The sequence below is a fragment of the Enterobacter sp. BNK-8 genome, assembly GCF_048685095.1.
Lineage (GTDB): Bacteria > Pseudomonadota > Gammaproteobacteria > Enterobacterales > Enterobacteriaceae > Enterobacter > Enterobacter quasiroggenkampii.
Map to the genome: position 1 here is coordinate 112,987 of NZ_JBLQTN010000001.1, position 461,373 is coordinate 574,359.

The 461,373-nt window shown below is 55.7% G+C and carries 416 protein-coding genes, 9 tRNA genes, 3 rRNA genes, 6 pseudogenes, 1 riboswitch and 1 other annotated feature (2 of these 436 cut by a window edge); of the genes and pseudogenes, 234 read left to right on the forward strand and 200 right to left on the reverse strand.

Annotated elements, in window-relative coordinates:
- Window positions 1-298: the beginning of a class 1 fructose-bisphosphatase gene (gene fbp / locus ACMGGU_RS00565; protein ID WP_008501416.1), read on the reverse strand. It extends 701 nt beyond the left edge of the window; 298 of the gene's 999 nt are visible here — the first part of the coding sequence; the start codon lies at window positions 296-298; its stop codon lies beyond the left edge, outside the window.
- Between the two features lie 197 nt (window positions 299-495).
- On the opposite strand from fbp, the gene mpl reads away from it, so the two are divergent.
- Window positions 496-1,875, forward strand: coding sequence for a UDP-N-acetylmuramate:L-alanyl-gamma-D-glutamyl-meso-diaminopimelate ligase (gene mpl, locus ACMGGU_RS00570; protein ID WP_420300160.1), 1,380 nt, complete (start codon window positions 496-498; stop codon window positions 1,873-1,875).
- A 76-nt stretch (window positions 1,876-1,951) separates the two neighbouring features.
- On the opposite strand, the gene yjgA is transcribed toward mpl, so the two are convergent.
- Window positions 1,952-2,503 carry a ribosome biogenesis factor YjgA gene (yjgA, locus tag ACMGGU_RS00575; protein WP_008501414.1) on the reverse strand — a complete coding sequence of 184 codons (552 nt, stop codon included), beginning with the start codon at window positions 2,501-2,503 and terminating at the stop codon, window positions 1,952-1,954.
- 95 nt (window positions 2,504-2,598) lie between these two features.
- On the opposite strand from yjgA, the gene pmbA reads away from it, so the two are divergent.
- Window positions 2,599-3,951, forward strand: a complete 1,353-nt coding sequence (pmbA, locus tag ACMGGU_RS00580) for a metalloprotease PmbA (protein WP_395299753.1) — start codon at window positions 2,599-2,601, stop codon at window positions 3,949-3,951.
- Between the two features lie 38 nt (window positions 3,952-3,989).
- The gene (gene cybC, locus ACMGGU_RS00585) at window positions 3,990-4,376 is read left to right on the forward strand and encodes a cytochrome b562 (RefSeq protein WP_008501412.1); all 387 of its coding nucleotides are present in this window, start codon (window positions 3,990-3,992) and stop codon (window positions 4,374-4,376) included.
- Between the two features lie 69 nt (window positions 4,377-4,445).
- Here cybC and ACMGGU_RS00590 read toward each other — a convergent pair whose 3' ends face one another.
- Window positions 4,446-4,601 (reverse strand): Hok/Gef family protein, encoded by a 156-nt coding sequence (locus ACMGGU_RS00590; protein WP_072061332.1) that lies wholly within the window; start codon window positions 4,599-4,601, stop codon window positions 4,446-4,448.
- A 417-nt stretch (window positions 4,602-5,018) separates the two neighbouring features.
- Between ACMGGU_RS00590 and ACMGGU_RS00595 the strand changes: the two genes are divergently transcribed.
- Genes ACMGGU_RS00595 through ACMGGU_RS00640 form a run of 10 tightly spaced genes read left to right on the forward strand, consistent with a single transcriptional unit; the run spans window position 5,019 to window position 13,593 of the window.
- Window positions 5,019-5,357, forward strand: coding sequence for a glycine dehydrogenase (locus ACMGGU_RS00595; RefSeq protein WP_086374949.1), 339 nt, complete (start codon window positions 5,019-5,021; stop codon window positions 5,355-5,357).
- Window positions 5,358-5,367: 10 nt separating this feature from the next.
- The gene (locus ACMGGU_RS00600; protein WP_023293430.1) at window positions 5,368-5,730 is read left to right on the forward strand and encodes an SFCGS family glycine-rich protein; all 363 of its coding nucleotides are present in this window, start codon (window positions 5,368-5,370) and stop codon (window positions 5,728-5,730) included.
- A gap of 2 nt (window positions 5,731-5,732) precedes the next feature.
- Window positions 5,733-6,032 carry a DUF4312 family protein gene (locus ACMGGU_RS00605; protein WP_006810338.1) on the forward strand — a complete coding sequence of 100 codons (300 nt, stop codon included), beginning with the start codon at window positions 5,733-5,735 and terminating at the stop codon, window positions 6,030-6,032.
- 22 nt (window positions 6,033-6,054) lie between these two features.
- A complete protein-coding gene (locus ACMGGU_RS00610) occupies window positions 6,055-6,831 on the forward strand; it encodes a DUF4311 domain-containing protein (protein ID WP_008501408.1) in 777 nt (258 codons plus the stop codon).
- Between the two features lie 13 nt (window positions 6,832-6,844).
- The gene (locus ACMGGU_RS00615; RefSeq protein ID WP_003856081.1) at window positions 6,845-7,486 is read left to right on the forward strand and encodes a DUF4310 family protein; all 642 of its coding nucleotides are present in this window, start codon (window positions 6,845-6,847) and stop codon (window positions 7,484-7,486) included.
- Between the two features lie 42 nt (window positions 7,487-7,528).
- The gene (locus ACMGGU_RS00620; protein WP_223539926.1) at window positions 7,529-8,662 is read left to right on the forward strand and encodes an amidohydrolase/deacetylase family metallohydrolase; all 1,134 of its coding nucleotides are present in this window, start codon (window positions 7,529-7,531) and stop codon (window positions 8,660-8,662) included.
- On the forward strand, window positions 8,646-9,764 hold the full coding sequence (locus ACMGGU_RS00625) for a DgaE family pyridoxal phosphate-dependent ammonia lyase (protein ID WP_048225365.1): 1,119 nt from the start codon (window positions 8,646-8,648) through the stop codon (window positions 9,762-9,764). The genes ACMGGU_RS00620 and ACMGGU_RS00625 overlap by 17 nt, the downstream gene beginning before the upstream one ends.
- A complete protein-coding gene (gene dagF, locus ACMGGU_RS00630; protein ID WP_129346008.1) occupies window positions 9,761-10,501 on the forward strand; it encodes a 2-dehydro-3-deoxy-phosphogluconate aldolase in 741 nt (246 codons plus the stop codon). The genes ACMGGU_RS00625 and dagF overlap by 4 nt, the downstream gene beginning before the upstream one ends.
- 25 nt (window positions 10,502-10,526) lie before the next feature.
- Complete coding sequence (locus ACMGGU_RS00635; RefSeq protein WP_277718318.1) at window positions 10,527-11,663, forward strand: lactonase family protein; 1,137 nt, start codon at window positions 10,527-10,529, stop codon at window positions 11,661-11,663.
- A gap of 19 nt (window positions 11,664-11,682) precedes the next feature.
- Window positions 11,683-13,593, forward strand: coding sequence for a BglG family transcription antiterminator (locus ACMGGU_RS00640; protein WP_090393030.1), 1,911 nt, complete (start codon window positions 11,683-11,685; stop codon window positions 13,591-13,593).
- 32 nt (window positions 13,594-13,625) lie between these two features.
- Here ACMGGU_RS00640 and nrdG read toward each other — a convergent pair whose 3' ends face one another.
- The 5 genes from nrdG to treR form a co-directional block, all read right to left on the reverse strand.
- Complete coding sequence (gene nrdG, locus ACMGGU_RS00645; RefSeq protein WP_395299754.1) at window positions 13,626-14,090, reverse strand: anaerobic ribonucleoside-triphosphate reductase-activating protein; 465 nt, start codon at window positions 14,088-14,090, stop codon at window positions 13,626-13,628.
- Between the two features lie 105 nt (window positions 14,091-14,195).
- Window positions 14,196-16,334 carry an anaerobic ribonucleoside-triphosphate reductase gene (nrdD, locus tag ACMGGU_RS00650; RefSeq protein ID WP_063622677.1) on the reverse strand — a complete coding sequence of 713 codons (2,139 nt, stop codon included), beginning with the start codon at window positions 16,332-16,334 and terminating at the stop codon, window positions 14,196-14,198.
- Window positions 16,335-16,708: 374 nt separating this feature from the next.
- A complete protein-coding gene (gene treC, locus ACMGGU_RS00655) occupies window positions 16,709-18,352 on the reverse strand; it encodes an alpha,alpha-phosphotrehalase (protein ID WP_126534182.1) in 1,644 nt (547 codons plus the stop codon).
- A gap of 52 nt (window positions 18,353-18,404) precedes the next feature.
- Window positions 18,405-19,823: a PTS trehalose transporter subunit IIBC gene (gene treB / locus ACMGGU_RS00660; RefSeq protein WP_023310193.1), complete on the reverse strand. Its 1,419-nt coding sequence runs from the start codon at window positions 19,821-19,823 to the stop codon at window positions 18,405-18,407.
- Window positions 19,824-19,951: 128 nt separating this feature from the next.
- Window positions 19,952-20,899 (reverse strand): trehalose operon repressor TreR, encoded by a 948-nt coding sequence (gene treR, locus ACMGGU_RS00665; RefSeq protein ID WP_032651468.1) that lies wholly within the window; start codon window positions 20,897-20,899, stop codon window positions 19,952-19,954.
- 391 nt (window positions 20,900-21,290) lie between these two features.
- Here treR and mgtA point away from each other — a divergent pair, with 391 nt between their 5' ends.
- Both mgtA and ACMGGU_RS00675 read left to right on the forward strand, forming a co-directional pair.
- Window positions 21,291-23,999, forward strand: coding sequence for a magnesium-translocating P-type ATPase (mgtA, locus tag ACMGGU_RS00670; RefSeq protein WP_395299755.1), 2,709 nt, complete (start codon window positions 21,291-21,293; stop codon window positions 23,997-23,999).
- A gap of 199 nt (window positions 24,000-24,198) precedes the next feature.
- A complete protein-coding gene (locus tag ACMGGU_RS00675) occupies window positions 24,199-26,583 on the forward strand; it encodes a beta-N-acetylhexosaminidase (protein WP_395299756.1) in 2,385 nt (794 codons plus the stop codon).
- Between the two features lie 51 nt (window positions 26,584-26,634).
- Here the strand turns inward: ACMGGU_RS00675 and ridA are convergent, their stop codons facing one another.
- The 4 genes from ridA to ACMGGU_RS00695 all read right to left on the reverse strand — a co-directional run bounded on the left by ridA (window position 26,635) and on the right by ACMGGU_RS00695 (window position 28,640).
- A complete protein-coding gene (ridA, locus tag ACMGGU_RS00680; RefSeq protein WP_008501391.1) occupies window positions 26,635-27,021 on the reverse strand; it encodes a 2-iminobutanoate/2-iminopropanoate deaminase in 387 nt (128 codons plus the stop codon).
- A gap of 73 nt (window positions 27,022-27,094) precedes the next feature.
- Window positions 27,095-27,556: an aspartate carbamoyltransferase regulatory subunit gene (gene pyrI, locus ACMGGU_RS00685; protein ID WP_045908062.1), complete on the reverse strand. Its 462-nt coding sequence runs from the start codon at window positions 27,554-27,556 to the stop codon at window positions 27,095-27,097.
- A gap of 12 nt (window positions 27,557-27,568) precedes the next feature.
- Window positions 27,569-28,501 carry an aspartate carbamoyltransferase gene (gene pyrB, locus ACMGGU_RS00690; protein WP_420300161.1) on the reverse strand — a complete coding sequence of 311 codons (933 nt, stop codon included), beginning with the start codon at window positions 28,499-28,501 and terminating at the stop codon, window positions 27,569-27,571.
- A 34-nt stretch (window positions 28,502-28,535) separates the two neighbouring features.
- Window positions 28,536-28,640, reverse strand: a complete 105-nt coding sequence (locus ACMGGU_RS00695; RefSeq protein ID WP_022646880.1) for a pyrBI operon leader peptide — start codon at window positions 28,638-28,640, stop codon at window positions 28,536-28,538.
- Between ACMGGU_RS00695 and ACMGGU_RS00700 the strand changes: the two are divergent.
- Window positions 28,620-28,737 (forward strand): annotated as a pseudogene (locus tag ACMGGU_RS00700) (hypothetical protein). The gene ACMGGU_RS00695 and the pseudogene ACMGGU_RS00700 sit on opposite strands and share 21 nt — an antisense overlap.
- Window positions 28,738-28,740: 3 nt before the next feature.
- Here the strand turns inward: ACMGGU_RS00700 and ACMGGU_RS00705 are convergent.
- From ACMGGU_RS00705 to arcA (ACMGGU_RS00725), 5 genes are all read right to left on the reverse strand, one after another.
- Entirely contained in the window at window positions 28,741-29,220 is a 480-nt protein-coding gene (locus tag ACMGGU_RS00705; protein WP_039024059.1) for an arginine repressor, read from the reverse strand.
- Between the two features lie 80 nt (window positions 29,221-29,300).
- Window positions 29,301-30,704: a YfcC family protein gene (locus ACMGGU_RS00710; RefSeq protein ID WP_045908063.1), complete on the reverse strand. Its 1,404-nt coding sequence runs from the start codon at window positions 30,702-30,704 to the stop codon at window positions 29,301-29,303.
- A 46-nt stretch (window positions 30,705-30,750) separates the two neighbouring features.
- Window positions 30,751-31,755 carry an ornithine carbamoyltransferase gene (argF, locus tag ACMGGU_RS00715; RefSeq protein ID WP_008501386.1) on the reverse strand — a complete coding sequence of 335 codons (1,005 nt, stop codon included), beginning with the start codon at window positions 31,753-31,755 and terminating at the stop codon, window positions 30,751-30,753.
- 26 nt (window positions 31,756-31,781) lie between these two features.
- The gene (arcC, locus tag ACMGGU_RS00720) at window positions 31,782-32,693 is read right to left on the reverse strand and encodes a carbamate kinase (RefSeq protein ID WP_063616378.1); all 912 of its coding nucleotides are present in this window, start codon (window positions 32,691-32,693) and stop codon (window positions 31,782-31,784) included.
- Window positions 32,694-32,703: 10 nt separating this feature from the next.
- The gene (gene arcA / locus ACMGGU_RS00725) at window positions 32,704-33,924 is read right to left on the reverse strand and encodes an arginine deiminase (protein ID WP_008501384.1); all 1,221 of its coding nucleotides are present in this window, start codon (window positions 33,922-33,924) and stop codon (window positions 32,704-32,706) included.
- 675 nt (window positions 33,925-34,599) lie between these two features.
- Between arcA (ACMGGU_RS00725) and ACMGGU_RS00730 the strand changes: the two genes are divergently transcribed.
- The 5 genes from ACMGGU_RS00730 (at window position 34,600) to ACMGGU_RS00750 (ending at window position 41,419) form a co-directional block, all read left to right on the forward strand.
- Window positions 34,600-35,052 (forward strand): YhcH/YjgK/YiaL family protein, encoded by a 453-nt coding sequence (locus ACMGGU_RS00730; RefSeq protein ID WP_048027963.1) that lies wholly within the window; start codon window positions 34,600-34,602, stop codon window positions 35,050-35,052.
- Window positions 35,053-35,297: 245 nt separating this feature from the next.
- The gene (gene yagE / locus ACMGGU_RS00735) at window positions 35,298-36,206 is read left to right on the forward strand and encodes a 2-keto-3-deoxygluconate aldolase (RefSeq protein WP_048027964.1); all 909 of its coding nucleotides are present in this window, start codon (window positions 35,298-35,300) and stop codon (window positions 36,204-36,206) included.
- 14 nt (window positions 36,207-36,220) lie between these two features.
- Window positions 36,221-38,188, forward strand: a complete 1,968-nt coding sequence (yagF, locus tag ACMGGU_RS00740; protein ID WP_420300162.1) for a xylonate dehydratase YagF — start codon at window positions 36,221-36,223, stop codon at window positions 38,186-38,188.
- A 226-nt stretch (window positions 38,189-38,414) separates the two neighbouring features.
- Entirely contained in the window at window positions 38,415-39,797 is a 1,383-nt protein-coding gene (locus ACMGGU_RS00745) for an MFS transporter (RefSeq protein ID WP_023293405.1), read from the forward strand.
- A gap of 11 nt (window positions 39,798-39,808) precedes the next feature.
- Window positions 39,809-41,419: a glycoside hydrolase family 43 protein gene (locus ACMGGU_RS00750; protein ID WP_420300163.1), complete on the forward strand. Its 1,611-nt coding sequence runs from the start codon at window positions 39,809-39,811 to the stop codon at window positions 41,417-41,419.
- Between the two features lie 4 nt (window positions 41,420-41,423).
- Here the strand turns inward: ACMGGU_RS00750 and xynR are convergent, their stop codons facing one another.
- The 4 genes from xynR to argL form a co-directional block, all read right to left on the reverse strand.
- Entirely contained in the window at window positions 41,424-42,182 is a 759-nt protein-coding gene (xynR, locus tag ACMGGU_RS00755) for a DNA-binding transcriptional repressor XynR (RefSeq protein ID WP_395299760.1), read from the reverse strand.
- A 232-nt stretch (window positions 42,183-42,414) separates the two neighbouring features.
- Window positions 42,415-42,867, reverse strand: a complete 453-nt coding sequence (locus tag ACMGGU_RS00760) for a DUF3828 domain-containing protein (protein ID WP_023315303.1) — start codon at window positions 42,865-42,867, stop codon at window positions 42,415-42,417.
- Between the two features lie 457 nt (window positions 42,868-43,324).
- A complete protein-coding gene (argF, locus tag ACMGGU_RS00765; RefSeq protein WP_010427327.1) occupies window positions 43,325-44,329 on the reverse strand; it encodes an ornithine carbamoyltransferase in 1,005 nt (334 codons plus the stop codon).
- Window positions 44,299-44,394 (reverse strand): putative translational regulatory protein ArgL, encoded by a 96-nt coding sequence (gene argL, locus ACMGGU_RS00770; RefSeq protein WP_213014347.1) that lies wholly within the window; start codon window positions 44,392-44,394, stop codon window positions 44,299-44,301. Before argL ends, argF (ACMGGU_RS00765) begins: the two co-directional genes overlap by 31 nt.
- Before the next feature lie 99 nt (window positions 44,395-44,493).
- On the opposite strand from argL, the gene rraB reads away from it, so the two are divergent.
- From rraB to ACMGGU_RS00790, 4 genes are all read left to right on the forward strand, one after another.
- A complete protein-coding gene (gene rraB, locus ACMGGU_RS00775) occupies window positions 44,494-44,919 on the forward strand; it encodes a ribonuclease E inhibitor RraB (protein ID WP_023324077.1) in 426 nt (141 codons plus the stop codon).
- Window positions 44,920-44,965: 46 nt separating this feature from the next.
- Window positions 44,966-45,724 (forward strand): tRNA isopentenyl-2-thiomethyl-A-37 hydroxylase MiaE, encoded by a 759-nt coding sequence (miaE, locus tag ACMGGU_RS00780; RefSeq protein ID WP_420300164.1) that lies wholly within the window; start codon window positions 44,966-44,968, stop codon window positions 45,722-45,724.
- 30 nt (window positions 45,725-45,754) lie between these two features.
- Window positions 45,755-46,477: a topoisomerase II gene (locus ACMGGU_RS00785; protein ID WP_420300165.1), complete on the forward strand. Its 723-nt coding sequence runs from the start codon at window positions 45,755-45,757 to the stop codon at window positions 46,475-46,477.
- Between the two features lie 106 nt (window positions 46,478-46,583).
- Window positions 46,584-46,668: transfer RNA gene (locus ACMGGU_RS00790), tRNA-Leu, on the forward strand.
- Between the two features lie 53 nt (window positions 46,669-46,721).
- Here ACMGGU_RS00790 and ACMGGU_RS00795 read toward each other — a convergent pair.
- Window positions 46,722-48,026, reverse strand: a complete 1,305-nt coding sequence (locus tag ACMGGU_RS00795; RefSeq protein ID WP_420300166.1) for an LlaJI family restriction endonuclease — start codon at window positions 48,024-48,026, stop codon at window positions 46,722-46,724.
- Between the two features lie 3 nt (window positions 48,027-48,029).
- The gene (locus tag ACMGGU_RS00800; protein ID WP_420300167.1) at window positions 48,030-49,424 is read right to left on the reverse strand and encodes an McrB family protein; all 1,395 of its coding nucleotides are present in this window, start codon (window positions 49,422-49,424) and stop codon (window positions 48,030-48,032) included.
- Window positions 49,425-49,681: 257 nt separating this feature from the next.
- On the opposite strand from ACMGGU_RS00800, the gene ACMGGU_RS00805 reads away from it, so the two are divergent.
- Window positions 49,682-50,827 (forward strand): DNA cytosine methyltransferase, encoded by a 1,146-nt coding sequence (locus ACMGGU_RS00805; RefSeq protein ID WP_333781897.1) that lies wholly within the window; start codon window positions 49,682-49,684, stop codon window positions 50,825-50,827.
- A gap of 37 nt (window positions 50,828-50,864) precedes the next feature.
- On the opposite strand, the gene ACMGGU_RS00810 is transcribed toward ACMGGU_RS00805, so the two are convergent.
- The gene (locus ACMGGU_RS00810; protein ID WP_420300168.1) at window positions 50,865-51,743 is read right to left on the reverse strand and encodes an HNH endonuclease; all 879 of its coding nucleotides are present in this window, start codon (window positions 51,741-51,743) and stop codon (window positions 50,865-50,867) included.
- Window positions 51,744-51,812: 69 nt separating this feature from the next.
- Window positions 51,813-52,682 (reverse strand): phosphorothioated DNA-binding restriction endonuclease, encoded by an 870-nt coding sequence (locus ACMGGU_RS00815; RefSeq protein WP_420300169.1) that lies wholly within the window; start codon window positions 52,680-52,682, stop codon window positions 51,813-51,815.
- A 301-nt stretch (window positions 52,683-52,983) separates the two neighbouring features.
- On the opposite strand from ACMGGU_RS00815, the gene ACMGGU_RS00820 reads away from it, so the two are divergent.
- A complete protein-coding gene (locus tag ACMGGU_RS00820) occupies window positions 52,984-53,457 on the forward strand; it encodes a SymE family type I addiction module toxin (RefSeq protein WP_420300956.1) in 474 nt (157 codons plus the stop codon).
- 74 nt (window positions 53,458-53,531) lie between these two features.
- On the opposite strand, the gene ACMGGU_RS00825 is transcribed toward ACMGGU_RS00820, so the two are convergent.
- The 5 genes from ACMGGU_RS00825 to trpS form a co-directional block, all read right to left on the reverse strand.
- A complete protein-coding gene (locus ACMGGU_RS00825) occupies window positions 53,532-53,822 on the reverse strand; it encodes a hypothetical protein (RefSeq protein WP_420300170.1) in 291 nt (96 codons plus the stop codon).
- Window positions 53,823-54,018: 196 nt separating this feature from the next.
- Window positions 54,019-54,498, reverse strand: coding sequence for an Hcp family type VI secretion system effector (locus ACMGGU_RS00830; protein WP_267215301.1), 480 nt, complete (start codon window positions 54,496-54,498; stop codon window positions 54,019-54,021).
- Between the two features lie 2 nt (window positions 54,499-54,500).
- Entirely contained in the window at window positions 54,501-54,848 is a 348-nt protein-coding gene (locus ACMGGU_RS00835) for a hypothetical protein (RefSeq protein WP_420300171.1), read from the reverse strand.
- Window positions 54,841-55,524, reverse strand: a complete 684-nt coding sequence (locus ACMGGU_RS00840) for a hypothetical protein (protein ID WP_420300172.1) — start codon at window positions 55,522-55,524, stop codon at window positions 54,841-54,843. The genes ACMGGU_RS00835 and ACMGGU_RS00840 overlap by 8 nt, the downstream gene beginning before the upstream one ends.
- Before the next feature lie 172 nt (window positions 55,525-55,696).
- On the reverse strand, window positions 55,697-56,701 hold the full coding sequence (gene trpS, locus ACMGGU_RS00845; RefSeq protein ID WP_420300173.1) for a tryptophan--tRNA ligase: 1,005 nt from the start codon (window positions 56,699-56,701) through the stop codon (window positions 55,697-55,699).
- 199 nt (window positions 56,702-56,900) lie between these two features.
- Here trpS and fosA point away from each other — a divergent pair, with 199 nt between their 5' ends.
- Window positions 56,901-57,326: a FosA/FosA2 family fosfomycin resistance glutathione transferase gene (gene fosA, locus ACMGGU_RS00850; RefSeq protein WP_047173263.1), complete on the forward strand. Its 426-nt coding sequence runs from the start codon at window positions 56,901-56,903 to the stop codon at window positions 57,324-57,326.
- Here the strand turns inward: fosA and ACMGGU_RS00855 are convergent.
- Window positions 57,312-58,319, reverse strand: coding sequence for a LacI family DNA-binding transcriptional regulator (locus ACMGGU_RS00855; protein ID WP_420300174.1), 1,008 nt, complete (start codon window positions 58,317-58,319; stop codon window positions 57,312-57,314). The two genes, fosA and ACMGGU_RS00855, sit on opposite strands and share 15 nt — an antisense overlap.
- Window positions 58,320-58,504: 185 nt before the next feature.
- Here ACMGGU_RS00855 and ACMGGU_RS00860 point away from each other — a divergent pair, with 185 nt between their 5' ends.
- Both ACMGGU_RS00860 and ACMGGU_RS00865 read left to right on the forward strand, forming a co-directional pair.
- Window positions 58,505-59,593 (forward strand): cellulase family glycosylhydrolase, encoded by a 1,089-nt coding sequence (locus ACMGGU_RS00860; protein ID WP_420300175.1) that lies wholly within the window; start codon window positions 58,505-58,507, stop codon window positions 59,591-59,593.
- Window positions 59,594-59,643: 50 nt separating this feature from the next.
- The gene (locus ACMGGU_RS00865) at window positions 59,644-61,038 is read left to right on the forward strand and encodes an MFS transporter (RefSeq protein WP_063944590.1); all 1,395 of its coding nucleotides are present in this window, start codon (window positions 59,644-59,646) and stop codon (window positions 61,036-61,038) included.
- Window positions 61,039-61,079: 41 nt separating this feature from the next.
- Here ACMGGU_RS00865 and ACMGGU_RS00870 read toward each other — a convergent pair whose 3' ends face one another.
- From ACMGGU_RS00870 to ACMGGU_RS00885, 4 genes are read right to left on the reverse strand one after another with little or no spacing between them, the layout of a single operon-like run.
- Complete coding sequence (locus ACMGGU_RS00870) at window positions 61,080-61,901, reverse strand: alpha/beta fold hydrolase (protein WP_039265314.1); 822 nt, start codon at window positions 61,899-61,901, stop codon at window positions 61,080-61,082.
- A gap of 30 nt (window positions 61,902-61,931) precedes the next feature.
- Window positions 61,932-63,551 carry an MFS transporter gene (locus ACMGGU_RS00875; RefSeq protein ID WP_420300176.1) on the reverse strand — a complete coding sequence of 540 codons (1,620 nt, stop codon included), beginning with the start codon at window positions 63,549-63,551 and terminating at the stop codon, window positions 61,932-61,934.
- Window positions 63,548-63,955 (reverse strand): DoxX family protein, encoded by a 408-nt coding sequence (locus ACMGGU_RS00880; RefSeq protein ID WP_032649971.1) that lies wholly within the window; start codon window positions 63,953-63,955, stop codon window positions 63,548-63,550. Before ACMGGU_RS00880 ends, ACMGGU_RS00875 begins: the two co-directional genes overlap by 4 nt.
- The gene (locus tag ACMGGU_RS00885) at window positions 63,955-65,826 is read right to left on the reverse strand and encodes an amidohydrolase (RefSeq protein ID WP_248222557.1); all 1,872 of its coding nucleotides are present in this window, start codon (window positions 65,824-65,826) and stop codon (window positions 63,955-63,957) included. The genes ACMGGU_RS00880 and ACMGGU_RS00885 overlap by 1 nt, the downstream gene beginning before the upstream one ends.
- Before the next feature lie 218 nt (window positions 65,827-66,044).
- Here ACMGGU_RS00885 and ACMGGU_RS00890 point away from each other — a divergent pair, with 218 nt between their 5' ends.
- From ACMGGU_RS00890 to ACMGGU_RS00910, 5 genes are all read left to right on the forward strand, one after another.
- The gene (locus tag ACMGGU_RS00890) at window positions 66,045-66,731 is read left to right on the forward strand and encodes a hydrolase (protein ID WP_008501349.1); all 687 of its coding nucleotides are present in this window, start codon (window positions 66,045-66,047) and stop codon (window positions 66,729-66,731) included.
- A 61-nt stretch (window positions 66,732-66,792) separates the two neighbouring features.
- Window positions 66,793-67,014, forward strand: coding sequence for a DUF1427 family protein (locus ACMGGU_RS00895; RefSeq protein ID WP_420300177.1), 222 nt, complete (start codon window positions 66,793-66,795; stop codon window positions 67,012-67,014).
- The gene (locus ACMGGU_RS00900; RefSeq protein ID WP_024909507.1) at window positions 67,011-67,274 is read left to right on the forward strand and encodes a XapX domain-containing protein; all 264 of its coding nucleotides are present in this window, start codon (window positions 67,011-67,013) and stop codon (window positions 67,272-67,274) included. Before ACMGGU_RS00895 ends, ACMGGU_RS00900 begins: the two co-directional genes overlap by 4 nt.
- 20 nt (window positions 67,275-67,294) lie before the next feature.
- Window positions 67,295-67,675, forward strand: coding sequence for a response regulator transcription factor (locus ACMGGU_RS00905; RefSeq protein WP_008501346.1), 381 nt, complete (start codon window positions 67,295-67,297; stop codon window positions 67,673-67,675).
- 9 nt (window positions 67,676-67,684) lie between these two features.
- On the forward strand, window positions 67,685-73,267 hold the full coding sequence (locus ACMGGU_RS00910; RefSeq protein WP_420300178.1) for a trifunctional serine/threonine-protein kinase/ATP-binding protein/sensor histidine kinase: 5,583 nt from the start codon (window positions 67,685-67,687) through the stop codon (window positions 73,265-73,267).
- Between the two features lie 3 nt (window positions 73,268-73,270).
- Here the strand turns inward: ACMGGU_RS00910 and ACMGGU_RS00915 are convergent, their stop codons facing one another.
- Window positions 73,271-73,888: a response regulator transcription factor gene (locus tag ACMGGU_RS00915; RefSeq protein ID WP_048028672.1), complete on the reverse strand. Its 618-nt coding sequence runs from the start codon at window positions 73,886-73,888 to the stop codon at window positions 73,271-73,273.
- Between the two features lie 180 nt (window positions 73,889-74,068).
- A complete protein-coding gene (locus tag ACMGGU_RS00920; RefSeq protein ID WP_045908085.1) occupies window positions 74,069-74,455 on the reverse strand; it encodes a VOC family protein in 387 nt (128 codons plus the stop codon).
- Window positions 74,456-74,543: 88 nt separating this feature from the next.
- On the opposite strand from ACMGGU_RS00920, the gene ACMGGU_RS00925 reads away from it, so the two are divergent.
- Entirely contained in the window at window positions 74,544-75,146 is a 603-nt protein-coding gene (locus ACMGGU_RS00925) for an ATP-dependent Clp protease proteolytic subunit (RefSeq protein WP_024909504.1), read from the forward strand.
- A 135-nt stretch (window positions 75,147-75,281) separates the two neighbouring features.
- On the forward strand, window positions 75,282-76,403 hold the full coding sequence (locus ACMGGU_RS00930; protein ID WP_262805703.1) for a cupin domain-containing protein: 1,122 nt from the start codon (window positions 75,282-75,284) through the stop codon (window positions 76,401-76,403).
- Window positions 76,404-76,494: 91 nt separating this feature from the next.
- Here ACMGGU_RS00930 and ACMGGU_RS00935 read toward each other — a convergent pair whose 3' ends face one another.
- Entirely contained in the window at window positions 76,495-77,910 is a 1,416-nt protein-coding gene (locus ACMGGU_RS00935) for a PLP-dependent aminotransferase family protein (RefSeq protein WP_111967172.1), read from the reverse strand.
- Between the two features lie 176 nt (window positions 77,911-78,086).
- On the opposite strand from ACMGGU_RS00935, the gene ACMGGU_RS00940 reads away from it, so the two are divergent.
- Window positions 78,087-78,248, forward strand: a complete 162-nt coding sequence (locus tag ACMGGU_RS00940) for a DUF1127 domain-containing protein (protein ID WP_420300179.1) — start codon at window positions 78,087-78,089, stop codon at window positions 78,246-78,248.
- Between the two features lie 86 nt (window positions 78,249-78,334).
- Here ACMGGU_RS00940 and ACMGGU_RS00945 read toward each other — a convergent pair whose 3' ends face one another.
- Window positions 78,335-79,723: a PLP-dependent aminotransferase family protein gene (locus ACMGGU_RS00945; protein WP_420300180.1), complete on the reverse strand. Its 1,389-nt coding sequence runs from the start codon at window positions 79,721-79,723 to the stop codon at window positions 78,335-78,337.
- A 101-nt stretch (window positions 79,724-79,824) separates the two neighbouring features.
- On the opposite strand from ACMGGU_RS00945, the gene ACMGGU_RS00950 reads away from it, so the two are divergent.
- Entirely contained in the window at window positions 79,825-80,304 is a 480-nt protein-coding gene (locus tag ACMGGU_RS00950; protein WP_014882392.1) for a carboxymuconolactone decarboxylase family protein, read from the forward strand.
- Here the strand turns inward: ACMGGU_RS00950 and ACMGGU_RS00955 are convergent.
- Window positions 80,291-81,193 (reverse strand): LysR family transcriptional regulator, encoded by a 903-nt coding sequence (locus ACMGGU_RS00955; RefSeq protein WP_353143596.1) that lies wholly within the window; start codon window positions 81,191-81,193, stop codon window positions 80,291-80,293. The genes ACMGGU_RS00950 and ACMGGU_RS00955 overlap by 14 nt on opposite strands.
- A gap of 100 nt (window positions 81,194-81,293) precedes the next feature.
- On the opposite strand from ACMGGU_RS00955, the gene ACMGGU_RS00960 reads away from it, so the two are divergent.
- From ACMGGU_RS00960 to ACMGGU_RS00990, 7 genes are all read left to right on the forward strand, one after another.
- Window positions 81,294-82,709, forward strand: coding sequence for an aldehyde dehydrogenase family protein (locus tag ACMGGU_RS00960; RefSeq protein ID WP_420300181.1), 1,416 nt, complete (start codon window positions 81,294-81,296; stop codon window positions 82,707-82,709).
- A gap of 109 nt (window positions 82,710-82,818) precedes the next feature.
- Window positions 82,819-83,142, forward strand: coding sequence for an antibiotic biosynthesis monooxygenase family protein (locus tag ACMGGU_RS00965; RefSeq protein ID WP_048028659.1), 324 nt, complete (start codon window positions 82,819-82,821; stop codon window positions 83,140-83,142).
- Complete coding sequence (locus tag ACMGGU_RS00970; protein ID WP_024908314.1) at window positions 83,135-83,512, forward strand: amino acid-binding protein; 378 nt, start codon at window positions 83,135-83,137, stop codon at window positions 83,510-83,512. Before ACMGGU_RS00965 ends, ACMGGU_RS00970 begins: the two co-directional genes overlap by 8 nt.
- Window positions 83,505-84,200, forward strand: a complete 696-nt coding sequence (locus ACMGGU_RS00975) for an ArsR/SmtB family transcription factor (protein ID WP_126534236.1) — start codon at window positions 83,505-83,507, stop codon at window positions 84,198-84,200. The genes ACMGGU_RS00970 and ACMGGU_RS00975 overlap by 8 nt, the downstream gene beginning before the upstream one ends.
- Before the next feature lie 146 nt (window positions 84,201-84,346).
- Window positions 84,347-84,817: a MarR family winged helix-turn-helix transcriptional regulator gene (locus ACMGGU_RS00980; protein ID WP_024908312.1), complete on the forward strand. Its 471-nt coding sequence runs from the start codon at window positions 84,347-84,349 to the stop codon at window positions 84,815-84,817.
- Window positions 84,814-85,881 (forward strand): HlyD family secretion protein, encoded by a 1,068-nt coding sequence (locus tag ACMGGU_RS00985; protein ID WP_126534237.1) that lies wholly within the window; start codon window positions 84,814-84,816, stop codon window positions 85,879-85,881. Before ACMGGU_RS00980 ends, ACMGGU_RS00985 begins: the two co-directional genes overlap by 4 nt.
- Complete coding sequence (locus ACMGGU_RS00990) at window positions 85,871-86,947, forward strand: DUF2955 domain-containing protein (protein ID WP_262751309.1); 1,077 nt, start codon at window positions 85,871-85,873, stop codon at window positions 86,945-86,947. Before ACMGGU_RS00985 ends, ACMGGU_RS00990 begins: the two co-directional genes overlap by 11 nt.
- On the opposite strand, the gene ACMGGU_RS00995 is transcribed toward ACMGGU_RS00990, so the two are convergent.
- Window positions 86,944-88,215, reverse strand: a complete 1,272-nt coding sequence (locus ACMGGU_RS00995) for a DUF445 domain-containing protein (protein ID WP_063622629.1) — start codon at window positions 88,213-88,215, stop codon at window positions 86,944-86,946. The genes ACMGGU_RS00990 and ACMGGU_RS00995 overlap by 4 nt on opposite strands.
- 242 nt (window positions 88,216-88,457) lie before the next feature.
- Between ACMGGU_RS00995 and ACMGGU_RS01000 the strand changes: the two genes are divergently transcribed.
- The 3 genes from ACMGGU_RS01000 to ACMGGU_RS01010 are packed head-to-tail and all read left to right on the forward strand — an operon-like array spanning window position 88,458 to window position 89,824.
- Window positions 88,458-88,820, forward strand: a complete 363-nt coding sequence (locus tag ACMGGU_RS01000; RefSeq protein WP_420300182.1) for a tlde1 domain-containing protein — start codon at window positions 88,458-88,460, stop codon at window positions 88,818-88,820.
- A complete protein-coding gene (locus ACMGGU_RS01005) occupies window positions 88,820-89,332 on the forward strand; it encodes a hypothetical protein (protein ID WP_420300183.1) in 513 nt (170 codons plus the stop codon). The genes ACMGGU_RS01000 and ACMGGU_RS01005 overlap by 1 nt, the downstream gene beginning before the upstream one ends.
- Entirely contained in the window at window positions 89,333-89,824 is a 492-nt protein-coding gene (locus ACMGGU_RS01010) for an Hcp family type VI secretion system effector (protein ID WP_420300184.1), read from the forward strand.
- Between the two features lie 21 nt (window positions 89,825-89,845).
- On the opposite strand, the gene ACMGGU_RS01015 is transcribed toward ACMGGU_RS01010, so the two are convergent.
- Both ACMGGU_RS01015 and ACMGGU_RS01020 read right to left on the reverse strand, forming a co-directional pair.
- Window positions 89,846-90,472 (reverse strand): LysE family translocator, encoded by a 627-nt coding sequence (locus tag ACMGGU_RS01015; RefSeq protein WP_420300185.1) that lies wholly within the window; start codon window positions 90,470-90,472, stop codon window positions 89,846-89,848.
- Between the two features lie 47 nt (window positions 90,473-90,519).
- Window positions 90,520-91,263, reverse strand: a complete 744-nt coding sequence (locus tag ACMGGU_RS01020) for an AraC family transcriptional regulator (protein ID WP_420300186.1) — start codon at window positions 91,261-91,263, stop codon at window positions 90,520-90,522.
- Between the two features lie 151 nt (window positions 91,264-91,414).
- On the opposite strand from ACMGGU_RS01020, the gene ACMGGU_RS01025 reads away from it, so the two are divergent.
- On the forward strand, window positions 91,415-92,785 hold the full coding sequence (locus ACMGGU_RS01025) for an NAD-dependent succinate-semialdehyde dehydrogenase (protein ID WP_420300187.1): 1,371 nt from the start codon (window positions 91,415-91,417) through the stop codon (window positions 92,783-92,785).
- A 44-nt stretch (window positions 92,786-92,829) separates the two neighbouring features.
- Here the strand turns inward: ACMGGU_RS01025 and ACMGGU_RS01030 are convergent, their stop codons facing one another.
- Together ACMGGU_RS01030 and ACMGGU_RS01035 are read right to left on the reverse strand one after the other, a co-directional pair.
- On the reverse strand, window positions 92,830-93,150 hold the full coding sequence (locus ACMGGU_RS01030) for a hypothetical protein (RefSeq protein WP_008501314.1): 321 nt from the start codon (window positions 93,148-93,150) through the stop codon (window positions 92,830-92,832).
- Window positions 93,150-93,695, reverse strand: a complete 546-nt coding sequence (locus ACMGGU_RS01035) for a YfaZ family outer membrane protein (protein ID WP_047746519.1) — start codon at window positions 93,693-93,695, stop codon at window positions 93,150-93,152. Before ACMGGU_RS01035 ends, ACMGGU_RS01030 begins: the two co-directional genes overlap by 1 nt.
- Window positions 93,696-94,106: 411 nt before the next feature.
- Here ACMGGU_RS01035 and ACMGGU_RS01040 point away from each other — a divergent pair, with 411 nt between their 5' ends.
- Window positions 94,107-95,465, forward strand: a complete 1,359-nt coding sequence (locus ACMGGU_RS01040; protein WP_126534241.1) for an esterase-like activity of phytase family protein — start codon at window positions 94,107-94,109, stop codon at window positions 95,463-95,465.
- Window positions 95,466-95,533: 68 nt separating this feature from the next.
- Here ACMGGU_RS01040 and yjiA read toward each other — a convergent pair whose 3' ends face one another.
- The 14 genes from yjiA to hpaG all read right to left on the reverse strand — a co-directional run bounded on the left by yjiA (window position 95,534) and on the right by hpaG (window position 110,461).
- The gene (gene yjiA, locus ACMGGU_RS01045; protein ID WP_063622614.1) at window positions 95,534-96,487 is read right to left on the reverse strand and encodes a GTPase; all 954 of its coding nucleotides are present in this window, start codon (window positions 96,485-96,487) and stop codon (window positions 95,534-95,536) included.
- 10 nt (window positions 96,488-96,497) lie between these two features.
- Window positions 96,498-96,701, reverse strand: coding sequence for a YbdD/YjiX family protein (locus ACMGGU_RS01050; RefSeq protein WP_003856610.1), 204 nt, complete (start codon window positions 96,699-96,701; stop codon window positions 96,498-96,500).
- A 96-nt stretch (window positions 96,702-96,797) separates the two neighbouring features.
- Window positions 96,798-98,951: a carbon starvation CstA family protein gene (locus ACMGGU_RS01055; protein WP_420300188.1), complete on the reverse strand. Its 2,154-nt coding sequence runs from the start codon at window positions 98,949-98,951 to the stop codon at window positions 96,798-96,800.
- Window positions 98,952-99,142: 191 nt separating this feature from the next.
- Window positions 99,143-100,060 (reverse strand): helix-turn-helix transcriptional regulator, encoded by a 918-nt coding sequence (locus ACMGGU_RS01060; protein WP_420300189.1) that lies wholly within the window; start codon window positions 100,058-100,060, stop codon window positions 99,143-99,145.
- Window positions 100,061-100,238: 178 nt separating this feature from the next.
- On the reverse strand, window positions 100,239-100,748 hold the full coding sequence (locus tag ACMGGU_RS01065; RefSeq protein WP_045907710.1) for a 4-hydroxyphenylacetate 3-monooxygenase reductase subunit: 510 nt from the start codon (window positions 100,746-100,748) through the stop codon (window positions 100,239-100,241).
- Window positions 100,749-100,765: 17 nt separating this feature from the next.
- The gene (hpaB, locus tag ACMGGU_RS01070) at window positions 100,766-102,328 is read right to left on the reverse strand and encodes a 4-hydroxyphenylacetate 3-monooxygenase, oxygenase component (RefSeq protein ID WP_008501307.1); all 1,563 of its coding nucleotides are present in this window, start codon (window positions 102,326-102,328) and stop codon (window positions 100,766-100,768) included.
- Window positions 102,329-102,523: 195 nt separating this feature from the next.
- Window positions 102,524-103,414 carry a 4-hydroxyphenylacetate catabolism regulatory protein HpaA gene (hpaA, locus tag ACMGGU_RS01075; protein WP_044597194.1) on the reverse strand — a complete coding sequence of 297 codons (891 nt, stop codon included), beginning with the start codon at window positions 103,412-103,414 and terminating at the stop codon, window positions 102,524-102,526.
- A complete protein-coding gene (hpaX, locus tag ACMGGU_RS01080) occupies window positions 103,386-104,738 on the reverse strand; it encodes a 4-hydroxyphenylacetate permease (RefSeq protein WP_420300190.1) in 1,353 nt (450 codons plus the stop codon). The genes hpaA and hpaX overlap by 29 nt, the downstream gene beginning before the upstream one ends.
- A gap of 21 nt (window positions 104,739-104,759) precedes the next feature.
- On the reverse strand, window positions 104,760-105,557 hold the full coding sequence (gene hpaI, locus ACMGGU_RS01085; RefSeq protein WP_045907712.1) for a 4-hydroxy-2-oxoheptanedioate aldolase: 798 nt from the start codon (window positions 105,555-105,557) through the stop codon (window positions 104,760-104,762).
- Window positions 105,558-105,566: 9 nt separating this feature from the next.
- On the reverse strand, window positions 105,567-106,370 hold the full coding sequence (hpaH, locus tag ACMGGU_RS01090) for a 2-oxo-hept-4-ene-1,7-dioate hydratase (protein WP_024908290.1): 804 nt from the start codon (window positions 106,368-106,370) through the stop codon (window positions 105,567-105,569).
- Window positions 106,371-106,476: 106 nt separating this feature from the next.
- Window positions 106,477-106,857, reverse strand: a complete 381-nt coding sequence (locus ACMGGU_RS01095; protein ID WP_252077604.1) for a 5-carboxymethyl-2-hydroxymuconate Delta-isomerase — start codon at window positions 106,855-106,857, stop codon at window positions 106,477-106,479.
- A 9-nt stretch (window positions 106,858-106,866) separates the two neighbouring features.
- Window positions 106,867-107,718, reverse strand: a complete 852-nt coding sequence (hpaD, locus tag ACMGGU_RS01100; RefSeq protein ID WP_014830538.1) for a 3,4-dihydroxyphenylacetate 2,3-dioxygenase — start codon at window positions 107,716-107,718, stop codon at window positions 106,867-106,869.
- Window positions 107,719-107,720: 2 nt separating this feature from the next.
- Window positions 107,721-109,187 carry a 5-carboxymethyl-2-hydroxymuconate semialdehyde dehydrogenase gene (gene hpaE, locus ACMGGU_RS01105; protein ID WP_048225537.1) on the reverse strand — a complete coding sequence of 489 codons (1,467 nt, stop codon included), beginning with the start codon at window positions 109,185-109,187 and terminating at the stop codon, window positions 107,721-107,723.
- Window positions 109,184-110,461 (reverse strand): 4-hydroxyphenylacetate degradation bifunctional isomerase/decarboxylase, encoded by a 1,278-nt coding sequence (gene hpaG / locus ACMGGU_RS01110; protein ID WP_420300191.1) that lies wholly within the window; start codon window positions 110,459-110,461, stop codon window positions 109,184-109,186. The genes hpaE and hpaG overlap by 4 nt, the downstream gene beginning before the upstream one ends.
- A gap of 270 nt (window positions 110,462-110,731) precedes the next feature.
- Between hpaG and hpaR the strand changes: the two genes are divergently transcribed.
- A complete protein-coding gene (gene hpaR / locus ACMGGU_RS01115; RefSeq protein ID WP_045907716.1) occupies window positions 110,732-111,172 on the forward strand; it encodes a homoprotocatechuate degradation operon regulator HpaR in 441 nt (146 codons plus the stop codon).
- Between the two features lie 83 nt (window positions 111,173-111,255).
- Window positions 111,256-112,920 (forward strand): methyl-accepting chemotaxis protein, encoded by a 1,665-nt coding sequence (gene tsr / locus ACMGGU_RS01120; RefSeq protein WP_069720120.1) that lies wholly within the window; start codon window positions 111,256-111,258, stop codon window positions 112,918-112,920.
- 228 nt (window positions 112,921-113,148) lie between these two features.
- Here tsr and ACMGGU_RS01125 read toward each other — a convergent pair whose 3' ends face one another.
- From ACMGGU_RS01125 to ACMGGU_RS01200, 16 genes are all read right to left on the reverse strand, one after another.
- Window positions 113,149-113,655: a GNAT family N-acetyltransferase gene (locus ACMGGU_RS01125; protein WP_395299778.1), complete on the reverse strand. Its 507-nt coding sequence runs from the start codon at window positions 113,653-113,655 to the stop codon at window positions 113,149-113,151.
- A gap of 29 nt (window positions 113,656-113,684) precedes the next feature.
- Window positions 113,685-114,158 carry a hypothetical protein gene (locus ACMGGU_RS01130; RefSeq protein ID WP_048028616.1) on the reverse strand — a complete coding sequence of 158 codons (474 nt, stop codon included), beginning with the start codon at window positions 114,156-114,158 and terminating at the stop codon, window positions 113,685-113,687.
- A gap of 1 nt (window position 114,159) precedes the next feature.
- On the reverse strand, window positions 114,160-114,900 hold the full coding sequence (locus tag ACMGGU_RS01135) for a winged helix-turn-helix domain-containing protein (protein WP_420300192.1): 741 nt from the start codon (window positions 114,898-114,900) through the stop codon (window positions 114,160-114,162).
- 126 nt (window positions 114,901-115,026) lie between these two features.
- Window positions 115,027-115,983: a spore coat U domain-containing protein gene (locus tag ACMGGU_RS01140; RefSeq protein ID WP_063620686.1), complete on the reverse strand. Its 957-nt coding sequence runs from the start codon at window positions 115,981-115,983 to the stop codon at window positions 115,027-115,029.
- Entirely contained in the window at window positions 115,974-118,958 is a 2,985-nt protein-coding gene (locus ACMGGU_RS01145) for a fimbria/pilus outer membrane usher protein (RefSeq protein WP_420300193.1), read from the reverse strand. Before ACMGGU_RS01145 ends, ACMGGU_RS01140 begins: the two co-directional genes overlap by 10 nt.
- Before the next feature lie 2 nt (window positions 118,959-118,960).
- Complete coding sequence (locus ACMGGU_RS01150; RefSeq protein ID WP_063620692.1) at window positions 118,961-119,455, reverse strand: spore coat U domain-containing protein; 495 nt, start codon at window positions 119,453-119,455, stop codon at window positions 118,961-118,963.
- 178 nt (window positions 119,456-119,633) lie between these two features.
- Complete coding sequence (locus tag ACMGGU_RS01155) at window positions 119,634-120,272, reverse strand: EAL domain-containing protein (RefSeq protein ID WP_111967194.1); 639 nt, start codon at window positions 120,270-120,272, stop codon at window positions 119,634-119,636.
- Window positions 120,273-120,452: 180 nt separating this feature from the next.
- Complete coding sequence (gene opgB, locus ACMGGU_RS01160) at window positions 120,453-122,744, reverse strand: phosphatidylglycerol--membrane-oligosaccharide glycerophosphotransferase (RefSeq protein ID WP_045907851.1); 2,292 nt, start codon at window positions 122,742-122,744, stop codon at window positions 120,453-120,455.
- A gap of 270 nt (window positions 122,745-123,014) precedes the next feature.
- Window positions 123,015-123,497, reverse strand: a complete 483-nt coding sequence (locus ACMGGU_RS01165; RefSeq protein ID WP_024908282.1) for a DUF2501 domain-containing protein — start codon at window positions 123,495-123,497, stop codon at window positions 123,015-123,017.
- A gap of 82 nt (window positions 123,498-123,579) precedes the next feature.
- Complete coding sequence (gene dnaC, locus ACMGGU_RS01170; protein WP_008502094.1) at window positions 123,580-124,317, reverse strand: DNA replication protein DnaC; 738 nt, start codon at window positions 124,315-124,317, stop codon at window positions 123,580-123,582.
- Entirely contained in the window at window positions 124,314-124,859 is a 546-nt protein-coding gene (gene dnaT / locus ACMGGU_RS01175) for a primosomal protein DnaT (RefSeq protein ID WP_252033060.1), read from the reverse strand. Before dnaT ends, dnaC begins: the two co-directional genes overlap by 4 nt.
- A gap of 148 nt (window positions 124,860-125,007) precedes the next feature.
- Entirely contained in the window at window positions 125,008-125,436 is a 429-nt protein-coding gene (locus ACMGGU_RS01180; RefSeq protein WP_008502092.1) for an organic hydroperoxide resistance protein, read from the reverse strand.
- Window positions 125,437-125,520: 84 nt separating this feature from the next.
- Entirely contained in the window at window positions 125,521-125,973 is a 453-nt protein-coding gene (locus ACMGGU_RS01185; protein ID WP_023293337.1) for a MarR family winged helix-turn-helix transcriptional regulator, read from the reverse strand.
- A gap of 41 nt (window positions 125,974-126,014) precedes the next feature.
- A complete protein-coding gene (locus ACMGGU_RS01190) occupies window positions 126,015-126,656 on the reverse strand; it encodes a TetR family transcriptional regulator (protein ID WP_008502090.1) in 642 nt (213 codons plus the stop codon).
- A 67-nt stretch (window positions 126,657-126,723) separates the two neighbouring features.
- Complete coding sequence (locus ACMGGU_RS01195; protein WP_045907727.1) at window positions 126,724-127,197, reverse strand: threonine/serine exporter; 474 nt, start codon at window positions 127,195-127,197, stop codon at window positions 126,724-126,726.
- A complete protein-coding gene (locus ACMGGU_RS01200; protein WP_048028601.1) occupies window positions 127,188-127,964 on the reverse strand; it encodes a threonine/serine ThrE exporter family protein in 777 nt (258 codons plus the stop codon). Before ACMGGU_RS01200 ends, ACMGGU_RS01195 begins: the two co-directional genes overlap by 10 nt.
- Window positions 127,965-128,372: 408 nt before the next feature.
- Between ACMGGU_RS01200 and ACMGGU_RS01205 the strand changes: the two genes are divergently transcribed.
- The gene (locus tag ACMGGU_RS01205; protein ID WP_045907729.1) at window positions 128,373-129,110 is read left to right on the forward strand and encodes a helix-turn-helix transcriptional regulator; all 738 of its coding nucleotides are present in this window, start codon (window positions 128,373-128,375) and stop codon (window positions 129,108-129,110) included.
- Window positions 129,107-129,742 carry a DNA-binding transcriptional activator BglJ gene (bglJ, locus tag ACMGGU_RS01210; RefSeq protein WP_063620702.1) on the forward strand — a complete coding sequence of 212 codons (636 nt, stop codon included), beginning with the start codon at window positions 129,107-129,109 and terminating at the stop codon, window positions 129,740-129,742. Before ACMGGU_RS01205 ends, bglJ begins: the two co-directional genes overlap by 4 nt.
- 37 nt (window positions 129,743-129,779) lie before the next feature.
- Here bglJ and ACMGGU_RS01215 read toward each other — a convergent pair whose 3' ends face one another.
- Window positions 129,780-130,238 carry a YbaK/EbsC family protein gene (locus ACMGGU_RS01215; RefSeq protein WP_008502085.1) on the reverse strand — a complete coding sequence of 153 codons (459 nt, stop codon included), beginning with the start codon at window positions 130,236-130,238 and terminating at the stop codon, window positions 129,780-129,782.
- 328 nt (window positions 130,239-130,566) lie between these two features.
- Here ACMGGU_RS01215 and ACMGGU_RS01220 point away from each other — a divergent pair, with 328 nt between their 5' ends.
- Window positions 130,567-131,913: a PTS sugar transporter subunit IIC gene (locus tag ACMGGU_RS01220; RefSeq protein WP_045907731.1), complete on the forward strand. Its 1,347-nt coding sequence runs from the start codon at window positions 130,567-130,569 to the stop codon at window positions 131,911-131,913.
- Between the two features lie 83 nt (window positions 131,914-131,996).
- On the opposite strand, the gene fhuF is transcribed toward ACMGGU_RS01220, so the two are convergent.
- Both fhuF and ACMGGU_RS01230 read right to left on the reverse strand, forming a co-directional pair.
- Window positions 131,997-132,785 carry a siderophore-iron reductase FhuF gene (gene fhuF, locus ACMGGU_RS01225; protein ID WP_420300194.1) on the reverse strand — a complete coding sequence of 263 codons (789 nt, stop codon included), beginning with the start codon at window positions 132,783-132,785 and terminating at the stop codon, window positions 131,997-131,999.
- Window positions 132,786-132,880: 95 nt separating this feature from the next.
- Window positions 132,881-133,945 (reverse strand): GGDEF domain-containing protein, encoded by a 1,065-nt coding sequence (locus ACMGGU_RS01230; RefSeq protein ID WP_325842017.1) that lies wholly within the window; start codon window positions 133,943-133,945, stop codon window positions 132,881-132,883.
- Window positions 133,946-134,160: 215 nt separating this feature from the next.
- On the opposite strand from ACMGGU_RS01230, the gene ACMGGU_RS01235 reads away from it, so the two are divergent.
- On the forward strand, window positions 134,161-134,430 hold the full coding sequence (locus ACMGGU_RS01235; protein WP_048028591.1) for a DUF1435 domain-containing protein: 270 nt from the start codon (window positions 134,161-134,163) through the stop codon (window positions 134,428-134,430).
- Window positions 134,431-134,468: 38 nt separating this feature from the next.
- Here the strand turns inward: ACMGGU_RS01235 and ACMGGU_RS01240 are convergent.
- From ACMGGU_RS01240 to rsmC, 4 genes are all read right to left on the reverse strand, one after another.
- Window positions 134,469-134,553 (reverse strand) — tRNA-Leu (locus tag ACMGGU_RS01240).
- Between the two features lie 42 nt (window positions 134,554-134,595).
- Window positions 134,596-134,681: transfer RNA gene (locus ACMGGU_RS01245), tRNA-Leu, on the reverse strand.
- Window positions 134,682-134,709: 28 nt separating this feature from the next.
- A tRNA-Leu gene (locus ACMGGU_RS01250) sits at window positions 134,710-134,795 on the reverse strand.
- Window positions 134,796-134,967: 172 nt separating this feature from the next.
- Window positions 134,968-135,996 (reverse strand): 16S rRNA (guanine(1207)-N(2))-methyltransferase RsmC, encoded by a 1,029-nt coding sequence (gene rsmC, locus ACMGGU_RS01255; RefSeq protein WP_039265277.1) that lies wholly within the window; start codon window positions 135,994-135,996, stop codon window positions 134,968-134,970.
- Between the two features lie 102 nt (window positions 135,997-136,098).
- Between rsmC and ACMGGU_RS01260 the strand changes: the two genes are divergently transcribed.
- From ACMGGU_RS01260 to ACMGGU_RS01295, 8 genes are all read left to right on the forward strand, one after another.
- The gene (locus tag ACMGGU_RS01260; RefSeq protein WP_045907736.1) at window positions 136,099-136,512 is read left to right on the forward strand and encodes a DNA polymerase III subunit psi; all 414 of its coding nucleotides are present in this window, start codon (window positions 136,099-136,101) and stop codon (window positions 136,510-136,512) included.
- Complete coding sequence (gene rimI / locus ACMGGU_RS01265; protein ID WP_008502078.1) at window positions 136,481-136,924, forward strand: ribosomal protein S18-alanine N-acetyltransferase; 444 nt, start codon at window positions 136,481-136,483, stop codon at window positions 136,922-136,924. The genes ACMGGU_RS01260 and rimI overlap by 32 nt, the downstream gene beginning before the upstream one ends.
- A gap of 20 nt (window positions 136,925-136,944) precedes the next feature.
- Complete coding sequence (yjjG, locus tag ACMGGU_RS01270; protein WP_045907737.1) at window positions 136,945-137,622, forward strand: pyrimidine 5'-nucleotidase; 678 nt, start codon at window positions 136,945-136,947, stop codon at window positions 137,620-137,622.
- A 91-nt stretch (window positions 137,623-137,713) separates the two neighbouring features.
- On the forward strand, window positions 137,714-139,303 hold the full coding sequence (gene prfC, locus ACMGGU_RS01275; protein WP_063434345.1) for a peptide chain release factor 3: 1,590 nt from the start codon (window positions 137,714-137,716) through the stop codon (window positions 139,301-139,303).
- 299 nt (window positions 139,304-139,602) lie between these two features.
- Complete coding sequence (osmY, locus tag ACMGGU_RS01280; protein WP_008502075.1) at window positions 139,603-140,220, forward strand: molecular chaperone OsmY; 618 nt, start codon at window positions 139,603-139,605, stop codon at window positions 140,218-140,220.
- 127 nt (window positions 140,221-140,347) lie between these two features.
- The gene (locus tag ACMGGU_RS01285; RefSeq protein ID WP_003856556.1) at window positions 140,348-140,509 is read left to right on the forward strand and encodes a DUF1328 domain-containing protein; all 162 of its coding nucleotides are present in this window, start codon (window positions 140,348-140,350) and stop codon (window positions 140,507-140,509) included.
- A gap of 120 nt (window positions 140,510-140,629) precedes the next feature.
- The gene (locus tag ACMGGU_RS01290; protein ID WP_008502074.1) at window positions 140,630-141,682 is read left to right on the forward strand and encodes a patatin-like phospholipase family protein; all 1,053 of its coding nucleotides are present in this window, start codon (window positions 140,630-140,632) and stop codon (window positions 141,680-141,682) included.
- Complete coding sequence (locus ACMGGU_RS01295) at window positions 141,679-142,461, forward strand: TatD family hydrolase (protein WP_420300195.1); 783 nt, start codon at window positions 141,679-141,681, stop codon at window positions 142,459-142,461. The genes ACMGGU_RS01290 and ACMGGU_RS01295 overlap by 4 nt, the downstream gene beginning before the upstream one ends.
- Here ACMGGU_RS01295 and ACMGGU_RS01300 read toward each other — a convergent pair.
- Both ACMGGU_RS01300 and ACMGGU_RS01305 read right to left on the reverse strand, forming a co-directional pair.
- The gene (locus ACMGGU_RS01300; RefSeq protein WP_420300196.1) at window positions 142,456-143,316 is read right to left on the reverse strand and encodes a YjjW family glycine radical enzyme activase; all 861 of its coding nucleotides are present in this window, start codon (window positions 143,314-143,316) and stop codon (window positions 142,456-142,458) included. The genes ACMGGU_RS01295 and ACMGGU_RS01300 overlap by 6 nt on opposite strands.
- On the reverse strand, window positions 143,291-144,838 hold the full coding sequence (locus tag ACMGGU_RS01305; RefSeq protein WP_420300197.1) for a YjjI family glycine radical enzyme: 1,548 nt from the start codon (window positions 144,836-144,838) through the stop codon (window positions 143,291-143,293). Before ACMGGU_RS01305 ends, ACMGGU_RS01300 begins: the two co-directional genes overlap by 26 nt.
- 262 nt (window positions 144,839-145,100) lie before the next feature.
- Here ACMGGU_RS01305 and deoC point away from each other — a divergent pair, with 262 nt between their 5' ends.
- The 4 genes from deoC (at window position 145,101) to deoD (ending at window position 149,407) form a co-directional block, all read left to right on the forward strand.
- Window positions 145,101-145,880 carry a deoxyribose-phosphate aldolase gene (deoC, locus tag ACMGGU_RS01310; protein WP_003856543.1) on the forward strand — a complete coding sequence of 260 codons (780 nt, stop codon included), beginning with the start codon at window positions 145,101-145,103 and terminating at the stop codon, window positions 145,878-145,880.
- A 101-nt stretch (window positions 145,881-145,981) separates the two neighbouring features.
- Window positions 145,982-147,304, forward strand: coding sequence for a thymidine phosphorylase (deoA, locus tag ACMGGU_RS01315; RefSeq protein ID WP_262808540.1), 1,323 nt, complete (start codon window positions 145,982-145,984; stop codon window positions 147,302-147,304).
- Between the two features lie 53 nt (window positions 147,305-147,357).
- Window positions 147,358-148,581 carry a phosphopentomutase gene (gene deoB, locus ACMGGU_RS01320; RefSeq protein ID WP_014882457.1) on the forward strand — a complete coding sequence of 408 codons (1,224 nt, stop codon included), beginning with the start codon at window positions 147,358-147,360 and terminating at the stop codon, window positions 148,579-148,581.
- A gap of 103 nt (window positions 148,582-148,684) precedes the next feature.
- Complete coding sequence (gene deoD / locus ACMGGU_RS01325; RefSeq protein ID WP_045907741.1) at window positions 148,685-149,407, forward strand: purine-nucleoside phosphorylase; 723 nt, start codon at window positions 148,685-148,687, stop codon at window positions 149,405-149,407.
- Window positions 149,408-149,450: 43 nt separating this feature from the next.
- On the opposite strand, the gene ACMGGU_RS01330 is transcribed toward deoD, so the two are convergent.
- From ACMGGU_RS01330 to ACMGGU_RS01365, 8 genes are all read right to left on the reverse strand, one after another.
- Window positions 149,451-150,155, reverse strand: a complete 705-nt coding sequence (locus ACMGGU_RS01330; RefSeq protein WP_045907742.1) for a DUF1120 domain-containing protein — start codon at window positions 150,153-150,155, stop codon at window positions 149,451-149,453.
- 117 nt (window positions 150,156-150,272) lie between these two features.
- The gene (locus ACMGGU_RS01335) at window positions 150,273-150,836 is read right to left on the reverse strand and encodes a hypothetical protein (protein WP_420300198.1); all 564 of its coding nucleotides are present in this window, start codon (window positions 150,834-150,836) and stop codon (window positions 150,273-150,275) included.
- Window positions 150,827-153,151 (reverse strand): fimbrial biogenesis usher protein, encoded by a 2,325-nt coding sequence (locus tag ACMGGU_RS01340; protein WP_420300199.1) that lies wholly within the window; start codon window positions 153,149-153,151, stop codon window positions 150,827-150,829. The genes ACMGGU_RS01335 and ACMGGU_RS01340 overlap by 10 nt, the downstream gene beginning before the upstream one ends.
- A 105-nt stretch (window positions 153,152-153,256) precedes the next feature.
- Window positions 153,257-153,946, reverse strand: coding sequence for a fimbria/pilus chaperone family protein (locus ACMGGU_RS01345; RefSeq protein ID WP_048028575.1), 690 nt, complete (start codon window positions 153,944-153,946; stop codon window positions 153,257-153,259).
- An 82-nt stretch (window positions 153,947-154,028) separates the two neighbouring features.
- Window positions 154,029-154,745, reverse strand: coding sequence for a DUF1120 domain-containing protein (locus ACMGGU_RS01350; RefSeq protein WP_045907745.1), 717 nt, complete (start codon window positions 154,743-154,745; stop codon window positions 154,029-154,031).
- Window positions 154,746-154,990: 245 nt separating this feature from the next.
- Window positions 154,991-155,701, reverse strand: a complete 711-nt coding sequence (locus ACMGGU_RS01355; RefSeq protein WP_045907746.1) for a DUF1120 domain-containing protein — start codon at window positions 155,699-155,701, stop codon at window positions 154,991-154,993.
- A gap of 235 nt (window positions 155,702-155,936) precedes the next feature.
- Window positions 155,937-156,953 (reverse strand): lipoate--protein ligase LplA, encoded by a 1,017-nt coding sequence (lplA, locus tag ACMGGU_RS01360; RefSeq protein ID WP_420300200.1) that lies wholly within the window; start codon window positions 156,951-156,953, stop codon window positions 155,937-155,939.
- A 39-nt stretch (window positions 156,954-156,992) separates the two neighbouring features.
- Window positions 156,993-157,637: a YtjB family periplasmic protein gene (locus tag ACMGGU_RS01365; protein WP_420300201.1), complete on the reverse strand. Its 645-nt coding sequence runs from the start codon at window positions 157,635-157,637 to the stop codon at window positions 156,993-156,995.
- 117 nt (window positions 157,638-157,754) lie between these two features.
- Between ACMGGU_RS01365 and serB the strand changes: the two genes are divergently transcribed.
- From serB to nadR, 3 genes are all read left to right on the forward strand, one after another.
- Window positions 157,755-158,723: a phosphoserine phosphatase gene (gene serB / locus ACMGGU_RS01370; RefSeq protein WP_008502066.1), complete on the forward strand. Its 969-nt coding sequence runs from the start codon at window positions 157,755-157,757 to the stop codon at window positions 158,721-158,723.
- Between the two features lie 74 nt (window positions 158,724-158,797).
- Complete coding sequence (radA, locus tag ACMGGU_RS01375; RefSeq protein WP_023293325.1) at window positions 158,798-160,183, forward strand: DNA repair protein RadA; 1,386 nt, start codon at window positions 158,798-158,800, stop codon at window positions 160,181-160,183.
- A 35-nt stretch (window positions 160,184-160,218) separates the two neighbouring features.
- Entirely contained in the window at window positions 160,219-161,451 is a 1,233-nt protein-coding gene (nadR, locus tag ACMGGU_RS01380) for a multifunctional transcriptional regulator/nicotinamide-nucleotide adenylyltransferase/ribosylnicotinamide kinase NadR (RefSeq protein ID WP_032643997.1), read from the forward strand.
- Window positions 161,452-161,516: 65 nt separating this feature from the next.
- Here the strand turns inward: nadR and ACMGGU_RS01385 are convergent, their stop codons facing one another.
- Complete coding sequence (locus ACMGGU_RS01385) at window positions 161,517-162,518, reverse strand: zinc-binding alcohol dehydrogenase family protein (RefSeq protein WP_395299785.1); 1,002 nt, start codon at window positions 162,516-162,518, stop codon at window positions 161,517-161,519.
- A 108-nt stretch (window positions 162,519-162,626) separates the two neighbouring features.
- Here ACMGGU_RS01385 and ACMGGU_RS01390 point away from each other — a divergent pair, with 108 nt between their 5' ends.
- Window positions 162,627-163,526 carry a LysR family transcriptional regulator gene (locus ACMGGU_RS01390; RefSeq protein ID WP_248222492.1) on the forward strand — a complete coding sequence of 300 codons (900 nt, stop codon included), beginning with the start codon at window positions 162,627-162,629 and terminating at the stop codon, window positions 163,524-163,526.
- A gap of 128 nt (window positions 163,527-163,654) precedes the next feature.
- Here the strand turns inward: ACMGGU_RS01390 and ettA are convergent, their stop codons facing one another.
- A complete protein-coding gene (ettA, locus tag ACMGGU_RS01395) occupies window positions 163,655-165,322 on the reverse strand; it encodes an energy-dependent translational throttle protein EttA (RefSeq protein ID WP_003856515.1) in 1,668 nt (555 codons plus the stop codon).
- A gap of 227 nt (window positions 165,323-165,549) precedes the next feature.
- Here ettA and sltY point away from each other — a divergent pair, with 227 nt between their 5' ends.
- Window positions 165,550-167,487, forward strand: coding sequence for a murein transglycosylase (sltY, locus tag ACMGGU_RS01400; RefSeq protein ID WP_048028566.1), 1,938 nt, complete (start codon window positions 165,550-165,552; stop codon window positions 167,485-167,487).
- Between the two features lie 55 nt (window positions 167,488-167,542).
- Window positions 167,543-167,869 (forward strand): trp operon repressor, encoded by a 327-nt coding sequence (gene trpR / locus ACMGGU_RS01405; RefSeq protein ID WP_021240574.1) that lies wholly within the window; start codon window positions 167,543-167,545, stop codon window positions 167,867-167,869.
- Here trpR and yjjX read toward each other — a convergent pair.
- Window positions 167,866-168,381, reverse strand: a complete 516-nt coding sequence (yjjX, locus tag ACMGGU_RS01410) for an inosine/xanthosine triphosphatase (protein ID WP_008502058.1) — start codon at window positions 168,379-168,381, stop codon at window positions 167,866-167,868. The genes trpR and yjjX overlap by 4 nt on opposite strands.
- Before the next feature lie 50 nt (window positions 168,382-168,431).
- Between yjjX and gpmB the strand changes: the two genes are divergently transcribed.
- Window positions 168,432-169,079, forward strand: coding sequence for a 2,3-diphosphoglycerate-dependent phosphoglycerate mutase GpmB (gpmB, locus tag ACMGGU_RS01415; protein WP_008502057.1), 648 nt, complete (start codon window positions 168,432-168,434; stop codon window positions 169,077-169,079).
- Here the strand turns inward: gpmB and robA are convergent.
- The gene (robA, locus tag ACMGGU_RS01420) at window positions 169,076-169,945 is read right to left on the reverse strand and encodes an MDR efflux pump AcrAB transcriptional activator RobA (protein WP_045907752.1); all 870 of its coding nucleotides are present in this window, start codon (window positions 169,943-169,945) and stop codon (window positions 169,076-169,078) included. The two genes, gpmB and robA, sit on opposite strands and share 4 nt — an antisense overlap.
- Window positions 169,946-170,156: 211 nt before the next feature.
- Between robA and creA the strand changes: the two genes are divergently transcribed.
- The 4 genes from creA to creD are packed head-to-tail and all read left to right on the forward strand — an operon-like array spanning window position 170,157 to window position 174,164.
- Window positions 170,157-170,627 (forward strand): protein CreA, encoded by a 471-nt coding sequence (creA, locus tag ACMGGU_RS01425; protein WP_048225583.1) that lies wholly within the window; start codon window positions 170,157-170,159, stop codon window positions 170,625-170,627.
- A gap of 14 nt (window positions 170,628-170,641) precedes the next feature.
- Entirely contained in the window at window positions 170,642-171,331 is a 690-nt protein-coding gene (creB, locus tag ACMGGU_RS01430; RefSeq protein WP_196365481.1) for a two-component system response regulator CreB, read from the forward strand.
- Complete coding sequence (gene creC / locus ACMGGU_RS01435; RefSeq protein WP_048225587.1) at window positions 171,331-172,755, forward strand: two-component system sensor histidine kinase CreC; 1,425 nt, start codon at window positions 171,331-171,333, stop codon at window positions 172,753-172,755. Before creB ends, creC begins: the two co-directional genes overlap by 1 nt.
- A 56-nt stretch (window positions 172,756-172,811) precedes the next feature.
- Entirely contained in the window at window positions 172,812-174,164 is a 1,353-nt protein-coding gene (gene creD / locus ACMGGU_RS01440) for a cell envelope integrity protein CreD (RefSeq protein ID WP_395299787.1), read from the forward strand.
- A gap of 46 nt (window positions 174,165-174,210) precedes the next feature.
- Here the strand turns inward: creD and arcA (ACMGGU_RS01445) are convergent, their stop codons facing one another.
- Complete coding sequence (gene arcA / locus ACMGGU_RS01445; protein WP_003856501.1) at window positions 174,211-174,927, reverse strand: two-component system response regulator ArcA; 717 nt, start codon at window positions 174,925-174,927, stop codon at window positions 174,211-174,213.
- A gap of 95 nt (window positions 174,928-175,022) precedes the next feature.
- Here arcA (ACMGGU_RS01445) and yjjY point away from each other — a divergent pair, with 95 nt between their 5' ends.
- The 7 genes from yjjY (at window position 175,023) to ACMGGU_RS01480 (ending at window position 181,907) form a co-directional block, all read left to right on the forward strand.
- Complete coding sequence (gene yjjY, locus ACMGGU_RS01450) at window positions 175,023-175,163, forward strand: protein YjjY (RefSeq protein WP_085928893.1); 141 nt, start codon at window positions 175,023-175,025, stop codon at window positions 175,161-175,163.
- 399 nt (window positions 175,164-175,562) lie between these two features.
- A complete protein-coding gene (locus tag ACMGGU_RS01455) occupies window positions 175,563-176,249 on the forward strand; it encodes a tRNA/rRNA methyltransferase (RefSeq protein ID WP_045907754.1) in 687 nt (228 codons plus the stop codon).
- 211 nt (window positions 176,250-176,460) lie between these two features.
- Entirely contained in the window at window positions 176,461-176,529 is a 69-nt protein-coding gene (gene thrL / locus ACMGGU_RS01460) for a thr operon leader peptide (RefSeq protein WP_015572623.1), read from the forward strand.
- Window positions 176,468-176,585 (forward strand) — a sequence feature (Thr leader region). Its footprint overlaps the gene before it by 62 nt.
- A gap of 24 nt (window positions 176,586-176,609) precedes the next feature.
- Entirely contained in the window at window positions 176,610-179,072 is a 2,463-nt protein-coding gene (gene thrA, locus ACMGGU_RS01465) for a bifunctional aspartate kinase/homoserine dehydrogenase I (protein WP_111967206.1), read from the forward strand.
- A gap of 1 nt (window position 179,073) precedes the next feature.
- Window positions 179,074-180,003, forward strand: a complete 930-nt coding sequence (thrB, locus tag ACMGGU_RS01470; RefSeq protein ID WP_048225593.1) for a homoserine kinase — start codon at window positions 179,074-179,076, stop codon at window positions 180,001-180,003.
- Window positions 180,004-180,006: 3 nt separating this feature from the next.
- Window positions 180,007-181,293 carry a threonine synthase gene (gene thrC, locus ACMGGU_RS01475; RefSeq protein WP_023326668.1) on the forward strand — a complete coding sequence of 429 codons (1,287 nt, stop codon included), beginning with the start codon at window positions 180,007-180,009 and terminating at the stop codon, window positions 181,291-181,293.
- Between the two features lie 311 nt (window positions 181,294-181,604).
- Entirely contained in the window at window positions 181,605-181,907 is a 303-nt protein-coding gene (locus tag ACMGGU_RS01480) for a DUF2502 domain-containing protein (protein WP_045907758.1), read from the forward strand.
- A gap of 32 nt (window positions 181,908-181,939) precedes the next feature.
- Here ACMGGU_RS01480 and yaaA read toward each other — a convergent pair whose 3' ends face one another.
- Both yaaA and ACMGGU_RS01490 read right to left on the reverse strand, forming a co-directional pair.
- On the reverse strand, window positions 181,940-182,713 hold the full coding sequence (yaaA, locus tag ACMGGU_RS01485) for a peroxide stress protein YaaA (RefSeq protein WP_048225595.1): 774 nt from the start codon (window positions 182,711-182,713) through the stop codon (window positions 181,940-181,942).
- A gap of 66 nt (window positions 182,714-182,779) precedes the next feature.
- Window positions 182,780-184,210, reverse strand: a complete 1,431-nt coding sequence (locus ACMGGU_RS01490; protein WP_045907759.1) for an alanine/glycine:cation symporter family protein — start codon at window positions 184,208-184,210, stop codon at window positions 182,780-182,782.
- A gap of 262 nt (window positions 184,211-184,472) precedes the next feature.
- Between ACMGGU_RS01490 and tal the strand changes: the two genes are divergently transcribed.
- The 3 genes from tal (at window position 184,473) to ACMGGU_RS01505 (ending at window position 187,569) form a co-directional block, all read left to right on the forward strand.
- The gene (gene tal, locus ACMGGU_RS01495; protein WP_024907418.1) at window positions 184,473-185,426 is read left to right on the forward strand and encodes a transaldolase; all 954 of its coding nucleotides are present in this window, start codon (window positions 184,473-184,475) and stop codon (window positions 185,424-185,426) included.
- A gap of 110 nt (window positions 185,427-185,536) precedes the next feature.
- Window positions 185,537-186,124, forward strand: a complete 588-nt coding sequence (gene mog, locus ACMGGU_RS01500) for a molybdopterin adenylyltransferase (protein ID WP_008502044.1) — start codon at window positions 185,537-185,539, stop codon at window positions 186,122-186,124.
- A 122-nt stretch (window positions 186,125-186,246) separates the two neighbouring features.
- Window positions 186,247-187,569, forward strand: coding sequence for an MFS transporter (locus tag ACMGGU_RS01505; RefSeq protein WP_262796761.1), 1,323 nt, complete (start codon window positions 186,247-186,249; stop codon window positions 187,567-187,569).
- Here the strand turns inward: ACMGGU_RS01505 and satP are convergent.
- A complete protein-coding gene (gene satP, locus ACMGGU_RS01510) occupies window positions 187,546-188,112 on the reverse strand; it encodes an acetate uptake transporter (protein ID WP_032649862.1) in 567 nt (188 codons plus the stop codon). The two genes, ACMGGU_RS01505 and satP, sit on opposite strands and share 24 nt — an antisense overlap.
- Before the next feature lie 296 nt (window positions 188,113-188,408).
- Between satP and dnaK the strand changes: the two genes are divergently transcribed.
- From dnaK to nhaR, 4 genes are all read left to right on the forward strand, one after another.
- Entirely contained in the window at window positions 188,409-190,322 is a 1,914-nt protein-coding gene (dnaK, locus tag ACMGGU_RS01515) for a molecular chaperone DnaK (protein WP_045907761.1), read from the forward strand.
- A gap of 87 nt (window positions 190,323-190,409) precedes the next feature.
- Window positions 190,410-191,555, forward strand: a complete 1,146-nt coding sequence (gene dnaJ / locus ACMGGU_RS01520; protein WP_008502040.1) for a molecular chaperone DnaJ — start codon at window positions 190,410-190,412, stop codon at window positions 191,553-191,555.
- Between the two features lie 172 nt (window positions 191,556-191,727).
- Complete coding sequence (gene nhaA / locus ACMGGU_RS01525; RefSeq protein WP_395299788.1) at window positions 191,728-192,903, forward strand: Na+/H+ antiporter NhaA; 1,176 nt, start codon at window positions 191,728-191,730, stop codon at window positions 192,901-192,903.
- A 58-nt stretch (window positions 192,904-192,961) separates the two neighbouring features.
- Complete coding sequence (gene nhaR / locus ACMGGU_RS01530) at window positions 192,962-193,861, forward strand: transcriptional activator NhaR (protein WP_032660752.1); 900 nt, start codon at window positions 192,962-192,964, stop codon at window positions 193,859-193,861.
- A 59-nt stretch (window positions 193,862-193,920) separates the two neighbouring features.
- Here nhaR and rpsT read toward each other — a convergent pair whose 3' ends face one another.
- Window positions 193,921-194,184: a 30S ribosomal protein S20 gene (gene rpsT / locus ACMGGU_RS01535; protein ID WP_003856458.1), complete on the reverse strand. Its 264-nt coding sequence runs from the start codon at window positions 194,182-194,184 to the stop codon at window positions 193,921-193,923.
- Window positions 194,185-194,299: 115 nt separating this feature from the next.
- Between rpsT and ACMGGU_RS01540 the strand changes: the two are divergent.
- The 10 genes and pseudogenes from ACMGGU_RS01540 to ACMGGU_RS01585 form a co-directional block, all read left to right on the forward strand.
- A pseudogene (locus tag ACMGGU_RS01540) lies at window positions 194,300-194,506 on the forward strand (DUF2575 domain-containing protein); the annotation flags it as partial.
- A gap of 7 nt (window positions 194,507-194,513) precedes the next feature.
- The gene (gene ribF / locus ACMGGU_RS01545; RefSeq protein ID WP_045907763.1) at window positions 194,514-195,440 is read left to right on the forward strand and encodes a bifunctional riboflavin kinase/FAD synthetase; all 927 of its coding nucleotides are present in this window, start codon (window positions 194,514-194,516) and stop codon (window positions 195,438-195,440) included.
- A 45-nt stretch (window positions 195,441-195,485) separates the two neighbouring features.
- On the forward strand, window positions 195,486-198,302 hold the full coding sequence (ileS, locus tag ACMGGU_RS01550; protein ID WP_045907764.1) for an isoleucine--tRNA ligase: 2,817 nt from the start codon (window positions 195,486-195,488) through the stop codon (window positions 198,300-198,302).
- Window positions 198,302-198,802, forward strand: a complete 501-nt coding sequence (lspA, locus tag ACMGGU_RS01555; protein ID WP_008502034.1) for a signal peptidase II — start codon at window positions 198,302-198,304, stop codon at window positions 198,800-198,802. The genes ileS and lspA overlap by 1 nt, the downstream gene beginning before the upstream one ends.
- A 117-nt stretch (window positions 198,803-198,919) precedes the next feature.
- Entirely contained in the window at window positions 198,920-199,369 is a 450-nt protein-coding gene (gene fkpB, locus ACMGGU_RS01560; RefSeq protein WP_003856450.1) for an FKBP-type peptidyl-prolyl cis-trans isomerase, read from the forward strand.
- Window position 199,370: 1 nt separating this feature from the next.
- On the forward strand, window positions 199,371-200,321 hold the full coding sequence (gene ispH / locus ACMGGU_RS01565) for a 4-hydroxy-3-methylbut-2-enyl diphosphate reductase (RefSeq protein ID WP_045415580.1): 951 nt from the start codon (window positions 199,371-199,373) through the stop codon (window positions 200,319-200,321).
- A 205-nt stretch (window positions 200,322-200,526) separates the two neighbouring features.
- The gene (dapB, locus tag ACMGGU_RS01570; RefSeq protein WP_262765804.1) at window positions 200,527-201,348 is read left to right on the forward strand and encodes a 4-hydroxy-tetrahydrodipicolinate reductase; all 822 of its coding nucleotides are present in this window, start codon (window positions 200,527-200,529) and stop codon (window positions 201,346-201,348) included.
- Between the two features lie 454 nt (window positions 201,349-201,802).
- The gene (gene carA, locus ACMGGU_RS01575; RefSeq protein ID WP_010427050.1) at window positions 201,803-202,951 is read left to right on the forward strand and encodes a glutamine-hydrolyzing carbamoyl-phosphate synthase small subunit; all 1,149 of its coding nucleotides are present in this window, start codon (window positions 201,803-201,805) and stop codon (window positions 202,949-202,951) included.
- An 18-nt stretch (window positions 202,952-202,969) separates the two neighbouring features.
- Window positions 202,970-206,194 carry a carbamoyl-phosphate synthase large subunit gene (carB, locus tag ACMGGU_RS01580; protein ID WP_047072642.1) on the forward strand — a complete coding sequence of 1,075 codons (3,225 nt, stop codon included), beginning with the start codon at window positions 202,970-202,972 and terminating at the stop codon, window positions 206,192-206,194.
- Window positions 206,195-206,375: 181 nt separating this feature from the next.
- Entirely contained in the window at window positions 206,376-206,609 is a 234-nt protein-coding gene (locus tag ACMGGU_RS01585) for a YgdI/YgdR family lipoprotein (RefSeq protein ID WP_045907769.1), read from the forward strand.
- Window positions 206,610-206,656: 47 nt separating this feature from the next.
- On the opposite strand, the pseudogene ACMGGU_RS01590 reads toward ACMGGU_RS01585, so the two are convergent.
- Window positions 206,657-209,543, reverse strand: a pseudogene (locus tag ACMGGU_RS01590) (autotransporter outer membrane beta-barrel domain-containing protein).
- A 365-nt stretch (window positions 209,544-209,908) separates the two neighbouring features.
- On the opposite strand from ACMGGU_RS01590, the gene kefF reads away from it, so the two are divergent.
- The 3 genes from kefF to folA all read left to right on the forward strand — a co-directional run bounded on the left by kefF (window position 209,909) and on the right by folA (window position 212,891).
- Window positions 209,909-210,439, forward strand: coding sequence for a glutathione-regulated potassium-efflux system oxidoreductase KefF (gene kefF / locus ACMGGU_RS01595; protein ID WP_045907770.1), 531 nt, complete (start codon window positions 209,909-209,911; stop codon window positions 210,437-210,439).
- On the forward strand, window positions 210,432-212,297 hold the full coding sequence (gene kefC / locus ACMGGU_RS01600) for a glutathione-regulated potassium-efflux system protein KefC (protein ID WP_420300202.1): 1,866 nt from the start codon (window positions 210,432-210,434) through the stop codon (window positions 212,295-212,297). The genes kefF and kefC overlap by 8 nt, the downstream gene beginning before the upstream one ends.
- 114 nt (window positions 212,298-212,411) lie before the next feature.
- The gene (folA, locus tag ACMGGU_RS01605) at window positions 212,412-212,891 is read left to right on the forward strand and encodes a type 3 dihydrofolate reductase (RefSeq protein ID WP_008502023.1); all 480 of its coding nucleotides are present in this window, start codon (window positions 212,412-212,414) and stop codon (window positions 212,889-212,891) included.
- A gap of 36 nt (window positions 212,892-212,927) precedes the next feature.
- On the opposite strand, the gene apaH is transcribed toward folA, so the two are convergent.
- The 6 genes from apaH to lptD are packed head-to-tail and all read right to left on the reverse strand — an operon-like array spanning window position 212,928 to window position 219,681.
- Window positions 212,928-213,776, reverse strand: coding sequence for a bis(5'-nucleosyl)-tetraphosphatase (symmetrical) ApaH (gene apaH / locus ACMGGU_RS01610; protein ID WP_045907773.1), 849 nt, complete (start codon window positions 213,774-213,776; stop codon window positions 212,928-212,930).
- Window positions 213,777-213,780: 4 nt separating this feature from the next.
- On the reverse strand, window positions 213,781-214,158 hold the full coding sequence (gene apaG / locus ACMGGU_RS01615) for a Co2+/Mg2+ efflux protein ApaG (RefSeq protein ID WP_032644031.1): 378 nt from the start codon (window positions 214,156-214,158) through the stop codon (window positions 213,781-213,783).
- A 3-nt stretch (window positions 214,159-214,161) separates the two neighbouring features.
- On the reverse strand, window positions 214,162-214,983 hold the full coding sequence (gene rsmA / locus ACMGGU_RS01620; protein ID WP_008502020.1) for a 16S rRNA (adenine(1518)-N(6)/adenine(1519)-N(6))-dimethyltransferase RsmA: 822 nt from the start codon (window positions 214,981-214,983) through the stop codon (window positions 214,162-214,164).
- The gene (pdxA, locus tag ACMGGU_RS01625; RefSeq protein ID WP_045907774.1) at window positions 214,980-215,966 is read right to left on the reverse strand and encodes a 4-hydroxythreonine-4-phosphate dehydrogenase PdxA; all 987 of its coding nucleotides are present in this window, start codon (window positions 215,964-215,966) and stop codon (window positions 214,980-214,982) included. The genes rsmA and pdxA overlap by 4 nt, the downstream gene beginning before the upstream one ends.
- A complete protein-coding gene (surA, locus tag ACMGGU_RS01630) occupies window positions 215,966-217,252 on the reverse strand; it encodes a peptidylprolyl isomerase SurA (RefSeq protein ID WP_063620746.1) in 1,287 nt (428 codons plus the stop codon). The genes pdxA and surA overlap by 1 nt, the downstream gene beginning before the upstream one ends.
- 53 nt (window positions 217,253-217,305) lie before the next feature.
- Window positions 217,306-219,681 (reverse strand): LPS assembly protein LptD, encoded by a 2,376-nt coding sequence (lptD, locus tag ACMGGU_RS01635; RefSeq protein WP_069720147.1) that lies wholly within the window; start codon window positions 219,679-219,681, stop codon window positions 217,306-217,308.
- A 239-nt stretch (window positions 219,682-219,920) separates the two neighbouring features.
- Between lptD and djlA the strand changes: the two genes are divergently transcribed.
- Window positions 219,921-220,736 carry a co-chaperone DjlA gene (gene djlA, locus ACMGGU_RS01640; RefSeq protein WP_008502016.1) on the forward strand — a complete coding sequence of 272 codons (816 nt, stop codon included), beginning with the start codon at window positions 219,921-219,923 and terminating at the stop codon, window positions 220,734-220,736.
- A 60-nt stretch (window positions 220,737-220,796) separates the two neighbouring features.
- Here the strand turns inward: djlA and ACMGGU_RS01645 are convergent, their stop codons facing one another.
- From ACMGGU_RS01645 to araB, 7 genes are all read right to left on the reverse strand, one after another.
- A complete protein-coding gene (locus tag ACMGGU_RS01645) occupies window positions 220,797-224,081 on the reverse strand; it encodes an autotransporter outer membrane beta-barrel domain-containing protein (RefSeq protein WP_417929828.1) in 3,285 nt (1,094 codons plus the stop codon).
- A gap of 312 nt (window positions 224,082-224,393) precedes the next feature.
- Window positions 224,394-225,053: a bifunctional tRNA pseudouridine(32) synthase/23S rRNA pseudouridine(746) synthase RluA gene (gene rluA / locus ACMGGU_RS01650; RefSeq protein WP_023345423.1), complete on the reverse strand. Its 660-nt coding sequence runs from the start codon at window positions 225,051-225,053 to the stop codon at window positions 224,394-224,396.
- Between the two features lie 12 nt (window positions 225,054-225,065).
- On the reverse strand, window positions 225,066-227,972 hold the full coding sequence (gene rapA, locus ACMGGU_RS01655) for an RNA polymerase-associated protein RapA (protein ID WP_420300203.1): 2,907 nt from the start codon (window positions 227,970-227,972) through the stop codon (window positions 225,066-225,068).
- 128 nt (window positions 227,973-228,100) lie between these two features.
- Entirely contained in the window at window positions 228,101-230,458 is a 2,358-nt protein-coding gene (polB, locus tag ACMGGU_RS01660; RefSeq protein WP_420300204.1) for a DNA polymerase II, read from the reverse strand.
- A gap of 155 nt (window positions 230,459-230,613) precedes the next feature.
- Window positions 230,614-231,309: an L-ribulose-5-phosphate 4-epimerase gene (gene araD / locus ACMGGU_RS01665; RefSeq protein WP_248222937.1), complete on the reverse strand. Its 696-nt coding sequence runs from the start codon at window positions 231,307-231,309 to the stop codon at window positions 230,614-230,616.
- A gap of 89 nt (window positions 231,310-231,398) precedes the next feature.
- Window positions 231,399-232,901, reverse strand: coding sequence for an L-arabinose isomerase (gene araA / locus ACMGGU_RS01670; protein WP_196347010.1), 1,503 nt, complete (start codon window positions 232,899-232,901; stop codon window positions 231,399-231,401).
- Between the two features lie 10 nt (window positions 232,902-232,911).
- Window positions 232,912-234,621, reverse strand: coding sequence for a ribulokinase (araB, locus tag ACMGGU_RS01675; RefSeq protein WP_395299793.1), 1,710 nt, complete (start codon window positions 234,619-234,621; stop codon window positions 232,912-232,914).
- A 337-nt stretch (window positions 234,622-234,958) separates the two neighbouring features.
- Between araB and araC the strand changes: the two genes are divergently transcribed.
- Together araC and ACMGGU_RS01685 are read left to right on the forward strand one after the other, a co-directional pair.
- A complete protein-coding gene (gene araC, locus ACMGGU_RS01680; RefSeq protein ID WP_023293301.1) occupies window positions 234,959-235,804 on the forward strand; it encodes an arabinose operon transcriptional regulator AraC in 846 nt (281 codons plus the stop codon).
- Between the two features lie 128 nt (window positions 235,805-235,932).
- Complete coding sequence (locus ACMGGU_RS01685; RefSeq protein ID WP_045907783.1) at window positions 235,933-236,700, forward strand: DedA family protein; 768 nt, start codon at window positions 235,933-235,935, stop codon at window positions 236,698-236,700.
- A 28-nt stretch (window positions 236,701-236,728) separates the two neighbouring features.
- Here the strand turns inward: ACMGGU_RS01685 and thiQ are convergent, their stop codons facing one another.
- From thiQ to sgrR, 4 genes are all read right to left on the reverse strand, one after another.
- On the reverse strand, window positions 236,729-237,427 hold the full coding sequence (thiQ, locus tag ACMGGU_RS01690; protein WP_395299794.1) for a thiamine ABC transporter ATP-binding protein ThiQ: 699 nt from the start codon (window positions 237,425-237,427) through the stop codon (window positions 236,729-236,731).
- A complete protein-coding gene (gene thiP / locus ACMGGU_RS01695; protein WP_395299795.1) occupies window positions 237,411-239,021 on the reverse strand; it encodes a thiamine/thiamine pyrophosphate ABC transporter permease ThiP in 1,611 nt (536 codons plus the stop codon). The genes thiQ and thiP overlap by 17 nt, the downstream gene beginning before the upstream one ends.
- The gene (gene thiB / locus ACMGGU_RS01700; protein ID WP_395299796.1) at window positions 238,997-239,980 is read right to left on the reverse strand and encodes a thiamine ABC transporter substrate binding subunit; all 984 of its coding nucleotides are present in this window, start codon (window positions 239,978-239,980) and stop codon (window positions 238,997-238,999) included. The genes thiP and thiB overlap by 25 nt, the downstream gene beginning before the upstream one ends.
- 31 nt (window positions 239,981-240,011) lie before the next feature.
- A riboswitch (TPP riboswitch) is annotated at window positions 240,012-240,112 on the reverse strand.
- Between the two features lie 36 nt (window positions 240,113-240,148).
- Entirely contained in the window at window positions 240,149-241,804 is a 1,656-nt protein-coding gene (gene sgrR, locus ACMGGU_RS01705; RefSeq protein ID WP_048225627.1) for an HTH-type transcriptional regulator SgrR, read from the reverse strand.
- Window positions 241,805-241,892: 88 nt separating this feature from the next.
- On the opposite strand from sgrR, the gene sgrT reads away from it, so the two are divergent.
- The 3 genes from sgrT to ACMGGU_RS01720 all read left to right on the forward strand — a co-directional run bounded on the left by sgrT (window position 241,893) and on the right by ACMGGU_RS01720 (window position 243,713).
- Window positions 241,893-242,045, forward strand: a complete 153-nt coding sequence (gene sgrT, locus ACMGGU_RS01710) for a glucose uptake inhibitor SgrT (RefSeq protein ID WP_045907787.1) — start codon at window positions 241,893-241,895, stop codon at window positions 242,043-242,045.
- Between the two features lie 120 nt (window positions 242,046-242,165).
- The gene (locus ACMGGU_RS01715; protein WP_395299797.1) at window positions 242,166-243,344 is read left to right on the forward strand and encodes a sugar efflux transporter; all 1,179 of its coding nucleotides are present in this window, start codon (window positions 242,166-242,168) and stop codon (window positions 243,342-243,344) included.
- Between the two features lie 216 nt (window positions 243,345-243,560).
- Window positions 243,561-243,713 (forward strand): Hok/Gef family protein, encoded by a 153-nt coding sequence (locus ACMGGU_RS01720; protein WP_045907789.1) that lies wholly within the window; start codon window positions 243,561-243,563, stop codon window positions 243,711-243,713.
- Between the two features lie 91 nt (window positions 243,714-243,804).
- Here ACMGGU_RS01720 and leuD read toward each other — a convergent pair whose 3' ends face one another.
- The 5 genes from leuD to leuL all read right to left on the reverse strand — a co-directional run bounded on the left by leuD (window position 243,805) and on the right by leuL (window position 248,664).
- Window positions 243,805-244,410: a 3-isopropylmalate dehydratase small subunit gene (gene leuD, locus ACMGGU_RS01725; RefSeq protein ID WP_023616037.1), complete on the reverse strand. Its 606-nt coding sequence runs from the start codon at window positions 244,408-244,410 to the stop codon at window positions 243,805-243,807.
- Between the two features lie 10 nt (window positions 244,411-244,420).
- Entirely contained in the window at window positions 244,421-245,821 is a 1,401-nt protein-coding gene (gene leuC, locus ACMGGU_RS01730; protein WP_008501999.1) for a 3-isopropylmalate dehydratase large subunit, read from the reverse strand.
- Window positions 245,822-245,823: 2 nt separating this feature from the next.
- A complete protein-coding gene (gene leuB, locus ACMGGU_RS01735; RefSeq protein WP_023310385.1) occupies window positions 245,824-246,915 on the reverse strand; it encodes a 3-isopropylmalate dehydrogenase in 1,092 nt (363 codons plus the stop codon).
- Window positions 246,915-248,486 (reverse strand): 2-isopropylmalate synthase, encoded by a 1,572-nt coding sequence (gene leuA / locus ACMGGU_RS01740; protein ID WP_008501997.1) that lies wholly within the window; start codon window positions 248,484-248,486, stop codon window positions 246,915-246,917. Before leuA ends, leuB begins: the two co-directional genes overlap by 1 nt.
- Window positions 248,487-248,577: 91 nt before the next feature.
- A complete protein-coding gene (gene leuL, locus ACMGGU_RS01745; protein WP_071530973.1) occupies window positions 248,578-248,664 on the reverse strand; it encodes a leu operon leader peptide in 87 nt (28 codons plus the stop codon).
- A gap of 587 nt (window positions 248,665-249,251) precedes the next feature.
- Here leuL and leuO point away from each other — a divergent pair.
- From leuO to mutT, 23 genes are all read left to right on the forward strand, one after another.
- On the forward strand, window positions 249,252-250,214 hold the full coding sequence (gene leuO, locus ACMGGU_RS01750) for a transcriptional regulator LeuO (protein WP_420300205.1): 963 nt from the start codon (window positions 249,252-249,254) through the stop codon (window positions 250,212-250,214).
- Between the two features lie 380 nt (window positions 250,215-250,594).
- Window positions 250,595-252,319: an acetolactate synthase 3 large subunit gene (gene ilvI / locus ACMGGU_RS01755; RefSeq protein ID WP_045907791.1), complete on the forward strand. Its 1,725-nt coding sequence runs from the start codon at window positions 250,595-250,597 to the stop codon at window positions 252,317-252,319.
- A 1-nt stretch (window position 252,320) separates the two neighbouring features.
- On the forward strand, window positions 252,321-252,812 hold the full coding sequence (gene ilvN / locus ACMGGU_RS01760) for an acetolactate synthase small subunit (protein ID WP_045907792.1): 492 nt from the start codon (window positions 252,321-252,323) through the stop codon (window positions 252,810-252,812).
- Between the two features lie 179 nt (window positions 252,813-252,991).
- On the forward strand, window positions 252,992-253,999 hold the full coding sequence (cra, locus tag ACMGGU_RS01765) for a catabolite repressor/activator (protein WP_008501993.1): 1,008 nt from the start codon (window positions 252,992-252,994) through the stop codon (window positions 253,997-253,999).
- A gap of 600 nt (window positions 254,000-254,599) precedes the next feature.
- The gene (gene mraZ / locus ACMGGU_RS01770) at window positions 254,600-255,058 is read left to right on the forward strand and encodes a division/cell wall cluster transcriptional repressor MraZ (protein WP_021240528.1); all 459 of its coding nucleotides are present in this window, start codon (window positions 254,600-254,602) and stop codon (window positions 255,056-255,058) included.
- A gap of 2 nt (window positions 255,059-255,060) precedes the next feature.
- Complete coding sequence (gene rsmH / locus ACMGGU_RS01775) at window positions 255,061-256,002, forward strand: 16S rRNA (cytosine(1402)-N(4))-methyltransferase RsmH (RefSeq protein ID WP_021240527.1); 942 nt, start codon at window positions 255,061-255,063, stop codon at window positions 256,000-256,002.
- The gene (ftsL, locus tag ACMGGU_RS01780) at window positions 255,999-256,364 is read left to right on the forward strand and encodes a cell division protein FtsL (RefSeq protein WP_008501989.1); all 366 of its coding nucleotides are present in this window, start codon (window positions 255,999-256,001) and stop codon (window positions 256,362-256,364) included. Before rsmH ends, ftsL begins: the two co-directional genes overlap by 4 nt.
- Window positions 256,365-256,379: 15 nt before the next feature.
- A complete protein-coding gene (locus tag ACMGGU_RS01785) occupies window positions 256,380-258,146 on the forward strand; it encodes a peptidoglycan glycosyltransferase FtsI (RefSeq protein ID WP_045907793.1) in 1,767 nt (588 codons plus the stop codon).
- Window positions 258,133-259,620 carry a UDP-N-acetylmuramoyl-L-alanyl-D-glutamate--2,6-diaminopimelate ligase gene (gene murE / locus ACMGGU_RS01790; RefSeq protein WP_420300206.1) on the forward strand — a complete coding sequence of 496 codons (1,488 nt, stop codon included), beginning with the start codon at window positions 258,133-258,135 and terminating at the stop codon, window positions 259,618-259,620. Before ACMGGU_RS01785 ends, murE begins: the two co-directional genes overlap by 14 nt.
- The gene (gene murF, locus ACMGGU_RS01795) at window positions 259,617-260,975 is read left to right on the forward strand and encodes a UDP-N-acetylmuramoyl-tripeptide--D-alanyl-D-alanine ligase (RefSeq protein WP_420300207.1); all 1,359 of its coding nucleotides are present in this window, start codon (window positions 259,617-259,619) and stop codon (window positions 260,973-260,975) included. The genes murE and murF overlap by 4 nt, the downstream gene beginning before the upstream one ends.
- On the forward strand, window positions 260,969-262,051 hold the full coding sequence (mraY, locus tag ACMGGU_RS01800; protein ID WP_008501985.1) for a phospho-N-acetylmuramoyl-pentapeptide-transferase: 1,083 nt from the start codon (window positions 260,969-260,971) through the stop codon (window positions 262,049-262,051). The genes murF and mraY overlap by 7 nt, the downstream gene beginning before the upstream one ends.
- A 2-nt stretch (window positions 262,052-262,053) precedes the next feature.
- Window positions 262,054-263,370, forward strand: a complete 1,317-nt coding sequence (murD, locus tag ACMGGU_RS01805) for a UDP-N-acetylmuramoyl-L-alanine--D-glutamate ligase (RefSeq protein WP_395299798.1) — start codon at window positions 262,054-262,056, stop codon at window positions 263,368-263,370.
- On the forward strand, window positions 263,370-264,614 hold the full coding sequence (gene ftsW / locus ACMGGU_RS01810; protein ID WP_420300208.1) for a cell division protein FtsW: 1,245 nt from the start codon (window positions 263,370-263,372) through the stop codon (window positions 264,612-264,614). Before murD ends, ftsW begins: the two co-directional genes overlap by 1 nt.
- A complete protein-coding gene (gene murG / locus ACMGGU_RS01815; RefSeq protein WP_196365495.1) occupies window positions 264,611-265,675 on the forward strand; it encodes an undecaprenyldiphospho-muramoylpentapeptide beta-N-acetylglucosaminyltransferase in 1,065 nt (354 codons plus the stop codon). The genes ftsW and murG overlap by 4 nt, the downstream gene beginning before the upstream one ends.
- Before the next feature lie 56 nt (window positions 265,676-265,731).
- Window positions 265,732-267,207: a UDP-N-acetylmuramate--L-alanine ligase gene (gene murC / locus ACMGGU_RS01820; RefSeq protein ID WP_023293287.1), complete on the forward strand. Its 1,476-nt coding sequence runs from the start codon at window positions 265,732-265,734 to the stop codon at window positions 267,205-267,207.
- Window positions 267,200-268,120: a D-alanine--D-alanine ligase gene (locus tag ACMGGU_RS01825; protein WP_420300209.1), complete on the forward strand. Its 921-nt coding sequence runs from the start codon at window positions 267,200-267,202 to the stop codon at window positions 268,118-268,120. Before murC ends, ACMGGU_RS01825 begins: the two co-directional genes overlap by 8 nt.
- A 1-nt stretch (window position 268,121) precedes the next feature.
- Window positions 268,122-268,964: a cell division protein FtsQ gene (gene ftsQ, locus ACMGGU_RS01830; RefSeq protein ID WP_023293285.1), complete on the forward strand. Its 843-nt coding sequence runs from the start codon at window positions 268,122-268,124 to the stop codon at window positions 268,962-268,964.
- The gene (gene ftsA, locus ACMGGU_RS01835) at window positions 268,961-270,217 is read left to right on the forward strand and encodes a cell division protein FtsA (RefSeq protein ID WP_006173845.1); all 1,257 of its coding nucleotides are present in this window, start codon (window positions 268,961-268,963) and stop codon (window positions 270,215-270,217) included. The genes ftsQ and ftsA overlap by 4 nt, the downstream gene beginning before the upstream one ends.
- A gap of 63 nt (window positions 270,218-270,280) precedes the next feature.
- Window positions 270,281-271,432 carry a cell division protein FtsZ gene (gene ftsZ / locus ACMGGU_RS01840; protein ID WP_008501978.1) on the forward strand — a complete coding sequence of 384 codons (1,152 nt, stop codon included), beginning with the start codon at window positions 270,281-270,283 and terminating at the stop codon, window positions 271,430-271,432.
- A 101-nt stretch (window positions 271,433-271,533) separates the two neighbouring features.
- A complete protein-coding gene (gene lpxC, locus ACMGGU_RS01845) occupies window positions 271,534-272,451 on the forward strand; it encodes a UDP-3-O-acyl-N-acetylglucosamine deacetylase (RefSeq protein WP_010426966.1) in 918 nt (305 codons plus the stop codon).
- 279 nt (window positions 272,452-272,730) lie between these two features.
- Window positions 272,731-273,234 (forward strand): secA translation cis-regulator SecM, encoded by a 504-nt coding sequence (secM, locus tag ACMGGU_RS01850; protein WP_167213990.1) that lies wholly within the window; start codon window positions 272,731-272,733, stop codon window positions 273,232-273,234.
- 58 nt (window positions 273,235-273,292) lie between these two features.
- Window positions 273,293-275,998: a preprotein translocase subunit SecA gene (gene secA / locus ACMGGU_RS01855; RefSeq protein ID WP_021240521.1), complete on the forward strand. Its 2,706-nt coding sequence runs from the start codon at window positions 273,293-273,295 to the stop codon at window positions 275,996-275,998.
- A 57-nt stretch (window positions 275,999-276,055) separates the two neighbouring features.
- Window positions 276,056-276,457, forward strand: coding sequence for an 8-oxo-dGTP diphosphatase MutT (gene mutT / locus ACMGGU_RS01860; protein ID WP_045907799.1), 402 nt, complete (start codon window positions 276,056-276,058; stop codon window positions 276,455-276,457).
- Between the two features lie 25 nt (window positions 276,458-276,482).
- On the opposite strand, the gene yacG is transcribed toward mutT, so the two are convergent.
- The 3 genes from yacG to coaE are packed head-to-tail and all read right to left on the reverse strand — an operon-like array spanning window position 276,483 to window position 278,050.
- Window positions 276,483-276,677 carry a DNA gyrase inhibitor YacG gene (gene yacG, locus ACMGGU_RS01865; protein WP_063620788.1) on the reverse strand — a complete coding sequence of 65 codons (195 nt, stop codon included), beginning with the start codon at window positions 276,675-276,677 and terminating at the stop codon, window positions 276,483-276,485.
- 9 nt (window positions 276,678-276,686) lie between these two features.
- The gene (zapD, locus tag ACMGGU_RS01870) at window positions 276,687-277,430 is read right to left on the reverse strand and encodes a cell division protein ZapD (RefSeq protein WP_008501972.1); all 744 of its coding nucleotides are present in this window, start codon (window positions 277,428-277,430) and stop codon (window positions 276,687-276,689) included.
- On the reverse strand, window positions 277,430-278,050 hold the full coding sequence (coaE, locus tag ACMGGU_RS01875; protein WP_252073772.1) for a dephospho-CoA kinase: 621 nt from the start codon (window positions 278,048-278,050) through the stop codon (window positions 277,430-277,432). The genes zapD and coaE overlap by 1 nt, the downstream gene beginning before the upstream one ends.
- Window positions 278,051-278,278: 228 nt before the next feature.
- On the opposite strand from coaE, the gene ACMGGU_RS01880 reads away from it, so the two are divergent.
- Window positions 278,279-279,322, forward strand: a complete 1,044-nt coding sequence (locus ACMGGU_RS01880) for a GMP reductase (RefSeq protein ID WP_023293282.1) — start codon at window positions 278,279-278,281, stop codon at window positions 279,320-279,322.
- A 41-nt stretch (window positions 279,323-279,363) separates the two neighbouring features.
- On the opposite strand, the gene hofC is transcribed toward ACMGGU_RS01880, so the two are convergent.
- From hofC to nadC, 4 genes are all read right to left on the reverse strand, one after another.
- Window positions 279,364-280,548, reverse strand: coding sequence for a protein transport protein HofC (hofC, locus tag ACMGGU_RS01885; RefSeq protein ID WP_420300210.1), 1,185 nt, complete (start codon window positions 280,546-280,548; stop codon window positions 279,364-279,366).
- A complete protein-coding gene (gspE, locus tag ACMGGU_RS01890) occupies window positions 280,538-281,920 on the reverse strand; it encodes a type II secretion system protein GspE (RefSeq protein WP_343666621.1) in 1,383 nt (460 codons plus the stop codon). Before gspE ends, hofC begins: the two co-directional genes overlap by 11 nt.
- A gap of 10 nt (window positions 281,921-281,930) precedes the next feature.
- The gene (gene ppdD, locus ACMGGU_RS01895; protein WP_048028494.1) at window positions 281,931-282,368 is read right to left on the reverse strand and encodes a prepilin peptidase-dependent pilin; all 438 of its coding nucleotides are present in this window, start codon (window positions 282,366-282,368) and stop codon (window positions 281,931-281,933) included.
- Window positions 282,369-282,544: 176 nt separating this feature from the next.
- Window positions 282,545-283,438, reverse strand: a complete 894-nt coding sequence (gene nadC / locus ACMGGU_RS01900) for a carboxylating nicotinate-nucleotide diphosphorylase (RefSeq protein WP_021240514.1) — start codon at window positions 283,436-283,438, stop codon at window positions 282,545-282,547.
- Between the two features lie 87 nt (window positions 283,439-283,525).
- On the opposite strand from nadC, the gene ampD reads away from it, so the two are divergent.
- Complete coding sequence (gene ampD / locus ACMGGU_RS01905) at window positions 283,526-284,077, forward strand: 1,6-anhydro-N-acetylmuramyl-L-alanine amidase AmpD (protein ID WP_008501965.1); 552 nt, start codon at window positions 283,526-283,528, stop codon at window positions 284,075-284,077.
- A gap of 9 nt (window positions 284,078-284,086) precedes the next feature.
- Window positions 284,087-284,941 (forward strand): beta-lactamase regulator AmpE, encoded by an 855-nt coding sequence (ampE, locus tag ACMGGU_RS01910; protein ID WP_063620800.1) that lies wholly within the window; start codon window positions 284,087-284,089, stop codon window positions 284,939-284,941.
- A gap of 18 nt (window positions 284,942-284,959) precedes the next feature.
- On the opposite strand, the gene ACMGGU_RS01915 is transcribed toward ampE, so the two are convergent.
- From ACMGGU_RS01915 to ACMGGU_RS01930, 4 genes are all read right to left on the reverse strand, one after another.
- A complete protein-coding gene (locus ACMGGU_RS01915) occupies window positions 284,960-285,910 on the reverse strand; it encodes a family 43 glycosylhydrolase (protein WP_395299804.1) in 951 nt (316 codons plus the stop codon).
- Between the two features lie 10 nt (window positions 285,911-285,920).
- Complete coding sequence (locus ACMGGU_RS01920; protein WP_262796741.1) at window positions 285,921-287,318, reverse strand: glycoside-pentoside-hexuronide (GPH):cation symporter; 1,398 nt, start codon at window positions 287,316-287,318, stop codon at window positions 285,921-285,923.
- A 164-nt stretch (window positions 287,319-287,482) separates the two neighbouring features.
- The gene (aroP, locus tag ACMGGU_RS01925; RefSeq protein WP_024907477.1) at window positions 287,483-288,853 is read right to left on the reverse strand and encodes an aromatic amino acid transporter AroP; all 1,371 of its coding nucleotides are present in this window, start codon (window positions 288,851-288,853) and stop codon (window positions 287,483-287,485) included.
- Window positions 288,854-288,899: 46 nt separating this feature from the next.
- Complete coding sequence (locus ACMGGU_RS01930) at window positions 288,900-289,127, reverse strand: hypothetical protein (protein ID WP_080474218.1); 228 nt, start codon at window positions 289,125-289,127, stop codon at window positions 288,900-288,902.
- Window positions 289,128-289,390: 263 nt separating this feature from the next.
- Here ACMGGU_RS01930 and pdhR point away from each other — a divergent pair, with 263 nt between their 5' ends.
- The 5 genes from pdhR (at window position 289,391) to traT (ending at window position 297,224) form a co-directional block, all read left to right on the forward strand.
- Window positions 289,391-290,155 (forward strand): pyruvate dehydrogenase complex transcriptional repressor PdhR, encoded by a 765-nt coding sequence (pdhR, locus tag ACMGGU_RS01935; protein ID WP_008501960.1) that lies wholly within the window; start codon window positions 289,391-289,393, stop codon window positions 290,153-290,155.
- Between the two features lie 123 nt (window positions 290,156-290,278).
- The gene (aceE, locus tag ACMGGU_RS01940) at window positions 290,279-292,942 is read left to right on the forward strand and encodes a pyruvate dehydrogenase (acetyl-transferring), homodimeric type (protein WP_028015529.1); all 2,664 of its coding nucleotides are present in this window, start codon (window positions 290,279-290,281) and stop codon (window positions 292,940-292,942) included.
- A gap of 14 nt (window positions 292,943-292,956) precedes the next feature.
- A complete protein-coding gene (gene aceF, locus ACMGGU_RS01945; protein WP_023326706.1) occupies window positions 292,957-294,852 on the forward strand; it encodes a pyruvate dehydrogenase complex dihydrolipoyllysine-residue acetyltransferase in 1,896 nt (631 codons plus the stop codon).
- 175 nt (window positions 294,853-295,027) lie between these two features.
- Window positions 295,028-296,452, forward strand: a complete 1,425-nt coding sequence (lpdA, locus tag ACMGGU_RS01950; protein WP_003856313.1) for a dihydrolipoyl dehydrogenase — start codon at window positions 295,028-295,030, stop codon at window positions 296,450-296,452.
- Window positions 296,453-296,693: 241 nt separating this feature from the next.
- The gene (traT, locus tag ACMGGU_RS01955; protein ID WP_262796740.1) at window positions 296,694-297,224 is read left to right on the forward strand and encodes a complement resistance protein TraT; all 531 of its coding nucleotides are present in this window, start codon (window positions 296,694-296,696) and stop codon (window positions 297,222-297,224) included.
- Between the two features lie 54 nt (window positions 297,225-297,278).
- On the opposite strand, the gene ACMGGU_RS01960 is transcribed toward traT, so the two are convergent.
- Together ACMGGU_RS01960 and ACMGGU_RS01965 are read right to left on the reverse strand one after the other, a co-directional pair.
- Window positions 297,279-298,070, reverse strand: coding sequence for a DUF2950 domain-containing protein (locus ACMGGU_RS01960; RefSeq protein WP_262796739.1), 792 nt, complete (start codon window positions 298,068-298,070; stop codon window positions 297,279-297,281).
- A 10-nt stretch (window positions 298,071-298,080) separates the two neighbouring features.
- Entirely contained in the window at window positions 298,081-299,649 is a 1,569-nt protein-coding gene (locus ACMGGU_RS01965) for a DUF3300 domain-containing protein (protein ID WP_248222884.1), read from the reverse strand.
- Between the two features lie 399 nt (window positions 299,650-300,048).
- On the opposite strand from ACMGGU_RS01965, the gene acnB reads away from it, so the two are divergent.
- Complete coding sequence (acnB, locus tag ACMGGU_RS01970) at window positions 300,049-302,646, forward strand: bifunctional aconitate hydratase 2/2-methylisocitrate dehydratase (RefSeq protein WP_032645211.1); 2,598 nt, start codon at window positions 300,049-300,051, stop codon at window positions 302,644-302,646.
- Window positions 302,647-302,836: 190 nt separating this feature from the next.
- Window positions 302,837-303,199 carry a protein YacL gene (gene yacL / locus ACMGGU_RS01975; RefSeq protein WP_045907811.1) on the forward strand — a complete coding sequence of 121 codons (363 nt, stop codon included), beginning with the start codon at window positions 302,837-302,839 and terminating at the stop codon, window positions 303,197-303,199.
- Window positions 303,200-303,230: 31 nt separating this feature from the next.
- Here yacL and speD read toward each other — a convergent pair whose 3' ends face one another.
- The 3 genes from speD to ACMGGU_RS01990 all read right to left on the reverse strand — a co-directional run bounded on the left by speD (window position 303,231) and on the right by ACMGGU_RS01990 (window position 305,358).
- Entirely contained in the window at window positions 303,231-304,025 is a 795-nt protein-coding gene (gene speD / locus ACMGGU_RS01980) for an adenosylmethionine decarboxylase (protein ID WP_008501953.1), read from the reverse strand.
- Complete coding sequence (gene speE, locus ACMGGU_RS01985) at window positions 304,026-304,895, reverse strand: polyamine aminopropyltransferase (RefSeq protein WP_023310424.1); 870 nt, start codon at window positions 304,893-304,895, stop codon at window positions 304,026-304,028.
- A gap of 115 nt (window positions 304,896-305,010) precedes the next feature.
- Window positions 305,011-305,358: a YacC family pilotin-like protein gene (locus tag ACMGGU_RS01990; RefSeq protein ID WP_045327862.1), complete on the reverse strand. Its 348-nt coding sequence runs from the start codon at window positions 305,356-305,358 to the stop codon at window positions 305,011-305,013.
- Window positions 305,359-305,503: 145 nt separating this feature from the next.
- On the opposite strand from ACMGGU_RS01990, the gene cueO reads away from it, so the two are divergent.
- A complete protein-coding gene (gene cueO, locus ACMGGU_RS01995; RefSeq protein WP_420300211.1) occupies window positions 305,504-307,072 on the forward strand; it encodes a multicopper oxidase CueO in 1,569 nt (522 codons plus the stop codon).
- An 85-nt stretch (window positions 307,073-307,157) separates the two neighbouring features.
- Here cueO and ACMGGU_RS02000 read toward each other — a convergent pair whose 3' ends face one another.
- A complete protein-coding gene (locus ACMGGU_RS02000; protein WP_048225662.1) occupies window positions 307,158-309,548 on the reverse strand; it encodes a glucose/quinate/shikimate family membrane-bound PQQ-dependent dehydrogenase in 2,391 nt (796 codons plus the stop codon).
- Between the two features lie 208 nt (window positions 309,549-309,756).
- On the opposite strand from ACMGGU_RS02000, the gene hpt reads away from it, so the two are divergent.
- Complete coding sequence (gene hpt, locus ACMGGU_RS02005) at window positions 309,757-310,293, forward strand: hypoxanthine phosphoribosyltransferase (protein ID WP_008501948.1); 537 nt, start codon at window positions 309,757-309,759, stop codon at window positions 310,291-310,293.
- Window positions 310,294-310,380: 87 nt separating this feature from the next.
- Here the strand turns inward: hpt and can are convergent, their stop codons facing one another.
- Complete coding sequence (gene can / locus ACMGGU_RS02010) at window positions 310,381-311,043, reverse strand: carbonate dehydratase (protein WP_008501947.1); 663 nt, start codon at window positions 311,041-311,043, stop codon at window positions 310,381-310,383.
- A gap of 107 nt (window positions 311,044-311,150) precedes the next feature.
- Here can and ACMGGU_RS02015 point away from each other — a divergent pair, with 107 nt between their 5' ends.
- The 4 genes from ACMGGU_RS02015 to ACMGGU_RS02030 all read left to right on the forward strand — a co-directional run bounded on the left by ACMGGU_RS02015 (window position 311,151) and on the right by ACMGGU_RS02030 (window position 314,701).
- Complete coding sequence (locus tag ACMGGU_RS02015) at window positions 311,151-312,077, forward strand: ABC transporter ATP-binding protein (protein WP_262796737.1); 927 nt, start codon at window positions 311,151-311,153, stop codon at window positions 312,075-312,077.
- Complete coding sequence (locus ACMGGU_RS02020; protein ID WP_032675960.1) at window positions 312,074-312,844, forward strand: ABC transporter permease; 771 nt, start codon at window positions 312,074-312,076, stop codon at window positions 312,842-312,844. Before ACMGGU_RS02015 ends, ACMGGU_RS02020 begins: the two co-directional genes overlap by 4 nt.
- A 104-nt stretch (window positions 312,845-312,948) precedes the next feature.
- Window positions 312,949-313,389 carry a PTS sugar transporter subunit IIA gene (locus ACMGGU_RS02025; protein ID WP_045907814.1) on the forward strand — a complete coding sequence of 147 codons (441 nt, stop codon included), beginning with the start codon at window positions 312,949-312,951 and terminating at the stop codon, window positions 313,387-313,389.
- A gap of 64 nt (window positions 313,390-313,453) precedes the next feature.
- A complete protein-coding gene (locus ACMGGU_RS02030) occupies window positions 313,454-314,701 on the forward strand; it encodes a polysaccharide deacetylase family protein (protein WP_048225666.1) in 1,248 nt (415 codons plus the stop codon).
- A 3-nt stretch (window positions 314,702-314,704) separates the two neighbouring features.
- On the opposite strand, the gene panD is transcribed toward ACMGGU_RS02030, so the two are convergent.
- From panD to thpR, 9 genes are all read right to left on the reverse strand, one after another.
- Window positions 314,705-315,085, reverse strand: coding sequence for an aspartate 1-decarboxylase (gene panD, locus ACMGGU_RS02035; RefSeq protein WP_006810068.1), 381 nt, complete (start codon window positions 315,083-315,085; stop codon window positions 314,705-314,707).
- A 34-nt stretch (window positions 315,086-315,119) separates the two neighbouring features.
- The gene (panC, locus tag ACMGGU_RS02040) at window positions 315,120-315,971 is read right to left on the reverse strand and encodes a pantoate--beta-alanine ligase (protein ID WP_008501942.1); all 852 of its coding nucleotides are present in this window, start codon (window positions 315,969-315,971) and stop codon (window positions 315,120-315,122) included.
- Window positions 315,972-315,982: 11 nt separating this feature from the next.
- Window positions 315,983-316,774, reverse strand: coding sequence for a 3-methyl-2-oxobutanoate hydroxymethyltransferase (gene panB, locus ACMGGU_RS02045; RefSeq protein ID WP_008501941.1), 792 nt, complete (start codon window positions 316,772-316,774; stop codon window positions 315,983-315,985).
- 123 nt (window positions 316,775-316,897) lie between these two features.
- Window positions 316,898-317,377 carry a 2-amino-4-hydroxy-6-hydroxymethyldihydropteridine diphosphokinase gene (folK, locus tag ACMGGU_RS02050; RefSeq protein ID WP_111967237.1) on the reverse strand — a complete coding sequence of 160 codons (480 nt, stop codon included), beginning with the start codon at window positions 317,375-317,377 and terminating at the stop codon, window positions 316,898-316,900.
- Entirely contained in the window at window positions 317,374-318,771 is a 1,398-nt protein-coding gene (pcnB, locus tag ACMGGU_RS02055) for a polynucleotide adenylyltransferase PcnB (RefSeq protein ID WP_080347332.1), read from the reverse strand. Before pcnB ends, folK begins: the two co-directional genes overlap by 4 nt.
- Before the next feature lie 42 nt (window positions 318,772-318,813).
- Window positions 318,814-319,704, reverse strand: a complete 891-nt coding sequence (gene gluQRS, locus ACMGGU_RS02060) for a tRNA glutamyl-Q(34) synthetase GluQRS (RefSeq protein WP_262778503.1) — start codon at window positions 319,702-319,704, stop codon at window positions 318,814-318,816.
- 59 nt (window positions 319,705-319,763) lie between these two features.
- On the reverse strand, window positions 319,764-320,219 hold the full coding sequence (gene dksA, locus ACMGGU_RS02065) for an RNA polymerase-binding protein DksA (protein ID WP_001155232.1): 456 nt from the start codon (window positions 320,217-320,219) through the stop codon (window positions 319,764-319,766).
- Window positions 320,220-320,395: 176 nt separating this feature from the next.
- Entirely contained in the window at window positions 320,396-321,100 is a 705-nt protein-coding gene (gene sfsA / locus ACMGGU_RS02070) for a DNA/RNA nuclease SfsA (protein WP_039265695.1), read from the reverse strand.
- Window positions 321,090-321,644, reverse strand: coding sequence for an RNA 2',3'-cyclic phosphodiesterase (gene thpR / locus ACMGGU_RS02075; RefSeq protein ID WP_262796736.1), 555 nt, complete (start codon window positions 321,642-321,644; stop codon window positions 321,090-321,092). The genes sfsA and thpR overlap by 11 nt, the downstream gene beginning before the upstream one ends.
- Before the next feature lie 73 nt (window positions 321,645-321,717).
- Between thpR and hrpB the strand changes: the two genes are divergently transcribed.
- The 6 genes from hrpB to fhuB all read left to right on the forward strand — a co-directional run bounded on the left by hrpB (window position 321,718) and on the right by fhuB (window position 332,977).
- Entirely contained in the window at window positions 321,718-324,147 is a 2,430-nt protein-coding gene (gene hrpB / locus ACMGGU_RS02080) for an ATP-dependent helicase HrpB (protein ID WP_420300212.1), read from the forward strand.
- Between the two features lie 142 nt (window positions 324,148-324,289).
- On the forward strand, window positions 324,290-326,815 hold the full coding sequence (gene mrcB / locus ACMGGU_RS02085; protein WP_045907821.1) for a bifunctional glycosyl transferase/transpeptidase: 2,526 nt from the start codon (window positions 324,290-324,292) through the stop codon (window positions 326,813-326,815).
- Between the two features lie 234 nt (window positions 326,816-327,049).
- The gene (fhuA, locus tag ACMGGU_RS02090; RefSeq protein ID WP_063620823.1) at window positions 327,050-329,260 is read left to right on the forward strand and encodes a ferrichrome porin FhuA; all 2,211 of its coding nucleotides are present in this window, start codon (window positions 327,050-327,052) and stop codon (window positions 329,258-329,260) included.
- 50 nt (window positions 329,261-329,310) lie between these two features.
- Entirely contained in the window at window positions 329,311-330,108 is a 798-nt protein-coding gene (gene fhuC / locus ACMGGU_RS02095; RefSeq protein WP_048028464.1) for a Fe3+-hydroxamate ABC transporter ATP-binding protein FhuC, read from the forward strand.
- Window positions 330,108-330,998 carry a Fe(3+)-hydroxamate ABC transporter substrate-binding protein FhuD gene (fhuD, locus tag ACMGGU_RS02100; RefSeq protein ID WP_196346998.1) on the forward strand — a complete coding sequence of 297 codons (891 nt, stop codon included), beginning with the start codon at window positions 330,108-330,110 and terminating at the stop codon, window positions 330,996-330,998. The genes fhuC and fhuD overlap by 1 nt, the downstream gene beginning before the upstream one ends.
- Window positions 330,995-332,977 carry a Fe(3+)-hydroxamate ABC transporter permease FhuB gene (gene fhuB, locus ACMGGU_RS02105; protein ID WP_420300213.1) on the forward strand — a complete coding sequence of 661 codons (1,983 nt, stop codon included), beginning with the start codon at window positions 330,995-330,997 and terminating at the stop codon, window positions 332,975-332,977. The genes fhuD and fhuB overlap by 4 nt, the downstream gene beginning before the upstream one ends.
- A 93-nt stretch (window positions 332,978-333,070) precedes the next feature.
- On the opposite strand, the gene hemL is transcribed toward fhuB, so the two are convergent.
- Entirely contained in the window at window positions 333,071-334,351 is a 1,281-nt protein-coding gene (gene hemL, locus ACMGGU_RS02110; RefSeq protein ID WP_048225686.1) for a glutamate-1-semialdehyde 2,1-aminomutase, read from the reverse strand.
- A 177-nt stretch (window positions 334,352-334,528) separates the two neighbouring features.
- Between hemL and clcA the strand changes: the two genes are divergently transcribed.
- The gene (clcA, locus tag ACMGGU_RS02115) at window positions 334,529-335,929 is read left to right on the forward strand and encodes a H(+)/Cl(-) exchange transporter ClcA (RefSeq protein WP_420300214.1); all 1,401 of its coding nucleotides are present in this window, start codon (window positions 334,529-334,531) and stop codon (window positions 335,927-335,929) included.
- An 85-nt stretch (window positions 335,930-336,014) separates the two neighbouring features.
- Window positions 336,015-336,359 (forward strand): iron-sulfur cluster insertion protein ErpA, encoded by a 345-nt coding sequence (gene erpA / locus ACMGGU_RS02120; protein ID WP_013095643.1) that lies wholly within the window; start codon window positions 336,015-336,017, stop codon window positions 336,357-336,359.
- Window positions 336,360-336,417: 58 nt separating this feature from the next.
- Here erpA and ACMGGU_RS02125 read toward each other — a convergent pair whose 3' ends face one another.
- Genes ACMGGU_RS02125 through mtnN form a run of 3 tightly spaced genes read right to left on the reverse strand, consistent with a single transcriptional unit; the run spans window position 336,418 to window position 338,560 of the window.
- On the reverse strand, window positions 336,418-337,041 hold the full coding sequence (locus ACMGGU_RS02125) for a TRIC cation channel family protein (protein WP_045907828.1): 624 nt from the start codon (window positions 337,039-337,041) through the stop codon (window positions 336,418-336,420).
- A 27-nt stretch (window positions 337,042-337,068) separates the two neighbouring features.
- A complete protein-coding gene (gene btuF, locus ACMGGU_RS02130) occupies window positions 337,069-337,869 on the reverse strand; it encodes a vitamin B12 ABC transporter substrate-binding protein BtuF (protein ID WP_111967245.1) in 801 nt (266 codons plus the stop codon).
- A complete protein-coding gene (mtnN, locus tag ACMGGU_RS02135; RefSeq protein ID WP_262796730.1) occupies window positions 337,862-338,560 on the reverse strand; it encodes a 5'-methylthioadenosine/S-adenosylhomocysteine nucleosidase in 699 nt (232 codons plus the stop codon). Before mtnN ends, btuF begins: the two co-directional genes overlap by 8 nt.
- An 82-nt stretch (window positions 338,561-338,642) precedes the next feature.
- Between mtnN and dgt the strand changes: the two genes are divergently transcribed.
- From dgt to cdaR, 3 genes are all read left to right on the forward strand, one after another.
- Window positions 338,643-340,157 carry a dGTPase gene (dgt, locus tag ACMGGU_RS02140; RefSeq protein ID WP_063620833.1) on the forward strand — a complete coding sequence of 505 codons (1,515 nt, stop codon included), beginning with the start codon at window positions 338,643-338,645 and terminating at the stop codon, window positions 340,155-340,157.
- Window positions 340,158-340,288: 131 nt separating this feature from the next.
- Window positions 340,289-341,725 carry a serine endoprotease DegP gene (gene degP / locus ACMGGU_RS02145; RefSeq protein WP_025756813.1) on the forward strand — a complete coding sequence of 479 codons (1,437 nt, stop codon included), beginning with the start codon at window positions 340,289-340,291 and terminating at the stop codon, window positions 341,723-341,725.
- 146 nt (window positions 341,726-341,871) lie between these two features.
- Window positions 341,872-343,029 carry a DNA-binding transcriptional regulator CdaR gene (gene cdaR, locus ACMGGU_RS02150; RefSeq protein ID WP_008501917.1) on the forward strand — a complete coding sequence of 386 codons (1,158 nt, stop codon included), beginning with the start codon at window positions 341,872-341,874 and terminating at the stop codon, window positions 343,027-343,029.
- Window positions 343,030-343,118: 89 nt separating this feature from the next.
- On the opposite strand, the gene ACMGGU_RS02155 is transcribed toward cdaR, so the two are convergent.
- The 4 genes from ACMGGU_RS02155 to map form a co-directional block, all read right to left on the reverse strand.
- Entirely contained in the window at window positions 343,119-343,508 is a 390-nt protein-coding gene (locus tag ACMGGU_RS02155) for a DUF3461 family protein (RefSeq protein WP_008501916.1), read from the reverse strand.
- A gap of 111 nt (window positions 343,509-343,619) precedes the next feature.
- Entirely contained in the window at window positions 343,620-344,444 is an 825-nt protein-coding gene (dapD, locus tag ACMGGU_RS02160) for a 2,3,4,5-tetrahydropyridine-2,6-dicarboxylate N-succinyltransferase (protein WP_008501915.1), read from the reverse strand.
- A 32-nt stretch (window positions 344,445-344,476) separates the two neighbouring features.
- Window positions 344,477-347,152: a bifunctional uridylyltransferase/uridylyl-removing protein GlnD gene (glnD, locus tag ACMGGU_RS02165; protein ID WP_053077067.1), complete on the reverse strand. Its 2,676-nt coding sequence runs from the start codon at window positions 347,150-347,152 to the stop codon at window positions 344,477-344,479.
- Window positions 347,153-347,215: 63 nt separating this feature from the next.
- A complete protein-coding gene (gene map / locus ACMGGU_RS02170; RefSeq protein ID WP_045415354.1) occupies window positions 347,216-348,010 on the reverse strand; it encodes a type I methionyl aminopeptidase in 795 nt (264 codons plus the stop codon).
- A 321-nt stretch (window positions 348,011-348,331) separates the two neighbouring features.
- On the opposite strand from map, the gene rpsB reads away from it, so the two are divergent.
- From rpsB to tilS, 20 genes are all read left to right on the forward strand, one after another.
- Window positions 348,332-349,057 carry a 30S ribosomal protein S2 gene (rpsB, locus tag ACMGGU_RS02175; RefSeq protein WP_013095653.1) on the forward strand — a complete coding sequence of 242 codons (726 nt, stop codon included), beginning with the start codon at window positions 348,332-348,334 and terminating at the stop codon, window positions 349,055-349,057.
- 117 nt (window positions 349,058-349,174) lie between these two features.
- Window positions 349,175-350,026, forward strand: a complete 852-nt coding sequence (tsf, locus tag ACMGGU_RS02180; protein ID WP_014830708.1) for a translation elongation factor Ts — start codon at window positions 349,175-349,177, stop codon at window positions 350,024-350,026.
- Window positions 350,027-350,176: 150 nt separating this feature from the next.
- Complete coding sequence (gene pyrH / locus ACMGGU_RS02185) at window positions 350,177-350,902, forward strand: UMP kinase (RefSeq protein ID WP_008501910.1); 726 nt, start codon at window positions 350,177-350,179, stop codon at window positions 350,900-350,902.
- 167 nt (window positions 350,903-351,069) lie between these two features.
- Entirely contained in the window at window positions 351,070-351,627 is a 558-nt protein-coding gene (gene frr, locus ACMGGU_RS02190; protein ID WP_008501909.1) for a ribosome recycling factor, read from the forward strand.
- Window positions 351,628-351,720: 93 nt separating this feature from the next.
- On the forward strand, window positions 351,721-352,920 hold the full coding sequence (gene ispC / locus ACMGGU_RS02195) for a 1-deoxy-D-xylulose-5-phosphate reductoisomerase (RefSeq protein WP_048225697.1): 1,200 nt from the start codon (window positions 351,721-351,723) through the stop codon (window positions 352,918-352,920).
- Between the two features lie 186 nt (window positions 352,921-353,106).
- Window positions 353,107-353,865 carry a (2E,6E)-farnesyl-diphosphate-specific ditrans,polycis-undecaprenyl-diphosphate synthase gene (ispU, locus tag ACMGGU_RS02200; protein WP_047651476.1) on the forward strand — a complete coding sequence of 253 codons (759 nt, stop codon included), beginning with the start codon at window positions 353,107-353,109 and terminating at the stop codon, window positions 353,863-353,865.
- A gap of 12 nt (window positions 353,866-353,877) precedes the next feature.
- Window positions 353,878-354,735 (forward strand): phosphatidate cytidylyltransferase, encoded by an 858-nt coding sequence (gene cdsA, locus ACMGGU_RS02205; RefSeq protein ID WP_045907836.1) that lies wholly within the window; start codon window positions 353,878-353,880, stop codon window positions 354,733-354,735.
- 11 nt (window positions 354,736-354,746) lie between these two features.
- Entirely contained in the window at window positions 354,747-356,099 is a 1,353-nt protein-coding gene (rseP, locus tag ACMGGU_RS02210; RefSeq protein ID WP_024907524.1) for a sigma E protease regulator RseP, read from the forward strand.
- A 31-nt stretch (window positions 356,100-356,130) separates the two neighbouring features.
- Window positions 356,131-358,563 (forward strand): outer membrane protein assembly factor BamA, encoded by a 2,433-nt coding sequence (gene bamA, locus ACMGGU_RS02215; RefSeq protein WP_048028440.1) that lies wholly within the window; start codon window positions 356,131-356,133, stop codon window positions 358,561-358,563.
- 122 nt (window positions 358,564-358,685) lie between these two features.
- Window positions 358,686-359,180 carry a molecular chaperone Skp gene (gene skp / locus ACMGGU_RS02220; protein WP_045907838.1) on the forward strand — a complete coding sequence of 165 codons (495 nt, stop codon included), beginning with the start codon at window positions 358,686-358,688 and terminating at the stop codon, window positions 359,178-359,180.
- A gap of 3 nt (window positions 359,181-359,183) precedes the next feature.
- Window positions 359,184-360,209 carry a UDP-3-O-(3-hydroxymyristoyl)glucosamine N-acyltransferase gene (gene lpxD, locus ACMGGU_RS02225; RefSeq protein WP_023345460.1) on the forward strand — a complete coding sequence of 342 codons (1,026 nt, stop codon included), beginning with the start codon at window positions 359,184-359,186 and terminating at the stop codon, window positions 360,207-360,209.
- A 102-nt stretch (window positions 360,210-360,311) separates the two neighbouring features.
- The gene (gene fabZ, locus ACMGGU_RS02230; RefSeq protein WP_010426706.1) at window positions 360,312-360,767 is read left to right on the forward strand and encodes a 3-hydroxyacyl-ACP dehydratase FabZ; all 456 of its coding nucleotides are present in this window, start codon (window positions 360,312-360,314) and stop codon (window positions 360,765-360,767) included.
- A 3-nt stretch (window positions 360,768-360,770) separates the two neighbouring features.
- Window positions 360,771-361,559: an acyl-ACP--UDP-N-acetylglucosamine O-acyltransferase gene (gene lpxA, locus ACMGGU_RS02235; RefSeq protein ID WP_045907839.1), complete on the forward strand. Its 789-nt coding sequence runs from the start codon at window positions 360,771-360,773 to the stop codon at window positions 361,557-361,559.
- Window positions 361,559-362,707: a lipid-A-disaccharide synthase gene (gene lpxB, locus ACMGGU_RS02240; protein WP_069720180.1), complete on the forward strand. Its 1,149-nt coding sequence runs from the start codon at window positions 361,559-361,561 to the stop codon at window positions 362,705-362,707. Before lpxA ends, lpxB begins: the two co-directional genes overlap by 1 nt.
- The gene (gene rnhB / locus ACMGGU_RS02245; RefSeq protein WP_045907841.1) at window positions 362,704-363,300 is read left to right on the forward strand and encodes a ribonuclease HII; all 597 of its coding nucleotides are present in this window, start codon (window positions 362,704-362,706) and stop codon (window positions 363,298-363,300) included. Before lpxB ends, rnhB begins: the two co-directional genes overlap by 4 nt.
- A 38-nt stretch (window positions 363,301-363,338) precedes the next feature.
- A complete protein-coding gene (gene dnaE, locus ACMGGU_RS02250; RefSeq protein ID WP_045355195.1) occupies window positions 363,339-366,821 on the forward strand; it encodes a DNA polymerase III subunit alpha in 3,483 nt (1,160 codons plus the stop codon).
- Between the two features lie 12 nt (window positions 366,822-366,833).
- Window positions 366,834-367,793: an acetyl-CoA carboxylase carboxyl transferase subunit alpha gene (accA, locus tag ACMGGU_RS02255; protein WP_008501895.1), complete on the forward strand. Its 960-nt coding sequence runs from the start codon at window positions 366,834-366,836 to the stop codon at window positions 367,791-367,793.
- 100 nt (window positions 367,794-367,893) lie between these two features.
- Window positions 367,894-370,026, forward strand: coding sequence for a lysine decarboxylase LdcC (locus ACMGGU_RS02260; protein ID WP_420300215.1), 2,133 nt, complete (start codon window positions 367,894-367,896; stop codon window positions 370,024-370,026).
- Window positions 370,027-370,091: 65 nt separating this feature from the next.
- Window positions 370,092-370,481, forward strand: a complete 390-nt coding sequence (locus ACMGGU_RS02265; protein WP_023293230.1) for a VOC family protein — start codon at window positions 370,092-370,094, stop codon at window positions 370,479-370,481.
- A 58-nt stretch (window positions 370,482-370,539) separates the two neighbouring features.
- Window positions 370,540-371,829, forward strand: a complete 1,290-nt coding sequence (gene tilS / locus ACMGGU_RS02270; protein ID WP_417929795.1) for a tRNA lysidine(34) synthetase TilS — start codon at window positions 370,540-370,542, stop codon at window positions 371,827-371,829.
- Between the two features lie 28 nt (window positions 371,830-371,857).
- Here tilS and rof read toward each other — a convergent pair whose 3' ends face one another.
- Both rof and ACMGGU_RS02280 read right to left on the reverse strand, forming a co-directional pair.
- Window positions 371,858-372,118 (reverse strand): Rho-binding antiterminator, encoded by a 261-nt coding sequence (gene rof, locus ACMGGU_RS02275; RefSeq protein ID WP_024907532.1) that lies wholly within the window; start codon window positions 372,116-372,118, stop codon window positions 371,858-371,860.
- Window positions 372,105-372,305, reverse strand: coding sequence for a YaeP family protein (locus ACMGGU_RS02280; protein ID WP_111967251.1), 201 nt, complete (start codon window positions 372,303-372,305; stop codon window positions 372,105-372,107). The genes rof and ACMGGU_RS02280 overlap by 14 nt, the downstream gene beginning before the upstream one ends.
- 196 nt (window positions 372,306-372,501) lie before the next feature.
- On the opposite strand from ACMGGU_RS02280, the gene ACMGGU_RS02285 reads away from it, so the two are divergent.
- From ACMGGU_RS02285 to nlpE, 3 genes are read left to right on the forward strand one after another with little or no spacing between them, the layout of a single operon-like run.
- The gene (locus ACMGGU_RS02285) at window positions 372,502-373,047 is read left to right on the forward strand and encodes a YaeQ family protein (RefSeq protein ID WP_021240481.1); all 546 of its coding nucleotides are present in this window, start codon (window positions 372,502-372,504) and stop codon (window positions 373,045-373,047) included.
- On the forward strand, window positions 373,044-373,466 hold the full coding sequence (arfB, locus tag ACMGGU_RS02290) for an alternative ribosome rescue aminoacyl-tRNA hydrolase ArfB (RefSeq protein ID WP_028018285.1): 423 nt from the start codon (window positions 373,044-373,046) through the stop codon (window positions 373,464-373,466). The genes ACMGGU_RS02285 and arfB overlap by 4 nt, the downstream gene beginning before the upstream one ends.
- Before the next feature lie 34 nt (window positions 373,467-373,500).
- Window positions 373,501-374,199: an envelope stress response activation lipoprotein NlpE gene (gene nlpE, locus ACMGGU_RS02295; protein WP_048028427.1), complete on the forward strand. Its 699-nt coding sequence runs from the start codon at window positions 373,501-373,503 to the stop codon at window positions 374,197-374,199.
- A 47-nt stretch (window positions 374,200-374,246) separates the two neighbouring features.
- Here the strand turns inward: nlpE and proS are convergent, their stop codons facing one another.
- The 6 genes from proS to metN form a co-directional block, all read right to left on the reverse strand.
- The gene (gene proS, locus ACMGGU_RS02300) at window positions 374,247-375,965 is read right to left on the reverse strand and encodes a proline--tRNA ligase (RefSeq protein ID WP_048028425.1); all 1,719 of its coding nucleotides are present in this window, start codon (window positions 375,963-375,965) and stop codon (window positions 374,247-374,249) included.
- Between the two features lie 112 nt (window positions 375,966-376,077).
- On the reverse strand, window positions 376,078-376,785 hold the full coding sequence (tsaA, locus tag ACMGGU_RS02305) for a tRNA (N6-threonylcarbamoyladenosine(37)-N6)-methyltransferase TrmO (RefSeq protein ID WP_045907846.1): 708 nt from the start codon (window positions 376,783-376,785) through the stop codon (window positions 376,078-376,080).
- Window positions 376,782-377,186: an Rcs stress response system protein RcsF gene (rcsF, locus tag ACMGGU_RS02310; RefSeq protein ID WP_008501883.1), complete on the reverse strand. Its 405-nt coding sequence runs from the start codon at window positions 377,184-377,186 to the stop codon at window positions 376,782-376,784. Before rcsF ends, tsaA begins: the two co-directional genes overlap by 4 nt.
- Before the next feature lie 106 nt (window positions 377,187-377,292).
- Window positions 377,293-378,108 (reverse strand): methionine ABC transporter substrate-binding lipoprotein MetQ, encoded by an 816-nt coding sequence (metQ, locus tag ACMGGU_RS02315; protein ID WP_014168729.1) that lies wholly within the window; start codon window positions 378,106-378,108, stop codon window positions 377,293-377,295.
- Between the two features lie 40 nt (window positions 378,109-378,148).
- Window positions 378,149-378,802, reverse strand: a complete 654-nt coding sequence (locus ACMGGU_RS02320) for a methionine ABC transporter permease MetI (RefSeq protein WP_003856130.1) — start codon at window positions 378,800-378,802, stop codon at window positions 378,149-378,151.
- A complete protein-coding gene (gene metN / locus ACMGGU_RS02325) occupies window positions 378,795-379,826 on the reverse strand; it encodes a methionine ABC transporter ATP-binding protein MetN (protein WP_023310475.1) in 1,032 nt (343 codons plus the stop codon). Before metN ends, ACMGGU_RS02320 begins: the two co-directional genes overlap by 8 nt.
- 188 nt (window positions 379,827-380,014) lie before the next feature.
- Between metN and gmhB the strand changes: the two genes are divergently transcribed.
- From gmhB to dkgB, 8 genes are all read left to right on the forward strand, one after another.
- Window positions 380,015-380,581 (forward strand): D-glycero-beta-D-manno-heptose 1,7-bisphosphate 7-phosphatase, encoded by a 567-nt coding sequence (gene gmhB, locus ACMGGU_RS02330; protein ID WP_045907848.1) that lies wholly within the window; start codon window positions 380,015-380,017, stop codon window positions 380,579-380,581.
- A 368-nt stretch (window positions 380,582-380,949) separates the two neighbouring features.
- Window positions 380,950-382,489, forward strand: a 16S ribosomal RNA gene (locus ACMGGU_RS02335).
- A gap of 70 nt (window positions 382,490-382,559) precedes the next feature.
- Window positions 382,560-382,636, forward strand: a tRNA-Ile gene (locus tag ACMGGU_RS02340).
- Window positions 382,637-382,679: 43 nt separating this feature from the next.
- Window positions 382,680-382,755: transfer RNA gene (locus ACMGGU_RS02345), tRNA-Ala, on the forward strand.
- A gap of 171 nt (window positions 382,756-382,926) precedes the next feature.
- Window positions 382,927-385,831: ribosomal RNA gene (locus ACMGGU_RS02350) — 23S ribosomal RNA — on the forward strand.
- 70 nt (window positions 385,832-385,901) lie between these two features.
- Window positions 385,902-386,017: ribosomal RNA gene (gene rrf / locus ACMGGU_RS02355) — 5S ribosomal RNA — on the forward strand.
- Together the 16S, 23S and 5S rRNA genes with 3 tRNA genes alongside form the textbook arrangement of a ribosomal RNA operon.
- Before the next feature lie 56 nt (window positions 386,018-386,073).
- Window positions 386,074-386,150 (forward strand) — tRNA-Asp (locus ACMGGU_RS02360).
- Between the two features lie 160 nt (window positions 386,151-386,310).
- Complete coding sequence (gene dkgB / locus ACMGGU_RS02365; protein ID WP_420300216.1) at window positions 386,311-387,114, forward strand: 2,5-didehydrogluconate reductase DkgB; 804 nt, start codon at window positions 386,311-386,313, stop codon at window positions 387,112-387,114.
- A 29-nt stretch (window positions 387,115-387,143) separates the two neighbouring features.
- Here the strand turns inward: dkgB and yafC are convergent, their stop codons facing one another.
- Window positions 387,144-388,049, reverse strand: a complete 906-nt coding sequence (gene yafC, locus ACMGGU_RS02370; protein WP_045909864.1) for a DNA-binding transcriptional regulator YafC — start codon at window positions 388,047-388,049, stop codon at window positions 387,144-387,146.
- 104 nt (window positions 388,050-388,153) lie between these two features.
- On the opposite strand from yafC, the gene ACMGGU_RS02375 reads away from it, so the two are divergent.
- The 3 genes from ACMGGU_RS02375 to ACMGGU_RS02385 all read left to right on the forward strand — a co-directional run bounded on the left by ACMGGU_RS02375 (window position 388,154) and on the right by ACMGGU_RS02385 (window position 391,116).
- Window positions 388,154-389,329, forward strand: a complete 1,176-nt coding sequence (locus ACMGGU_RS02375; protein WP_420300217.1) for an MFS transporter — start codon at window positions 388,154-388,156, stop codon at window positions 389,327-389,329.
- 136 nt (window positions 389,330-389,465) lie between these two features.
- Complete coding sequence (locus tag ACMGGU_RS02380) at window positions 389,466-390,266, forward strand: endonuclease/exonuclease/phosphatase family protein (protein WP_025912579.1); 801 nt, start codon at window positions 389,466-389,468, stop codon at window positions 390,264-390,266.
- Window positions 390,267-390,342: 76 nt separating this feature from the next.
- Window positions 390,343-391,116: a class I SAM-dependent methyltransferase gene (locus ACMGGU_RS02385; RefSeq protein WP_111967258.1), complete on the forward strand. Its 774-nt coding sequence runs from the start codon at window positions 390,343-390,345 to the stop codon at window positions 391,114-391,116.
- A 52-nt stretch (window positions 391,117-391,168) separates the two neighbouring features.
- Here the strand turns inward: ACMGGU_RS02385 and mltD are convergent, their stop codons facing one another.
- Complete coding sequence (gene mltD / locus ACMGGU_RS02390; RefSeq protein WP_045909861.1) at window positions 391,169-392,533, reverse strand: murein transglycosylase D; 1,365 nt, start codon at window positions 392,531-392,533, stop codon at window positions 391,169-391,171.
- Window positions 392,534-392,601: 68 nt separating this feature from the next.
- Complete coding sequence (gloB, locus tag ACMGGU_RS02395) at window positions 392,602-393,360, reverse strand: hydroxyacylglutathione hydrolase (protein ID WP_420300218.1); 759 nt, start codon at window positions 393,358-393,360, stop codon at window positions 392,602-392,604.
- A gap of 32 nt (window positions 393,361-393,392) precedes the next feature.
- Here gloB and ACMGGU_RS02400 point away from each other — a divergent pair, with 32 nt between their 5' ends.
- A complete protein-coding gene (locus ACMGGU_RS02400; protein ID WP_045909859.1) occupies window positions 393,393-394,109 on the forward strand; it encodes a class I SAM-dependent methyltransferase in 717 nt (238 codons plus the stop codon).
- On the opposite strand, the gene rnhA is transcribed toward ACMGGU_RS02400, so the two are convergent.
- A complete protein-coding gene (gene rnhA, locus ACMGGU_RS02405) occupies window positions 394,110-394,577 on the reverse strand; it encodes a ribonuclease HI (RefSeq protein WP_008500276.1) in 468 nt (155 codons plus the stop codon).
- Between the two features lie 64 nt (window positions 394,578-394,641).
- Between rnhA and dnaQ the strand changes: the two genes are divergently transcribed.
- The 9 genes from dnaQ to ACMGGU_RS02450 all read left to right on the forward strand — a co-directional run bounded on the left by dnaQ (window position 394,642) and on the right by ACMGGU_RS02450 (window position 403,736).
- The gene (gene dnaQ / locus ACMGGU_RS02410; RefSeq protein ID WP_048029949.1) at window positions 394,642-395,373 is read left to right on the forward strand and encodes a DNA polymerase III subunit epsilon; all 732 of its coding nucleotides are present in this window, start codon (window positions 394,642-394,644) and stop codon (window positions 395,371-395,373) included.
- Window positions 395,374-395,505: 132 nt separating this feature from the next.
- A tRNA-Asp gene (locus tag ACMGGU_RS02415) sits at window positions 395,506-395,582 on the forward strand.
- A gap of 379 nt (window positions 395,583-395,961) precedes the next feature.
- Complete coding sequence (locus tag ACMGGU_RS02420; RefSeq protein WP_045909857.1) at window positions 395,962-396,681, forward strand: FadR/GntR family transcriptional regulator; 720 nt, start codon at window positions 395,962-395,964, stop codon at window positions 396,679-396,681.
- The gene (locus tag ACMGGU_RS02425; protein WP_420300219.1) at window positions 396,678-397,691 is read left to right on the forward strand and encodes an ABC transporter ATP-binding protein; all 1,014 of its coding nucleotides are present in this window, start codon (window positions 396,678-396,680) and stop codon (window positions 397,689-397,691) included. Before ACMGGU_RS02420 ends, ACMGGU_RS02425 begins: the two co-directional genes overlap by 4 nt.
- The gene (locus tag ACMGGU_RS02430; RefSeq protein ID WP_420300220.1) at window positions 397,688-398,770 is read left to right on the forward strand and encodes an ABC transporter ATP-binding protein; all 1,083 of its coding nucleotides are present in this window, start codon (window positions 397,688-397,690) and stop codon (window positions 398,768-398,770) included. Before ACMGGU_RS02425 ends, ACMGGU_RS02430 begins: the two co-directional genes overlap by 4 nt.
- A 2-nt stretch (window positions 398,771-398,772) precedes the next feature.
- Complete coding sequence (locus tag ACMGGU_RS02435) at window positions 398,773-400,287, forward strand: ABC transporter substrate-binding protein (protein WP_262781153.1); 1,515 nt, start codon at window positions 398,773-398,775, stop codon at window positions 400,285-400,287.
- An 18-nt stretch (window positions 400,288-400,305) separates the two neighbouring features.
- A complete protein-coding gene (locus ACMGGU_RS02440) occupies window positions 400,306-401,247 on the forward strand; it encodes an ABC transporter permease (protein WP_008500268.1) in 942 nt (313 codons plus the stop codon).
- A 2-nt stretch (window positions 401,248-401,249) separates the two neighbouring features.
- Entirely contained in the window at window positions 401,250-402,125 is an 876-nt protein-coding gene (locus ACMGGU_RS02445) for an ABC transporter permease (RefSeq protein ID WP_420300221.1), read from the forward strand.
- A gap of 9 nt (window positions 402,126-402,134) precedes the next feature.
- Window positions 402,135-403,736, forward strand: a complete 1,602-nt coding sequence (locus ACMGGU_RS02450; RefSeq protein ID WP_063620866.1) for a gamma-glutamyltransferase family protein — start codon at window positions 402,135-402,137, stop codon at window positions 403,734-403,736.
- 56 nt (window positions 403,737-403,792) lie between these two features.
- On the opposite strand, the gene ACMGGU_RS02455 is transcribed toward ACMGGU_RS02450, so the two are convergent.
- Both ACMGGU_RS02455 and fadE read right to left on the reverse strand, forming a co-directional pair.
- Window positions 403,793-404,563 carry an amidohydrolase gene (locus ACMGGU_RS02455; RefSeq protein WP_045909852.1) on the reverse strand — a complete coding sequence of 257 codons (771 nt, stop codon included), beginning with the start codon at window positions 404,561-404,563 and terminating at the stop codon, window positions 403,793-403,795.
- A 108-nt stretch (window positions 404,564-404,671) separates the two neighbouring features.
- Entirely contained in the window at window positions 404,672-407,116 is a 2,445-nt protein-coding gene (gene fadE, locus ACMGGU_RS02460; protein ID WP_045909851.1) for an acyl-CoA dehydrogenase FadE, read from the reverse strand.
- Window positions 407,117-407,355: 239 nt separating this feature from the next.
- Between fadE and lpcA the strand changes: the two genes are divergently transcribed.
- Complete coding sequence (gene lpcA, locus ACMGGU_RS02465; protein WP_021242877.1) at window positions 407,356-407,934, forward strand: D-sedoheptulose 7-phosphate isomerase; 579 nt, start codon at window positions 407,356-407,358, stop codon at window positions 407,932-407,934.
- Window positions 407,935-407,991: 57 nt separating this feature from the next.
- Window positions 407,992-408,759 carry a class II glutamine amidotransferase gene (locus tag ACMGGU_RS02470; protein WP_008500262.1) on the forward strand — a complete coding sequence of 256 codons (768 nt, stop codon included), beginning with the start codon at window positions 407,992-407,994 and terminating at the stop codon, window positions 408,757-408,759.
- Here ACMGGU_RS02470 and dpaA read toward each other — a convergent pair.
- The gene (gene dpaA, locus ACMGGU_RS02475; protein ID WP_045909850.1) at window positions 408,730-409,470 is read right to left on the reverse strand and encodes a peptidoglycan meso-diaminopimelic acid protein amidase; all 741 of its coding nucleotides are present in this window, start codon (window positions 409,468-409,470) and stop codon (window positions 408,730-408,732) included. The two genes, ACMGGU_RS02470 and dpaA, sit on opposite strands and share 30 nt — an antisense overlap.
- A gap of 298 nt (window positions 409,471-409,768) precedes the next feature.
- On the opposite strand from dpaA, the gene ACMGGU_RS02480 reads away from it, so the two are divergent.
- The 8 genes from ACMGGU_RS02480 to dinB all read left to right on the forward strand — a co-directional run bounded on the left by ACMGGU_RS02480 (window position 409,769) and on the right by dinB (window position 416,976).
- On the forward strand, window positions 409,769-411,112 hold the full coding sequence (locus ACMGGU_RS02480; protein ID WP_252077510.1) for a Na(+)-translocating NADH-quinone reductase subunit A: 1,344 nt from the start codon (window positions 409,769-409,771) through the stop codon (window positions 411,110-411,112).
- Window positions 411,113-411,115: 3 nt separating this feature from the next.
- A complete protein-coding gene (locus ACMGGU_RS02485) occupies window positions 411,116-412,351 on the forward strand; it encodes an NADH:ubiquinone reductase (Na(+)-transporting) subunit B (protein WP_167214380.1) in 1,236 nt (411 codons plus the stop codon).
- Window positions 412,344-413,138, forward strand: a complete 795-nt coding sequence (locus ACMGGU_RS02490; protein ID WP_045909847.1) for a Na(+)-translocating NADH-quinone reductase subunit C — start codon at window positions 412,344-412,346, stop codon at window positions 413,136-413,138. Before ACMGGU_RS02485 ends, ACMGGU_RS02490 begins: the two co-directional genes overlap by 8 nt.
- Window positions 413,131-413,769: an NADH:ubiquinone reductase (Na(+)-transporting) subunit D gene (locus ACMGGU_RS02495; RefSeq protein WP_024909466.1), complete on the forward strand. Its 639-nt coding sequence runs from the start codon at window positions 413,131-413,133 to the stop codon at window positions 413,767-413,769. The genes ACMGGU_RS02490 and ACMGGU_RS02495 overlap by 8 nt, the downstream gene beginning before the upstream one ends.
- A 6-nt stretch (window positions 413,770-413,775) precedes the next feature.
- Window positions 413,776-414,372 (forward strand): NADH:ubiquinone reductase (Na(+)-transporting) subunit E, encoded by a 597-nt coding sequence (gene nqrE / locus ACMGGU_RS02500; protein ID WP_023334613.1) that lies wholly within the window; start codon window positions 413,776-413,778, stop codon window positions 414,370-414,372.
- 10 nt (window positions 414,373-414,382) lie between these two features.
- Window positions 414,383-415,606, forward strand: coding sequence for an NADH:ubiquinone reductase (Na(+)-transporting) subunit F (gene nqrF / locus ACMGGU_RS02505; protein ID WP_032646969.1), 1,224 nt, complete (start codon window positions 414,383-414,385; stop codon window positions 415,604-415,606).
- A complete protein-coding gene (gene nqrM, locus ACMGGU_RS02510) occupies window positions 415,606-415,809 on the forward strand; it encodes a (Na+)-NQR maturation NqrM (RefSeq protein WP_023615899.1) in 204 nt (67 codons plus the stop codon). The genes nqrF and nqrM overlap by 1 nt, the downstream gene beginning before the upstream one ends.
- Before the next feature lie 108 nt (window positions 415,810-415,917).
- Window positions 415,918-416,976, forward strand: a complete 1,059-nt coding sequence (gene dinB / locus ACMGGU_RS02515; protein ID WP_048029970.1) for a DNA polymerase IV — start codon at window positions 415,918-415,920, stop codon at window positions 416,974-416,976.
- A 76-nt stretch (window positions 416,977-417,052) separates the two neighbouring features.
- On the opposite strand, the gene pepD is transcribed toward dinB, so the two are convergent.
- Window positions 417,053-418,510 carry a cytosol nonspecific dipeptidase gene (gene pepD, locus ACMGGU_RS02520; protein WP_262781163.1) on the reverse strand — a complete coding sequence of 486 codons (1,458 nt, stop codon included), beginning with the start codon at window positions 418,508-418,510 and terminating at the stop codon, window positions 417,053-417,055.
- A gap of 260 nt (window positions 418,511-418,770) precedes the next feature.
- On the opposite strand from pepD, the gene gpt reads away from it, so the two are divergent.
- The 3 genes and pseudogenes from gpt to crl all read left to right on the forward strand — a co-directional run bounded on the left by gpt (window position 418,771) and on the right by crl (window position 421,036).
- Window positions 418,771-419,229 carry a xanthine phosphoribosyltransferase gene (gene gpt / locus ACMGGU_RS02525; protein ID WP_003863205.1) on the forward strand — a complete coding sequence of 153 codons (459 nt, stop codon included), beginning with the start codon at window positions 418,771-418,773 and terminating at the stop codon, window positions 419,227-419,229.
- Between the two features lie 104 nt (window positions 419,230-419,333).
- Window positions 419,334-420,577, forward strand: a pseudogene (gene frsA / locus ACMGGU_RS02530) (esterase FrsA).
- Window positions 420,578-420,634: 57 nt separating this feature from the next.
- Window positions 420,635-421,036 carry a sigma factor-binding protein Crl gene (crl, locus tag ACMGGU_RS02535; protein ID WP_008500249.1) on the forward strand — a complete coding sequence of 134 codons (402 nt, stop codon included), beginning with the start codon at window positions 420,635-420,637 and terminating at the stop codon, window positions 421,034-421,036.
- Window positions 421,037-421,196: 160 nt separating this feature from the next.
- Here the strand turns inward: crl and phoE are convergent, their stop codons facing one another.
- The gene (phoE, locus tag ACMGGU_RS02540) at window positions 421,197-422,249 is read right to left on the reverse strand and encodes a phosphoporin PhoE (RefSeq protein WP_045909841.1); all 1,053 of its coding nucleotides are present in this window, start codon (window positions 422,247-422,249) and stop codon (window positions 421,197-421,199) included.
- A 304-nt stretch (window positions 422,250-422,553) separates the two neighbouring features.
- On the opposite strand from phoE, the gene proB reads away from it, so the two are divergent.
- From proB to ACMGGU_RS02555, 3 genes are all read left to right on the forward strand, one after another.
- A complete protein-coding gene (gene proB / locus ACMGGU_RS02545) occupies window positions 422,554-423,657 on the forward strand; it encodes a glutamate 5-kinase (RefSeq protein ID WP_021242883.1) in 1,104 nt (367 codons plus the stop codon).
- Window positions 423,658-423,668: 11 nt separating this feature from the next.
- On the forward strand, window positions 423,669-424,922 hold the full coding sequence (gene proA / locus ACMGGU_RS02550; protein ID WP_420300222.1) for a glutamate-5-semialdehyde dehydrogenase: 1,254 nt from the start codon (window positions 423,669-423,671) through the stop codon (window positions 424,920-424,922).
- 111 nt (window positions 424,923-425,033) lie between these two features.
- Window positions 425,034-425,109, forward strand: a tRNA-Thr gene (locus ACMGGU_RS02555).
- Between the two features lie 433 nt (window positions 425,110-425,542).
- Here the strand turns inward: ACMGGU_RS02555 and ACMGGU_RS02560 are convergent.
- The 12 genes from ACMGGU_RS02560 to ACMGGU_RS02615 all read right to left on the reverse strand — a co-directional run bounded on the left by ACMGGU_RS02560 (window position 425,543) and on the right by ACMGGU_RS02615 (window position 437,780).
- Window positions 425,543-426,169: a histidine phosphatase family protein gene (locus ACMGGU_RS02560; RefSeq protein WP_063439704.1), complete on the reverse strand. Its 627-nt coding sequence runs from the start codon at window positions 426,167-426,169 to the stop codon at window positions 425,543-425,545.
- Between the two features lie 6 nt (window positions 426,170-426,175).
- Complete coding sequence (locus tag ACMGGU_RS02565; RefSeq protein WP_262796836.1) at window positions 426,176-427,525, reverse strand: iron-containing redox enzyme family protein; 1,350 nt, start codon at window positions 427,523-427,525, stop codon at window positions 426,176-426,178.
- A gap of 186 nt (window positions 427,526-427,711) precedes the next feature.
- Window positions 427,712-428,827, reverse strand: coding sequence for a nucleotidyltransferase family protein (locus ACMGGU_RS02570; RefSeq protein ID WP_196364967.1), 1,116 nt, complete (start codon window positions 428,825-428,827; stop codon window positions 427,712-427,714).
- The gene (locus ACMGGU_RS02575) at window positions 428,817-429,998 is read right to left on the reverse strand and encodes an MFS transporter (protein ID WP_196364966.1); all 1,182 of its coding nucleotides are present in this window, start codon (window positions 429,996-429,998) and stop codon (window positions 428,817-428,819) included. Before ACMGGU_RS02575 ends, ACMGGU_RS02570 begins: the two co-directional genes overlap by 11 nt.
- Window positions 429,995-431,053: a M14 family metallopeptidase gene (locus ACMGGU_RS02580; protein ID WP_196352006.1), complete on the reverse strand. Its 1,059-nt coding sequence runs from the start codon at window positions 431,051-431,053 to the stop codon at window positions 429,995-429,997. The genes ACMGGU_RS02575 and ACMGGU_RS02580 overlap by 4 nt, the downstream gene beginning before the upstream one ends.
- A 14-nt stretch (window positions 431,054-431,067) precedes the next feature.
- Entirely contained in the window at window positions 431,068-431,778 is a 711-nt protein-coding gene (locus tag ACMGGU_RS02585; protein WP_196352007.1) for an iron-containing redox enzyme family protein, read from the reverse strand.
- Window positions 431,771-432,823: a hypothetical protein gene (locus ACMGGU_RS02590; RefSeq protein ID WP_262796838.1), complete on the reverse strand. Its 1,053-nt coding sequence runs from the start codon at window positions 432,821-432,823 to the stop codon at window positions 431,771-431,773. Before ACMGGU_RS02590 ends, ACMGGU_RS02585 begins: the two co-directional genes overlap by 8 nt.
- A 12-nt stretch (window positions 432,824-432,835) precedes the next feature.
- Window positions 432,836-433,987 carry a pyridoxal phosphate-dependent aminotransferase gene (locus ACMGGU_RS02595; protein WP_420300223.1) on the reverse strand — a complete coding sequence of 384 codons (1,152 nt, stop codon included), beginning with the start codon at window positions 433,985-433,987 and terminating at the stop codon, window positions 432,836-432,838.
- Window positions 433,984-434,955: an NAD(P)-dependent oxidoreductase gene (locus ACMGGU_RS02600; RefSeq protein ID WP_162791099.1), complete on the reverse strand. Its 972-nt coding sequence runs from the start codon at window positions 434,953-434,955 to the stop codon at window positions 433,984-433,986. Before ACMGGU_RS02600 ends, ACMGGU_RS02595 begins: the two co-directional genes overlap by 4 nt.
- A 17-nt stretch (window positions 434,956-434,972) precedes the next feature.
- A complete protein-coding gene (locus ACMGGU_RS02605; protein ID WP_029739717.1) occupies window positions 434,973-435,749 on the reverse strand; it encodes a hypothetical protein in 777 nt (258 codons plus the stop codon).
- Window positions 435,750-435,762: 13 nt separating this feature from the next.
- Complete coding sequence (locus ACMGGU_RS02610; protein ID WP_196760027.1) at window positions 435,763-436,701, reverse strand: U32 family peptidase; 939 nt, start codon at window positions 436,699-436,701, stop codon at window positions 435,763-435,765.
- 23 nt (window positions 436,702-436,724) lie between these two features.
- Window positions 436,725-437,780, reverse strand: a complete 1,056-nt coding sequence (locus ACMGGU_RS02615; RefSeq protein ID WP_395299828.1) for a phosphotransferase family protein — start codon at window positions 437,778-437,780, stop codon at window positions 436,725-436,727.
- A 397-nt stretch (window positions 437,781-438,177) separates the two neighbouring features.
- Here ACMGGU_RS02615 and ACMGGU_RS02620 point away from each other — a divergent pair, with 397 nt between their 5' ends.
- Complete coding sequence (locus ACMGGU_RS02620; protein WP_196352010.1) at window positions 438,178-439,458, forward strand: hypothetical protein; 1,281 nt, start codon at window positions 438,178-438,180, stop codon at window positions 439,456-439,458.
- A gap of 164 nt (window positions 439,459-439,622) precedes the next feature.
- Here the strand turns inward: ACMGGU_RS02620 and ACMGGU_RS02625 are convergent, their stop codons facing one another.
- A complete protein-coding gene (locus ACMGGU_RS02625; protein ID WP_395299829.1) occupies window positions 439,623-439,994 on the reverse strand; it encodes a zincin-like metallopeptidase domain-containing protein in 372 nt (123 codons plus the stop codon).
- 146 nt (window positions 439,995-440,140) lie between these two features.
- Here ACMGGU_RS02625 and ACMGGU_RS02630 point away from each other — a divergent pair.
- From ACMGGU_RS02630 to ACMGGU_RS02645, 4 genes and pseudogenes are all read left to right on the forward strand, one after another.
- Window positions 440,141-440,257: pseudogene (locus ACMGGU_RS02630) on the forward strand (toxin); the annotation flags it as partial.
- Between the two features lie 510 nt (window positions 440,258-440,767).
- Window positions 440,768-441,832 carry a hypothetical protein gene (locus tag ACMGGU_RS02635; RefSeq protein WP_395299830.1) on the forward strand — a complete coding sequence of 355 codons (1,065 nt, stop codon included), beginning with the start codon at window positions 440,768-440,770 and terminating at the stop codon, window positions 441,830-441,832.
- Window positions 441,829-442,128, forward strand: coding sequence for a DUF6966 domain-containing protein (locus ACMGGU_RS02640; protein WP_025912594.1), 300 nt, complete (start codon window positions 441,829-441,831; stop codon window positions 442,126-442,128). Before ACMGGU_RS02635 ends, ACMGGU_RS02640 begins: the two co-directional genes overlap by 4 nt.
- A gap of 99 nt (window positions 442,129-442,227) precedes the next feature.
- Window positions 442,228-442,386, forward strand: a pseudogene (locus tag ACMGGU_RS02645) (hypothetical protein); the annotation flags it as partial.
- Between the two features lie 70 nt (window positions 442,387-442,456).
- Here the strand turns inward: ACMGGU_RS02645 and catA are convergent.
- The 9 genes from catA to ACMGGU_RS02690 form a co-directional block, all read right to left on the reverse strand.
- Window positions 442,457-443,134, reverse strand: a complete 678-nt coding sequence (gene catA / locus ACMGGU_RS02650) for a type A chloramphenicol O-acetyltransferase (protein ID WP_069720205.1) — start codon at window positions 443,132-443,134, stop codon at window positions 442,457-442,459.
- A 63-nt stretch (window positions 443,135-443,197) separates the two neighbouring features.
- Window positions 443,198-445,129, reverse strand: a complete 1,932-nt coding sequence (locus ACMGGU_RS02655) for a putative bifunctional diguanylate cyclase/phosphodiesterase (protein ID WP_069720206.1) — start codon at window positions 445,127-445,129, stop codon at window positions 443,198-443,200.
- Between the two features lie 17 nt (window positions 445,130-445,146).
- Window positions 445,147-445,641 carry a molybdopterin-dependent oxidoreductase gene (locus ACMGGU_RS02660; protein ID WP_196345836.1) on the reverse strand — a complete coding sequence of 165 codons (495 nt, stop codon included), beginning with the start codon at window positions 445,639-445,641 and terminating at the stop codon, window positions 445,147-445,149.
- Between the two features lie 399 nt (window positions 445,642-446,040).
- Entirely contained in the window at window positions 446,041-446,628 is a 588-nt protein-coding gene (locus ACMGGU_RS02665) for a cytochrome b (protein ID WP_325841784.1), read from the reverse strand.
- The gene (locus tag ACMGGU_RS02670) at window positions 446,625-447,698 is read right to left on the reverse strand and encodes a catalase family peroxidase (RefSeq protein ID WP_325819334.1); all 1,074 of its coding nucleotides are present in this window, start codon (window positions 447,696-447,698) and stop codon (window positions 446,625-446,627) included. Before ACMGGU_RS02670 ends, ACMGGU_RS02665 begins: the two co-directional genes overlap by 4 nt.
- 162 nt (window positions 447,699-447,860) lie before the next feature.
- On the reverse strand, window positions 447,861-448,472 hold the full coding sequence (locus tag ACMGGU_RS02675) for a flavin reductase family protein (protein WP_420300224.1): 612 nt from the start codon (window positions 448,470-448,472) through the stop codon (window positions 447,861-447,863).
- A 402-nt stretch (window positions 448,473-448,874) separates the two neighbouring features.
- Window positions 448,875-450,419 (reverse strand): DHA2 family efflux MFS transporter permease subunit, encoded by a 1,545-nt coding sequence (locus tag ACMGGU_RS02680; RefSeq protein ID WP_055321833.1) that lies wholly within the window; start codon window positions 450,417-450,419, stop codon window positions 448,875-448,877.
- A 13-nt stretch (window positions 450,420-450,432) separates the two neighbouring features.
- Window positions 450,433-451,575: an HlyD family efflux transporter periplasmic adaptor subunit gene (locus ACMGGU_RS02685; RefSeq protein WP_021241698.1), complete on the reverse strand. Its 1,143-nt coding sequence runs from the start codon at window positions 451,573-451,575 to the stop codon at window positions 450,433-450,435.
- Window positions 451,576-451,624: 49 nt separating this feature from the next.
- Window positions 451,625-453,112: an efflux transporter outer membrane subunit gene (locus ACMGGU_RS02690; protein ID WP_420300225.1), complete on the reverse strand. Its 1,488-nt coding sequence runs from the start codon at window positions 453,110-453,112 to the stop codon at window positions 451,625-451,627.
- Window positions 453,113-453,301: 189 nt separating this feature from the next.
- On the opposite strand from ACMGGU_RS02690, the gene ACMGGU_RS02695 reads away from it, so the two are divergent.
- Both ACMGGU_RS02695 and ACMGGU_RS02700 read left to right on the forward strand, forming a co-directional pair.
- Complete coding sequence (locus tag ACMGGU_RS02695) at window positions 453,302-453,946, forward strand: TetR/AcrR family transcriptional regulator (protein ID WP_039023708.1); 645 nt, start codon at window positions 453,302-453,304, stop codon at window positions 453,944-453,946.
- Between the two features lie 124 nt (window positions 453,947-454,070).
- Window positions 454,071-454,475 (forward strand): helix-turn-helix domain-containing protein, encoded by a 405-nt coding sequence (locus tag ACMGGU_RS02700; RefSeq protein ID WP_023326759.1) that lies wholly within the window; start codon window positions 454,071-454,073, stop codon window positions 454,473-454,475.
- 12 nt (window positions 454,476-454,487) lie between these two features.
- On the opposite strand, the gene ACMGGU_RS02705 is transcribed toward ACMGGU_RS02700, so the two are convergent.
- Both ACMGGU_RS02705 and ACMGGU_RS02710 read right to left on the reverse strand, forming a co-directional pair.
- Window positions 454,488-456,272, reverse strand: a complete 1,785-nt coding sequence (locus ACMGGU_RS02705) for a diguanylate cyclase (protein WP_045909823.1) — start codon at window positions 456,270-456,272, stop codon at window positions 454,488-454,490.
- A gap of 119 nt (window positions 456,273-456,391) precedes the next feature.
- Window positions 456,392-457,501 carry an AI-2E family transporter gene (locus ACMGGU_RS02710; RefSeq protein ID WP_048030055.1) on the reverse strand — a complete coding sequence of 370 codons (1,110 nt, stop codon included), beginning with the start codon at window positions 457,499-457,501 and terminating at the stop codon, window positions 456,392-456,394.
- Between the two features lie 363 nt (window positions 457,502-457,864).
- On the opposite strand from ACMGGU_RS02710, the gene mmuP reads away from it, so the two are divergent.
- From mmuP to tauB, 4 genes are all read left to right on the forward strand, one after another.
- Window positions 457,865-459,265, forward strand: coding sequence for an S-methylmethionine permease (gene mmuP / locus ACMGGU_RS02715; protein ID WP_008503244.1), 1,401 nt, complete (start codon window positions 457,865-457,867; stop codon window positions 459,263-459,265).
- Window positions 459,252-460,184 (forward strand): homocysteine S-methyltransferase, encoded by a 933-nt coding sequence (mmuM, locus tag ACMGGU_RS02720; RefSeq protein WP_420300226.1) that lies wholly within the window; start codon window positions 459,252-459,254, stop codon window positions 460,182-460,184. The genes mmuP and mmuM overlap by 14 nt, the downstream gene beginning before the upstream one ends.
- 206 nt (window positions 460,185-460,390) lie before the next feature.
- On the forward strand, window positions 460,391-461,353 hold the full coding sequence (gene tauA / locus ACMGGU_RS02725; RefSeq protein WP_001018397.1) for a taurine ABC transporter substrate-binding protein: 963 nt from the start codon (window positions 460,391-460,393) through the stop codon (window positions 461,351-461,353).
- A gap of 10 nt (window positions 461,354-461,363) precedes the next feature.
- On the forward strand, window positions 461,364-461,373 hold the 5' portion of the coding sequence (tauB, locus tag ACMGGU_RS02730) for a taurine ABC transporter ATP-binding subunit (RefSeq protein WP_069720213.1). The gene runs 758 nt beyond the window's last position; only the first 10 of its 768 coding nucleotides appear in the window; its start codon is at window positions 461,364-461,366; the stop codon falls past the right edge of the window.

A 461,373-nucleotide genomic window follows, 5' to 3' on the forward strand; every position in this document is an offset into this window, starting at 1 on the left:
ACCCTTCGAAAACAACAATTTCATCTTCTTCTTCGGAGGCGATACCCGCAACGATGTCGCGCGCGCGCAGTGCAGCTTTCAGTTTTTCATTTGCGAACAGATCGAGTTTCTGTTGAACCTCGCCCTGAACGTTCTCGGCACCGCTGGCACCCAGGATATCGACCAGACCGGCCTTGTTGATATCACGGTGGATGATCTTAGCGCCCAGCTTTATTGCCGACAGCAAAGCAGTGAGTTCACCGGTAGCATGAGAGAACTCGTGCTGCTTTTCGACAATAAATTCACCTAACGTTTTCATAACACTTTCCCTGCATCTTTGTGAGTAGAGCGATTGTATGTTCACTAAAACGACTAAAGCCCAACAATCTTAACAAATATTCAAATAGTAGCGCAGAGGTGAATCGCGCCAGCAGGATACGGATTTTCCTGAAATGCGTTTCACACCCGCTGACATGTGAGTAAAATGTGCGCCACATTGAAGAAGGATAGTGACGTATGCGCATTCATATATTGGGGATTTGTGGCACTTTCATGGGCGGACTGGCAATGCTGGCGCGCTCGCTGGGCCATGAGGTGACAGGTTCGGACGCCAATGTGTATCCGCCAATGAGCACACTTCTGGAGAAACAGGGCATCGCTTTAATTCAGGGCTACGATGCCAGCCAGCTGGATCCTGAGCCGGATCTGGTGATCATTGGCAACGCCATGACCCGCGGTAACCCGTGCGTTGAGGCGGTACTGGAACGCAATATCCCGTTCATGTCCGGTCCGCAGTGGCTGCATGACTTCGTCCTGCGTGACCGCTGGGTAGTTGCCGTTGCCGGTACCCACGGCAAAACGACTACCGCGGGCATGGCGACCTGGATTCTCGAAGCCTGCGGCTATAAGCCGGGCTTCGTCATCGGCGGCGTACCGGGCAACTTTGACGTTTCTGCTCGCCTGGGGGACAGCCCGTTCTTTGTGATCGAAGCCGACGAGTATGACTGCGCGTTCTTCGACAAGCGCTCTAAGTTCGTGCATTACTGCCCGCGCACGCTGATCCTCAATAACCTTGAGTTTGACCACGCGGATATTTTTGACGACCTGAAGGCCATTCAGAAACAGTTCCACCACCTGGTGCGCATTGTTCCAGGCCAGGGCCGCATCATCCTGCCTGAAAACGACATTAACCTGAAGCAGACCCTGGCAATGGGCTGCTGGAGCGAGCAGGAGCTGGTGGGCGAGCAGGGCCACTGGCAGGCGAAGAAACTCAATGCCGATGCCTCCGAGTGGGAAGTGCTGCTCGACGGTGAAAAGGTGGGTGAGGTGAAGTGGGGCCTGGTGGGCGAACACAATATGCACAACGGCCTGATGGCGATTGCCGCAGCGCGTCACGTGGGCGTTCAGCCTGCGGATGCGGCGAATGCGCTGGGCTCGTTTATCAATGCCCGCCGCCGTCTGGAACTGCGCGGTGAAGCCCACGGCGTCACCGTGTATGACGATTTCGCGCACCACCCAACGGCCATTCTGGCCACGCTTGCCGCCCTGCGTGGCAAAGTTGGCGGTACCGCGCGCATTCTGGCGGTGCTGGAACCACGCTCGAACACCATGAAGATGGGCATCTGCATAGACGATCTCGCGCCGTCGTTAGGACGTGCCGATGAAGTCTTCCTGCTTCAGCCGCAGCATATTCCGTGGCAGGTCGCGGAAGTGGCCGATGCCTGCATTCAGCCGGCACACTGGAGTGCAGATGTGGATGCGCTCGCGGATATGGTGGTGAAAGCCGCTCAGCTTGGCGACCATATTCTGGTGATGAGCAACGGCGGTTTTGGTGGGATCCATCAGAAGCTGCTGGACGGGCTGGCGAAGAAAGCGGAAGCGGCCGCCGACGCGTAAAAAAAGCCCGGTGGCGCTCACGCTTACCGGGCCTACGTTCTTTTCCGCCTCGCCCCTCCGGGGTGAGGGGAACGGATTACTCTTCGTTCTCAGACAGCTCGCGCAGATACTGGAAAATCAGGCGCGCAGACTTCGGCGGCTTATTCCCTTCTTTCTCTTTCTTCGCGTTGCGGATCAAGGAACGCAGCTGCTGGCGGTCGGCATCCGGCCACAGGTTCAGCACTTCCGGTACGGCGTCATCACCCTGTTCAATCAGACGATCGCGGATCTGCTCCAGCTTGTGGAACAGCGCAACCTGCTGGTTGTGGCGGTTTTTCAGCTTGTCCAGCGCCTGGCGGATCGGATCAACATCGCGCTGACGCAGCATTTTCCCGATAAGCTGAAGCTGGCGACGACGGCCTTCTTTTTTGATTTTCTGTGCCAGTTCAATGGCATCGCGCAGATCCTGGTCGAGCGGGATCTTATCAAGCGCGTTTTTACCCAGTTCTACCATTTCCGCGCCAAGCTGTTTTAACTCTTCGGCGTCACGTTTAATTTCACTTTTACTGACCCAGATGATCTCATCATCTTCGTCTTCGATGTCATCACCGGGAACGTCGTCGAGCCAGTCTTCGGGCTGCTTAGTCATGTCAGGCTCCTTAAAAAAAGAGGCTAATGTTACCAGTTAAGACGCGCACTGAAAAACGGTTCTCTGTTAGACTTCAGTTAACTCTCTCTTACAGTATGGCATTTGCGATGAAAGTAACCTCACAAGTTGAAGCGCAGCGTAAGATTCTGGAAGAAGCCGTCTCCACCGCGCTGATGCTTGCTTCAGAAAAATCAGATGGCGCCGAAGTGGCGGTCAGCAAAACCACCGGCATTAGCGTGAGCACCCGCTATGGCGAAGTGGAGAATGTCGAATTCAACAGCGACGGCGCGCTGGGTATCACGGTATACCACCAGAATCGCAAAGGCAGTGCGTCATCCACCGATCTCAGTCCGGATGCCATCGCCCGTACGGTGCAGGCCGCGCTGGATATCGCCCGTTACACCTCGCCGGATCCTTACGCCGGCGTGGCCGATAAAGACCTGCTGGCGTTTGACGCGCCGGATCTCGATCTTTTCCACCCGGCGGAAGTGACCCCGGACGAAGCCATTGAACTGGCCGCGCGCGCCGAGCAGGCTTCCCTGCAGGCCGACAAGCGCATCACCAATACCGAAGGCGGCAGCTTCAATAGCCATTACGGCATCAAAGTCTTTGGCAACAGCCACGGCATGCTGCAGGGCTACTGCTCTACCCGCCACTCGCTCTCCAGCTGCGTCATCGCCGAAGAGAACGGTGACATGGAGCGCGACTACGCCTACACCATTGGCCGCGCGCTGGGGGATTTGCAGTCTCCGGAGTGGGTAGGCAAAGCGTGTGCCGAACGCACGCTGTCTCGCCTGTCGCCGCGTAAACTCTCCACCATGAAAGCGCCGGTGATTTTTGCCAATGAAGTGGCGACCGGTCTGTTTGGCCATCTGGTGGGCGCGATTGCGGGCGGCTCCGTTTACCGTAAATCAACCTTCCTGCTCGACTCGCTGGGCAAGCAGATCCTGCCGGAATGGCTGACCATCGAAGAACATCCGCACCTGCTGAAAGGGCTGGCCTCCACGCCGTTCGACAGCGAAGGCGTGCGCACCGAGCGTCGTGACATTGTCAAAGACGGCGTGCTGACCCAGTGGCTGCTGACCAACTACTCTGCGCGCAAGCTGGGGCTGAAAAGCACCGGGCACGCGGGCGGTATTCACAACTGGCGCATTGCCGGGCAGGGCCTCAACTTTGAGCAGATGCTGAAGGAGATGGGCACCGGTCTGGTGGTGACCGAGCTGATGGGGCAGGGCGTCAGCGGCATCACCGGAGACTACTCTCGCGGTGCGGCGGGCTTCTGGGTGGAAAACGGTGAAATCCAGTATCCAGTGAGCGAAATTACCATCGCTGGCAATCTGAAGGATATGTGGCGCAATATCGTTACGGTCGGTAACGATATTGAAACACGCAGCAATATACAGTGTGGTTCTGTATTACTTCCGGAAATGAAAATCGCCGGACAATAAAGATAGCGTTTTGTTAATAATAAAAAAGGAAGTGAGCAATGCGTAAACATCTGTTAGCGATCGTCGCAGCTTCAACGCTGGTTCTTGGCTCTTCTGCGTTTGCTGCCGATCTTGAAGACGACATGGGCATCCTCGGTCAAAACCTGAAGGTGGTCCAGAAAACCGACAATGCGGCGGAAATGAAAGACGCGCTGACCAAAATGCGTGAAGCGGCGCTGGACGCCCAAAAAGCGACGCCGCCAAAGCTGGAAAGCAAAGCGGCAGACAGTGCAGAGATGAAAGACTACCGCCACGGCTTTGACGTGCTGGTCGGCCAGATCGACGGCGCGCTGAAGCTCGCTAACGAAGGCAAAGTGAAAGAGGCCCAGGCGGCGGCCGAGCAGTTTGTGACCACGCGCAATACGTACCACAAAAAGTATCGTTAATTGGGTGCCTGAGCTGTACGTCCTTCCCCGTATGCGGAGGCGCATGACGCGCCTCCGCATCCTTGCTCCCTACTGGCCGGAGCGACAATCCATCCGCGCTGTCACTTCAAGCGAGCCGTTTCGAAAACGGATTTCGCACAGTGTTTTCCTCGTCACCAGCGTTAAGATGATTATTGTCAAAGCAATAATCATCAAAACCCCGATACTTGGGTTTCTGCGTTTCATGGATGCCTCCTTGCTTTAAAGCGGGCGAGGTAGCGAACTCCACGGTCGTGACGTGTCGTTTCGAGCCCCCGCCCTGATTTTCTATCAGGCGGGGCTTTCCACTTTCCGTCCCATGCCTGAGACGGTCAGTCTCAAGCACCCGCCGCCACTCTACCCAATCCCCATAAGAAAACCTTATCCACGTCACATTTCTACGAGCCTGCTCGGAATCTTTTCCACTCTGCTTACCCGTTCGTTCCCGCGTAATAGCGTGATATTCATCACGCGAATACATTGATTTATCCAGATTCGGCGCATTTATGTGGCACAGATCACTGCTGCGGCTCGCCTTTCCACTTCGAAGTGGAAAACAACTCGCTACAAACCCGTCCCTCCCACCGTTAGTTTTAATCCAGAGCCATTAACGGGGTAAGACCAGTGATTAACGGAGCGGTAATGAACGACGTTGGGGAACAGGCGGTGCAAACAGATCAACTCGCAAACACCATGCTGCAGCAGGTCTATGCCCTGCTGGCCCGGAACAACATCATCCCCAATGCAGTACAGGAGCAGATGCTCACCTCCCACGTGCGCGCCATGGCGCACCGGTCCGTGACCGGCGAGCCGCTACCGGAGGTTGAAGCAGAGCTGTTTGACGAAATTTCACCGGATTCAATGCGGCTTGCCCGTGAAGTGGTCGCGCAGTTTGGCAACCTTCCTGATGAAGAAGCCTGGCTGCTCTCCGTTCACTTTGAAGTCGCAAAAGACAACCTTTAAGGAGCAACACATGGAACAGATTACAGTCGTGATTGGCGATCGCCTGGGTAAAGGTCAGAAAGTGGCTGCCGGTGTGGAAAAAGCAGGTGGACGCGCGGTTGTCGTACCGGGCATGGCGGCAGACATGAAGCTGGGCGACGTAATGAAAGCGGAAAACGCCACCTTCGGCATCTCCTTCTGCGGCAGCGGCGGCGCGGGTGCCATCACCGCCCAGACCAAGTATGGCTACAAAGCCAAATACGGCATGCGTTCCGTGGAAGAGGGCGTGACTGCCATCAACGAAGGCTGCAACGTGCTGGGCTTTGGCTTTATGGATAAAGAAGAGCTTGGCGAGCGTCTGGTACAGGCGTGGCAGAAGAAATACGGCGCATAAGCATGAAAGAACAGTTCACAACCACGGTGAGAGTGAAGGGGAAGGGCGACGCCAAAGCGCGCGCCTTTGCCGACGCGCTCAACCACGTTCAGGCCGCGGTGATGAAAGCCTCACCGCATATCTTACTGCGTATTGAGCCACAGGATGTGCAGGTCGTTCAGGCGCAAGAAGCGGTGCGTAAAGAAGCGTTTCTGTTCTTCTTTCTGCGCCGGGAAAGACGCACCTACAGCGTGGAGCTGGATGTGACCGTCAACGTGACAGCCATCAATCTCGACCAGGTGGATTTCGTCACGCAACGCTGATTATTCATAAAAGGGCAGACTGATGTTCTTAATTATATTAATAAAATCGCTCATCATTGGCGGCCTGGTTGGCGTCGGTGTGGGCGCCGGGGCTGCACGCATGTTTCATGCGCCTACCACTCAGGGTATGGGCGCGTTTCGTACGTTGGGGGAACTGAACTCCTGTGAAGGGGATCCGGCGTCCCACTTCTCCTTTGGGTTAGGTTTCTTCTTTAACGCCTGGGCCTCTTCCGTGGCCGCAGGGGCTTTCACACAGGACGTTGACCACCGCATCATCCCGAACTGGGGTGCGGCTGCACTGATGATCAAAAACCGTAACGTCGGCGAAACGCTGCACGATCCCCGCAAAATGGCGATTGCCTGCGGCGTGATCGGCATGATCGTCGTGACCTTCCTTAACCTGACCGCCTCCTCCGTTCCCGCAGCGCTTCAGGTCACCGCCGTGAAGGTGCTGGTGCCGGCGGCAAACCTGCTGGTGAACACCGTGATGCCGGTGATCTTCTGGCTGGCAGCCATCGATGCGGGTAAAAAATCGGGCTTCTGGGCCACCATCTTCGGCGGCGCGGCGCAGTTGATTATGGGCAACGCCGTACCGGGCCTGGTGCTGGGGATCCTGATCGGGAAAGGCGTGGAAGAGAGCGGCTGGAACCACGTCACCAAAGTGATGATGGCGGCTATCGTGCTGCTCTTCGTGCTGAGCGGCTTCTTCCGCGGCTTCGACATGAAGATGATCGAATCCTTCCATCTGACCGTGCCGAACTGGCTCGACATGATCCACAACTCGCTCAGCGGTAAATAACAGGAGCCTCTAAATGGAACAGAATAAAGGTTTTTGGTATGCCGACTGGTCGTTCCCGATCTTCGTTGGCCTGCTCTCCTCCGGCGTGTTTGCCGGGACGCACATGTACTACCTCTACGGCATCGGCGCGTTTAACGAAGTGGCCTTCGTGGCGATGCTGAAAGCGGGTATTGATACCGGCGTTTACGGCGCGGTGGCGGCGTTTGGCGCGAGCTTCCTGTTCGCCCGTATTATCGAAGGGTCGCTGGTCGGTATTCTCGACATTGGCGGGGCGATCCAGACCGGCGTAGGCCTCGGCGTACCGGCGCTGCTGCTGGGCGCGGGGATCATGTTCCCGGTGACCAACTTCATTGCTTCGCTGATCACCGGCCTGGTGATTGGTCTGGCGATTGGCTACGTCATCATCCTGGCGCGTAAGTTCACCATCAACCAGAGCAACTCCACCTACGGCGCAGACGTGATGATGGGCGCGGGCAACGCCTCCGGCCGCTTCCTCGGGCCGTTGATCATCCTCAGCGCCATGACCGCCTCCATTCCGATCGGCGTCGGCTCGCTGGTGGGTGCGCTGCTGTTCTACATCTGGCAGAAGCCGATTACCGGTGGCGCTATCCTCGGCGCGATGATTCTGGGCTGGCTGTTCCCGGTTGCCCTTTAATACCCGCGGGCGCGCTGGCGCCCGCCTTATCAGGAGATCCTCATGTTTGATTTACTCCTGCGCCGTGCGCGCCTCACCGACGATACCCTGACCGATATCGCCATTCAGGACGGGAAAATCGCGGCGCTGGGCGAGATTAACGCGCCCGCGCATAAAACGGTTGAGCTGAACGGTGAAGTGTTCGTCAGCGCAGGCTGGATTGACTCCCACGTACACTGCTACCCGAATTCCCCGATTTACCACGACGAACCCGACAGCGTGGGCGTTGCCACCGGCGTCACCACCGTAGTGGACGCGGGCAGCACCGGCGCCGACGATGTGGACGATTTCTATGAGATCACCCGCAAGGCCTCCACCGAGGTTTTTGCTCTGCTGAACATCTCCCGCGTGGGGCTGATTGCCCAGAACGAGCTGGCCAATATGGCCAATGTTGATGCCGACGCGGTGAAGCAGGCGGTGAAGCGCCACCCTGATTTTATCGTCGGCCTGAAGGCGCGTATGAGCAGCAGCGTGGTCGGTGAAAACGGCATCACGCCGCTGGCGCGCGCGAAAGCGATTCAGAAAGAGAACGGCGACCTGCCGCTGATGGTGCACATCGGCAACAACCCGCCAAATCTCGACGAAATCGCCGAACTCCTGAGTTCCGGCGACATCATTACCCACTGCTATAACGGCAAGCCTAACCGCATTCTGACGCCCTCGGGCGAGCTGCGCGCCTCCATATCCTCTGCCCTGAAGCGCGGCGTGCGTCTGGACGTGGGGCACGGCACGGCGAGCTTTAGCTTTGAGGTGGCAAAACGCGCTATCGCGATGGGCATTCTGCCGCACACCATCAGCTCAGATATCTACTGCCGCAACCGCATCAACGGCCCGGTGGGCTCGCTGGCAAGCGTGATGTCGAAGTTTCTCGCCATCGGCATGTCATTGCCGCAGGTGATTGACTGCGTCACGGCGAACGCCGCCGACGGCCTGCGCCTGACGCGCAAGGGCCGCATTCAGCCGGGTCTCGACGCCGACCTGACGCTATTCATCCTCAAACGTCAGCCGACGGTGCTGACGGATGCCGAAAACGACAGCCTGCAGGCTGAACACATTCTGGTGCCGCTTGCCGCGATCCGCGCGGGCAAGGGCTACATGACCGAACAAGGGAGCACGGAAAATGCCTTCGATTTATGAGAAGTACCGCTTAAAGCAGGTTATCAACACCTCTGGCCGCATGACGGCGCTGGGCGTCTCCACGCCGCGTCCGGAGGTGGTACAGGCGGCGATGGACGGCATGAATCACTATTTCGAGATGAAGGATCTGGTCAATAAAACCGGGGAGTACATCGCGAAGCTGCTGGATGTGGAAGGGGCGACGGTCGTCTCCTGCGCGTCGGCGGGCATTGCCCAGTCCGTGGCGGCGGTGCTGGTCAAAGACAGCGACTGGCTGCTGGAAAATCTGCACATTACCCCAATTGAGAACAACGAAATCGTCCTGCCGAAAGGCCACAACGTGAACTTTGGCGCGCCGGTGGGCACCATGGTCGCGCTGGGCGGCGGCAGGCTGGTGGAGGCGGGCTACGCCAACGAATGTTCCGCCGATCAGCTGGCGGCGGCGATCACCCCGCGCACGGCCGCGATCCTCTATATCAAATCTCACCACTGCGTGCAGAAAAGCATGCTCAGCGTCGAGCAGGCGGCCGTTGTCGCGCGTAAACACGACTTGCCGCTCATCGTTGATGCCGCGGCGGAAGAAGATCTGCATGTTTACTACCGCTCCGGCGCGGACCTGGTGATCTACAGCGGCGCGAAGGCGATCGAAGGCCCAACCAGCGGGCTGGTGATCGGCAAAACCCAGTATGTTGAGTGGGTCAAACGCCAGACGGCGGGGATTGGCCGCGCCATGAAGGTGGGTAAAGAGGGCATTCTTGGCCTGACCTGCGCCATCGAACACTATCTGACGGCCACCAAAGAGAGCGGCGCCGAGATGGTGGCGAAAATGACGCCGTTTATCGAGGCGCTCAACACCCTGAACGGTGTGACCGCGCGCGTGGTCTGGGACAGCGCCGGACGCGACATCGCCCGCACCGAGATTAAATTTGACGAAGCCACCACCGGCGTCGGCACGGGTGACCTGGTGGCGAAGCTGAAGCAGGGCGAATACGCCATTTACTTCCGTGGCTACAAGGCCAACGAAGGGATTATCGAAGCGGATGTACGCAGCGTGAATGCTGATCAGCTGAACATCGTGTACCGCCGCATTAGCGAAGTGTTAGGACAGGAGAAAAATGCATGAAACTGACCCCCAACTTTTACCGTGACCGCGTCTGTCTGAACGTGCTGGCAGGGTCGAAGGCCAACGCCAGCGCCATCTACGAGGCGGCGGAAGGTCATGTGCTGGTGGGCGTGCTCTCCAAAAATTACCCGGACGTAGCCAGCGCGGTAGCGGATATGCGCGAGTACGCGGCGCTGATTGATAACGCACTGTCTGTTGGGCTGGGCGCGGGCGACCCGAACCAGTCGGCGATGGTGAGCGAGATCTCCCGTCAGGTGCAGCCGCAGCACGTTAACCAGGTCTTTACCGGCGTGGCTACCAGCCGCGCGCTGCTGGGACAGAACGACTCTGTGGTCAACGGTCTGGTCTCCCCGACCGGCACCGTCGGGATGGTGAAAATCTCCACCGGCCCGCTGAGCAGCAAAGCGCCGGACGGCATCGTGCCGGTTGAAACGGCGATTGCTCTGCTGAAAGATTTCGGCGGCAGCTCTATCAAATACTTCCCGATGGGCGGCCTGAAGTGCCGTGACGAGTACAAAGCGGTGGCGGAAGCCTGCGCCCGTCACGACTTCTGGCTGGAGCCGACCGGAGGTATCGATCTGGAAAACTATGAGGAGATCCTGCAGATCGCCCTCGACGCGGGCGTGAGCAAAATCATCCCGCATATCTACAGCTCGATTATCGACAAAGCCAGCGGTGATACGCGTCCGGAAGATGTGCGTACTCTGCTGGCGATGACGAAGAAGCTGGTGAAGTAGAACTCACATATATACAGGAGCCACCATGCACACCCGTACCTTGCTTGTCGCTTCACTCTCAATGCTCGCCACCGCCGCTGTCGCCCAGACGCAATATGCCTGGGTGGGTACCTATAATCCGAACGGTGAAGGGTTGTACCGTTTTACTGTTAACCCGCAAACCGGCGCGCTGAACGATAAAACGCTGGTGAGCAAACTGCCGAATGCGGCGCAGTTGACCCTTTCACAGGACGGCAAAACGCTGTATCTGGCAAGTGAAGTGGAGCAGGGCGTGGTGCAGGCGCTGCGCGTCGGCGATAACGGTGAGCTGAGCCAGCTCAATCAGGTGGCCTCCGGCGGTGCCGGGCCGGTGTATCTCTCCCTGACGCCGAACGGCCAGCATCTGCTGGTGGCGAACTATGTCAGCGGCTCAATTGCCGTTTTACCCGTCAACGCAGACGGCAGCCTGGGTGAAGCCACGGACAAACATCAGGATCAAGGCGAACCGGGCGCGGCGAAGCCCGAAGCTGCTGCGGAGGGCAGTTTCGCGATCAGCGATCATAACGGCCCCCATGCGCACATGATCGCCGCCGATCCGAGCGGGAAGTACGTGTTTTCCACCGATCTGGGGCTGGATCGCATCTATCAGTACCGTTTTGACGATCGGACAGGAAAGCTGACGCCGAACGATCCGCCGTTTATCAGCGCCTCCTCGAAAGGCGCCGGGCCGCGCCACTTTGTCTTTACGCCGAAGGGCGATGCCCTGTGGCTGATTAACGAAGAGGCGTCTACGCTCACCCGGTATACCGTGAACGCCAACGGCACCCTGAAAGAGGATAAAACGGTTTCTGCCCTGCCGGAAGGTTACAAAGGCACCAGCTTTGCTGCCGGGCTCGCATTAAGCGCCGATGGCAGGCAGCTGTACGTGGCTAACCGTTTGCATAACAGCATCGGGCACTTTACCGTAACAGCAGAGGGCACGCTGACGCATCAGGATGACGTGTGGACGCGTGGTGATTATCCCCGCACCCTGACGCTCGATAAGCAGGGACGCTGGCTGTACGTCATGAACCAGCGCAGCGACAACATTACCCGTTTCCGCGTGGCGCAGGACGGGAAATTGAGCTTCGAACCGGACTATACCCCGGTCGGCAGCCCATCCCAGATGGTCATTTCACCTTAAGCTGTTAGAGGACAACGACGTGCGATTTCCGAACCAACGTTTAGCGCAACTTTTCGATCTGTTGCAAAACGAGACGCTGCCGCAGGACGAGCTGGCGCAGCGGCTGTCGGTCTCCACGCGAACCGTCCGTGCGGATATCACCGCCCTGAACGCGCTGCTGGCCAGCCACGGCGCGCAGTTTATCCTGAGCCGGGGCAACGGCTACCAGCTCAAAATTGAGGATGCCGAGCGCTATCAGCAGCTTCAGGCATCCCACCCGCGCGCGCTGCGTATCCCACGGACCGGGCCGGAGCGCGTGCATTATCTGGTGGTGCGTTTTCTCACCTCGGCGTTTTCGCTTAAGCTGGAGGATCTGGCGGACGAGTGGTTCGTCAGCCGCGCCACGCTGCAAAGCGACATGGCGGAGGTACGCGAGTGGTTTCATCGTTACAACCTGACGCTGGAAACCCGTCCGCGCCATGGGATGAAGCTGTTTGGCAGCGAGATGTCGACCCGCGCGTGCCTGACCGATCTGCTCTGGGAGCTGGCGCAGCAGGACAGCCTGAACCCGCTGGTGACCGACGTGGCGCTGAATGCGGGCGTGGCGGAGCAGATGGTGCCGGTGCTGCACGACGCCTTGACGCGTCATCACATTCGCCTGACCGATGAAGGCGAGCTGTTCCTGCGCCTGTACTGCGCGGTGTCGGTACGTCGCATCAGCGAAGGTTACCCGCTGCCGGAATTCCATGCCGAAGACGTGGAAGAGAACGTGCGCGAGGCGGCGAAGGATATCGCGGTGACCATCCAGCAGCTGGCGGGCAAAACGCTTTCGCCGTCGGAGGAGAGCTGGCTGTGCGTGCACATTGCGGCGCGGCAGATCCAGGAGATCGCGCCCAGCGCGATTAATGCCGATGACGATGAAGCGCTGGTCAACTACATCCTGCGCTACATCAACACCCACTATAACTACAACCTGCTTAGCGACGCGCAGCTGCACGCGGATCTGCTGACGCATATTAAAACCATGATCACCCGCGTGCGGTATCAAATCATGATCCCCAATCCGCTGCTGGATAACATCAAGCAGCACTACCCGATGGCGTGGGACATGACGCTGGCCGCGGTGTCGAGCTGGGGCAAATACACGCCGTATGTGATCAGCGAAAACGAGATTGGTTTCCTGGTGCTGCATATTGGCGTCGGGCTGGAGCGCCACTACAACATTGGCTACCAGCGTCAGCCGCGCGTGCTGCTGGTATGCGACGCCGGTAACGCGATGGTGCGCATGATTGAGGCGGTGCTGCAGCGTAAATACCCGCAGATTGAGGTGACGCGCACGCTCACCCTGCGCGAGTACGAGTTGGCGGAATCGATTGGCGAAGACTTTGTGATCGCCACCGCCCGCGTCAGCGAAAAGTCAAAACCGGTGGTGATGATCGCCCCGTTCCCGACCGACTATCAGTTAGAACAGATTGGCAAACTGGTGCTGGTGGACCGCACCCGCCCGTGGATGCTGGATAAATACTTCGACGCGGCCCACTTCCGCATTATCGACAAGCCGATCGATCAGCAGACGCTGTTCCGCGAGCTGTGTGAACAGCTTGAGGCCGAAGGCTTTGTTGGCGCGGAGTTTCTGGATTCGGTTGTTGAGCGTGAAGCTATCGTCAGTACCATGCTCGGCGACGGCATCGCGCTGCCGCACTCCCTCGGCCTGCTGGCGCAGAAAACGGTGGTCTACACCGTGCTGGCCCCGCACGGCGTGCAGTGGGGCGACGAAACCGCGCACGTCATCTTCCTGCTTGCCATCAGCAAAAGCGAATACGAAGAGGCGATGGCGATTTACGATATCTTCGTCACTTTCCTGCGCGAGCGGGCGATGTCACGTCTCTGTAGCTGCGAGGATTTTGCCGGGTTTAAGGCGGTGGCGATGGAGAGTTTGAGTCGTTTTTGAGATAAGGGCGGATGGATGACATCCGCCTTTGATCAACGCAAATGATGTACAACCTGGTTGCTGCTGCCGCGCCAGATGAGCGCCGGGTCTTTTAAATCCTGCATGAACTTACCGTCGACCAGCACGTTAATCAGATCCACGACTTCCATTTGCTGCGCGTTCAGCTCATCCAGCTTGTAGCCTGTCCAGACCCAGATATCTTTTCCCGAGCACTCGCGGCGAATGCGCTTCACCAGCTTCAAAATATCCTGCACGTTTTGCGGATGCAGCGGATCGCCGCCGGAGAGCGAAATTCCCTGGCGTTTGATGCGCGTGTCATTCAGGTCGCTGATGATTTTATCTTCCATCTCCGCGGTGAACGGCTTGCCGGAATTCAGGCGCCAGGTGCTTTTGTTGTAGCAGCCGGGGCATTCGTGGACGCAGCCTGAGACGAACAGGGTGCAGCGGGTGCCGGGGCCGTTGACGATGTCGACGGGGTAGTACTGGTGATAGTTCATCGCGAATAACCACGCCGGGTGGCGCTGCGCTTACCCGGCCTACAAAAGAGAGCGGTCCGTAGGCCCGGTAAGCGCAGCGCCACCGGGCATTAACGTGGCAGCGGATTAACCGATCTGTCCATTCCCCAGATGCTTCACGCGGCGCTTCACCTCTTCCTGTTTGCCAGCGTTAAACGGACGGGCGTCCGGGCTGCCGAGATAGCCGCACACGCGGCGGGTCACGGAGACGCGGGCCGCATCGTGGTTGCCGCATTTCGGGCAGGTAAAGCCTTTACTCGTACATTCAAACTCGCCGGTAAAGCCACACTCGTAGCACTCGTCGATAGGCGTGTTGGTCCCGTAATACGGCACGTGCTGGTAGCTGTAATCCCACACGTCCTCCAGCGCCTTCAGGTTGTGCTGAATGTTCGGGTACTCGCCGTAGCAGATGAAGCCGCCGCTGGCGATCGGCGGATACGCCGCTTCGAAGTCGATCTTGTCGTACGGGTTCACCTTCTTCTCCACATCGAGGTGGAAGCTGTTGGTGTAGTACCCTTTGTCGGTCACGCCTTCCACAATCCCGAACTCGGCGGTGTCCAGACGGCAGAAGCGGTCGCACAGGTTCTCGCTTGGGGTGCTATACAGGCTGAACCCGTAGCCGGTTTCCTCTTTCCACTGGTCTACCGCGTCGCGCAGGCGCTGAACGATGGCGATGCCTTTCTCACGCAGGGCTTCGCTGTCGTACATGTGCGTATCGCCAAACAGCGCGTTGATGGTTTCGTGAATGCCGATGTAGCCCAGCGAAATCGACGCGCGACCGTTTTTGAAGATCTCAGACACGTCATCGTCCGCCTTCAGGCGCACGCCACAGGCCCCTTCCATATAGAGGATCGGCGCGACGCGGGCTTTGACCCCTTCCAGACGGGCAATACGGGTCATCAGCGCCTTACGCGCCAGCTGCAGGCGCTCGTCCAGCAGCGCCCAGAAGGCGTCTTCATTGCCTTTCGCTTCCAGCGCGATGCGCGGCAGGTTGAGGCTGATCACGCCGAGGTTGTTGCGCCCGTCGTGGATCTGCTCGCCGTTTTCATCCTCGTACACGCCGAGGAAGCTGCGGCAGCCCATTGGCGTTTTAAACGAACCGGTGACCTTCACCACCTGATCGTAGTTCAGGATGTCCGGATACATGCGCTTGCTCGCGCACTCCAGCGCCAGCTGTTTAATGTCGTAGTTTGGATCGCCAAACTTGTGGTTCAGGCCGTCGCGAATCGCGAAAACCAGTTTCGGGAACACCGCAGTTTTACGGTTTTTGCCAAGGCCGGAAATACGGTTGCGCAGAATGGACTGCTGAATCAGACGCGATTCCCAGCTGGTGCCCAGGCCAAAGCCGAAGGTCACAAACGGCGTCTGGCCGTTGGCGGTGTGCAGCGTGTTCACTTCATATTCCAGCGACTGGAACGCGTCGTAGCACTCTTTTTCGGTGCGGGAGTGCGCGTAGCCGTCAGCGTCCGGAATGTGCCACTCGTCAGCCGTTTTACGGTGCTTATTGAAGCTTGCCGTGACGAACGGAGCCAGCACTTCATCAATACGGTTAATGGTGGTGCCGCCGTAAATATGGCTGGCGACCTGGGCGATAATCTGCGCCGTGACCGCGGTGGCCGTGGAGATTGACTTAGGCGGTTCAATCTCGGCGTTGCCCATTTTAAAACCGTGGGTCAGCATGCCTTTCAGGTCGATCAGCATGCAGTTGAACATCGGGAAGAACGGCGAATAGTCGAGATCGTGGTAGTGAATTTCGCCGCGCTCGTGCGCCGAAACCACGTCGCGCGGCAGCAGATGCTGGCGGGCATAGTGTTTGGCGACGATACCGGCCAGCAGATCGCGCTGGGTGGGGATCACTTTACTGTCTTTGTTGGCGTTTTCATTGAGCAGGGCGGAGTTGGTCTGCTCCACCAGGCCACGGATCTCCTGGTTCAGACGACCGCGCTTCTCGCGCTGCACGTCGCGATCGTGGCGGTACTCAATGTAGGCGCGCGCCAGCTGCTTGTAGGGCCCTGCCATCAGCTGGTTCTCAACCGCGGTCTGGATTTCGTTGATATCGACCTGGCTGCGTTCATTCATCTGGCTGCTAACGACTTCTGCGACGGTGGCGCAGTAATCTGCGTCATCGACTCCCGCTGCTTTAGCTGCACGCAGAATGGCTTCCTGGATGCGCTCTGATTTAAACGGCACTTTACAGCCATCACGTTTCATCACATGCGGTGTCATGATCACTCCATTTTTAAAAACAGGTTATCCACAGAGGTGGAGAAGTATTCACCGGACGCATTTCCCGCCAGGCCAAAGACTTCCCGCGTTCCCAGCTCGTGTTATCCACAATTCCGGCCAGCGTAAGCGCCGTCTTGTTGTTGGAATAGTAGACGATAAATACAAGATATTGGGTCGGCGTGCATTTTAAGTGCTACATATAGTGATTTGCATCAAACATGTTTGCGATTTATTTGATTCAGAACAAAGTAAAAAGACGAGAGTACAAACGACGGGCGCTTCAGAGATTGTAAAGGTGGAAGAGAAAAATCTGATTGATTATTCAACAAAAACAGTAAAGTAAGCCGGGTACAGGGCTGCACCCGGCAGGACGGTTACTGCTGCAACCACCAGACGGCTTCAAACGGACGCAGCGACGTCGTTTGCGGTGTCGGGTAGTTACTCATCAACACCTGCAACTTACCGCTGAGAAGGTCTGTCTGCCATTCCTGAGGCGTATTACTCAGGTTCGCCGCAACGATCAGGGTCTGTCCCTGCCACTGGCGACGGTAGCACCACAGAGAAGGGTGTTCCGGCAGGAGATCCTCATAATCCCCCCACGTTAGCACCGGCAGGGTTTTGCGCAGGCTAATCAGCGACTGATAGGTATAGAAGACGGAATCCGCATCGTCGAGCGCCGAGCGGGCGTTCACGGTTTCGTAGTTATCGCAGACGCCAATCCACGGTTCGCCCTCGCTAAAGCCCGCATTGTGCGACGCGTCCCACTGCATTGGCGTGCGGCCATTATCCCGGGACTTATTCGCCAGAATCGCCAGTAATTCATCCGGATCGCGGCCGTTGGCGCGCAGTTCGGCGAACATGTTCAGGCTTTCCACGTCGCGGTAATCGGTGATGCGGCTGAAGTGCGGGTTCGTCATCCCCAGCTCTTCGCCCTGATAGATATACGGCGTGCCCTGCATACCGTGCAGCACCATGCCGAGCATTTTCGCGGCGTGAACCCGGTATTCTCCTTCGTCACCGAAGCGCGACACGATGCGCGGCTGGTCGTGGTTACACCAGAACAGGGCGTTCCAGGCTTTGTTATGCATCCCCTGCTGCCAGTGGCGGAAGAGGGTTTTCAGCGCCACGAAGTCCGGCTTCGCCTTCGTCCACTTTTCGCCGCCGGGATAGTCCACCTTCAGGTGGTGGAAGTTAAAGGTCATCGACAGCTCGCGGCCATCGAGAGAAGCATACTGCTGGCAGTTCTCCAGCGAAGTCGAGGACATCTCGCCTACCGTCATCAGGTTGCGCGGGGTAAAGACGTCGCGGCTCATCTCCTGCAGATATTCATGGATGCGCGGCCCGTCAGTGTAGAAGCGGCGACCGTCACCCGTCTCATCATTCGGGAAATCCTGATCTTTCGAAATCAGGTTAATGACATCGAGGCGCAAGCCGTCGACGCCGCGGTCGGCCCAGAACTCGCACACCTTTTTCAGCTCGGCGCGCACCGCCGGATTTTCCCAGTTGAGGTCCGCCTGCTCCGGCGCGAACAGGTGCAGGTAATACTGCTCGCTCTCTGCGTGCCAGCGCCAGGCGTTGCCGCCAAACTTGGAGCGCCAGTTGTTGGGCAACTGCTCAGGCGTGCCGTCGCGCCAGATGTAGAACTGGCGGTACGGGCTCGCTTTGTTCAGCGATTCCCGGAACCAGGGGTGCTGGGTTGAGGTGTGGTTGAACACCATATCCAGCACGATGCGAATGCCGCGCTGGTGCGCCTCGGCGACCAGTTCGTCGAAATCATCCAGCGTGCCGTACGCCGGGTCGATGGCGGTGTAATTCGCCACGTCGTAGCCATTATCCACCTGCGGGGAGATATAAAACGGCGTCAGCCAGATGGCGTCGATGCCGAGGGTTTTCAGGTAGTCCAGACGCTGCGTCACGCCGCGTAAATCGCCGGTGCCGCTGCCGGTGGTGTCCTGGAAACTCTTGGGGTAAATCTGGTAGATAACGCCGTTTTGCCACCAGTGAGGAAGGGTATTCATAGTGTGTTCCTGCAAATGCGAAGGGGCGCAACTGCGCCCCGAAAGAGAGAGATTAAACAATCTGCAGCGAGCCCTGACGGAACTTACGCTGATAAACCACGGTAGTCAGCGCCATTGGGACGATAATCGCGATGGCCATTGCCAGGGCGAACACCTGCCAGTAAGCGGGCTGGATGGAGAGGATGCCCGGCAGGCCGCCGACGCCAATCCCGTTTGCCATTACGCCGTTTAGTCCGCACACCAGGCCCGCCAGACCGGAACCGATCATCGCGCAGAGCATCGGGAAGCGGTATTTCAGGTTGATACCGTACATCGCCGGTTCGGTGACGCCGAGGTAGGCGGAGATGGCCGCCGGAACGGAGATCTCGCGTTCGTTGTGCTTGCGGCTGACGATGATGATGCCGGTCACCGCGGACGCCTGAGCAATGTTAGACAGGGCGATAATCGGCCAGACCGGCGTGCCGCCGAGGCTCTGGATCATCTGCATATCAATGGCCAGCGTGGTCTGGTGCACGCCGGTGATCACCAGCGGGGCGTACAGGAAGCCAAACAGCGCGGCGCCAATCGGGGCGAAGCTGCCGGTCATCAGGTGACGCACTGCGAAGGCCACGCCGTCGCCAATCATGCGGCCAAACGGACCGATAAAGGCATGCGCCAGGAAGACCGCCAGAATCAGCGAGCACACCGGCACCACCACCAGATAAAGGTAATCCGGCACGATGCGCTTCAGTCGGGTTTCAATAAAGCCCAGCGCCAGCCCCGCCAGCAGGGCCGGAATGACCTGCGCCTGATAGCCCACTTTGGCGATGGTAAACAGGCCGAAGTTCCACACCTCAGGCACCTGCTGACCAAGTAAGTAAGCGTTCATTAACTGCGGAGAGACCAGCGTGACGCCGAGTACGATACCGAGGATCGGCGTACCGCCCATCTTGCGCACCGCGGACCAGCAGATCCCCACCGGCAGATAGAAGAAGATCGCCTCGCCAATCAGCCACAGGAAGTCGTACACGGTTTTCAGCGCCGGGTACATCTGCGCCAGGGTTTTGCCGTCACTCATCGGCACGTCACCGATGACGTTACGGAAGCCTAAAATCAAGCCTCCGCTGATCAGCGCTGGCAGCAGCGGGAAGAAGATCTCCGCAAAGTGGGAAATCAGCTGCTCGTGCCACTTCATGTTCTGGCGCGCGGCCTTCTTCGCCTGCTCTTTATCGGCGGAGGAGTGCCCGGTCGTTGCCAGCAGAGCCTGATAGTAATCGCCCACTTCGGTACCAATCACGACCTGGAACTGACCGGCGTTGGTGAAGCAGCCTTTAACCATGGAGAGTTCTTCAATGGCCTTCGGATTGGCTTTGGCCGGATCGTTCAGCACGAAGCGCAGGCGGGTAATGCAATGGCTGACGGTAGCGATGTTTTCGCGGCCGCCGACCAGGACGATCAACTGATCGATATCTGCTTGTTTGACTTTACTCATCATGAAACCTCATGACAGATGGTGAGGGGGGTAATGACCTGAGCGCAAGCCTACTCCTTCAGCGTGACGGCGAAAATGGGAACGTTCCCGAAATCGGGCGAAGATCACAATAAACCGTTGAGCGGGGGTTAAGAAAGGTGGGCAGGAATAACGATCTGACGCGGCTCAGCGCGCCCGTTGATCTGCTCGATCAGCTGCGCGGCGGCCTGTCTGCCGGACTCGGCATAACCCGGGTCGACGGTAATAATTTCCGGGTGCAAAAACTTCATCAGCGGCGTGCTGCCGACGCTCGCCACCTGCAGGTTATCGATACGCTGCTCCTGCAGATATTTACTCGCGCCCAGCGCCAGCGTATCCGTGGCGCACACCAGCGCGGTGGTTTGCGGCGTCAGGACGCTGGCGACCTGCTCGTAGCCCTGCTTCATGCCCAGCCCCGGCAGGGAGGCCACGGCGGAGAGGTTGTGCTTTTTGCAAAAGGCCAGATAGGCCTCATGGCGGCGCTTGCCGGTGGTGACGTCCGCGTGCGGTACGCCGAGGAAGCTGATATGGCGATGGCCTTCGTCAAACAGGCGCTGCATCAGGGTGATAATCGCGCCCTCGTCGTCATAGCAGACGGAGGCAAAACCGTGGGCATCGCGCGCCAGCAGCACCAGCGACGGCTGCCAGGGTTTTAGCATCTCGTCTTTGATGCCGGTAAAGCCGAACAGCACCACGCCGTCAATGTTGCGTCGCTGGAGCATACCCAGATGTTCTTCCACCAGTTGTGGCGAGAACTGGCTCTCCATCATGATCGGGTCATATCCCTGCTCATAGAAGGCGGGCAGCATAGTCTGCACGGCAAGGTTTTCAGACAGAGAATCCAGACGCGAGACAATGATGGCGACCACTTTGTCACTCTGTCCGCGCATGGCGCGCGCGGAGCGGGAAGGGGAAAAGCCGTGCTGATTCATGACCGCCTCAACGCGCTCGCGGGTGCGTTCGCTGACGCCGCTTTCGTTGTTCAGCACGCGTGAGACGGTTGATTTCCCCACGCCGCTTAAACGCGCGATGTCTTTAATCGTAAGGCGGTTCTGCATGCTGTATTCCCTGTAACAACGACAAAATGGTCAATTGAGCCTAATGCTATAGCGCGATTTCGCTATGGGCAAAGTCTGGTTTACGTTCGGTTTATTTGCAGGGGGGTATAATACCGCCCGAATCGTCACAAAGGGTACGCTTAAATCCTTATACTGCGCGGCGACACCCTACTTTTTACTTACCGGAGGCTTCATGGATCCCGATCCCACACCTCTCCTGAACGGGAGAATGCGTTCTTTCCGGTAAGCCAGCCTGTTGCTGACTCACCGGTGATGTGAGGCAGCAACGTCCCAAACGTTCCTGCTTGAAAAATTGAGTGCCTCTCAGGTACGGCTTTGCCACGCCTGAAGGAAAAGCTGCGTCCGCGTTTGCGGATGCGGAGGAATGACTATGTTTAAAAATATCACCCGGCAGCTGCAGGCCCTGCTGAGCCGCCACCTGCCACACCGTCTTGTTCAGCGCGACCCGCTGCCCAATGCCAAAAACATGGTGGGGGCGGCGATCCCCGCGTCCCTGACAGAACGCTGCCTGAACGTGGCGGCGATGGATGAAAATGAAGTCTGGCGCGCCTTTGGCGGACACCCGGAAGGGCTGAACGCGGCAGAAGTGGAAAAAATCCGCGCCGTGCATGGCGATAACCTCATTCCGGCGCAAAAGCCGTCTCCGTGGTGGGTGCATCTGTGGCTCTGCTACCGCAACCCGTTTAACCTGCTGCTGACCGTGCTCGGCCTCATCTCCTATGCGACGGAGGATCTGTTTGCCGCAGGGGTGATTGCCCTGATGGTGGGCATCTCCACGCTGCTGAACTTTATTCAGGAGGCCCGCTCCACCAAAGCGGCGGACGCCCTGAAGGCGATGGTCAGCAACACCGCGACCGTCTCGCGCGTGATCAACGATCTCGGCGAAAATGCCTGGGTGGAATTGCCTATCGACCAGCTGGTGCCGGGGGATCTGGTTAAGCTGGCCGCGGGGGACATGATCCCGGCAGATTTACGCATCATCCAGGCACGCGATCTCTTCGTCGCGCAGGCCTCCCTGACCGGGGAATCCCTGCCCGTGGAAAAGGTGGCGCGCAGCCGCGACCCGCAGCAGATGAACCCGCTCGAGTGCGACACCCTGTGCTTTATGGGCACTACGGTCGTCAGCGGTACCGCGCAGGCGATTGTCACCGCCACCGGGGGCAACACCTGGTTTGGTCAGCTTGCCGGGCGCGTCAGCGAGCAGGAGAGCGAGCCGAATGCCTTCCAGAAAGGAATTGGCCGCGTCAGCATGCTGCTGATCCGCTTTATGATGGTGATGACGCCGATCGTGCTGCTGATCAACGGCTACACCAAAGGCGACTGGTGGGAAGCGGCGCTGTTTGCGCTCTCCGTGGCCGTCGGCTTAACGCCGGAAATGCTGCCGATGATTGTCACCTCTACGCTGGCGCGCGGGGCGGTGAAGCTCTCTAAACAGAAGGTGATCGTCAAACACCTCGACGCCATTCAAAACTTTGGCGCGATGGACATTCTCTGCACCGATAAAACCGGCACCCTGACGCAGGACAAAATCGTGCTGGAGAACCACACTGATATATCCGGCAAAACCAGCGAGCGCGTGCTGCACAGCGCGTGGCTGAACAGCCATTACCAGACCGGGCTGAAAAACCTGCTCGACGTCGCGGTGCTGGAAGGGGTGGATGAAGAGTCCGCCCGCACGCTCTCCGGCCGCTGGCAGAAGGTGGATGAGATCCCGTTCGACTTCGAGCGCCGCCGCATGTCGGTGGTGGTGAGCGAGCAGACGGATGTGCATCAGCTGATCTGCAAAGGGGCGCTGCAGGAGATCCTGAACGTGTCCACACAGGTGCGCTATAACGGCGACATCGTGCCGCTGGACGACACCATGCTGCGCCGCATCAAGCGCGTCACCGACAACCTGAACCGTCAGGGGCTGCGCGTGGTGGCGGTGGCGAGCAAGTTCCTGCCGGCGCGCGAGGGGGACTATCAGCGTATCGACGAATCCGATCTGATCCTCGAAGGTTACATCGCCTTCCTCGATCCACCGAAAGAGACCACCGCACCGGCGCTCAAAGCGCTGAAGGCGAGCGGTATTACCGTGAAAATCCTCACCGGCGACAGCGAGCTGGTGGCGGCCAAAGTGTGCCACGAGGTGGGGCTGGACGCGGGCGATGTGGTGGTCGGGAGCGAGATTGAACATCTCTCCGATGACGAGCTGGCGAAGCTTGCCCAGCGCACCACGCTGTTTGCCCGCCTGACGCCGATGCACAAAGAGCGCATTGTCACCCTGCTTAAGCGCGAAGGGCACGTGGTGGGCTTTATGGGCGACGGCATCAACGATGCGCCCGCTCTGCGTGCGGCGGATATCGGTATCTCCGTAGACGGAGCGGTCGATATTGCCCGTGAAGCGGCGGACATCATTCTGCTGGAAAAAAGCCTGATGGTGCTGGAGGAGGGCGTCATCGAAGGGCGCCGTACCTTTGCCAATATGCTCAAGTACATCAAGATGACCGCCAGCTCCAACTTCGGTAACGTCTTCAGCGTGCTGGTGGCGAGCGCGTTTCTGCCGTTCCTGCCGATGCTGCCGCTGCACCTGCTGATCCAGAACCTGATGTACGACGTGTCTCAGGTGGCTATCCCGTTTGATAACGTGGATGACGAGCAGATCCAGAAGCCGCAGCACTGGAACCCGGCAGATCTTGGGCGCTTTATGCTGTTCTTTGGCCCGATCAGCTCTATCTTCGACATCCTGACCTTCTGCCTGATGTGGTTTGTGTTCCACGCCAACACTCCGGAACACCAGACGCTGTTCCAGTCCGGCTGGTTCGTGGTCGGGCTGCTGTCGCAGACGCTGATTGTGCATATGATCCGCACGCGCCGCATTCCGTTCATCCAGAGCCGTGCCGCATGGCCGCTGATTGTGATGACGGGCATTGTGATGGCGCTCGGCATCGCGCTGCCGTTCTCACCGCTGGCGAGCTACCTGCAGCTGCAGGCGCTGCCGCTGAGCTACTTCCCGTGGCTGGTGGCGATCCTCGCGGGTTACATGGTGCTGACGCAGATGGTGAAAGGGTTCTATGCGCGTCGGTATGGCTGGCAGTAACGGCAAGCCCGGTGGCGCTGCGCTTACCGGGCCTACGATCAGAACGTAGGCCGGGTAAGGCGAAGCCGCCACCCGGCACTAGCTTTCCTCCCAAATTCAACAACCTGTGATCTCCGTCGGCGCATTCGCTTGACGACAAATTGAGCGCATGTTAACAGAATGTTTTGCCTTTATTTGGCCCGTCAGATAAGGAACATTCATGTTACGGTACAGTCTCTTAACCGCCGGGCTGATGCTCGGCGCCTCTGCCTTTGCCGCCCCGGCAGGGGATCTCCCTTTAATGCCCTGGCCTGCGAAGGTCGAACGCCCGACGACCCAGGGCGCACTGGTGATCAGCAACAACGTATCCATTAGCGTCAGCGGGGACGATCTCGGTGACGCCGTCAACCGCCTGCGCCAGCGCATCGCCCTGCAAACCGGCTGGACGCTGCAGCCTCAGGCTGAAAAGCCAGACAAACCGACTATCCGCATCGCGATTGCCAAAAAGGTGAAGCCGCAGCCTCTGCCGGACAGCGATGAAAGCTATAAGCTCACGGTGGATGCCAACGGCGTGAACATCTCTGCCAACACCCGTTTCGGTGCCTTGCGCGCCATGGAAACCCTGCTCCAGCTGATGCAGAACGGCGCGGAAAATACCTCTCTGCCGTGGGTGACCATTGAAGATTCGCCGCGTTTCCCGTGGCGCGGGCTGCTGCTCGATTCGGCACGTCACTTTATCCCGCTGCCGGATATCAAACGCCAGATCGACGGCATGGCTGCGGCGAAGCTCAACGTGCTGCACTGGCACTTAACCGACGACCAGGGCTGGCGCTTCAGCTCGAAGCGCTACCCTAAGCTGACGCAGCTTGCCAGCGACGGGCTGTTCTACACGCATGAACAGATGCGTGAGGTGGTGCGTTACGCCGCCGAGCGCGGCATTCGCGTGGTGCCGGAGATCGACATGCCGGGCCACGCCTCGGCGATTGCCGTGGCCTACCCGGAGCTGATGAGCGCGCCGGGGCCATACGCCATGGAACGCCACTGGGGCGTGCTGAAGCCGGTTCTCGATCCCACCAAAGAGGCGACTTACGCCTTTGCTGACGCGATGGTCAGCGAACTGGCGGCGATCTTCCCCGATCCGTATCTTCACATCGGCGGCGACGAAGTGGACGACAGCCAGTGGAAAGCGAACCCGGCCATCCAGCAATTTATGCGCGACAACAGGCTGGCGGACAGCCACGCGCTGCAGGCTTACTTCAACCGCAAGCTGGAAACGATCCTCGAGAAGCATCACCGCCAGATGGTCGGCTGGGACGAGATCTACCATCCTGACTTACCGAAAAGCATTCTGATCCAGTCCTGGCAGGGGCAGGACGCGCTGGGGCAGGTGGCGCAGAACGGCTACAAGGGCATTCTGTCGACCGGCTTTTATCTCGACCAGCCCCAGTCCACCGCCTATCACTACCGCAACGAGATCGTCCCGCAGGGGTTAAACGGCGTGGACGTGATAGCGGATACCGACAGCGCCCAGAGCTGGGCCTTCTCCATGCCGCGCCTGAAGGGCAAGCCGGTGGAGGGGAGCTTCACCCTGGTGAAAGGGGATGCCGGCTGGCGCGGGTTTATTGATTTTGCCGGGAAATCGCGCCGTGCGGTGCAGAACATCGAGTGGCGCGATGACAGCCAGGTGACGTTTACCGTCGATACGTGGATGGGCGAAACGCGCCCGGTCGTCACCGTCGATAACGACAAACTCTCCGGTTATTTCCTTGTCGGGAATACGCGCTACCCGATTAGCGGCACGCGTCTGGACGACGTGCCGAAAGGCGTTCCGCCCGTCGTGCCGGACGTGGCGAACCAGGCCAACCTGCTCGGCGGCGAAGCGGCGTTGTGGGCGGAAAACGTGGTGGCGCCGGTGCTGGATATCCGCCTGTGGCCGCGTACGTTTGCGGTGGCAGAGCGGCTGTGGTCCGCGCAGGACGTCAACGATGTCGACAACATGTACACCCGCCTGCAGGCGATGGACAGCTGGTCGACGGTGTCGGTCGGGCTGCAGCAGCACACCCAGCAGCAGGTGCAGTTCACACGCCTCGCCGGTAATGCCGACACCCTGCCGCTGCAGATCCTCGCTCAGGCCATTGAACCGGCGCAGTATTACACCCGTCAGCACCTGAAGTTCCAGGCCGGAAACTATCATCAGTTCGAGCCCCTCAACCGCTTCGCGGATGCGCTGAACGCCGAAAGCGCCACCGTGCGCCAGATGCACAAATGGGCGGACCGTCTGGTGAGCGATGCGGAAGACACGGAAAGCGCTGACGCTCTGCGCCACGTCTTTAACCGCTGGCAGAGCAACACCAGCGACGCGCTGGCCTTAAGCGAAAACAGCTATCAGCTGAAGGCAATGAAGCCGGTGATCCAGGAGGTGGATAAGCTGGCCTCCATTGGCCTTCGCCTGACGGATCTGGTGGCGCGTCAGGGCACGCTGGATGACAAAGAGATCGCCTCGATTCAGAGCGAGCTGGATAACGCGGCGAAGGTGCAGGACGAAGTGGTGATTGCGGCGGTCTATCCACTGGAGACGCTGCTGCGCGCCACGCGGAATCAGTAGCAAGCAACAAAAAAGGCAGCCTGGGCTGCCTTTTTTTATCGACAAAGCGAATTAACGACGAACGGCAATCGCTTCGATTTCAATTTTCACGTCTTTTGGCAGACGCGCCACTTCCACGCAGGAGCGCGCCGGGAAGGTGGCGTTATGCTCGGTGAAGAACGCTTCGTAGGTGGCATTAACGGTCGCGAAATCGTTCAGATCCTTCACGAATACGGTGGTTTTCACGATATCACCCACTTTCAGGCCAGCAGATTCAACGATAGCCTGCACGTTTTCCAGCGACTGACGCGCCTGCGCCGCGACATCTTCCGGCACCGCGCCGGTTTTTGGGTTTACGGGGATCTGACCTGAAGTGATGATCATGCTGCCCAGATCAACGCCCTGAACGTAAGGGCCGATAGCGGCTGGTGCATTTTCCGTCGCGAGTACTTTGCTCATGTTTTCTCCAGAATTACAGCGTTAAGAATGTTCCCGGCCATTATAACAGCCGGGATTTCATTACCAACCTCAATTAGTTGGCCAGCACCACATAATGAGAAAACTCTTTTTCGCAGTATTTGCATTTGAGCGCGATGTCATCGGCGCGTTTTTTCACTGCAAAGCTGGAGGAAACCGGCTCAGCATGACTGATGCAGTTGCTGTTCGGGCAAACCAGCACGTTTTCGATGCGATCCGGCAGGCTCGGGCGGGATTTGCCGACCACTTCATACTCGTCGATGCGGTTGACGGTAGCGTCCGGCGCGTACAGCGACAGCTGGTTAACCTGCTCGTCGGTCAGGAAGGTGTTCTCGATTTTAATCAGGTCCTTGCGGCCCATCTCGCCCGACGGCAGGTTCAGGCCGATGGTGATGCGCTGGTCGGTTTCGGTCAGTTTGAACAGCGTCAGCAGCTTAAAGCCCACCTGCGCAGGGATGTGGTCAATCACGGTGCCACGCTTGATGGCTTCAACCTGGAGTTTGTTATCGTGTGTCATGGTCGTCTCCCCTTACAGAGCTAATTCGCGATTCAGAACCAGTGCCAGTAACGCCTGGCGGGCGAAGATGCCGTTTCCGGCCTGCTGGAAGTACCAGGCGTGCGGCGTTTTATCGACGTCTGTGGTGATCTCATCGATGCGCGGCAGCGGATGCAGGACCTTCATGTTGTTGCGTGCGCCTTCCAGGTCGCTGGCGCGCAGCACGAACTGCGCCTTCACGTTGGCGTATTCGGACGGGTCCAGACGCTCTTTCTGCACGCGGGTCATATACAGAATATCCACGTGGCTCATCACCTCTTCGATGCTGGCATGCAGGCTCCACGCAATGCCTTTCTCGTCCAGCATGTCGAGGATGTACTGCGGCATCGCCAGCGCGTCCGGTGCGATGAAGTAGAAGCGGTTGCCGTTAAATTTCGCCAGCGCCTGGGTCAGGGAGTGAACGGTGCGGCCGTATTTCAGGTCGCCAACCATCGCGATGTTCAGGTTCTCAAGCGTGCCCTGGGTCTCCTGAATGGTGAACAGGTCCAGCAGCGTCTGCGTTGGGTGCTGGTTGGCACCGTCACCGGCGTTCAGCACCGGAATGCCGCCGGAAAACTCGGTCGCCAGACGCGCCGCGCCCTCCTGCGGATGACGCATCACAATCGCGTCGACGTAGGTGCCGATCACTGAAATGGTATCCGCCAGGGTCTCGCCTTTTTTACCCAGCGACGTGTTGCTGCTGTCCGAGAAGCCCACCACGCTCGCGCCCAGGCGGTGCATGGAGGTCTCAAAGGAGAGGCGGGTGCGGGTTGAGGCTTCAAAGAAGCAGCTCGCAATCACCTTGTGCTTCAGCAGCTCCGGTTGCGGATTGGCCTTCAGTTTTGCCGCGGTTTCCAGAACCAGTTCCAGCTCTTCGCGGCTGAGGTCGTTTATGGAAATGATGTGTTTTTGATAAAGCGGATTCATGTTTATCTCCTGACGCCGGGCAAAAAAAAGCCCCTCAAATGAGGGGCTCTGGGAATAGGTTTAGCAACGGGAAGAAAAACGGCAGGCCAGCGTCTGATTTCAGACGCGGTAAGACGTTATGTCGTACACGCTTGACCATGCTTCCTCCCGGCAAATTGTCGGGCATTATACGCAGCTCGCTTTTCGGATCAAGCGATTTAATGCACGCTTTACTCAATGCAAACGGTTCTTTATGAATATTAATTCGTTCTGAGTAAATAATTAATTTGCTTATGCACCAGCGCGGTGCGCTTCACCACCCGGGGGGCGACCCAGACAATACTGCTGCCGGCCACCACGCCTAATATTTCCGGAAGCTGGTGATAATCCAGAATACGCGCCACCGCGCGGCCATATCCGGCGACGGTATGGACAAGGATAAACTCGCTATTATGCTCGACGCTCACCACCATTTCCGAAACGGTACGTGCGGCGTCAGGGGCAGGGCGCAGTTGAGGATTCAACGAATAAATCTTTAGCCCTTTGGCATTTCGAATTTTTATGACTCCGAGCAACTTCAGCAATCGCGAAACGGTCGACTGGCTGATGCTGTCAAACCCTCTCTCCTGCAGGTCGCGGCGAATCTCTTCCTGCGAAAGATAACTCTTTTCGGCGATCAAACGCTGGCACACCGTGAGCTGCAGTTGTTCTTTGGGAGAGTACTCTTCGTAATCCATCATGTTTCCCATATCAGTTCCCGAAATAACCGGTGACACCGCACCGATCCGTAGGCCGGATAAGCGCAGCGCCATCCGGCAAATTACAACAACGCCCCCAGACTTAACGCCACCATAATCACTACCGTCAGGATCGCCAGCAGCGGCGCCACCCATTTCAGATAGCGCACGTAGGGCACCCGGGCGATAGCCAGCCCGCCCATGACCACCGCTGAGGTCGGCGTGACGAGGTTTACGATGCCGGAGGCCGACTGGTAAGCCGTGACCACCAGGTCGCGGTTGACGTTAGCGAAATCGGCAAGCGGTGCCATGATCGGCATCGTCAGAACGGCCAGGCCGGATGAAGAAGGCACAAGAAACGACAGCACGACCTCCAGCCAGTACATCACGTTGATGAACGCCACCGTGGACAACCCGCTGACCAGCCCTTCCGCGCTGTGCAAAATGGTGTGGGTAATCATGCCCTTATCCATGATAACTACGATACCGCGCGCGATGCCGATAATCAGCGCGACGCCCAGCAAATCTCGCGCGCCGTTGATAAACGTCGACGTCAGCTCCTCTTCGCTCATGCGGGCAATCAGGCCGACGAGAATCGCGCTGGCGAGAAATACTGCGGAGATCTCCGCCATCCACCAGCCCAGCACCGCCACGCCGTAAATCATCACCGCAAAGGCGAGGGCAAAAATCACCAGGATGATTTTGCGCACCGGGGTGAATTCCAGCGACTGTTCGCCTTTGTTGCCGAGGAAATGGGCGAGGTTCTCTTCCTGCTTGTCTGCAACGATCGACTGCGAGGGATCCTTGCGCACCTTGCGGGCGTAGCGCATGACCCACGCTACGCAGATGATCCAGCCGATGACCAGCAGCGCCACGCGCAGGGCGATACCGTTGGTAAAGGGGATCCCGGCGGCGTTGGCGGCGATGACCGTGGCAAACGGGTTAATGGTGGAACCCAGCGTGCCGATCCCCGCGCCGAGCAGCACGGTGGAGGCGGCGACAACCGGATCGAACCGGGCGGCCAGCATCACCGGCACCAGCAGGGTGTAGAACGGCAGCGACTCTTCGGCCATGCCGTAAATGGTGCCGCCTGCGGCGAACAGCGCCATCAGGATCGGGATCATCCACTCCTCGCGTCCGCGCAGCCGGGTGGTGACGCGCTCGATCCCGGCGTCAATCGCCCCGGTTTTGGTGACGATCCCGAGAAATCCCCCGATGATCAGGATAAACAGCGCCACGTCGATCGCCCCGGCCTGGCCGGAAACCGGATCGTACAGCCCGGCGATGGGCGCCATCAGGACGGAAACCAGCCCCTGCGGATGTGCCGCCACGTGCGCGTAGGTTCCGGCAATCGGGACTTCTTTACCGAGGGTGTCGTTCATCGCCATCTGGTACTGACCGGCGGGAACGACCCAGCTCAGCGCCGCCACAACGGCAATCAGAAAAAAGAGAATGGTGTAAGCGGAGGGAAACTTAAACTTGCCCATGATGTTCTCCTTAAACCCGGCGCACCCTCGGCGCGCCGGGCGGTGATTAGTCGCCGAGTGTCGCCACCATGACCGCTTTAATGGTGTGCATGCGGTTCTCTGCTTCGTCGAAGACGATGGAGTTCGGTGATTCGAAGACCTCTTCCGTCACCTCCAGTCCCTTCAGCCCGTACGCCATCTCGATCTCGCGGCCCACTTTGGTGTGCTCGTTGTGGAACGCCGGCAGGCAGTGCATGAACTTGACGTTCGGGTTGCCGGTGGCCTTCATCACCTGGGCGTTAATCTGATACGGCTTCATCAGGCTGACGCGCTCGGCCCAGGCTTCCTTCGGCTCGCCCATGGAGACCCACACGTCGGTGTAGAGGAAATCGGTCCCCTGCACGCCTTCTTCCACGTCGTCGGTGAGGGTGATGCGCGCGCCCGTCTCTTTCGCAATGGCGCGGCACTGCTCAACCAGCCCTGCTTCCGGCCAGAAGGATTTCGGCGCGACGAGGCGGATATCCATCCCCATCTTGGCCGCGCCCACCATCAGGGAGTTGCCCATGTTGTTGCGCGCGTCGCCGAGATAGGCAAAGCTCAGCTCCGGCAGGGTTTTGCCCGGCGAGTGCTCCAGCATGGTCATCAGGTCGGCGAGGATTTGCGTTGGGTGGAACTCGTCGGTCAGGCCGTTCCACACCGGCACGCCTGCGTACTCGCCTAGCTCTTCGACGATGGCCTGACCATAGCCGCGGTATTCGATGCCGTCGTACATGCGGCCCAGCACGCGGGCGGTGTCTTTCATCGACTCTTTATGGCCAATCTGCGATCCGCTTGGGCCGAGATAGGTCACCTGCGCGCCCTGGTCGAACGCGCCCACTTCGAAGGCGCAGCGGGTACGGGTGGAGGTTTTTTCAAAGATCAGGGCGATGTTTTTCCCGACCAGGGTTTGCTTCTCGCGCCCGGCTTTTTTGGCGGCCTTGAGCTCAATGGCGAGGTCAATCAGGTACTGGATCTCCGCCGGGGTGTAGTCCAGCAGTTTCAGGAAGTTGCGGTTTTTCAGGTTGATGGTCATGGCTAAATCCTTTTTAAAATGAGTGTTCAGTTACGAATCAACGTGCCTTTCTCGCCCGCGAGGATCTCCGCGCCGTCGGCCAGCGCGCCGATCCCGGCAATGCCATTGCAGGCTTCAACGAACTCGCGGCAGGCGGCCACTTTCGGCCCCATCGATCCGGCGTCGAACTGCATGCCCCTGAGCAGTTCCGGTGTCACCTGCGCCAGCGGACGCTGGGTCGGTTTGCCCCAGTCGAGGTACACCGCGTCGGCATCGGTGAGGATCAGCAGGGCATCGGCTTCGATCTGGCGCGCCAGCAGGGCGGCGGAGAGGTCTTTGTCGATTACCGCCTCAATGCCGCGATAGCCGTTGGCGTGTTCCACCACCGGTACGCCACCGCCGCCGTTGCAGATCACCAGGTGGTCGCGCTGGATCAGCGCCGTGATGGCGTCGCTCTCAACGATGCGCTTCGGCTGCGGAGAGGGCACCACGCGGCGGACGTAGCTGCCGTCGGCCTTAAACACCCAGCCTTTCTCCGCGGCCAGCGTTTTTGCCTGGGCTTCGCTGTACACCGGGCCGATGTACTTGGTCGGGTTGCTGAAGGCCGGGTCGGCGGCGTCCACTTCTACCTGGGTGAGCAGGACGCTCACCTCGCGCTGCGGCAGATTGTTTTTCAGCGCCTGCTGGAGCATGTAGCCGATCATTCCCTGGCTTTCCGCGCCGAGAACGTCCAGCGGGTAGGGTGTGACTTTGTCGTAGGCGCTGTTCTGCAGCGCCAGCAGCCCGACCTGCGGCCCGTTGCCGTGTACCAGCACCACGCGCCACTGCGCCGTCAGCCCGGCGATGGTGCGGGCGGCCTGCTCGATGTTCTGGCGCTGGATCTCCGCTTCAAGCGGCTCGCCGCGCTTGAGCAGCGCGTTGCCGCCCAGGGCCACAACCAGAGTGGGTTTTCGTTCCATGATGGCTCCTTTAAATTCCGTCGCGTTCCAGCGGGCAGCTCATGCAGCGCGCGCCGCCGCGTCCGCGTCCGAGTTCGTCGCCCGGGATGGGCAGCACGGTGATACCCGCTTTGTCGTACTTCTCGTTGGTCCAGACGTTGCGCTCGTAGCCGATCACCACGCCGGGGCGGATGGTCAGGACGTTGTTGGCGTCGTTCCACTGCTCGCGTTCGGCCTCAAAGGCGTCGCCGCCGGTGGTGATCAGACGTACCTGGTTAATGCCGAGCGCTTTCTCGATGGCGTGCAGCAGGTCGGTTTCCTGCGTGCGCAGCAGGCCGCCGCGTCCGTCCGGGGTGAGCGTCCAGCACTGGGCGTCTTTGCGCACCACTTCCGGGTAGACGGAGAAGGTATCCACGTCGATGTGGGTCATGACGGTGTCGAGGTGCATGCAGGAGCGGTGTTTTGGCAGCTCAACGGCAATCACGCGCTCGGCCTGACGGTGTTTGAACAGACTGTTGGCGAGAAACTCCACGCCCTGCGGCGTCGTGCGTTCGGACATGCCGATCAATACCGCGCCGCGGCCAATCACTAATACGTCACCGCCTTCTAAGGTGGCGTGGTCGTAATTAATATTCTCATCGCCGAAATACTTAATAAAATCGCCGTCGGCGAACGCCGGGTGCCAGCGATATATTGCCCGCAGGTTATTGGTTTCACGCTGACGCGCCGGTTTGGCCATCGGGTTAATAGAGACGCCGTTATAGATCCAGCAGGAGGTATCGCGGGTAAATAAATGGTTTGGCAGCGGCTTCATAATAAAATCATTCGCCGTGTGGGTATCCACCACCATATTTTTAATGGCCGCCGGAATTTCACCGTAGGTTAATCCGCCGCTCAGCCTGCGCGCCAGTTCGCGGTGCGGCATATCCGCCAGCCAGCCGCGAACGTCGCCGGCAAAGGTAGGGCCGAGGCGATAATCAGAGATTTGCGTCTCCAGCAGCCAGGCTTTCGCCTCAGCAATATCAAGGGTTTGTGTCAGAAGGTCGGTCAACAGCAGGACTTCCACACCCTGCTCGCGCAGCGTGTTTGCGAAGATGTCATGCTCCTCACCCGCCCGCTCAACCGAGAGCACGTCATCGAAAAGCAGCTCCTGACAGTTTGATGGCGTGAGACGCTTCAGACTTAAATTTGGGCGGTGCAGCATAACGCTACGCAATTGACCAATTTCAGAACCGACGTAATGCTTTTCCATAATTATTCCTTTAACTGTTTTTCAGAATAAAAAGGGCATGCGCCATGTGATGTATTTAATTTCATGGCGGCTAAGCTCAATTGATTTCGTAATTCATACTAGGCAGTTAAATAATCTGTATTGTGATGTTGCTCACGCGAAAATGGATATTAAGCGGTTTGTTTTCATTTGCATGATTCGCATCAGATAATGATTAATTGGTTATTCTGGCGAGGTGAATAGCTAAGCACTATCCGTTGTCATTATTTGCAGTTGTTAGTGTTTTGTAGAATTTCATGCTTTGAAATATTTTGTTAAGCCATTGATTTTAATTGTGTTTAAAGGCGGCGGGGAATGGCTATGCAATATTGCTAATTAACTATTTTTGGCTTAAGGAAAATCAATAAATATTTATTGAATTTAATAGCAAATTATCAAAGTGATAAAATGTGAAGCTGTAGCGAGTTTTGTTGTTAAGGCATGACGATCAGTAAGTTAGCGCAAGGCCGTGATAACAAAGAACTGAAGATATGCATAATGACTGCATAAATGCCTGCGAGGGCTTAACAGCAAATTAACACCATTCCCGATAAACATGCGTTCGCGCAAAACCCGTCTAAAAAGCGCTGGTATGGCAGCCAGGATTCTCGTATAAAAGATGAAAATGAAACGTTGTTTTATATCGAGGGTTTTCTGATGATTATCGGCAACATCCACCATCTGCACTCCTGGCTGCCTGACGAACTGCGACAGGCCATTGAGCATGTTAAAGCCCACGTCACCGACGCGACGCCGCTCGGCAAGCACGACATCAACGGCAACAGCCTGTTTTATCTGGTCTCTGAAGATACAACCCAGCCGTTCGCCGAGCGTCGCGCCGAGTACCACGCGCGCTATCTGGATATTCAGATCGTGATGAAGGGACAGGAAGGAATGACATTCAGCACCCTGCCGCCCGGCACGCCGGACACCGACTGGCTGGCGGACAAAGACATCGCCTTCCTGCCGGAAGGCGAGCAGGAGAAAACCGTGGTGCTGAGCGAAGGGGATTTTGTGGTGTTCTGGCCGGGTGAGGTGCACAAGCCGCTGTGCGCGGTGGGGGCGCCTGCTAAGGTCAGGAAAGTTGTGGTGAAGATGCTTGTAGAGTAACCCTTACCCCTCACCCTAACCCTCTCCCCACAGGGGAGAGGGGACTGCTCCGAGCCGTCTTTTCCCCTTCGCCCCACAGGGGAGAGGGCCGGGGTGAGGGGGGGCAATATGTGATCCAGCTTAAATTTCCCGCACTCCCTCTGCATCTCTCATTTACCTGCGCTTTTCCTGCGTCATAGTATGATCGTTAATTTAACGAACGCTGTTCTATAATGTAGAACGAAATGATTCAGCAAGGAGATCTCATGCCGCAGTCCGCGTTGTTCACGGGAATCATTCCCCCTGTCTCCACTATTTTTACCGCCGATGGCCAGCTCGATAAGCAGGGCACCGCCGCGCTGATCGACGATCTGATCGCGGCAGGCGTTGACGGCCTGTTCTTCCTGGGCAGCGGCGGCGAGTTTTCCCAGCTTAGCGCCGAAGAGCGTAAAACCATTGCCCAATTTGCTATCGATCATGTCGATCGTCGCGTACCGGTCCTGATCGGCACCGGCGGCACCAACGCCCGGGAAACCATTGCACTCAGCCAACACGCGCAGCAGGCGGGGGCAGACGGCATCGTGGTGATCAACCCTTACTACTGGAAAGTGTCGGAAGCGAACCTGATCCGCTATTTCGAGCAGGTGGCCGACAGCGTCACGCTGCCGGTGATGCTCTATAACTTCCCGGCGCTGACCGGGCAGGATCTGACCCCGGCGCTGGTGAAAACCCTGGCCGACTCGCGCAGCAACATCGTCGGCATCAAAGACACCATCGACTCCGTTGCCCACCTGCGCAGCATGATCCACACCGTCAAAGCCGCTCACCCGCACTTCACCGTACTCTGCGGCTACGACGATCATCTGTTTAATACCCTGCTGCTCGGCGGCGACGGGGCGATTTCGGCGAGCGTCAACTTTGCCCCACAGGTGTCGGTAAATCTTCTGAAAGCCTGGCGAGATAAAGACGTGGCGAAAGCGGCTGAGTATCATCAGACCCTGCTGCAAATCCCGCAGATGTATCAGCTGGATACGCCGTTTGTGAACGTGATTAAAGAGGCGATTGTGCTCTGCGGCCGCCCGATCTCCACGCACGTGCTGCCGCCCGCGTCACCACTGGACGCGCCGCGCAAGGCGCAGCTGAAAACCCTGCTGCAACAGCTCAAGCTCTGCTGAGCCGGACGATAACCATGACCATCGAGAAGATTTTCACCCCACAGGACGATGCGTTTTATGCGGTGATCACCCACGCGGCGGGGCCGCAGGGCGCACTGCCGCTGACCCCGCAGATGCTGATGGAATCCCCCAGCGGCAACCTGTTCGGCATGACGCAGAATGCCGGGATGGGCTGGGATGCCAACAAGCTGACCGGCAAAGAGGTGCTGATTATCGGCACCCAGGGCGGCATCCGCGCCGGGGACGGACGCCCGGTCGCGCTGGGCTACCACACCGGGCACTGGGAGATCGGCATGCAGATGCAGGCGGCGGCGAAGGAGATCACCCGCAACGGCGGGATCCCGTTTGCGGCCTTCATCAGCGATCCGTGCGACGGGCGCTCTCAGGGCACGCACGGCATGTTCGACTCCCTGCCGTACCGCAACGACGCGGCGATCGTGTTTCGCCGCCTGATCCGTTCCCTGCCGACGCGTCGGGCGGTGATTGGCGTTGCCACCTGTGATAAAGGGCTGCCCGCCACCATGATTGCGCTGGCCTCCATGCACGACCTGCCGACCATTCTGGTGCCGGGCGGGGCGACGCTGCCGCCAACCGTGGGGGAAGACGCGGGCAAGGTGCAGACTATCGGCGCGCGCTTTGCCAACCACGAACTCTCCCTGCAGGAGGCCGCTGAGCTGGGCTGCCGCGCCTGCGCTTCGCCGGGCGGCGGATGTCAGTTCCTCGGCACGGCGGGCACCTCGCAGGTGGTCGCGGAAGCGCTGGGTCTGGCGCTGCCGCACTCCGCGCTGGCCCCGTCCGGGCAGGCGGTGTGGCTGGAGATTGCCCGCCAGTCGGCGCGCGCGGTGAGCGAGCTGGATAACCGCGGCATTACCACGCGCGATATCCTCACCGACAAAGCCATCGAAAACGCCATGGTGATCCATGCGGCGTTCGGCGGCTCGACCAATTTACTGCTGCACATTCCGGCCATCGCCCACGCGGCGGGCTGCACAATTCCGGACGTAGAGCACTGGACGCGCGTCAACCGTAAGGTGCCGCGCCTGGTCAGCGTGCTGCCCAACGGTCCGGACTATCACCCGACCGTGCGCGCCTTCCTTGCGGGCGGCGTGCCGGAGGTGATGCTCCACCTGCGCGATCTTGGCCTGCTGCATCTGGACGCCATGACCGTGACCGGCCAGACGGTGGGCGAAAACCTCGACTGGTGGCAGGCTTCCGAACGCCGGGCGCGCTTCCGCCAGTGCCTGCGCGAGCAGGACGGCGTGGATCCGGATGACGTGATCCTGCCGCCGGAGAAGGCAAAAGCGAAAGGGCTGACCTCAACGGTTTGCTTCCCGACGGGCAACATCGCGCCGGAAGGTTCGGTGATCAAGGCCACGGCGATCGACCCGTCGGTCGTCGGCGAAGATGGCGTTTACCGCCACACCGGCCGGGCGCGGGTGTTTGTCTCGGAAGCGCAGGCAATCAAGGCCATCAAGCGGGAAGAGATTAAACAGGGCGATATCATGGTGGTGATCGGCGGCGGGCCGTCCGGCACCGGCATGGAAGAGACCTATCAGCTTACCTCCGCGCTGAAGCATATCTCGTGGGGCAAGACGGTATCGTTAATCACCGATGCGCGCTTCTCGGGCGTGTCGACAGGCGCCTGCTTCGGCCACGTGTCGCCGGAGGCGCTGGCGGGCGGGCCGATTGGCAAACTGCGCGATAACGATATTATCGAGATAGCCGTCGACCGGCTGACATTAACGGGCAGCGTGAACTTTATCGGCACGGCGGATAACCCGCTGACGCCGGAGGAGGGCGCGCGCGAGCTGGCAATGCGGCAGACGCACCCGGACCTGCACGCCCACGACTTTTTGCCGGATGATACCCGGCTGTGGGCGGCACTGCAGTCGGTCAGCGGCGGCACCTGGAAAGGCTGTATTTATGACACCGATAAAATTATCGAGGTAATTAACGCCGGTAAAAAAGCGCTCGGACTTTAATTATTTTCTGAGATAAAACCGTCTGCGGGAAATATTCCGCGGACGGTTTTTGCGTGTCTATGATTTATTAATTTAAACAATAAGTTGTGATATATCGTTGGCGTCACAAAAGCAAAATAACGTAATTCAGAAATAAGATATGACCATTGCTGGTTAATTGAACAGCTCATTACACTCCATTAACACGATGTTGTAATTCAGCACACTACATAAGGGTGTAATTCTGATGACGCAATTAACCATGAAAGACAAAATTGGCTACGGGCTGGGTGACACCGCCTGCGGCTTCGTCTGGCAGGCTACCATGTTCCTGCTGGCCTATTTCTACACCGACGTCTTCGGCCTGTCGGCGGGCATTATGGGGACGCTGTTTTTAATCTCCCGCGTGCTCGACGCCGTGACCGACCCGCTGATGGGGCTGCTGGTAGACCGCACCCGCACGCGGCACGGCCAGTTCCGTCCGTTCCTGCTGTGGGGCGCCATCCCGTTTGGCATCGTCTGCGTGCTGACCTTCTACACGCCGGACTTCTCCGCGCAGGGCAAAATCATCTACGCCTGCGTGACCTACATTCTTCTGACCCTGGTCTATACCTTCGTTAACGTGCCCTACTGCGCCATGCCCGGCGTCATCACCGCCGACCCGAAAGAGCGTCACGCCCTGCAGTCCTGGCGCTTCTTCCTGGCTGCGGCGGGATCGCTCGCCATCAGCGGCATTGCCCTGCCGCTGGTGAGCATCATCGGCAAGGGGGACGAGCAGGTGGGCTATTTCGGCGCCATGTGCGTGCTGGGCCTGACCGGCGTGGTGCTGCTCTACGTCTGCTTCTTCACCACCAAAGAGCGCTACACCTTTGAGGTGCAGCCGGGCTCGTCGGTGGCGAAAGATCTCAAGCTGCTGCTCGGCAACGGCCAGTGGCGGATCATGTGCGCGTTCAAGATGATGGCGACCTGTTCCAATGTGGTGCGCGGCGGGGCGACGCTCTACTTCGTCAAATACGTGATGGATCACCCGGAGATGGCGACCCAGTTCTTACTCTACGGCAGCCTCGCCACCATGTTTGGCTCGCTCTGCTCCTCCCGACTGCTGGGGCGCTTCGACCGCGTCACCGCCTTCAAGTGGATCATCGTCGCCTACTCGCTGATCAGCCTGCTGATTTTCGTCACCCCGGCGGAGCACATCGCGCTGATTTTCGCCCTCAACATCCTGTTCCTGTTCGTCTTTAACACCACTACGCCGCTGCAGTGGCTGATGGCCTCTGACGTGGTGGACTACGAGGAGAGCCGCAGCGGGCGCCGCCTCGACGGCCTGGTGTTCTCCACCTACCTGTTCAGCCTGAAGATTGGCCTGGCGATTGGCGGGGCGGTGGTGGGCTGGATCCTGGCGTACGTCAACTACTCCGCCAGCAGCAGCGTGCAGCCGGTTGAGGTGCTGACCACCATCAAAATTCTGTTCTGCGTGGTGCCGGTGGTGCTCTACGCGGGCATGTTCATCATGCTGTCGTTCTACAAGCTCACCGACGCCCGCGTGGAGGCCATCAGCCAGCAGCTGATCAAGCACCGCGCGGCGCAGGGCGAGGCCGTTCCCGACGCCGCGACAGCCGCATCCCATTAACCGGAGGCACTATGCAAATCACTAACCCTATTCTGACCGGCTTCAACCCGGACCCGTCCCTGTGCCGCCAGGGCGAGGACTACTACATCGCCACTTCGACCTTCGAGTGGTTCCCGGGCGTGCGCATCTACCACTCCCGCGACCTGAAAAACTGGTCGCTGGTCAGCACCCCGCTGAACCGCGTGTCGATGCTGGACATGAAGGGCAACCCGGACTCCGGCGGCATCTGGGCGCCGTGCCTGAGCTACGCCGACGGTAAATTCTGGCTGCTCTACACCGACGTGAAGATTGTCGACTCGCCGTGGAAAAATGGCCGTAACTTCCTCGTCACCGCGCCGTCCATTGAGGGGCCGTGGAGCGAGCCGATCCCGATGGGCAATGGCGGGTTCGATCCGTCCCTGTTCCACGACGACGATGGCCGCAAATACTATATCTACCGCCCGTGGGGGCCGCGCCACCACAGCAACCCGCACAACACCATCGTGATGCAGGCGTTTGATCCGCAGACCGGGACGCTCTCGCCCGAGCGTAAAACCCTGTTTACCGGCACGCCGCTCTGCTACACCGAGGGCGCGCACCTGTATCGCCACGCGGGATGGTACTACCTGATGGTGGCCGAAGGCGGCACCAGCTATGAGCACGCCGTCGTGGTGCTGCGTTCCAAAAACATCGACGGGCCGTACGAGCTGCACCCGGACGTGACGATGATGACCAGCTGGCACCTGCCGGAGAATCCGCTGCAGAAGAGCGGCCACGGCTCGCTGCTGCAGACCCACACCGGGGAGTGGTACATGGCCTATCTCACCAGCCGCCCGCTGCGCCTGCCCGGCGTGCCGCTGCTGGCCTCCGGCGGGCGCGGCTACTGCCCGCTGGGACGCGAGACCGGCATCGCCCGCATTGAGTGGCGCGACGGCTGGCCGTACGTGGAAGGCGGCAAGCACGCGCAACTGACCGTGAAAGGCCCGCAGGTGGCGGAGCAGCCCGCAGCCGTTCAGGGCAGCTGGCGGGACGATTTCGACGCCAGTTCGCTCGACCCGGAGCTGCAGACCCTGCGCATCCCGTTCGACGACACCCTCGGCTCGCTCACCGCGCGCCCGGGCTATTTACGGCTCTACGGCAACGACTCGCTCAACTCGACATTCACCCAGTCGACCGTGGCGCGCCGCTGGCAGCACTTTGCCTTCCGGGCGGAGACGCGGATGCAGTTCTCGCCGGTCCACTTCCAGCAGAGCGCGGGGCTGACCTGCTACTACAACAGCAAAAACTGGAGCTACTGCTTTGTGGACTACGAGGAGGGGCAGGGGAGAACCATCAAGGTGATCCAGCTCGACCACAACGTGCCGTCGTGGCCGCTGCACGAGCAGCCGATTCCGGTGCCGGAACAGGCCGAGAGCGTCTGGCTGCGGGTGGACGTGGATACGCTGGTCTACCGCTACAGCTACTCGTTCGACGGTGAGACGTGGCACGCCGTGCCGGTCACGTATGAGGCGTGGAAGCTGTCGGACGACTACATCGGCGGGCGCGGCTTCTTCACCGGCGCGTTTGTGGGGCTGCACTGCGAGGACATCAGCGGCGACGGCTGCCACGCGGACTTCGACTACTTCACCTACGAGCCGGCCTAACGGCTCAGGCCGGGTAGCCCAGCGCGCGTGAGAGCTGGAGCCCGGCCTGCTGAAGCTGCTCGCGGAAATCAGCCAGCTCTGCGTCGTCCACGCGCGAGGTCAACGTCGACAGGCTCAGGGCGGCAATCACGCGGGATTCATGGTTCCACACCGGCACCGCCACGCAGCGCACGCCCTGCTCGTTCTCTTCGCTATCCAGGGCGTAGCCCTGCTCGCGGGTCTGCGCCAGGGCGCTTATTAGGGCTTCGCGAGAGGAGAGAGTGGCGGGAGTAAAGGTGGTGTACTGATAGCCCTCCAGCAGGGCGTTCAGCTCGGTCTCGCCCAGCCAGGCAATCAACACTTTGCCGATGGCGGTGGCGTGAACCGGCAGGCGGCGGCCAATGCGCGAATAGGCGATGGCGGCCAGCTTGCCTTCAATCTTCTCGATATAAACCCCTTCACGCCCGTCCAGGATCCCCAGATGGGTGGTCTGCCCGGTCCGCTGGGACAGCTCCGTCAGCCAGCCTTTCGCCTTCTGACGAATATCGATGGAGCCCACGACAAAATGGCCGCGCTCGACCAGCTTCATGCCGAGGCGATACTTACCGTTTTCCGGGTTCTGATCGATATAGCCATGCAGCTGCAGGGTTTTCAGCAGCGAGTGGAGGGTACTCTTGCTCAGCCCCATCAGTTTGCTGATGTCGGTGATCTTAAGCTCGGTGGCCTGCTCGTTGAACAGGTCGAGGATCTGCAACGCACGTTCAACAGACTGAATAATCGGCATAATGCTGGTATGTCCACGCTGGAATTAAGGCGAAAACGTACCTTTTTCGGGGTGAAAAATCAATTAAGTAGAGCGGGTTGTGGGAGAAAGGGCATCAGGCCGCATCGTCGCCTGATTCGCCCGGCGGCGCTTCGCTTGCACGGGCCTACGGGTTGTGTAGGCCGGGTAAGCGCAGCGCCACCCGGCAAAAAGAGCGCGCAGTATCAATATTTTTGCCGGTACGTCGTTTGGCTCAGTTCGGTATAGTCAGGTTTCTTGAAAATTCAACAGCAGAAACTGACTGTACCTTCCATAAGTTGTCTTCTTTAACCATGCAGTCTATGACTATGTGGTCCTGCTTTTTACCGAATGCAATGTATACGTTGACACAGACTGGATCGGTATCCCCGGCTATGGCTGTTACATTCTGCGGCCAGTCATCGCCGATGTATTGCGCTTTTAAAAATATATCGGCCTCGTAAAACTCTTCGTCTGCATAGCGAGGATCCTGCGCGTGACGGAGTTTTTTCATTGTTGATGCTGTGACATATTTATCTATTTCGTTTCCATCAGTAATGGGAAATACGTCTTTGTTGATTTGATTTACGTACCAGCTGTTAAATTTTACAGCACGCTCAATTGGATCAGAAAGGCCAGCCGTTGCAGAGAAAGAAAATATTAAGAGAAGCGGTAAGATATTTTTCATATCAATAATGCCTGTAAAGGGTGATTTTTGGCTGTATCTTCCGATATGTCTGGCAGGGATAAAGGCTGTTCTATAATTTTCAATCCTCCGGCGCGGATAGCCGCGGCTACGGCGCGGACGCAGTACCCGGTACTTTTATGATGTGCGTGGCTGCGGGTATATGACACAGCTTCATGCTTATTCCATGACATAATTAATCCTTATTAACGAAATGCAGCAATAAGGAAATATTACGCCGATAATATACGGTGTTTTGTAATTGATAATGACCTGATATTAACCATTATCTACTCAGTAAATAATGGTTAATAAAAACATAAATTCTTATTATGGTTAATGCCTATCTGAGAAAGCGTCAGTAAAATGTATTTTTCTGCCAGACGATAACGCTGTTGTCGTTTTTAGGGTTTTCTCCCTCTCCCCCGTGGGAGAGGGCACCAGACCGCAGAGGAGTCAATCACTCCCCAAGCGTTGCCACCATCACCGCCTTAATCGTATGCATCCGGTTTTCCGCCTGGTCGAACACGATGCTCGCCGCCGACTCAAACACCTCGTCCGTCACTTCCATCCCGCCGTGCAGATCGAACTCCTTCGCCATCTGCTTGCCGAGCGTGGTCTGGTCGTCATGGAACGCCGGCAGACAGTGCAGGAACTTCACGTCCGGATTGCCGGTCAGCGCCATCATCTGCGCATTCACCTGATACCCGCGCAGCAGCGCGATACGCTCCGCCCACTTCTCTTTGGCTTCACCCATCGACACCCACACGTCGGTATAGATAAAGTCCGCGCCCTTCACGCCCGCCGCCACGTCTTCCGTCAGGGTGATTTTCCCGCCGTGCTTCTCCGCCAGCGCGCTGCACTCCGCCACCAGGCTCTCTTCCGGCCAGCAGGCCTTCGGGGCCACCAGGCGCAGATCCAGCCCGGTCAGCGCCGCCGCTTCCAGCATCGAGTTGCCCATGTTGTTGCGCGCGTCGCCCGCGTAAACCAGCGTCATCTCGTTAAACGCCTTGCCCGGCAGGTGCTCCTGCATGGTCAGCAGGTCCGCCAGCAGTTGGGTTGGATGGAACTCGTTGGTCAGCCCGTTCCACACCGGCACGCCCGCATACTGCGCCAGCGTTTCGACGACTTCCTGGCCGTGGCCGCGATACTGAATGCCGTCGTACATCCGCCCGAGCACGCGCGCGGTGTCCTTAATTGATTCTTTATGCCCAATCTGGCTGCCGCTCGGCCCTAAATAGGTAACGCGCGCACCCTGGTCAAATGCGGCAACTTCGAAAGAGCAACGGGTACGGGTCGAGTCTTTTTCGAAGATGAGCGCGATGTTTTTACCGGTAAGTTTCTGTACTTCCTTGCCATTTTTCTTATCGGCTTTGAGCTGTGCGGCAAGGGTCAGCAGAGAAGTGAACTGTGCAGGGGTAAAGTCGAGCAATTTCAGAAAGTGTTTCTTGTACAGATCAGACATTTTATCCTCACATGGCGAACGCCACTTATTGAATTAAAATTCACTTTATATGTGTAATTATTCATTTGCAACCCCGTTTCACAAATCTTTCCAACAAAGGTGGAGGCAAACCCGTCCGTGTGTGAAAATAGAAGTATCTGCCGCACTTTAAAGAGGATTGAGCCATGGCAAACCCGGAATTACTGGAAGAGCAACGCGAAGAGACGCGTCTGATTATTGAAGAGCTGCTGGAAGACGGTAGCGATCCGGACGCGCTGTACACCATCGAGCACCATTTCTCTGCGGATGATTTCGACGCGCTGGAAAAAATGGCCGTGGAAGCCTTTAAGCTAGGTTACGAAGTGACCGAGCCGGAAGAGCTGGAAGTGGAAGAGGGCGACACCGTCATCTGCTGCGATATCCTGAGCGAAGGCGCGCTGAAGGCGGAGCTGATCGACGCGCAGGTAGAACAGCTGATGAACCTGGCCGAGAAGTTTGACGTGGAATACGACGGCTGGGGAACCTACTTCGAAGATCCGAACGGTGAAGACGGCGAAGAAGGCGACGACGAAGATTACATCGACGAAGACGACGACGGTGTGCGTCACTAAGTGATTCAGGCGGTGGCCCGCGCCACCGCTTTTTCAAGGCAGAACCATGGATTACGCGCAGATACTCGCCCCCGTACTCAACTTCCTCCAGTGCCCGACCCCGCAAGCATGGATTGATAAAGCCCGCGACCCGGCGAACCTGCCGCTGCTGCTCACCGACCACATGGTGTGCGAGCTCAAGGCCGCCCAGACCGCGCTGTTACTCGTGCGTAAATACGTCGCCGACGAAAGCGGTGCAGACGCGCTGCTCGACTGGCTCAAACCCTACGAACTGTTCACCTTCCGCGACGGCCCGGAGCCGGACTTCATCGCCCTGCACAAGCAGATTGGCAAAAGCGTGATGCCCAAAACCGACGACCCGTGGGGTCAGGCGCTCATCGACAGCATGGTGCTGTTGATTAAAGAGGAGCTGCACCACTTCTGGCAGGTGCGCGAGGCGATGCTGGCCCGCAACATTCCGTACGTCAAAATCACCGCCAGCCGCTACGCCAAAGGGATGCTGAAGGACGTGCGCACCCACGAACCGCTGACGCTGATCGACAAGCTCATCTGCGGCGCCTACATCGAAGCGCGCTCCTGCGAACGCTTCGCCGCGCTGGCCCCGTTCCTCGACGACGACCTGCAGAAGTTCTATCTCTCGCTGCTGCGCTCGGAAGCGCGCCACTATCAGGACTACCTGACGCTGGCGCAGCAGGTGAGCGACGACGATATCTCACCGCGCATACAGCTTTTTGGCGAAATTGAAGCCACACTTATCTCGACACCGGACCACGAGTTTCGCTTCCACAGCGGCGTGCCGGTGTAAACCGGCATAGCGAAAGGATAAGGATGCGAGATGAATAAAACGTGGACCCGTATTGTGATTGTCGTCATTGCGGCTGCCGCCGTGGCGTTCTGGGTATTCTTCGATAAGCAGCGTGCCCCCGAACACCAAATTGATACCACTCTCAACGCGATGCCCGCCTGGCAGGTGATTAAGGAGCAGGAGCCCGCGCTGCATCAGCGCATCCTCGACCAGATGGCCGCCCTGCAAAAAGCGGGCGAGCCGGAGCAGCAGATTATCGACACCATCCAGCCGCAGATCCTGCATCTGCAGATGACGCGCCTGCAGAACGCCCCGGACGCCAACGTGGTGAACTACATGACCATCAACATGGAGCAGACCGCCGCCATTCAGAAGGTGAGCGACGACGCCTGCTTCCGCTTCCTCTACCCGATGGTGAAGGGCGGCGTGAACCCGATGCGCATGCTGGATAAAGACCTGATGACACGGCGCATGCAGGCCGACGCCGACATGATGCGCGCGGCCTACGGCAAAAACCGCCACACCGTGACCTCGGCCGAACGCGAGGCGGCCGTCGAGGATGTGCGACCGATAATGAAGGCACTTGCCGATAAGTATGGCGAGGACATCCAGCTGCTGCAGATGCCGGAGAAGGCGGTGGGCAAAGAGAAGCTCTCCTGCGATATGGTGCAGGAGATGTGGGCGAAGGTGCTGGCGCTGCCGGAGCAGAAGGCGGCGAGGGTGATACGGCTGGCGGTGTCTGAGCTGGAGTGACAAAGGGCGCTGGTTTTTTGGGCACTTAGCGCGGGTTTAGCGCGTCGTCGCTTGCATGGCGGCGCGCGACAGGTATAATCCACAACGTTTCCGCATCCCCTTCAGTGCCGAAGTGGCGAAATCGGTAGACGCAGTTGATTCAAAATCAACCGTAGAAATACGTGCCGGTTCGAGTCCGGCCTTCGGCACCAAAATCTAATCATCTTTTTAGATACTAAAACGGTAGATTTACCTTGACTTTAAACTAGAAAGTCTTTTCATGATTTTGTTCATTACCAAAAAAATACTCTTGGTAACTGTGTATTTTCCTTCCTGAAGAATAATATTCTATAAGTTCCAGAGGATCTTGATATAAGCATAGTATGGGTGGAAACTCCTCATCTAAAAATTCCTTAATGCTTATATTGAGGTTTTTTTGTTTAGAAGACATATGAACTCTCTTAATAGGGCCGCTTTGGCCAGGGAAAATAAATATGTTTTTTATGGATTTCGCTTCTTTCTCAATTATCGATAAAGCTTTTGCATAATAAAATTGTTTTATAATATCCTGTAAGCTCGGAGAGTTATTGATATTTGTTGCTGCATAGTATTTTGCATCAATAATAATGAAATCTCCATTTTTTTCCAAAACAATATCTGTGCGTTGTCCTTTAGATGAGGCCATTATGTAATTTCCAGATATATTATAAACGGGGGCTAAAAGTTTATGATTAATGCTTTTTTTAAAATCTAAGCATGCACTTAGCATTTCTTCCCAAATATTATGAAATTCTTTAACCCCAATAGCCATGTTGCCTTTTCTATTGTTTGCTTGATTCATTAAATATTGCTTTAGCAAGTTTAATAAATAAATATCTCTATCAAAATAAGTCTTTCGTAACGCCTCATCAATAATTAATATTTTTTCCTCTATGCTATGTTGTGATAGTGGTGTATTGAGTAATGTTTGCTCAACATTATGTCTGTCAAATGATATTAACCAACCAAATGATTCAAATAATTCTTTTATTATTTCAGCATGAATTTTTGTTATGCTATTATTAGTATCAACTATTTTCTGTGCCCCTATCCATTCTAAATAATATGGGACATCTTTATCTAGATAAGCAGAGCAGCTATTTATTGTTTTTTTCCAATTTATTTTGGATCTATTTCTGGTATTTTCTGTTCTATATTTCTTAAATAAACCATTGAGAATGAAATCATCAAGTAATGCTAAGATTAAAGCGAGAGATGATTCACCTATAGTTCCTTCTTCATCTAGAGCTTCAGTTATCATTCTGGTTGATGAATTGAAATATTTATTTAAAGAAAGAAGTAAAGACCTTGAAATAGAACCCTGATTATTAGCTTCTTTAGAGTTTAAATTTTGGATGTGGCTGTTACGAGGAAAAAATATATTGATATTATTATTCAAATAGACAATGCCAACGAAATGTATTTTCTCTTGCCCTGGCATTAGTAAGCCATTATCTTTAAAATAATCAACAATCGCAGATGGAATATAAGTTATGGGCGTTCGGTCAACATAGAATCTAAAATTTTTCATGACTTAAAATCCGCTACTACTTGAGTTGATCAGTATTTGTTCTTCTATACTTGCATTAAAGATTGGAATGCCATTTTTAAATGCATTATATATTTCCCCAAAAGTATTGAAACTTGCGGTATTGAAAATAAAATTCCTTTTTCCATGACGCAATACATCATCCCAAATATAAACTAAAACTTTACTAGCAAAAGATTCTCTTGCCGAGTCGATAGAATTTATCTCAACACTATTGAGGAAATATTGTCCAAGAAGACGGTCCTCAGGAATATTCAAAGATTTTAGTGTATTGTTAATAATTGAAGCCATATCCTTCCATGATATGCTAACGATAGAGACTAAATCATTACCGCTATTCACTTCTAAAGGAATTATACCATCTGCAGCAGCATTTAAATCTATTAAGAGGTATTCAAACTGCCAGCGACGCTTAAAGGCAGTATCCATAGGCATTACTGCCTGATCACTGCTATTCATAGTAGCTAATATGCTTAAATTAGAAGGGATATAAATACTATCTATTTTATTATTTATTCGTCCATTAATGTAATCAAGCATATCAGGATCTGATATGTCAACGTTGTATTTACTTCTTCCTGATTCATCTCTGTCAAGTAATTGGAAAATTTCACCAAATACAGCAGGTGCTTGAGCTCTATTTATTTCCTCAATAATTAAAAATACATTTTCCAATTGATTGTTCAGTGCTTGAATTAATGCTTTAGTAAATGGGCCAGCGCGGAATTCATAAGTAATTCGTTTAATTTTATCATCATCAATGTAGGTTTTAGGTTTCAACGAACCAACAAAATCTGAGTATTGCATATCAGGATGAAAAACTGTCCGTATGCATATTTTGTCTTTGGTTATTTCATTAATTTTATGGCTTTTCCCTGTACCGGGAGCTCCATAGAATATTTTATTAATAGATAATAATGAGCTATTATTTGAAGTAACAGTAATTTCTTCATCAGAAGGCATTTGATTTTTAAGGTAATCAATAGTCGTCTGTAGTTTTTGCGGTGTTAAATCGATAGTCTTTTCGTGATAAATATCATTATTAACTACGGTGATTATTTTATTTAGGAGTGCAAACAACGGTAAGGTCTGTACTGTAGATAATGCATTAATAACCTTATCTGTAATATATTCTGGGAAAAGATCTCTCCAGTGACTTTCATTGTAATTTGGATACTTTGAAAACTCAGATAAGTTATCTTTGATATTTTCTAAAACAGATATAATCTGAGGTAAAGTGATGGCGAAATATTTTGCTCCATTTCGTCTACCGGTATTTGAAAAAATAAAACTAGGGGCAACTTGTCCGTAAGATATACTCATTTCACTTGATAGATTTGAACAATCAATGACTAATTGTTTGATAGTTGTATTTGGCATAAAATTCCCATTGCATGTAGTTATATACAGCGTTATCATACCGGGACAAAAACCGGATAAGTTGGCTTTAAGGTATGTTACAAAATCAGGCTGAGTATATCAAAAAACTAAGGACTTGCTTAGGGTTAAGTCTTACTGATTTTTCAATATTACTTGGATTAGGTACGGCAGGGGAACGAACTATCAGGGGATGGGAGTCTGGTGAACACTCGCCATCGAGGACTAAATGGCAAGACATAATGCAACTGGAAACTGACATGAATTCTAAGCTTACAAATGCTCCCTTTAAACAAAAACCACTTAATGAATGCGACTTTTCTTTTATCGACTTGTTTGCAGGCATTGGTGGTATACGTTTACCTTTTCAGCTGAACGGTGGACATTGTGTTTTTACCTCTGAATGGGATAAGTTTGCGCAAAAAACATATGCTGCGAATTTTGGTGAAATGCCCAGTGGAGATATCACTAAAATTTCAGCTCAGGAAATCCCCGATCATGATATTTTATTAGGTGGATTTCCTTGCCAAGCTTTTTCTCAGGCGGGGCTAAAACAGGGGTTTAACGATACGCGCGGCACCATGTTTTTTGAAATTCAGAGAATTCTTGCTGAAAAAAGACCTAAGGCATTTCTTTTAGAAAATGTTAAACAGTTACAGGGGCATGATAAAGGAAACACACTACGTACTATCTTGTCAATTTTACGAGGTGAATATACCCAAGAGATACCCGATCATATTCCTATGAGTCCCGATTCTCGGCGTGCTTTGTCTCACAGGCTCAATTATTGGGTAGATTATAGAATCCTTCGCGCCGCAGATTTTGGTATTCCTCAAAATAGAGAAAGAGTTTTTATTGTCGGTTTTGATCGTGATTATTTCAAAGGCGTTGATTTTAATAGTCATTTTAAATGGCCTGATGCTCCAAAAACCAAAACTTCTTTAGGTAATATTCTCCATTCTGATGATGAGTTAAATATTTTATCTCAAAAGAATGGAAAAGATGCCTATACTATTTCTGATAGGTTGTGGGAAGGCCATCAAAAAAGAAAAGAGGAACATAAAAATAAAGGGAATGGTTTTGGGTATTCCCTATTTAATAAAGAAAGTGAATATGCTAACACAATTAGTGCCCGTTATTATAAAGATGGTTCTGAAATATTAATAGACCAAGCGCATATTGGTAAAAACCCTAGAAAATTGACTCCAAGAGAATGTGCTAGACTTCAGGGATTTCCTGAGAGTTATATTGTTGATGAAGTATCGCATGGGCAAATTTATAAACAATTCGGCAATTCTGTTTGCGTAAAAGTGGTTGATGCTGTGGCAGAAGAGCTCATTTCAACATTAAAAAATGCAGAAAAAATACTCATAGATAAAAATGTAATGGTTTCGAACTTTGATTAAGTTACAGGCCAAGATTTCATTATTCTTGGCCTGTGTATTACCTCGGTTTAAGGCCATATAATGAGCAAAGTAAATTAAAATCCACTCCATATTTGTTCATTGCATTCTGATGCCTTAAGTACAAAATATTTAATGCTTCTATCTTATTTTCTCTTGGACCGAAGTGAATCATTTTATGGCAGTTAGGGCAAAGAGACACTATATTAAATGGGTTGTCTAAACTTGTTTTAAAATAATCTTGCGAATGTAATGGAATGAGATGGTGAGCTTCCATAAATGGATTCCCGCTTATAGGTGAAATAAAAGTTTTATGGCTTAAGTCAAGTTCGCAATGATAATTTTCACGAATTAAGGCTTGTTTTGCTTTACTAACATCTCTTCCTGGAGTGAGTATTCTCCTTTCAGCTCTTGGAGATGCGTCTGAAAAGAGTATTGCTGTTTGATATTTTTCGTCATTAATATCAGTTTTTCTTATGATGAAATTATTTTCTATCTCATTTTGGAAGTCATGCCATGTATTTTGAGGGATGAAACCTACAACAGGGTAATTAAAGTTTTCACGCGTATATATTATAAAGATATCTCCAGTGTTTCCGTAAAAGTCCAAAGCCTTGTTCATATATAGTCTTAGTTCCAAACCGTGCGATTTTGGATAAACAGCCAATAAATAGCCTTCTGTAAAAGAATTAAATTTTTTATTTAAAATATAAAATAATCGTCTATCCTCACTATGGCTGGCTTGAAAAGTTCCACGACGTGAAAAGTTGAGTAAATTATAATGGGTAGCAAGTATTTTTTTTTCATTGCTGTCTAGTGTAATGCTTTTATCACCAGTCGCTTCTCTAGCGGTAACAAATGAGTATGCTCCGGCTTCAGCGCCGAGTAGATCTAGCTGTTCCTGTGTCATTAATGGCATATTATACTCCAAATCAATTTGGATACTTAGCTATGAATTTATTATAACCATTTCATAATGTGAAGACTTTTAAAATCTAAACACCTCCCTCCGATGCCACTCCACAAACCTCTCACCTGGATAATTCCGTTTCACCACCGGCAGCGCAATTTGCTTCCCTGCAAAATCCCAGAACAACCGCCCAACGATCCCATTCCCATTCACCGCCTCTGACACCAGCACCCGCATACTCTCATCCAGCCCAATAGATCCTTTATCAAACGCCTTATGATGAATCGCACACAGCGCCAGTCCGTTCGGGATCTCACACGGCCCGCCAAACTGCTTCCACTTAATATGCGCGGCTTCGAGTCCTACTGAGGCGTTATCATGCCGCATGTTGAATCCGCAGATCGCACACTCGTAGTTGTAAGCACGCAGAACCTGCTGACGGAACAAGGGATCGCGAACCTTACGGATCTGCTGGATATCAAAACCCATCTCATCCGCGAGCTCTTCCTGAATGCTTTCAGGAAAGTGCGCTTCAAGGATCTGCTGCGCCAGCGAGCCGATCAGCTTTTTGTTCCTACTCAGCAGCGCAAAGTGGTCTTCATCAAACCCGCCTGCGACGTTATGTTCCACAAGTTCTTTAACAGGCGGTTGCTTACTGCCAGTGGTCGAACAGAACTCAGTATTCTTCAGATCCCAAAATCCGTCCCTCTTGAGCCGCCAGAAGGGCATATTTGGGTAATGCGCCTTCCGCTGTGGGCCAAAGCGTTCTAACAGGCTAAGCAGCTGTTCGTGGACCTCAGTTCCGTAATCAAACAGTCGCGCATGCCCCTGCTGATAGTTCGCCAGCACGTAGAGAAGCAATAAGGGCTTATGCGGCGCACGTTGTTCGCCTTTGCGCCAGATGGTGATGTCGGCAATCGCCTGTTCGAGAGTTTTGCTGGAAGCCATCGCGTTACGGAAGAAGGTAAATAAATGCGATGATGCTCGCAAAACCCAGACCAATCAACCCGCAATCAACAAAAACATGACCTTACCGCAAAGAACTCTATTTCCTGAATCCCCCTCGCAAATTCCAAATTTCCCCCAACCCAAACCGCTGTATCTATATTCAGCCCTATATAATGAGCACCAGAAATTACGCCAAACGGCGAAAGGAAGTATCAAGGAATATTTAACGAAGAATTCGCGATATGAAGGTGCTGCAACACCCCCATACCGCTAACCACAACCAACTAGAATGGAGTTGTATATGGCTGCGACGAATTTTAAGCCAGAGTTTACTGTTTGCAAAACAGAATCAGACGCTTTCACCGGCATGATTGAAAACCGCGACCTGGTGCGCAAAAACAGCGCCCGCCGTCTGCACGGCAACCAGCCCAACGCGGCGCCCGTCCATCCTCGCGCGGAAACGCCGCAGGACAGTGCAGCCTGCTGCGAACTTTATTCCCGCATAGATATGAAATACCTTCTTCTGGGCGGCGAGTGGTTAACCCGTGCAGGCTTTATCGACGGCATGCCCGTAAAAATCCGCGCCATGAAAGACTGCATTGTGATTACGCCGCAGCATACAAGAGAATTATGGGGATGCCTGGAGGGTATGAGTGTGGTGAATATAAATAAAAAGAAAGTGGCGCAGTGGTTGAAGACCTTTCCGGGAGCGCTGAATGATACAGGCGATATACCGGCTGTTAAGCGTGGAACAGGGCAGGCGATGTCGGAGTAACTGTGTTTCCCATCTAATGTAACGCTTGAAGCAATAAAACGGGCATGTCATCTCATGCCCGTTTTAAGTAAAAATCAATCACGCTTAACCTGCTCTTTCACAGCCTTAACCAGCGCAGTGTGAAGTTTGCCGACGGTTAAATCACATATAACAGGTTCGGGTATGCCACGTACCCAGCGGATAAACCGACAGATGCCAAAAAAGTCTATGCCTTCACCCGTAAACAGATACTCATTCTCTGCGAGAGAGAACGTTTTCCTGTAGCCATCTTCTTCCGTGGCAAGCTGAACGCCAAACGCTTCTTCGCAGTCTTCCAGTAGGTCTTCGCCGTCGATACCGCAAATATGCAAATCGGCCTCAATCAACGTATTGCTATCGATAGGTTTACGATGCTCACCTGAGGAGTTTCGAACAACCTCAATGACTTGAGAGAGTGTGGGTTACATAATGATGCTCTCCTTTAAGGCGGTAGAAATAATCGCCAGCGCTTCCCGGCGGCGCTCCGCTTGGTCGGACCGACAAGCACAACGTTACCTCGGCCCGAGAAATGTTAAAGTCGTTTCAGGCAATCGCCATATGATTCCAGGCATCTCTGTAAACGATATTCCCGTCACAGTGTTTCCAGGTGATTGCCTCATATCTTAGCTCGATCGTCTCTGTATGCGTTCCTGTTCCAGAACCCGGGAACAGATTTGGCGTGATACCCGTGATTTTTACATTCTCCAGGATAATGTTGAAATATTCTCTCTCGATTCCTGCATCATCAATTTGGTACATTTTTATCGTAGCCGATTTCAGTGTTTGGTTTTCACACAGTGCCCTGATGAGAACCGGTGTCGTTTTATCAAACTCTTTCTGAATGGCAATCGGTGTATGTACGCGGGTACCTGTTAGTCGGCCTGTATTTTCACTCACAGGAATAGTGAGGTGATGAGCGACTGCCTTTAATTCAATAGCACCAAACCGGCCGGACACCATGGAACCTCCTACGACGGGTGAGCCATTAGCATCGGTTAACCAAAGATACGCTGGATTTGACATAATTATTCCTCATCTATATTTACAAAAGAAGGTAGGTGCAACATCGCCACGACCCATATGAATAAGCCAATAATTTTCAGCGGCCAGGGTTCAAGGACAGCTATACAAGCAAATGCACCGATGATCAGTAAGGGACCTGATAACACATCCAGGATCCCGCCAAAAATACGTATCTTTCCTGGCAGTAATTTATTCATTACTATTGAAATAATGTAAGCGCTTAGGGTAATTATGCAAAAGGCGATTGTTTTATCATTCCAGGTTTCGAATTCAACCCAGCTAAGAATATAGGCTATAACTAAATATGAGCAAAGAAGCAGGTTTATAATGGGGATGATAAACTTACTCATACGCGCCTGCCGTAGTTTGTGCAGTTAGTTTTTCATTAACTTTCTTCATGATCTGATTAAATACAGATTTTCCTTCTGAATAACCTACATGGATAGCATCTACGAAAGGCTGTACGGCATCAGCGAACAGAAAATAAAGTAGGTCGTAGTCTCTGGGTCTTAGAAGTTGATATACCTCTGGGGCTTCGGCTTTGAGTCTGTCAGATGTTCTGATTGATCGTTCAGCCATTCCCCCAAACAAAAGGAGCGTGCTCAGTGCCGTGATTGGGTTGCCTTTCCCTTTAAAAACAAGAAACGTAAAGGAAGTTCTTTCAATAACATGTTTCGCGATAGTAGATGCAATAATATTGGTTGATACTCTACCTGCGATTGAAGTCATTACAGATCTGTATATTTTATCCTGCTCCGCCTCAGTTAAATATCTGTTGAACGCTTCGAATATGGCTTTAACTGCATTGACAATGTTCTCGTAATTCAAAATGTCGTTTTTTATGGCAGTGAGCATTCGTATTCGTTGAGTTTCACGAGCATACCTGGTATCCGTGTCAAAGATACCATAAACCAGATATCCATAATCTAGCGGTACAGATAGCCCTCCATTTATAAGCCCAGTAACTGTATCTGGAGAAGCTATTATGTTGCATAATCTCTGGGCTATATCTTCTACATCGGCCATAATAATCCTTTAAATGTGCAATAAAGGATTTATCAATGTAATATTAATGTGACTGAAGCAATTTATTTTATCTAAACAAGAAATTAAGAATTGTTATAGGTATCAATTTTATCTTTAATGAGATAATTAGCGGCTTCATGCTAACCCCCCGCATTCCACCGCTAAATCGACTTTAACTAAACACCGGCACCCCCAGCCCAACCTTCACCTCCCTCAACGTCTCCTGCGTCACCCCCTGCGCCCGTTCTGTCCCGCGCTTTAGCATCGCCATCAGTTCCCCCTTATCCCGCAAATACATCGCCCGACGCTCCCGCATTGGCGCAATCAGCTCCTGCAGGCACGCCTCCAGCTCGTTCTTGCAAACCCGGTCCCCAAGCCCACCCGCCTGATAGTGCGCCTTCATAGCCGCCACTTTCTCCTTGTCCGGATGAAACGCGTCGAGATACGTAAACACCACGTTCCCCTCAATCTGCCCCGGATCGCTTACCTTCAGGTGGTTCGGGTCGGTGTACATGGCGCTGACCGCACGGTGAATGGTCTCTTCGCTGGCCGACAGGTGCAGCGTATTACCCAGCGATTTCGACATCTTGGCGCTGCCGTCGATGCCGGGCAGGCGGCTGGTGTCGCTCAGCATCGCCTTACAGTGGCGCAGCACCGGGGCGTGCAGCAGGCTGTTCATCTTGTGCACAATCTCGTTGGTCTGCTCAATCATCGGCAACTGGTCGTCGCCGACGGGCACGCACTCGGCCTTAAACGCGGTGATGTCCGCCGCCTGGCTGATGGGGTAGGCCATAAACCCGACCGGCAGCGAGCGGGCGAAGCCCTTCTGCGCAATCTCGTTTTTCACCGTCGGGTTACGCTCCACGCGGGCGACGGTGACGATGTTCATGTACAGCATCGTCAGCTCGGCGAGGGCGGGCAGGGCGGACTGCAGGCAGATGGTGGTCAGGTTCGGGTCGATGCCCGCGGCGAGGTAGTCGGCCAGCACTTCGGGGATGTTGTCGCGGATCTTCTGCGGGTTGCTGCCGTTGTCGGTCAGCCCCTGCAGGTCGGCAATCAGCACAAACTGGTTGTGCGTCTGCTGGAGCGCCACGCGCTGGCGCAGCGATCCGACGAAGTGGCCGAGGTGCAGCGGGCCGGTTGGGCGGTCGCCGGTGAGGATAGTTGGTGCGTTCATAAAGACTCCTTAATGGGCAGTTGCCGAAAGGGGTCTTAGATGTGTGAAAGCCGCCTTTCGGCGGCTATCTGAAAATGGGGAAAACTACTCCGTGCCGCCTTTAAGAAGGCAGCCACCAGCGGTTTACGGTGAGCACGGCGTGGTTTATGTTCATCTCTTTACCGTATCACGTCCGGCGCGAAAAACAAAAGGGCACGTCATGCTGCAATCACTCAACCACCTGACCCTCGCGGTCAGCGACCTGCAAAAAAGCGTCACCTTCTGGCACGAGCTGCTGGGGCTGACCCTGCACGCCCGCTGGAATACCGGGGCCTATCTCACCTGCGGCGATCTGTGGGTCTGCCTGTCGTACGACGAGGCGCGCCAGTATGTGCCGCCGCAGGAGAGCGACTACACCCACTACGCGTTTACCGTCGCGGAAGCGGATTTTGAACCGTTCTCGCACAGGCTTGAGCAGGCGGGCGTCACCGTCTGGAAGCAGAACAAAAGCGAGGGGGCGTCGTTCTATTTTCTCGACCCGGACGGCCACAAGCTGGAGCTGCACGTGGGCAGCCTCGCCGCGCGGCTGGCGGCGTGTCGCGAGAAGCCCTATGCGGGGATGGTGTTTACCTCAGACGAGGCTTGAGGCGCGCACCTTCAGTCTGCCCGCCAGCGTCACGTGCGTGGCAGCATCTTCCTGATTGCACAGGTACTCCACCGCCAGCCGTCCCAGTTCGCTGTAGGGCAACTGAATACTGGTCAGCGGCGGGGTGAGCTGCTCGGAGATCTTCTGGTCGTCGTAGCCCGCCAGCAGCATGTCCTGCGGGATGCGCACGCCGTTCACCGCCAGTGCCTGATAGCAGCCAATCGCCAGCCAGTCGCTGGCGCAGAAGATGGCGTCCGGACGCTCGGCCAGTTCCAGCAGGGAGGTGGTGGCGGTAAAGGACTCGCTGAACTGCCAGTTGGTCTGGCGCACCAGGTCGTCGTCGCACGCGAGTCCGGCCTGCTGCAGCGCCGCCTGGTAGCCCGCCAGACGCTGGCGCGAGGCCTCCATCCAGCTCTCGCCGGTAATGTGGGCGATGCGCGTGGCCCCGCAGGCGATGAGGTGTTTAGTCACCTGGAAAGCGTTGGCGTAGTCGTCCGGGATAAACGACGGCAGCAGCGGCGAGCCGGGGTCGCGCTGGTTGAGCAGCACCAGCGGGATGCGGGTGCAGTCCTGGAAGGCCGTCATGTCCACCAGCGTGGTGACCGGAGACGCGAGAACAATCCCGATGCAGTTGCGCTTCTCCAGCTGGCGGATGATGTTCAGCGCCAGCTCGATGTCGTCGCCGTAGTCGTAGACGGTGAGCAGGGTCTCGTTACGCCACGCGGCTTCCCGCGCCTGGCTGATGGCGTCGATAAACGGGTCAAAGCTCTGCAGCGAGCTGACCAGCAGGGCGATCTCTTCCTGGTTGCGCGGGGCGTGAACGGCGGGGAGGCGGTCGTAGCCGAGCTCGGTGGCGACGCCAATCACCCGCTGGCGGGTGTCGTCGCTGAGCTTGATGTTGCGGGACTGGTTAAGCACCAGCGATACCGTCGCCTGCGACACCCCTGCCGCCCGCGCAATATCGTTCATCGTCACTTTTGTTTTTCGCTTCATCCGTCCTCTCCCTTTCGCGAATTCGCATCATACCCTAACCGCACGCTTACGCGCCGTCGATCACGTTTCTCATTCATCGAAGCGCGAACTTTGTGAGGGGCATCGCTTTTCTTCGTGCGGGAAATTGCGCATTTATCCCGCAACTAATATTTATTAGCTAAATATTATCAGTAAGAGGACACGTAATGAAAGAGCAGTGGAGCAGGGAGCAGGCACAGGCGTGGTATCAGCAGAAGGGCTGGCTGTGCGGGTTTAACTATCTGCCGTCGACGGCGGTGAACTGGACCGATATCTGGCAGGCGGAGACCTTCGACGCCGGGACGATTGACCGCGAGCTGGGCTGGGCGGAGGAGGCGGGCTACAACACCCTGCGCATCAACCTGCCGTTTATCGTCTGGGAGCACGACCGCGACGGGCTGATGGCGCGCATCGACCGCTTTTTGACGATTGCTGACGGCCACGGGTTCAGCACCATGCTGACCCTGATGGACGACTGCGGCTTCTCCGGCGACGAGCCGTACCTCGGCCCGCAAAAGCCGCCGGTGCCGGGCAAGCACAACAGCCAGGCGGCGGCGAGTCCGGGGCGTGACAAGGTGTGCGATCCGGACTGCTGGGCAGACATTGAGCGCTATATCCGCGACGTTGTCCGCCAGTTCCGCGACGATAAGCGCGTGCTGCTGTGGGATCTCTACAACGAGCCGGGCAACCGCGGCATTTTCGCGACCGGCACGCAGGAGGTGCAGTACGACGCGAAGCTGGAGACCTGCGCTCACGAGTTGATGAAGCTGGCGTTCCAGTGGGTGCGTGAAGAAGATCCAACCCAGCCGCTTACCGTCTGCGCGTGGCGCCTGCCGCCGGAAGAGGAGGGCGAGACGTTCTTCCAGCATCCGCTGGACCAGACCGCGCTGGCGCTCTCGGACGTGGTGAGCTTCCACGCCTACACCCACACCGGGCGCATGACGGCGATTATCCAGCAGCTGCAACAGCTCGGACGACCGATGTTCTGCACCGAATGGCTGGCGCGCCACGTGGGCAGCACCATCGAAGAGCAGCTCCCGCTGATGTACGCGGCGAAGGTCGCGCCGTACCAGTGGGGGCTGGTGCGCGGCAAAACCCAGACGTGGCTGCCGTGGCCGGTGGTGATGAAGGAGTCCACGGACTACTGCCGTCTCTGGTTCCACGACGTGTTTGAGGAGAACGGCATTCCGTTCTCGCGCCGTGAAATCGCCCTGATGCAGCAGCTGCGCAAGATCGCCCCACAGGCGCAGGACTAATAATATCGACCCGGCGGTCCACCGCCGGGCAACCAGGCAGGCATATAACAATGGCAACGACAATGAAAATACCGTCTCGCGAGCTGTGGTCTTATTTTGGTTATGGTTTAGGTCAGTGTTTTAGCTTTGGTTTAGTGGGTTCGTTTATTAACTATTTTTACACCGACGTGCTGGGGATCTCGGCGCTGGCGGCGAGCACCATCTTCCTGATTGCCCGCGCGTGGGACGCGGTTCACGATCCGCTGTTTGCCAGCATTATGGATACCATTAACAGCCGGTTCGGCAAGTTTCGCCACTTTTTGCTGATCGCCCCGCTGCTGATCACCGGCGTCACGCTGCTGTCGTTCTATAAAATCGAAGCGGACATGACCACCAAAATCCTCTACGCCGGGGTGACCTACATCCTGTGGGGGACGCTGTACGCCATCTCCGATATCCCGTTCTGGTCGATGTCGTCGGTGATGACCAACGACTCCGGGCAGCGCACCCGCGCGGTGACGGCGGCGATGCTAGGGGTGAACGCCGGGATTGCCTGCGCCAACATCTTCTTCCCGAAGCTGGCGGCCTACTTCGCCCAGTACAGCAATGACAAAGGCTACTTTATGGCGGCGCTGGTGATGATGCTGGTGGGCCTGCCGCTGATGCTTAACGGCTTCATGCAGATCAAAGAGCGCGTGCCGCCGAGCCCGGAAAAGGTGACCATCCGCGACACCTTCCACAACCTGCGCCAGAACAAGCCGCTGTTTATCGTCCTGCTGTCGTTCTTCTTCTGCGTGTTCCACAACGTGGCGGGCGGGCTCTATATCTACTTCTTTATCAACAACCTGGGCGACGGCAGCCTGCAGATGGCGATTGGCGTGATGGGAATAGTCGCGGCGGTGTTGTGCCTGGTCGCCCCGATGCTGACGCGCCGGATGCAGAAGCGGAAGCTGTTTATGATCCTCTGCGGGCTGGACGTGGCGGTGCGCGTGGTGATGTGGTTTGTGGGCTATCAACAGGTGACGATGCTGTTTATTCTGCTCGGCCTGAGCACGCTGTTCGTGATGATGACCAACATCCTCACCTCGTCGATGATTGCCGACACCATCGAGTACGCGGAGTACCACACCCACAAGCGCTGCGCGGCGATCACTTTCTCCGGGCAGACCTTCACCGGCAAGATGTCGGTGGCGGTAGGCGGCGGGTTAATCGGCGTGTTTCTGACGATGATCGGCTACGTGCCGCAGGCGCAAATCCAGAGCGAGAGCGTACTGTCGGGGCTGTTCTTCGGGATTTGCCTGCTGCCGGCAATAGGGTCGCTGATTCGAATGGGCTTCATGTCGCGCTTTACCTTTACCGAGGAGAAGCACGCGGAGATTTGTCGGCTGCTGGCGGAGCGGAACGCGTCTGCGAAAGCGCCGGGTGACGGCTGCGCCTTACCCGGCCTACAGGACCAGCCCTTGTAGGCCTGATAAGCGAAGCGCCATCAGGCTTCGCTTTTTAAGATTTACAGCGACTTCACAAACGCCAGCAGATCTTCGTTAAGCTGGTCCTGGTGGGTCAGCGCGAAGCCGTGCGGCGCGTTGTCGTACACCTTCAGCGTGGCGTTTTTGATCATCTCTGCCGCCAGCTTGCCGGTGCTTTCAAACGGCACGATCTGGTCGTTGCTGCCGTGGATCACCAGCGTCGGCACGTCGATTTTCGCCATATCCGGGCGGAAGTCGGTTTCGCCGAACGCGGTCACGCAGTCGATGGTGCCCTTCAGGGACGCCAGCAGGGCGATATTCAGCGTCTGGGTCAGGGCACCGGCGGAAACGGTCTGCCCGGCGTTGGTGCCGTAGAACGGGGTGGCGAAGTCGCTGATGAACTGGGCGCGATCTTTACGCAGCCCGTCGCGAATGCCGTCGAACACGCTCTGATCCACACCCTGCGGGAAGGTGTCGGATTTGCCGAAGATCGGCGTGACCGCGCCCAACAGCGCCAGACCGGCCACGCGCGCGCTGCCGTAGTTGTTGATGTAGCGGGTCACGTCGCCGCCGCCCATGGAGAAGCCCACCAGCGTCACGTCCTGGAGGTCCAGGGTGGTAATCAGGTCGTTGATGTCGGACGCAAAGGTGTCGTAGTCGTAACCGTTCCAGGGCTGATCCGAGCGGCCAAAGCCGCGGCGGTCAAAGGCGATGGCGCGGAAGCCGCGCTCGGCCAGGTAGTTCAGCTGGCTGTCCCACATGTCGCCGTCCAGCGGCCAGCCGTGGCTGAAGAGAACCGGTTTGCCCGCGCCGCCTTCTTTATAGTAAATCTGCGTGCCGTCTTTTGCCTTAAACGTTGCCATAGTGTGTTCCTGTGCAGGTGATGGTTATGGTTATACCGGCGCGACCAGATAACGAATTGCCGGTGATGTTGTGCCCTGATGAAAAGCCAGAACGCGGCTCTGCAGCAGGAGGTCATTCATGGTGTGGCGCTCCTGCTGGCGCAGATGCTCAATCCACGAGCCCATCAGGAAGGTCTCGATAAACAGGCCGGGGCGCTCGATATCCTCGTATACCGCCCAGCTCATCGCCCCGGCGCGGCGTCGCACCCGGCGCAGCTCGTGCACTGCCTGCAAAAACGCTTTCGCGTTGTGCGGGTCGATGATGTACTCGTGCGAGACCAGCACCGGGCCGCGCTCGTTCGGCAGGTCGATCTCCACGCCGTCCAGCGGCTGGCCGCTCAGGTCGAGGTTCAATTCCGGGTCTTTCTCCAGCTTCCAGCGGAACACGGTGGCGCTTGCCAGCACCATCCCCAGCGTGGCGACAACCAGCGCGGTCGGGGTGCCGAACCGGGAGGCTATCTGCCCCCAGATGGCGCTGCCCGTGGTCATCGAGCCGAAGAACACCGTCAGGTAGACCGCCAGCGCCCGGGCCTTCACCCAGCGGGCAGCGCTGCGCTGGGCGCCCAGGTTCAGCGTCGAGAGCACCGCAATCCACGCGAAGCCGGTGAAGAACTCAAACAGGTTGAGCAGCCAGACGTGGCGCACAAACGCCAGCGCCAGCATGGTGAGGGCAAAGACCAGGCTCGCGACCACCATCAGGCGGTCGGCGTTCAGCCGTTGGCGCAGGCGCGGCAGCAGGATGGCCCCGGCAATCGCCCCCAGGCCAATGCACGCCAGCATCACGCCATAGCCTGCCGGGCCCAGGCCCAGCTCGCGGCGCGCCACCAGCGGCAGCAGTGCCCAGCCCGCGCTGCCAAAGACAAAGAACGCCACGGTACGCACCAGCACGTTGCGCAGCACCGGGGCGGCGTGCACGTAGCGGATGCCTGTGCGCACCGCAGAGAAGAAGTGCTCCGGCGGCAGACGCTGAATGGACGGGGCCGGACGCCAGCGCCACAGTACCCATGCCACGCCCACCACGGACAGCGCGTTCAGGGCAAACACCATCCACGGCCCGGCGAGCGACAGCAGGAAACCGCCCAGCGCGGGGCCAATCGCCCGGCTGATGTTCACCCCGAGCGAGTTCAGCGCCACGGCGGCGCCCAGCTCCGGCTTGCTCACCAGATCGGGCACCACGGCCTGGAACGGCGGCGAGCTCATCGCCGCCCCTACGCTCAGCAGAAACGTCGCCACCAGCAGCACGGTCGGGGTGACGTGTCCGGTGAAGGAGAGCGCCGTCAGCCCGGCGGCTGCGATGAACACCCACAGCTGGGAGAAAAGCAGGTATTTACGTCGGTCAACGATGTCCGCCATCACCCCGGACGGCAGGGCGAAGAGGAACATCGGCAGGCTGCTGGCCGCCTGCACCAGCGCGATATCCAGTGGGTCGGCGCTCAGGGTCAGCATGCTCCAGTTGATGCCGACGTCGCTCATCCATGAGCCGACGTTAGAGACCACCGTGGCGATCCACAGCATGCGGAACACCGGCTGGCTCAGCGGCTGCCAGGGTGAAACCGTCGGTGCGGGCGTCGTCTCGACGTGTGCGTCGCGAACGTCGTTAACCTGGGTCATGCGAACCTCTCCGTTGCCTTACGCTGCAGCCGCCACTGGCCCGGCCCGGTGAGAGCGAGAGTGGTGAAGATAATCAGCAGCAGCCAGCCAAACTGCCCTTCGGCAATCGACCAGTTCGGGTGGACCGCCAGCATCGCCACCAGCAGCACGGCGATAATCGGCAGGCACGCCAGGCGGGTGTAGACGCCCGCAATGATCAACAGCGGGCAGATCACCTCGGCGACAATCGCCGGGATCAGGCTCGCGTAAGGCCCGAAGCCGAACGGATCTTCAATGCGCGTCAGCTCTTCGCTGAAGTGCAGCACCTTCGGCAGGCCGTGCACGTAGAGCAGCAGCAGGCTGCCGGTCAGGCGCAGGAAGAACAGACCCAGGTCGATCCGGGGCGGCATAGTGGTGTTTTTCATCAGAATGCAAAGCAGCTGCAGCCCAGCGCCCCCCAGAAAGCGTTATCGTCGGACACCGGCATCGCTGACGTGCGGGCGAAATCGTGCTGGTGGCTGTGAACCCCGCACGGGCCGCTGCAGTGGTGGACGGCGCTCATACCCACGCGTGCGGCCTGCGGCGGCGCGCTGCGGTAGTGGCCCGGCACCTTGACCACCGGTGACCACTCGGGCAGGACCGGGATGGCCGGCGGCGCGAGCGGGCCAAAGCTGCCCGCGGCGTAGACGATATCGCCGTTGACCACCGTAAGAACGGACTCGATGCCCTTGATCTCCTCTTCCGGCACGCGGAAGTAGTCTTTGCTCAGCACCGCCAGGTCGGCGAGCTGGCCGACTTTAATCTGCCCCTTCTGGTTCTGCTCGCTGGAGAACCACGCGCTGCCCTGGGTCCAGAGCATCAGGGCGGTATCGCGATCCAGACGGGCACTGTGGTCGTACATCTGCATTCCGCCGACGGTACGGCCGGAGACCAGCCAGTAGAGCGCGGTCCACGGGTTGTAGCTCGCCACGCGGGTGGCGTCCGTCCCTAAGCCCACCGGCACGCCGGTCTCGAGCATTTTCGCCACCGGCGGCGTGTGGCGGGTGGCTTCGATGCCGTAACGCTCGGCAAAGTACTCGCCCTGGAAGGCCATGCGGTGCTGGACGGCAATGCCGCCGCCGAGCGCTTTGATGCGGTCGATGTTGGCCTGTGACACGGTTTCCGCGTGGTCGAAGAACCAGTGCAGGCCGTTGAACGGAATGTCGCGGTTCACCTTCTCGAAGACGTCCAGCATGCGGCTGATGGATTCGTTATAGGTGGCGTGCAGGCGGAACGGCCAGCGGTGCTCCACCAGATGGCGTACCACGCGCTCCAGCTCGTCCTCCATGCCCGGCGCGAGATCCGGGCGCGGTTCGAGGAAATCTTCAAAATCGGCGGCAGAGAAGACCAGCATCTCGCCCGCGCCGTTGTGGCGGAAGAAGTCGCTGCCCTGGCCCGGCGTGAGCATGTCGGTCCATTTTTCAAAGTCTTCCAGCTCGTGGCCCGGGCGCTGGGTAAAGAGGTTGTAGGCGATGCGGATGGTCATCTGCTTTTTCGCGTGCAACTCGGCGATCACCTCATAATCTTCCGGGTAGTTCTGGAAGCCGCCGCCCGCGTCGATGGCGCTGGTCAGCCCCAGACGGTTGAGCTCGCGCATGAACTGGCGGGTGGAGTTGACCTGCTGCTCCAGCGGCAGCTTCGGCCCTTTGGCCAGTGTGGCGTAGAGGATCATGGCGTTCGGACGGGCAATCAGCATCCCGGTCGGGTTGCCGTTGGCGTCGCGCTGGATCTCCCCGCCCGGCGGGTTTGGCGTGTCTTTGGTGTAGCCGACCACCTTCAGCGCGGCGCGGTTGAGCAGGGCGCGGTCGTACAGGTGCAGGATGAAGACCGGGGTATCCGGCGCGGCGTCGTTAATTTCGTCGAGGGTTGGCATGCGGCGCTCGGCAAACTGGAACTCGGTCCAGCCGCCCACCACGCGCACCCACTGCGGCGACGGGGTGCGCAGCGCCTGCTCTTTCAGCATCCGCAGGGCGTCGGCCAGGGAGGGCACGCCTTCCCAGCGCAGCTCGAGGTTGTAGTTCAGCCCGCCGCGGATCAGGTGCAGGTGCGAGTCGTTGAGGCCAGGGATGGCGGTGTGGCCTTTCAAATCCACTACTTTGGTGGCGTCGCCGTGGTGTTGCATCACCTCGGCGACGGTACCCACTTCCAGAAATTTTCCGTCGCGCACGGCAACGGCTTCCGCGACAGGATTCTCGCGATCGACGGTATGAAACTGGCCGTTAACCAGAATGAGATCGGCTTTACCGAGGGTAACCATAACTGCTCCTGACTGAGAGGGGAATGGTCAGGATTATGGGAACCGGTTTCGGCAAAGATCCAGTTATACAATAGGATAGGTATACCAAAGTATAACTATACCTAAGGTTAACTATACGAAGAGATAATTACGCGCGGAGAAGGAAAACCGCAGGATGAGGGTGACTTTATCGCCGCGGTGCTCGCGGCGATTTCTACCCTTAACCACTGGAAAATGCTATGACCTCTTCAAAGCTCGAAGTGTTAACCCCTGCGAACTGTCAGATCATCTTTATCGATCATCAGCCACAGATGGCGTTTGGCGTGCAGTCGATTGACCGCCAGGTGCTGAAAAACAACACCGTGGCGCTGGCGAAAGCGGCTAAGGTGTTCAACATCCCGACCATCATCACCACCGTAGAGACCGAAAGCTTCTCCGGCAATACCTATCCTGAGCTGCTGGACGTGTTCCCGGGTCAGGACATCCTGGAGCGTACCTCCATGAACTCCTGGGACGACCAGAAGGTGCGCGACGCGCTGAAGGCCAACGGCAAGAAGAAGGTCGTGGTGGCCGGTCTGTGGACCGAAGTGTGCAACAACAGCTTTGCCCTGTGCGCGATGCTGGAAGGCGACTACGAAATTTATATGGTGGCGGACGCGTCCGGCGGTACCTCCAAAGAAGCCCACGACTACGCGATGCAGCGCATGATCCAGGCGGGCGTGATCCCGGTGACCTGGCAGCAGGTAATGCTGGAGTGGCAGCGCGACTGGGCGCGTAAAGAGACCTACACCGCTGTGATGGACATCGTGCGCGAGCATTCCGGCGCGTACGGCATGGGCGTGGATTACGCCTACACCATGGTGCATAAAGCGCCGTCTCGCCAGAAGAGCGAGCACCGCACCTTAGCACCGGTCCCGGCTCGCTAAGTCCCGTCGGCGGGCTGGTCCCTCATCCGGCTCGCCGCTGCCTCTTTCTCTGGAGTTCACGATGAGTACTGGGCTGATATCCCTTGCGGCAGGCGTGTTGATAGGCCTGATGTATGCCGTGCTGAAGGTGCGCTCCCCCGCGCCGCCCGCGCTGGCGCTGATTGGTCTGCTGGGGATGCTGGCGGGTGAACAGGCGACGCGCCATCTCTTATCCCGCGACGGCGCCCCACCTCCTAAGGTGACCGTTCCGCAGGCGGCAACGCAGACGGGAGCGTCATCATGAAAGCATGGATAATTTCGCTGGTGTGCGGCGTGGTTGCTGGGGTAATTTACGCTCTGCTCGACGTCCATTCCCCGGCACCGCCGGTTGTCGCCCTGCTTGGCCTGTTCGGCATGCTGGTGGGCGAACAGCTTATCCCGGTGGGACGACGTTTACTGAGTCGCGAACCGCTCACCCTCGCCTGGTTTCGTCACGAATGCGTACCGAAAATCAGCGGCACGGCGCCCCCTGCGCCCGCGAAGGACCCTCGCGACGTTAAATGACTGGTTAGAGGAAAAACAGCATGACGCTGCCGTGGCGCATTGCCATCATTGATGACGAACGTTCCGTCCGCAGCGGGTTGAGTAATCTCCTGGAGTCGGAAGGCTATTCAACCGACACGTTTGATTCGGCAGAGGTATTTCTGAGCCATCCGCTTGCCCTGTCCGGCGCGGCGCTGGTGATCACCGATATCAAGCTCCGGGGCATGAGCGGCCTTGAGCTGTTTGACAAGCTGCGGCTGCTGGCCGTACCGCCTCCGCCCGTGCTTTTTATCTCCGGTCATGCTGATGAAAATATGCAGCGGTACGCTCTCGGTCTGGGCGCCGCTGCTTTTTTGCGTAAGCCGATTAACATCGATATTCTGCTGGATCATATTCAGCGGGAGCTGGCCCGCCGACAATAAGGATCGCGGATGAACGAACACGAGCAGCCTGCATTCTGGCCCGCCCAGGGAAATCTTCACCAGGGGCGGGTTTTTGTCCTTAAAGAGGATGTGATTTTTACCGTGCTGGCGCAGGAGGGCGGAATCGCCTGGATGCACGCGCGACATCCTCATTCCGGCGGCTCGTTCATTATCGCCACCGCGGTCAGCGACGAAGAGGAAGAGCGGGCCACCCGGCTGCTGAAAAACGAGTTTGCGCTGCGTGACGCGCTGCAGGATAGCTGGGCCATTCGCGCCGTCGCGTCCACCCAGTACCGGGGACGCTTCGCGCTGGTGTACGCCCCGTTTTCGTTTGAGCTGCTGGCGCGGCGCGCGGGCAGGGCGATCTCGGGGATCGCGCGCTTTATCGAGCTGGCGATCCAGATCTGCGTTCCTCTGCGCCAGATGCATCTGCAAAACCTGATCCACGGCGATATCAAGCCCGGCAATATTTTTGTTCATCACGATGCCACCTGCCGTCTGGGCAGCTTTGGCCTTTCATGCAGCCTCTCCGGCGCCTTCGCGCAGACCCGGCTTGCCATTTCAGGCGGCACGCCGGCGTATATGTCCCCGGAGCACACCTCCCGCACCCAGCGCCCCGTCGATGGCCGCAGCGATCTCTACAGCCTCGGCGTGGTGCTGTATGAACTCCTGACCGGACGCCTGCCGTTTGAACGGGGGGAGGACGATCGGACCAACTGGGCGCACTACCATATTGCCTCGGCGCCGCTGGCCCCGGACGCGATACGCCCGGACGTGCCGGGAATGCTGTCGACCATCATCCTGAAGCTGCTGGAGAAGCACCCGGATAACCGCTACCAGACGGTTGACGGGCTGATTGCCGACCTCCGCCGCTGCCAGGCGACGTTGACCGGTGAGGGCGAGATCGTTGCCTTTACCCCCGGCCAGCAGGACCGCATCCCGGCTATTCTTCTGGCGGACTCGCTGTTCGCGACGCATCCGCAGGCGAATGACGTCATTGCCGCGTTTGAGCGGGTGGGGGAGAACCGCGTGCCGGAGCTGGTGACCATCGGCGGGCCGTCGGGGATCGGCAAATCCTCCATCATTGCGACGGCGTTAAAAACGCTCCAGCAGCGTACGGTGCTGCTGGCGGTGGGCAAAGTGGATCAGTTTTCACCGTCATTGCCCTACGGCGTATTAAGCTCCGCATTCCGCCCCCTGACCCTGCACCTGCTGGGCCTGCCGGCAGACGAGGTGGCGAAGTGGAAAATCCGTCTTTCTCGCGCCCTGGAAGGACACGAGGCGCTGGCCGTGAGCCTCGTGCCCGAGCTGGGCCTGCTGCTTGAGCGCAAACCGCGCTTCCCGGCGGATACGTTTTCCATTGATGCCCGGGCGCGCTTCAGCCATATGGTGCTGGCGCTGGTGAAAACCTTTGCCTCGCAGGGCTGCCCGCTGGTGCTGGTACTCGACGATCTCCAGTGGAGCGACGCCGCCAGCCTGCATACGCTCAACTATCTGCTGGTGAACTGCGGCGCGATCCCGCTGCTGGTGGTTGTGGCGCACCGCGACATCGGTTCGTTGTCCGAACCCACACTGCAACAGCAGCTGGCGAGCCTGCCGGAGGCGGCACAGCACGCGAGCGAAATTGTCCCGCAGGCGCTCTCTGTCAAAGCCGTGTCCCGCTGGCTGGGGACGGTATTTCGTACCCGCAGCACGGCGACGACCGACCTCGCCACGCTGATCCATGAAAAGACCGGGGGCAACCCGCTCTTTGTTCACGAATTTTTCCGCCGCATCGTCGATGACGGGCTGGTGGTGCACAACAAATATCAGGACAAGTGGCACTACGATCTGCAGGCGATCCGCGCCCGGCATTACACCGAAAACGTCGTCACCCTGGTGCTGGAGAAGCTGGAAGAGCTGCCCGACGAGACGCGTCGCCTGCTGGGCAGCCTTGCCTGCCTCGGCGGCACGGGCGAAATGGAGATGATCTGCCGCGTGGTTGGTATATCGATGGCGGAAATGCGCTACGCGCTGCATCCGGCGGTCATGGCGCAGCTGATCGTGCTGACGGAGAAAGCGTACTCCTTCACCCACGACCGGGTGCAGGAGGCCGCCTTTGCGCTGCTGGATCGGCATGAGAAAAGCCATCTTCATCTGACCACCGCCAGCCTGCTGGCCGACGCCGCGCGGCAGGCGGCGGGGAACGAGCTGCTGTTCCGCGCCGTACATCACGTCACGGCCGCGCTGGACAGCATCCAGCCTGCCCCGCAGCGCCAGATGTTCCGCGAGCTGAGCCTGCTGGCCGCGCGACGCGCGAAACGCTCGGGGGATTATCTCTCGGCGCTAAGCTATATCCAGACAGCCCGAGCGCTGGGCAACGCCGGGACGGTGTCAGACTTTATGCTCGATATCGAAGAGGCGGGCTGCGAGTTTGCGCTGGGGCACCTGGCGCGCACCCGCGAGCTGTGTGACGCCATTCTCGGGTGCCCCGGCGGGCTGACCGAAAAGGCGCTGGCGGCCAATCTGCTGGTGGAAGTGTACATTCGCCAGTCGGACAGCCGTCTGGCGCTGGAGGCGGCGCTCTGCTGGCTGGGGGTCTTTGGTATTCAGATCGGCCGCTATCCGGAAGATGCCGACTGCGACGAGGCCTGGGAACACTTCTGTAACCGCGCGGGCGACGCGCCGCAAACCCTGTTTGCCCCGCTCTCGCGGATGGATAACCCGGAAACCGAAGCGGTGATGAACCTGCTCTACAGCGCCAGCATTTGCGCCAGCTTCATCTGTCCGCGCCTGCACTTTTTACTGCTTTGCCGCATGATGCACCTGACGCTCGACCACGGTATTACCGGCGCCTCCACCACGGCGATGGCCTGGTTTGGCGTGCTGATGGGCCACCGCTACGCCGAGTATCGCCTCGGCTTCCAGTACGGCACGCTGGCCCGCGAACTGGTGAATCGCCACGGCTACGACGCATTCGAAGCTAAAACCCTGCTGCCGCTCGACCAGCTCAGCGTCTGGACCCAGCCTTTATCGTTTACCATCGAGTGCGCGAAGGCCTGCTTTACCTCGGCGGTGACCCACGGGGATATGACGATGGCCTGCTTTGCGGCCTGCCACCAGGTCATTAATTTCCTCTCCCGGGGCGATCACCTTGACGGGGTGCTGACCAGCATCGATCGCGGCCTGGCGTTCGTGCGTAAAACCCACTTCCAGGACGTGGAGACCATTTTGATGGTCCAGCGCGGCTACGTTGAGTTCCTGCGCACGCCGGTTATCGGCACCTGGACCGCATCGCAGGTGCTGCCGGAGGCGTTGCTGCCCGCGTCGCCGGAGCAGGCACCGGAGCAGACCTCCACCATGCTGTTCTGGTACTGGCTCTACCGCGGCATGGCGCACTTTACCTGCGGCGAGTATGCCGACGCGCAGGCGGATCTGGAGATGGCGGGGTGGTACGCGTGGTCTGCGCCGGGGCACATCCATCTGCTGGATTACCATCTTTACAGCGCGCTGGCGCTTTCCCGTCAGTTAACGCCGGAGACCTTCTCAGCGAACCACCGCCGCAGCATTCACGCTCACTATGACAAAATCGCCCTCTGGGCGCGCATTAATCCCGGCACGTTCGCGGATAAAGAGGCGCTGATCTACGCCGAAATCGTGCGTCTGGACGGGATGAACAGCATCGCGCTTGAGCAGTATGAGAAGGCGGTCCGGCTCTCCCGCGAGGGCGGGTTTAATCCGATTAATGCCCTGGCTCACGAGCTGGCGGGCCGCTTTGCGCTGGCCTGCGGCTATCCAACCGCCTCGGACGCACACTTCCGTGGCGCAATTGCCGCCTGGGGCCGGGCGGGCGCGCAGGCCAAGGTGCGCCAGCTGGAGCAGGATTTCCCGCATCTGCTGGCTTCAGGGCAGGCGAGCGCCTATGACACGGTGGCGTTCGCCCAGAACGAGACGATCCGCGATCTGCAGAGCGTCATCAAAGCCTCCCGCGCGCTGTCGGAAGAGATCAATCTTGAGCGCTTAATCGAAAACCTGATGACGATCCTCCTCGAACGCGCCGGGGCGCAGCGCGGCCTGCTGCTTCGCGTGAGCGATAACCTGATCCCGGAGATCGAGGCCAGCGCCTGGACCAGCACTGAAGGCGTGCGGGTGCGGATCCTGAAAGACGTGCCGACGGCGACCGACATGCCCCTGTCGGTGCTGGCGGCGGTGATCCGCACCGGGCAGGAGATCCGCACCGGTAAGCCGGAGGAGTTTCACCCCTTCAGTCAGGATCCCTATCTGGTGACCTCGGGGGCGGCCGTCATGTGCGTCCCGATGTTCAAGCAGGCGCGGCTGGTGGGCGTGCTCTACCTGGAAAACCGCCTGATGCCGGAAGTCTTCACCGCCGAGCATTCTCGCGTGGTGAGCCTGCTGGGGGCGCAGGCTGCGGTCTCCCTGGAGACGGCGCGGCTGTACGCCGAGCTGCTGGGGGAGAACATCCAGCGCCGTCGGGTGGAAAAAGAGCTGCGCGCCAGCCAGACCTCGCTGATGCTGGGCGAGCAGATTAGCCACACCGGCAGCTGGCGCTGGGAGCTGGAGCAGGATCTGATGTTTGTCTCGGAGGAGTACGCCCGCATCCTCGGCCTGCCCGAGCAGCAAAAGATGATCTCCATGGCGGAATTTTTGACCTTCGTTCATGAAGACGATTACGCCCGCATCAGCACCATCGTCACGCAGAGCGTGCGCGAAGGGCTCTCCATGCGCGCGGAGTTTCGGGTGAAGCGTACCGACGGTTCTACGCGCTATATCCTCGGGATTGGCGATCCGGTGGGCGTGGGCAGCGAGGTGAATGAGTATTACGGCATCATCACCGATATCACCAGCCAGCGCGCCGCGGAGGATGCCATGCGGGTGGCGCAGGCGGATCTGGCGAGGGTGTCCCGCGCCACCACCGTAGGGCAGCTGACCTCCTCTATCGCCCATGAGATCAACCAGCCGCTGATGTCGATCGTCTCTAACGCCGGAGCGAGCCTGCGCTGGCTCAGCCGGGAGCCAGCCCGGCTGGATAAAGTGCGGGAAGGGCTGGAAGAGATCGCCGCGGAAGGCGCGCGGGCGGGGGAGATCATTCGCAGCATCCAGTCCCTGACACGCAAGCAGGATCCCACCTTCTCGCGCATCGATCTGCACTATCTGATCCACCATATCATCGCGCTCTCCCGCAGCGAGCTGGAGCAGCGACACATTAGCGTTGATTACCTGTTGAAGGCGCAGGACAGCTTTATCACCGGCGATAGCGTGCAGATCCAGCAGGTGCTGCTTAACCTGGTGATGAACGCCGTTGAGGCGATGGCCGAGGTGAAGGATCGCGCCTGCACCATCACCCTCAGCACCAGCAACGCGGACGGGAAAGCGATCGTTGAGATCGCCGATACCGGGAGCGGCATTGAGCCCGAGCGGCTGGAGCAGATTTTTGACTCGTTCTACTCCACCAAGCCACAGGGAATGGGGATGGGGCTGACCATCAGCGCCAGCATCATTGAGCGCCACTGCGGGAAGCTGAGCGCGCGCCGCCGGGAGCCTTACGGCACGGTATTTGCCTTTGCACTGCCGCTGGCGGTACAGGAAGGGTAAACGTTACTCCGCAGGCTGGCTTTTGGTCAGGCGCTCAACGGCCCTGACCAGCTCTGCCACGGAGCGCACCTGCATTTTCTCCATTACGCGGCGGCGATGCACTTTCACCGTGATCTCACTGACGCCCAGCTCGGCGGCAATTTGCTTATTCAGCATGCCGCTTATCGCCAGCGTGAGCACCTCGTGTTCGCGCGGCGTGAGGGAGAGATGGCGCTGCTTCAGGGCGTAGTGCTCTTTATTGCGCTCGGCGTTGTTTTCCGCCAGCTGCAGCGCGGACTCAATGGCGTCGATAAGCGCGGTGGATTCGACAGGCTTGGTGAGAAATTCGTAAGCGCCGCCTTTTATGGCGCGCACCGACATCGGAATGGTGCCGTGGCCGGTGAGAAAGATAATCGGGATTTCACGCCCGCTGTCCTTGAGGGCATCTGCCACCTCAAAACCCGAGATGGTGGGCATCTGCATATCGAGGACCACGCACGAGGGGAGCTCTTCAAAGCGGTGCTGAAGAAACGCTTCTGCCGATGAAAAGCCGATGGCGTTTAAGTCTGCGGATTCCAGCAGCCCAATTACGGACTGTCTGACTGCGTCATCGTCATCAACCACATACACAATGTGTTCCATTCACCGCCCCGGTGCTGATTTACATGTCGAGGATGCAAACAGCCCCCAGGAGTGACGTAAGAGACTGTTTATGCTGACTTTCATCTTAACACATTAATTATAATTATCATTTAACAATATGATAATCATATGAAGTATAGCGATCCGTGACCGGGCGAGTTCAGGAACGAAACGCTGATGTTATGCACCGACAAGCTCAATCCGGTTGCCGTCCGGGTCCGCGATCACCGCTTCATAGAAGCCGTCTCCGGTCATGCGCGGGGCGCTGAGCAGCGTGCCGCTGGCCTGCGCCCGTTCGGCCATGTCGTCCACCTGCGCCTTGCTGCCGACGTTGATGGCAATATGCGCCCAGCCGATAAACTCCGGGTGTGACGGGGCTGCGGGCAGGTCCGGCAGCGTCATCAGCTCGATGGTCGGTCCGTCATTCAGCGTAATAAAGTGTGATTCAAACCCGGGACGATTTTTACTGACGTAGCGTTCGTTGCTGCGGCCATTAAAAACCGTTTCCCAGAACTGAACCTGGGCGTTCAGGTTTCGGGTCCACAGTGCAACATGGGCAATATGCATAAGCTCCCTCGTGATTTGTCGGTGAGGACTTTGATCGGTAAAACAGGCTACACTCTGGTTTTGAGCGCGACAAGCTGAGGAAATAACAATGCACTACACACTGAAAGAAAGCGACAAGGAAAAGGCGGAAGGGTCAAACGGCGCGGGCGCTCTGCAGCAAAAACTGCTGGAGTCTCGTTCGATTGTGATCTCCGGTGAGATCAACCAGGAGCTGGCGCAGAAAGTGATCACCCAGATGATCCTGCTGCAAAGCGTCAGCAACGATCCGATCAAGCTGTACATCAACAGCCAGGGCGGCCACGTGGAAGCGGGCGACACCATCCACGACTTCATCAAATTCATTCGCCCGGAAGTGCACGTGATCGGCACCGGCTGGGTCGCGAGCGCCGGGATCACCATCTTCCTGGCCGCGAAAAAAGAGCACCGCTACTCGCTGCCAAATACCCGCTTCATGATCCACCAGCCGCTGGGCGGCGTGCGCGGTCAGGCGACGGATATTGAGATCGAAGCGCGCGAGATCATCCGCATGCTGGATCGCGTGAACAAGCTGATCGCCGACGCTACCGGCCAGCCGCTGGAAAAAGTAAAAAAAGACACCGACCGCAACTTCTGGATGTCACCGGCGGAAGCGCTGGACTACGGCATAGTGGGTAAACTGATTACCCATTATGACGAGCTGAAGCTGGATTAAGTTTTCGCGGCGTGTTTGTGTCGGGTGGCGGCTTCGCCTTACCCGACCTACACGTGCTGGTTTGACCCATGACAAGTTCCCCCTCTGCCTTCTTGCCTATAATCGCGCCTGTTTCCCTTCTCACTGGTGCTACCCATGGCGTATCAACTGAACCTGAACTGGCCGGAATTTCTTGAGAAATACTGGCAAAAGCAACCCGTTGTGCTGAAAAATGCCTTCCCGAATTTTGTCGACCCGATTACCCCGGACGAGCTGGCGGGTCTGGCGATGGAGCCGGAGGTCGATAGCCGTCTGGTGAGCCATTTCAACGGTAAATGGCAGGCCAGCAATGGTCCGTTCGAGCACTTTGACGATCTGGGCGAATCCGGCTGGTCGCTGCTGGCGCAGGCGGTGAACCACTGGCATATGCCCGCGGCGGAGCTGGTGCGTCCGTTCCGCGTTCTGCCGGACTGGCGTCTGGACGATCTGATGATCTCCTTCTCCGTGCCGGGCGGCGGCGTGGGTCCGCATATCGATCAGTACGACGTGTTTATCATTCAGGGGATGGGCAGCCGCCGCTGGCGCGTGGGTGACAAGCTGCCGATGCGTCAGTTCTGCCCGCATCCGGCGCTGCTGCATGTGGATCCGTTCGAGCCGATCATCGACGAAGATCTGGCGCCGGGCGATATTCTCTACATTCCGCCTGGATTCCCTCACGACGGTTTTACCCATGAAACGGCGCTTAACTACTCCGTCGGCTTCCGTGGGCCAAATGGCCGCGATCTGATCAGCAGCTTCGCCGATTATGCGCTGGAAAACGATCTGGGCGGCGAGCACTACAGCGATCCGGATCTGACCTGCCGCGAACACCCGGGCCGCGTGGAGCAGTACGAGCTCGATCGCATTCGTCAGATGATGATCGACATGATCGGCAAGCCCGATGATTTCACAAAATGGTTCGGCAGTTTTGTCTCCACGCCGCGTCACGAGCTGGATATTGCCGCCGCCGAGCCGCCGTACGCGCCGGAAGAGGTGCTGGACGCGCTGCAGGGCGGCGAAACGCTGTCTCGCCTGAGCGGCCTGCGCGTGCTGAACATCAACGGCAGCTTCTTCATCAACAGCGAACAGCTGGAGACGGTAGACGCGAAGGCGGCGGATGCGCTGTGCCGCTACACCGAACTCGGTCAGGCCGAGCTGGGCGATGCGCTGAAAAACCCGGCGTTTGTCGAGGAGCTCACCGGGCTGATTAACCAGGGATACTGGTACTTCGACGAGTAGTGCGGCCTGTTGCCCGGTGGCGCTGCGCTTACCGGGCCTACAACGGCAAGAACGTAGGCCGGGTAAGGCGAAGCCGCCACCCGGCAAAACACTACTCCTCCATCGCAATCACAATCGCTTCACCCAGCTTTTTCAGCGCCTCGCGATGTTTCTCCGTAGGCGGCAGCGCCACGTTTATCCGCAGGCAGTTACGGTACTTCCCGGAGGCGGAAAACAGCGACCCGGCCGCGGCCTGGATCTTCAGCCGGCACAGCTGCTTGCTGACGCACACCATATCGACCTTCTCCGGCAGCTCAATCCACAACAGGAAGCTGCCCTGCGGGCGCGTGACGCAAATCTCTGCCGGAAAATACTGCCGCACCCAGCAGGTGTAGGTTTCCATATTCTGCTGATAAATCTGGCGCATACGGCGCACGTGACGATGGTAATGACCGTCGCGAATAAACGCCGCCACCGCCATCTGCGTGCCCGGCACGTTAAATCCGCCGGCGGCGTATTTCATGTGCATTACCCGGTCGTAGTAGCGTCCCGGCACAATCCAGCCGACGCGCAGGCCCGGCGCCACGGTTTTGGTAAACGAGCTGCAGAGGATCACGCGACCGTCGATATCCATTGAATGAATGGTGCGCGGGCGCGGGTACTCCGCCGCCAGCTCGCCGTAAATATCATCCTCGACAATCACGATATCGTGCCGCTGGGCGAGGGCCAGCACCTGCTTTTTCCGCGCCTCCGGCATGATAAACCCGAGCGGGTTATTGCAGTTGGGCACCAGGATCACCGCCTTGATTGGCCACTGCTCCATTGCCAGCTCTAGCGCTTCGATGCTGATCCCGGTTTCAGAGTCGGTGGGAATTTCAATCGCCTTGATGTCAAACCCGCGCAGCATCTGCATGGTGCCGTGAAACGACGGCGATTCCACCGCCACGATATCCCCCGGTTTGCATACCGACAGCAGGGCAATCGACAGCGCGCCGTGGCAGCCGTTGGTGATCACAATGTCGCTTGCCGAGACGGTGGAGCCGCCGTCCAGCATCAGACGGGCGATCTGCTCGCGCAGCTCCAGGCGCCCGTCAAGCACGTCATAGCTCAGCATCTCGCCAGGGTTATGCTGCGCGATGCGGCTCATCTCGCGCCACAGGGGCTTCAGGCTCGGCTGGTTAATGTCCGGCGAACCGCCGCCAAAGGAGATCATCTCTTTGTCGGCGCGGGCGTCCAGCAGCATCATCACCTCATCCCACTGGGTAACGTCCACGGGGCGTTGCACCGGGCGCGTCATCGCCGGGACGGGCGGCTGGGCTTTGCGCGGTGAGACAAAATAGCCGGAGCGTGGTTGAGGCGTGATCAGCTGGAGGTTTTCGAGGATCTGGTAGGCCTGCTGTATGGTGCTGATGCTCACGCCGTGCTCCTGACTCAGCGTGCGCACCGACGGCAGACGTTCGCCGCTGCGATACAGCCCTTGCTCAATGCGTTCAGCCAGAAGATTCGCCAGATGTTGGTAGCGTGTCATGCTGTATCCTTTATTTTCACCATACAGATTATAAAACCAGTACAGATTGCTGCGAAAATTGCCATGCAGATACTGTTTTAGCGGATCTGTATGTTAAACAAAAGTTGTTTTTGCATCTGTATTGCACGGGTGGATTTCCGGGATGATAACCCCACTGACACAGTGAGGAGAGCATCATGGAATTCTACGAGAATCGTTCAAAACGTCCGTTGATTGTGTTTGTCTGGATCGCAAAAACGCTGCGTAGCTGGTATCGCATCAACCGCACCCGCCGCATCCTGAGCCAGATGAGCGACGAGCAGCTCAAGGACGTTGGGTTATCGCGATATGATGTGTGAGCCGTATCATCGCCCGGTGGCGCTACGCTTACCGGGCCTACGGGATCGAGTAGGCCGGGTAAGGCGAAGCCGCCACCCGGCGATGGTTAGCGCAACAGCGCAAACGTCTGCCGCTTCGGCCTTTCCAGTAAATCCAGCGCCTCCTGATACGAGCGCACGTTGTTATAGCCCATCACCAGCCCGTAGCGTTTGCCCGACCCGCGATACCACTCCGAGAGCGCATTGACCTGCAGCTGCTGTTCCTGCCAGCAGCGCGCCACTTCCCGATCACGGCTTCCTTTGGTCAGGAATGCCACGATATGCATCCCACCGTCGTTTTGCTCGGTGAAAAACAGATCGCCATACACCTCCTGCAGGGCGGCAATCATCCAGTCGCGGCGGGTCTGATACAGCGCGCGCATCTTTTTCAGATGACGGAAAAAATGCCCTTCGTTGAGAAACGCGGTGAGGATCTTTTGCGTCAGCACCGGCTGGCCGCTGGTGGTGATGTCCGCGCAGTCGGTAAAGGCTCCGACGGTGCTGGCGGGCATCACCACGTAGCCCATGCGCAGGGACGGCATGATGGTTTTACTGAAGGTGCCCATAAAAATCACCCGGTCGTGCTGGTCGAGGCTTTTCAGCGACGGCAGCACCTTGCGGGTGTAGTGAAACTCCCCGTCGTAATCGTCTTCGATAATCCACGCCTCGTTCTGGCTGGCCCAGTCGAGCAACTGCTGTTTACGCGGCAGGGAGAGCGTGACCGCCAGCGGGCTCTGGTGCGACGGGGTGACGATGGCAAATCGGGCGTCGCGATGGTGACGCAGCAGGTAGTCCGTGTCGATGCCGCAGCGATCGACCGGCACGGTGTGCAGGCGCGGCACGATCCGCTTGAGCAGCTGCTGGCCCATGAAATAGCCCGGATCTTCAAACACCACCTTGTCGCTGCGGCTGGCGAGGGTGTCGAGGATCAGCCGCAGGCTGCCGCTGTAGCCACTGGTGATCAGCACCTGTTCAGCGGTGCAGGAGAGCCCGCGTGAGATGTTGAGGTAGCTGGCGATGGCCTGGCGCAGCGGATACCAGCCCAGAACGGGCGGGTTGAGCATCTCCTCCTGTCGCATAGCCCGCGTCGCCTGGCCCGCCAGCAGCAGCCATTTTTTATACGGGAAGCTGTCGAGGGCGGGGATGCCGGGACGCAGAAACCCGGCCCGCTCGCGCTGGCTGATGAGCGAGGCCGGAAGCGCTCCGGTGGGCTGTTCCGCAGGGGCAGTCTTATCCGGCAGCAGTAAGTCCGGGTTAACCTGCGTGCCGCGCGCGCCCTGGCTCACCAGATACCCTTCACCCGTCAGAATGGCGTACGCCGTTTCGACGGTTTTACGCGCCACCTTCAGCTCTTCCGCCAGCACGCGGATGGCAGGCACCCTGTCGCCCGGCTTCAGCACGCCGCGCATGATGTTGTCGCGGTAGCGGGAATAAATCTCGTGATAGCCCGGCTTCATGTCCTACCTCATTTCACGCTTTTTGTATCTTTTTACTATGTCATGAACGGCGTAGATTTGCCTCATCGCACGGCACATGCCGCACAAAAAGAGGAAAGACCATGAGCACTCGCGTTAACCACCATAAAGTTACACCTGCCCTCGCCAACGCGCTGTCTGCCCTGAGCATGGAGGTAGCAAAAACCTCCATCGACCCGGCGCTGAAGCACCTGATCGACATTCGCGTGTCGCAGCTGAACGGCTGTACGTTCTGTCTGGATATGCACTCAAAAGAGGCGAAAATCGCCGGCGAGCGCGAACTGCGCCTGTACCATCTGGCGGCCTGGCGCGAGTCCCCGTTGTTCAGCGCCCGTGAGAAAGCGGCGCTGGCGTTCACCGAAGCGCTGACCCAGATTGGCGTTCACGGGGTGAGTGACGCGCTGTACCGCAGCGTGGCGGAGCACTTCTCGGACGTGGAGATTTCAGAGCTGAACTTCGCTATCGTGGCGATCAACGCCTGGAACCGTCTGGGGATCACCTCCCGCATGGCGCCCGGTTCGCTGGATGCGGCGTACGGGCTGAATAAAGCTAACCTGGAATAATTCCGCGCTCGCGGATCATCGCCACCAGCGCCCGCAACCCCGGCGGGACGTGGCGATGGCCGGGGTAGTACAGGCGCAGCCCGGCAAACGGCTGCGTCCAGTCGTTTAAGACGCTCACCAGCTCCCCGCTTTTCAGCTCGTCCCGAATATAGAGTTCCGGTAAAAATCCCACCCCTAATCCCGCTTTCACGGCGCGGATGGAGGCAAAAAGATCGGACGTCGCAAAGCGCGGCGGCACGGCAAGCGCGTACGTTTCCCCCCGACGGGCCAGCTCCCAGCGGTAGATCCCACCGTGAGCCATACGCATGCCGATCCCCTGATGCGAAAGCAGATCGTCCGGCGTCTCGGGTATGCCGTGAAGGGTGAAATAGTCCGGCGTGGCGGTGACGAGCTGGCGGATCTCACCGGTCAGCGGCACGGCGATCATGTCCTGCGGAACGGACTCTTCGAGGCGGATCCCCGCGTCATAGCCTTCGGCAACGATGTCGATCATCCTTGCTTCACTCACCGTTTCCACGCGCATTTTCGGGTAGCGGATCATGTAGTCGATCAGCAGCTGGTCCAGAAACAGGGTGCCGATATGGTTCGGCACGTTCAGCCGTAGCGTGCCGGCAGGTTCCCCGGTTTCGCTGTGGATTGCCTCCCCGGCGAGACGGATCTCCTGCAGGGCGGGGCCGATACGCGCCACGTAGCGCTGTCCGGCGTCGGTGAGCGCCACGCTGCGGGTGGTGCGGTTGAAAAGTCGCGTCTCAAGGCGGCTCTCCAGCCCGGCGATGGCGTTGCTGACCGCCGTGGCGGACATCCCCAGCTCCTGCGCCGCGCCGCGAAAGCTGCCGCGTCGCACCACCGCCATCACCACTTCCAGCTCTGTCAGACCTGAACGATGCATAGATTATCCTGAAAATCGAAACAACCCTTGCAGCATAGCGTGGATTATCGCAACGGAGAAGCCGTGCCAGACTGTGCTCACACAGCCTGAGGAGGGTGATATGCACACTATCGAACAGATCTTTATTAACGGCGAGTTTGTTACCCCGCACGGGACCGAGTGGTTTGATTTGTACAACCCGGCGACGGCGCAGGTCATCGGCCAGGTTCGTCTGGCGGATGAGGTTGACGCTGAACGCGCTATCGCGGCGGCGAAAGCGGCGTTTCCGGCGTGGTCGCAGACCACAAAGCAGGAACGCATCGCCGCGCTGAAGCGCATGCACGCCGCCGTGGCCGCCCGTCACGACGATCTGCTGGAAGCGGTCATTGAAGAGTACGGCGCGCCCGCCTCGCGCTCGGCATGGATGGCAAGCTATCCGGCAGAGGTGATTGCGCAGGTCATCGAGGCGCTGGAGGCGTTTGAGTTTGTCACCCCCGCAGGTGCCGCAACGGTGCAGATGACGCCGCTTGGCGTGGCCGGGCTGATTACGCCGTGGAACAGCGATGCCGGGTTTATCTGCGGCAAACTGGCGGCCGCGCTCGCCGCGGGCTGCACGGCGGTGATCAAGCCGAGCGAAATGAGCGCCCTGCAAACGCAGATTGTCACTGAAGCGTTGCGCGATGCTGAATTACCGCCAGGGGTATTTAATATCGTCACCGGACGCGGCGAGACGGTCGGCGAAACGATTAGCCGTCACCCGGACGTGGCAAAAATCTCGTTCACCGGTTCCACGAATACCGGCAAGGCGATCCTGCGCAACGCGGCGGAAAGCTTTAAGCGCGTAACGCTGGAGTTGGGCGGTAAATCGCCGACGATCCTGCTGGATGATGTGGATCTCGCGCAGGCGATCCCGCTGGTGATCCAGGCCGGGTTTATGAACAGCGGGCAGGCGTGCGTGGCTGGGACGCGCATTCTGGTGCCTTACTCGCGTAAGGCGGAGATCGAAACCGCGCTGGCGCAGGCCGTGGCGGCGGTGAAATCCGGCGATCCGCGCAACAGTGCGACAGACGTCGGCCCGATGGTCAGCGAGAAGCAGTGGCTGCGGGTGCAGGGCTATATCCGTAAAGGCCTCGAAGAGGGGGCACGCCTGCTGGCGGGCGGTGAAGGACGACCGGACGGCACGCAGGACGGCTGGTTCGTGCGTCCGACGCTGTTTGCCGACGTGAACAACCGGATGACCATTGCCCGCGACGAGATTTTCGGTCCGGTGCTGTGCGTGATCCCCTATCGTGACGAGGCGGAGGCGATCGCCATTGCCAACGACACCGACTACGGCCTGAGCGCGATGGTGCTGGGCGGCGATGTGGACCGCGCACGACGCGTGGCGCAGCAGATTGTTGCCGGTCGCGTGCTGGTGAACACCCTGGCCCATGAACCGAAAGCGCCGTTCGGCGGGTTTAAGCACTCCGGTTTGGGGCGCGAGATGGGTGAGTGGGGAATTCGGGCGTTTATGGAGCCGAGGTCGATGGTGGGTTAAAACCCGCCCGGTGGCGCAGCGCCATCCGGCGCAACACTTCGCTCCTTGCCGAAGCATTGTGCTTTTCCCTCCTGCATTCTCTCCCCTACATCACAACGGAGAGAAAACCATGATCGCAGTCCTTTTCGAAGCCAAAGCCGCGCCTGCCCATCAGGCGCGCTATCTTCAGCTTGCCGCAGAGCTTAAGCCTTTGCTGGCGGACATTGACGGTTTTATTGATATCGAGCGGTTCCAGAGCCTGACGACCGAGGGCAAAATCCTCTCCCTTTCCTGGTGGCGGGATGAAGAGGCCGTCCGCCGCTGGAAGCAGAACGTCTTTCATCAGGCGGCGCAGGCCGAAGGACGGGAGTCAATTTTTGCGTACTACCGCATTCGGGTGGCGCAGGTCGTGCGGGAATATACCTCTGAAACCGGAGGACACGCCGATGTATGACGTTCATGTCATTTTTCGCGATATCCCGGGTGAACTGGCGCGCTTTGGGCAGCTGCTGGGCCGCAACGGCGTGGGGCTGGAGGGCGGTGGCGTATTTGGTACACATGCCCATTTCCTGGTGGAAGACGGGGAAAAAGCGCGACGCGTGCTGCTCGACGCCGGGTTTACCGTGCAGGCGGTGCGAAAGCCGGTGATCAGAAAGCTTAAGCAGGAACGCCCTGGCGAGCTGGGCGAGATCGCAGCGGCGCTGGCGGCACGCGGTGTGTCTATCCTGACTCAGTACAGCGACCATGCGAATCACCTTATTCTGCTGACGGATGATGATAAGCTGGCCGCAGAGATCACCGAACCCTGGGCGACCCATGCTTAAGACGAGTTTACCCCCTGATAACAGCGCGATGCTGGAAAAGGCGATTGCCGCGGTGGCGGCTGCAATGGCCGATCCGTCGCGCGTGAAGATGCTCTGTGCGCTAATGGACGGACGGGCGTGGACGGCCACCGAACTGAGCGCGGCGGCAGATGTCGCACCGTCGACCGCCAGCGGGCATCTCGCCCGGCTGCTTGAAGGGCAACTGATAACCTGCCTGTCGCAAGGGCGGCATCGCTATTATCGTCTTGCCGGGCACGACGTGGCGGCGCTGGTGGAGCAGATGATGGGGCTTTCGTGGAGCCGCATTACCCCGCCGGAAACCACCGCGCCGAAAGCCATGCGTGAAGCCAGGACCTGCTATGACCATCTCGCAGGCGCGGTGGCGGTGCAGATCTATGATTTCATGCACGCGGAAGGCTGGCTGGAGGCTGACGGTTCAGCGTTGACACTCTATGGCCGGGAGCAGTTCCTGACGCTCGGCATTTCGTTAAGCGCGCATCCGCGCCGGAAGGCCTGCTGCGCCTGCCTGGACTGGAGCGAGCGGCGGTTTCACCTGGGCGGAGAAGCCGGCGCGTTGCTGCTCGACCATCTGGAAAGTAAAGGCTGGATCCAGCGGGTGGCGGGGTATCGGGAGGTGGTGGTGACGGCGTCGGGGAAGGCCGCTGTAAAGAGGCTTTTTAGCCGCTAAAAACGCCCGGTGGCGCTGCGCTTACCGGGCCTACGCGTACATCGCCTCCAGTAACACCTTTCGCAATTCCTGCGCTTTCGCCTCTCGTTTCTTGATAGTTACCCTGATAACTATTATCTTGACCGTGTGTGACGAGAGGTTTCCCCATGAGTGAAGAAGAACTGTTCTGCCGCAGGCCAATGGGCATGCGGATGGCGATGATCGTGCGCCAGTGGCGTGCCGTCATCGACGAGGCCATTCTCGATACCGGGTTAACCCAGTCGAGCTGGACGGTGATGATGCAGCTTCATCAGCTCGGGGATAACGTCTCAATGAGTGAGCTGGCGGAGGTGCAGGGCATTGAACTGCCGCCGCTGATGCGCACCCTGACACAGCTGGAAAAGCAGGGGTACCTGCTGCGCGCTGTATCGCCTTATGACAAGCGCATCCGGCTTCTGACGCTGACGCCTGAGGGAAAAGCCCTGTTACAAAGGCTCACTCAGGTCATTGAGACGTATCAGGCGCGCGTATCGCAAAACATCGCGCCGGAACATCTCGACATTTTCAGCGCCACGTTGAATCAAATCGCCTGCAATTTGCGGACAATCCGCGAAGAAGATAACAAGACCGAAAAATAATGACCCCTGAACAAAAGTTTGCCCGCTGGGTAAGGGTGAGTATTGCCTCTTTCCTGCTGATATTTGTCTACTTTATCGTCGCGGATATCTGGATCCCGCTGACGCCGGACTCCACCGTGATGCGCGTGGTGACGCCGGTGTCTCCGCGCGTCTCCGGTTACGTGGCGGCGGTACATGTCCACAACAACAGCCAGGTGAAGAGAGGCGATCTGCTGTTTGAGCTCGATAACACGCCGTTTCGCAATAAGGTGGAAGCGGCGCAAATCGCGCTCGAGCAGGCACGTCTGTCCAACGAACAGCTGGATGCGCAGATCGCCGCCGCGCAGGCCAGCCTGAAAACCGCCGTGCTGACCGCGCGTAACGACAAAGTGACTTTTGATCGCTACCAGAAGCTGAGCACGCTGCAGAACGTCTCGCAGGCGGATCTGGATAAAGTCCGCACGACCTGGCAGAGCAGCGAACAGGCCGTCAGCTCAATTCAGGCCAACATCCAGAACCTGCGCATTCAGCGCGGCGAGCGGGACGAGCACCGCAACGTGACGCTGCAAAAATACCGTAACGCGCTGGATGAAGCAGAGCTGAACCTCGGCTGGACGAAGGTCTACGCCCAGGCGGACGGTACGATCAGTAACCTGCAGTTGAGCCCCGGCTTCTATGCTTCATCCGGTTCCGCCGCGCTGGCGCTGGTGAACAACCAGACCGATATCGTGGCCGATTTCCGTGAGAAGAGCCTGCGCCATACCCATCAGGGCACCGATGCGGCCGTGGTGTTTGACGCCTTTCCGGGACACGTTTTCCGCGCCCACGTCACCAGCAGCGACGCGGGGATCCTGGCAGGTCAGGAGGCCGTTAACGGCCAACTCTCCGAGCCGGAAACCTCTAACCGCTGGGTGCGCGACGCTCAGCGCATGCGCATTCACGTGACGCTGGACGAGGCGCTGCCGAAGCATCTGCCGACCGGCGCCCGCGCGACCGTGCAGCTCTACAACAGCGAGGGGCCGTTTGCGCGCTTCTTCTCCGGGATGCAGATCCACCTGGTAAGCCTGCTTCACTATGTCTATTAGTACCCTGGCGCGGGTCTTTACCCCGCACGGCAACATCGTCTACACGGCAAACGACTTTCGCCAGACCCTGCGCATCGTCTTTGCCGGGATGATTGCGCTCAGCATCTCCAGTTTCTACAACACCAGCTACGGCGTCTTTTTCGTGGTCTATCCGATCATGCTGCTCTCGCTGGTGCCGGTGTTTAACCGCCACGTGGCGAAGCAGTTTATCTTCAGCGCATCGCTCAACTGCGTCGAAATGGTGATTATCATCGGCTATCTGTCGCAATGGCCGATCATCATGACGCTGGTGGTGTTTGCCCTGTACGTGATGCGCTTTCGCTTTATGAGTAAAGGCCCGCTGTTTCTGTTCGGTTCGATGGGTGTGGTGTGCCAGAGCGTGATGCTCAACTTTATGAGCTACCCCACCACCAACTGGCACACGCTGCTGTTTTCCAACATCGAAGCGAGCGTGATGGCGGTGTGCCTGAGCGCGCTGATGCACTATCTCCTGCCGGACGTGGAGCCCCGCAAGCCGCCGCCGCTGATTGAGAAAGACGACGCCCGCGTGCGCCACGAGTCGTTGCTCTCCGGCACCGTCGCGACGCTGATATTCGTCGTTTTTCAGATCAGCGATTTAAGCGATTCGCTTTCGGCGCTGATGGCAGGGATTTTGATCCTGTTCCCGATGCACTATCGCGGCGCGGTGATGAGCTCTATCTGGCGCGTGGTCGGCGTGGTGCTGGGCTGCCTCTATATTCTGGTGGTGCAGTTGATCCTCTACGATCACAGCAGCCATATGCTGCTGATGATGCCGCTGATCGGCCTTGGGCTGGCGTTTGGGGCGCGACTCCACGTGATGGAGAAGGTGGGGGCGGGCGTGGGCTTCTCCAGCATCACCACCATCGGGATAATGTTCGGGCAGAACATGCACCCGGACACGGACCTGGTGTTCAGCGATCTGTACCGCATCACCTCCGTTACCTTTTCGCTGGTGGCGACGCTGACGATGGTCTTTCTGGTGCACCTGATCCTGAACCGTTTTGAGGCGACGCGCTACGTCATCGCGCCGCCTAAAGCGGATTAATGTCCCAGCACGGCAGGCAGCTGCGAGAGTAAAAACAGAATCAGGCCAATCGTCCCGCCCACCAGGGTGCCGTTGACGCGGATAAACTGCAGATCCTTGCCAATGTTCAGCTCAATCTGGCGGGACATGTCTTTGGCATCCCAGCTTTTCACCGTGTCGCTGATATGGCGTGTCAGGAACGCAGCAAAATCCGGCGCGAGGCGGTGCGCGGCCTGCTCCAGATGCTCGTTCAGCGAGGCCTGCAGGTTAGCATCGTTCGTCAGCGTTTCACCGAACCACAGCCCGGCGTTGGCGATGCGCTGCTTCACGCGCGAGTCCTCACTCTGCATATCCGCCTTTAGCCACTGGCGCAGATCGGCCCACATCTCGCCCAGATAGCGGTTAAACGCCTCATCGTTTTTCAGGTAATGCTTGATGTTGTCGGCTTTGGCCGCCATGTCCGGATCGTTTTTCAGGTTGTCGATAAGCTTCAGCGTGGCGCGGTCAAACGCCTGGCGGATCTGGTGCGTGCGGTCGTGGCTGATATCGTCCAGCAGCGTGTTGACCGCGTTCGATACCATCTCCGCACTCTGATCGCCCAGCCACTCGGTGGGCAGCACCATCGCCTTGCGGGGATGCTCGGTTTTGAGCCAGTGGACGATCTGGTCGGCGATAAAGTCCCGCGTGCTTTCCCGCTGAATCAAAGTAATCAGGCGATTGATGATGGTGTCCAACAGCACCTGATGGCGGTTGTTTTTGGTCATGCTCTCCAGCATCACGGCGCTGGTTTCGGTGAAATCGACCTTGTCGATGGCCTTATGCACCGCGCGTTTGAGCAGGCGCTGAATGCGCCCGTCGTCGGTCAGCTCGAGAAAACCGCTCATCACCTGCATCAGATGCAGCCCGACGCGCTGGGCGTTGTCAGCCTTGCTGAACCAGGCACCAATCATCTGGGCAGGTTCATAGCGGCGAATCAACGCCACCAGCGACTGGGTATCCAGAAACTTCTCCTGCACGAACTGGCCGAGATTGTCGCCGATCCGGTCTTTATTGCGCGGGATGATCGCCGTATGGCGGGAGATAAAGGGAATCGGCACCCGGCGGAACAGCGCGACGACCGCAAACCAGTCCGCCAGCGCGCCGACCATTGCCGCCTCGGCAATGGCCTTGACGCCGCGCACCCAGAAGGTCTGCGGCAGGAACAGGGTGGTGATAAAGGCCGCGGCGGCAACCAGCAGCAGCGACAGCGCCAGCAGCTTGGCGCGTTTGAGTTCAGCTATTTTTTCCATGGGTTAAGGATAGAGGCAAGTGAACCAAAAGTGCAAAACTGGTGTAAGGGGGAGACGCATACTCAGTGTGAACCAATGGCGTCTATATAAAAAATATATACATCTAAATTTTCTATTATTAATTTTTCTATATTTTTTGTGCTTATTTATTTTCGGACGTAATGTTTTGTGACTGTTGTAGTCATTTTAACGCTCCTGTTAGCCATAAGATAAAGGACTATTTATGAAAGGAGACGGTATTGATGACATGGGAGTTTAAAGTTTCGACAGGGGTATTGAGTCATAATGGTGTCTTTGTCGCTAACTGCTACAGCGGTGCGGGTGAATCGAAAGATAAGCCAGAGTGTGAAAGTCAACGAAACAGAGGCCCCATTCCAAGAGGTATTTATTTTATTGCCGGGTGGAATAATCATAAAAGTGCTGAGGCCATTATTCTTGAACCTATAGCGGGGACTAATACCTTTGGTAGAGATCATTTTCAAATTCACGGTGATAAAAAAGGCCAGCCGCCAGGTTCTGCATCAGCAGGTTGCATCATTATGAACGGTCAGGACAAACGTCATATGATTTATGATTCGGGTGATACAATACTGGTGGTGCGATAATGAAGTATATTATTGCGCTATTTTTCTTGTGTTTACCGATGGGTTTATTTGCCAAAAACCACACTCCTGAACAGATCTTGCAGATGATAAACGGCAAAGGCGCCATGTCTGTTGTAGCGGAACTGGATTCAAATGATACGGGTGAGTCGGAATGGTGGAATCATGTCATACCAGAGATAAGTAAAGGAACTCAGGTATGGTTAGCCGTGGCGAGTGCCCTTGAACCCGGAGTGGACGCCAGTACGGCTGAAGATTTAAAGGCGGCGCTTTCTGAAGCCATCCCACATAACCCTGAAGGTGTCTTAGCAATCTTAAAAGACGATAAACCGTTACTCACTGTTGAACAAATTTGCGCGTTTGCGAATTTCCCCGAAACGGAGGCAGAAAGTAACAAGCTTTTTGTGGATTCAATCAGGGAGATGTTCAAAATAAAAAGCCCGCCGGGTAAAAGATGTCTCGCCGTTATGATCTCAACTGTTGAACACTCTGTTCCATTCGATAAGGATATGTAAATGGCCATTGCGGGATATATGTCATTAACTGACGATGCGGGTAATAGCATAAAAGGCAGCGTGAAAGTTAAAGACCGTGAAAACCAGATTGAGGTTTTAGGGCTCTATCATAACGTAAGCTATAATTCTGACCTGCATAATGGCAGAGCATTGAGCAAACGCCAGCATCGTCCCTTTCTGATTGAGAAGGAAATTGATGCCTCCAGCGTTTTTCTCTATAAAGCACTCAGCACGGGCGGTACGTTCAGGAAAGCGACTATCGACCTGTACAGAATCAATGATGCCGGTCAGGAAGAAATCTATTTCACGATAACGCTGGAAGCGGTGAAGGTCGTCACGGTGTTTTCATTAATGCATGACGTGAAAGAGACTTACCATGAAAAACAGGGTCATCTTGAGCTTGTTTTGCTTCGTTATGAAAAGATTACCTGGCATTACCGTGACGGTAACGTTATACACACGGATGACTGGGATTATCGGTTAGGGGCATAGAAAACGGCTGATAAGATTCTTTCATATCACCCGCCACAGCACCCACCCGCCAAACCCCATCAGCACCACCCCCGCCGTGCGCTCTATCAACCACAGCGCACGGCTGAGCTTCTGTTGCACCGACGATAGCCCCATCAGCGACACCAGAGCCAGATCCCACGCCAGCACCACCGTCACCATCCAGACGCCGCACGTTGCCTGCTGAAGCAGCGTCACGTCCGGCCCCAGCAATGCTGTCATCAGCGCCAGATAAAACAGCGCATTCTTCGGGTTAAGCAGCGCCGAGCCGAGCCCCAGCAGGATCTGCTTGCGCAGAGAAGGGCAGCGCTGATGGGTTTCATTCAGCCTCATCGCCTGCGGTTGGCTGCGCACCAGATGCGAGCCGATCCACAGCAGGTACAGTGCGCCGGATAACTCGATGAGCGTAAACAGCCACGCAAACTGGCGCAGCGCACTCCAGCCGATAATCACCAGTAAGATATACAGCCCGTTGCCCGCAGCGATGCCGACGCACAATCCAGCGCTGCCGCGCAGTCGGTAGCGCGCCGCGTAGCCCACCAGCAGGAAGAAGTCAGGCCCTGGGCTTAACAGGGCGACAAAATGCGCCAGCGCCAGGGCGAGAAAAGCAGAAGGGAAGAACAGTTCCATAGCAACCTCGGTTAACAATCTGAGGTCAGGCTACGGTGATGCCAACGTTATTTATTGTCAGATATTGATCGGCCCGTCGCGTACTGGCGCGGCGTGGCGGCGGTATAGCTGACGAAGGTCTTATGAAAATGGCTCTGGTCGGCAAACCCGCTCTGGTAGCCAACGTCGGCGATGTCGTCCCCGGCACGTAGCCGCGCTTTGGCGAACTCCACGCGGGAGATGTTCAGGAAGCTGCCCGGCGTCAGGCCGGTATCCTGCCGGAAGGTGCGGATCAGCGTCTCCTTGCGCAGCGAGAATCGTTGGGCAAGTTCGTCAAGCGAAGGCGGTGCGGCCAGGTCGGCAAGAAACGCCTGCCGCACGTGCTGACTGGTTGAGCGAAGCGCATCTGCGTTTTCCACGCAGCGGGGCAGGGCTGAAAGCAGCGTATCCACGGATACAGGCGACATCATCTCAACAATATCAAGGTAGCGCTTAAACAGCGTAGGGTCGCGAATCACCTGGAGCGCCAGAGGAATATCGGTGTCGATATAGAGCATATGGTAGCTGCGCGGTTGCCCGGCGACGGGGTTGCAGCTGTGCGGCGCAGAGGCCGGGATCACAATGAGGTCCCCGGGGTTAAGGATGTATTCTTTGTCATGACAAATGCAGCAGGTCTGGCCTTCCATAATCGCGCCGATAGAGAGCTGAGGGTGACAGTGGCGTTTGTACGCCTGCGTGCTCTGCCACGTGCTGCGCAGCTCAAGGCCTGAGGCGCGGTGAAAAGTCTGCCGGATGTGTCGGGTATCGGTCATAAGCACTCCTTCTGGACGTTTTTTATACCACGTCAGCGAACCGTCTGGCAGCGCTTCATTAAGAACCTTCCGGATATACCCAACTTTACGTCCACGGCCAGTCATGTTGACTACCCTTAATACCCTAAGCGGTAAAACAAGGAGATTCGACATGGCTTATCAGACAGTAAATCCTGCCACTAACCAGCTCATCAAAGCATACCCCTCACATACCGACGCGGATATCGAAGCGGCACTGAAGGCGGCCGATGCGCTTTACCATTCGGACTGGGCGAAAGGCGACATCAATCAGCGCCTGCCGGTGCTGCATAAGCTTGCCGACCTGATCGACGAGCGCACCGAGGATCTGGCGAAAATCGCCAGCCAGGAGATGGGCAAGCTCATCGAACAGAGCCGTGGCGAGGTGAAGCTGTGCGCGCAGATCGCCCGCTATTATGCCGACAACGCGAAGCAGTTCCTGGCTCCGGTGAAGTATCAATCCGAACTCGGGGAAGCGTGGGTGGAGCATCATCCCATCGGCGTGCTGATGGCCGTTGAGCCGTGGAACTTCCCGTATTACCAGCTGATGCGCGTCCTGGCACCAAACCTGGCGGCGGGCAACCCGGTGATCGCCAAGCATGCCAGCATCGTGCCGCACTGCGCCGAGACCTTTGCCCACCTGGTGCGCGAGGCGGGGGCGCCGGAAGGGGCATGGACTAACCTGTTTATTTCGTCCGAGCAGGTGGCAAACATCATTGCCGACGATCGCGTGCAGGGTGCCGCATTAACCGGCTCCGAAAAAGCCGGTAGCGTGGTGGCCGCACAGGCGGCGAAGCACATTAAGAAATCCACGCTGGAGCTGGGCGGTAACGACGTCTTCGTGGTGCTGGACGACGCGGATCTGGAGAAAGCGGTGAAGATCGGGGTGAATGCGCGGCTCAACAACGCCGGGCAGGTCTGTACCGCGGCGAAGCGCTTTATCCTGCATGAAAAGATCGCCGACGCCTTCATGAGCAAATTCACCGAGGCATTTAAGCAGGTGAAGATTGGCGATCCGCTGGACGAAAGCACTACGCTGGGGCCGCTGTCGTCGAAAGATGCGCTTGAAACGTTGACCAAACAGGTTAACGAGGCGGTGAAAAACGGCGCGACGCTGCACTATGGCGGCAAGCCGGTGCAGCGCGACGGGAGCTTTTTTGAACCGACGATCCTGACGAACATCTCGCGCGACAACCCGGCGTACTTTGAAGAGTTCTTCGGCCCGGTAGCACAGATGTACGTGGTGAAAAACGACGACGAGGCAGTCGCGCTGGCGAACGACTCCCACTACGGCCTGGGCGGGGCGGTATTCAGCCAGGATATCGAGCGAGCGAAGAAAATGGCGTCGCGGATCGAGACCGGGATGGTGTACATCAACTGGCTTACCGATACCGCGCCAGAACTGCCGTTCGGCGGCGTGAAGCGCTCCGGTTACGGACGCGAGCTGTCGGATCTGGGGATCAAAGAGTTTGTGAACCAGAAGCTGGTGGTGGTGCGTCAGTAAGAGATCATAAAAAACCTGCCAGCCGGCAGGTTTTTTTAAGGTGATTATTGCACTTCGATCTTGTCCCAGCCGCTTTTAAACATGCAGCTGTCAACCAGCGTATCCCGGCGATATTCATTCGCATCTTCAACCGTGTAGCTCGTGGAAATATCCTTTTTCTTTTTTGATTTGTCCGTTTTTTCCGAGCTCGAACCGGTCACCACGTTATCCGGGGGAAGATCGATCAGTGCCTGCGCTTCGCATTCCGTGAGCTTTTTATTCATTTCCGCGTCGCTGACGCCCGGTTTCACCCATTTGTACTGGACGCAGCCGGTGAGCATCAGCGTGAGGCTCAGAACGCAAAGCGCGGTCATGCGGTGTTTCATCAGAAGGTGACTCCACCGCCTACATATGCGCCGTCAATCAGCGTGTGGTTCGGACGACCGTCTTTACCATCAACGCTCACGTGGCGGTAGCCCACTTTCAGGGTCACCGGCGCGATCGGCGTCCAGCTTACGCCACCGTTGGCTTCCACGTAGTTTTTCACGCTGTTGTTCAGCCCTTCTGGCGCCACGTAGCCTTCACCGTACACGTGGATGCTGTCGGTCAGGGCAACGTTTACGCCGCCGCCGATCGGGAACGCCACGCCGTTATCGCCTTTTTTCGGGCCGATGTAGATGGCTTTCGCGCCTGCATTCAGCATTACCGGGCCCACTTCCAGGTTATAGCCTGCGCCCACGCCCCCGGTCTGGGTACCGTCATCGGTGTTTTTAAGCCAGTTGCTTTCGGCATACAGGCCGGATGAGGATTTCCCCATTTCGAGGTTGAGGTTGGTAAAGTTTTTACCCTGCTCAATGCTGCCACCCATTGCCAGAGCGGAACCCGAGAGGGCAGTCAGAGCAGAAAGAAGAAGGATATTCAGTTTTTTCATATTTTATGCCTCGTCATTAAATTCATCTGGAGGCACCTTAACAAGCGATGTTTATGACTGCAAATGTGATGAAGATCGCTGTTTTATGCTGGAATTGTTAACTTTTTTATTTGAAATGTTGCATCGATGTTTGATTGTCGAGGTGTCAACGCGTGATGTTCGGACGTTTAGGCACCGTTTAATTTTTTGACTAAACATAAACTGAACGAGGAAGGGATAGTGATTAGAGGCGAATTAATTGAGTTTCTAATAATTTCCAAAAGTATTTCAGATGACACACAATACAACATAACATTACATTTCCGGGCAATGAATATACGTTCACTCGCCCATGCCGGTTGCCTTTCCATGTCATTTTTCTGACACGTTTATTCTTTACGTTGTTGGCTTCACTTACTGGATGCTAACAATATGAAAAGAAAAATTATTCCTGTGCTTATCGGTTGTGCGCTCTCTTTCTCTGGCCTGGCGGCACAGCCTACCGCTGAGCGCTATGTCGTCAGCTTCCCTGAGGGCTCCCATGTGAAATACAGCGGCGCGTTTGCCGATGCGTTTCCGAACGGGCTCCCGGTGGGGATTGGCTCTGGGCTGCTATTTACGGGCAAGCAGGGCGATGCCCTGACGTTTGCGACCGTGACCGATCGCGGTCCCAACGCCGATGCGCCAAAAATGGGTAAAAACGAAGCCAAAATATTTGTCACGCCAGATTTCGCGCCGCTGCTGATGACCATCCGCGTCCAGAACGGCAAAGCGGAGGCGGTTGATGCCCGCCCGCTGCATGACGATAAAGGTGAGATTAACGGTCTGCCGCTGCAAAGCGGCGTGATTGGTTCCACCAATGAAGTGGCGTTCAGCGATACCTTAAAGACGCTCAAGGGTGACAACCGCGGACTGGATACGGAAGGCATCACGCCGGACGGCAAAGGCGGCTACTGGCTGTGCGACGAGTACGGCCCGTTCCTGATTAACGTCGACAGCAAAGGCAAAATCCTTGCGATCCACGGGCCGCAGGCCGCGGAAGGGGAAAAATCCATCGCGGGCGGTCTGCCAAACATCATCAAATGGCGCCAGCCCAACCGGGGCTTTGAAGGCCTAACCCGGATGCCGGACGGACGGATTATCGCCGCGGTGCAGAGCACGCTGGACATCGACGGTAAGAGCAAAAAGCAGGCGCTGTTCACCCGTCTGGTGAGCTTTGACCCGGCGACCGGCAAAACCGCGATGTACGGTTACCCTATCGACAGCGCGGCCTACGACAAAAACAGCGACGCCAAAATCGGCGACATCGTGGCGCTCGATAATCAGCACATCCTGCTGATTGAGCAGGGAAGCGATAAAAACGACGGAATGCGTAACCTGATTTACAAGGTGGATCTCAGCAAGGCGAGCGATCTTTCCGCCTTTGACAAGCCGGGCGAGTACCCGGAATTTGATGATGAGAAAACCCTGGCGCAGCGCGGCATTACGCTTGCGTCAAAAACGCAGGTGGTCGATCTCCGCGCGCTGGGCTGGCAGCAGGAGAAGGCTGAAGGACTGGCGCTGATCGACAGCAAAACGCTTGCGGTGGCGAACGATAACGATTTTGGCGTGAAGGTCGCGATGCAAAACCCGGTCGAGGGTAAGAAGCTCAAGGATTACCGGGTAAACGCGGAAGGCAAGCTGACGCTGGATGATAAACCGGTGGAAACCACGCTCAGCGTGAAGCCGCTGAAGAAGCCGGAGTCCGACAGCGAGTTGTGGATTGTGACGCTGCCGGAGGCGGTGAAATAAGTTTACCGCTCACCCCTCTCCCCACAGGGGAGAGGGAATTGTTCGGAGCGCATAGTTAAGCGGGGAGGCTATTTCTTCAGACCTGCAAACGCCGCCCGAATCTCCTCTTCTGGCAGCTGTATACCAATAAACACCATCACGCTGTGCGGCGGTTCATCGCCCCACGGTCGGTCCCAGTCGGCGCTGTACAGGCGCTGCACGCCCTGGAACAGCAGGCGGTTGGGCTCGCCGTCAATCCACAGCATCCCTTTGTAGCGCAGCAGCTTGTCGGCAAACGACAGCAGCAGGTTCTCCATTACGCGGGAGACTTCGCTGATATCCACCGGATAATCCAGCTCCACCACAATCGACGCCACGTCGTTTTGCTTGTCTCCCATAAAGTGGAAGCGCGGTTTCGCGGTGACATTCTCCTCCAGCATAAAGCCGTTGGTATTGAACAGCTGGGACAGGTCGATATCGCCGTGCGTCACCGTGTAAATCGGTGCGCGGGAGTTGATGCGCGTCAGGCGCTCGCGAAGCTTAACGCTTTCGCCCGCCACGTCGGTTTTGGTCAGCAGGATGCGGTCGGCGTAGCCCACCTGAGACTGGGCGATGGTGAACTGGTTCATCTGCTCGTCCGCGTGGACCGCATCGACCAGGGCAATGACGCCGTCCAGCAGGTAGCGCTGACAAAGGATCTCATGGGAGAAAAAGGTCTGAATAATCGGGCCAGGGTCGGCCATGCCGGTGCACTCGATCACCAGACGGTCAAAGTCGATTTCACCGCGATCGCGGCTGTCGAGCAGGTCCAGCAGGGCGTCTTCCAGCTCGTTAGAGCGGGTGCAGCAGATGCAGCCGTTGGTCAGGGTTTTGATCTGCGTGGCGCGATCGCCAATCAGCTGGTCGTCTACGGAGACTTCGCCAAATTCGTTTTCGATGACGGCGATTTTGAAGCCGTGCTGCTCGTTCAGAATGTGGCGCAGCAGGGTGGTTTTACCGGCGCCGAGAAAACCGGTCAGCAGGGTAACGGCAATCGGGGTCATGGTCTCTCCTTTAGCAGCAGCGGACGCCGCCTTCTCCACTTCCGCCGTAGCGCGCTTCCTGACGCTCGCGGAAGAATTCGGTGTAGGTCATGTATGGCTTATCCGGATGGTTGGTCTTCATATGCTCAACGTAGTTGTCATAGTCCGGAATGCCAATCAGCATTTTCGCCGCCTGACCGAGGTATTTTTTTGCTTCGCCTAAGTTACCAAACATAACGTGTCCTGATAAGAAAAAGCCCGGTGGCGCGCAGCGATCCGGGCCTACAGTACCGTTGTAGGGCGGGTCAGCGCAGCGCCACCCGCCATTGTTTTAGTGGTGTGAAGAGGTCTTCACGCCGCCTTCCGGCACCGGCACGTACGGGGTTTCTTTATCCGTACGGCCTTCAGCGTTACGCACTTTCAACCAGGTTTTGATGCCGTAGAAGATAATGCTGTACACCACCACCAGGAACAGAATGCTCAGACCCGCGTTGGTGTAGTTGTTCACCACGATATGGTTCATGTTGGCAATCTGCTGGGCAGTCAGGTCTGCGCCGCCTGCAGCAATCTTCTCTTTGTACTGGTTAGCCATGAAGAAGAAGCCTTCCAGCTGCGGGTTGGCGCTGAACAGCTTCAGGCCAAGCGCCCAGGTGGTGCAGAGCAGCAGCCACAGCGCAGGCACCACGGTGACCCAGATGTATTTGGTGCGCTTCATCTTCACCAGGACCACGGTGCCGAGCACCAGCGCCACGGCAGCCAGCATCTGGTTAGAGATACCGAACAGTGGCCACAGGCTCTTCACGCCGCCAAGCGGGTCGACAACGCCCTGATACAGCAGGTAGCCCCAGAGGCCGACGCAGCCCGCCGTACCCAGAATGCCCGCCACCAGAGAGTCGGTTTTCTTCAGGAACGGCACGAAGTTACCGAGCAGGTCCTGCAGCATGAAGCGGCCCGCACGGGTACCGGCGTCCAGCGCGGTCAGGATGAACAGCGCTTCGAACAGAATACCGAAGTGGTACCAGAAGCCCATGTCCGCCCACGGCAGCACTTTGTGGAACACGTGTGCGATACCGACAGCCAGCGTCGGTGCGCCACCTGCGCGGTTCAGCACGGACGGTTCGCCGATGTCCTTCGCGGTCTGCATGATCTGCTCAGGCGAAATCACGAAGCCCCAGGAGCTGACGGCCGCCGCCGCGTGTGCGCTGGCGTCTTTCAACTGCGCCATAATCAGCGCCGCGTTGTCGCCGCCCATCTCATGCAGGTTAGGCATAGTAATGCCGAGACCCGCCGGTGGGGTGTTCATCGCAAAGTACAGACCCGGTTCGATGATGGACGCGGCAACCAGCGCCATGATCGCCACGAAGGACTCCATCAGCATCGCGCCGTAGCCGATCAGACGTGCGTCTTTCTCGTTCGCCAGCAGCTTAGGCGTGGTACCGGAGGAGATCAGGGCGTGGAAGCCGGAGACCGCACCGCAGGCAATGGTGATGAACAGGAACGGGAACAGGGCGCCTTTCCACAGTGGACCGGTACCGTCGATGTACTGCGTTACCGCAGGCATTTTCAGATCCGGGTTGATCAGCAGGATGCCGATCGCCAGACCAACGATAACGCCGATTTTAAGGAAGGTGGCCAGGTAGTCACGCGGGGCCAGAATCAGCCAGACCGGCAGCAGCGCGGAGATAAACGCATAGCCAATCAGCGCGAAGGTGATGGTGGTGTCCTTGAAGGTCAGCGCCGGGCCCCAGTACGGGTCGTGCGCAATCACGCCGCCGAAGTAGATGGAGGCGACCAGCAGCACGATACCAATCACCGACACTTCGCCCACGCGTCCCGGACGCAGGAATCGCATGTAGATCCCCATGAACAGCGCAATCGGTACGGTAGAGCAGACGGTGAAGACACCCCACGGGCTTTCGGCCAGCGCTTTCACCACGATCAGGGCCAGCACCGCAAGGATGATGATCATGATCAGGAAGCAGCCGAACAGGGCGATAGTCCCCGGCACGCGGCCCATCTCCTCTTTGACCATCTCACCCAGAGAGGCGCCGTTACGGCGAGAAGAGATAAACAGCACCATAAAGTCCTGCACCGCACCCGCCAGCACCACGCCCGCCAGCAGCCAGAGCGTACCCGGCAGGTAGCCCATCTGCGCGGCCAGTACCGGGCCGACCAGCGGGCCCGCACCGGCGATAGCGGCAAAGTGGTGACCAAACAGCACGTAGCGGTTGGTTGGCACGTAGTTCAGGCCGTCATTGTTAATGACCGCCGGGGTGGCACGCGTCGGGTCGAGCTTCATGACCTTCTGCGCGATGTATAAGCTGTAGTAGCGATAAGCCACAAGATAGACGGAAACCGACGCGACCACGATCCACAGGGCGCTTACGTGTTCGCCCCGGCGTAATGCGACAACCGCCAGACAAAAAGCGCCGAGGATCCCGAGTAAGGCCCAGGGCACGTGCTTCAGTAGTTTTTTAGTATCCATAGTAAGACCTGGTTTTTTATGTAAAGAAAAAAGGGTCAGGGTTCGTTGTGAGGAGGTATTGATTAATGCTGGAGCGATCGTGCCAGATCAACGCGCGCGTAAAGGACGGTAAATGAATGAGTGGTTGAAAGTGACAGGTGAGCGGTCAAAGGGGGCGACGAGCGGTTCCGGCTCGCCGCCAGGGGGCGAAATTATGTGATTGAGATCACTTGATTATTCGGGGTACGCTCCACGGCCAGATAGCTTTCCAGCGTCCTGATGAGCTTCTCCTTCAGCCAGCTCGGTTCCAGTATCTGAATATGAGGCAGCCAGTAGAACAGCAGCGGCAGGATCTGGTTCTCGTGGGCCGCCTGGCAGCGCAGCGTGACGCCGCCCTGTTGCTCCTCCAGCAGCTCCTGTTCCGGCAGAAGATCGCGGCGCAGGAAGTAATGTGAAATATTATCTTTAATGAATATTTTCACCGCGAAAGTATCTTCGGAAACCCAGGGATCAAGGCTTTTTTCCAGCAGATCAAGGACATTTTCTTCGGGAGTGAAGGTCGTTTTCTGAATATCAAACCAGCTAATCTGGCTCAATGAGAAGGATTTCAGTCGGCTATTTTCGGTGGCTTGTAAATACCATATATTTTTTTTGTTAATGAGTTTATAGGGATTAATCAGGCGGGTTTTGCCCTTATAAACGATCTGGCAAACATTATGGTTTTTAATCGATTTCTCGACTTTCGTTAAATGACGGCGAATATCGCGTTCTAATGTGTGTTCCGCTTCATTACCAAGAATAAGAATATGGTTTTCGTCTACGCGCGTCTCAAGCTTTTGCCAGAATTCCGTATTTCTTTCAGGGAAAAAGCTGTCGGCATTCAGAAAGTTAGCCAGAGTGTGGTGCAATCCTTGTCCGCCGGGCGATTGTGCAGAATGAATCAGACGATATAGCCCGTTACCGGTATGTTCAACAATGGGAGAGAGTGCATTTAAATCCCGATAGACGGTGCGCTCGGTAATTTTAAATTTCTCCATTAGCGCACTGCGGTTTACCACACCGTTTAAATGTAGCTCAAGGAGAATATCGACCAGACGTTCAGCCGAGCGGCTCCGCGTCGTTTTAGCCATAAGGTCATCCTGTATATATAGGCATGCGCTGAATGATGCGGGTGCACTGACACAACCTGTCAGTATTCAGGCACAGAAAATTTCTCTTATGGGTATATAACGGCGTGATTTAGCGGAAACCTTAGGAGTTTTTGTAGAAAGCGGCGCTGGCCGGAAAAAAGGGCCAGCGCGAGGGAGATCACACGGCGGCTTCCGTCTCCAGCATGACCGGGTGGAAACGGCGCCTGAAGTAGATCAGGCCATGGCCCGCATCACTCAGGATGATGTTTTTAATTTCAACAAGATAAACCAGATGCGTGCCGATGGTTTGTACCTGGCTTATTTCACCTTCAAGGCTGGCCAGCGCGCCCTTGAGTACCGGCTGCGCCAGCGGGCCTTTCTGCCAGCAGGAGAGGGCAAAGCGATCCTCCATCGTCATACCGGTCATCCCGGCGAAATGGCGAGCCATGATCTCCTGCTCGTGGTTCAGCACGTTCACGCACAGCCTGCCGTTGCCCTGGAATACCGGGTTCATGGCGCTGTTGGCGTTGATGCATACCATCACCGACGGCGGGGTGTCCGTGACCGAGCAGACGGCGGTGGCGGTGATGCCGCAGCGGCCCGCCTCACCCTCGGTGGTGACAACATTGACCGCGGCCGACAGGCTGGCCATCGCGTCGCGAAAACGCAGGCGTTGTTCTGATTGCATGAAAACCTCCCGCTGCGCTATTTCAGCAGCTTATCCAGCATGTTGATATCGCTGTTATTGTGCAGGTGCGGCACCGTCCAGCCGTGTTGGTCGTATTCGGACATGCAGCGGTCGACCATCGCCATCATCTTGTCCATGTTGCCGGAGCTCTGCGCCTGGCGCAGACACTGCAGGCGGATCTCATCCTGGCTGCCGGAGTAATTAATTTCGTACAGCTCGTGACGGCCGCCAAACTCGCTGCCGATGGCATCCCACATCAGTTTCAAAATCTTGATGCGTTCGACGTGATCCATGCCGTTGGAGCCGCGCACGTATTTCGCCAGATACTGGTCTATCTGCGGGTTGTTCAGATCCCGGGCGCTGGACGGCAGATAGATCAGCCCGGAGGTGACGTTACGCTCGATGATGTTCTTGATCTTCGCGTAGGCCATCGGGGCCATCACGCGGTAGGTCTGCAACGCCGCGTGGTCAGGAAGATACGCGCCGTTGACCCACGGCGTGGCTTCGGAACACATGGAGTCGCTCAGCGCCCAGAACATGTTGCGCCAGGCCACCACTTCGCCGAGATCCGCCTGCACGCCGCGGAACTCCAGGGTGCCGGTGCACTCCAGGGATTTCTTCAGCAGGGCGGTGATGAAGTCGAGCTTCACCGCCAGGCGCACGCAGGCCTGCAGCGGGTACATTCGCGCAAAGCCGCCTTCCATCGTCCAGCGGCGGCAGCGGTCGAAATCGCGGTAGATCAGCACGTTTTCCCACGGGATCAGCACGTGATCCATCACCAGGATGGCATCGTTCTCGTCAAAGCGGCTGGAGAGTGGATAGTCGTACGGGGACCCGGTTGCGCCTGCCACCATCTCGTAGGAGGCGCGGGAGATCAGCTTCACGCCCTCGGCATCCATCGGCGCGACGAACATCAGCGCGAAGTCCGGGTTTTCGCCCATCACCTGCGCGGAACCGAAGCCGATCATGTTGTAGTGGGTCAGGGCGGAGTTGGTCGCCACCACTTTCGCGCCGCTGACGATAATCCCGGCGTCGGTCTCTTTCTCCAGCTTGATGTAGACGTCTTTTACCTCGTCCGCTGGCTTGTGGCGGTCGATCGGCGGGTTAACGATGGCGTGGTTGAAGTACAGGCCGGTTTCCTGAATGCGGGTGTACCAGTTCCGGGCGTTCTGCTCGAACTGGCCGTAGAAGGCCGGGTTGGCGCCCAGCGCACAACCGAACGCGGCTTTATAGTCCGGCGTGCGGCCCATCCAGCCGTAGCTCAGTCGCGACCACTCGGCGATGGCATCGCGCTGCTGGCGCAGGTCGTCGGCGCTTTTCGCCACGCGGAAGAACTTGTGGGTGTAGCCGCCGCTGCCGGTGTCGGTGCCCCAGCACAGCGTGTCCTGCATGTCCGGCTTGTGCAGCGCGTCGTACATCTGTGCGATGGAGGCCGCCGCATTGCGAAACGCCGGATGGGTGGTGACGTCTTTGACGCGCTCGCCGTAGATATAAATCTCACGCCCGTCCTGCAGGCTTTTTAAATACTCTTCACCGGTTAACGGACGTTTGGCATCAGCGCGGAACTCTTCAGGCTTCATAGGGACCTCGTATCGGAATAGTGTTGTTAAATTTATGTTTTGTTTTTGTTGTTTAATTGAAGCCTGAGAGGGACGTAACGTGAAGGGACGTTTGGGACAACGACGGGTACTTTTCGGGGGGGATGTGGTTTTGTGATCTGTGCGGCTTTTCGGCGGGTGGCGCTGCGCTTACCCGCCCTACGAACCGTGATGCGTTCAGGAAACCGGTACTTTCTGCGCCCGATACGCGCTGGGCGAGCATCCCACTAAGCGGTTAAAAAAGCGGGCGAAATAGGCCGGATCTTTGAACCCCAGCTGCCAGGCAATCTCGCTGACGGTGCTGTCGGAGAAGAGCAGCAGGCGCCTGGCCTCCCGCAGCTGGCGGTCGAAGATCAGGCGTTTTGGCGGGCGGTTGGCGAAGCGGCGGCAGATATCGGTCAGGCGAGATTCGGTCAGGTGCAGCTCGCTGGCGTATTCCGGCACCGTCCAGTGCTGGTGGTAGTGGGTGTCGATCAGCTGGGTAAAGCGCTGGAACAGCTTCAGCTCGCCGCGCATGCCGCCTGAGGCGTGGTCGTCGAGCTTCGCGTTGCGCAGCAGCAGGGTAAACACCGCCTGCGCCAGCAGGACCAGGGTATGCTCGCGCCCGGGCAGCTGCTCCGTGGATTCCCGGGCAATCAGCTGCCAGTAGTGCTTCAGCGCCGCCAGCTCGTCCGGCCTGTCGGCAAGCGAGAGGCAGATCCCCGGCAGGCCAAAGGCCTCCCGCGTGCCGGGGTAGAGCACCTCCAGCAGCGGCCAGATCAGATCCTCGCGCACCGTCAGCACGTGACCGTCGCTGTCGGATTCGGTGATAAACGCGTGCGGCACCGACGGCGGGGTGAGGACAAACAGCGGGGCCTGCACCGAGTAGCGGTGATCGTCGAGCTGGAGCTCAATTTGCCCGGTATCGAGAAAGTGCATCTGAAAGTACTGGTCGTGACGATGCGCCTGCATGTCGCGGCCAAAAAAGGCCGCCATGCGGGCGAACGACTGGTAGTGCACATCGTCGGTGCCCAGACTTTCGTCGTACTCCTTGCTGATATCAATGTTGGCGATAGGGTTCTGGCACATGATCGTTCCTCTGTTGATCCCGCTGCGTCATCGGAATGCGCGTCAGCACCAGCGCGCCAACCACCAGCAGCCCGGCCACAAACCACAGCCCCGAGCTGAAGCTGCCGGTCGCGTCGCGCAGGATCCCAATCAGCAGCGGGCTGACGGCGGAGCCGACGTTGCCGATGGCGTTGATCACCGCCAGCGCCACCGCGCGGGACTGCAGGCTAATAACCCGATCCGGCGTGGTCCAGAATATCGCCATGGCGGTAAACGATCCGGTTGAGGCCATGATGATGCCAAGCAGCTGGATCAGGCTGTGATCCGTCGCGGAGGCCAGCATCCATCCCGCCGCGGCGAACAGGTACGGCAGGATGGTGTGCTTTTTTCGCTCTTTCAGCCTGTCGGAACGGCGGCTCCACCAGATCATCCCGAGGATGGTGCAGAACTGCGGGATCGCCGCCAGCAGGCCGATGACGATGTTGCTGCTGCCCGTGTTGAAGCTTTGCAGGATCTGCGGCGTCCAGATGTTGATCGCACTCAGCGTATTGGTCAGGCAGAAGTAGGCCAGCGTGTAGAGCAGCACCGCCGGGGTCAGTACCTCGCGCAGCGTCGAACGCGGCGTGACGGATTGGGCAATCGCGACCTCCTGCTCGCGGGCGATCATCGTTTTGAGCACCTGCTTTTCGTCCTCATCCAGCCAGGTGGCCTGGTCCGGCGTGTCGTTGAGGTAAAACCAGGTCACCACGCCGAGCACCACTGACGGCAGCCCTTCCAGCAGGAACAGCCACTGCCAGCCCTTGAGGTTCCACAGTCCGTCCATCGCCAGAATGTACCCGGAGAGGATCGAGCCGAGCATCATGGTGACCGGCATAGCAATCATAAACAGCGCGTTGGCGCGGGCGCGGTGATAGGCCGGGAACCACCAGGTGAGATAGACCAGAATACCCGGCAGGAAACCGGCTTCGGCAATGCCCACCAGCATGCGCAGGACGTAGAGAGTCTCGGGGCTGGTGGCGAACATGGTGCAGGTAGAGGCAATACCCCATACCACCATGATCCCGGCGATCCAGCGGCGTGCGCCGATCTTCGCCAGCATGATGTTGCTCGGGATGCCGCACAGTACGTAGGTGACGTAAAACAGCGTCGCGGCCAGGCCAAACATGGTTGACGTGAGGCCCAGATCTTTACCCATTGTCAGCCCGGCGAAGCCGATGTTGATGCGATCGAGGAACGAGAAGACAAACAGGATAAAGAGAAAGACGATCAGGCGTCGGAACAGCTTGTGAATGACGCGGTGTTCAACAGCTTTATTATCATGCGTTTGCAGGGTAGAGGTCGTCATGGTGCGCTCCAGATCTTACGTTTAGTAGACGGATTTATTGTTATGAACTGACGTAACCGGTGTTTCGATAAAGCGTGCCGCCAGCGCTTCCGCGCCGCGGGCAAGCAGGGTAGTGTCGACCCCGACGGCAACAAACAGCGCGCCGAGCTCAAGATAGCGTTTTGCCAGCGGTTCATTCGCCATCAGGATGCCGGGAGCTTTACCGGCAGCGCGTATCTGCGCGATCGCCTGCTCAATGGCGGCCTGCACTTCCGGGTGCTGCGGATTGCCGGCAAAGCCCATGTCGGCGCTCAGATCCGCCGGGCCGATAAACACGCCGTCGACGCCTTCCACGTCCAGGATCTGCGGCAGATTTTTCAGCGCCTCGCGGGTTTCAATCTGCACCAGCACGCACATGGCGTCGTTGGCCTGCTGCAGGTAATCGGGAATGCGGTTCCAGCGCGATGCGCGCGCCAGGGCGCTGCCCACCCCGCGAATGCCCGCAGGCGGGTAGCGGGTGGCACGTACCGCCAGACGCGCTTCGTCGGCGTTTTGCACCATCGGCACCAGCAGGGTTTGCGCACCCACGTCCAGCAGCTGTTTGATTTGCACCGGGTCGTTCCACGACGGGCGGACCACCGGCTGGCTCGGATAAGGGGCGATAGCCTGCAGCTGGGTTAAGACGGTCTGCACGCTGTTCGGCGCGTGCTCGCCGTCGATCAGCAGCCAGTCGAAGCCTGCTCCGGCCAGCAGCTCGGCGCTGTAGCTGCTGGTCAGTCCCAGCCATAACCCAATTTGCGGACGGCCTGCTTTCAGCGCCGCTTTAAATGCGTTTTGCATCGTGCTCTCCTAGACAAAGCGGCAGCTGATGGAGCCCATGTTGCCGTAATCGACGTGGAAGGTGTCGCCTCTGCTGGCGGGCACCGGGCGGGTAAACGAGCCGCCGAGAATGATCTGGCCAGGCTCAAGCTGCACGTCGTACGGCGCAAGCTTGTTGGCCAGCCACGCCACGCCGTTGGCCGGGTGGTTCAGGACGCCTGCGGCCACGCCGGTCTCTTCGATCACGCCGTTGCGATAGAGCAGGGCGGAGATCCAGCGCAGGTCCAGCTCGTCGGGCTTAATCGGACGGCCGCCGAGGATCACGCCCGCGTTGGCGGCGTTATCGGAGATGGTGTCGAAGACCTTGCGCGGACGCTGGGTCTCCGGGTCGACGTTGTGGCAGCGGGCGTCGATCAGCTCCAGCGCGGGGATGACGTAGTCCGTGGCGTTATAGACGTCGAAGATCGTGCAGTTCGGGCCGCGCAACGGTTTTGCCAGCACGAACGCCAGCTCCACTTCAATGCGCGGGACGATAAAGCGATCAACGGGAATGTCGCTGCCGTCGTGGAAGAACATGTCGTCCAGCAGCGCGCCGTAGTCCGGCTCGCTGATCTGCGAGCTGGCCTGCATCGCTTTAGAGGTGAGGCCGATCTTGTGGCCCTTCAGCACGCGGCCTTCGGCGATCTTCAGGCTCACCCATTCGCGCTGGACGGCGTAGGCGTCTTCAATCGTAATCTCCGGATAGTCCAGCGAGATCGCGCGGATCTGCTCCCGGGACTGTTCCGCCTGATGCAGACGGTGGGCGATCAGGGTATGGGTATGTTTGTCGAGCATGGCGTATCCTTTATGCGGCTGTCGCCGGGTGGCGCTGCGCTTACCCGGTCTACGTTCGAGCCGTTGTAGGCCCGGTAAGCGAAGCGTCACCGGGCGGAAAAGATGTCTACTTAAACAACGCGTGCACGTTGTTTTGTTTGTAATTGAGCGTCGGGTGCAGTTCGTCGAGCTCAAACGACAGCGCCAGGTAGCGGCTCGCCATCAGCGCCGCGAAGTGCGCTTTGATAAGCCCAAACAGCATCTCCCCCACGGCCTCCCGGCTCTCCAGACTGCGCCCCGCGCCAATCTTCAACGTCATATGGACAAAGGCGTAATCGTGTTTTCCGTCGGCCATCTGCCAGGTGTCCAGCCAGTGGGCGCGGCTGCGGATACCGCCGAGCGGGAAGATGCCCGTGGCGGCGAGCGCCTCGTTCACTTTGGCGAACAGCGCCGGCAGGTCGGCCTGCTCGCGGATGTTGTCGGTACATTCAGCAATAAAGTGCGGCATGGTGGCTCCTTACGCGGGCAGGGGGAAAACGGCGTTGACCTGGCCGGTGCCGGAGCTGGCGAACAGCTCGGTGAGAAACTCCACCTTGCCGTCGTATTTGTCCCAGCCGAGCATGCCCAGCAGCATCACCGTGTCGTGCATGTTGCCCTCGCCGTAGCAGTAGTCGGCGTACTCCGGCAGCATGCTGCAGAATTCTTTGAACTGACCCTCGCGCCACAGCTTCACGACGCGCTCGTCCATCTGGCGGTCGAACTCGCGGGTGTAGCTGTTCATCCCTTCCTCCGCGCGCTGGTCGTCGATAAAGCGGTGCGACAGCGAGCCGCTGGCGAGCACCGCCACGGTGCCGTCGTATTTTTCAATGGCGCTGACGATGGCCTCGCCCAGCCTGCGGCTGTCGGCGAAGTCGTGAACCGTGCAAAACGCCGAAATAGAGACCACTTTGAAGTGCTTATCCGCGTTCATGTAGCGCATCGGCACCAGCGTGCCGTACTCGAGCTTCAGGCTCGGAATGTTGTGCGCTTTGGCGCGCACGCCAAGCTTCACCGCCTCGTCGGCTATCAGCTGGCCGAGTTCCGGGTTGCCGTCGTAGTCGTAAGTCATGTCGCGGATAAAGTGCGGCAGCTCGTTGCTGGTGTAGACGCCCGAAAAATGGTCCGCACAGTTGATGTGGTAGGCGCTATTCACCAGCCAGTGGGTGTCGAAGACGATAATGGTATCGACGCCCAGCTCCCGGCAGCGCTTGCTGATCTCTTTGTGTCCGTCGATAGCGCCCTGGCGGCAGCCGTGGTTTTTACCCGGCAGCTCGGAGAGATACATCGACGGCACGTGGGTGATTTTTGCCGCTAACGCTAATTTACCCATTTTCAGATCCCCCACTTTGGAATCGGATGGTCGCCCATGGAGATGCAGACGTTCTTCATCTCCGCGAACACCTCGAAGCTGTACTCACCCCCCTCGCGGCCGGTGCCGGAGGCCTTCACGCCGCCAAACGGCTGGCGCAGGTCGCGCACGTTCTGGGTGTTGACGAACACCATGCCCGCTTCGATATTGCGCGCCAGACGGAGTACCTTGCTCACGTCCTGGGTCCAGATGTATGACGCCAGGCCGTACTCCACGTCGTTGGCCAGGCGCAGCCCTTCTGCTTCGTCCTTGAACGGCAGCAGGCAGGCCACCGGCCCGAAGATCTCCTCCTGCGCCACGCGCATGCGGTTATCAACATCCGCCAGCACGGTCGGGCGCAGAAAGTTGCCGCCTTTCAGGTGTGCAGGCAGATCGACCGGTTTGTCCGGGCCGCCCGCCAGCAGGGTTGCGCCTTCCTCGATGCCGAGGCGGATATAGCCGGAGACTTTTTCCCAGTGCTGCTGGCTAATCAGCGCGCCAATCTGGGTATTTGGATCGGTCGGGTCGCCCACGCGCAGGCGGTTGGCGCGCTCGGCAAAGCGCTTGACGAATTCCGGGTAGATGCTCTGCTGGATAAAGATGCGCGAGCCCGCGGTGCAGCGCTCGCCGTTGATGGAGAAGATGGTGAACAGGGCGGCGTCCAGCGCGCGCTCGATATCCGCGTCTTCAAAAATCAGTACCGGGGATTTGCCGCCCAGCTCCATGGAGTACTTCTTCAGCCCGGCGTTTTTCATGATGTTGCGCCCGGTGGCGGTGCCGCCGGTGAAAGAGACGGCGCGCACGTCGTGATGCCGCACCAGCGCATCGCCTGCCGTCGCGCCGTAGCCCTGAACGACGTTCAGCACGCCCGCCGGAATACCCGCTTCGAGGGCCAGTTCGCCCAGACGGTCGGCGGTCAGCGGGGAGAGCTCGGACATCTTCAGCACCGCGGTATTACCTAAGGCCAGACAGGGCGCGACCTTCCAGGTGGCGGTCATAAACGGCACGTTCCACGGCGACACCAGCGCGCAGACGCCCACCGGCTGCACCAGGGTGTAGTTGAGCATCTTGTCGTCAACCGGGTAGGTCTTGCCGTTCATTTGCTGGCACACCTCGGCGAAAAATTCGAAGTTGTGCGAGGCGCGCGGAATTAGCACGTTTTTGGTCTGGTGGATCGGCAGCCCGGTATCGGCGGTTTCCATGGCGGCGATCTCCGGCACGTTCTGGTCGATCAGATCGCCCAGACGACGCATCAGGCGCGCGCGCTCCTTCATCGGCAGGTTGGCCCACTTCGGAAACGCCTCTTTGGCGGCGGCAACGGCCTGATGGATTTCGGCTTCACCGCCGGAGGCCACTTCAGCCAGGACCTCGCCGGAGGCCGGGTTAGTGGTGTGGAAATAGTCGCTGCCCGCGACGTTTTTACCGTTGATCCAATGGTTAATCTTTTTCATTTTGCCGTCTCCTCACTCACAATTTGGTTCACCAGGCGTCCCACGCCTTCCACTTCCACCATCACCTCATCGCCCGGCACCACGTCGGAGAGCCCCTTCGGCGTGCCGGTGGCAATCATGTCGCCCGGCTGCAGGGTCATAAAGTCGCTCAGGTACGCGATCAGGTACGGGATGCTGAAGATCAGATCCGCCGTGGTGCCTTCCTGGCGCAGCTCGCCGTTGACGAAGGTGCGCAGGGCGAGGTTGTGCGGGTCGGGAATGGCTTCTTTTGGCACGATGTTGGGGGAAATGGGGGTCAACCCGTCGCGGCTTTTCACCCGCAGGTTCGGGCGGTAGTAGTTTTCCAGGTAGTCGCGGATGGCGTAGTCGTTGCAGACCGTATAGCCCGCAACATAGTCCATCGCCTCGGCTTCGCTCACCTTACGCGCCGTTCTGCCGATGACCACCACCAGCTCCGCTTCATAGTGCATGTACTCGACGTTGTTCGGGCGCACCGACGTCTGGTTGTCGCCGTTGAAGGTGTTCGGCGCTTTGATAAAGACCAGCGGCTCGGTGGGCGGCTTGAAGTCCAGCTCGCTGGCGTGATCGGCATAGTTCAGACCGAGGGCAAACAGCGTGGCATGCGGCGGCGTGCGGTGTGTGTTAGCGACGTCGCGCTCATCCACCACCGGGTTTTCCAGCGGCGGAAACCCCTCTGCCAGAATACGCACGCGATCGCCCGGGCGGATCTCAACGCGGCTGTGCGGGGTACCGAGCAGGATCGCATCGCCGGGATTAAGGGTGGCGAACTCGCTCAGGGCGCTCAGCAGTTCGGCAGCGTTACGCTGCAGATCGGCGGTGTTCCAGTGGTCCGCTTCGCGGCCGTTGATCTCGGTGATGATGGTCAGGTTGTCCACGTTATCAACGGCGACCGGTTCGCCAAGCGGGCAGAATCCGTCCCGGCATTTGGCCTTGATGGCCGGGCGGTAGAAGCTCTCTTCCGGCAGGCTCACCTCGTTGGCGAGCGCGTATCCCGCAATATATTCCGCGGCGTCCTCCACGCGCACCTTGCTGGCGGTTTTGCCCACGACCAGCGCCACCGTGGCGCCGCTCAGCACCGTTTCCCCCTGCGGGAACGGAATGGGCTCGCCCGCGCGAATCACGGTGTTATGCGGTTTGATAAACCACACCGCCGTTTTCGGCGGCGTGTTGTAGGGGGCTTTTTCAAACGCCTCATGCCAGGCTTCGCACTGGCTTTGATGGTTGAGGGCGACAGCAAAAACGGTACCTTTCATTCACATACTCCTCAGGCCGGAGGTCCGGTTTGGATTTCATTAATATGTTAATGATCTGGTTTTATGCTTTTGCTGTTTATTTCGCAATCAGAAGTGAAAAATTTGTGATATGAATAACAATAAATTCACATATTCTTTTTTATGCATAGTAAAATCAGGTGGTTAATAAAATTAATGGGTTTCTGTTAGACTTTTTGGCAGAAAACGTGTTGTTTATAAAAACATCTTTTCGTGTTTGTTTACTTGTTAATGATGTGAAGGGAACAGGCTATGCATGATTCATTAACCATCGCGCTGCTGCAGGCGCGGGAAGCGGCGATGTCCTACTTCCGCCCGATTGTGAAGCGCCATAATCTTACCGAGCAGCAGTGGCGTATTGTGCGCGTGCTGGCTGAACATCCGTCGATGGATTTTCACGATCTGGCGTTTCGCACCTGCATCCTGCGCCCGAGCCTGACCGGCATTCTGACGCGTATGGAGCGCGACGGCCTGGTGCTGCGCTTAAAGCCGGTGAACGACCAGCGCAAGCTGTACGTCTCGCTGACCAAAGAGGGCAATGCGCTGTATGAGCACGCCCAGGCGCAGGTGGAGGAGGCGTATCAGCAGATTGAGGCGGAATATACGCCGGAGAAGATGAAACAGCTGACGGCGCTGCTGGAAGAGTTTATTGAACTCGGAAACCGTCATAACGCAGCGCGGGATGAAGAGTAAAAACCACAAATTCCAGGATGAATTTCGTAAAGTTTTCCCTTTCCAGGCCGAAAATTCTGTATCTGTCTGAGGAAAGAGAAAACATGTTAAACCGTATCAAGATTGTCACCAGCTTAATGCTGGTTTTAGCGATATTTGGCCTTTTACAACTCACATCCGGTGGTCTTTTCTTTAATGCTCTGAAGAATGACAAAGAGAATTTCACCGTCCTGCAAACCATTCGCCAGCAACAGTCCACGCTGAACGCCAGCTGGGTAGCGTTGCTGCAAACCCGTAATACCCTGAACCGTGCGGGTATCCGTTACATGATGGATCAGAGCAATATCGGCAGCGGCGCGACCGTGAACGATTTGATGCAAATCGCCTCTGTGTCTCTGAAACAGGCGGAAAAAAACTGGGCTGCCTACGAAGCCCTGCCGCGCGATCCGCGTCAAAGCGATGCGGATGCCATGGAGATCAAGCGTAACTATGATATTTACCACGGCGCGCTGGCGGAGCTGATCCAGCTGCTGGGCGCGGGCAAAATCAACGCCTTCTTCGACCAGCCGACCCAGAGTTACCAGGACGGTTTTGAGAAGCAGTACGTGAGCTACCTGCAGCAGAACGACAAGCTGTACCAGATGGCGGTCGAAGACAGCAACAGCTCCTACAGCCAGGCTATCTGGGTGCTGATCAGCGTCCTGATTGCCGTGCTGGTGGTGATCGTGGCCGTCTGGCTGAACATCAAGCAGACGCTGATCTCCCCGCTGAATCGTCTGATCGACAACATTCGCCATATCGCCAGCGGTGACCTGGTGAAGCGTATTGAAGTTCAGGGCACCAACGAGATGGGTGAACTGGCCGACTCGCTGCGCCATATGCAGGGCGAGCTGGTGCGTACCGTTGGCGACGTGCGTAACGGCGCGAATGCGATCTACAGCGGCGCGAGTGAAATCGCGATGGGCAACAACGACCTCTCCTCCCGTACTGAACAGCAGGCCGCTTCCCTGGAAGAGACCGCTGCCAGCATGGAGCAGCTGACGGCGACCGTTAAACAGAACGCCGAGAACGCCCGTCAGGCGAGCCATCTTGCCCTGAGCGCCTCCGAAACCGCGCAGAAAGGCGGCAAAGTGGTGGATAACGTGGTGCAGACCATGCGAGATATCGCGGGCAGTTCGCAGAAAATTGCCGACATTATCAGCGTGATCGACGGCATTGCTTTCCAGACCAACATCCTGGCACTGAACGCGGCGGTAGAAGCGGCGCGTGCGGGCGAGCAGGGCCGCGGTTTTGCGGTGGTAGCAGGTGAAGTGCGTAACCTGGCCCAGCGCAGCGCCCAGGCTGCACGCGAGATCAAGAGCCTGATTGAAGACTCCGTGGGTCGCGTGGAAGTGGGGTCAACGCTGGTCGAAAGTGCCGGTGAAACCATGGGTGAGATCGTGAATGCGGTCACCCGCGTCACGGACATCATGGGCGAAATCGCCTCTGCGTCTGACGAGCAGAGCCGCGGTATCGACCAGGTCGGGCTGGCGGTGGCAGAGATGGATCGCGTGACCCAGCAGAACGCCTCGCTGGTGGAAGAGTCTGCCGCAGCGGCAGCCGCACTGGAAGAGCAGGCAAGCCGTCTGACGCAGGCCGTGGCGGTGTTCCGCATTCAGCAGGAGCAGATGAAAGCGCGCGAATTCGCTTCTGCGAAAACCGTTGCAGCACCGGCGATGGCGCGTAAAACGGTTACCGCTGATGCAGGTGATAACTGGGAAACCTTCTAACGCCGTATGTTGTGCCGGGTGGCGGCTGCGCCTTACCCGGCCTACGGTTCGTGGTTTTGCCGGGTGGCGGCTGCGCCTTACCCGGCCTACGGTTCGTGGCTTTTGCCGGGTGGCGGCTGCGCCTTACCCGGCCTACGGTTCGTGATTTTGCCGGGTGGCGGCTACGCCTTACCCGGCCTACGGTTCGTGGTTTTGTAGGCCCGGTAAGCGCAGCGCCACCGGGCGATATTACAGAGGCAGGCGCATGGCGCAGCGCGTTTCATACGCGAAACCGTGCGCTGTCTCTTCTTCCCTTTTCTGACGCATTTCAGGCGTCAGCGTCGTCATTTTTTCAAACCCCAGCCGGGCATAGAACGGCGCATTCCACGGGACGTCCCTGAACGTCGTCAGCGTCAGCGCTGTCAGCCCACTGTTACGGGCATGGTCCGCCACGCAGGCGATGAGCTGCCTGCCGATCCCTTTTCCCTGCCAGTCCAGATCAACCGAGAGTTCGACAATAAACAGTGATGACGGATGGGCTTCGGCAAGGATAAACCCGACGGGGTGGTCGTTTGCCAGCGCCAGCCAGCTTAGCCCGCGTTCGACATAGCCGAGGTGTTGTTCAGCGGAAATGACCTCGCCATCGGCAAGCCAGGCGAGTGCCGGGAAGTCACGGAAGCGCCCGGCCGCCGCGCGTTCAATGGCGGACAGGGCGGCAACGTCGTTACGGGTGGTGGGGCGAATGCGAATAGTCATGGCGGCAAGTATAACCTGACCCGTCGACATTATTCCGAGCAGATCAGCACCGGCGAATAGAAATTGCTGATCACCAGCGCGTCTTCCGGCGTGCGCTCGATCGTCAGAAGCCTTTTATTGCCCAGCGTCAGGCCGGCAACGTATTTTTCAAAGACCCCGGGCGGCATGGCGTCATGGCTAAAACGCTCCACTTTTTGAATAACGATCTCATACAGTTCGCCTTCCACGTGACGCCATTTAAACATCTCCTGGCGGGAAACCTCCCAGCTGCGTGGGGCATTCACCACGCTGCCGTTAACCGTGATGTACCCCGTTTTGTCGGGATGAAAACGCATAATGATCTCACCGTCAAAGGTGAAATCGTGACTGTCGCGCCGGTCGGAGAAGGTCAGGTTTCCGTCACAGGCCACCGACAGCGGGGGCGTGTGAAAGTACCACGCCAGCACGGTGCCCAGCAGCAGCAGATTGAGGATCAGGATTAGCCAAACTTTTTTGTGTCTCATATCACCACTCGTAATAGTAAAGCGTACGACAGGCGCTGGCTTTACCCTGCGTGAGGGAACATTGGGAGAGCACCAGCCGCCCTTCGTGGCCGTAGAAAAGCGTTCTCTGAATGTGCATGTAGAAAATTGAATTTTTCAGGCACGGAAGATGGCCGTCCTTCTGAAGCGTTTGCGCCAGCGCAATCGCCTTCCCGTGAAACACGTCCGCCAGCGGCGTAAAGGTGTAGACCGGACAGGTGCCAATATGCGTCAGCAGATGGATCTCCCGCTGTGAATTTTCCGGCTTGATGAGCGCGATCCAGAGGCATAGCGCAACGACGACCAGCGTGAGCGCGCCGCAGAACAGCCTTTCCGGGCGAACGCGCCATGCAGGTTTCGCCGTTTCGGCGGTCGGCGGAGCCTCCTCCAGCGGAGTGACCGTGACATCGGCGCTGAGCATAAAGCCCGTTTTCGGTACGGTAACGATAAACAGCGCGTCGGGAAGCTGGGTCGCCAGCATCTTGCGCAGAATGCTGATGTACTGGTTTAAGGAGTTGTTAGACCCCTGGAGCCCTCGCCGATCCCAGACTTCCTGGAGAAAGGTTTCCCGTTCAACGACGTTCCCATGATGCTGAACCAGCAGCTTCATGATGGTATTGGCCGTACAGGTGAGGAGCTGCGCATCATCGTCCGGCGCATTGATAAGAGAAACAGAACCGTCCTCGTCGTTGTAGACGATGGCGTCAGCAAGCAGGTATTTCATAAGTTCTTGTAATAAAAACAGAGATAAAAAATAAAAAGAGAAGGCCTACGCCTTCCGGGCTGCATTGCTGGCTATTTTAACGCCACTGTTACCGATAACATTGATCCAGACAGGATTTTGGGTGGTTTAATAAGTCAGCGTGATAATCACGTCATCAATAAATTCCCCGGTGCCGGTTAGCGGCTGCGCCGGGACCTCGCCGTAAACGGTGTAGTTCTGGGTGCCGCCAGCGGGATTGGTGACCTGCAGCGCATCGCCGCTGCTTTGATCTCCCCAGCGTTGCGTGGCCGCCTCATCCTGCCAGAGCCCGTAGCGCAGGCACTGGCCCTCGCTGTTGCAGAGCTGCCGCTGGTTACCGCTGGCATGGTTGCCTTTGCCCATGGCAAGGGTGAACGCGGTTCCGGCCGGACAGCGCGTGGTGAGGGTGGCGGTGGAACGCGTCGGATGCAGGGTCGCGGTGCTGGTCAGGGTGCCGAAGTTAAGGGGCGTCACGCGCTCGATGTAGCACCCCTGGCTGATTTCGGCCTGCGCGCTGGTGCCGCCCTGCACCTGCTCCCCCTCTGCGGAACCGTCCGAGCAGTTTTGCAGGGCATCCTGACGCAGGGCGCTGTGCCAGGCGATACGCAGATTCATGTTGTAGTTGTAATAGTGGTAGGCCGGAAGCTGGCTTTGCCCTGCCGGAATGGTCGCGATAAGCGGAAAGGTACCGCTGACGTTGGCATTGCTTTCCGCGGCCAGGGTTTGCTGAATCAGGTTCCCGCTGCTGGCAGGCCCCAGCTCCTGAGATCGCGCTGCACCGTTCAGCAGGCGGAAGAGGAGGGTGTACTGTTTCCCCTCCTGATCCCCCGGCGAGATCATCTCGAAGGGTGGGGCGTCTACGCTGCTCAGGCAGACGTTGAGATATTCCGTCCTGCCCTCGTTGTCGGCCTGGCAGCTAAACTTGACCTCGGTGTTGACGGAGGTGGTATTGCCCGCCACGACGTTGCCAAAGTTAATGGCGGGCATGGACGTAATCCAGCAGGCTGCCGCCATCGCCTTCACGGACAGGGCGAGCAGCAATAATAACGGCGCTCTTAGTGACACAGTTGTTCTCCGATATTCTGTATAGATGACGCGGTACGCGGCGCCGGAAGCGTGACCCGGCACTCCCCCTCACCGGTCTTCACCACCAGCTCACCCGGCAGGGGCGGATCTTCAAGCCAGATAAAGCCGTCGCGCCCCACGATGGTGGCACCCTGCGGCGTTGACACGACGCTACCCAGCGGGAGCGGCCTGCGGCGGCTGTCGACCAGCCGGGCCTGAACCGTGACGGCGTGATGGACGTTAAACTCGACTTTGACCGCGCTGCTGTTGCCCGGCCTGGCATGCATGTCGGTGACGGGGGCGATCACATCGGCGGGCAGATCGAGCGGGTTAATGCTGACTTTGCTGTTGTGGTAGCGCGGCAGATCGGTCAGCAGGAGATAACCGTCCTCATCCGTTTCACCGGCCGGGCGGTTTTCCAGCATCACCGGTACGTGCCCAATACCGTGCGTGGAGACCAGCGCCATGCCCTGCTGGATGTAGCGCAGCGCGTGCAGGCTGCCGTCGAGCAGCGTCAGGCTACCTTCGGCGGAGGCGTACTGGTTGCCCTGGCTGGCACCTTGCTGCAGCCCAACGTGCCATTCGCCCGCGCGGCCCAGATAGCCTACGTCCGCATATTTTTCACGTCGTTCGCCAAAGCCCTGGCCCAACTCCCATGACCAGCCGCCGGCCTCATCGCCCGGCTGGTGGCGGTAATCCATGCGCGGCGTATCCCGGCTGGCCTGAGCGGAGAGCGTGTCCTCGCGACCCAATGGGACGGAAAACAGCAGCTGAACGTGACTCGACGCATCCGTAAACGAGCGGGTGTAGCTCAGCGTGGTGGAGATGTGTGCCGGCAGCGACACCGACCAGGAGGCGTTGAGGTAGCGCTCTGTGCTGCCCTGAATGTTCTGCTGTACCCAGCCCGCGCCCACGGTACCGAAATGGGGGATGGACTGGCTTACCCACACGCTGTCGCTGCGCCTGACGGGCGCGGCACCGCTCATGCGGGCGTTGTCGGCGAAATCCGCTTCGGTACGGACGGTGCTGGCAGAAATGCCCGTTCCTCTGCCGTTCCACTGCCAGCCGAGGCCCCATTGAACGCCCTGACCGTAAGGGCTGTTGCTCACGGCAACGTGCTGGCTGAGCACCCCTACGGCGGGGGAGACCAGCCAGTCAGCGCCCGCGCCCACGTTGCGCAGCCTGCGCTGCTGCTCCGTATGCAGCGCCAGCGTCAGGTGATTATTCACCCCATAGCGCCAGCCTGCGTCCAGCAGCGGCGAGGCGGCATAGTCGTCGGAGTGCAGGGCGTAGTTTTCGCGCATCCAGCCGATGTCCAGCGAACCGCTGCTGAGCCCTTCCGCCAGCATGCCCGGAGCGCCGTAGAGATCGAGCTGTACGGCGCGACGCTGGCCATTGATATCGGTAATCACCACCTCCGCCTGCCCGCTTCCGGTGAAGGAGGGCAGGGTATCCAGCAGAAAGTCTCCCGGCGTGACGCGCTGGCTGCTCTGCTTAAGGCCGTCGATATACAGATCGACCGTGGAAGGCAGTACGGCGGTGTCGCTGTAGCGACTGCGCGGTTCGGTATTGAGCTGGGGATTGAGCTCAAAGTTACGTGCCCAGTGCAGCCCGCCAAAGCGCACCTGTCGGCTCCAGCGGGTACCGGTGGTGACGCTGTCGCCCAGCGCCAGCGTGGTCAGCGAGTCGGTGTTGTCCCACTGCCAGCGGGTTTCGAGACGCGTGTGGGTCGGTCGACCGGCGCTGTTTTCCTCTCCGGCATGGCTTGAAAAACTGCTGCTGAACGTTCCGGGCAGCCCGCCGGACGCGGTCAGCATGGTCTGAGCGTTAAGCTGGCGCTTCCCCTGTACGTCGCTGGCGTAGAGCGCGTATCCGACCGTATAGGCGCTGACGGGCTGCGCATCGGGATAGCGGTACATCGGCGCGGGCTTTGAGACGGTCAGATGCTGCTGGCCTTCGAGCGCGTCGGCCTCTGCGGTAATTGAAACCTGCTGGGACAGCACGTCGAGATTGACCTTCAGGCCCGGCAGGGAGGTCAGCTCAACCCACCCGGCGCGATCCTCCGGGGCGTGAAGCCCCAGCTTTTTCATGTCGCTGCGGCTTATCCATAGCGCATTATCCACCACCCGGCAGGCCCAAAGTTCGCCTCGCGGGGCGTGGTTCACGGTAATGGCCAGCCATTGCACGGTGTCGGCGGGATCAGTCCCGGCTGACAGCATGAGCGGTAGCCAAAACAGGAGCGCGAGAAGCGAGCGGGCGCAGAGGTATCTGGCTGGCATGATGGTCATCATTGAGATAGACGCGCAGCGCGCTGAGCGCGTGACGTGTGGGCTGCTTGAGCGATAAAAGGGCGGTTTGTCCCGGAGCACATAGCCCGCCAGGCCTTTAATCGACCCTACAACTTTCCCATCGGCCGTCAGGGCCTCAAGGTGGCTCAGGCGGATGTGGCGGTTTCCGGCGTTAAAGCAGCGGAGAGTGGCCGGTATGTCTGCCTGCTCACAGCTCAGGGCATCGTGGCTGACGGGCGCGCTCTGGCTCCCGGCAATAAACACCGGAATCGAGTAGCGCAGCAGGAAGTGTACCGCGGAGGGGTTGGCGGCACGGGACGCGGCGTCCGGCAGTTCGTCGATGACCAGCCGGTAACTTTGCTCCTGCGCACGGTTGCCGGGCTGCATGACGATAATGCGCACCAGCTGCTGCTGGCCCGGCGCCAGTGATGTCATCGCCGGGCTGCTGACCACCTCCCCGGTGGCCACCAGCACATCTTTACCGTTTTTTTGCGTCCATTCGTACACCCGAATCTGCGCATGGATAGCCGCTTTCCCACTGTTAGTGAGATAGACCGCCGCTGCCCGCTGGTCGCTCTGCAGATCGAGCGTTACCGGGGCCACCTGAAGCGTGGCGGCCAGCGCGTAGCGCGACAGCAGCGCCAGCATCATGAGCCACAAAATGAAGCAGGGAAGGTAGCGACGCACGATCAGTACTCCAGTTTTAACGTGATATCGTCGCTGTAGTTCCCTGCCTGGGCGGTTGTCAGCGCCCCGGCGTCAATGACGCCATACAGCGTTTCCTCCTGTTCCGCACCGTTGCCGGTATCGTCCAGGCCATTCGTACCGGTGATTTGCGTCTGTTTGCCTTCGTCAGCAAAGAGCTTCCACGCAATCTTCTGCGCGCCCGTTTCGCCATTTTCCGGCTTCAGCCAGAAGGTACCGTTTTCGCCGTCGTTGCTGGTGGCAGTGAGGGTGAACGGCGTGCCGTTGGTACAGACGATATCGACCTGCGTTTTGGCTTGGATTTCGCTCGACTCATCGGAGCCGTGACGCGAGAAGTTAAGATCGTTGGCTTTGAGGGTGCACGACTTCACGACCTCAAGTGAGACGTGCATCGTCGCGCTTGCGGTACTGTCTGCGGCGATCGCAGCAGCAGGAAGCAGGAGAGCGGAACAACATACAGCGGTGGGAATAATTTTCATGATCTTATTTCCTGACGTGAGTAACAGTGCAATTACAAAGCGAATGACTGAGCGTCCAGCAGGCAGCGTTTTTGATGGCATTCCGCCAGGTTGTGGCAGCAAAAAGTGGGGCAAGGCCATAAGCAGGCGTTGCCGCGCAGAACGATGACCCGATCGCCAGCATTCGGAATGAAAGGGGTCATTTTCTCCCCCACAGATAGCCCTGGCCGTAATCGGCCTCGCTGGCGCGGGCCAGCGCGAAATCACCCGCGGTTTCGATGCCTTCGATCAGGACCTTGCTGGCGACGCGCTTGCACTCGCGGGTGAGATGCAGAAACTTCGCCTGCTCGGTCCGTCCGTTCCAGAAGGTATGTTTGTCAATTTTGATGCCGCAGAAGCGGATCTGGCTGGTCAGCAGGTCGGGAAGAAGGTCTTCGCAGACATCGTCTGCCCACACTTCTATCCCCCACTGATGGAGCGTCGCGATGCATTTTTGCAGCACCCGGCTTTGCGTATCGTCGAGTTGGACCATCGTATGGAGATCGGTGATCTCGATAGCAAGTCTCTCCGGGCACGGGGTTTCTGCTTTTAGCCTGTCGAGGAAGTCCGTTTCCAGCAGTAAATCCGATGTCGCATTGAGATAATACTTGTCGCCATCCTTGCAAAACATGGCGTGACGAAGCTGCGCAAAGAAGTGCGCTTTACGCTGCGTCGCCGACATCGAGCCAAAGTAATCTTCAAGATTGACGTTGGGCTTTGCCGTGGACAATACCTCCCAGGCAATCACATTTTCACTGCGCAGTGCCCGGATGGATTCGAACTTATAGCCGGTTAGCATGATAAACGTGCGTAACGCTCCGTGGTGATTTCAGGAGCTGCACATTTTATGGATTTGGTTTTTGGCGGGATATTTATAGATAAAAATGGCTTATATAAAGTGTTTTTATCTAATTTATAAGAATTATATAGGATTATTTATTTTCATAAGCGCCCGGCAGAACGCCGGGCGCGACGTGCATTAACCCGCTTTGCTGATGATTTTGATTTCGACCATGCCGATCCCGAGCTCACGCGGTGAGTGACCAAGGATATTCCCCTCGTTCGTGGACTGCGGGTCCGGCGGCACGATGACCAGGGTATTGCTGCGTGAAGGATTCTCAAAATGCAGCGTGTGCGTGCTCACGTCGTTTCCAAGCGTTAACGTCTGCTCCCGATCGCCCACGCGCACGGGGACGGGCTTGTTAGCATTCGGCCCATAGGCCCTGGCGGTGATCACTAGGTCGAACTGTTCCGGCAGGGGATGGGTGTACTCAATTTTCACCTCATTGCCCAGCTGCGCGTTGGACCAGCGTCCCCAGGACTCCGGCCGCGAGATGCCGCTAAACTGCTTCACTTCTTCCGGCGCGCCAGCCACGTTAAAGATAAAGCTGTCCGCTTTGTAGCGAATATCGTTGTCGACGATTTTCAGCATATCGACGTTACGCTGATAGCGCGCGGTATCAATCACCGTATCGTTGAAGGCGGTTTTGCCTTTCCAGTTTGCCTTATCCACGTGCTGCACGGTTTGCTCGCCGCCGAGCTGGCCCTGAGAAACGCACCAGTCGGTAGAGAGCGCCAGCGGCTGCGACCAGAGCTGGCCCATTTTGTAGCACCGGTCGACCCAGACGAAGTTATCGCGTGGCGCAAAATCGGCCAGCTGATAGCGCAGCGGCGCGGAATACTCGCTTTCTGGCAGCGGCTCAACGCGACCCTCCGACACGCGTACCAGCAGCGGCAGGCGGAAGTTGCTGCCCGAGAAGGCAATGGTGTTTTTATCCCGATCGACGGTGAAGTCCTTCATCTCTTTCGGGAAGTTCCACAGTCGGATGATGTCGGGCTTCCAGGCGAGGATTTTTTCCTTCATGTTGAGGAACACTTCCGACAGGGATTGCCCCGACAGCGTGCTGCGGCCCAGGCCAATAAAGTTGTCGCCGCCCAGGATGTCCAGCACGGTGGCGCCGTTATCCATGGAGTTGCGTTTGGTGGCGATCTCCTCCTGCTGCGGCTGGTCGCCGCGCAGGACGAAGAACAGATTGCTGCGATCCTGCTTGTTGAGCTGGTCCCACGCGCTGTTTTTCATCGCCAGGTGATCGGACGAGACGACGATGACGGTGTTTTTAAACCAGGGCGAGGCTTTGATTTTCTCGACCAGCGCGGCAATGTGCTCCTGACTGCAGGTGACGGCGCTAAATGATTTATTGTTTTTACCATCAATGTCATAGCTTTTGCGCTTGCAGGTGCGCGAGACAAACCCGTCCGGATGGTGAGTGTCCACCGTCAGCGCAAAGAGAGAGAAACGCTTGCCCGCGCGGGACAGCTCCTCGAATTTCTTCCAGGTTTCGTCGAGTACCGTATCGTCATAGAAGCCCCAGTCGTTGCGGTAGCTCGGATCGGCAACCGTCGTTTTTAACTCTTCTGAGCCGTACAGGTGGTCAAAACCGTGGGATTTCAGGAACACATCTTTTCCGGCGAAGCGCAGGTTTGCTCCCTGCACAAAATAGTTTTCGTAGCCGGAGTTTTTCAGGATATCGCCGAGGCAAATATTCTGCGGGAAGAAGGTCGACATGGAGGCTGAGGCGTTACCTTCAAAAGGCGCGAACAGCGGGATACCACACTGGGAGGCAACCATACCGGCAATCGTGTAATCCGTACCGGGCAGCTGCATGGTGTGGCTGAAATCGAGACCTTCATTTTTCAGCGCACCCAGATCTGGCGTCAGGTCCGGGAAGGCATCGTTATCAAAGTACGTACGCTCCAGACTTTCACCGTAGATATAGACCAGATTGAGCGTCGGATTAGCGATCGTTTTCGACGGCTCTTTGTAGTAAGCCGCGAAATCCGGATCGCCGTCGCGCGACTGGGATTTCACCAGTTCGGTGATCTGATGGAACGCCGGGCTGGCGTCGACGGAGGCCAGCGCCAGGAATAACGCCAGCAGGCTGTAGCCATGATGGTGCGGATGATGGCGACGTCGACGCAGCACCCAGGCCAGCGCGCCAAAAATGGTGACCAGTGCAACGACAAGGCCGAGCCCCGGCAGAATGTACTTGCTGACCCCCGCGCCCGTCAGGCTGTTTGTCAGCGTGTAGAGCACCGCATCGTTAATGCCGTCACCGGTAAAGTAATCGCTGGCGTATAAGGTAATGTTTAAAATAATAAAAATGCCGAGCACCACCAGCGTGGCGATAAACCACCAGGTATGACGGCCGGCTTTCCAGGCGTAAACGCCGACAGAAGCCAGAAAAAGGATAAGAGACAGGAATTCAGACAACAGCATATCCTCGTGACGCCAGATGCTTCGCTGGCTAACTGTTTATTTTTTGGGTCATACAATGTAATTGCGATGTCGTTAAGCTGCAATTTTAGTGTCACGAAAGTGTGCTGTTGTTAGGATTTGGTTTAGAAAATCGTTTTTATGAAGACGTGCACATCCTGACAAACGGACGCTGAGACGGTGGCAGGCAGGAAAAACGCTCATTTAGCGCCGCGCTGCAAGACTATCGCATTAAACGCGGCGTGTTGTGGCAGAAAATGGGGTGGATCAGGAGATGAAATTAACGCCTTGTTTCAGCACCAGATCGCAGGCTTTGGTTTTCACCTGTTTGGCCAGAGAGGAGTTGCCGAGGGTGCTCAGGTTAAGCTGCTGACCGTTCTGCGCGTTAAGCAGGCCCTGAATGCCGTCCATATAGTTGGTGTCCGCTTTTTGCTCCTGGGTATCCAGACCCAGTTTACCCAGCACCTGGTTTTTCACGTTTTGCGCGTCAGTCACGGAGGCCAGTTTTTGCTTCGCGCAATATTCCAGAATCCCCGCCGCGTTGTTCATCGTGCCCGCGCTCAGGCTCTGACCGCTGTTGCCCAGCAGGCTGGTGAGGGAAGAGGCGGAGAGTCCGCCCTGCGTGCTGCTGCTCTCTTTGGTCAGCTCATTTGCTGCGCTTGACAGGGACTCCTGCCAGGACGCCGCCTGCGCTGCGCCGGTTACCAGCAGTGCGCCTAAAAAGGTGCTGATTAGAATCTGTTTTTTCATCATGGCTCTCTCAAAAGGTCCGTTTTGGGCCGAAGGGGTTCCAGTATATACCTGCGACCTGTCGGCGATTCCTGGAACTGTCTTAATACTCTTTCCCGGTGACGCGGCTGCGGTAACTATCCCAGTCGAAGATGACATACAGGCTGTTACCCAGCTTCATGCGGTCCATGACGCGTTCCCCCAGCAAGCGGGTCATCTCGTCGATGTTGTGGTTTGTCAGCATGCCGGTGGGGCGCTTGGACGAGGAGCGGCGATCGACAATCTGGTTAATGATCACCTTTTCATAGCGGGATTCCGTCTGAACGCCAATCTCGTCGATGACCAGCAGGTCGACATTACTCAGATCGTTAAGCAGCTGTTCTTCGCTGGTTTCGCGGTTGCTGAAGGTGTCTTTCATCGCGGACATGATATCGGCCACGGTGATGATCAGGACCGATTTACCGCGCAGAAGCAGCTCGTTGCAGATGGCGGCAGCCAGGTGGTTTTTGCCGGTGCCCGGCTTGCCGCTAAAGATGAAGCTGGCGATATTGCCGTCGAATTCATCCACGTACTGCCGCGCGGCGGCCAGCGCGTTCATCTGCCCGGTGGTCTCAATTTTATAGTTATCGAACGAGCAGTTCTGGTGCAGGGGACGAATTCCGGAACGGTTAAAGGTGCGCTGCATTTTCATCGCCCGATTTTCGCGGGCAAGCGCGGCGGCGCGGATCTTACCTTGCTCTTTTTGCCACGCCAGCAGCTCTTCACCGGTGGTGAAAGCAGGCTTCACGTTGGCAGGCATCATTTTTTGCAGACGTTTCATCAGGTCGCCGACGTTCTTCATTTCGCACCTCGGAATCCGCTGGGGATCTGTTTATCCGGTTCTGAAAACGCATTGATATCACGTTTTGGCTGACCATTGTTGCCGGCGCGGGTAATCTGGAGATGACGCGCGAGCTTTTGCTGCCACTGAATATGGGTGAACACTTTCCCTTCCGCCTGCCACCAGGCGGTAAACGCGGCAAGCTCTTCCGCGGTGGCGGGTTGGGTTAACGCAATGCCCCACAGCGCGGCCTGCCGCTGAAAATCTGCATCCGGCTGCCAGCCTGCATAGAGGGCAAATTTACCCATCGGAACGGTCACGGGAACGTTAACCGGTTCATCAAAGAACTGATTATCCAGCGTGACATCGCTTACCGGGCGTGACAATTGCGCTTCGATCTCCAGAAGCTGTGCCAGACGTTCCGGTGTGATTGCGTAAAACGCTGGCGCGTTGTCGGCAAAAACCGCAACCGTGCCCCCTTCGGCGTGGGTCAACACACCGCGAGGGTCGCGCATAAAGGCATCAATACCAGCAATGCTGGTGGTCAGAATTCTGGAGGACATAACGCTTACTCTACTGATGACTACGGGCGTGATATGGGCTTATGGTAGCACAGAGAGGGGAAAGGGAAGGAGGGGATTTCCCCGGCGGCGCTGCGCTTCCCGGGGCTACAGTTGTAGGCCTGATAAGCGCAGCGCCGTCAGGCAGTTATTACGCGATGATGTTCAGCGTGACGTCGATGTTGCCGCGGGTTGCATTAGAGTACGGGCAAACAATGTGCGCCGCATCGACCAGCTTTTTAGCTTCCGCAGGATCCATACCTTCAACATGGATGTTCAGTTTTGCTTCGATACCAAAACCGGTAGGCAGCGGACCAATACCCACTTCGCCTTCAATAAAGGCATCTTTTGGCAGGGTAAATTTGTCGCGTGCCGCCACGAACTTCATCGCGCCCAGAAAGCAGGCAGAGTAGCCCGCGGCAAACAGCTGCTCAGGGTTGGTCACGTCTCCCCCCATGCCGCCCATCTCTTTTGGCACACCCAGTTTGACGTCCAGTACGCCATCGGAGGAGGTGGCACGACCGTCACGGCCACCGGTGGCTTTTGCTTTGGCGGTATAAACAACTTTTTCTAAAGACATGGCAGGTTCCTCATCTTGTTTTAACGTGTGCTATTAAATAGCGTGCGATATATATGGGTAAATAATCACGCGTAAAGTATAGCGTTACGCGCGGTGTAGCTGTTGTCGCAAAAGTTCGAGCTGCTGTTTGAGCGCCAGCAGGGTGTCAGTATCACACTGCGCTGCGCACCCCACCGCATGGGGGATACCCAAAGCCTGCTGCTGGAGCTCACGTCCCGCTTCACTCAGGGTGACGGCGACTTGACGTTCGTCTTTGCGTGAACGGTGGCGGTTGATGAGCCCGGCGCTTTCCAGACGCTTCAACAGCGGCGTCAAGGTCGCAGAGTCAAGGAACAACCGTTCACCGATGTCCGACACCGTCATATCATCCTGCTCCCACAGCACCAGCATCACCAGATATTGTGGATAGGTCAGGTTCAGCGGTGCCAGCAACTGCCGGTACAGCTTGTTAAGCGCCAGATTTGCCGAATAGAGGGCAAAGCAGAGCTGGTTATCCAGCTTGAGCGCAGCGGTTGCATCGTTCGTTTTCGCGTTCATGAGATGAATATAGATAGTGTACGATTTAATTGCAAGCAATTTTATGGGCAGGTGTAACGGAGCGCCACCTGAACGGCCATTTTGCGGTAGTGCTGGCGCTGCGCCTGTTCGTCTGCGCCTTCTTCAAACAGCAGCGTAAAGGTGTAGCTGTTGGCAACGTAGTGAAAGCTGAAGCTGCTTATCAGACGATGAAGATCGCGGGCGTCTACCGTCTCACTGAAGAGCTGTTTTTCTTTCCCCCGGCGCAGGATCTCCTCCAGCAGGTCGAGCGCGCTGCGGTTGACCTGGCGGAGATAGCTCGACTGCTGCATAAAGCGGCCGCGCTGCATGTTTTCCATGCAGATAATCCGGATGTAGTCAGGGTGGTCGGCATGATAGTCAAAAGTGGCTTCAACCAGATTGACCAGCGCTTCGACCGGGGGCATTCCCGTCAGGCTTAGCGCTTTTTCACTGGCGCGAATCTGGGTGTAAACATGTTCCAGTACCAGGAGATAGAGGTTCTCTTTATTCTTGAAATGGTAAACCACCATGCGTTTGGTGGTGCCCGCTTTCTCTGCGATCTGCTCCATCCGTGCACCGTTCAATCCATACTCGGCAAAAAGCGCGATGGCGCTCTGAAAGATTTTCTCTTTCAGGCTGGATTCTTCACTGTGCTCGGGGTGTTCGCTGCCAGGGTTAGCCACATCCTTTCCTTATTTTCACCAAACGGACCAGACGGATTATCTCCACGGCAGCGAAATAACACAAATATCAAACGCGTGGGCGTTTGCGGTACAGCCACAGGCCGGGGATCGACAGCCCGATGGAGAGCGCGCCGACGATGGAGGACGCCTTAAGAAAGTTGCTCAGGAGGAGGATCATCTGAGGCTCGGTATAGCCGAAATGGCTGATTTTCACCGCGGAAATCATTGCGGTATAGGCCGATATGCCCGGGAACATCGGGATCACCGCGGCAACGGTGAATACTTTGGGATGTGCCAGGTACCAGCGCGACCACTGAATGCCGATACTGCCGACCAGCATGGAGGCCATAAATGTCGACCATTCGATGTTAAAACCCGCCGTCATCATCACCATGCGTGAGCCATGGCCAATCGCGCCCAGCAGGGCACACCACGGCAGAGCGCGTTGCGGGACGTTAAATACCATCGCGAAGCCGATGGCCGGAATCGCGGCCAGAAGCATGTCCTGCGCCAGTGCCAGCAGAAAATCGATCACGCCCATCCGCGTAGCCCCCAGAGTGTCATGGCCATGACCACGCCGATGCAGGTCGCCAGCGTCAGCAGGCTGGCGATAGCCCAGCGTGCCAGACCGGTATTGATGTGCCCTTTAAACATGTCGGCGACGGCGTTGATCAACGGAAAGCCCGGAACCAGCAGAAGCACGCTTGCGGCCATGGCAACGGTCGGGGTGTTGGCAAACTGCGGCAGACGCAGCAGCAGGCCAGAAACCGTGGTGGCGACAAATGCGGTAATGCAGAAGTTAATTTGCGGGTGCAGCTGCCGATGCGTCAGCAACTGGCGAACATACATGGCGATACTGCTGGCGAAAAAGGTGATGATTGCTCCGTCCCATCCGCCTTTGTTGAGCTTACAAAAGCAGGCGCACGAGAGCCCTACCATCAACACGACGAGCCAGCGCGGATAACGTAATGGCTTGATCTGGTTGAACCGTTTTTCAATCTCCCTGAGATCGAGAAGCTTATGTTCAGCGAGGATGACAATGTGCTGCACTTCGGTCACGACGTGCATGTTTATGCCGCGGTCATGGTTTTTGCGCGTGGAGGTCAGGCACTGACCGTCTTTAATCGTGGTCAGCACAATGGCATTGGATGAGATGGCACTTTCGACGCTGTCCATCCCTAGCGCCAGCCCCAGCCGGGTGGAAAGCTCCTCAACCAGCGCGCTTTCCGCGCCGTGCTGAAGCAGAAAAAGACCGCACTGAATACATAGCCGCGTGATAGCACGCTGCGTTGACCGCTCTGCCTGCATGTCGTGTCCTGAAAAAGATGGAGAGGTTGCCGGTTAGCTCATAATGAGTACTTTTAGCACAAAGTGCAGTCCCTCTTGCTGTGGGCCAGATCAAGGTTTGTGCAAACAGTGGCTGGCGGTGACGTGAAAGGGGGTGGGATTAATTTATTAATGCCGTGAATTATTAATATCAAAATATAAAATATTTGTATTTAGTTATTCTAATTTTAAATTGTCGTTATTTTAATGACTCCACAATTAAATTTTATTTCGCTTTGTGAGATATTACTGCTGTTTAGGCATTTCTTAAACTAAGCATACATCTCATCTTCTGCTTGTATTAACCAGTCTTACACTCAGGGACGAAATAGTCATACGTTGATGTGTTTTAACGTTACTCATCAAATGAAAAATGGACACGGAGGGTCTATGTTGTCATTGCATGGTAAGCATGGCGTTGTCATTAGCCGGATGCCCGTGATGCAAAACGGGTTAGGGGGCGTGATGGCACGTCATTTCCCCGATTTTGAATTGAGCTATTGCCGCTCATTGCAGGAATTAACGCTGCTCCAGTTACGCCGCGCGGACGTCATTATTGCCGATATTTCAGGCGAATACAGGAATCCTCGGGGTGCGCTTGAAGAATACTACAGTTTATTGAATCAATACCGGGACATTCACTGGATCTTTTTAGTCTCGCGTCCGCTTTACCCTATTGCGGTTGAGTTACTTATGCGCCCGGAAAGTACGTTGCTTTCTGATATGGAACCCATTGAAGGCGTGGTTAACGCGATTCGGGCAGGGAGTGAGCGGGCAGAGCGGATAAGCCAGACGTTATTAACCCCGGAGCCTCAGGGCACGGAGGATGAAAGCGAACACGTTATCGCGCTTACGCACTCCGAACGTAAGGTCCTGCGTCTGTTAGGGAAAGGATGGGGGATTAACCAAATCGCCACATTGCTTAAGAAGAGCAATAAAACCATCAGTGCGCAGAAAAACAGTGCGATGCGACGGCTTTCATTACGCAGCAATGCGGATATGTACGCCTGGATCAACAGTACACAGGGAATGAGAGAGCTGAGTTTGTTGTCAGCCTATGGAGAGTTCGAGGAATGGAAAAAACCGATTCAACAAGACATATCGCCATCATCGAAAGTTGCACGATGACGGCTGTCGGGCTACAGCATCTTTTTGCGATGCCCGGCCTGAGCCATTATCAGCTACACCTGTTTAGTGAATTTGACAGCTTTAAGAATGCACTTCGTCACGTTAATTTTTTCTCGCTGATCTATTCCCTTTCCGATGCGCGAGAGGAGCGCCGTAACTGCCTGGCGCACCTGCGGGACCTTGCGTTTACGCACGGCCATATCCAGCGCATCATTTTGGTTTCTGACGAGATGGAAGCACGGCTAATTAGCCATCTTTCTCCATCACGCCTGCACGGTGTCGTCAGTAAATCGGTGACGCTTGAGCATCTGCAGAAGGAACTCGTGGAGTTGCTGAGCGAAACGCTGCGTATCAATGACAATATGCTGAATCACTGGTACCGGAGCCAAAACAGGATGCTGAGCCCCACAGAACGGGCAATATTGCGTTATATGTCCTGCGGGTATTCCATCCCTGAAATCGCGGCACATCTTGAACGGAATATTAAGACCATCCGGGCACATAAGTTTAATGCGATGGTGAAACTGGGCGTGAATTCAGACGTAGGGTTACTTGATGCGGCAGATATTATTACGCATCTTCCTGCAAGAGAGCCGCAATGTTTGACTCTCCTCACGCCCACCTTTTTATAAACCGTTTTTGCGCGCCAGATACGCTCTGGCGCGTCAATCAGATACAGACATCCACCCATTTTGCGGAAGTCAGCTCTGCCATTCTGTCAGGTGAAATGCGCACAGCGCTGTGAATTGCGCCTGCGGCAGGCAGCACTTCGGCGTACTGCTTTAAAGAGATATCGCAATATACCGCGAGCGGGTTTTCCAGCCCGAACGGGCACACGCCGCCAACGGGATGACCGGTGATGGTCACTACTTCATCACTGCTGAGCATGCGCGCTTTCGCACCAAACGTGTCTTTCAGCTTTTTGTTATCCAGACGCGCATCGCCTTTCGCCACGACCAGAATCACCTCATTTTTAACCTTGAGTGACAGGGTCTTGGCGATTTGTCCCGGCTCGACACGATGGGCGGCAGCAGCCAACGCAACGGTAGCAGTACTTTGACTAAGCTCAATAACGTCTATATCCGGCGCGTTGTCGGCAAAAAACTGCTGTACAGACTGCAAACTCATTGTTTCCTCCTGACAAATATCCTGCGTAATCTGTCATAAGAAATTATGCTCTGTAAATATCTCTTAAGTAACAAATATCCCAAACGGCTGATTTCTGGATCCTCTTCACAATCACAGAAACCGGTTACAGTAACCGGTTGCAGAGCGGGAAGCGTAGATTAATACTGAGTACGTAACGTCCCCTGTATCCAATAATAAGAGCCAAATATGAAACCATTTCGTCTGAGCAGTACCGCTGGTTGGCAAGCCAGCAAGGTTGTGAAGCTGATGTATGGAACAACGTGCGGCGCGTATGTGCCCGTAACAAACGTCTGACAGGAGATCTGCCATGTCTGCCAACCATGCTGCGTTTAACCTGATATTCCGTTTCGTCGAAAATTACGTCAGCCCGATAGCCGGGCGGATCTCGTCCCAGCGTCATGTTATGGCTATTCGTGATGGGTTCATCTCCGCGATGCCATTTATGATCGTGGGTTCGTTTTTGTTAGTGTTCGCTTACCCACCTTTTTCGCCTGATACTACCTGGGGTTTCGCCCGCGCCTGGCTGGATATGGCGAAGCAGTTTGAAGGCCAAATCCTGACGCCGTTTGATATGACAATGGGCATTATGTCCATTTATATCTGTGCGGCGATTGCCTATAACCTTGGCAAACACTACGTCAAATCTCATCAGCTGGACCCGTTTATGTGCGCCATGCTGTCGCTGATGGCGTTTCTGCTGGTCGCGGCACCCAAAACCAAAGGCACGCTCCCTGTCGACAGTCTGGGGGGAACGGGCATTTTTACCGCGATTCTGGTGGCGATTTACTGCGTTGAGATGATGCGTTTCCTCAAAGCGCATAACATCGGCATTCGACTGCCGGACCAGGTCCCGCCGATGATCAAAAACTCTTTTGATCTGCTGATTCCGGTGCTGGTGGTGGTGGTGACCCTCTATCCTCTGAGCCTGGTGATTCAGTCTCAGTTCGGCATGCTGATCCCGCAGGCCATTATGTCGGTCTTTAAACCTCTGGTTTCCGCGGCGGATTCTCTGCCTGCGATCCTGCTGGCCGTGTTGATTGGTCATCTGCTGTGGTTCGCCGGGATCCACGGCGCTGCCATCGTCTCCGGAATGTTGCAGATGTTCTGGCTGACTAACCTGGGCGCTAACCAGACGGCACTGGCCGCCAGCCAGCCTCTGCCGCATATCTTCATGGAGGCGTTCTGGACGTTCTTTATCGTGATTGGCGGGTCGGGCGCCACGATGGGGCTGGTGATTTGTTATCTGCGCAGTCGTTCAGCGCATTTACGCTCTATTGGCCGTTTGAGCGTGGTTCCCAGCTTCTTTAACATCAACGAGCCGGTTATTTTCGGTACACCGATTGTAATGAATCCGGTGTTCTTTATTCCATTCCTGCTGGCACCGATGGTCAACGCCGTGCTGGCGTGGGCGGCGATGACGTTTGATTTGATTGGGCGCGTCATCTCGGTCGTTCCCTGGACGGCACCGGCGCCGATAGGCGCAGCGTGGGCCCTGGGCTGGGACTTCCGCGCGGCTATTCTGGTTGTGGTTCTGGCCTGCGTATCGGCGATCATCTACTTCCCGTTCTTCAAAGTGTATGAGAAGCAGTTGCTGGAGCAGGAAGCGGAAGAAGCGCAGCGTAGCGCGGAAGAGGACAATCAGCAGGTGGCATAGGTGAAAACAAAACGGCAACGCAGGTTGCCGTTTTTTGTTTTTGTAGGCCTGGTAAGCGAAGCGCTACTGGGCAATTCACTGCTCTACTTCAGCGTGCAATCTCCACACTGCTTAACGTCCGGCAGGCGATAACGCTGGCAGCAGGTGCGGCGAACCAGAAGCCCGTCACGGAGTACAACGGTGCGGAATAGCGGGTTGTCACGGCCATCGGAAAGCTGCCTGGCAAAGAAACAGAACTGACGCAGGGCCTCAACGTTCTCATCACCAAGCAGCGGCTTCATTTCTGTTAAATACCAGTGGATTAAATAGCCCGTATTGCTCCAGATAAGCTTCCCGTTAATCTCTCCCGTCGCTTCCAGCGCTTCCACCACCGGGATCAGAGTCTGGGTGATGAGCTGCTCCATACGTTCCTGAGCCGTCAGGCGTTCAGCGCTATGGTCTTCGTGGAGATCAATCCAGAAGCAGGCAGCACGTCCGGTTTCGTGAAACTCAACATGGAAATTATCCGGCGAGAGTTCCAGCATGCTCTTCTGTGTTAACAGCGCCAGCATGAGCGGCGGCACCATCAACCCGATATACCACTGCGCCCAGAGAGAGAGCAGGGGTTTATTTTCCCGCGTAAGAGTGGGTTGATTGCGATAGATATGGTCGGAATAGGTGGCCAGCAGCGATTGCAGCTTTGACGGCTGTCGCCACTCTGAGAGCGTCATCGCGTGGGACGGGGGCGCTTCATCAAGCCGGATAAAATCCAGCAGGTGGGCGCGCGTTTCCGCAATTTTGTCCCGTATCGCATCTGCAAGCGAAGCATTCCCGCTGGTGAGCGGCGCTCGCCAGAGGAGAGGTTCGACGATGTGGGCAGTATGCGTGGCCATAGTATAGATAGAAATCTAAATGATAATGATTGCCAATCCTAACTATTGCTCATACCAATGGCAAGACTTTTGTCCGGGTGACATCGTCGTTATGTCTACGCCGTCTGAATCTCTTCACTTAACAGAATGTTATTGCGTCCCATATGCTTTGCTTCATAGAGGGCTTTGTCCGCTTTTTCCAGCGCGCCTTCCACGTCTTCATCCTCGAAAATGGCGATACCAATGCTGATGGTGACGTTTGTCGCGACGCTTTCGTTAAACAGATGCGGGATTTTCAAATCATAGACTTTCTGACGGATCCGCTCGGCCGTCTGGCGGGCGTGTTCGAGTGAAATGTTGGTCAGCAGCACCATAAACTCTTCCCCACCAAAACGCGCCACAATATCGCGAGAACGCACGGCATCGCGGATTGCCGCAGAGACGCGCTTCAGCGCCTGGTCGCCCATCATATGGCCGTAATGGTCGTTATAGGCTTTGAAGTGGTCGATATCCATCAGCAGGACAAAATGCTCGCCATTTTCTACCGTGGGCAGATTCTCCAGACGGCTTTGCAGACCGCGACGATTATAGAGCCCGGTAAGCGGGTCCATCATGCTGAGATCGGTAAGGGTTTCTCGTTCTTCCAGAAGGCGAGAGAGCAGCTCCTGAGCGAAACGGTCGTTGCGTCTTTGCAAAATGTTATGAATAGCAATTGCCACCACAGGAAGTGCGAAAGAATAGGTCATTCTCAGCCATATATCGTGATCGCTTAACCACAGGCAGACAATAAAGGTGGGCAGTGAATGCAGCGTAAAGGCTTTGATATTACTGGCGAATGCCAGCGTGCCGATAAAAAGCACCGTTAAAAGCGCGATTAACAAATACGTCGCATGATCGTGGGTAATTAAGGCGAATTTGGAGACAATTTGCCAGGCCCACAAAATACCGAAGATCCCTGAAACGAGAGGAATATTTATCTTCCGCGCGCGCTTTCTCCAGTGCCAGATGAACAGGCCGGTACTGATGGAGAAAATAGCAATCAGAGGGGCGGAAAACAGTCGTACAGAATTGAGCGGGTTTGTTACCGAGAACACTGCCGAGGTTGCGTTCAGAAATAAAAATAAACGTAACGATAATTGATATTTTCTGTGAACCAAAGACCGCCAGGATTGTGATGTCATAGTCGTGTGTTTTTATTAAAATTTAATTAAAACAAATAAATAGATGTCGTTTCGCAATAAAATATGCAAAAAGCGCAAAGAGTAATTATCAGAAAATCTTTAGACGTTGTTAACAGGTGCGCAATTTATCACCTTAGGCAATTCCTGTCATTACGGGAAAGGTAAAGGTCGATGGATTTTGATTCATTCAGCTGACAAATGATAATCTCTGTCATATGATATTGGTTATCATTATCGTTGAAAGAGGGCAGATCATGTTGAACAGGGCGCTGGGCAGCGGTTGGGGGGTATTGCTACCGGGAGCTATTCTCGGCGGTTTGACGTTTGCCGATCTCTCTCTTGATACCTGGAAAGCCATCATTGTGTCAGGACTGTTAGTCACGTCAGGCATGATCTGGCATAAGCAACTGCGTCACTTTGTTTTACTGCCATCGTGTGTCGCGCTGGTCAGCGGAATTCTGGTGATACTGATGAGTTTGAAATAACAGGGAAAAGAAGATATTCAGAGGGGTTGTAAGATAATTGGTGCGAGGGGGGGACTCGAACCCCCACATCCTAAGGACACTAACACCTGAAGCTAGCGCGTCTACCAATTCCGCCACCTTCGCACAGTCATCTTACTCTTTATTGCTATGTTGATATCGCCTCGTTGGTGCGAGGGGGGGACTCGAACCCCCACATCCGTAAGGACACTAACACCTGAAGCTAGCGCGTCTACCAATTCCGCCACCTTCGCCCAGTGCGAGCAATATCATCGTGATTTATGGTGCGAGGGGGGGACTCGAACCCCCACATCCGTAAGGACACTAACACCTGAAGCTAGCGCGTCTACCAATTCCGCCACCTTCGCATACCATCGATACTGTAAAAGTATCGTAACCACGGAGGCGCATTCTAGATGTTTTCAGCTTTACGTCAACAGAAAAGTGCGCGTGATGCCTTGATTGATGGAAAAATGGCCGATGGACGCGCCCTGTATAGCCGGATGGCGCTTTCGCGTATCCGGCCTGGAGGGGAGGCGATTACTTTTTGGCCTGACGCGTCATCACGGTGCGGTAGACCTTAAAGCGACCCGTCTGGGCGATAACTTCGTGGAAGCCAAAGGTTTCATCCAGCACTTTCGGGTACGCCAGGAAGGCGTTCGCGACGATACGCAGCTCACCGCCGCTGTTGAGGTGACGGACAGCACCACGGATCAGCGTTTGTGCTGCTTCCAGGCTGGTCTCCATACCGTCGTGGAACGGCGGGTTAGAGATGATCATGTCGAAGCGACCGGTGATGTCGGAGAAGACGTTGCTCGCAATCACCTCGCCTTCAATGCCGTTTGCGGCAAGCGTTGCGCGGCTGGCTTCAACCGCCGGGGCGCTCACGTCACACAGGGTTAAGCGCACCTTTGGCGAATGGCTGGCGAGCACGGTAGAGAGCACGCCCGCGCCGCAGCCCACATCCAGCACTTTGCCTTTGGTGTGCGGCGTCAGAGTGGAAAGCAGCAGCTTGCTGCCCGTATCCAGCGCATCACGGCTGAACACGCCCGGCAGCGTTTTGATAGTCAGGCCGTCAAGCTGGTACTCATCCCAGTATGCCTGTGCATCAAACGTTGTCTGTTTTTCCAGACGGCCATGGTACAGACCACAGCGGCGAGCGCTGTCGACTTTGTTCAGCGGCGCATAGCCTTCCAGCAGCTGTTCCGCGCTACGCACGCCGCTGCGGTTTTCACCGACCACGAAAATATCGCAGCCGACCGGCAGCAGGGAGAGCAGGTTCATCAGCTGGAACTGGGCTTCCGGTTTATTCTTCGGCCAGTAGTAGATCAGCGTATCGCAGTCGGCGATATCGCTTTGCTCTGCCACCAGGCTAAAGCGCGCGCGCTCGCCCATCTGGCGGCTCAGCACCTGCCAGTGGTGGTAGTATTGGGTGTGGGCACGGCTTTCAGCACAGTCGAAACGCGCGGGCAGGTCATCCTGCATATCTCCGGCAAACAGAATACGGCTTTCTTCGAAATCATCACTGTGACGCAGCAAGACTTCACTTGCCGGGGTAAATGCAGACATGAATTGTTCCTCAATAAACTCAGGCGGGGATTATAGTAGGTAGATGGCGCACTTTCGACACATTTGCTATATTTGCGCGCCTGAGAGACAGGAGTTTTCCCTATGACATCCCGACGAGACTGGCAGTTGCAGCAGCTGGGCATCACCCAGTGGGCTTTGCGTCGCCCGACGGCGTTGCAGGGCGAAATCGCCATCTCCATCCCGGCGCACGTTCGTCTGGTGATGGTGGCGGAAGAACTGCCTGCCCTGAATGACCCCCTGATCGATGATGTCCTTCGCAGCCTGAAGCTGACGGCCGACCAGGTTTTACCGCTGACGCCAGAGCGTGTCGCGATGCTGCCTCCTGATAGCCGCTGTAACAGCTGGCGTATCGGAGAGGCGAATGAGATCTCTCTTCAGGGGAGCCAGATCTGCTCGCCAGCGCTGGACGAACTGAAAGCCAACCCAAAAGCGCGCAGCGCGCTATGGCAACAAATCTGCGAATATGAACACGATTTCTTCCCTCACGACGCCTGACCTGTCCACAGCGTTCGCGATTGAAACACGCGCCCACGCGTTTCCGTGGAGCGAAAAAACCTTCGCCAGCAATCAGGGCGAACGGTATCTGAACTACCGCCTGGACGTTGACGGCACCATGGCCGCTTTCGCGATCACGCAGGTTGTTCTTGATGAGGCGACGCTGTTTAATATCGCGGTTGATCCCGCGTTTCAGCGCCGTGGGCTGGGAAGAGAACTGCTTGAGCACCTCATCCGTGAGCTCGAAACCCGTGACGTTTTCACCCTGTGGCTGGAGGTGCGCGCGTCGAATGTCGCCGCCATCGCGCTCTATGAAAGCTTAGGCTTTAACGAGGCGACAATCCGCCGTAACTACTACCCCACCGCAGAGGGACGTGAAGACGCCATCATAATGGCTCTGCCGATTGGATAATAAAAAATAAGGTTGTAACGATGAAATGGGACTGGATTTTCTTTGATGCCGACGAAACGCTGTTTACGTTCGACTCGTTCGGCGGCCTGCAGCGGATGTTTCTCGACTATAGCGTAACCTTCACCGCTGAAGATTTTCAGGACTATCAGGCGGTCAACAAACCGCTGTGGGTGGATTACCAGAACGGTGCCATCACCGCGTTACAGCTTCAGCACCAGCGCTTTGACGTCTGGGCGGAACGCTTAAAGGTCAGTCCGGGAACGCTGAACGAGGCTTTCCTTAACGCCATGGCCGATATCTGTGCGCCGCTGCCGGGCGCGGTTTCCCTGCTGAATGCGTTGAAAGGCAAGGTGAAACTGGGGATCATCACCAACGGTTTTACCGCCCTGCAGCAGATCCGCCTTGAGCGTACCGGCCTGCGCGATCATTTTGACGCGCTGGTGATCTCGGAAGAGGTTGGCGTGCCGAAGCCAGATCCGCGAATTTTCGACTACGCGCTGGCGCAGGCCGGCAATCCCGACCGCGATCGTGTCCTGATGGTGGGGGATACGGCAGAGTCGGATATTCTGGGCGGCATGAAGGCCGGTCTGTCGACCGTGTGGCTCAATGCGCATGGCCGTGAGAAGCCTGACGGCATCGAGCCGACCTGGACCGTGACGTCGTTGAACGAACTGGAGCAACTCCTGTGTAAACAATGATTGCCTGCCCCCCGTTGATGGGTAAAATAGCCGCAATTTTGTATTCCATGATGCGTGGCGTGCTGCCGCGCTTATAAAAGAAGATTTAATTATGACGTTGTCTCCTTATCTGCAAGAGGTGGCCAAGCGCCGCACTTTTGCCATTATCTCGCACCCCGATGCCGGTAAAACGACCATCACTGAGAAGGTGTTGCTGTTCGGACAGGCGATCCAGACTGCGGGTACCGTTAAAGGCCGTGGCTCCAGCCAGCATGCAAAATCTGACTGGATGGAGATGGAAAAGCAGCGTGGTATTTCGATTACCACCTCCGTGATGCAGTTCCCGTATCACGACTGCCTGGTGAACCTGCTGGACACCCCGGGCCACGAAGACTTCTCCGAAGATACCTACCGTACCCTGACGGCGGTGGACTGCTGTCTGATGGTGATCGACGCCGCGAAAGGTGTAGAAGATCGTACCCGTAAGCTGATGGAAGTGACCCGTCTGCGCGATACGCCGATCCTCACCTTTATGAACAAACTCGACCGTGACATCCGCGATCCGATGGAGCTGATGGATGAAGTGGAAAACGAGCTGAAGATCGCCTGTGCGCCAATCACCTGGCCGATTGGCTGCGGTAAGCTGTTCAAAGGCGTTTACCACCTCTATAAAGACGAAACCTACCTGTATCAGACCGGTAAAGGCCACACCATTCAGGAAGTGCGCATTGTTAAAGGTCTGGACAACCCGGATCTGGACGCGGCGGTCGGCGAAGAGCTGGCCGCGCAGCTGCGCGACGAGCTGGAGCTGGTCAAGGGCGCGTCTCACGAATTCGACAAAGAGCTGTTCCTGAGCGGCGAAATTACCCCGGTCTTCTTCGGTACCGCACTGGGTAACTTCGGCGTTGACCACATGCTCGACGGTCTGGTGGAGTGGGCGCCGCAGCCGATGCCGCGCAAAACCGACACCCGTGAAGTGGAAGCGAAAGAAGAGAAGTTCACCGGCTTCGTGTTTAAGATTCAGGCCAACATGGATCCGAAACACCGTGACCGCGTGGCCTTTATGCGCGTGGTGTCCGGTAAATATGAAAAGGGCATGAAGCTGCGTCAGGTGCGTATCGGGAAAGACGTTGTCATCTCCGACGCGCTGACCTTTATGGCGGGTGACCGTTCGCACGTTGAAGAAGCCTATCCGGGCGATATCATCGGCCTGCACAACCACGGCACCATCCAGATCGGCGACACCTTCACGCAGGGTGAAATGATGAAGTTCACCGGTATTCCGAACTTCGCGCCGGAACTGTTCCGTCGCATTCGTCTGCGCGATCCGCTTAAGCAGAAACAGCTGCTGAAAGGCCTGGTCCAGCTCTCCGAAGAGGGCGCCGTGCAGGTCTTCCGCCCGATAGCGAACAACGATCTGATCGTTGGCGCGGTCGGCGTGCTGCAGTTTGACGTGGTCGTTGCGCGCCTGAAGAGCGAATACAACGTAGAAGCGATTTACGAATCGGTGAACGTCGCGACCGCGCGCTGGGTTGAGTGTTCTGACGTGAAGAAATTCGAAGAATTTAAGCGTAAGAATGAAGTTCAGCTGGCGCTGGATGGCGGCGATAACCTGACCTATATTGCCCCAACCATGGTGAACCTGAATCTGACGCAGGAACGTTATCCGGACATTCAGTTCCGTAAAACCCGCGAGCACTAATCCCCTCTCAGAGCACGGCATTCGCCGTGCTCTTCGTTATTTCCTGTCTTATTAATCCCTTGCGGAATGTTCTTAATTCAACGCAATTTCACGCTATTCGCCCATTTTTTACCCAATTCTGAAAGCGGCTCTGTGAGAGTGATCTATATTTAACTCAGTGTTTAACACTGGGTGTGGATAAATTAACTGTTCAATGCATGGCTTTAGGTTATCCATTTTGCTCGCGTGTTTATTCGCAATATATATCACTACTAAGGAAGTACGTAGCCCGAATAACGGGTCAACACAGGAATAGATCGATGAATATGACAAGACTGAAGATTTCTAAAACTCTGCTGGCTGTAACACTGGGTAGCGTTCTGGTGAGCGGCTCCGCCCTGGCGGAAAGCAGCACCATGGATAAAGCACAATCCACGGCTGACAGCGCAGGGCAAAAAATCGATAGCTCTATGAATAAAGTCGGCAATTTCATGGATGACAGCTCTATCACAGCAAAAGTGAAAGCCGCACTGGTGGATGATGAAGCCATCAAGAGCACCGATATTTCCGTTAAGACCGACAAAAAAGTGGTCACGCTGAGCGGCTTTGTTGAAAGCCAGGCTCAGGCAGAACAGGCGGTGAAAGTGGCGAAAGGCGTCGAAGGCGTTGCCTCCGTCAGCGATAAGCTGCATGTCCGTGACGGCAAAAACGCGTCGGTGAAGGGTTATGCCGGTGATGCAGCCACCACCAGCGAAATCAAAGCTAAACTTTTAGCAGATGACATCGTGCCGTCCCGTAAGGTGAAAGTGGAAACCACCGATGGTGTGGTTCAGCTTTCCGGTACGGTAGATTCGCAGGCGCAAAGTGAACGTGCCGAGTCCATTGCGAAAGCGATTGATGGTGTGAAAAGCGTTAAAAACGATCTGAAAACGAAGTAAATCTGGACCATTCGCCCGTCTGGCTAAAACCTGCGGGCGATATAAGAACGACTCTGGAAAAACGCCGGTGAGTGACCTGAGCGCTCACGTTTAGCGGCCGACATTAACTATGGTAAAGGAGAAGCTTATGTTTCGTTGGGGCATTATATTTCTGGTTATCGCGTTAATTGCCGCCGCATTGGGCTTTGGTGGACTGGCAGGTACAGCGGCATGGGCAGCTAAAATTGTCTTCGTTGTCGGTATTATTCTGTTCCTGGTCAGCCTGTTTACGGGGCGTCGACGTCCGTAGCAAACGCACTATTCCGTCAACAAAATAAAGCCAGTCACTGCGACTGGCTTTTTCTTATTTGCGTAACAGGTCGGGTGCGTTACTGTGGTGTTATAAAATAATCAAAACAGGAAAGCAGAGGTGGGGCAACGAATTCCCGTTACGCTCGGCAACATTGCGCCGCTGACGTTAAAACCGTTTCGCGCAGGTCAACTCGCGCTGGTCTGCGAGGGTGGCGGACAGCGCGGCATTTTCACCGCTGGCGTGCTGGACGAATTTATGCGCGCGCAATTCAATCCGTTTGACCTGTACTTCGGCACGTCTGCCGGGGCGCAGAATCTCTCTGCCTATGTCTGTAACCAGCCCGGCTACGCGCGAAAGGTCATCATGCGCTACACCACGGCGAAAGAATTTTTTAATCCGGTGCGCTTTGTGCGCGGCGGTAACCTGATCGACCTCGACTGGCTGCTGGAATCAACTTCCAGCCAGATGCCGCTGGCCATGGACACCGCGGCCCGCCTGTTTGATAGCGGTAAAGAATTCTGGATGTGCGCCAGCCGGGGGGATGACTATTCGCCGGGCTATTTTTCTCCGCAGAAGGAGAACTGGCTGGACATCATCCGCGCCTCCAGCGCCATTCCCGGTTTTTATCGTACCGGTGCGCTGCTGGACGGCATTAGCTATCTGGACGGGGGGATCAGTGACGCCGTGCCGGTGCAGGAAGCCGCCCGTCGCGGGGCGAAAACCATTGTGGTGATCCGTACCGTACCGTCGCAAATGTATTACACCCCACAGTGGTTTAAGCGGATGGAGCGCTGGCTGGGCGACAGCAGCCTGCAGCCGCTGGTGAACATCGCGAAGCAGCATGAAACCACCTACGGCGCGATGCAGCGTTTCATTGAAAAGCCACCGGGTAAGCTGCGTATTTTTGAAATTTATCCGCCTAAGCCGCTGCTGAGCATGGCGCTGGGCAGCCGCGTCCCTGCGCTGCGCATGGATTATAAAACGGGGCGGCTGTGCGGACGCTACTTCCTGGCGACGGTGGGGAAAATGCTGGCGGAGCAACCGCCGCTTCATCGCCATAAACGCATTATTACGCCGCCTGCGATTGTAGCCAACGACGCTCTGACGGTGCCCCTGGTGGACATTCCGCAGGCGAATGACGCTTTACTGGATAACGAGGATCTGGCGTGACGCACCGCTTTATCGATACCCACTGCCACTTTGATTTCCCACCGTTTACGGGAGATGAAGAACACAGTATTGCGAAAGCGGCTGACGCAGGCGTTCAGGCCATCATTGTGCCATCAGTGGAAGCGGCGTACTTTTCCCGCGTGCTGGATCTTTCCACGCGTCACCCTGCGCTCTATGCCGCGCTCGGCCTGCATCCGATCGTGATTGAGCGGCATCGGGATGAGCACATTGAGAGACTTGATGAGATCCTGCGGACCGCAGGGGACAAGCTTGTCGCCATCGGGGAGATCGGCCTCGATCTTTATCGCGAAGATCCGCATTTTGAGCGCCAGCAGACGATCCTCGACGCGCAGCTCAGGCTGGCGAAGCGTCACGATCTGCCGGTGATCCTCCACTCCAGACGCACGCACGATAAGCTGGCAATGCACCTGAAGCGTATCGATTTGCCGCGCAGGGGCGTCGTGCACGGTTTCTCCGGCAGCCTGCAGCAGGCGCAGCGTTTCATTGAACTGGGCTATAAAATTGGTGTGGGTGGCACCATCACCTATCCGCGCGCCAGTAAAACCCGTGACGTGATGGCACAGCTGCCGCTGTCGGCGCTTCTGCTGGAAACTGACGCGCCGGATATGCCGCTGAACGGTTTTCAGGGACAGCCGAATCGCCCGGAACAGGCGGCGCGCGTGTTCACCGCCCTGTGTGAACTGCGACAGGAGCCAGAAGAGGTAATTGCCGATGCGCTGCTGGAAAATACGCGTTCGGTATTTGGCATCACGCTATAGATAAAGCGCCGGGCGAATCACCGTTATCCTCTGTTTTTCCAGCGCCCGCGCCAGCGGTTCAACGTCTTCCGGCGTGGCGCTGCGCCATGACGCTGCCTCACCGTATACGCCGTGCGCATGAAACGCGTTAAGGCGGACCGGCACGTTTCCCAGCCCGTGGATAAACGCCGTCAACGGCTTCAAATGTTCCAGATAATCACACTGCCCCGGAATCACCAGCAGGCGGAGCTCCGTCAAACGGTGGCGTTCTGCCAGCCAGCGGATACTCTGCTTGATCTGCGGATTGTCGCGTCCGGTCAGGAAGCGGTGGTGTTCGTTCCCCCATGCTTTCAGGTCCAGCATCGCGCCATCCAGTACCGGCAGCAGCTTTTGCCAGCCGGTTTCGCTTAACAAACCGTTGCTGTCGACCAGACAGGTCAGATGACGCAGGGAGGGATCGGCTTTGATCGCGGTGAACAGCGTCACTAAAAACGGCAATTGCGTTGTGGCTTCCCCGCCGCTTACGGTGATCCCTTCGATAAACGGTGCGGATTTGCGGACCTGGGTGAGGATCTCCTCCACGCTCAGGCGGTGCGCCATGGGCGTCGCCTGTTGGTGGCACAGGTGCAGGCAGGTGTCGCACTGCTGGCAGTCGCTCTCCTGCCACCAGACGCGCCCGGCCTGAATGGTCAGCGCGTCGTGCGGGCAGTGGGGCACGCAGTCCCCGCAGTCGTTGCAGCGGCCGATCGTCCACGGGTTGTGGCAGGTTTTACAGCGCAGGTTGCAGCCCTGCAGGAACAGGGCCAGGCGGCTGCCCGGCCCGTCCACGCAGGAAAAAGGAATGACCTGACTAACTAAAGCGCATCTGCTGTTCATGGCTAATCACGCGCGGCTGACGTTCCAGAATGCGGGTATTGCGTGCGGCTTCTTCCCCCAGCCACGTGGTGTTCGTTCTCGACCCTGCTTCCCGGTATTTCTCCAGATCCAATAGCCGCACCATATATCCGGTGACGCGCACCAGATCGTTACCCGCGACGTTGGCGGTAAACTCGCGCATACCCGCCCTGAACGCGCCCAGGCACAGCTGGACCACCGCCTGCGGGTTGCGTTTTACCGTTTCATCCAGCGTCAGGATATCGCTTATCCCGGAAGAGTAGTGCTTGTGATGGGGAGCCACCGCCAGCAGGTGGCTGATGGGATCCGGCTCGTCACCGTAGGGCAGGCGCGCGCCCGGCGTGGTGCCCGAATCGGAGCTGATCCCCGACTGCGCATGAAGCATCGCGCGCTGCTTCCAGCCGTGTTTCACTGGCGTGCTTTCGACAAACGCCGCAAGCTGTTCGCTGATGCGGTAGCCCAGCGCGTTGGCCTGTTCATCCTTTCCGTAACGTCCCGCGATGCTTGCTTTCTCACAGAGCACGTTTACCGCTTCTGCCAGACCGTACATGCCAAACATCGGCACAAACCGATCGGCATCAATCAGCCCCTCTTTCACCAGGAAGCTATTCTCAAAGAAGCCGGATTGTTGATACAGGAAATCGCAGCGGGCATCAATGATGGCCATTTGCTGCTGGCAGTAGTGCGGAAGGGCGCGGCTGCAGAAGTCTTCACTTGACGTGCTGTGTTCTGCAATGGCCTTGAGGTTGAGACGCACCAGGGTGCTGCCACCGCCAGCCAAAGGCAGGGAGTTGTAACAGCTCACCACGCCATAACGGCCTTTTGTGAAAATTTTATCATTCACCGGGCCATTAGAAATATGCGGTTTGCTGCATTCACATATGTTTTTCGCCACCTCAAGCAGTAAATCATCCGGGGTGATCTCTGGATCATAAACAAAGGTCAGGTTCGGCGCGACCTGCTTCAGCTCTGCATCGGCATGCAGAATGGCACGGGTGATGGGCGTATCTTCCGGCCCGATATTGGCATGCATAAAGGCATCCGGCAGCGTACGGTCAAGATAGCGCCAGAAACGTTTTATTCGGCTATTGATTTCTTCTTGTGTTAGAATTCTAACATACGGTTGCAGCAGCGCATCAAGCTGGCCGAGATAGACCGGCATCGATGTGACGGACGGAACATGATGGTAGAGGATGGTTAACAGCGAGAGGGCATCGTCGAGATCTTTTGCCCCTTCCAGCTCCAGCCATTCTGAACCGTTAGCCAGAAATTTTGCGTAATCCGGCAGAACGTAACGGGGTTTGTAAGGCGCATGGCCTTCGAACATGTCACAGATAAACCCCTCGTCCAGCGCGGCGCGCGCAGCTTCAGGAAGTGCCGGATACGGCAGGTTGTTTTCCGCTTCCAGCGCCAGAAAATGACGTTTTTGTTCCGGGGTTAACACCGGGCTTGTCACAATCTGCTGGCAACGTTGCTGCAGGGCGTCGGGGCTGGAGTGGGGCATATTCGCTTCCTTGAATGTTCTGCGGATGATGAACGGATTGTAGAAAGCCTGCCTGTTGGCGCTTTTGATCCCACAGGGGGTATTGCTGCTTTAGTCGGCAATCTGCGCACTAAAGTTTGAAGAAGATCTCATTACAGTAATGCAAATTTGTACGCAGTTTTCATTAACTGTGATGAATGTCGAAGTGTGGATGCGGGTGGATGTTAGAATACTCACAGACCCGCAAGGTAAAATTTATACGGCACTGCCGTTGGAGATTGTTATGACCGATTTAACTGCAAGCAGCCTGCGCGCGTTGAAACTGATGGACCTGACTACCCTGAACGATGACGACACCAATGAGAAAGTCATCGCCCTGTGCCATCAGGCGAAAACGCCAGTGGGTAATACCGCAGCCGTTTGTATCTACCCGCGCTTTATCCCGATTGCCCGTAAGACGCTGAAAGAGCAGGGCACCCCGGACGTGCGCATTGCAACCGTGACTAACTTCCCGCACGGCAACGACGATATCGAGATTGCGCTGGCAGAAACCCGCGCGGCGATTGCATACGGTGCAGACGAAGTTGACGTGGTGTTCCCTTACCGCGCGCTGATCGCCGGTAACGAGCAGGTCGGTTTTGACCTGGTGAAAGCCTGTAAAGACGCGTGTGCGGCGGCCAACGTGCTGCTGAAAGTGATCATCGAAACCGGCGAGCTGAAAGAAGAGGCGCTGATTCGTAAAGCCTCTGAAATCTCCATCAAAGCCGGTGCGGATTTCATTAAAACCTCTACCGGTAAAGTGCCGGTAAATGCGACTCCGGAAAGCGCGCGCATCATGATGGAAGTGATCCGCGACATGGGCGTGTCCAAAACCGTAGGCTTCAAACCTGCGGGCGGCGTGCGTACCGCCGAAGACGCGCAGCAGTTCCTGGCGATTGCCGACGAACTGTTCGGCGCCGACTGGGCCGATTCCCGTCACTACCGCTTCGGTGCGTCCAGCCTGCTGGCCAGCCTGCTGAAGGCGCTGGGTCACGGCGACGGTAAGAGCGCAAGTAGCTACTAAGTTTGAATTGCCGGGTGGCGCTACGCTTACCCGGCCTACCCGGATCGTGGTCGGGTAAACCGTACCCGCCACCATTCACCCGATTCCTCATGGGGGTTACCGTGTTTCTCGCACAAGAAATTATTCGTAAAAAACGTGATGGTCATGCATTAAGCGACGAAGAGATCCGCTTCTTCATCAACGGCATTCGTGATAACACCGTCTCAGAAGGGCAGATTGCGGCTCTGGCGATGACCATTTTCTTCCACGATATGTCGATGCCTGAGCGCGTGTCGCTGACCATGGCGATGCGAGATTCAGGAACCGTTCTGGACTGGAAAAGCCTCAACCTTAACGGCCCGATTGTGGATAAACACTCCACCGGCGGCGTGGGTGACGTGACCTCCCTGATGCTCGGCCCAATGGTGGCAGCCTGTGGCGGTTACATCCCGATGATCTCCGGGCGTGGCCTGGGCCACACTGGCGGTACGCTCGACAAACTGGAAGCCATTCCGGGCTTCGATATCTTCCCGGATGACAACCGCTTCCGCGACATTATTAAAGACGTTGGTGTGGCGATTATCGGCCAGACCAGCTCTCTTGCTCCGGCAGACAAGCGTTTCTACGCGACCCGCGACATCACCGCGACCGTTGACTCCATCCCGCTGATCACCGCCTCTATCCTGGCGAAGAAGCTGGCAGAAGGGCTGGACGCGCTGGTGATGGACGTGAAGGTAGGCAGCGGCGCGTTTATGCCAACCTATGAACTCTCTGAGGCGCTGGCCGAAGCGATCGTTGGCGTCTCCAACGGCGCAGGCGTGCGCACTACCGCACTGCTCACCGATATGAACCAGGTGCTGGCTTCCAGCGCCGGTAACGCCGTCGAAGTGCGTGAAGCCGTCCAGTTCCTGACGGGGGAATACCGTAACCCGCGCCTGTTCGACGTCACCATGGCGCTGTGCGTGGAGATGTTGATCTCCGGCAAGCTCGCCAAAGACGACGCCGACGCCCGCGCGAAGCTGCAGGCGGTGCTGGACAACGGCAAAGCGGCGGAGATCTTCGGCCGCATGGTCGCGGCGCAAAAGGGCCCGACCGATTTCGTCGAAAATTACGCGAAGTACCTGCCCACCGCGACGCTCAGCAAAGCGGTGTATGCCGATAGCGAAGGATTTATCTCCGCCATGGACACCCGTGCCCTCGGCATGGCGGTGGTCTCAATGGGCGGCGGCCGTCGTCAGGCCTCAGACACCATTGATTACAGTGTCGGCTTTACCGATATGGCCCGTCTGGGCGACAGCGTTGACGGCCAACGTCCGCTGGCGGTGATCCACGCCAAAGACGAAGCCAGCTGGCAGGAAGCGGCGAAAGCGGTGAAAGCGGCCATCACGCTTGACGATAAAGCACCGGAAACCACACCGACTGTCTATCGCCGTATCACCGAATAGCGGTATACTGATCTGATCGATAATTTTTGAAGCACTACGTACGGAGAACAATTATGAAACGTGCATTTATTATGGTGCTGGACTCATTCGGCATCGGCGCAACCGAAGATGCAGAACGTTTTGGTGACGTGGGTTCCGATACCATGGGTCACATCGCGGAAGCCTGTGCGAAAGGCGAAGCGGATAACGGTCGTAAAGGCCCTCTGACTCTACCAAACCTGACCCGCCTTGGGCTGGTGAAAGCGCATGAAGGCTCTACCGGTAAAATCGCAGCCGGTATGGACGGCAACGCGGAAGTCGTGGGCGCCTATGCCTGGGCGCACGAGCTCTCCTCCGGTAAAGACACCCCGTCTGGCCACTGGGAAATCGCAGGTGTGCCGGTGCTGTTCGACTGGGGTTACTTCTCCGATCACGAGAACAGCTTCCCGCAGGAGCTGCTCGATAAGCTGGTGAAGCGTGCCAACCTGCCGGGTTACCTCGGCAACTGCCACTCTTCCGGTACCGTGATTCTGGACCAGCTCGGCGAAGAGCACATGAAAACCGGCAAGCCGATTTTCTACACTTCTGCTGACTCCGTGTTCCAGATTGCCTGCCACGAAGAGACGTTTGGCCTGGATAAACTCTACGAGCTGTGCGAAATCGCCCGCGAAGAGCTGACCGAAGGCGGCTACAACATTGGCCGCGTGATCGCGCGTCCGTTTATTGGTGACAAAGCGGGTAACTTCCAGCGTACCGGTAACCGTCACGATCTGGCCGTTGAGCCGCCGGCACCAACCGTGCTGCAGAAGCTGGTCGATGAGAAAGACGGTCACGTGGTGTCCGTGGGTAAAATCGCGGATATCTACGCTAACTGTGGTATTACCAAAAAGGTCAAAGCGACCGGTCTCGATGCGCTGTTCGATGCCACCATCAAAGAGATGAAAGAAGCGGGCGACAAGACCATTGTCTTCACCAACTTCGTGGACTTCGACTCCTCCTGGGGACATCGTCGCGACGTCGCGGGTTATGCTGCGGGTCTTGAGCTGTTCGACCGCCGTCTGCCGGAGCTGATGGAGCTGGTGGGTGAAGATGACATTCTGATCCTGACCGCGGACCACGGCTGTGACCCAACCTGGACCGGTACCGACCACACCCGCGAGCACATTCCGGTGCTGGTGTACGGCCCGAAAGTGAAGCCGGGCTCGCTGGGTCACCGTGAAACCTTCGCGGACATCGGCCAGACCCTGGCGAAATATTTTGGTACGTCTGACATGGAATATGGCAAGGCCATGTTCTGATGTCATTGCCCGGTGGCGCTTCGCTTACCGGGCCTACGGTTTTGTAGGCCGGGTAAGGCATAGCCGCCACCCGGCAAAAACAACAATGTAAAAGGAACTGAAGATGGCAACTCCTCACATTAATGCAGAAATGGGTGATTTCGCTGACGTCGTGTTGATGCCGGGCGACCCGCTGCGCGCGAAGCACATTGCAGAAACCTTCCTCGAAGACGTGCGTGAAGTGAATAACGTACGCGGCATGCTGGGCTTCACCGGGACCTATAAAGGCCGCAAAATCTCCGTCATGGGTCACGGTATGGGTATCCCATCCTGCTCTATCTACACCAAAGAGCTGATCACCGACTTCGGCGTGAAGAAAATCATCCGCGTGGGCTCCTGTGGCGCGGTGCGTATGGACGTTAAGCTGCGCGACGTGGTTATCGGCATGGGTGCCTGCACCGATTCCAAAGTAAACCGCATGCGTTTCAAAGACCATGACTTCGCGGCAATCGCTGACTTCGGCATGGTGCGTGACGCGGTTGACGCGGCAAAAGCGCTGGGCGTTGACGCGCGCGTGGGTAACCTCTTCTCTGCCGATCTGTTCTATGCACCAGACGGCGGCGAGATGTTCGACGTGATGGAAAAATACGGCATTCTGGGCGTGGAAATGGAAGCGGCGGGCATCTACGGCGTTGCGGCTGAGTTTGGTGCGAAAGCGCTGACTATCTGCACCGTGTCCGACCATATCCGTACTCATGAGCAGACCACTGCCGCTGAGCGTCAGACCACCTTCAACGACATGATCAAAATCGCGCTGGAATCCGTTCTGCTGGGCGACAAAGCGTAATGTTGTCTGCCGGGCGGCATTCGCTGCCCGGCATTTTCACTTCTTACAGATACACGACGCTGATCGTCGCCTGACCATCAAACTCGGTGTCTTCCGTCAGAGACAGCTTCTTCAGGTTTTCCACTGCCAGCGAGACGTTCAGCGGGAAAGAGACGCTGGTCACCGCCATCGGGTCGGTTTTACCGGCAGATGCCACGCTCATCAGACCCAGGTCTTTGTTCGCAATGGTGCCACCATTGGCTTTCTGCCAGCGGCCCATACTTGTACCTGCAGACAGCGCAGTACGGATAGGCTCAACCGTTGCGCCGTTCGCCGTGACGTCACCGGTGCTGGTATACACTGAGTATGCGCCGATGTTCTTACCGTCATGCGTTTTACCCAGACCAAAGGTCGAGATGCTGCCGCGCAGCTCGCCACCGTTAGACGTCGCATTCATCACCTTCAGATTGGAACTGCTGCCGGTGCTGGCGTTGGTGTCTGCGCGGTTATCCGCGATGCTCCAGCCCACTTTAGTCGGCGTTGGGCAGTTGATCGTAAGTGTCAGACCCTTTTCACCCAGCTGGGTTGCCTGGGTTTGAGAGAGATCGCCGACCTGGACGGTACCGAAATCGATCACGCCATTGTTGCTGAGTTCAGGCGTACAGGAATTGCCTGTCAGCGACGCTTTGACTTTCAGTACCGCTGTGTCACCCGCATGAGCACAGGTCGCTGCCAGTGCCAGTGCGGCGGCAAGGAGACTCTTTTTCATGGTTAATCCTTAACATAGATGTAATGAATATTAAATTGAATGGACGGATCCATAATTTAAAAGGTTTATTTTTCTTCTTACTCTTCACCCAAAAAATGAATACGAAGGTGAATTCTTTTACTCGCTTGTTAATAATTCCCAGGCGAGGGTGCTTTCCAGGTCGGTATTATCGGAAATTCTGCGCAGCTGGTTATTATTAATGATGGGTATAAGTTTTATGGTTACGCTCATTTGCTTGCCCTGAACCGGTGTCGCGTTTTGGCGAGCAATGATGCCGTCGTTGTTTTTCAGGAAAACATGTTCTTTGGGGCTGTCTGATGAGGTAAATTTTACCCGGTCGGTGGTTTTGACGAGATCGTAGCGGCGTCCGTCTACCGTCATGTTGTTCGCGACCAGCGCCAGCCGTCCCTCCTGCCCAAACAGCACGCCGCCGTTGGCGCCAGATGCGGACTGCATGAACAGGGCCATGAACTGAGGCTGAGGGCAAAACACGTTGATCATCACCTCTTTTGCGGGCATGCGATTCCAGTTTTTCAGCGAGGCAGCAATATCGTCCTGTTTGAATCGGCCAAACGAGACGATCGGTTGAGAAAGGGTCATCTGGCACTCCTCGCTGAATACCTGAGAGGCGAAAAATAATGTCAGACCGCTCAGCATCACGTTAACTATTTTCACTGGCATGTTCCTTCTGCTTTTTCGTAATAGGCGTCTTTATCTTTCTCTTCATTCAGCGTGTAGTGGATCTGGCATAAACGCGTCATATTGTCGTCCACGACATACAGCTCCGGCGTCGTCGAGGCATCAGAAATAAACACGCTGCCGTTATCCATCACGCTGACAATATAGTTGCTGTCTTTGTCCACGATACTTAGCCCTTTTTCGAGCCAGCCGCCATTGACATGTTTTACCTTCAGCATCACGCGACGGGTATTCAGCACCTGGAAATCGACCTGGGCAAATGAGCCGTAGGCCGCGGACACGGTCTGGATACCATTTGATAAATCCATCCCCTGCGGCAGCGAGCTGGTATTGATCACAATTTGTGATTTCTGCCACTCTCTGAGCCCGGGAACGACGGCTTGCCCCCAGTAATCTGTCCAGACGGTGCCATCGGGTGTGGTGATTTCTATTCCGCTTTCCGGCTCACTTAGCCTTGCGATGCCAAAGGTCTCTTTCACCGGGAAGGGGGCAAAGGTGAGGCCATGGCGGTGCATGACAATGCCACCCCCTAACGATGCGCTGTAGTTATGCTGGTTTCCGTCATTCAGACCGGCAGACAGCCCAAGTTGGGTATAGTGCAGGTTGGTCGTGATATTGCCGTTAAAGGAATCACTTTTGTCCTGATTATCGCGATCGGCAGAAATGTTGTAGTTGAGGTTTCGGCCGACAGAACCGCTGTCCTGGACGCCATAGTTTTGCTTTTCACCCTGAGTACGCATGTAGGTACTGACGCGATCGTCGCCCAGAGGGACGATCAGACTGACATAGAAGAGATCGTCATTGTTGCTGGTGCTGTTTTCTGTTTCGCTATTGCTCATGGCGTGTTGCCAGTTTACGGACAGCGAGGTACGCCCCAGGCTTTTGCTCCACGAGGCCATCAGATAGCGTGAGTCACCGCTGCTCTCATCGCCAGAGTTCGCGCTGTATTGTAAAGAGAGGGAGCCGATGTATTCGTTGTTCCAGCTGAGGCTGGTATTCCATGCGTTTTCATAGCTTTGCGATTCTTCGTCCATGGCTTCGGTAAGCTCACGAAAGTCGCCGTTATACTGGGAAGCACTGAGCCCGAGCGTCAGCTGCGCGGGGAGTAAAATATTGCTGCTGAGCTCAAACTTGCTGCCCCGCTGCGTATCATAAAAGCGGGACTGACTCAGCAATACGCTGGGTGAAATGAGCCAGTTTTCATTGACGGACCAGTCGAGCTTTGCACCGGTAGACTGGTATTTCTCGGCCAGCACGCTTGCCGCAACGGCAGTCAGGCGTGTAGTCAGGCTCGTACCGTCAGACACGGTGAACACCCAGGGAGAGTTCTTTTCATCGCCACTGTCGCGAACCTGACCAAGTGCCAGATTTAACCCCTCGGCACGGTTGCTCCCGATGACGTTGAGGGCTGATGAGGGCACGGTGAAATGGGTTGTTGAGCCATCGGTTTCGATGACGCTGACATCCAGGTCGACATTGCTGCGCAAAACCGGTACGTCCGGCAGCGTGAAGGGACCGGCATTGATCAGCGAAGAATAGATAACCTGACCGGACTGACGAACTTCTACGCGAGCCTGGTTTGTACGGGCAATACCAGAGACTTCCGTGACCTGAATATTGGGCTGAAGACCGGTTTCAGGCATGAGCTGGACCCCGGTAATTTGCGCGCCGCTAAACAGGGCGGAGTTGATATTGATTTGACCGACCTGCGCACGCATTTTTTTCTCTTCAAAAACGTGCTCAGCGTAGGTGTAAAGATTCTCGGCGCTGCGGGTGCCGTTATCGTCCGTCAGGATGTAGTTACTGCGCAGCGTCCAGTTTGCAATGTTAATACCGGTGCCGATATTTCCCTGTGAAAACGTGCTGTTGCCACCGCTGCCATATTCGTTGTAGTTGGTGAAAGCGTTGTAGTTAATGAGGCCCGCAACGCCGCCGTGAGAGTAAAACCTGGCGGCATAGAACCCGTTATCCATGGCTTCTGCCGGAACGAAGATCTCCAGTGACTCGGTGTTGGGCATGAGCGTGATCGTGGCTGAAGGGTAGTCTTTGAGCAGGTCATGACACGTCTCTTTTTCGCTGATATTTAGCGGTAAAAGCCCCACGGCGCTGATGAAATCATCATCAACGCAGAGCTGCCCTTCGTCCCCAATCTTGACGGCGAGACTGCCCTTTTCAATGCCGTTTATTTTTACCTGCACGGCATGCTTGCCAGGCAGATAGCGTTGAGCTTCAGAGAAATAGTGGGCGAGGTTGGTACTGATGCCACGTGTCGCCAGAATATCTGTATTAAAATCCATATCGGACGCATGCAGCGCGGAAGACGGCAGTAATGCTGCCACTACTGCCGCTCGGCGCATCCTGTTGCGCAATGATAGCTCAGTCACCAAAGCATCCCTGTCGTTTTAGCGTTTAAGGGGGGCTGTGTAGTTATCCACTTCAATCCCGTAGCGGCTCGCGGGGCTGAACTCTACTGCGTTATCGGCGCTACCCATCGGCTTGTCCATCTGCACTTTCATGGTTTCACCCGGCAGGATAAAGGTCTTGTTGACCAGCCCGGTTGCTCGCGATGGAAGGAGGGTAATGGCGGTTGAGAAGCGCACGACGTAAGGGGAGGTATTGCGCACCACAACCTCTTTTCCTTCCAGCGACCAGGTCAGTAACTTCCACGCGTCGGTGACGACAGGCAGACTTTTCGGATGGATCAGTACCGGCAGATCCTGGCGAAGGTTAATCCCCACCTTCACGTTTTTATCTTTGCTCTTCGGCGGAATGCCTTCGAAGATCACGCGCTTATAGTGTTCGACCGTGAGAGGTTTATCGGTTTCAAGAATAAAACGCACCTGCTGTTCCTGGCCTGGCTCCAGACGAACAACGGGCTGGGTGACGTTGAGCTTTACGCCATTTTCCCCTTCGATATCGTTGATAGAGGTGTAGAGCAGAGTCGGTATGGTGTCGGTATTTTTGACGCTCATTACGCCGCCGTGGTTGGCTTCATCGATCATCAGCAGCGTGGTTTCAGGTACCATGCCTGCGGCGAACAGCGTGGTGGGAAGCGCGAATAAAAGGACGGAAAACAGGGATGAAGTTTTCATTATTCTGGTCATGATTTTTTCGTGGTTAACGGTAGTAAAAAACTCCCCATCGAAATGGAGAGTTTTGCGGCAACATGCTGAATTACAGATAAACCAGCGTAATAGTGGACTGGCCGTCGAGATCGGTTTTGTCGGTCAGGGTCAGATCTTTGCTTGGCGCGATAGCCAGGGCGATTTTCAGTGGGAAAGCTGCAGTGGTGAAGGCCATTGGCGCACGCTCACCCGTTTTGGCAACGGTCATCACGTCGGTACCGTCGTTCATGATGATGCCGCTGGTCCACATGTTGACCCAGCTTCTGCTGCTGATGGCGCCGCCGGTGTACATAGACGCGGCAATAGGCTGAGCCGTTGCGCCGTCTGCGGTGACGGAAGTCAGATAGGTCGCAACGGAATAGGCACCGATGTTTTCCCCTGCGCTGGTTTTACCCACGCCGTTCAGCTGGTAGTTACCGGATGCCTGAGCACCGTTCGCCGTGCCGTTATCCACGTGGAACTCGCTTGATGTTTTATTCTTACCGGCATTTGAATCTGCACGGTCATCTTTGATCGTCCAGCCTACGCGGGTAGCCGACTGGCATTTGATGGTGAATGTCACATCTTTATGGCCAGCCTGGTAGGCCGCGGAGGAGGAAAGCGAATCCAGACCCACTTCGCCGAAATCGGCCAGACCGCCGTTGCTGATTTCAGGCACGCAACCAGCGCTGGTCAGCGTTCCCTGAACTTTCAGCATTGCAGTCGGTTCAGCATAGACCGCAGTCGCTGCCATTGATAAAACGGTAGCGAGAAGGAGCTTTTTCATTGTTATTCCTTAACCATAGAAAGAGTTAATAACTCAGATATTTTTAATTTAAAAATGACTTGCAAATCGATAAGTATCGGCATGACAAGCAGCGCCGATTTTAGTAATGATTTAAGTAATTCAATAATTAGTTTTACTTACACGTGCTTTGAGATTTAATAAGGCTCATTTAAACATTTATGAATGTATTTATTTAAATGAAAACGGCGGAATACTCCGCCGTGATAGTGACCAATCGTCAATGATTACAGGTAAACCAGCGTGATGGTGGTTTCGCCGCTCAGCTGAGCTTCATCCGTGGTGGACAGGCGGTTAGTGTTAACAATCGCCAGAGACACTTTGAACGGATAAACCACGTTGGTGATGGCCAGCGGTGCGGTATAGCCAGGCTTGGTTGCGGTCATAATTTCCGCGTTACCGTTAGCGATAACGCCAGACGCCAGGTTGCGCCACATGTATTCGCCTTTGCTGTTCACGTAGGCTGGGGCATAGATAGCCTGGGCAGGCATGCCGTTAGCCGTGATTTCATTGACGCGGGTGCTGATCGCATACGCACCAATTTTGTCGCCAGCGGCAGTGGTGCCCACGCCATAGGTGGTGCCTGCACCATACACGTCGCCGCCATTGTCTTTAGCATCACGAATATAAAACTCGCTGGAGCTCAGATCGTTTGCCGCATTGGAGTCTTCTTTGTTATCGGCAATACTCCAGGCAACTTTGGTTGCAGACGGGCAGTTGATGGTCAGAGACATGTCTTTCTGGCCCATCTGGTTGGTCTGGGTTGGAGAGAGCTGATCCAGCGCGATAGTCCCAAAATCAATAGAACCGCCGTTGCTTAATTCAGGGGTGCAAGAAGCATGGTTCATTTTACCCTGAACCTTCATCACGATGCTGCCGTCTGCCAGCGCTGCCGTGGATGTCATTGCAATCAGTGTTGCAAGAAGAACTTTTTTCATTGTTATTCCTTAACCAATAATTGAATAATTATATTAATTATCATGAAGTCATTAACTTGCAGTGTTGCAAGCGCGAGGATTCTATTAATGGTTAATGTTAATTCTATAATGATTAATTCTAATTTTTGTTTTGAGAAATATTAATGCGGGTAAATACATTTGTGCATGTATTTACATGTAGAGGGAGGCGAATAATAAAAAAGCGGTGCATTTATTCACCGCTTTTTTATCCGGGTTATTTTATAGCCTGGGCGATCCAGGCCGATAATTCCCGCAATTCCCTTTCTTGTTGCGGAAAATCGCCGATCAGCGCATCACACTCCTGCTGCAACATATCCGCCCGATACAAACAGCCCTGCAGACGCGCGGCCAGCGCCTCTAACGGTGCCGGATTGAGACTATCCGTAAAGACCTGCGTGCGGGTAATGTGGCCCTTCTCGACGTCAAAATGCAATTCCACGCCGCCCCAGGTAAAACGTTCGTCCAGTAGATGGGAAAAGGCAGGGGCCTGACCGAAGTTCCACTCCCAGCTGCTCTGGCGGGCGAAGGTGTCGGCGAAGTTGGGCAGGTCCGGCGTTTTGTCCGGGGAGATCACTTCGGCTTCTACCTGCTCACCGTAATGTTCGAAGAAAGCGTCACGGATCGCATCGCAAATCTGCTCGTGGGTAATCCCGGGCAGCAGTTCCACCAGATTCGCCACACGCCCGCGTACGGACGTAATGCCCTTAGCCTGTAGCTTTTTCTTATCAGGATTAAGGTAGTTCGCCAGACGGCTGAGATCGGCATTCAGCAGCAGGGTGCCGTGGTGGAATCCGCGATCCATCGTTTCACGATAGGCAGAGCCGGAGACCTTGCGGTCACCGTCGGGCGTTTTGACCACCAGATCGTTGCGTCCCGAGGCTTCAGCCGTCACGCCGAGCGCATTGAGCGCGTTGAGGACGATGGATGTTGAGATGGTTTTGTCGTATTCCGGTTTTCCCGCCATAAAGGTAAAGCAGGTGTTGCCCAGATCGTGGAACACCGCACCGCCGCCGCTGCTCCGGCGCGCCAGGCGGACGTTGTCTTCTTCCATGCGCTGGGTGTTGCACTCTTTCCACGGATTTTGCGCACGACCAATGACCACCGTATCGGCGTTACGCCAGAGAAAGAGGACGCGCTGGGTGGCAGGCATCTGGCGGAAGATGCACTCTTCCACCGCGAGATTAAACCAGGGATCGTAAGAGTCAGAGATAAGCAGGCGTAACGTCGTCATGGCAAAGTTCCTTTTCTGAATCGTTCGCCTACTTTATCACTATTCTTTCTTCTCGCTCTCTTCGTCTTCGGGGACCGACCGGCTGGCGGTCAGCAGGAACGGGGATTGCTGCCAGCGCGTGCGTTTGCCGCGAAGCAGGGTGCGCGCCAGCACAACGCCAATGGCGAGCGAAAGCAGCAGCATCAGGCGCAGAATGTTGGTGGTATTATCGACCTGCTTGGCTTCAGTCGGAAGAGTATGGGTGTCGAGCGTCAGGCGTAGATACCCCAGAGGGCCATTCTTGCCCTGAATAGGTTCAACAAGCTGTTGGTTGAAGTAGCCGCCGGCTTTTTTGCCGTCAAGCGCCAGCCTGTCGCGCACGTCGACATGTTCGCCCGCGCGGGCAATCAGGTTGCCTTGCTCATCATAGACGCCCGCATCAAGAATGCGGCTGTTCTCCGTCAGCAGGCGTAAAACCTGGCCTATCCGCTTCTCGTCCGGCGTTTCGGTTCGCATGGACGGCGCGACGTTGAGCGTCACCTGGCGTGCCAGCGTGCGGGCCAGCTCTTCAAGCTGCGGGTTGCGTTGCCGTTGATGATTCTGGCTAAACCACGATGCCCCTTGCATCAGCACCACTAAGAGTGCGAGACAGGAAAGGACAATCACGGCGCGATGGAGCCGGAATTTCAGTTTTGCGCGAGCCATATTCCACCTGCTGAAAATTTACGGCTTAATGTTGCCAGAAGTGATGGTTACAGGGTAGCCTCATGCGTTATTTTCCCTCTGCAACCTTCCGGCGCGAACGAAATTACAGGAGCTTTAATGCCGAACATTACCTGGTGTGACCTGCCAACGGATGTCTCTTTATGGCCAGGATTGCCGCTCTCTTTAAGTGGCGATGAGGTGATGCCTCTGGATTACCACGCCGGTCGTAGCGGCTGGCTGCTGTACGGACGCGGTCTGGATAAGCAACGCCTGACCCAGTATCAAACCAAACTGGGGGCCGCGATGGTCATCGTCGCCGCCTGGTGCGTGGAAGACTACCAGGTCATTCGTCTGGCGGGCTCTCTGACGCAGCGCGCCACGCGCCTGGCGCATGACGCCGGGCTGGATGTCGCACCACTGGGTAAAATTCCGCACCTGAAAACGCCTGGCCTGCTGGTCATGGACATGGACTCTACCGCCATTCAGATCGAGTGTATCGACGAAATTGCGAAGCTGGCGGGCAGCGGCGAGCTGGTGGCGGAAGTCACCGAGCGTGCGATGCGCGGCGAGCTGGATTTCACCGCCAGCCTGAGACAGCGCGTGGCGACCCTGAAAGGGGCCGATGCCAACATTCTGCGCCAGGTGCGCGATGTGCTGCCATTGATGCCCGGACTGACGCAGCTGGTGCTGAAGCTGCAGTCCCTCGGCTGGAAGGTGGCGATCGCCTCCGGTGGCTTCACCTTCTTCGCGGATTATCTGCGGGAAAAACTGCATCTGACCACCGTGGTGGCCAATGAGCTGGAGATCATGGACGGCAAGCTGACCGGCCAGGTGATCGGCGATATTGTGGATGCCCAGTACAAAGCCAATACGCTGACGCGTCTGGCGGAAAAATATGAAATTCCGGTTGTCCAGACCGTCGCCATCGGGGACGGTGCGAACGACCTGCCGATGATCAAAGCGGCCGGCCTGGGCATTGCCTACCATGCCAAGCCAAAAGTGAATGAAAAGACGGAAGTGACTATCCGTCACGCTGACCTGATGGGGGTGTTCTGCATTCTCTCCGGCAGCCTTAATCAGAAATAACGGTCTGCTTTGTAGGCCGGGTAAGCGTAAGCGCCACCCGGCACGCAGGCCGCAGAGAAATAACGAGGTAAACCGTGGCGAAAGCTCCAAAACGCGCATTTGTCTGTAATGAATGTGGTGCGGATTATCCGCGCTGGCAGGGGCAATGCAGCGCCTGTCATGCCTGGAACACCATCACCGAAGTGCGTGGTGTGGCGGCTTCGCCGAGCGTGGCGCGCAACGAGCGCCTGAGCGGCTACGCGGGCAATGCAGGCGTAGCGAAAGTCCAGAAGCTCTCGGACATCAGCCTCGAAGAGCTGCCGCGCTTCTCCACCGGGTTTAAAGAGTTCGATCGCGTGCTCGGCGGTGGCGTGGTGCCGGGCAGCGCGATTCTTATCGGCGGTAACCCGGGCGCGGGTAAATCGACCCTGCTGCTGCAAACGCTCTGCAAGCTTGCCGAACAGATGAAAACCCTGTACGTCACGGGGGAAGAGTCCCTGCAGCAGGTGGCGATGCGCGCGCACCGTCTGGGCCTGCCGACCGGTAATCTGAACATGCTGTCGGAAACCAGCATCGAGCAGATCTGCATGATCGCCGAAGAAGAGCAGCCGAAGCTGATGGTGATCGACTCCATCCAGGTGATGCACATGGCGGACATCCAGTCCTCGCCGGGCAGCGTCGCGCAGGTGCGTGAAACGGCGGCCTACCTGACGCGCTTTGCTAAAACGCGCGGCGTGGCGATTGTGATGGTGGGCCATGTGACCAAAGACGGCTCGCTGGCGGGACCGAAGGTGCTCGAACACTGTATCGACTGCTCCGTGATGCTCGACGGCGACGCGGATTCCCGCTTCCGTACCCTGCGCAGCCATAAAAACCGCTTTGGGGCGGTGAACGAACTGGGCGTGTTTGCCATGACCGAGCAGGGGCTGCGTGAAGTCAGCAACCCGTCGGCCATCTTCCTGAGCCGTGGCGATGAGATCACCTCCGGCAGCTCGGTGATGGTGCTGTGGGAAGGGACGCGCCCGCTGCTCGTCGAAATTCAGGCGCTGGTCGATCACTCGATGATGGGCAACCCGCGGCGCGTAGCGGTTGGTCTGGAACAGAACCGTCTGGCGATCCTGCTGGCGGTGCTGCACCGTCACGGCGGGCTGCAGATGGCGGATCAGGACGTCTTCGTGAATGTGGTCGGCGGCGTCAAAGTCACCGAGACCAGCGCAGACCTGGCGCTGCTGCTGGCGATGGTCTCCAGCCTGCGCGACAGACCGCTGCCGCAGGATCTGGTCGTCTTCGGCGAGGTGGGGCTGGCCGGGGAAATCCGTCCGGTGCCCAGCGGGCAGGAGCGAATCTCCGAGGCGGCAAAACACGGTTTCCGTCGCGCGATCGTTCCCGCCGCCAACGTGCCGAAAAAAATCCCGGAAGGGATGCAGGTTTTTGGCGTGAAGAAACTCGCAGATGCGTTAAATGTCTTTGACGACTTATAATTACGTATTCGATTTTGCAGGAGGCACCGTAATTTATGTCATCATTTGACTACATCAAGACCGCTATCCGCCAGAAGGGCTGCACGCTGCAGCAGGTGGCAGACGCCAGCGGCATGACCAAAGGCTACCTGAGCCAACTGCTGAACGCCAAAATCAAAAGCCCCAGCGCGCAGAAGCTGGAAGCGCTGCACCGCTTTCTGGGGCTGGAATTCCCGCGTATGCAAAAGAACATCGGCGTGGTGTTCGGCAAGTTTTACCCGCTGCATACCGGGCATATCTATCTGATCCAGCGCGCCTGCAGCCAGGTGGACGAGCTGCACATCATCATGGGGTACGATGAAACCCGCGATCGCCAGCTGTTTGAAGACAGCGCCATGTCGCAGCAGCCGACCGTGCCGGACCGCCTGCGCTGGCTGCTTCAGACCTTCAAGTACCAGAAAAACATCCGTATTCACGCCTTTAACGAAGAGGGCATGGAGCCGTACCCGCACGGCTGGGACGTGTGGAGCAACGGCATCAAAGCGTTTATGGAAGAGAAGGGCATTGCGCCTAACTGGATCTACACCTCTGAAGAGTCCGACGCGCCGCAGTTCCGCGAGCATCTGGGCATTGAGACGGTGCTGATCGATCCGAAACGCACCTTCATGAACATCAGCGGGGCACAGATCCGCGAAAACCCGTTCCGCTATTGGGACTACATCCCAACCGAGGTGAAGCCGTTCTTTGTGCGCACCGTCGCCATCCTGGGCGGCGAGTCGAGCGGTAAGTCAACGCTGGTCAACAAGCTGGCGAATATCTTCAATACCACCAGCGCGTGGGAGTACGGGCGCGACTATGTCTTTTCCCATCTGGGCGGTGATGAGATGGCGCTGCAGTATTCCGACTACGACAAAATCGCGCTCGGTCATGCCCAGTACATTGATTTCGCGGTGAAATACGCCAACAAGGTGGCGTTTATCGATACCGATTTTGTCACCACCCAAGCGTTCTGCAAAAAGTACGAAGGGCGTGAACATCCGTTCGTGCAGGCGCTGATTGACGAATACCGCTTTGACCTGGTGATCCTGCTGGAAAACAACACCCCGTGGGTGGCCGACGGCATGCGCAGCCTCGGCAGCTCCGTCGACAGGCGTGAATTCCAGACCATGCTGGTGGATATGCTCAACGAAAACAATGTTGAGTTTGTGCACGTGGAAGAGTCGGACTACGACTCCCGTTTCCTGCGCTGCGTCGAGCTGGTGAAGGAGATGATGGGGGAGCAGGGTTAAAGACGGCTCCGTGCTATCCCCTCTCCCCTATGGGGAGAGGGTTAGGGTGAGGGGGAACAACCCACTCAATACTCAACCACCACTTTCCCCCGCATATGCCCGTCCAGCACTTTACGGTGCGCCTCCGTAATGCTTTCCACGCTCAGCCCGTGCAGCGTTTCACTCAGTGAGCTTTCCACCACGCCGTTATCCACCAGCTTCGCCACCTCATTGAGGATCTCACCCTGACGCGCCATATCAGCGGTCTGGTACATGCTGCGGGTGTACATAAATTCCCAGTGCAGCGCGGCGGATTTCGACTTCAGCTTGTCCTGGTTCAGCGGGTGTTCATTCTCCACGATAGAACAGATATGCCCCTGCGGCGCAATCAGTTCGCTGACCGCCTCCCAGTGTCCGTCGGTATCGTTGAGGATGAAAATGTAATCCACAAAGTTCAGCCCGTGCTTCGCCAGTTCGCCTTTCAGATCGCGGTAGTTCACCACCACATCTGCACCGCGATCGCGGCACCACTGGGCGGAATCTTCACGGGACGCCGTTGCGATAACCTTTACCTTGCTGTTGTGCTTCGCAAACGGGATCGCCAGCGATCCCACGCCGCCCGCACCGCCGATGATTAGCAGGGTTTTGTCCGCACCGGCATCCTGAATATTCAGCCGTTCAAACAGGCCTTCCCACGCGGTGAGTGCGGTCAACGGTAGCGCAGCGGCAGCCGCCCAGCCGAGGCTTGTCGGTTTGTGCCCGACTATGCGCGCGTCGATCAGCTGGTGTGTGGTGTTGCTGCCCGGGCGGGTGATGTCCCCTGCATACCACACCTCATCTCCCGGTTTGAATCCGGTGACGCCAGCGCCAGCGGCTTTGACGATCCCGCTGGCATCCCAGCCCAGCACGCGCGGCTCTTTCAGCCCGTTTTTGGCAATGCCTGCGTGGACTTTGGTATCGACCGGGTTAACCGAGACGGCTTTGACCTCCACCAGCAGATCGTGCTCGCCGGGCTGTGGCATTGGTGGGGTGATTTCAATGAAGGTGGACGGATTTTCCGGGTTCACGGCAATGGCTTTAACTGACATGGTGTGCTCCTCAATGGCATGCGTTTTGTTGAGGCTAGTCTATTAAGTGGCCAGCTGCATGATAAGATGGACAATCAAGAACTCAGCGTTCGTACAGGATGAACAATCATGTTTAAACAGCTGCAGGATATGGCGCTTTTCGCGCTGGTGGCGGAGATGGGCAGCTTTACCGCGGCAGCCCAGAAAGCCGAACTGCCGAAATCCAGCGTCAGCCAGCGAATTAGCCAGCTGGAGCAGCAGGTGGGTATCCGCCTGCTCAACCGCACTACCCGCAGGCTGAACCTGACGTTTGCGGGCGAGCACTATCTGGTGCACTGCCGCGAAATGCTGGCGGCCAGCGAGCGGGCGGAGTATGCCATTCAGCGCCTGCGCGAAAACCCGAGCGGGCGGCTGCGCATCACCTGTCCGGCGGGGATTGGCGCGACGCTGCTGGCGCATATGAATGCCGAGTTCCAGCTTCGCTATCCTGAGGTTTCGCTGGACGTGTCGATCTCTGATGATGTGGTGGATCTGGTCGAGTCCGGCTTTGACGTGGCGCTGCGTACCGGCAAGCCGCAGGACTCCTCCCTGATTGGCCGAATGATCGGGCATTGTCCGCGCTACATGCTGGCCTCGCCGGACTATCTGGCGCGGCGGGCGCCGCTAACGCATCCCCGTCAACTGGTGGAGCACCGCAGCATTACGCACAGAGCCTGGTCGGAGTGGCTTCTGCGAAGCGAGAATGAGGATTACCGCTACCTGCCGGATAACGCGCACATGACCGATAATCTGGTGTACGCCCGCGAGTGCGCGATGGCCGGGGCGGGGATCACGCTGCTTCCTGCATTTTTGCTGGAAGATAAGATTGAAAAGGGCGCGCTGGTGCAGGTGCTGCCGGAGTGGAACGTTGAAGGCAACGACCTCTGGCTGGCCTACCCGAGCCGCAAGCTGAATTCGCCCGCGCTGATGAGCTATATTGAGTTTGCGATGCAGTTTGACGAGGTGAAGCGGTATTACGTGGGCAAATAAAAAAGCCGGGTGGCGGCTTCGCCTTACCCGGCCTACACACTGTGCGGCCTGATGCCCTCACCCTGGCCCTCTCCCACGGGGAGAGGGAACAACCATAAAAAACGGCAACCGAAGTTGCCGTTTTGCTTTTATTTCGCAATACGCTTGTACTTAATACGCTTCGGCTCCAGCGCGTCGGCGCCCAGCGTGCGTTTCTTGTACTCTTCGTATTCGGTGAAGTTACCTTCGAAGAACTCCACCTTACCTTCGTCCTGGTAGTCCAGGATGTGGGTCGCGATACGGTCCAGGAACCAGCGGTCGTGCGAGATAACCATCGCGCAGCCCGGGAATTCCAGCAGGGCGTTTTCCAGCGCGCGCAGGGTTTCGATATCCAGGTCGTTTGTTGGTTCATCGAGCAGCAGAACGTTACCGCCCACCTGCAGCAGCTTCGCCAGGTGCAGACGACCGCGCTCACCGCCGGACAGCTCGCCCACGCGTTTGCCCTGGTCGGTGCCTTTAAAGTTAAAGCGACCAACGTAGGCGCGGCTTGGCATCTCGGTGTTGCCGATACGCATGATATCCAGACCGCCGGAGACTTCTTCCCACACGGTTTTGCTGTTATCCATCGCGTCACGGAACTGGTCAACGGAGGCCAGCTTCACGGTCTCACCCAGGGTGATAGAGCCGCTGTCTGGCTGTTCCTGACCGGACATCATGCGGAACAGAGTTGATTTACCCGCGCCGTTCGGACCGATGATGCCGACGATAGCACCTTTCGGTACGGAGAAGGTCAGGTCGTCGATCAGCACACGGTCGCCGTAAGACTTACGCAGGTTGGTCACTTCAACCACTTTATCCCCCAGACGTGCTCCAGGTGGAATAAACAGTTCGTTGGTTTCGTTACGTTTCTGGTATTCGGTGTTGTTCAGCTCTTCGAAGCGTGCCAGACGGGCTTTGCCCTTAGACTGACGGCCTTTCGCGCCCTGACGCACCCACTCCAGCTCTTTCTCGATAGACTTACGACGGGCCGCTTCCTGAGACGCTTCCTGAGCCAGACGCTGATCTTTCTGCTCCAGCCAGGAGGAGTAGTTGCCTTCCCACGGAATACCTTCACCGCGGTCCAGCTCCAGGATCCAGCCGGCGACGTTGTCGAGGAAGTAACGGTCGTGGGTAATCGCCACAACGGTGCCTTCGAAGTCGTGCAGGAAGCGCTCCAGCCACGCCACGGATTCCGCATCCAGGTGGTTAGTTGGTTCGTCGAGCAGCAGCATGTCTGGTTTTTCCAGCAGCAGGCGGCACAGCGCCACGCGGCGGCGTTCACCCCCGGAGAGGTTCGCGATTTTTGCATCCCAGTCCGGCAGACGCAGGGCATCAGCCGCGCGCTCCAGCTGCACGTTCAGGTTGTGACCGTCGTGCGCCTGGATGATCTCTTCATACTTGCCCTGCTGTGCGGCCAGCTTGTCGAAGTCCGCATCCGGCTCGGCGTATTTGGCATACACTTCATCCAGACCTTTCAGGGCGTTAACCACTTCGGATACCGCTTCTTCAACAGATTCGCGAACGGTGTGTTCCGGGTTCAGCTGAGGTTCCTGCGGCAGGTAGCCAATCTTGATGCCAGGCTGCGGACGGGCTTCACCTTCGATGTCTGTATCAATGCCGGCCATGATGCGCAGCAGGGTGGACTTACCGGCACCGTTGAGACCCAGAACACCGATTTTTGCGCCCGGGAAGAAGCTCAGCGAGATATTTTTAAGAATATGACGTTTCGGCGGGACAACTTTGCCGACACGATGCATGGTATAAACGAATTGAGCCACGTTGGACTTCGCCTCTTTTATCGTAATGAGAAGGAATTTCAGCCTCGAAGTGTAGCCTTTTTCCCGCCCTAATCCCAGCCAGGAACGTCGGGAGTGTTAAAACGCGCAAGAAAGGTAAAAAAGTGTCCATGACGTGGCGCGTTGAAGGATGCCTGGTTAGCATAAGTTAATTAGACTTTGACGTGGCAAGACGCTGCAATTGACGAAAAAACAATGAGGAAGAGCTTGTGGAAAAAGCCAAACAGGTGGTCTGGCGTCTGCTGGCTGCCAGCGTATGCGTAATGGCGGTAAGCCAGGCGGTGCATGCCGATTCACTGGATGAACAACGTAGTCGCTACGCTCAGATTAAACAGGCGTGGGACAACAAGCAGATGGATACCGTTCAGGCGCTGATGCCGACGCTAAAGGATTATCCGCTGTATCCGTATCTTGAGTATCGCCAGATCACGGACGATCTCATGAACCAGCCCACCGTCACCGTGAATAACTTCATTCAGGCGAACCCGACCCTGCCGCCAGCCCGAAATCTCCAGTCTCGTTTTGTGAATGAGCTGGCGCGTCGCGAAGACTGGCGCGGGCTGCTGGCGTTTAGCCCAGAAAAGCCGAATACCACCGAAGCGCAGTGTAACTACTACTACGCAAAATGGGCGACCGGCCAGCAGGAAGAGGCCTGGGCCGGGGCGAAAGAGCTCTGGCTGACCGGGAAAAATCAGCCGAACGCCTGTGATTCCCTGTTTGGCGCGTGGCGTGCTTCCGGCAAGCAGGACCCGCTGTCCTATCTTGAGCGCATCCGCCTGGCGATGAAGGCAGGCAACACGCGGCTGGTGACCACGCTGGCGGGGCAGATGCCGTCCGATTACCAGACGATCTCCACGGCGGTTATCTCGCTGGCAAACGATCCCAACAGCGTGCTGACCTTTGCCCGCAGTACGGGCGCGACCGATTTTACCCGCCAGATGGCGGCGGTGGCTTTTGCCAGCGTGGCGCGTGACGATGTGGAAAACGCACGGCTGATGATCCCACAGCTGGTGCAGGCGCAGCAGCTTAATGAGGAGCAAACCCAGGAGCTGCGCGATATTGTGGCGTGGCGACTGATGGGCACCGATGTAACCGACGAGCAGGCGCGCTGGCGAGACGATGCCATTATGCGTTCGAACTCCACGTCGCTGGTGGAGCGCCGCGTGCGCATGGCGCTGGGTACGGGCGATCGTCGCGGGCTCAATACCTGGCTCGCGCGGTTGCCAATGGAGGCCAAAGAGAAAGACGAATGGCGCTACTGGCAGGCCGATCTGCTGATGGAGCGCGGTCGTGATGATGAAGCCAAAGAGATTCTCCATACGCTGATGCAGCAACGCGGGTTCTACCCGATGGCGGCCGCGCAGCGCCTGGGCGAGGAGTACACCTTCCGCATTGATAAGGCGCCCGCTAACGCGAACCCGGCGCTGACGCAGGGGCCAGAAATGGCGCGCGTTCGCGAGCTGATGTACTGGAATATGGATAACACCGCGCGCAGCGAATGGGCGAATCTGGTGACCAGCCGCACCACCGATGAAAAAGCCCAGCTTGCCCGCTATGCCTTTGATAACCACTGGTGGGATCTGAGCGTGCAGGCGACGATCGCCGGTAAGCTGTGGGATCATCTGGAGGAGCGTTTCCCGCTGGCGTACAACGATCTGTTCGAACGCTATACCCGCGGCAAAGATATTCCGCAAAGCTACGCGATGGCCATTGCCCGTCAGGAAAGTGCCTGGAACCCGAAAGTCCGTTCCCCGGTGGGCGCCAGCGGCCTGATGCAGATTATGCCGGGAACGGCGACGCACACGGTGAAGATGTTTAACATCCCTGGATACAGCAGCCCGTCACAGCTTCTCGATCCGGATACCAACATCAATATCGGTACCAGCTATCTCCAGTATGTGTATCAGCAGTTCGGCAACAACCGCATCTTCTCGTCGGCGGCCTATAACGCGGGACCGGGTCGCGTGCGCACCTGGCTCGGCAACAGCGCCGGACGCATCGACGCCGTGGCGTTTGTCGAGAGCATCCCGTTCTCGGAAACGCGCGGCTACGTGAAGAACGTGCTGGCCTATGATGCCTACTATCGCTACTTCATGGGGCAGAAAGATACCCTGATGAGCGATGCCGAGTGGCAGAGACGTTACTGATCGGCGTGGGTTGTGTTATGCTGTACTCGCTAAAGAGTACAAGAGGCAGCATAACATGACCCAGCATTCCCCGTATTCCTCGGCAATGGCCGAACAACGTCATCAGGAGTGGCTTCGTTTTGTGGAGTTGCTTCGTCAGTCTTACGAGCAGGATTTGCATTTACCCCTGATGCAGCTGATGCTCACGCCGGACGAGCGTGAGGCGCTGGGCACGCGCGTGCGGATCATTGAAGAGTTACTGCGCGGCGAGATGAGCCAGCGCGAGCTGAAAAATGAGCTCGGCGCGGGCATCGCAACGATTACCCGCGGATCGAACAGCCTGAAGTCGGCGCCCGTTGAGCTGCGCCAGTGGCTGGAAGCGGTGTTGTTGAAAAACGCTTAACGATAGATCGCGTTATGGAACGGGCTTAACGCCAGGATCACCGCCTGGTGGTAAACGCCTGAACGCGTCAGCGCGCCTGCGGTAAAGACGCCAATCGCCCCTTCTTTACGGCCAATCTCATCAATGCCGGTGTACTGCGACATCACCGGCCCGAGCGCTTCACCCGCACGCACTTTTTCCAGAATGATTTCCGGCAGGGGCAGGGTGGCCGAACGCGCTTCGCCGCGCTGTTCACGGCTTTCGATCACCACCCAGCTAAAGGTTGCACCTTCGTCGATACCGGCTTCAATCGCCACCCAAAAGTCCGCATCCGGTGCCGCAGCCCTGGCATTTGCCACGCGATTTCGTGCGCCAGCGCGCGTTTCCTCGCTGCCAAACGGCTGTTCAGGAACGCCACTCTCGACGCCGATGGCCTCAATATGGCAGGATCCTGCGCCGAAGATCTCGTCAAATGCCCTTAGAATTGCCTGAATTTTGGCAGGATTAGTGGTAGCAGAGACAACATGGTGCATAATTAAGCTCGATTCAAAAAAAACTCATCGCAGTATAACGGAAAAAAAGCATGTTACAGGTATACCTTGTTCGCCACGGTGAAACGCAGTGGAACGCCGAGCGACGTATTCAAGGCCAGTCAGACAGTCCTCTCACTGAGAAGGGTGTGCAGCAAGCGTGGCAGGTGGCAGAGCGTGCCAGAACGCTGGGCATTACCCACGTCATTACCAGCGATTTAGGTCGCACACAGCAGACGGCGCGCATCATCGCAGACGCCTGCGGCTGTGACGTCATGCTTGAGCCGCGCCTGCGCGAGCTGGATATGGGCGTGCTGGAAAAACGCCATATCGATACGCTGACGGAAACGGAAGAGGGCTGGCGCCGCACGCTGGTAAACGGTACCGAAGATGGCCGTATTCCTGAGGGCGAATCCATGCAGGAGCTCAGCGTACGTATGCATGCCGCACTGGCGGAATGCCTGAAGCTTCCGGCGGGAAGCCGTCCGCTGCTGGTGAGTCATGGGATTGCGTTGGGTTGCCTGGTGAGCACCATTCTGGGGTTACCGGCTTACGCTGAGCGCCGTCTGCGTCTGCGTAACTGCTCCATTTCCCGAATTGATTATCAGGAAAGCGCGTGGCTGGCGTCAGGTTGGGTCGTGGAGATGGCAGGGGACATTTCGCATCTCGATGCCCCTGCGCTTGACGAACTGCAGCGTTAACGACGTATTGGAATCAAGAATTCCATACGCAGATTGATAGGGCCTTCTTCCGGTTTCGCATCCTGAGCCGGGTAGTAGAGCTCAATGTCCTGACCTTTACGGCGATTCAGATTCAGCATCGGCATGCAGGTTCCGTAAACGGTCAGGATAAACTCCTGCACCCCCGTTCCCAGCCCTTCATAGGCGAACATCACGTATTCGCCACCTTCCAGCACGACAGGCTTCGAACCCTGAATGTAGCCATTGGCCATCTCTGGCGTCAGCGCGGTGGTGTAGAACACCTCCTGCTCGTCGTCTTTTTCCTGGCTTGGGTGCGTTTCGTTGAGACCATACAGGATCGGCGGGATCGCCGGCGCGTGGCTCAGGAAGTCGCGCCAGAACTGAACGCGCATCTGATGACGGAACTCGGAAATCTGCTCCAGTGAACAGGAGTAGCTCTGCGTTGTGCCGATCAGATGGGTTTCCGGCAGGGTAATAATTTCATACTTCGGCATCGCGAACTCGCCCAGACGCAGCGGCGGACGCATGCCAAACGAGCTCCAGTCAGGCGAGCGACGATACAGCGCTGGCGTCAACGAGAACTGTTTTTTAAAGGCGCGGGTGAAGGTCTGCTGCGAATCGAAACGATATTGCAGGGCAATATCCAGAATCGGGCGCGCGGTCAGGCGCAGAGCCACAGCAGATTTCGATAAACGACGTGCGCGAATATAGGCCCCGATAGCATGACCGGTGACATCCTTGAACATCCTTTGCAGATGCCACTTGGAATAGCCTGCTTTAGCCGCCACATTATCCAGTGACAAAGGCTGGTCGAGATGACCTTCCAGCCAGGTGAGCAGGTCGCGAATAATTCCAGCCTGATCCATATACTATCCTCATCCTTAAAACAGCAGGTGCCTGATAACAGGTTAGCGGATAATAGCATTTTTTGATGTTTTAGCATTCAGTGTTTTTTTTGCGCATTCATGCTTTTTGCAGGGCATTATGGGCAAATATATTCTAATCCTGTGATCTTGCTACATTTTTGTCTAAAGTGTTGAATAATCGCTCAGTGTAATTTTAAAGAATGGTAACAATATGAAATACAAGACTTTGCTCTTCACCGCGCTGATGTTGATGGCCGGACGCGCTGCACAGGCGGAACAGATTGGTTCCGTCGATACCGTGTTCAAAATGTTTGGCCCGGACCACAAAATTGTCGTTGAGGCGTTTGACGATCCAGACGTGAAAAACGTCACCTGCTATGTCAGCCGTGCGAAAACGGGCGGTATCAAAGGCGGTCTGGGGCTGGCGGAGGACACCTCCGATGCGGCGATCTCCTGTCAGCAGGTGGGACCGGTTGAATTGAGCGATAAAATTAAAAACGGCAAGGCGCAGGGCGACGTGGTATTCCAGAAACGGACCTCGCTGGTGTTCAAAAAGCTGCAGGTTGTGCGTTTCTACGATGCCAAACGCAACACGCTGGCCTACCTTGCCTATTCTGACAAAGTGGTGGAAGGCTCACCGAAGAACGCGATCAGCGCGGTGCCGATTATGCCGTGGCATTAATTCAGGGATGAATCATGCAACAACCTGTGGTCTGGCTGGTTGAAGACGAAACCAGTATCGCCGATACGCTGATCTACATGCTTCAGCAGGAAGGATTCGCGGTAAAGGCGTTTGAACGCGGTTTACCCGTGCTGGAGGAGGCTCAGCGGCAGGTTCCGGCGCTCGCCATTCTGGATGTCGGACTGCCGGACATCAGCGGGTTTGAGCTTTGCCGTCGGCTGCTGGCGCAGCATCCCTCGCTGCCTGTACTGTTTCTGACGGCGCGCAGTGATGAGGTCGACAAGCTGCTTGGCCTGGAAATGGGCGCTGATGACTACGTTGCGAAACCTTTCTCCCCTCGTGAAGTCTGCGCTCGGGTGCGGACTGTTTTACGGCGCATGCAAAAATCCGCCGCACCCTCAGAAACGTTGCGTATCGGGCAGTTTGAACTGAACGAGCCTGCCGCGCGAATCAGCTGGTGCGGGGAAGCATTGCCCCTGACCCGCTACGAATTCTTGCTGCTCAAAACCTTGTTACAGGCGCCCGGTCGGGTCTTTTCGCGTCAGCAGCTCATGGACAAGGTGTGGGGTGAAGACGGCGACAGTTTCGATCGTACCGTGGACACCCACATCAAAACCCTGCGCGCCAAGCTGCGGGCGGTGAACGAGGAGCTGTCCCCCATCAGCACCCATCGCGGTATGGGCTACAGTCTGGGCCTTTACTGATGCGCATTGGGATGCGGTTGCTGCTGGGGTATTTCCTGATCGTCGCCATCGCCGCGTGGTTCGTGCTGTCGATCTTTGTTCAGGAGGTGAAGCCCGGCGTGCGCAGGGCAACCGAGGGCACGTTAATCGATACCGCGACCCTGTTGGCCGAAATCGGACGTGATGATTTGCTTTCGGGTCACGCGCAGCAGGGCAAGCTTGCACAGGCCTTTTCTCAGCTTCATCAGCGCCCATTTCGCGCCAATATTGGCGGTATTCATAAAGTGCGTAACGAGTATCACGTCTACATGACCGATGCGCAGGGCAGGGTCGTGTTTGATTCCGCTGGTCTGGCCGTGGGAAAAGATTACTCGCGCTGGAATGATGTCTGGCTGACGCTTCGCGGCGAATACGGCGCGCGCAGTACCCAGAGCCATCCCGACGATCCGGAAAGCACGGTGATGTATGTTGCCGCGCCGGTTGTGGATCAGGGCAAGATAATCGGCGTGCTGTCGGTGGGGAAACCGAACAGCGCGATGGCTCCGGTGATTCACCGCAGCGAGCGACGGATATTGTGGGCAGGCGGTGCGCTGCTCGGCATTGCCCTGCTGATTGGCTTGGCGGTGGCGTGGTGGATCAATCGATCTATCGGTACGTTATCGCGCTATGCCGACTCGGTAACCACCGATACGCCTCTCCCATTGCCTAATCCAGGCAGTAGCGAGCTGCAAAAGCTGGCACAGGCGCTGGAAAATATGCGTATTCGCCTTGAAGGGAAAAACTACATTGAACGCTATGTCCATGCGCTGACCCACGAGCTGAAAAGCCCGATTGCCGCCATACGCGGCGCGGCAGAAATTCTCTCCGAGCAGCCGCCGCCGCAGGTCGCCGCGCGGTTTATCGATAATATTCTGGTGCAAAATGCGCGCATGCAGTCGCTGGTTGAAAAGCTGCTCACTCAGGCGCGGCTTGAAAATCGTGTCGAGATTACGCCTGAAGCTGTCAGCGTTGACTCGCTCTTCACTCGGCTTGCAGACGCGCGAGCGACGCTGTTGGCAGCGAAAGAAATTGTGCTGACCCTTCAGCCGACATCGCTTTATGTGGCGGGCGATCCCGACCTTCTCGAACAGGCGCTCGGCAATTTGCTGGATAACGCTATCGATTTCACCCCGCAGGGTGGCGCCATTGCGCTGGCGGCCCGGGAAGATCGCAGGCAGGTAGAGCTGATCGTCACCGACAGCGGAAGCGGGATCCCGGATTACGCGCTGGAGCGTATTTTTGAGCGCTTTTATTCCCTTCCGCGCGAGAACGGGTTAAAGAGCAGCGGGCTCGGGCTGGCGTTTGTTCAGGAGGTGGCGCGTCTGCATCAGGGTGAGATTACATTGCGTAATCGTGATGAAGGTGGCGTGATGGCCACGCTGAGACTTCACCGTCCCTTCACATAACTTCAAACTGGCCCCACATAGCCTGGTTACGCTCTCCTCATCACAAAGGAGACGTAATGATGAAATCCCCCCTGTTCTGGAAAGTTAGCACCCTGCTGGGGTGCATCCTGCTGCTGTTAGTCCCGCTTTTTATGGTCAGTAACCTGATATCAGAGCGAGAGAGCTACCGCAATGATGTTGAAAATACGCTGCGTCAGAGTACCAGCGGGCCGCAAAAACTGGTCGGGCCGCTGATTGCTATCCCGGTAACGGAGATTTTTTACAAGGTAGAGGATGAGAAGAAAGTCGAGTACAAGAAAAGCTATATGCATTTTATTCTGCCGGAGTCACTGGTTGTTGAAGGTAGCCAGCACGTTGAGTCCCGAAATATCGGGATCTATGACGGACAAATCTGGAACACTGATCTCAGGATAAAAGTGCGGTTCAGCACCGAGAAAATGGCGCAGCTTAAAGGGGAAACGATGACCCTTGGGCAACCGTTTATCGTTGTCGGCGTAGGGGATGCGCGGGGCATTGGCACGGTGAAAGTCTCCAGCATCAATGGCGAGGCGTTGAGCGTCGAGCCGGGGTCGGGTGTGTATGGTGCGCTTTCCGGTATTCATATTCCGCTGACTGACAAAACGCTGGAGTCAAAAACGTTTACCCTGGAGATGTCCCTGAATCTGGCCGGAACGGGGAGTTTTGCCGTGGTTCCTGTGGGACGCAACAGTGAAATGACGCTCAACAGCAACTGGCCACATCCGGGCTTTATGGGTAACTATCTGCCGGTAAAGCATAAAATTGGTGATTCTGGCTTTCAGGCGAACTGGCAGAGCAGCTGGTTTGCGAACAATCTTGAGAGCTGGTTTAACGGCAGTGAATCGCCAGAGTGGGAATCAATCCCTGCTTTTAGCGTTACGGTAGCCACGCCTGCCGATCAGTATCAACTGACTGACCGTGCGATCAAGTACGCCATTTTGCTGATTGCGCTGACGTTTATGGCCTTCTTTGTCTTCGAAACCTTAACCGGATTACGCCTTCACCCGATGCAGTATTTGCTGGTGGGGCTGTCGCTGGTTCTGTTCTATCTGGTGCTGCTGGCGCTGTCTGAACACGTCGGGTTTACCCCCGCCTGGGTTGTTGCAAGTCTGGTTGGTGCAGCGATGAACGTAATGTACCTGCAGGCCGTGATGAAAAGCTGGAAGCGCAGCGGGCTGTTTGTGCTGGCGCTACTCGGGCTGGATGTCGTGATGTGGTTCCTGCTGCGCTCGGAGGACAGCGCGCTGCTGTTGGGGTCAGCGGTTCTCGCGCTGGCGCTGTTCGCCGTGATGTACCTGACCCGGCATTTCGACTGGTACTCGCTCTCTCAGTCAAAGCGGCCTGAACCTCCGGCAGAGCCTGATAACGACACGATGCGGATCTGGAAATAAAAAAAACGGCGCAAATGCGCCGTTTTTTAATGCGTTAACTGCGGGATTACTCCTGCAGGTCACCGCAGAAACGGTACCCTTCGCCGTGGATCGTGGCGATGATTTCCGGCGTATCTGGCGTAGATTCGAAGTGCTTACGAATACGACGGATGGTGACGTCTACGGTACGGTCGTGCGGCTTCAGCTCACGGCCGGTCATTTTCTTCAGCAGCTCTGCACGGGACTGGATCTTGCCCGGGTTTTCGCAGAAGTGCAGCATCGCGCGGAATTCACTGCGCGGCAGTTTATACTGCTCGCCGTTCGGGCTAATCAGCGAACGGCTATTGATATCAAGTTCCCAGCCGTTGAATTTGTAGCTATCGACGCTACGACGCTCTTCGCTGACCGTGCCCAGATTCATGGTACGGGACAGCAGGTTGCGTGCACGAATGGTTAACTCGCGAGGGTTGAACGGTTTGGTGATGTAATCATCCGCACCGATTTCCAGGCCAAGAATTTTATCAACTTCGTTATCACGGCCCGTCAGGAACATTAACGCGACGTTCGCCTGCTCGCGCAGTTCGCGCGCCAGAAGAAGACCGTTTTTGCCCGGCAGGTTAATATCCATGATCACCAGGTTGATATCATTTTCAGAAAGGATCTGATGCATCTCTGCGCCATCGGTCGCTTCAAAGACATCGTAGCCTTCTGCTTCGAAAATGCTCTTCAACGTGTTGCGTGTTACCAACTCGTCTTCAACGATAAGAATGTGCGGGGTCTGCATGTTTGCTACCTAAATTGCCAACTAAATCGAAACAGGAAGTACAAAAGTCCCTGACCTGCCTGATGCATGTCGCAAATTAACATGATCGGCTTAACGTGACTAAAGTACGTAATTGCGTTCTTGATGCACTTTCCATCAACGTCAACAACATCATTAGCTTGGTCTTGGGTACTTTCCCTTTGGACCCGACAGTGTCAAAAACGGCTGTCATCCTAACCATTTTAACAGCAACATAACAGGCTAAGTGACACCAGACACCCAATAAAACTACGCTTCGTTGACATATATCAAGTTCAATTGTAGCACGTTAACAGTTTGATGAAATCATCGTAGCCGAATGCTAGCCTTTGTCACAATTTTTCAATAAACCAACTAGTTGCGGACATTGATTTATAAACGAAGCGAATCCAATCAGAATAGGGTATTCATGTCGCTATTATCATTATAAAACATAAGGATAATAGTGTTCTGTTAACATTCTAACTGATTGTTCAGACACAGAATAGTTTAGCGTTTTTAATTTGTTATGAAACGCTATTTCGGTGATTTGTGTTGCAATTTTGTAAATTCGCGCTGCGTAATATGTTGAAGTGCATCACATTTTTACCGGCTAACTGATTAAAAAGAGAGCATAAATGCATCTGTCGATTGTACTGGTTGCCCCAGCCAGAGCAGAAAATATAGGCGCAGCGGCGCGTGCCATGAAGACCATGGGTTTTACCGATTTGCGTATTGTGGACAGCACGGCCCATCTGGAACCCGCCGCCCGTTGGGTGGCGCACGGATCGGGAGATATTCTCGATAATATAACCACTTACGCTACGCTTGCCGATGCGCTGCACGATATTTCGTTTACCGTCGCAACCACGGCGCGCAGCCGGGCGAAGTTCCACTACTATGCCACGCCAGCGGAGCTGGTGCCGATGCTCAGCGAGAAAAGCCAGTGGCTGGAGAAAGCGGCGCTGGTGTTTGGGCGTGAAGATTCCGGATTAACCAATGAAGAGCTGGAACTGGCGGACGTGCTGACGGGGGCACCGATGGTCGCGGATTATCCGTCCCTCAATTTAGGCCAGGCGGTCATGGTGTATTGCTATCAATTAGCATCCTTAATACAAATTCCCCCGTCGCAAAATACAGGAACCGATGAAAATCAGCTTGCAGCACTTCGCGCGCGCGTAGAAAACCTGCTCGTGCATCTGGGGGTGGCGGACGATCAAAAAATGGCTGACTGGTTGCAGCAGCGTTTGGGGCGTCTTGAACAGCGGGACACCGCCATGCTGCACCGTTTGCTACACGATATTGAAAAAAAATTGGCCGAGTAAAACACTGACATAAGTTTTTACTATGGCGAATAAGTCTGTCTGGATGGGTTGCACATGGGGGAATCGGATGAAAATAAATCTGCACACAGCGGGACGTGAGAGTCTCCCGAATTGTGATCAAATTAAAAATTCGTTGACTTAAGGTGCCCGATCCTTTAACCCTAAAAGAATACAGCACAGACAGATAATAATGACAGAGTACACAACATCCATGAAACGCATCAGCATCACCACCATTACCACAACCATCATCATTACCACAGGTAACGATGCGGGCTGACGCGTACAGGAAAAACAGAAAAAAGCCCGCACCTAGACAGTGCGGGCTTTTTTTTCGGCTAAAGGAAACGAGGTAGAACCATGCGAGTGTTGAAGTTCGGCGGTACATCAGTGGCAAATGCAGAACGTTTTCTGCGTGTTGCCGATATCCTGGAAAGCAACGCCAGGCAGGGGCAGGTTGCGACCGTGCTCTCTGCCCCGGCAAAAATCACGAACCATCTGGTGGCGATGATTGAAAAGACCATCGGTGGTCAGGATGCACTTCCGAACATCAGCGACGCAGAGCGTATCTTCGCTGACTTACTGCAAGGGCTGGCAGAGGCGCTGCCTGGCTTCCCGCATGCGCAGCTGAAGTCCTTCGTTGAGCAGGAATTCGCGCAAATTAAACATGTCCTGCACGGCATCAGCCTCCTTGGCCAATGCCCGGACAGCATCAACGCGGCGCTGATTTGTCGCGGTGAAAAACTCTCTATCGCCATCATGGCGGGCGTGCTGGAAGCGCGCGGCCATAGCGTGACCGTGATCGATCCCGTTGAAAAACTGCTGGCGGTGGGCCACTACCTCGAATCCACCGTTGATATTGCCGAATCAACCCGCCGTATCGCCGCCAGCAAAATTCCGTCTGACCACATGATCCTGATGGCGGGCTTTACTGCCGGTAACGAGAAGGGCGAGCTGGTGGTGCTGGGCCGTAACGGCTCCGACTACTCCGCCGCCGTGCTGGCTGCCTGTTTACGCGCGGACTGTTGCGAGATTTGGACTGACGTCGACGGCGTCTATACCTGCGACCCGCGCCAGGTACCGGACGCCAGGCTGCTGAAGTCGATGTCGTACCAGGAAGCGATGGAGCTTTCCTACTTCGGCGCCAAAGTGCTTCACCCGCGTACCATCTCCCCGATTGCCCAGTTCCAGATCCCATGCCTGATTAAAAATACCGGTAACCCGCAGGCGCCGGGTACGCTGATTGGCGCGAGCACCGATGAGGACGGTCTGCCGGTGAAAGGCATCTCCAACCTCAACAATATGGCGATGTTCAGCGTCTCCGGTCCGGGGATGAAAGGAATGGTCGGCATGGCGGCGCGCGTGTTTGCGGCCATGTCCCGCAACGGTATTTCGGTGGTGCTGATCACCCAGTCCTCTTCCGAATACAGCATCAGCTTCTGCGTGCCGCAGGCTGACTGCCTGCGCGCCCGCCGCGCGCTGGAGGAAGAGTTCTATCTGGAGCTGAAAGAAGAGCTGCTGGAGCCGCTCGCGATTCAGGAGCGTCTGGCGATCATCTCCGTGGTGGGCGACGGTATGCGCACCCTGCGCGGTATCTCCGCCAAATTCTTTGCTGCGCTGGCACGCGCCAATATCAATATCGTGGCGATTGCCCAGGGCTCGTCAGAGCGTTCAATTTCTGTTGTCGTCGATAACGATGATGCCACCACCGGCGTTCGCGTGGTTCACCAGATGCTGTTTAACACCGATCAGGTCATCGAGCTGTTCCTGATTGGCGTGGGTGGCGTGGGCGGCGCGCTCCTGGAGCAGGTGAAGCGTCAGCAGGCGTGGCTGAAGAAGAAACACATCGACCTGCGCGTCTGCGGGATCGCGAATTCCAAAGCGCTGCTGACCAACGTCCACGGCCTGAACCTGGAAAACTGGCAGGCCGAGATGGAGGAGGCAAAAGAGCCGTTCAACCTGGGCCGCCTGATCCGTCTGGTAAAAGAGTATCACCTGCTTAACCCGGTCATCGTCGACTGCACTTCGAACCAGGCGGTGGCCGACCAGTACGCGGACTTCCTGCGTGAAGGTTTCCACGTGGTGACGCCGAACAAAAAGGCCAACACCTCGTCGATGGATTACTATCACCAGCTGCGTCTGGCGGCGAGCAAGTCGCGCCGCAAGTTCCTGTACGACACCAACGTGGGGGCGGGCCTGCCGGTTATCGAGAACCTGCAGAACCTGCTTAACGCGGGCGACGAACTGCAGCGTTTCTCCGGCATTCTCTCCGGTTCGCTGTCGTTTATCTTCGGCAAGCTGGATGAGGGGATGAGCCTCTCGGAAGCCACCCGCGCCGCGCGCGAGCTGGGCTATACCGAGCCGGATCCGCGTGACGACCTTTCCGGTATGGACGTGGCGCGCAAGTTGCTGATCCTCGCCCGCGAAACGGGCCGTGAGCTTGAGCTTTCCGATATCGTGATTGAACCGGTCCTGCCGGCAGAATTTGACAGCAGCGGCGATGTTGGCGCCTTTATGGCCAGGTTGCCGCAGCTTGACGACGCGTTTGCCGCTCGCGTTGCAAAAGCCCGTGATGAAGGTAAGGTATTGCGCTATGTTGGCAACATTGAAGAAGATGGCGTGTGCCGGGTAAAGATTGCCGAAGTGGATGGCAACGACCCGCTGTACAAAGTCAAAAACGGCGAAAACGCCCTCGCGTTTTACAGCCACTATTATCAGCCACTGCCGCTGGTGCTTCGCGGTTATGGCGCAGGGAACGATGTTACGGCGGCGGGTGTGTTTGCCGATCTGCTGCGTACCCTGTCATGGAAGTTAGGAGTTTAACATGGTCAAAGTTTATGCCCCGGCTTCCAGCGCGAATATGAGCGTCGGATTTGACGTGCTGGGTGCGGCGGTGACGCCGGTGGATGGTTCGCTGCTGGGCGATACGGTGACGGTGGAAGCGGCTGACAGCTTCAGCCTGAACAACGTGGGCCGCTTCGCCAGCAAGCTACCGTCCGACCCGCGCGAGAACATCGTCTATCAGTGCTGGGAACGCTTCTGTCAGGAGATCGGCAAAAACGTGCCGGTTGCCATGACGCTGGAAAAAAGTATGCCGATCGGCTCGGGTCTGGGGTCCAGCGCCTGTTCGGTGGTCGCCGCGCTGGTAGCAATGAACGAGCATTGCGGTAAGCCGCTGAACAACAACCGCCTGCTGGGCTTAATGGGCGAGCTGGAAGGGCGTATCTCCGGCAGCATTCACTATGACAACGTGGCGCCGTGCTTCCTCGGCGGCATGCAATTGATGATCGAAGAAAATGGCATCATCAGCCAGCAGGTGCCAGGGTTTGATGAGTGGCTGTGGGTGCTGGCCTATCCGGGTATCAAGGTTTCAACCGCGGAAGCGCGTGCGATCCTGCCCGCGCAGTATCGTCGTCAGGACTGTATTGCCCACGGGCGTCATCTGGCGGGCTTTATCCACGCCTGCTACACCCGCCAGCCGCAGCTGGCGGCCAAACTGATGAAGGACGTCATTGCCGAGCCGTACCGCACGAAGCTGCTGCCCGGCTTTAACGAGGCGCGACAGGCATCAATGGATATCGGCGCGCAGGCGTGCGGCATCTCCGGCTCCGGCCCGACGCTGTTCGCCCTGTGCGACAAGGCAGACACTGCGCAGCGCGTGGCGGACTGGCTCTCTAAACACTACCTGCAAAATCAGGAAGGCTTTGTTCATATTTGCCGTCTGGACACGGCTGGCGCACGAGTACTGGGATAATTAATGAAACTCTACAACCTTAAAGATCATAATGAGCAGGTCAGCTTCGCGCAGGCGGTGACTCAGGGACTGGGCAAAAATCAGGGGCTGTTTTTCCCTCATGACCTGCCGGAATTCCAGCTGACCGAGATTGATGACCTGCTGAAGCAGGATTTTGTCACCCGCAGCACCAAAATTCTGTCCGCGTTTATCGGCGATGAAATTCCGCAAGAGCTGCTGGAAGAGCGCGTACGCGCGGCATTCGCGTTCCCGGCGCCGGTTCAGCAGGTTGAGCCTGACGTCGGCTGCCTGGAGCTGTTCCACGGCCCGACCCTGGCGTTCAAAGACTTCGGCGGCCGCTTTATGGCGCAGATGCTGACCCACATCAGCGGCGACAAGCCGGTGACCATCCTGACCGCAACCTCCGGCGATACCGGCGCGGCGGTAGCCCACGCGTTCTACGGCCTGAAAAACGTCCGCGTGGTGATCCTCTATCCGAAAGGTAAAATCAGCCCGCTGCAGGAGAAACTGTTCTGCACCCTCGGCGGCAACATTGAAACCGTGGCAATTGACGGTGATTTCGATGCCTGCCAGGCGCTGGTCAAGCAGGCCTTCGACGACGAAGAGCTGAAGGTGGCGCTGGGTCTGAACTCCGCCAACTCCATCAACATCAGCCGTCTGCTGGCGCAGATCTGCTACTACTTCGAAGCGGTGGCGCAACTGCCGCAGGAAGCGCGCAACCAGCTGGTGATCTCCGTGCCGAGCGGTAACTTCGGTGACCTGACGGCGGGCCTGCTGGCAAAATCCCTGGGTCTGCCGGTGAAACGCTTTATCGCCGCCACCAACGCCAACGACACCGTGCCGCGCTTCCTGAAAGACGGGAAGTGGGCGCCGAACGCCACGCAGGCGACCCTCTCCAATGCGATGGATGTGTCACAGCCAAACAACTGGCCGCGCGTGGAAGAGCTGTTCCGCCGTAAGATCTGGCGTCTGGGCGACCTGGGCTATGCCGCGGTGACGGATGAGACCACCAAATCCACCATGCGCGAGCTGAAGGCGGTGGGGTATACCTCTGAACCGCACGCGGCGATTGCCTACCGCGCGCTGCGCGATCAGCTTAATCCGGGTGAATACGGCCTGTTCCTGGGAACCGCACATCCGGCGAAGTTCAAAGAGAGCGTGGAGGCGATTCTGGGCGAAACGCTGCCGCTGCCAAAAGAACTGGCCGAGCGTGCCGACCTGCCGCTGTTGTCTCATGAGCTGCCTGCAGACTTTGCCGCGCTGCGTAAGCTGATGATGACTCGCGCATGATTTTTTTGTCGGGTGGCGGCTACGCCTTACCCGACCTACAACCAATGATGACGCGTGCGTGATTGTGTTGCCCGGTGGCGGCTACGCCTTACCGGGCCTACAACGACGAACAAATCGTAGGCCGGGTAAGCGAAGCGCCACCCGGCTTTTTTTATGGAGAAATTAAGGAGAAAAATAGCAGGGAAAAAGTAGAAATTCCCAATAAATGCGGTCACTTAGCGTTTAGGATTGCAGAGAATAACATCCCCCGTTCCCCTCGCGTACTCTCCTTACATCGGCCCACGTTGGGCAAAGATAATAAGGAGTCACCGATGTCTACACTGAAACCTGTGCTGATTGCGCTTTCACTGATGCTGGTCGCTCCCATGGCGGTACAGGCATCCGAAATCACCCTCGTACCCGCGGTCAAACTGCAGATTGGCGACCGGGATAATAACGGGCATTACTGGGACGGCGGCCGCTGGCGCGACCACGACTGGTGGAAAGCGCATTATGACTGGCGCGATAACCACTGGCGCCCACATGATGAGCATCGTAAACACGACGATCGTCACGATGACCATCACCACGATGACCGCCGCGACGATCGCGGCCCGGACTGGAAACACCACTAATGCAAAACCCCGCCAGCTGGCGGGGTTTGTTTTTACTGCTCGTGGCGCTTAAACACCAGTTCGCCTTTCCCTGACGACGCCTCGTCAAAGAAGTAGCCTTCACTGTTGAAGGCGGTTAGCTGCTCCGGCTTCGTCAGGCGGTTCTGGATAATGTAGCGGCTCATCAGGCCACGCGCTTTCTTGGCGTAGAAGCTGATCACTTTGAACTTGCCGTTCTTCTCGTCAAGGAATACCGGCTTGATGATGTCGGCATCCAGTTTTTTCGGCTTCACCGACTTGTAATATTCATCGGACGCCAGGTTAATCACTACGTTATCGCCCTGTGCGTGCAGCGCCGCATTCAGCTTATCGGTGATGATATCGCCCCAGAAATGGTACAGGTCTTTGCCTTTGGCATTCTCCAGACGAATCCCCATCTCCAGACGGTACGGCTGCATCAGATCCAGCGGGCGCAGTACGCCGTACAGACCCGACAGCATGCGCAGATGCTGCTGGGCAAAATCGAAATCGGCTTCGCTAAAATCTTCCGCCTGCAGGCCGGTATACACGTCGCCTTTAAATGCCAGAATCGCCTGACGAGCGTTGGCAGGGGTGAAATCCGGATGCCATTCATGAAAGCGGGTCGCGTTAAGGTCTGCCAGCTTGTCGCTGATGCTCATCAGCGAGGCGATTTGCGGCGCAGAGAGCTTACGCGCTTCGCGGATCAGCTGTTGCGAATAGTCCAGCAGTTCAGGCTGGGTATAGCGTTCGGTGGCGAGCGGGCTCTGGTAGTCGAGCGTTTTTGCAGGTGAAATAAGAATCAGCATATCCAGTCCTTGCAGGAAATTTAGAGCGACTTTAGCAAAAAATCGCCCCGAATTGATCGATAGCTGTTATTGCCGCGGCAAATCATCCCACGTGCCGGGGGCAAGCTGCGCCTTGATATCGGGATAGCGGGCGGGATCAAAGACCGGCGGAACGCCGAGTTTGCGCTGACGCAGATAGTCTCTGGCAATCAGGGTCACCACGGGCGAGAGCAGCAGGATTGCCGTGAGGTTAGTGATCGCCATTAGCGCCATAATGATATCGGCCAGCTGCCAGACCAGCGGCATACTGAGCAGGGAGCCTGCAATCACCATCAGGATGACCCCCAGGCGCAGGGTTCCGATTGCGGCGCGGGAGTCGAGTTTCAGGAAAATAAGGTTATTTTCGGCGTAAAGGTAATTCACCACTATCGAGCTGAAGGCAAACAAGATCAGGATGAGCGAGACAAATCCGGCTCCCCAGCCGCCGGTCAGGTTGACCAGCGCCTGCTGAAGAAGCTGTATCCCGACGGTGCCCGACGCGTGCGGTACGGGGCCTGCCAGCAGCAAAATCATGGCGCTGGCGGAACAGATAATAATGGTATCGGTAAAGACGCCAATCATCTGCACAATGCCTTGTGCGGCCGGGTGCGGCGGCCAGGAAGAGGCGGCGGCGGCCGCGTTGGGGGTTGACCCCATACCGGCTTCATTGGAGAACATGCCCCGTTGAAAACCCGCCATCAGCGCCTGGCTGAAGGTGTAGCCCAGCGCCCCGGAGGCCACTTCGCGCCAGCCAAAGGCGCTTTTGACGATGGTTGCAATCACGCCCGGCACCTGGTCGAGATGCAGTGCGGCAACGAACAGGCTCGCGGCAACCCAGAGCAGCGCCATAATGGGCACCAGCCACTGCATCAGGCGAGCGATGCCCTTGAGACCGACCGAGATGGTAAGCAGAACGACGAGGGCTAAAGCGAGACCCGCGATCCACTCGGGGCAGGAGAAGGCATAGCGCAGGGCGTTGGCAACTGAGTTCGCCTGGACGGTATTAAAAATAAGACCGTACGCGAGCAGTAAAAAAACCGAGAACAGGACGCCCATCCAGCGCATCCCTAAGCCACGCGCCATGTACCAGGCAGGACCACCGCGAAACTGGCCGTGTTTATCTTTCTCTTTGTAGAGTTGTGCAAGCGAACTTTCGGCAAAGGAGGTGGCCATCCCGAGTAGCGCCGTTACCCACATCCAGAAGACCGCGCCCGGCCCACCGGCGCTGATGGCCAGCGCAACGCCCGCCAGATTACCGCTGCCGAGGCGAGCCGCGAGGCTGGTACAGAGCGCCTGGAATGACGTTAATCCGCCCGGCTGAGGCGTGACGCTGTTTTTCAGACTTCTGCCAAACTTGCGAATATAGCGAAACTGGATAAACCCACTGCGTAGCGTAAACCAAATCCCTGCTCCCAGAAGCAGGTATATCATTATCGAACCCCAAAGGACTTCGTTAATAAAGAAAAAGAAATCAGGCATTAACGTCCCTCTTGTTGATGCCAATGTGGATATGTAAGCGCTACCACTGATTGGGCATGCTGTTGCTTAGCAGCCTGTTAATATTTCCAGTTTATCATACTCTGCCTAAGCGCACTGTCTGCGGTTGCGCTACCCCTCCGTCGTGTTATCATCAGGGCAGACCGGTTACATCCCCCTAACAAGTAAACCTGTCATTTTTCCGCTGCAGGCATGCTGTCGGTAGCGTGAATTATCCAGGGCACGTTAAAAGAGAAACACTATCATGACGGATAAATTGACCTCCCTTCGTCAGTTCACCACTGTCGTAGCTGACACCGGAGATATCGCGGCAATGAAGCTGTACCAGCCGCAGGATGCCACAACCAACCCTTCTCTGATCCTTAACGCCGCACAGATCCCTGAGTATCGCAAACTGATTGACGACGCAGTGACCTGGGCGAAAGCGCAGAGCAATGACCGCGCGCAGCAGGTTGTGGATGCCACTGACAAACTGGCAGTGAACATCGGTCTGGAGATCCTGAAACTGGTTCCTGGCCGTATCTCTACCGAAGTGGATGCGCGTCTCTCCTACGACACCGAAGCGTCTATCGCCAAAGCGAAACGTCTGATCAAAATGTACAACGACGCGGGCATCAGCAACGACCGTATCCTGATCAAACTGGCTTCTACCTGGCAGGGTATTCGCGCGGCAGAGCAGCTGGAAAAAGACGGCATCAACTGTAACCTGACCCTGCTGTTCTCCTTCGCGCAGGCGCGTGCTTGTGCAGAAGCGGGCGTATACCTGATTTCTCCGTTCGTAGGCCGTATTCTGGACTGGTACAAAGCCAACACCGATAAGAAAGAGTACGCACCGGCTGAAGATCCAGGCGTGATTTCTGTGACTGAAATCTACGAATACTACAAACAGCATGGCTATGAGACTGTGGTTATGGGCGCAAGCTTCCGTAACGTCGGTGAAATCATCGAGCTGGCTGGCTGTGACCGCCTGACCATCGCGCCTGCGCTGCTGAAAGAGCTGGCAGAAAGCGAAGGTACCCTGGAGCGTAAACTGTCCTACACCGGTGAAGTGAAAGCACGCCCAGAGCGCATCACTGAATCCGAGTTCCTGTGGCAGCATAACCAGGATCCAATGGCGGTAGACAAGCTGGCGGACGGTATCCGTAAGTTTGCTGTTGACCAGGGCAAACTGGAAAAAATGATCGGCGACCTGCTGTAATCATTCTGCGTGACCGGGTTCCCGGTCACGCGACTTCTTTCGTCCCCTGTCTGAATCCCCTCTCTGCGTGTATCATTCCCTTTAATCAGTACTCTTTGAATGGAATGGATATGAATACCTTACGTATCGGCTTAGTGTCGATTTCTGACCGCGCCTCCAGCGGTGTTTACCAGGATAAAGGCATCCCCGCTCTGGAAGCGTGGCTGGCCAGTGCACTGACTACCCCATTTGAGATCCAGACTCGCCTGATTCCCGACGAACAGCCGATCATCGAGCAGACCCTGTGTGAGCTGGTGGATGAGATGAGCTGTCACCTGGTGTTAACCACCGGCGGAACCGGCCCCGCACGCCGCGACGTGACGCCGGACGCGACGCTGGCGATTGCCGATCGTGAAATGCCTGGCTTCGGCGAACAGATGCGCCAGATCAGTCTACACTTTGTTCCGACGGCCATTCTTTCCCGCCAGGTGGGGGTGATCCGCAAGCAGGCGTTGATCCTGAACCTGCCGGGCCAGCCGAAGTCGATCAAAGAGACCCTGGAAGGGCTTAAAGCGGAAGACGGCAGCGTCATCGTTCACGGTATCTTTGCAAGTGTACCGTATTGTATACAGCTGCTTGACGGCCCGTATGTCGAAACCGATGAGAAAGTGGTAGCAGCTTTTCGTCCTAAAAACGCGCGTCGCGAAACAATCTCCTGAAATTAATCAATATGTGACATAAGCTGAAGCGGCGATAGCGTGGTAACGGTTTTACGGTATAGTAATTTTTTCTTTACGATTACTGTAAAAATAAATCCACAACACACGCATGATGGTTCGCTATGTCACATAACACCCGACCTCTGAATCGACAGGATTACAAAACCCTCACGCTCGCGGCCTTAGGCGGCGCGCTGGAGTTTTACGATTTCATTATCTTCGTCTTCTTCGCCGCCGTGGTGGGGGAGCTCTTCTTCCCGGCAGATATCCCGGAGTGGCTGCGTCAGGTGCAAACCTTCGGCATTTTTGCCGCCGGGTATCTGGCGCGTCCGCTGGGCGGCATTATCATGGCCCACTTTGGCGATCTGGTCGGTCGTAAGAAGATGTTTACCCTTAGCATCCTGCTGATGGCCGTGCCGACACTGGCCATTGGTCTGTTGCCTACCTATGCCTCGATGGGTATTCTCGCGCCGTTGCTGCTGTTACTGATGCGCGTCCTGCAGGGCGCGGCAATTGGCGGTGAAGTGCCGGGCGCGTGGGTGTTTGTCGCGGAGCATGTTCCGGCGCGCCGCATTGGCATCGCCTGCGGAACCTTAACGGCGGGGCTGACGGTCGGGATCCTGCTCGGCTCGGTGGTCGCCACCATTGTGAATACCAGCATGACGCAGCAGACCGTACACGACTGGGGCTGGCGTATTCCGTTCCTGCTGGGCGGGGCGTTTGGTCTGGTCGCGATGTACCTGCGCCGCTGGCTGCAGGAGACCCCCATTTTCCTCGAAATGCGGCAGCGCAAAGCGCTGGCGCAGGAGCTGCCGGTGAAGGCGGTCGTGGTACGCCATAAAAAAGCGGTGGTGGTGTCGATGCTGCTCACCTGGCTGCTCTCGGCGGGCATTGTGGTAGTGATATTGATGTCCCCTGTCTGGCTGCAAAAGCAGTACGGTTTCGCCCCTGCCGTGACGCTACAGGCAAACAGTATCGCGACAATCATGCTCTGCTTTGGCTGTCTGGCCGCCGGGCTGGCGGCGGATCGTTTCGGTGCCAGCGTCACCTTTATTGTCGGCAGCCTGTTACTGGCCGCTTCAAGCTGGGCGTTTTACCATCTGGCAGGCAGCCATCCTGAACAGTTGTTCCTGCTGTACGGCGTGGTAGGGCTGTGCGTGGGCGTTGTCGGGGCGGTACCGTACGTGATGGTGCGCGCGTTCCCGCCAGAGGTTCGCTTCACCGGGATTTCGTTTTCCTACAACGTGTCGTATGCCATTTTCGGTGGGCTGACGCCGATTGCGGTGACGGTCCTGATGGGCGTGTCTCCCATGGCTCCGGCCTGGTACGTGCTGGCGCTGTCGGTGATGGGGCTGGGATTAGGGATTTGGCTGGGGCAGAAGAAGGGATGTCGTGCCCGCGAGGCGGACACGACAGAAGGATCAGTGTTTTTCACCAATCGGTAGCACGGTGCGGTCAAACTGCTCGTTCAGCACTTCACCCATTGCCAGGTAGATAGCGCTTGCGCCGCAAACCAGACCAATCCAGCCTGCAACATGAACGATGCCTTCGTTATCCACGAGGTGACCGATTGCCAGCAGGGCGAACAGGACGGTCAGGCTCAGGAAGACGAACTGCAGCATGCGGTTGCCTTTCAGGGTACCGAAGAACATGAACAGGGTGAAGATGCCCCACAGGCCCAGATAAACGCCCAGGAAGTGGGCGTTTGCCGCGTCTGCCATACCCATTTTAGGCAGCAGCAGAATGGCAACCAGGGTCAGCCAGAAAGAACCGTAAGAGGTGAAGGCGGTTAAGCCGAAGGTATTGCCTTTTTTATATTCCAGCAGGCCCGCGAAAATTTGCGCGATACCGCCGTAAAAAATGCCCATCGCCAGGATGATGCCATCCATCGGGAACATCCCGATATTGTGCAGGTTCAGCAGAATAGTGGTCATGCCAAAACCCATCAGGCCCAGCGGAGCCGGATTAGCCAACTTAGTGTTGCCCATAAGTCCTCAAAAAAATCATCATTAATATGGTGAAATGGTTAAACCCGCGTCAGTTCTCCCTGACGGGGCGCGGCATCATAATGGGCGCAATCGATGGCGTCTATGATCTCATCAGGGTGAAATTAAAATTTTTTTTATCATTCCCCCTTGATGGATGCCGTCGCGACCCCATCTTGTAGTCAACCGCAGTGTGTGGACCTGAAAAAAATCAAATCTGGGCAGTTGAAAAAGCACGTTCTGCCCTTATTACAGGTACACAACCACATGTTGACTGAATTTTTAGTGGAGACGTTTAGATGGGTAAAATTATTGGTATCGACCTGGGTACAACCAACTCTTGTGTAGCGATTATGGATGGCACTACTGCACGCGTGCTGGAGAACGCCGAGGGCGATCGCACCACGCCTTCTATCATTGCTTATACCCAGGATGGTGAAACTCTGGTTGGTCAGCCGGCTAAACGTCAGGCAGTGACAAACCCGCAAAACACCCTGTTTGCGATTAAACGCCTGATTGGTCGCCGCTTCCAGGACGAAGAAGTTCAGCGTGACGTTTCCATCATGCCTTACAAAATCATCGCAGCAGATAACGGCGATGCATGGCTTGATGTGAAAGGCACCAAAACGGCACCACCGCAGATCTCTGCTGAAGTGCTGAAAAAAATGAAGAAAACCGCTGAAGATTACCTGGGTGAGCCGGTAACTGAAGCTGTTATCACCGTTCCTGCCTACTTCAACGATGCTCAGCGTCAGGCAACCAAAGATGCTGGCCGTATCGCAGGTCTGGAAGTAAAACGTATCATCAACGAACCAACCGCGGCTGCTCTGGCTTACGGTCTGGATAAAGAAGTCGGCAACCGTACTATCGCGGTTTACGACCTGGGTGGTGGTACCTTCGATATCTCTATTATCGAAATCGACGAAGTTGACGGCGAAAAAACCTTCGAAGTTCTGGCAACCAACGGTGATACCCACCTGGGTGGTGAAGACTTCGATACCCGTCTGATCAACTACCTCGTTGACGAGTTCAAGAAAGATCAGGGCATTGACCTGCGTAACGACCCGCTGGCTATGCAGCGCCTGAAAGAAGCCGCTGAGAAAGCGAAGATCGAACTGTCTTCCGCTCAGCAGACCGACGTGAACCTGCCGTACATCACCGCAGACGCGACCGGTCCTAAACACATGAACATCAAAGTGACCCGTGCGAAACTGGAAAGCCTGGTAGAAGACCTGGTGAACCGTTCTATCGAGCCGCTGAAAGTTGCTCTGCAGGACGCTGGCCTGTCCGTGTCTGATATCAACGACGTTATCCTCGTTGGTGGCCAGACCCGTATGCCAATGGTGCAGAAGAAAGTGGCTGAGTTCTTTGGTAAAGAGCCACGTAAAGACGTTAACCCGGACGAAGCGGTGGCAATTGGTGCTGCGGTTCAGGGTGGCGTACTGACCGGTGAAGTGAAAGACGTACTGCTGCTGGACGTTACCCCGCTGTCTCTGGGTATCGAAACCATGGGCGGTGTGATGACTGCGCTCATCAACAAAAACACCACCATCCCAACCAAGCACAGCCAGGTGTTCTCTACCGCTGAAGACAACCAGTCTGCGGTAACCATCCATGTGCTGCAGGGTGAGCGTAAGCGTGCGGCGGATAACAAATCTCTGGGTCAGTTCAACCTGGACGGTATTAACCCGGCACCGCGCGGCATGCCGCAGATCGAAGTCACCTTCGACATCGATGCTGACGGTATCCTGCACGTGTCTGCGAAAGACAAAAACAGCGGTAAAGAGCAGAAGATCACCATCAAGGCATCTTCTGGCCTGAACGAAGCAGAAATCGAAAAAATGGTTCGCGATGCCGAAGCTAACGCGGAATCCGACCGTAAGTTCGAAGAGCTGGTTCAGACCCGTAACCAGGGTGACCATCTGCTGCACAGCACCCGTAAGCAGGTTGAAGAAGCCGGCGATAAGCTGCCAGCGGAAGACAAAACTGCTATCGAAGCTGCACTGAGCGCACTGGAAACGTCTCTGAAAGGCGAAGACAAAGCGGACATCGAAGCGAAAATGCAGGAGCTGGCACAGGCTTCCCAGAAGCTGATGGAAATCGCTCAGCAGCAGCACGCTCAACAGCAGGCGGGCGCTGACGCTTCTGCGAACAACGCGAAAGACGACGACGTTGTCGACGCTGAGTTCGAAGAAGTTAAAGACAAAAAATAATCGCCCTGATGCAGGGTAATTAATCGGCACGGGCGTAGGAGAACTCTCCACGCCCGTGCTCGCATGTTAAGGGGCTTAAAAAAACCAATGGCAAAGCAAGACTATTACGAGATTTTAGGCGTTCCGAAAACTGCGGAAGAGCGTGAAATCAAAAAGGCGTATAAGCGCCTGGCCATGAAATTCCACCCGGACCGTAATCAGGGTGACAAAGAGGCTGAAGCCAAATTTAAAGAGATCAAAGAAGCCTATGAAGTCCTGACCGATGCACAAAAACGTGCGGCCTATGACCAGTACGGTCACGCAGCCTTTGAACAGGGCGGCATGGGCGGCGGTGGATTCGGTGGCGGCGGCTTTGGCGGCGGTGCTGACTTCAGCGATATCTTTGGCGATGTGTTTGGCGACATCTTCGGCGGCGGTCGTGGTCGTCAGCGCGCGGCGCGCGGCGCTGATCTGCGCTACAACATGGATCTGACGCTGGAAGAGGCCGTTCGCGGTGTCACCAAAGAGATCCGTATTCCGACGCTGGAAGAGTGTGACGTCTGCCACGGCAGCGGCGCGAAAGCGGGTACGCAGCCGCAGACCTGTCCAACCTGTCACGGCTCCGGCCAGGTGCAGATGCGTCAGGGCTTCTTCGCGGTACAGCAGGCCTGTCCGCACTGTCACGGTCGCGGTACGCTGATTAAAGATCCGTGCACCAAGTGCCACGGCCACGGTCGCGTTGAAAAAACCAAGACCCTGTCCGTTAAGATCCCAGCTGGTGTCGATACGGGCGACCGCATCCGTCTGGCGGGCGAAGGTGAAGCCGGAGAACACGGCGCACCGGCAGGCGATCTGTACGTTCAGGTGCAGGTGAAACAGCACGCGATTTTCGAGCGCGAAGGGAACAACCTGTACTGTGAAGTACCGATCAACTTCGCGATGGCGGCACTCGGTGGCGAAATTGAAGTACCGACGCTGGATGGTCGCGTCAATCTGAAGATCCCGGGCGAGACCCAGACCGGTAAGCTGTTCCGCATGCGCGGTAAAGGCGTTAAATCCGTTCGTGGTGGTGCGCAGGGCGATCTGCTGTGCCGCGTCGTCGTGGAAACGCCGGTTGGCCTGAACGACAAGCAGAAACAGCTGCTGAAAGAGTTGCAGGAGAGTTTCGGTGGCCCGACGGGTGAGAAAAATAGCCCGCGCTCCAAAAGCTTCTTCGATGGCGTCAAAAAATTCTTCGATGATTTGACCCGCTAATCGACTAGCTGGTTTTTATCCGCAAAAGCCCGGAAGCGATTCCGGGCTTTTTCTTTTTATCGGTATTGCTCGGTTAAACTGAACCTATACTCAATATTAATCTGTTTTTGCCGAGCTATCTGGCTTGGTATTATGGTTTTATCGAGGTATTGTTGTAAAAGAGAGAACTAAAGTGAAATTACTACACCGTTTCTTTAGCAGTGAGGCATCCGGCGGCGTGATCCTGATTATGGCTGCTGCGGCCGCGATGGTACTGGCCAACGTCGGATTGACCCGCGATCTGTATCATGCATTTCTGGAAACGCCCGTTGAACTGAAGGTCGGGGCGCTGGAAATTAACAAGAATATGCTGCTGTGGATCAACGATGCGCTGATGGCGGTGTTCTTCCTGCTTGTGGGGCTTGAGGTTAAGCGTGAGCTGGTGCTGGGTTCGCTTGCCAGCCGCCAGCGTGCGGCATTCCCGGTCATTGCTGCGCTCGGCGGGATGGTGGTGCCGGCGTTGCTCTTTCTGGCGTTCACCTGGCAGGATCCGGTTGCACGTCACGGCTGGGCGATCCCGGCTGCGACGGATATCGCTTTTGCGCTCGGGGTGCTGGCCCTGCTGGGAAGCCGCGTGCCGGTAGCCCTGAAAATCTTCCTGATGGCGCTGGCGATTATTGATGACCTTGGCGCCATTGTGATTATCGCGCTGTTCTACACCAGCGATCTGTCGATCCTCTCCCTGAGCGTGGCTGCCGGGGCGATTACGGTGCTGGCGCTGCTGAACATCTTTAATGTGCGCCGCATCGGTATTTACATCCTCGTGGGGATGGTGCTGTGGACGGCGGTGCTGAAATCAGGCGTGCATGCCACGCTGGCTGGGGTGATCGTCGGCTTCTTCGTACCGCTGAAGCCGCAGGACGGCAAGTCGCCTGCCAAACAGCTGGAGCATGTGCTGCACCCGTGGGTCGCCTTTATGATCCTGCCGCTGTTTGCGTTTGCCAACGCGGGCGTTTCCCTCGGCGGGGTGACGCTGGACGGGCTAACGTCCGTGCTGCCGCTGGGCATTATTGCCGGGCTGTTTATCGGCAAGCCGCTGGGTATTAGTCTCTTCTGCTGGCTGGCGACGAAACTGAAGCTGGCGTCATTGCCGCACGGCACTACGTTTAAGCAGATTATGGCCGTCGGCGTGCTGTGTGGTATCGGGTTTACGATGTCGATCTTTATCTCGACGCTGGCGTTTGGCGCGCATGCGCCTGAGCTGATCGTCTGGGCGAAACTCGGCATTCTTATCGGGTCATTACTGGCCGCGGTAATCGGTTATACCTTGCTGAAGGTAAAATTGTCCGGACAGGCCGTCCAGGCATAACGGAACACCGGGAGGAGGCGAGCCTTCTCCCGATCCACACTCAGGGAGAGAAGACGCGATGTCTCATTTAAATTACAACCATCTTTACTACTTCTGGCACGTCTATAAACAGGGATCGGTGGTCGGGGCAGCAGAGGCGCTCTACCTGACGCCGCAAACCATCACCGGGCAAATTAAGGCGCTGGAAGAGCGTTTGCAGGGCAAGCTGTTCAAGCGTAAGGGGCGCGGGATTGAACCCAGCGAACTGGGTGAACTGGTTTTCCGCTACGCGGACAAGATGTTCACCCTGAGCCAGGAGATGCTGGATATCGTCAACTACCGCAAAGAGTCGAACCTGCTTTTTGATGTTGGCGTGGCGGATGCGCTGTCCAAACGGCTGGTGAGCGGCGTGCTGGACGCGGCGGTGGTTGAAGATGAACAAATTCATCTTCGCTGCTTTGAATCCACTCACGAGATGCTGCTGGAACAGCTAAGCCAGCACAAGCTGGACATGATTATCTCGGACTGCCCGATTGACTCCACGCAGCAGGAAGGCTTGTTCTCGGTGAAGATTGGAGAATGCGGCGTGAGCTTCTGGTGCATTAATCCGCCGCCGGAGAAACCCTTCCCGGCCTGCCTGGAAGAGCGTCGCCTGCTGGTGCCGGGAAGGCGTTCCATGCTCGGACGCAAGCTGCTGAACTGGTTTAATTCCCAGGGGCTGAAGGTGGAAATCCTCGGTGAGTTCGACGATGCGGCGCTGATGAAAGCCTTTGGTGAAGCGCATAACGCCATCTTTGTTGCGCCGACGCTCTACGCGCACGATCTCTATTCGGATGACAAGATTACGGAGATAGGCAGAGTGGATAACGTGATGGAGGAGTATCACGCCATATTTGCCGAAAGAATGATTCAGCACCCTGCGGTGCAGCGAATCTGTAACCGTGACTACTCGGCGCTGTTTACGCCACCGGCAATCTGAAGACATAAAAAAACCCGCGTTAAGCGGGTTCTTTTAAAACAAGCAACAACAAGCGGCGATTAAGCCAGTTTGTTGATCTGCGCGGTCAGGTTTGCTTTATGACGCGCTGCTTTGTTTTTGTGGATCAGACCTTTAGCAGCCTGACGATCCACGATTGGTTGCATTTCGTTAAATGCGTTCTGCGCAGCAGCTTTGTCGCCAGCTTCGATAGCTGCGTATACTTTCTTGATGAAGGTACGCATCATAGAGCGACGGCTTGCGTTGTGCTTACGAGCCTTCTCAGACTGTACGGCACGTTTCTTAGCTGATTTGATATTAGCCAAGGTCCAACTCCCAAATATGATCTATGTGGACAATTCAAAGGCCGAGGAATATGCCCTCTATACCTTCTTTTGTCAATGGATTTGTGCAAATAAGCGCCGTTAATGTGGCGACGCTACGTTACGTAGTGATGGCGCAGGATTCTACCAGCTTGTTGTTCGTGAATACAGCTTTTCGGCATAAAAATCGCAGTTCGCGAGCAGATTTTTTCGCTGCGAAAGGTCAGCCTGATGAAATCATTACGGCTTTCTGTTTTGCACGAACAATCGCCGGTTAACCTTAACCGCTGTACAAGGTATACTTTGGCGATTTTCACTGTTTTGAGCCAGACATGAAGCTGATACGCGGCATACATAATCTCAGCAGAGCCCCGCACGGGTGCGTGCTGACCATTGGTAATTTCGACGGCGTGCATCGTGGTCATCAGGCGCTGTTGCAGGGATTGCGTAAAGAAGGGGAGGCCCGTGGTCTGCCCGTTGTAGTGATGATTTTCGAACCGCAGCCGCTGGAGCTGTTCGCGGGCGATAAATCTCCCGCCCGTCTTACACGCCTGCGCGAGAAGTTGCGCTATCTGGCTGAGTCCGGCGTGGACTACGTATTGTGCGTACGTTTCGATCGCCGCTTTGCCGCGCTGACAGCACAAAATTTCGTCAGCGACCTGCTGGTTAAGCGTCTTGGCGTGCAGTTTCTTGCCGTGGGCGATGATTTCCGCTTTGGCGCTGGTCGTCAGGGCGATTTCTTGCTATTACAGAAGGCTGGTCTGGAGTACGGTTTTGACGTCACCAGCGCGATGACCTTCTGTGAAGGCGGCGTTCGCGTCAGCAGCACGGCGGTACGCCGGGCACTGGCCGATGATGAACTGGATACGGCAGAAACCCTGCTGGGGCATCCGTTCACCATCTCTGGCCGCGTGGTCCATGGCGATGCGCTGGGCCGCACGATAGGTTTCCCGACGGCGAATATACCGCTGCGTCGTCAGGTTTCCCCGGTTAAAGGGGTCTATGCGGTAGAAGTGGCAGGACTGGGCGATAAACCGTTCTACGGCGTCGCCAATATTGGCACGCGTCCGACCGTCGCCGGTGTGCGTCAACAGCTAGAAGTGCACCTGCTGGACGTTGTAATGGACCTGTATGGTCGCCATATAGATGTAATACTGCGTAAAAAAATACGCAATGAGCAGCGATTTGGTTCGCTGGATGAACTCAAAGCGCAAATTGCGCGAGATGAATTGACGGCCCGCGAGTTTTTTGGGCTTTAGAACCGGCTTAACTGCCTACGTGATAAATACGGAACCGAGAATCTGATGAGTGACTATAAATCAACCCTGAATTTGCCGGAAACAGGGTTCCCGATGCGCGGCGATCTCGCCAAGCGCGAACCGGGAATGCTGGCGCGTTGGACTGATGATGACCTGTACGGCATCATTCGTGCAGCCAAAAAAGGCAAAAAAACCTTCATTCTGCATGATGGCCCTCCCTATGCGAATGGCAGCATTCATATTGGTCACTCGGTTAACAAGATTCTGAAAGACATTATCGTGAAGTCCAAAGGACTCGCGGGCTATGACTCGCCTTACGTTCCGGGCTGGGACTGCCACGGTCTGCCAATCGAGCTGAAAGTCGAGCAAGAGTTCGGCAAGCCAGGTGAGAAGTTCACCGCCGCCGAGTTCCGTGCGAAGTGCCGCGAATACGCCGCCACGCAGGTTGACGGTCAGCGTGCTGACTTCATCCGTCTGGGCGTACTGGGCGACTGGTCGCACCCGTACCTGACCATGGACTTCAAAACGGAAGCCAACATTATCCGTGCGCTGGGCAAAATCATCGGTAATGGCCACCTGCACAAAGGCGCTAAGCCGGTGCACTGGTGCGTGGACTGCCGTTCTGCGCTGGCAGAAGCTGAAGTGGAGTATTACGACAAAACCTCTCCGTCTATCGACGTGGCCTTCCACGCGGTGGATCAGGATGCGGTAAAAGCCAAATTTGGCGTCGCCTCGGTAAACGGCCCGATCTCTCTGGTGATTTGGACCACCACCCCGTGGACCCTGCCAGCCAACCGTGCGATCTCCCTGTCCGGTGAGTTCGAATACGCGCTGGTGCAGATTGACGGTCAGGCGGTTATCCTGGCGAAAGATCTGGTTGAGAGCGTGCTGAAGCGCGCGCATATCACTGACTACACCGTGCTGGGCACCGTGAAAGGTGATGCGCTGGAGCTGATGCGCTTCAAACACCCGTTCCTGGACTTCGACGTTCCGGCGATCCTGGGCGACCACGTGACGCTGGAAGCGGGTACCGGTGCGGTACATACCGCCGGTGGCCACGGTCCTGACGACTACAACATCAGCCTGAAGTACGGTCTGGAAATCGCTAACCCGGTTGGTCCGGATGGTTCTTACCTGCCTGGCACCTACCCGGCGCTGGACGGTATCAACGTCTTCAAAGCGAACGACATTATCGTCGACATGCTGCGTACCAGCGGCGCGCTGCTGCACGTTGAAAAAATGCAGCACAGCTATCCGTGCTGCTGGCGTCACAAGACCCCGATCATCTTCCGTGCGACCCCGCAGTGGTTCGTGAGCATGGATCAGAAGGGCCTGCGCGAGCAGTCTCTGAAAGAGATCAAAGGCGTGCAGTGGATCCCGGACTGGGGCCAGGCGCGTATCGAATCCATGGTGGCTAACCGTCCTGACTGGTGTATCTCCCGTCAGCGTACCTGGGGCGTACCGATGTCTCTGTTCGTACATAAAGAGACGCAGGAGCTGCACCCGAATACCCTGGAACTGATGGAAGAAGTGGCGAAGCGCGTCGAAGTTGACGGCATTCAGGCGTGGTGGGATCTCGACGCCCGCGACATCCTGGGCGCTGATGCGGATAACTACGAGAAAGTGCCGGATACCCTGGACGTGTGGTTCGATTCCGGGTCTACCCACTCCTCCGTGGTTGACGTGCGTCCGGAGTTTGCCGGTCACGCTGCCGATATGTATCTGGAAGGGTCTGACCAACACCGCGGCTGGTTCATGTCATCTCTGATGATCTCTACCGCCATGAAGGGTAAAGCGCCTTACCGTCAGGTACTGACTCACGGCTTCACCGTGGATGGTCAGGGCCGTAAGATGTCCAAATCTATCGGTAACACCGTTTCTCCGCAGGATGTGATGAACAAACTGGGCGCAGACATTCTGCGTCTGTGGGTGGCATCGACCGACTACACCGGCGAAATGGCGGTGTCTGACGAGATCCTGAAACGCGCTGCCGACAGCTATCGTCGTATCCGTAACACCGCGCGCTTCCTGCTGGCGAACCTGAACGGGTTCGATCCGGCAAAAGACATGGTGAAACCGGAAGAGATGGTCGTGCTGGACCGCTGGGCGGTAGGCTGCGCGAAAGCGGCGCAGGAAGATATCCTGAAGGCCTATGAGTCTTATGACTTCCACGAAGTGGTGCAGCGCCTGATGCGCTTCTGCTCCATCGAGATGGGCTCGTTCTACCTCGACATCATCAAAGACCGTCAGTACACCGCGAAAGCGGACAGCGTGGCGCGTCGTAGCTGCCAGACCGCGCTGTTCCATATCGCAGAAGCGCTGGTACGCTGGATGGCGCCGATCATGTCCTTCACCGCGGATGAAATCTGGGGTTACCTGCCAGGCGACCGCGAGAAGTATGTCTTCACCGGCGAGTGGTACGAAGGTCTGTTCGATCTCTCCAGCACCGAAGCGATGAACGATGCCTTCTGGGACGAGCTGCTGAAAGTACGTGGCGAAGTGAACAAGGTTATCGAGCAGGCGCGTGCTGATAAGAAAGTCGGCGGCTCTCTGGAAGCGGCAGTGACCCTGTACGCGGAGCCAGAGCTGGCGGCGAAGCTGACGGCGCTGGGCGATGAATTACGATTTGTCCTGTTGACCTCCGGTGCGAAAGTTGCGGATTATGCCGAGGCTTCTGCTGATGCTCAGCAGAGCGAACTGCTCAAAGGACTGAAAGTCGCGCTGAGCAAAGCCGACGGTGAGAAATGCCCGCGCTGCTGGCATTACACCACCGATGTCGGTCAGGTGGCGGAACACGCAGACATCTGCGGACGCTGTGTAAGCAACGTCGCCGGTGACGGCGAAAAACGTAAGTTTGCCTGATGAGTAAAACTCTCTGTTCAACAGGACTGCGCTGGCTGTGGCTGGTTGTGGTGGTGCTGATTATTGATCTGGGCAGCAAGTTCCTGATCCTCCAGAATTTTGCTCTGGGGGAGACGGTCCCGCTGTTCCCGTCGCTTAACCTGCACTACGCGCGCAATTACGGTGCGGCGTTCAGTTTCCTTGCTGACAGCGGTGGCTGGCAGCGCTGGTTCTTTGCGGGTATCGCTCTCGGTATCTGCGTGATCCTGGCGGTGCTGATGTACCGCTCGAAGGCAACGCAAAAGCTGAATAACATCGCCTACGCGCTGATCATTGGCGGCGCGCTGGGCAACCTGTTTGATCGCCTGTGGCATGGCTTTGTGGTCGATATGATCGACTTCTACGTCGGCGACTGGCACTTCGCGACCTTTAACCTCGCTGATAGCGCCATTTGCATCGGTGCGGCGTTAATCGTGCTGGAAGGCTTCTTGCCTAAACCCGCTGCGAAAGAGCAGGCGTAAGCATCAATGCCGGGTGGCGCTACGCTTACCCGGCCTACAGAATTTGTGGCTTCCCGTAGGCCCGGTAAGCGTAGCGCCACCGGGCAACAGGTGACCCAAAACAAGCGAGCAATTTGCATGTCTAAATCCGTACAGAGCAACAGCGCGGTTCTCGTTCACTTCACGCTGAAGCTGGATGATGGTTCAACGGCTGAGTCCACCCGCAATAACGGCAAACCGGCCCTGTTTCGTCTTGGCGATACCTCCCTGTCTGAAGGTCTTGAGCAGCAGCTTCTGGGCCTGAAAGAGGGCGAGAAAAAAGCCTTTTCGCTGGAGCCGGATGCGGCATTTGGCGTGCCAAGCCCGGACCTGATCCAGTATTTCTCGCGCCGCGAGTTTATGGACGCAGGTGAACCGGAAATCGGCGCGATTATGCTCTTTACCGCTATGGACGGCAGCGAAATGCCTGGCGTGATCCGCGAAATCAACGGCGACTCGATTACCGTTGACTTCAACCATCCGCTTGCCGGGCGTACCGTTCATTTTGATGTTGAAGTGCTGGAAATCGATCCGGCACTGGAGGCCTGAAATGCAGATCCTGTTGGCTAACCCGCGCGGCTTCTGCGCCGGTGTAGACCGCGCTATCAGCATTGTTGAAAACGCGCTGGAGATTTACGGCGCGCCGATTTATGTACGTCACGAAGTGGTGCATAACCGCTACGTGGTCGACAGCCTGCGCGAACGCGGTGCCATCTTTATCGAGCAGATCAGTGAAGTGCCGGACGGTGCGATCCTGATTTTCTCCGCGCACGGCGTCTCTCAGGCGGTCCGTAACGAAGCGAAAAGTCGCGATCTGACCGTCTTCGATGCCACCTGCCCATTGGTGACCAAGGTGCATATGGAAGTGGCGCGCGCCAGCCGCCGTGGTGAAGAGTCGATCCTGATTGGCCATGCCGGCCACCCGGAAGTCGAGGGCACCATGGGCCAGTACAGCAACCCTGAAGGGGGAATGTACCTGGTGGAGTCGCCTGAAGATGTCTTTACACTGAACGTGAAAAACGAAGCGCGCCTGTCGTTTATGACCCAGACGACGCTCTCCGTCGACGATACCTCAGACGTGATTGACGCCCTGCGTCAGCGCTTCCCGAAAATCGTCGGGCCGCGCAAGGACGACATCTGCTACGCCACCACCAATCGTCAGGAAGCGGTGCGTGCGCTGGCTGAACAGGCGGACGTGGTGCTGGTGGTCGGCTCTAAGAACTCCTCCAACTCTAACCGTCTGGCTGAACTGGCACAGCGAATGGGGAAGGCGGCGTTCCTGATCGACGATGCCACGGATATTCAGGAAGCGTGGGTTAAAGACGCGGCCTGCGTAGGCGTGACGGCCGGGGCATCCGCGCCCGATATTCTGGTACAAAACGTCATTTCCCGTCTGCAGGAGCTGGGCGGCGGCGAAGCGGTGCCGCTGGAAGGACGCGAAGAGAACATTGTGTTCGAAGTGCCGAAAGAGCTGAGAATCGACGCCCGCGAAGTCGAATAGTCCCTTTTCTGATGAAAGGCCAGCACCTCCTGTGCTGGCCTTTTTTTTACCCGTTACTTTATCGTGACGACAAAATCATGTCTTTTACTGATATTTAAGTCGGTTTCACGTTAAATTCTAATTATTGGTGTTTTCAGTTGGCAGTGCTCAGAAAGGCTGGTTAATCTGAAAACGGTTTACATCATTTTAACGTAAGAGAATAACTATGCATGATGCACAGATCCGTGTCGCCATTGCGGGCGCGGGTGGACGTATGGGCCGTCAGCTTATTCAGGCGGCACTTCAGATGGATGGCGTAGCACTTGGCGCGGTGCTGGAGCGTGACGGTTCATCACTTCTGGGGACCGATGCTGGCGAGCTGGCGGGCGCGGGAAAGACCGGCGTCACCGTACAAAGCAGCCTGGACGCGGTTAAAGATGACTTCGATGTGTTCATCGATTTTACCCGTCCTGAAGGGACGCTCACGCATCTGGCGTTTTGCCGTCAGCACGGCAAGGGGATGGTGATCGGCACCACTGGTTTTGACGATGCGGGCAAGCAGGCTATCCAGGATGCATCCAAAGAGATTGCGATTGTCTTCGCCGCAAACTTTAGCGTGGGCGTTAACGTCATGCTGAAGCTGCTGGAGAAGGCGGCGAAGGTGATGGGCAACTACACCGATATTGAGATTGTCGAAGCTCACCACCGCTATAAGGTTGATGCGCCATCAGGCACGGCGCTGGCAATGGGCGAAGCGATTGCTCATGCACTTGATAAAGATTTAAAAGACTGCGCAGTCTATGCCCGCGAAGGCCACACCGGGGAGCGCGTGCCGGGCACCATTGGTTTCGCAACCGTCCGGGCGGGTGACATCGTCGGCGAACATACCGCGATGTTCGCCGATATTGGCGAGCGCGTCGAGATTACGCATAAAGCGTCCAGCCGAATGACGTTTGCCAATGGTGCCGTTCGGTCCGCCTTGTGGCTGAAAGAGAAGAAAAATGGTCTTTTTGATATGAGAGATGTGCTTGATCTCAACAATTTGTAAGCATTATTACCCATCGTGATGTGGTTATTGCAGTCGTAATCCTTTGATTGCATAGGGCAATAATTTATTGCCCTTTTATTTTATCTATTTCGCGCCAATTTTGTTCCTTTAGCCTTGAAAGTGTAGCTATTCCCCTTAATCCCCGTTACTGAAATGTAAATTTTGACCATTTGGTCCACTTTTTGATGCTGCGTCGACTCATTTTTCATTAAACCCGGCGCGCAAGCGTTTTCCGCAGTGATTTACCTGATCTTTTTGTCGCTTAAGCTTCACTCACCTCGTCAGATACGCAAAAGACTAAACAAAATATCGGTTTTAAGTTGACTTTTACCCACCAAATCTCCAGAATGCCGCCGTTTGCCAAAAATCCGCTGGCAACACATTTGCATTGATCCATGACATGGTTATGAATTAATATGCAAATAAAGTGAGTGAATATTCTCTGGAGGGTGTTTTGATTAAGTCAGCGCTATTGGTTCTGGAAGACGGAACCCAGTTTATCGGTCGGGCCATAGGGGCAACGGGTTCGGCGGTTGGGGAAGTCGTTTTCAATACTTCAATGACCGGTTATCAAGAAATCCTCACTGATCCTTCCTATTCTCGCCAAATCGTTACTCTTACTTATCCTCATATCGGCAATGTCGGCACCAATGCGGCTGACGAAGAATCCTCTCAGGTACATGCGCAAGGCCTTGTCATTCGTGACCTGCCGCTGATTGCCAGCAACTTCCGCAATACCGAAGACCTCTCTTCTTACCTGAAGCGCCATAACATCGTGGCGATTGCCGATATCGATACCCGTAAGTTAACGCGTCTGCTGCGCGAGAAGGGTGCACAGAACGGCTGCATCATCGCGGGTGATAACCTCGATGCGACGCTGGCGCTGGAAAAAGCGAAAGCCTTCCCGGGCCTGAACGGCATGGACCTGGCGAAAGAAGTCACTACCGCAGAAGCCTACAGCTGGACTCAGGGTAGCTGGACGCTGGAAGGCGACCTGCCGGAAGCGAAAAAAGAGAGCGAGCTGCCGTTCCACGTGGTGGCCTACGATTTCGGCGCCAAGCGCAACATCCTGCGCATGCTGGTTGACCGCGGCTGCCGCCTGACGGTGGTGCCGGCACAAACGTCTGCTGAAGACGTATTGAAGATGAATCCGGACGGTATTTTCCTGTCCAACGGGCCTGGCGACCCGGCGCCGTGCGATTACGCCATCGCTGCCATCAAGTCCTTCCTGGAAACCGACATCCCGGTATTCGGCATCTGCCTCGGCCATCAGCTGCTGGCGCTGGCGAGCGGTGCGAACACCGTCAAAATGAAGTTCGGCCACCACGGTGGTAACCACCCGGTGAAAGATATCGATAACAACACGGTGATGATCACCGCGCAGAACCACGGCTTTGCCGTCGATGAGGCCTCAATGCCAGCTAACCTGCGCGTGACCCATAAGTCGCTGTTCGATGGCACCCTGCAGGGGATTCATCGCACCGATAAGCCGGCGTTCAGCTTCCAGGGGCATCCGGAAGCCAGCCCGGGCCCACACGACGCTGCGCCGCTGTTCGATCACTTCATCGAACTTATCGAGCAATACCGTAAGACCGCTAAATAATCAGGAGCCGAGAAGACAATGCCAAAACGTACAGACATAAAAAGCATCCTGATCCTTGGCGCTGGCCCGATCGTCATCGGCCAGGCCTGCGAATTCGACTACTCCGGCGCGCAGGCGTGTAAAGCCCTGCGTGAAGAGGGTTACCGCGTCATCCTGGTTAACTCTAACCCGGCTACCATCATGACCGACCCGGAAATGGCAGATGCGACCTACATCGAGCCGATTCACTGGGAAGTGGTGCGTAAAATCATCGAGAAAGAGCGTCCGGACGCGGTGCTGCCAACCATGGGCGGCCAGACGGCGCTGAACTGCGCGCTCGAGCTGGAGCGTCAGGGCGTGCTGGCCGAATTCGGCGTCACCATGATTGGTGCGACCGCCGACGCGATTGATAAAGCCGAAGACCGTCGCCGCTTCGACGTGGCGATGAAGAAAATCGGCCTCGACACCGCGCGCTCCGGTATCGCACACAACATGGAAGAAGCGCTGGCCGTTGCGGCTGACGTGGGCTATCCGTGCATCATCCGTCCATCGTTCACCATGGGCGGCACCGGCGGCGGTATCGCTTACAACCGTGAAGAGTTCGAAGAAATTTGCGAACGCGGTCTGGATCTCTCTCCAACCAAAGAGCTGCTGATTGATGAATCGCTGATTGGCTGGAAAGAGTACGAGATGGAAGTGGTGCGTGATAAAAACGACAACTGCATCATCGTCTGCTCCATCGAAAACTTCGATGCGATGGGTATACACACCGGCGACTCCATCACCGTTGCGCCAGCCCAGACGCTGACCGACAAAGAGTACCAAATCATGCGTAACGCCTCGATGGCGGTACTGCGTGAAATCGGCGTGGAAACCGGTGGTTCAAACGTGCAGTTCTCCGTGAACCCGAAAACCGGCCGCCTGATTGTTATCGAAATGAACCCGCGCGTGTCCCGCTCCTCCGCGCTGGCCTCTAAAGCGACCGGCTTCCCGATTGCGAAAGTGGCGGCGAAACTGGCGGTGGGTTATACCCTCGACGAGCTGATGAACGACATCACCGGTGGCCGCACCCCTGCGTCCTTCGAGCCGTCCATCGACTACGTTGTGACCAAAATTCCACGCTTTAACTTCGAGAAATTTGCAGGCGCGAATGACCGTCTGACCACCCAGATGAAATCTGTCGGGGAAGTGATGGCGATTGGCCGCACGCAGCAGGAATCCCTGCAAAAAGCGCTGCGCGGTCTGGAAGTGGGCGCGACCGGTTTCGACCCGAAAGTGAGCCTGGACGACCCGGAAGCGCTGACCAAAATCCGCCGCGAGCTGAAAGACGCGGGCGCAGAGCGTATCTGGTACATCGCCGATGCCTTCCGTGCCGGCCTGTCCGTCGACGGCGTGTTCAACCTGACTAACATCGACCGCTGGTTCCTGGTGCAGATTGAAGAGCTGGTGCGTCTGGAAGAGAAAGTGGCCGAGCTGGGCATCAACGGCCTGGACGCTGACTTCCTGCGCGTGCTGAAGCGTAAAGGCTTCGCCGATGCGCGTTTGGCTAAGCTGGCGGGCGTGCGCGAAGCGGAAATCCGCAAGCTGCGCGACCAGTATGACCTGCACCCGGTCTACAAGCGCGTGGACACCTGTGCGGCTGAATTCTCGACCGACACCGCGTACATGTACTCCACCTATGAAGACGAGTGCGAAGCGAACCCGTCCGTCGACCGCGACAAGATTATGGTGCTGGGCGGTGGTCCAAACCGTATCGGCCAGGGCATCGAGTTCGACTACTGTTGCGTACACGCCTCGCTGGCGCTGCGCGAAGACGGTTACGAGACCATCATGGTCAACTGTAACCCGGAAACCGTCTCCACCGACTACGACACCTCCGACCGCCTCTACTTCGAGCCGGTTACCCTGGAAGACGTGCTGGAAATCGTGCGCATTGAGAAGCCAAAAGGCGTTATCGTGCAGTACGGTGGCCAGACTCCGCTGAAGCTGGCGCGCGCGCTGGAAGCGGCAGGCGTACCGGTTATCGGTACCAGCCCGGATGCGATTGACCGTGCGGAAGACCGCGAGCGTTTCCAGCAGGCGGTTGACCGTCTGAAGCTGAAACAGCCAGCGAACGCCACGGTGACGGCCATCGAACAGGCTGTAGAGAAGGCGAAAGAGATTGGCTACCCGCTGGTGGTGCGTCCTTCCTACGTGCTGGGCGGCCGCGCGATGGAAATCGTCTACGACGAAGCCGACCTGCGTCGCTACTTCCAGACGGCGGTGAGCGTCTCCAACGATGCGCCAGTGCTGCTCGACCGCTTCCTCGACGATGCGGTAGAAGTGGACGTTGATGCCATCTGCGACGGCGAAATGGTGCTGATTGGCGGCATCATGGAGCATATCGAGCAGGCGGGCGTGCACTCCGGTGACTCTGCCTGTTCTCTGCCTGCGTACACCCTGAGCCAGGAAATTCAGGATGTGATGCGCCAGCAGGTGCAGAAGCTGGCCTTCGAGCTGCAGGTTCGCGGCCTGATGAACGTCCAGTTCGCGGTGAAAGATAACGAAGTCTACCTGATTGAAGTCAACCCGCGTGCGGCACGTACCGTACCGTTCGTCTCCAAAGCCACCGGTATTCCGCTGGCGAAAGTGGCGGCGCGCGTGATGGCAGGCCAGACGCTGGCACAGCAGGGCGTGACCAAAGAGATCATTCCACCGTACTACTCGGTGAAAGAAGTGGTGCTGCCGTTCAACAAATTCCCGGGCGTTGACCCGCTGTTAGGGCCAGAAATGCGCTCAACCGGGGAAGTGATGGGCGTAGGCCGCACCTTCGCAGAAGCGTTCGCGAAGGCGCAGCTGGGCAGTAGCTCAACCATGAGAAAATCGGGCCGTGCGCTGCTCTCTGTTCGCGAAGGCGATAAAGAGCGCGTGGTTGACCTGGCCGCCAAGCTGCTGAAGCAGGGCTTTGAGCTGGACGCGACCCACGGTACGGCGATTGTGCTGGGTGAAGCGGGCATCAACCCGCGTCTGGTGAACAAGGTGCATGAAGGTCGTCCGCACATTCAGGATCGTATCAAGAATGGCGAATACACCTACATCATCAACACCACCGCAGGCCGCCAGGCGATTGAAGACTCCAAGCTGATTCGCCGCAGCGCGCTGCAGTATAAAGTGCACTACGACACCACCCTGAACGGCGGTTTCGCAACAGCCATGGCGCTGAACGCGGATGCCACCGAGAAGGTGATTTCGGTTCAGGAAATGCACGCGCAGATTAGCAAGTAATCTGCGTAGGCCCGGCAAGCGGTAGCGCAGCCGGGCAAATGGCGGGTGGCGCTTCGCTTACCCGCCCTGCTTTTTTCTTTATCCATCTTCAGAACCTTCTGGTTTTTCATCCGCATTCAGTGAGTTAGCCTAAAATCATTAGGTCGATAACGAAATTCAACTGAGAGCAGGGGAAAACACCATGCAAAATAAATTACTGATCGCCACCCTTCTTGCCGCCACTGCAACGTTTACCGTCGCGGGCTGTTCCTCTAACCAGGCAGTGAAAACCACCGATGGCAAAACCATTGTCACCGACGGAAAACCAGAGGTCGATGATGATACCGGTCTGGTGTCGTATAAAAATGCGGAAACGGGTCAGACCGAGCAGATCAACCGCGATCAGGTTAAATCAATGGGCGAGCTGGATAACTAATAAAAAAGCCGTGGCGTTTGCCACGGCTTTTAGTCTCTCAGGAACGATTACCAGCGGTGGTTCAGCAGGATATGACCGCCATAAGCAGCATAGCTGTTTTCACCCCACTCGCCGCTGGCGCGCAGGGAGAGCGTGGTGGTGTCGTTCAGGTTACCGGTGACGCCCAGTTCCAGCTGCCCACGATCTTCCGGCGTATCGTTGCTGACGGTCTCGCCGTTAAACGCCAGATCGTTTTGACCCGCACCTTTCAGCCAGTTCACGGCAACGTACGGCTGCCAGGCTTTCACATCTTTCTGCTGGAAGTAGCTTGATTTGACGCCCAGACGACCAAACAGACCGTCGTTGTCCAGCGTTGTCACCCGCACGCCGTCGCGATCGGTATGATTTTCCTGATCCAGATAGCTGTAGACGATCTGAGCCTGCGGTTCGATTTTCCAGGTGCGCTCATTCTCTGAATCAACCACCCACGCATGGCCCACTTCGACGGAAGCGGCAAAACCGGTGCTGTCGTAGTCTTCATCGTTGCGATTGCTGGTCACTTTATTGTTGTACCAGCTGTAGGCGGCCCAGGTATCAATGTAGCTGCCCAGGCGCAGCTTCTGATCTTCCTGCCAGGTTGCATACAGGCCGACGTTAAAGCCGTCCACTTTGCCCTGCGCATCACGCACGTTGTGTTTTGCATCAGAGTGGGTTTTCGCCTGACCGGCCCCGAACATGCCGCCCGCACGCAGAATACCGTTGTCCATAGGCTTGCTCATAAAGTCGCTGCCTACCTGAAGCACGGTGGTGGTGGTGTCATAGCTGACTTTGTCGCCGCCTGCATTGTTTTCATGGTAGCGACCTTTGACGTACATCCAGGTGTTGAGGTCTTCTTCATTACGGTAGGTGATCTGATCGCGATCGTCACGCTTGTGCAGGAACATGCTCTGCGCGGCAAGGTAGTTGCCTAAGTAAGCGCCAACCTCCGGAGCCATGACCTCAGGACCGCTGTTGCTGCCGTTGTCGGTGTTACCGCCGTTGTTGGTGTTACCGCCGTTGTCGGTGTTACCGCCGTTGTCAGTGTTACCGCCGTTGTCGGTGTTACCGCCGTTGTCGGTGTTATCACCGTTGTCGGTGTTATCGCCATCATCGGTATTATCAGACGGTTCATCGGAAGGCGTGGCCTTTGACTCCAGGTACCAGTTGCCGTTGCTGTGCTGATAAAGATTATATTCCCACGCACCGGCAACCACCGGTTTGGCAAGGGTCAACTGGGCTTCGGAGCTGCCGCCAACGCTGACAATTTCCATGCCGTTAACGGTTTGCGCGCCCAGGCCGCCAATGTTGTTAACGCTGACGTCGGACTGGCCAAAGCTGCTACCGGTAATGGTGAGATGATCGGTTGGCGAGTTGTCTTCACCCAGGGTACTGTTCATCACGATCTGACTGCCCGCAGAGCCGGTATAGTCGCCGTTAATGGTGAAATTATTGCCAACGCTGTTATTGGCAGCGCTGAGTAACAGTGTGCCACCGTTGGTGACGTTGCCGTTGACCGTATCGATACCTGAAACGCTCAGCGTATCGTTACCCTGAATCGCATTCCATGCTGCCAGCGTACCCCCCGTGAGGATGTTGATATTGTCGTTTACTTCGCCAGCAGTGGCAAACTGAGCGCCATTTTCGACAGTAATCGTCGCGTTGCTACTCTTTGTACCAAGCGTTGAACCAACAGCGACCAGAGTGGTGCCGCTATGCAGAACGGTATCACCCGTGTAGGTGTTTTTGCCGGTTAGCGTCAGGGTGTTGGAATCCACTTTTTCAACATTGCCGCTACCGGTAATGCCGGTGGCGAACGCCGTATTACTGCCCTGATTAAAAATAAGGGTGCCGTTGTTGGTCAGTCCACCGCTCAGCGTCGCGGTTTTCGTGCCATCACCCAGTTGGAGAGAAGCATCTTTGGCAACGAGAGTCGTGCCTGCATTAGACACATTCCCCGACAGGATTAAATCACCGCTGTTAACCAGCAGCGAATTGCCAGAACCGATAATGTCGATATTCCCTGAGAGCGCCCAGCTTTCACCGTCCATTTCAAAAGAAGCAAAGCCATCGCCTTCCGATAAGCCAACAAAATTGCTGTCTTCTGTGCCGGTTCCTGCCAGGGTTACCGTATTTCCTTTAGAGACGCTAGAAATGACGTCGCCTTTCAATGACGAGCCTGTATCAAGTACCAACGTATTATTTTTGCTGCTGGCAAACGTAATCGCCGTACCGCCACCGCCAATCAAACCGTTGTTGGTGATATCGACTTTCGCCGTATCCGTTACGTTGATGCCGTTCTGCGCGCCCTGAACGGTTCCGGTATTGGTGATTTTGGTATTACCGTCGCTCAGGTGAATACCATCATTTTCCGTGCCGGTAAGCGTGCCTTCGTTATTTATAGCCACACCGACGTGTGCACTAAGACCTGTTTTACCTTTAATAACCCCGGTAGCGCCATTCGATATATTTACCGCTGAGGAGTTCTGACTGACATAAATACCGTTGTCGAAAGCGGTAATGCTTCCGTTATTGATTATATCCCCCTGCATGGATTCAATGTTAACGGCAGAGGCACCGGTTGAGGAAATCGTCGCACCTTCCTCGTTATTTAAGGTAACACGTTGCGCTGAGGTATTAATGTCCAGACCTTTACCTGCGCCAGAAATATTCCCATTGTTAGTCACGGTTGTTACGTTGAATCCTGAAACAGAAACCGCGCTCTCACTTCCCGAGGACGAGATGGTGACGTCTTTATTGATGGTGTATTCTGCTTCGGCTGGAAAACTCTTGTGGGACAGAGGTGGATTGATCAATGGTTCCGGCAAGGGCCACTATCGGTGTGAATATAAACAAGGCAGGAAATATCTTTCCGAGAGTGCTTGTGGTTTTGTTTAATTTGAATTTTTTGTTGCGCATGTACACATCCATTTGAGAAGAAGTGACGCTAATTAATGATATGGAGTAACCCTTTTAGGCTGCTTACAAGAATGGGCTTACGACTAAGAGCATAAAATTATTATTTTTTCAATGCGTTATGTATAGGTTGATTTATTAAATAATGATTTTAGAGTTTCTTAATTGATCGTTAATTAATATATTTCATCCTTAACCATTCATTTAATATATTCTCTGTAAACGGTCATTTTTCGCCTGCTATACCCGTCCGGGACAATCATTGCCCATTGTTGCGTTTTACCTTTGCAAGGCTTTTCGCCCCTTTCACCGGGCGGGTTAACTGTCTACACTCACTGCTACAAGAAGAGAAGAAGACAGGCCATTTGATGATACTCATTATTTACGCGCACCCTTATCCGCAGCACTCGCATGCGAATAAGCGGATGCTTGAGCAGGTAAGGACGCTTGATAACGTAGAGATACGTTCTCTCTATCAACTTTATCCCGATTTCAACATCGATATCGCCGCTGAACAGGAGGCGCTTTCCCGTGCCGATCTGATCGTCTGGCAGCATCCCATGCAGTGGTACAGCACGCCTCCGCTGCTGAAGCTGTGGATTGATAAAGTCTTCTCCCACGGCTGGGCGTATGGCCACAATGGTCATGCGCTAAAAGGAAAAAGCCTGATGTGGGCGGTCACCACGGGCGGAGGAGAAAGCCACTTTGATATTGGTTCCTTCCCGGGTTTTGAGGTCCTGGCACAGCCGCTGCAGGCGACCGCGCTCTACTGCGGCCTGAACTGGCTCCCGCCTTTTGCGATGCACTGCACTTTTGTCTGCGATGACGAAACGCTGCAGGCGCAGGCTCGCCATTATAAACAACGCTTACTTGAGTGGCAGGAGGCGCACCATGGATAGCCATACGCTGATACAGGCGCTGATATACCTTGGCGCAGCGGCGCTGATTGTGCCCGTGGCGGTACGCCTGGGGCTGGGCTCTGTTCTCGGCTACCTGATTGCGGGCTGCGTTATTGGACCGTGGGGCTTTCGACTGGTGACGGATGCAGAGGCGATCCTTCATTTCGCTGAAATTGGCGTTGTGCTGATGCTCTTTGTGATTGGTCTGGAACTCGATCCGCAGCGCCTGTGGAAGCTTCGCGCCTCGGTATTTGGCGGCGGTGCGCTGCAGATGGTGGCCTGCGGCCTGCTGCTGGGTGGGTTCTGCATCCTGCTGGGCATGGACTGGAAAGTGGCAGAGCTTATCGGTATGACGCTGGCGCTCTCCTCGACCGCCATTGCCATGCAGGCCATGAACGAGCGCAATCTGACGGTCTCTCAGATGGGACGCAGTGCGTTCTCAGTGCTGCTGTTCCAGGACATTGCCGCTATCCCGCTGGTGGCGATGATTCCGCTGCTGGCGGCCAGCGGTTCCTCCACGACGCTGGGGGCGTTCGCGCTGTCGGCATTAAAAGTCGTGGGGGCGCTGGCGCTGGTGGTGCTGCTTGGTCGCTACGTCACCCGCCCGCTGCTGCGGTTCGTTGCCCGCTCGGGCCTTCGCGAAGTGTTCAGCGCCGTGGCGCTCTTCCTGGTGTTTGGTTTCGGTCTGCTGCTGGAGGAAGCCGGTCTGTCGATGGCGATGGGGGCCTTCCTGGCGGGCGTTCTGCTGGCGAGTTCCGAATACCGTCACGCGCTGGAAAGCGATATCGAGCCGTTCAAAGGCTTGCTGCTGGGGCTGTTTTTCATCGGCGTAGGGATGTCCGTCGACTTCGGCACGCTGGTGACGCACCCGCTGCGGATCGTCGTCCTGCTGGTCGGCTTCCTGATCATTAAAATGGCGATGCTGTGGCTGATTGCGCGTCCGCTGAAGGTGCCGAATAAGCAGCGCAGCTGGTTTGCGGTTCTGCTGGGGCAGGGGAGTGAATTTGCGTTCGTGGTCTTTGGCGCGGCGCAGATGGCAAATGTCCTCGATCCCGAGTGGGCAAAAGCGCTGACGCTGGCAGTCGCACTGTCGATGGCCGCGACGCCCGTTCTGCTGGTGGTGCTGACGCGTCTGGAAAAATCGGGTAGCGATCAGGAGCGCGAAGCCGATGAGATCGACGAGGAGCAGCCTCGCGTCATCATTGCCGGATTTGGCCGCTACGGGCAGATCGTTGGTCGTCTGTTGCTGTCCAGCGGGGTGAAAATGGTTATCCTCGATCACGACCCCGACCATGTCGATACACTGCGTAAATTTGATATGAAGGTGTTTTACGGCGATGCAACGCGCGTCGATCTATTGGAATCCGCCGGGGCGGCGAAAGCGGAGGTATTGATTAACGCGATTGACGATCCGGAGACCAGCCTGCAGATGGTGGAAATGGCGAAAGAGCATTTTGCGGATCTGACCATCATTTCCCGCGCCCGCGATGTGGATCACTATATCCGGCTGCGGCAGGCGGGGGTAGAAGCACCGGAGCGTGAAACCTTTGAAGGCGCGCTGAAGTCTGGCCGCATGGCGCTGGAAAACCTGGGGCTCGGCGCGTATGAAGCCCGCGAACGGGCGGATCTGTTCCGTCGCTTTAATACCGAAATGGTGGAAGAGATGGCGGCGATGGCAGGCAGTACGGCCACGGAGCGTGCGGCAGTGTTTAAACGCACCAGCGCCATGCTGACGGAAATCATCAATGAGGATCGCAATCACCTGTCGCTGATCCAGCGTCACGGCTGGCAGGGCACGGAAGAGGGCAAGCATACCGGCGATCCGGCTGACGAACCGGAGAGTAAACCTTCCGCGTGAAGTGGAGTTGCCAGCAATATTAAAAAATTTCTGTATCTTTACTCTGCCGCCAGTCGACGAAAGATTAAGCTTTCCGTATAGTGGCGGCAATTTTTTGCATCCGGGAAATTTTCAATGATCAGTCTGATTGCAGCGCTGGCGGTGGACCGCGTTATCGGTATGGAAAATGCCATGCCGTGGAACCTGCCTGCCGATCTCGCATGGTTTAAACGTACTACGTTAAACAAGCCGGTAGTGATGGGCCGCCTGACCTGGGAGTCGATTGGTCGTCCATTGCCGGGCCGTAAAAATATCGTTATCAGTAGCCAGCCGGGTACTGACGATCGCGTCGAATGGGTAAAATCCGTCGACGAGGCGATTGCTGCATGCGGCAATGCCGAAGAGATCATGGTGATTGGCGGCGGGCGCGTGTACGAGCAGTTCCTGCCTAAAGCGCAGAAGCTGTATCTGACCCATATTGATGCGGAAGTGGAAGGGGATACCCATTTCCCGGACTACGATCCGGACGAGTGGGAATCGGTATTCAGCGAATTCCACGATGCGGATGCACAGAACTCTCACAGCTACTGCTTCGAGATCCTGGAACGTCGTTAAGTGATTTGCCCTCTCCCGCCCGGGAGAGGGCATGATTCAGGAGGCGACGGCCTCACTTTCCCCTAAGTCCAGCTGTCGGTTGGACGGCTGAACAAAGTAAGCTTTATCTTCCCAGCGTAAGCAGGTTAACTCTCCGCCCCAGCAGCATCCGGTATCCAGACCGTAAATCCCGTCCGGCGTCCCTTTTCCTTCCAGTGCAGCCCAGTGACCAAATACCACGCTGTACTCGCTTGTCACCGGTCCCGGAATGGCAAACCACGGTTTGAGCGGGGCCGGTGCGCTTTCCGGCGTCTCTTTGGAATACATGTCCAGCTGTCCGTTCGGGAAGCAGAAACGCATACGGGTGAAGGCGTTCGTGATAAAGCGCAGACGGGCCAGACCGCTGAGATCCTCGCTCCAGTGGTTCGGCATGTCGCCGTACATGGCATCGAGGAAGAAAGGATACGAGTCGCTTGCCAGCACTGCCTCAACGTCACGCGCACAGGTTTTCGCTGTTTCAAGATCCCATTGTGGCGTGATCCCGGCATGCGCCATGACCAGCTTTTTCTCTTCGTCGACCTGAAGCAGGGGCTGGCGGCGCAGCCAGTTAATCAGATCGTCCGCGTCCGGCGCATCCAGCAGCGGGGTGAGGCGATCTTTAGGTTTATTGCGGCTGATCCCGGCGAACACTGCCAGCAGATGCAGATCGTGATTGCCCAGCACCATGCGCACGCTGTCGCCCAGTGATTTGACGAAACGTAATACCTCAAGCGAGCCGGGGCCACGTGCGACTAAATCGCCCGTCAGCCAGAGCGTGTCCTGTTCTGGCGTAAAGTCGACCTGTTTTAATAATGCGATCAGTTCATCGTAGCAACCGTGAACGTCGCCAATCAGATATGTAGACATTAGATTAATGAATAAGTGTGGTTACGGCGAGACGGAACACGGGAATGGCAACGCGGAAGCCATTGCCATCGACATCGACCATTTCATAATGGCCTTGCATGGTACCCATCGGCGTTTCAATCACCGCGCCGCTGGTGTACTGGTACTCTTCGCCAGGGGCGATGTGGGGCTGTTCACCGACCACACCTTCACCCTGAACTTCGATTTCGCGGCCATTGCCGTTGGTGATAAGCCAGTAGCGTCCGCGCAGCTGCACGGGCGTCCGCCCCAGGTTGCGAATGGTCACGGTATAAGCAAAGACAAAACGTTCTTCGTCCGGCGAGGACTGTGATTCAACATAGACGCTTTGTACATGGACACATACGCGGGGCGAATCAATCATGGCTTAACTCTCCTTCGGCGGCGCATTTTCGCTGATGTAATTAGCCAGCTTGCAGTACTGCTCTACGGAAATGTTCTCCGCACGCATTGCCGGGTCGATCCCCAGTTCAGCTAATACCTCAACGGTGAACGAATTGCTGAGGCTATTACGGATCGTTTTACGACGCTGGTTAAAGGCTTCAGTGGTAATGCGGCTCAGTACACGCAGATCTTTAACCGGGTACGGTTTCGTTTTGTGCGGCACAAGGCGCACAACCGCTGAATCCACTTTCGGTGGCGGTGTGAACGCTGACGGCGGTACTTCGAGTACCGGGATCACGTTGCAGTAATATTGTGCCATCACGCTTAAACGACCATACGCTTTACTGTTCGGGCCTGCAACCAGACGGTTAACCACCTCTTTTTGCAACATGAAGTGCATATCGGCAATGGCATCAGTATAGCTAAAGAGGTGGAACATGAGCGGCGTGGAGATGTTATACGGCAGGTTGCCGAATACGCGCAACGGCTGACCCATTTTTTCCGACAGTTCGCCGAAGTTCATGGTCATGGCGTCCTGCTGATAAATGGTCAGCTTCGGCCCGAGGAACGGGTGCGTTTGCAGGCGTGCGGCCAGATCGCGGTCCAGTTCGATGACGGTCAGTTCGTCGAGGCGTTCGCCTACCGGCTCGGTCAGTGCGGCAAGGCCCGGGCCGATTTCGACCATCGCCTGGCCTTTTTGTGGATTAATAGCCGAGACAATGCTTTCGATCACGAACTGATCGTTAAGGAAGTTTTGCCCGAAACGTTTACGGGCTAAGTGGCCCTGATGGACTCGATTAGTCATTGAGTATTAACAATCATTTTGATGGCGAGATTAAGCGCCGTAATAAAACTGCCGACATCCGCTTTCCCCTGGCCTGCCAGATCCAGCGCAGTACCGTGGTCAACGGACGTTCGAATAAAGGGTAAACCGAGGGTGATATTCACCCCGCGGCCAAAGCCCTGGTATTTTAGCACGGGCAGGCCCTGATCGTGGTACATCGCGAGCACGGCGTCGGCATTATCCAGGTATTTCGGCTGGAAAAGGGTATCAGCAGGCAGCGGACCGCTGAGGTTCATTCCCTTCGCCCGCATTTCGTTGAGTACCGGAATGATGGTGTCGATCTCTTCGGTGCCCATGTGCCCGCCTTCGCCCGCGTGCGGATTCAGGCCACAAACCAGCACATGCGGCTGCGGGATCCCAAATTTTGTCTGCAGATCGTGATGCAAAATCCCGATGATCTCGCGCAGGAGATCGGGGGTGATCGCATCCGGAATCGCTTTGATCGGCAGATGGGTGGTCACCAGGGCAACGCGCATCGCTTCGGTCGCCAGCATCATCACCACTTTCGGACTGTGCGATCGCTCTTCGAAGAACTCCGTATGCCCGGTAAACGGTATGCCCGCTTCGTTGATCACGCCTTTGTGGACGGGGCCGGTAATCAGGGCGGCAAATTCGCCCTTCAGGCAACCGTCGCAGGCGCGCGCAAGGGTTTCAACCACATAGTGGCCGTTTTCCGTGCTGAGCTGGCCAGGAATGACCGGCGTACGAAGGGGAACAGAGAGAAGGGTGAGGGTACCGGCTTGCTGCGGTGCAGGCTGTTGACCTTCAACGTAAGGGATGAGCGTTAAAGGCAGACCGAGCAGCGTTGCCCGGTCCTGTAACAGTGTTGCATCCGCGCAGACAACCAGTTCTACTGGCCAGCTGCGCTGGGCGAGCTGGACAACGAGGTCAGGCCCAATCCCGGCGGGTTCGCCGGGCGTGATAACAACACGATGCTGTTTCATTAGTTGCTCAGCACTTTCACGTAAGCACTGGCGCGTTGTTCCTGCATCCAGGTGGCTGCTTCTTCAGAGAACTTACGGTTAAACAGCATACGGTAGGCTCTGTCTTTCTGCGCCGCATCCGTTTTATCAACGTTACGGGTGTCCATCAGCTCGATCAGATGCCAGCCAAACGAAGAGTGGACCGGCGCGCTAATCTGGCCTTTGTTCAGCTTCATCAGCGCGTCACGGAAGGCAGGATCGTAAATATCCGCTGCCGCCCAGCCCAGATCGCCGCCCTGGTTAGCAGAGCCAGGATCCTGAGAGAACTCTTTTGCTGCTTTCGCAAACGAGGTTTTACCGCTCTTAATGTCTGCTGCAATCTGTTCCAGCTTCGCACGCGCCTGATCGTCAGTCATGATTGGTGACGGTTTCAGAAGAATATGACGAGCGTGAACTTCGGTAACGGAGATATTTTGGCTCTGGCCGCGCAGATCGTTCACTTTCAGAATGTGGAAGCCCACGCCTGAACGAATTGGACCGACGATATCCCCTTTCTTCGCCGTACTCAGGGCCTGGGCAAAGATGGATGGCAGCTCCTGAATACGTCCCCAGCCCATCTGGCCGCCTTTCAGCGCCTGTTGGTCTGCGGAGTAGGTGATGGCCAGCTTGCCAAAGTCACCGCCGTTACGCGCCTGTTCGACAATTGAACGCGCCTGACTTTCTGCTTCCGCAGCCTGATCGGACGTTGGATTCTCTGGCAGTGGGATCAGAATGTGGCTCAGATTCAGCTCCGTGCTCGCATCGTTCTGGTTACCCACCTGTTTTGCCAGCGCCTCCACTTCCTGAGGCAGGATAGTGACGCGGCGACGCACTTCGTTGTTACGCACTTCCGAAATCAGCATCTCTTTACGGATCTGATTACGGTAGGTGGCGTAGCTGATGCCGTCATAGGCCAGACGGCTGCGCATCTGGTCTAAAGACATGTTGTTTTGTTTCGCGATGTTAGCGATCGCCTGATCGAGCTGCTCGTCAGTGACCTTCACACCCATTTTCTGCCCCATCTGCAGAACGATCTGATCCATGATCAGACGCTCCAGGATCTGGTGGCGCAGCGTGGCGTCATCCGGAAGCTGCTGACCCGCTTCGCCCGAATTGAGCTTCACCGATTTCATCAGACCGTCAACGTCACTTTCAAGCACGACGCCGTTGTTAACCACCGCGGCGACTTTATCAACAACCTGGGGGGCCGCGAAGCTGGTATTCGCAACCATAGCGACACCGAGCAGCAGCGTTTTCCAGTTCTTCATACTTTTTCCATTTCAATTAACCGCAAAGCGGATTACGTTGCAAATCAAGCACATTACAAGGAACTGCGGTAAGGCAGAATATTCGAGCGCAGCATTTTCTGCGTACCCAGACCGTAGTTGGAACTCAGGCCGCGTAACTCGAAGTTAAAGCCAATCACGTTATCGTATTTGCTTTGATTGTTTTCCCAGCCGTTAAGCTTACGTTCGTAACCGACACGCAGCGCGTAGCAGCAGGAGTTATATTGCAGCCCCACCATCTGGTCAGCAGCTTTATTCGCGTTAGTGTCAAAGTAGTAAGCGCCTACGATTGACCAACGGTCGGCGATGGGCCAACTCGCTGCCGCACCGACCTGAGAAATACCATCCGAATATTGTGGCGATTTCCAGTAGTTGATGCTGTTCTGATCATTGCTTTTCGGTAGCGTTGCCTGAATATATTCTGGGCTAGCGTAACGATAGCTTACCTGAATCATACGATCTTCATCGCGACGATACTCTATGGCTGCACTACTGTTAGCAACGTTGTCGAGACGCGTGTCATACTGCACACCGCCACGCAGGCCCCAACGGTCAGTCATACGCCAGTAGGTATCTCCCGCCCACACTATCGATCCCGTTTTGTTGTCTTTCTCCCACTGAATATTGTCATCGCCCGTGCGAGACTCTGTGAAGTAGTAGATTTGACCCACAGAAACGTTAAAACGTTCAACGGCGGCATCATCATAAACACGTGTTGTGACGCCGGTCGTTAACTGGTTCGCTGAGGCGATGCGGTCCAGACCGCCGTAAGTACGGTCGCGGAACAGGCCACTGTAGTCAGACTGCAGTAAAGAGGAGTCGTAGTTTTGAATGTTGCTCTGATCGCGGTATGGCACGTACAAATACTGCATACGCGGTTCAAGCGTCTGGGTATACCCATCCGCCAGCAGGGCCATATCACGCTCGAAGATCAGCTTGCCGTCCATTTTAAACTGAGGGAGCGTTCGGTTAACCGACTCTTCCAGATGCGCACTGTTCGTTGCGTTGTAATTATCGAGATTTTTTTGCTGATAGTGCGTCGCCATCAGCTTGGCTTCGGTATTCAGGCTTGCCCAGTCGTTAGACCACGGCAGATTGATCGTCGGCTCCAGGTGAACGCGCGTGGCTTCAGGCATGTCCGAATCCGTGTTCACGAAATGCACCGCCTGAGCGTAAACATGGGTGTCGAAGGGTCCCACGTCATTCTGATACCAGTTGACGTCCAGCTGTGGCTCAGCGCCATAGGTAGGCGTGGACTGGTCAGAAAACACCTGGAATTTCTTGGACGAGACCGTTGCGTCAAAGTTCTGCACCGCATAGCCTACGCTGAATTTCTGCGTGGCATAGCCATCGGTACTCGAGCCGTATTTGGACGAGAAGTCATTAAAATAAGCCGAATCGCTGACTTTGGTGTAGTCAACATTAAAGCGCCACACCTGATCCATCACCCCGGAATGCTGCCAGTAGTACAGCCAACGGTGACGGTTATCACCCGAGACGTTTCTGGCGTCGTCCTTGTAAACGTTATCCGACGGCAGATAATCCAGCTCCATCAGACCCGCACCGGCGTGGGTCAGATAGCGGAATTCGTTCTCCCACATGACGTTGCCGCGCTTATGGATATAATGCGGCGTGATCGTCGCATCCATGTTGGGCGCGATGTTCCAGTAATACGGCAGGTAGAACTCAAAGTAGTTCGTGGTGCTGTATTTGGCATTCGGGATCAGGAAACCGGAGCGACGTTTGTCACCCACGGGAAGCTGCAGATAAGGGCTGTAGAATATGGGGACCGGACCCACCTTGAAGCGGGCGTTCCAGATCTCAGCGACCTGCTCTTCGCGGTCATGGATAACCTCGCTCCCGACCACGCTCCAGGTATTTGAACCCGGCAGACACGACGTAAACGTGCCATTTTCCAGGATGGTATAGCGGTTTTCACCGCGCTGTTTCATCAGGTCTGCGTCACCGCGCCCCTGGCGACCCACCATCTGGTAATCACCTTTCCAGACGTTAGTGTCTTTGGTATTCAGGTTTGACCATGCTTTCGGACCTTTCAGGATGACCTGATTGTCGTCATAGTGCACATTACCCAGCGCATCCACCGTGCGTACCGGTTCGGCCGCGCCTTCCGGCTGCTTCTGGTGCAACTGTACTTCATCTGCCTGCAGGCGGCTATTGCCCTGATTAATATCGACATTACCTGTAAACGTGGCATTGTCAGGGTAAGTCCCTTTTGAACTGTCGGCAGTAATGGTTACCGGCAAGCTATTGGTATCGCCACTCACCAGTGGGCGATTATAACTTGGGACGCCAAGCATACACTGCGAGGCGAGATCGGCCGCCAGCCCCTGTTGACTGTACAGGGCGGTGCCAATCATTGTGGCCAGGAGGGTGGGGATACGTTTTTTCATACGTTGTATTTTATTGTTCCGTCATCAGTGGCTACGGCTTACAAACGCTCAGAGACTATCTTACTCATCTGCGCAGTACCAGCGTTAATCCTGCCCGTTTGCGTGCCAGAGTGTTAGGCTCGCTATCGAATGACGAGTATGATAAAGCAAATTATAGGCGATGTCCTTCAATTGACCGTGACTTGAACACAGTGATGATGACGTTGCGTCGGCCAGGAATATGACTATCCGGGGAGTATATGCAGTATTGGGGTAAAATAATCGGCGTTGCGTTCGCCATCATCATGGGTGCCGGGTTCTGGGGAATAGTGCTGGGGCTTATTATTGGCCATATGTTTGATAAGGCGCGCAGCCGCAAAATGGCCTGGTTTGCCAATCAGCGCGAGCGTCAGTCACTCTTTTTCTCCACCACTTTTGAGGTGATGGGGCATTTAACCAAATCCAAAGGCCGCGTTACGGAAGCCGATATTCAGATTGCCAGCGTCTTTATGGACCGCATGAATCTGCACGGTGACTCCCGCCTGGAGGCGCAAAATGCGTTTCGCATCGGGAAATCCGATAACTATCCGCTTCGCGAAAAAATGCGTCAGTTCCGCAGCATCTGCTTCGGCCGTTTTGATTTAATTCGGATGTTTCTGGAAATTCAGATTCAGGCGGCCTTCGCCGACGGCTCGCTTCATCCTAACGAGCGCGATGTTTTATACGTGATTGCGGAAGAGCTGGGCATCTCCCGTATGCAGTTCGACCAGTTCCTGCGCATGATGCAGGGTGGGGCGCAGTTTGGCGGCGGCTATCACCAGCAGTCATCTGGCGGTGCCTGGCAGCAGGCGCAGCGTGGTCCGACGCTGGAAGATGCCTGTAACGTACTTGGCGTAAAGCCTTCTGACGATCAGACCACGATCAAACGTGCCTATCGTAAGCTGATGAGCGAGCACCATCCGGACAAGCTGGTCGCGAAAGGCTTACCGCCGGAAATGATGGAGATGGCGAAGCAAAAGGCGCAGGAAATTCAGAAAGCGTACGAACTGATTAAAGAGAAGAAAGGCTTTAAATAAGCCCCTCTGCAGAATGAAGAAGGGCCTGGCAGGATGAACTGCCAGGCCCTTTCTACGTGATTACCAGCTGTAGCGTACGTTCAGACTGCCGTTTACATCGCTGTAATCATTATCACCTTTCTGTCCGGACATCTGGGCGATAACGCTCCATTGCTTGTTCACATTCGCCTGAACACCCGCTTTCAGCTCCGCACGATCGGCAGGAATATCCTGTTTGATCTGTGTGTCACCAAAGTTAACTGCCGTTTCTTCAGAGGTATGCAGCCAGTTGACCTCCGCAAACGGCTGGATAACCGCGTCGTTCGCCTTATTCATCTTGCTGTCAACTCGCAGACCTAAACGGGTGGTCCAGCTGTCACCGTTTTGCCCATCAATCGTTGTGCCGCTGCTGTCTTTGATGTCATCGGCACGGTAATCCTGCCAGACGATCTGTGCCTGCGGCGTGAGGCTCAGCGTGTTGTCGCCGAGTGCGACATCGTAGCGATAGCCCGTTTCCAGCGAAACGGCGTTGGCGTTTGAATCGTAATCCGTTGAGCCAACGTCCCCGTTATCTACGCTGTTGTGGTACATCCCGTACTGATACCAGCTGTCGACATAAAAACCCTGATGCTGTCGGGCATCGGCAAACCAGGTGGCATAGACGCCGAGGTTATAGCCATCGACTTTACCGTCAGCGCTAAAGCGGCTGCCGTCAGCACCTCTATTTCCTGTGCTGTCGCTGCTGGCGTTCATATAGCTACCCATAATCCCGACCACCAGGTTTTGTTCGCCGTTGTTCCAGGCTGCAACATCGCCCCCCATCTGGAACTGGGAGTAGTTGCTGTCGATATCAATATTGCTCTCTGCCGCAGTGGACTGGTTCTTACCTGCTTTGAAACGCGCCCATGTCGTGCCGTTTTGCGATTTGAACTGGCTGCCTTCTCGGTCTGAGAGGGTCTGCATCTGCAGATCGCGAGCCAGCCACTGGTTGCTAAGGTATGAACCGATATCAGCACGATACTGAGGCGTTACGTCGCCACCCTCACCCGTGGCCTGGGAACGGAGATACCAGTTCCCTGAGTCCTGATACAGACGGTATTCGTAGGCGTTGATTTGGACCTGGTTACCCTGAACAAAGGTACCGTTTGATTCACCGCCGACCTTAATCACTTCAATTCCGTTTTGGGTCAGGGCCCCCTGACCGCCTGCGTTGTTAATGTACAGGGTAGTGTTACCGGACGTATTCCCCGTAATGTTAATCATATCGGTTGGCGACGTGTCGTCGCCTAACTGCGTATTCAGCGTCAGAGACCCCTGGTTACCGGTATAATCGCCGTTTACGATCAGTGTGTTACCGGTCGTTGTGCCGTCGGTACCTTCGATATTGCCGCTGATAATGCTGCCTGCGTTGCTCAGATCACCATTGATCGTAAGCGTGTCGTTGAATTGAATGGTGCCCTTGCTGTTAACATTGCCGTTCACCACGCCGTTGTCGCCACCAAACGTCGCGCCTGCCGCGACATTCACGGCCTGATCGCTGTTTTGTACGCCGATAACGCCGGCCTCGCCCAGCCAGAGCGTGCCCTGGTTAACATCTGTTGTGCCGCTGTAACTGTTTGCGGCATTCAGAATCAGCGTACCTTGCCCCTCTTTGGTGAGTGATTTACCGTCCCATCCCGTCGTGGCGTTAGCATTTTGATCGACAAGCGCCGTGCTCAGCGTAAAGCTGCCGTCAGCATTGTTCAGGGTGAATGTACCGTGAGCCGCCGTTGGCGTTGGGTTCTGGCTGGCATACCAGGCTAATGACGGCGTCAGGACGTAATTCGTCACGTCGGCGGGGTCAACGGCGCCGCTGAAGGTGATGAAGTCAACGGATCCTGATGCCATACCCGCGACGGTGAAGTGGGTAAAATTGCCATTGATTGCATTTTCAGCGTCAATCACCGTGAAGGTGCTATCCGCTGAAAGCGTGCTGGCACCACCGTAACCCGTAATATTCAGCGTGCCATTCAGCGTTGCATTCTGAGCGATAACAGGGGCACTTGTCGCGTTTGCATCGAGGTAGACATCAGTTTGGCTGTTATCCTGAAGGATGAGATTACCGACATTGAGCGTACCGGCACTGCCGTTTTCATCGCCGAGCGTGATGCGCCCGTTACTGGAAAGATTACCGACGCTGGAATCGCCGGTAAGCAGCCACTGGCTGTTTTCATCCAGATTCATGCTGACATTATCACCGCTGGCCTTAACGGCGCCGGACAGCTTGCTGTTTTGAGCGCTCAGGGTGACTGCATCGGCGGTATTGGCCACGGTGAGCAGATTGTCTGCATTCATCGTTTGCACATTCTTCACGCTAATATCGGCAGATCCTGAATCCACGGCAAAAGCACTTCCTCCGGATGCGGTTGCCGTAATGCTTCCGCCGTCAATTGTGGCGACATTTTTTCCACCGCTGAACGAGAAGACGGCCTTGCTACCGGAAATATTACTGTTAGCGATGGCGGCATTGCTGGCGTTTTGCAAGACGATGGCTGCAGACTGTTCACTGGTAATCGTTGTGCCGGTTGCATCAAATTTCCCGCCATTATCGATTACCACCGCCCGTGAGTTTTCCCCTGTCGTGATAACAGAACCGTTATTCAGCACGACAGCGCTGGTTGCTTTACTGGAGGATATCGCGTCAGAATTCTGTCCATGCGTGGTAATTTGCGTATCCGAGAGCGCTGCGCGACCGGTATTCAATAAACCAATAGACTTTTCACCGTAAGTATCAATTTTTGATGAGTCAAAGGTAAACGTTTGGGTGTAATTCTGAATCCCATAGCTCTCGCTACCGGTTGTACTAATGGTGACCCCGGTGCCGGTCATTTCGCCATTGTTAAATATGCCCGCATTACCAAAATCACCGGTGGTTTTTATAGTAACGTTAGCTAATGTGACTGTTCCTTGTTGGTTAACGATCCCCCTGGCCATGCCATACCCAGAAGTAGTAATGGTGGTGTTGGGATCGTCTAGCGTGACTTTCGCGCCATTGAAAACGTACAGGCCCATCGCTGAGTCTCCGCTAGTCGATATTGTCAGCGCGCCACTATCGTTAACAACGACATCGGAACCGTTGGCTGTTACCGCTGCGGTAACATTCTCTGTGGTTGAGTATTCGCCGCTGATCTCGTTATCACCTGGGACAGCCTCAAACGTCCTGTCAGTCGCGAGTGCCGAACCCGCAATGCCGGATAAAATAAAGGTCGCGATAGCCCCTCCAGCGCGAACGCGTGAGCGGGTTTTGCTGTCTCCACGGGAAAACTCAGAGGCAACAATGTACATATTTCTGGCGTAATTCCAGATGATGTTGTAAGTCCTGTTCATATACGTCCTTGTAAATTAATGAGTCGATTGTTTCTGAATGTTTTTGGCTAGCGAAATGACCTGGCCTGGGAGCCTGTGGGATTAGTATTTCCTTATTTTTTAAGTGAATTTTTAACAATGGCCGACGTTATTTCAATTTACTATTTTTTAATATGTATTTTAGTTTTTTTAAATAAATGAGAGAGGCGTTATTATAAGAAATAACTTTTGTGAATATTATTTGTGGTGGTTTTATTATTGGTGTGAAATATATGGATTTTGAATATTTGTTATCAGGCGCGTGCCCGATAACAAATATTTATTGAGCGTGGATTAGAAGTCCACCGGAGCTTTAAACGTCATCGCATTACCGAAGGCAGGATGGGTGATGGTGAGCGTCTGCGCGTGCAGCTGCAGACGTGGCGCTAAGGTCAGTGCTTCAGGCGGCGCGTAAAACCGGTCGCCCAGAATCGGATGACCCAGGGCAAGCATATGCACGCGCAGCTGGTGTGAGCGTCCGGTAATCGGTTTAAGCAGGACGCGCGCGGTATTATCCGGCGCGTACTCCAGCACTTCATACTCGGTCTGCGCGGCCTTGCCGGTTTCGTAGCACACCTTCTGCTTTGGCCGGTTCGGCCAGTCGCAGATCAGCGGTAAATCCACCAGCCCTTCCGCCTGCGCGGGGTGACCCCAGACGCGGGCGACATACTGCTTTTTCGGCTCGCGCTCGCGGAACTGGCGCTTCAGCTCGCGTTCCGCCGCCTTATTCAGCGCCACCACAATCACGCCGCTGGTCGCCATGTCCAGGCGATGGACAGACTCCGCCTGAGGATAATCGCGCTGAATGCGCGTCATCACGCTGTCTTTGTGCTCATCCAGACGCCCCGGCACGGACAACAGCCCGCTGGGCTTGTTGACCACCATAATGTGTTCATCCTGATACAGAATGACCAGCCAGGGATCCTGCGGCGGATTGTACGGCTCCATCACCATCTTGCGCTCCGGTTACTGATGCGTCACAACGATAAGACGCAGGGCATCCAGACGCCAGCTAGCCTGGTTGAGGCTTTCCAGCACCTGCTGACGGTTGCTTTCAATCACCGCCAGCTCGTCGTCACGGATGTTAGGGTTCACGGCCTTCAACGCTTCCAGACGCGACAGCTCCGCAGACAGTTTCTCGTCGGCTTCCGCGCGTGCGGCATCAATCAGCGCTCTCGCCGCTTTCTCAATCTGGGTTTCGCCCTGCTGCAGAATAGCGTGCACGTCCTGCTGGACCGCGTTAACCAGCTTGCTGCCGGTATGGCGGTTCACCGCGCTCAGCTGGCGGTTGAAGCTTTCGAACTCGACCTGTCCGGCCAGGTTCGTGCCGTTTTTATCCAGCAGCAGACGGACCGGCGTCGGCGGCAGGAAGCGGTTGAGCTGCAGTTGCTTCGGCGCCTGTGCTTCCACAACGTAAATCAGCTCCAGCAGCAGCGTCCCCACCGGCAGCGCCTTGTTTTTTAACAGGGAGATCGTGCTGCTGCCGGTATCACCGGAGAGGATCAGATCCAGCCCGTTGCGGATCAGCGGGTGTTCCCAGGTGATGAACTGGGCATCTTCACGGGACAGCGCCACGTCACGCTCGAAGGTGATGGTACAGCCATCTTCCGGCAGGCCCGGGAAATCCGGTACCAGCATGTGATCGGACGGGGTCAGGACTATCAGGTTCTCACCACGATCGTCCTGGTTGATGCCGACGATATCGAACAGGTTCATCGAGAAGCTAATCAGGCTGGTGTCGTCATCCTGCTCTTCGATGCTCTCTGCCAGCGCCTGCGCTTTCTCGCCACCGTTGGAATGGATCTCCAGCAGGCGATCGCGACCCTGTTCCAGCTGGGCTTTCAGCGCGTCGTGCTTCTCACGACAGGACTTAATCAGATCGTCAAAGCCGTCGGTGTTTTCCGGCGCGGCCAGGTAGCCGATCAGATCGCCATGCACCTGATCGTAAATGGTGCGGCCCGTCGGGCAGGTATGTTCAAACGCATCCAGACCTTCGTGGAACCAGCGCACCAGCACGGACTGGGCCGTTTTTTCCAGATATGGCACGTGGATCTGAATATCATGGGCCTGACCGATACGGTCCAGACGGCCGATACGCTGCTCGAGCAGATCCGGGTTGAACGGCAGATCGAACATCACCAGGTTGCTGGCAAACTGGAAGTTACGGCCTTCGGAGCCGATTTCCGAGCACAGCAGAACCTGCGCGCCGCTGTCCTCTTCGCCAAACCACGCCGCGGCACGGTCGCGTTCAACGATGGACATGCCTTCGTGGAACACGGCGGCGCGAATACCTTCACGCTCGCGCAGGACCTGCTCCAGCTGCAGCGCGGTAGCCGCCTTGGCGCAGATCACCAGCACTTTCTGGGAGCGGTGTGCAGTCAGGTAGCCCATCAGCCACTCCACGCGCGGATCGAAGTTCCACCAGGTGCCGGTATCGCCTTCGAACTCCTGGTAGATCTGTTCCGGGTAAAGCATGTCGCGGGCGCGCTCTTCCTGCGTTTTGCGCGCGCCCATAATGCCGGAGACTTTAATCGCCGTCTGATACTGCGTCGGCAGCGGCAGTTTAATGGTGTGCAGCTCGCGTTTCGGGAACCCTTTCACGCCGTTACGGGTGTTACGGAACAGCACGCGGCTGGTGCCGTGGCGATCCATCAGCATGTCGATCAGCTCTTTGCGCGCGGATTCCGCGTTGTCGCTCTCGCTGTTCGCGGCCTGCAAAAGCGGCTCGATATCCTGCTCGCCGATCAGATCGCTCAGGGTGTTGAGTTCGTCATTAGAAAGACGCTTGCCCGCCAGCAGCAGGGCGACGGCATCCGCCACCGGACGGTAGTTATTCTGTTCTTCCACAAACTGCTCAAAATCGTGGAAACGGTTGGGATCGAGCAGGCGCAGACGGGCGAAGTGGCTTTCGAGACCCAGCTGTTCCGGCGTTGCGGTCAGCAGCAGGACACCAGGCACGCGTTCGGCAAGCTGCTCGATAGCCATATATTCGCGGCTCGGCGCATCTTCGCTCCAGACCAGGTGGTGCGCTTCGTCGACCACCATCAGGTCCCACTCGGCATCGCACAGATGCTCAAGACGCTGCTTGCTGCGGCGCACGAAGTCCAGGGAGCAAATCACCAGCTGTTCGGTTTCAAACGGGTTGTCCGCATCGTGCTGCGCTTCGGCGTAGCGTTCGTCGTCGAACAGAGAGAAACGCAGGTTGAAGCGGCGCAGCATCTCAACCAGCCACTGGTGCTGTAAGGTTTCTGGCACCACGATCAGCACGCGCTCGGCGGCGCCGGAAAGCAGCTGTTGATGCAAGATCATACCCGCTTCAATGGTTTTACCCAGGCCCACTTCATCTGCCAGCAGCACGCGTGGCGCGTGGCGACGGCCCACGTCATGGGCGATGTTCAGCTGGTGGGGGATCAGGCTGGTGCGCTGGCCGCGCAGGCCGCTCCACGGCATGCGGTACTGTTCACTCTGGAACTTACGCGCGCGATAGCGCAGCGAGAAGCGATCCATACGGTCGATTTGCCCGGCAAACAGGCGGTCCTGCGGCTTGCTGAACACCAGCTTGCTGTCGAGCAGCACTTCACGCAGGATGACATTGGCCTCGTCGGTGTCCAGGCGAGTGCCGATGTAGGCGAGCAGTCCATTCTCTTCTTTTACGTCTTCAATCTTGAGCTGCCAGCCGTCATGGCTAGTCACGGTGTCACCCGGATTAAACATCACGCGGGTTACAGGGGAGTCATTGCGAGCGTACAGGCGGTTTTCACCAGTGGCAGGGAAGAGGAGGGTAACCATGCGCGCATCAACGGCAACGACGGTTCCTAATCCAAGTTCGCTTTCTGTATCGCTGATCCAGCGTTGACCAAGTGTAAAAGGCATAGTTGTTCGGCTCTAATCTTTAATTGCAGGCAATAGTTCGACCACCGTCAAAAAAGACGGTCATCGAAAAATGGGTCCGGGAATGGAAAGGGCGCTATGGTACTGGATGGCAGCCATTTCGTCACGCGTCAAAATAGGCCAAGTTGCCCTGTAACAAGTGTAGCAAAGTCGTCGTCGATGAAGGGCAAAATTCCGTCGGCAACCGGCTGAAGCTGACGCGTCAGATAGTGTTCGTAATCCAGAGGCGAGTGCTGATAATCCACCGGTTCCGGACCGTTTATCGTCCAGACGTATTTGATGGTGCCCCGGTTCTGATACTGCGGCGCGCGGCCGCGGCGGACGTTTTCTTCATCCGCGAGGCGCGCGGCGCGCACGTGCGGAGGAACGTTACGCTGGTACTCCGCGAGCGGGCGGCGCAGGCGTTTGCGATACACCAGTTGCGCGTCAAGCTCGCCCGCCATCAGGCTGGCTATCGTCTCGCGCACGTAGTCCTGATACGGCTCATTGCGAAACACCCGCAGATAGAGCGTTTGCTGGAACTGTTGCGCCAGCGGCGTCCAGTCGGTACGTACCGTCTCGAGCCCTTTAAACACCATCCGCTGCGCGTCGCCGTCCTGAATCAGCCCGGCGTAGCGCTTCTTGCTGCCCTGATCGGTACCGCGAATGGTGGGCATTAAAAAGCGGGCGAAATGGGTTTCAAATTCCAGCTCCAGCGCGCTGGTTAACCGCGCTTTCTGCAGATGTTCCTGCCACCAGTCGTTCACGAAGGCGACCAGCGCTTTGCCGATTTGCGCGGCGTCTTCTTCTGAATGCGCGCCCTTAAGCCACACAAAGGTGGAGTCGGTGTCACCATAGATGACGTCATAGCCCCGGGACTCAATCAGCGCTTTGGTCTGACGCATGATCTCGTGCCCGCGCATGGTGATCGACGACGCCAGCCGCGGGTCGAAGAAGCGGCAGGCGCTGGTACCCAGCACGCCGTAGAAGGCGTTCATGATGATTTTCAGCGCCTGTGATAGCGGTTTGTTGCCGTGGCGCTTGGCCTCATCGCGGCCGTGCCAGATGTTTCCCACGATGTCGGGCAGGCAGTGTTTTTCCCGCGAGAAGCGTGCGCCGAGGAAGCCTTCGGTGCTGTGTTCATCATCCGGCTGGGCCAGGCCCTCAACCAGCCCGACGGGATCGATCAGGAAGGTGCGGATTATCGACGGGTAGAGGCTTTTGTAGTCCAGCACCAGAACGGAATCATACAATCCTGGCCGGGAATCCATGACGTAGCCGCCGGGGCTCGCCTGCGGAGGCACCTCCCCGAGGTTAGGGGCGACATATCCTGCCCGGTGCATTCGGGGAAAGTAGAGATGGCTAAAGGCGGCAACCGATCCACCATGCCTGTCTACCGCAAGGCCGTTCACCGTCGCGCGTTCCAGCAGGAAGGGCATAATTTCGGTTTTGTGGAAAATCTGCGTGACCAGCTCGCAATCTTTCAGGTTATAGGTGGCGAGCGCGGGCTTGTCTTCGTTAAAGCGCCGGTCGATCTCGTCCATTCTGTCCCAGGGGTTGTCGATGGATTTGCCTTCGCCAAGCAGCTCCTGCGCCACCGCTTCGAGGGCGAATGATGAGAAGTTCCAGAAGGCGGACTTGAGCGCCTCGATGCCGTCGATAATCAGGCGACCGTTCGCCTGGGCGAAGAAAACGCCGTTCTTAAAACCGTGCTCGCGCCATTCCAGCTCGCTGTTGCCGCGCCCGAGCATCAGCGGGATGCGGTAACGCTCGGCGTGTTTTTGCAGCACGCGCAGGTCGAACTGCACCACGTTCCAGCCGATCAGGACGTCGGGATCGTAGTCGGCAAACCACTGGTTAAGCTTCTCGAGCAGCTGCGGGCGGCTGTTGACGTACTCAAGCCGGAAATCCAGGGCGGAGGCATCACCATTCGGCGGTCCGAGCATATAGACAACCCGATCGCCGCAGCCTTCCAGGCCTATGCAGTACAGTTCGCCGTGGCGGGTGGTTTCGATATCCAGGGAGACCCACTTCAGCGGAGGGCGGTAGTGCGGGTTCGGCTTCAGCCGCGCGTTAACGAGGCTGCCGTTGTGCGCGGTGCCGTCGACCCAGACGGGCGCGGTAATAAACCGCTCCATCAGAAAGCGCTCCGGTGGGCGGATGTCGGCTTCGTAGAGCGTCACGCCCGCTTCGCGAAGCAGTTTTTCATAGCGCATCAGCTGACGATGGGCGCGACAGTAGAGGCCATAAACCGGTTGACGGTGGAAATCTTTCAGCTCAAGCGGGGTAATGCGCCAGCCGTTTTCACCGCGCAGCAGCTGTTTCACTTTTTCGACGTGCGCTTCTGGAATAAACGCCACGGACTCCTGCGGCGGCAGCGTCACCTGCAGCGGGCCGTTGTCCGTTGCCAGCCAGAATTCAACCTCGGTGCCCTGAGGCGTATCCCGCCAGTGTCGGGTCAGTAAAAAGCCTTCTTGCGCCTGCGCCACGCCGTTATCCCAGAAAACAAAACCAGGCCTGATTATAGCCTGGTTGAGGTAGGTTTGCTGGGGTTTTATACAGTGCCTGTTTCGCCGAATGGCGCTGCGCTTATCCGGCCTGCAGGTTCCATAGGCCCGGTAAGCGTAGCGCCACCGGAAAGGGTTTACTGCCCGTAGTAGGCCTTCGCACCGTGCTTGCGCAGGTAATGCTTATCCAGCAGGGTTTGCTGCATATCCGGCAGCTGCGGCGCCAGCTGGCGACAGAAGATCCCCATATAGGCGATCTCTTCGAGCACGATGGCATTATGCACCGCGTCCTCCGCGTTTTTCCCCCAGGCAAACGGGCCGTGGGAGTGCACCAGCACGCCGGGCATTTGCGCCGCGTCGATTCCCTGTTTTTCGAAGGTCTCAACGATCACGTTACCGGTTTCCCACTCATACTCGCCGTTGATCTCCGCATCGGTCATCAAACGCGTGCAGGGAATGGTGCCGTAAAAGTAGTCCGCGTGGGTGGTGCCGGTCGCCGGGATGGCCTGGCCCGCCTGCGCCCAGATAGTGGCATGGCGCGAATGGGTATGCACGATACCGCCGATAGTCGGGAATGATCGATAGAGCAGGCGGTGAGTGGGCGTATCGGATGACGGCTTTTTGTTGCCTTCCACCACTTCACCCGTTTCGATGCTGACAACGACCATATCGTCCGCCGTCATCACCGCGTAATCGACGCCGGAAGGCTTGATCACGAACACGCCTTTATCGCGGTCAACGGCGCTCACGTTGCCCCAGGTCAGGGTGACCAGATTATGTTTCGGCAGCGCCAGGTTGGCTTCAAGTACCTGCCGTTTGAGCTCTTCTAACATTGTTGTCTCCAGTGCCGGATGGCGTTTCGCTTATCCGGCCTACAGGATCGTAGGCCCGGTAAACGCGGCGCCACCGGGCATTCCGTGCTTTAGCGTTTTGAACCGTAATAGACTTCGTTCCAGCGCAGCGCGTCCTTGAAGGCGGGCAGGCGGGTATCGTTATCAATGACGGTCAATTCGATATCGTGCAGCTCGGCGAACTGACGCATGTCGTTCAGATCCAGCGCGTGGCTGAAGACGGTATGGTGCGCGCCACCGGCCAGGATCCAGGCTTCTGACGCGGTCGGCAGATCCGGCTGTGCTTTCCACAGGGCGTTGGCGACCGGCAGTTTCGGCAGAGAATGTGGTGTTTCAACCGCATCGACGCAGTTCACCAGCAGGCGGAAACGATCGCCCAGATCGATCAGGCTGGCGTTGATGGCCGGGCCCGTGCGGGTGTTGAAGATCAGACGCGCCGGATCGGCTTTACCGCCGATGCCGAGGTACTGCACGTCGAGGATCGGTTTTTCCTCTACCGCGATGGAAGGACACACTTCCAGCATGTGCGAGCCGAGCACCAGGTCATTGCCGTTCTCGAAGTGATAGGTGTAGTCCTCCATAAAGGAGGTGCCGCCCTGCAGACCGGTCGACATCACCTTCATGATGCGAAGCAGAGCGGCAGTTTTCCAGTCGCCTTCGCCGGCAAAGCCGTAGCCCTGCTGCATCAGACGTTGTACTGCCAGACCCGGCAGCTGTTTCAGACCGTGGAGATCTTCAAAAGTGGTGGTAAAGGCGTGGAAACCGCCCTGTTGCAGGAAGCGCTTCATGCCCAGTTCGATGCGCGCCGCATCCAGCACGTTCTGACGCTTGTCGCCGTTGATCTGTGCCGCAGGCGTCAGGCGGTAACTGCTTTCGTACTCATCCACCAGCGCGCTTACGTCGCCATCGCTGATGTCATTCACCACCTGCACCAGGTCGCCCACGGCCCAGGTATTCACGGAAAAGCCGAACTTGATCTGCGCGGCCACTTTGTCACCGTCGGTGACCGCCACTTCACGCATGTTGTCGCCGAAACGCACCACTTTCAGGTGGCGGGTATCCTGCTTCGAAACCGCCTGGCGCATCCAGGATCCGATACGCTGTTGCGCCTTACCATCCTGCCAGTGGCCGGTGACCACCGCGTGCTGCTGACGCATGCGCGCGCCGATGAAGCCGAACTCGCGGCCGCCGTGTGCGGTCTGGTTCAGGTTCATAAAGTCCATGTCGATGCTGTCCCACGGCAGGGAGGCGTTGAACTGGGTATGGAACTGCAGCAGCGGTTTGTTGAGGATAGACAGGCCGTTGATCCACATTTTTGCCGGTGAGAAGGTGTGCAGCCATACCACCAGACCGGCGCATTTATCGTCGTAGTTCGCGTCGCGGCAGATATGGGTAATCTCATCCGGCGTTGTGCCCAGCGGTTTCAGCACCAGCTTGCACGGCAGTTTGGCTTCCGCGTTCAGCGCGTTAACGACGTGCTCCGCGTGTTTCGTTACCTGCTGCAGCGCTTCCGGTCCGTACAGATGCTGGCTGCCAATCACAAACCACACTTCATAGTTATTAAAAATGGTCATCATCGTGTCCTTAATGGGTCAGGGTTGCCGTAGTGTCCGCGGTGCTTTTGGCCGGGGCGGCGACAGGGAGATAGTGAAGTTCGGCGCTTTTTGCCCACTGCTGGTAGCGCTGATAAAGCTGTTCAAAGCGTTGTGCCTGCTGAGCACGCGGCTGAAGGGTGTTTTCGACGGCGCTCGCCATGTGCTGCTGCGCGGTGGGGATATCCGCATGGACGCCCGCGGCGACGGCGGCGAAAATCGCCGCGCCCAGCGCGCAGCACTGATCGGACGCCACAATCTGCAGCGGACGGTTCAGCACGTCGCAGCAGGCCTGCATGATCACCGGGTTTTTACGGGCGATGCCGCCCAGCGCCATCACGTTATTCACGTCGATGCCCTGCTCGGTGAAGCACTCCATAATGGCGCGGGCACCGAATGCCGTTGCGGCAATCAGGCCGCCGAAGAGCGCAGGTGCGTCGGTCGCCAGGTTGAGATCGGTAATCACCCCTTTCAGGCGCTGGTTGGCAAACGGCGTGCGGCGACCGTTAAACCAGTCCAGCACCACCGGGAGGTGATCGAGAGACGGATTTTTGGCCCAGGCGTCGGTGAGCTGGGGCAGAAGCTGCTTTTTGCTCTCGGCGATCTGGGTTTTCAGTTCAGGATGCGCCGCCGCCAGCCGATCCAGCGGCCAGCCGAGCACGCGGCCAAACCAGGCGTAGATATCGCCAAACGCGGACTGACCGGCTTCTAGGCCGATAAAGTCTGGCACCACGCTGCCGTCAACCTGGCCGCAGATACCTTTTACCGCGCGGTCGCCGACGGTGGCTTTATCCGCCGTCAGGATGTCGCAGGTGGAGGTGCCGATGACTTTGACCAGCGTGTTTGGCTGCGCGCCCGCGCCCACGGCGCCCATATGGCAGTCAAACGCGCCGCCGGAGATCGCCACGTTTTGCGGCAGGCCGAGGCGCGTCGCCCACTCCTCACAAAGGGTGCCGACGGGAATATCGGCGGTAAAGGTGTCGGTAAACAGCGGGTATGTCAGGCTCTTGTTGATGATCGGGTCGAGTTCATCGAAGAAGGCTGCCGGAGGTAGGCCGCCCCAGCTTTCATGCCACAGGGATTTATGCCCGGCGCTGCAGCGACCGCGGCGGATATCCTGTGGACGCGTGGTGCCGGAGAGCAGAGCAGGCACCCAGTCGCACAGCTCAACCCATGACGCTGCAGCCTGCGCAACGGTTGCGTCGGCACGGGTGACGTGCAGGATCTTGGCCCAGAACCATTCGCTGGAGTAAATTCCGCCGATGTAGCGCGAGTAGTCCGTTTTGCCCGGCTGATGGCACAGGCGGGTGATGGCTTCGGCCTCTTCCACGGCGGTATGGTCTTTCCACAGCACGAACATGGCGTTCGGGTTGTCGGCAAACTCAGGACGCAGCGCCAGCACGCGGCCTTCGGCATCCACAGGGGCAGGCGTGGAGCCGGTACTGTCGACGCCAATCCCAACAATATCCGCCCGCTGGGCGTCGGTCAGTTCGGCCAGAACGGTTTTAATGGCCGCTTCCATCGACTCAATGTAGTCACGCGGGTGATGCCGAAACTGGTTGTTCGGCGCATCGCAGTAGCGCCCCTCTTGCCAGCGCGGGTACCACTCAACGCTGGTTGCTATCTCCTGGCCGGACGTACAGTCCACTGCCAGCGCGCGAACCGAATCGCTGCCAAAATCGAGGCCAATCGCAATTGCCATGGTGTTGCTCCATCGAAAAAAGAGGTATGGAAGAACATTAGAGACTGGGGACAAAAGTCGTCAGGCAGGATCCGCTAATCTTATGGACTAAATTGCTGTTACAACGGAAAGTGTGACGCCGTGCAAATATTCAATGTGGACATTTCTGCCGCAGTTATAGACACTTTTGTTACTGCTTATCTGCCTGCTCAGGCGGAGAAATCAGGGGGAAAGGCTGAAACATGGCGGACGTAAAAGCGGCGTGATGCTTTTTGGATCTTTTCGCGGGCCATTTTTAACCTGCTTTTAGTGATATGGACAATTGGTTTCCTTGAGGACCCTTGGGAGAACTGAATCTATGGCCGAAACGCAAAACGATCCTCTGCTGCCGGGATACTCGTTTAACGCGCACCTTGTGGCGGGACTGACTCCTATCGAGGCTGAAGGATATCTCGACTTTTACGTCGATCGACCGCTTGGGATGAAAGGATATATCCTCAACCTGACCGTGCGAGGGGAAGGGATCATCAAAAACGGTGACCAGCAGTTTGTCTGCCGCCCGGGGGATATCCTGCTGTTCCCGCCGGGGGAGATCCACCACTATGGCCGTCATCCGGATGCCAAAGAGTGGTATCACCAGTGGGTCTATTTCCGTCCGCGCGCCTACTGGCAGGAGTGGCTTTCCTGGCCGGCTATTTTTGCGCACACCGGTTTTTATCGTCCGGACGAGGTGCATCTGGCGCAGTTTCGCGAACTTTTTGCGCAGATTATCGAGGCGGGACAGGCCGGGGGGCGCTACGCTGAACTGCTGGCGATTAACCTGCTTGAGCAGCTGCTGCTGCGACGGATGGAGGCGATTAACGCGTCGCTTAACCCGCCGCTGGATAACCGCGTGCGCGACGCCTGCCAGTACATCAGCGACCACCTGGCCGATAGCCAGTTTGATATCGCCAGCGTTGCCCAGCACGTCTGCCTGTCACCGTCGCGTCTGTCGCATCTGTTCCGCCAGCAGCTGGGCGTCAGCGTGTTGAGCTGGCGCGAGGACCAGCGCATCAGCCAGGCGAAGCTGCTGCTCAGCACCACCCGGATGCCCATCGCCACCGTGGGGCGCAACGTGGGCTTTGAGGATCAGCTCTATTTCTCCCGGGTATTTAAAAAATGCACCGGTGCCAGCCCCAGTGAATTCCGCGCGGGATGTGAATAAACGGTAAAAAAAGATAAACAAACAGGTGAATGCGGGAAGCAACCTGTAAACTATTCAGACAATTGTTGCCTTGACGCGGTGCGGGGCGCTAAGCAGAATCGCTGATTCGTTTTCTGACCGGAATAGTTATGCAGGCATTGCTGGAACACTTTATTACCCAGTCCGTTATGTACTCGCTCATCGCCGTGGCGCTGGTGGCGTTTCTGGAGTCGCTGGCGCTCGTCGGGTTAATCCTGCCTGGCACCGTGATGATGGCGGGGCTTGGCGCGCTGATCGGCAGCGGTGAGGTCAATTTCTGGCAGGCGTGGCTGGCGGGAATTATCGGCTGCCTGCTCGGCGACTGGATCTCCTTCTGGCTGGGCTGGCGCTTTAAGAAGCCGCTGCACCGCTGGTCGTTCATGAAAAAGAACAAAGCTTTGCTGGATAAGACCGAGCATGCGCTGCACCAGCACAGCATGTTTACCATCCTCGTCGGCCGCTTCGTAGGGCCAACGCGTCCGCTGGTGCCGATGGTGGCCGGGATGCTGGATCTGCCCGTTGCGAAATTCGTGGTGCCAAACATTATCGGCTGCGTCTTCTGGCCGCCGTTCTACTTCCTGCCGGGGATCCTCGCGGGGGCCGCCATCGATATTCCTGACGGTATGCAAAGCGGTGAGTTTAAGTGGCTACTGCTGGGCACGGCGCTGCTGCTATGGCTGGCGGCATGGCTCTGCTGGCGACTGTGGCGCAGCGCGAAGGCAAATATCGATCGCCTGACGCGCTACCTCCCGCGTACTCGCCTGCTCTGGCTGGCCCCGCTGACGCTGGGTGTGGCGGTGGTGGCGCTGGTGGCGCTGATTCGTCACCCGCTGATGCCGGTGTACGGTGAGATTCTATTGAAGGTGGTGAGCCGTTAAGCGCCGGGCGGCACTGCGTTTGCCCGGCCTACGGTTTTATACCCAATAATCCAGAAGCGCTTTCTTTTCCGCTCATTAATGCTTCTGTTGCTCCATCCCACAAAATGCGTCCCTCCGCGATCACCACCGATCGCGGGGCAATCCGTGCGGCATCCTCGATGCTGTGCGAAACCATCAGCATCGTCAGTTGCTGGCGCTGACAGACCTCCTGCACCAGGGCCAGCATCTCCTGGCGCAGCGCGGGATCGAGCGCCGAGAACGGCTCATCCAGCAGAAGTATCGGCTGTTCGCGCACCAGACAACGTGCCAGCGCAACGCGCTGACGCTGCCCGCCGGAAAGCTCGCCCGGCAGCCTGTCGATAAACCCGGCGATCCCCATCTGCGCGGCAATAACTTCCAGTTTATGGCGCTGATCATCGTTCAGCCTCAGTCCCGGGTGCATTCCCAGCGCGATGTTTTGCCGCACCGTCAGGTGGGTAAACAGGTTGTTTTCCTGAAACAGCATTGAGACAGGACGTTTAGCCGGAGGGGCGTTGGTGAAATCACGATTATCGATGACTATCGACCCGCTGGCAGGTTGCAGAAAACCGGCGATCAAATTGAGCAAGGTGCTTTTCCCGGCACCGCTTGGGCCAAGCACGGCGATCATCTCTCCCTGGCGCACGGAGAGCGTGAAGCGCATCGGCAGATGCTGATAAAGCCAGGTTACATCAGTCAGTTTTAGCATCACGCCCCGGAAGTTTTTCGATAACGGTAAATAAGGCAAAGCACAGCAGCAGCAGTAACAGCGCGGTGACCGCGCCGTCCTGACTGCGGTAAGAGCCGATTTGCTGATAGAGCCAGTATGGCAGCGTGCGGAAATCGTCATTGCCGAACAGCGCCACGACCCCAAAGTCTCCAATAGAGAGCACGCAGGCAAACGCCAGCGCCTGTGCCAGCGGACGCTTTAGCGCGCGCAGTTCGACCACCTTCAGCCGCTGCCAGCCCTGCATGCCCAGCGACTGGCACAGCAAACTGTAGCGGCTGTTGACGTCGCGCATCGGGTTTTCCAGCACCTTGAGCGCGTAAGGAATGGCCATTAAGGCGTTGGTAAAGATCACGATGCCGTCGGCGCTTTCCGGCAGGCCGAGGGTGCTGTTGAACAGTAAAAAGAAGCCCGTTGCCAGTACAATCCCCGGCATCGCCAGAATCAGCATGCCCGTCAGCTCCAGCATTTGTCCGGCTTTTTGCGCCTGGCGGGCGTAAAGCTCACGGCTGCTCCACAACAGCATCATGGTCAGGATGACGCACAGTAATCCGGCAGCCAGCGCGATACGCAGCGAGGTCCAGGTGGCCTGCCAGAGGACGGGCTGTTGCAGGACGGACAGGAGATTAAGGTTTAGACCGTCAACGATAACGGCCAGCAGCGGCGGCAACAGCAGCAGGAGCGCCAGCGCGATCAGGATAACATCACTGACGCGGCTGTGCAGGCTGTCCTGCGGATCGCGCCAGCCGGTTATTTGATGACTACCAGCGGGAATGGCTTTACTCAGCCGCTGGCTCAACAGAACCAGTGCAAGGCAGCACGCCATCTGGACTATCGCCAGCAGTGCGGCGCGACCGGGATCGTAGTCGTAACTCAGCGCCTGGTAAATCGCCAGCTCAATGGTGGTGGCCTGCGGCCCGCCGCCAAGTGACAGCACGGTGGCAAAGCTGGCAAAGCAGAGCATGAAGATTAATGCCGCTACGGGCGGGAGCTGGCGGCGCAGCCACGGCCATTCGACAAAGCGGAAGAACGACGCGCCGCGCATGCCGAGCTGGGCGGCAATCTGGCGCTGTTCGCCGGGAATGTTCTCCAGCGCCTGCAAAAAGAGGCGCGTTGCCATCGGCATATTGAAAAAGACGTGTGCCAGCAGGATGCCCTGCAGTCCGTAAGGCGAGAATGACCATTCCAGACCAAGCTGGCCGAACAGCGAAGCCAGCCACCCCTGGCGACCGTAAACGCTCAGAATGCCAAATACCGCCACCAGCACGGGCAGGATCAGCGTCATGGCGCACAGGCGCAGCAGAGCCTGCCTGCCGGGGAAACGCCGCCGATACAGCGCGCGTGCAAGAAAAATCGCCGGGAGCACCGACATCAGGGCAGAAAGAAACGCCTGCCAGAAAGAGAACCGAATGACGTGCCAGAGGTAGCTGTCGTGCCAGAGAGCGAGCAGGTCGCTCTCCGGCGCGTTAAACCACAGCGCAAGAAAAGCCCCCAGGCTGACTGCCACCATTACGACGGCGGCGAGCAGCCCGGGAAGCAACCAGCCGGGAATTAGCGGCTGACGGCGCGTTGCCATTCACTTACCCATGCGGCACGCTGCGCGGCGACCTGCTGCGGCGTAAACTCCAGCGAGGTTTTCGGTTTGGTCAACTGTTCAAAACCTGCAGGCAGTGCAACGCTGGTGACCGGATACATCCAGTTGCCTGCGGGAATGGCATTCTGGAATGCCGGCGAAACCATAAACTTCAGGAACTTCTCGGCCAACTCCGGCTGCTTGCTGGCAGCGGTACGCGCGGCCACTTCCACCTGCAGATAGTGCCCTTCCGCAAAATCTGCGGCAGCATAGTTATCTTTCTTCTCGGCGATAATGTGGTAAGCCGGGGAGGTGGTGTAGCTCAGCACCAGGTCGCTTTCACCTTTCAGGAACAGGCCATAGGCTTCGCTCCAGCCTTTGGTCACGGTCACGGTTTTGGCAGCCAGCTTCTGCCACGCTTCCGGCGCCTTATCGCCGTAGACTTTCTGCATCCACAGCAGCAGACCCAGGCCTGGCGTGCTGGTCCGCGGATCTTCATAAATCACGCGCCACTTCTGGTCGCTTTCCACCAGCTCTTTCAGGCTCTTCGGCGGGTTTTTCAGCTTGTTTTTGTCGTAAACAAAAGCAAAGTAGCCGTAGTCGAACGGCACAAAGGTGTCGTTCTTCCAGCCGCCAGGCACGTTAACGGCCTCTGCTGCGACGCCGCTTTTGGCAAACAGTTTGGTCTGCGAGGCGGCTTCCAGCAGGTTGTTATCCAGACCAAGCACCACGTCAGCCTTGCTGTTTTTCCCTTCCATGCGCAGACGGTTGAGCAGTGAAACGCCATCTTCCAGCGCCACGAACTTCAGCTCGCAGTTGCAGTCAGCTTCAAAGGCTTTTTTGACAACCGGGCCAGGGCCCCAGTCGGCAGAGAAAGAGTCGTAGGTGTAGACCGTCAGGACGGGTTTGGCTAAAACGGGCAGCGCGAACAGCGCCAGCAGGGGGAGAACTTTTTTTAACACTTTGCACCTCAGGGTTGAGTGGCAAAGGATTTTGAGCGACAGCCTCAAATCCCTTCGCCGGCGTTATCCGGATCAGGTTCGACGGGTATTATCTCAGCGCACATCTGTGATGCAGCACCCCGTTGAGAACGGCGCTATTGTAATGATTTGGTGAATATTACGAAAGCGTTATGGCTCCGGGGGCGCAAACCAGGCGGATTTGAAATCAAACCAGCCCAGGGTGTTCATCCGCAGGCCACGCATGCTGCGCTGGCCCTGAATCATCAGCCAGTGGTGGATCAACGGGACGATCGCCTGCTCGGCCAGCAGCTGCTGGCACCACACGGCAAGATTCATCTCGCCCGCATGCCACAGGGCGGCATCCTGCTGCCAGTCACGGTCGATGCAGTGCTGGATCAGCGGGACTTCATACAAATGCGAGAAAAGGGAAAAATCGAGCGGCAGGGTAAAATTAGCGCTGTTGAGCCAGATATCACTGGCGATTTCCCCCTGATGCCATTCGTCATAGTCCACTTCCCTGATGTCCAGCCTGACCCCCTCGGCTGCCAGCAGGCGGGTCATGATCCTCGCGATAAAACGATGCTCAACATGCTCGCGGTAGTAGGTCAGGGTGATGGACTCCAGCCCTGCGGGTTTGTCGCAGTGCGACGGGCGGGCGTGGTGCCAGCGCGGAAGCAGGCCGTACGCCGGGAACCAGTATGTCTGGTACTGCGCTTCCGCATGGTAGATCAGATTGGAAGGGGACAACACGTGGCTGATCCACTTCCGGACGTCCTGGTTTGCTCCGCGGTGGGTGCGGCGGTCAAAGAGAAGATAGTAGCATCCCTCCTCCAGGCGGCTCTCCACGGCCTTTTCTCCCGTGGTGGGGCCTTCCAGCGTCAGCCCGCAGCTCAGGTCTTCATTGAGATCCGGCAATACCCACACGTTCACTTCGTCGATCAGCGCCCGATAGCCAAAGTAGTCATCGAACGCGCGGATTTTCAGCTGATTGCTGTTATTGCGGGACACGGCGTAGGGGCCGGTGCCAATTGGCAGGCTGGCAAAATTGTTCATCGATTCCCACTCGCCGGGCAAAATCATCGACGGTACATAGCCCAGCAGCCAGGGAAGCCACTTGTCCTGCTGCGACAGCTCAATATCCAGCGTCCAGGCCGTAGGGGAGTGGATGCGCGAAATATGCGAGTAGAGCGGCAGCCTGCGGGCGCGTTCCAGAGAGGCGATGACGTCGTGCATCTCCAGCTCGCGACCGTGGTGAAAGTGGATGCCAGGGCGTAAGAAAAAGCGCCAGTGGCGCGGGGAAAGCTGCTGCCAGTGGTGCGCGATATCCGCCTCCAGTTCCCCGTTTTCCTCATTTATCCGCGTCAGGCCGCTGAAGATTTGCCGGGCCATATGGGTTTCTGAGCGGCGTAACGCCGTGCCGGGCAACAGATTTTTCATTGGCCGATAGTAGAGCACCCGCAAAATGTGTCGGCCCTGACGAAAACTGCGTCCGAGATGGGAAACCAGCATCTGGCGCACGGCGGCTTTGTCGCCCACCAGTTGGACCAGCTGATCGATGCGGTCCTGCTCGAGCAGGTCTTCTGCACGCTGCTGCTGCAATGCAAGCCCGGTGTAGAGAAAGGTCAGTCGCGAGCGTTTCCCGCGTCCCGCTTCCGCTTCCCAGCTTAACCAGCCCTGCTGCTGCATGGTATTGAGCAACGTACGCATATGACGGCGGGAACAGCTAAGCAGGTCGGCCAGCTCGTTGAGCGTCGTTTCCTGCGATTGCCCCTCGCAGCACTGCCAGAGGCGGATAAATTGTTGCTGCAGACGACCGGAAGGCATAAAAGGGGAACTCCTGACAAAAAACCAGCAATTTATTAATCCCTATATTAGGCCAATAATGCTTCCCGATGAAGCGAGGAGGTAAATGATGAAGAGGTCTACCGCACGTCAGTTTTATCAGCAGTACTTTTCAGCGACAAAAGGATCGTCCTGGCTGGCCCGCCAGTGTGCAGAGCAACGGCTGAAAATGTTAGAAGAACTGATGCAGTGGGACGTTACGAAACCGGCCTCTTCTCGCTGACTCGCCTCGATCATGTGTGACTGAGTATTGGTGCTTATCACCCGCCAGCAAAATGTTTTTGCTGGCTTTTTTCGTTTATTCTTTCACCCAATTTCGATTCGCTTTCACAAGGACTTGCGCATGCTGTGGTTGATGACGATGGGGCGACGCCTGAACGGCGTGTATGTCGCTTTTATGCTGGTGGCCTTTATGATGGGCGTGGCGGGGGCGCTGCAGGCGCCGACGCTGAGCCTGTTTCTCAGCCGCGAGGTGGGGGCGCAGCCGTTTTGGGTAGGGCTGTTTTATACCGTTAACGCGATTGCCGGGATCCTGGTCAGCCTCGCGCTGGCGAAACGATCGGACAGCCAGGGCGATCGCCGCAAGCTGATCCTCTTTTGCTGCGCCATGGCCGTGGGTAACGCACTGCTCTTTGCTTTCAACCGTCATTACCTGACGCTCATTACCTGCGGCGTGCTGCTGGCATCGCTGGCGAATACCGCCATGCCGCAGCTGTTTGCGCTGGCGCGGGAATATGCGGATAGCTCGGCGCGGGAAGTGGTGATGTTCAGCTCGGTGATGCGTGCCCAGCTCTCGCTGGCGTGGGTCATTGGTCCGCCGCTGGCCTTTATGCTGGCGTTGAACTACGGCTTTACCACCATGTTCACCATCGCGGCCGGGATTTTTGTCATCAGCCTGGCGCTGATAGCCTTCGCGCTGCCATCCGTGGCGCGCGTCGAACAGACAACGGACAAGCCTCTCACCCAGGTGAGCGGCTGGCAGGACAAGAACGTCCGTATGCTGTTTATTGCCTCCACGCTGATGTGGACCTGCAACACCATGTACATCATCGACATGCCGCTGTGGATCAGCAGCGATCTGGGCTTACCGGACAAGCTTGCGGGGATCTTAATGGGGACCGCTGCCGGGCTGGAAATTCCGGCAATGATTCTGGCGGGCTATTACGTTAAGCGTTTCGGTAAACGCAAAATGATGGTGGTTGCGGTTGCTGCCGGGGTGTTGTTTTATCTTGGGCTGATCTTATTCCACTCGCGCGAAGCGCTGCTGGCGCTGCAGCTGTTTAATGCCGTGTTCATTGGGATCGTCGCCGGAATTGGCATGCTCTGGTTTCAGGATCTGATGCCCGGACGCGCGGGATCGGCCACGACGCTCTTTACGAACAGTATTTCAACCGGGGTGATTCTGGCCGGTGTGATCCAGGGCGCGCTGGCGCAAAGCTATGGCCATACGTCGGTTTACTGGGTGATTGCGGCGATATCCGTTGTGACGCTCCTGCTGACCTGCCGGGTAAAAGACGTGTGATTCTGGAAGACGGCTTCACAAATTGGAACGACATTCTGACAGAGATCACGAAGGGGAATAGAGTGCGTGGCGGGTGCTTGAGGCTGTTTGCCTCAGGCTTTCGCAAGAGGCAAACAGTGGAGAGTCCCACATCAAAAGATTGATGGGGAGACCAACTTCACAACCAACATTGCGAGGTTAGTCTCTTCATTGCCGAAAAGCAATAAGGAGGCTGGAATGCCAAAACGTACTCTGCTGTTAGGTTTATTTCTGATCTGTACGACGTTGTTGATCTTCACCTGGATGGTCCGTGATTCGTTGTGTGAATTGCATTTCAGACAGGAGAAAACAGAAATGGCGGCAGTGTTGGCTTACGAAGCAAAACGTTAGCGGTATGGGCGGGGAAGTTTCCCCGCCTCTCCAGAGTGGTTGAGCCTCAACGCACCCTTATCAATGGCCCGCATTTCGCGGGCCATTGCCTTTAGCCCATAAACGCAGGCTGTTTTTTCTCATACGCTGAGATGGCGTCTTCGTGCTGCAGCGTCAAACCAATGCTGTCCAGACCGTTCAGCATGCAGTGACGGCGGAACGCATCAATGCTGAAGCTGTAGGTCTTATCCCCGGCTTTCACCACTTCCGCTTCCAGATCAACTTCAAACGACATGCCCGGATTGGCCTTAACCAGCGCAAACAATTCATCGACCTGCTCATCGCTCAGCGTCACCGGCAGCAGCTGGTTGTTGAAGCTGTTGCCGTAGAAGATATCCGCAAAGCTTGGGGCAATAACCACCTTAAAGCCGTAGTCGGTCAACGCCCAGGGCGCATGCTCACGCGACGAGCCGCAGCCAAAGTTTTCCCGCGCCAGCAAAATGGAGGCACCTTTGTATTCCGGGAAGTTCAGAACGAATTCCGGATTAGGCACTTCGCCTTTGTCGTCCAGGAAACGCCAGTCGTTGAACAGGTGCGCGCCAAAACCGGTACGCGTCACCTTCTGCAAAAACTGCTTAGGAATAATGGCGTCAGTATCGACGTTCGCGGCGTCCAGGGGGACAACCCGGCCTGTATGTTGGGTAAATTTCTCTGCCATGATTGTCTCCTTATTTCAGGCTGCGAATGTCGGCGAAATGGCCGGTGACTGCCGCAGCGGCGGCCATTGCCGGGCTGACCAGATGGGTGCGCCCACCGCGGCCCTGACGGCCTTCAAAGTTACGGTTGCTGGTGGAGGCACAGCGCTCACCCGGATTCAGGCGATCGTTGTTCATGGCCAGACACATGGAACAGCCTGGCAGGCGCCACTCGAAGCCTGCTTCGATAAAGATCTTATCCAGACCTTCGGCTTCCGCCTGGGCTTTCACCGGACCGGAGCCTGGAACGACCAGCGCCTGCACGCCCGGCGCGACTTTACGGCCTTTGGCGATCTCTGCCGCCGCACGCAAATCTTCGATACGGGAGTTGGTGCAGGAGCCGATAAACACCTTATCAATGGTCACGTCGGTCAACGGCACGCCGGGCTTCAGCCCCATATAGGCCAGCGCTTTTTCCGCACTGGCGCGCTCGACCGGATCGGCGAAGGAAGCCGGATCGGGAATGGCGTCGTTGACGGAAATCACCTGACCCGGGTTGGTCCCCCAGGTCACCTGAGGGGCAATCTCTTCTGCCTGCAGCGTGACAACGGTATCAAACGTTGCCCCGTCGTCGGTTTTCAGGGTTTTCCAGTAGGCTACCGCGTCGTCAAAATCCTGCCCTTTCGGCGCGTGCAGACGGCCCTTCACATAGTTAAAGGTCGTTTCATCTGGCGCGACCAGCCCGGCTTTGGCACCCATCTCAATGGCCATGTTGCACAGGGTCATGCGACCCTCCATGCTCAGCGCCTGAATAGCGTCGCCGCAGAACTCAACGACGTGGCCGGTACCGCCTGCGCTGCCGGTTTTACCGATAATCGCCAGCACGATATCTTTCGCGGTAATGCCTGGTGCCGCTTTGCCCTTCACTTCAATCTTCATCGTTTTGGCGCGACCCTGCTTCAGGGTCTGCGTCGCCAGCACGTGTTCCACCTCGGAAGTGCCAATCCCGAACGCCAGAGCGCCAAACGCGCCGTGGGTTGCGGTATGCGAGTCACCGCAGACGATGGTCATGCCCGGCAGGGTAATCCCCTGCTCAGGGCCCATCACGTGGACGATGCCCTGATACGGATGGTTCAGGTCGTACAGCTCAACGCCAAATTCATTGCAGTTCTTAATCAGCTCCTGCATCTGGATACGCGCCATCTCACCCGAGGCGTTAATGTCTTTAGTCTGGGTGGAAACGTTGTGATCCATCGTCGCGAAGGTTTTACCCGGCTGGCGTACCGGACGCTTGTGCGCGCGCAGGCCGTCAAATGCCTGAGGAGAGGTCACCTCGTGTACCAGATGTCTGTCGATATACAGCAGTGGGGTTTCGTTTGGTGCTTCGTAGACAACGTGCGCATCAAACAACTTTTCATATAACGTCTTAGCCATGATTACACCCCTTCAGCGACATAGCGGGCAATAATGTCGCCCATTTCATCGGTACTGACTGCCGCCGTGCCGCGTGCTAAATCACCGGTACGAACGCCTTCTTCTAACGCCCGGTTAATGGCGTTTTCAATTGCGGTTGCTGCATCGCCTGCATCCAGGCTGTAGCGCAGCAGCAGGGCCAGAGAGAGGATCTGCGCAATCGGGTTAGCGATGTTTTTGCCGGCGATATCCGGTGCGGAGCCGCCCGCAGGCTCGTACAGGCCGAAGCCTTCTTCATTCAGGCTGGCGGATGGCAGCATGCCCATCGAGCCGGTAATCATCGCGCACTCGTCAGAAAGAATATCGCCGAACAGGTTGGAGCACAGCAGCACGTCAAACTGGGACGGATCCTTAATCAGCTGCATGGTCGCGTTGTCGATGTACATGTGCGACAGCGCAACGTCCGGGTACTGTTTAGCGACTTCGCTGACGATCTCGCGCCACAGAATGGAAGACTGCAGCACGTTCGCTTTATCAATCGAGGTCACCTTATGGCGGCGTTTGCGCGCCGACTCAAACGCGATATGGGCGATACGTTCAATTTCGAAGCGGTGATACACCTCGGTATCGAACGCTTTTTCATGCTGACCGCTGCCTTCGCGCCCCTTTGGCTGACCGAAATAGATCCCACCGGTCAGTTCACGTACGCACAGAATGTCGAAACCGTTAGCGGCGATATCGGCGCGCAGCGGGCAAAACTCTTCCAGACCCTGGTACAGCTTCGCCGGACGCAGGTTACTGAACAGTTTGAAATGTTTACGCAGCGGCAGCAGCGCGCCGCGCTCTGGCTGCTCTGCTGGCGGCAGGTGTTCCCATTTTGGACCACCGACGGAACCAAACAGCACGGCATCGGCATTTTCACAGCCTTCCACGGTCGCTTTTGGCAGTGGCGTACCGTGGTTATCAATCGCAATACCGCCCACATCGTAGTGGCTGGTGGTGATTTTCATCGCAAAACGCGCGCGAACGGCTTCCAGTACTTTCAGCGCCTGTGCCATCACTTCCGGGCCAATACCGTCGCCCGGTAACACAGCAATATGGTAATTCTTCGACATTACACGGTTTCCTTGTTGTTCTCTTTATTCTGAGCTTTGCGTTGCAACTCTTTTTCGACTTCGGCGGCGCGCCAGATGTTATTCAGCACATGCACCATCGCTTTCGCGGAGGATTCAACGATATCGGTCGCCAGACCCACGCCATGGAAGCGGCGGCCATTGTGGGTCACAACAATGTCGACCTGGCCCAGTGCATCTTTGCCATGGCCCTTGGCCGTCAGGTCATATTTGACCAGCTCAACGTCGTACTCGGTAACGCGGTTGATGGCCTGGTAAATCGCATCGACAGGTCCATTACCGTTAGCTGCCTCTGCTTTAATTTCATCTCCGCAGGCCAGCTTGACCGAGGCGGTGGCGATGTCGCTGGATCCGGACTGCACGTTGAAGTAATCCAGACGGAAGTGCTCTGGCTCTTCCTGCTGTTTGTTAATAAAGGCCAGCGCTTCCAGGTCATAGTCGAACACCTGCCCTTTTTTGTCGGCCAGCTTCAGGAAGGCGTCATACAGTTGATCCATGTTGTAATCGCTGTCCTTATAGCCCATCTCTTCCATGCGGTGCTTCACTGCCGCACGTCCGGAACGGGAGGTCAGGTTCAACTGGACCTGGTTCAGGCCGATGGATTCCGGGGTCATAATTTCGTAGTTTTCACGGTTCTTCAGCACGCCATCCTGATGAATACCGGAGGAGTGCGCGAAGGCGCCAGTGCCGACAATCGCTTTGTTGGCCGGAATAGGCATGTTGCAAATCTGGCTGACGGTCTGGCTGGTGCGCCAGATCTCGTTGTGATTGATGCGGGTGTGCACGTCCATGATGTCCTTGCGCACTTTGATCGCCATGATCACTTCTTCCAGCGAACAGTTGCCCGCGCGTTCGCCGATGCCGTTCATCGCGCCTTCTACCTGACGCGCGCCAGCGTGGACGGCGGCGATAGCATTGCCCACGGCCAGACCCAAATCATCGTGGGTGTGGACGGAGATAATCGCTTTATCAATGTTTGGAACGCGGTCATACAGGCCGGTGATGATGTTGGCGAACTCAAACGGCATGGTGTAGCCGACGGTGTCCGGGATGTTGATGGTTTTGGCACCCGCGTTAATGGCGGCTTCCACGACGCGCGCCAAATCGTCGATTGGCGTACGGCCTGCATCTTCACAGGAGAATTCAACGTCATCGGTGTAGTTGCGTGCGCGTTTCACCATGTACACCGCGCGCTCAATCACCTCATCCAGCGTGCTGCGCAGCTTGGTGGCGATGTGCATGGGCGAGGTGGCAATAAAGGTATGGATACGGAACGCTTCGGCCACTTTCAGTGACTCGGCTGCAACGTCGATATCTTTTTCTACACAGCGCGCCAGACCACATACGCGGCTGTTTTTAATGGTGCGGGCGATGGTCTGGACGGATTCGAAATCACCCGGAGACGAGACCGGGAAACCCACCTCCATCACGTCGACACCCATACGTTCGAGAGCCAGCGCGATCTGCAGTTTCTCTTTTACACTCAGGCTTGCCTGTAATGCCTGTTCACCGTCACGTAAAGTAGTATCGAAAATAATGACTTGCTGGCTCATGGGTTAGGTCCTTGTCAGTCTTAGGGCGCCTTGCTACGAGCATAAAAAAACCCGCGCAGTGGCGCGGGTTTTTAGTCTTACTGGTGACGATTCAACGCTGAATTTCGCCCGCCAGTCTACCGCGCACAGTGGATGCGTTTAGTAGTAGTAGACCGGTGAAACGAATGGTGCGAATCATGAATCGTGCTCCGTTAAATTCAATATGCTTTTAGTGGTACTGGATACGACAGTTGATGTCAACCCCTGACGATAAAAACGGACCCGACGGGCGGAACTGGCAGGATTTTACTTTAGCTAATTGTGCTGGTTTTGGCTTTTGCGAGCCGACTAATTGTCTAATTTTGGACTGAAGAAAACAGTTGCAGAAATAAATAAATATAATTGTTTAAAATGAGTGACGTGCGTTACAGAGAGTATTCTGTACATAAAGGGGTTTACTATCATTAAGTTATAATTGCGGTGAATCTATTACGCGTCGCTAAAAAATGAACAGAGGTAACATGTTATTAACTAACTGATGAGCGGTGGCGATAACAGTTTAATAATACTTAAGTCATCATTAATCTGGCAGTCATTGTGTATTTGCTTGGTTTATGGTTTCATTTAAATCCTAAAGTCAAACATATCATTTGCGCTATTTTCTTTTCGTTTGTATAGCGTCTTTATATATTCTGAATTTTAAATAATTCTCTTTCGCTGATCGTATTTGCATGATAAATCATATTTTTCGAGATTATTACCGTACGTGAGCAAAGGGAGTGTAGCGTGACAGTGGAGTCAGAAGTGTCAGAAAATAATATTAAACAACCTCAAGCTACTGATGGGATTAAACCGCAGTTACGCACGGTGGATCTTAATCTTCTGACGGTGTTTGATGCTGTCATGCAGGAACAGAATATCACCCGCGCGGCCCAGGCGTTGGGGATGTCACAACCTGCTGTGAGTAACGCCGTTGCCAGGCTTAAGGTCATGTTTAACGACGAATTGTTTGTTCGTTACGGAAGAGGGATCCAGCCTACTGCGCGTGCATTCCAGCTGTTCGGCTCAATCCGTCAGGCGTTGCAGCTGGTACAAAACGAGCTGCCGGGATCGGGCTTTGAACCTTTAAGCAGCGAGCGCACATTTCATCTGTGTGTCTGCAGTCCATTAGATAATTATTTAACCTCGATTATCTATAATAAAGTCGAAGAGATCGCGCCAAATATCCATTTGGTTTTTAAATCATCCCTGAACCAAAGTACAGAGCATCAGTTACGCTATCAGGAGATTGAATTCGTCCTGGGGTATGAAGAGTTCCGTCGTCCTGAATTTTCCTGCGTACCGCTGTTTAAAGATGAAATGGTTCTGGTGGCCAGTAAAAATCATCCCCGGCTGAAATATCCACTACGCGAAAATGATGTCTATAACGAGCAGCATGCCGTTGTTGCCCTCGACAGATATGCTTCCTTTAGCCTGCCATGGTATGACTCTGCGGATAAGCAGGCGAGCGTTGCTTATCAGGGGATGGCTATGGTCAGCGTATTAAACGTTGTCTCCCAAACACATCTGGTGGCGATTGCACCGCACTGGCTGGCAGAAGAGTTTTCTGACCCGTTAAATCTGCAAATTTTGCCTCTGCCGCTTAAGTTAAATAGCCGAACCTGCTATCTCTCCTGGCATGAAGCGGCCGGAAGGGATAAAGGACACCAATGGATGGAAGAGTTGCTGGTCGGTATCTGCCGCCGGTAATCGCATCAGGATAAATCGCATCGGATTGTGTGATTTATCCTGAGTTTTTATAGATAATTACTATTTTGTTCTGTGATGCATTTTTTCGGGCCGCTCTTCGGTACGCAAAAATAGATGATTTCCTGCATTGCCCCGCTTTTCAGCGATGATTTATCACACCGTCCTCTATTCCCAGAGGAATTAACCATATCTTCAGTTAACGGCTGCTTTTTCTGCTTTACGCACCGTTTATCTCCCCGGGTTTGCTAATTGCCTGCCTCATAACGAGCGGTTAAGGTAAAGAACACTCTGCAAAATATAAGATTGGTTCATCCCGATCGTAAGACGGTGCGGAAATGAATTCGGCAGTCCGTCTATAACAAAATGCCTGGAGGCAAAGCATGGAGATGTTGTCTGGCGCGGAAATGGTCGTGCGGTCGCTGATCGATCAGGGCGTAAAGCAAGTGTTCGGCTACCCTGGCGGCGCGGTCCTGGATATTTATGATGCGCTGCATACGGTAGGGGGCATTGACCATGTTCTGGTACGTCACGAGCAGGCGGCTGTACACATGGCCGACGGTCTGGCGCGTGCGACGGGTGAAGTGGGCGTGGTCTTAGTCACGTCCGGCCCCGGCGCGACAAACGCCATTACCGGTATTGCAACGGCGTATATGGACTCTATCCCGCTGGTGATCCTCTCCGGGCAGGTAGCAACCTCGCTGATTGGCTACGATGCTTTTCAGGAGTGTGACATGGTCGGGATTTCCCGTCCCGTTGTGAAGCACAGTTTTCTGGTCAAGCAAACCGAAGACATTCCCGGCGTACTGAAAAAAGCCTTCTGGCTGGCAGCAAGCGGGCGCCCGGGACCGGTGGTGGTCGATCTGCCTAAAGACATTCTGAACCCGGCAAACAAGCTGCCGTACGTCTGGCCTGACTCGGTGAGCATGCGTTCTTACAATCCGACAACGCAGGGGCATAAAGGACAGATCAAGCGGGCGTTGCAAACGCTTCTGGCAGCCAAAAAACCGGTCGTCTATGTCGGCGGCGGGGCGATCAACGCAGCCTGTGAAGCCCAGCTTCGTGAGCTGGTTGAAAAACTCAACCTTCCTGTGGCGTCGTCGCTGATGGGGCTGGGGGCGTTTCCCGCCACTCACCGCCAGGCGCTCGGCATGCTGGGTATGCACGGTACCTATGAAGCCAACATGACGATGCATCACTCCGATGTGATCTTTGCCGTCGGCGTGCGTTTTGACGATCGTACCACCAACAATCTGGCGAAGTATTGCCCGAACGCCACCGTGTTGCACATTGATATCGATCCGACGTCCATTTCAAAAACGGTGTCGGCTGATGTGCCAATCGTCGGTGATGCTCGTCAGGTTCTGGAACAGATGCTGGATCTGCTGACCCAGGAGAACGCGACCCAGCCGCTGGATGAGATCCGCGACTGGTGGCAGCAGATTGAACAGTGGCGAGCGCGTCAGTGCCTGAAATATGACACGCAAAGCGAAAACATTAAGCCGCAGGCGGTCATCGAAGCGGTGTGGCGACTGACGAAAGGTGAGGCGTATGTAACCTCAGACGTGGGCCAACACCAGATGTTTGCCGCCCTGTATTACCCGTTTGATAAACCGCGTCACTGGATCAACTCGGGTGGCTTAGGCACCATGGGCTTCGGTCTGCCTGCCGCGCTGGGCGTGAAGCTGGCTCTGCCGAATGAAACCGTCGTCTGCGTGACCGGAGACGGCAGTATTCAGATGAACATTCAGGAGCTGTCTACCGCACTGCAGTATGAGCTGCCGGTTCTTGTGCTGAATCTGAATAACGGCTATCTCGGCATGGTGAAGCAGTGGCAGGATATGATTTACTCTGGCCGTCATTCGCAGTCCTATATGCAATCGCTGCCGGATTTTGTTCGTCTTGCTGAAGCTTATGGCCATGTTGGGATGCGAGTGACCGATCCGGCCGAGCTGGAAACGAAGCTCGCACAAGCGCTTGAGCACGTTAAAAACAACCGCCTCGTCTTTATGGATGTGATTGTTGATGGAACCGAACACGTTTATCCGATGCATATTCGGGGGGGCGGTATGGATGAAATGTGGTTAAGCAAAACGGAGAGAACCTGATATGCGCCGGATATTATCGGTTTTACTGGAAAACGAGTCTGGCGCACTGTCGCGCGTCATTGGTCTTTTTGCGCAGCGCGGTTATAACATTGAAAGCCTGACCGTCGCGCCGACGGAGGATCCCACGCTGTCGCGCATGACGATTCAAACCGTTGGCGACGCCAAAGTGCTTGAACAGATTGAAAAACAGCTGCATAAGCTGGTTGATGTGCTGCGCGTGAGCGAGCTGGGGCAGGGGGCCTACGTTGAACGTGAGGTCATGCTGGTGAAAATCCAGGCCAGCGGCTACGGGCGTGAAGAAGTTAAACGCAATGCGGATATTTTCCGCGGACAGATTATCGACGTCACACCTTCTCTTTATACAGTTCAGCTGGTCGGGACGAGTGACAAGCTGGATGCTTTCCTGACGTCCGTGCGGGATGTGGCAAAAATTGTTGAAGTCGCAAGATCGGGTGTCGTGGGTCTGTCACGCGGCGAGAAAATCATGCGTTAGTTGTCAAAAAGGTTCGCCTCTTTCTGCCCGGTCACCAAAGCCGGGCTTTTTTTTGCGTAATCAGCCGACAACGCAGATAAAAGCGGTTGCCGCGAAGGCTTTTCTGCGTTTAGATGTTAAAAGATTTAACCATAACCTTGACAGGGCCATGGACTCTTTTCTTTTTTTAAGGGGCAATTGTGAAACTGGATGAAATCGCCCGGCTAGCCGGCGTGTCACGAACAACGGCCAGCTATGTGATTAACGGTAAAGCAAAGCAGTACCGTGTCAGCGACAAGACCGTTGAAAAAGTTATGGCGGTGGTTCGTGAACATAACTACCATCCGAATGCTGTCGCAGCCGGTCTGCGCGCCGGGCGCACCCGCTCTATTGGTCTGGTGATCCCGGACCTGGAAAACACCAGCTATACCCGTATCGCCAACTATCTTGAACGTCAGGCGCGCCAGCGTGGCTATCAGCTGCTGATTGCCTGCTCGGAAGATCAGCCTGATAACGAGATGCGCTGCATTGAGCACCTGCTCCAGCGCCAGGTGGATGCCATTATTGTTTCGACCTCCTTACCGCCAGAACATCCGTTCTACCAGCGTTGGGCGAACGACCCGTTCCCAATCGTGGCGCTGGATCGCGCGCTCGATCGTGAACATTTCACCAGCGTAGTGGGTGCGGATCAGGATGATGCCGAAATGCTGGCCGCAGAGCTGCGGACATTCCCGGCGGAAACGGTGCTGTATCTTGGCGCGTTGCCCGAGCTTTCGGTGAGCTTCCTGCGCGAGCAGGGATTCAGAACCGCCTGGAAAGACGATCCGCGCGAGGTTCACTACCTCTATGCCAACAGCTACGAACGTGAAGCCGCCGCGCAGCTGTTCGAGAAATGGCTGGAAACCCACCCGATGCCTCAGGCGCTTTTCACGACCTCGTTTGCGCTCTTGCAGGGCGTCATGGATGTCACCTTACGCCGTGAAGGTAAACTCCCCTCCGACCTGGCGATTGCCACGTTCGGGGATAACGAGCTGCTCGACTTCCTTCAGTGTCCGGTGCTGGCGGTTGCACAGCGTCACCGTGACGTGGCTGAACGCGTGCTGGAGATTGTGCTGGCGAGTCTGGATGAACCCCGCAAACCAAAGCCGGGCCTGACGCGTATCAAACGTAATCTCTACCATCGCGGAATTTTAAGCCGCCAAAAATGAAATGACTGGGGCGGCGAAATCTGCCCCATTTTGCTGCGATAATTCGTGCGGATAATTCCCGGAGAGAAATTAGGATAATTCTTGTGAGATCATAATCGCCTATTTTTCTTAATTCATTTTGGCTTTTAAATTGTTCTTTAAAGAACATCTCAGCGATTTTAAACGGTATTCTTTGTATTATTTTGTTACAAAGCCTCTTCGGTCGATGAATATTCAGACGTTTTTTCCTCTTCCTTTGCCAGCTTACGTGCTAACCACTGCGCTTACCGTGTGCTAGGGTGAATCTGGCGCTGTCATCCCCTGAGAATCTGTCATAAAATGCTGCCCGCGTCGCAAACTGACACTTTATATTTATCTGCGATGATATTGAGTGAGCCTTAACGCTAGTGTGCATATTCGGTTTTTTTCTTACAAATATTCATAACGTTAATTTTGCCTCGCCAGTTGTGCAGTTATTAACCAGGACTGTTTAACTCTGTAAATAGAGGGCTTTCGAGTCCTTATACGGAGAGTCCTGGCTTGACAAGCTTTTCCCTCGCTCCGTAAACTCCTTTAGGTGGGAATTTGTGGGTTAAAGTGGTGAGGAGGGGTGAGACTGGCATGTTCCGTGGAGCAACGTTAGTCAATCTCGACAGCAAAGGGCGTTTATCGGTACCAACCCGATACCGCGACCAGCTGATTGAGAACGCTGCGGGTCAAATGGTTTGCACCATTGACATTAACTCCCCCTGCCTGCTGCTTTACCCCTTACCTGAATGGGAAATTATTGAGCAAAAGCTGTCGCGACTGTCGAGCATGAACCCGCAGGAGCGCCGCGTGCAGCGGCTGTTATTGGGACATGCCAGTGAATGTCAGATGGATAACGCAGGGCGATTACTGATTGCCCCTGTGTTGCGGCAACATGCCGGTCTGACAAAAGAAGTGATGCTGGTCGGGCAGTTCAACAAGTTTGAACTGTGGGATGAAACGACCTGGTATCAACAGGTCAAGGAAGATATCGACGCTGAGCAGTCTGATTCCGCGACATTATCGGAACGACTGCAGGACTTGTCTCTATAAATATGATGGAAAATTATAAACATAAAACGGTGTTACTGGACGAGGCCGTTAACGGCCTGAATATTCGTCCGGATGGCATCTACATTGATGGCACATTTGGTCGCGGTGGCCACTCGCGTTTGATCCTCTCCCAGCTGGGTGAGGAGGGACGTCTGCTGGCAATCGATCGCGATCCGCAGGCAATTGCCGTTGCACAGACCATCAATGACCCACGCTTTTCCATCGTGCATGGACCTTTCTCTGCGCTCGCGGACTATGTGGCTGAGCGCGGCCTGACGGGCAAGATCGACGGGATTCTTCTCGATCTTGGCGTCTCTTCACCCCAACTCGACGACGCTGAGCGCGGTTTCTCCTTTATGCGAGATGGTCCGCTGGACATGCGGATGGACCCGACGCGCGGACAATCCGCCGCCGAGTGGCTACAGACCGCTGACGAAGCCGATATTGCATGGGTCATTAAAACGTTTGGCGAAGAGCGCTTTGGCAAACGTATTGCGCGCGCCATTGTTGAGCGCAACCGCATTGAGCCAATGACCCGCACCAAAGAGTTGGCCGAGGTGATCGCGGCAGCGACCCCAGTGAAGGATAAGCACAAACATCCCGCGACCCGTACCTTCCAGGCGGTTCGCATCTGGGTAAACAGTGAACTGGAGGAAATAGAGCTGGCGCTAAAAAGCTCGCTCGACGTGCTTGCCCCGGGTGGGCGGTTATCCATCATCAGCTTCCATTCGCTGGAAGACCGTATTGTGAAACGCTTTATGCGTGAACAAAGCCGCGGTCCACAGGTGCCAGCGGGGCTGCCGATGACTGAAGAACAACTCAGGAAGCTGGGTGGCCGTCAGTTGCGAGCATTAGGCAAGTTGATGCCGGGCGAAGAAGAAGTGGCAGAGAATCCACGCGCCCGTAGTTCAGTGCTGCGTGTTGCAGAGAGGACGAACGCATGATCGGCAGAGTGACAGAGACCCTAAGCAAAGTTAAGGATTCGTTAGGAAGCAACGAGCGCCATGCCTTGCCTGGCGTGATCGGCGACGATCTTTTGCGGTTTGGGAAACTGCCACTCTGTCTGTTCATTTGCATCATTGTCACGGCAGTAACGGTGGTGACGACAGCCCACCATACACGTTTATTGACTGCGCAACGCGAGCAGATGGTACTGGAACGCGATGCGCTGGATATTGAATGGCGAAATCTGATCCTTGAAGAAAACGCGCTCGGCGATCACAGCCGGGTTGAACGGATCGCAACGGAAAAGCTGCAGCTGCAGCATGTTGATCCTTCACAGGAAAATATCGTAGTACAAAAATAAGGGAAAACGCGACGCATGAAAGCAGCGGCAAAAACGCTAAAACCAAAACGTCAGGAAGAACAGGCCAACTTTATCAGTTGGCGTTTTGCGTTGCTTTGCGGCTGCATTTTACTGGCGCTGGGTTTTCTGCTGGGCCGCGTGGCCTGGCTGCAGATCGTCGCCCCTGACATGCTGGTACGCCAGGGCGATATGCGCTCTCTGCGCGTTCAGGAGGTCTCCACGTCCCGCGGGATGATCACCGACCGCTCCGGTCGTCCGCTGGCGGTGAGCGTACCGGTGAAGGCTATCTGGGCCGATCCGAAAGAGCTGCACGACGCCGGTGGCATTACCCTTGATAACCGCTGGAAAGCGCTGGCTGATGCGCTGAAAATGCCGCTGGATCAGCTGGCCTCCCGCGTTAACGCGAACCCGAAAGGGCGTTTTATCTATCTGGCGCGTCAGGTTAACCCTGACATGGCCGACTACATTCGCAAACTGAAGCTTCCGGGCATTCATCTGCGTGAAGAATCCCGTCGTTACTATCCCTCCGGCGAAGTAACCGCTCACCTCATTGGCTTCACCAACGTCGACAGCCAGGGGATTGAGGGCGTTGAAAAAAGCTTCGATAAGTGGCTCACCGGTCAGCCGGGCGAGCGAATCGTGCGTAAGGACCGCTACGGGCGCGTCATCGAAGATATCTCTTCCACGGACAGTCAGGCAGCGCACAACCTGGCCCTCAGTATCGACGAGCGCCTGCAGGCGCTGGTCTACCGCGAGCTGAACAACGCCGTGGCGTTCAACAAGGCGGAGTCAGGCAGCGCCGTGCTGGTGGATGTCAGCACCGGTGAAGTGCTGGCGATGGCCAACAGTCCGTCCTACAACCCGAACAACTTTACCGGCACCGCAAAAGATGCCATGCGTAACCGGGCGATTACCGACGTGTTCGAACCTGGTTCCACGGTGAAGCCGATGGTGGTGATGACCGCGCTCCAGCGCGGCATCGTCAATGAAAACACGGTTCTGAACACCATCCCATACCGTATTAACGGCCACGAGATAAAAGACGTGGCGCGCTACAGCGAATTGACCCTGACCGGGGTGTTACAGAAGTCGAGTAACGTCGGTGTTTCAAAGCTGGCGTTAGCGATGCCGTCCTCAGCGTTAGTAGAGACTTACTCACGTTTTGGACTGGGAAAGGCGACCAATTTGGGGTTGGTCGGAGAACGCAGTGGCTTATATCCTCAAAAACAACGGTGGTCTGACATAGAGAGGGCCACCTTCTCTTTCGGCTACGGGCTAATGGTAACCCCGTTACAGTTAGCGCGAGTCTACGCAACGATTGGCAGCTATGGCGTTTATCGCCCGCTGTCGATTACCAAAGTTGATCCACCGGTGCCGGGCGAGCGTATCTTCCCGGAATCCATCGTTCGTACCGTAGTGCACATGATGGAAAGCGTGGCGCTGCCGGGCGGCGGCGGCGTGAAGGCGGCGATTAAAGGCTATCGTATCGCCATTAAAACCGGTACTGCGAAAAAAGTGGGGCCAGACGGCCGCTACATCAACAAATACATTGCCTATACCGCAGGCGTTGCGCCTGCAAGCAATCCGCGTTTTGCGCTGGTGGTCGTGATAAATGATCCACAGGCGGGTAAATACTACGGCGGCGCCGTCTCCGCGCCTGTGTTCGGGGCCATCATGGGCGGCGTGTTACGCACCATGAACATTGAACCGGATGCGCTGGCGACGGGCGAAAAAAGTGAATTTGTAATTAATCAAGGCGAGGGTACAGGTGGCAGATCGTAATTTGCGCGACCTTCTCGCTCCGTGGGTGCCAAATGCACCGGAGCGAGCACTGCGAGAGATGGTACTGGACAGCCGCGTGGCTGCGTCTGGCGATCTTTTTGTGGCGGTGGTCGGTCATCAGGCGGACGGGCGTCGTTATATCCCGCAGGCGATTGCGCAAGGTGTGGCTGCCATTATTGCTGAGGCTAAAGATGAGGCAACCGACGGTGAGATCCGTGAAATGCACGGCGTGCCGGTCATCTATCTCAGCCAGTTAAACGAACGTCTTTCCGCACTGGCGGGGCGTTTTTATCACGAACCTTCCGACCAGCTGCGCCTGGTTGGCGTAACGGGTACGAACGGAAAAACCACCACCACGCAGCTGATGGCGCAGTGGGCTCAGCTGCTGGGTGAAACCGGCGCGGTGATGGGGACCGTGGGTAACGGTCTGCTGGGCAAAGTGAGCCCGACGGAAAACACCACCGGCTCCGCGGTTGACGTACAGCACGTGCTTGCCGGGCTGGCAGGGCAGGGCGCAACCTTTGCCGCGATGGAGGTCTCTTCGCACGGTCTGGTACAGCACCGCGTCGCGGCGCTGAAATTTGCCGCCTCCGTGTTTACCAACCTTAGCCGCGATCATCTTGATTATCATGGTGATATGGAGCACTACGAAGCCGCGAAATGGCTGCTCTATTCCACTCACCACTGTGGTCAGTCGATCATCAATGCCGACGATGAAGTCGGCCGCCGCTGGCTGACGAAGCTGCCGGATGCGGTTGCCGTATCGATGGAAGACCATATCAATCCGAACTGCCACGGCCGCTGGCTGAAGGCGGTTGAGGTGAATTATCACGATAGCGGAGCGACCATCCGCTTTGCCTCTTCCTGGGGCGAAGGCGAAATTGAAAGCCGCCTGATGGGTGCGTTTAACGTCAGCAACCTGCTGCTGGCGCTGGCAACGCTGCTGGCGCTGGGTTACCCGATGGCTGAACTGCTGAAAACCGCCGCGCGTCTGCAGCCAGTTTGTGGCCGTATGGAAGTGTTTAGCGCGCCGGGCAAACCGACCGTTGTGGTTGATTATGCCCACACGCCGGATGCGCTGGAAAAAGCGCTGGAAGCGGCGCGTCTGCACTGTACCGGTAAGCTCTGGTGCGTGTTTGGTTGCGGCGGCGATCGTGACAAAGGCAAACGCCCGTTGATGGGCGCTATTGCGGAACAGTTCGCAGATATTCCGGTTGTCACCGATGACAACCCACGTACGGAAGAGCCGCGCGCCATCATTAACGACATTCTGGCGGGCATGCTGGATGCGGGCCGCGCGCGCGTCGTGGAAGGCCGGGCGGAAGCCGTGACGAACGCCATCATGCAGGCCCAGGAGAATGATGTTGTTCTGCTGGCGGGTAAAGGCCATGAAGATTATCAGATCGTTGGCAACCGCCGTCTGGATTACTCCGATCGCGTAACGGCAGCTCGCCTGCTGGGAGTCGTCGCATGATTAGCCTCTCGTTAAGCCAGGCCGCTGCGGTACTGCACGGCGACCTGCACGGGCAAGACCTGACCATTGATGCTGTGACGACGGACACCCGCAAAGTCACCGCTGGCTGTCTGTTCGTAGCGCTGAAAGGCGAGCGTTTTGACGCGCATGATTTTGCTGAACAGGCCAAAGAGAACGGCGCCGGTGCGCTGCTGGTCAGCCGCAAGCTTGATATCGATCTGCCGCAGGTTGTGGTGAAAGATACGCGTCTCGCGTTCGGCGAGCTGGCGGCCTGGGTTCGTCAGCAGGTGCCGGCTCGCGTCGTCGCCCTGACCGGATCCTCAGGCAAAACGTCAGTGAAAGAGATGACGGCGGCGATCCTCAGCCAGTGCGGCAATACGCTTTATACCGCGGGCAACCTCAATAATGACATCGGCGTGCCGATGACATTGCTTCGCCTGACCAAAGAGCACGACTATGCGGTGATCGAGTTAGGTGCAAACCACCAGGGTGAAATCGCCTGGACCGTGAGCCTGACGCGCCCGGAAGCAGCGCTGGTGAATAACCTCGCGGCTGCGCACCTGGAAGGCTTTGGATCGCTGGAAGGCGTGGCGAAAGCGAAAGGCGAGATTTACACCGGCCTGCCGGAAAACGGTATCGCCATTCTGAACGCCGATAACAACGACTGGCTGAACTGGCAGAGCATCATTGGTGCGCGTAAAACCTGGCGCTTCTCGCCGAATGCGGCCAACAGTGATTTTACAGCGACCAATATCCATGTGACGTCGCACGGCACCGAGTTCACCCTCACCACCCCAACGGGTGGCGTGGAGGTGCTGCTGCCGCTGCCGGGTCGCCATAACATCGCCAATGCCCTTGCGGCGGCGGCGCTGGCAACGGCGGTGGGCGCTTCACATGAGGCGATCAAAGCCGGGCTGGTGAACCTGAAAGCCGTGCCGGGTCGTCTGTTCCCAATCCAGTTGGCGGAAAACAAACTGCTGCTGGATGACTCCTATAACGCGAACGTTGGCTCGATGACGGCGGCGGTGCAGGTGTTATCTGAAATGCCTGGCTACCGCATCATGGTGGTTGGCGACATGGCAGAGCTGGGCGACGAAAGCGAAGCCTGTCATACCCAGGTCGGTGAAGCGGCGAAAGCGGCGGGGCTGGACTGTGTACTGAGCGCAGGAAAACTGAGCCAGGCGATTAGCCAGGCCAGCGGCGTTGGCGAGCATTTTGACGATAAAGCCGCGTTGATTGAGCGCCTTAAGGCATTAATGACAGAAAAACAAATTGTGACAGTGTTAGTGAAAGGTTCACGTAGTGCCGCCATGGAAGAGGTTGTGCACGCATTACAGGAGAACGGGACATGTTAGTTTGGCTGGCCGAACATTTGGTCAAATATTACTCAGGCTTTAACGTCTTTTCCTATCTGACGTTTCGCGCCATCGTCAGCCTGCTGACTGCGCTGTTCATCTCGTTGTGGATGGGCCCGCGCATGATTGCCCGTCTGCAAAAGCTCTCTTTCGGCCAGGTTGTGCGTAACGACGGCCCGGAATCGCACTTCAGCAAGCGCGGTACCCCGACCATGGGCGGGATCATGATCCTGACTGCCATCGTCGTTTCCGTACTGCTGTGGGCGTACCCGTCCAACCCGTACGTCTGGTGTGTGCTGACGGTTCTGGTGGGTTACGGGATCATTGGTTTCGTCGATGATTACCGCAAAGTCGTCCGTAAAGACACTAAAGGCCTGATTGCCCGCTGGAAGTACTTCTGGATGTCGGTGATCGCGCTGGGCGTGGCCTTCGCGCTGTATCTTGCCGGGAAAGACACGCCAGCGACCGAGCTGGTCGTGCCGTTCTTTAAAGACGTGATGCCGCAGTTGGGGCTGTTCTACATCCTGCTGGCGTACTTTGTGATTGTCGGCACCGGTAACGCCGTTAACCTGACCGACGGTCTGGATGGCCTGGCCATTATGCCAACCGTCTTTGTCGCCGCCGGTTTTGCGCTGGTGGCATGGGCGACCGGTAACATGAACTTTGCGAACTACCTGCACATCCCTTATCTGCGCCACGCGGGTGAGCTGGTGATCGTCTGTACGGCGATTGTCGGCGCGGGGCTTGGCTTCCTGTGGTTCAACACCTATCCGGCTCAGGTCTTTATGGGTGACGTCGGTTCACTGGCGTTAGGCGGCGCGCTGGGCATTATTGCCGTGCTGCTGCGTCAGGAGTTCCTGCTGGTGATCATGGGCGGCGTGTTTGTGGTTGAGACGCTGTCGGTGATTTTGCAGGTCGGCTCCTTTAAGCTGCGCGGACAGCGCATCTTCCGTATGGCGCCGATTCACCACCACTATGAACTGAAAGGCTGGCCGGAGCCGCGCGTCATTGTGCGCTTCTGGATTATTTCGCTGATGCTGGTGCTGATTGGCCTGGCAACGCTGAAGGTACGTTAATCATGGCAGATTACCAGGGCAAAAAAGTCGTTATCATCGGGTTAGGCCTCACGGGCCTTTCCTGCGTGGACTTTTTCCTCGCACGTGGCGTGACGCCGCGCGTGATGGATACGCGTGTCTCTCCGCCGGGTCTGGATAAACTGCCGGAACAGGTTGAACGCCACCTTGGTGGTCTGAATGATGACTGGCTGCTGGCAGCCGATCTGATTGTCGCCAGCCCGGGTATGGCGCTGGCGCATCCTTCCCTGAGCGCTGCCGCAGATGCAGGTGTTGAGATTGTCGGCGATATCGAGCTGTTCTGCCGCGAAGCGCAGGTGCCCGTTATCGCGATTACCGGTTCTAACGGTAAAAGCACCGTCACCACCCTGGTGGGGGAAATGGCAAAAGCGGCGGGCATGAACGTCGGCGTTGGCGGTAACATTGGTTTACCTGCTCTGATGCTGCTGGACAAAGGCTGTGAACTGTATGTTCTCGAGCTTTCCAGCTTCCAGCTGGAAACGACCTCAAGCCTGCATGCTGCCGCTGCGACGATCCTCAACGTGACTGAAGATCACATGGACAGATATCCATTTGGTCTGCAGCAGTACCGTGCCGCCAAGCTGCGCGTTTATGAGAATGCCAAAGTCTGCGTAGTGAATGCCGATGATGCGCTGACCATGCCAGTGCGTGGCGCAGACGACCGCTGCATTAGTTTTGGCATCACCATGGGTGATTATCATCTGAACCGCCAACTGGGTGAAACCTGGCTGCGCGTGAAAGGTGAGAAAGTGCTGAACGTGAAAGAGATGAAGCTCTCTGGGCAGCACAACTATACCAATGCGCTGGCGGCGCTGGCGCTGGCGGACGCAGTGGGGCTGCCGCGCTCCTCAAGCCTGAAAGCATTAACCACGTTTTCCGGCCTGGCACACCGTTTCCAGCTGGCGCTGGAGCACAACGGCGTGCGCTGGATCAACGACTCCAAAGCCACCAACGTGGGCAGCACGGAGGCCGCGCTGAACGGCCTGCACGTTGACGGTACCTTGCATCTGCTGCTGGGCGGCGACGGTAAATCAGCGGATTTCTCGTCCCTGAAGCCGTATCTCTCCGGCGATAACGTCCGTCTGTACTGCTTCGGCCGTGACGGCAGCGAGCTGGCTGCACTGCGCCCTGAGGTCGCCGAGCAAACCGAAACCATGGAACAGGCGATGCGGCTGATTGCCCCTCGCGTGAAGCCGGGTGATATGGTGCTGCTCTCTCCGGCCTGCGCCAGCCTCGATCAATTCAAGAATTTCGAACAGCGTGGTGATGTCTTTACCCGCCTGGCGAAGGAGTTAGGCTGATGCGTTTATCTCTCCCTCGCCTGAAAATGCCGCGCCTGCCAGGATTTGGGATCCTGGTGTGGTTGCTTGCGGCACTCAAAGGCTGGGTGATGGGCTCTCGTCAAAAAGATAACGACAGCCTGATCATGTACGACCGCACGCTGTTCTGGCTCACGATGGGGCTCGCGGCGGTCGGCTTTATTATGGTGACGTCAGCGTCAATGCCCGTCGGGCAGCGTCTGGCGAACGATCCTTTCCTGTTTGCCAAGCGTGATGGTCTGTACATCATCCTGGCATTCTGCCTGGCGCTGGTGACCTTGCGTCTGCCGATGGAGTTCTGGCAGCGACACAGTACGGCGATGCTGATCGCGTCGATCATTATGCTGCTGATCGTTCTGGTGGTGGGGAGTTCCGTAAACGGGGCATCACGCTGGATCGCCTTTGGCCCGCTGCGTATTCAGCCTGCGGAATTTACCAAGCTCTCCCTGTTCTGCTACCTGGCGAACTACCTGGTGCGTAAGGTAGATGAAGTGCGTAATAACCTGCGCGGCTTCTTAAAACCGATGGGCGTGATTCTGGTGCTGGCGGTATTACTGCTGGCGCAGCCTGACCTCGGTACGGTGGTTGTACTGTTTGTCACCACGCTGGCCATGCTGTTCCTGGCGGGCGCGAAGCTGTGGCAGTTCATCGCCATCATTGGGATGGGGATTTCAGCGGTTGTGCTGCTGATCCTCGCCGAGCCTTACCGTATTCGCCGCGTGACCTCGTTCTGGAACCCGTGGGAAGACCCGTTCGGCAGCGGCTATCAGCTGACGCAGTCACTCATGGCCTTTGGGCGCGGTGAGCTCTGGGGGCAGGGGCTGGGTAACTCGGTACAGAAACTGGAGTATTTACCGGAAGCGCATACTGACTTCATCTTCTCCATTATTGCGGAAGAACTGGGTTATATCGGTGTGGTATTAGCGCTATTAATGGTATTCTTCGTCGCTTTCCGCGCCATGTCCATCGGCCGGAAAGCGCTGGAGATCGATCACCGTTTCTCAGGCTTCCTGGCCTGCTCAATTGGTATCTGGTTTAGCTTCCAGGCATTGGTTAACGTCGGGGCCGCAGCAGGTATGCTGCCGACCAAAGGTCTGACGTTGCCGTTGATCAGTTATGGTGGTTCCAGTCTGTTGATTATGTCGACGGCCATCATGCTGTTGTTACGCATAGATTATGAGACGCGTCTGGAAAAAGCCCAGGCGTTTACACGAGGTTCACGATGAATCAACCGAAGCGGTTAATGGTGATGGCAGGCGGTACCGGCGGACATGTGTTCCCGGGACTGGCGGTTGCGCACCATTTAATGGATCAGGGCTGGCAGGTACGCTGGCTGGGAACCGCAGACCGCATGGAGGCCGACCTGGTACCGAAACACGGTATTGAGATCGACTTTATTCGTATTTCCGGCCTTCGGGGCAAAGGCCTCAAGGCAATGCTGCTGGCACCGGTGCGCATTTTTAACGCCTGGCGTCAGGCGCGCACCATCATGAAGCGCTTTAAGCCCGATGTGGTGCTGGGCATGGGCGGCTATGTCTCGGGTCCAGGTGGGTTAGCCGCGTGGTCGTTAGGTATTCCCGTTGTGCTGCATGAGCAGAACGGTATTGCGGGTCTGACCAACAAATGGCTGGCGAAAATCGCCACCAAAGTCATGCAGGCATTTCCCGGCGCGTTCCCGAAAGCGGATGTGGTGGGAAACCCGGTGCGCGTAGACGTACTGGCACTGCCGCTGCCGGATGCTCGCCTGGCGGGCCGTGAAGGGCCGGTGCGTGTGCTGGTCGTCGGCGGCTCTCAGGGCGCACGTATTTTAAACCAGACGATGCCGCAGGTTGCCGCAAAGCTGGGTGATACCGTCACCATCTGGCACCAGAGTGGAAAAGGCGCTCAGCAGACCGTTGAGCAGGCTTACGCCGAGGCGGGGCAGCCGCAGCATAATGTGACGGAATTTATCGACGACATGGCGGCAGCGTACGCCTGGGCCGATGTCGTGGTTTGTCGTTCTGGCGCCTTAACGGTAAGCGAAATCGCTGCCGCGGGGCTGCCGGCTCTGTTTGTGCCTTTCCAGCACAAAGACAGACAGCAGTACTGGAATGCCCTGCCGCTTGAGAAAGCCGGTGCGGCGAAAATTTTTGAGCAGCCACAATTTACCGCCGACGCGGTCGCCACCACCCTGGCGGGCTGGAACAGAGACGTATTGCTTGAGATGGCTGAACGCGCGCGCGCGGCGGCTATCCCTGATGCGACGGAACGGGTGGCAAAAGAAGTGAGCCTGGCAGCCCAGGCTTAACCCTCGCAGCGCGTGAAGCGCGGCACGAATTTTAAGTAGTCGATGGCGTTTAGAGAATGAATACACAACAACTGGCAAAACTGCGTTCAATCGTGCCCGAGATGCGTCGCGTCCGGCACATTCACTTTGTTGGCATCGGTGGTGCTGGCATGGGCGGTATTGCCGAAGTGTTAGCTAACGAAGGCTATCAGATCAGCGGGTCTGACCTGGCGCCAAACCCTGTAACGCAGCAGCTGGCGTCGCTTGGGGCGACTATCTATTTCAATCATCGCCCGGAAAACGTGCGCGATGCGAGCGTGGTAGTGGTATCGAGCGCTATCTCCTCTGACAACCCGGAAATCGTTGCCGCGCATGACGCGCGCATTCCGGTGATCCGCCGTGCAGAAATGCTGGCGGAACTGATGCGTTTTCGCCACGGCATTGCGATTGCCGGGACCCACGGTAAAACCACGACCACGGCGATGGTCTCCAGTATTTATGCAGAAGCGGGTCTCGACCCGACGTTTGTCAACGGCGGCCTGGTCAAAGCCGCGGGCGTGCATGCGCGTCTGGGCCACAGTCGTTATCTGATTGCTGAAGCGGATGAGAGCGACGCGTCGTTCCTGCACCTGCAGCCGATGGTGGCGATTGTCACCAACATCGAAGCGGACCACATGGATACCTACCAGGGTGACTTCGAGAATTTAAAGCAGACTTTTATCAACTTCCTGCACAACCTGCCGTTCTACGGGCGCGCGGTGATGTGCGTAGACGATCCGGTGATCCGCGAGTTGCTGCCGCGCGTGGGTCGTCAAATCACCACCTACGGTTTCAGTGAAGACGCTGACGTCCGCGTGGAAGAGTACAAACAGATTGGCGCGCAGGGGCACTTCACGCTGGCGCGTCAGGACAAAGAGCTGCTGCACGTGACGCTGAATGCGCCAGGGCGCCATAACGCGCTCAATGCCGCAGCAGCAGTGGCCGTCGCGACGGAAGAAGGCATTGATGATGATGCGATCCTGCGCGCGCTGGAAAGCTTCCAGGGCACCGGTCGTCGTTTCGACTTCCTCGGTGAATTCCCGCTGGATCCGGTGAACGGTAAAGCCGGTACGGCGATGCTGGTGGACGACTACGGTCACCATCCAACCGAAGTGGACGCCACCATTAAAGCCGCACGTGCGGGCTGGCCGGACAAGAATCTGGTGATGGTGTTCCAGCCGCACCGTTTCACGCGTACGCGCGATCTGTATGACGATTTCGCCAGCGTCCTGTCGCAGGTAGACACCCTGCTAATGCTGGATGTATACGCCGCAGGCGAGACGCCGATTCCTGGCGCAGACAGCCGTTCTCTGTGTCGCACCATTCGTGGACGCGGTAAGGTTGACCCTATTCTGGTTTCTGACCCTGCCCAGGTGGCGGAAATTCTGGCACCGGTCCTGACAGGTAACGATTTGATTCTGATTCAGGGTGCGGGAAATATCGGCAAAATCGCCCGTACCTTAGCTGAAATCAAACTGAAGCCGCAAAACCAGGAGGATGAGCATCATGGCTGATAAGATTGCTGTCCTGTCTGGCGGCACCTCCGCCGAGCGCGAGGTTTCCCTGAATTCCGGCGCGGCTGTACTGGCGGGCCTGCGTGAAGGTGGCGTCAATGCGCACCTGGTTGACCCAAAAGAGGTCGACGTGACGCAGTTAAAAGCCATGGGCTTCGATAAAGTTTTTATCGCTTTACACGGTCGTGGCGGTGAAGACGGTACCCTGCAGGGGCTTCTGGATCTGATCGGCCTGCCGTACACCGGCAGCGGCGTGATGGCTTCCGCTATCTCTATGGATAAACTGCGCAGCAAGCTGCTGTGGCAGGGCGCAGGGTTACCTGTCGCACCATGGGTAGCGCTGACGCGGCGCGAATTTGAATTGGGCCTGTCGGATAGCGTTAATGCACGCATTGCTGAACTGGGCTTACCGGTTATTGTAAAGCCCAGCCGGGAAGGCTCCAGCGTGGGAATGTCCAAAGTCGACAAAGCTGACGATTTAGCATCCGCTTTAGCGCTGGCATTTCAACATGATGATGAAGTTCTGGTAGAAAAATGGCTTAGCGGGCCGGAATTTACCGTCGCGATGCTTGGCGAAGAAATTTTACCGTCAATCCGTATCCAATCCGCTGGAGTCTTCTATGATTATGAGGCGAAGTATCTCTCTGATGAGACGCAATATTTCTGCCCAAGTGGTCTTGAAGCTGAGCGTGAAGCCGAATTACAGTCCCTGGTGCTTAAAGCCTGGCATGTTCTGGGTTGCCAGGGCTGGGGGCGCATCGACGTGATGCAGGACCGGGATGGACAATTTTATCTGCTGGAAGCCAATACCTCTCCGGGAATGACCAGCCACAGCCTTGTGCCGATGGCCGCGCGTCAGGCGGGGATGAGCTTCTCGCAGTTAGTCGTTCGCATTCTGGACCAGGCGGGCTGATATGTCTCAGGCTGCATTGAACACGCGCAACCGCGATGACGAGGAAGAATACACCTCTTCACGCCGCAGTAATGGAACGCGTCTTGCAGGCATCATTTTCCTGCTCGGGGTGCTGTGCACCGTGTTTATCAGCGGCTGGATGGTCCTGGGCTGGATGGAAGATGCGCAGCGGTTGCCACTTTCTAAGCTGGTGGTCACCGGTGAGCGTCACTACACGCGTAACGACGATATTCGCCAGTCAATACTGGCACTGGGCTCGCCTGGCACCTTTATGACTCAGGACGTCAATATTATCCAGAGCCAGATTGAACGTCTGCCATGGATAAAACAGGCGAGCGTAAGAAAGCAATGGCCTGATGAATTGAAGATTCATCTGGTTGAATATGTGCCCATTGCGCGTTGGAATGATCAGCACATGGTTGACGTCGACGGAAATTCCTTCAGCGTCCCGGCCGATCGTGTCAACAAGCAAAATTTACCGATGTTGTATGGCCCTGAAGGCAGCGAAAACGAAGTGTTACAGGGTTTTCGTGAAATGGGTCAGGTTCTGGCGAAGGACAGGTTTACGTTAAAAGATGCTGCCATGACGGCGCGCCGTTCCTGGCAGCTTACGTTAACGAACGGCATTAAGCTCAACCTGGGGCGCGGGGACACCATGAAGCGTCTGGCGCGTTTTGTCGAACTTTACCCGGTTTTACAGCAGCAGGCACAGACTGACGGCAAACGGATAAGCTACGTTGATTTGCGCTATGACTCAGGCGCAGCAGTCGGTTGGGTACCGGCTCCGGTCGAGGAACCTAATCAGCAACAGAATCAGGCACAGGTACAGGCAGAACAACAATGATCAAGGCGACGGACAGAAAACTGGTAGTTGGACTGGAGATTGGCACCGCGAAGGTTGCCGCTTTAGTAGGGGAAGTTCTGCCCGACGGTATGGTCAATATCATTGGCGTGGGCAGTTGCCCGTCCCGTGGTATGGATAAAGGTGGGGTAAACGATCTTGAATCGGTGGTGAAGTGCGTCCAGCGCGCCATCGATCAGGCTGAATTGATGGCAGATTGCCAGATTTCTTCTGTCTATCTGGCCCTCTCTGGTAAGCACATTAGCTGCCAGAACGAAATCGGCATGGTGCCGATTTCCGAAGAAGAAGTGACGCAGGAAGACGTTGAAAACGTTGTGCATACGGCGAAATCCGTGCGTGTCCGCGATGAGCATCGCGTATTGCACGTGATCCCGCAGGAATATGCGATTGACTACCAGGAAGGGATCAAGAACCCGGTTGGTCTGTCAGGCGTTCGTATGCAGGCAAAAGTGCACCTGATCACATGTCACAACGATATGGCGAAGAACATTGTAAAAGCCGTTGAACGTTGTGGCCTGAAAGTTGACCAACTTATTTTCGCCGGTCTGGCGGCAAGTTATTCCGTGCTGACCGAAGATGAACGTGAACTGGGTGTCTGTGTGGTCGATATTGGTGGTGGTACAATGGACATGGCCGTGTATACCGGCGGTGCGTTGCGCCACACCAAAGTGATCCCGTACGCAGGGAACGTCGTGACCAGCGATATTGCTTACGCTTTTGGTACGCCACCGAGCGATGCAGAAGCGATTAAAGTGCGCCACGGCTGTGCGCTGGGCTCTATTGTTGGCAAAGATGAGAGCGTTGAAGTGCCAAGCGTCGGTGGTCGTCCACCGCGCAGCCTGCAGCGCCAGACGTTGGCAGAGGTGATCGAGCCGCGCTATACCGAGCTGCTCAACCTGGTCAACGAAGAGATTTTACAGTTACAGGAACAGCTTCGTCAGCAGGGTGTTAAACATCATCTTGCGGCGGGGATTGTATTAACCGGCGGTGCAGCGCAAATTGAAGGTCTTGCGGCCTGTGCACAGCGCGTGTTCCATACGCAGGTGCGTATTGGTGCGCCGCTGAATATCACCGGTTTAACGGATTACGCTCAGGAGCCGTATTATTCAACGGCTGTGGGCCTGCTCCACTACGGGAAGGAATCTCATCTCAGTGGTGAAGCGGAAGTGGAAAAACGCGTCTCAGTGGGGTCGTGGGTCAAACGACTGAACAACTGGTTGCGAAAAGAGTTTTAATTTTTTTAAGAGACCGGAGAGAATTAGCGGTCTCGGGCGACAGGCACAACGGAGAGAGAAATTATGTTTGAACCTATGGAACTGACCAACGACGCGGTGATTAAAGTCATCGGCGTCGGTGGCGGCGGCGGTAACGCCGTAGAGCATATGGTGCGTGAACGCATTGAAGGTGTTGAATTCTTTGCAGTTAACACCGATGCACAGGCACTGCGTAAGACGGCTGTAGGCCAGACTATCCAGATCGGCGGTGGTATCACCAAAGGGCTGGGAGCAGGGGCTAACCCGGAAGTGGGCCGCAATGCGGCTGAAGAAGATCGTGAAGCCCTGCGCGCTGCACTGGAAGGTGCGGACATGGTCTTCATTGCAGCAGGTATGGGTGGCGGTACCGGTACCGGCGCAGCACCTGTTGTAGCTGAAGTGGCTAAAGATTTAGGTATCCTGACCGTTGCTGTCGTGACCAAGCCTTTCAATTTTGAAGGCAAGAAGCGTATGGCCTTTGCGGAGCAGGGTATCACCGAGCTGTCCAAGCACGTTGACTCGCTGATCACCATCCCGAACGACAAGCTGTTGAAGGTTCTGGGTCGCGGTATCTCCCTGCTGGACGCCTTCGGTGCAGCAAACGACGTGCTGAAAGGCGCGGTTCAGGGTATCGCTGAACTGATTACCCGTCCTGGCCTGATGAACGTTGACTTTGCAGACGTTCGCACCGTGATGTCCGAAATGGGCTACGCGATGATGGGCTCTGGCGTGGCGAGCGGCGAAGACCGTGCAGAAGAAGCGGCTGAAATGGCCATCTCTTCTCCACTGCTGGAAGATATCGATCTGTCTGGTGCACGTGGCGTGCTGGTCAACATTACCGCTGGCTTTGACCTGCGTCTGGATGAGTTCGAAACCGTGGGTAACACTATCCGTGCGTTCGCCTCTGACAACGCTACCGTGGTAATCGGTACTTCGCTTGACCCTGAAATGAACGACGAGCTGCGTGTTACCGTTGTTGCGACTGGTATCGGTATGGACAAGCGTCCTGAGATCACCTTAGTGACCAACAAGCAGACTCAGCAACCGGTAATGGATCGTTACCAGCAGCACGGTATGTCTCCGCTGACTCAGGAGCAGAAACCGGCCGCGAAAGTGGTGAACGACCCAACGCCGCAAACGGCGAAAGAGCCAGATTATCTGGATATCCCGGCGTTCCTGCGTAAGCAAGCTGATTAAGAATTGGCTGGAATTAGGGGATTTGCGCTCTTTGTGCTAAACTGGCCCACCGTTAGTGATATACACTCTCGGTTGGATAGTTAATTTGGCGAGATTATACGATGATCAAACAAAGGACACTTAAACGTATCGTTCAGGCGACGGGTGTCGGTTTACATACCGGCAAGAAAGTCACGCTGACGTTACGCCCTGCGCCGGCCAATACCGGGGTCATCTATCGTCGCACCGACTTGAATCCACCGGTAGATTTTCCGGCCGATGCCAAATCTGTGCGTGATACTATGCTCTGTACTTGTCTGGTGAACGAGCATGACGTGCGGATTTCTACCGTAGAGCACCTGAACGCCGCCCTGGCGGGGCTGGGTATCGACAACATTATTGTTGAAGTCGATGCGCCAGAAATCCCGATTATGGATGGCAGTGCTGCACCGTTCGTCTATCTGTTGCTGGATGCCGGCATCGAAGAGCTGAACTGCGCGAAGAAATTTGTTCGCATCAAAGAGACCGTTCGCGTCGAAGATGGCGACAAGTGGGCTGAATTCAAACCGTACAATGGTTTCTCGTTGGACTTTACCATCGACTTTAACCATCCGGCGATTGATTCCAGTACCCAGCGCTACGCGATGAACTTCTCTGCTGATGCGTTTATGCGCCAGATCAGCCGAGCCCGTACGTTTGGCTTCATGCGTGATATCGAATATCTGCAGTCCCGCGGCCTGTGCCTGGGCGGCAGCTTCGATTGTGCCATCGTTGTTGACGATTATCGCGTACTGAACGAAGACGGCCTGCGTTTCGAAGATGAATTCGTTCGTCACAAAATGCTGGACGCTATCGGCGACCTGTTTATGTGTGGTCACAATATCATTGGTGCATTTACCGCGTTCAAATCCGGTCATGCGCTGAACAACAAACTGTTGCAGGCCGTCCTGGCAAAACAGGAAGCCTGGGAATATGTGACCTTCGAAGACGAAGCAGAACTGCCGCTGGCTTTCAAAGCGCCAAACATGGTTCTGGCGTAACGGTTCACGCCGTTTCGTAAAAAATCGACTGGTTAACCTGGTACTCTCTCCGACCAGGAAGACCAGTCGTTTTTATTTTTGCCCTTCTTCGTTTGCCCCAGCGTTATCTCTTGTTTGTCTTGCGCAGAAAATGCGTGCGTTAGCTGCATTCTTGACCGTTTTTCCCCGCGGTGGCACCTCATTCCTGCTGATGTGCATTGGCTTTAGTGGTAATATCTGGGCGCTTAAAAAAATAACTTAAAAGTAGCCTGTTACAGGCTGGCTTATGTGGTGGAGCAAGTGAGCGGAATACTGACGCGCTGGCGACAATTTGGCAGACGTTACTTCTGGCCGCATCTCTTATTAGGGATGGTCGCGGCGAGTCTCGGCTTGCCTGCGCTCAGCAACAGTGCCGAAGCGGCGACGCCAGCGAAGACCTCTACTACCAAACACGATCTCAACACGCGGGTTAACTTTACAAACCTGGCGTGGCTTGAAGCCAGCCGCCGCCCGAATTTCTCCGTTGATTACTGGCACCAGCACGCTATCCGCACGGTTATCCGCCATCTCTCCTTCGCGATGGCGCCCCAGGCAATGCCTGTGGCGGAAGAGACGCTGCCGGTGCAGGCACAGCATCTTGCCCTGCTGGACACGCTTAATGCTCTGCTTACGCAGGACAGCCAGCCGCCGGTCATGGTGCGCGAGACGGCGCAACGCGCGCTCGTTCCTCCTGTTTCATTCTCTGTATCAACCTGGATTAGCCAGGTTCACGGCATTCGAGCCGGGCCTCAACGCCTCAGCTAAATTAACTTTTTCAATACCTTAATTTATTTGCCCATGATGGGGCGTTTGAGAATTTATTATGCTAATCAAATTATTAACTAAAGTTTTTGGTAGTCGTAACGATCGTACCCTGCGCCGTATGCGCAAAGCTGTTGCCGTCATCAACGGTATGGAACCGGCGATGGAGAAGCTCTCTGATGATGAGCTGAAAGCGAAAACGGCGGAATTCCGTGCGCGTCTGGAAAAAGGTGAAACCTTAGAAAGCCTGATCCCGGAAGCGTTTGCTGTCGTGCGTGAAGCAAGTAAGCGCGTGTTCGGCATGCGTCACTTCGACGTTCAGCTGCTGGGCGGTATGGTGCTTAACGAGCGCTGCATCGCGGAAATGCGTACCGGTGAAGGTAAAACCCTGACCGCAACGCTGCCGGCTTACCTGAACGCGCTGACCGGTAAAGGCGTTCACGTCGTTACCGTCAACGACTATCTGGCGCAGCGTGATGCCGAAAACAACCGTCCACTGTTCGAATTCCTCGGTATGACCGTCGGTATCAACATGTCCGGCCTGCCTGCGCCAGCCAAGCGTGAAGCGTATAACGCGGATATCACCTACGGTACCAACAACGAATACGGCTTCGACTACCTGCGTGACAACATGGCGTTCAGCCCTGAAGAGCGTGTCCAGCGTAAGCTGCACTATGCGCTGGTGGATGAGGTGGACTCCATCCTGATCGATGAAGCGCGTACTCCGCTTATCATCTCCGGCCCGGCTGAAGACAGCTCCGAGATGTATCGTAAAGTCGACAAAATCATTCCACACCTGCTGCGTCAGGAGAAAGAAGACTCGGATACCTTCCAGGGTGAAGGCCACTTCTCCGTTGATGAAAAAGCGCGCCAGGTGAACCTGACCGAACGTGGTCTGGTGAAAATTGAAGAGCTGCTGGTTGCTGAAGGCATTATGGAAGAGGGCGAGTCTCTGTACTCCCCGAGCAACATCATGCTGATGCACCACGTGACCGCCGCGCTGCGTGCCCACGCGCTGTTCACCCGTGACGTCGACTACATCGTAAAAGACGGCGAAGTGATCATTGTCGATGAGCACACCGGCCGTACCATGCAGGGGCGTCGCTGGTCTGACGGTCTGCACCAGGCTGTAGAAGCCAAAGAAGGCGTGGATATTCAAAACGAAAACCAGACGCTGGCGTCTATCACCTTCCAGAACTACTTCCGTCTGTACGAGAAGCTGGCGGGCATGACCGGTACTGCCGATACCGAAGCGTTTGAATTCAGCTCTATCTACAAGCTGGATACCGTGGTCGTTCCAACCAACCGTCCGATGATCCGTAAGGATATGCCGGACCTGGTGTACATGACCGAAGCGGAAAAAATTCAGGCGATCATCGAAGATATCCGCGAGCGTACTGCTAAAGGCCAGCCGGTTCTGGTGGGGACCATCTCCATTGAAAAATCCGAAGTGGTTTCTCACGAGCTGACCAAAGCGGGTATTAAACACAACGTACTGAACGCCAAATTCCACGCCAAAGAAGCGGACATTGTTGCGCAGGCAGGTTATCCGGCTGCGGTAACCATCGCCACCAACATGGCGGGTCGTGGTACCGATATTATGCTGGGCGGTAGCTGGCAGGCCGAAGTGGCTGAGCTGGAAAACCCAACGCCTGAACAGATTGCGCAGATTAAGGCCGACTGGCAGGTGCGTCACGACGCGGTGCTGGCATCCGGCGGTCTGCATATCATTGGTACCGAGCGTCACGAATCGCGTCGTATCGATAACCAGCTGCGTGGTCGTGCGGGTCGTCAGGGTGATGCCGGTTCTTCCCGCTTCTACCTGTCGATGGAAGATGCGCTGATGCGTATTTTCGCCTCCGACCGCGTGTCCGGCATGATGCGTAAGCTGGGCATGAAACCTGGCGAAGCCATTGAGCACCCGTGGGTCACCAAAGCGATCGCGAACGCCCAGCGTAAAGTGGAAAGCCGCAACTTCGATATTCGTAAGCAACTGCTGGAATACGATGACGTGGCTAACGACCAGCGCCGTGCGATCTACACCCAGCGTAACGAACTGCTGGACGTATCCGATGTGAGCGAAACCATCAACAGCATTCGTGAAGATGTGTTTAAAGCCACGATTGATGCGCATATTCCTCCTCAGTCTCTGGAAGAGATGTGGGACATCGAAGGCCTGCAGGAACGTCTGAAAAACGACTTTGACCTCGATCTGCCTATCAAAGAGTGGCTGGATAAAGAGCCTGAGCTGCACGAAGAGACCCTGCGCGAGCGTATCTACGAAACCGCGCTGGATGTTTACAAGCGTAAGGAAGAGGTTGTTGGCGCTGAGATGATGCGTCACTTCGAAAAAGGCGTGATGCTGCAGACGCTGGATTCCCTGTGGAAAGAGCATCTGGCGGCGATGGACTACCTGCGTCAGGGTATCCACCTGCGTGGCTATGCGCAGAAAGATCCGAAGCAGGAATACAAGCGTGAGTCCTTCTCCATGTTTGCCTCTATGCTTGAGTCGCTGAAGTATGAAGTGATCAGCACCCTGAGCAAGGTTCAGGTGCGTATGCCGGAAGAGGTAGAAGCGATGGAGCAGCAGCGTCGTGAAGAAGCCGAGCGTCTGGCACAAATGCAACAGCTGAGCCATCAGACCGACGACAGCGAAGCTGCAGCGGCGATCGCCGCGCAGACTGGCGATCGTAAAGTGGGTCGTAACGATCCGTGCCCATGTGGCTCCGGTAAAAAGTACAAGGCGTGCCACGGGCGTCTGAGCTGAATTCATAAAAAAACAAAAAGGCGCAGACATCTGCGCCTTTTTTATGGAAGTAACAATATGAAAATACTGCAAATTGCCGTCGGGATTATTCGCAACCCGCAAAAGCAAATCTTTATCACCCAGCGCGCTGCCGACGCCCATATGGCGAACAAATGGGAGTTTCCAGGCGGAAAAATTGAGGCTGGTGAAACCCCGGAAGCGGCGCTGGTTCGCGAGCTTCAGGAAGAAGTCGGGATCACCCCGCTTGGCGCAACGCTGTTTGATAAGCTCGAATACCAGTTCCCGGACAGGCACATTACGCTGTGGTTCTGGCTGGTGGAAAACTGGGAAGGTGAACCCTGGGGAAAAGAGGGGCAGCCGGGTAACTGGGTGGCGCTTCAGGCAAGTGATGCCGAAAAATTCCCGCCAGCTAATGAGCCTGTGATCCTGCGGCTCGTTGCACAACCGAAGGCCTGCTAAGCGACGCGCCAGCAGGCTTTACAGATTACTGCTGGTTTTCACTCCAGTCGTCGCTGTCCGAGAGATCGCCTTTACTCGGAATACGTTTCTCTTCCGCCGCCCATTCGCCCAGGTCAATAAGCTGGCAGCGTTTGCTGCAGAATGGGCGGAACGGACTCACTTCGCCCCAGACAACGGTTTTGCCACAGGTAGGGCAGTTTACGGTGGTGACATCAGACATCGGCACTCCTTAACAACAGGCCAGTTCAAAATCGAGGCGTTCCGGCACGGTGCCATTTTCGCTGTCCAGAGGCATAAAGCGAATCGCAAAGCGGCTCTTATGCCCGGAAATTTGCGGATAAAGCTGTTCGCCAAGCGATAAATTCAGGCGCAGAAGATCGGCATCATCACCGTTGTCCTGGTAGAAACCATTCAGGCTGGTTTGCTTGCGGAACGGCGCTGAGTTACGGATCAGATCGAGGATCAGCGACAGCGTCTGGTGCATCGGCTCCAGGCTTGCCAGCCAGCTGTTCACCTGCGCGTCACGCTGGGCTTGTGGCATATGGAGCCACATATGCAGCGTCGGCAAGTCGAAGCTGCAGCAACCGCCAGGGATGCTCAGGCGCTGGCGCACCAGGCCAATCAGGCGGTCCTCACGCAAAAACTGCCCGACGCGCGGTGCAGCCATCAGGATGCTGCTGCTGGTTTTAAGCTGCTGGCGAAGGGAATCGATACGGCTTACATCCACCCCCGGAACCTCAGCCCATGCCTGTAATTTACGCTGCTGACGCTCCAGCTCTTTAAGCAATTCTGTGCGGACATCGCCGCGTTCAATCACATCCAGCAGATCGCCTACATTGCGGAAGAAATGCAACGCCGTAGCATGATCGTTAACCGGCAGATGTTGTGAAAGCTGCTGAATGAGGAATTCGATGCGCAGCCAGGTACGCATTTTTTCGTTGAGCGGATGCTCAAAAAGGATGTGTGTCGACATTATGGTTTTTCCTGTGCAACGGCCTGCGCGGCAAACGTCAGATACTGCGCGTGCAGACGGGCAACATCCGATGCAATGGCATCTGGTGCGCCGTTATTATCAATGACATCATCCGCCACGGCAAGGCGCTGAGCGCGCGTGGCCTGAGCGGCAAGAATGTGTTCAGCATGCTCGCGCGAGACGTGGTCGCGCGTCATGGTTCTCTGGATTTGCGTTTCGGGGGTGACATCAATCACCAGCACCCGGTCGGCTTTCTTCTGCAGCTGATTTTCAACCAGCAGCGGAACCACCCACAAGACATAGGGCGAGCGGGCCGCGGCGATCTGACGCTGCGTTTCCTGGTGGATGATGGGGTGGAGAAGGCTATTAAGCCAGGCTTTTTCCGCAGAATCGGAAAAAATGCATTCGCGAAGCTGGCGGCGATTCAGGGTGCCATCGTCATTGATAATTGTCTGACCAAAATGTTCTGCGATGGCCTTTAGCGCGGGTGTATTGGGCTCTACCACCTGGCGGGCAATAATATCGGCATCGACAATCGTGATACCCAAACGAGAAAACGCGTCCGCAACGGTACTTTTGCCACTACCGATGCCGCCGGTTAATGCAACGATATACCCCATTAAATAAAATCCTGGGAATTATTCATTATAAAAATCAGTTGATTAAAAATCACAGATGCGCCAGTCACTGTTTAGCCCTGTTTACCGGCTTTTTACCAGGTAAATTTATAGGATTGTAGCGTAAAAAAAGAGAATTTCGCAGTCTTGCGGAGCAGGTATTAGTGCGTATGATAGCGTCACTGGAGTTGTGCTTTTAACATATTTGCCTCTAACCCCAGGAATCCGCACATGCGTATCGAAGAAGATCTGAAGTTAGGTTTCAAAGACGTTCTTATCCGCCCTAAACGCTCTACACTGAAAAGTCGCTCAGACGTTGAACTCGAACGTCAATTCACCTTTAAGCATTCCGGTCAGACGTGGTCTGGCGTGCCGATCATCGCTGCCAATATGGATACTGTGGGAACCTTTGAGATGGCAACCGCGCTGGCACAGTTCGATATTCTCACCGCCGTTCACAAACATTACAGCCCTGAAGAGTGGGATGCGTTTGTTGCGTCCGCCTCTGCTGATGTGGTGAAGCACGTGATGGTCTCCACCGGCACCTCCGATGCGGATTTTGAGAAGACCAAACAGATCCTGAAGGCTAACCCGGCGCTGAACTTCGTTTGTATTGATGTGGCGAACGGTTACTCCGAGCACTTCGTACAGTTCGTCAGCAAGGCGCGTGAGGCCTGGCCGACGAAAACCATCATCGCGGGCAACGTGGTGACCGGTGAAATGTGTGAAGAGCTGATCCTCTCCGGTGCCGATATCGTGAAAGTAGGGATTGGTCCGGGCTCCGTATGCACCACACGCGTCAAAACCGGCGTCGGTTATCCGCAGCTCTCTGCCGTCATTGAATGTGCCGACGCGGCGCACGGGCTGGGCGGCCAGATCATCAGCGACGGCGGTTGCACCATGCCGGGTGATGTTGCAAAGGCCTTCGGCGGCGGCGCGGACTTCGTGATGCTCGGCGGTATGCTGGCAGGCCATGAAGAGAGCGGCGGTACCGTCGTTGAAGAGAACGGCGAGAAATTTATGCTGTTCTACGGCATGAGCTCTGAGTCTGCGATGACCCGCCACGTCGGTGGCGTGGCAAAATACCGCGCGGCAGAAGGCAAAACCGTGAAGCTGCCCCTGCGCGGCCCGGTTGAAAACACCGCACGCGATATCCTTGGCGGCCTGCGATCTGCCTGCACCTACGTGGGCGCCTCCCGCCTGAAAGAGCTGACAAAGCGTACGACGTTTATTCGCGTTCAGGAACAAGAAAACCGCGTATTCAATAGTCTGTAATGGCTTTCGCTGGCGCATGCCCGTGCGCCAGCCCTGTTGTACTATCCCGCGCTCATCGCATCTCCCAGGTGGAATATCGGCAGGTACATTGCCACCACCAGCGTACCGATAATGACCCCCGTCACAATCAGTAGCAGCGGCTCCAGAAGCGCCGCCAGGTTATCTGCTCGTTGAAAGGTCTGTTCCGTGTGATGATGGGCAAGGTTTGCCAGCATGATGTCCAGCGCACCTGACATTTCACCGGTTCGTAAAAGCTGAATACAGAGCGGGGTAAACAATGCCGCCTTCTGAAAGGATGACCAGACGGGCAGACCCTTTTCAATGTCCTCCCGCACGTTGCGAAGTATCCCTTGCCAGTACCGGCTCTCAACAGTTTCTTCTGCACTCTCCAGACCCTGTAAAAAGGGGATGCCTGCCTGTTGCGTGAGTGACAGCACGGTAAAGATGTGTCCCAGCTTTTGGCCTTTTGCCAGTGCGCCCATCACGGGCGTATGCATCAGGATTTGCTGCCAGCGAGGGTTCTGCCGCAGAGCCCAGGCGACGGCAAAGGGGGTTAGTAGCAGGGCGAACAACGCGAGGGCATATGTCTGCATAAAGGCGGCCATTCCCATGACCATCTGCGTCAGCACGGGAAGCGGGGTATTAAACGTTTTGTAGATCGCGGCAAACTCGGGCAGGACCAGGGTGACCATCGCCAGCACAACCACTACAGCCAGCGTCAGGACGATCGCCGGGTAGCGGAGCGCTTTTTTCACTTTTGCACTGAGCTGCTGCTGCGCTTTTTGTTGCTGCGCGAGCTGACGACAGCACGCCTCCAGCTTCCCTGTCAGCTCCCCGGTCTTCACCATCGAGACATGCAGCGGGCTAAAAACGGCTGGCCACTTTTTTAGCGACTCCGAAAACGGGCATCCTTCACTGAGCTCATCGGCAATGCTTTGCAGCAGCGCCTGCCACGGTTTTAACGGATGCTGTTCTGCCAGCATTTGCAGGCTGTGGGACAATGTCAGTCCAGCCTGCAGAAGCGTGGCGAGCTGATGAAACATCTCGTCGCAGTGGTGTTGCCGCCAGCGGTGCCGCTGCGTGCATCGGGTAAGCGTCAGAGGATGGAGGTCGTTACGCATTAGCCGGGTGAAGGCCGCATTGCGGTCCGTGGCCCAGAGTGTCCCGCTTCGGGGTTCTCCATCTTTGGTGAGCGCACGCCAGCGCCAGAGCTGATTAGCCGCCATTGGGCATTCCCAGGACGCGCAGCAACTCTTCAATCGTGGTTAGCCCCTGTTCGACGGCCATGCAGCCGTGTTCAAAAAGAGAAATCATCCCTGCCTGGCGGGCGCTCGCCTCGATGACGTCTGTTCCCGCTCCGCTGGCAATGGCCTGCCGCAGGGCATTGTCGATCCCGAGTACTTCAAAAATGGCCACGCGGCCATAAAAACCGTGGTAACAGCGCTCGCAGCCGGTAGGCTGCCAGCGTGGAAGTGGTCTGGGCCATACTGAGCGAGGTAAGTCCGCATGCTCCCCGCTTTTCTGTCGGCAGTACGGGCAGAGACGTCGAACCAGTCGCTGGGCAATCACCATCGTCAGTGCGGAGGAAATCATCCAGCGTGCAACGCCCATCTGCTCCAGGCGAACCAGCGTTTCCGTCGTCGAGTTGGTATGCAGGGTCGACAGCACCAGGTGCCCGGTCTGGGCAGCATTAATGGCAATCCCGGCCGTTTCACCGTCACGGATTTCGCCGACCATTATGATGTCGGGATCCTGACGCAGCAGCGCCCGCAGCACGCTCTGGAAGGTTAAACCCGCCCGGGGATTAATCTGCGTCTGGTTTAATCCGGCAAGGGGGATCTCAATAGGATCCTCTACGCTGCAGATGTTGACGTCAGGGGTGTTACGCGACTGCAGCGCGCTGTACAGCGTCACGGTTTTGCCGCTGCCGGTAGGCCCGGTGACCAGAATCAGCCCCTGTGGCTGGTGGAGAACCGCATTAAAACAGGCCAGCTGCTCAGCATTCATGCCAAGCGCTTTCGGCTCAAGGGCCTGCGGAACCTGCTGCAGGAGACGCAGCACAATTTTCTCGCCGCCGCTGCAGGGAAGCGTCGCGATCCGAAACGAGACCGGCTCGTTGGCCAGCTCAATCGTAAACTGGCCGTCCTGGGGTAAACGGCGCTCAGCAATATCCAGGTTACCCAGTACTTTTAAGCGTGCGCTGAGCAGGTTAGCCAGTTCCGCCGCAAGCGGAGGCTGCGGGCAAAGTACGCCGTCGATACGTAAACGAATCTGGCACGCGTGCTCCATCGGTTCGATATGAATATCAGAGGCGCGCTGATTGATTGCCTGCTGCAGCGTGTGGTTGAGGATATCTACCGTTGAATGCGCTTGCGAAACGCCGGGCAGATGCGATTGTGACGTGAGCTGCCGGTGTTTTTCCATGCGCTCAGCGCTCCAGCACTCAATATCAATCCGTTTCTGAGTCGCGAAACGCAGCGCCTCCATGAGTTCGGCCGCGGGGTTGCCCACGACGGCAATGCTGACCATTTCACTGTCGCTGGTAAGCAGCAGTGCGTGATGGCGAAGACAAAGCGCCACGAGTTGATCGGTCTTCATTTTCCGCTCCTCAGTTATTGTCGAAGCGGAAAACGTCTTCGCAGGCCTGCTTCAGGGCGCTATCAGCGCTGATGTTGCAGAGACGCGTCCAGCCCGTCATACCGTTAGCGTCGTTCCACTGCGGCGTCATGACCACTTCCAGCCCGTTAAGACTTTCCTGTCCTGTTAAGGTCACGATCCCTTTCGCTACGCTCATTCCCGACACGTAGCGTGTCGTGGTGGGGGAAGGGATGCCGTTGCTGCCGGCATCGCAGCTCTCCACGCCCCCGTGATCCAGCGCGCAAAGCTCGATGGCGGTGCGGTAGGGAACGAAGGTTTGCAGCATATCGGTCAGCGCCGCTTTGCGCAGGTAGTTCTGATAGGCAGGTACGCCGATGGCGCTCAGAATCGCAATAATGCCGATGACCACCATCAGCTCAATGAGAGTGAATCCGTGTTGTCTGTTCATATCTGCTCCTTACGTTAAGTGGCGCTACTCTGTCAGCGCGAAAGGGCAGAAACGAGGGGCAAAAAAAGGAACGGGAGAGCGCTTTCAGAGAATTTATGCCGCGTTGCAGGGAAGAACAGCGGATTTGCGAGCGGGGCTGAAATTCCCCTCTCCGGGCGGAGAGGGGAGAGGAATGACTATTTAAAACGCATCGAGAGGTCGAGAGCGCGAACGTGCTTGGTCAGCGCGCCGACGGAGATGTAATCCACGCCGGTTTCGGCAAATTCACGGATTGTTTCGAAGGTGACGTTTCCGGACACTTCGAGCTGGGCCCGGCCGTTGGTCAGTTTTACCGCCTCGCGCATCTGCTCGGTTTCGAAGTTATCGAGCATGATGATATCGGCCCCGGCCTTAATCGCCTGCTCCAGCTCGTCCAGGTTTTCCACTTCCACTTCAACCGGCACGTCCGGGTGCAGCCAGAAGGCCTTCTCCACCGCCTGGCGCACGGAGCCCGAGGCAATAATGTGGTTCTCTTTAATCAGGAAAGCGTCGGACAGGCCCAGACGATGGTTTGCGCCGCCGCCGCAGAGCACCGCGTACTTCAGCGCCGTGCGCAGGCCCGGCAGCGTTTTGCGGGTATCCAGCAGCTGGGTTCGGGTGCCGGCCAGCAGGTCAACGTAGCGGCGCACTTCACTGGCAACGCCAGAGAGCGTTTGTACAAAATTGAGCGCGGTACGTTCGCCGGTCAGCAAGACGCGGGAGGGGCCGTCCAGCTCGAACAGCGGCTGATTGGGCGTGACGCTATCGCCATCTTCAACGTGCCATGTTACCTGCACATCATCGCCCGCCAGTTGGGTAAAGACCTCTTCAACCCAGCGCTTGCCGCAAAAAACACCCTCTTCGCGGGTGATAATGACCGCGTGGGAGCGTGTCTCTTTTGGCAACAATTGTGCGGTAATATCTTTATCGGCATTGACGTCACCGCCCAGGTCTTCTTTCAAAGCATGGGCAACGCTTGCCGGAATATCCATATTAATACGTTCCAGAAGCGCTTCACGTCGGTGGTCGGGGTTGTAGCGGCGAGGCGGCATGATAAAACTCCAAATTGGTAACGAATCATAATATTGAAACATGCTACTCTGAACCGAGTAACAGCACCATACATAAGGAGTTCCAGCATGTTGTTAGAAAACGGATGGCTGGTGGATGCGCGGCATGTGCCTTCGCCGCACCACGACTGCCGCCCGGAGGATGAAAAGCCCACACTGCTGGTGGTTCATAATATTAGTCTCCCGCCGGGAGAATTTGGCGGCCCGTGGATCGATGCGTTATTCACAGGAACGATTGATCCCGATGCCCATCCTTTCTTTGCTGAGATTGCGCATCTGCGCGTGTCGGCTCACTGCCTGATTCGTCGCGATGGTGAAGTGGTTCAGTATGTTCCCTTTGATAAGCGCGCCTGGCATGCCGGGGTGTCGATGTATCACGGGCGCGAACGGTGCAACGATTTTTCTATCGGGATCGAACTGGAAGGCACGGATACCACGCCCTACACCGATTCACAGTATCAACAGTTGGCGGCTGTGACCCGCACGCTTATCGGACTCTATCCGGCCATTGCCGACAATATTACGGGACACAGTGATATTGCCCCGGCGAGAAAAACCGATCCCGGCCCGGCATTCGACTGGCCGCGGTTCCGCGCCATGCTCACCGCGTCGTCAGAATAAGGAGATACCATGACGTTGTTTACCATGCTGCTGGTTATCATCGCTGAACGCCTGTTCAAGCTCGGCGAGCACTGGCATCTGGATCACCGGCTGGAGGTGTTATTCCGCCGTATCAAACATTTTTCCATGCTGCGCACGCTGCTGATGATGGCAGGAGTGATGGTCATTACGTTCCTGCTGCTGCGCGCGCTGCATGGACTGTTTTTCAACGTGCCGCTGCTGGTGGTGTGGATCCTGCTCGGCGTGCTGTGCATTGGTGCGGGCAAGGTGCGTTTGCACTATCACGCCTACCTGAAAGCCGCCTCCCGTGACGATGCCCATGCGCGCGGTGCCATGGCGAGCGAGCTGACGATGATCCACGGCGTGCCGCCGGACTGCGACGAGCGCGAGTTTCTGCGCGAACTGCAGAACGCGCTGCTGTGGATTAACTTCCGTTACTACCTGGCGCCGCTGTTCTGGTTTGTGGTAGGCGGCCCGTGGGGACCGGTCTTGCTGATGGGGTATGCGTTCCTGCGCGCCTGGCAGACCTGGCTTGCCCGCTATCTGACGCCGCATGAACGTTTGCTGTCCGGCATCGATGCCATCCTGCACGTGCTCGACTGGCTCCCGGTGCGTCTGGTGGGCGTTGTGTACGCGTTAATTGGACACGGTGAGAAAGCGCTGCCCGCATGGTTTGCTTCGCTGGCTGACCGCCATACGTCGCAGTATCAGGTGTTAACGCGTCTGGCACAGTTCTCGCTGGCGCGTGAGCCGCATACCGACAAGATTGAAACACCGAAAGCCGCTGTCTCCATGGCGAAGAAAACGTCGTTTGTGGTGGTGGTTATCGTGGCGCTGCTGACGATCTACGGCACGCTGGTGTAAGCCAGCGCGCCGCAAAGACTAAAGCGTATCCGCAGGCGGGATGCCGAAATCAGGCATCCCGTTTTCATTCCAGCGGACGCGCTTCAGGCGGGTATGACGGTTCGGATCGTAAAGCGGATCGCCCTCAATTTCGGTGTAGTTCCGCGCGTGATACACCAGCACATCTTCCCCTTCCGGCGTTTGTGTAAAGCTGTTGTGGCCCGGGCCGAACTGGCGGTTTTCGTAGCTGGTCACGAATACGGGACGCGGGGATTTGTGCCAGTTTGCAGGGTTTTGCGGAGCGGCATTCAGGTCTATCCACAGCAGTCCCATGCAGTAGTTCTCGTCGGTGGCGCTGGCGGAATAGCTGATAAACAGCTTATCGCCGTGAACCAACACCGCCGGGCCTTCGTTAACCCAAAATCCGCGACACTCCCAGTCATACTCCGGTTTGCTGAGCATCACCGGCTCGCCTTTTAGCGTCCACGGGTTCGCCATTTCGCACAGATAAAGGTTGGAGTTCCCGGTGATATCCGGTGCCTTTTGCGCCCACAGATACCAGCGTTTCCCCTGATGCACAAAGGTGGTAGCGTCCAGAGCAAAGGTATCGAACGGGGTTTTGATTTGCCCTTTTTCCACCCACGTGCCGGTAAGCGGATCGCTGTCGGTACATTCAATGGCAAACATGCGGTGCTGGAACATCCCGAGTGCATCGAGCGCCTGCGTGTGCGTCGCGGCAAAATAGATGTACCACTTTCCGTCGATATGATGCAGTTCCGGCGCCCATATCAGCTGGCTCATGGGGCCAGCGTCGGGTTTACGCCAGACCACCACTTCTTCGGCATGACGTAAGCCTTCCAGCGACGCTGCGCGGCGGATCGCCAGCTTGTCGTACTGCGGCACGGAGGCGATAAAATAGTACTGCCCCTCATGGCGTAAAATGTACGGATCGGCGCGTTGTTCGATAAACGGGTTTGGCCACTGATGCATTTGGCTCTCCTTATTTTGTCTCTGCGGCTTTCAGTGCCTGATAGTCGTTCAGTTCACGGTAGTTGGTGCGGCGTTTCTCCAGATCGGCCTGGATCTGCTTCATGGTTTCACGATCCACCTTCAGCAGGCGCACCACGCCCGCGGTAATTAAGTATCCAATGCCGGGAATGACGGTAAAGAGCAGCACGATCCCGTTAAGGGCGTCCGCGCTTTGCGCTTTCGCGCCCGCGTCGTAGCCATACCAGGAGAGCAGGAACCCGACCATCGCCCCGGCAATCGCCAGCCCCAGCTTCAGGAAGAAGATGTTGCCCGAGAAGCTGATGCCGGTGATGCGCTTCCCGGTTTTCCACTCGCCGTAGTCGTCCACGTCGGCCATCAGCGACCAGTGCAGCGGAGACGGGATCTGGTGCAGGATGTTCAGCAGGACGTAGAGCGCCACGATGGTGACGGTGGCTTTCGGGTCGAAGAAATAAAAGGCACAGGAGAAAATCGCCAGCACGATATTGGTCCAGAAGAAGACCTTCAGCTTACACCAGCGGTCGGTCAGCACTTTTGCCAGCACGCTGCCGAGCATCATGCCAACAACGCCCAGGCTGATGAACAGCGTGGCGAAGTGGGTGCTCTGGCCCATCACCCAGGTAACGTAATACATGGTGGCCGCCATGCGGATAAAGCCGGGGCAGACGTTGCAGAGCGTCAGCAGCAGAATGCGCACCCACTGGTCGTTCTTCCACACGTCTTTCAGATCGTTTTTCAACTCATCGTTGGTCTGCACCGCCGGGCGCACGCGCTCGCGCACGGTGGCGAAGCAGAACAGGAACATGCAGGTGCCAATCAGCGCTAGTACGGTCATCGCCATCTGGTAGCCTTTGGCTTTGTTGTCCCCGCCAAACCAGTCGGCCATCGGCAGCAGCGTTAATGAGAGCAGCAGCGTGGCGATGCCGACCAGCACGAAGCGATACGACTGGCAGGCGACGCGCTCTTTCGGGTCGTTAGTGATCACCCCGCCCAGCGAGCAGTAGGGGATGTTGATGGCGGTATAGGTCAGCGACAGCAGGAAATAGGTGACAAAGGCATAGATAACTTTGCTGTTATAGCTCCACTCTGGCGTGGTGAACATCAGGATGCTGAACAGCGCGTAGGGGAAAGCGATCCACAGCAGCCATGGACGAAACCGGCCATATTTGCTGCGGGTACGGTCGGCAATCGCGCCCATGATCGGGTCCGTTACGGCGTCAATCACGCGGACAGACAGCAGCAGCACGCCGACCAGCGCAGGGGCGAGGCCAAAAATATCCGTATAAAAATAGTTAACAAACAGCATGATGGCGCCAAAGATAATGTTGCATCCGGCGTCGCCCATCCCATAGCCGATCTTTTCTTTTACTGACAGTGTGTTGTTATCCATCGACAGCTCTCCGGTTTACGGTATGGAGAGAATTATTCGCTGGCGAAGGGATATATGCGTTGCAGTATCAGGGCGGTGATATGGATAAATGCGCTGTGGGCGCGAAAGTGTGAGGAAGGTAACAACGCGCGGCACCCGCAAAAGCAGGTACCGCGGAGGGAGGCTTAGTGCGCCTTCATGGCATTACGGCTTTTCTGACTGAAGAGATAGCCCACGCCCAGGATCGCAATCCAGACCGGGATCAGGTAGACGGAAATCGCCATACCCGGCGTGATCAGCATGATCACCAGAACGGCCGCCATGAACAGCAGGCAGATCCAGTTGCCCAGCGGATAGAGCAGGGCAGGGAAGCGCGTGGTGACGCCCTGCTGCTGTTTCGCGCGGCGGAACTTGATGTGTGCCAGGCTGATCATCGCCCAGTTGATGACCAGAGCAGAGACCACCAGCGCCATCAGCAGGCCAAACGCCGATTCCGGTGCCATGTAGTTAATCAGCACGCACAGGGCGGTCACGATGGCGGAAACAATGATGGTATTCACCGGCACGCCGCGTTTATCAACGTTAAGCAGCATCTTCGGCGCGTTGCCCTGTTGGGCGAGGCCGAACAGCATACGGCTGTTGCAGTATACGCAGCTGTTGTATACGGAGAGCGCTGCGGTCAGCACCACGATGTTCAGGGCGTTGGCGACAAAGGTGTCGCCCAGCTCGTGGAAGATCAGCACAAACGGGCTGGTGTCGGCAGTGACGCGCGTCCACGGCAGCAGGGAGAGCAGCACGGCCAGTGAGCCCACATAGAAGATCAGAATACGGTAGATAACCTGATTTGTGGCTTTCGGGATGCTCTGCTCAGGGTTGTCGGCTTCAGCGGCAGTGATCCCTACCAGCTCCAGACCGCCGAAGGAGAACATAATGATGGCCATCATCATCACCAGACCGGTCATGCCGTGAGGCAGGAAGCCACCTTGTTCCCAGAGGTTGCGCACGGTGGCCTGCGGGCCGCCGTTGCCGCTGAACAGCAGCCAGCCGCCAAAGATAATCATCGCCACCACGGCAATGACCTTGATGATGGCAAACCAGAACTCCATCTCCCCGAACACTTTAACGTTGGTCAGGTTAATGGCGTTGATAATGACGAAGAAGGCTGCAGCAGAAGCCCAGGTTGGGATTTCGGGATACCAGAACTGAATGTATTTCCCGACGGCGGTCAGTTCGGCCATGGCAACCAGAACGTACAGCACCCAGTAGTTCCAGCCCGAGGCGAAACCGGCAAAGCTGCCCCAGTATTTATAGGCAAAGTGGCTGAAGGAGCCCGCGACCGGCTCTTCTACTACCATTTCGCCCAGCTGGCGCATGATCAGAAAAGCAATGAAACCCGCAATCGCGTAACCCAAAATAATGCCCGGACCGGCAGACTGGATAACGGATGCGCTGCCCAGAAACAGGCCGGTACCAATCGCACCGCCCAGTGCGATGAGCTGAATATGGCGGTTTTTAAGCCCGCGCTTTAGCTGATCGCCGTGCTGTTGAGCTTCCATTTGAAACCTCGTGTGTGGTTGTTATGTTCACGCTGAGCGTGTGTAATTATGAAAATCCATATTCTGTATTTATTTCTTTACGGTTAACGAGACCGAAAAAAGCGGAGATGACTTCCGTAAGCGCCAGAATAGTGGTAAGTGCCTGCGAATGCACCTGCTTTATGAAGGGGTGATGACGACTTGAATAAAAAGAAAGCATTTGTAAATCGGCCCGCTCGTTGTTCCTCTCCCAACCTATAGAATAGAAATGCGCCTTAAGTGGGCGAATTTTCATTATTTGCCTTGTTGAATCGCTTCAGATTGCAAAAAACCTCGTTTCATTATGGTTAAAACTCCCTCTTTGGGGGTAATCAACTCATTTGTGCAAAGTTACATTTCTGAAACGTTATTTCTGTAAGGTTGTTAAAATGTGCAGGGTTTACTGATTTCAATCAAAACCAATATGGACAGAAGGTGAATACTTTGTTACTTTAGCGATACGAAATAGAAATTGGTAAGACCAATTGACTCCGGGCAAAAAGGCGTAAGACAGGGAATATGGCCTACAGCAAAATTCGCCAACCAAAACTATCTGATGTGATTGAGCAGCAGCTGGAGTTTTTAATCCTCGAAGGGACTCTGCGCCCGGGTGAGAAACTTCCGCCAGAACGCGAGCTGGCAAAACAGTTCGACGTTTCACGTCCTTCTCTGCGTGAGGCGATTCAACGTCTCGAAGCAAAGGGCTTGCTGCTTCGTCGCCAGGGCGGCGGAACCTTTGTGCAAAACAGCCTGTGGCAGAGCTTCAGCGATCCGCTGGTAGAACTTCTCTCTGACCACCCAGAATCCCAGTTTGACCTGCTTGAGACCCGTCACGCGCTGGAAGGTATTGCGGCCTATTACGCCGCCCTTCGCAGCACTGATGAAGATCGCGTGCGTATCCGCGAACTGCATCAGGCCATTGAACGGGCACAGCAGTCCGGCGATTTAGACGCCGAGTCCAGCGCCGTCGTCCAGTATCAAATCGCCGTCACCGAAGCGGCACACAATGTGGTGCTCCTCCATCTGCTACGCTGCATGGAGCCGATGCTGGCCCAGAACGTTCGTCAAAATTTTGAATTGTTGTATGCCCGTCGGGACATGCTCCCACTGGTAAGCAACCATCGCACCCGAGTATTCGAGGCGATAATGGCCGGGGAACCGGAGCAGGCGCGCGAAGCGTCGCACCGCCATCTGGCTTTCATTGAGGAAATCTTGCTGGACCGCAGCCGTGAACAATCGCGTCGCGAACGTTCATTACGCCGCATACAGCAACGAAAGGATTAAGCGCCAGGTACTTTTAGAGCGCGGCAACTAAACGCAGAACCTGTCTTATTGTGTTCTTGCCCAAGAGCACAATGGGACAGGTTCCAGACAAATCAACGTATTAGATAGATAAGGAATACCCCCATGTCAGAACGTCTCCAAAATGACGTGGATCCGATCGAAACTCGCGACTGGCTACAGGCGATCGAATCGGTCATCCGTGAAGAAGGTGTTGAGCGCGCTCAGTATCTGATTGATCAGCTGCTTTCTGAAGCCCGCAAAGGCGGTGTGAAGGTTGCTTCAGGTGCAGGGGCTAGCAACTACGTAAACACGATTGCCGTCGAAGACGAACCGGAATACCCGGGCAATCTGGATCTGGAACGTCGTATCCGTTCTGCAATTCGCTGGAACGCCATCATGACCGTTCTGCGCGCATCCAAGAAAGACCTGGAGCTGGGTGGCCACATGGCGTCCTTCCAGTCTTCTGCGACCGTTTACGAAGTGTGCTTCAACCACTTCTTCCGTGCAGCGAACGAGAAAGACGGCGGCGATCTGGTGTACTTCCAGGGCCACATCTCTCCGGGCATCTATGCACGTGCATTCCTGGAAGGTCGTCTGACTGAAGAGCAGATGAACAACTTCCGTCAGGAAGTTCACGGTAAAGGTCTGTCTTCTTACCCGCACCCTAAACTGATGCCTGAATTCTGGCAGTTCCCGACCGTATCAATGGGTCTGGGCCCAATCGGTGCGATCTACCAGGCGAAATTCCTGAAGTATCTGGAACACCGTGGTCTGAAAGACACCTCTGAGCAGACCGTATACGCCTTCCTGGGCGACGGCGAAATGGATGAGCCAGAATCTAAAGGCGCGATCACCATCGCGACCCGTGAGAAGCTGGACAACCTGTGCTTCATCATCAACTGTAACCTGCAGCGTCTGGATGGTCCGGTAACCGGTAACGGCAAGATCATCAACGAACTGGAAGGCATCTTCGCAGGTGCTGGCTGGAACGTGATCAAAGTCATGTGGGGTTCCCGTTGGGACGAACTGCTGCGTAAAGACACCAGCGGTAAACTGATCCAGCTGATGAACGAAACCGTTGACGGTGACTACCAGACCTTCAAATCCAAAGACGGTGCCTACGTGCGTGAGCACTTCTTCGGCAAATATCCAGAAACCGCAGCCCTGGTTGCAGACTGGACTGATGAGCAGATCTGGGCCCTGAACCGCGGTGGTCACGATCCGAAGAAAATCTACGCTGCACTGAAAAAAGCGCGTGAAACCAAAGGTAAAGCGACTGTAATCCTGGCCCACACCATCAAAGGTTACGGCATGGGTGATACCGCAGAAGGTAAAAACATCGCTCACCAGGTTAAGAAAATGAACATGGACGGCGTGCGTTATATCCGCGACCGTTTCAACGTTCCAGTCACCGATGAGCAGGTAGAAAACCTGTCTTACATCACCTTCCCGGAAGGCTCTGAAGAGCACAAGTACCTGCACGAACGTCGTCAGGCGCTGAAAGGCTACCTGCCAGCTCGCCAGCCTAACTTCACCGAGAAGCTGGAACTGCCAGCGCTGGAAGACTTCTCTCAGCTGCTGGAAGAGCAGAACAAAGAGATCTCTACCACTATCGCTTTCGTTCGTGCCCTGAACGTGATGCTGAAGAACAAGTCGATCAAAGATCGCCTCGTGCCAATCATCGCCGACGAAGCGCGTACTTTCGGTATGGAAGGTCTGTTCCGTCAGATCGGTATCTACAGCCCGAACGGCCAGCAGTACACCCCGCAGGACCGTGAGCAGGTTGCTTACTACAAAGAAGACGAGAAAGGTCAGATCCTGCAGGAAGGTATCAACGAGCTGGGCGCAGGCGCATCCTGGCTGGCTGCTGCGACCTCTTACAGCACCAACAACCTGCCGATGATCCCGTTCTACATTTACTACTCCATGTTCGGGTTCCAGCGTATCGGTGACCTGTGCTGGCAGGCAGGCGACCAGCAGGCTCGCGGCTTCCTGATCGGTGGTACTTCCGGTCGTACGACCCTGAACGGTGAAGGTCTGCAGCACGAAGATGGTCACAGCCACATTCAGTCTCTGACTATCCCTAACTGTATCTCTTACGACCCGTCTTACGCGTATGAAGTGGCAGTCATCATGCATGACGGTCTGCAGCGCATGTACGGTGAAGCGCAGGAGAACATTTACTACTACATCACCACCCTGAACGAAAACTACCACATGCCGGCAATGCCAGCAGGTGCCGAGGAAGGTATCCGTAAAGGTATCTATAAACTCGAAACCATCGAAGGTAGCAAAGGTAAAGTTCAGCTGCTGGGCTCCGGTTCTATCCTGCGTCATGTTCGTGAAGCAGCACAGATCCTGGCGAAAGACTACGGTGTCGGTTCCGATGTGTACTCTGTGACCTCCTTCACTGAACTGGCGCGTGATGGCCAGGATTGTGAGCGCTGGAACATGCTGCACCCAATGGAAACCCCACGCGTTCCGTACATCGCTCAGGTGATGAACGACGCGCCAGCGGTGGCGTCTACTGACTATATGAAACTGTTCGCTGAGCAGGTTCGTACTTACGTTCCAGCTGATGATTATCGCGTTCTGGGTACTGACGGCTTCGGTCGTTCTGACAGCCGCGAAAACCTGCGTCACCACTTCGAAGTTGATGCTTCTTACGTGGTTGTAGCAGCACTGGGCGAACTGGCTAAACGTGGCGAAATCGATAAGAAAGTGGTTGCGGACGCAATCACCAAATTCAACATCGATGCAGAAAAAGTTAACCCGCGTCTGGCGTAAGAGGTAAAAGAATAATGGCTATCGAAATCAATGTACCGGACATCGGGGCTGATGAAGTTGAAATCACCGAGATCCTGGTCAAAGTAGGCGACAAAGTTGAAGCTGAACAGTCGCTGATCACCGTAGAAGGCGACAAAGCCTCTATGGAAGTCCCGTCTCCTCAGGCTGGCATCGTTAAAGAGATCAAAGTCTCTGTTGGCGATAAAACCGAGACTGGCAAACTGATCATGATTTTCGATTCCGCCGACGGTGCAGCCGCTGCTGCACCTGCGCAGGAAGAGAAGAAAGCCGCTCCGGCCGCCGCTGCTCCAGCAGCTGCCGCGAGTGCGAAAGAAGTGAACGTGCCTGACATCGGCGGTGACGAAGTTGAAGTGACTGAGATCCTGGTGAAAGTGGGCGATACCGTTGCGGCCGAGCAGTCACTGATCACCGTAGAAGGCGACAAAGCCTCTATGGAAGTGCCAGCACCGTTTGCGGGTACCGTTAAAGAGATCAAGATCAACACCGGTGACAAAGTGTCTACTGGCTCCCTGATCATGATCTTCGAAGTGGCAGGTGCTGCACCTGCTGCCGCGCCTGCACAGGCCGCTGCTCCGGCGCCAGCCGCAGCACCAGCCGCTGCTGGCGGCGCGAAAGACGTTAACGTACCGGACATCGGCGGTGATGAAGTTGAAGTCACCGAAGTGATGGTAAAAGTGGGCGACAAAGTTGCCGCTGAACAGTCACTGATCACCGTTGAAGGCGACAAGGCTTCTATGGAAGTCCCTGCGCCATTCGCGGGTACCGTTAAAGAGATCAAAATCAGCACCGGCGACAAAGTGTCTACCGGCTCTCTGATCATGGTCTTCGAAGTGGAAGGCGCTGCGCCTGCCGCAGCTCCGGCTGCCGCGGCTGCTCCAGCACCGGCTGCTGCACCGGCTCAGGCTGCTAAACCAGCCGCTGCCCCTGCTGCAAAAGCAGAAAAATCAGAGTTCGCTGAAAACGACGCTTACGTCCACGCGACGCCGCTGATTCGTCGCCTGGCGCGCGAATTCGGTGTGAACCTGGCGAAAGTGAAAGGGACCGGCCGTAAGGGTCGTATCCTGCGCGAAGACGTTCAGACCTACGTGAAAGACGCGGTGAAACGCGCCGAAGCTGCACCAGCTGCAGCCGCTGGCGGCGGTATCCCGGGCATGCTGCCATGGCCGAAAGTGGACTTCAGCAAGTTCGGCGAGATTGAAGAAGTGGAACTGGGCCGTATCCAGAAAATCTCTGGTGCGAACCTGAGCCGTAACTGGGTGATGATCCCGCACGTTACGCACTTCGATAAGACCGATATCACCGATCTGGAAGCGTTCCGTAAACAGCAGAACGCCGAAGCTGAGAAGCGTAAACTGGACGTGAAATTCACCCCAGTGGTCTTCATCATGAAGGCGGTTGCTGCGGCTCTGGAACAGATGCCACGCTTCAACAGCTCCCTGTCCGAAGACGGCCAGAAGCTGACGTTGAAGAAATACATCAACATCGGTGTTGCGGTTGATACGCCAAATGGTCTGGTTGTTCCGGTCTTCAAAGACGTGAACAAGAAGAGCATCACTGAGCTGTCCCGTGAACTGACCACCATCTCCAAGAAAGCGCGTGATGGTAAGCTGACTGCCGGCGAAATGCAGGGCGGTTGCTTCACCATCTCCAGCATCGGCGGCCTGGGTACCACCCACTTCGCGCCGATTGTGAACGCGCCGGAAGTGGCTATCCTCGGTGTGTCCAAGTCCGCGATGGAGCCGGTGTGGAATGGCAAAGAGTTCGTGCCGCGTCTGATGATGCCAATCTCTCTGTCCTTCGACCACCGCGTGATCGACGGTGCTGATGGTGCGCGTTTCATCACCATCATCAACAACATGCTGAGCGACATTCGCCGCCTGGTGATGTAATCGAAAAGCCGGCCAGTCGGCCGGCTTTTTTCTGATAATCTCATGGTGTTTGTGAGGTTATTGGCGAAAGCGACAATTCGTGAGCCGTTTGTTGTTTCAAAATTGTTAACAATTTTGTAAACTGCGGGCGGATAGAACGACCCGGTGGACGACGGGTATAAACTAAGAGGTCATGATGAGCACAGAAATCAAAACTCAGGTCGTAGTACTTGGGGCAGGCCCGGCAGGTTACTCCGCAGCATTTCGCGCAGCGGATTTAGGTCTGGAAACCGTCATCGTAGAACGTTACAGCACCCTCGGCGGTGTTTGTCTGAACGTCGGCTGTATCCCTTCTAAAGCGCTGCTGCACGTAGCGAAAGTTATCGAAGAAGCCAAAGCGCTGGCTGAACACGGTATCGTCTTCGGCGAGCCGAAAACCGACATCGACAAAATTCGTACCTGGAAAGAGAAAGTTATCACTCAGCTGACCGGCGGTCTGGCGGGTATGGCCAAAGGCCGTAAAGTGAAAGTGGTAAACGGTCTGGGTAAATTCACCGGTGCGAACACCCTGGAAGTGGAAGGCGAAAACGGCAAAACCGTGATCAACTTCGACAACGCGATCATCGCGGCAGGCTCTCGCCCAATCGAACTGCCTTTCATTCCACATGAAGATCCACGCGTGTGGGATTCCACCGATGCGCTGGAGCTGAAAACCGTTCCTAAGCGTCTGCTGGTTATGGGCGGCGGTATCATCGGTCTGGAAATGGGTACCGTGTACCATGCGCTGGGTTCAGAGATCGACGTGGTTGAAATGTTCGACCAGGTGATCCCGGCTGCCGACAAAGACATCGTTAAAGTCTTCACCAAGCGCATCAGCAAGAAATTCAACCTGATGCTGGAAACCAAAGTGACTGCCGTTGAAGCGAAAGAAGACGGTATTTACGTTTCCATGGAAGGCAAAAAAGCCCCATCCGAACCACAGCGTTACGACGCCGTGCTGGTGGCTATCGGTCGTGTACCGAACGGTAAAAACCTCGACGCGGGCAAAGCTGGCGTGGAAGTGGACGACCGTGGCTTCATCCGCGTTGACAAACAGCTGCGCACCAACGTGCCGCACATCTTTGCTATCGGCGATATCGTCGGTCAGCCAATGCTGGCGCACAAAGGTGTTCACGAAGGCCACGTTGCCGCTGAAGTTATCGCCGGCATGAAGCACTACTTCGATCCGAAAGTGATCCCATCTATCGCGTACACCGAGCCAGAAGTGGCATGGGTTGGTCTGACTGAGAAAGAAGCGAAAGAGAAAGGCATCAGCTACGAAACCGCCACCTTCCCGTGGGCTGCTTCTGGCCGTGCTATCGCTTCCGACTGCGCAGACGGTATGACCAAACTGATCTTCGACAAAGAGACTCACCGCGTAATCGGTGGTGCGATTGTCGGTACCAACGGCGGCGAGCTGCTGGGTGAAATCGGTCTGGCTATCGAAATGGGTTGTGACGCTGAAGACATCGCGCTGACCATCCACGCACACCCGACTCTGCACGAGTCCGTGGGCCTGGCGGCAGAAGTGTTTGAAGGCAGCATCACCGACCTGCCAAACGCGAAAGCGAAGAAGAAATAAGTTTCTTCCCTGATTGCTAACGCCTCCTCTGGAGGCGTTTTTTTTTGCCTGAAAACTACCCATTATGGTAGGTAACTTATTGTTATTTCCTCTAAAAATTTTCATCTGTCTGCCGATACCTTTTGCACCATTGTGTAGCTACTGGCCGCACGGTTAACGATTCTGGACTTTTGATTACACACAAAAAGGAAATAACATGTCTTTGAAGAAAGTGATGGGGATTGGCTAATTAGCGGCAGTGATGACGCTGACCGGGTGCGGTGCGATGACGACGGCGGTGAAAAAACGCAACCTGGAAGTAAAAACGCAGATGAGTGAAACCATCTGGCTTGAGCCATCCAGTGAAAAAACGGTCTACATTCAGGTTAAAAACACTTCTGATAAAGACATGAGCAATCTGCAGACGCTGCTGGCAAACGATCTGAGTGCCAAGGGATACAAGGTCACCAGCTCTCCTGACAGCGCATACTATTGGGTGCAGGCTAACGTTCTGAAAGCAGACAAAATGGACCTGCGTGAATCTCAGGGCTACCTGAAAACCGGCTATGAAGGTGCCGCTGTGGGTGCCGCGCTGGGTGCCGGTATCACGGCCTACAACAGCAACTCCTCCGGCGCAGCGCGTGGGGCTGGCTGCGGGGCTGATCGGCATGGCGACCGTGCGAAGTATCAAACCCGCGTGGTGTCGAATGCTAACAAAGTAAACCTGAAGTTTGAAGAAGCCAAACCGGTTCTGGAAGCTCAGTTGGCGAAATCAGTCGCCAATATTCTGTAAGTTAAAAAGCCGGGGGCGGCTTCGCCTTACCCGGTCTACAGGCAGAGCGGGTATTCAGGGTTCGACGGGCTGCCAGGTTTTATCAGGCGCGTATGAGGCCAGCGCCCGGGCCTTTTGCTCCGACTCGCTGCCGAGATCGGACTGGTACACCTTGTCGTCCTGATTTATTACAAAGCTCATCACGCCCGTCTCGCCGTAGCTAACCGGCCAGGCCACCATCGCGAAACCGTTTTTATCCGGCAGGATCCGAAAGCGATAGCCGTGATAGCCGGTACCCGGCTCTTTTGGGCTAAATGCCGGTCCGAGCGGACTGGGCGCTTCGCCGGGAGAGGCGGGCCAGTACAAACCGTCTTTTTTGCCCTTCGAGCTGACAATCTTCTGCGCGTATTTCTGGTTCATCGCAAAGTAGCTTTGCTGCGCATCAACATAGGCATGTAAGGCTTCAATGGCGGCAAGTTCGTTACGCCCGATTTCGCGGGTCAGGATCTCTTCCGCCCCTTCTTTGATATCGAATTGCCAACCAGTTGCGGTTTTGATCACCGGGATGGGAAGCTGCCAGCTGTTATCGCCGACAACAAGATGCGCCGTATCCCCTTCGACAACGGTGTTGTGACGGACTTTCCAGTCGCGCAGGAAACGATCGACGGCATCCGGATCAACGCCTTCAGGGGGCAGAAAATCGCGCCAGTTCTCTCCAAGCAGGTTGCTCATCGCGCGCTCATTATGCTCATCAATGGCGTTGGCCAGCGCATCGGTCGCCTGATCGGGCGTGCTGAAGGACTGCTGCGCCATCGCCGAGGCCGAAAGCATGAACAACACCATTCCACTGAGTAGTTTACTTTTCATGTCGGTTCCCTTAGCGATGTCGAATTTCACGGCGTTCAGCGCGTCCACCAGACGCCTGACGCGGCTGCTGCTGGCGAGCCGCAAGCTGTCTGCTTTGCGCACCACGCTGCTGCTGCGCCTGCCAGTTCGCGGAGCGGCTGTCGTTGCCGCTCAGCGCATTGGCCCGGGGCTGGCTGTTCCGCTGCTGCAGAGTGCGTTGCTGCGCGGGCTGCGAAACCCGTTTCTCTTGTCTCTGCGCGGTGGTCTGGCGATTTTCTCGCTGCTGTGTGGTGGTTCGCTTCGCCGTCTGCGGTTTGGTGTCGTAGCCACGGTAGTTATTGCGCTGGGAAATCTGCTTCAGCTGTTCACTTGAGGCCTGACGCTGCACGTCTTTCGTGCCGGGACGTGCCGTTTGCGGGAAGGTTTTACCCGTGGATTTCTCCATCTGGCTCAGGGCCGCCTGACGCTGGCTGTCCCGGTTAACCGGTTTTTGCTGCGTTGAGCTTAGCCCGGTAGCCGTGCTGGTGGAGTGGAAACGGGTGTTGAGCTGGTTAGTCGGATAGGGCACACCTTCCCGATAGGCCGGGTTATGCTGCCAGGTACGGTTGGCGTCCGTCAGACGCTGTCCGCTGATTTTATTGAAGTTCTCAACGTTGATATTGATGTTGTTATCACCGTTGCGGTTATAGCCGCCGTGATTATCCCAGTCACCGTCATGATGATGATCCCAGTCATCGTCGTCATCCCAGTCGATGTTGCTGAAAATGGCATAGGTTGTGGCGACACCCAGGCTGAAGCCTAAGCCGTTGACGAAGCTGTTGCCAAACTGCTCCCCGGGTGTAGGCGGGAGATAGGTGGGCGGATAGGCAGTGTTGGGCCAGGTCCCATAAACCGTGTTGGGGTTATAGGTGGGGACGTACACAACCTGCGGATCGGCAGATTCAATTTTGATCACCGTTGGCGCGGGCGCAGACGTGGTTGTGGTTGTCGTCGTTGCCTCGGTGGTGCTGGTTTTAGCCGGAGCCGGTTTAGTCACGGTGGTGACCGTCTGCTGAGGCGTGGATTGTAACGCGCCTGTCTTCTGTGCCAGCGCGCGCAGGCGCTGAACGGAATCCATCACGTCTTTCGGCTGCGCAAGAAACGCATCGCCCAAATTTTGTACCCACGGCGGGTTTTCACCCATCAGCGACATGAGCTGAGGAAACGCGACCAGCGATTTTACGCTCGGATCCCATGGCTGGCTGGCAACGGCCTGAATGGCGGCGTCCCCTTCCATTTTAGGGTTGTCTTTTGACCACTGCGCCGCCTGAATCACGTTGGCCGGGTAAGTCGAGGCCATCAAGATCTGTGACAGCAGGGCGTCCGGGTAGAGCGCGATAGGGGCAACCCACTGATCGATTTGCGCGGCAGTATAGGTTGGCGCGACGACTGGAGCGGGCGTTGCTGCTGCCGGTGCAGCGGGTGCAGCCGGTTGTTGAGCGACGGGGGCGGGCGCAACGGGTTCCGTTGCGCGGCTTTTGACAAACATGACGCCTGAGGCGGCAAGCAGCCCGGCACTGCACAGAAGGACGAGCAGATGTGGCTTAAAGGGCAACTTCATAAAATGACTCCAACGAGACAAGCGCTGTGCCGTGAGGCGCTACGGTTGGCGTGAGTATTATTCACCCGTCTTTTACTGTTTTGACTTTTATTGGGAAGCGTCCGGTACGTCCGGATAAAGAGTGTGAGTATTTATTACACAATTATATCTGATGAAGGAAAAACTGAAGCGTCACGGTGCGGAAGAAACCGCAAAATGGTGGCCTAAATCCCCGCTACACCATGCTTAACGATTCAGCAAATTTTTTAATGTTGCTTTTTTGTAAACGGATTAACACTGTGCAGAAATCCTGCTATGCTGCCCGACGCGGTATCGGGCATTTACCCTACAAACTGCTGTCTCACAGGAGCGTGAAGAGAACGCCCGCCGCATATGACAATGAGAGCGAGGAGAACCGTCGTGCTAGAAGAATACCGTAAGCACGTAGCAGAACGTGCCGCCGAGGGAATTGTACCCAAACCTTTAGATGCAACCCAAATGGCCGCGCTCGTCGAGCTGCTGAAGAACCCGCCTAAGGGCGAAGAAGAATTCCTGTTAGATCTGTTGATCAACCGCGTACCGCCTGGCGTAGATGAAGCTGCCTACGTAAAAGCCGGATTCCTTGCTGCTATCGCCAAAGGCGAAGCCACCTCCCCACTGGTTACTCCTGAAAAAGCCATTGAACTGCTCGGCACCATGCAGGGTGGTTACAACATTCATCCGCTGATTGACGCGCTTGATAACGACAAGCTGGCACCGATTGCCGCTAAAGCGCTCTCGTCTACGCTGTTGATGTTCGATAACTTCTACGATGTGGAAGAAAAAGCCAAAGCAGGCAACGTCTATGCGAAGCAGGTGATGCAGTCCTGGGCGGATGCCGAATGGTTCCTGAATCGTCCAGCACTTGCTGAAAAAATCACCGTTACCGTCTTCAAAGTGACCGGTGAAACCAACACCGATGACCTCTCTCCGGCACCGGACGCGTGGTCTCGCCCGGATATCCCTCTGCACGCCCTGGCGATGCTGAAAAACGCCCGTGAAGGCATTGAGCCGGATCAGCCTGGCAGCGTTGGTCCGATCAAACAGATCGAAGCCCTGCAGAAAAAAGGGTTCCCGCTGGCCTACGTGGGTGACGTTGTGGGTACCGGTTCTTCCCGTAAATCCGCGACCAACTCCGTGCTGTGGTTCATGGGTGACGACATCCCGCATGTGCCAAACAAACGCGGCGGCGGCCTGTGCCTCGGTGGTAAAATTGCACCGATCTTCTTCAACACCATGGAAGATGCGGGCGCCCTGCCGATCGAAGTGGACGTCTCCAACCTGAACATGGGCGACGTGATTGACGTTTACCCGTACAAAGGTGAAGTGCGTAACCACGAAACTAACGAACTGCTGGCGAGCTTTGAGCTGAAAACCGACGTGCTGATCGACGAAGTGCGTGCCGGTGGCCGTATTCCGCTGATCATCGGTCGTGGCCTGACCACCAAAGCGCGTGAAGCGCTGGGTCTGCCGCACAGTGATGTATTCCGTCACGCGAAAGACGTTGCGGAGAGCAATCGCGGTTACTCTCTGGCGCAGAAAATGGTCGGTCGCGCCTGCGGCGTCGCAGGTGTTCGTCCTGGCGCATACTGCGAGCCGAAGATGACCTCCGTAGGTTCTCAGGACACCACTGGCCCAATGACCCGTGACGAACTGAAAGACCTGGCGTGCCTGGGCTTCTCTTCCGATCTGGTGATGCAGTCCTTCTGCCATACTGCGGCGTATCCGAAGCCGGTTGACGTAACCACGCACCACACGCTGCCAGACTTCATCATGAACCGCGGCGGTGTTTCCCTGCGTCCGGGCGACGGCGTAATTCACTCCTGGCTGAACCGCATGCTGCTGCCGGATACCGTGGGTACCGGCGGTGACTCCCATACCCGTTTCCCAATCGGTATCTCCTTCCCGGCGGGTTCCGGTCTGGTGGCGTTTGCTGCGGCGACGGGCGTGATGCCGCTGGATATGCCGGAATCGGTGCTGGTGCGCTTCAAAGGTAAAATGCAGCCGGGTATCACCCTGCGCGACCTGGTTCACGCGATCCCGCTGTATGCGATTAAACAGGGTCTGCTGACCGTTGAGAAGAAAGGGAAGAAAAACATCTTCTCTGGCCGTATCCTGGAAATCGAAGGTCTGCCGGATCTGAAGGTTGAGCAGGCGTTCGAGCTGACCGATGCCTCCGCTGAGCGTTCAGCTGCGGGCTGTACCATCAAGCTGAACAAAGAGCCGATTATTGAGTATCTGAACTCTAACATCGTGCTGCTGAAGTGGATGATTGCAGAAGGCTACGGCGACCGTCGTACGCTGGAGCGTCGTATCCAGGGCATGGAGAAATGGCTGGCCGATCCGCAACTGCTGGAAGCTGATGCTGACGCAGAGTACGCGGCGGTGATCGACATCGATCTGGCGGATATCAAAGAGCCAATCCTGTGTGCACCGAACGATCCGGACGACGCGCGTCCGCTGTCCGAAGTTCAGGGCGAGAAGATCGACGAAGTGTTCATCGGATCCTGCATGACCAACATCGGCCACTTCCGTGCGGCTGGCAAGCTGCTGGATACCCACAAAGGCCAGCTGCCAACCCGTCTGTGGGTGGCGCCGCCAACCCGTATGGACGCGGCTCAGTTGACCGAAGAGGGCTACTACAGCGTGTTTGGTAAGAGCGGGGCGCGTATTGAAATTCCTGGCTGTTCCCTGTGTATGGGCAACCAGGCGCGCGTCGCCGACGGCGCGACTGTGGTTTCCACCTCGACCCGTAACTTCCCGAACCGTTTAGGTACCGGTGCGAACGTCTTCCTGGCCTCTGCGGAGCTGGCGGCGGTTGCGGCGCTGATTGGCAAACTGCCAACGCCGGAAGAGTACCAGACCTTTGTGGCTCAGGTGGATAAGACCGCGGTGGATACCTATCGCTACCTGAACTTCGACCAGCTCTCTCAGTACACCGAGAAGGCTGACGGGGTTATCTTCCAGACGGCAGTATAAACAGCAAAACCGTCTCTACGAGACGGTTTTTAGTGTTTGCACCCTCTCCCACGGGAGAGGGACGGGGTGAGGGCATCAGGCCGCAGGGTCTTGCTCTCACCTTTTTATTTTCATTCCTCCCACCTCTCACGCTTTTTTTCTTCCTCTCTGCTGCGATAATTACCCTAATGGCTTTGCAGAGGAAAACACTATGGATTACGAATTTCTGCGCGACATCACCGGAGTGGTGAAAGTGCGTATGTCGATGGGCCACGAAGCCGTTGGACACTGGTTTAACGAAGAGGTGAAAGAAAATCTCGCCCTTCTTGATGAGGTTGAACAGGCGGCAAATACGGTGAAAGGCAGTGAACGCTCCTGGCAACGCGCCGGGCACGAATACACGCTGTGGATGGATGGTGAAGAGGTCATGGTGCGTGCCAACCAGCTCGAGTTTTCAGGCGACGAGATGGAAGAGGGGATGAGCTACTATGACGAAGAAAGCCTGTCGCTGTGCGGCGTAGAAGACTTCCTTCAGGTGGTGAATGCCTACCGCGAGTTCATGAAACAGCGGTAACTTCCCGAAGCTTCCCTGCTCCGGGCAACACTTACACGGCCGGAATATTACGGCCGTAGTAAATCTCGCGCATCTCTTTCCAGAGCAGGTCAGTAATCGCCTTACGCTCTTCTTCGCTCAAATCTTCCGGCTTCGTGTGGAACATATAGTGCTTAAGGTCGAATTCCTTAAGTAACATCTTGGTATGGAAGATGTTTTCCTGATACACGTTCACGTCCATCATGTCATACAGTGATTTCATGTCCTCGGACATAAAGTTCTGAATAGAGTTGATCTCGTGGTCGATGAAGTGCTTCATGCCGTTGACGTCACGGGTAAAGCCGCGCACGCGGTAATCAATCGTGACGATATCCGATTCAAGCTGGTGGATGAGATAGTTCAGCGCGTTGAGCGGGGAAATCACGCCGCAGGTCGACACTTCAATATCGGCGCGGAACGTACACAGCCCACCTTCCGGGTGACTTTCCGGGTAGGTATGGACGCAGATATGGCTCTTATCCAGGTGGGCAACCACCACTTCCGGCAGCGGGCCCGGATGTTCCGTTTTGTCGATAAGCTTCGGGTCGACCGGCTCTTCGCTGACCAGGATGGTCACGCTGGCGCCCTGGGGTTCATAATCCTGTCGGGCGATATTCAGGATGTTGGCGCCGATTATGGAACAGGTTTCTGACAGGATCTCGGTCAGACGGTTGGCGTTGTAGAGTTCGTCGATATAGGCGATGTAACCATCGCGTTCTTCCGCTGTTTTGGCATAGCAGATATCGTAAATACAAAAACTCAGGCTTTTGGTCAGGTTGTTAAAGCCATGCAGTTTAAGCTTTTTCAATTAGCTCACCCCCTTAGTGGATAATGCGTCTTGCAGGTACTGCGGCAGAGCAAACGCTGCGGTATGAATAGCCGGATTGTAGTATCGGCACTGAAGACCGGCCTGATGGAAGCGGGCCTGAATAATTTCGGTGGAGAGATGACGTAAGACGTCGTTATCCGTCGCCCAGGCAAAGGTCATGATCCCGCCGTAGTAGGTTGGAATCGCGGCCTGATAGAAACTGACATCATCGAAATAGGTGCTCAGCTTACGGTGGCTGTCCAGCGCTTCATCCTGCTGCAGGAAGCAGACGCCATTTTGGGCGACGAAGATCCCGCCCGGGTTCAGACAGCGCTTGCAGCCTTCGTAGAACGAGGAGGTAAACAGCGATGCGCCAGGACCGATAGGATCGGTGCAGTCGGAGATGATCACGTCAAAGGTCTGCGAGGTCTGGTTAACGAAGTTAACGCCGTCGTCAATCACCAGGCTAAAGCGCGGGTCATCATAGCTGCCGGCATTGTGGTTGGGCAGATACTGGCGGCAGAAAGAGACGACGCCCGCATCGATTTCCACCATGGTGATGGTTTCAATGGAACGATGGCGGGAAACTTCACGCAGCATTGCGCCGTCGCCACCGCCGATAATCAGGACATGCTTCGCGTGGCCGTGTGCCAGCAGCGGGACGTGGGTCATCATCTCATGATAGATAAACTCATCTCGCTCGGTCGTTTGCACGACGCCATCCAGGGCCATGACGCGGCCAAAGGCAGCATTCTCGAAGATGATCAGATCCTGGTGATCGGTTTTCTCATGATAGAGCACGTTATCAACGGCAAAGTACTGACCAAACTGGTCATGCAGTGTTTCATGCCACAACGTGTGGTCGGCCATACGCGGACTCCTCCTTTGTTAACATCCGTTACGCTCACAAAAAATGAGCGAAACATGATAGCTAACTATAACCGTGGTTGCACGGCTATAGGTTCAACAGGGGGCGTCGGGAAGGTTATTTGACGTAGGCGAGCAGGCTAAGTGAGTCGCGAGCCAGCGCTTTGCATTTTTTAGAGGTGGGAATGCCAATACCGCTTAGGTCACGGTAGCTGTCTTCGCCGAGCGCCTTCATGTCGAAGCTGTCGTAGTTGCTGAGATCCCACTGGTTCTGCTGGGCAAAAAAGACCAGCGCGCGGCGAATTTGCCCGTTGGGTAAATTCTGGTAGCCACAATCATTTTTCAGGAATACAAAAACCGCCGTTAAATCGGCCATATCTTCCGCTTCATTTTCACTTAGCGCATAGCTGTTCGCACACATTGCCATCAGGCTACCGAACAAAATTGTCCTGAAAAACGTCTTCATTGCTTCTACCACTTCTTCACGGAAAATTAACGTTAGCATACTTGATGCCAGTGCGACGATCTTTATTATTGCCGCTTTACTTGACCTTCCGGTTAGGGGAGGGTTTATGCTCAAAAGATCGCCTGCTGGAAATAAGGAAATGAACATGCAACGTCGTGATTTTTTAAAATATTCCGTGGCGCTGGGTGCTGCCAGCGCATTGCCTCTCTGGAGCCGCGCGGTTTTTGCGGCTGACAGGCCTGCCTTACCCATCCCTGATTTGCTGACCGCGGATGCCCGTAGCCGTATCAAGCTTGTTGTTCAGTCCGGCAGCACGCTGTTCGGTGCGCACAACGCGACAACCTGGGGCTATAACGGCAATCTGCTCGGCCCTGCGCTGCAGCTGCGCAAAGGGAAGGCGGTGACGGTGGATATCCACAATACGCTTGCTGAAGAGACGACGGTGCACTGGCACGGACTGGAAGTGCCGGGCGAGGTAGACGGCGGGCCGCAGGGCATCATCAAAGCAGGCGGTTCGCGCAGCGTAACCTTTACGCCCGACCAGCGCGCGGCAACCTGCTGGTTCCATCCGCATCAGCATGGCAAAACGGGCCATCAGGTGGCGATGGGGCTGGCGGGACTGGTGCTGATTGAAGACGACGAGAGTCGCCTGCTACGCCTGCCGAAACAGTGGGGCATCGACGATGTGCCGGTGATTGTGCAGGACAAGAAATTCACCGCTGACGGGCAAATTGACTACCAGCTGGACGTGATAAGCGCGGCGGTAGGCTGGTTTGGCGACACGCTGTTGACCAACGGCGCCATTTATCCTCAGCACGCTGCGCCGAAAGGCTGGCTGCGACTGCGTCTGCTTAACGGCTGTAACGCGCGTTCACTCAACTTCGCCACCAGCGATAAGCGTCCGCTGTACGTGGTCGCCAGCGACGGCGGGCTGCTGCCTGAGCCGGTGAAGGTCAACGAACTACCGATGCTGATGGGGGAGCGTTTTGAGGTGCTGGTGGATATCAGCGACGGCAAGGTGTTTGACCTCGTGACCCTGCCGGTTAGTCAGATGGGGATGGCGGTCGCGCCGTTTGACAAGCCGCATCCGGTGCTGCGTATTCAGCCGTTACAGGTGACCGCTTCCGGCACGCTGCCTGATACGTTAACCACTCTACCGGCACTCCCGTCGCTTGATGGCCTTACGCAACGCAAACTGCAGCTCTCCATGAACCCGATGCTCGATATGATGGGTATGCAGGCGCTGATGGCGAAATATGGTGATAAGGCGATGGCGGGGATGCATCACGGGCAGATGATGGGCCACATGAATATGGACCACGGCAAAATGGGCGGCATGGGTAACATGAATCACAGCGACCATGGCTTTGATTTCCATAACGCCAATATGATCAACGGTAAAGCGTTCGACATGAACACGCCGATGTTTGCAGCGACAAAAGGGCAGCTTGAGCGCTGGGTGATTTCAGGTGAAGGGGACATGATGCTGCATCCGTTCCATATTCACGGCACGCAGTTCCGCATTCTTTCTGAGAACGGCAAAGCGCCGGACGCGCATCGCGCGGGCTGGAAGGATACGGTGAAGGTGGAAGGCGGCGTCAGCGAGGTGCTGGTGAAGTTTGACCACGATGCGCCGAAGGAGTTTGCCTATATGGCGCACTGCCATCTGCTGGAGCATGAAGATACGGGGATGATGCTGGGCTTTACCGTATAAAAAAGCCGGGTGGCGGCTTCGCCTTACCCGGCCTGCATAGCGTACCCGACGGCCCGGTAAGCGTAAGCGCCACCGGGCTTTTCAGTTACTTGTTTTCGTCAGGCAGTGCATACGCGACGATATAGTCGCCCATCTTCGTGCCAAACGAACCGTGACCGCCCGCAGAGATGACAACGTACTGCTTGCCATTCACTTCATAGGTCATCGGCGTGGCTTGTCCACCCGCTGGCAGACGGCCTTGCCACAGTTTCTCACCGTTGGTCATGTTGTACGCGCGCAGGTAGTTATCTGCGGTTGCCGCGATGAACAGCACGTTACCGGCGGTGGAGATTGGGCCACCCAGCATTGGCATACCCATATTAAACGGCACTGGAACCGGCATCGGGAAAGGCATGCTGTCCTGCGGGGTACCAATACGTTTTTTCCACACGATCTGGTTAGTTTTCAGATCCAGACCGGAGATGTAACCCCAGGCAGGCTGTTTACACGGCAGACCAAACGGCGACAGGAACGGGTTCAGCGTTACGCCGAACGGTACGCCATACTGCGGCTGAATACCGGCTTCGGTACCGCTGCCTTTCGCGTCTTTCGGCTGCTCCATTGGGTTGCCCGGACCACGTGGGATCAGACGGGAAACGAACGGTAGCGCCATTGGGTTAGCAATAGCGACCTGACGGTTAGGGTCAACGGAGATCCCGCCCCACTCGAACATCCCCAGGTTACCCGGGAAGACCAGCGTGCCCTGCTCAGAAGGCGGCGTGAAGATGCCTTCATAGCGCAGCTGATGGAACATCACGCGGCACACCAGCTGGTCAAACATCGTGGCACCCCACATGTCTGCCCCGCTGAGGTCTTTCTTCGGACGGAAGCTCAGATCGGAGAACGGCTGGGTTTTGCTGACGTAATCACCTTTCGCCGCACCCTGCGGAACCGGTTTTTCCGGTGCCGGCACAACCAGCTTGCCGTTGCTGCGATCCAGTACGAAGATGTTGCCGGTTTTCGCCGGAGCGTAAATCACCGGTACGGTTTTGCCGTTAACGGTAATGTCCGCCAGCGTCGGCTGGGACGGCATATCCATATCCCACAGATCGTGGTGAACGGTCTGATAGCTCCAGGCCAGCTTACCGGTGGTCGCGTTCAATGCCACGATAGCGCTGGCATAACGTTCCTGCTCCGGCGTGCGGTTACCGCCCCAGATATCTGGCGTAGTAACGCCCATCGGCAGGTAGACCAGATCCAGCTTCGCGTCATACGCTGCAGGTGCCCAGGAGTTTGGCGAGTTAAAGGTAAAGGTGTGCTCGTCCGACGGGATCGCATTCGGATCTTTCGCGCCCGGGTCGAAGGCCCACAGCAGTTTACCGGTATTCACGTCGAAACCACGGATAACGCCGGAGGTTTCACGCGTGGAGAAGTTATCCGTTACCGAACCGGCAATCACGATGGTTTTATCGGTGATGATTGGCGGCGAGGTTGGCTCGTACAGACCCGGCGTGGTGTCCGGCATATTGGTCTGCAGATTCAGGATACCTTTGTTGGCAAAGGTTTCACACAGCTTGCCCGTTTCGGCATTGATGGCGAACAGACGACCATCGTTGACCGGCAGCATGATGCGGCGCGGACAGTCGGCAACCACTTCCGGGCTCGCGTTATCGGCGCGCGCTTCGTGATAAGAGACGCCACGGCAGGTCACGTGCTGGAAGGACGGGTTGGAGTTCAGCTGCGGATCAAAGTGCCATTTCTCTTTACCGGTGGCCGCGTCGAGCGCGAACAGACGCTGGTGCGCCGTACACAGATAAAGCATATCGCCGACTTTAATTGGCGTCACTTCGTTGGTCAGTTCACCCGGATCGTTCGGCATCTTCAGGTCGCCGGTACGGAATACCCAGGCTTCTTTCAGGTTCTTAACGTTGTCCGCGTTGATCTGCTTCAGCGGAGAGTAACGCTGGCCTTCCTGGTTACGACCATAGGCAGGCCAGTCGCCGTCAGCGACCTGTGAGATCGCTGCCGCAGGCGTGGATTCTGCGTTCAGCGTACCGTTGATCTCCTGCGGGTCGTTAAAGCCAGCCCAGGTGAGGATACCGCCGCTGATCAGCAGCGCTACCACCAGCGCCGCAACGGCACCGCTGGACGGCACGATCAGGCGACGCCAGACGAACGGCAGGATCAGCCAGATACCGAAGAAGACCAGGATGTCACTGCGCGGCGTCAACGCCCAGAAGTCAAAGCCGACTTCCCAGACGCCCCAGATCATGGTGGCAAGAAGGAGTGCGGCATACAGCCACAGTGCAGATTGTTTTCTACGCCAGAGCAGGACGGTTACGCCAAGCATAACCAGGCCCGCAATCGGGTAGTACCAGGAGCCGCCGATCGCGACCAGCCAGACGCCACCGATTAACAGGTACAGGCCGCAGAAGGCGGCGAATAGGGCTGTTAATGTCACCAGTAGACGCGGCTGTTTAGAGTTTGTTTCAGCCATAGAAAGTGTACTCGTCAGTTTTTGTTAATAATTTGCTAGCAACTAATTATAGGTATTAACAAGTGTGATCGGAATCACAATATTTGCTTTTTATAACTCATACGCCAGGGTTATCCATTTGCTGATATAATGGCTGGCTTGCGTATCAGTGCTGGATATTAACTCATCCGTATTGAGAGATTTTCATTAAAATCATTTGGTTAGTAATATGAAACATACTGTTGAAGTGATGATCCCGGAAGCCGAGATCAAAGCGCGTATCGCCGAACTGGGTCGTCAAATCACCGAACATTACAAGGACAGCGGCAGCGAAATGGTGCTGGTCGGTCTGTTGCGCGGCTCTTTCATGTTCATGGCCGACCTGTGCCGTGAGGTGCATGTGCCCCATGAGGTCGATTTTATGACCGCCTCCAGCTACGGCAGCGGCATGTCCACCACCCGTGATGTGAAAATCCTGAAAGATCTGGATGAAGATATTCGTGGCAAAGATGTGTTGATCGTTGAGGACATTATCGACTCCGGCAACACGCTGTCAAAAGTGCGCGAGATCCTGAGCCTGCGTGAGCCAAAATCGCTGGCGATTTGCACCCTGCTGGATAAACCTGATCGCCGTGAAGTGCAGGTGCCGGTAGAGTTCGTGGGCTTCTCTATCCCGGACGAATTCGTCGTCGGTTACGGTATTGACTACGCACAGCGTTATCGCCATCTGCCGTATGTTGGGAAAGTGGTATTGCTGGACGAGTAATTGCGGTTTGTTGCCCGGTGGCGCTGCGCTTACCGGGCCTACGAATGGGCACATGTAGGCCGGGTAAGGCGCAGCCGCCACCCGGCTTTATTTATGGTTTACGTGCTTAAGCTGAAGGTTGGCAATTCCCGAACGGTAACGCTGCTCCAGCGTTTCCCGGTTGGTGGCGGTCACCTCCAGGTTGCGCAGCAGACCGTCGTGAATACCGTACGCCCAGCCGTGGATCGAGACCTTCTGCCCGCGTTTCCACGCCGATTGCATGATCGTTGAGTGGCCCAGGTTATACACCTGCTCCATCACGTTGAGTTCACACAGGGTATCCATGCGACGCTCCTGCGGCATTTCGCCCAGCAGTGAGCTATGTTTGAACCAGATATCGCGGATGTGCAGCAGCCAGTTATCAATGAGCCCCAGCTCCGTGTTTTCAACCGCCGCCTGCACGCCGCCGCAGCCGTAGTGGCCGCAAATGATGATGTGCTCGACTTGCAGAACGTCAACGGCATACTGAACAACAGAAAGACAGTTGAGATCGGTGTGAATCACCAGGTTGGCAACGTTGCGGTGAACAAACAGTTCGCCGGGCTCAAGGCCGGTCAGGCGCTCCGCCGGTACGCGACTGTCGGAGCATCCAATCCAGAGAAAGCGTGGGTTTTGCGCCTGCGCGAGTTTTCCAAAAAATCCGGGGTCTTCCTCCACCAGCATTTTTGACCATAGTGCATTGTTGCTGATGAGTGTATCTATGTTGTTCATGGAGGTTAGCGACCTGTAACCGAGTAATTGCGTTGCGCTACTATAGGGTAACCCGACTTTTAATGAAACCACACAAAGTGTGTCAGAACTGAAGGTAAGTTAATTTCATGGCAATTGCACTGGAGCTTGAGCAGCTTAAAAAAACCTATCCGGGCGGCGTTCATGCGCTGCGCGGAATAGATCTAAAAGTAGAGGCCGGTGATTTTTACGCGCTTCTGGGGCCGAACGGCGCGGGGAAATCGACCACCATTGGGATTATCAGTTCGCTGGTCAATAAAACGTCCGGCCGGGTGAGCGTCTTTGGTTACGACCTGCAAAAAGATGTGGTGAACGCCAAGCGCCAGCTGGGTCTGGTGCCGCAGGAGTTCAACTTCAACCCGTTTGAGACGGTGCAGCAGATCGTCGTTAACCAGGCGGGTTATTACGGCGTTGAGCGTAAAGAGGCCCTGGAGCGGAGCGAAAAATACCTCAAGCAGCTCGATCTGTGGGAAAAGCGTAACGAACGCGCCCGGATGTTATCCGGCGGGATGAAGCGCCGCCTGATGATTGCCCGCGCGCTGATGCACGAGCCAAAACTGCTGATTCTTGATGAGCCGACGGCGGGTGTCGATATTGAACTGCGCCGCTCCATGTGGGGCTTCCTGAAAGACCTCAACGACAAAGGCACCACCATTATTCTGACCACCCACTATCTGGAAGAGGCAGAAATGCTGTGCCGCAACATCGGCATCATTCAGCACGGCGAGCTGGTGGAAAACACCTCGATGAAGAACTTGCTCTCCAAGCTGAAGTCAGAAACCTTTATTCTCGATCTGGCGGCAAAGAGCCCGCTGCCGAAGCTCGAAGGTTATCAATACCGCCTCGTCGATACCTCGACGCTGGAAGTGGAAGTGCTGCGCGAGCAGGGCATCAACAGCGTGTTTTCACAGCTGAGCGCGCAGGGTATTCAGGTCTTAAGTATGCGTAACAAAGCGAACCGACTGGAAGAGCTGTTTGTCTCTCTGGTGCAGGATAAACAAGGAGACAAGGCATGACGCATCTTTACTGGGTCGCGCTGAAAAGCATCTGGGCGAAAGAGATTAACCGCTTTATGCGCATCTGGGTGCAAACTTTGGTGCCGCCGGTCATCACGATGACGCTCTATTTCATCATCTTCGGTAACCTGATTGGCTCCCGGATTGGCGAGATGCACGGCTTTACCTATATGCAGTTTATCGTGCCGGGCCTGATTATGATGGCGGTGATCACCAACGCCTATGCCAACGTGGCGTCATCGTTCTTTAGCGCCAAGTTCCAGCGCAATATTGAAGAGCTGCTGGTGGCACCGGTGCCAACGCACGTCATTATTGCCGGTTACGTCGGCGGCGGCGTGGCGCGCGGGCTGTGCGTCGGGATTCTGGTCACGGCGATTTCGCTGTTCTTTGTCCCGTTCCAGGTGCACTCCTGGCTGTTCGTCGCGCTGACGCTGCTCCTGACGGCAATCCTCTTCTCGCTGGCCGGTTTGCTGAACGCCGTGTTTGCCAAAACGTTTGACGACATCAGCCTGATCCCGACCTTCGTGCTGACGCCGCTGACCTATCTTGGCGGGGTGTTCTACTCCCTGACGCTGCTGCCGCCGTTCTGGCAGGCGCTGTCGCACCTGAACCCGATCGTCTATATGATCAGCGGCTTCCGCTTCGGCTTCCTCGGCATCACCGATGTGCCGCTGTTTACCACGGTGGCGGTGCTGGCGGTGTTCATCATAGTCTTCTACCTGCTGTGCTGGTACCTGATCCAGCGCGGACGCGGTCTGCGCAGCTAGCCCTCAGCCCGGCGACATTCTGTTTGCCGGGCATTTTCTTTGACAGTTATCACCGTAAGCTAACCTTCACTCCGCTAAACTACTTGCCTGCTAAGGAGAGAGTTATGCTGGGATGGGTTATCACCTGCCACGATGAACGGGCGCAGGACATGCTGCTGAAGCTGGAAGCCAGGTTTGGTCCACTGCCACAGTGTCGCGCGGTTAACTACTGGCGCGGCTTGAGCACCAACATGCTTGGCCGGATGATGTGCGATGCCCTGCATGAAACTGACACCGGAGAGGGCGTCATTTTTCTTACTGATAAATCCGGCGCGGCGCCGTACCGTGCTGCGGCCCTGATGAGCCATAAGCACGACGGCTGCGAGGTGATCTCCGGTATTAGCCTTCCATTGCTTGAAATGATGTATCCCCAGCGCGAAACATTAACCAGCGCGGCGTTCCGTAACGCTATCGTCGCGCAGGGTACACCGGGCGTCAGCAGCTTGTGGCATCAGCAGCAAAAAAATCCCCCCTTTGTCCTGCTTCATGACCTGTATAAGAATTAAACATTGGTATTGATGTCGCTTTTGCTACAATGGCATAAGTATTTCCGCTTCGAATAAGACCCTCATGTTCACGCGTATTGTTTTCCTGCTATTGATGTTCGTCTCCGGCACTTCTTCTGCCAGTTTATTAAGTCAGCAAAGACTGCCTGCTCAATATATGCAAACCACCGAAGATGCGGCGATTTGGGCGCAGGTCGGCAACAGCGTCATTAACGTCGGCAACGTGCGGGCAGGGCAGATCCTCGCGGTGGTGCCTGCGGCGGCGGACTACTATGAATTTCGCTTCGGATTTGGCACGGGCTTTATCGACAAGGGGCACCTGGAGCCGGTGCAGGGCAAACAGCGCGTCGAGGATGGCCTGGGGGATTTGAATAAACCGCTGAGCAATCAAAACCTGATAACGTGGAAAGACACGCCCGTTTATAACGCCCCGAACAACGGTAGCGCACCCTTCGGCACCTTAAGCGCCAATCTTCGCTATCCGATCCTGAACAAGCTCAAAGATCGCCTCAATCAGACCTGGTTCCAGATCCGCATCGGCAACCGCCTGGCCTGGATCAGCAGCCTGGACGCGCAGGAAGATAACGGCATTCCGGTCATTACCTACCACCATATTTTGCGCGACGAAGAGAACACCCGTTTTCGCCATACCTCCACGACCACCAGCGTGCGTGCGTTCAACAACCAGATGACCTGGCTGCGCGATCAGGGCTATACCACTCTGACCCTGTATCAGCTGGAAGGGTATGTGCGCAACAAGATGAACTTGCCGGCGAAATCGGTGGTGATTACCTTCGACGATGGCCTGAAGTCCGTTAATCGCTATGCTTACCCGATCCTCAAAGCGTATGGCTTTAAGGCGACGGCGTTCATCATCTCGTCGCGTATCAAGCGCCACCCGCAAAAATGGGCGCCAAAATTTCTGCAGTTTATGAGCGTGTCGGAGCTGGAGCAGATGCATGACGTGTTCGACTATCAGTCCCACACGCACTTCCTGCACCGCGTCGACGACAACCATCAGCCCATTTTACTGAGCCGCAGCTATCACAATATTTTGTTTGATTTTAAGCGCTCGCGCCGCGACCTGGCGCAGTTTAACCCGCACGTGCTCTACCTCTCGTATCCTTTCGGCGGTTATGACGATAAGGCGATTAAAGCTGCGAATGACGCCGGGTTCCATCTGGCGGTGACGACGGTACGAGGGAAGGTCAAGCCGGGGGATAATCCGTTCTTGCTGAAGCGCCTGTATATCTTAAGAACGGATTCGCTGGAGACGATGTCGCGGCTGATCAGCAATCAGCCGCAGGGATAAACATCAGGCAACCTGAACCGGAATCGCCTTTGCGGTGCGCTTCATGTCATTGTCGCCTTCGAAGTAGGCGACTTTAGGCTGCCAGCGACGTGCTTCTTCGTCAGACATCATCACGAAACTGGCGATGATCACGATATCACCCACGTCCGCGCAGTGCGCCGCAGCGCCGTTAACGGAGATGATTTTAGAACCGCGCTCGGCGGCAATCGCGTAGGTAGAGAAGCGTTTACCGTTGTTCACGTTCCAGATATCAATCGCTTCGTTTTCGAGGATACCTGCTGCATCAAGGAAATCCTGGTCAATGGCGCAGGAGCCTTCATAGTGCAGGTCGGCCTGCGTGACTTTCACACGGTGAAGCTTACCTTGCAGCATTTTGCGAATCATTACGTTTACCTATAATTATCAGGGGTGAAAGGAACTACGCCAGCTCAACCACTTTATTGTCGATCAGACGCGCCTGACCTAGCCAGGCCGCCACCAGGATGACTGCGCGCTTGCTGTTCTGGGTTAATTCCAGCAGCGTATCAGCATCACGAATTTGTACGTCGTCAGCACGAAGCCCCTTATCGTTAAGCGCCTGCTCGGCAAGGGCGATAATCTCTTCTGCTGTTAACTCTTTTGCCAGCATCTGCTCAGCCATGGTGTTCATGACCTTGCTGAGACCCGGCGCGATTTTACGCTGTTCGGCGGTCAGGTAGCCATTACGCGAGCTGAGTGCCAGGCCGTCTTTTGCGCGTACGATCGGTACGCCGACAATCTCGATATCGTAACCCATATCCGCAACCATCTTGCGGATCAGCGCCAGCTGCTGGAAGTCTTTCTCGCCAAAGCAGGCAACGTCCGGCTGTACCAGGTTGAACAGCTTGCTGACGATGGTGGAAACGCCGCGGAAATGGCCCGGGCGGCTCGCGCCTTCGAGCATGGTGGAAATGCCCGGGACGTCAACGTAGGTTGCCTCTTCGGTACCCTGCGGGTAAACATCCGCCGGTGCAGGTGAGAAGACGATATCCGCGTGGCGTTTTTTGAGTTTCTCGCAATCTTCCTGCAGGGTGCGCGGGTAGCGCGCCAGATCGTCTGCGCGGTCAAACTGCATGGGGTTCACGAAGATACTGACCACCACGATATCTGCCCGCGCGCGGGCTTCGTCGACGAGCTTCATGTGGCCGTCATGCAGATTGCCCATGGTCGGGACCAGTGCGATACGTTTACCTTCCTGACGCGCGCGGCGGATATGCTGGCGAAGCAGCGGCAGGGTTTCAATGATTAGCACAACGAGACTCCTTAATGGAAACTGTGTTCTTCACCCGGGTAAACACCGGATTCAACGTCGGCAATATACTGCCTGACCGCAGCGCGCATGTCGCCCGCTTCGGCGAGGAAATTTTTGGCAAATTTCGGGATGTGTCCGCCGGTGATCCCGAAGGCATCGTGCATCACCAGGATCTGACCGTCGGTCACGTTGCCTGCCCCAATACCAATCACCGGAATCGACAGCGCGTCGGTAATGCGTTTCGCCAGCTCAACCGGCACGCACTCCAGCACCAGCAGCTGTGCACCTGCGGCTTCCAGCGCCAGAGCATCATCCAGCAGCGTCTGGGCGGCATCGCCGCGGCCCTGCACCTTGTAGCCGCCAAAGATATTCACGGACTGCGGCGTCAGGCCTAAATGCCCGCACACCGGCACGGCGCGCTCGGTGAGCATCTTCACCGTATCAACCAGCCAGGCGCCGCCTTCAATTTTGACCATATTGGCACCGGCACGCATCACTGCCGCCGCGTTTTCGAATGCCTGTTCCGGCGTGGCATAGGCCATAAACGGCAGATCGGAAAGCAGCAGGCAGGCTGGGGCGCCACGGCGCACGGCGCGGGTATGGTAAGCGATGTCCTCAACCGTCACCGGCAGGGTGGAATCATGTCCTTGTACCGTCATCCCTAACGAATCCCCGACCAGCATGACGTTGATCCCCTCTTCGGCAAACAGTTTGGCGAAGCTGTAGTCATACGCGGTAATGGTGGCGAAGCGTTTTTTTTCCTGTTTGCATTTCTGCAGTAAGGAGATGGTGGTTGGTTTCATACTGTTTCCTGATAGCCCAAAAGCGAATCTTTGCGCATTCTAACAGTAACATTCGAGGGAACAATGATTTTAGGCAATCGATTAACCACAAATATTTTATGGTTAACCAATAAAAAAACGGCTTTACCAGCGAGCGGGTTTTTCCGCACCGAGACTGTTGAGAACGGCCTTTAGCGAGAGCCCGTCAGGGAAGGTAAGGGAAGGGGCAACTTCATACAGTGGCCAGAGCATAAACCCGCGATTTTTCATGTCGTAATGCGGAACGGTGAGACGTTCAGTGTTAATCGTCTCGTGACCAAACAGCATAATGTCGAGGTCGAGCGTGCGGGGGCCCCAGCGTTCGGCTTTGCGCACACGGCCCTGTTGAAGCTCAATACGCTGGGTATTGTCCAGCAGCGCTTCGGGACCCAGTTCAGTCTCAAGGACCACGGCGGCGTTGAGGTAGTCTGGCTGATCCTGCGGCCCCAGCGGCGGTGTGCGGTAGAACGAGGAGACTGCCACGATCCGACTCTGTGGGATGTCGCCCAGTGCCTGTACGGCAGCATTTACCTGCTCCAGCGGAGAGGCTAAATTGCTGCCGATGGCGATATACGCGAGGGTCATGCTGTTCCTTCACGACGCGGCGCGCGTTTGCGCGGGCGACGATGACGGCGACGCGGTTCCGGCTCTTCATCCAGCCCGGTCAGCATATCTTTCTGCTCTGGCGGGGCGGAGACCTGGAATTCAGCCCACCACTGCGCCAGACGCTGCAGCTCCTGGTTGCGTTCAATTTCCGCGCGCAGCGACAGGAGATCGAAGGCGGCACGGAACTTAGGATGCTCCATCAGCTTCCAGGCGCGTTTGCCCTGACGACGGGACATGCGCAGCTGAAGCTGCCAGATGTCGCGCACCAGGGTGGTAATCCGTTTCGGAATGGCGAGCGTGCGGCAGCCTTCGTCCAGCACGTCGTTGGCGGCCAGCGCGAACGCATCGTAATAGGCGAGCCCGCTCTCCTGGGTAATACGCTGTGCCGTTTCCAGCAGCGGATACCAGAACATCGCGGCAAAGAGGAACGCCGGGTTCACGCGCATGTCGTTGCGAATGCGGGTATCGGTATTTTTCAGCACCTGCGCAATCATCCGCTCCATTGGGCTGTCACCGTTTTCGGTGAAGTAGCGGGTAATGGTCGGGAACAGCGGCTGGAACAGGTTGTATTCGCGCAGAAGTTTGTAGGTTTCAAAACCGTGGCCGGCCTGCAGCAGCTTCAGCGCTTCTTCAAACAGGCGAGCAGGCGGCACGTCGTTAATCAGCGTCGCCAGACGCGGGATTGGCTCTGCCGTTTCCGGGCTGATGCGCATATTCAGCTTGGCGGCGAAACGCACGGCGCGCAGCATACGCACGGGATCTTCACGGTAGCGCGTTTCCGGCGTGCCAATCAGGCGGATCAGACCTTCTTTCAGGTCCTGCATGCCGCCGACGTAATCGCGCACGGTGAAATCCGCGACGCTGTAATAAAGGCTGTTGATGGTGAAGTCGCGACGCTGGGCATCTTCTTCGATGGAACCGAAGATATTATCGCGCAGCAGCATACCGTTCTGGCCGCGCTGCGACGTCGTGCGATCGGACGCGCCCGCTTCGTGATGACCGCGGAAGGTCGCCACTTCGATGATTTCCGGCCCAAACATCACGTGAGCCAGACGGAAACGGCGGCCAACGAGGCGGCAGTTACGGAATAATTTGCGCACCTGCTCAGGCGTGGCGCTGGTCGTCACGTCGAAATCTTTGGGTTTTTTGCCCAGCAGTAAATCACGCACCCCACCGCCCACGAGATAGGCCTCGTAGCCCGCTTTATTCAGACGATAGAGCACCTTGAGGGCATTTTCACTGATATCTTTGCGGGAAATAGTGTGCTGCTCACGCGGAATAACCGACATGTGTGGCTGTGCAATAGCATCATTCGCCATGCTCTCTTCGCGGCTTAGCACTTTACGGCAAAAATTAGCGACTCGGGTAAAAATGGTACACCTCGTAGTGTGTTTTGTTATGAAAAAAGCGGCTAATCATAGCTCAGCGCAACGCATTTGAGAATGCTGGATTTTTGGCACTGCCGCGAGCGTCCAGTTAGCAATGGCCATTTTCAGCAGTTCGTCAATACGCAGATCCTGCCATTCGTTGGTTACATTCTGGTTGAGAAATCGCAGCGCGTCGATCAAAACAGGACGTGGATCGCCGTCTGGCAGGGCCGGGGCGTGATTCTGCTTTGACAATTTTAAGCCCTGCGCATTAACTGCCAGCGGCAGATGAATGTAATCCGGTGCCGTCCAGCCAAACTGGTGATACAGCGAGATTTGTCGCACGGTCGGCTCGACCAGATCCGCCCCGCGCACTATTTCCGTCACGCCCTGAAAATGATCGTCCACCACCACGGCCAGGTTGTAGGCGAACAGGCCATCGCGACGGTGAATAATAAAATCCTCACGCGCCAGACGTTCATCGGCATGAATTTCACCGGAGAGTAAATCGTTAAAGTGCGTCACCGGGGAGTGCTGTCTGATGCGCACGGCGGCATTTTCAGGACCGTTGTTCAGCGTGCGGCAGTGGCCGTCATAGACGCCACCTGCGCTCTGGATACGCGCGCGGGTGCAGGTGCAGTTATAGGAAAGCCCCTGAGCGCGAAGCCAGGCCAGACGTTCCCGATAGGCCTCGTGACGCTTTGACTGCCACAGAACCTCGTCATCCCAGTGAAGACCGTAATGTTCCAGCTGACGCAGAATGGTCTCTGCTGCACCGGGAACTTCACGCGGAGGGTCAATATCTTCGATGCGGACGAGCCATTTTCCCTGGCGGGCGCGAGCCTGCAGGTAGCTGCCGAGCGCGGCAATTAATGAGCCGAAGTGTAATTCACCGGAAGGAGATGGCGCGAAGCGCCCAATATAGTGTGATTCAGACATATCAACAGTAACAAGGCGGGAGAGACTCCCGCCTTTGGAGTGTGTAAACAGCGCTGGTGTTAACCGGCCATCTGTTTTTCGCGGATTTCGGCCAGCGTTTTGCAGTCGATGCACAGATCGGCGGTTGGACGCGCTTCCAGGCGACGAATGCCAATTTCAACACCGCAGGATTCGCAGTAGCCAAAATCTTCGTCTTCGACTTTTTTCAGCGTTTTCTCGATCTTTTTGATCAGTTTGCGTTCGCGGTCACGGTTACGCAGTTCGAGGCTGAACTCTTCTTCCTGAGCGGCACGGTCTACCGGGTCCGGGAAGTTAGCAGCTTCATCCTGCATATGAGTAACGGTGCGATCGACTTCATCCCTGAGTTGATTACGCCATGCTTCAAGAATACGCTTGAAGTGCGACAGCTGGGCTTCGTTCATATACTCTTCGCCCGGTTTCTCTTGATACGGCTCCACCCCAGCGATGGCGAGAATACTCAGGGACGATGTTTTACGGTTTTGCCCTTCTTGCATGTTGCTTCTCCTTAACACGCACTATCGATCCCCGTGTTGGGGGAAAAATCAGGTCGCTATAAATAGCAGATGCTTTTCCGTATGGCAATTATCTAAACGTAACACTTGACAAGCCTGTGAGGAAAAGCGTATTTGCGCACGCGGCCAGAACACTTAATCGTCAATCGTCTAATCCCTTATAAGACAATGGGAAGAGAGGATCTCAGAGTCATATTATCGGCAGAAAGTTCCGCTTTATAAGCGAAAACCTCTACCCCCTGCTTTTGTGCCTCATTCAACAATTGCGCGTATTTAGGATCAATATGGCGGGCAGGGGAGAAACGTTCAATGGCTGAATGCAACACTGCAAACAGCAATACGGCGCGTTTGCCCGCCGCCGCAACACTCATTAGCTCTCGCAGATGCTTCTGGCCACGTAGCGTTACCGCATCCGGGAAGTAGCCATTTTCCTGTTCCGCTAACGTCACTGATTTCACTTCAATATAGCACTCCGGCCTGTCTTCCGCCTGTAACATGAAGTCAATTCTGCTGCCTTCATCGCCATATTTCACTTCGCTTTTATGCGTGCCATAACCGACCAGTTCGGGAATTACGCCATGGGTCAGCGCTTCCTTAACCAGTTGATTGGCGCGCAGGGTATTAACACAAATAAATGCCCCGTTCTGGGTTTCGGTCATTTCCCAGGTATGGGCATATTTGCGTTTAGTATTTTCTGATGTGGAATACCAGACCCTGTCACCCGGCGTCGCGCATCCCGTCATGGCACCGGTATTGGGGCAGTGCAGGGTGAGCGGTTCGCCTTCAGGCGTGATCACATCGGCGAGGAAGCGTTTGTAGCGTTGGATAAGCGTAGCGTGCTGCAGGGGAGGACTAAACTTCATCAGAGTTCCTTTCGGTGTTGCCCAGCGTCCAGCGCTGTAGCGGCGTATAGCGGGTGCGTCCCTGTGCAAAGACGGATTCATAAAGCGCGAATGTGTTGACCGGAAAGGCCCAGTGAAAACCTGGTGCCGGGATGGCAACGGCCTGACCGGCATCGCGCAGCAGGGTAATGTGCGGATGAAACGGCTGTGGGCTTTGATAACAGCCGCTGCGCGCCGCCTGCGCGCGCAGCATGTTCGCCAGCTGCAATAATCCGCGCGGAGGCTGGCGCGTCCCCAGCCAGACCACGCGCGAACGCAGCCACTGACCCGCGTCGTCGAGGTGTAGCGTAAATTCCGGCTGGACAATACGCCCGGCCAGTGCGGCTAACGCCCGCTGTTTTTCGGCACTGACGTCGCCCAAAAAGGCCAGCGTCAGGTGCAGGTTAGCCGCCGCGACCGGGCGACCGGCTTCCGGCGGGAAGCGATCGGCGCGCCAGCGAACAATTTGACGCTGTAGTGTTGTGGGCAATTCAATGGCAAAAAAAAGCCGTTTCGACTCAGGCATACGGAGGACTCGGTAATGATATGCGCCGATGCTACAATGTACGCCGACTAATGTTAACCCTCTGGAGCTGTTAGTGTCCTCATTGCCGGTCGCCGTCGTTCTTCCTGACCTTCTCGCTGCCTTACGCCATGCCCCGCAGGTTTTGCTGAATGCCCCGACGGGGGCGGGTAAGTCCACCTGGCTGCCGCTGCAAATTCTGAAAGACGGGAACATCAGCGGGAAAATTATCCTGCTGGAGCCTCGCAGGCTGGCCGCGCGCAACGTGGCGCAGCGCCTGGCGGAACTGCTGAATGAAAAACCGGGCGAAACGGTAGGTTACAGGATGCGCGCCGAGACCTGCGTGGGCCCGACCACGCGCCTTGAGGTGGTCACCGAGGGGATTCTCACCCGCATGCTGCAAAACGATCCGGAGCTGACCGGCATCGGGCTGGTGATCCTGGATGAATTCCACGAGCGCAGCCTGCAGGCGGATCTGGCCCTTGCGCTGTTGCTGGACGTTCAGCAGGGACTGCGTGACGATCTCCGTCTGCTGATAATGTCGGCGACGCTGGACAATGTGCGGCTACGGCAGGCGCTACCTGATGCGCCGGTTATCAGCTCTGAAGGGCGGGCGTTTCCTGTTGAACGCCGCTATCAACCGCTTCCCTCCCACCTGCGTTTTGACGAGGCGGTCGCCATTGCCACCGCTGAACTGCTGCGCCAGGAGCCCGGTTCCCTGCTGCTGTTTTTGCCGGGTGTCGGTGAGATCCAGCGCGTGCAGGAACAGCTTTCCTCTCGCGTAGGCGGTGATGTACTGCTGTGCCCGCTCTACGGCGCGCTGTCGCTGCAGGATCAGCGTAAAGCTATCCTTCCTGCCCCGGTGGGGCAGCGCAAGGTGGTGCTGGCAACCAACATCGCTGAAACCAGTTTGACCATCGAAGGTATTCGCCTGGTGGTGGATAGCGCGCAGGAGAGGGTGGCAAGCTTTGACCCGCGTACCGGGCTGACTAAACTCCTGACGCAGCGCATCAGCCAGGCGTCAATGGTGCAGCGCGCGGGCCGTGCGGGGCGTCTTGAGCCGGGGATCTGCCTGCATTTGACCAGCGCGGAACAGGCAGAACGCGCGGCGCAGCAAAGCACGCCGGAAATTTTACAAAGTGATTTGTCGGGCCTGGTGATGGATCTGCTGCAGTGGGGCTGTCCGGATCCTGGACAGCTTACCTGGCTTGATTCTCCCCCTGTCGTTAACCTCACCGCTGCGCGCAGTCTGTTGACTGAGCTTGGCGCGCTGGAAGGCGAACGTCTGACGGTACGCGGCCAGAAAATGGCGGCGCTGGGCAACGAGCCGCGTCTGGCCGCGATGCTGGTGGCCGCGCAAGGGGATGATGAAATTGCCACGGCGGCAAAACTGGCGGCTATTCTTGAGGAGCCGCCGCGCGGTGGCAGCAGCGATCTGGGGCAGGCGTTTTCACGCAATCAGGGGAACTGGCAGCAGCGGGCGCAGCAACTGTGCAAACGGCTTAACAGCCGCGGCGGCGTGCCAGACAGCGAGAGGATTTCCCGGCTGTTAGCGCAGGCGTTTCCGGATCGAATTGCGCGTCGGCGCGGGCTGGACGGCCGCTATCAGCTGGCAAACGGCATGGGGGCGATGCTGGACAGCGATGACGCCCTGACGCGTCATGAGTGGCTAATTGCGCCGCTCCTGCTGCAGGGGAGCAACTCCCCCGATGCGCGTATCCTGCAGGCGATTGCCGTCGATATTGACGCCCTGACCCGTAGCTGTCCGCAGTTGCTTAAGCAATCGGACATCGTCGAGTGGGATGATGCGCAGGGCACGCTGAAGGCGTTTCGTCGTAGCCAGATTGGGAAACTAACGCTCGGGACGAAGCCGCTGGCGAAGCCGTCGGAAGACGAGCTTCATCAGGCTATGCTGAACGGCATTCGGGAAAAAGGGCTGAGCGTGCTGAACTGGACGCCGGAGGCGGAACAGTACCGCATTCGCCTGCACTGCGCCGCAAAGTGGCTACCGGAGCATGGCTGGCCAGCGGTGGATGATGAGACGCTGCTGGCTACGCTTGAACGCTGGCTACTGCCGCAGATGAGCGGCGTGCACTCTCTGCGCGCCCTTAAAGCGCTTGATGTTAAGACTGCGTTACAGAATTTACTGGACTGGTCATTGCGTCAACGTCTGGATAGTGAACTGCCAGGGCATTACACTGTGCCGACCGGAAGCCGGATTGCCATCCGTTATCATGAGGATAATCCGCCGGCGCTGGCGGTTCGGATGCAGGAGATGTTTGGTGAAGCAACCACGCCGTCTATCGCTGAAGGACGCGTGCCGTTGGTGCTTGAACTGCTGTCGCCTGCGCATCGCCCCTTGCAGATCACCCGAGATTTAGGGGCGTTCTGGGCGGGGAGCTACCGTGACGTGCAGAAAGAGATGAAGGGGCGGTACCCCAAACACGTCTGGCCGGACGATCCGGCGAATACGGCGCCGACGAAGCGGACGAAGAAATATTCCTGAAAGGGATGTGTGGCCTGATGCCCTCACCCCGGCCCTCTCCCCCAGGGAGAGGGAGAACTAATTTTGAGAGATTTCTTCTTTCACAGGCCTGTGAAAGAAAAGAAAATCTGGCCTTTGCGCCTGAAAGTTGCGGAGAAAAAGCATGGCGGGGAATGACCGCGAGCCAATAGGACGTAAGGGAAAACCAACGCGTCCGGCGAAAGAAAAAGTAAGCCGTCGTCGCCTCAGAGATGAGGACTATGACGATGACTATGAAGACGATGATGAGGATGAAGAACCGATGCCGCGTAAAGGGAAAGGCAAAGGGCGCAAGCCTCGGGGCAAACGCGGCTGGTTCTGGCTGCTGCTGAAGCTCTTTATTGTTTTTGTTGTGCTGATGGCAATTTACGGCGTGTATCTGGATCAGAAGATCCGCAGCCGTATCGACGGTAAAGTCTGGCAGTTACCTGCGGCAGTGTATGGCCGTATGGTGAACCTTGAGCCAGATATGTCCATCACGAAAAACGAAATGGTAAAACTGCTGGAAGCCACCCAGTATCGTCAGGTGTCAAAAATGACGCGCCCTGGCGAATTTACCGTGCAGGCGAACAGCATTGAGATGATCCGTCGTCCGTTTGATTTCCCGGACAGCAAAGAGGGTCAGGTGCGCGCGCGTCTGACCTTTGACGGGGATCGTCTGGATACCATCGAGAACATGGATAACAACCGCCAGTTCGGTTTCTTCCGTCTCGATCCGCGTCTGATCACCATGCTCTCGTCGGCAAACGGCGAGCAGCGTCTGTTCGTGGCGCGTAACGGCTTCCCGGATCTGCTGGTCGATACGCTGCTGGCGACCGAAGACCGTCACTTCTACGAGCACGACGGCATCAGCCTCTACTCGATTGGTCGTGCGGTACTGGCGAACCTGACTGCCGGTCGTACCGTGCAGGGAGCGAGTACGCTGACTCAGCAGCTGGTGAAAAACCTCTTCCTCTCCAGCGAACGCTCTTACTGGCGTAAAGCGAACGAAGCCTACATGGCCGTGCTGATGGACGCGCGCTACAGCAAGGATCGTATCCTTGAGCTGTATATGAACGAGGTGTATCTCGGTCAGAGCGGCGATAACGAAATCCGCGGCTTCCCGCTGGCGAGCCTGTACTACTTTGGTCGTCCGGTGGAAGAGCTGAGCCTGGATCAGCAGGCGCTGCTGGTGGGCATGGTGAAAGGGGCGTCCATTTATAACCCGTGGCGTAACCCGAAACTGGCCCTGGAGCGTCGTAACCTGGTGCTGCGTCTGCTGCAACAACAGCAGGTGATCGACCAGGAGCTGTACGACATGCTGAGCGCACGTCCGCTTGGCGTTCAGCCGCGCGGTGGGGTGATCTCGCCTCAGCCTGCGTTTATGCAGCTGGTGCGTCAGGAACTGCAAAGCAAGCTTGGCGATAAGGTCAAAGATCTCTCCGGCGTGAAGATCTTCACCACCTTTGACTCCGTGGCGCAGGATGCGGCAGAAAAAGCGGCGGTGGAAGGTATTCCGGCGCTGAAGAAACAGCGTAAGCTCTCCGATCTTGAAACCGCGATGGTGGTGGTTGACCGCAACTCCGGCGAAGTTCGTGCGATGGTGGGCGGTGCCGAGCCGCAGTTTGCAGGCTACAACCGTGCCATGCAGGCGCGTCGCTCGATCGGTTCTCTGGCAAAACCGGCGACCTATCTGACTGCCCTGAGTCAGCCAAACCAGTATCGTCTGAATACCTGGATTGCGGATGCGCCTATCTCCCTGCGCCAGCCTAACGGCCAGGTGTGGTCACCGCAGAACGACGATAAGCAGTTTAGCGGTCAGGTGATGCTGGTGGATGCGTTGACGCGCTCCATGAACGTGCCGACGGTAAACCTGGGCATGTCGCTGGGCCTGCCGGCCATTGTCGATACCTGGCAGAAGCTGGGCGTGGCGAAAGATCAGCTGCACCCGGTGCCGGCGATGATCCTCGGGGCGCTTAACCTGACGCCGATCGAAGTGGCGCAGGCGTTCCAGACCATCGCCAGCGGCGGTAACCGCGCGCCGCTGTCCGCCCTGCGTTCGGTGATTGCCGAAGATGGCTCTGTGCTGTATCAGAGCTTCCCGCAGGCGGAGCGTGCCGTTCCTGCTCAGGCGGCCTACATGACGCTGTGGACGATGCAGCAGGTGGTGCAGCGTGGTACGGGTCGTCAACTGGGTGCGAAGTATCCGGGCCTGCATCTGGCAGGTAAGACCGGGACCACCAACAACAACGTTGATACCTGGTTTGCCGGTATCGATGGCCGTGAAGTGGTCATTACCTGGGTAGGACGCGACAACAACCAGCCGACCAAGCTGTACGGGGCGAGCGGGGCGATGTCGATTTACCAGCGCTATCTGGCGAATCAGTCACCAGTGCCGCTGAACCTTGTCGCGCCGGAAGATATCGTCGATATGGGCGTGGACAGCTCCGGTAACTTCGTCTGCGGCGGCGGAATGCGTACTCTGCCGGTCTGGACAACCAACCCGGATTCCCTGTGCCAGCAGAGCCAGCCTGAACAGCCGACCGGCAACCCGTTCGATCAGTCTTCTCAGCCACAGCAGCCGCAGCAGCAACAGCCGCAGCAGCAGAATGAGAAGAAAGACAGCGATGGCGTAGCCGGCTGGATTAAAGACATGTTTGGCGGTAACTAACTTTTAAAGCCCTCTTCCCCGGAAGGGGGTTTTTTTTACCCGTAAACCTCATTTCGTTAACCCTCACTTTAACTCTGATTAACCCTTCGTTTTCTCTTGTCTATTTCTTAAACCCTTAATTCTCGTAGGGCCGCTTACTGCTTGCTATGCAACCCGCGTTTCGCATATTATTCTGGCGCTCATAATAATAATTCTCGTTTACGTTATCATTCACTTTTCCATCAGAGAAACATCATGGCGCTTTCCAATACTGCTCAGCCAATGAACACGTCGCTGCGTAAACTCGCGGTCGTCGTCGCCACAGCGGTTGCCGGCGTGTCCGCGTATGCTCATGCGGCAGAAACCCCGAAAAAAGAAGAAACCATCACGGTAACCGCAGCACCTGCGGCACAGGAAAGTGCCTGGGGACCGGCACCCACGATTGCGGCCAAACGCACCGCCACCGCGACCAAGACCGATACCCCGATTGAGAAAACCCCGCAGTCTATTTCTGTCGTCACCCGCGAAGAGATGGACATGAAGCAGCCGGGTACGGTTAAACAGGCGCTGGCCTATACGCCGAGCGTGTTCGCAACGCGCGGCGCGTCAACAACGTATGATGTTGTTTCTATCCGTGGGTTCACCACCTCCAGTACCGTGAATACCAACCAGTATCTGGACGGGATGAAGCTGCAGGGAGATAACTATTCTGAAGCGTCCATGGATCCGTATTTCCTTGAGCGCGTCGAGTTGCTGCGCGGCCCTACGTCCGTTCTGTACGGTAAAAGCCACCCGGGTGGCGTGGTCAGCATGGTCAGCAAGCGGCCAACCACCGAGCCACTGAAAGAAATTCAGTTCAAAATGGGTACCGATAACCTGTGGCAGACCGGGTTTGATTTCAGCGATGCGATTGATGATGACGGCGTGTGGTCATACCGTCTGACCGGTCTGGGGCGCAGCGAAAATGCGCAGCAGGAGATGGTGAAATCTTCCCGCTACGCCATTGCGCCTGCTTTCAGCTGGCGTCCTGACGATAAAACCGATTTTACTTTCCTGAGCAACTTCCAGAGCGATCCGGATGCAGGCTATTACGGCTGGCTGCCGCGGGAAGGTACCGTTGTGCCTTACTATGACGCCAACGGCAACGCGCATAAGCTGCCGACCGATTTCAACGAAGGTGACGAAGACAATAAGATCTCCCGTCGCCAGAAAATGGTGGGCTACAGCTTCTCGCATCAGTTTGATGACACCTTTACCGTGCGTCAAAACCTGCGCTACACCAAAATCAATACGCTTTACCGTTCCGTTTACGGTAACGGCTATATTGCACCGGCTCAGATCAGCCGCGCGTACGTGCGCTCTGATGAGGACCTCAACTCGTTCACGGTCGATACCCAGCTGCAGTCCAAATTTGCGACCGGTGCAGTGGATCATACCCTGTTGACGGGCGTCGATTACCTGCGCATGCGTAACGATATTGATGCAGATTACGGCAGCGCTGACCCTATCAGCATGACGAATCCGCAGCACAACAATGCCAATATCAACGTGAACTTCCCGTATGCCGTGCTCAATCGTCAGGAGCAAACGGGCCTGTACGCGCAGGATCAGGCTGAGTGGGATAAGTGGGTACTGACCCTGGGTGGACGCTATGATTTTGCCAAAACGTCCACACTGACGCGTTCTTCCGACACGACGGCTGAAATCAACGATCGGGCATTCACCTGGCGTGGCGGGATCAACTACCTGTTTGATAACGGTATTACGCCGTACTTCAGCTACAGCGAATCCTTCGAGCCTATTTCCGGCGCAACCCAGGGCGGCAAACCGTTCGATCCGGCTCGCGGCAAGCAGTATGAAGCGGGCGTGAAGTATGTACCGAAAGATCTGCCTGTTGTGGTCACCGCTGCGGTGTATCAGCTGACCAAAAACAACAACCTGACGGCCGATCCGGCGAACCCGACCAGCGGCTTTAGCGTACAGGGCGGTGAAATTCGCTCTCGCGGTTTCGAACTGGAAGCGAAAGCGGCAGTATCTGCCAACGTGAACGTGACGGCTTCCTATAGCTTTACTGATGCGGAATACACGCACGATACCTGGTATGAAGGCCGTCGTCCGGCGGAAGTGCCGCGTAACATGGCGTCTCTGTGGGCAGATTACACCTTCCACGAGACGGCGTTGAGCGGTCTGACGGTAGGGGCAGGCACCCGTTACATCGGTAACACCGTGTCCTACTACTCTGCCTCGTCGCCAAAAGCCTACCAGTCGTTCAACGTCGCGGGCTACGCACTGGCTGACGCGACCGTGAAATATGACCTGGCACGCTTTGGACTGCCGGGCTCGTCTGTCGGCGTCAACGTGAACAACATCTTCGATCGTGAATACGTCTCCAGCTGCTACAGCGAATATGCATGCTACTGGGGCGCAGGACGTCAGGTTGTTGCCACCGCGACCTTCCGCTTCTAATCTCTGTCTGGGCACGGTTCGCCGTGCCCTTTTTATTTAAGTTGGCTGATATGCAGGATAATCAAACGCAACCCGACACCACCTTTACGCTCAACCATCTCTCCTTTCGCGTACCCGGGCGCACCTTGCTGCATCCGCTCTCTTTGACGTTCCCCGCAGGTAAAGTCACTGGCCTGATTGGTCACAACGGTTCCGGTAAGTCCACGCTGCTTAAGATGCTGGGACGCCATCAGCCGCCGTCAGAAGGCGACATTCTGCTGGATGACCAACCGCTCGAGAGCTGGAGCAGCAAAGCGTTTGCCCGCAAAGTGGCGTATCTGCCGCAGCAGCTGCCGCAGGCGGAGGGGATGACGGTGCGAGAGCTGGTGGCGATTGGGCGTTATCCGTGGCATGGCGCGCTTGGACGCTTCGGCGTGGCCGACAGAGAGAAAGTGGAAGAGGCGATTGCGCTGGTCGGGCTGAAACCGCTGGCGCACCGTCTGGTGGATAGCCTGTCCGGCGGTGAACGCCAGCGCGCGTGGATTGCGATGCTGGTGGCCCAGGACAGCCGCTGCCTGCTCCTTGATGAACCCACCTCCGCGCTCGATATCGCCCATCAGGTCGATGTCCTTGCGCTGGTGCACCGCTTAAGCCAGCAGCGTGGTCTGACGGTGATTGCGGTGCTGCATGACATCAACATGGCGGCGCGCTATTGCGACTACCTTGTTGCGCTGCGCGGCGGCGAAATGATTGCGCAGGGAACGCCGTCCGAGCTGATGTGCAGCGAAACGCTGGAACATATTTATGGTATTCCGATGGGTATTCTGCCTCACCCGGCCGGGGCTGCACCGGTGAGCTTCGTCTACTGATGCTCGACAACATGCGCATTAGCCGCCGTCGCCTGCTGACGGCGATGGCCCTCTCACCGCTGCTGTTAAAAATGAATACGGCGCGTGCCGCCGCCGTCGATCCGCACCGCATAGTTGCGCTGGAGTGGCTGCCGGTCGAGCTGATGATGGCGCTCGGCGTCACGCCCTACGGCGTGGCGGACATTCCTAACTATAACCTCTGGGTGAACGAGCCGAAGCTGCCGGAATCGGTAATCGACGTCGGCCTGCGGACGGAGCCAAACCTCGAGCTGCTCACCCAGATGAAACCGTCGTTCCTGTTCTGGTCCGCGGGCTACGGTCCGTCAGAAGAGACCATGGCGCGCATTGCGCCCGGACGTGGATTCGCTTTCAGCGACGGTAAAAAACCACTGGCGATGGCGAAAAAGTCGGTTAACGAGATGGCGCATTTCCTCAACCGGGAAGCGGAGGCTAAAAAACATCTCGACGAATTCGATGCCCTGATTGACGCTCTGAAGCCGCGTTTTGCTCACCGTGGCGATCGTCCGCTGCTGATGGTGACGCTGCTGGATGCCCGCCATATGCTGGTTTTCGGTAAAAACTGCCTGTTCCAGGAAGTCCTCGACAGTTTTGGTATTCGTAATGCCTGGGAAGGGGAGATGACGTTCTGGGGCAGTACCGCTGTGGGTATCGATCGTCTCGCGGCGTTTCGCGACGTGGATGTGCTGTGCTTCGATCACGGCAACGAGCGCGCCATGCAAACCCTGATGGCGACGCCGCTCTGGCAGGCGATGCCGTTTGTCCGTGAGCAACGCTTCCAGCGCGCCCCGGCGGTCTGGTTCTACGGCGCGACGCTGTCGGCCATGCATTTTGCCCGCGTGCTGGATAACGCGCTGGGAGGTAAAGCATGAGTTCACGTATTGCCCGCTTCCCGGCGCTTCTGCTGGTATTGATTTTTCTTGCCGCGCTGGCGTTAACCGGGTTTAACCTCTCGGCCGCATTACCGTGCACGCAGTGGGGGGCCGCGCTGGCCTCGCCGGATATCGACAATATTCAGCAGATGCTGTTCCACTACAGCCTGCTGCCGCGTCTGGCAATCTCCCTTTTAGTCGGTGCCGGTTTAGGGCTGGTGGGGGTGCTGTTCCAGCAGGTTTTACGTAACCCGCTGGCGGAACCCACCACACTCGGCGTCGCGACCGGCGCCCAGCTAGGGATCACCATCACCACGCTGTGGACGCTGCCGGGGGCGTTAGCCTCGCAGTTTGCGGCGCTTGCCGGAGCGTGTGCGGTGGGCGCGCTGGTCTTTGGCGTGGCCTGGGGTAAACGCCTTTCCCCGGTGACGCTGATTCTGGCCGGGCTGGTGGTCAGCCTGTACTGTGGGGCGATCAACCAGTTGCTGGTTCTGTTCCACCACGATCAGCTGCAAAGCATGTTCATGTGGAGTACCGGGACGCTGACCCAGACCGACTGGAGCGTGGTGCAGCGCCTGTGGCCGCAGCTGGCTGGCGGTGTTGTGCTGACGCTGCTGCTCCTGCGTCCTCTGACGCTGATGGGACTGGATGATGGCGTGGCGCGCAACCTGGGGCTGGCGCTGTCGCTGGCTCGCCTGGCGGCGCTGACGCTGGCGATTGTATTGAGCGCCCTGCTGGTGAATGCGGTCGGCATCATCGGGTTTATCGGCCTGTTTGCCCCGCTGCTGGCGAAGATGCTCGGAGCGCGTCGCTTGCTGGCGCGTCTGATGCTGGCGCCGCTGATTGGGGCGCTGATCCTCTGGCTTTCCGATCAGCTTATTCTCTGGCTGGCGCAGGTCTGGCGTGAAGTCTCCACCGGCTCGGTCACCGCGCTGATCGGGGCGCCGCTGCTCCTGTGGCTGCTTCCGCGCCTGCGCAGCATGAGCGCACCGGCGATGGATGCGGGCGATAAAGTCCATACTGAGCGTCAGTCGGTACTGTGGTTTAGCCTTGTCGGGCTGGCGGTGCTGATTATCGCCTCGTTCGCGGCGCTCTCATTCGGACGCGATGCCGCGGGTTGGCACTGGGCAACGGGTGATTTACTCAACGCCCTGCTGCAGTGGCGCTGGCCGCGTATCCTCGCTGCGCTGATCGCAGGCGTGATGCTGGCGGTGGCAGGATGCATTATTCAGCGTCTGACCGGCAACCCGATGGCGAGCCCGGAAGTGCTCGGGATCAGCTCTGGCGCTGCCTTTGGCGTGGTGCTGATGCTGTTCTTCGTGCCGGGCAATGCGTTTGGCTGGCTGCTGCCTGCCGGTAGTCTTGGGGCGGCGGTTACGCTGATGATTATCCTGATTGCCGCTGGTCGAGGCGGGTTTTCACCGCACCGTATGCTACTGGCGGGGATGGCGCTCAGCACCGCATTCACGATGCTGCTGATGATGCTGCAGGCAAGCGGCGATCCGCGTATGGCGAAGATCCTGACCTGGATATCCGGTTCAACGTACGGCGCGACCGGCAGCCAGGCGATCGGGTCCGGGATCGTGATGATCGTACTGCTGGCGATGGTGCCGCTATGCCGTCGCTGGATGACCATTCTGCCGCTCGGCGGGGAAACCGCGCGCGCGGTGGGAATGGCGCTGACGCCAGCGCGTATCGCGTTGCTGCTGCTCGCTGCGTGCCTGACGGCGACGGCGACCATGACGATTGGCCCGCTGAGTTTTGTGGGGCTAATGGCGCCGCACATTGCCAGAATGATGGGGTTCCGCCGGACGATGCCGCATATCGTGATGTCGGCCCTGACGGGCGGGGTGATGCTGGTGTTTGCGGACTGGTGCGGAAGAATGGTGCTGTTCCCGTATCAGATCCCGGCGGGTCTGCTGTCGACCTTTATCGGTGCGCCGTATTTTATTTATCTGTTGAGAAAGCAGAGTCGGTAATAAAAGTAAACGGCAATCCTTAGATTGCCGTTTTAGTGTTTGCTCCCTCTCCCCGTGGGAGAGGGTTGGGGTGAGGGCATCAAGCCGCACATCTTACAGTTTCGCAAACACCTTACGCGCCGCGTCAATGGTGTTATTGATATCTTCTTCACTGTGCGCCACGGACATAAAGCCCGCTTCGAACGCTGACGGTGCCAGGTAGACGCCTTCTTCCAGCATCAGGTGGAAGAAGCGCTTGAAGCGTTCAACGTCGCACTTCACCACGTCCTGATAGCAGGTCACGGTTTTCGCCTCGGTGAAGAAGATCCCGAACATGCCGCCCACGTGGTTAACCACCAGCGGAATACCGGCTTCCTCTGCCGCTTCCAGCAGGCCGTTTGCCAGTTGCGTGGTCCGGTCGGTCAGGGTTTCGTGGATGCCTGGCTGAGCCACTTCGGTCAGGCAGGCAAAGCCCGCCGCCATCGCGATAGGGTTACCGGAGAGCGTGCCCGCCTGGTAAACCGGGCCGGTGGGTGCCAGCGCTTCCATGACGTCCTTACGCCCACCGAATGCGCCGACCGGCATGCCGCCGCCGATGATTTTACCCAGGCAGGTCAGGTCCGGCTCGACGCCGTAGTAAGACTGGGCGCCCGCCAGCGCTACGCGGAAGCCGGTCATCACTTCATCGATGATCAGCAGCGCACCGAACTCATCGCACAGGGCGCGCAGGCCCGGCAGGAAATCAGGCTGCGGTGGAATGCAGTTCATGTTGCCCGCAACTGGCTCAACGATGATGCAGGCGATCTCCTGCGGATACTGCTCGAACGCCGCGCGAACGGTGTCCAGATCGTTGTAGGTGCAGGTCAGGGTATGCTTCGCGAAGTCAGCCGGTACGCCAGGTGAGTTTGGCTGGCCGAGCGTTAGCGCGCCGGAACCCGCTTTCACCAGCAGGCAGTCCGCATGACCGTGGTAGCAACCCTCAAACTTGATAATCTTGTCGCGACCGGTAAAGCCGCGCGCCAGGCGGATGGCGCTCATGGTCGCTTCGGTACCGGAGTTCACCATGCGCACCATGTCCATGGTCGGGACCAGCTCGGTGACCAGCTCCGCCATTTTCACTTCCATTTCGGTTGGCGCACCGAAGCTCAGGCCGCGCTGAGCGGCTTCAATCACCGCGTTACGAATGGCCGGGTGGTTGTGTCCCAGCACCATCGGGCCCCAGGAGCCGACATAATCGATATAGGCTTTGCCATCGACATCATACAGATACGCGCCGTCAGCACGTTCGATAAACAGCGGCGTGCCGCCCACGCCGGTAAAGGCGCGCACAGGTGAGTTCACGCCACCCGGAATAAGCTCGCGGGCTGCACTGTAGAGGTTTTCAGACTTGCTCATGGCGTCGTTCCTGGTTCGTATAAAATGATTAAGCCCACTATTCTAAGTGATTCGGGGAAGGTTATGAAATTTTTAGCCGGGTAATGCTTTAAGATTTGTTAAGTAATTTTCAGGAGACGGTGGGGCTGTCTCTGGTAAAATCCTCGCGGCTTTTTGTATGACGAATAAGTACAGGACATGAAATCAGATTCTCCGTCTTTTGAAGAACAACAGTTTACGCGCGCTCAGCATCGAATCAGTATTCGACGGCTGCTCAATCGCGATAAAACGCCGCTGGCGATCCTGCTGGCCGCTGCCGTGGTGGGAACACTCGCCGGTCTGGTGGGCGTGGCATTTGAAAAAGCGGTTAATGCCGTGCTCAACTGGCGAGTGGGAACCGTGGCCGGTTTCGCCGACAGCCGATGGCTGGTCTGGGTTGCGGCGTTCGGGCTGTCGGCGCTGTTTGCCATGGTGGGGTATTTTCTGGTGCGTAAATTTGCGCCGGAGGCAGGCGGGTCCGGCATCCCGGAAATTGAAGGGGCCCTGGAGGAGCTGCGTCCGGTGCGCTGGTGGCGTGTCATCCCGGTGAAGTTTATCGGCGGCATGGGTACGCTGGGCGCGGGGATGGTTCTTGGCCGGGAAGGGCCTACGGTTCAGCTGGGTGGGAACGTCGGCCGCATGGTGAGCGATCTGTTTCGGATGCGCAGCGCCGAAGCGCGCCATACGCTGCTGGCAACCGGTGCGGCGGCGGGGCTGTCGGCGGCCTTTAACGCGCCGCTGGCGGGCATTTTGTTTATCATCGAAGAGATGCGCGCGCAGTTTCGCTACAACCTGATCTCCATTAAAGCGGTGTTTACCGGCGTCATTATGTCGAGCATCGTGTTTCGCCTCTTTAATGGCGAAGGGGCGGTCATTGAGGTGGGTAAACTGACCAACGCGCCGGTGAACACCCTGTGGCTTTACCTAATCCTCGGCATGATTTTTGGCGTGGTGGGGCCGCTGTTTAACACCTTTATCTTACGCGCTCAGGATATGTTCCAGCGTATTCACGGTGGGAATACGACCAAATGGGTGCTGATGGGCGGCCTGCTGGGCGGAATCTGCGGCGTGCTCGGTTTTATCGAGCCGAATGCCGCTGGCGGCGGGTTCGGGCTGATCCCCATTGCGGCGGCGGGGAACTTTAGCGTGGGTCTGCTGCTGTTTATGTTTATCTCCCGCGTCATCACGACGGTGCTCTGTTTTTCCTCCGGCGCGCCCGGTGGGATATTCGCCCCGATGCTGGCGCTGGGAACCTTGCTGGGCACCGCGTTTGGTATGGCGGCGGAAGCGGGCTTTCCCGCCTATCACCTTGACGCCGGGACCTTTGCGGTGGCCGGAATGGGGGCGCTGCTTGCCGCCTCCCTGCGCGCGCCATTGACCGGGATCGTGCTGGTGCTGGAGATGACGGATAATTACCAGCTCATTTTGCCAATGATCATTACCTGTCTCGGCGCGACACTATTAGCCCAGTTCCTGGGTGGAAAACCGCTATACTCCACCATTCTTGCGCGTACTCTGGCAAAACAAGAGGCGGAGCGGGCCGCAACGCAGAATACTTGAATGAATTACCAGGGTATTAGATAATGACACAAAGAATTGGGTGAATTTTACCCAATAGCAGTAGCAGTATTCATGGGAGCATAAGATGAGTGATGATGTAGCGTTGCCGCTGGAGTTTACCGAAGCAGCAGCCAACAAAGTGAAAACCCTGATTGCCGACGAAGACAATCCGGATCTGAAACTGCGTGTCTATATTACCGGCGGCGGCTGCAGCGGCTTCCAGTACGGTTTTACCTTTGACGATCAGGTTAACGATGGCGATATGACCATCGAGAAACAGGGCGTTGCGCTGGTGGTTGACCCGATGAGCCTGCAATATCTGGTGGGCGGTTCGGTGGATTACACCGAGGGTCTGGAAGGTTCGCGCTTTGTGGTCACCAACCCGAACGCAACAAGCACCTGCGGGTGTGGTTCTTCGTTCAGCATTTAAGCCTGAATGCGGATTGTAGGCCCGGTAAGCGAAGCGCCACCGGGCTTATAAACGACGCCTATCTTGAATTTTCATCCAGCGCAAACGTCGGCAGCTTCAGGTGCCAGCGTATCGCCGCTAAACGTATCACCAGCGTCACGACCATTCCCAGCATCGCGGCGTTTTCCAGCGGAAGTGCAAACGTGTAGTACGCGGTCGCGTGGACAATGCCGCCGGCAATGCAGGCCGTCGCGTAAATTTCAGTACGCAGGATCATCGGCACCTCACGTGCCAGAATGTCGCGAATGATCCCGCCACCTACGCCGGTTAATACGCCCATGCAGATCGCCACCATCGGACCGGTGCCCGCATTAAACGCCTTATTGACGCCAATACCGACAAACACGGCCAGACCGACGGCATCCAGTACCGGCAATATCCATTTTGGTAATCGACGGGGCTGACGAACCAGCACTATGGTTAACAGGCAGGTGACCATTGCGACGACCAGATCGGTCGGATCTTTCACCCAAAACACCGGGCCATTCGCCAGCGCCATATCGCGGATAGTCCCGCCGCCCACGGCGGTCACTACGCCCAGCACCAGCACGCCAAACGGATCCATGCGTAGTTTTCCGGCGAGCAGGACGCCGGAGATAGCAAAAACGGCTGTGCCAAGAATATCCAGCCAATAAACGAGCATCGTTAAATCCTCGAAAAGGGTCTTATGTTAGTGACTCTCTGCCAGCGCGGCACAGAGCTGTTTTGCGGCGAGGATAATACGCGGGCTGGCGCGTTCAAACCAGTCGCTGTTGAGGGGGATTACCGGTATTTTTAGCTGCTTTTGCCAGAATTGCTCAATTTTGGGAATTTCACTCGCATTTCCGACCACGACGATGGCCTGTGGCTGGCGCGCCAGAACCTGCTCACGGCTTACCTGAGGCCACGGCACCCGGCTGGCTGCAAAGATGTTTTCACCGCCACAAACTTCCAGCACCTGGTTTTGAATCGACCCTTTTCCGGTGGTGAACAGCGGCTGGCTGCCAAACTGCAGGAAGATGCGCTTTTTAACTGGGGTATCGTATCGGGATTTCAGCGCGGCATAGTCGCTCAGCATCTGTTTCGCCGCAGCCTCGGCTTTTTGGGGCGTAGGGCTATAGGGTGCCAGGGCGCGTAGCGCCTGAGCGACCTGTTCAATGCTGACGGCATCAATCCACATGACCTTTATGCCAAGGGAAGTGAGCTGGTTGACCTGGCGCTCGGCGTTGCCGCCACGCCAGGCCAGCACGAGATCCGGTTTCAGCGCCACGATGCGCTCAAGGTTCATCCCTTGCCAGGTAGCCACTTGCTCAATTCCCGCGGCCTGCGGCGGATAATCGGAAAAGCTGCTCACGCCGACGGGCGTAATGCCGGCGGCAAACGCCAGCTCCGTATTGGCGGGAGAGAGCGTAATCACGCGCGGTACAGCATAGAGCCACAGCGGGGCGAGCAGAAGCAGGGCGGCAAGCGCCCTGAGGGTATGTTTAGCCACGTGCCAGATTCTGCACCAGGCGTTCCACCATCACGGTGGACTGTTTTGCCGCAACGGTCAGGAACTCGTCGAAGCTGATGTGGGACTGCTGGTCTGCCACGTCAGAGATGGCGCGAACCACCACGAACGGTACGTTGAAGTTATGGCAAACGTGCGCAATCGCAGTCGCTTCCATCTCAACGGCCACCGCCTGAGGGAAGTTATGACGGATTTTCGCCAGACCCACGGAACCATTGATGAACGCATCACCGCTGACAATCAGACCGCGTACCGCGTTGAGGTTGAGCTCCGCAATGCAGGTCTCTGCCGCCGCAATCAGTTTGTCGTCCGCTTTAAACCCTGCCGGGCAGCCCGGAAGCTGGCCGTACTCGTAACCGAACGCGGTGACGTCAGCATCGTGGTAACGCGCTTCGTCGGAAACAACGATATCGCCCACCTTCAGCGTTGGCGCCAGGCCGCCCGCCGAGCCCGTGTTAATGATGACGTCCGGCTTGCAGCGCTCAAGCAGCAGGGTGGCACCCAGCGCCGCAGCGACTTTACCGATGCCTGATTTCAGCAGAGCCACGTCAACACCGTTTAGCTGACCGGTATAGATCTCACAACCCCCCAGAGAGAGGGTCTGACGGTTCTCAATTTTGTCACGCAGGAGCGTAACTTCTTCTTCCATTGCACCAATAATGCCGATTTTCATAGATTTACTCGCGATGTGCCTTGTTAAGATGCATAGTCTATCATGCGGTTAAGGGGAAACGCATTCTCACGCGGGGGAGCACATGTCACCAATCGATTTTCGCACCAAAATTAACTGGCACCGACGTTTCCGTTCGCCGCAGGGCGACAAGAGCGAACATGAGATCCTGCGTATCTTCGAAAGCGATCGCGGGCGGATCATTAACTCGCCCGCCATCCGCCGTCTGCAGCAAAAAACCCAGGTCTTTCCGCTGGAGCGTAACGCCGCGGTGCGCACGCGCTTAACCCACTCTATGGAGGTACAGCAGGTCGGGCGCTATATAGCCAAAGAGATTTTGAGCCGTCTCAAAGAGCAGCGCTTGCTGGAAACCTATGGTCTGGACGAGCTGACGGGGCCTTTTGAGAGCATCGTTGAGATGGCCTGCCTGATGCATGACATCGGCAACCCGCCTTTCGGTCATTTTGGTGAGGCGGCAATCAATGACTGGTTTAAACAACGGCTTTACCCTTCGGATGCGGTAAGCCAGCCGCTGAGCGACGACCGCTGCATCGTACGCGATTTACGCCTGCGTGAAGGCGAAGAGGGGCTGAACGATTTGCGCCGCAAGGTGCGCCAGGATCTCTGTCATTTTGAGGGCAACGCGCAGGGGATCCGGCTGGTCCACTCCCTGATGCGTATGAACCTGACCTGGGCACAGGTCGGCTGCATTCTGAAATATACACGCCCCGCGTGGTGGATGGGGGAGACGCCCGCGTCCCACAGTTATTTAATGAAAAAACCGGGCTATTATCTTTCCGAAGAGGCCTATATTGAACGGCTACGTAAAGAACTTTCATTGACGCCAAACGGCCGCTTTCCATTGACCTGGATTATGGAAGCCGCCGATGATATTTCCTATTGCGTGGCCGATCTGGAAGACGCGGTTGAGAAAAGAATCTTCAGCGTCGAGGAGCTTTATCAGCATCTTTATACGGCCTGGGGCACCCATGAAAAAGGCTCGCTGTTTGCGCAGGTTGTCGAAAATGCCTGGGATAAATCGCGCTCAAATACATTAAGCCGCAGTACGGAAGACCAGTTCTTTATGTATTTGCGGGTAAATACATTAAATAAGCTGGTGCCGTACGCGGCGTCGCGCTTTATTGATAATTTGCCGCTGATTTTCAGCGGGGAATTCAACCATGCGCTACTGGAAGATGACAGCAGTTTCAGCCAGCTCCTCGAGCTTTATAAACATGTGGCGATGCGGCATGTCTTCAGCCATCCGGATGTCGAACAGTTAGAGCTGCAGGGCTACCGGGTGATCAGCGGGTTACTGGAAATTTATGCCCCGCTGCTCCAGCTGTCCGTTGACGAATTCAGCGAGCTGGTGGAACACGAGCGCGTGCGCCGCATCCCCATCGAATCCCGACTTTATCAGAAACTCTCTACCCGACACCGTCTGGCGTATGTCGAAGCGATTGGCAAGCTGGATCGCCATTCCCCCCAGTGGCCGGTGATGGAATATTATTATCGCTGCCGTCTTATCCAGGACTATATCAGCGGCATGACGGATTTGTATGCCTGGGATGAATATCGCAAGCTGATGGCGGTGGAATAACGCCTGAGTTTTGTAAAGACGGCCAATAAATTTTTACCTTTTCCATAAACTTATCGCCGGAACTAAGCGGTATAAAACGAATCTGAGTTACACAGCAATTTTGCGTTACCTGTAAATCGAGATTGAGAAACATGAAAAAAACCACATTAGCAATGAGTGCACTGGCTCTGAGTTTAGGTTTAGCGCTGTCTCCTCTGACTGCTACTGCAGCCGAGACCGCGTCGTCGGCAGCAACCGCGCAGCAGATGCCAAGCCTGGCACCGATGCTCGAAAAAGTGATGCCATCGGTGGTGAGTATTAACGTCGAGGGTAGCACGACCGTCAATACGCCGCGCATGCCGCGTAACTTCCAGCAGTTCTTCGGCGACAACTCGCCGTTCTGCCAGGACGGTTCGCCATTCCAGAGCTCTCCGTTCTGTCAGGGCGGTGGCGCAGGGGATGACAGCCAGGGCGGCGGCCAGCAGCAGAAATTCATGGCGCTTGGCTCGGGGGTAATCATTGATGCAGCGAAAGGCTACGTCGTTACCAACAACCACGTTGTCGATAACGCGAACAGCATTAAGGTTCAGCTGAGCGATGGCCGTAAGTTTGACGCCAAAGTGGTCGGCAAAGACCCGCGTTCTGACATTGCGCTGATCCAGATTCAGGATCCGAAAAACCTGACGGCGATTAAAATTGCCGACTCCGACGCGCTGCGCGTGGGCGACTATACCGTGGCGATCGGTAACCCGTTCGGTCTGGGTGAAACCGTGACCTCGGGTATCGTCTCTGCGCTGGGCCGTAGCGGCCTCAATGCCGAGAACTATGAGAACTTCATCCAGACGGATGCGGCGATCAACCGCGGTAACTCCGGCGGTGCGCTGGTCAACCTGAACGGCGAACTGATCGGTATCAACACCGCGATCCTTGCCCCGGACGGCGGCAATATCGGGATCGGTTTTGCTATCCCAAGTAACATGGTGAAAAACCTGACCGCGCAGATGGTGCAGTATGGCCAGGTGAAACGCGGTGAGCTGGGTATCCTGGGTACGGAACTGAACTCCGAACTGGCGAAGGCGATGAAGGTTGACGCCCAGCGCGGGGCATTCGTCAGCCAGGTGATGCCGAACTCCTCTGCCGCTAAAGCGGGCATTAAAGCGGGGGATGTGATCACCTCCCTGAACGGTAAACCGATCAGCAGCTTTGCCGCCCTGCGTGCGGAAGTCGGCTCTATGCCTATCGGCAGCAAAGTGACCCTTGGTCTGCTGCGCGACGGTAAAGCGGTTAACGTGAGCCTGGAGCTGCAGCAGAGCAGCCAGAATCAGGTGGACTCCAGCACCATCTTCAGCGGGATTGAAGGTGCCGAGATGAGCAACAAAGGCGCAGACAAAGGCGTGGTGGTGAACAACGTGAAAGCGAATTCACCGGCAGCCCGTATCGGCCTCAAGAAAGGCGATGTGATCATGGGCGCTAACCAGCAGCCGGTGAAAAATATCGCTGAACTGCGTAAAATTCTCGACAGCAAGCCTTCCGTGCTGGCGCTGAATATCCAGCGTGGTGATACCTCTATTTACCTGCTGATGCAGTAATCCTCTGAAGCCCCTGTTCGCAGGGGCTTTCTCGTTTCTGTGACCCTTCCCACAAGTCCATACTTCTTCCTCTCTCTTTGTGCATTCGCACAATGCAGCCGTCGCTGAACATCCCTATGCTTGAGCTCTGCTCACAGGAGGGTTCTATGGCTGGCTGGCATCTTGATACCAAAATGGCGCAGGATATCGTGGCGCGCACCATGCGCATCATTGATACCAATATCAACGTAATGGATGCCCGCGGGCGCATTATTGGCAGCGGCGATCGCGAGCGTATTGGTGAATTGCACGAAGGCGCGCTGCTGGTGCTCTCCCAGGGGCGCGTGGTCGATATCGACGATGCGGTAGCGAAACACCTGCACGGTGTCCGTCAGGGCATCAATTTACCGCTGCGCCTTGAAGGCGAGATTGTGGGGGTCATCGGTCTCACCGGCGAGCCCGAGTCACTGCGAAAATACGGTGAGCTGGTCTGCATGACGGCGGAGATGATGCTCGAGCAGTCGCGCCTGATGCACCTGCTCGCTCAGGACAGCCGCCTGCGTGAGGAGCTGGTGATGAACCTTATTCAGGCGGAAGAGCATACGCCTGCGCTCAGTGAATGGGCGCAGCGTCTGGGGATCGATCTGAACCAGCCGCGCGTGGTGGCGGTCATTGAGGTCGACAGCGGCCAGCTGGGCGTAGACAGCGCGATGGCCGAGCTGCAGCAGCTGCAAAATGCACTGGCGACGCCGGAGCGCGATAACCTGGTGGCGATCGTCTCTCTGACGGAGATGGTGGTGCTCAAACCGGCGCTCAATGCGTTTGGCCGCTGGGATGCGGACGATCATCGCCGTCGCGTGGAGCAGCTGATCTCCCGGATGAAGGAGAATGGTCAGCTGCGTTTTCGCGTTGCGCTGGGCAACTATTTTACCGGTCCGGGCAGTATCGCCCGCTCCTGGCGAACCGCGCGCACCACCATGATGGTGGGCAAGCAGCGAATGCCGGAAAGCCGCAGTTATTTCTATCAGGACCTGATGCTGCCGGTGCTGCTCGACAGCCTGCGCGGTGGCTGGCAGGCCAATGAGCTGGCGCGGCCACTGGCGCGCCTGAAAGCCATGGACAATAACGGCCTGCTGCGCCGAACGCTGCAGGCGTGGTTCCGTCATAACGTGCAGCCGCTGGCGACGTCAAAAGCGCTGTTTATCCACCGCAATACCCTGGAGTATCGGTTAAACCGAATTTCAGAGCTGACGGGGCTGGATCTGGGCAATTTCGACGACAGGCTGCTGCTGTATGTGGCGCTGCAGTTGGATGAACAGAGATGATGCTGTTTGCCGGGTGGCGGCTTCGCCTTACCCGGCCTACATGCGTTCGTAGGCCCGGTAAGCGAAGCGCCACCGGGCAATAAAACGGCTTATTTGTTGCGGGTTAACTTCTCAAGATCCGCTTCAATCTCGCTGATCTTATTGGTAACAACGCTTTCAAGGTGACGCAGGTCGTCAAGGATCTTACGCTTGAGATCGACTTCGGTGCGGTCGCGCTGGCAGATCTGATCGAGTTCATCGATCACATAGCGTAGGTTAGGGCTGATTTCCTGTACTTCTTTGTATCCCTGTCCTACACCGTCAGCAACAACGGTCTTACGCTGGCGTGGGTATTTAAACTTCACGCTTTTTGCGAAAAACTCTCCTTTGTCCTTGTGAAAATAGATTTTCAAAATATCGTTGTTGGCTTCCTGGCGGAGGCTGTAACGATCAATTTCATCAGGATTGGTAATGCCCAGACTTTTCAGATTATCGTACATAGCGGTACCCTTGATCTCAACATAACCTTTGAATAATTAACGAAAAAATCTATTTTCGCCACCCTCAGATATAAAAAAAGCGGGGTTGCCCCCGCTTTTTGTTATACCCGATTAATCGATGGTGCGCAGCAATTCGTTGATGCCCACTTTACCACGCGTTTTCGCATCCACTTTCTTCACGATAACCGCACAGTACAGGCTGTATTTGCCATCTTTTGACGGCAGGTTGCCGGACACCACGACGGAGCCCGCCGGAACGCGACCGTAATGCACTTCGCCGGTTTCACGATCGTAAATACGGGTGCTCTGGCCGATGTAAACGCCCATGGAGATCACGGAGCCTTCTTCCACGATCACGCCTTCAACCACTTCAGAGCGCGCGCCGATGAAGCAGTTATCTTCGATGATGGTCGGGTTAGCCTGCAGTGGCTCCAGAACACCACCGATGCCCACGCCGCCGGACAGGTGAACGTTTTTACCGATCTGCGCGCAGGAACCGACAGTTGCCCAGGTGTCGACCATGGTACCTTCGTCAACGTAGGCACCGATGTTCACGTAGGATGGCATCAGCACGGTATTACGTGCGATGAAGGCGCCCTGGCGCACTGCCGCAGGCGGTACCACGCGGAAACCTTCTTTCTGGAAACGCGCTTCGTCGTAGTCAGCGAACTTCATTGGCACTTTATCGAAGTAGCGGCTTTCTGCTCCGTCGATAACCTGGTTATCGTTGATGCGGAAAGAGAGCAGCACGGCTTTCTTCAGCCATTGATGAGTGACCCACTGACCGTCGATTTTTTCTGCCACGCGCAGCGCGCCGGAATCCAGCAGGGAAATCACCTGGTTTACCGCTTCACGGGTCACGGTATCCACATTTGCCGGGGTAATCTCGGCGCGACGCTCAAAAGCGGACTCAATAACGTTCTGTAACTGCTGCATTGTTTACTCTTTCCATTTCACTAAAAAACATATCACCCTTTATCGTTTGGATTGAGGGCTGCTGTCAACCGTTGTTGCACTTCAAGCTGCAGGTCATTATTAAGGGCACGCCGGTCGGCGGTGGCGATTATAAATAAATCTTCTACTCGCTCGCCAATGGTTGTAATTCGGGCTCCATGAAGCGAAATTCCCAGATCGGCAAAAACCTGGCCGACGCGGGCGAGCAGCCCCGGCTGGTCGAGCGCGATCAGCTCAAGGAACGATTTACGATCGGTGTGGGTGGGCAGGAAATTGACCTCGGTATCCACGGTGAAGTGGCGCAATTTCGCCGGCTGGCGACGCGGCTGCGGGGGTTGCCAGCTGCGCTGGGTGATCGCCTGCTCCAGACCAAAACGTATCCCTTCATGCCTGTCTGACGACAGCGGGCTGCCGTCCGGCTCCAGCACAATAAAGGTGTCCATTGCCATGCCGTCGCGGGTGGTGAAAATCTGCGCGTCGTGCACGCTCAAATTACGCCTGTCCAGCTCGGCGCAGACCGCAGCAAACAGATAAGGGCGGTCCGGGCTCCAGATGAAAATCTCCGTCCCGCCGCGGGTGGCCTGCGGGCTCAGCAGGATCATCGGCTGGGACAGATCGTGCTTGAGCAGATGCCGCGCGTGCCACGCAAGCTGGTTTGGGCTATGGCGGACAAAATAGTTGGCGCGGCAGCGGGCCCAAATCTGATGTAACGCCTCTTCATCAATGTTATCCATCCGCAGCAGCGCCAGCGCCTGCAGCTGGTGGTGACGCACGCGCTCGCGCATGTCCGGCGTGTTCTGCATCCCGCGACGCAGCTGTTTTTCGGTGGCGAAGTACAGCTCGCGCAGCAGGCTCTGCTTCCAGCTGTTCCACAGGGTTTCGTTGGTGGCGCAAATATCCGCCACCGTCAGGCAGACCAGATAGCGCAGGCGGTTTTCCGTCTGGACCTCTTCGGCGAACTGTTTTATGACTTCCGGGTCCTGAATGTCACGGCGCTGGGCGGTGACCGACATCAGCAGGTGATGGCGCACCAGCCAGGCCACCAGCTGCGTTTCACGTGAGTTCAGGCCGTGCAGCTCGGCAAATTTCAGCACGTCCTGCGCGCCGAGCACCGAGTGGTCGCCGCCTCGACCTTTGGCGATGTCGTGGAACAGGGCGGCAATCAGGATCAGCTCCGGATGGGTCAGGCGCGGCCACAGCTCGACGCACAGCGGGTGGCGGGAGCGCGTCTCTTCTTTCGCAAAGCTTTCCAGCTTGAGCATCACGCGGATCGTGTGTTCATCCACCGTGTAGGCGTGGAAAAGATCGAACTGCATCTGCCCGACGATGTGCGACCACTGCGGCATATAGGCCCACAGCACGCTGTGACGGTGCATCGGCAGCAGGCCGCGGCTGACGGCACCCGGGTGGCGGAGCATGCTCAGGAACAGCGAACGGGCTTCCGGGATATAGCACAGCGGCTCCGTCAAATGGCGGCGCGCGTGGCGCAGATGGCGCAGGGTGGTGGAGTAGATCCCGGTGATGGTGCTGTTGCGCACCATGGTATAGAACATCCGCAGAATCGCTTCCGGCTCGCGGATAAACAGCGTTTCGTCGCGGAGATCGATAAGCGTGCCGCGCAGCTGGAATTCGTCATCAATCGGGCGCGGCTTTTCGTCGGCCGTCAGGGCCAGAATGGCCTCGTCGAACAGCTGCAACAGCATCTGGTTCAGCTCGGTCACCCGGCGGGTGACGCGGAAGAAATCCTTCATCATGTGCTCAACCGGCTCGTTACCCTCGCCCTGGTAATTCAGGCGCTGAGCCACGCTGAGCTGGCGGTCAAACAGCAGACGGTTATCGTAGCGCGTAACTTCCAGATGCAGGGCAAAGCGGATGCGCCAGAGCAGGTGCAGACACTCGTTGAGCTCGTTACGCTCCGCCTCGGTTAAAAAGCCGAAGCCAACCATCTCGTCCAGCGAGGTGGCGCCAAAATGGCGACGGGCGACCCACTGTAGCGTGTGGATGTCGCGCAGGCCGCCGGGGCTGCTTTTAATATCGGGTTCAAGGTTATAGCTGGTGCCGTGGTAGCGCTGGTGGCGCTGGTTTTGCTCCTCGACTTTCGCGGCGAAGAACTTTTCTGACGGCCAGAAGCCATCGCTGAAGATGTGTTTTTGCAGCTCCAGGAACAGCGCGACGTCGCCAATCAGCAGGCGGGTTTCAATCAGGTTGGTGGCGACGGTCAGGTCCGACAGCCCTTCAAGCAGACACTCTTCCAGGGTACGCACGCTGTGGCCGACTTCCAGCTTTACGTCCCAGAGCAGGGTCAGCAGCTCGCCGATTTTTTGCGCCTGTTCGTCCGGCAGCTTTTTGCGGCTTAAGATCAGGAGATCGATATCGGAAAGCGGATGCAGCTCACCGCGGCCATAGCCTCCGACGGCAACCAGCGCAACATCGCTGATTTGTCCAAACCCATAATCGATCCACAGGCGCTGCAGCAGCTGGTCGATAAATTCGGTGCGCGCCTCAATCAGCTGTTCTGCCGATATGCCCGCATCAAATGCGCTGCCCAGCCAGCGGTGAAAGACATCCATGTGCGCCTTGATGCCGGCACAAGTCAGCTCGTGCTGCGGCCAGACGCCCGGGTTATCGGGCTGGTCGGGGAGGGTGGGAAGAGCTGTGTTAGCATACTGTTCGGGTAAAAGATTACTCATCGTGCGCCACCCATAAGAAAAAGCTATAGCCATTAAAAAAGCCGGCATTTGCCGGCTTTTTTATCATTCGTCGTGCGTCAGTATCGCCGGGATGGTGTCATCCTTGCGCAACGTCATAATTTCGCAGCCGTTGTCTGTTACCACAATAGTATGCTCGTACTGCGCAGACAAGCTTCTGTCTTTGGTTTTCACCGTCCAGCCGTCTTTCATGGTACGGATGCGGTAATCACCCGCGTTGACCATTGGCTCAATGGTAAAGGTCATGCCTTTTTGCAGCACCACGCCGCCGTCATCGGCATCATAGTGCAGAACCTGCGGCTCTTCGTGGAAGACGCGACCAATGCCGTGACCGCAGTACTCGCGTACCACGGAGAACCCTTCTGCTTCGACAAATTTCTGGATTGCCGCGCCGATGGTGCGCAGGCGAATACCCGGTTTCACCATTTTCAGCGCCAGGTAGAGGCTGTCCTGGGTAACTTTGCACAGACGCTCGCCAAGAATGGTCGGCTTGCCAACGATGAACATTTTTGAGGTGTCACCGTGGTACTCGTCTTTAATGACGGTCACGTCGATGTTAACGATGTCGCCGTCTTTCAGCAGTTTTTCATCGTCCGGAATACCGTGACACACCACTTCATTAATAGAGATGCAGACGGATTTCGGGAAACCGTGGTAGCCGAGGCAGGCGGAAACCGCGTGCTGCTCGTTCACGATATAGTCGTTACAGATGCGGTCCAGTTCACCGGTGCTGACGCCCGGTTTCACGAACGGCTCGATCATTTCCAGCACTTCCGCGGCCAGACGACCGGCGATGCGCATCTTTTCAATTTCTTCAGGTGTCTTAATAGAGATAGCCATGTAATCTGTCCATCGGTGTCGATTTTTTCGACAATACTAGTCTAAGTGTCGTCAATGGTATCAGTCAGGCACGCTTCGTGCCAAATTGAGAATCATTAACAGCACACTCCGCCAACAACTGTTGGTTTCTGGTCGTGTTTTGTGGTATAAAGCGCGCCGGACTTCCGATCCATCTCAGATACACAGGCTGGACGGGAGCGACAAATCTCACTTTGTGTAACAACACACACGTATCGGCACATATTCCGGGGTGCCCTTCGGGGTCGGTAATATGGGATACGTGGAGGCATAACCCCAACTTTCAATATAGAGGTTTTAAACATGGCAACTGTTTCCATGCGCGACATGCTCAAGGCTGGTGTTCACTTTGGTCACCAGACCCGTTACTGGAACCCGAAAATGAAGCCTTTCATCTTCGGCGCACGTAACAAAGTTCACATCATCAACCTTGAGAAAACGGTACCAATGTTCAACGAAGCCCTGGCTGAGCTGAACAAGATCGCTTCCCGTAAAGGTAAGATTCTGTTCGTTGGTACTAAGCGCGCTGCAAGCGAAGCTGTGAAAGATGCTGCTAACAGCTGCGACCAGTTCTTCGTGAACCATCGCTGGTTGGGCGGCATGCTGACCAACTGGAAAACTGTTCGTCAGTCCATCAAGCGCCTGAAAGATCTGGAAACCCAGTCTCAGGACGGTACTTTCGACAAGCTGACTAAGAAAGAAGCGCTGATGCGCACTCGTGAACTGGACAAGCTGGAAAACAGCCTGGGCGGTATCAAAGATATGGGCGGCCTGCCAGACGCGCTGTTCGTAATCGATGCAGACCACGAGCACATCGCAATCAAAGAAGCTAACAACCTGGGTATCCCGGTATTCGCTATCGTTGATACCAACTCCGATCCGGACGGTGTTGACTTCGTTATCCCGGGTAACGACGACGCAATCCGTGCTGTTAGCCTGTACCTGAGCGCTGTAGCTGCTACCGTTCGTGAAGGCCGTTCCCAGGATCTGGCTTCTCAGGCGGAAGAAAGCTTCGTAGAAGCTGAATAATAAGGTTTTACCCCTTATTAGTACCGTGTATGAATAGGGGCCCATTACCGGCCCCTTTTTTCAATTTACACTGTTTGGCCCCCGGCCGGGCAGTTCACATCTCCCGAGGATTTAAGAATGGCTGAAATTACCGCATCCCTGGTAAAAGAGCTGCGCGAGCGTACTGGCGCAGGCATGATGGATTGCAAAAAAGCGCTGACTGAAGCGAACGGCGACATCGAGCTGGCAATCGAAAACATGCGTAAATCCGGTGCGATCAAAGCAGCTAAAAAAGCAGGCAACGTTGCTGCTGACGGCGTGATCATCACTAAAATCGACGGCACCTACGGCATCATTCTGGAAGTTAACTGCCAGACTGACTTCGTTGCTAAAGATGGTGGTTTCCAGGCATTTGCTAACAAAGTTCTGGACGCAGCGGTTGCTGGCAAAATCACTGACGTTGAAGTTCTGAAAGCACAGTTCGAAGAAGAACGTGTTGCGCTGGTTGCTAAAATCGGTGAGAACATCAACATCCGTCGCGTTGCTTCTCTGGAAGGCGACGTTCTGGGCTCTTACCAGCACGGTGCACGTATCGGTGTTCTGGTTGCGGCTAAAGGCGCTGACGAAGAGCTGGTTAAACAGCTGGCAATGCACATCGCTGCAAGCAAGCCAGAATTCGTTAAGCCAGAAGACGTGTCTGCTGAAGTGGTAGAGAAAGAGTACCAGGTTCAGCTGGACATCGCGATGCAGTCTGGTAAACCAAAAGAAATCGCAGAGAAAATGGTTGAAGGCCGCATGAAGAAATTCACCGGCGAAGTTTCTCTGACTGGCCAGCCATTCGTTATGGATCCAAGCAAGTCTGTTGCTCAGCTGCTGAAAGAGCACAACGCTGACGTAACTGGCTTCATCCGCTTCGAAGTGGGCGAAGGCATCGAGAAAGTTGAGACTGACTTCGCAGCAGAAGTTGCTGCAATGTCCAAGCAGTCTTAATGATTGAAAAGGAGCCGCCTGAGGGCGGCTTCTTTTTGTCACCCGTCACAGGAAATCAGACAGGCTCCAGTATCGCTGTACTGATTTGCGGCATATCATGTCGCCAGAATTAACCCCCATCTTAATCGTTGACAGTCTCAGGAAAGAAACATGGCTACCAATGCAAAACCCGTGTACAAACGCATTCTGCTTAAGCTGAGTGGCGAAGCGCTGCAGGGATCGGAAGGCTTCGGTATTGACGCAAGCATCCTTGATCGCATGGCACAGGAAATCAAAGAACTGGTCGAACTGGGCATCCAGGTTGGCGTGGTCATTGGCGGTGGCAACCTTTTCCGTGGTGCTGGTCTGGCGAAAGCGGGGATGAACCGCGTTGTGGGCGACCACATGGGTATGCTGGCAACCGTGATGAATGGCCTGGCGATGCGTGATGCGCTCCATCGCGCCTATGTGAACGCCCGCCTGATGTCCGCGATCCCCCTGAATGGCGTATGCGATAATTACAGCTGGGCAGAAGCTATCAGCCTGCTGCGCAACAACCGCGTGGTGATCCTCTCCGCCGGTACGGGTAACCCGTTCTTTACGACCGATTCCGCTGCCTGCCTGCGCGGTATCGAGATCGAAGCTGATGTGGTACTGAAAGCGACCAAAGTCGATGGCGTGTTTACTGCCGACCCGGCAAAAGATCCGTCTGCAACCATGTACGATCAGCTGAGCTACAGCGAAGTGCTGGATAAAGAGCTGAAAGTGATGGATCTTGCCGCCTTCACGCTGGCTCGTGACCACAAACTGCCGATCCGTGTCTTCAACATGAACAAACCTGGCGCACTGCGTCGCGTGGTCATGGGCGAAAAAGAAGGCACTTTGATCACGGAATAATTTCCGTTGACGATAAATACAGGTAAGATTCCGCTTTATTTTGTAGTGGTATCTTACCCGGGCGCGCCTTTGGCGTTGTCATGAATTAAACGCGACTATACTTAGCACACCTGTAGCGCTGTGCTGGCGGATAGTCTGCCTGAGACAAGTTTTCAAGGATTCGTAACGTGATTAACGACATCAGAAAAGATGCTGAAGTACGCATGGAAAAATGCGTAGAAGCGTTCAAAACCCAAATCAGCAAAATCCGTACTGGCCGTGCTTCCCCAAGCCTGCTGGATGGCATCATCGTCGAGTACTACGGTACGCCAACCCCACTGCGTCAGCTGGCGAGCGTGACGGTAGAAGATACCCGTACGCTGAAAATCAATGTATTCGATCGTTCTATGGGCCCGGCGGTTGAGAAAGCGATCATGGCGTCTGACCTCGGTCTGAACCCAAGCTCTGCGGGTGCTGACATCCGCGTTCCACTGCCACCGCTGACCGAAGAGCGTCGTAAAGACCTGATCAAAGTGGTGCGTGGCGAAGCTGAGCAGGGTCGTGTCTCCGTGCGTAACGTTCGCCGCGACGCGAACGATAAAGTCAAAGCGCTGCTGAAAGAAAAAGAGATCAGTGAAGATGACGATCGTCGTTCCCAGGACGACATTCAGAAAATGACTGACGCTGCCATCAAGAAAATTGATGCGGCGCTGGCAGATAAAGAAGCGGAACTGATGCAGTTCTGATTTCTGTCGTACACTGATAAACGCCGTTCAGAGAGACTTAGGGTCTTGCTGGCGGCGTTTTGCTTTTATCTGGTCTAACTTTTCGGGCATCTCATGAAGCATTTAACACTCCTCGGCTCAACCGGCTCTATCGGTTGCAGTACTCTCGACGTCGTTCGCCATAATCCTGAACTTTACACCGTGACAGCGCTGGTGGCCGGTAAGAATGTGCAGCGAATGGTTGAGCAGTGCCTGGAGTTTACGCCCCGCTATGCGGTGATGGATGACGAAGAGAGCGCGCGCCTGTTGAAAGCACAGCTGCTTGAGAAGGGCAGCCGAACCGAGGTGCTGAGTGGTCAACAGGCGGCCTGCGAGATGGCGGCGCTGGATGAGGTGGATCAGGTGATGGCGGCCATCGTCGGGGCGGCAGGATTATTGCCGACGCTTGCCGCGATTGATGCCGGTAAGGACGTTCTGCTGGCCAATAAAGAGTCGCTGGTGACCTGCGGACGCCTGTTTATGGAGGCGGTGAAGCAGCACGGGGCGCGTCTTTTGCCTGTCGACAGCGAGCACAACGCGATTTTTCAGAGTTTACCGCAACCTTTTCAACAGAACCTGGGGTACGCTGACCTGGAGCAGAATGGCGTCGTGTCTATTCTGCTTACCGGGTCTGGTGGCCCGTTCCGTGAAACGCCACTGTCTGAACTGCGTGCCATGACGCCGGATCAGGCGTGCCGTCATCCGAACTGGTCGATGGGGCGTAAAATCTCCGTTGACTCTGCCACCATGATGAACAAAGGTCTGGAATACATTGAAGCGCGCTGGCTGTTCAATGCGTCAGCGAAACAGATGGAAGTACTGATTCACCCACAATCGGTGATTCATTCGATGGTGCGTTATCAGGATGGCAGCGTGCTGGCGCAGTTGGGCGAACCGGATATGCGTACGCCAATTGCCCATTCCATGGCGTGGCCGAATCGAGTGAAGTCCGGCGTGAAGCCGCTTGATTTCTGCAAGCTAAGTTCCCTGACGTTCAGTGAGCCAGACTACGACCGTTACCCTTGTCTGAAGCTTGCGATGACGGCCTTTGACCAGGGGCAGGCGGCGACAACGGCACTGAATGCAGCCAATGAAATTACCGTTGAAGCATTTCTGAATCAGCAAATTCGTTTTACCGATATCGCGGCGTTGAATTTAGCGGTACTGGAGATGATGGATTTGCGCGAACCACAGAGCGTGGAAGAGGTGCTGGCGGTGGATGCAGCTGCGCGTAATATTGCGCGCCAACAGGTGACACGTCTCGCAAGCTGGTGATAAAGCAACCACTAGTCGTCGTGCTATTTGTTAGCGTTGGGCTTCAGTGATATAGTCTGCGCCACCTGATCGCAGGTATTTGACTTTACGTGGTCAGGTGAGCCGTGGTTTGACACGGCTTTTTTATGTATCGGCTTCAGTATTCCTGAGTACCGTTAAATCCTTTTCAGGGACAAAAAACGCGTTATGTTGTCTGCGAATCAACCAATAAGCGAAAACTTGCCAGCGCATGGCTGCCGTCATGTAGCAATCATTATGGATGGCAATGGCCGCTGGGCGAAAAGACAAGGGAAAATACGAGCCTTTGGGCATAAAGCTGGGGCGAAATCTGTTCGCCGCGCCGTTTCTTTTGCCGCCAATAACGGCATTGATGCGTTAACGCTCTATGCTTTTAGCAGTGAAAACTGGAATCGACCACTGCAGGAAGTGACTGCGTTGATGGAATTGTTTGTGTGGGCGCTAGACAGCGAAGTAAAAAGCCTGCACCGCCACAACGTCCGCCTGCGTATCATTGGCGATACCAGTCGTTTTAACTCACGTTTGCAGGAACGGATTCGCAAAGCAGAAGCGCTGACGGAAAATAATACCGGACTGACGCTGAATATTGCGGCGAATTACGGCGGACGCTGGGATATTATCCAGGGCGTTCGGCATCTGGCCGAACAGGTTCAGGAAGGGCTGTTGAGACCCGACCAAATTGATGAAGAGGCGCTGAGCAAGCAAATCTGCATGAATGAACAGGCACCTGTGGATTTGGTAATTAGGACAGGGGGGGAACATCGCATAAGTAACTTTTTGATATGGCAAATTGCCTATGCTGAACTTTACTTTACGGATGTTCTTTGGCCCGATTTTGATGAACAAGACTTTGAAGGTGCGCTGCATGCCTTTGCCAATCGAGAGCGTCGTTTCGGCGGCACCGAGCCTGGTGGCGATAACGCCTGATGGGGGTAGCTTTTGCTGAAGTATCGCCTGATTTCCGCTTTTGTATTAATACCCATTGTCATTGCGGCGCTGTTTTTACTGCCCCCGGTGGGATTCGCTATTGTTACGCTGGTGGTGTGCATGCTCGCCGCGTGGGAATGGGGACAGTTTAGCGGCTTTACCTCGCGCACGCAGCGAGTATGGCTTGCGGTACTGTGTGGCTTTATTCTGGCCATAATGCTGTTTACGTTGCCTGAATATCATCATGATATTCATCAGCCCCTGGTGGCCGGTTCCTTGTGGATATCGTTGGCCTGGTGGGTGGCCGCGCTGTTGCTGGTGCTGTTTTATCCCGGCTCCGCGGCGTTATGGCGTCATTCAAAAGTGCTGCGACTGATTTTTGGTTTGCTCACCATTATTCCTTTTTTCTGGGGTATGGTTGCGCTGCGCGCCTGGCACTACGACGAAAACCACTACAGCGGTGCGATCTGGCTGCTTTATGTGATGATTCTCGTCTGGGGGGCTGACTCTGGGGCCTATATGTTTGGTAAACTGTTTGGCAAACATAAGCTGGCGCCGAAGGTTTCTCCGGGCAAAACCTGGCAAGGATTCATCGGCGGTTTGTTTACGGCCGCGATCATCTCCTGGGGCTACGGCGTCTGGGCGAATCTTGAAGTGGCACCGTCAATACTGCTGGTGTGCTCGATTTTTGCTGCGCTTGCCTCCGTGCTCGGTGATTTAACCGAAAGTATGTTCAAGCGTGAAGCAGGGATTAAGGACAGTGGACACCTGATTCCAGGGCATGGCGGTATACTGGATCGCATTGATAGCCTGACAGCGGCTGTTCCCGTGTTTGCGTGTTTGCTTTTACTGGTATTCGGGACGATTTAACGGAAGGTTTTATGCTGAGCATTCTCTGGAATCTGGCGGCGTTCATAGTTGCACTGGGTGTACTGATTACCGTGCATGAATTTGGCCATTTCTGGGTTGCTCGCCGCTGTGGTGTGCGCGTAGAGCGCTTTTCCATCGGTTTTGGTAAATCACTCTGGACGCGCACCGATCGCCACGGCACAGAATTTGTCATCGCCCTTATCCCGCTGGGCGGCTACGTCAAAATGCTCGACGAACGCGTCGAGCCTGTCGCGCCTGAGCTGCGACACAGCGCATTCAACAATAAAACCGTTGGACAACGCGCCGCCATCATCGCTGCCGGACCGGTAGCCAACTTCATCTTTGCGATTTTCGCTTACTGGCTGGTGTTTATCATCGGCGTCCCTGGCGTACGTCCGGTGGTCGGTGAAATTGCCCCCAACTCCATCGCGGCGAGTGCGCAAATTACATCCGGGATGGAACTTAAAGCGATTGATGGTATCGAAACCCCTGATTGGGATGCCGTGCGACTGCAGCTGGTTGCTAAAATTGGCGATCCGCAGACCACCATCAGCGTATCGCCGTTTGGGTCAGACGCCCGTCAGGACAAAGTGCTCGATTTACGTCACTGGCGTTTCGAGCCGGACAAAGAGGATCCCGTCGCTGCGCTGGGCATTCGTCCACGCGGCGCACAGATCGAGCCGGTATTAGCCGAAGTCCAGGCCAACTCGGCGGCGAGCAAAGCGGGTTTGCAAGCAGGCGACAGGATCGTTAAAGTCGATGGTCAACCATTAACAGAGTGGATGACCTTTGTTACTCTGGTGCGCGATAATCCGGGTACGTCTCTCGCGCTGGAAGTTGAAAGGCAGGGCAGTCCGCTTTCGCTGACGCTGATCCCGGATACGAAGTCGGTCGGCAAGAAGGCAGAAGGGTTTGCAGGCGTTGTGCCAAAAGTGATCCCGCTGCCAGATGAGTACAAGACAATACGCCAGTATGGGCCGTTCAGCGCCATCCTTGAAGCCACGGATAAAACATGGCAACTGATGAAGCTGACGGTCAACATGTTGGGGAAATTGATAACCGGTGATGTGAAACTGAACAACCTCAGTGGGCCAATTTCGATTGCTCAGGGGGCTGGGATGTCAGCGGAATTCGGGGTGATTTACTATCTCATGTTCCTCGCGCTCATTAGCGTGAACCTTGGGATAATCAACCTGTTCCCGCTTCCCGTTTTAGACGGGGGTCATCTGCTGTTTTTAGCGATTGAAAAGCTAAAAGGCGGACCGGTATCCGAGCGAGTTCAAGACTTTAGTTATCGCATTGGCTCGATTTTGCTGGTGCTGTTAATGGGGCTTGCACTTTTCAATGATTTCTCTCGGTTGTAAGAGAGTTAGTTAGGAAGAACGCATAATAACGATGGCGATGAAAAAGTTGCTCATAGCGTCGCTGCTGTTTAGCAGCGCCACCGTATACGGTGCTGACGGGTTCGTAGTGAAAGACATTCATTTCGAAGGCCTTCAGCGTGTCGCCGTTGGTGCGGCCCTCCTCAGTATGCCTGTGCGCCCCGGCGATACGGTTAATGATGATGATATCAGTAACACCATCCGTGCTCTGTTTGCCACCGGCAACTTCGAGGATGTCCGCGTCCTGCGCGATGGTGATACGCTGCTGGTACAGGTAAAAGAACGTCCAACGATCGCCAGTATCACTTTCTCCGGCAACAAGTCGGTGAAAGATGACATGCTCAAGCAAAACCTTGAAGCATCCGGTGTTCGTGTGGGGGAGTCTCTGGACCGCACAACCCTTTCAGACATTGAAAAAGGTCTGGAAGACTTCTACTACAGCGTCGGTAAATACAGCGCCAGCGTGAAAGCGGTTGTTACTCCGCTGCCACGTAACCGTGTTGACCTGAAGCTGGTCTTCCAGGAAGGTGTTTCTGCGAAGATCCAGCAGATCAACATTGTCGGCAACCACGCGTTCAGCACCGACGAACTGATCTCCACCTTCCAGCTGCGCGATGAAGTGCCATGGTGGAACGTGGTAGGCGATCGCAAATACCAGAAACAGAAACTGGCGGGCGACCTTGAAACCCTGCGCAGCTACTATCTGGATCGTGGTTACGCGCGTTTCAATATCGACTCGACTCAGGTGAGTCTGACGCCGGACAAGAAAGGCATCTACATTACGATCAACATCACTGAAGGCGATCAGTACAAGCTTTCGGGTGTTGAGGTAAGTGGTAACCTGGCGGGGCATTCTGCTGAAATCGAATCGCTGACCAAAATTCAGCCAGGCGATCTCTATAGCGGTTCCAAGGTCACCAAAATGGAAGACAGCATTAAGAAGCTGCTCGGCCGTTATGGTTATGCCTATCCGCGCGTACAGACTCAGCCGGAAATCAATGACGCGGATAAAACCGTTAAGCTGCACGTGAATGTTGACGCGGGTAACCGTTTCTACGTGCGTAAGATCCGCTTCGTCGGTAACGACACCTCCAAAGACTCCGTTCTGCGTCGCGAAATGCGTCAGATGGAAGGCGCATGGTTAGGTAGCGATCTCGTTGATCAGGGTAAAGAGCGTCTGAACCGTCTGGGCTATTTTGAAACGGTGGACACCGACACCCAGCGCGTACCGGGCAGCCCGGATCAGGTTGATGTCGTTTATAAAGTGAAAGAGCGTAACACCGGTAGCTTCAACTTCGGTGTGGGCTACGGTACCGAAAGCGGCGTCAGCTTCCAGGTCGGCGTGCAGCAAGATAACTGGCTGGGTACGGGTTACTCTGTCGGAATTAACGGTACCAAAAACGACTACCAGACTTACTCTGAGTTCTCTGTAACGAACCCATACTTCACCGTTGACGGTGTGAGCCTGGGCGGTCGTATCTTCTATAACGACTTTAAAGCAGACGATGCGGATCTGTCCTCGTACACCAACAAGAGTTACGGTGTGGACGGTACGCTTGGCTTCCCGATCAACGAATACAACACCCTGCGTGCGGGCTTAGGTTACGTGCATAACGACCTGTCCAATATGCAACCGCAGGTGGCGATGTGGCGTTATCTGGATTCTATTGGCCAGTCAGCGAGCACCACCAGCGATAATAACGGTTTTGCGGCGGATGACTTCACCTTCAACTACGGCTGGACCTATAACCGTCTCGACCGTGGCTACTTCCCAACGGAAGGTTCTCGCGTCAACCTGAACGGTAAAGTCACCGTGCCGGGCTCCGATAACGAGTTCTATAAGGTGACGCTGGATACCGCGTCCTACTTCCCGATCGACGACGATCATAAGTGGGTGGTTCTGGGTCGTACCCGCTGGGGCTATGGTGATGGTTTAGGCGGCAAAGAACTGCCGTTCTATGAAAACTTCTATGCCGGTGGTTCCAGTACCGTTCGTGGCTTCCAGTCCAACAACATTGGTCCGAAAGCGGTTTACTACGGCGGGAACGACAAAGATAACTGCGATAAATCCGCCACAGATGCAAACGGTAATAAAAATGTCTGTAGCTCCGATGACGCAGTCGGCGGTAATGCTATGGCCGTTGCCAGCCTGGAGTTCATCACTCCAACGCCGTTTATCAGCGATAAATACGCGAACTCCGTCCGTACGTCCTTCTTCTGGGATGCGGGCACGGTGTGGGATACCAACTGGCAGAATACGGCCCAGATGCGTGCGGCAGGTGTTCCTGACTACAGCGATCCGAGCAATATTCGCATGTCTGCCGGTATCGCATTACAATGGATGTCACCGCTGGGGCCGTTGGTCTTCTCTTACGCCCAGCCGTTTAAGAAATATGATGGAGATAAGTCGGAGCAATTCCAGTTTAACATTGGTAAAACCTGGTAATAATCCGCAGCAAAGGAATGCGTTGGCAGTGTAGCGCTGACAACTGGCGATCGGTAAAACGATCGCCTTGCCACGCAAAGAACGGTACCTTCTGGTGCCAATGGGATGGTAAGGAGTTAATTGTGAAAAAGTGGTTATTAGCTGCAGGTCTCGGTTTAGCGATGGCAACTTCTGCTCAGGCAGCAGACAAAATTGCAATCGTCAACATGGGTAATTTGTTCCAGCAGGTTGCACAGAAAACAGGTGTTTCTGCGACTCTGGAAAACGAATTCAAAGGCCGTGCAAGCGAACTGCAGGGTATGGAAAACGATCTTCAGTCCAAAATGCAGCGTCTGCAGCGTGATGGTTCTACCATGAAAGCAAGCGACCGCAGCAAGCTGGAAAAAGACGTAATGGCTCAGCGCCAGACGTTCTCCCAGAAAGCGCAGGCTTTCGAGCAGGATCGTCAGCGTCGTTCTAACGAAGAACGCGGCAAGCTGGTGACTCGCATTCAGACCGCTGTTAAAGCAGTGGCTGCCGATCAGAGCATCGATCTGGTTGTTGATGCGAACGCCGTTGCTTTCAACAGCAAAGATGTTAAAGACATCACTGCTGATGTTCTGAAACAGGTTAAATAAGTAATGCCTTCAATTCGACTGGCTGATTTAGCTCAGCAGTTGGATGCAGAATTACACGGTGATGGCGATATCGTCATCACCGCTGTTGCGTCCATGCAATCTGCTAAAGCTGGCACGATTACCTTCATGGTAAGCCCTAAGTACCGTGAGCAACTGGCTCAATGCCAGGCGTCAGCTGTTGTTCTGACGCAGGACGATCTTCCATTTGCCACTGTAAGCGCGCTGGTAGTGAAAAACCCCTACCTGACGTATGCACGCATGGCTCAAATTCTTGATACCACGCCGCAACCGGCCCAGAACATTGCTGCCAGCGCAGCGATTGATGAGACGGCCAGGCTGGGTAACAACGTCGCCGTTGGGGCGAATGCGGTTATCGAATCCGGCGTTGTGCTGGGCGATAACGTCGTCATTGGCCCAGGCTGCTTCGTTGGGAAAAATACGAAAATCGGCGCGGGGACCCGTTTGTGGGCCAATGTGTCCGTTTATCATGACGTGGAAATTGGCGAAAACTGCCTCGTTCAGTCCAGCACCGTGATTGGTTCTGATGGCTTTGGTTACGCTAACGATCGCGGTAACTGGGTGAAGATCCCGCAGCTTGGTCGCGTCATTATTGGCGATCGCGTGGAGATCGGCGCCTGTACCACCATTGACCGTGGCGCGCTTGACGACACGATCATTGGCAATGGTGTTATCATCGATAACCAGTGCCAGATTGCGCATAACGTTGTGATTGGCGACAATACCGCGGTTGCAGGTGGCGTCATCATGGCGGGCAGCCTGAAAATTGGCCGTTATTGCATGATTGGCGGTGCGAGCGTGATTAATGGCCATATGGAAATTTGCGACAAGGTGACCGTGACGGGAATGGGCATGGTAATGCGTCCTATCACTGAACCTGGCGTCTATTCCTCCGGCATTCCGCTTCAGCCCAACAAGGTATGGCGTAAAACAGCAGCTCTGGTGATGAACATTGATGATATGAGCAAGCGCCTCAAGTCTCTTGAGCGTAAGATCGATCAACAAGACTAAGCGTCATCCGTTGAACGCTATTTTTCCCGGCCTGTCGGCTTTCTAATAAACCGGCAGGCCGTGTTATTATTGTTATCAGTACATTTTGACAGGAAGAGTATTTTGACTACTGACACTCATACTCTGCATATTGAAGAGATTTTAGAACTTCTGCCGCACCGCTACCCGTTTCTGCTGGTAGATCGTGTGCTGGATTTTGAAGAAGGTCGTTTTCTGCGCGCAGTGAAAAATGTTTCCGTGAACGAGCCGTTCTTCCAGGGCCACTTCCCTGGTAAGCCTATCTTCCCGGGTGTGTTGATTCTGGAAGCGATGGCTCAGGCTACCGGTATTCTGGCGTTCAAAAGCGTCGGTAAACTGGAGCCAGGTGAGCTGTATTACTTCGCGGGTATTGATGAAGCGCGCTTTAAGCGCCCTGTCGTGCCTGGTGATCAGATGATCATGGAAGTCACTTTTGAAAAAACGCGTCGTGGCCTGACTCGCTTCAAAGGCGTAGCGCTGGTTGACGGCAAAGTTGTTTGCGAAGCGACGATGATGTGTGCTCGTAGCCGGGAGTCCTGATACGTGATTGATAAATCCGCCTTTATTCATCCTACCGCGATTGTGGAAACCGGTGCCATCATTGGTGCTAACGTCCACATTGGCCCGTTTTGTATTGTTGGACCCCATGTCGAAATTGGTGAGGGTACAGTACTGAAATCTCACGTTGTCGTGAATGGTCACACGACCATTGGCTGCAATAATGAGATCTATCAGTTCGCCTCCATCGGCGAAGTTAACCAGGATCTGAAATATGCTGGTGAGTCGACCCGTCTGGAAATTGGCGATCGTAACCGTATTCGCGAAAGCGTCACCATTCATCGTGGAACAGTACAGGGTGGTGGGTTGACGAAGGTGGGCAGCGATAACCTGTTTATGGTGAATGCGCATATCGCGCACGACTGTACCGTGGGTGACCGCTGTATTCTTGCCAACAACGCCACGCTGGCAGGACACGTATCGGTTGATGACTTCGCCATCATTGGCGGCATGACCGCAGTCCATCAGTTCTGCATCATTGGTGCGCACGTGATGGTCGGTGGATGCTCCGGTGTGGCGCAGGACGTCCCACCGTATGTGATTGCGCAGGGCAACCATGCCACGCCGTTTGGTGTGAACATCGAAGGCCTCAAGCGTCGTGGCTTTAGTCGCGAAGCGATTACTGCCATCCGCAACGCGTACAAACTGCTGTATCGCAGCGGTAAAACGCTGGAAGAGGCGAAGCCGGAAATTGCCGAACTGGCGAAAAAGCACCCGGAAGTGGACGCGTTCATGGAGTTCTTTGACCGTTCAACAAGGGGTCTGATTCGTTAATGGTCGACAGTCGTCCGCTTACGATAGCCCTGGTCGCCGGAGAAACCTCCGGCGATATTCTTGGTGCAGGTCTCATCCGTGCGCTTAAGGCGCGTGTACCCAATGCTCGCTTTGTCGGCGTTGCTGGCCCGCTGATGCAGGCCGAAGGCTGTGAAGCCTGGTACGAAATGGAAGAGCTGGCCGTGATGGGTATCGTTGAGGTGCTGGGACGGCTGCGCCGTTTGCTGCACATTCGTGCCGATCTCACCCGCCGCTTTACAGAACTCAAACCCGATGTGTTTGTCGGTATCGATGCACCTGATTTCAATATTACCCTCGAAGGGAACCTGAAAAAGCAGGGCATTAAAACCATTCACTACGTCAGTCCGTCCGTCTGGGCGTGGCGACAGAAACGCGTTTTCAAAATCGGACGGTCCACCCACCTGGTGCTGGCTTTCCTGCCTTTCGAAAAAGCGTTTTACGACAGATTTAATGTTCCGTGCCGTTTTATCGGTCATACCATGGCGGATGCAATGCCACTGGATCCGGATAAAAACGCGGCGCGCGACATGCTGGGCATCCCCCATGATGTGCACTGTCTGGCCTTGCTGCCCGGCAGCCGTGGCGCAGAAGTGGAGATGCTGAGTGCTGATTTCCTCAAGACAGCGCAAATTCTTCGCCAGACGTACCCCGATCTCGAAGTGGTCGTGCCGCTGGTGAATGCCAAACGCCGCGAGCAGTTTGAGCGCATCAAAGCAGACGTCGCCCCGGATCTTCACGTCCGTCTTCTGGACGGGCAAGGGCGGGAAGCAATGTATGCGAGCGATGCCGCACTGCTGGCCTCCGGCACGGCGGCGCTGGAATGTATGCTGGCGAAATGCCCGATGGTGGTCGGTTATCGCATGAAGCCGTTTACCTTCTGGCTGGCAAAACGTCTGGTGAAAACGGATTATGTCTCCCTGCCAAACCTGCTTGCCGGGCGCGAGCTGGTGAAAGAGCTGCTGCAGGATGAGTGCCAGCCGCAGGCGCTTGCCGAGGCGCTGCTGCCGCTGCTCGCCAACGGTAAAACCAGCCACCAGATGCACGATACCTTCCGTGAACTGCATCAACTGATCCGCTGTCATGCTGATGAGCAAGCGGCCGATGCGGTGCTGGAGTTAGCAAAATGATGGAATTTGTTTATCCTCACACCCACCTTGTGGCGGGCGTGGATGAAGTGGGTCGTGGTCCGTTAGTCGGGGCAGTGGTGACCGCTGCGGTGATCCTCGATCCGGCTCGGCCGATCGTCGGGCTGAACGACTCTAAAAAATTGTCTGAAAAGCGCCGACTGGCGTTGTTTAGTGAGATTCAGGAGAAAGCGCTGGCCTGGAGTCTCGGGCGCGCTGAACCGCATGAGATAGACGAGCTGAATATTTTGCACGCCACGATGCTGGCGATGCAGCGTGCGGTAGCGGGGCTGAAAATCGCCCCTGAATATGTCCTGATTGACGGCAACCGCTGTCCGGCGCTGCCCATGCCTTCAATGGCAGTGGTCAAAGGCGATAGCCGGGTCGCAGAAATTAGCGCAGCTTCTATTATTGCCAAAGTGACACGCGACGCCGAAATGGCCGCGCTGGACCTCACTTACCCTCAGTATGGTTTCGCCCAGCATAAGGGATATCCCACACCTTTCCACCTGGAGAGGCTGGCTGAACATGGCGCAACCGAACACCATCGGCGCAGTTTTGGCCCGGTAAAACGCGCCCTGGGACGGGTGTCCTGAATCATTACGCAAGCAATTAAGTAACGCGGAATCTGAAGATGGCTGAACCACGTTTCGTACACCTGCGGGTGCATAGCGACTACTCCATGATCGATGGGCTGGCGAAGACCGGGCCGCTGGTAAAAAAGGCGGCCTCTCTTGGCATGCCCGCGCTGGCGATCACCGATTTTACCAACCTCTGTGGCCTGGTGAAGTTCTACGGAACGGCGCACGGCGCGGGGATGAAGCCCATCGTCGGTGCAGATTTTCATGTGCAGAGCGATCTCATCGGCGATGAAATGACGCAAATCTCCGTGCTGGCGATGAACAACACGGGTTATCAAAACCTCACCCTGCTTATCTCAAAAGCCTATCAGCGCGGCTATGGCGCGCTGGGGCCGTGGATCGACCGTGACTGGCTGGCCGAGCTGAACGAAGGGCTACTGCTGATCTCGGGTGGCCGTATGGGTGACGTCGGCAAATGTCTGCTGCGCGGCAATAGTGCGCTGGTGGATCAATGCGTCTCGTTCTATGAAGAATATTTCCCGAATCGTTATTACCTGGAGTTGATCCGTACCGGCCGTCAGGATGAAGAGAGCTATCTTCATGCCGCGGTGGCGCTCGCAGAAGAGCGCGGGTTGCCCGTGGTGGCCACCAACGACGTGCGGTTCCTTGAGGCGGGTGATTTCGACGCGCATGAGATTCGCGTGGCGATCCACGATGGTTTCACCCTCGACGATCCGAAGCGGCCGCGTAATTACTCCGCACAACAGTACATGCGCAGCGAAGAGGAGATGTGTGAGCTCTTCTCCGATATCCCCGAAGCGCTGGAAAACAGCGTAGAGATTGCCAAGCGCTGCAACGTCACCGTCCGCCTCGGCGAATACTTCCTGCCGCAGTTCCCGACGGGAGACATGACCACGGAAGATTTCCTGGTCGCGAAATCAAAAGAAGGTCTGGAAGAGCGTCTGGAATTCCTGTTCCCGGATGAAGAAGAGCGTAAAAAGCGTCGCCCTGAGTATGACGAACGCCTGGACATTGAACTCCAGGTGATCAACCAGATGGGCTTCCCGGGCTACTTCCTGATCGTTATGGAGTTTATCCAGTGGTCGAAGGATAACGGCGTGCCGGTCGGACCGGGGCGTGGCTCCGGTGCAGGTTCGCTGGTGGCGTATGCGCTGAAAATCACCGACCTCGATCCGCTGGAATTCGACCTGCTGTTCGAACGTTTCCTTAACCCGGAACGTGTCTCGATGCCCGACTTCGACGTCGACTTCTGCATGGAGAAACGCGATCAGGTGATCGAGCACGTGGCCGATATGTACGGCCGTGACGCGGTATCGCAGATCATTACCTTCGGTACGATGGCGGCGAAAGCGGTTATCCGTGACGTGGGCCGCGTGCTGGGCCACCCGTACGGGTTTGTCGATCGCATCTCTAAACTGGTGCCGCCCGATCCGGGCATGACGCTGGCAAAAGCCTTTGAGGCTGAACCGCAGCTGCCGGAAATCTACGAAGCGGACGAAGAAGTCAAAGCGCTGATCGACATGGCGCGCAAGCTGGAAGGCGTCACGCGTAACGCCGGTAAGCATGCAGGGGGCGTGGTTATCGCCCCGACTAAAATTACGGATTTTGCACCGCTTTACTGCGATGAAGCGGGCCAACACCCGGTTACCCAGTTTGACAAGAACGACGTAGAATACGCCGGGCTGGTGAAGTTCGACTTCCTTGGTCTGCGTACGTTGACCATCATTAACTGGGCGCTGGAGATGATCAACGCCCGCCGCGAGAAGAATGGCGAGCCGCCGTTGGATATCGCGGCCATCCCGCTGGATGACAAGAAAAGTTTCGACATGCTGCAGCGCTCGGAGACCACCGCCGTCTTCCAGCTTGAATCCCGCGGCATGAAAGATCTGATTAAGCGTCTGCAGCCCGACTGCTTCGAAGATATGATCGCACTGGTTGCCCTGTTCCGTCCGGGCCCGCTGCAGTCAGGGATGGTAGATAACTTTATCGACCGTAAGCACGGGCGCGAAGAGATTTCCTACCCGGATGTTCAGTGGCAGCACGAAAGCCTGAAGCCGGTGCTGGAGCCCACCTACGGCATCATCCTGTACCAGGAACAGGTGATGCAGATCGCCCAGGTGCTTTCCGGCTATACCCTCGGCGGCGCGGACATGCTGCGTCGTGCGATGGGTAAGAAAAAGCCGGAAGAGATGGCCAAGCAGCGCTCCATCTTTGAAGACGGTGCGAAGAAAAACGGCGTTGACGGCGAACTGGCGATGAAAATCTTCGACCTGGTGGAGAAATTCGCCGGGTACGGATTTAACAAATCTCACTCCGCCGCCTATGCTTTGGTGTCGTATCAAACGCTGTGGCTGAAGGCGCACTATCCTGCTGAGTTTATGGCTGCGGTAATGACCGCGGATATGGACAACACCGAGAAGGTGGTAGGGCTGGTGGATGAGTGCTGGCGCATGGGGCTGAAGATCCTGCCGCCGGATATCAACTCGGGTCTTTACCATTTCCACGTCAATGACGACGGGGAGATCGTTTACGGGATTGGCGCGATCAAGGGCGTAGGTGAGGGGCCGATCGAGGCGATCATCGAAGCGCGCAACAACGGCGGCTATTTCCGCGAGCTGTTCGATCTTTGCGCCCGTACCGATACCAAAAAACTGAACCGTCGCGTGCTGGAAAAACTGATCATGTCCGGCGCGTTCGACAGGCTGGGGCCGCATCGCGCCGCGCTAATGAACTCGCTGGGCGACGCCCTGAAAGCGGCGGATCAGCACGCGAAAGCGGAAGCCATTGGCCAGGCGGATATGTTCGGGGTGCTGGCGGAAGAGCCGGAGCAGATTGAACAGTCGTATTCCAACTGCCAGCCGTGGCCAGAACAGGTGGTGCTGGACGGCGAGCGTGAAACGTTAGGCTTGTACCTGACGGGTCACCCGATCAACCAGTACATAAAAGAAATTGAGCGCTATGTCGGCGGCCACAGGCTAAAAGACATGCATCCGACAGAACGTGGTAAAATCACCACGGCTGCGGGGCTCGTGATTGCTGCAAGGGTTATGGTCACCAAGCGCGGCAATCGTATCGGCATCTGTACGTTGGATGACCGTTCCGGGCGTCTGGAGGTGATGCTGTTCACCGACGCGCTGGATAAATACCAGCAATTGCTGGAAAAAGACCGCATACTTATCGTCAGCGGACAGGTCAGCTTTGATGACTTCAGTGGGGGACTTAAAATGACCGCCCGCGAAGTGATGGACATTGACGAAGCCCGGGAAAAATATGCTCGCGGGCTTGCTATCTCGCTGACGGACAGGCAAATTGATGACCAGCTTTTAAACCGACTCCGTCAGTCTCTGGAACCCCACCGCTCGGGGACAATTCCAGTACATCTCTACTATCAGAGGGCGGATGCACGTGCGCGGTTGCGCTTTGGTGCAACGTGGCGTGTCTCTCCGAGCGATCGTTTACTGAACGATCTCCGTGGCCTCATTGGTTCGGAGCAGGTGGAACTGGAGTTTGACTAATACAGGAATACTATGAGTCTGAATTTCCTTGATTTCGAACAGCCGATTGCTGAGCTGGAAGCGAAAATCGATTCTCTGACAGCGGTAAGCCGTCAGGATGAAAAACTGGATATTAACATCGACGAAGAAGTGCATCGTCTGCGCGAGAAAAGCGTAGAGCTGACGCGCAAAATCTTTGCCGATCTCGGCGCATGGCAGGTGGCCCAGCTGGCTCGCCATCCACAGCGTCCGTACACCCTGGATTATGTCCGCCTGGCGTTTGACGAATTTGACGAACTGGCAGGCGATCGCGCATACGCTGACGACAAAGCTATCGTTGGTGGTATCGCGCGTCTGGACGGACGCCCGGTGATGATCATTGGTCATCAGAAAGGTCGTGAAACCAAAGAGAAAATCCGTCGTAACTTCGGTATGCCAGCCCCAGAAGGCTACCGTAAAGCCCTGCGTCTGATGGAGATGGCTGAGCGTTTCAACATGCCAATCATCACCTTCATCGACACCCCGGGTGCCTACCCTGGCGTGGGCGCGGAAGAGCGCGGTCAGTCTGAAGCCATCGCACGCAACCTGCGCGAGATGTCTCGTCTGAAGGTGCCGGTCATCTGTACCGTTATCGGTGAAGGGGGTTCCGGTGGCGCGCTGGCGATTGGCGTGGGCGATAAAGTGAATATGCTGCAGTACAGCACCTATTCCGTTATCTCCCCGGAAGGCTGTGCGTCCATTCTGTGGAAAAGTGCCGACAAAGCGCCTCTGGCTGCCGAAGCGATGGGCATCATTGCGCCACGTCTGAAAGAGCTTAAGCTGATCGATTCCATCATCCCGGAACCGCTGGGTGGTGCACATCGTAAGCCGGAAGTGATGGCAGCGTCCCTGAAAGCGCAGCTGCTGGCCGATCTGGCAGACCTGGACGTGCTGAGCAAAGAAGATCTGCTTAACCGCCGTTACCAGCGTCTGATGACTTACGGCTACGCGTAAGCTTCACAATTATCTGAAAAGCCGCACAATGTTGCGGCTTTTTTTATACCTGCGGTTTAGCCGGACTATGCTTAGCTAATGTTTTTTAAGGAGGAAGCCCATGAATATCATTGCCGTTATGGGGCCACACGGCGTCTTTTATAAAGATGAGCCGATTAAGGAGCTGGAGCAAGCCCTGCAGTCGCGCGGGTATCAGCTAATCTGGCCGCACAACAGCGCCGATCTGCTGAAGTTCATCGAGCATAACCCGCGTATCTGCGGCGTGATCTTCGACTGGGATGAATATGACCTCGAACTGTGCAGCGATATCAACAAGCTGAACGAATATCTCCCGCTGTACGCCTTTATCAATACCCACTCAACCATGGACGTCAGCGCCAATGATATGCGTATGGCGCTGTGGTTCTTTGAATATTCCCTCGGCGTGGCGGAAGACATTGCGACCCGCATTCAGCAGTACACGAATGAATATCTCGATAACATTACGCCACCGTTTACCCGGGCGCTCTTCACCTACGTGAAAGAGGGAAAATATACCTTCTGTACGCCGGGCCATATGGCGGGAACGGCCTACCAAAAAAGCCCGGTGGGCTGCCTGTTCTATGATTTCTTTGGTGGCAACACGCTGAAAGCGGACGTGTCCATTTCAGTCACCGAATTAGGCTCGCTGCTGGATCATACCGGCCCGCATCTGGAAGCTGAAGAGTATATCGCCCGCACCTTTGGGGCCGAGCAGAGTTATATGGTGACCAACGGCACCTCGACCTCGAACAAAATCGTCGGGATGTACGCCGCGCCTGCGGGGAGCACCCTGCTGATTGACCGTAACTGCCATAAATCGCTGGCGCACCTGCTGATGATGAGCGACGTCGTACCGCTCTGGCTGTCGCCCACGCGTAACGCGCTCGGTATTCTTGGCGGCATTCCGCGCCGGGAGTTCATGCATGAAGCCATTGAAAGCAAGGTCGCGGCAGTGCCCGGCGCAGGCTGGCCTGTCCATGCGGTGATCACCAACTCGACCTATGACGGTCTGTTGTACAACACGAACTGGATCAAAAAGACGCTGAACGTGCCGTCGATCCACTTCGATTCCGCATGGGTACCGTATACCAATTTCCACCCGATTTACGCGGGTAAGAGCGGCATGAGCGGTGAGCGCGTGCCGGGTAAAGTGTTCTTCGAAACGCAGTCGACGCACAAAATGCTGGCGGCGTTTTCCCAGGCTTCGCTGATTCATATCAAAGGCGAGTATGACGAAGAGACCTTTAACGAAGCCTTTATGATGCATACCACCACCTCACCGAGCTATCCGCTGGTGGCGTCTATCGAAACGGCCGCGGCGATGCTGCGTGGCAATCCGGGCAAACGTCTCATCAACCGTTCGGTGGAGCGCGCGCTGCATTTCCGCAAAGAGGTTCAGCGGCTGAAAGAGGAAGCCGACGGCTGGTTCTTTGATATCTGGCAGCCGGAAGAGATTGATGAGGCGGAGTGCTGGCCCGTCTCGCCCGGCGAAGACTGGCATGGCTTCCGGGATGCCGATAGCGACCATATGTTCCTCGACCCGGTAAAAGTGACGATCCTGACGCCGGGTATGGATGAGCAGGGCAAGATGAGCGAGGAAGGGATCCCGGCCGCGCTGGTGGCGAAATTCCTTGATGAACGCGGCGTGGTGGTGGAGAAAACAGGCCCCTATAATTTGCTGTTCCTGTTCAGTATCGGGATCGATAAAACCCGGGCGATGGGGCTGCTGCGCGGTCTGATGGAATTTAAGCGCGCCTACGATCTCAACCTGCGGGTGAAGAACATGCTGCCGGATCTCTATGCGGAGGATCCTGACTTCTACCGTAATATGCGCATTCAGGATCTGGCCCAGGGGATCCACAGGCTGATCCGTCAGCACGATCTGCCGCGTCTGATGCTTCAGGCGTTTGATGTGTTGCCGGAGATGAAGTTTACCCCGCACAAGGCGTGGCAGCGCCAGGTTAGGGGGGAGGTCGAAACCGTCGAGCTGGAAAATCTGGTTGGACGCGTATCGGCCAACATGATCCTGCCTTACCCGCCGGGCGTACCGCTCCTGATGCCAGGAGAGATGATTACCGAGGAGAGCCGGGCTGTGCTCGATTTCCTGCTGATGCTCTGTTCGGTAGGGCGTCACTACCCCGGTTTTGAGACGGATATCCACGGTGCGAAGCGCGACGAAAACGGCATTTACTGGGTGCGAGTCCTAAAATAAGGGTGACCGCTTGCATGGTGCGGGTTTTCGGTTGTAACGTTCAGGCATCATAAAAAGGAGAAGCTATGCTGGGTTTAAAACAGGTTCATCATATTGCGATCATTGCGACCGATTACGCGAAGAGTAAGGCCTTCTACTGCGACATTCTCGGCTTTACGCTGTTGAGCGAGGCGTACCGCGAGGAGCGCGACTCCTGGAAGGGCGATCTGGCGTTAAACGGGCAGTATGTGATTGAACTGTTCTCTTTTCCTTTTCCGCCTGCGCGTCCGTCCCGTCCGGAAGCCTGCGGCCTGCGCCATCTCGCCTTCAGCGTCGATGACCTGGATAGCGCAGTTAAGCATCTGGAAGCACACGGCGTGACGTGCGAAGCGATTCGCGTCGATCCGTTCACCGACAAGCGTTTTACCTTTTTCAACGACCCGGACGGCCTGCCGCTGGAGCTTTATCAGCAGTAATCTTCGTCCTGTGTGATAATGCCCGCTCAGTTCGGGCATTTTTTATGTGTAATTCCCTATGACCTTACCCGCTATCGCACACGCCGTTTCACCGTACCGCCAGCTGCTGGTGGGGTTTAGCGGTGGCCTGGATTCCACCGTTCTGCTCCATCGCCTTAAGCGCTGGCGCGACCAGGAGCCTGACGTCCAGCTGCGGGCGATACATATTCATCACGGATTAAGTCCTCACGCAGAGAAGTGGGTGGCGCACTGCGAAGCCTTGTGTGCGGCATGGGCGATCCCGCTCCTCGTCGAGCGCGTCACGCTGGTAGAGGAAGGGCTGGGCATCGAGGCGCAGGCGCGTAAAGCCCGCTATGCCGCCTTTGCCGGGGCATTACATGCTGGAGAAGCGCTGGTCACGGCCCAGCATCTGGACGATCAGTGTGAAACCTTTCTGCTGGCGCTTAAGCGGGGAAGCGGACCAGCGGGGCTTTCTGCCATGCCGGCGCGTTCGGTATTTGCCGGCACAACGTTACTGCGTCCGCTGCTTGGCGAGACGCGCGCCTCGCTTGAAGCCTGGGCGCGAGAACATCAGCTGAGCTGGATCGAAGATGAGAGTAACCAGGAGGACGGCTATGATCGTAACTTTCTGCGTCTGCGCGTCCTCCCGCTATTGAGCGAGCGCTGGCCGCATTTTGCCGACGCGACGGCAAGAAGCGCTATGCTGTGCGCCGAACAGGAATCGCTGCTGGACGAGCTGTTGAGTGACGAACTGGCTGAACTGATTTCTGAAGACGGTGCGCTGGCCATTGCACCGCTGACAGCGATGAGCCCGGTACGTCGCGCCGCGCTGCTACGACGCTGGCTGGCCTCTCATCACGCTGCGATGCCGTCGCGGGCGATGCTGAGCCGTATCTGGGACGAGGTTGCCCTTGCGCGGGACGATGCTTCCCCGCGCGTCCATCTGAACGGTTTTGAGGTAAGACGCTATAAAGGGGAACTCTGGTGGGTAAAATCAACGCCCTGCCTGACGGATGTGGTGCTTGACTGGCTTTCTCCTGAGCTTCCGCTGATATTACCTGCTGAGGCTGGACGTGTCTCCCTCATACCGTCTGGTCATGTGAGGCTGCCAGAGGCAGGTGAACCGGTAACGGTACGCTTTAAGGCCGGCGGCATGCTGCATATTGTCGGGCGCAACGGGGGACGCAAGCTGAAGAAAATCTGGCAGGAGTGCAACGTGCCGCCGTGGCTGCGCGACTCCACGCCGCTGCTGTTCTATGGTGAAACGTTGATTGCTGCGGCAGGGGTTTTCATCACGGAAGCGGGATGGGCGGAAGACGGGGTCAGGTTTGAGTGGCAGAAAGCGTAACGGGCAGCCAGGCTGCCCGTTAGTGTCATCAGGATTCGCTCACCACGACGGTGCCGATTTGCGGGTGGCTGAAGCTGGCTATTTTATCCAGACGCAGCTCACGCGTCGCACCGGCATCTTCCACTATCAGGTATTCCACGTTCTTACGTGAAACCAGATCGTTGGCTTTCGCCTTCAACACTTCGCCATCTTTTAGCTCCAGCGTCAGTAATAAATGATGCTGGCAGGCGAGTTCGAGGTTGTCATAGTCATCACAATTGATGGGTTGATAAGTATCATTCATCGACATAATCGCTCACCAGTAAATTCGCCGCAGCATACGCTGCTTTTTCCCTGACCGACTCTGAAAGGCTCTCATCAGAGGCCACATCATTAAGCACTTTCAATACACAGCCCAACGCGTCCGGGACATACCCCAGATCTCCGCTGGCGATTTCCGCATACCGTTTGCGAATTAACTCACAATAATTATTCACATCCCCTCCCGCCAGCGCACTGACTTACTGTGAGATATCATTAAGCCTACGAAGATAAACTCGGTTTAGCAAGGTGACTATACCATACTCATTTAAGCAATATCAGCGCCTTGATAGCGGTGTATTTATTACCCCGTAACAGCCTTTTGCCGCGGTTTTCGCTACAATGTGCGCCTGATTCGAATGGAGTTCTCTCATGGCGCTGAAAGCGACAATCTATAAAGCAGTGGTCAATGTGGCCGATCTTGATCGCAACCAGTTCCTGGACGCCTCGCTGACGCTGGCACGCCACCCCTCCGAAACCCAGGAGCGCATGATGCTGCGCCTGCTGGCGTGGATTAAATACGCTGACGAGCGTCTGCAGTTTACCCGTGGGTTAAGCGCAGAAGACGAGCCTGAAGCCTGGCTGCGCAACGATCATCTGGGTATCGATTTGTGGATCGAACTCGGACTGCCGGACGAGCGCAGAATTAAGAAGGCCTGCACCCAGTCCGCTGAAGTGGCCTTATTCGCGTATAATCAGCGTGCTGCAGAGATTTGGTGGCAGCAAAACAAGAGCAAGTGCGGACAGTTTAAAAATCTCACCGTCTGGTATCTGGATGATGAGCAACTGGCGCAGCTGAGCGACTTTGCCAGCCGGACCATGGTGTTACAGGCGACGATTCAGGATGGCGCCATCTGGCTTTCTGATTCTCAGAATAATCTGGAAATTCATTTAACGGCGTGGCAACCGGCCTCATGATCGTCTTGTCCCGAAACGTCAGCATTCCGGACAACGAGCTGGAGATCACCGCCATCCGTGCTCAGGGGGCCGGTGGGCAGCACGTCAACAAGGCCTCAACAGCTATCCATTTGCGTTTTGACATTCGGGCCTCAAGCCTGCCAGAGTATTATAAAGAAAGTCTGCTTGCTGCCAGCCATCACCTCATCACCAGCGATGGCGTGATGGTGATCAAAGCCCAGGAGTACCGCAGCCAGGAGCTCAACCGGGAAGCGGCCATCGCCAGGCTGGTGGCGGTCATCAAAGAATTAACGGCAGTACAAAAAAGCCGCCGGGCAACGCGGCCAACCCGCGCATCGAAAGAGCGTCGGCTGTCCTCGAAGGCCCAAAAATCCACAGTGAAAGCATTACGCGGTAAAGTTCGTCGCCCGACAGAGTGACGAAAGGGAACACAAATTTCATAAGGAATTCATTGTGAAAAAAGCATTATGGTCAGCGCTGGCAGTGAGTACGCTGTTTGCGCTTTTCGGGTGTAACAACCGTTCAGAAACGCAGGTTTTGCAACCCACGCAAACGGAAGAATTAAAACCAATGCAGCAGAGCTGGCGCGGCGTATTGCCTTGCGCGGACTGTGAAGGCATTGAAACGTCCCTGTTCCTGCAAAAAGACGGCACCTGGGTGATGAATCAGCGCTATCAGGGCGGGAAAGAGCCTTCTTCTTTTGCGACTTATGGAACATGGGCGCGTACGGCGGAGAAGCTTGTCCTCACCGATACCTCCGGCGAGAAAACCTGGTTCCGCCCTAAAGGTGACAGCATGGAGATGCTCGACCGCGAAGGTAATCCTATTGAATCCCAGTTCAACTACACGCTGGCGCCGGTGAAAGCGGCTCTGCCCGCGACGCCGATGGCAATGCGCGGGATGTACTTCTATATGGCGGATGCGGCGATCTTTACCGACTGCGCAACCGGCAAGAAGGTTAGCGTGGCAAACAATGCCCAGCTTGAGCGTGATTACGCTGTGGCGCGCGGCAATGACAGCAAGCCGATATTGCTGACGGTGGACGGTCACTTTACGCTGGAGCCAAACCCGGATAGCGGAGAGATGGTGAAAACGCTGGTGGCGGACAAAGACGCGAAATTTATTGCGGGCAAAGACTGTAACAGCAAATAAGCTGACGTAGCGCCATTAAAAAACCCCGCCTGAGCGGGGTTTTTTGTTTAGCCTTTGATGGCTTTCACCAGGTAATCAAGAATGTCGCCGGTCTTGATCATCTGTTTTTCGCCGCTGCGACGGTATTTGTATTCAATCTCGTCGCTATCGAGGTTACGGTCGCCGATCACGACGGTGTGTGGGATACCGATCAGTTCCATATCGGCAAACATCACGCCCGGACGCTCTTTACGGTCATCCATCAGCACTTCGATACCCTGCGCACGCAGCTCGGCATACAGCTTCTCGGCCAGTTCCTGTACGCGGTAAGACTTGTGCATGTTCATTGGCAGAATAGCGACCTGGAACGGTGCGATGTTGTCCGGCCAGACGATGCCGCGCTCGTCGTAGTTCTGCTCAATCGCCGCAGCTACCACGCGCGTTACCCCGATACCGTAGCAACCCATGGTCAGGATCTGGTTACGGCCATCTTCACCCTGAACGGCGGCGTTCAGCGCGCGCGAGTATTTATCGCCCAGCTGGAAGATGTGACCCACTTCGATACCGCGCTTGATCATCAGGGTACCCTGTCCGTCCGGGCTTGGGTCGCCTGCGACCACGTTACGGATGTCAGCCACTTCCGGCGTCGCCACGTCGCGATCCCAGTTGATGCCGAAGTAGTGTTTACCGTCGATGTTCGCACCAGCGGAGAAGTCGCTCATCGCGGCTACCGTGCGGTCAATAACAACAGGCACCGGCATATTCACCGGACCGAGAGAACCTGGCCCAGCATTGACCACGGCGCGGATTTCCGCTTCCGTGGCGAACGTCAGCGGGCTGGCGACCTGTGGCAGCTTCTCGGCTTTCACTTCGTTCAGCTCGTGATCGCCACGCACCAGCAGGGCAACCAGCGGGTAAGCGCTCCCTTCGGTGGATTTCACCAGCAGGGTCTTAACGGTTTTTTCGATCGGCAGATTGAACTGCTCAACCAGCTCGGCAATGGTTTTCGCGTTTGGCGTATCAACCAGCGTCATCTCTTGCGTTGCCGCAGCACGCGGTTCTTTTGGTGCCAGCGCTTCTGCAAATTCGATGTTCGCGGCGTAATCAGAGGAGTCAGAGAAGATCACATCGTCTTCACCACTCTGCGCCAGAACCTGGAACTCATGGGATGCGCTACCGCCGATGGAGCCGGTATCAGCCTGCACAGCGCGGAAATCCAGACCCATGCGGGAGAAGATTTTGCTGTATGCCGCGTACATTGCGTCGTACGTCTCTTGCAGGGATTCCTGAGAGGTATGGAAAGAGTAGGCATCTTTCATCAGGAATTCGCGAGAGCGCATGACGCCGAAACGTGGGCGAACTTCGTCACGGAACTTGGTCTGGATCTGGAAGAAGTTCAGCGGCAGCTGTTTGTAAGAGCTCAGCTCGTTACGAATCAGGTCGGTAATGACTTCTTCATGCGTTGGGCCGAGAACGAACGGACGCTCGCCGCGATCGACGAAGCGCAGCAGTTCAGGGCCATATTGTTCCCAACGGCCACTCTCCTGCCACAGGTCAGCGGGCTGAACCACAGGCATGGACACCTCGATAGCACCGGCGTTGTTCATCTCTTCACGCACGATGTTTTCGACTTTTTTCAGGACGCGCACGCCGGTCGGCAGCCAGGTGTATAACCCGGAGGCCAGCTTGCGGATCATCCCGGCGCGCAGCATCAGCTGATGGCTGATCACTTCGGCGTCGGCAGGCGTCTCCTTCAGAGTGGAGAGCAGATATTGGCTAGTACGCATGTTGTTACGGTTCCATTTCGACGATTGGAACAGGCTGAAACACCAGCCTGACACAAAAAAAGTGGTTTAGTTTACCAGTGTGGCAAAGATGCCAAAAGAGAGGAGAACAAAATTACCTGGGTTCCAGGGCAAACACTTCAAAACCTGCCCCGGTGACGCGCCAGCGAACGTTAAAATCCAGTAGCCAGACGGCGTACGTTTTTCCCGCTTCCTCTTCTTTACGGTAGGCCGGACGTGGGTCCTGTGCCAGCACTTCGGTGATGAAATCCCGTAAGCGAGGATAGCGTTTCTCCAGTTGACCGAGCAGCGAGGCGAGCTCAGGGGTAAAATACACCGGCATATCCGCCGGTGGTGCGTCCTGGGCATAGCTTGCACGCGCGTCCGGAAGGGCTTCGGCGAAGGGCAAATAGGGTTTGATGTCGATCACCGGCGTGCCGTCGACCAGGTCCAGGCTACCTAACTCGAGTATCACCTGATCTTTCTGGCAGCGTATGCCTTTCAGTTCAACCAGCGACATGCCAACCGGGTTTGGACGAAAGGTCGAGCGCGTCGCAAACACCCCCATTCTCGCATTGCCGCCAAGACGAGGAGGACGCACGGTAGGACGCCAGCCGCCTTCCATCGTCTGGTGAAACACGAACACCACCCACAGATGGCTGAACGCCTCGAGCCCGCGTACCGCATCGGCCTGATTGTAAGGCGCAATCAGGTGAAGCTCACCGCGTCCGCTGGTGACAAGACCGGGCTGGCGGGGGACGGCGAACTTCTCTTTATAAGGAGAGTGGATAACGCCTATCTGCTCGAACTGAAATGCACTCATTTCGCCGTGATGTTCAGCGCAGAACCGATGCAAACCGCCTGACGGTAGCAGCCCGGCGTGCCGCTGGTGACTTCACAGCTGTGCAGCAGGACCGCGTTAGCTTTCATTTTTGCGGCATTAATCTGCATGCGTTTACGCGCAGTCGGAATATTCGGTGGTGAGTCCTGATTAGTCGCCTGACAGGATTCGCCGCTCACTTCGCCCAGTTCACGGAACGGTTTACCGACGAGTTCGTCCGCTTTCGTGATAATGCGAACCGGCGCAGGGCGAACCACTTTCGGTTTCGCAGGCTCGGTCTTTGGCGGGGTTGCCGTGCTTTGAACAGGTTCAACGGGAGATCTGCTTAGCATAGAACAGCCGCTCAGCATGAGTGCTAAAAGACAGATCGGTAAAGCACGCATAATATTTCCTCAATGGATAATCAAAACGTCAGATATTGAATCAGTTGACTGCACAAATGACAAGACGGGCATAAGCCCGTCCTGATGATATTACACTGAGGTGAGATTACCAGCCTTTAACAGCGCCGCCGTTAAACACTTTGTTGGCTTCCTGGTAAACTTCGTCTGACTGATAGGCCTGAACGAATTTCTTCACGTTTTCCGCGTCCTTGTTGTCTTCGCGAGTCACGATCAGGTTAACGTACGGGGAGTCTTTATCTTCAACGAAGATACCGTCTTTGGCTGGCGTCAGGCCAATCTGGCTGGCGTACGTGGTGTTGATAACGGCCAGAGCAATCTGCGCATCGTCCAGAGAACGTGGCAGCTGCGGTGCTTCCAGTTCAACGATTTTCAGATTTTTCGGGTTCTCGGTGACGTCCAGAACGGTTGGCAGCAGGCCAACACCGTCTTTCAGTTTGATCAGGCCCACTTTCTGCAGCAGCAGCAGGGAACGACCAAGGTTAGTTGGGTCGTTAGGCACGGCAACCTGAGAGCCCGGCTGCAGTTCGTCCAGTGATTTAATTTTCTTAGAGTAACCGGCAATCGGATAAACGAAGGTGTTACCGACACCCACCAGTTTATAGCCACGATCTTTGATCTGCTGGTCCAGGTATGGCTTATGCTGGAAGGCGTTCGCGTCGATATCGCCTTTGCTCAGCGCTTCGTTCGGCAGAACGTAATCGTTGAAGGTCACCAGCTCCACGTCCAGGCCATACTTCTCTTTTGCCACTTTCTGAGCAACTTCCGCAACCTGCTGTTCTGCACCTACGATAACGCCCACTTTAATGTGGTTTGGATCCTTTTCGTCCTGACCGCAACCCACCAGTGCCAGAGAGCCGATCAGCGCGCCTACTGCTGCGAAGGTCTTTAATTTAAACGCCATGTTTTATCCTTAACTCGTAGAGTTTGTGTTGTGTGTAACGTTATTTATGCGTAACAGCCCGGACGATGCGATCGCCAGAGAACTGGATTAAGTAAACCAGAACAACCAGCAATACCAGAACGGTATTCATCACGGTCGCGTTATATCCAATATAGCCGTACTGGTAACCAATCTGACCTAAACCGCCCGCGCCTACGGCACCGCCCATCGCCGAATAACCGACCAGGGTGATAAGCGTAATGGTTGCCGCATTCACCAGCCCTGGCAGTGCCTCCGGCAGCAGAACCTTGCGGACGATCTGCATCGGTGTGGCACCCATCGCACGGGAAGCTTCGATCAAACCGGTTGGGATTTCCAGCAGGGCGTTTTCCACCATACGGGCGATAAACGGCGCAGCGCCAACGGTCAGCGGAACGATCGCCGCCTGCAGACCGATAGACGTTCCGACGATCACGCGGGTAAACGGAATCATCCACACCAGCAGAATAATGAAGGGGATAGAACGGAAGATATTCACCAGCGCAGAGAGCGTACGGTACAGCTTCGCGTTCTCAATGATTTGACCCGGACGCGTCACGTACAGCAACACGCCGACCGGCAGGCCAATCACAAAACCAAAGAAGCCAGAGACAAAGGTCATTGCCAGCGTTTCCCAAACGCCGCGAACCAGCAGCCACATCATCGGCTCAGACATAACCCAGTACCTCTACTTTTACGTGATGTTCTTGCAGCCAGGCAATGGCTGCCTGGGTTTCTTCTTGTGTGCCGTGCATTTCTGTCAGCATGATGCCGAACTTGACGCCACCGGCGTAATCCATCTGCGCGCTGATGATGTTGTTGTTCACGTTAAAGCGACGTGCGGTTTCGGAAAGCAGGGGAGCATCAACGGACTGACCGGTGAACTCCATGCGCAGCATCGGGACGCTGTCAGCAGCGGGTTCGGTTTTCAAACGCTCCAGATAGTCTTCCGGAATATCCAGATGCAGCGTGGACTGGATGAACTGCTGCGCCAGCGGGGTTTTCGGATGCGAGAACACTTCACTTACCGTGTCCTGCTCGATCAGTTCACCGTTGCTGATGACCGCCACGCAGTCACAGATGCGTTTCACTACGTCCATCTCGTGCGTAATAAGAAGGATCGTCAGGCCCAGGCGACGATTAATGTCCTTCAGCAGTTCCAGAATCGAACGCGTGGTTGCCGGATCCAGTGCGCTGGTGGCTTCATCGCACAGCAGTACCTTAGGATTGCTTGCCAGCGCGCGGGCAATGGCCACACGTTGTTTTTGCCCACCGGACAGATTTGCCGGGTAGCTATCATGTTTGTCGCCCAGACCCACGAGGTCGAGCAGCTCGGTGACGCGACGCTTCACTTCTTCTTTTGGCGTGTTATCCAGCTCAAGCGGTAAGGCAACGTTGCCGAACACGGTGCGGGAGGCCAGCAGGTTAAAGTGCTGGAAAATCATGCCAATCTGACGACGCGCTTTGGTGAGTTCTTTCTCTGAAAGGGCGGTAAGTTCCTGGCCGCCAACTTCTACGCTGCCCTGGGTTGGGCGCTCAAGCAGGTTAACACAACGGATCAGCGTGCTTTTACCTGCACCCGATGCGCCAATGACGCCATAAATTTGACCAGCAGGAACATGCAGGCTGACGTTGTTCAGCGCCTGAATGGTTCGGTTCCCCTGCTGGAACACTTTGGTGATATTGGAAAGTTTAATCATTAGATTATTTTTATCGTATGTAAGTTAGCCGTGGCATTTTCTTCTGCCAGATACGGGTGATGACCGTAAACAAAACGGATGTTAAGGCATCCAGACGTCTAAATCAATCCAACTCTGTACGATGAGCACTTTATTGCGCTGCGATTCATGAGATACTAGTCGAACATGCCTTTTTCAGGAGCAAACCGGTGGCAAAATCAGTACCCGCAATTTTCCTCGATCGTGACGGCACTATTAATGTGGATCACGGTTATGTCCATGAGATTGATGAGTTCGAGTTTATCGAGGGCGTAATAGATGCCATGCGCCAGCTGAAAGAGATGGGTTATGCGCTGGTGGTGGTGACGAACCAGTCCGGTATTGCACGCGGTAAATTTACCGAAGCGCAGTTTGAGACGCTGACGGAATGGATGGACTGGTCACTGGCCGACCGCGGTGTGGATCTCGATGGCATCTACTATTGTCCGCATCACCCACAGGGAACCGTAGAAGAATATCGTCAGACCTGTGATTGCCGTAAGCCGCATCCGGGAATGTTCATCTCTGCGCAGGAGTTCCTGCACATTGATATGGCGGCTTCTTATATGGTGGGCGATAAACTGGAAGATATGCAGGCAGCTGCAGCAGCGGGTGTAGGGACCAAAATATTAGTGCGCACCGGCAAGCCTGTGACGCCAGAAGCTGAGAATGCGGCGGATTGGGTAATTAATAGTCTGGCCGAGCTGCCAAAAGAGATTAAAAAGCACCAAAAATAGCCTTTCTGGTGAAAAGATGAGCGGTTGAAATAAAAATGCATTTTTCCGCTTGTCATTCCTCGGCGGCCCCCTATAATGCGCCTCCATCGACACGGCGGATGTGAATCACTTCACAAACACCGCGGTCGGTTGAAGAGAAAAAATCCTGAAATAACGGGTTGACTCTGAAAGAGGAAAGCGTAATATACGCCACCTCGCAACGGTGAGCGAAAGCCGCGTTGCACTGCTCTTTAACAATTTATCAGACAATCTGTGTGGGCACTCAAAGTGACATGGATTCTTAATGTCTTCGGACAATAAATGAATACCAAGTCTCTGAGTGAACATGCGTAATTCATTACGAAGTTTAATTCACGAGCATCAAACTTAAATTGAAGAGTTTGATCATGGCTCAGATTGAACGCTGGCGGCAGGCCTAACACATGCAAGTCGAGCGGTAACACAGGGAGCTTGCTCCTGGGTGACGAGCGGCGGACGGGTGAGTAATGTCTGGGAAACTGCCTGATGGAGGGGGATAACTACTGGAAACGGTAGCTAATACCGCATAACGTCGCAAGACCAAAGAGGGGGACCTTCGGGCCTCTTGCCATCAGATGTGCCCAGATGGGATTAGCTAGTAGGTGGGGTAACGGCTCACCTAGGCGACGATCCCTAGCTGGTCTGAGAGGATGACCAGCCACACTGGAACTGAGACACGGTCCAGACTCCTACGGGAGGCAGCAGTGGGGAATATTGCACAATGGGCGCAAGCCTGATGCAGCCATGCCGCGTGTATGAAGAAGGCCTTCGGGTTGTAAAGTACTTTCAGCGGGGAGGAAGGCGGTGAGGTTAATAACCTCATCGATTGACGTTACCCGCAGAAGAAGCACCGGCTAACTCCGTGCCAGCAGCCGCGGTAATACGGAGGGTGCAAGCGTTAATCGGAATTACTGGGCGTAAAGCGCACGCAGGCGGTCTGTCAAGTCGGATGTGAAATCCCCGGGCTCAACCTGGGAACTGCATTCGAAACTGGCAGGCTAGAGTCTTGTAGAGGGGGGTAGAATTCCAGGTGTAGCGGTGAAATGCGTAGAGATCTGGAGGAATACCGGTGGCGAAGGCGGCCCCCTGGACAAAGACTGACGCTCAGGTGCGAAAGCGTGGGGAGCAAACAGGATTAGATACCCTGGTAGTCCACGCCGTAAACGATGTCGACTTGGAGGTTGTGCCCTTGAGGCGTGGCTTCCGGAGCTAACGCGTTAAGTCGACCGCCTGGGGAGTACGGCCGCAAGGTTAAAACTCAAATGAATTGACGGGGGCCCGCACAAGCGGTGGAGCATGTGGTTTAATTCGATGCAACGCGAAGAACCTTACCTACTCTTGACATCCAGAGAACTTTCCAGAGATGGATTGGTGCCTTCGGGAACTCTGAGACAGGTGCTGCATGGCTGTCGTCAGCTCGTGTTGTGAAATGTTGGGTTAAGTCCCGCAACGAGCGCAACCCTTATCCTTTGTTGCCAGCGGTTAGGCCGGGAACTCAAAGGAGACTGCCAGTGATAAACTGGAGGAAGGTGGGGATGACGTCAAGTCATCATGGCCCTTACGAGTAGGGCTACACACGTGCTACAATGGCGCATACAAAGAGAAGCGACCTCGCGAGAGCAAGCGGACCTCATAAAGTGCGTCGTAGTCCGGATTGGAGTCTGCAACTCGACTCCATGAAGTCGGAATCGCTAGTAATCGTAGATCAGAATGCTACGGTGAATACGTTCCCGGGCCTTGTACACACCGCCCGTCACACCATGGGAGTGGGTTGCAAAAGAAGTAGGTAGCTTAACCTTCGGGAGGGCGCTTACCACTTTGTGATTCATGACTGGGGTGAAGTCGTAACAAGGTAACCGTAGGGGAACCTGCGGTTGGATCACCTCCTTACCTTAAAGAACCTGCCTTTGCAGTGCTCACACAGATTGTCTGATGAAAAAACAGCAGTAAAAATCTCTGCAGGCTTGTAGCTCAGGTGGTTAGAGCGCACCCCTGATAAGGGTGAGGTCGGTGGTTCAAGTCCACTCAGGCCTACCAAACTCCTTTTAAAGGATGAGCGGTACAGAGATTGCAAAACGATGGGGCTATAGCTCAGCTGGGAGAGCGCCTGCTTTGCACGCAGGAGGTCTGCGGTTCGATCCCGCATAGCTCCACCATCTTTTACTGCGAACCCAAGAAAACTTCAGAGTGAACCTGAAAAGGTGCACTGCGAAGTTTTGCTCTTTAAAAATCTGGATCAAGCTGAAAATTGAAACGACACATCTTTAAGGTGTGTTCGAGTCTCTCAAATTTTCGCAATCATGAAGTGAAACATCTTCGGGTTGTGAGGTTAAGCGACTAAGCGTACACGGTGGATGCCCTGGCAGTCAGAGGCGATGAAGGACGTGCTAATCTGCGAAAAGCGCCGGCGAGGTGATATGAACCTTTGACCCGGCGATGTCCGAATGGGGAAACCCAGTGTGATTCGTCACACTATCGTTAACTGAATACATAGGTTAACGAGGCGAACCGGGGGAACTGAAACATCTAAGTACCCCGAGGAAAAGAAATCAACCGAGATTCCCCCAGTAGCGGCGAGCGAACGGGGAGCAGCCCAGAGTCTGAATCAGCTTGTGTGTTAGTGGAAGCGTCTGGAAAGTCGCACGGTACAGGGTGACAGTCCCGTACACGAAAACACACAGGCTGTGAACTCGAAGAGTAGGGCGGGACACGTGGTATCCTGTCTGAATATGGGGGGACCATCCTCCAAGGCTAAATACTCCTGACTGACCGATAGTGAACCAGTACCGTGAGGGAAAGGCGAAAAGAACCCCGGCGAGGGGAGTGAAAAAGAACCTGAAACCGTGTACGTACAAGCAGTGGGAGCACCTTCGTGGTGTGACTGCGTACCTTTTGTATAATGGGTCAGCGACTTATATTCTGTAGCAAGGTTAACCGTATAGGGGAGCCGAAGGGAAACCGAGTCTTAACTGGGCGTTAAGTTGCAGGGTATAGACCCGAAACCCGGTGATCTAGCCATGGGCAGGTTGAAGGTTGGGTAACACTAACTGGAGGACCGAACCGACTAATGTTGAAAAATTAGCGGATGACTTGTGGCTGGGGGTGAAAGGCCAATCAAACCGGGAGATAGCTGGTTCTCCCCGAAAGCTATTTAGGTAGCGCCTCGTGAACTCATCTTCGGGGGTAGAGCACTGTTTCGGCTAGGGGGCCATCCCGGCTTACCAACCCGATGCAAACTACGAATACCGAAGAATGTTATCACGGGAGACACACGGCGGGTGCTAACGTCCGTCGTGAAGAGGGAAACAACCCAGACCGCCAGCTAAGGTCCCAAAGTCATGGTTAAGTGGGAAACGATGTGGGAAGGCACAGACAGCCAGGATGTTGGCTTAGAAGCAGCCATCATTTAAAGAAAGCGTAATAGCTCACTGGTCGAGTCGGCCTGCGCGGAAGATGTAACGGGGCTAAACCATGCACCGAAGCTGCGGCAGCGACGCTTATGCGTTGTTGGGTAGGGGAGCGTTCTGTAAGCCGTTGAAGGTGTGCTGTGAGGCATGCTGGAGGTATCAGAAGTGCGAATGCTGACATAAGTAACGATAAAGCGGGTGAAAAGCCCGCTCGCCGGAAGACCAAGGGTTCCTGTCCAACGTTAATCGGGGCAGGGTGAGTCGACCCCTAAGGCGAGGCCGAAAGGCGTAGTCGATGGGAAACAGGTTAATATTCCTGTACTTGGTGTTACTGCGAAGGGGGGACGGAGAAGGCTATGTTAGCCGGGCGACGGTTGTCCCGGTTTAAGCATGTAGGCGGAGGTTCCAGGTAAATCCGGTACCTTTTAACGCTGAGGTGTGATGACGAGGCACTACGGTGCTGAAGTAACAAATGCCCTGCTTCCAGGAAAAGCCTCTAAGCATCAGGTAACATTAAATCGTACCCCAAACCGACACAGGTGGTCAGGTAGAGAATACCAAGGCGCTTGAGAGAACTCGGGTGAAGGAACTAGGCAAAATGGTGCCGTAACTTCGGGAGAAGGCACGCTGATATGTAGGTGAAGCCCCTGCGGGTGGAGCTGAAATCAGTCGAAGATACCAGCTGGCTGCAACTGTTTATTAAAAACACAGCACTGTGCAAACACGAAAGTGGACGTATACGGTGTGACGCCTGCCCGGTGCCGGAAGGTTAATTGATGGGGTTAGCGGCAACGCGAAGCTCTTGATCGAAGCCCCGGTAAACGGCGGCCGTAACTATAACGGTCCTAAGGTAGCGAAATTCCTTGTCGGGTAAGTTCCGACCTGCACGAATGGCGTAATGATGGCCAGGCTGTCTCCACCCGAGACTCAGTGAAATTGAACTCGCTGTGAAGATGCAGTGTACCCGCGGCAAGACGGAAAGACCCCGTGAACCTTTACTATAGCTTGACACTGAACACTGGTCCTTGATGTGTAGGATAGGTGGGAGGCTTTGAAGTGTGGACGCCAGTCTGCATGGAGCCGTCCTTGAAATACCACCCTTTAATGGCTGGTGTTCTAACGTAGACCCGTGATCCGGGTTGCGGACAGTGTCTGGTGGGTAGTTTGACTGGGGCGGTCTCCTCCCAAAGAGTAACGGAGGAGCACGAAGGTTAGCTAATCCTGGTCGGACATCAGGAGGTTAGTGCAATGGCATAAGCTAGCTTGACTGCGAGAGTGACGGCTCGAGCAGGTGCGAAAGCAGGTCATAGTGATCCGGTGGTTCTGAATGGAAGGGCCATCGCTCAACGGATAAAAGGTACTCCGGGGATAACAGGCTGATACCGCCCAAGAGTTCATATCGACGGCGGTGTTTGGCACCTCGATGTCGGCTCATCACATCCTGGGGCTGAAGTAGGTCCCAAGGGTATGGCTGTTCGCCATTTAAAGTGGTACGCGAGCTGGGTTTAGAACGTCGTGAGACAGTTCGGTCCCTATCTGCCGTGGGCGCTGGAGAATTGAGGGGGGCTGCTCCTAGTACGAGAGGACCGGAGTGGACGCATCACTGGTGTTCGGGTTGTCATGCCAATGGCACTGCCCGGTAGCTAAATGCGGAAAAGATAAGTGCTGAAAGCATCTAAGCACGAAACTTGCCCCGAGATGAGTTCTCCCTGAGACTTTAAGTCTCCTGAAGGAACGTTGAAGACGACGACGTTGATAGGTCGGGTGTGTAAGCGCAGCGATGCGTTGAGCTAACCGATACTAATGAACCGTGAGGCTTAACCTTACAACGCCGAAGATGTTTTGGCGACGAGACAGACACGATTTTCAGCCTGATACAGATTAAACAGAATTTGCCTGGCGGCTTTAGCGCGGTGGTCCCACCTGACCCCATGCCGAACTCAGAAGTGAAACGCCGTAGCGCCGATGGTAGTGTGGGGTCTCCCCATGTGAGAGTAGGGAACTGCCAGGCATCAAATTAAGTAGTAAGCCGGTGCATTAATCCGGTGGTTACAAGCAGTCTTCGGTGGAGCGGTAGTTCAGTCGGTTAGAATACCTGCCTGTCACGCAGGGGGTCGCGGGTTCGAGTCCCGTCCGTTCCGCCACTTATTAAAAGCCCTGAGTTAACGCTCAGGGCTTTTTTCTTATCTGACGTTTAATTATTGCGAAATCAGCAAAAATCCTCTGCGTTTTACGATCTTTTTCTCTATAACACAGCCAGCGATAATCGTCCTCAGTTTACGAACATAACGATTGAGGAAAATTATGACTCTCCCTGCATTTGGTCTGGGCACTTTCCGCCTGAAAGACGACGTTGTTATCGCATCAGTTAAAACCGCACTCGAACTGGGCTATCGCGCAGTTGATACGGCGCAGATCTATGAAAACGAAGCTGCCGTTGGACAAGCTCTCGAAGAGAGCGGTGTACCGCGTAATGAGCTGTTCATTACCACGAAAATCTGGATTGAGAATCTCAGCAAAGACAAGCTGATCCCAAGCCTGAAAGAAAGCCTGAAAAAACTGCGTACTGACTACGTCGATCTGACGCTGATCCACTGGCCATCACCAAACGATGCCGTCTCCGTGGAAGAATTCATGCAGGCGCTGCTGGAAGCGAAAAAGCAGGGCTTAACCCGCGAAATTGGGATCTCCAACTTCACGATCCCGCTGATGGAAAAAACCATTGCGGCTGTAGGTGCAGAAAATATTGCGACCAACCAGATTGAACTGTCTCCTTACCTGCAGAACCGCAAAGTCGTGGACTGGGCAAAACAGCACGGGATCCACATCACCTCATACATGACGCTGGCCTATGGTAAAGCGCTGAAAGATGAAGTGATTACGCGTATCGCTGAGAAACATAACGCGACTGCCGCGCAGGTCATTCTGGCATGGGCAATGGGTGAAGGTTATGCCGTGATCCCATCTTCAACTAAACGTGAAAACCTGGCGAGCAACCTGTTAGCAACGGATCTTCACCTGGATGCTGACGATAAAAAAGCGATCGCAGCCCTGGAGTGCAACGATCGCCTGGTCAGCCCGGAAGGCTTAGCTCCTCACTGGGATTAAGTTTGACCCACCCTCTGTAACCTGAACCCTCACACAGCTCCTCCGGGAGCTGTTTTTATATGTTCACTCAGAAAATCAATAAAGGCACGAATGCGCGTACTCACTGCTCTGTCACTGTAATACACCGCGCTAAAAGGCATTTCGACCGGTAGGCGTTTATCGGCCATCAATTCCACCAGTTCACCTCGCGCAATCTCCTTATCAATCATATAGTCTGACAGGCAGGCGATACCATTGCCTTCGAGGCACAGCTGCTTCAGCGTTTCCCCGCTGTTAGACGACAATCCGCTAGTAATTTCATGAAGTTGCCCATCATGGCAGGCGACAGGCCAGGTGTTCAGCGATACCGGCTCCGTAAAGCCCAGGCACAGATGCTGCTTCAGTTCTTCAACCGTCTCCGGTTTACCATGTTCAGCAATATACTGTGGCGACGCGATAATTTTTCGGTAGCTGGCAAACAGAGGGCGGGCACGCAAGCTTGAATCGGTCAGCGTTCCCGCCCGGATTGCCACATCTACCTTTCGCTCGATGAGGTTGATAAACGTCTCTGAGGAGACCAGAGAGAGCGTCATCTCCGGATAACGTTCGCGGAAAGGTTTAATCAGCGGCATCAGAAAGTGAAGCACAACCGGCGTGGCCGCATCAATGCGCAGTAACCCACGCGGCGTGCTGCGGGTTTCCATAATCTCGGTCTCCGCTGCGGCCATCTCCTGCAGTACCGACTGCACGCGGCGAAAATAACGCTCTCCTTCTTCCGTCAGGCTCAGTTGCCGCGTCGTTCGGTTAAGCAGGCTCACCCCAAGCTTCATCTCCAGCTTTTTTACCGAGCGGCTAATGGCTGAGTTAGCCTGCCCCAGCTGTTCGGCCGCGCGGCTAAAGCTGCCGCTTTCGACGACGGCGACAAAGATTGTCAGCTCTTCCGACGTTGCTTTCATTGTTGCACCACCCGCAAAATTCTATTGATATTTTGACCATTTTTGTTATTTAAGCACTGGCGCATACTGCCTGTCATCTTAATCCTGATGATACGGAGTATTTTATGCCACTGGCGCTTCTTGCCCTGACGATCAGTGCCTTTGCAATTGGCACGACCGAATTTGTTATTGTGGGGCTGGTTCCCACCATTGCTAACCAGCTTGCGATCTCATTGCCCTCCGCCGGATTACTGGTGTCCATCTATGCCCTGGGTGTTGCCGTCGGTGCCCCCGTGCTGACGGCCCTGACCGGACGCTTTCCGCGTAAGCAGCTGTTAGTTGCATTAATGGTGCTGTTCACCGCCGGCAACGTGCTGGCCTGGCAGGCGCCGGACTACACCACGCTGGTCATCGCTCGTCTGTTGACCGGCCTTGCACACGGGGTGTTCTTCTCGATTGGTTCCACTATTGCAACCAGCATGGTACCAAAAGAGAAAGCGGCCTCCGCCATTGCGATCATGTTCGGTGGGCTGACCGTTGCACTCGTCACGGGCGTACCGTTGGGGACGTTTATCGGACAACACTTCGGCTGGCGTGAAACGTTCCTGGCCGTCTCCTTACTGGGCGTCATTGCCCTGGTGACCAGCCTGCTGCTGGTGCCGTCGAATATTCCTGGCCGGGCCAGCGCCAGCCTGAGCGATCAGCTGAAGGTGCTCACGCATCCGCGTTTGCTGATCATCTACGCGGTTACGGCGCTTGGCTATGGCGGCGTATTCACCGCCTTCACTTTCCTTGCACCGATGATGCAGGACCTGGCGGGCTTCTCCCCCAATGCCGTGAGCTGGATATTGCTGGGATACGGTATTTCCGTTGCGATAGGCAATATCTGGGGCGGCAAGCTTGCGGATAAGCATGGGGCGGTTCCGGCGCTGAAATTCATCTTCGCCGCGCTGGTCGTTCTGTTGATGATTTTCCAGTTCACGGCTTCGATACAGTACGCCGCGCTGGTCACCGTGCTGGTCATGGGGATCTTCGCCTTTGGTAATGTGCCCGGGCTTCAGGTCTACGTTGTTCAGAAAGCCGAGCTTTATACGCCCAATGCGGTGGATGTGGCTTCCGGCCTGAATATTGCCGCTTTTAATATTGGTATCGCGCTGGGCTCCATCATTGGTGGGCAAACCGTCGAACACGTCGGATTAACCCAGACGCCATGGATTGGCGCGGTGATTGTCCTGGTCGCTTTCCTGTTGATTGGTCTGAGCGGACGTCTTGATAAACCCGCCCGCGTCGCACTGGGTTAACATCAGTAAGCGCTTGCTTACAAAACTGGAAAGCGGTTTCTCAGAAATTGCGTTGAAAGTGTGACCTAAAGTCCCTATAACATTAGAACCAGTCCGTTTTCCGGACTGGTTCATGTTACAGAGGCTGTTTCCAAAAGTGCGAAAAAATACCTATGCCATGCGTTATGTAGCCGGAATGCCCGCGGAGAGGATCTTGCCTCCGGGGTCATTTGCGAGCATAAGCCAGGCATTACCCGCCGGCACACCGTTAAGCAGCGATGAAAAAATCCGTGTACTGGTGTGGAATATCTTTAAGCAGCAGCGTGCGGAGTGGTTATCGGTCCTCAAGAATTTTGGCAAAGATGCCCATCTGGTCCTGCTCCAGGAGGCGCAAACCACGCCTGAACTCGTTCGGTTTGCTACCACTCACTATCTTGCCGCCGACCAGGTACCCGCCTTTGTTCTGCCTCAGCACCCCTCGGGCGTGATGACGCTTTCAGCGGCACATCCCGTCTATTGTTGTCCACTGCGCGAACGAGAGCCTATTCTGCGCCTGGCGAAATCGGCGCTGGTGACGGTCTATCCGCTGCCGGATACCCGTATGCTGATGGTCGTGAATATCCACGCGGTGAACTTCAGCCTGGGCGTGGATGTGTACAGTAAACAGTTACTTCCGATTGGCGATCAGATAGCGCATCACAGCGGGCCCATCATTATGGCCGGCGATTTCAATGCCTGGAGCCGTCCGCGCATGAATGCGCTGTATCGCTTTGCGCGCGAAATGTCGCTGCGTGAAGTTCGTTTTAGCGATGACCAGCGCAAAAAAGCCTTTGGTCGTCCTCTTGACTTTGTCTTCTATCGTGGGTTGAGCGTGCACGATGCCTCCGTGCTGGTGACGCGCGCCTCCGATCATAACCCTCTACTCGTCGAATTCAGTCCCGGCAAACCTGATAAATAATGGTGTGTCAGGTCTGCCGTGGGGCAGGCCTGTGCAGGTGCTGCCCTTTTATTTTTAACCCACAAAGGACAGTACGATGACAACAACACACTCCCATCATGACAACGTAGAAAAACAGTTTGGTTCGCAGGCAAATGCGTATCTGAGCAGCGCCGTACACGCTTCAGGCCGCGATCTGGTACGCCTCGGTGAGCGCCTGTCGGCATTTCCGCAGGCGCACGTGCTGGATTTAGGCTGCGGGGCAGGGCATGCCAGCTTCACGGCTGCGCAGCAGGTGGCGCAGGTTACCGCATATGACTTATCCAGCCAGATGCTGGAGGTGGTTGCTGAAGCGGCCAAAGCGAAGGGGCTGGACAACATTGATACGCGTCAGGGCTATGCCGAATCCTTACCTTTTGATGATGCCTCGTTTGAGGTGGTGATCAGCCGTTATTCCGCGCACCACTGGCATGATGTTGGCCAGGCATTACGCGAAGTCAAACGCGTTCTGAAGCCGGGTGGCATCCTCATTATTATGGATGTGATGTCGCCTGGGCATCCGGTGCGCAATATCTGGCTGCAAACGGTGGAAGCGCTGCGCGACACCTCGCATGTGCAAAACTACGCCAGCGGAGAGTGGTTATCGCTTATCACGGAAGCGGGACTGATTACACGCTCGTTAATCACAGACCGTTTGCCGCTGGAGTTTAGCTCGTGGATTGCGCGTATGCGCACCCCGGAAGCGTTAAGTCAGGCAATCAGGCTGTATCAGGAGAGTGCGTCCGCAGAGGTGAAGGCGTACTTTGAACTGCAGGACGATGGTTCATTTACCAGCGATACCATCATGGCGGAAGCGCAAAAAGCGGGATAAACAAAAAAGGCACCGAGGGGAATCGGTGCCTTTTTATCTTTCGGTCGTGTTATCAGGAGTCTGGCGTCGCGCTGTTCTTCACAAACAGCGTCAGCTGGTCGCCTGGTTTCAGATTGTCAGTATCATTGTTCCAGCGCATCACATCTTTGATGTTCACGCCGTGACGTTTTGCGATACTGGACAGCGAATCACCCTTACGCACGCGATAGGTAATGCTATCGCTGTTGTTGGCAAGACGCTGCGCGCTGCTACCTGCGCCAACCGTCAGATTCTGACCCACTTTCAAGCCCGATCCGCGCAGATTGTTCCACTGCTGGAGATCTTTTGCGCTCACGCCAAGACGTGATGCAATGCCTGAAAGCGTATCACCTGAACGAACCTTATAACTGCGGCTGTTGACGGGTGAGGCATCCGCGATCAGCGTTGACTGAACGGCGGCGATTTCACCCGAAGCTAAAGACTCACGTAACTGCTCAGCATGTTTCTGCGGAACCATTACATACTGCGGACCACTCGCCCCCAGGGTTGAGCCTTTAACGCCAGCATTAAAGGTTTTCAGTTTACTTACCGACATACCCGTCATATCAGCAACCTGTTGAATATCAACCGGATTGCTGAGGCGAACACGCGCCAGTGCACGACTTTCGTCTGGTGTTGGCAGTTGCACACCGTAACGCTTGCTGTTCTTGAGAATATCGCTCAGTGCCAGCATTTTCGGTACGTAAATCTTTGTTTCCTGTGGCAGTGAGAGCGACCAAAAATCGGTGGATTTACCCCGTGCTTTATTCGCTTTCATTGCCTTCAGTACACGACCTTCGCCGCTATTGTACGCTGCGACCGTTAACAGCCAGTCGCCGTCAAACATCTTGTTCAGACGTTGCATCATGTCGAGAGCGGCTGTCGTTGAAGCGACAACATCGCGACGCGCATCATAGTTGCGGGTCTGTTTCAGACCATAGTTTCGCCCGGTGCTCGGAATGATCTGCCAAATGCCTGCGGCATTGGCGCCAGACGTCGCGTGTGGGTCAAAAGCGCTCTCCACTATGGGTAGGAGTACCAGCTCCATAGGCATGTTACGTTTCTTAACTTGCCCGGCTATCCAGTACATATACGGCTCTGCCCGTAACGTTACATCGTGGAGATAGCTCTTATTACTTAAATACTTCTGTTTCTGTTCGCGAATCCGGGTATTTTCCGGAATTCCCATCTTTAGCTCGTCGCCAATAGAGGTCCACAAGTCTTGATCCTGCGCGAAAGATGTTCCATCGTCCATCCAGCGCGCCGAACTTGTAAACTTCCCTGCTTCCCCTTGACCAGCTGCAGAAAGGCTCTGTGCGTGCTGTTGTACGTTGCTGCCGTTCTGCGACTGGCAACCTACAAGCAGGACAGAGGCGAGTAATATCGCTTTTGCCTTCATGTGTGTGTCAATAGTTGCTTAAAAGACGAGCGATGATAACGGCGAAATTTTGAAAAGGCAACCCGCAATTATCTGAAGTTATCTTTCTTTGACCTTAACCATGCAAATCGCTGTTCTGGTTGTTGCAAATTTGTTTCTTGGTTAATTTTATTAATTAAATCAATATCATCTGTTCGTAAAAATAAATTAATTTGGCGCTCGTTTTTCAGAATTACGGGGAGTGTTTTTTGGTTTTTTGCACGTAACTCCTTCACTTTGTGATAATAATCCTGAATCGCCCGATCCTCAGGTAACAGGCTGACGGCAAACTTCATATTTCCTAATGTATACTCATGCGCGCAACAAATAACGGTATCATCGGGTAATGCGTTAATCTTCTGTAAAGACTGATACATTTGTGCTGGCGTGCCTTCAAACAGTCTTCCGCAGCCTCCGGAGAACAGCGTGTCGCCGCAAAAAAGATAAGGCTTACTGTAGAAACACAGATGTCCCAAAGTGTGACCCGGTGTAGCAAATACGGAAAACTCCCACTCACGTATGAGGATTTTTTCGCCTTCTTCGACTACTTGCGTGAGTCCCTTATCTTGTGCCTCTGCCGGTCCGTATACCACAACATGCGGAAAGTGGGCGCGCAGTTCAGGCACGCCGCCCGTATGATCGTGATGGTGATGCGTCAACAGAATGGCTTCCGGCTGCCAGCCGTTCCCTTTTATTGCGCGCAGTACGGTGGCGGATTCTCCGGGATCGACAATGACGCATCGACGTTCATCGTCCACCAAAACCCAGATGTAATTGTCCTCAAAAGCGGAAATACTGATAAGATTCATACATTACCTCTAATAGCGTGGCGGGTGTGTTGATGAAACCGGCAAGGATACCTCAGACTGTCGCAGCACCGGAACGTTGGGCGGAATTGCCCTGGGGTGAATACTATCGCGAAGCGTTAGAGCAACAGTTGAAGCCCTGGCTGGCGAAAATGTATGGCTTTCACCTGCTTAAGATTGGCAATCTCAGCGCGGAAATCAATACCGAAAGCTGCGCTATCTCGCATCAGGTCAACGTCTCTCTCGGCGGATCGCCGGTTCAGGTGAAAGCAGACCCGTTACATCTGCCGTTTGCGGAAAAATCCGTTGATGCGTGTTTGCTCGCACATACGTTACCCTGGTGCAGCGATCCGCACCGTCTGCTTCGCGAAGCCGATCGCGTGCTGATTGATGACGGCTGGCTGGTACTGAGCGGATTCAATCCGCTGAGCCTGATGGGCCTGCGTAAGCTGGTACCGGTGCTGCGTCGGACGCCGCCTTACAACAGCCGGATGTTCACCATGATGCGCCAGCTCGACTGGCTGTCACTGCTGAACTTCGAAGTGCTCTGCTACGGCGGTTTTCAGGTGCTGCCCTGGGCGCGGCAGGGGGGCGTCTTGTTGAGCACGCATTTGCCTGCCTTAGGCTGCATGCAGTTTATCGTCGCGCGTAAGCGAACCATTCCCCTTACGCTTAATCCCATGAAGCAGAGCAAATCGAAAACGCCAATCCGTCAGACCGTTGGCGCCACGCGGCAATACAAAAAGCCCTGATCAGGATTCAGGCTGATAGCCCGCGTCCTCATGCGCAGGGTTAGCGGCCGCCGCACGCGCCAGCTCGTCACAGCGTTCGTTTTCCGGATGGCCGGCGTGCCCTTTAACCCACTCCCACTTAATCTGGTGCTGGCCCAGCGCAGCATCAAGACGTTTCCAGAGATCGACGTTCTTGACCGGTTTCTTATCGGCAGTCTTCCAGCCGCGTTTTTTCCAGTTATGGATCCACTGAGTAATTCCCTGGCGGACGTACTGACTGTCGGTACTTAACACCACGTCACAATGTTCTTTTAACGCCTCCAGCGCCACAATGGCCGCCATGAGCTCCATCCGGTTGTTGGTGGTCAGAAAATAGCCTTCGCTAAAAGTTTTTTCGTGCTGGCGATAGCGCATAATCGCGCCGTAGCCGCCGGGACCTGGGTTGCCGAGACAAGATCCATCGGTGAAAATTTCTACCTGTTTACGCATCTCTGGTAGACTTCCTGTATTTGAAACGTTCAGTTAAACGATAAGTCTGACATAAATGACCGCTATGAGCACTGCAATTACTCGCCAGATCGTCCTCGATACCGAAACCACCGGTATGAACCAGATCGGCGCGCACTACGAAGGGCATAAGATCATCGAGATCGGCGCCGTTGAAGTGGTGAACCGTCGTCTTACGGGGAACAACTTCCACGTCTACCTCAAGCCCGATCGGCTGGTGGATCCCGAAGCGTTCGGCGTTCACGGTATTGCCGATGAGTTCTTGCTGGATAAGCCGACGTTTGCGGATGTGGCTGACGAGTTTCTGGAATACATCAAGGGCGCCGAGCTTGTCATCCATAACGCCTCGTTCGATATCGGCTTTATGGACTATGAATTCAGCAAGCTTAATCGTGATATCCCGAAGACGAACACCTTCTGTAAGGTAACAGACAGTCTGGCGCTGGCGAGGAAGATGTTCCCCGGCAAGCGTAACAGCCTGGATGCACTTTGTTCGCGCTACGAGATAGACAATACCAAACGAACGCTCCACGGGGCGTTGCTCGATGCCCAGATCCTCGCCGATGTCTATCTGACGATGACCGGCGGGCAGACGTCAATGAAGTTCAGTATGGAAAATGAGTCTCAGCAGACGCAGGGCGAAGCGGGTATTCAGCGTGTTGTCCGTCAGGCAAGCCGGCTACGGGTTGTTTTAGCCAGTGATGAAGAGCTGCTTAACCACGAATCCCGTCTTGATCTGGTGCAGAAGAAGGGCGGCAGCTGTCTCTGGCGTGCCTGAAAAAACGCCGGAATGCCTGTAAAATCATCGTTTGGGCGATTTTTGCAGCAAACGATTCAAAACGCGAGAAAAAGCGTTGACGAGATCGGAGGCGCACCGTAATATGCGCCTCGTTCCCCAAACGGGAACAGTGGAGCGGTAGTTCAGTCGGTTAGAATACCTGCCTGTCACGCAGGGGGTCGCGGGTTCGAGTCCCGTCCGTTCCGCCACTATTCAGAAGGCCTGAATCAGAAATGATTCAGGCCTTCGTCGTTTCAGCGTTCTGAAATCCCATACTCTCACTTATCGTTAACAAAAAGTTAATATCAATGGTGCAATTAATTAACAATTGCACGGTTGCAGTGCGTTATTTGCACTATCGTTGTGCATTTTGCCACCATGCCTCTCTTCAGAACTCATTCAGAATGTGTCTTTCTGTAAAAATAATTCACGCAGAATCATTTGGTTATCTCCCGCTTGCCAAAAAAATAGCGAACCAATTACGTATTGGTTTGGTTATTGCTTAATCATTAGCACGATAAGCTTCATTCCATATCAATAACTTATCGTTAATAAAAATAAAGCAATGATGAAAGCGAGCGAACCAATATGGAAAAACCGTCACGGTTTCTGGCCAATTCCAGCACCGCGCTTGAGCAGTTGCGCGGGCTAATCAACCAGCATGAGTCAACACCAGGCATTCCGCTGCCCACGGAACGTGAGCTGTCGGACACTCTCGGCGTAGGGCGACGTGAAGTCCGTCGTGCGCTGGACGTACTGGAAGAGGAGGGGCGTATCTGGCGTAAGCAGGGCAAAGGGACCTTTATCGGCCCGTCAGCACCTGTTGAACCGCTGGCCCTTCAGGGACTGGTGCAGCAAACCAACCTGCTGGAAGTGATGGAAGCTCGTCTTCAGCTTGAACCCGGCCTGGCCCGGCTTGCGGCACTGCGTGCCACCAGGGAAAACCTCGCGCTTATGCAGCGCATGCTGGAACGCATCGATAAGGTCAGCCCGGATGACCGCGATCTTAACGAACTCTGGGATAGCGCCTTTCACCGGGCGATTGCCGAGGCGGCGGGCAACCGTCTGATGCTCGGCCTGTTTGATGCCATTGATGCCGTCAGACGTGAACCGGGCTGGCAGCATCTGCGCGAATTAGCCCGCACGCCCGAACGTGTCGATAGCTATAACGACCACCATCACAAGATCATGGCGGCGATTATCCATCGCCAGCCTAATGAAGCTGCGGCCGCCATGCGCGAACATCTGCTCAGCCTGCAAACCGCCCTGATTCAGGCGATCCACCTTGAGGACGACTTCACGCCATGACGACAATCCCCTTTAAGGACGCCACGCCCGTACTGCAAGTACAAAACCTCAACGTTACGTTCGCGGGCTCACCGGTTAGCGTGCTTGACGGTATCTCATTGACCGTCAGGGCGGGCGAAACGCTGGCGCTGGTGGGAGAGTCCGGCTGCGGGAAAAGTATCACCTCACTGGCGCTGATGGGGTTACTGCCCGCCAGCGCACGGATCGTCAGCGGAGAGATGCAGTTTCGCCGCCACGATCTGCGCAAGCTCTCGCCGCGGGAGTATGCCGATCTGCGCGGCAGCGAGCTGGCGATGATTTTCCAGGAGCCGATGACCTCGCTCAATCCGGCGTTTACGCTGGGCGATCAGCTGAGTGAAGCGGTCATGCGACACCAGGACGTCTCGCGCGCAGAGGCGATGAAGGTCGCGCTGCAGATCCTCGAGAAAGTGCAGATCCCGGCGGCAGAGATGCGTCTCAAGGCTTATCCTCACCAGCTTTCCGGCGGCATGCGCCAGCGCGTGATGATTGCCATGGCGCTGATTAACCATCCCAAATTGCTGATTGCCGACGAACCGACCACCGCGCTCGACGTCACCATCCAGGCGCAAATCCTCGCCTTGCTCAACGCCCTCAAAGAAGAGACCGGCACGGCGGTGCTGATGATCACCCACGATTTAGGCGTGGTGGCCGAAGTGGCGCAGCAGGTGGCGCTGATGTATGCCGGACAGGTGGTAGAGCAGGGAAGCGTTGAGGCGATATTTGCCGATCCGCAGCACCCGTACACCATCGGCCTGATGGGGTCGATTCCCTCCCTTGGCGCACGTAAAGGCCCGCTTTCCACCATTCCCGGTTCGGTACCTCTGCCGGAATCCATGCCGAAGGGCTGTCGTTTTGCCACCCGCTGTCCGTTTGCGCAGGCGCGCTGCCATGATGAAAAACCGCAGCTCGCCGCGCTCGGCGCGGGCCATCAGGTTGCCTGCTTCCGCGTGCCGCTCGAACACCACATCGCCCTGGGAGAGACCGCATGACCACGCCCATTCTTGAAGCTCGGGACCTCAGCAAGCTGTTCCCAGGCCCTAAAAAACTCTTTACCCCGGCCCGGTTTGTGACGGCAGTCGATCGCGTGTCGCTTGCCGTGATGCCGGGCGAAACGCTGGCGATTGTCGGCGAGTCCGGTTCCGGAAAATCCACGCTTGGCCGCCTGCTGCTGCGCCTGCTGGCCGCCAGCGAAGGGCGCGTGTTTTATCAGGGGGAAGAGATCACCCATGCCTCGGGCGCGCGGCTCAATCAGCTCCGCCGCGAGCTGCAGATCATCTTCCAGGATCCCTTCGCCTCCCTGAACCCGCGCATGACGGTGGAGCAGATCGTCGGCGAGCCGCTGTGGCTGCACCAGAACATGAAGAAAGCGGACCGCCAGTACCGCGTTGCCGAGCTGCTTAAAACCGTAGGCCTGCCCGCCGCCTGGGCCGGTCGCTACCCGCACGAGTTTTCCGGCGGGCAGCGCCAGCGTATTGGCATTGCGCGCGCGCTGGCCTCGGGACCGAAGCTGCTGCTGGGCGATGAGCCGGTATCCGCGCTGGACGTCTCCGTTCAGGCGCAGGTGGTCAATTTGCTGGAAAGCCTGAAGCAGCAGCTGGGGCTGACAATGGTGATTGTCGCCCATGGTCTGGCGGTGATCCGCCACATGAGCGACCGCGTGGCGGTCATGTACCTCGGGCAAATCGTTGAGCTTGCCACCGTGGATGAGATCTTTGACGCGCCGCTGCATCCTTATACGCAGGCGCTGATTGCCTCGGCGCCGCAGATGCTGCCGGGCGCTGAACGCGACGCGCCGCTGCTGCAGGGGGACTTACCGAACCCTGCCAGCCCGCCGTCCGGCTGTCGTTTCCACACCCGTTGCCCGTACGTCACCGACGAATGCCGCCAGGTCGAGCCGATTAATCAGGTGCTCGATGGCGGGCGTCAGGTTGCCTGCCACCGCTGGCAGGAGATTAACCGCGATCGCAGCGTTATCCAGATCGCACCGCCATCCGCCGCTTTTCTGCGTCGCCGCGCGCTGTTTGAACACGCGGCCACCCACTCATCCCTTCCTTCAAGGAACTCATGATAATGACAATGCGTAATTCTCTTTTGACCGTACTGGGAAGTGTTATGTTGCTTGGCGCGGCGCTGCCCGCCCATTCTGAAAGCGTGCTGCGTATTGGCCTGGGGGCAGATCCGGACATGCTCGACCCACATCTGGCGCGCACCTACTATGGCCGCTTCGTCTTCGCCTCCCTGTGCGACAGGCTGGTGGACGTGGATGAAAATCTGAAGGTCGTCCCCGGTCTGGCCAAAGACTGGGCGTGGAGTGACGACGGTAAAACCCTGACGCTCAATCTGCGCGAAGGCGTCACCTTCCACGACGGTGAGAAATTCGATGCCGCTGCGGCAAAATACAACCTCGACCGCGCCCTGACCCTGAAAGGCTCCCTGCGTAAAAGTGAGATCTCCTCCGTTGAATCGGTCGAGGTCACCGGCCCGATGCAGATTGCGCTGCACCTGAAGACCCCCGATGCCGCGCTGTTGATGCAGCTCACCGACCGCGCGGGCGCGATGATGGCCCCTGAAGCGGCGAAAAAGCCTGATTTTGCCGCCCATCCCGTCTGTTCCGGCCCGTATAAATTCGACAGCCGCGTATCCCAGGACCGCATCGTGCTGACCCGCTTCGACAACTACTGGAACAAAGACGCCTACCACTTCGACAAAATTATTTATCTGCCGATCCCGGATGCCTCCGTGCGCCTTGCGAACCTGCGCGCGGGCGATCTCGATCTGACCGAAGGGATTGCTGCCAGCGACGTGAAAACCGTCGAGGCCGACAGCAAGCTGGCGCTGGCGAAGGTAACGGGCCTCGGCTACCAGGGCATCACCTTCAACATCAACAACGGCAAGGTGCCAGCCAACGACCCGTTCAAAGATGCCCGCGTGCGCGAGGCCTTCTCGCAGGCTATCGACCGCGATGCGCTAAACCAGGTGGTCTTTGAAGGACTGTATACGCCAGCCAACCAGGCGTTTTCGACGGTCAGCCCGTATCACGTCAACCTGCCGGTCCCGCCGCGTGACGTCGACAAGGCCAAAGCGCTGCTCAAAGCGGCTGGCGTCAGCGCGCCGCTGACCGTCAACCTGCTGGTGCCGAACAACCCCACCTCACAGCAGGTGGGGCAGGTGCTGCAGGCGATGGTCGCCGAGGCGGGCTTTAACCTGAACCTGCAGATGACCGAATTCGCCACGCTGCTGGATCGCCAGCAGAGCGGGGACTATCAGCTGAGCTTCTCCGGCTGGTCGGGGCGCCCGGATCCGGACGGCAGCATCTACGGCTTTATCCACAGCAAAGGCACCCTGAACGACGGCCGCTACAGCAATGCGCAGGTCGATGAGTGGCTGACCCAGGCGCGCCAGAGCACCGACCAGGCTGCGCGCCAGCCGCTGTACGACAAGGTTGTGAAGCAGCTGCAAACGGATATGCCGATTGCCTACCTCTACTTCGAGCCGCGTATTTTTGGCCTGAACAAAAGCGTGCAGGGCTTTAAGCCGTACCCGGACGGCATCGTGCGTCTGGCTGGCTTAACGCTGGCGAAATAACCGTCCTGAGGAGAGCCCATGCTGGAACTGATTTGCAAACGTCTGCTGCTGGCCGTTCCGACGCTATTGCTGGTGAGCATGATGGTGTTTGGGCTGCAAAAGCTGCTGCCCGGCGACCCGCTGATCGCCATGGCCGGCGAGGAGCGCGACCCGGCAGTTATCGCTCAGCTGCGCGCGGAGCTGAACCTCGATGCGCCGATCCCCGTGCAGTATTTCCACTGGCTGACGCGGGCGCTGCAGGGCGATCTGGGCGTCTCCTTACGCACGCACGAGCCGGTGACGCAGCTGATTGCCAGCAAACTGCCGGTGACGCTGGAGCTGTCGCTGCTGGCGATGATTATCGCGCTGGTGTTTGGCATCAGCATGGGGATCCTCGCGGCGGTGAACAAAAACAGCTGGGTCGATCACGGGGCGAACTTCGTGGCGATCTCGGGGATCTCGATCCCGCACTTCTGGCTGGGGATCCTGCTGATTCTGGTCTTCTCGGTGAACCTGCAATGGCTCCCCGCGTCCGGCTATGTGCCGTTCAGTGAAGATCCGCTCCAGAACCTGCGCACGCTGCTGCTGCCCGCGTCCGTGCTCGGAACGGGCCTCGCGGCAACGCTGATGCGCCATACCCGCGCCTCGATGATTGCCGTGCTGAAAGCGGATTACATCCGCACCGCGCGGGCGAAAGGGCTGCTGCCGAAAGCGGTGATCCTGAAGCACGCGTTTCGCAACGCGCTGGTGCCGGTAATCACCCTCACCACGCTGCTGTTTGGCGAGCTGCTGGGCGGTGCGGTGCTGACCGAGCAGGTTTTCACCATTCCGGGCTTTGGCAAGATGATCGTCGACTCGGTTTTCAACCGTGACTATGCGGTGGTGCAGGGCGTGGTGCTGATCGTGGCGATTGGTTTCCTGATGCTGAACCTTCTGGCCGACGTGCTCTACGTCCTCATCAACCCGAAAATGCGAGGTTAACCATGGCGGAACTGACGACGCAAACCGTTGTGCCTGCGCTGCCGCGGGCGCAAAACCGGGTGCTGAAGAAATTCCTCGGCAATAAAAGCGCGGTCATTGGCGCGGCGGTGGTGGGCTTCTTTGTGCTGGTGGCGCTGCTGGCGCCATGGATCGCCCCGTTCGATCCGGTCAAGGCCAACTTCCTGGCGGTGCGCAAAGCGCCGTCGGCGATGTCCTGGTTCGGCACCGACGAGCTGGGGCGCGATATCTTATCCCGCATTATCTGGGGGGCGCGCACCTCGCTGATGGCGGGCTGCATGTCGGTCGTAATTGCCGTGGTTATCGGCGTACCGCTGGGGCTGGTGGCGGGTTACTTCCAGAAGATGTGGGACGGTGTCATCTCGCGCGTGATCGAGGCGCTGCTGGCCTGCCCGTTCCTGATCATGGCGATCGCGCTGGGGGCATTTTTGGGCCCGAGCCTGACCAACGCGATGATCGCCATCGGTCTTTCGGCGATGCCGATCTTCGCCCGCCTGACGCGCGGGCAGGTGATCGCCATTCGCAACGAAGAGTATATCGACGGCGCGCGGGCGATTGGCCTGCCGGATCGCTGGATCATCATTAAGTATGTCCTGCCCAACGTGATGTCGCCGATCCTGGTACAGGCCACGCTGGCGATTGCCTCGGCGATAATCGCTGAAGCCAGCCTGTCGTTCTTGGGGCTGGGACAGCAGCCGCCCAATCCGTCCTGGGGCTCTATGCTCAACACCGCCAAAGGTTTTCTTGAGCAGGCCCCGTGGATGTCCATTTTCCCCGGCGTGGCGATTTTCCTTGCCGTGCAGGGCTTTAATTTACTCGGCGACGGGCTGCGCGATGCGCTCGATCCGCGCCATGACTAAGGAGTCATGATGACCAAAGCGCTTGATTTTACGTCCGGTTACGATTCACGCCGCCCGCCGATGCTGGGCCATAACGCCGTTGCGACGTCTCAGCCGCTGGCGGCGCAGGCGGGAATGAAGATGCTGCAGCTGGGCGGGAATGCCGTGGATGCAGCCATCGCCACCGCGATGGCGCTGACGGTGGTCGAGCCGACCGGCAACGGGATCGGCAGCGACGCCTTTGCCATCGTCTGGGACGGTGAAAAGCTGCACGGCCTGAACGCGTCCGGTCGTTCGCCTGCGAGCTGGCATGCGGATCTGTTTGCCGGAAAAACCGCAGTGCCGGAAATCGGCTGGGACGCGGTGACCGTGCCGGGCGCGGTATCCGGCTGGGTCGCCCTGGCGGAACGCTTCGGCACGCTGCCGCTGACCACGCTGGCGCAGCCCGCCATTGACTACGCGCGCAACGGCTTTCCGGTCTCCCCGCTGATTGGGCATCTCTGGCAGCGCGGCTATCACAAGCTGAAAGATCAGCCGGGCTTCAGCGCCTGCTTCGCGCCGGAAGGCCGCGCCCCGCGCGTGGGGGAGATCTTCCGTAACCCGGCGCAGGCGAACTCGCTGGAGCTGATCGCCCGCACCAACGGCGACGCCTTTTACCGCGGCGAGCTGGCGCAGAAAATTGCCGCATTCGCCAAAGAACATGGCGCGCACCTGACGGCTGAGGACCTGGCCAACCATCGCGTGGACTGGGTAGAGCTGCTGTCGCGCGACTTCGCGGGCGGTTCGGTGCAGGAGCTCCCGCCTAACGGTCAGGGGATCGCCACGCTGATCGCGCTCGGCATTCTTGAGCAGTGCGGCATTGAGAAGCATCATCCGGATTCCGTGCAGTCTCTGCATCTCTCCATTGAGGCGATGAAGCTGGCGCTGGCGGATCTCGACCGCTACGTGGCGGACGAAGAACACATGGCGTTCGCGGCAAAAGAGCTGCTGAGCGACCATTATCTGAAGTCACGTGCGGCGCTGATCAACCACGACAGCGCGTCTGATTTTGTCTACGGTTCCCCGACGCAGAGCGGCACGGTCTACATCAGCACCGCGGACGCCAGCGGGATGATGGTCTCGTTTATTCAGTCCAACTATATGGGCTTCGGTTCAGGCATTGTGGTGCCGGATACCGGGATCAGCCTGCAAAATCGGGGCTGCGGATTTGTGCTGGATCCTGAGCACCCGAACGCGCTGGCGGGCAGCAAGCGCCCGTTCCATACCATCATTCCGGGCTTTGCGATGGACGGCAACGGCCAGCCGCTGATGTCCTTTGGTGTGATGGGCGGCCCGATGCAGGCGCAGGGGCACATGCAGATGGCGCTGCGCATCATGCTGCACGGGCAAAACCCGCAGGCCGCAATCGATGCGCCGCGCTGGCGCGTGGTGCAGGGCAGGGAGGTGATCGTTGAATCGACGTTCGATCGCAACACGATTGCCGCTCTGCGCGAGCGCGGGCATCAGATCGTGGTGGAAGATCCGCTTCAGGATTACAACTTCGGAGGCGCGCAGGTGATTTACCGCCTGCCGGAAGGACACTACGTGGCCGCGACGGAAAGCCGCAAGGACGGGCAGGCGCTGGTGAGTTAAAAGAAGCGAGCAACATTGGTAGGCCGGGTAAGGCGTAGCCGCCACCCGGCTTTTTTTCACTCAATGCTAAAAGGATCCGCATCCTGCCACGCCGGAAACTTCTCCCGGTACTCCTTCAGCGCCGTTAACGATAATTCGGCATCAATACGCGTCGCCTGATGCGGCTCGGCGGTGGCGATGATCTCGCCCTGCGGATTCACCACCCGGCTGTCGCCGCGATAGTGATGCCCGTTGCCGTCCGTCCCCACGCGGTTGCAGCCCACCACGTACGCCTGGTTCTCAATCGCGCGCGCCACCAGCAGCGATTGCCAGTGCAGGGAGCGCGGTGCAGGCCAGTTGGCAACATACAGCGCCAGGTCGTAATCGTTGCGGTTACGCGACCACACCGGGAAACGCAGGTCGTAGCAGACCAGCGGCAGAATACGCCAGCCGCGCCATTCGAACACCACGCGCTCGTTACCGGCTTCATAGTGATGATGTTCATCCGCCATGCGGAACAGGTGGCGTTTATCGTAAAAATGCACGTTCCCTTCCGGCTCCACCAGCAGGAAGCGGTTCACCGGCCCGCGTTCGGTCTGCAGGGCGGCGCTGCCGGCGATCAGCGCATTAGTCTGCTGCGCTTTGGCGTGCATCCAGGCGACCACCTCATCCTGAGGCATTGACTGTTTTGCCGCTTCCATGGCGAAGCCGGTGGTGAACATTTCTGGCAGGACAATCACATCACGCCCGGTAATGTCTTCCAGTTGGCGATCAAAGTGGCGCAGGTTGGCGGGGCCATCCATCCACACTAAAGGTTGTTGCAAAATAGAAATCTTCAGACCAGGCACAATTCAGACTCCTCAAACGACCACTTTTTGACACTGTAGCACGACATAACGAGAAAATGTGGCAATAAAAAACCCCGCGCGAGGCGGGGTTTGTATAAGCGAAACGCGTTATGCCGCTTCAGGTTTGCGGTGCTTCTCCGGCAGCTTTACCGGCTGCGTCGCCAGCTCATCCGGTTCGAAATCATCCACGTTAATGCTGCGCAGACGGCTCTCTTCGGCTTTCACCAGCAGAGCAGCCTCATCTTTGCTGATAATGCCACCGGCCAGCGCCTGTTTTGCCAGTTCGTCCAGACGGGTAAACGGCAGGTTTTTGCCCAGCTGTTTACAGATCTTCTGGTGAATCGGATCGGCGGCCATCACGTCCAGCAGCGCTTCTTCCAGCAGACCCACCGGGTTATGCGGCGTCGGCGCCAGATACTGACCGCGACCGATGCGGGAGCGGGTTGCGCTCGGAACCTGCAGGATCTTCGCCACTTTGTGGTCCAGCTTGTCGGACGGCGCCAGATGGTGACGACCGGTCGGGAAGATCACTGCGCGCAGGGCGCCTGCCACGAAGCGGTTCGGGAAGTTTGCCAGCAGATCGTCAATCGCCTGTTCAGCCTGATACAACGCATCCTGCACGCCCCAGTGCACCAGCGGCAGATCCGCTTCCTGACGGCCTTCATCGTCGTAACGTTTCAGGACCGCAGAGGCCAGGAAGATCTGGCTCAGCACATCGCCCAGACGGGCAGAGATACGTTCGCGACGCTTCAGGCTGCCGCCCAGTACCGCCATGGAAACGTCAGACAGCAGGGCCAGGTTGGCGCTCAGACGGTTCAGATGCTGATAATAACGTTTAGTTGCATCGCCGGTCGGCGTGGCGCTGGTAAGGCCGCGCGTCAGGCCCAGCCAGAAGCTGCGCACCTTGTTGCTGCCCACGTGACCGATATGTTTGAACAGCAGCTTATCGAAGGCATCCACGTCGTTGTTCTGCGCAGCGGCCATCTCTTCCAGCACGTATGGATGGCAGCGAATTGCGCCCTGACCGAAGATCATCATGCTGCGGGTCAGGATGTTTGCCCCTTCCACGGTGATAGCAATCGGTGCGCCCTGATAGCCGCGCGCCAGGAAGTTGCCTTCGCCGAGCATAATGCCTTTACCGCCTGCAATATCCATCGCGTCAATGATTGACTGCTGCGCGCGGTGGGTACAGTGGTACTTCACAATAGCGGACAGTACGGCCGGTTTTTCGCCCAACATAATGCCGTAGGTAATCAGTGTGGCGGCGGCGTCCATCACGTAGGCGTTGCCCGCGATACGCGCCAGCGGCTCTTCGATACCTTCCATCTTGCCGATGGAGATTTTGAACTGACGGCGGATGTGCGCGTAGGCACCAATCCCCATCGCCACCGACTTCAGACCGCCGGTTGAGTTCGACGGCAGGGTAATGCCGCGGCCCACCGACAGACATTCCACCAGCATACGCCAGCCCTGACCGGCCATTTTCGGACCGCCGATGATGTAGTCAATCGGCACAAAGATATCCTGGCCGCGGGTTGGACCGTTCTGGAACGGCACGTTCAGCGGGAAGTGACGACGACCAATCTCGACGCCTGGGGTAGAGGTTGGGATCAGTGCACAGGTAATGCCCAGATCTTCTTCGCCGCCCAGCAGTCTTTCCGGATCAGAGAGCTTAAAGGCCAGACCCAGCACGGTGGCGATAGGGGCCAGTGTGATATAACGCTTGTTCCAGGTCAGGCGCATGCCCAGCACCTGCTCGCCCTGCCACTCGCCCATGCAGACCACGCCGGTATCCGGAATCGCGCCCGCATCGGAGCCTGCTTCCGGGCTGGTCAGCGCGAAGCAAGGGATTTCCTGACCACGTGCCAGACGCGGCAGGTAGTGATCTTTTTGCTCTTCCGTACCGTAATGCTGCAGCAGTTCGCCCGGGCCTAAGGAATTAGGCACGCCAACGGTAATCGCCAGGATCCCGGAAACGCCTGCCAGCTTTTGCAGCACGCGAGCCTGAGCGTAAGCGGAGAACTCCAGACCGCCGTACTCTTTCTTAATGATCATCGCGAAGAAGCGATGCTCTTTCAGGTACGCCCACAGTTCTGGCGGCAGATCGGCCATTTCATGGGTGATAGCAAAGTCGTTCGCCATACGGCAGGCTTCTTCCACCGGGCCGTCAATAAACGCCTGTTCTTCCGCGGTCAGACGCGGCTGCGGGTAGTTATGCAGCTTTTTCCAGTCCGGGTTGCCCTGGAACAGATCGCCTTCCCACCAGGTGGTGCCCGCATCAATCGCCTCTTTTTCAGTGCGCGACATTGGCGGCATCACTTTGCGGAAGCCTTTGAACACCGGTGCAGAGATCATTGATTTACGCATCGGGGCAAAGTTAAACGGCAGAAGGATGATGGCAAGAGGGACTAAAAGCCAGATATTCCAGAGACCTGCGACGCCAAGCGCAGCCGTCCAGGCCAGAAGAATCAGGCTGCTCAGGAATAAACTTACGCGGTGATAGAACAACACACCGAGCAGAACAACGGTTGCGAGAATGCTCAAAATCATCATAAAGAAAAGCTCCCTTGCTTGTAGGAGGTCTGACCACTTGTGATGATATGGTTGTAGTTGATGTTATTTCCTTTAGCAATGTGTTTACAAAATAATTACAACCTGGTTCACATTGTTCGCGTTTTACCCGGCACGAAAAAGCAAAACGCCGGACGTTTCGCATGGCTTTAGCTTCTCGCTTTTCCCGCTATCCGGTACACTCCACTGTGTTATTTCATCAATACTGAAGGATTATCCTCATGTACCAGGATCTTATTCGTAACGAACTGAACGAAGCGGCGGAAACGCTGGCTAACTTTCTGAAAGATGATGCCAATATTCACGCTATTCAGCGCGCTGCGGTCCTGCTGGCCGACAGCTTCAAAGCGGGTGGCAAAGTGCTCTCCTGCGGTAACGGTGGCTCTCACTGTGACGCGATGCACTTCGCAGAAGAGCTGACCGGTCGCTATCGCGAAAACCGCCCGGGCTATCCGGCGATTGCGATTTCCGACGTGAGCCACATCTCCTGCGTAGGCAACGACTTCGGTTACGACCACATCTTCTCTCGCTACGTTGAAGCGGTAGGCCGTGAAGGCGACGTGCTGCTGGGGATTTCTACCTCCGGCAACTCCGGTAACGTGATCAAAGCGATCGCCGCCGCGCGTGAAAAAGGGATGAAAGTCATCACCCTGACGGGTAAAGATGGCGGTAAGATGGACGGTACGGCGGATGTTGAAATTCGCGTTCCGCACTTCGGTTATGCTGACCGCATTCAGGAAATTCACATCAAAGTGATCCACATCCTGATCCAGCTGATCGAAAAAGAGATGGCTAAGTAAGACTTCGCGGGGGGCATATCCATTGGGGCGCTGCCCCCGCTGTTGTGGAGGTGATGTATGTGCGAACTGCTCGGGATGAGCGCGAATGTGCCAACCGATATCTGCTTTAGTTTCACCGGGCTGGTGCAGCGCGGTGGAGGAACCGGGCCGCATAAAGACGGCTGGGGCATCACCTTCTACGAAGGTAAAGGGTGTCGCACGTTCAAAGATCCACAGCCCAGCTTTAACTCACCGATTGCCAAACTGGTGCAGGACTATCCCATCAAGTCCCGCTCGGTGATCGCCCACATTCGCCAGGCTAACCGCGGCGAAGTAGCGCTGGAAAATACCCATCCGTTTACCCGCGAGCTGTGGGGCCGTAACTGGACCTATGCGCACAATGGGCAACTCACGGGCTATAAGTCGCTGGAAACGGGCAATTTCCGCCCGGTTGGCGAAACCGACAGCGAAAAAGCCTTCTGCTGGCTGCTGCACAAGCTGACGGAGCGCTATCCCCGTACGCCCGGCAACATGGCTGCCGTGTTTAAATACATCGCGACGCTGGCGACCGAGCTACGTGAAAAAGGCGTGTTCAACATGCTGCTCTCTGATGGCCGCTATGTGATGGCGTTCTGCTCGACGAATCTGTTCTGGATCACCCGCCGTGCGCCGTTTGGCGTGGCGACGCTGCTGGATCAGGATGTGGAGATAGACTTTCAGAAGGAGACCACACCGAACGATGTGGTCACTGTTATTGCAACGCAGCCGCTGACGGGCAACGAAACCTGGCAAAAGATTATGCCAGGCGAGTGGGTGCTATTTTGTCTCGGGGACCGTGTAATTTGACGCCAGCTGTGGATGGACGACTTCGTGGCTCAGCGGTTTGCTGACCACGTAACGGCCATCTACGATAGAGACCACCGGTGGCTTGTGGGTCTGCTCAAAGTAGTCATAACCCGGCTTCAGCTGTTGCCAGAAATCCGCGTAGTATGAGTACTTGTGACGTGCCATGTTGGCGTCCGTCATGCGGAACGGATAGATGCTGACCTGTACGCTAGGCTGCCCAAAGACCAGCGCGCCGGTCACGAACTGGAAGATCTCATCAATGCCGGAATCGGTCATCGCATAACAGCCGATAGACACGCAGGCACCGTGGATCATCAGGTATTTACCTTCATAACCGTGTGCACGGTCATAGGCATTCGGGAAGCCGATGTTAATGGCTTTATAGAAGCGGCTGTCAGGCTTGAGCTGGCTGCGCTGAACGTTGTAGAACCCTTCCGGACTTTTGAAGTCGCCCTGACGTTGTTTTGGCCCCAGTCCGCCGGAGTAGTTACAAATTTTGTAACTATCAAGCAGCTGATATGTCTCGCCCATCTTCACATACAGATCGAGAGTGCGTTCTTCCTTGAAGATTTGAATATAAACCGGCGATCCCATTAACTGCTGTTTATATTCCTTACTGACCGGCGTCGTTGAGCTATTACTGCTGAGCAGTCCGGCAAACGACATGCACGGAATCAGAAGCATCGCAATGAACAATGCGATTTTACGCATACTACTAGTTCCTTGATAAAACCATGACCAACTTGCCAGGACGGCAAAAGAGACCCGAAATCAGATTATTCTGTTAGGAGCGCTCACATTAGCACCGCTATAGATTTTCGCAAGAGCCGGGCGGTGAGTTTACAAATTAGTTTTACTTTATAAACCATCAAAATCGCGATGGCTCCAGGAACTTTGCGCATTAGCTCGCAATTTGGCGCGCGCGACGGCGGTTTCCCTGCCCGCGAGAAGGGGAAAATGTTACACTTCGCGGCCACTGGATTGTTGTTCATGGAAACCTGCTAACCACATGTTTAAAATAAAAAAAGGACTTGATCTGCCGATTGCAGGCGTGCCCGCGCAGCACGTTTCGACAGGCGCACGTGTCCGTCATGTCGCCATTGTGGGCGACGATTACCTGGGAATGCGACCTTCTATGCTGGTACAGGAAGGCGATCGCGTGATCACAGGCCAGGCGCTCTTTGAGGACAAAAAAAATCCCGGCGTGATGTTCACGGCCCCCGCAAGTGGCACCGTTGTGGCGATTAACCGTGGCGAACGACGCGTTCTGCAGTCGGTGGTTATCCGCATTGAAGGCAACGAACAGCGTGAATTCGCCCATTACGATGCCGCAGACCTCGTGTCGCTGAGCCGTGACGCTGTACAGGCTCAGCTTCTGGCGTCCGGTTTATGGACCGCGCTTCGTACCCGTCCCTTCAGCAAATCCCCTGTGCCGGGCACGGAACCGGCCGCGATTTTCGTCACGGCAATGGACACTAACCCACTCAGCGTGGACCCGCAGCCGGTTATCCTGGCGCAGCGCAAAGCCTTTGATGCCGGGCTGACCGTGTTAACCCGCCTGACGTCGGGGAAAGTCCACGTTTGCCAGGCCGGTGGCGGCAAGCTCGGCGGACATCCGCAGGGGCAGGTCACGTTTAATGCGTTTGCGGGCCCGCATCCGGCGGGTCTGGTTGGAACGCACATCCACTTTCTTGAGCCGGTAAGCCTGGCGAAACAGGTCTGGCACCTTAATTATCAGGACGTCATCGCCATCGGGAAGCTCTTCACCACCGGAGAGCTGTGCGCAGAACGTGTCATCGCCATCGGCGGGCCGCAGGCGGTAATCCCGCGTCTGGTGAAAACGCTGATTGGCGCGGATATCAATGAACTGCTGAACGACGAAACCAAAGCGGGCGAAAACCGACTGATTTCCGGTTCGGTCCTCAGTGGCCGCCAGGCCGTGCAGGCGCACGCCTATCTGGGGCGTTTCCATTTGCAGGTCAGCATTGTGCAGGAAGGACGCGACAAAGAGCTGTTCGGCTGGGTGCTGCCCGGTGCGGAAAAATACTCCGTCACCCGGACCACGCTGGGCCACTTCCTGCGTAACAGGCTGTTTAACTTCTCGACCACTACGCACGGTGGCGAGCGCGCCATGGTCCCGATTGGCAACTACGAGCGCGTCATGCCGCTGGATATTCTGCCGACCATGCTGTTGCGCGATCTGCTCGCCGGTGACACCGACAGCGCGCAGGCGCTGGGCTGCCTGGAACTGGACGAAGAAGATCTGGCGCTCTGTACCTATGTCTGTCCGGGAAAATACGAATATGGACCGGTATTGCGCGAGGTGTTAACCCGCATTGAGCAGGAAGGATAACCGATGGGCTTAAAACACCTCTTTGAAAAAATGGAGCCGCACTTTACCGAAGGGAAGCTCAAAAAGTACTACCCGCTGTATGAAGCAACGGCGACCATTTTCTATACGCCGGGTCTGGTGACGAAGGGGGCGGCGCACGTTCGTGACGCCATCGATCTTAAACGGATGATGATTCTGGTGTGGTTTGCAGTCTTCCCGGCGATGTTCTGGGGGATGTACAACGTCGGTTTGCAGACCCTTCCGGCGCTGCACCACATGTACGATGCGCAGCAGCTGGCGCAGGTGCTTCAGTCTGACTGGCACTACCGCCTGGCCCAGTCGTTAGGGGTGAACTTCGCGCCAGACGCGGGCTGGATCAGCATGATGACGCTGGGCGCGGTGTTCTTCCTGCCGATTTACCTCACGGTATTTATCGTGGGTGGCTTCTGGGAAGTGCTGTTCGCCATCATCCGTAAACATGAGATCAACGAAGGTTTCTTCGTGACCTCGATTCTGTTTGCCCTGATTGTCCCGCCAACCTTACCGCTCTGGCAGGCGGCGCTGGGCATCAGCTTTGGCGTGGTCATTGCTAAAGAAATTTTCGGCGGCACCGGGCGGAACTTCCTCAACCCGGCGCTGGCGGGACGTGCGTTCCTCTTCTTTGCCTATCCGGCGCAAATCTCAGGCGATCTGGTCTGGACGGCGGCAGACGGTTTTTCCGGCGCGACGCCGCTTTCACAGTGGGCGGCACACGGCGGCGAAACGCTGGTGAACAACGCGACGGGTCAGCCCGTGACCTGGTTTGATGCCTTTATTGGCAACATTCCCGGCTCTATCGGTGAAGTCTCGACGCTGATGATTTTGCTTGGCGGGGCGATCATCCTGTTTGGGCGCGTGGCCTCCTGGCGGATTGTGGCAGGCGTGATGATCGGCATGGTGCTGACCGCCACGATGTTCAACCTTATCGGTTCGTCCACTAACCCGATGTTCTCCATGCCCTGGTACTGGCATCTGGTGCTGGGGGGCTTCGCGTTCGGCATGATGTTCATGGCGACGGACCCCGTCTCGGCCTCGTTTACCGATAAAGGTAAATGGAGCTATGGCGTGCTCATTGGCGCGATGTGTGTCCTGATCCGCGTGGTCAACCCGGCGTATCCGGAAGGAATGATGCTGGCGATTCTGTTTGCCAATCTGTTTGCGCCACTCTTCGATTACCTGGTGGTGCGGGCCAACATCAAGCGGAGGAAGGCGCGTGGCTGAAGTCAAAAATAACGACAGCATCAGCAAAACGCTGCTGGTGGTGCTGGTGCTCTGTCTGGTCTGCTCCATTGTCGTGGCCGGTTCTGCCGTGGGGTTAAAACCCCTGCAGCAGGAGCAACGTGCCCTGGATAAACAGCGCAACATTCTGGCCGTGGCCGGGCTGATGCAGGAGGGGATGAGCGCAGATGAGGTTTCGGCCGTCTTTGCCGAACGTATTTCCGCGCGTCTGGTGGATTTAAAAACCGGCCAGCTGCTGGATAAAGACCCGGCAACCTTCAACCAGGCGCTGGCGCTGAAAGATCCGCAGATGAGCCTGACGCTCGAGGCATCGCAAGACCCTGCCGGAATTAAGCGCCGCAGCAATCTCGCCGAAATTTACCTGGTGCGTGACCCCCAAAAACGCATTCAGGAAGTGGTGCTTCCTGTCTACGGCAACGGCCTGTGGTCAATGATGTATGCCTTTGTAGCCCTTGATACGGATGGCCGCACCGTTAAAGGCATTACGTATTATGACCAGGGCGAAACGCCGGGGCTGGGCGGCGAAGTGGAAAACCCGAACTGGCGGGCACAGTTTGTCGGCAAGAAAGTGCTCGACGATAACGGTCTGCCTGCGCTGAAGGTGATGAAAGGAGCGGCACGTCCCGGTGACGACTACGCGGTCGACGGGCTTTCCGGCGCCACGCTCACCTCAAACGGCGTGCAGCACAGTTTTGATTTCTGGATGGGCGAGCTGGGCTTTGGTCCTTTCTTGAAAAACGTACGTGAAGGAGCGCTGAACAATGGCTGATACCGGTGAACTGAAAGAAGTGAAAAAGGTGCTCATTGGCCCACTGCTCGCCAATAACCCGATCACGCTGCAGGTGCTGGGCGTCTGTTCAGCCCTGGCGGTGACGACCAAGCTGGAAACGGCGGTGGTGATGACGCTGGCCGTCACGCTGGTCACGGCGTTCTCCAGCATGTTTATCTCGATGATCCGCCACCACATTCCCAACAGTGTGAGGATCATCGTGCAGATGGCGATCATCGCCTCGCTGGTGATCGTGGTCGATCAGCTGCTGCGCGCCTTCGCCTATGAAACCTCCAAACAGCTCTCGGTGTTTGTCGGGCTGATTATCACCAACTGTATCGTCATGGGGCGTGCGGAAGCCTACGCCATGAAAATGCCGCCGCTGGCGAGCTTTATGGACGGTATCGGCAACGGTCTGGGCTATGGCGCGATCCTGCTGACCGTGGGGTTCCTGCGAGAGCTGATTGGCAGCGGCAAGCTGTTTGGCATCACGGTGCTGGACACGGTGCAAAACGGCGGATGGTATCTGCCAAACGGCCTGTTCCTGCTGGCCCCTAGCGCATTTTTCATTATCGGTTTGTTGATCTGGCTGATTCGTACGTTGAAACCAGAACAGCAGGAAAAGGAGTAACCGACGATGGCTCATTACCTGAGTTTGTTTGTGCGCGCGGTGTTTGTTGAAAACATGGCGCTCGCGTTTTTCCTCGGCATGTGTACGTTCCTTGCTGTGTCTAAAAAGGTCTCCACGGCATTTGGCCTGGGCGTGGCGGTCACCGTTGTGTTGGGGCTTTCGGTTCCGATTAACAATCTGGTGTACAACTTCGTGCTGCGGGATGGCGCGCTGGTGGAAGGGGTTGATCTCAGCTTCCTGAACTTCATTACCTTCATCGGGGTGATCGCGGCGCTGGTGCAAATCCTGGAGATGATCCTCGATAAGTACTTCCCTTCACTCTACAACGCGCTGGGGATCTTCCTCCCGCTGATCGCGGTGAACTGCGCCATCTTCGGCGGCGTCTCGTTTATGGTTCAGCGTGATTACAACTTCAGTGAATCCGTGGTGTACGGTTTCGGCTCCGGTATCGGCTGGATGCTGGCGATTGTCACCATGGCGGGGATCCGCGAGAAAATGAAATATGCCAACGTGCCTGCGGGTCTGCGTGGCTTAGGGATCACCTTTATCACCACCGGTCTGATGGCGCTGGGCTTTATGTCCTTCTCCGGTGTGCAGCTATAAGGGCTAACAGATGGAAATTATTCTTGGCGTGGTGATGTTCACGCTGATCGTACTGGTGCTGTCAGGACTCATTCTGGCGGCACGGGCGAAGCTGGTGAATTCCGGCGACGTGGTGATTGATATTAACGACGATCCGCAGAATCAGATCCGCACGCCGGCGGGAGATAAACTGCTCAATACGCTCTCCGGTAACGGTATTTTTGTCTCCTCAGCCTGCGGCGGCGGCGGCTCCTGCGGGCAGTGCCGCGTGACGGTAAAAGAGGGCGGTGGCGATATTCTGCCCACCGAGCTGGCGCATATCACTAAGCGTGAGGCAAAAGAGGGCTGCCGTCTGGCCTGCCAGGTCGCGGTGCGTCAGAACATGAAGATTGAACTGCCGGAAGAAATTTTCGGCGTCAAAAAATGGGAATGTGAAGTTATCTCTAATGATAACAAAGCTACCTTTATCAAAGAGCTGAAGCTGCGCGTACCGGAGGGGGAAGATGTCCCGTTCCGCGCCGGCGGATACATTCAGATTGAGTGTCCTGAGCATACCGTGGCATATGCGGACTTCGACGTTCCGCAGGCGTACCGCGCCGACTGGGACAAATTCAATCTCTTCCGCTTTGTATCAGAGGTAAAAGAGCCGACGCTGCGCGCCTACTCGATGGCCAACTACCCGGAGGAGAAGGGCATTATCATGCTCAACGTGCGTATCGCCACGCCGCCACCGAATGTGCCGGATGCGCCGCCGGGCGTGATGTCGTCATACATCTGGTCTCTGAAGCCGGGAGATAAGGTAACTATCTCCGGTCCGTTCGGGGAGTTCTTCGCGAAAGATACCGACGCGGAGATGGTCTTTATCGGCGGCGGTGCCGGTATGGCCCCGATGCGCTCGCATATTTTTGACCAGCTCAAGCGGCTCGGCAGCAAGCGTAAAATCAGCTTCTGGTACGGTGCGCGCTCGCTGCGAGAAATGTTCTACGACGACGAGTTTGAACAGCTGGCACGTGAAAACCCGAACTTTACCTTCCACGTGGCGCTCTCCGATCCGCAGCCGGAAGATAACTGGACGGGCTATACGGGGTTCATCCACAACGTGCTGTATGAAAACTACCTCAAACAGCACCCGGCGCCCGAGGACTGCGAGTTCTATATGTGTGGTCCGCCGATGATGAACGCCGCCGTGATTAAGATGCTGAAAGATCTCGGCGTCGAAGATGAGAACATCATGCTTGATGACTTTGGAGGCTGATGATGCTGACGTTTCTGGCAACCTTTGTGGTTTTTGTGCTTGTCATCTTCGGCATGTCGTTAGGCTGGATCGTTAAGCGGAAAAGCATTCAGGGCAGCTGCGGCGGTATTTCCTCCATTGGTATGGAGAAGGTCTGCGACTGCCCGGAACCGTGCGACGCCCGCAAAAAACGCATGGCGCGCGAGCAGCAGCGCATTATTTAAGTTTTTGTAGGCCGGGTAAGGCAACGCCGCCACCCGGCATTCTTACATCTGCTTCTCAATCCTTATTTATTTACTGTATACTTATCCAGTGATGAGTGAGGGCTTACTATGCGCAAAATAATCCATGTTGATATGGACTGCTTTTTTGCCGCAGTGGAGATGCGAGACAACCCGGCGCTGCGGGATATTCCCATCGCCATTGGCGGCAGCCGCGTTCAGCGTGGTGTCATCAGCACCGCCAACTATCCCGCGCGCAAATTTGGCGTGCGAAGCGCCATGCCGACGGCGATGGCCTTAAAGCTTTGCCCTCATCTCACGCTTCTGCCCGGGCGGTTCGACGCCTATAAAGAGGCTTCCCTTCATATTCGGGAAATCTTCTCCCGCTATACCTCTCTGATAGAGCCGCTGTCGCTGGACGAAGCCTATCTGGATGTGACCGACAGCGTGCACTGCCACGGCTCCGCCACCCTGATGGCGCAGGAGATCCGCCAGACGATTTTCAACGAGCTGAATCTGACGGCATCGGCGGGTGTGGCGCCCGTTAAATTCCTTGCCAAAATCGCTTCGGATTTAAATAAGCCCAACGGCCAGTACGTCATTACGCCGGAAGAGGTGCCTGCATTTTTAAAAACGCTGCCGCTCGGCAAAATTCCCGGCGTCGGTAAAGTCTCCGCCGCAAAGCTGGAAAGCATGGGGTTACGCACCTGCGAAGACGTACAGCGAAGCGATCTCGCGATGCTGCTTAAGCGCTTCGGGAAGTTTGGCCGCGTGCTGTGGGAGCGCAGCCAGGGGATTGACGATCGCGATGTGAACAGCGAACGGCTGCGGAAATCCGTCGGCGTTGAGCGTACCCTCATTGAAGATATTCATGACTGGTCCGAGTGCGAATCTATTATCACGGAACAACTCTACCCGGAGCTGGAGCGACGCTTAAGCAAGGTAAAACCGGACCTGCTCATCGCCCGTCAGGGCATCAAGCTCAAATTCAACGATTTCCAGCAGACCACGCAGGAACATGTCTGGCCGCGTTTGAATAAAGACGATCTTATCGCGACGGCAAAAAAGGCATGGGAAGAGCGACGAGGTGGGCGAGGGGTGAGGCTGGTGGGATTGCACGTCACGCTGCTGGATCCGCAGTTAGAGCGACAGCTGGTATTGGGATTGTAAAAAAGCCCGGTGCGCTACGCTTACCGGGCCTGGGTTTTTCACCCTATTCCACAGGAAGAGGGTTGGGATGAAGATGTTACTTAGCAGGGATCGCTTTCAGCAGTTCAGTCAGCAGCGTCCAGTAGTGACCGACGCTTTCGATATGAACCTGCTCATCCGGCGAGTGCGGACCGGTAATGGTTGGCCCGATAGATACCATGTCCATGTCCGGGTACGGTTTCTTGAACAGACCGCATTCCAGACCCGCGTGGATCACCTGAATGTTCGGCGTGCTGTTGAACAGACGCTGATAGGTTTCACGCACCAGCGCCATCACCGGAGAGCTTGCATCCGGCTGCCAGCCCGGGTAGCTGCCTTTGGCTGAGGTTTTTGCTCCCGCCAGCGTGCCCAGAGATTCCAGCATGCTCACCACATACTCTTTACCACTGTCAATAAGGGAGCGGATCAGGCAGATGATCTCCGCGCTGTCGTCGCTCATGGTTACTACGCCCACGTTAAGTGAGGTTTCCACCACGCCTTTTGCCACGTCAGAGTTGCGGATCACGCCGTTTGGCGTCGCGTTCAGCAGCTGAACGAAGGTGTCACGAGACTTCGCGGTCAGCGCGGTTTTATCCGTGGAGACGGATTCCAGCACCACTGTCAGGTTCTTCTCTTTCGCCGACAGTTCGTTTTTCAGGATATCCAGGTACACGGTGGAGAGTTTTTTCAGCTCGTCGGCTTTTGCCGCTGGCACTGCCACTGTGGCGAAGGCTTCGCGTGGGATCGCGTTGCGCAGGGTACCGCCGTTGAAGTCTACCAGACGCAGATCCAGCTCGGCCGCATGGCCTGCCAGGAAGCGTGCCAGCAGCTTGTTGGCGTTGCCCAGACCCAGATGAATATCACCGCCGGAGTGGCCGCCTTTCAGCCCTTTCAGCGTCAGCTTGAAGGTCTGGAAACCGGCAGGGATCGCTTCGCGTGACAGCGGCAGGGTAGAGATGAAATCAATTCCGCCCGCGCAGCCCATGTAGATCTCACCTTCTTCTTCGGAGTCGGTGTTGATCAGGATATCCGCCTGCAGCCAGTTCGCCTGCAGACCGAACGCCCCGTCCATGCCCGCTTCTTCGGTCATGGTCAGCAGCACTTCCAGTGGACCGTGCTCAACGCTGTCGTCAGCCAGCACGGCCAGCGCAGAGGCCATACCGATGCCGTTATCCGCGCCCAGGGTGGTACCGCGCGCTTTCACCCAGTCGCCGTCGATGTACGGCTGGATCGGGTCTTTGGTGAAGTCGTGAACGGTGTCGTTGTTCTTCTGTGGCACCATGTCCAGGTGCGCCTGCAGCACAACCGGTTTACGGTTTTCCATGCCTGCGGTGGCGGGTTTGCGGATCAGAATGTTGCCAACCTGGTCACGTTCCGCATGCAGGCCTTTTTCCTTCGCCCAGCCCATAATATGTTCGGCAAGCTGTTCTTCATGGTAGGAAGGGTGTGGAATGGAGCAGATTTTGGCAAAAATATCCCACAGCGGCTGCGGAGATAGTTGAGACAGTTCAGACACGATAAGTCTCCTTGTCGAGGCGCTGCAAACAGGGTTGCAGGTCACAGGGTTAGCAGGTTAATAGTTACCACAAGTCAGGCTTGCGAGATGAAACTGAGAATACCACTTTCTCTGCTGGCTGGTAGCATAAAGCATGTAAAAACTCAGGCTGAGGGCGCTAAACACTGGTTTTTAGTGCGTCAGATCTCTATAATCTCGCGCAACCTATTTCCCCCTCGAACACTTTTTAAGCCGTATAAAAACAGGCTGGGACACTTCACATGAGCGAAAAATACGTCGTCACCTGGGACATGTTGCAGATTCACGCACGCAAACTGGCTGCGCGTCTGATGCCTTCCGAACAGTGGAAAGGCATTATTGCCGTCAGCCGTGGCGGTCTGGTACCGGGGGCGCTGCTGGCACGTGAGCTGGGTATTCGTCATGTCGATACCGTCTGCATCTCCAGCTATGACCATGATAACCAGCGTGAGCTGAAAGTGCTGAAACGTGCGGAAGGCGACGGTGAAGGCTTCATCGTTATTGACGACCTGGTGGATACCGGTGGTACTGCGGTGGCTATCCGCGAAATGTATCCGAAAGCCCATTTTGTCACTATCTTCGCGAAACCTGCTGGTCGCCCGCTGGTTGACGATTACGTGATTGATATCCCGCAGGATACCTGGATTGAACAGCCATGGGATATGGGCGTGGTCTTCGTACCGCCGATTTCAGGCCGTTAATACCAGTATGTAACTTTACACGCCCGGCTATGCCGGGCGTTGTTCTTTTTGGCCTGCCACGCGTTACAATAGTCTTCATATGACGTATTCATGGAGGCAACGCAATGACGCAGGCGAATCTCACCGAGACACTTTTCAAACCCCGTTTCAAACACCCTGAAACGTCGACGCTGGTGCGTCGCTTTAATCCGGGGACCCAGCCTGCCGTCCAGTCCGCGTTAGACGGTAAAAACGTGCCCCACTGGTATCGTATGATTAACCGCCTGATGTGGGTCTGGCGCGGTATCGATCCTCGTGAAATCCTTGATGTTCAGGCGCGTATCGTGATGAGTGAAGCCGAGCGCACCGACAGCGAACTCTATGATACGGTGGTGGGGTACCGGGGGGAAACTGGATCTACGAGTGGTCTAAACAGGCGATGCTCTGGCAGCAAAAAGCCACCCAGGAAGAGGATGCCACGCGCAGCGGCAAGCACTGGCTGCATGCGGCCAATCTCTACGCCATTGCCGCGTATCCACATCTGAAAGGTGATGAGCTGGCTGAGCAGGCACAGGCGCTGGCGAATCGCGCTTACGAAGAGGCGGCTCAACGCCTGCCGGGCCAGATGCGCGAACTCGAGTTTACCATTCCGGGTGGGTCATCCATCACCGGGTTCCTGCATATGCCTGAAGGTGAAGGTCCGTTCCCGACCGTGCTGATGTGCGGCGGGCTGGACTCTCTGCAAATTGACTATTACAGCCTGTATGAGCGCTACTTCGCACCAAAAGGGATCGCGATGCTGACGCTGGATATGCCCTCAATCGGCTTCTCCTCCAAATGGAAACTGACTCAGGATTCCAGCCTGCTGCACCAGCATGCGCTAAAAGCGCTGGAAAACATCCCGTGGGTTGACCACACCCGCGTGGCGGCATTTGGCTTCCGCTTTGGCGCAAACGTCGCGGTGCGTCTGGCTTATCTTGAATCCTCCCGCCTGAAAGCCGTCGCTTGTCTTGGTCCGGTCGTTCACGCCCTGCTCAGCGATCCCGCCCGCCAGGGGAGCGTGCCTGAAATGTACCTTGATGTGCTGGCCAGCCGTCTTGGCATGCATGATGCATCAGACGAAGCGCTGCGCGTGGAGCTCAATCGCTACTCGTTAAAAACGCAAGGGTTACTGGGACGTCGCTGCCCAACGCCGATGCTGTCAGGGTTCTGGAAAAACGATCCGTTCAGTCCGGAAGAAGAGTCGCGCTTAATCACGTCGTCATCTGCGGATGGCAAACTGCTTGAGGTGCCGTTCAGCCCGGTCTATCAGAATTTCGATAAAGCTCTGAAAGAGATTACGCGCTGGATCGCTCAGAGATTGTGTTAATAGATTGCTAAATTTCGCTGGTTTGGTAAAACAGTGGCTTCACAAAAGGAGATCGCAATGACGTTACCGAGTGGACACCCGAAAAGTAGATTGATTAAGAAGTTCATGGCTCTTGGCCCGTATATTCGAGAAGAGCAGTGTGAAGAGAATCGCTTTTTTTTCGACTGCCTGGCTGTATGCGTCAACGTGAAGCCTGCACCCGAAAAACGTGAATTCTGGGGCTGGTGGATGGAAATGGAAGCAGAGGAAAAACGCTTTACGTATAGCTACCAGTTTGGCCTGTTTAATAAAGACGGTAACTGGCAGGCCACCACCATTAAAGATCAGGAAGTGATCGATCGCCTGGAATATACCCTGAAAGAGTTTCACGACAAAGCGAGCGCACTGCTGGCCACCCTGGACCTTAAGTTCGAGCCAGCGGATGATTTTTCCAGCGAAGCGGTGAAGCTGACTGCCTGATAGCGTCACAGTGCCGGGTGGCGGCTTCGCCTTACCCGGCCTACAAAAATGATGGTTTTCTCCCTCTCCCCGTGGGAGAGGGCCGGGGTGAGGGCACCAGCCCGCATTAATCCCCGAAATAAAAAAAACCGGCACCAGGCCGGTTTTTTATTTCGCATCATTAGAACTGGTAGGTCATACCCAGGGCAACGATATCATCGCTGCTCACGCCCAGTTTATTTTTGTCGTCAATCTGGTTGATTTTATAATCAACAAACGCGGACATATTTTTGTTGAAGTAATAGGTCGCGCCAACGTCAATATATTTCACCAGATCTTCGTCACCAATACCTTCGATATCTTTGCCTTTAGACTGGACATAACCCAGGGAAGGACGCAGACCGAAATCGAACTGATATTGTGCGACGACTTCAAAGTTCTGTGCTTTATTAGCAAATCCGCCAGAAATTGGCGTCATATTACGGGTTTCTGAATACATCGCTGCCAGATAAATATCGTTCGCGTCATATTTCAGACCGGTAGCCCAGGCTTCGGCTTTCTGCCCCTGGCCACGCGCCAGCAGGTTCTGCGCATTGGTGCGGTCAGAGTTCGTGTAAGCACCGCTGACGGCGAAATCGCTGCCGCCAAAGTCATAGCTCAGAGAGGTACCAAAACCGTCACCGTTCTGTTTCTTGGCGTCACGGTTTTCGTTTTTGCCCTGGTACTGCAAGGTCATGTCCAGGCCGTCAACCGCGCCGAAGAAGTCGGTGTTACGGTAGGTAGCAAGACCGGTCGCACGCTTGGTCATGAAGTTATCGGTCTGCGCGGAAGAGTCGCCGCCGAACTCAGGGAACATGTCGGTCCATGCTTCAACGTCATACAGGGCACCCAGGTTACGACCGTAATCCAGAGAACCAAAGTTTTTCAGCTTCAGGCCCGCGAACGCCAGACGGGTTTTCTGAGAGGAGTCGCTCTCGGCTTTGTTACCCGCAAATTCAGATTCCCAACGGCCATAGCCCGTCAGCTGATCGTTAATCTGGGTTTCGCCTTTAAAACCGAAACGAACGTAAGTCTGATCGCCATCTTTGGTGGCATCATCGCTGATGTAGTGCATGGCTTTCACTTTGCCGTACACGTCAAGCTTATTACCATCTTTATTATAAACTTCAGCTGCGTGAACGGATGCAGAAGCCACTACGCCCATAACCATTAATGCCAGAGTGCTCTTTTTCATTTTCGATCCTGTCTTATAAACGCGCTAAAAAATTCGCTGGACGATAAGCTCATGCTTAAGTCCCGTGAAAAAACAGGAAGGGTTTTATCGTTCTGGAATGAAACTTTTATGACAAACTAAGAATAATTTTAAAAAACTGTGATTTATTATTTCGGTAATAAAAGTGTCAAATTCTCCCGCTACGCTTCCTGATCCCGCGCAACAAAGTGTTTCGCGATGTGCTAAGGCAGTTGGCAACGGGGCTGACTCCTGCTAAAACGTTCGTTCGACATTACTTTCCCTTATCGTTGAACGGCAGAGAATCATGAGTGACAGCCAGACGCTGGTGGTAAAACTCGGTACCAGTGTTTTAACAGGCGGATCGCGCCGCCTAAATCGCGCCCACATTGTTGAGCTTGTACGTCAGTGCGCTCAGTTACATGCCGCAGGGCATCGTATTGTGATTGTGACCTCCGGGGCGATTGCCGCCGGGCGTGAACACCTGGGTTACCCCGAACTCCCCGCGACGATCGCCTCCAAACAGCTGCTGGCCGCCGTGGGACAAAGCCGACTCATTCAACTCTGGGAACAGCTGTTCTCTATCTATGGCATCCACGTCGGGCAGATGCTGCTGACGCGTGCGGATATGGAAGACCGAGAGCGCTTCCTGAACGCCCGCGATACCCTGCGCGCGCTGCTGGACAACAATATCGTTCCGGTCATTAACGAGAACGATGCCGTTGCTACCGCTGAAATCAAAGTGGGTGATAACGATAACCTCTCTGCGCTGGCCGCCATTCTGGCCGGCGCCGATAAATTACTGCTTCTGACCGATCAGCAGGGGTTGTTCACCGCCGATCCGCGCGCTAACCCGGAAGCTGAGCTGATTACCGACGTTCATGGTATCGACGATGCGCTGCGCGCCATTGCCGGTGATAGCGTGTCTGGCCTCGGAACGGGCGGGATGGGGACCAAGCTGCAGGCCGCCGACGTGGCGTGCCGCGCCGGTATCGACACCATCATTGCCGCGGGCAGCCGCCCTGGCGTGATTGGCGACGTGATGGAAGGCATCTCCGTTGGCACCCGCTTCCACGCTCAGGAATCCCCGCTGGAAAACCGTAAGCGCTGGATCTTTGGCGCGCCGCCTGCGGGCGAACTCGTCGTTGATGAAGGGGCGACCGCCGCGATTCTGGAACGAGGAAGTTCATTACTTCCTAAAGGAATTAAAAGCGTGACAGGCAACTTCTCCCGTGGTGAAGTGATCCGTATCCGTAACCTCGAAGGCCGCGACATCGCCCACGGCGTAAGCCGCTATAACAGCGATGCCCTGCGCCGCATCGCGGGTCACCATTCGCAGCAGATCGACGCCATTCTGGGCTATGAATATGGCCCGGTTGCCGTGCATCGCGATGACATGATTATTCGTTAAGGAGCCAGAACATGCTGGAACAAATGGGCGCCGCCGCGAAGGCCGCCTCTTATAAACTGGCGCTCCTTTCCAGCCGCGAGAAAAACCGCGTGCTGGAAAAAATCGCTGATTATCTGGAATCACAGTCCCAGGAAATTTTGCTCGCCAACGAGCAGGATTTACTGGAAGCGCGCCGCAACGGTCTGAGCGAAGCGATGCTCGACCGTCTGGCGTTGACCCCGGCCCGTCTGAAAGGCATCGCCGACGATGTTCGTCAGGTCTGCAATCTGGCCGACCCGGTAGGGCAGGTGATTGACGGTGGGCTGCTGGACAGCGGTTTACGCCTGGAGCGCCGCCGCGTGCCGCTCGGCGTTATCGGCGTTATTTATGAAGCACGTCCAAACGTGACGGTGGATGTTGCCTCCCTGTGCCTGAAAACCGGTAACGCCGCTATTCTGCGCGGTGGGAAAGAGACCTGGCGCACCAACGCCGCGACGGTGAAAGTCATTCAGCAGGCGCTGGAAGAGTGCGACTTACCGGCGGGTGCCGTGCAGGCAATTGAGAGCCCGGACCGCGCGCTGGTCAACGAAATGCTGCGCATGGACAAATACATCGACATGCTGATCCCACGCGGTGGCGCGGGCCTGCACAAGCTGTGCCGCGAGCAGTCGACGATTCCGGTGATCACCGGCGGTATTGGCGTGTGTCATATCGTGGTAGACGACAGCGCTGAGATTGCTCCTGCGCTGAAGATTATCGTTAACGCGAAGACCCAGCGTCCTAGCACCTGTAACACCGTTGAAACGCTGCTGGTGCATCAGGACATAGCGAACACCTTCCTGCCAGCCCTGAGCAAACAGATGGCAGAGAGCGGCGTGACGCTGCATGCTGACGCCAGTGCGCTCGCGCTGCTGCAGGATGGCCCGGCTAACGTCGTTCCCGTCAACGCGGAGCAGTACGACGACGAGTTCCTCTCACTGGATCTGAACGTGAAAATCGTGAGCGATCTTGACGACGCGATTGCGCACATCCGTGAGCATGGCACGCAGCATTCTGACGCCATCCTGACGCGTACGCTGCGCAATGCGGATCGCTTCGTGAACGAAGTGGATTCCTCTGCGGTTTATGTGAATGCCTCCACCCGCTTCACCGACGGCGGCCAGTTCGGCCTCGGCGCTGAGGTGGCGGTCAGCACGCAGAAACTGCACGCGCGCGGTCCGATGGGGCTGGAAGCGCTGACCACGTACAAGTGGATCGGCTTCGGCGACGATACGATTCGTGCGTAAATAATCACGGGTGATGCAAAAATAGCCGTTTGATTCAAAAGGGCATTGACGCATCACCCGGTTAGATCTAACCTTTTGCCCCGTGGTTACACTCGTAACCGGCCTCTCAGGGCCGATATAGCTCAGTTGGTAGAGCAGCGCATTCGTAATGCGAAGGTCGTAGGTTCGACTCCTATTATCGGCACCATTTCAAACTCTTCCCAAATATACCGAAATCAACTAAAAGCCCGTATACTGCGCTTTCTGGCCGCATCTTATCTCCTGATATCAACTTGCCGCCACGCGCAATCACGACATCGTGACGATCATCCTGAATGAGGACCGGGTGATTCCGGCGATATTTGAGGCCATGATCGGCGAGGGAGTCTATACGGATAGCTGGCGCAAGCGGGCACTGCCCGCGTCAGCACACTGCAGGCACTCAATAAGCCATACCCTGGGTGATGTTCTGGCGGAGCCTGCCGCGTTGTGCTTCGGAATGGGCAGGAAACCGGGCAACGCGCGTTGCTGATATTGGTGTCGTACACGCTTATCTATTACAAGCAGCCAGAGAGCAGGATTCGGTGACGCTTAACCGTCTCTCAGATACTGGCGCACCGCGCTTGTCTTTCCCCATTTGTTCACTCAGCACTGGACAGCTTAAGCAAGTGGGAAGCGATCCCCCAACGGAGGGTCATATCCTCCCCTCCGCCCGCCTCCAGCACGGTATAACTCGCGTTCGGTTGTGCGTAGCGGTTGAAATGATCGATGTTTCCCTCTTTAAGCAACGCAAGCATACCCTGCATGACATGTCCGTGAGTGACAACACAGAACGTCTGATGCGTTGTGGTTGCCATCTTCTTGTGCAAAAAATGGATAATACGCTGAGAAGCGTGGGCAAGCGACTCGCCGCCAGGAGGACAAAACGCGGCATTCTGTGAAAATAACGCGAGAAACTGACTCGGATATTCCTGCTCTAATTGTGCCTTCGTCATGCCTTCATATTGACCAAATGACTGTTCTTTTAGGGCCTCTTCGATCACCAGCGGGCACTGAAAATGGCCCGCCAGTGCCTGACCCATTTTCCACGCACGTCCAAGAGGTGAAGTAAAGACACATTCCACCGGATAAGCAGCATCCGTTAAAGCCGTCAGTAATGCCGATGTTTCCAGCGTGCCGCGGGCAGTCAACGGGCTATCCTTGTGTCCCTGGATAACACCGTGCTGATTCCATTCTGTTTCTGCATGCCGCACTAAAATCACTTTCATTAGAAATTACAATTGCTCCAGTAGCTGGCCTGCATCCACAAGAGGCAATGATGGCAAGGCATGCCATGCATTCCAGATTGACCCAATTATATCCTCTTCACGGTAGTCCGAAACGGTACCCTGAACGAGCTGTTCAAGCCATTCAAGCGTATTCGTATAACGAGCAAGATCTGTACAGGCGGTTTTCCAGAGAACATTCTCCAGCATTAGCATTAACAACTCTTCGTCTTTATTGATATCAAATTCAAACACTGGAAGTTGCTTAAGCGTGCACAGCGTCTTCACCAGCTTATCACTTTGTGACAGCGTGGCCCTGGGGATTGCAATCGGTAATGTGCTCATTTTCAACTGAGGAAGCATTTCACTCAGTGTTTGCAGGAAAAGCACCTTATCCACGCCGGCAAAGCTAATGCCGCCTAAGAGCCAGGGTGTAATAGCCCGGCGTATAGCATAAAATTCACGGACAGCTTTCTTGGCAATAACTAAATCATTTACGCTAAGAGCATTAATATGCGAGAAAATTTCACGCCCTTCATTACCATGCTCACCTTCAATATTAATCTTCTCATGGACTATCTGGCTACGTATTGCTTCTGGAGCGAGACCGGAGTTCTCCAGTACGTCAATATAGGCCTGACTTTCTTCACTGGTCCCTTCCATCAGTGCCACCAGCGTGACGAAGGTCGGCAAATGAAAATGAGCCGCTTTGAGTAACATGGCCATTGTAGCCTCAGTGCAGAGATGAGGACTGGTAGATTCAATTTCCTCGTCGCTCATCCCAAAACCCAGTAACGACCGGCGCAGTAATTTTTCATGACCGACTTCATCAAAGAAGAAGTCACGGATCGCCATAGTCAGGTCGTCATTACCATAGTCGCGCAAAGATGCGGTTAGTACCCGTTCTGCAGCCCGAGTGACATGGTAATATTCAACGGACCAGCGCTTTAACGCCGCGTCGTCTATAGTTTTGGTAAATACTTTGCGGCTGAATTCATCCTGTTCAAAAGCAGGTAAAACAATATTGTAATAATAATTCTCAATCTCACAGATAAACGCCTTGCCTGAAATAACGTCATTTACAGATTGGGCGTCAGAAAGTAGATGTTGCTCATCGAGCATAGTGAGAAAATCATTAACCGTATATGGCTGCATTGCCGAACCCAGCCTTTCATTCAGCGCTGGAACATTAATATCTGCATCCGTTAAATGTTTAAGAATATCTCCGGCGGCCTGGGCCATTATTTCATTCTCAAAATCAATGGTAAAACTCTCGCTGGGAGTAATAAAAATAACTTGCTGGCGATCGAGTCGATAGGTGATATCTTTTGCGAGGCATGGATTATTTTGATAAATCATAAAGAAACCCTCAAAAAGTAAAGGCACTCTATCGAAACAGAGTGCCTGGTTTGATCTATTACAGACGAGCGTTCATTACTGGAATAACACGACGAGTAACTTTCATGTTAGTCTCCTTGTTGAAGGTTAATAATCCTCGAAGAGGGCCTGTTTTCATACGCCGATTTTCGGGTTAAATACCCAAAACTAATAAATAAAGCGGTCACAAATCTTATAACGTTCCAGAACCGTGAAACCTGCATTCGCTGGCTCATATTTAGCAACAACAGGCATTCCTTTTTCCATCCACCACGTCATTTCTTCGGTAGAATATTTTCTTGTCGTCTGCCTCGGTGAATCGTAAAGCAAGCCGTGAAGCTGTACCAGTTCATCGAAATCCTGACGAGCCATCCCAGACTGTTGCTGATAAGGCCATGACTGATGTTCAATAATAGAATAATGTCCATCCCAGCGTACCGCGTGGTATTGCTCATACAGCCATGCCAGAAGAGGAGGCATTGGCTCATGAATTTCCTTCTGCCAAAAATCAGCCAGCAATAATAACGGCGCTTCAAGTTTAGCCTGTTTTAATAAGTTGCTTAAAGAATCCCATTCCTCTTTTTTTATCAGATTAAACGTCAGCTTTACATCCATCATGTCACGCAATGTGAATTTTTTTGTCACACCATCACGGAAAGTAAATTCAGCAATCAATAATACAACCAATCTCATTGCTTCTGTCAAGGCGCATAATTGATTAAAATATAAATTTGAAAAATTTGACACAGGAAATGCATTAAAATGAATCTCAACATACACATCATCAAGAGCACGTTCGCCAGCATTATTCCTCAGTCGAAACTTGGCAGAACTTGCAATGCTGTTATTCGTTTTCCGCACCCAGACAAACATTTCTTTGAAGCCAAGAGACAAAAGATAATCATGTGCCTCGATAAAGTCTTTTTCATTTTTATATAAGATATCAACATCACGAGATTCACGCTGAAAACCTTGAGGATAAAAATGCTTAAAACTTTCCCCCTTAAGGGTTATCAGAGAATCAGACTTACATTTCTGCGTTAGTCTTGCAAGTAATTTCTCATGCAGCAAGGTTTTTTTTCGATAGATATCCAGTCTTTTTTGCGCCCATGAAGAAAGTGTATTTTCTTTGCACCAAAATTCAAGCCAGGCATAAAGTAATTTATTTCGATACAGTTCTTCCCAGTGTTCTTCATCGATAGACGGTAATACAGCATCGCGACCAGAAATAAGATACTGACTGAAATAATCGTAGAAGCTCAACAATTCTTTATTAAATTTCATAGACAGATTTCCTGTGTGATTTCAGTGCCCATATGGTAACGGGAACAGTTAACACTAACTCAACGACTGCTGTGAGTAGATAGACCTGCCGTACCCCCATCCGCCAGGCTATATACCCACCAATCAAGGTCGCGACAGGGATCCCACTTTTCACAAGAGCCCCTGAGATACCTAGCGTGGTCCCATAGCTGGCAGGATCAGAACAGAGCTGGCGTAATGTTCGAAATGAGACCGCTGAAATCACTATCGATAGTGATTCGATAAACATTGAAATCACCAGTACTGGGTAGCTGTTTAGTTCATAAACAAGGAAATAGAGCAGTGCGTTGATGAGCATTGACGCCACCAGAAGCCCCAGCAGCATTGAGGGCCTTTTACTGATAAAACCTAACAGCCATGCCCCGACAATGCCCCCCACCCCTGCTGCTGTAATGATACTCCCAGTATCAAGAGCGCTCAGCTTTAACTCATGGGTAGCGTAGAAAACCATCAATGTCGCTGGTACAGTTTCGACAGCATTCACGAGCAAAATAATAAATGAGAGATGCATCAAAGCACGGTTCGCTCTGAATGCCTTAATTCCCTCCTTAACACGTAAGAAAAACAGCGAATACCAGGGCTGGTGCACGCCTTCCCTTTTTTCATAACGAGGGGTAATCAGCGACACCCCAAAAGAGAAACCAATTAGCAGAAACAGCGTCCACTGCAAAGACCAGGTTAGCGCCCATCCCATTGCAAGGGGAATAACGACGGTAACAATCTGTTCAAACAGTGATGTTCTCGTATTAAAATCGCCCCATTTTTCTTTTGGCAGCACATCATAAGCAGTTCGGCTAGTCCCTGCAGAGACGCTGTAGGCAACAGCCGACATAATAAATAGCGCGACATAAAGCGCCTGGATAGGTAACCAGTTGTTATAGACCAGGACCATCAACCCCAGCGGGAGTATATGGAGATAAAGACTCCAGCGCATAATGATCCCCGCCCCCCAGGAATCAATTGAAGCCCCAACAATAATACCAACCACAATATATGGAACGTATTCCATCGCACGGTAAGTGGCGAAGACATCAGCATCGGCAATCTGCTGAGCCAGAAAAATGGGAATCAGCACCGAGAGGCCGACAGCGATAATTTTGGAGTAGGTAAATTGCAAGAGTAGCCGGGTCATGAAGATACCTCCTGCACCGGGCAAGAAGCATTCAGAACTTTGATGGCACCCTCTACCGTCTCGTAAATAGCCTCTCTGGCCTGTGCCAGCCATTGAGGATCCGAGGGGAAAAATACCTCGCGAAATTCCTCTCGTACCTTGTCGTATTGTGGTCCGGAACTGATCTGCCGTTGCCATAACCAGTTCTCTCGCTGCATCGCAATCATGACTTCCAGCGCTGGACTGGTACCTAGCTCCAGAACATAACCTTCTGCCCGACCGCCTGGAAAAAGGCTATCGACATAGCCGGTCAGCGTGCCCTGGAGTAGAGAGGAAACCGCATTATGACTGGCGTGATTAATGGCCTGAGCGAGAACCGGCTCTTTGCCGATACCACGTCCACCTTCACGGATGATACTTAGTTGTCCCTTTTCACCCAGCCCCGTATGAATATCGAGCACCAGAAAATGGCGGAACTGGCGGGATAAGGTCAGGCATACTTCGCGTACAGCTATCTGGCTCGGCGTGATCTTATCCCCGCCATAAAAGAGTCCTTCAGGGTGATGATACTGCCCGCTGGTGATCACCGACTGTACACGTTGAAGCCCGTCGTGCGTAATCCATTCAAGCAACTTTGATCGAAGCTGCGACTGGTCGGGTAGCTCAGAGCCAGCAGGACAAATTATTTCACGCGCGCGATCATAATCCCTGTTGCGCTGGGGGACAGACCCACCAATAAAATTTCTATTGAGATCGATATTTGTTTCATTCACTCGCCGAAGCTCATGCATACCCCAGGGATTGACGGCATGCACCAGGCAAATCGCTATATGTTTTGGCGTTGGGAAATCCCTGAGAAGGGTTTCCTGTATAAGTGCACCAGGTAGTCCCTCAACGCCATGCACACCAGAAAAAACAACAATGCAGGTGTTCGCCTGAAGATCACCGAGCACCGTATACGTTAAATGAAGAGCACTACCGTCCTGCCCCAGTGTCACGGGGATCTGTGTTACTTCTACTCCACGTTGCTGCGCAAGACGACTAAATTGCGCTCTGCTTTCGGTATACATGCTCATGTTACATCACTCCATCAGGCCACATTATCGATATCAGATTGATCAAAGGTCAGATGATAGAGCTCTTCGTAATACATAACGAAAAGCTTGTAGACATTATCAATATGCGAAAGGATCTTCTCTTCATCTTCAGGAAGATTCGCTGTTTTGACCAACACATCCCAGACAAAGTCGACATGATCATCATCATCGTCATGATCAACATGTGCGCGCTGACCTCTGACATACTCTTTGCCCATAACCTGCTCAATATTGTCAATAATATCGGGTTGCGTTTTTTCAGATGCTGATTCAATAAAATACGAACTGCAGAGTGATGCTAACGGGCGACCTTCATGTTCAAGACCGTAATAGAAATATCCCTGAAGCAACTTTGTGGATAGAAGTGGCTCGGTTGAATAAATCTCATCTGGTGACACGCCAACTTTCTTCAAATCAGCAGCAAACATGGAATCATGAAGCATTTCATCACCCGTATACTCGCACCAGCGTTTGGCAAGTCGCGGATCGGTTTTTGTAAAATAATGAATAGTTAAACCATCAATCGTACGCTTCATCCGCAAACGCAGAATTATTTCAATTAAATTACGTTTGTAATATTCAAGATTAATATTTTTGGCGTCTTTCTGGTGTGATGCGCCAGGCACAGTAGTAAGAAATTTATTTACACGATCTGCAATAAATTTATCGACCCGCTGTCTGAATTCACTATGATTATTACTCATAAAACCCCTCAGTCGTGTTATGCATTGAACTGTTGAATGGAACGTGTTTACCTTTACCTGCAAGCCAGTCATCAAGTCCATCACCACGCATTAATGCAAACTCCAGCGAGTAACTGTGATGAATCAAGTTGGTACAAATAATCATGAATGCAACATTGCTGAGGTGGATATCAAGCTTGTGAAGCTTGTTCTCCAGTTCCCTCACGGATAACGCTTTACCCGCGGGCATGCCATGCAAAAGCCACTGTTCAATGTCAGCAAGCAATAGGTTAGCCTCTGTCGGAAACGGGCAAGTGCTGACTGAAGATTGTAGTTCTTCCAGCGCCTTGGGCCAGTTGAAATCATTTTCAGAAAAGCGTGATGTTTTTCCATCTAAATAATCAGCAAGTTGTGCCGATTTATTTTCATGAAAATTATCAACAATCTCCTGAAAAAAATCATGGCGTTCCTCTGAACTAAACAGTATTCCAGATTCCCTGATAATATCAGCGGGCTCATCTGTGGTATGGACAAATTTAAATAAACGATTATGACTCTTCAAAATCGCTCGTAACTGATCTGGCTTATGTAATTCCGGTAAAGAACTTCCCTTCAGGGATTGAAGGCGTACCGTACCCGGCAACTCACGCTCCTGGCTATTATCACGAAAAACAACCATAGTACAATCGTCACTGGTAAGCAGCTTTTCATTAAGAAAAATTCGGTCCAGTGAAAACTGATTCAGTTGATAGCGCCAGTCTTCCCGCATTGTCCAGTGATTATAACGAAACTCTCGCCACGTAATCGGCGTAAAGTTTTGGCGCTGCAAATAATCAAGCGCAGCCTGACATTTCCTGGCCATGAATGCATCGGGTTTGAATACCAGAACAGCAATATTTTGCAAATAGGAGACGGTATTTTCACCAAAAATCTTCCGCGCGTCACTCCAGGCTTCCCTGAAGTATACATCTCGAGAATAAAATATTTTTTTCTCCGGCATGACAGTTAGACCTTCCCAACTATCATGACCAACCTCATCAATAATATCTTCACCGGTATTATACATTAAGGACATCACTTACCTCCGACTGAACCAGGAAATAAGAATCTCAGATGCTGAGGTTATCGTCGCCAAATCTGCAGCAAAGGAAAAACGAATGAATTTGTGCCCATTATAAGGGTCAAAATCAACACCCGGGGTAATGGCAACTCCCGTTTCCTCAAGTAACTGTTTACAGAAAGCCACACTGTCATGGGTTAAATGTGATACATCAGCGTAGATATAAAAAGCCCCCTGAGGGTAGGTAATGTTGTGTAATCCACACTCTTTCAATGCTGCATACAGGATATCTCTTTTTTGTTGATATCCGGATACATATTCGTCCATTTGCTGATACGCTTTAAAAGCGTGAATGGCGCCCACCTGGCTCAGCGTTGAGGTAGCGATAAACAGATTCTGGATCAGTCGTTCAACGGTTCGCAGCCAGTTATCCGGTACAATCATCCAGCCAATGCGCCAGCCTGTCATCGAGAAGTATTTTGAAAAACTATTGACCACAATCGCTTTCTCGGAATATTGACGTGCGCTGGTTGCTTTAGTACCGAAAGTAATACCATGATATATTTCGTCTGAAATCAGAGTAATAGCGTTACTGTCACAATACACCGCCAGTTCATCCAGCACAGCAGCGTCATACATGGTACCGGTAGGATTATTCGGTGATGAAACAATGATTCCGTCTACCGGCTCCGTCAGGTCCCTGAGATGACGCGCAGTAATCAAATAATCAGTCTCCGTGGTGACGTGAATATCAACCGGGATTAAATCTAGTGCTAATAAAATGTTGCGATAACAGGGGTAGCCCGGAACCGGTACAGCAACCCGAGCCCCTTTGTCAAAGCCTGACAAAAATGCCAGGATAAACGCAGCCGATGAGCCCGGGGTGACAATAATGTTTTCAGCTGGGACTGAGATCCCGTAAAAATCAGCATAATGCTGAGAAATATTTTCACGCAGTGCACTCAGCCCTGCAGCGACCGTATAACCCAGCGTCTGTTGCGGTAATGCGATTTTTAATGCCTCAATGACGGGGGCCGGGGCGGAGGTACCAGGTTGCCCCACCTCGAGGTGCCATACGATCTTGCCGTGGGCCTCGCGTTCGGCAGCTGCCTGCATAACGTCCATAACAACAAAAGGTGAGATATCTGAACGTTGGGATAAAGATTTCACGCCTGGTTCTCCTGTAATACGTATTCAGCACTATTGCACGACTCCTCGTTGATATAACGCGCAAGGATCGCGGCCCGATCGGCGATGACCTTTCTGGTCCAGGCCGAAATATGTGGGGTCATGTCGACATTATCGAGTTGCCTAAAATCTGCCGCTGATGGTCTTAATGCCTGGTCTCCTTTTTGAGGATAAAACTGCCATACATCGATGACAGCTCGGCCGATTTTTCTGTCGTGGCAGGCTGCGGCCAGGGCCTCATAATTTACACATTCAGCCCGGGCGATATTAATGAGTAATGTATCCGGCTCCATCATAGTGATGGCGTGCTGGTCAATAATATTTTGGGTATCTTTATCAACACCACAAGCGACAATTACGACATCACATCCCCGGATAAAGTCATCCCGTTCAGTTCGTGGGAAAAACAAAACTGAACCTGAGGTTTCGTATGGATAGCGCGTCAGGCAGCGACAGGATGAGCCAAAGAACGAAAAAACCTCAATCACCTTGCGACCAATTCTCCCACCACCGATAACACCAACAGTGAGTTCATTGAGTTGTTTTCGCGCAATGCCTCCCAGCCGTGAACAATCCCGCCAGTCATAGCTGGATTTAAACCTTTCCCCAATACTATCCAGTTCTCGGAAATATGAGATGACGTAACTGAGAATATATTCCGATACGGCCATCTCGTGTGCTGCACAAGTTAAAACCTCAACATTCTCAGGTAATTGTGAAAAGTTAATTTTATCAACGCCAATTCCCGGAACAAGAACCTTTTTAAGACTGCTGGTTACAAAACGCTGGTCAAATACCATGGATACTAAAATATCTGTATTCTGACAATGAGAGGCAATCTCCGCGTCTGTCGCAGACTCATCCAAAAAGGTCATAACGTGCTTTTCTGCACACAAATGCATCTGGCGGCTCAAGTAGCAGGCCATATTTCCAAAGAAAAAAATTTTCACTCGCTCTCCAAAAATCATTATATGACTTTGAATCGGCTGTATAGCTGTGCTCTCGCATTAGCATCAGAAAGATGCAATATACAGATCATCCGGTCTGACAGTGTCAGGTTGGCGGAGAAAAACTCATTAACAACAGCATCACGGCATTGTGGCATTTGTTGATAGAAATCATCAGGCACTTCACCACTTGCGTTATATATCACACCATTTTTTTTATTATATCTAAATCCAGGATGCAGATAGTTAGCCAGTTGTATAGAGAAGTCAGCCAGTTCGTTATCATTGCTCAATAATATCTGCGGAAAGAAAGCAGAATTTTGAATATCTGAAAAAGAAGCAAGTATTTTGAAAGAACGAGGGTTAACGGTTTTCAAAATAATATACTCATAATCCAGGCCTATTTTTTGAGACAATGTCGAAAAGAGACTTTGCAATATGGAATAAGTGACGCGAGTTCCATGTTGTTTTTCCGATATCAGCAATGTGTAAAGCATGATACATGTTTTACCGGCGATCTCAGCGACGTTGCAGCTTAAAAAACCACAACATTCATTTGTCTCTTTTGTATAGCAAAATAAGCACAGATCAGTCCTGGCAATGGTTTCAGGCTTGGCCATAAAGTAACTGTTAACCTTATGCTGTGGCATTGCCAACGCCAGCTCTCTTACCGCCTTCTCAATGTAGTCTGCTCCTGGCTTTTCAGGCCCAAATATGTCGACGTACACCGATCCTCTTTGCATCATTTCGTAGAGCCCAGCACTGCTGGAGCTCTCGCGGGCATGAGATACTTTCATTACGATGCAACCATTACATCTGCTGTGGTAAGCAAACCGTAGGATCTGCGTGGTCAATTTTTTGTAGTTCAGGTGCAACCTGCTGAAGATGATCCAGTACCAGGCCCAGGCGACGCACACGTTCTTTGGCAACCGGCGCACCAACGCTGTCATAAGGATGGGATTGAGCGCTTGCGCCGACTTTCAGATACATCGGGGCAGCAATCTGAGCCAGTTCACCCACTTCATAGAAACGCAGATACCCACCTTTTGATGCATAGACATCAATCGGAATATCAATCACCAGGTCCGGGTTGAAACGTCGTATTTCGTACATCGTAGCGAGAGAAAGATCATGGGCTGTAGTAATACTGTCAGCCCCCGCATCAGCCATCAGACGAGCAATAATAGCGTTGGTTACCATGCAATGTGAGGACGTTTTAAACTTCATATTTGCAGGCAGGATCTCTTTTTTACGAAGCTCATTAAGAATAAACAGCACACCCGGATCGTAAACGATGAGGCCACGGCAGCCCAGCTCACTCAAGCGCAGCGCTTCTTCAATGGAGTGCGAAATGGCATCATTGTTATTGAGCTGGCGACCCTGTTCCATTCCGAACTCGGTACGGTAAAAAGAGGACTTAACATCATATTCCGGGCGCGGTCCCAGACCGAAGAGCATGCCATAGTTATTTTCATGACACAGTTGTAGCATTTCTTTAATTTCACGGTCGGAACGCAAAAAAGAGCCATGCGTTTCATTAAACCGGGTGCAATAGATTTCGCTTTCGCGCAGTGCCGAGACTATTGTTTCCAGCATCATCAGATTATTGACTGCAGGTATTTCTACACCATATTGCCCCCCCTTCGGAAATGAACGCCCCGAAGGCTCTAAGGTCACATCATCAGAAAAAGGAAAACCATTATCACGGAGAATAGTCCGCGCTTTATCAGCACTACGTTTTAAGCTCATATTTAATCCTTCCTGTATGAAAACTAATGTGTGAATGCAACTTCGTTAAAAATGAAATCAAGAGAAAACAGATTCTTAGTTAAAAGGTTAAGGGCTTTCTTTCTAATTGTATTTTTATGGCACTCATTCAGATAGTGCAGCGTTGACTTCCCGTCAACTCTTGCCAGCATCAGTACTGGAATGAGTGCCGCTATCCGTTTCTCAAGTCCCGTACGATCTTCCCAGTTCACTTTTTGCAGATATGACGTAGCAAGCAGTCTGGACATCAAGATAAAACGGGCATCCCCTAACCGATAAAATTTTAATAGCAAATGATTAATACAAAATGCGATATCAAAAGCCGGATCAGCATAACAGGCACATTCTGCATCTAAAAAAACGGGTTTCGAATCACGATTAAGAATATTTTTTGGACTCAAATCCCCATGTATCACCGAGATACGATTCGCCAGAACCGACTCGCCAATCTCAACGAGGCGTTCACTCATGTCTGGAAATGTGTCGATCAGTGCAAAGATATATGGCTCAATGCGCGTCGCACGTAAAATGTCAGCACTATTAAACTCTCTGGCATAATTCTGGCTACCTGCCGTCATCTCGTGAAAAATGGCAATTTGCTCACCTAATTGTTGAACAAATAGCAAGTCGAACCGCCCAGAGAACAGCTGCCTTTGCCAGACTTCAGCTTCAGTAACGTCTATGTACTGAGTCACTAACAGCGGTTTTTTTTCATCAAAATAATAAACGTGAGGAACACTTTCCGCTGACACACGGCTGGCCATTTCCAGCCATAAATTCTCATAAAATGCTCGTTTTAGCGGGGCTGACCAGTTCTTCTGAACCCGTAATGTTGCTAAAGGCTGTTTAATAACATAACGCTTAAGATTATTCCCTTGCAGGCAATCCATAAGCCATACATCGGAGGAAACGCCTCCCTGAAGTCGTCTTACATTTTGTCTGGAAAACAATTCAATGCCAGTGCCATTCATTAACTCAAGCACGTAATCAACTTCATCAGAATCAATTTCTACAATTCCCCCAGCATGGGGAAATGGCATATCGGTATCCATTAGAGCCATAACATTGTCCGGTTGGATTTTGGCGTTTGTTATTTACAAGCTGTATCAGTGAGCGAATTTGAATCTACAAGGTGATATTTAACATGTAAAGCATTTTATTTACATTTCTTTAAAATGCAAAAAAAACTTAAGAATTGTCTTATGCCAAAAATAGTAGGGGGCTAATGCAGCCTGCTGTTTTTTATGATTTTTTTAAAAGATATATTTTGGTCATAATTTTTAATTATGAAATTAAATGTGAACATAATCACTTTAACTCGGGTGTTAATGGGACCCTCCTAATTTTCATAGGTATTAATCTTTTGACTAATAGCCTTTTTCTTTTAGCATTCTTTTGGCAAACATTTCCCATATGAACTTACTTATCTAACCGCAAGTTACAACGAGACCAATAGCCATGGTGAAAACAGCTATCACTGCATTAATAGCACGTAAGGTCTGGAGTTCTTCAGGCTTGCCCGCGCTTGAGATTGAGGTTTTTATTGATAAACGGATCTCAGCCAGAGCTATTACGCAGTCGGGTCTGTCAGGTGGTTATGTTGACCCAATATTAAATAGCGAAAACATATGCGCCAACTTACATAAAATGCTGGATTGTAAAATCCAATACATTGACAAAATACTCACCCCGCAGTTGCTGGGACAGCGTATCGACAACCAACTTATCATTGACTCTATTTTGAGCTTAAGTACACAAAATAATAAACTCTCGCATGCTGACACTGCAGCAATTTCTATTGCGGTTGCGGACCTTGCTGCCAGGTACTATGCCATTCCGTTATGGAAATACATTCAACAAGAATATATTGAACCCGTTATGCCGTTGCCAGAAATTGAAATATTCGGCGGTGGTGCTCATGCATCTTATGCTTCAACAGTACAGGATGTAATGGTGATTGCCCCCGGCGCAGAAAACTATCAGCATGCACTCTGCATCGGGGCAGAAATATTTCAGCGTATTAAAAATCAGCTGGTGAAGGCAGGAAAACCCACAGGGCTCTGTGAAAAAGGGGGACTTTGGCCAAGCTACGACCATTTTCGCCATGCTTTAGAGATGGTAAGCGAAGCCGTTGCGCATTCGGGTCTTACGGCTGGTAAAGATATTGGCATAGCAATCGATTTCGCAGCAGATGGTTTTTACGAGACAGGCCATTACTGGCTGAACGGAAATGAAGGTTGCGGTCAGACTTCAGATGACTACATTGCAACATTGACTTCGTTGATCAAAGAATTTCCGATCATGTCACTTGAAGACCCGCTGGCGGTAGAAGACAGGGCGGGATATCGTAAGTTGATGCAGCTGTCAGGCAAGCAAGTACAAATTATCAGCGACGATCTGTTGGATTCCGATCCGCGACTGGTGCAGTCCGAGGATGCAGCTTTACTGTGCAATGCCATCATGATCAAGCCGGCAAAGTCTGGCACCTTAACAAAGACGATTTCAGCGTTAAGTCATGCGCGAAGCAAAGGCTGGGGAGCCATCATGGCAGGGCGCTCTATTGACAGCGAGGATACAGCTGTAATGCACCTTGCGGTAGGCTTGGGGGTTGGTCAGTTCAAAATCGGTTCGCTGGCACGCGCTGAGCGGAGTGCAAAATTCAATGAGGGGATCCGCATCGCAGAAGCATCACGCGACCTTGTATTTGCTGGGGCAAAAGAGTTGCCAAAAGGCATGTAGTGAATTATTTATTTGTAAATGACCTGTCGCAGCTACCCAGGCAGCATATTTACATTGTCAAACACAGGAGAGGCGCATACTTTCCACCTATTACACTTGCGTTAAATTTTGTCTATACGCAGTTAATGGAGCTGAACGTTGGGTGCTGCAGGATCAGTTTTCCTTCAGCGCGTAGGGGGATCAATACACCGCGCAGCCGGTCTGTTGTTCAGGTGGAACTCTACATTAATTACAAAAAGGATACAGGAAATCAGCCATGGCACATGATAGCGCTCATGCTGCACCTCCCCCGGTACGCCTAAGTAGGCTATTAAAAATGCACGGCCCAGCTCGGCAATTAGTTCCTCAAAAGCATATTCCTCTGATTCGAAGCGGGTAGGGTGAATAAGATTTAAGTTGTGCGCCGCTCCCGCCCAGTGAACCAGCTCATGTAGTGTCGTGGCGTAGAAATTATCTGCCTTATTGAAGCGAAACCGAGCCGATAAGACGGTCTCATCCGCCGCAGGCCGGTAAAACGCCGAGCGTACTCTTTCCATAATTTCGCACCGGTACGCTTTATCAGGGCCACCACCTGCGATAGCGGGTCAAATGTAATGTGCGTCTGCGGAAGCGCATCGAGAAGCAGGACGTCCTATAATGCTTCCTGATTCGCCAGACCTCTGGCAATGACTATCGAGATACCGTACAAGTGCCATATTTGACCGTTACAGATATCCTTCATGCCAGGAGAGCATGCGGATTAATGAACAGTTGTTCGTATCGGGAAGTAAGTAATATTGTTCTTAGCCGATCGCTGTAGTGAGAAAGACTTCAAGAGCCGAGAAGATTTGTACGGTCTGTGAACGCATAAAAAACAAAATGGGGGCACAAAAGGGGGCATTTATAAAGATTAAACAAGAAAATATCTATACTTATCAATGGTTCTATAGGTTGTGTTATGTTCCTATTATCTCCTCAAACGTCTGTATTCATCCATAAAGTCCCTGATTTAAATGCTTTTTAGTCCATTATTTTCCGTAACCTTCCAGTAAAATCGATGCTGAATCTGTATAGGATTGTGTATATGTTCCTGTTCGGTTTGCGCCGTCCGTGGTTAAACAACAAACAGATCTTCGTCATCATTTGCGTTCGGATGGGGCGCTAATGTGGGATGTCTGTCATCTTCCGCAAGCAGTGTGCTTTCTTCTCAGCGTGCAGAACCCGTTGCTTACAGCCACACAACTGGCCATTACCTGCTATATTCGTGTCTTTGCCAGATTTCCGGAATGCGCGATAATGTGGCACATAATGGCAGCGTAAAAGGGGCAATATGCTTCATCACAGCCAGGCAATGTCACTGGATGACATCTACCTTGAGGACATTCCTCACATTATTCACCCGGATACGGCGGCAGGAGACCTCGCAGATACTGCAAGGCCTAACCGCATCATTCAGGAGTGGAATTTGCCACAGGGCTACACCCGGTTTGTCAACCGGTATCAACTATACCACTGGCAACATCCCTGGATGGCATACCGTGACACGCTCGACGACATCAAATCCGGTAAGCTCGTTCTGCTGAGAAAAGACATCACCGGCAATGCGATTTCGGGCGTGCTGACGACATCCGGTGACCTTCGCAATGACCTGCCTTTGTTCCTTCAAACTCGACTCCGACACATCCTGTCCCGGCAACTCAAACGCCCGAGATATCAGGTCCGCCATGCGGCACCGGTGCAACATGCCCAGGCCGCAAAAACCATCAACAGCAAAATTGCCGGTCGGTTGCTGGCCGCGGGCGGGATCTATAATGGCAATATCGAGGGATTCCGTCAGACCGCGCAGCAGCTCGGTGGTGATGCACCGGCGGGTTACGATCAGGTTATGGATAATAAAGGGCTGATTATCGCTGGTGCTTCTGTTGCTGCGGGCCTTGGCCTGGGCAGACTGGGAACGGCGAGTGAGCTTAGCAATCTTCATGTTCTGGGAAAAGTCGAGGGTGAATACTCGATGATAAAACCCGGACCATTACCTAAAGAGCTGGCTGAAACCTTCTCCAGTGGTACATATAAAGAGATCACGCTATCAACAGACACGAGTTTCTACAGAGGTGGTATAGAGGGGCGACCACTAGGTCAGTTTTTCGGATATGAACAACCTCAGGGAGTGCTCCAGACCAGAATAGATAAGGCCCTGCTCCCCAAATGGCCTAACGGAAGTGAATCCCCTCTTGATAGCTATCACAAGATACAAATACCCGCAGGAACGAAAGTATATGTTGGAGAAGTTGGCTATCAAACAGACCTTTTTTCCGGTGGCTCTGAGCAAGTTGTGATACCTACCCCGTGGAAAATACCTGGCGTTAAGATACTTGAAAGTGGTGGTTTGAAATGAAAAATGAAATAAAGAAAACGGTAACTGATATCATCAAAATCCTCTCCTCAAATGATGAGGATTCATGGGCAAAAACATTCGAAAAACTAGCCATCGAGCTCGATGTTGATTGTGAGTCATCCATTTACTCGTTGAAAAAACTCTACGGCGGGATGGGATCATTTAACGATATTGTTCTTCATAAAAATGGCATACCTCTCATTCGGGAAAATGACGAGTTAGACGATTTGAGACACAAACTCTACAAGCAGCTTGACCATGCAATCGTTTTGTTAAAAGCAGGTGATTTACCATAGCGTTAGTTTCCAGCGCCGTCAGTAAATTATTGGGTACGCCTCCAGCCTGACAGGGGAAGCGCAGAACCTTACAACAGCCTCAGGTGTGTTCGTCTCGTCAGCATCGATGCCCCCGAAAAGAACCTGCCCTTTGGGCAGCGTTCCCGGCAGACATTCTCATCGATAGTGGCGCAGTGTGCCGTCTCCATAACGTGCAGGAACGCAGATTTCTATGGTCCTCTAATGGATACGGTGTGGCCTCACATGGAAAGCGCATAAAATAATGAAAGGCCGGTAGGCTTCTCACACTCACTCCTGCCAGATGGAAACCATCAGCACTTCTTACGCATCATGCGCCAGGTTCCTCTGACAGCTCCGACAAACCATCACACATCTCCTGCAACTCATTAAACATCCTTGCCACATGGAAGCCATCGCACACCGAATGATGCACCTGCACCGCGAGCGGCAGCAGCACTTTTCCATCCTGCTCGTAGTATTTCCCAAACGTGAACATAGGCGAAAAGAAGTTCTTCATATGCGCAATGTTCATCGTAAAGTTCGTAAACGTAACCCACGGAATAGACGAGACGAAAAAGACATTTTCCCGGGACTCTTCCTTAGGCCAGTATGAAAGGCTATTTCCATAGCGGGCCGTATCTTCAGCATACGTGTTCTGGAAGTGATGAATATTGCCGTCATAGTGGCTCCACAATGACGAAAACGTCTCCGTTTCTGGGTGGAAAATGGTGTAGCTGGGATGAATTTCATTCCATATGACAAGCTCATTGTCCTTCATGGCCATACGGAACTCAGGATGCCGGTTCATGATGTTAGACAGGAGAAAAATGATAGTCGGGTAAAACTTCCATCCCACCGCTTTGATATGTTTTCGCAGCGCGGTAATGTCGATGAGAACGGTTTGGTTAATTGTGCATTCAGCAAATGACTGGAAGACTTCAAAATGCTCCTTCCTTGGCCAACGAGATAAATCAACAGGCGTATAGTCCGGGGCTGTTTTTTTCATTGTTTAACCTTTGATTATCAATCGTCTACATGATTTTGGGCCAGAAACAACCGCACAATCATTTCAACCGTATCTGATCTTCCTGTCAATCTCAGCCTGTGGTTTTCCGAACAGGTACCCCTGCACGAGATCGCAGCCAAGCGCCTGAAGACGTTCAAGCTGCGCTTCGGTTTCAACACCCTCTGCAATGACCCGCATATTGAGGCTCTTCGCCATGCCGGTAATCAATTTAACGATATTAAGGGCATCATCCTGCGTGGATATCGGATTCACAAAGGATTTATCTATCTTAATTTTATCAAAATTAAGTTCACTCAGTCGCGAGAGCGAGGAATATCCCGTTCCGAAATCATCGATGGAAATTTTGACACCCAGTGCCCGGAGCTTTTTGAGAATAGTGATCGGCATGTTGCTGTCACTGAAGAGCGAAGACTCTGTAACCTCTAACTCGAGTCGGTTGGCCGGTAGCCCCGTCTCTTTCAGGATGGACTGCACCATCGTGGTAAACGATTTCGTGCCTAGCTGAACGGGTGAGACGTTCACCGAGATCCTGGCCGGCACCGCCCAGGACACCGCTTCCCGGCAGGCCATCTCAAGCACCGACTTGCCGATCTCATTGATCATTCCCGTTTTTTCAGCGACGGAAATAAAATAATCTGGCGCGAGTATCCCTTTCACCGGGTGTATCCAGCGAATAAGCGCTTCATAGCCGTAAATTTCATTGCTGAATGAATCGACAATAGGCTGGTAGTACACAACGAATTCATTGTGATCGATCGCCAGAGCCATATCATGTTCAAGGGTTCTGCTTTCCTGCAATCTTTGCAGCATCCACTGCCGGAAGACTTTGATCTGCTGCGAACCTTCTTTTTTCGCTTCGTAGAGCGCCAGATCGGCAAATTTATAAAGATAATCAGAGCGTCGTTCATTATCAGATAAAACGATGCCCACGCAGGTGGCAATTTTTATCAGCTGGTTATTAATCGTATAGGGTTGGCTGATGTGATCGCTGATTTCTTTGGCGCGCGAAACGGCGGCGGTTTCCGTGAGTCCGCTGGAGAGAAGGGCGAATTCATCGCCGCCCAAACGGTAAAACGTATCCGTTGCGTTGCTCATCGAGGTCAGCCGTCGGGATACCTGATTCAGCAGCAAATCTCCCGTATCATGGCCATAGGTATCGTTGACCTCTTTGAAGCGGTCTAAATCAAATAACATTACGGTGACGGGGACGTGGTTTTTATCTGCCTGAAGATTAATTTTATTGAGATCGTCCCAGAAGAAAAGGCGGTTTTTCATGCCGGTGAGAGAGTCATGATAAACATCATACTCCAGCTTCGCGTTCTGAATTTGCAGTTTTTCTTTTGATATTTGAAGTTCATCAGCCAGGCTTTTAACCTGCATGTGTGCTTTCAGAATGTTTTTATTCTGGTAGATCATTAAGAAGCCAAGAATAAAGCTTAAAATCACCAGAAGCAAAGAAAGTGCGGAATAAATATAATACAGGATTTGTATTTTGTTGTTGGATTCATTAACCGTATTAATATCTTTCGTTAATGCCGTTGCAGACAGCTGGCTGAGCGGTGCGTCGAGCTCATGCATATTTGTCAGGTACGCCTGTAACTCCGGATGGCTCATTTTTTCAAGATGACTATCCAGATAGGCCAGTATTTTTTCTAAGCGTAAAGCGAGCTCCTGATGCGTTTTATCGCTATCAATGTAGCGACCTAAATCGCCCCCCTTCATTAAATCGCCCTGACTGAGCATAATTTCGAGGCGCATACGGACCTGGTCTATCGTAACGTCATCAGTATCGGTTGCGTATAGACCAAGCCATGATTCAAAACGGTAATACTCTGATACCAGTTGTGCCACGGACCAGGACTCAGTGTATTGAGTCAGTTTTTGCAATTCCTGCTGTCGATCATAAACAAGGTATGCAATATATCCTGTCGTGATAAAAAGAGAAAAAATGATACCAACCAGTATCCTGTTCATTATGTTCTCCTGAACGGCTACTCAATCTTCATTTTGCTTACCTGCCATGCTGATCGTGAGTAATAAATCTGATTATTCAACTCAGGAAGACTGTCATAGGGGTATACAATGAACGATGGGCCTTTATCGCGGATGCGCATATATTCGCCATTGACCTTTAAGGCAAGGATGGCGTTGTATTTTTTAAAGTCGCTGAGAGGGATGACGGTTGAGTAATCATTGAGCGCAATAACATTCACGTTCGTACCTTTTGCACCCACATAATCCATGAGCTTGCTCATGGGGATCCCCTCAAACTTCGTACGACCGTTATACCAGGGAGAGGTCGTCTCGAAACTCACTACTCCGAGTTTTTCAAGGCTGGCGAGATCAAACACTGCTTTTCCATTTTCGTTGGTATTTTCTATATTACCGTAAATCGTTAAAATGGGTTTACCAACTGGTTTTGGCAGGTCGCCAGCCCAGGTTACACTTTGTACCAGACAGCATAACAGCAGTAGGGTTAATCGCATTTTGACCTCCACCTTTTTAACAGAAGTATAAGAATTATAATTTAGATATCACACGAGTTGATATATTTTGTTGGGGAGTAGGGGCTTTTATCGTTTTTATTGATGTAAAGTCATTTTAATCAATGAGTTATGTGTTGTGGGGGCAGGATGTTTGATACGAGAGCGACGCTTAACTTTTTGATAAAAGCTAAAATTGCGGGCACAAATGCTCTTCTGTTTAAAAAATAATCGCTTTAATTGAGAGATATTATCTTCCACGATAATTGTGGGGTGTCCGTGGCTTTTTGGCGCGCGAATTTAGCGGCTAAATACGCGCCCCGGTTGTGTGCGCTGTTTCAGGATGGCGATGATAAGCGAGGACACGAACATTCTGATTGTGCGTGTCCCCTGGCGCTTGCCTTACTTCAGGTCATCCCGGAGGGCTGACGCCGACTTACTCCCTTTCGCCATGCTGGCAAACACTGCGTCCCGGTAGATCCACGCATGAACGAGTGCGGCGGAGAGATGGACCAGCACCACGGCAAAAAGCAACTTTGCCAGAAGGCTATGGGCGTCGTGACACCAGGCATAGAGTGCTGGACTGGTCGGGACAATTGCCGGCAGGTTGACGCCATCAAACATGACAATTGGCAGGCCCGCTGCCGACAGTTGCGCCCAGCCCAGCAGCGGCATTGCCAGCATTAACCCATACAGCATCCAGTGTGATGCCTTTGCGGCAAGCACCTGCCAGACGGGCAAATCGGCAGGAAGTGGGGGCGTGCGGCTCAGAAGTCGGTTGACCAGACGAACCAGTGCCAGCAGTAAAATGGCGATCCCCAGCGGCCGGTGGAGGTCGATTAGCCAAATCCGGTGATGTAACGACGTCATCATCGCGGCACCGATGAAAAGCATGGTCAGGATCATCACCGCCATCAGCCAGTGCAGGCTTCGCGCCAGGGTATTGAAATGCTGCGGCGCGTGCTCTCGCCTGTCTTTATTTGAGCTCATTTTACCTCCTGCTTTTGCACGGCTTCGGTGGCCTTGCCGTAGCCGATTTCCCGTTCACGGCGGCTGAAAGAGTGGGAGTAGGCCGCGGAGCGGGCGCTTAAGATGGGATCATCAGACACCGCAACGCCTGCAGGAACGACAGAAGGATCAAAGTTAACGTCGCGGCACGCGCCTGTGGATTGTGCTTCGACGCGCGTCACTTCCAGCGTACCGGCTACCACCTTTTTGCGATCGTCCGGCCATGGCTGGGAAGGGTCATCCACCGGATCGCCCGGCTGTGCGAGCTGCAAAACGTAATCCCAGTAGAGTGGCTTCTGCGCCAGGCGCTGACGCAGATTTTCGAACAGGAAGTTGTCATCGGCTTTCTGTCGTTGCTCATCGCTTATCGACAGGAAAGGCTCGTGCGGACGCATCATCCAGCGAACGGCCTGACGGTCCCCCTGTGCGTTCACAAGGTAAAAGGCGTTAATGCTGTAAAACGTCGCCCCCGCGAAGCTGCCGGGCGCGGGTTTTTGTGCCGCCCATTTTAGGTATTTCTCCGCCTCCGGGTACGCTTTCAAAAAGTCTTTGAGACGCTGCGGATCCGGTTTGCCGGTGGCCGCATCAACGGCCGTGGCTTTTCGCAAGGCCAGAAAACCTTCCGGGCTGTGCGTGGCGAAGAAAGGCTCGTTGTTCATCGCCATCCGCCATTGTTGCTTATCATCTGTCTTCAGCAGCAGCGCCATGCTCAGGGTTTTGGTCGTACTATCCGGGGCATGCGGATCGCCGGTACCAATAGAGAATCGGCCCACAACGGGCACTTCCTGCTGCGAGAAGAGGCGGGAGGTTGAAAGAGAAGCCGCCGAGCCGTTTGGCGTAAAGGTGCCGGCAAAGCAGATGCCTTTTCCATGCGCGCGGCGAAAACCAGGCGGGAAGGGTTTCGGTGTTTCACCCACCAGTGCCTGGCTGACCGTGCGTGAACCAAGCCAGCCCGCCGTCCATGCAAAAGCAGATGCCAGCGTACCGGCGACAACGGCGATCGCTGCCAGCGCGCCCCAGGTTTTTTTGGACCTCAAATCCAGTTTCGACATAGACGTTTTTCCAGAACAAAATATCTTCACCTGTCATGCACAACGTGTTGCGCGTGACAGGTGTTAATACAGTGGCGAATATGGCTCGAGTATAGGAACTAAGGGGCGTAAAGAAAGAATATCACGAAAAGTTTAAACCTTTCCGCTGCAAAAAAGACCGGGTTACTCATCGTGGCGGAAGTTGTGACCGAGTCGGTGACCCAGCGAGAAATAGTGGCGAAATAGATAATAGAGGGGGTTCCATTTCTCCACATTAAATTTTACTCCTCTCTGAGTATGAATTAATAATGCCTCAGATATGTGGACGCAGGTTATTGTGGCATCAACGGACACCAGGTTCCCCTGCGAACCGGTCAGGGGCGCTATCCCGCCAACCTTAGCCTCTATTTGTACAGGACACTCTTTAATTCTCAACGAGTTAATCGTCACCGCCTTTTCCTTATGGAAATTCCCGCAGCTAAATTTGTCCTGTTCAAAAACATATCCCCTCTTTTTCTTCCATTCCGGTGGCGATGCTTTTCCCGTTTTATTTGCGATAGCTTCAATATTCTGCCAGAGCCTGCTGTCCGGGATGTTCAGAACAATATCAGGGTTACCTGTGATATTTTCATAACATTTTCCAGCGGTGCCTAGCCCGAACACGATATTCCGGTCAAGGATCCACCACGACGAGACCGGGCTTAGGTTGGTTGAACCGTCATGATTTTGGCTGGAGATAATGGCGACCGGTGTACCAAAATATAAAGAAGCAAAATCGACCTGCTGGGTTTTCATTTTATCATCCTCTGATTAACGAAGGCCCAGTCTACGTTGTGCAAACGTGCGTTACTTCGGTGAAGCGCGAAGTAACGCACGCCACCTGAACGTCCCCGGCGAGAAGGCGCAGGGTGAGGGATATGGGCTGTGTTTTTCTTCTGCGATGGCAGAAAATGTAAATAATGAACAGAAGGGAGTATGCGATATTATCGATGAGATCGTCAGTCAACGGTTTCAATCTGTGTCTGAATAATTGCCTGATTTAGGACGCTTCTTCCACTGGGAAGCGTCCACTTTTTTATATGTTGAAAAATATATTTCTGATATTAAGCACCGCTTTTTCTGTACAGAAAGTCCTGGTTTTTCATCCATCAAATTTTCTCTTTTATTTGACGCCCACATCCCTGTGCTGAATAACGATTAATGTCCTACAGATGCGGCATCAACAACGCGAGAGGGTTTCGGTGCTAAAGCAATAGCAAAAGCAGCGATAAAGAATATGACGCCTATCGACATCATCAGATTATTCGTAGAAAGCATCATGCTTTGGCTGTTAACCATCTTGTCAAAAAGCTCCCTAACAAACTGCCCACCTTGCTGAGGCGCCGAGTTGATGTACTGTGAAAGATCGCCTGTCGGGTCAACGACGGACGCCAGCTTGTCATGCGCAATATAGCGCTGGTCTTGCCATGACGTCGTCACCAGTGATGTGGCAAACGCGCCTGATAACGTTCGAACAAAGTTCATTAACCCGGCTGCAGAAGGCATTTCCGCTTCATCTACCGAGCCCATTGCAAGGCCCGTAATCGGGACATAGTACAACGGCATTCCCACCCCCATGAATAACAAGGGGACACAGATGGACCAGTAGTCCATATCGGTCGTCGCATAGGCGCGCCAGAAGGTATCGAGACCGAGCCAGGCGCAGCCAAAGAAGATAAGAATGCGCGGATCGATTCTGTTGGAAAGGTTAGCGGCAACCGGAGAAAAGACCACCTGCAGAAGGCCACCCCAGGCCACCACAATCCCGGCCCATGTTGTTGTATACCCTAAGTTATATTGTAACCACAAAGGCGTCAGGACATTCAGACCAAAAAAACACCCAAACGCAAGCGCGAGCACAAACATGCTGGCCGAGAAACCGCGATGGCGAAACACGCTGATATCGACAATCGGATGGTCAGCGGTCAGTTCCCAGATACAGAAACACAAAAAACCTATGCAGGCCACAATCGCCAGAACCCATATTTCTTCTGAGGCAAACCAGTCAAGGTCTTTCCCTTCATCCAGCATGATTTGCAGTGCGCCAACCCAGATAACCAGTAAAACAAACCCAACGATATCAATAGCGTTATTAACCAGCTCATCTTCGAAGATTTTCAATACTGACCACGCCACGACTGAAAAAGCGATGGCCATTGGAACGTTGATGATAAACACCCACGACCAGCTGTAATGATCGCAAATCCATCCACCGAGAACGGGACCAATAACGGGCGCCAGCAACGTGGTCATTGCCCATAGTCCCGTCGCCTGCATGGATTTTTCTTTCGGGAAAATACGCAGCAGTAACGTTTGTGATAAGGCCATCAGGGGGCCTCCTGCCATGCCCTGAAAAACTCGCATCAGCAGCAGCATTCCCAGCGAAGTGGAAAGGCCACAAAGCAATGAAAAAATACCGAACATGAACACGGAAATGGAGAAAACGCGCACGCCGCCAAACCGTGTGGTTAACCATCCTGAAAGCGGTACCGTAATGGCTTCAGCAACGGCATAGGCCGTGATGATCCAGGTACCCTGGCTGGTGCCTGCGCCCAGGGCACCAGCCATATTGGGTTGAGTGACGTTTGCAATGGTCATGTTGAGCACGGCTAAAAAGTTCGCCATTGCAAGAACCAGGGCACCCACCCATAACATACCGCCCTTCAGCGAAGGAGGCTGGTTATCGATAACGAATGTAGACATAGCCCGGTTTCCGTTATTCACTTTTTAAATTAACTGTCGCTTTCATGGACAGCCCTACCCGCAGCGGATGTGCTGCAAGTTCGTCAGCATTGAGTTTGATGCGTACGGGTAAACGCTGAACAACCTTAATCCAGTTACCCGTTGCGTTCTGAGCAGGAATAACTGAAAACGCTGCGCCGGTTCCGCCATCAAAGCCTTCTACCGTTCCATGGAAAAGCACGTTATCGCCATACAGATCGCTTACCAGCTCCACTTTCTGTCCCACTTTCACATGCTGGAGCTGAACCTCCTTGAAATTGGCATTGACGTGAATTTGCTGTACTGGCACCACGGACAATAACGGTGTGGAAGGTTGTACTCGTTGCCCAAGCTCGACCTGGCGACGAGCAACCACACCATCGACTGGCGAACGGATTACGGTTCTTTCCAGATCCAGTCTGGCCTGATCGCGCTTCGCTCTGGCAAGGACAACTTCAGGGTTGGTCTCGGTATCTGCGTTCTCAATCAGAACGGCATTCGCTTGTCTTGCACCCACCGCCGCCTGTTTAGCTGCATCTGCTTGCGCCACGGCGGCTTTAGCGGCATTCAGGTTTGCCAGAGCGGAAGCATAAACGTTTTGAATGCGCGTCAGCTCGTCGCCTGAAATCGCGCCTGTCTGCATGAGCGCCTCGCGTCGTTTGAGGTCAACCGTCGCGCGCTGGAAGTCAGCGTTTGCGGCATCAACCTGGGCCAGCAGGCGTTTTTGCTCTTTTTCATTAGCCACAACTTCTGCGCCGAGCTTTGTATCAGTGGCCTTATATCCATTTACTCGCCGAATGGACAGGTTCAGGTCTGCTTCCGCCTGATTAAGGGCTAGCTGCGCGTCGGTGGGATCCAGCTGGATCAGAACATCGCCTTTTTTTACCACCTGGGAATCCGTGACCAGGATGGCGCTTACCGTACCGGTAACGGCAGAAGAGAGTTGGGCTGATTCGACATCGGTATAGGCGTTATCGGTTTCAACATACCGGGAACCGACGAATTCCCACCAGGCAAAAGAGCCTGCACCAGCAAGCGCAATACTCACTGCAAGACAGGAGAACAAACGTTTTCTCTTTTTCTTTTTGATATCGGATGATTCAATATTTTGATTTTCAATCGCTGCAGAATGACTCATTTTATTTCCTTTCTTTCCACTATTTAGTTATTAACCTGGTGTTAAATAATCACTGTTTGCTCGAGGTATATCCGCCGCCTAATGCGCGCGCTAATGCGACGTCAATCGTAAAGGCACGAGAATTAACGTCGGCTAATTTTCTGCGGGCAGCGACCAGCTCGTCTTCCGAGGATAAGACGTCAAGATAATCAGCAACTTTTCCTTCATACCTTTGTCTGGTGAGCGAATACGCTTTTTCTGCTGACGCGACTGCCGCCTGCGAATACAGCATCTCGTCTTTAAGAGAGGCTCTGCTGGTGAGCGCATCGCTCACTTCACGAAGTGCATTCGTTAACGTGTCGTTATATACATTCACCGCAATGTCATATTCACCGCTGGCGTATTTCAAATCACCCTGTAGCTGTTGCGTATTAAATATGGGCAACGATATTGCCGGGCCAAAGCTGCCAATTGCTGAGCCACTCCGGGTAAGGTTGTTAATACCCAATGACTGGAATCCGGCAAAGGCAACCAGATTAACGCTCGGGTAAAAACCGGCTTTTTTCTGTTTGATTTTCTCTGCTGCCGCCTCTGCGCGTAAACGTGCCGCGACAATATCGGGACGGCGACCAATCAGATCCAACGCAATATTGGGAGGAAGGTCCTCATGCGCTAAAAGCGTTGCCTTAGGCGCGGTTATGGCCAGCGCCCTGTCAGGCCCGTCACCGATCAATGCGGCGAGGGCATGTTTTTTGATCGCAATCGCTTCATCTATTGCCACCAGGTTTGCTTTTGCGTTGAGTTGACGCGTCTCAACCTGTTGAAGGCTGGATAAATCTTCCAGCCCCGCGTCATGCCGTTGCTGGAACAACGCAAGCGTACTGGTTCGTATCGTCAGGGTATCGTTAAGCGTTTCGCGAACGGTGTATAAATGCGCCAGCTCCGCGTAAACGGTAACAACAGACGAAGACAGCACCAGTCTTGTTTGCGCTTTTTCCGCGACTGCCGCCATTTCACCTGACGTTGCAGCCGCGAGCGCTGCGCGGTTTTTACCCCAAAAATCAATTTCCCAGCTCATATCCAGCGTGGTGCGCCCATAGCTGTTCCAGTTTTGGGGTGTTGCGCTTTCAGGCGTCACATAGTTGTAACTCATTTTGTCCCGCATAAAGCTGGCGTTAGCGGTGACCTCGGGGAAAAGCGATCCGCTCGCGCTTTGGGTCATCGCCTGCGCTTGCTTCACGCGAGCGTCGGCGATGTTAAGCGTAGGGGAATTTTTGAGCGCGTCATCAATCAGTCCGTTGAGCTGCTCATCACCGTATTTTTTCCACCAGTCATGTTTCGGCCACTGGCCATTCTGATGTGGGAAACTTTGATCGCTTTTAAGTTGTGTGACCGTCTTCATAGGCGGTGGGGTGCCGAGATCGGGGATCATGGCGCATCCGCTCAGGCTGATGGCGGAAAAGACAACACAGCCCATCACTATCCTGGACCGGGTTGAGCCGGAAATACGACACCTCGGGAGTGCCTCCTGAAAACCTTTCATCAGTACGCTCATCATGCTGTTCATCAAGTAGTCCAAATGCAGTACCGTACAGTACGGTACGATTTATATCTTGACTTCTGAGCGCCGTCAAATAAAAATGTACTCGTCGGTACGATTACGAACCCTACTCACAGACGTGATTCCGAAATCAGATAACAAAAAGTGTTGGCGAGCGGCCAAACACCTAAACTACCGAGGAAACATATGGATAAAAGAGCGCTTAAACGGCAACAGATTCTGGACGTTGCATCCGGGCTGTTTCGACAAAAAGGATTTGATGCTACGTCTATCTCTGAGATCAACGCGATTGTGGGTGGCTCAAAATCGACAATTTACAGTCACTTTTCTTCGAAAGAAGAGCTATTTGTAGAATGCATGTCTTCTGAAACAGAACAGTATATTAAGAGCATGACTATTGAAACTGCAGGGCAGGTGCGCCTTTTCAGAAAATCACCACAGCTGGTCATCGAGCAATTTGCCGTTGCCTTTTTACGCTATATTTGTTCACCGGATATTGTGGACTTGCAAAGATTAATGATTTCCGAAGCCGGAAGGTCGGGAATTGGAGAGTTGTATTATGAACGAATGCAAAAACTTCGTTCAAACGTATCGGCGCTTTTCACCGATTTAATGAATCAAAATATTTTAAGAAAAGATGACCCAGTGCTGGCCGCTGAGTATTTTCGCTCTCTTCTCCAGGCCGGTATCCTTGAGCCCTTGCTTTTAAAAGCACGAAAGGATCAGCCGGACGAAAGTGAAATTGTCATGAAAGCGCAGGCCTCCGTTAATGCGTTTATGAAGTTGTATGGTCCTGAACAAAATGAGGATGTTGCAACGACATCTCACTAAAATACAGTAAGCATTCTCTCACCCTATTATTAGGGTGATTTTTTCTTTTTGGAAATATTATTTTCAATTGTCATTGGATGACATTGCCAGCGGCCTTCTTGTAAATAAAATTTCGTGGATACTTATGTGTATAAAGTTTACTCTCTTAAAAGATCGTGAAACTGTAATTAAGTCCCTGACTCACTGGATTGACTCGAATTTATACAGACCTATTACCGTTCTGGATGTGGCGCGAAAATCCGGTTATTCATTGGCTTATATTCAACGAAACTTTCGCCAGGAGTGTGGCATAAGTATAGGTCTCTATATCCGCAGCCGGAAACTTGAAAAAGCCGCGCATATGCTCAGACACACGCAGCTCTCTGTTTCAGATATATTTACAATGCTAGGCTATGAAGAGCCGTCCACCTTCAGCAGAGCGTTCTCAAACCAATATGGACTCTCCCCAACCAAATACCGTGAGATGGCTAAAAAAAGTCATGACATGAATGGCTTGTCGATATTGATTACAGAGGTGACGCGCGACTAAAGCGAAAATCCGCTAACCCGCCTCCAGCATCCCAAAACTCACAATCCGCGCGCGTCCCAGCTCTTTTGCCCGGTATAGCGCCACATCCGCAGCGCGCAGCAGGTTGTCGGTCTGGGCATGTTGTGGGTAGCTGGCAATGCCAATCGACACGTCCACCGGCCCAATCTCGGTCAGCCCGTAGCGAAGCGACAGCTCATGCACGCCGGTGTAAATCTTCTGCGCGCAGGCGTACGCTTCTGCTTCATCGGCACCGGAAAGCAGCACCAGAAACTCCTCGCCGCCGTAGCGGAATGCCAGCCCGTTGTCATGTGCGGCGCGCTGAACAATTGACGCCACGCTTTTGATCACCAGATCGCCCGCTTCATGGCCGAAACGGTCATTAATGCTCTTGAAGTGGTCGATATCAATCATCATGCAGCTTAACGGCACGCCAGTGCGTATCGCCTGTGCCGTTTGGGTTTGCAGGGTATCTTCCAGATGATGACGGTTACGCAGGCCGGTGAGCGGGTCAAACAACGCTTTTTCCAGCAACGCGTCGCGCAGACGCTGGTTGGCCAGCGCAAGCCCTAGCGCCTCGGCCATCAGCTCCAGATACGCGCGGGAAGGGGCATTATCCGCCGTGATATTCTGGAAGGAGAGCAGGCCAATGGCCTCACCCTGAGCGATAAGCGGCACGCAAAGCGCGCTTTCCGCCTGGGATGCCGGAAGATGATAACAGGCAATATCCGGCTCGCCGTTCACCGGCGGGTGACTCTGCCCGCGACGCACGGCCCAGCACTCGTCCGGGTGGAACGTCGTCTCTTCACCAATCGGCGAAAGCCATTGCGCGACGCAGCGCATCTGCCACGGCTCGCGGTCAAGGACGTAGAGTCGGCCCGCGATCCCCGGCGCGATATTGGGGGCAAACAGCTCCGCCACGTTAATCACATCGTTAAAGTTCTCACACCCCTGCAGCCGCTGGGTCATGCGCGCCAGCAGTTCGCGGATGGCCCAGTCGGCATCGCGCTCTTTTTCCAGACGCTGCCGCGCCAGGCCGTTTTCACGGAAGATGCTGATGGCCTGAGCCATATCGCCTATCTCATCAATCTGGTTGAAATTGGGCGTTTCAACCGCGTAATCCTGGGATGCCAGGCGGTGCACCACGTCGCTCAGGCGCACCACGGGACGCAGCACGCGGCGCTTTAATATAAAGCCGAGTACAAACAGGAACAGCAGGGCGGTCAGGCCGACCGTCAGCTCAGAGGCGGTACGCAGCGCTTTCGATTTTTTTGTCGCATCTTTTACGGAGCCGATAACGCGCTTGTCGAGTATCTGGCGAAAGTGATCGATCTGATTCTGCGCGCGATCCAGCTCCTGCTCATAGGGCTGACCATAGAGCAAGGCAACGGCCTGGGCGTCTTCACCGCGTTCCAGGCTGGCGAGGGCGGTTTGCTGCTCGTCCTGCAGCTCATCGACGATCTTTATTCCTTCATGCAGCAGGGCCAGTTCTTCATCCGATGCGCCGTTATCCTGCAGCTTTTCCAGACGAAGCTCGATGCGCTTCAGGCTGTTTTCTGCCTGGTTATATTCCTTGAGCACCTGAGGATCTTTTTTAATGACGTACAGCCGCGCTAAATCAGACTGCGCCCAGATATCGGTTTCGATATCTTCCGTCAGCTGATCAAATTTCTGCCGTTGTTCAACGGCCTGACGTTCGAGGGTATCCGCGCTGGACGCCATCAGCATGATGATGCCGGAGGCGATGGTCAGGCAGACCGTGGCCCCATAGGCCCAGTTTGTTATCGTCGCGATTCGCACCAGATGATCCTTTTACGACATGAGTAGGATGGCGTTCTTCAAATTATAGAAAACGTCTGATTTAAGGCGAAAAAAAAGGCGGCACAGTGCCGCCTGGTGTGGTCTTTATCGTCACGTCCTTACAAATCTGGAGGATTTTTTCCTTCTTCGATGAAATCCGCGTCCAGCTCTTCGGCGTTGCCTTCGTGATCGCGTCCGGAGAAGAGGTTCCAGCAGGCGATAAACAGCGCGGCGATGAGCGGCCCAATCACAAAGCCGTTAATGCCGTACAGCTCCATGCCGCCGAGGGTGGAGATCAGAATCAGGTAGTCCGGCATTTTGGTGTCTTTCCCCACCAGCAGCGGGCGCAGAATATTGTCCACCAGCCCGACGATAATCACGAAGAAGCCGACAATAAACAGCCCCTGCCAGATCTGGTGCGTGGCGAACAGGAAGATAGCGGCGGGCACCCAGACAATCGCCGAGCCGATGGCGGGCACGAGGGAAAGGAACGCCATCAGTGCGCCCCAGAGCACGCTGCCGTCGATACCGGCAATGGCAAAGGCAATCCCGCCGAGGATGCCCTGAACCACGGCCACCGCCGCCGTCCCTTTTACCGTGGCGCGTGACACGCCGACGAATTTGGCGAACAGATGCTGCTTGGCAAAATCGGACAGGGGCAGGGAATCGAGGATCTGGCGTACCAGATACGGGCCGTCTTTCAGCAGGAAGAACAGCAGATACAGCATGATGCCGAAGCTAATCGCAAAGCCAAACGTCCCCTTGCCGATCAGGAACGCGCTGCCCGCCAGATACTGTCCGCCCTGCAGGGCGACATCGGAGAGTTTTTTCTGGATCTGCGCCGCGTTGGTCAGGTTGTGATCCGCGAGGAAACCGCTGGCCCAGTCAGGCAGGTGGTTGAAGATGCTCGCCACCACTTCCGGGAACTGGGTGTTGTTCTCCTGCAGTTTGGTGTAAACCACGTTCAGCTCAATGGCGAGCGAGGAGAGGATTACCATCAGCGGAATAAAGACGATCAGGCAGATAATACCGATGGTCAACAGCGAGGCCAGCCCGTTGCGCTCCCCCAGCGCGGTGCGCAGCTTATTTTTTACCGGGTTGAAGATAACGGTCAGAATGGCGGCCCACAGTATCGCGGAGAAGTAGGGAGACAGCACGTCGAAGAAGGCCCAGGTCACAAGGGCGAGAATGAAAATAAAGAAACCTTTAGTCAGTCCGTTAAAGCGCATCAGTCAGTCCTGGTTACTAAGAAACTGTGACGACTATAGAACCGATTGTGAGAATTACCAACCTTGCACCGGGTGGCGGCTGCGCCTTACCCGTCCTGCGGGCAGTGTTACGGTATGACTTCGCGCTTTACGGATACCACTTTCGACTGAACGAAGATCGCCTTTTCCCGCACCATGCTGTAAGTATCTGCTTGCGGAGGTGCTTATGGCCTGGCGTCCGATTCTCTATGTCATCCTCACAACCCACCCCAGACTCAGCGCGCGGCGCGCCCGTTTGCGTCTGGTCATCTAGCTTTTTATTAACAATCGCGGTATAACACACCTTCTTTGGATGTTTAGATGTCCATACGTATAGAAGGTAATATGCAAACACAACAAGAAAATGGGCAGCTTAAGCGCACCATGAAAACACGCCACCTGATCATGCTCTCGCTGGGTGGCGTGATTGGGACAGGGTTATTCTTCAATACCGGCTACATCATTTCCACGACCGGGGCGGCGGGCACGCTGCTGGCGTACCTGATCGGCGCGCTGGTGGTCTGGCTGGTGATGCAGTGTCTGGGCGAACTCTCCGTGGCGATGCCGGAAACCGGCGCGTTCCACGTCTATGCCGCGCGTTATCTTGGCCCAGCGACGGGCTACACCGTGGCGTGGCTCTACTGGCTCACCTGGACGGTGGCGCTCGGGTCGAGCTTTACCGCCGCCGGGTTCTGCATGCAGTACTGGTTCCCGCAGGTGCCCGTTTGGGCGTGGTGCGTGGTCTTCTGCGTGGTGATTTTTGGCCTGAACGTCATCTCAACGCGCTTTTTTGCGGAAGGTGAATTCTGGTTCTCCCTGGTGAAGGTCATCACCATTATCGCCTTTATTATTCTTGGCGGCGCGGCGGTCTTTGGCTTTATCCCGATGCAGGACGGTTCACCCGCGCCGGGCTTAAGCAACATCACCGCCGAGGGCTGGTTCCCGCACGGCGGCCTGCCGATCCTGATGACCATGGTGGCGGTGAACTTTGCCTTCTCCGGGACCGAGCTTATCGGTATCGCCGCAGGGGAAACGGAAAATCCGCACAAGGTGATTCCGGTCGCGATCCGTACCACCATTGCGCGCCTGATCATCTTCTTTATCGGCACCGTGTTTGTGCTGGCGGCGCTGATCCCGATGCAGCAGGCGGGCGTGGAAAAGAGCCCGTTCGTGCTGGTGTTTGAAAAGGTCGGTATTCCTTACGCGGCGGATATTTTTAACTTCGTGATCCTGACGGCGATCCTCTCGGCGGCGAACTCCGGACTGTACGCCTCCGGGCGCATGCTGTGGTCGCTCTCTAATGAGAAAACGCTCCCGCGCTGCTTTGCCCGCGTGAACAAAAACGGCGTGCCGCTGACGGCGCTGTCGGTTTCTATGCTCGGCGGCGTGCTGGCGCTGTTCTCAAGCGTCGTGGCGCCTGACACGGTGTTTGTCGCGCTCTCGGCGATTTCTGGTTTTGCGGTGGTGGCCGTCTGGATCAGCATCTGCGCGTCGCACTTCGTTTTCCGTCGTCGCCATCTGCAGTCCGGGCAGCCGCTCTCTGCGCTGCAGTACCGCGCGCCGTGGTATCCGCTGGTGCCGGTACTCGGGTTTATTCTCTGCGTGGTGGCCTGTGTTGGCCTGTGGTTTGACCCAAGCCAGCGCATTGCCCTTTATTGCGGGATCCCGTTTGTCGCCCTGTGTTATGGTGCCTACTATCTGACCCGAAATATGACATCGCAGGAGCCCGAACATGTCGCAGAATAATCCGCTTACCGCCCTCCTTGAAAAGCAGCCGTTTGTGGTGCTGGATGGCGCGATGGCGACGGAGCTGGAAGCGCGCGGCTGCAACTTGGCAGACAGCCTCTGGTCTGCCAAAGTGCTGATGGAAAACCCGGAGCTTATCCGCGAAGTGCAGCTTGATTATTACCGCGCAGGTGCGCAGGTGGCGATCACCGCCAGCTATCAGGCCACGCCTGCGGGTTTTGCGGCGCGCGGCCTGGACGAGGCGCAGTCCCGGGCGCTGATTGGCAGAAGCGTGGAGCTGGCGCGTAAGGCGCGTGAAGCGTATCTGGCTGAAAATCCGCATGCGGGCACGCTGCTGGTGGCGGGATCCGTTGGACCGTATGGTGCCTATCTGGCGGATGGCTCAGAGTATCGCGGCGACTACGTGCTCAGGGCGGAAGCCTTCACCGACTTCCACCGTCCGCGCGTGGAAGCGCTACTGGATGCGGGCGCTGACCTGCTGGCCTGCGAAACGCTGCCGTCTTTTGCCGAGATTAAGGCGCTGGCGGCCCTTCTGGCCGGGTATCCCCGCGCCCGGGCGTGGTTCTCCTTTACCCTGCGTGACAGCGAACACCTGAGCGACGGCACGCCGCTGCGTGACGTAGTCAGCGCGCTGGCCGACTCTCCGCATATCGTCGCGCTGGGCATTAACTGTATCGCGCTGGAAAACACCACGGCGGCACTGAAGCACCTGCAAAGCCTGACGCCGCTGCCGCTGGTGGTCTACCCGAACTCGGGCGAGCATTATGATGCGGTGACCAAAACCTGGCACCACCACGGCGAAGCGTGCGAGACGCTGGCGGGGTATCTGCCCCAGTGGCTGGACGCCGGAGCGAAGCTGATTGGCGGCTGCTGTCGCACTACGCCGAAGGATATTGCTGAGCTTAACGCGAAGCGCTGAGTTTTTTGCCGGGTGGCGGCTGCGCCTTACCCGGCCTACGGATCGCACAGCGCAGCGCCACCCGGCATAAACAAACGCACAAAACCAACTATTCTTTCCCGCTTTTTATCTAAAAACGAATCGTTATGAGCGATTCATTTTTATTCCTTTATCAAAATTCCCGCGTTGGAAATACTGCCCTCATAACAACAAGGGGAGCAGGCACTATGGCAATTTCATCGCGAATCACACTACTCGGCGCACTGGCGCTGTGGGCATTTCAGGCGCAGGCGGTGGACGTCACCGTCGCGTATCAAACTTCTGCGGAACCGGCGAAAGTCGCGCAGGCGGACAACACCTTTGCCAAAGAGAGCGGCGCGAAAGTCGACTGGCGCAAGTTCGACAGCGGGGCCTCCGTGGTGCGTGCGTTAGCCTCCGGCGACGTGCAGATTGGCAATATCGGCTCCAGCCCGCTGGCGGTTGCGGCCAGCCAGCAGGTGCCGATTGAGGTGTTCCTGCTCGCCTCGCAGCTCGGTAACTCTGAAGCGCTGGTGGTGAAGAAAAACATCACCAAACCGGAAGACCTGATCGGCAAACGCATCGCCGTGCCGTTTATCTCCACCACCCACTACAGCCTGCTGGCGGCGCTGAAACACTGGGGCATCAAGCCGGGGCAGGTACAAATTATTAACCTCCAGCCGCCGGCGATTATCGCGGCCTGGCAGCGCGGCGACATTGACGGGGCCTATGTGTGGGCACCGGCCGTGAACGAACTGGAAAAAGACGGCACCGTGCTGACCGACTCCGAAAAAGTGGGCCAGTGGGGCGCGCCAACACTCGACGTGTGGGTCGTGCGTAAAGACTTCGCCGAGAAACATCCTGAGGTGGTGAAAGCCTTCGCGAAAAGCGCGATTGACGCCCAGCAGCCGTACATCAGTAACCCGGATGAATGGCTGAAGCAGCCCGCCAACCTGGAAAAACTCTCCCGCCTGAGCGGCGTACCGGAAGCGGACGTACCGGGGCTGGTGAAGGGCAATACCTATCTGACCCCCGCGCAGCAGGTGCAGCAGCTGACCGGGCCGGTAAACAAAGCGATTGTTGATACCGCCACCTTCCTGAAAGAGCAGGGCAAAGTGCCCGCGGTAGCGACGGATTACAGCCAGTACGTGACCGATCGTTTTGTGAAATAAGGAGTCCGCCATGCTGAATA

Coding starts and splice junctions, on each gene's coding strand:
- ACMGGU_RS01180 (WP_008502092.1), bottom strand. CDS start 125,436: ATGTCTTTAGAAAAAGTTGTTTATACCGCCAAAGCAAAAGCCACCGGT.
- cybC (WP_008501412.1), top strand. CDS start 3,990: ATGCGTAAACATCTGTTAGCGATCGTCGCAGCTTCAACGCTGGTTCTT.
- ACMGGU_RS00880 (WP_032649971.1), bottom strand. CDS start 63,955: ATGAAAAACACCACTATGCCGCCCCGGATCGACCTGGGTCTGTTCTTC.
- kefC (WP_420300202.1), top strand. CDS start 210,432: ATGGATAGCCATACGCTGATACAGGCGCTGATATACCTTGGCGCAGCG.
- trpR (WP_021240574.1), top strand. CDS start 167,543: ATGACCCAGCATTCCCCGTATTCCTCGGCAATGGCCGAACAACGTCAT.
- yacL (WP_045907811.1), top strand. CDS start 302,837: ATGGATTACGAATTTCTGCGCGACATCACCGGAGTGGTGAAAGTGCGT.
- ftsQ (WP_023293285.1), top strand. CDS start 268,122: ATGTCTCAGGCTGCATTGAACACGCGCAACCGCGATGACGAGGAAGAA.
- ACMGGU_RS01010 (WP_420300184.1), top strand. CDS start 89,333: ATGGCCATTGCGGGATATATGTCATTAACTGACGATGCGGGTAATAGC.
- hpaE (WP_048225537.1), bottom strand. CDS start 109,187: ATGAAAAAGATTAACCATTGGATCAACGGTAAAAACGTCGCGGGCAGC.
- tsr (WP_069720120.1), top strand. CDS start 111,256: ATGTTAAACCGTATCAAGATTGTCACCAGCTTAATGCTGGTTTTAGCG.
- rnhA (WP_008500276.1), bottom strand. CDS start 394,577: ATGCGTAAACAGGTAGAAATTTTCACCGATGGATCTTGTCTCGGCAAC.
- aceE (WP_028015529.1), top strand. CDS start 290,279: ATGTCAGAACGTCTCCAAAATGACGTGGATCCGATCGAAACTCGCGAC.
- hpaB (WP_008501307.1), bottom strand. CDS start 102,328: ATGAAGCCTGAAGAGTTCCGCGCTGATGCCAAACGTCCGTTAACCGGT.
- ACMGGU_RS01285 (WP_003856556.1), top strand. CDS start 140,348: ATGTTTCGTTGGGGCATTATATTTCTGGTTATCGCGTTAATTGCCGCC.
- ACMGGU_RS01135 (WP_420300192.1), bottom strand. CDS start 114,900: ATGAAATACCTGCTTGCTGACGCCATCGTCTACAACGACGAGGACGGT.
- metN (WP_023310475.1), bottom strand. CDS start 379,826: ATGATTAAACTTTCCAATATCACCAAAGTGTTCCAGCAGGGGAACCGA.
- fosA (WP_047173263.1), top strand. CDS start 56,901: ATGCTGCAATCACTCAACCACCTGACCCTCGCGGTCAGCGACCTGCAA.
- ACMGGU_RS00975 (WP_126534236.1), top strand. CDS start 83,505: ATGCTTAAGACGAGTTTACCCCCTGATAACAGCGCGATGCTGGAAAAG.
- prfC (WP_063434345.1), top strand. CDS start 137,714: ATGACGTTGTCTCCTTATCTGCAAGAGGTGGCCAAGCGCCGCACTTTT.
- ACMGGU_RS02420 (WP_045909857.1), top strand. CDS start 395,962: ATGGAAAAACCGTCACGGTTTCTGGCCAATTCCAGCACCGCGCTTGAG.
- ACMGGU_RS01715 (WP_395299797.1), top strand. CDS start 242,166: ATGCTGTGGTTGATGACGATGGGGCGACGCCTGAACGGCGTGTATGTC.
- ACMGGU_RS01215 (WP_008502085.1), bottom strand. CDS start 130,238: ATGAGTTTGCAGTCTGTACAGCAGTTTTTTGCCGACAACGCGCCGGAT.
- glnD (WP_053077067.1), bottom strand. CDS start 347,152: ATGAGTAATCTTTTACCCGAACAGTATGCTAACACAGCTCTTCCCACC.
- ACMGGU_RS00810 (WP_420300168.1), bottom strand. CDS start 51,743: ATGCCATTAATGACACAGGAACAGCTAGATCTACTCGGCGCTGAAGCC.
- yafC (WP_045909864.1), bottom strand. CDS start 388,049: ATGAAAGCAACGTCGGAAGAGCTGACAATCTTTGTCGCCGTCGTCGAA.
- yjjX (WP_008502058.1), bottom strand. CDS start 168,381: ATGCACCATGTTGTCTCTGCTACCACTAATCCTGCCAAAATTCAGGCA.
- ACMGGU_RS02635 (WP_395299830.1), top strand. CDS start 440,768: ATGCTTCATCACAGCCAGGCAATGTCACTGGATGACATCTACCTTGAG.
- rsmA (WP_008502020.1), bottom strand. CDS start 214,983: ATGACTAATCGAGTCCATCAGGGCCACTTAGCCCGTAAACGTTTCGGG.
- rapA (WP_420300203.1), bottom strand. CDS start 227,972: ATGCCTTTTACACTTGGTCAACGCTGGATCAGCGATACAGAAAGCGAA.
- lptD (WP_069720147.1), bottom strand. CDS start 219,681: ATGAAAAAACGTATCCCCACCCTCCTGGCCACAATGATTGGCACCGCC.
- ACMGGU_RS00950 (WP_014882392.1), top strand. CDS start 79,825: ATGAGCACTCGCGTTAACCACCATAAAGTTACACCTGCCCTCGCCAAC.
- hpaX (WP_420300190.1), bottom strand. CDS start 104,738: ATGACGACCTCTACCCTGCAAACGCATGATAATAAAGCTGTTGAACAC.
- dpaA (WP_045909850.1), bottom strand. CDS start 409,470: ATGCGTAAAATCGCATTGTTCATTGCGATGCTTCTGATTCCGTGCATG.
- mraZ (WP_021240528.1), top strand. CDS start 254,600: ATGTTCCGTGGAGCAACGTTAGTCAATCTCGACAGCAAAGGGCGTTTA.
- ACMGGU_RS02440 (WP_008500268.1), top strand. CDS start 400,306: ATGCTGGAACTGATTTGCAAACGTCTGCTGCTGGCCGTTCCGACGCTA.
- robA (WP_045907752.1), bottom strand. CDS start 169,945: ATGGATCAGGCTGGAATTATTCGCGACCTGCTCACCTGGCTGGAAGGT.
- ACMGGU_RS02575 (WP_196364966.1), bottom strand. CDS start 429,998: ATGACCCGGCTACTCTTGCAATTTACCTACTCCAAAATTATCGCTGTC.
- ACMGGU_RS02700 (WP_023326759.1), top strand. CDS start 454,071: ATGTGTATAAAGTTTACTCTCTTAAAAGATCGTGAAACTGTAATTAAG.
- ACMGGU_RS02260 (WP_420300215.1), top strand. CDS start 367,894: ATGAATATCATTGCCGTTATGGGGCCACACGGCGTCTTTTATAAAGAT.
- ACMGGU_RS02655 (WP_069720206.1), bottom strand. CDS start 445,129: ATGAACAGGATACTGGTTGGTATCATTTTTTCTCTTTTTATCACGACA.
- rcsF (WP_008501883.1), bottom strand. CDS start 377,186: ATGCGTGCTTTACCGATCTGTCTTTTAGCACTCATGCTGAGCGGCTGT.
- nadC (WP_021240514.1), bottom strand. CDS start 283,438: ATGCCGCCTCGCCGCTACAACCCCGACCACCGACGTGAAGCGCTTCTG.
- dnaK (WP_045907761.1), top strand. CDS start 188,409: ATGGGTAAAATTATTGGTATCGACCTGGGTACAACCAACTCTTGTGTA.
- proB (WP_021242883.1), top strand. CDS start 422,554: ATGAGTGACAGCCAGACGCTGGTGGTAAAACTCGGTACCAGTGTTTTA.
- ACMGGU_RS02610 (WP_196760027.1), bottom strand. CDS start 436,701: ATGAGCTTAAAACGTAGTGCTGATAAAGCGCGGACTATTCTCCGTGAT.
- mraY (WP_008501985.1), top strand. CDS start 260,969: ATGTTAGTTTGGCTGGCCGAACATTTGGTCAAATATTACTCAGGCTTT.
- ACMGGU_RS01915 (WP_395299804.1), bottom strand. CDS start 285,910: ATGCATCAGTGGCCAAACCCGTTTATCGAACAACGCGCCGATCCGTAC.
- hofC (WP_420300210.1), bottom strand. CDS start 280,548: ATGGCGGCTAATCAGCTCTGGCGCTGGCGTGCGCTCACCAAAGATGGA.
- dnaQ (WP_048029949.1), top strand. CDS start 394,642: ATGAGCACTGCAATTACTCGCCAGATCGTCCTCGATACCGAAACCACC.
- deoD (WP_045907741.1), top strand. CDS start 148,685: ATGGCAACTCCTCACATTAATGCAGAAATGGGTGATTTCGCTGACGTC.
- ACMGGU_RS02565 (WP_262796836.1), bottom strand. CDS start 427,525: ATGATTTATCAAAATAATCCATGCCTCGCAAAAGATATCACCTATCGA.
- catA (WP_069720205.1), bottom strand. CDS start 443,134: ATGAAAAAAACAGCCCCGGACTATACGCCTGTTGATTTATCTCGTTGG.
- araC (WP_023293301.1), top strand. CDS start 234,959: ATGGCCGAAACGCAAAACGATCCTCTGCTGCCGGGATACTCGTTTAAC.
- ACMGGU_RS00800 (WP_420300167.1), bottom strand. CDS start 49,424: ATGCCAAATACAACTATCAAACAATTAGTCATTGATTGTTCAAATCTA.
- ACMGGU_RS01150 (WP_063620692.1), bottom strand. CDS start 119,455: ATGAAAATTATTCCCACCGCTGTATGTTGTTCCGCTCTCCTGCTTCCT.
- ACMGGU_RS00590 (WP_072061332.1), bottom strand. CDS start 4,601: ATGAAACGCAGAAACCCAAGTATCGGGGTTTTGATGATTATTGCTTTG.
- ACMGGU_RS01055 (WP_420300188.1), bottom strand. CDS start 98,951: ATGGATACTAAAAAACTACTGAAGCACGTGCCCTGGGCCTTACTCGGG.
- ACMGGU_RS00980 (WP_024908312.1), top strand. CDS start 84,347: ATGAGTGAAGAAGAACTGTTCTGCCGCAGGCCAATGGGCATGCGGATG.
- ACMGGU_RS02485 (WP_167214380.1), top strand. CDS start 411,116: ATGGGCTTAAAACACCTCTTTGAAAAAATGGAGCCGCACTTTACCGAA.
- ACMGGU_RS00955 (WP_353143596.1), bottom strand. CDS start 81,193: ATGCATCGTTCAGGTCTGACAGAGCTGGAAGTGGTGATGGCGGTGGTG.
- leuB (WP_023310385.1), bottom strand. CDS start 246,915: ATGTCGAAGAATTACCATATTGCTGTGTTACCGGGCGACGGTATTGGC.
- ACMGGU_RS02665 (WP_325841784.1), bottom strand. CDS start 446,628: ATGAGCTCAAATAAAGACAGGCGAGAGCACGCGCCGCAGCATTTCAAT.
- ACMGGU_RS00895 (WP_420300177.1), top strand. CDS start 66,793: ATGAGTACTGGGCTGATATCCCTTGCGGCAGGCGTGTTGATAGGCCTG.
- ACMGGU_RS00990 (WP_262751309.1), top strand. CDS start 85,871: ATGTCTATTAGTACCCTGGCGCGGGTCTTTACCCCGCACGGCAACATC.
- satP (WP_032649862.1), bottom strand. CDS start 188,112: ATGGGCAACACTAAGTTGGCTAATCCGGCTCCGCTGGGCCTGATGGGT.
- ACMGGU_RS02710 (WP_048030055.1), bottom strand. CDS start 457,501: ATGCGCTTTAACGGACTGACTAAAGGTTTCTTTATTTTCATTCTCGCC.
- ACMGGU_RS00935 (WP_111967172.1), bottom strand. CDS start 77,910: ATGACACGCTACCAACATCTGGCGAATCTTCTGGCTGAACGCATTGAG.
- ACMGGU_RS01015 (WP_420300185.1), bottom strand. CDS start 90,472: ATGGAACTGTTCTTCCCTTCTGCTTTTCTCGCCCTGGCGCTGGCGCAT.
- fhuF (WP_420300194.1), bottom strand. CDS start 132,785: ATGGCCACGCATACTGCCCACATCGTCGAACCTCTCCTCTGGCGAGCG.
- xynR (WP_395299760.1), bottom strand. CDS start 42,182: ATGCCGATTATTCAGTCTGTTGAACGTGCGTTGCAGATCCTCGACCTG.
- dinB (WP_048029970.1), top strand. CDS start 415,918: ATGCGCAAAATAATCCATGTTGATATGGACTGCTTTTTTGCCGCAGTG.
- ACMGGU_RS00945 (WP_420300180.1), bottom strand. CDS start 79,723: ATGAAGCCGGGCTATCACGAGATTTATTCCCGCTACCGCGACAACATC.
- murF (WP_420300207.1), top strand. CDS start 259,617: ATGATTAGCCTCTCGTTAAGCCAGGCCGCTGCGGTACTGCACGGCGAC.
- pdxA (WP_045907774.1), bottom strand. CDS start 215,966: ATGAAACAGCATCGTGTTGTTATCACGCCCGGCGAACCCGCCGGGATT.
- ACMGGU_RS01330 (WP_045907742.1), bottom strand. CDS start 150,155: ATGAAAAAGAGTCTCCTTGCCGCCGCACTGGCACTGGCAGCGACCTGT.
- treB (WP_023310193.1), bottom strand. CDS start 19,823: ATGAGTAAAGTCAAACAAGCAGATATCGATCAGTTGATCGTCCTGGTC.
- hpt (WP_008501948.1), top strand. CDS start 309,757: ATGAAACATACTGTTGAAGTGATGATCCCGGAAGCCGAGATCAAAGCG.
- ACMGGU_RS00710 (WP_045908063.1), bottom strand. CDS start 30,704: ATGGGCAAGTTTAAGTTTCCCTCCGCTTACACCATTCTCTTTTTTCTG.
- ACMGGU_RS02000 (WP_048225662.1), bottom strand. CDS start 309,548: ATGGCTGAAACAAACTCTAAACAGCCGCGTCTACTGGTGACATTAACA.
- arcC (WP_063616378.1), bottom strand. CDS start 32,693: ATGGAACGAAAACCCACTCTGGTTGTGGCCCTGGGCGGCAACGCGCTG.
- ACMGGU_RS00785 (WP_420300165.1), top strand. CDS start 45,755: ATGAATAAAACGTGGACCCGTATTGTGATTGTCGTCATTGCGGCTGCC.
- dapD (WP_008501915.1), bottom strand. CDS start 344,444: ATGCAGCAGTTACAGAACGTTATTGAGTCCGCTTTTGAGCGTCGCGCC.
- ACMGGU_RS02445 (WP_420300221.1), top strand. CDS start 401,250: ATGGCGGAACTGACGACGCAAACCGTTGTGCCTGCGCTGCCGCGGGCG.
- creA (WP_048225583.1), top strand. CDS start 170,157: ATGAAATACAAGACTTTGCTCTTCACCGCGCTGATGTTGATGGCCGGA.
- ACMGGU_RS02020 (WP_032675960.1), top strand. CDS start 312,074: ATGACGCATCTTTACTGGGTCGCGCTGAAAAGCATCTGGGCGAAAGAG.
- aroP (WP_024907477.1), bottom strand. CDS start 288,853: ATGGAAGCTCAACAGCACGGCGATCAGCTAAAGCGCGGGCTTAAAAAC.
- ACMGGU_RS00900 (WP_024909507.1), top strand. CDS start 67,011: ATGAAAGCATGGATAATTTCGCTGGTGTGCGGCGTGGTTGCTGGGGTA.
- lpdA (WP_003856313.1), top strand. CDS start 295,028: ATGAGCACAGAAATCAAAACTCAGGTCGTAGTACTTGGGGCAGGCCCG.
- folA (WP_008502023.1), top strand. CDS start 212,412: ATGATCAGTCTGATTGCAGCGCTGGCGGTGGACCGCGTTATCGGTATG.
- ACMGGU_RS02480 (WP_252077510.1), top strand. CDS start 409,769: ATGTTTAAAATAAAAAAAGGACTTGATCTGCCGATTGCAGGCGTGCCC.
- yaaA (WP_048225595.1), bottom strand. CDS start 182,713: ATGCTGATTCTTATTTCACCTGCAAAAACGCTCGACTACCAGAGCCCG.
- yagF (WP_420300162.1), top strand. CDS start 36,221: ATGACCATCGAGAAGATTTTCACCCCACAGGACGATGCGTTTTATGCG.
- creD (WP_395299787.1), top strand. CDS start 172,812: ATGATGAAATCCCCCCTGTTCTGGAAAGTTAGCACCCTGCTGGGGTGC.
- ACMGGU_RS01305 (WP_420300197.1), bottom strand. CDS start 144,838: ATGCCCCACTCCAGCCCCGACGCCCTGCAGCAACGTTGCCAGCAGATT.
- ACMGGU_RS01185 (WP_023293337.1), bottom strand. CDS start 125,973: ATGAACGCGAAAACGAACGATGCAACCGCTGCGCTCAAGCTGGATAAC.
- dksA (WP_001155232.1), bottom strand. CDS start 320,219: ATGCAAGAAGGGCAAAACCGTAAAACATCGTCCCTGAGTATTCTCGCC.
- ACMGGU_RS01960 (WP_262796739.1), bottom strand. CDS start 298,070: ATGAAAAGTAAACTACTCAGTGGAATGGTGTTGTTCATGCTTTCGGCC.
- ACMGGU_RS01645 (WP_417929828.1), bottom strand. CDS start 224,081: ATGAACAGGACTTACAACATCATCTGGAATTACGCCAGAAATATGTAC.
- ACMGGU_RS02685 (WP_021241698.1), bottom strand. CDS start 451,575: ATGAGTCATTCTGCAGCGATTGAAAATCAAAATATTGAATCATCCGAT.
- ACMGGU_RS02675 (WP_420300224.1), bottom strand. CDS start 448,472: ATGAAAACCCAGCAGGTCGATTTTGCTTCTTTATATTTTGGTACACCG.
- ACMGGU_RS01965 (WP_248222884.1), bottom strand. CDS start 299,649: ATGAAGTTGCCCTTTAAGCCACATCTGCTCGTCCTTCTGTGCAGTGCC.
- argF (WP_008501386.1), bottom strand. CDS start 31,755: ATGACCATCAACCTGAAAAACCGCAACTTCCTGAAACTGCTGGACTAC.
- ACMGGU_RS01990 (WP_045327862.1), bottom strand. CDS start 305,358: ATGAAGACGTTTTTCAGGACAATTTTGTTCGGTAGCCTGATGGCAATG.
- folK (WP_111967237.1), bottom strand. CDS start 317,377: ATGACCCTCGCGTATATCGCCATCGGCAGCAATTTAGCCTCTCCGCTG.
- ACMGGU_RS02265 (WP_023293230.1), top strand. CDS start 370,092: ATGCTGGGTTTAAAACAGGTTCATCATATTGCGATCATTGCGACCGAT.
- hpaG (WP_420300191.1), bottom strand. CDS start 110,461: ATGAAAGGTACCGTTTTTGCTGTCGCCCTCAACCATCAAAGCCAGTGC.
- dnaT (WP_252033060.1), bottom strand. CDS start 124,859: ATGTCCTCCAGAATTCTGACCACCAGCATTGCTGGTATTGATGCCTTT.
- ACMGGU_RS01685 (WP_045907783.1), top strand. CDS start 235,933: ATGCAGGCATTGCTGGAACACTTTATTACCCAGTCCGTTATGTACTCG.
- pmbA (WP_395299753.1), top strand. CDS start 2,599: ATGGCATTTGCGATGAAAGTAACCTCACAAGTTGAAGCGCAGCGTAAG.
- ACMGGU_RS00675 (WP_395299756.1), top strand. CDS start 24,199: ATGTTACGGTACAGTCTCTTAACCGCCGGGCTGATGCTCGGCGCCTCT.
- leuD (WP_023616037.1), bottom strand. CDS start 244,410: ATGGCAGAGAAATTTACCCAACATACAGGCCGGGTTGTCCCCCTGGAC.
- dkgB (WP_420300216.1), top strand. CDS start 386,311: ATGACTCTCCCTGCATTTGGTCTGGGCACTTTCCGCCTGAAAGACGAC.
- rraB (WP_023324077.1), top strand. CDS start 44,494: ATGGCAAACCCGGAATTACTGGAAGAGCAACGCGAAGAGACGCGTCTG.
- ACMGGU_RS02625 (WP_395299829.1), bottom strand. CDS start 439,994: ATGGAAAGAGTACGCTCGGCGTTTTACCGGCCTGCGGCGGATGAGACC.
- ACMGGU_RS01165 (WP_024908282.1), bottom strand. CDS start 123,497: ATGAAAAAACAGATTCTAATCAGCACCTTTTTAGGCGCACTGCTGGTA.
- ACMGGU_RS01000 (WP_420300182.1), top strand. CDS start 88,458: ATGACATGGGAGTTTAAAGTTTCGACAGGGGTATTGAGTCATAATGGT.
- ACMGGU_RS01335 (WP_420300198.1), bottom strand. CDS start 150,836: ATGCCAGTGAAAATAGTTAACGTGATGCTGAGCGGTCTGACATTATTT.
- ACMGGU_RS01260 (WP_045907736.1), top strand. CDS start 136,099: ATGACATCCCGACGAGACTGGCAGTTGCAGCAGCTGGGCATCACCCAG.
- rsmH (WP_021240527.1), top strand. CDS start 255,061: ATGATGGAAAATTATAAACATAAAACGGTGTTACTGGACGAGGCCGTT.
- ftsL (WP_008501989.1), top strand. CDS start 255,999: ATGATCGGCAGAGTGACAGAGACCCTAAGCAAAGTTAAGGATTCGTTA.
- carB (WP_047072642.1), top strand. CDS start 202,970: ATGCCAAAACGTACAGACATAAAAAGCATCCTGATCCTTGGCGCTGGC.
- lpxD (WP_023345460.1), top strand. CDS start 359,184: ATGCCTTCAATTCGACTGGCTGATTTAGCTCAGCAGTTGGATGCAGAA.
- ACMGGU_RS00885 (WP_248222557.1), bottom strand. CDS start 65,826: ATGGTTACCCTCGGTAAAGCCGATCTCATTCTGGTTAACGGCCAGTTT.
- rseP (WP_024907524.1), top strand. CDS start 354,747: ATGCTGAGCATTCTCTGGAATCTGGCGGCGTTCATAGTTGCACTGGGT.
- ACMGGU_RS02615 (WP_395299828.1), bottom strand. CDS start 437,780: ATGGCTCTAATGGATACCGATATGCCATTTCCCCATGCTGGGGGAATT.
- surA (WP_063620746.1), bottom strand. CDS start 217,252: ATGAAGAACTGGAAAACGCTGCTGCTCGGTGTCGCTATGGTTGCGAAT.
- arfB (WP_028018285.1), top strand. CDS start 373,044: ATGATCGTCTTGTCCCGAAACGTCAGCATTCCGGACAACGAGCTGGAG.
- ACMGGU_RS01340 (WP_420300199.1), bottom strand. CDS start 153,151: ATGGATTTTAATACAGATATTCTGGCGACACGTGGCATCAGTACCAAC.
- mtnN (WP_262796730.1), bottom strand. CDS start 338,560: ATGAAAATCGGCATTATTGGTGCAATGGAAGAAGAAGTTACGCTCCTG.
- ACMGGU_RS00625 (WP_048225365.1), top strand. CDS start 8,646: ATGCCTTCGATTTATGAGAAGTACCGCTTAAAGCAGGTTATCAACACC.
- ridA (WP_008501391.1), bottom strand. CDS start 27,021: ATGAGCAAAGTACTCGCGACGGAAAATGCACCAGCCGCTATCGGCCCT.
- hpaI (WP_045907712.1), bottom strand. CDS start 105,557: ATGCAAAACGCATTTAAAGCGGCGCTGAAAGCAGGCCGTCCGCAAATT.
- traT (WP_262796740.1), top strand. CDS start 296,694: ATGACGCTGACCGGGTGCGGTGCGATGACGACGGCGGTGAAAAAACGC.
- ACMGGU_RS00820 (WP_420300956.1), top strand. CDS start 52,984: ATGGCTGCGACGAATTTTAAGCCAGAGTTTACTGTTTGCAAAACAGAA.
- ACMGGU_RS02605 (WP_029739717.1), bottom strand. CDS start 435,749: ATGAAAGTATCTCATGCCCGCGAGAGCTCCAGCAGTGCTGGGCTCTAC.
- gpt (WP_003863205.1), top strand. CDS start 418,771: ATGAGCGAAAAATACGTCGTCACCTGGGACATGTTGCAGATTCACGCA.
- dnaC (WP_008502094.1), bottom strand. CDS start 124,317: ATGAAGAACGTCGGCGACCTGATGAAACGTCTGCAAAAAATGATGCCT.
- ACMGGU_RS01155 (WP_111967194.1), bottom strand. CDS start 120,272: ATGCTAACCGGCTATAAGTTCGAATCCATCCGGGCACTGCGCAGTGAA.
- ACMGGU_RS01195 (WP_045907727.1), bottom strand. CDS start 127,197: ATGGGCGTGATCGATTTTCTGCTGGCACTGGCGCAGGACATGCTTCTG.
- rof (WP_024907532.1), bottom strand. CDS start 372,118: ATGTCGATGAATGATACTTATCAACCCATCAATTGTGATGACTATGAC.
- ACMGGU_RS02400 (WP_045909859.1), top strand. CDS start 393,393: ATGAAACCGGCAAGGATACCTCAGACTGTCGCAGCACCGGAACGTTGG.
- bamA (WP_048028440.1), top strand. CDS start 356,131: ATGGCGATGAAAAAGTTGCTCATAGCGTCGCTGCTGTTTAGCAGCGCC.
- ftsW (WP_420300208.1), top strand. CDS start 263,370: ATGCGTTTATCTCTCCCTCGCCTGAAAATGCCGCGCCTGCCAGGATTT.
- ACMGGU_RS02025 (WP_045907814.1), top strand. CDS start 312,949: ATGCTGGGATGGGTTATCACCTGCCACGATGAACGGGCGCAGGACATG.
- clcA (WP_420300214.1), top strand. CDS start 334,529: ATGAAATCAGATTCTCCGTCTTTTGAAGAACAACAGTTTACGCGCGCT.
- ACMGGU_RS02320 (WP_003856130.1), bottom strand. CDS start 378,802: ATGTCTGAGCCGATGATGTGGCTGCTGGTTCGCGGCGTTTGGGAAACG.
- ACMGGU_RS00605 (WP_006810338.1), top strand. CDS start 5,733: ATGAAAGAACAGTTCACAACCACGGTGAGAGTGAAGGGGAAGGGCGAC.
- rsmC (WP_039265277.1), bottom strand. CDS start 135,996: ATGTCTGCATTTACCCCGGCAAGTGAAGTCTTGCTGCGTCACAGTGAT.
- ACMGGU_RS01230 (WP_325842017.1), bottom strand. CDS start 133,945: ATGACATCACAATCCTGGCGGTCTTTGGTTCACAGAAAATATCAATTA.
- gpmB (WP_008502057.1), top strand. CDS start 168,432: ATGTTACAGGTATACCTTGTTCGCCACGGTGAAACGCAGTGGAACGCC.
- ispH (WP_045415580.1), top strand. CDS start 199,371: ATGCAGATCCTGTTGGCTAACCCGCGCGGCTTCTGCGCCGGTGTAGAC.
- leuL (WP_071530973.1), bottom strand. CDS start 248,664: ATGATTCGCACCATTCGTTTCACCGGTCTACTACTACTAAACGCATCC.
- ampD (WP_008501965.1), top strand. CDS start 283,526: ATGTTGTTAGAAAACGGATGGCTGGTGGATGCGCGGCATGTGCCTTCG.
- dnaJ (WP_008502040.1), top strand. CDS start 190,410: ATGGCAAAGCAAGACTATTACGAGATTTTAGGCGTTCCGAAAACTGCG.
- thrA (WP_111967206.1), top strand. CDS start 176,610: ATGCGAGTGTTGAAGTTCGGCGGTACATCAGTGGCAAATGCAGAACGT.
- ACMGGU_RS00870 (WP_039265314.1), bottom strand. CDS start 61,901: ATGGCAACGTTTAAGGCAAAAGACGGCACGCAGATTTACTATAAAGAA.
- ACMGGU_RS01490 (WP_045907759.1), bottom strand. CDS start 184,210: ATGCCTGATTTCTTTTTCTTTATTAACGAAGTCCTTTGGGGTTCGATA.
- sgrR (WP_048225627.1), bottom strand. CDS start 241,804: ATGCCTTCCGGTCGTCTGCAGCAACAATTTATCCGCCTCTGGCAGTGC.
- ACMGGU_RS00925 (WP_024909504.1), top strand. CDS start 74,544: ATGCACTACACACTGAAAGAAAGCGACAAGGAAAAGGCGGAAGGGTCA.
- bglJ (WP_063620702.1), top strand. CDS start 129,107: ATGACGGCTGTCGGGCTACAGCATCTTTTTGCGATGCCCGGCCTGAGC.
- ACMGGU_RS01930 (WP_080474218.1), bottom strand. CDS start 289,127: ATGAAAATTCGCCCACTTAAGGCGCATTTCTATTCTATAGGTTGGGAG.
- ACMGGU_RS02470 (WP_008500262.1), top strand. CDS start 407,992: ATGTGCGAACTGCTCGGGATGAGCGCGAATGTGCCAACCGATATCTGC.
- pyrB (WP_420300161.1), bottom strand. CDS start 28,501: ATGAATCCGCTTTATCAAAAACACATCATTTCCATAAACGACCTCAGC.
- dnaE (WP_045355195.1), top strand. CDS start 363,339: ATGGCTGAACCACGTTTCGTACACCTGCGGGTGCATAGCGACTACTCC.
- fhuB (WP_420300213.1), top strand. CDS start 330,995: ATGAGTTCACGTATTGCCCGCTTCCCGGCGCTTCTGCTGGTATTGATT.
- pyrI (WP_045908062.1), bottom strand. CDS start 27,556: ATGACACACGATAACAAACTCCAGGTTGAAGCCATCAAGCGTGGCACC.
- deoB (WP_014882457.1), top strand. CDS start 147,358: ATGAAACGTGCATTTATTATGGTGCTGGACTCATTCGGCATCGGCGCA.
- murC (WP_023293287.1), top strand. CDS start 265,732: ATGAATACACAACAACTGGCAAAACTGCGTTCAATCGTGCCCGAGATG.
- tauA (WP_001018397.1), top strand. CDS start 460,391: ATGGCAATTTCATCGCGAATCACACTACTCGGCGCACTGGCGCTGTGG.
- aceF (WP_023326706.1), top strand. CDS start 292,957: ATGGCTATCGAAATCAATGTACCGGACATCGGGGCTGATGAAGTTGAA.
- ACMGGU_RS00610 (WP_008501408.1), top strand. CDS start 6,055: ATGTTCTTAATTATATTAATAAAATCGCTCATCATTGGCGGCCTGGTT.
- araA (WP_196347010.1), bottom strand. CDS start 232,901: ATGACCATTTTTAATAACTATGAAGTGTGGTTTGTGATTGGCAGCCAG.
- ACMGGU_RS02435 (WP_262781153.1), top strand. CDS start 398,773: ATGACAATGCGTAATTCTCTTTTGACCGTACTGGGAAGTGTTATGTTG.
- crl (WP_008500249.1), top strand. CDS start 420,635: ATGACGTTACCGAGTGGACACCCGAAAAGTAGATTGATTAAGAAGTTC.
- ACMGGU_RS01345 (WP_048028575.1), bottom strand. CDS start 153,946: ATGAAAACTTCATCCCTGTTTTCCGTCCTTTTATTCGCGCTTCCCACC.
- ileS (WP_045907764.1), top strand. CDS start 195,486: ATGAGTGACTATAAATCAACCCTGAATTTGCCGGAAACAGGGTTCCCG.
- proS (WP_048028425.1), bottom strand. CDS start 375,965: ATGCGTACTAGCCAATATCTGCTCTCCACTCTGAAGGAGACGCCTGCC.
- rpsB (WP_013095653.1), top strand. CDS start 348,332: ATGGCAACTGTTTCCATGCGCGACATGCTCAAGGCTGGTGTTCACTTT.
- secA (WP_021240521.1), top strand. CDS start 273,293: ATGCTAATCAAATTATTAACTAAAGTTTTTGGTAGTCGTAACGATCGT.
- ACMGGU_RS00615 (WP_003856081.1), top strand. CDS start 6,845: ATGGAACAGAATAAAGGTTTTTGGTATGCCGACTGGTCGTTCCCGATC.
- murD (WP_395299798.1), top strand. CDS start 262,054: ATGGCAGATTACCAGGGCAAAAAAGTCGTTATCATCGGGTTAGGCCTC.
- osmY (WP_008502075.1), top strand. CDS start 139,603: ATGAATATGACAAGACTGAAGATTTCTAAAACTCTGCTGGCTGTAACA.
- ispC (WP_048225697.1), top strand. CDS start 351,721: ATGAAGCATTTAACACTCCTCGGCTCAACCGGCTCTATCGGTTGCAGT.
- lpxC (WP_010426966.1), top strand. CDS start 271,534: ATGATCAAACAAAGGACACTTAAACGTATCGTTCAGGCGACGGGTGTC.
- ACMGGU_RS01025 (WP_420300187.1), top strand. CDS start 91,415: ATGGCTTATCAGACAGTAAATCCTGCCACTAACCAGCTCATCAAAGCA.
- yjiA (WP_063622614.1), bottom strand. CDS start 96,487: ATGACCCCGATTGCCGTTACCCTGCTGACCGGTTTTCTCGGCGCCGGT.
- ACMGGU_RS01095 (WP_252077604.1), bottom strand. CDS start 106,857: ATGCCGCACTTTATTGCTGAATGTACCGACAACATCCGCGAGCAGGCC.
- ACMGGU_RS00940 (WP_420300179.1), top strand. CDS start 78,087: ATGGAATTCTACGAGAATCGTTCAAAACGTCCGTTGATTGTGTTTGTC.
- metQ (WP_014168729.1), bottom strand. CDS start 378,108: ATGGCGTTTAAATTAAAGACCTTCGCAGCAGTAGGCGCGCTGATCGGC.
- ACMGGU_RS01350 (WP_045907745.1), bottom strand. CDS start 154,745: ATGAAAAAGCTCCTTCTCGCTACCGTTTTATCAATGGCAGCGACTGCG.
- ACMGGU_RS01505 (WP_262796761.1), top strand. CDS start 186,247: ATGTCACATAACACCCGACCTCTGAATCGACAGGATTACAAAACCCTC.
- ACMGGU_RS02585 (WP_196352007.1), bottom strand. CDS start 431,778: ATGAGTAATAATCATAGTGAATTCAGACAGCGGGTCGATAAATTTATT.
- ACMGGU_RS01390 (WP_248222492.1), top strand. CDS start 162,627: ATGTTTAAACAGCTGCAGGATATGGCGCTTTTCGCGCTGGTGGCGGAG.
- nadR (WP_032643997.1), top strand. CDS start 160,219: ATGTCATCATTTGACTACATCAAGACCGCTATCCGCCAGAAGGGCTGC.
- argL (WP_213014347.1), bottom strand. CDS start 44,394: ATGAATAATTACACATATAAAGTGAATTTTAATTCAATAAGTGGCGTT.
- nqrM (WP_023615899.1), top strand. CDS start 415,606: ATGATGCTGACGTTTCTGGCAACCTTTGTGGTTTTTGTGCTTGTCATC.
- pdhR (WP_008501960.1), top strand. CDS start 289,391: ATGGCCTACAGCAAAATTCGCCAACCAAAACTATCTGATGTGATTGAG.
- phoE (WP_045909841.1), bottom strand. CDS start 422,249: ATGAAAAAGAGCACTCTGGCATTAATGGTTATGGGCGTAGTGGCTTCT.
- gluQRS (WP_262778503.1), bottom strand. CDS start 319,704: ATGTCTGAATCACACTATATTGGGCGCTTCGCGCCATCTCCTTCCGGT.
- treC (WP_126534182.1), bottom strand. CDS start 18,352: ATGAATACCCTTCCTCACTGGTGGCAAAACGGCGTTATCTACCAGATT.
- ACMGGU_RS01585 (WP_045907769.1), top strand. CDS start 206,376: ATGCAAAATAAATTACTGATCGCCACCCTTCTTGCCGCCACTGCAACG.
- accA (WP_008501895.1), top strand. CDS start 366,834: ATGAGTCTGAATTTCCTTGATTTCGAACAGCCGATTGCTGAGCTGGAA.
- ACMGGU_RS02375 (WP_420300217.1), top strand. CDS start 388,154: ATGCCACTGGCGCTTCTTGCCCTGACGATCAGTGCCTTTGCAATTGGC.
- ACMGGU_RS01040 (WP_126534241.1), top strand. CDS start 94,107: ATGAAAAGAAAAATTATTCCTGTGCTTATCGGTTGTGCGCTCTCTTTC.
- ACMGGU_RS00750 (WP_420300163.1), top strand. CDS start 39,809: ATGCAAATCACTAACCCTATTCTGACCGGCTTCAACCCGGACCCGTCC.
- ACMGGU_RS02495 (WP_024909466.1), top strand. CDS start 413,131: ATGGCTGATACCGGTGAACTGAAAGAAGTGAAAAAGGTGCTCATTGGC.
- ACMGGU_RS01785 (WP_045907793.1), top strand. CDS start 256,380: ATGAAAGCAGCGGCAAAAACGCTAAAACCAAAACGTCAGGAAGAACAG.
- ACMGGU_RS02695 (WP_039023708.1), top strand. CDS start 453,302: ATGGATAAAAGAGCGCTTAAACGGCAACAGATTCTGGACGTTGCATCC.
- argF (WP_010427327.1), bottom strand. CDS start 44,329: ATGTCTGATCTGTACAAGAAACACTTTCTGAAATTGCTCGACTTTACC.
- ACMGGU_RS02580 (WP_196352006.1), bottom strand. CDS start 431,053: ATGAGCATGTATACCGAAAGCAGAGCGCAATTTAGTCGTCTTGCGCAG.
- ACMGGU_RS01060 (WP_420300189.1), bottom strand. CDS start 100,060: ATGGCTAAAACGACGCGGAGCCGCTCGGCTGAACGTCTGGTCGATATT.
- zapD (WP_008501972.1), bottom strand. CDS start 277,430: ATGTCGACACACATCCTTTTTGAGCATCCGCTCAACGAAAAAATGCGT.
- creB (WP_196365481.1), top strand. CDS start 170,642: ATGCAACAACCTGTGGTCTGGCTGGTTGAAGACGAAACCAGTATCGCC.
- ACMGGU_RS02385 (WP_111967258.1), top strand. CDS start 390,343: ATGACAACAACACACTCCCATCATGACAACGTAGAAAAACAGTTTGGT.
- nrdD (WP_063622677.1), bottom strand. CDS start 16,334: ATGACACCGCATGTGATGAAACGTGATGGCTGTAAAGTGCCGTTTAAA.
- trpS (WP_420300173.1), bottom strand. CDS start 56,701: ATGAACGCACCAACTATCCTCACCGGCGACCGCCCAACCGGCCCGCTG.
- ACMGGU_RS01205 (WP_045907729.1), top strand. CDS start 128,373: ATGTTGTCATTGCATGGTAAGCATGGCGTTGTCATTAGCCGGATGCCC.
- yagE (WP_048027964.1), top strand. CDS start 35,298: ATGCCGCAGTCCGCGTTGTTCACGGGAATCATTCCCCCTGTCTCCACT.
- ACMGGU_RS00795 (WP_420300166.1), bottom strand. CDS start 48,026: ATGAAAAATTTTAGATTCTATGTTGACCGAACGCCCATAACTTATATT.
- dgt (WP_063620833.1), top strand. CDS start 338,643: ATGTCACCAATCGATTTTCGCACCAAAATTAACTGGCACCGACGTTTC.
- ACMGGU_RS02125 (WP_045907828.1), bottom strand. CDS start 337,041: ATGCTCGTTTATTGGCTGGATATTCTTGGCACAGCCGTTTTTGCTATC.
- ilvN (WP_045907792.1), top strand. CDS start 252,321: ATGCGCCGGATATTATCGGTTTTACTGGAAAACGAGTCTGGCGCACTG.
- mutT (WP_045907799.1), top strand. CDS start 276,056: ATGAAAATACTGCAAATTGCCGTCGGGATTATTCGCAACCCGCAAAAG.
- mgtA (WP_395299755.1), top strand. CDS start 21,291: ATGTTTAAAAATATCACCCGGCAGCTGCAGGCCCTGCTGAGCCGCCAC.
- gloB (WP_420300218.1), bottom strand. CDS start 393,360: ATGAATCTTATCAGTATTTCCGCTTTTGAGGACAATTACATCTGGGTT.
- lpxB (WP_069720180.1), top strand. CDS start 361,559: ATGGTCGACAGTCGTCCGCTTACGATAGCCCTGGTCGCCGGAGAAACC.
- ACMGGU_RS02030 (WP_048225666.1), top strand. CDS start 313,454: ATGTTCACGCGTATTGTTTTCCTGCTATTGATGTTCGTCTCCGGCACT.
- pyrH (WP_008501910.1), top strand. CDS start 350,177: ATGGCTACCAATGCAAAACCCGTGTACAAACGCATTCTGCTTAAGCTG.
- ACMGGU_RS02570 (WP_196364967.1), bottom strand. CDS start 428,827: ATGAAATTTAATAAAGAATTGTTGAGCTTCTACGATTATTTCAGTCAG.
- ACMGGU_RS00920 (WP_045908085.1), bottom strand. CDS start 74,455: ATGCATATTGCCCATGTTGCACTGTGGACCCGAAACCTGAACGCCCAG.
- murG (WP_196365495.1), top strand. CDS start 264,611: ATGAATCAACCGAAGCGGTTAATGGTGATGGCAGGCGGTACCGGCGGA.
- map (WP_045415354.1), bottom strand. CDS start 348,010: ATGGCTATCTCTATTAAGACACCTGAAGAAATTGAAAAGATGCGCATC.
- ACMGGU_RS01720 (WP_045907789.1), top strand. CDS start 243,561: ATGCCAAAACGTACTCTGCTGTTAGGTTTATTTCTGATCTGTACGACG.
- ACMGGU_RS00805 (WP_333781897.1), top strand. CDS start 49,682: ATGAATTCTAAGCTTACAAATGCTCCCTTTAAACAAAAACCACTTAAT.
- ispU (WP_047651476.1), top strand. CDS start 353,107: ATGTTGTCTGCGAATCAACCAATAAGCGAAAACTTGCCAGCGCATGGC.
- ACMGGU_RS02620 (WP_196352010.1), top strand. CDS start 438,178: ATGGTGAAAACAGCTATCACTGCATTAATAGCACGTAAGGTCTGGAGT.
- araB (WP_395299793.1), bottom strand. CDS start 234,621: ATGGCAATTGCGATTGGCCTCGATTTTGGCAGCGATTCGGTTCGCGCG.
- cueO (WP_420300211.1), top strand. CDS start 305,504: ATGCAACGTCGTGATTTTTTAAAATATTCCGTGGCGCTGGGTGCTGCC.
- ACMGGU_RS01920 (WP_262796741.1), bottom strand. CDS start 287,318: ATGGATAACAACACACTGTCAGTAAAAGAAAAGATCGGCTATGGGATG.
- ftsA (WP_006173845.1), top strand. CDS start 268,961: ATGATCAAGGCGACGGACAGAAAACTGGTAGTTGGACTGGAGATTGGC.
- fkpB (WP_003856450.1), top strand. CDS start 198,920: ATGTCTAAATCCGTACAGAGCAACAGCGCGGTTCTCGTTCACTTCACG.
- proA (WP_420300222.1), top strand. CDS start 423,669: ATGCTGGAACAAATGGGCGCCGCCGCGAAGGCCGCCTCTTATAAACTG.
- fhuD (WP_196346998.1), top strand. CDS start 330,108: ATGCTCGACAACATGCGCATTAGCCGCCGTCGCCTGCTGACGGCGATG.
- ACMGGU_RS01020 (WP_420300186.1), bottom strand. CDS start 91,263: ATGACCGATACCCGACACATCCGGCAGACTTTTCACCGCGCCTCAGGC.
- ACMGGU_RS00835 (WP_420300171.1), bottom strand. CDS start 54,848: ATGAGTAAGTTTATCATCCCCATTATAAACCTGCTTCTTTGCTCATAT.
- mmuP (WP_008503244.1), top strand. CDS start 457,865: ATGCAAACACAACAAGAAAATGGGCAGCTTAAGCGCACCATGAAAACA.
- ACMGGU_RS01005 (WP_420300183.1), top strand. CDS start 88,820: ATGAAGTATATTATTGCGCTATTTTTCTTGTGTTTACCGATGGGTTTA.
- ACMGGU_RS00995 (WP_063622629.1), bottom strand. CDS start 88,215: ATGGAAAAAATAGCTGAACTCAAACGCGCCAAGCTGCTGGCGCTGTCG.
- gspE (WP_343666621.1), bottom strand. CDS start 281,920: ATGAAGACCGATCAACTCGTGGCGCTTTGTCTTCGCCATCACGCACTG.
- arcA (WP_008501384.1), bottom strand. CDS start 33,924: ATGGAAAAGCATTACGTCGGTTCTGAAATTGGTCAATTGCGTAGCGTT.
- ACMGGU_RS01220 (WP_045907731.1), top strand. CDS start 130,567: ATGTCTGCCAACCATGCTGCGTTTAACCTGATATTCCGTTTCGTCGAA.
- ACMGGU_RS02680 (WP_055321833.1), bottom strand. CDS start 450,419: ATGTCTACATTCGTTATCGATAACCAGCCTCCTTCGCTGAAGGGCGGT.
- panD (WP_006810068.1), bottom strand. CDS start 315,085: ATGATTCGCAAAATGCTGCAAGGTAAGCTTCACCGTGTGAAAGTCACG.
- ACMGGU_RS02285 (WP_021240481.1), top strand. CDS start 372,502: ATGGCGCTGAAAGCGACAATCTATAAAGCAGTGGTCAATGTGGCCGAT.
- ACMGGU_RS00705 (WP_039024059.1), bottom strand. CDS start 29,220: ATGATGGATTACGAAGAGTACTCTCCCAAAGAACAACTGCAGCTCACG.
- sgrT (WP_045907787.1), top strand. CDS start 241,893: ATGAAGAGGTCTACCGCACGTCAGTTTTATCAGCAGTACTTTTCAGCG.
- ACMGGU_RS02660 (WP_196345836.1), bottom strand. CDS start 445,641: ATGCGATTAACCCTACTGCTGTTATGCTGTCTGGTACAAAGTGTAACC.
- tilS (WP_417929795.1), top strand. CDS start 370,540: ATGACCTTACCCGCTATCGCACACGCCGTTTCACCGTACCGCCAGCTG.
- ACMGGU_RS00855 (WP_420300174.1), bottom strand. CDS start 58,319: ATGAAGCGAAAAACAAAAGTGACGATGAACGATATTGCGCGGGCGGCA.
- ACMGGU_RS02690 (WP_420300225.1), bottom strand. CDS start 453,112: ATGATGAGCGTACTGATGAAAGGTTTTCAGGAGGCACTCCCGAGGTGT.
- leuA (WP_008501997.1), bottom strand. CDS start 248,486: ATGAGCCAGCAAGTCATTATTTTCGATACTACTTTACGTGACGGTGAA.
- ACMGGU_RS02640 (WP_025912594.1), top strand. CDS start 441,829: ATGAAAAATGAAATAAAGAAAACGGTAACTGATATCATCAAAATCCTC.
- ACMGGU_RS01235 (WP_048028591.1), top strand. CDS start 134,161: ATGATATTGGTTATCATTATCGTTGAAAGAGGGCAGATCATGTTGAAC.
- thpR (WP_262796736.1), bottom strand. CDS start 321,644: ATGCCTGAGTCGAAACGGCTTTTTTTTGCCATTGAATTGCCCACAACA.
- apaG (WP_032644031.1), bottom strand. CDS start 214,158: ATGATTGATTCGCCCCGCGTATGTGTCCATGTACAAAGCGTCTATGTT.
- ACMGGU_RS00960 (WP_420300181.1), top strand. CDS start 81,294: ATGCACACTATCGAACAGATCTTTATTAACGGCGAGTTTGTTACCCCG.
- ACMGGU_RS02670 (WP_325819334.1), bottom strand. CDS start 447,698: ATGTCGAAACTGGATTTGAGGTCCAAAAAAACCTGGGGCGCGCTGGCA.
- ACMGGU_RS02430 (WP_420300220.1), top strand. CDS start 397,688: ATGACCACGCCCATTCTTGAAGCTCGGGACCTCAGCAAGCTGTTCCCA.
- ACMGGU_RS01880 (WP_023293282.1), top strand. CDS start 278,279: ATGCGTATCGAAGAAGATCTGAAGTTAGGTTTCAAAGACGTTCTTATC.
- dagF (WP_129346008.1), top strand. CDS start 9,761: ATGAAACTGACCCCCAACTTTTACCGTGACCGCGTCTGTCTGAACGTG.
- mltD (WP_045909861.1), bottom strand. CDS start 392,533: ATGAAGGCAAAAGCGATATTACTCGCCTCTGTCCTGCTTGTAGGTTGC.
- ppdD (WP_048028494.1), bottom strand. CDS start 282,368: ATGAACAGACAACACGGATTCACTCTCATTGAGCTGATGGTGGTCATC.
- hpaD (WP_014830538.1), bottom strand. CDS start 107,718: ATGGGTAAATTAGCGTTAGCGGCAAAAATCACCCACGTGCCGTCGATG.
- ACMGGU_RS01125 (WP_395299778.1), bottom strand. CDS start 113,655: ATGACTATTCGCATTCGCCCCACCACCCGTAACGACGTTGCCGCCCTG.
- erpA (WP_013095643.1), top strand. CDS start 336,015: ATGAGTGATGATGTAGCGTTGCCGCTGGAGTTTACCGAAGCAGCAGCC.
- ACMGGU_RS01355 (WP_045907746.1), bottom strand. CDS start 155,701: ATGAAAAAAGTTCTTCTTGCAACACTGATTGCAATGACATCCACGGCA.
- ACMGGU_RS00600 (WP_023293430.1), top strand. CDS start 5,368: ATGGAACAGATTACAGTCGTGATTGGCGATCGCCTGGGTAAAGGTCAG.
- mrcB (WP_045907821.1), top strand. CDS start 324,290: ATGGCGGGGAATGACCGCGAGCCAATAGGACGTAAGGGAAAACCAACG.
- ACMGGU_RS00695 (WP_022646880.1), bottom strand. CDS start 28,640: ATGGTCAAGCGTGTACGACATAACGTCTTACCGCGTCTGAAATCAGAC.
- yjjG (WP_045907737.1), top strand. CDS start 136,945: ATGAAATGGGACTGGATTTTCTTTGATGCCGACGAAACGCTGTTTACG.
- ACMGGU_RS00915 (WP_048028672.1), bottom strand. CDS start 73,888: ATGGAACACATTGTGTATGTGGTTGATGACGATGACGCAGTCAGACAG.
- ACMGGU_RS00865 (WP_063944590.1), top strand. CDS start 59,644: ATGGCAACGACAATGAAAATACCGTCTCGCGAGCTGTGGTCTTATTTT.
- ACMGGU_RS01065 (WP_045907710.1), bottom strand. CDS start 100,748: ATGCAATCAGAACAACGCCTGCGTTTTCGCGACGCGATGGCCAGCCTG.
- ACMGGU_RS00905 (WP_008501346.1), top strand. CDS start 67,295: ATGACGCTGCCGTGGCGCATTGCCATCATTGATGACGAACGTTCCGTC.
- nrdG (WP_395299754.1), bottom strand. CDS start 14,090: ATGAACTATCACCAGTACTACCCCGTCGACATCGTCAACGGCCCCGGC.
- degP (WP_025756813.1), top strand. CDS start 340,289: ATGAAAAAAACCACATTAGCAATGAGTGCACTGGCTCTGAGTTTAGGT.
- tsf (WP_014830708.1), top strand. CDS start 349,175: ATGGCTGAAATTACCGCATCCCTGGTAAAAGAGCTGCGCGAGCGTACT.
- mog (WP_008502044.1), top strand. CDS start 185,537: ATGAATACCTTACGTATCGGCTTAGTGTCGATTTCTGACCGCGCCTCC.
- thrC (WP_023326668.1), top strand. CDS start 180,007: ATGAAACTCTACAACCTTAAAGATCATAATGAGCAGGTCAGCTTCGCG.
- creC (WP_048225587.1), top strand. CDS start 171,331: ATGCGCATTGGGATGCGGTTGCTGCTGGGGTATTTCCTGATCGTCGCC.
- lplA (WP_420300200.1), bottom strand. CDS start 156,953: ATGACGACGTTACGCCTGCTTATCTCTGACTCTTACGATCCCTGGTTT.
- fhuC (WP_048028464.1), top strand. CDS start 329,311: ATGCAGGATAATCAAACGCAACCCGACACCACCTTTACGCTCAACCAT.
- ACMGGU_RS00840 (WP_420300172.1), bottom strand. CDS start 55,524: ATGGCCGATGTAGAAGATATAGCCCAGAGATTATGCAACATAATAGCT.
- rnhB (WP_045907841.1), top strand. CDS start 362,704: ATGATGGAATTTGTTTATCCTCACACCCACCTTGTGGCGGGCGTGGAT.
- sfsA (WP_039265695.1), bottom strand. CDS start 321,100: ATGAAGTTTAGTCCTCCCCTGCAGCACGCTACGCTTATCCAACGCTAC.
- ACMGGU_RS01050 (WP_003856610.1), bottom strand. CDS start 96,701: ATGTTTGGTAACTTAGGCGAAGCAAAAAAATACCTCGGTCAGGCGGCG.
- apaH (WP_045907773.1), bottom strand. CDS start 213,776: ATGTCTACATATCTGATTGGCGACGTTCACGGTTGCTACGATGAACTG.
- rluA (WP_023345423.1), bottom strand. CDS start 225,053: ATGGTGATGGAGCCGTACAATCCGCCGCAGGATCCCTGGCTGGTCATT.
- ftsZ (WP_008501978.1), top strand. CDS start 270,281: ATGTTTGAACCTATGGAACTGACCAACGACGCGGTGATTAAAGTCATC.
- tal (WP_024907418.1), top strand. CDS start 184,473: ATGACGGATAAATTGACCTCCCTTCGTCAGTTCACCACTGTCGTAGCT.
- ACMGGU_RS00910 (WP_420300178.1), top strand. CDS start 67,685: ATGAACGAACACGAGCAGCCTGCATTCTGGCCCGCCCAGGGAAATCTT.
- ACMGGU_RS00930 (WP_262805703.1), top strand. CDS start 75,282: ATGGCGTATCAACTGAACCTGAACTGGCCGGAATTTCTTGAGAAATAC.
- cdaR (WP_008501917.1), top strand. CDS start 341,872: ATGGCTGGCTGGCATCTTGATACCAAAATGGCGCAGGATATCGTGGCG.
- ACMGGU_RS02590 (WP_262796838.1), bottom strand. CDS start 432,823: ATGTATAATACCGGTGAAGATATTATTGATGAGGTTGGTCATGATAGT.
- ACMGGU_RS00760 (WP_023315303.1), bottom strand. CDS start 42,867: ATGAAAAATATCTTACCGCTTCTCTTAATATTTTCTTTCTCTGCAACG.
- treR (WP_032651468.1), bottom strand. CDS start 20,899: ATGCAGAACCGCCTTACGATTAAAGACATCGCGCGTTTAAGCGGCGTG.
- ACMGGU_RS02155 (WP_008501916.1), bottom strand. CDS start 343,508: ATGTACGATAATCTGAAAAGTCTGGGCATTACCAATCCTGATGAAATT.
- nqrF (WP_032646969.1), top strand. CDS start 414,383: ATGGAAATTATTCTTGGCGTGGTGATGTTCACGCTGATCGTACTGGTG.
- ilvI (WP_045907791.1), top strand. CDS start 250,595: ATGGAGATGTTGTCTGGCGCGGAAATGGTCGTGCGGTCGCTGATCGAT.
- ACMGGU_RS00815 (WP_420300169.1), bottom strand. CDS start 52,682: ATGGCTTCCAGCAAAACTCTCGAACAGGCGATTGCCGACATCACCATC.
- hpaH (WP_024908290.1), bottom strand. CDS start 106,370: ATGCTCGACAAACATACCCATACCCTGATCGCCCACCGTCTGCATCAG.
- ACMGGU_RS01200 (WP_048028601.1), bottom strand. CDS start 127,964: ATGCAGGCAGAGCGGTCAACGCAGCGTGCTATCACGCGGCTATGTATT.
- yacG (WP_063620788.1), bottom strand. CDS start 276,677: ATGTCTGATGTCACCACCGTAAACTGCCCTACCTGTGGCAAAACCGTT.
- ampE (WP_063620800.1), top strand. CDS start 284,087: ATGACGTTGTTTACCATGCTGCTGGTTATCATCGCTGAACGCCTGTTC.
- ACMGGU_RS00745 (WP_023293405.1), top strand. CDS start 38,415: ATGACGCAATTAACCATGAAAGACAAAATTGGCTACGGGCTGGGTGAC.
- can (WP_008501947.1), bottom strand. CDS start 311,043: ATGAACAACATAGATACACTCATCAGCAACAATGCACTATGGTCAAAA.
- fadE (WP_045909851.1), bottom strand. CDS start 407,116: ATGATGATTTTGAGCATTCTCGCAACCGTTGTTCTGCTCGGTGTGTTG.
- ACMGGU_RS01480 (WP_045907758.1), top strand. CDS start 181,605: ATGTCTACACTGAAACCTGTGCTGATTGCGCTTTCACTGATGCTGGTC.
- ACMGGU_RS02450 (WP_063620866.1), top strand. CDS start 402,135: ATGACCAAAGCGCTTGATTTTACGTCCGGTTACGATTCACGCCGCCCG.
- ACMGGU_RS00890 (WP_008501349.1), top strand. CDS start 66,045: ATGACCTCTTCAAAGCTCGAAGTGTTAACCCCTGCGAACTGTCAGATC.
- kefF (WP_045907770.1), top strand. CDS start 209,909: ATGATACTCATTATTTACGCGCACCCTTATCCGCAGCACTCGCATGCG.
- ACMGGU_RS00635 (WP_277718318.1), top strand. CDS start 10,527: ATGCACACCCGTACCTTGCTTGTCGCTTCACTCTCAATGCTCGCCACC.
- ACMGGU_RS00620 (WP_223539926.1), top strand. CDS start 7,529: ATGTTTGATTTACTCCTGCGCCGTGCGCGCCTCACCGACGATACCCTG.
- miaE (WP_420300164.1), top strand. CDS start 44,966: ATGGATTACGCGCAGATACTCGCCCCCGTACTCAACTTCCTCCAGTGC.
- ACMGGU_RS01035 (WP_047746519.1), bottom strand. CDS start 93,695: ATGAAAAAACTGAATATCCTTCTTCTTTCTGCTCTGACTGCCCTCTCG.
- leuC (WP_008501999.1), bottom strand. CDS start 245,821: ATGGCTAAGACGTTATATGAAAAGTTGTTTGATGCGCACGTTGTCTAC.
- panB (WP_008501941.1), bottom strand. CDS start 316,774: ATGAAACCAACCACCATCTCCTTACTGCAGAAATGCAAACAGGAAAAA.
- thiQ (WP_395299794.1), bottom strand. CDS start 237,427: ATGCTAAAACTGACTGATGTAACCTGGCTTTATCAGCATCTGCCGATG.
- araD (WP_248222937.1), bottom strand. CDS start 231,309: ATGTTAGAAGAGCTCAAACGGCAGGTACTTGAAGCCAACCTGGCGCTG.
- lspA (WP_008502034.1), top strand. CDS start 198,302: ATGAGTAAAACTCTCTGTTCAACAGGACTGCGCTGGCTGTGGCTGGTT.
- ACMGGU_RS00860 (WP_420300175.1), top strand. CDS start 58,505: ATGAAAGAGCAGTGGAGCAGGGAGCAGGCACAGGCGTGGTATCAGCAG.
- ribF (WP_045907763.1), top strand. CDS start 194,514: ATGAAGCTGATACGCGGCATACATAATCTCAGCAGAGCCCCGCACGGG.
- mpl (WP_420300160.1), top strand. CDS start 496: ATGCGCATTCATATATTGGGGATTTGTGGCACTTTCATGGGCGGACTG.
- fhuA (WP_063620823.1), top strand. CDS start 327,050: ATGGCGCTTTCCAATACTGCTCAGCCAATGAACACGTCGCTGCGTAAA.
- coaE (WP_252073772.1), bottom strand. CDS start 278,050: ATGGGGTATATCGTTGCATTAACCGGCGGCATCGGTAGTGGCAAAAGT.
- ACMGGU_RS01455 (WP_045907754.1), top strand. CDS start 175,563: ATGCATCTGTCGATTGTACTGGTTGCCCCAGCCAGAGCAGAAAATATA.
- ACMGGU_RS01385 (WP_395299785.1), bottom strand. CDS start 162,518: ATGTCAGTTAAAGCCATTGCCGTGAACCCGGAAAATCCGTCCACCTTC.
- ACMGGU_RS01300 (WP_420300196.1), bottom strand. CDS start 143,316: ATGAACAGCAGATGCGCTTTAGTTAGTCAGGTCATTCCTTTTTCCTGC.
- mmuM (WP_420300226.1), top strand. CDS start 459,252: ATGTCGCAGAATAATCCGCTTACCGCCCTCCTTGAAAAGCAGCCGTTT.
- rimI (WP_008502078.1), top strand. CDS start 136,481: ATGAACACGATTTCTTCCCTCACGACGCCTGACCTGTCCACAGCGTTC.
- dapB (WP_262765804.1), top strand. CDS start 200,527: ATGCATGATGCACAGATCCGTGTCGCCATTGCGGGCGCGGGTGGACGT.
- serB (WP_008502066.1), top strand. CDS start 157,755: ATGCCGAACATTACCTGGTGTGACCTGCCAACGGATGTCTCTTTATGG.
- ACMGGU_RS02560 (WP_063439704.1), bottom strand. CDS start 426,169: ATGAAAGTGATTTTAGTGCGGCATGCAGAAACAGAATGGAATCAGCAC.
- ACMGGU_RS00965 (WP_048028659.1), top strand. CDS start 82,819: ATGATCGCAGTCCTTTTCGAAGCCAAAGCCGCGCCTGCCCATCAGGCG.
- ACMGGU_RS00830 (WP_267215301.1), bottom strand. CDS start 54,498: ATGTCAAATCCAGCGTATCTTTGGTTAACCGATGCTAATGGCTCACCC.
- speE (WP_023310424.1), bottom strand. CDS start 304,895: ATGGCCGACCACACGTTGTGGCATGAAACACTGCATGACCAGTTTGGT.
- ACMGGU_RS01365 (WP_420300201.1), bottom strand. CDS start 157,637: ATGGCTCGCGCAAAACTGAAATTCCGGCTCCATCGCGCCGTGATTGTC.
- ACMGGU_RS00970 (WP_024908314.1), top strand. CDS start 83,135: ATGTATGACGTTCATGTCATTTTTCGCGATATCCCGGGTGAACTGGCG.
- arcA (WP_003856501.1), bottom strand. CDS start 174,927: ATGCAGACCCCGCACATTCTTATCGTTGAAGACGAGTTGGTAACACGC.
- ACMGGU_RS01030 (WP_008501314.1), bottom strand. CDS start 93,150: ATGAAACACCGCATGACCGCGCTTTGCGTTCTGAGCCTCACGCTGATG.
- lpcA (WP_021242877.1), top strand. CDS start 407,356: ATGTACCAGGATCTTATTCGTAACGAACTGAACGAAGCGGCGGAAACG.
- thrB (WP_048225593.1), top strand. CDS start 179,074: ATGGTCAAAGTTTATGCCCCGGCTTCCAGCGCGAATATGAGCGTCGGA.
- tsaA (WP_045907846.1), bottom strand. CDS start 376,785: ATGAGTGCATTTCAGTTCGAGCAGATAGGCGTTATCCACTCTCCTTAT.
- nqrE (WP_023334613.1), top strand. CDS start 413,776: ATGGCTCATTACCTGAGTTTGTTTGTGCGCGCGGTGTTTGTTGAAAAC.
- ACMGGU_RS00875 (WP_420300176.1), bottom strand. CDS start 63,551: ATGACCCAGGTTAACGACGTTCGCGACGCACACGTCGAGACGACGCCC.
- nhaR (WP_032660752.1), top strand. CDS start 192,962: ATGTCTCATTTAAATTACAACCATCTTTACTACTTCTGGCACGTCTAT.
- ACMGGU_RS02425 (WP_420300219.1), top strand. CDS start 396,678: ATGACGACAATCCCCTTTAAGGACGCCACGCCCGTACTGCAAGTACAA.
- djlA (WP_008502016.1), top strand. CDS start 219,921: ATGCAGTATTGGGGTAAAATAATCGGCGTTGCGTTCGCCATCATCATG.
- hemL (WP_048225686.1), bottom strand. CDS start 334,351: ATGAGCAAGTCTGAAAACCTCTACAGTGCAGCCCGCGAGCTTATTCCG.
- ACMGGU_RS01130 (WP_048028616.1), bottom strand. CDS start 114,158: ATGAGACACAAAAAAGTTTGGCTAATCCTGATCCTCAATCTGCTGCTG.
- yjgA (WP_008501414.1), bottom strand. CDS start 2,503: ATGACTAAGCAGCCCGAAGACTGGCTCGACGACGTTCCCGGTGATGAC.
- thiP (WP_395299795.1), bottom strand. CDS start 239,021: ATGGCAACGCGCCGTCAGCCGCTAATTCCCGGCTGGTTGCTTCCCGGG.
- ACMGGU_RS01825 (WP_420300209.1), top strand. CDS start 267,200: ATGGCTGATAAGATTGCTGTCCTGTCTGGCGGCACCTCCGCCGAGCGC.
- deoC (WP_003856543.1), top strand. CDS start 145,101: ATGACCGATTTAACTGCAAGCAGCCTGCGCGCGTTGAAACTGATGGAC.
- hpaA (WP_044597194.1), bottom strand. CDS start 103,414: ATGTGCCAGAACCCTATCGCCAACATTGATATCAGCAAGGAGTACGAC.
- hpaR (WP_045907716.1), top strand. CDS start 110,732: ATGCATGATTCATTAACCATCGCGCTGCTGCAGGCGCGGGAAGCGGCG.
- ACMGGU_RS00730 (WP_048027963.1), top strand. CDS start 34,600: ATGATTATCGGCAACATCCACCATCTGCACTCCTGGCTGCCTGACGAA.
- ACMGGU_RS02015 (WP_262796737.1), top strand. CDS start 311,151: ATGGCAATTGCACTGGAGCTTGAGCAGCTTAAAAAAACCTATCCGGGC.